This is a genomic window from Streptomyces sp. V3I7 (assembly GCF_030817495.1).
Lineage (GTDB): Bacteria > Actinomycetota > Actinomycetes > Streptomycetales > Streptomycetaceae > Streptomyces.
Map to the genome: position 1 here is coordinate 4,875,235 of NZ_JAUSZK010000001.1, position 461,373 is coordinate 5,336,607.

At 71.0% G+C, this 461,373-nt stretch carries 361 protein-coding genes, 1 tRNA gene, 3 rRNA genes, 17 pseudogenes and 1 riboswitch (2 of these 383 cut by a window edge); of the genes and pseudogenes, 230 read left to right on the forward strand and 152 right to left on the reverse strand.

Features of this window, described 5'->3' with window-relative positions; translation table 11 throughout:
- From rlmN to QFZ74_RS22935, 5 genes are all read left to right on the forward strand, one after another.
- On the forward strand, nucleotides 1–947 hold the 3' portion of the coding sequence (rlmN, locus tag QFZ74_RS22915; RefSeq protein WP_307622682.1) for a 23S rRNA (adenine(2503)-C(2))-methyltransferase RlmN. It extends 160 nt beyond the left edge of the window; only the last 947 of its 1,107 coding nucleotides appear in the window; its start codon lies off the left edge, out of view; the stop codon is at nucleotides 945–947.
- A gap of 86 nt (nucleotides 948–1,033) precedes the next feature.
- Nucleotides 1,034–1,141, forward strand: a riboswitch (TPP riboswitch).
- Between the two features lie 82 nt (nucleotides 1,142–1,223).
- Nucleotides 1,224–2,315: a thiamine ABC transporter substrate binding subunit gene (locus tag QFZ74_RS22920; protein WP_307622683.1), complete on the forward strand. Its 1,092-nt coding sequence runs from the start codon at nucleotides 1,224–1,226 to the stop codon at nucleotides 2,313–2,315.
- A 38-nt stretch (nucleotides 2,316–2,353) separates the two neighbouring features.
- Nucleotides 2,354–3,955 carry an iron ABC transporter permease gene (locus tag QFZ74_RS22925; RefSeq protein WP_307622684.1) on the forward strand — a complete coding sequence of 534 codons (1,602 nt, stop codon included), beginning with the start codon at nucleotides 2,354–2,356 and terminating at the stop codon, nucleotides 3,953–3,955.
- A 22-nt stretch (nucleotides 3,956–3,977) separates the two neighbouring features.
- A complete protein-coding gene (locus tag QFZ74_RS22930) occupies nucleotides 3,978–4,997 on the forward strand; it encodes an ABC transporter ATP-binding protein (RefSeq protein ID WP_307622685.1) in 1,020 nt (339 codons plus the stop codon).
- 317 nt (nucleotides 4,998–5,314) lie between these two features.
- On the forward strand, nucleotides 5,315–6,112 hold the full coding sequence (locus QFZ74_RS22935; protein ID WP_307622686.1) for a maleylpyruvate isomerase N-terminal domain-containing protein: 798 nt from the start codon (nucleotides 5,315–5,317) through the stop codon (nucleotides 6,110–6,112).
- Nucleotides 6,113–6,182: 70 nt separating this feature from the next.
- On the opposite strand, the gene QFZ74_RS22940 is transcribed toward QFZ74_RS22935, so the two are convergent.
- The 7 genes from QFZ74_RS22940 to QFZ74_RS22970 all read right to left on the reverse strand — a co-directional run bounded on the left by QFZ74_RS22940 (nucleotide 6,183) and on the right by QFZ74_RS22970 (nucleotide 12,973).
- Entirely contained in the window at nucleotides 6,183–6,845 is a 663-nt protein-coding gene (locus tag QFZ74_RS22940; RefSeq protein ID WP_307622687.1) for an LAETG motif-containing sortase-dependent surface protein, read from the reverse strand.
- 165 nt (nucleotides 6,846–7,010) lie between these two features.
- Complete coding sequence (locus QFZ74_RS22945; protein WP_307622688.1) at nucleotides 7,011–8,135, reverse strand: LOG family protein; 1,125 nt, start codon at nucleotides 8,133–8,135, stop codon at nucleotides 7,011–7,013.
- A gap of 65 nt (nucleotides 8,136–8,200) precedes the next feature.
- Nucleotides 8,201–8,608: a VOC family protein gene (locus QFZ74_RS22950; protein WP_307622689.1), complete on the reverse strand. Its 408-nt coding sequence runs from the start codon at nucleotides 8,606–8,608 to the stop codon at nucleotides 8,201–8,203.
- Between the two features lie 144 nt (nucleotides 8,609–8,752).
- Nucleotides 8,753–10,153, reverse strand: a complete 1,401-nt coding sequence (locus QFZ74_RS22955) for a hypothetical protein (RefSeq protein WP_307622690.1) — start codon at nucleotides 10,151–10,153, stop codon at nucleotides 8,753–8,755.
- On the reverse strand, nucleotides 10,135–10,881 hold the full coding sequence (locus tag QFZ74_RS22960) for an ABC transporter ATP-binding protein (RefSeq protein ID WP_307622691.1): 747 nt from the start codon (nucleotides 10,879–10,881) through the stop codon (nucleotides 10,135–10,137). The genes QFZ74_RS22955 and QFZ74_RS22960 overlap by 19 nt, the downstream gene beginning before the upstream one ends.
- Nucleotides 10,882–11,087: 206 nt before the next feature.
- Nucleotides 11,088–12,452 (reverse strand): aspartate aminotransferase family protein, encoded by a 1,365-nt coding sequence (locus QFZ74_RS22965; RefSeq protein ID WP_307622692.1) that lies wholly within the window; start codon nucleotides 12,450–12,452, stop codon nucleotides 11,088–11,090.
- Between the two features lie 2 nt (nucleotides 12,453–12,454).
- Nucleotides 12,455–12,973, reverse strand: a complete 519-nt coding sequence (locus QFZ74_RS22970) for an Lrp/AsnC family transcriptional regulator (protein ID WP_307622693.1) — start codon at nucleotides 12,971–12,973, stop codon at nucleotides 12,455–12,457.
- Between the two features lie 181 nt (nucleotides 12,974–13,154).
- On the opposite strand from QFZ74_RS22970, the gene QFZ74_RS22975 reads away from it, so the two are divergent.
- The 4 genes from QFZ74_RS22975 to QFZ74_RS22990 all read left to right on the forward strand — a co-directional run bounded on the left by QFZ74_RS22975 (nucleotide 13,155) and on the right by QFZ74_RS22990 (nucleotide 17,310).
- A complete protein-coding gene (locus tag QFZ74_RS22975; RefSeq protein WP_307622694.1) occupies nucleotides 13,155–14,594 on the forward strand; it encodes a gamma-aminobutyraldehyde dehydrogenase in 1,440 nt (479 codons plus the stop codon).
- Between the two features lie 196 nt (nucleotides 14,595–14,790).
- Entirely contained in the window at nucleotides 14,791–15,747 is a 957-nt protein-coding gene (locus tag QFZ74_RS22980) for a hypothetical protein (RefSeq protein WP_307622695.1), read from the forward strand.
- A gap of 29 nt (nucleotides 15,748–15,776) precedes the next feature.
- Entirely contained in the window at nucleotides 15,777–16,442 is a 666-nt protein-coding gene (locus QFZ74_RS22985) for a hypothetical protein (protein ID WP_307622696.1), read from the forward strand.
- Nucleotides 16,426–17,310, forward strand: coding sequence for an inositol monophosphatase (locus tag QFZ74_RS22990; RefSeq protein WP_307622697.1), 885 nt, complete (start codon nucleotides 16,426–16,428; stop codon nucleotides 17,308–17,310). The genes QFZ74_RS22985 and QFZ74_RS22990 overlap by 17 nt, the downstream gene beginning before the upstream one ends.
- Before the next feature lie 16 nt (nucleotides 17,311–17,326).
- Here the strand turns inward: QFZ74_RS22990 and QFZ74_RS22995 are convergent, their stop codons facing one another.
- Nucleotides 17,327–17,611 carry a hypothetical protein gene (locus QFZ74_RS22995; RefSeq protein ID WP_307622698.1) on the reverse strand — a complete coding sequence of 95 codons (285 nt, stop codon included), beginning with the start codon at nucleotides 17,609–17,611 and terminating at the stop codon, nucleotides 17,327–17,329.
- A gap of 498 nt (nucleotides 17,612–18,109) precedes the next feature.
- A complete protein-coding gene (locus tag QFZ74_RS23000) occupies nucleotides 18,110–19,396 on the reverse strand; it encodes an SLC13 family permease (RefSeq protein WP_307622699.1) in 1,287 nt (428 codons plus the stop codon).
- A 175-nt stretch (nucleotides 19,397–19,571) separates the two neighbouring features.
- Between QFZ74_RS23000 and QFZ74_RS23005 the strand changes: the two are divergent.
- The 3 genes and pseudogenes from QFZ74_RS23005 (at nucleotide 19,572) to QFZ74_RS23015 (ending at nucleotide 27,308) form a co-directional block, all read left to right on the forward strand.
- A pseudogene (locus tag QFZ74_RS23005) lies at nucleotides 19,572–20,776 on the forward strand (RNA-guided endonuclease InsQ/TnpB family protein).
- Between the two features lie 48 nt (nucleotides 20,777–20,824).
- Nucleotides 20,825–26,707 carry a TIR domain-containing protein gene (locus tag QFZ74_RS23010; protein ID WP_307622700.1) on the forward strand — a complete coding sequence of 1,961 codons (5,883 nt, stop codon included), beginning with the start codon at nucleotides 20,825–20,827 and terminating at the stop codon, nucleotides 26,705–26,707.
- An 85-nt stretch (nucleotides 26,708–26,792) separates the two neighbouring features.
- Nucleotides 26,793–27,308: a hypothetical protein gene (locus QFZ74_RS23015; RefSeq protein ID WP_307622701.1), complete on the forward strand. Its 516-nt coding sequence runs from the start codon at nucleotides 26,793–26,795 to the stop codon at nucleotides 27,306–27,308.
- A 68-nt stretch (nucleotides 27,309–27,376) separates the two neighbouring features.
- Here QFZ74_RS23015 and QFZ74_RS23020 read toward each other — a convergent pair whose 3' ends face one another.
- From QFZ74_RS23020 to QFZ74_RS23040, 5 genes are all read right to left on the reverse strand, one after another.
- Entirely contained in the window at nucleotides 27,377–27,976 is a 600-nt protein-coding gene (locus QFZ74_RS23020; protein WP_307622702.1) for a GAF domain-containing protein, read from the reverse strand.
- Nucleotides 27,977–27,994: 18 nt separating this feature from the next.
- Entirely contained in the window at nucleotides 27,995–28,588 is a 594-nt protein-coding gene (locus QFZ74_RS23025; RefSeq protein ID WP_307622703.1) for an ATP/GTP-binding protein, read from the reverse strand.
- On the reverse strand, nucleotides 28,566–28,955 hold the full coding sequence (locus tag QFZ74_RS23030) for a DUF742 domain-containing protein (protein WP_307622704.1): 390 nt from the start codon (nucleotides 28,953–28,955) through the stop codon (nucleotides 28,566–28,568). The genes QFZ74_RS23025 and QFZ74_RS23030 overlap by 23 nt, the downstream gene beginning before the upstream one ends.
- A gap of 3 nt (nucleotides 28,956–28,958) precedes the next feature.
- A complete protein-coding gene (locus QFZ74_RS23035) occupies nucleotides 28,959–29,354 on the reverse strand; it encodes a roadblock/LC7 domain-containing protein (protein WP_307624254.1) in 396 nt (131 codons plus the stop codon).
- 107 nt (nucleotides 29,355–29,461) lie between these two features.
- Entirely contained in the window at nucleotides 29,462–31,165 is a 1,704-nt protein-coding gene (locus QFZ74_RS23040; RefSeq protein WP_307622705.1) for an ATP-binding protein, read from the reverse strand.
- Nucleotides 31,166–31,529: 364 nt separating this feature from the next.
- Between QFZ74_RS23040 and QFZ74_RS23045 the strand changes: the two genes are divergently transcribed.
- Entirely contained in the window at nucleotides 31,530–31,718 is a 189-nt protein-coding gene (locus tag QFZ74_RS23045; RefSeq protein ID WP_307622706.1) for a hypothetical protein, read from the forward strand.
- Here the strand turns inward: QFZ74_RS23045 and QFZ74_RS23050 are convergent, their stop codons facing one another.
- The 3 genes from QFZ74_RS23050 to QFZ74_RS23060 all read right to left on the reverse strand — a co-directional run bounded on the left by QFZ74_RS23050 (nucleotide 31,719) and on the right by QFZ74_RS23060 (nucleotide 34,213).
- Complete coding sequence (locus QFZ74_RS23050; protein ID WP_307622707.1) at nucleotides 31,719–32,351, reverse strand: DedA family protein; 633 nt, start codon at nucleotides 32,349–32,351, stop codon at nucleotides 31,719–31,721.
- Nucleotides 32,352–32,357: 6 nt separating this feature from the next.
- On the reverse strand, nucleotides 32,358–33,065 hold the full coding sequence (locus QFZ74_RS23055; protein ID WP_307622708.1) for a glycerophosphodiester phosphodiesterase: 708 nt from the start codon (nucleotides 33,063–33,065) through the stop codon (nucleotides 32,358–32,360).
- A gap of 71 nt (nucleotides 33,066–33,136) precedes the next feature.
- On the reverse strand, nucleotides 33,137–34,213 hold the full coding sequence (locus QFZ74_RS23060) for an adenosine deaminase (protein ID WP_307622709.1): 1,077 nt from the start codon (nucleotides 34,211–34,213) through the stop codon (nucleotides 33,137–33,139).
- A gap of 834 nt (nucleotides 34,214–35,047) precedes the next feature.
- Here QFZ74_RS23060 and QFZ74_RS23065 point away from each other — a divergent pair.
- Nucleotides 35,048–35,707 (forward strand): hypothetical protein, encoded by a 660-nt coding sequence (locus QFZ74_RS23065; RefSeq protein ID WP_307622710.1) that lies wholly within the window; start codon nucleotides 35,048–35,050, stop codon nucleotides 35,705–35,707.
- Nucleotides 35,708–35,735: 28 nt separating this feature from the next.
- On the opposite strand, the gene QFZ74_RS23070 is transcribed toward QFZ74_RS23065, so the two are convergent.
- Nucleotides 35,736–36,323, reverse strand: coding sequence for an NADAR family protein (locus tag QFZ74_RS23070; protein WP_307622711.1), 588 nt, complete (start codon nucleotides 36,321–36,323; stop codon nucleotides 35,736–35,738).
- A 193-nt stretch (nucleotides 36,324–36,516) separates the two neighbouring features.
- Between QFZ74_RS23070 and QFZ74_RS23075 the strand changes: the two are divergent.
- From QFZ74_RS23075 to QFZ74_RS23100, 6 genes and pseudogenes are all read left to right on the forward strand, one after another.
- Nucleotides 36,517–36,704: pseudogene (locus tag QFZ74_RS23075) on the forward strand (gamma-aminobutyraldehyde dehydrogenase); the annotation flags it as partial.
- A gap of 60 nt (nucleotides 36,705–36,764) precedes the next feature.
- Nucleotides 36,765–38,012: a spermidine/putrescine ABC transporter substrate-binding protein gene (locus tag QFZ74_RS23080; RefSeq protein WP_307622712.1), complete on the forward strand. Its 1,248-nt coding sequence runs from the start codon at nucleotides 36,765–36,767 to the stop codon at nucleotides 38,010–38,012.
- Nucleotides 38,009–39,163 (forward strand): ABC transporter ATP-binding protein, encoded by a 1,155-nt coding sequence (locus tag QFZ74_RS23085; protein ID WP_307622713.1) that lies wholly within the window; start codon nucleotides 38,009–38,011, stop codon nucleotides 39,161–39,163. The genes QFZ74_RS23080 and QFZ74_RS23085 overlap by 4 nt, the downstream gene beginning before the upstream one ends.
- Before the next feature lie 2 nt (nucleotides 39,164–39,165).
- Nucleotides 39,166–40,092 carry an ABC transporter permease gene (locus tag QFZ74_RS23090; protein ID WP_307622714.1) on the forward strand — a complete coding sequence of 309 codons (927 nt, stop codon included), beginning with the start codon at nucleotides 39,166–39,168 and terminating at the stop codon, nucleotides 40,090–40,092.
- Nucleotides 40,093–40,896, forward strand: a complete 804-nt coding sequence (locus tag QFZ74_RS23095; RefSeq protein WP_307622715.1) for an ABC transporter permease — start codon at nucleotides 40,093–40,095, stop codon at nucleotides 40,894–40,896.
- A 108-nt stretch (nucleotides 40,897–41,004) separates the two neighbouring features.
- Nucleotides 41,005–41,457 carry a hypothetical protein gene (locus QFZ74_RS23100; RefSeq protein ID WP_307622716.1) on the forward strand — a complete coding sequence of 151 codons (453 nt, stop codon included), beginning with the start codon at nucleotides 41,005–41,007 and terminating at the stop codon, nucleotides 41,455–41,457.
- Between the two features lie 632 nt (nucleotides 41,458–42,089).
- Here the strand turns inward: QFZ74_RS23100 and QFZ74_RS23105 are convergent.
- Nucleotides 42,090–42,680, reverse strand: a complete 591-nt coding sequence (locus tag QFZ74_RS23105; RefSeq protein WP_307622717.1) for a phosphatase PAP2 family protein — start codon at nucleotides 42,678–42,680, stop codon at nucleotides 42,090–42,092.
- 447 nt (nucleotides 42,681–43,127) lie between these two features.
- The gene (gene gabT / locus QFZ74_RS23110; RefSeq protein WP_307622718.1) at nucleotides 43,128–44,462 is read right to left on the reverse strand and encodes a 4-aminobutyrate--2-oxoglutarate transaminase; all 1,335 of its coding nucleotides are present in this window, start codon (nucleotides 44,460–44,462) and stop codon (nucleotides 43,128–43,130) included.
- A 322-nt stretch (nucleotides 44,463–44,784) separates the two neighbouring features.
- Here gabT and QFZ74_RS23115 point away from each other — a divergent pair, with 322 nt between their 5' ends.
- From QFZ74_RS23115 to QFZ74_RS23130, 4 genes are all read left to right on the forward strand, one after another.
- Nucleotides 44,785–47,289, forward strand: coding sequence for an ATP/GTP-binding protein (locus QFZ74_RS23115; RefSeq protein ID WP_307622719.1), 2,505 nt, complete (start codon nucleotides 44,785–44,787; stop codon nucleotides 47,287–47,289).
- Nucleotides 47,290–47,449: 160 nt separating this feature from the next.
- A complete protein-coding gene (locus QFZ74_RS23120) occupies nucleotides 47,450–49,162 on the forward strand; it encodes a PucR family transcriptional regulator (RefSeq protein WP_307622720.1) in 1,713 nt (570 codons plus the stop codon).
- 209 nt (nucleotides 49,163–49,371) lie between these two features.
- The gene (locus tag QFZ74_RS23125; RefSeq protein WP_307622721.1) at nucleotides 49,372–50,817 is read left to right on the forward strand and encodes an aldehyde dehydrogenase family protein; all 1,446 of its coding nucleotides are present in this window, start codon (nucleotides 49,372–49,374) and stop codon (nucleotides 50,815–50,817) included.
- A 203-nt stretch (nucleotides 50,818–51,020) separates the two neighbouring features.
- Entirely contained in the window at nucleotides 51,021–52,952 is a 1,932-nt protein-coding gene (locus QFZ74_RS23130; protein ID WP_307622722.1) for an acyl-CoA dehydrogenase family protein, read from the forward strand.
- 24 nt (nucleotides 52,953–52,976) lie between these two features.
- On the opposite strand, the gene QFZ74_RS23135 is transcribed toward QFZ74_RS23130, so the two are convergent.
- Complete coding sequence (locus QFZ74_RS23135; RefSeq protein WP_307622723.1) at nucleotides 52,977–53,435, reverse strand: lamin tail domain-containing protein; 459 nt, start codon at nucleotides 53,433–53,435, stop codon at nucleotides 52,977–52,979.
- Nucleotides 53,436–53,619: 184 nt separating this feature from the next.
- On the opposite strand from QFZ74_RS23135, the gene dxr reads away from it, so the two are divergent.
- From dxr to QFZ74_RS23165, 6 genes are all read left to right on the forward strand, one after another.
- Nucleotides 53,620–54,918 (forward strand): 1-deoxy-D-xylulose-5-phosphate reductoisomerase, encoded by a 1,299-nt coding sequence (dxr, locus tag QFZ74_RS23140; RefSeq protein WP_307622724.1) that lies wholly within the window; start codon nucleotides 53,620–53,622, stop codon nucleotides 54,916–54,918.
- Nucleotides 54,915–56,219: an RIP metalloprotease gene (locus QFZ74_RS23145; RefSeq protein ID WP_307622725.1), complete on the forward strand. Its 1,305-nt coding sequence runs from the start codon at nucleotides 54,915–54,917 to the stop codon at nucleotides 56,217–56,219. Before dxr ends, QFZ74_RS23145 begins: the two co-directional genes overlap by 4 nt.
- 167 nt (nucleotides 56,220–56,386) lie before the next feature.
- A complete protein-coding gene (ispG, locus tag QFZ74_RS23150; protein ID WP_307622726.1) occupies nucleotides 56,387–57,544 on the forward strand; it encodes a flavodoxin-dependent (E)-4-hydroxy-3-methylbut-2-enyl-diphosphate synthase in 1,158 nt (385 codons plus the stop codon).
- 504 nt (nucleotides 57,545–58,048) lie between these two features.
- The gene (locus tag QFZ74_RS23155) at nucleotides 58,049–58,897 is read left to right on the forward strand and encodes a GNAT family N-acetyltransferase (RefSeq protein ID WP_307622727.1); all 849 of its coding nucleotides are present in this window, start codon (nucleotides 58,049–58,051) and stop codon (nucleotides 58,895–58,897) included.
- 128 nt (nucleotides 58,898–59,025) lie between these two features.
- Complete coding sequence (locus tag QFZ74_RS23160; protein ID WP_307622728.1) at nucleotides 59,026–59,556, forward strand: GNAT family N-acetyltransferase; 531 nt, start codon at nucleotides 59,026–59,028, stop codon at nucleotides 59,554–59,556.
- Nucleotides 59,557–59,668: 112 nt separating this feature from the next.
- Complete coding sequence (locus tag QFZ74_RS23165; protein WP_307622729.1) at nucleotides 59,669–61,372, forward strand: proline--tRNA ligase; 1,704 nt, start codon at nucleotides 59,669–59,671, stop codon at nucleotides 61,370–61,372.
- 68 nt (nucleotides 61,373–61,440) lie between these two features.
- Here QFZ74_RS23165 and QFZ74_RS23170 read toward each other — a convergent pair whose 3' ends face one another.
- The 3 genes from QFZ74_RS23170 to QFZ74_RS23180 are packed head-to-tail and all read right to left on the reverse strand — an operon-like array spanning nucleotide 61,441 to nucleotide 63,411.
- Nucleotides 61,441–62,349 carry an aminoglycoside phosphotransferase family protein gene (locus QFZ74_RS23170; RefSeq protein WP_307622730.1) on the reverse strand — a complete coding sequence of 303 codons (909 nt, stop codon included), beginning with the start codon at nucleotides 62,347–62,349 and terminating at the stop codon, nucleotides 61,441–61,443.
- 25 nt (nucleotides 62,350–62,374) lie between these two features.
- Entirely contained in the window at nucleotides 62,375–62,884 is a 510-nt protein-coding gene (locus QFZ74_RS23175) for a ferritin-like domain-containing protein (RefSeq protein WP_307622731.1), read from the reverse strand.
- Nucleotides 62,881–63,411, reverse strand: a complete 531-nt coding sequence (locus tag QFZ74_RS23180; RefSeq protein ID WP_307622732.1) for a hypothetical protein — start codon at nucleotides 63,409–63,411, stop codon at nucleotides 62,881–62,883. The genes QFZ74_RS23175 and QFZ74_RS23180 overlap by 4 nt, the downstream gene beginning before the upstream one ends.
- A gap of 194 nt (nucleotides 63,412–63,605) precedes the next feature.
- Here QFZ74_RS23180 and rimP point away from each other — a divergent pair, with 194 nt between their 5' ends.
- The 10 genes from rimP (at nucleotide 63,606) to QFZ74_RS23230 (ending at nucleotide 75,985) form a co-directional block, all read left to right on the forward strand.
- Nucleotides 63,606–64,121, forward strand: coding sequence for a ribosome maturation factor RimP (gene rimP, locus QFZ74_RS23185; RefSeq protein ID WP_307622733.1), 516 nt, complete (start codon nucleotides 63,606–63,608; stop codon nucleotides 64,119–64,121).
- 2 nt (nucleotides 64,122–64,123) lie between these two features.
- A complete protein-coding gene (nusA, locus tag QFZ74_RS23190; protein ID WP_307622734.1) occupies nucleotides 64,124–65,122 on the forward strand; it encodes a transcription termination factor NusA in 999 nt (332 codons plus the stop codon).
- 90 nt (nucleotides 65,123–65,212) lie between these two features.
- Nucleotides 65,213–65,509 (forward strand): YlxR family protein, encoded by a 297-nt coding sequence (locus tag QFZ74_RS23195; protein WP_307622735.1) that lies wholly within the window; start codon nucleotides 65,213–65,215, stop codon nucleotides 65,507–65,509.
- Nucleotides 65,510–65,655: 146 nt separating this feature from the next.
- Complete coding sequence (infB, locus tag QFZ74_RS23200) at nucleotides 65,656–68,748, forward strand: translation initiation factor IF-2 (RefSeq protein ID WP_307622736.1); 3,093 nt, start codon at nucleotides 65,656–65,658, stop codon at nucleotides 68,746–68,748.
- A gap of 201 nt (nucleotides 68,749–68,949) precedes the next feature.
- Nucleotides 68,950–69,243: a DUF503 domain-containing protein gene (locus QFZ74_RS23205; RefSeq protein ID WP_307622737.1), complete on the forward strand. Its 294-nt coding sequence runs from the start codon at nucleotides 68,950–68,952 to the stop codon at nucleotides 69,241–69,243.
- 64 nt (nucleotides 69,244–69,307) lie between these two features.
- The gene (gene rbfA, locus QFZ74_RS23210; protein WP_307622738.1) at nucleotides 69,308–69,760 is read left to right on the forward strand and encodes a 30S ribosome-binding factor RbfA; all 453 of its coding nucleotides are present in this window, start codon (nucleotides 69,308–69,310) and stop codon (nucleotides 69,758–69,760) included.
- Complete coding sequence (gene truB / locus QFZ74_RS23215; protein WP_307622739.1) at nucleotides 69,757–70,659, forward strand: tRNA pseudouridine(55) synthase TruB; 903 nt, start codon at nucleotides 69,757–69,759, stop codon at nucleotides 70,657–70,659. The genes rbfA and truB overlap by 4 nt, the downstream gene beginning before the upstream one ends.
- A gap of 264 nt (nucleotides 70,660–70,923) precedes the next feature.
- Nucleotides 70,924–74,529: a trypsin-like peptidase domain-containing protein gene (locus QFZ74_RS23220; RefSeq protein WP_307622740.1), complete on the forward strand. Its 3,606-nt coding sequence runs from the start codon at nucleotides 70,924–70,926 to the stop codon at nucleotides 74,527–74,529.
- Nucleotides 74,530–74,668: 139 nt separating this feature from the next.
- Entirely contained in the window at nucleotides 74,669–75,619 is a 951-nt protein-coding gene (locus QFZ74_RS23225) for a bifunctional riboflavin kinase/FAD synthetase (RefSeq protein WP_307622741.1), read from the forward strand.
- A gap of 135 nt (nucleotides 75,620–75,754) precedes the next feature.
- Nucleotides 75,755–75,985 carry a DUF397 domain-containing protein gene (locus QFZ74_RS23230; protein WP_307624255.1) on the forward strand — a complete coding sequence of 77 codons (231 nt, stop codon included), beginning with the start codon at nucleotides 75,755–75,757 and terminating at the stop codon, nucleotides 75,983–75,985.
- A 94-nt stretch (nucleotides 75,986–76,079) separates the two neighbouring features.
- Here QFZ74_RS23230 and QFZ74_RS23235 read toward each other — a convergent pair whose 3' ends face one another.
- The 3 genes from QFZ74_RS23235 to eccE all read right to left on the reverse strand — a co-directional run bounded on the left by QFZ74_RS23235 (nucleotide 76,080) and on the right by eccE (nucleotide 80,990).
- The gene (locus tag QFZ74_RS23235) at nucleotides 76,080–78,641 is read right to left on the reverse strand and encodes an SCO5717 family growth-regulating ATPase (RefSeq protein ID WP_307622742.1); all 2,562 of its coding nucleotides are present in this window, start codon (nucleotides 78,639–78,641) and stop codon (nucleotides 76,080–76,082) included.
- 190 nt (nucleotides 78,642–78,831) lie between these two features.
- Nucleotides 78,832–79,677: a hypothetical protein gene (locus tag QFZ74_RS23240; protein WP_307622743.1), complete on the reverse strand. Its 846-nt coding sequence runs from the start codon at nucleotides 79,675–79,677 to the stop codon at nucleotides 78,832–78,834.
- On the reverse strand, nucleotides 79,677–80,990 hold the full coding sequence (gene eccE, locus QFZ74_RS23245; RefSeq protein ID WP_307622744.1) for a type VII secretion protein EccE: 1,314 nt from the start codon (nucleotides 80,988–80,990) through the stop codon (nucleotides 79,677–79,679). Before eccE ends, QFZ74_RS23240 begins: the two co-directional genes overlap by 1 nt.
- Nucleotides 80,991–81,557: 567 nt before the next feature.
- On the opposite strand from eccE, the gene eccB reads away from it, so the two are divergent.
- The 12 genes from eccB to QFZ74_RS23305 all read left to right on the forward strand — a co-directional run bounded on the left by eccB (nucleotide 81,558) and on the right by QFZ74_RS23305 (nucleotide 93,236).
- On the forward strand, nucleotides 81,558–83,132 hold the full coding sequence (gene eccB, locus QFZ74_RS23250; RefSeq protein ID WP_307622745.1) for a type VII secretion protein EccB: 1,575 nt from the start codon (nucleotides 81,558–81,560) through the stop codon (nucleotides 83,130–83,132).
- A gap of 206 nt (nucleotides 83,133–83,338) precedes the next feature.
- Nucleotides 83,339–83,650 (forward strand): WXG100 family type VII secretion target, encoded by a 312-nt coding sequence (locus QFZ74_RS23255; RefSeq protein WP_307622746.1) that lies wholly within the window; start codon nucleotides 83,339–83,341, stop codon nucleotides 83,648–83,650.
- A gap of 81 nt (nucleotides 83,651–83,731) precedes the next feature.
- The gene (locus tag QFZ74_RS23260; RefSeq protein WP_307622747.1) at nucleotides 83,732–84,016 is read left to right on the forward strand and encodes a WXG100 family type VII secretion target; all 285 of its coding nucleotides are present in this window, start codon (nucleotides 83,732–83,734) and stop codon (nucleotides 84,014–84,016) included.
- 303 nt (nucleotides 84,017–84,319) lie between these two features.
- Nucleotides 84,320–85,528: a type VII secretion-associated serine protease mycosin gene (gene mycP, locus QFZ74_RS23265; protein ID WP_307622748.1), complete on the forward strand. Its 1,209-nt coding sequence runs from the start codon at nucleotides 84,320–84,322 to the stop codon at nucleotides 85,526–85,528.
- Nucleotides 85,529–85,607: 79 nt separating this feature from the next.
- Entirely contained in the window at nucleotides 85,608–85,955 is a 348-nt protein-coding gene (locus QFZ74_RS23270; RefSeq protein WP_307622749.1) for a hypothetical protein, read from the forward strand.
- Nucleotides 85,956–85,995: 40 nt separating this feature from the next.
- The gene (locus QFZ74_RS23275; protein WP_307622750.1) at nucleotides 85,996–87,525 is read left to right on the forward strand and encodes a WXG100 family type VII secretion target; all 1,530 of its coding nucleotides are present in this window, start codon (nucleotides 85,996–85,998) and stop codon (nucleotides 87,523–87,525) included.
- Between the two features lie 90 nt (nucleotides 87,526–87,615).
- The gene (locus tag QFZ74_RS23280; RefSeq protein ID WP_307622751.1) at nucleotides 87,616–88,905 is read left to right on the forward strand and encodes a S8 family serine peptidase; all 1,290 of its coding nucleotides are present in this window, start codon (nucleotides 87,616–87,618) and stop codon (nucleotides 88,903–88,905) included.
- Nucleotides 88,906–89,269: 364 nt separating this feature from the next.
- A complete protein-coding gene (locus QFZ74_RS23285; protein ID WP_307622752.1) occupies nucleotides 89,270–89,584 on the forward strand; it encodes a hypothetical protein in 315 nt (104 codons plus the stop codon).
- Nucleotides 89,584–90,864 carry a hypothetical protein gene (locus QFZ74_RS23290; RefSeq protein WP_307622753.1) on the forward strand — a complete coding sequence of 427 codons (1,281 nt, stop codon included), beginning with the start codon at nucleotides 89,584–89,586 and terminating at the stop codon, nucleotides 90,862–90,864. The genes QFZ74_RS23285 and QFZ74_RS23290 overlap by 1 nt, the downstream gene beginning before the upstream one ends.
- 34 nt (nucleotides 90,865–90,898) lie before the next feature.
- Nucleotides 90,899–91,594 (forward strand): hypothetical protein, encoded by a 696-nt coding sequence (locus tag QFZ74_RS23295; RefSeq protein ID WP_307622754.1) that lies wholly within the window; start codon nucleotides 90,899–90,901, stop codon nucleotides 91,592–91,594.
- A 40-nt stretch (nucleotides 91,595–91,634) separates the two neighbouring features.
- The gene (locus QFZ74_RS23300) at nucleotides 91,635–92,279 is read left to right on the forward strand and encodes a hypothetical protein (protein WP_307622755.1); all 645 of its coding nucleotides are present in this window, start codon (nucleotides 91,635–91,637) and stop codon (nucleotides 92,277–92,279) included.
- Nucleotides 92,280–92,615: 336 nt separating this feature from the next.
- A complete protein-coding gene (locus QFZ74_RS23305; RefSeq protein WP_307622756.1) occupies nucleotides 92,616–93,236 on the forward strand; it encodes a hypothetical protein in 621 nt (206 codons plus the stop codon).
- A 34-nt stretch (nucleotides 93,237–93,270) separates the two neighbouring features.
- Here QFZ74_RS23305 and QFZ74_RS23310 read toward each other — a convergent pair whose 3' ends face one another.
- Complete coding sequence (locus QFZ74_RS23310) at nucleotides 93,271–93,969, reverse strand: hypothetical protein (protein ID WP_307622757.1); 699 nt, start codon at nucleotides 93,967–93,969, stop codon at nucleotides 93,271–93,273.
- Nucleotides 93,970–94,102: 133 nt separating this feature from the next.
- Between QFZ74_RS23310 and QFZ74_RS23315 the strand changes: the two genes are divergently transcribed.
- Nucleotides 94,103–94,534, forward strand: coding sequence for a hypothetical protein (locus QFZ74_RS23315; RefSeq protein WP_307622758.1), 432 nt, complete (start codon nucleotides 94,103–94,105; stop codon nucleotides 94,532–94,534).
- A 132-nt stretch (nucleotides 94,535–94,666) separates the two neighbouring features.
- On the opposite strand, the gene QFZ74_RS23320 is transcribed toward QFZ74_RS23315, so the two are convergent.
- From QFZ74_RS23320 to QFZ74_RS23335, 4 genes are all read right to left on the reverse strand, one after another.
- On the reverse strand, nucleotides 94,667–95,470 hold the full coding sequence (locus QFZ74_RS23320) for a hypothetical protein (RefSeq protein WP_307622759.1): 804 nt from the start codon (nucleotides 95,468–95,470) through the stop codon (nucleotides 94,667–94,669).
- Between the two features lie 122 nt (nucleotides 95,471–95,592).
- Nucleotides 95,593–95,928 (reverse strand): hypothetical protein, encoded by a 336-nt coding sequence (locus tag QFZ74_RS23325; RefSeq protein ID WP_307622760.1) that lies wholly within the window; start codon nucleotides 95,926–95,928, stop codon nucleotides 95,593–95,595.
- 93 nt (nucleotides 95,929–96,021) lie between these two features.
- Nucleotides 96,022–97,446: an SUKH-4 family immunity protein gene (locus QFZ74_RS23330; RefSeq protein WP_307622761.1), complete on the reverse strand. Its 1,425-nt coding sequence runs from the start codon at nucleotides 97,444–97,446 to the stop codon at nucleotides 96,022–96,024.
- A 78-nt stretch (nucleotides 97,447–97,524) separates the two neighbouring features.
- A complete protein-coding gene (locus tag QFZ74_RS23335) occupies nucleotides 97,525–99,621 on the reverse strand; it encodes an ATP-binding protein (protein WP_307622762.1) in 2,097 nt (698 codons plus the stop codon).
- A gap of 289 nt (nucleotides 99,622–99,910) precedes the next feature.
- On the opposite strand from QFZ74_RS23335, the gene QFZ74_RS23340 reads away from it, so the two are divergent.
- A complete protein-coding gene (locus tag QFZ74_RS23340) occupies nucleotides 99,911–100,417 on the forward strand; it encodes a hypothetical protein (protein ID WP_307622763.1) in 507 nt (168 codons plus the stop codon).
- A 75-nt stretch (nucleotides 100,418–100,492) separates the two neighbouring features.
- On the opposite strand, the gene QFZ74_RS23345 is transcribed toward QFZ74_RS23340, so the two are convergent.
- The 10 genes from QFZ74_RS23345 to eccCa form a co-directional block, all read right to left on the reverse strand.
- Nucleotides 100,493–101,146, reverse strand: coding sequence for an SUKH-4 family immunity protein (locus QFZ74_RS23345; RefSeq protein WP_307622764.1), 654 nt, complete (start codon nucleotides 101,144–101,146; stop codon nucleotides 100,493–100,495).
- A 1-nt stretch (nucleotide 101,147) separates the two neighbouring features.
- A complete protein-coding gene (locus QFZ74_RS23350) occupies nucleotides 101,148–101,561 on the reverse strand; it encodes a hypothetical protein (protein ID WP_307622765.1) in 414 nt (137 codons plus the stop codon).
- A gap of 286 nt (nucleotides 101,562–101,847) precedes the next feature.
- Entirely contained in the window at nucleotides 101,848–102,276 is a 429-nt protein-coding gene (locus QFZ74_RS23355; RefSeq protein ID WP_307622766.1) for a hypothetical protein, read from the reverse strand.
- Nucleotides 102,277–102,366: 90 nt separating this feature from the next.
- Nucleotides 102,367–104,595 (reverse strand): SUKH-4 family immunity protein, encoded by a 2,229-nt coding sequence (locus QFZ74_RS23360; RefSeq protein ID WP_307622767.1) that lies wholly within the window; start codon nucleotides 104,593–104,595, stop codon nucleotides 102,367–102,369.
- A 50-nt stretch (nucleotides 104,596–104,645) separates the two neighbouring features.
- A complete protein-coding gene (locus QFZ74_RS23365) occupies nucleotides 104,646–104,783 on the reverse strand; it encodes a hypothetical protein (protein ID WP_307622768.1) in 138 nt (45 codons plus the stop codon).
- Between the two features lie 47 nt (nucleotides 104,784–104,830).
- Nucleotides 104,831–106,804, reverse strand: a complete 1,974-nt coding sequence (locus QFZ74_RS23370) for an SUKH-4 family immunity protein (RefSeq protein WP_307622769.1) — start codon at nucleotides 106,802–106,804, stop codon at nucleotides 104,831–104,833.
- A 263-nt stretch (nucleotides 106,805–107,067) separates the two neighbouring features.
- Nucleotides 107,068–109,203 (reverse strand): SUKH-4 family immunity protein, encoded by a 2,136-nt coding sequence (locus tag QFZ74_RS23375; RefSeq protein ID WP_307622770.1) that lies wholly within the window; start codon nucleotides 109,201–109,203, stop codon nucleotides 107,068–107,070.
- Between the two features lie 14 nt (nucleotides 109,204–109,217).
- Nucleotides 109,218–114,059, reverse strand: a complete 4,842-nt coding sequence (locus QFZ74_RS23380) for a toxin glutamine deamidase domain-containing protein (protein WP_307624256.1) — start codon at nucleotides 114,057–114,059, stop codon at nucleotides 109,218–109,220.
- 213 nt (nucleotides 114,060–114,272) lie between these two features.
- Nucleotides 114,273–114,668, reverse strand: coding sequence for a hypothetical protein (locus QFZ74_RS23385; protein WP_307622771.1), 396 nt, complete (start codon nucleotides 114,666–114,668; stop codon nucleotides 114,273–114,275).
- A gap of 163 nt (nucleotides 114,669–114,831) precedes the next feature.
- Nucleotides 114,832–118,776, reverse strand: coding sequence for a type VII secretion protein EccCa (gene eccCa, locus QFZ74_RS23390; protein WP_307622772.1), 3,945 nt, complete (start codon nucleotides 118,774–118,776; stop codon nucleotides 114,832–114,834).
- 269 nt (nucleotides 118,777–119,045) lie between these two features.
- Between eccCa and eccD the strand changes: the two genes are divergently transcribed.
- From eccD to QFZ74_RS23420, 6 genes are all read left to right on the forward strand, one after another.
- Nucleotides 119,046–120,503: a type VII secretion integral membrane protein EccD gene (gene eccD, locus QFZ74_RS23395; RefSeq protein WP_307624257.1), complete on the forward strand. Its 1,458-nt coding sequence runs from the start codon at nucleotides 119,046–119,048 to the stop codon at nucleotides 120,501–120,503.
- Nucleotides 120,504–120,704: 201 nt separating this feature from the next.
- On the forward strand, nucleotides 120,705–120,995 hold the full coding sequence (gene rpsO, locus QFZ74_RS23400; protein ID WP_307622773.1) for a 30S ribosomal protein S15: 291 nt from the start codon (nucleotides 120,705–120,707) through the stop codon (nucleotides 120,993–120,995).
- Between the two features lie 401 nt (nucleotides 120,996–121,396).
- Nucleotides 121,397–123,634 carry a polyribonucleotide nucleotidyltransferase gene (locus QFZ74_RS23405; RefSeq protein ID WP_307622774.1) on the forward strand — a complete coding sequence of 746 codons (2,238 nt, stop codon included), beginning with the start codon at nucleotides 121,397–121,399 and terminating at the stop codon, nucleotides 123,632–123,634.
- Nucleotides 123,631–125,010 (forward strand): pitrilysin family protein, encoded by a 1,380-nt coding sequence (locus QFZ74_RS23410; protein WP_307622775.1) that lies wholly within the window; start codon nucleotides 123,631–123,633, stop codon nucleotides 125,008–125,010. The genes QFZ74_RS23405 and QFZ74_RS23410 overlap by 4 nt, the downstream gene beginning before the upstream one ends.
- Before the next feature lie 28 nt (nucleotides 125,011–125,038).
- Nucleotides 125,039–125,791 carry a 4-hydroxy-tetrahydrodipicolinate reductase gene (gene dapB / locus QFZ74_RS23415; RefSeq protein ID WP_307622776.1) on the forward strand — a complete coding sequence of 251 codons (753 nt, stop codon included), beginning with the start codon at nucleotides 125,039–125,041 and terminating at the stop codon, nucleotides 125,789–125,791.
- Nucleotides 125,792–125,809: 18 nt separating this feature from the next.
- Nucleotides 125,810–126,253 (forward strand): hypothetical protein, encoded by a 444-nt coding sequence (locus tag QFZ74_RS23420; RefSeq protein ID WP_307622777.1) that lies wholly within the window; start codon nucleotides 125,810–125,812, stop codon nucleotides 126,251–126,253.
- A gap of 79 nt (nucleotides 126,254–126,332) precedes the next feature.
- Here QFZ74_RS23420 and QFZ74_RS23425 read toward each other — a convergent pair whose 3' ends face one another.
- Complete coding sequence (locus QFZ74_RS23425; RefSeq protein ID WP_307622778.1) at nucleotides 126,333–126,887, reverse strand: PH domain-containing protein; 555 nt, start codon at nucleotides 126,885–126,887, stop codon at nucleotides 126,333–126,335.
- A 90-nt stretch (nucleotides 126,888–126,977) separates the two neighbouring features.
- Nucleotides 126,978–127,214 carry a hypothetical protein gene (locus QFZ74_RS23430; RefSeq protein ID WP_307622779.1) on the reverse strand — a complete coding sequence of 79 codons (237 nt, stop codon included), beginning with the start codon at nucleotides 127,212–127,214 and terminating at the stop codon, nucleotides 126,978–126,980.
- A 250-nt stretch (nucleotides 127,215–127,464) separates the two neighbouring features.
- On the opposite strand from QFZ74_RS23430, the gene thyX reads away from it, so the two are divergent.
- From thyX to QFZ74_RS23470, 8 genes are all read left to right on the forward strand, one after another.
- On the forward strand, nucleotides 127,465–128,205 hold the full coding sequence (gene thyX / locus QFZ74_RS23435) for an FAD-dependent thymidylate synthase (protein ID WP_307622780.1): 741 nt from the start codon (nucleotides 127,465–127,467) through the stop codon (nucleotides 128,203–128,205).
- Between the two features lie 207 nt (nucleotides 128,206–128,412).
- Complete coding sequence (gene dapA, locus QFZ74_RS23440) at nucleotides 128,413–129,312, forward strand: 4-hydroxy-tetrahydrodipicolinate synthase (protein WP_307622781.1); 900 nt, start codon at nucleotides 128,413–128,415, stop codon at nucleotides 129,310–129,312.
- Nucleotides 129,313–129,441: 129 nt separating this feature from the next.
- A complete protein-coding gene (locus QFZ74_RS23445; protein ID WP_307622782.1) occupies nucleotides 129,442–131,127 on the forward strand; it encodes a ribonuclease J in 1,686 nt (561 codons plus the stop codon).
- A gap of 636 nt (nucleotides 131,128–131,763) precedes the next feature.
- Nucleotides 131,764–133,288, forward strand: a 16S ribosomal RNA gene (locus QFZ74_RS23450).
- 308 nt (nucleotides 133,289–133,596) lie between these two features.
- A 23S ribosomal RNA gene (locus QFZ74_RS23455) occupies nucleotides 133,597–136,717 on the forward strand.
- A gap of 87 nt (nucleotides 136,718–136,804) precedes the next feature.
- Nucleotides 136,805–136,921, forward strand: a 5S ribosomal RNA gene (gene rrf, locus QFZ74_RS23460).
- Together the 16S, 23S and 5S rRNA genes form the textbook arrangement of a ribosomal RNA operon.
- Nucleotides 136,922–137,034: 113 nt before the next feature.
- Nucleotides 137,035–137,697 carry a DegT/DnrJ/EryC1/StrS family aminotransferase gene (locus tag QFZ74_RS23465; RefSeq protein WP_307624258.1) on the forward strand — a complete coding sequence of 221 codons (663 nt, stop codon included), beginning with the start codon at nucleotides 137,035–137,037 and terminating at the stop codon, nucleotides 137,695–137,697.
- Nucleotides 137,698–137,782: 85 nt separating this feature from the next.
- Nucleotides 137,783–137,855 (forward strand) — tRNA-Thr (locus QFZ74_RS23470).
- 89 nt (nucleotides 137,856–137,944) lie between these two features.
- On the opposite strand, the gene QFZ74_RS23475 is transcribed toward QFZ74_RS23470, so the two are convergent.
- Nucleotides 137,945–140,701 (reverse strand): SpoIIE family protein phosphatase, encoded by a 2,757-nt coding sequence (locus QFZ74_RS23475; RefSeq protein ID WP_307622783.1) that lies wholly within the window; start codon nucleotides 140,699–140,701, stop codon nucleotides 137,945–137,947.
- 449 nt (nucleotides 140,702–141,150) lie between these two features.
- Here QFZ74_RS23475 and QFZ74_RS23480 point away from each other — a divergent pair, with 449 nt between their 5' ends.
- From QFZ74_RS23480 to QFZ74_RS23520, 9 genes are all read left to right on the forward strand, one after another.
- Nucleotides 141,151–146,607 (forward strand): HAMP domain-containing protein, encoded by a 5,457-nt coding sequence (locus QFZ74_RS23480; RefSeq protein ID WP_307622784.1) that lies wholly within the window; start codon nucleotides 141,151–141,153, stop codon nucleotides 146,605–146,607.
- Between the two features lie 274 nt (nucleotides 146,608–146,881).
- A complete protein-coding gene (locus tag QFZ74_RS23485) occupies nucleotides 146,882–147,565 on the forward strand; it encodes a two-component system response regulator (protein ID WP_307622785.1) in 684 nt (227 codons plus the stop codon).
- A 162-nt stretch (nucleotides 147,566–147,727) separates the two neighbouring features.
- Entirely contained in the window at nucleotides 147,728–150,451 is a 2,724-nt protein-coding gene (locus tag QFZ74_RS23490) for a DNA translocase FtsK (protein ID WP_307622786.1), read from the forward strand.
- A 278-nt stretch (nucleotides 150,452–150,729) separates the two neighbouring features.
- Nucleotides 150,730–151,569 (forward strand): helix-turn-helix domain-containing protein, encoded by an 840-nt coding sequence (locus tag QFZ74_RS23495; protein ID WP_307622787.1) that lies wholly within the window; start codon nucleotides 150,730–150,732, stop codon nucleotides 151,567–151,569.
- Between the two features lie 109 nt (nucleotides 151,570–151,678).
- Complete coding sequence (gene rimO / locus QFZ74_RS23500; RefSeq protein ID WP_307622788.1) at nucleotides 151,679–153,163, forward strand: 30S ribosomal protein S12 methylthiotransferase RimO; 1,485 nt, start codon at nucleotides 151,679–151,681, stop codon at nucleotides 153,161–153,163.
- Nucleotides 153,160–153,909, forward strand: a complete 750-nt coding sequence (pgsA, locus tag QFZ74_RS23505; RefSeq protein WP_307622789.1) for a CDP-diacylglycerol--glycerol-3-phosphate 3-phosphatidyltransferase — start codon at nucleotides 153,160–153,162, stop codon at nucleotides 153,907–153,909. The genes rimO and pgsA overlap by 4 nt, the downstream gene beginning before the upstream one ends.
- Entirely contained in the window at nucleotides 153,906–154,451 is a 546-nt protein-coding gene (locus QFZ74_RS23510) for a CinA family protein (RefSeq protein WP_307622790.1), read from the forward strand. The genes pgsA and QFZ74_RS23510 overlap by 4 nt, the downstream gene beginning before the upstream one ends.
- Nucleotides 154,452–154,560: 109 nt before the next feature.
- The gene (locus tag QFZ74_RS23515; RefSeq protein WP_307622791.1) at nucleotides 154,561–154,935 is read left to right on the forward strand and encodes a helix-turn-helix domain-containing protein; all 375 of its coding nucleotides are present in this window, start codon (nucleotides 154,561–154,563) and stop codon (nucleotides 154,933–154,935) included.
- A gap of 322 nt (nucleotides 154,936–155,257) precedes the next feature.
- A complete protein-coding gene (locus QFZ74_RS23520; protein ID WP_307622792.1) occupies nucleotides 155,258–155,527 on the forward strand; it encodes a hypothetical protein in 270 nt (89 codons plus the stop codon).
- A 48-nt stretch (nucleotides 155,528–155,575) separates the two neighbouring features.
- Here QFZ74_RS23520 and QFZ74_RS23525 read toward each other — a convergent pair whose 3' ends face one another.
- Together QFZ74_RS23525 and QFZ74_RS23530 are read right to left on the reverse strand one after the other, a co-directional pair.
- Nucleotides 155,576–156,418: a DNA-formamidopyrimidine glycosylase family protein gene (locus tag QFZ74_RS23525; protein ID WP_307622793.1), complete on the reverse strand. Its 843-nt coding sequence runs from the start codon at nucleotides 156,416–156,418 to the stop codon at nucleotides 155,576–155,578.
- Nucleotides 156,419–156,796: 378 nt separating this feature from the next.
- Entirely contained in the window at nucleotides 156,797–161,689 is a 4,893-nt protein-coding gene (locus tag QFZ74_RS23530) for an ATP-dependent helicase (RefSeq protein ID WP_307622794.1), read from the reverse strand.
- Nucleotides 161,690–161,816: 127 nt separating this feature from the next.
- Between QFZ74_RS23530 and QFZ74_RS23535 the strand changes: the two are divergent.
- Both QFZ74_RS23535 and QFZ74_RS23540 read left to right on the forward strand, forming a co-directional pair.
- A pseudogene (locus tag QFZ74_RS23535) lies at nucleotides 161,817–161,966 on the forward strand (AraC family ligand binding domain-containing protein); the annotation flags it as partial.
- An 85-nt stretch (nucleotides 161,967–162,051) separates the two neighbouring features.
- Nucleotides 162,052–162,310: pseudogene (locus QFZ74_RS23540) on the forward strand (AzlD domain-containing protein).
- An 8-nt stretch (nucleotides 162,311–162,318) separates the two neighbouring features.
- On the opposite strand, the gene QFZ74_RS23545 reads toward QFZ74_RS23540, so the two are convergent.
- Complete coding sequence (locus tag QFZ74_RS23545) at nucleotides 162,319–163,263, reverse strand: hypothetical protein (RefSeq protein WP_307622795.1); 945 nt, start codon at nucleotides 163,261–163,263, stop codon at nucleotides 162,319–162,321.
- Between the two features lie 81 nt (nucleotides 163,264–163,344).
- Between QFZ74_RS23545 and QFZ74_RS23550 the strand changes: the two genes are divergently transcribed.
- Nucleotides 163,345–163,539: a DUF3046 domain-containing protein gene (locus QFZ74_RS23550; RefSeq protein WP_307622796.1), complete on the forward strand. Its 195-nt coding sequence runs from the start codon at nucleotides 163,345–163,347 to the stop codon at nucleotides 163,537–163,539.
- Nucleotides 163,540–163,631: 92 nt separating this feature from the next.
- Nucleotides 163,632–164,924, forward strand: coding sequence for an AI-2E family transporter (locus tag QFZ74_RS23555; protein ID WP_307622797.1), 1,293 nt, complete (start codon nucleotides 163,632–163,634; stop codon nucleotides 164,922–164,924).
- Between the two features lie 3 nt (nucleotides 164,925–164,927).
- On the opposite strand, the gene QFZ74_RS23560 is transcribed toward QFZ74_RS23555, so the two are convergent.
- The gene (locus QFZ74_RS23560) at nucleotides 164,928–165,374 is read right to left on the reverse strand and encodes a GNAT family N-acetyltransferase (protein ID WP_307622798.1); all 447 of its coding nucleotides are present in this window, start codon (nucleotides 165,372–165,374) and stop codon (nucleotides 164,928–164,930) included.
- A gap of 60 nt (nucleotides 165,375–165,434) precedes the next feature.
- Complete coding sequence (locus QFZ74_RS23565; RefSeq protein WP_307622799.1) at nucleotides 165,435–166,184, reverse strand: hypothetical protein; 750 nt, start codon at nucleotides 166,182–166,184, stop codon at nucleotides 165,435–165,437.
- Nucleotides 166,185–166,462: 278 nt separating this feature from the next.
- Between QFZ74_RS23565 and recA the strand changes: the two genes are divergently transcribed.
- Entirely contained in the window at nucleotides 166,463–167,590 is a 1,128-nt protein-coding gene (gene recA, locus QFZ74_RS23570) for a recombinase RecA (protein ID WP_307622800.1), read from the forward strand.
- A 3-nt stretch (nucleotides 167,591–167,593) separates the two neighbouring features.
- Entirely contained in the window at nucleotides 167,594–168,340 is a 747-nt protein-coding gene (gene recX, locus QFZ74_RS23575) for a recombination regulator RecX (protein WP_307622801.1), read from the forward strand.
- A gap of 24 nt (nucleotides 168,341–168,364) precedes the next feature.
- Here recX and QFZ74_RS23580 read toward each other — a convergent pair whose 3' ends face one another.
- The 8 genes from QFZ74_RS23580 to QFZ74_RS23610 form a co-directional block, all read right to left on the reverse strand.
- Nucleotides 168,365–168,727, reverse strand: coding sequence for a rhodanese-like domain-containing protein (locus QFZ74_RS23580; protein WP_307624259.1), 363 nt, complete (start codon nucleotides 168,725–168,727; stop codon nucleotides 168,365–168,367).
- An 89-nt stretch (nucleotides 168,728–168,816) separates the two neighbouring features.
- Nucleotides 168,817–169,380 (reverse strand): cysteine dioxygenase, encoded by a 564-nt coding sequence (locus tag QFZ74_RS23585; protein WP_373462493.1) that lies wholly within the window; start codon nucleotides 169,378–169,380, stop codon nucleotides 168,817–168,819.
- 164 nt (nucleotides 169,381–169,544) lie between these two features.
- Nucleotides 169,545–169,745, reverse strand: coding sequence for a putative leader peptide (locus QFZ74_RS30470; protein ID WP_373462430.1), 201 nt, complete (start codon nucleotides 169,743–169,745; stop codon nucleotides 169,545–169,547).
- Entirely contained in the window at nucleotides 169,742–171,373 is a 1,632-nt protein-coding gene (locus tag QFZ74_RS23590; protein ID WP_307622802.1) for an FAD-dependent monooxygenase, read from the reverse strand. Before QFZ74_RS23590 ends, QFZ74_RS30470 begins: the two co-directional genes overlap by 4 nt.
- Before the next feature lie 303 nt (nucleotides 171,374–171,676).
- Nucleotides 171,677–172,621: an amino acid ABC transporter permease gene (locus tag QFZ74_RS23595; RefSeq protein WP_307622803.1), complete on the reverse strand. Its 945-nt coding sequence runs from the start codon at nucleotides 172,619–172,621 to the stop codon at nucleotides 171,677–171,679.
- On the reverse strand, nucleotides 172,618–173,265 hold the full coding sequence (locus QFZ74_RS23600) for an amino acid ABC transporter permease (protein WP_307622804.1): 648 nt from the start codon (nucleotides 173,263–173,265) through the stop codon (nucleotides 172,618–172,620). The genes QFZ74_RS23595 and QFZ74_RS23600 overlap by 4 nt, the downstream gene beginning before the upstream one ends.
- Before the next feature lie 157 nt (nucleotides 173,266–173,422).
- Entirely contained in the window at nucleotides 173,423–174,340 is a 918-nt protein-coding gene (locus QFZ74_RS23605; protein ID WP_307622805.1) for a glutamate ABC transporter substrate-binding protein, read from the reverse strand.
- A gap of 88 nt (nucleotides 174,341–174,428) precedes the next feature.
- Nucleotides 174,429–175,205, reverse strand: a complete 777-nt coding sequence (locus QFZ74_RS23610) for an amino acid ABC transporter ATP-binding protein (RefSeq protein ID WP_307622806.1) — start codon at nucleotides 175,203–175,205, stop codon at nucleotides 174,429–174,431.
- A 291-nt stretch (nucleotides 175,206–175,496) separates the two neighbouring features.
- On the opposite strand from QFZ74_RS23610, the gene QFZ74_RS23615 reads away from it, so the two are divergent.
- From QFZ74_RS23615 to QFZ74_RS23625, 3 genes are all read left to right on the forward strand, one after another.
- Nucleotides 175,497–176,183, forward strand: a complete 687-nt coding sequence (locus QFZ74_RS23615) for a response regulator transcription factor (protein WP_307622807.1) — start codon at nucleotides 175,497–175,499, stop codon at nucleotides 176,181–176,183.
- Between the two features lie 9 nt (nucleotides 176,184–176,192).
- A complete protein-coding gene (locus tag QFZ74_RS23620) occupies nucleotides 176,193–177,620 on the forward strand; it encodes a HAMP domain-containing sensor histidine kinase (protein WP_307622808.1) in 1,428 nt (475 codons plus the stop codon).
- Nucleotides 177,621–177,719: 99 nt separating this feature from the next.
- Nucleotides 177,720–178,712 (forward strand): GNAT family N-acetyltransferase, encoded by a 993-nt coding sequence (locus QFZ74_RS23625; protein WP_307622809.1) that lies wholly within the window; start codon nucleotides 177,720–177,722, stop codon nucleotides 178,710–178,712.
- A 71-nt stretch (nucleotides 178,713–178,783) separates the two neighbouring features.
- Here the strand turns inward: QFZ74_RS23625 and QFZ74_RS23630 are convergent, their stop codons facing one another.
- Nucleotides 178,784–179,782, reverse strand: coding sequence for a TAXI family TRAP transporter solute-binding subunit (locus tag QFZ74_RS23630; protein ID WP_307622810.1), 999 nt, complete (start codon nucleotides 179,780–179,782; stop codon nucleotides 178,784–178,786).
- 130 nt (nucleotides 179,783–179,912) lie between these two features.
- On the opposite strand from QFZ74_RS23630, the gene QFZ74_RS23635 reads away from it, so the two are divergent.
- The gene (locus QFZ74_RS23635) at nucleotides 179,913–180,317 is read left to right on the forward strand and encodes a MazG nucleotide pyrophosphohydrolase domain-containing protein (protein WP_307622811.1); all 405 of its coding nucleotides are present in this window, start codon (nucleotides 179,913–179,915) and stop codon (nucleotides 180,315–180,317) included.
- Here QFZ74_RS23635 and QFZ74_RS23640 read toward each other — a convergent pair.
- Nucleotides 180,241–181,512 (reverse strand): glycosyltransferase 87 family protein, encoded by a 1,272-nt coding sequence (locus tag QFZ74_RS23640; RefSeq protein WP_307622812.1) that lies wholly within the window; start codon nucleotides 181,510–181,512, stop codon nucleotides 180,241–180,243. The two genes, QFZ74_RS23635 and QFZ74_RS23640, sit on opposite strands and share 77 nt — an antisense overlap.
- A gap of 179 nt (nucleotides 181,513–181,691) precedes the next feature.
- On the opposite strand from QFZ74_RS23640, the gene QFZ74_RS23645 reads away from it, so the two are divergent.
- Complete coding sequence (locus QFZ74_RS23645) at nucleotides 181,692–181,970, forward strand: hypothetical protein (protein ID WP_307622813.1); 279 nt, start codon at nucleotides 181,692–181,694, stop codon at nucleotides 181,968–181,970.
- Nucleotides 181,971–182,013: 43 nt separating this feature from the next.
- Here QFZ74_RS23645 and QFZ74_RS23650 read toward each other — a convergent pair.
- Nucleotides 182,014–182,343, reverse strand: a pseudogene (locus QFZ74_RS23650) (alpha/beta fold hydrolase); the annotation flags it as partial.
- Nucleotides 182,306–182,491 carry a hypothetical protein gene (locus tag QFZ74_RS23655; protein ID WP_307622816.1) on the reverse strand — a complete coding sequence of 62 codons (186 nt, stop codon included), beginning with the start codon at nucleotides 182,489–182,491 and terminating at the stop codon, nucleotides 182,306–182,308. The pseudogene QFZ74_RS23650 and the gene QFZ74_RS23655, both read right to left, overlap by 38 nt.
- A 242-nt stretch (nucleotides 182,492–182,733) precedes the next feature.
- Between QFZ74_RS23655 and miaB the strand changes: the two genes are divergently transcribed.
- Nucleotides 182,734–184,263, forward strand: coding sequence for a tRNA (N6-isopentenyl adenosine(37)-C2)-methylthiotransferase MiaB (gene miaB, locus QFZ74_RS23660; RefSeq protein ID WP_307622817.1), 1,530 nt, complete (start codon nucleotides 182,734–182,736; stop codon nucleotides 184,261–184,263).
- A gap of 278 nt (nucleotides 184,264–184,541) precedes the next feature.
- Nucleotides 184,542–185,255: a class III extradiol dioxygenase subunit B-like domain-containing protein gene (locus tag QFZ74_RS23665; RefSeq protein ID WP_307622818.1), complete on the forward strand. Its 714-nt coding sequence runs from the start codon at nucleotides 184,542–184,544 to the stop codon at nucleotides 185,253–185,255.
- 111 nt (nucleotides 185,256–185,366) lie between these two features.
- Here QFZ74_RS23665 and QFZ74_RS23670 read toward each other — a convergent pair whose 3' ends face one another.
- Nucleotides 185,367–185,645: an antitoxin gene (locus QFZ74_RS23670; protein WP_307622819.1), complete on the reverse strand. Its 279-nt coding sequence runs from the start codon at nucleotides 185,643–185,645 to the stop codon at nucleotides 185,367–185,369.
- A 194-nt stretch (nucleotides 185,646–185,839) separates the two neighbouring features.
- Here QFZ74_RS23670 and miaA point away from each other — a divergent pair, with 194 nt between their 5' ends.
- The 10 genes from miaA (at nucleotide 185,840) to QFZ74_RS23720 (ending at nucleotide 201,270) form a co-directional block, all read left to right on the forward strand.
- Nucleotides 185,840–186,778 carry a tRNA (adenosine(37)-N6)-dimethylallyltransferase MiaA gene (gene miaA, locus QFZ74_RS23675; protein WP_307622820.1) on the forward strand — a complete coding sequence of 313 codons (939 nt, stop codon included), beginning with the start codon at nucleotides 185,840–185,842 and terminating at the stop codon, nucleotides 186,776–186,778.
- 108 nt (nucleotides 186,779–186,886) lie between these two features.
- Nucleotides 186,887–187,390 carry a hypothetical protein gene (locus QFZ74_RS23680; protein WP_307624261.1) on the forward strand — a complete coding sequence of 168 codons (504 nt, stop codon included), beginning with the start codon at nucleotides 186,887–186,889 and terminating at the stop codon, nucleotides 187,388–187,390.
- Between the two features lie 290 nt (nucleotides 187,391–187,680).
- A complete protein-coding gene (gene dapF, locus QFZ74_RS23685) occupies nucleotides 187,681–188,550 on the forward strand; it encodes a diaminopimelate epimerase (RefSeq protein WP_307622821.1) in 870 nt (289 codons plus the stop codon).
- Nucleotides 188,551–188,835: 285 nt separating this feature from the next.
- Nucleotides 188,836–191,064, forward strand: a complete 2,229-nt coding sequence (locus tag QFZ74_RS23690; protein ID WP_307622822.1) for a bifunctional (p)ppGpp synthetase/guanosine-3',5'-bis(diphosphate) 3'-pyrophosphohydrolase — start codon at nucleotides 188,836–188,838, stop codon at nucleotides 191,062–191,064.
- Between the two features lie 83 nt (nucleotides 191,065–191,147).
- Nucleotides 191,148–192,716, forward strand: a complete 1,569-nt coding sequence (locus QFZ74_RS23695; RefSeq protein ID WP_307622823.1) for a M1 family metallopeptidase — start codon at nucleotides 191,148–191,150, stop codon at nucleotides 192,714–192,716.
- A gap of 183 nt (nucleotides 192,717–192,899) precedes the next feature.
- Complete coding sequence (gene hflX / locus QFZ74_RS23700; RefSeq protein ID WP_307622824.1) at nucleotides 192,900–194,390, forward strand: GTPase HflX; 1,491 nt, start codon at nucleotides 192,900–192,902, stop codon at nucleotides 194,388–194,390.
- Between the two features lie 365 nt (nucleotides 194,391–194,755).
- Nucleotides 194,756–196,222 (forward strand): aminotransferase class III-fold pyridoxal phosphate-dependent enzyme, encoded by a 1,467-nt coding sequence (locus QFZ74_RS23705; protein WP_373462494.1) that lies wholly within the window; start codon nucleotides 194,756–194,758, stop codon nucleotides 196,220–196,222.
- Between the two features lie 115 nt (nucleotides 196,223–196,337).
- Nucleotides 196,338–198,260, forward strand: coding sequence for an IucA/IucC family siderophore biosynthesis protein (locus tag QFZ74_RS23710; RefSeq protein WP_307622826.1), 1,923 nt, complete (start codon nucleotides 196,338–196,340; stop codon nucleotides 198,258–198,260).
- Between the two features lie 38 nt (nucleotides 198,261–198,298).
- Nucleotides 198,299–199,099, forward strand: coding sequence for a GNAT family N-acetyltransferase (locus QFZ74_RS23715; protein ID WP_307622827.1), 801 nt, complete (start codon nucleotides 198,299–198,301; stop codon nucleotides 199,097–199,099).
- A 194-nt stretch (nucleotides 199,100–199,293) separates the two neighbouring features.
- A complete protein-coding gene (locus QFZ74_RS23720) occupies nucleotides 199,294–201,270 on the forward strand; it encodes an ATP-dependent DNA helicase (RefSeq protein WP_307622828.1) in 1,977 nt (658 codons plus the stop codon).
- Between the two features lie 153 nt (nucleotides 201,271–201,423).
- Here the strand turns inward: QFZ74_RS23720 and lexA are convergent, their stop codons facing one another.
- Complete coding sequence (lexA, locus tag QFZ74_RS23725) at nucleotides 201,424–202,203, reverse strand: transcriptional repressor LexA (RefSeq protein WP_307622829.1); 780 nt, start codon at nucleotides 202,201–202,203, stop codon at nucleotides 201,424–201,426.
- Between the two features lie 573 nt (nucleotides 202,204–202,776).
- Here lexA and nrdR point away from each other — a divergent pair.
- Both nrdR and QFZ74_RS23735 read left to right on the forward strand, forming a co-directional pair.
- Nucleotides 202,777–203,328 carry a transcriptional regulator NrdR gene (gene nrdR, locus QFZ74_RS23730; protein WP_307622830.1) on the forward strand — a complete coding sequence of 184 codons (552 nt, stop codon included), beginning with the start codon at nucleotides 202,777–202,779 and terminating at the stop codon, nucleotides 203,326–203,328.
- 161 nt (nucleotides 203,329–203,489) lie between these two features.
- The gene (locus QFZ74_RS23735; RefSeq protein ID WP_307622831.1) at nucleotides 203,490–206,384 is read left to right on the forward strand and encodes a vitamin B12-dependent ribonucleotide reductase; all 2,895 of its coding nucleotides are present in this window, start codon (nucleotides 203,490–203,492) and stop codon (nucleotides 206,382–206,384) included.
- A 782-nt stretch (nucleotides 206,385–207,166) separates the two neighbouring features.
- On the opposite strand, the gene QFZ74_RS23740 is transcribed toward QFZ74_RS23735, so the two are convergent.
- On the reverse strand, nucleotides 207,167–207,700 hold the full coding sequence (locus QFZ74_RS23740; RefSeq protein ID WP_307622832.1) for a TerD family protein: 534 nt from the start codon (nucleotides 207,698–207,700) through the stop codon (nucleotides 207,167–207,169).
- 149 nt (nucleotides 207,701–207,849) lie between these two features.
- Here QFZ74_RS23740 and QFZ74_RS23745 point away from each other — a divergent pair, with 149 nt between their 5' ends.
- The 4 genes from QFZ74_RS23745 to QFZ74_RS23760 all read left to right on the forward strand — a co-directional run bounded on the left by QFZ74_RS23745 (nucleotide 207,850) and on the right by QFZ74_RS23760 (nucleotide 210,800).
- Entirely contained in the window at nucleotides 207,850–208,455 is a 606-nt protein-coding gene (locus QFZ74_RS23745) for a YdbC family protein (RefSeq protein WP_307622833.1), read from the forward strand.
- A 63-nt stretch (nucleotides 208,456–208,518) separates the two neighbouring features.
- A complete protein-coding gene (locus QFZ74_RS23750; RefSeq protein WP_307622834.1) occupies nucleotides 208,519–209,166 on the forward strand; it encodes a histidine phosphatase family protein in 648 nt (215 codons plus the stop codon).
- Nucleotides 209,167–209,391: 225 nt separating this feature from the next.
- A complete protein-coding gene (locus QFZ74_RS23755) occupies nucleotides 209,392–210,093 on the forward strand; it encodes a ribonuclease HII (protein WP_307622835.1) in 702 nt (233 codons plus the stop codon).
- Nucleotides 210,094–210,161: 68 nt separating this feature from the next.
- Nucleotides 210,162–210,800 (forward strand): hypothetical protein, encoded by a 639-nt coding sequence (locus QFZ74_RS23760; protein WP_307622836.1) that lies wholly within the window; start codon nucleotides 210,162–210,164, stop codon nucleotides 210,798–210,800.
- 274 nt (nucleotides 210,801–211,074) lie between these two features.
- Here the strand turns inward: QFZ74_RS23760 and QFZ74_RS23765 are convergent, their stop codons facing one another.
- A complete protein-coding gene (locus QFZ74_RS23765) occupies nucleotides 211,075–211,695 on the reverse strand; it encodes a hypothetical protein (protein WP_307622837.1) in 621 nt (206 codons plus the stop codon).
- 234 nt (nucleotides 211,696–211,929) lie between these two features.
- A complete protein-coding gene (locus tag QFZ74_RS23770) occupies nucleotides 211,930–214,095 on the reverse strand; it encodes a RecQ family ATP-dependent DNA helicase (protein ID WP_307622838.1) in 2,166 nt (721 codons plus the stop codon).
- A 140-nt stretch (nucleotides 214,096–214,235) separates the two neighbouring features.
- Here QFZ74_RS23770 and QFZ74_RS23775 point away from each other — a divergent pair, with 140 nt between their 5' ends.
- From QFZ74_RS23775 to QFZ74_RS23800, 6 genes are all read left to right on the forward strand, one after another.
- Nucleotides 214,236–215,849, forward strand: a complete 1,614-nt coding sequence (locus tag QFZ74_RS23775) for a DUF4192 domain-containing protein (protein ID WP_307622839.1) — start codon at nucleotides 214,236–214,238, stop codon at nucleotides 215,847–215,849.
- A gap of 157 nt (nucleotides 215,850–216,006) precedes the next feature.
- Nucleotides 216,007–216,765 (forward strand): NUDIX hydrolase, encoded by a 759-nt coding sequence (locus tag QFZ74_RS23780; RefSeq protein ID WP_307622840.1) that lies wholly within the window; start codon nucleotides 216,007–216,009, stop codon nucleotides 216,763–216,765.
- Between the two features lie 151 nt (nucleotides 216,766–216,916).
- Nucleotides 216,917–219,031, forward strand: a complete 2,115-nt coding sequence (locus tag QFZ74_RS23785) for an ATP-binding cassette domain-containing protein (RefSeq protein ID WP_307622841.1) — start codon at nucleotides 216,917–216,919, stop codon at nucleotides 219,029–219,031.
- A 162-nt stretch (nucleotides 219,032–219,193) separates the two neighbouring features.
- Nucleotides 219,194–220,081: a FadR/GntR family transcriptional regulator gene (locus tag QFZ74_RS23790; protein WP_307622842.1), complete on the forward strand. Its 888-nt coding sequence runs from the start codon at nucleotides 219,194–219,196 to the stop codon at nucleotides 220,079–220,081.
- A gap of 451 nt (nucleotides 220,082–220,532) precedes the next feature.
- Entirely contained in the window at nucleotides 220,533–222,065 is a 1,533-nt protein-coding gene (locus QFZ74_RS23795; protein WP_307622843.1) for an RNA polymerase sigma factor, read from the forward strand.
- 130 nt (nucleotides 222,066–222,195) lie between these two features.
- Nucleotides 222,196–223,062: a trypsin-like serine protease gene (locus tag QFZ74_RS23800; protein WP_307622844.1), complete on the forward strand. Its 867-nt coding sequence runs from the start codon at nucleotides 222,196–222,198 to the stop codon at nucleotides 223,060–223,062.
- A 102-nt stretch (nucleotides 223,063–223,164) separates the two neighbouring features.
- On the opposite strand, the gene QFZ74_RS23805 is transcribed toward QFZ74_RS23800, so the two are convergent.
- The gene (locus QFZ74_RS23805) at nucleotides 223,165–223,395 is read right to left on the reverse strand and encodes a hypothetical protein (protein ID WP_307622845.1); all 231 of its coding nucleotides are present in this window, start codon (nucleotides 223,393–223,395) and stop codon (nucleotides 223,165–223,167) included.
- Between the two features lie 434 nt (nucleotides 223,396–223,829).
- Between QFZ74_RS23805 and QFZ74_RS23810 the strand changes: the two genes are divergently transcribed.
- The 3 genes from QFZ74_RS23810 to QFZ74_RS23820 all read left to right on the forward strand — a co-directional run bounded on the left by QFZ74_RS23810 (nucleotide 223,830) and on the right by QFZ74_RS23820 (nucleotide 228,275).
- The gene (locus QFZ74_RS23810) at nucleotides 223,830–225,953 is read left to right on the forward strand and encodes a type IIA DNA topoisomerase subunit B (RefSeq protein WP_307622846.1); all 2,124 of its coding nucleotides are present in this window, start codon (nucleotides 223,830–223,832) and stop codon (nucleotides 225,951–225,953) included.
- A gap of 187 nt (nucleotides 225,954–226,140) precedes the next feature.
- Complete coding sequence (locus tag QFZ74_RS23815) at nucleotides 226,141–226,686, forward strand: DUF485 domain-containing protein (protein WP_307622847.1); 546 nt, start codon at nucleotides 226,141–226,143, stop codon at nucleotides 226,684–226,686.
- The gene (locus tag QFZ74_RS23820) at nucleotides 226,683–228,275 is read left to right on the forward strand and encodes a cation acetate symporter (RefSeq protein WP_307622848.1); all 1,593 of its coding nucleotides are present in this window, start codon (nucleotides 226,683–226,685) and stop codon (nucleotides 228,273–228,275) included. The genes QFZ74_RS23815 and QFZ74_RS23820 overlap by 4 nt, the downstream gene beginning before the upstream one ends.
- Before the next feature lie 30 nt (nucleotides 228,276–228,305).
- On the opposite strand, the gene QFZ74_RS23825 is transcribed toward QFZ74_RS23820, so the two are convergent.
- Nucleotides 228,306–228,998 (reverse strand): response regulator, encoded by a 693-nt coding sequence (locus QFZ74_RS23825; protein ID WP_307622849.1) that lies wholly within the window; start codon nucleotides 228,996–228,998, stop codon nucleotides 228,306–228,308.
- A gap of 155 nt (nucleotides 228,999–229,153) precedes the next feature.
- Between QFZ74_RS23825 and QFZ74_RS23830 the strand changes: the two genes are divergently transcribed.
- Genes QFZ74_RS23830 through QFZ74_RS23840 form a run of 3 tightly spaced genes read left to right on the forward strand, consistent with a single transcriptional unit; the run spans nucleotide 229,154 to nucleotide 231,936 of the window.
- Nucleotides 229,154–229,969, forward strand: a complete 816-nt coding sequence (locus QFZ74_RS23830; protein ID WP_307622850.1) for an ABC transporter ATP-binding protein — start codon at nucleotides 229,154–229,156, stop codon at nucleotides 229,967–229,969.
- Nucleotides 229,959–230,822, forward strand: a complete 864-nt coding sequence (locus tag QFZ74_RS23835; protein WP_307622851.1) for an ABC transporter permease — start codon at nucleotides 229,959–229,961, stop codon at nucleotides 230,820–230,822. The genes QFZ74_RS23830 and QFZ74_RS23835 overlap by 11 nt, the downstream gene beginning before the upstream one ends.
- A gap of 58 nt (nucleotides 230,823–230,880) precedes the next feature.
- Nucleotides 230,881–231,936 (forward strand): ABC transporter substrate-binding protein, encoded by a 1,056-nt coding sequence (locus tag QFZ74_RS23840; protein WP_307622852.1) that lies wholly within the window; start codon nucleotides 230,881–230,883, stop codon nucleotides 231,934–231,936.
- A gap of 27 nt (nucleotides 231,937–231,963) precedes the next feature.
- On the opposite strand, the gene QFZ74_RS23845 is transcribed toward QFZ74_RS23840, so the two are convergent.
- The 4 genes from QFZ74_RS23845 to QFZ74_RS23860 form a co-directional block, all read right to left on the reverse strand.
- Entirely contained in the window at nucleotides 231,964–232,644 is a 681-nt protein-coding gene (locus QFZ74_RS23845) for a response regulator (RefSeq protein WP_307622853.1), read from the reverse strand.
- Complete coding sequence (locus tag QFZ74_RS23850) at nucleotides 232,641–234,323, reverse strand: sensor histidine kinase (protein WP_307622854.1); 1,683 nt, start codon at nucleotides 234,321–234,323, stop codon at nucleotides 232,641–232,643. The genes QFZ74_RS23845 and QFZ74_RS23850 overlap by 4 nt, the downstream gene beginning before the upstream one ends.
- Before the next feature lie 140 nt (nucleotides 234,324–234,463).
- Nucleotides 234,464–235,408, reverse strand: a complete 945-nt coding sequence (locus QFZ74_RS23855) for a sucrase ferredoxin (protein ID WP_307622855.1) — start codon at nucleotides 235,406–235,408, stop codon at nucleotides 234,464–234,466.
- Between the two features lie 80 nt (nucleotides 235,409–235,488).
- Nucleotides 235,489–236,745, reverse strand: a complete 1,257-nt coding sequence (locus QFZ74_RS23860) for a citrate synthase (protein WP_307622857.1) — start codon at nucleotides 236,743–236,745, stop codon at nucleotides 235,489–235,491.
- A gap of 101 nt (nucleotides 236,746–236,846) precedes the next feature.
- On the opposite strand from QFZ74_RS23860, the gene QFZ74_RS23865 reads away from it, so the two are divergent.
- Together QFZ74_RS23865 and QFZ74_RS23870 are read left to right on the forward strand one after the other, a co-directional pair.
- Nucleotides 236,847–238,013 (forward strand): citrate synthase/methylcitrate synthase, encoded by a 1,167-nt coding sequence (locus tag QFZ74_RS23865; protein ID WP_307622858.1) that lies wholly within the window; start codon nucleotides 236,847–236,849, stop codon nucleotides 238,011–238,013.
- 365 nt (nucleotides 238,014–238,378) lie between these two features.
- Nucleotides 238,379–239,440, forward strand: coding sequence for a GTP-binding protein (locus tag QFZ74_RS23870; protein ID WP_307622859.1), 1,062 nt, complete (start codon nucleotides 238,379–238,381; stop codon nucleotides 239,438–239,440).
- On the opposite strand, the gene QFZ74_RS23875 is transcribed toward QFZ74_RS23870, so the two are convergent.
- Nucleotides 239,437–241,896, reverse strand: a complete 2,460-nt coding sequence (locus QFZ74_RS23875) for a DNA topoisomerase (ATP-hydrolyzing) subunit A (RefSeq protein WP_307622860.1) — start codon at nucleotides 241,894–241,896, stop codon at nucleotides 239,437–239,439. The two genes, QFZ74_RS23870 and QFZ74_RS23875, sit on opposite strands and share 4 nt — an antisense overlap.
- Before the next feature lie 284 nt (nucleotides 241,897–242,180).
- Here QFZ74_RS23875 and QFZ74_RS23880 point away from each other — a divergent pair, with 284 nt between their 5' ends.
- The 4 genes from QFZ74_RS23880 to QFZ74_RS23895 all read left to right on the forward strand — a co-directional run bounded on the left by QFZ74_RS23880 (nucleotide 242,181) and on the right by QFZ74_RS23895 (nucleotide 247,103).
- Entirely contained in the window at nucleotides 242,181–243,584 is a 1,404-nt protein-coding gene (locus QFZ74_RS23880) for a pitrilysin family protein (RefSeq protein WP_307622861.1), read from the forward strand.
- Complete coding sequence (locus tag QFZ74_RS23885) at nucleotides 243,581–244,969, forward strand: pitrilysin family protein (RefSeq protein WP_307622862.1); 1,389 nt, start codon at nucleotides 243,581–243,583, stop codon at nucleotides 244,967–244,969. Before QFZ74_RS23880 ends, QFZ74_RS23885 begins: the two co-directional genes overlap by 4 nt.
- Before the next feature lie 447 nt (nucleotides 244,970–245,416).
- On the forward strand, nucleotides 245,417–246,169 hold the full coding sequence (locus QFZ74_RS23890; protein WP_307622863.1) for a M23 family metallopeptidase: 753 nt from the start codon (nucleotides 245,417–245,419) through the stop codon (nucleotides 246,167–246,169).
- 238 nt (nucleotides 246,170–246,407) lie between these two features.
- Complete coding sequence (locus tag QFZ74_RS23895; RefSeq protein ID WP_307622864.1) at nucleotides 246,408–247,103, forward strand: GntR family transcriptional regulator; 696 nt, start codon at nucleotides 246,408–246,410, stop codon at nucleotides 247,101–247,103.
- A gap of 182 nt (nucleotides 247,104–247,285) precedes the next feature.
- Here QFZ74_RS23895 and QFZ74_RS23900 read toward each other — a convergent pair whose 3' ends face one another.
- On the reverse strand, nucleotides 247,286–247,567 hold the full coding sequence (locus tag QFZ74_RS23900) for an HPr family phosphocarrier protein (RefSeq protein WP_307622865.1): 282 nt from the start codon (nucleotides 247,565–247,567) through the stop codon (nucleotides 247,286–247,288).
- Nucleotides 247,568–247,755: 188 nt separating this feature from the next.
- Between QFZ74_RS23900 and QFZ74_RS23905 the strand changes: the two genes are divergently transcribed.
- The 4 genes from QFZ74_RS23905 to QFZ74_RS23920 all read left to right on the forward strand — a co-directional run bounded on the left by QFZ74_RS23905 (nucleotide 247,756) and on the right by QFZ74_RS23920 (nucleotide 253,133).
- Nucleotides 247,756–250,563, forward strand: a complete 2,808-nt coding sequence (locus QFZ74_RS23905; protein ID WP_307624262.1) for a bifunctional GNAT family N-acetyltransferase/acetate--CoA ligase family protein — start codon at nucleotides 247,756–247,758, stop codon at nucleotides 250,561–250,563.
- A 91-nt stretch (nucleotides 250,564–250,654) separates the two neighbouring features.
- Nucleotides 250,655–251,242, forward strand: a complete 588-nt coding sequence (locus tag QFZ74_RS23910) for a DUF5998 family protein (RefSeq protein ID WP_307622866.1) — start codon at nucleotides 250,655–250,657, stop codon at nucleotides 251,240–251,242.
- Nucleotides 251,242–252,432, forward strand: coding sequence for an alkaline phosphatase family protein (locus tag QFZ74_RS23915; protein WP_307622867.1), 1,191 nt, complete (start codon nucleotides 251,242–251,244; stop codon nucleotides 252,430–252,432). Before QFZ74_RS23910 ends, QFZ74_RS23915 begins: the two co-directional genes overlap by 1 nt.
- 59 nt (nucleotides 252,433–252,491) lie before the next feature.
- Nucleotides 252,492–253,133 (forward strand): thymidine kinase, encoded by a 642-nt coding sequence (locus QFZ74_RS23920; protein ID WP_307622868.1) that lies wholly within the window; start codon nucleotides 252,492–252,494, stop codon nucleotides 253,131–253,133.
- 82 nt (nucleotides 253,134–253,215) lie between these two features.
- Here the strand turns inward: QFZ74_RS23920 and QFZ74_RS23925 are convergent, their stop codons facing one another.
- On the reverse strand, nucleotides 253,216–254,019 hold the full coding sequence (locus QFZ74_RS23925) for a VOC family protein (protein ID WP_307622869.1): 804 nt from the start codon (nucleotides 254,017–254,019) through the stop codon (nucleotides 253,216–253,218).
- A 321-nt stretch (nucleotides 254,020–254,340) separates the two neighbouring features.
- Between QFZ74_RS23925 and QFZ74_RS23930 the strand changes: the two genes are divergently transcribed.
- Nucleotides 254,341–255,195, forward strand: coding sequence for a sulfurtransferase (locus QFZ74_RS23930; protein WP_307622870.1), 855 nt, complete (start codon nucleotides 254,341–254,343; stop codon nucleotides 255,193–255,195).
- 92 nt (nucleotides 255,196–255,287) lie between these two features.
- On the opposite strand, the gene sepH is transcribed toward QFZ74_RS23930, so the two are convergent.
- Entirely contained in the window at nucleotides 255,288–256,319 is a 1,032-nt protein-coding gene (sepH, locus tag QFZ74_RS23935; protein ID WP_307622871.1) for a septation protein SepH, read from the reverse strand.
- A gap of 471 nt (nucleotides 256,320–256,790) precedes the next feature.
- Between sepH and QFZ74_RS23940 the strand changes: the two genes are divergently transcribed.
- Nucleotides 256,791–257,558 carry a hypothetical protein gene (locus QFZ74_RS23940; RefSeq protein ID WP_307622872.1) on the forward strand — a complete coding sequence of 256 codons (768 nt, stop codon included), beginning with the start codon at nucleotides 256,791–256,793 and terminating at the stop codon, nucleotides 257,556–257,558.
- Here QFZ74_RS23940 and QFZ74_RS23945 read toward each other — a convergent pair.
- Nucleotides 257,482–258,801 (reverse strand): D-arabinono-1,4-lactone oxidase, encoded by a 1,320-nt coding sequence (locus QFZ74_RS23945; RefSeq protein WP_307622873.1) that lies wholly within the window; start codon nucleotides 258,799–258,801, stop codon nucleotides 257,482–257,484. The genes QFZ74_RS23940 and QFZ74_RS23945 overlap by 77 nt on opposite strands.
- Nucleotides 258,761–260,002: an MFS transporter gene (locus tag QFZ74_RS23950; RefSeq protein ID WP_307622874.1), complete on the reverse strand. Its 1,242-nt coding sequence runs from the start codon at nucleotides 260,000–260,002 to the stop codon at nucleotides 258,761–258,763. Before QFZ74_RS23950 ends, QFZ74_RS23945 begins: the two co-directional genes overlap by 41 nt.
- A gap of 186 nt (nucleotides 260,003–260,188) precedes the next feature.
- On the opposite strand from QFZ74_RS23950, the gene QFZ74_RS23955 reads away from it, so the two are divergent.
- Together QFZ74_RS23955 and QFZ74_RS23960 are read left to right on the forward strand one after the other, a co-directional pair.
- The gene (locus tag QFZ74_RS23955; RefSeq protein WP_307622875.1) at nucleotides 260,189–261,316 is read left to right on the forward strand and encodes a ferrochelatase; all 1,128 of its coding nucleotides are present in this window, start codon (nucleotides 260,189–260,191) and stop codon (nucleotides 261,314–261,316) included.
- 8 nt (nucleotides 261,317–261,324) lie between these two features.
- Nucleotides 261,325–262,143, forward strand: coding sequence for an inositol monophosphatase family protein (locus tag QFZ74_RS23960; RefSeq protein WP_307622876.1), 819 nt, complete (start codon nucleotides 261,325–261,327; stop codon nucleotides 262,141–262,143).
- 81 nt (nucleotides 262,144–262,224) lie between these two features.
- Here QFZ74_RS23960 and QFZ74_RS23965 read toward each other — a convergent pair whose 3' ends face one another.
- The gene (locus QFZ74_RS23965; protein WP_307622877.1) at nucleotides 262,225–262,398 is read right to left on the reverse strand and encodes a hypothetical protein; all 174 of its coding nucleotides are present in this window, start codon (nucleotides 262,396–262,398) and stop codon (nucleotides 262,225–262,227) included.
- Nucleotides 262,399–262,814: 416 nt separating this feature from the next.
- Between QFZ74_RS23965 and QFZ74_RS23970 the strand changes: the two genes are divergently transcribed.
- From QFZ74_RS23970 to QFZ74_RS23985, 4 genes are all read left to right on the forward strand, one after another.
- On the forward strand, nucleotides 262,815–263,468 hold the full coding sequence (locus QFZ74_RS23970; RefSeq protein ID WP_307622878.1) for a response regulator transcription factor: 654 nt from the start codon (nucleotides 262,815–262,817) through the stop codon (nucleotides 263,466–263,468).
- Between the two features lie 6 nt (nucleotides 263,469–263,474).
- Entirely contained in the window at nucleotides 263,475–264,722 is a 1,248-nt protein-coding gene (locus QFZ74_RS23975; protein ID WP_307622879.1) for a HAMP domain-containing sensor histidine kinase, read from the forward strand.
- A 397-nt stretch (nucleotides 264,723–265,119) separates the two neighbouring features.
- Nucleotides 265,120–265,416: a DUF4193 domain-containing protein gene (locus QFZ74_RS23980; RefSeq protein WP_005481602.1), complete on the forward strand. Its 297-nt coding sequence runs from the start codon at nucleotides 265,120–265,122 to the stop codon at nucleotides 265,414–265,416.
- 13 nt (nucleotides 265,417–265,429) lie between these two features.
- Nucleotides 265,430–266,428 (forward strand): hypothetical protein, encoded by a 999-nt coding sequence (locus QFZ74_RS23985; RefSeq protein WP_307622880.1) that lies wholly within the window; start codon nucleotides 265,430–265,432, stop codon nucleotides 266,426–266,428.
- 20 nt (nucleotides 266,429–266,448) lie between these two features.
- Here QFZ74_RS23985 and QFZ74_RS23990 read toward each other — a convergent pair whose 3' ends face one another.
- Nucleotides 266,449–266,913, reverse strand: coding sequence for a DUF3093 domain-containing protein (locus tag QFZ74_RS23990; protein ID WP_307622881.1), 465 nt, complete (start codon nucleotides 266,911–266,913; stop codon nucleotides 266,449–266,451).
- Nucleotides 266,914–266,974: 61 nt separating this feature from the next.
- On the opposite strand from QFZ74_RS23990, the gene QFZ74_RS23995 reads away from it, so the two are divergent.
- From QFZ74_RS23995 to QFZ74_RS24030, 8 genes and pseudogenes are all read left to right on the forward strand, one after another.
- The gene (locus tag QFZ74_RS23995) at nucleotides 266,975–267,556 is read left to right on the forward strand and encodes a PaaI family thioesterase (protein WP_307622882.1); all 582 of its coding nucleotides are present in this window, start codon (nucleotides 266,975–266,977) and stop codon (nucleotides 267,554–267,556) included.
- Nucleotides 267,557–267,597: 41 nt separating this feature from the next.
- On the forward strand, nucleotides 267,598–268,149 hold the full coding sequence (gene dut, locus QFZ74_RS24000) for a dUTP diphosphatase (RefSeq protein ID WP_307624263.1): 552 nt from the start codon (nucleotides 267,598–267,600) through the stop codon (nucleotides 268,147–268,149).
- A 1-nt stretch (nucleotide 268,150) separates the two neighbouring features.
- The gene (locus tag QFZ74_RS24005) at nucleotides 268,151–268,903 is read left to right on the forward strand and encodes a DUF3710 domain-containing protein (protein WP_307622883.1); all 753 of its coding nucleotides are present in this window, start codon (nucleotides 268,151–268,153) and stop codon (nucleotides 268,901–268,903) included.
- Nucleotides 268,904–269,065: 162 nt separating this feature from the next.
- Nucleotides 269,066–269,789: pseudogene (locus QFZ74_RS24010) on the forward strand (ABC transporter ATP-binding protein).
- Between the two features lie 133 nt (nucleotides 269,790–269,922).
- The gene (locus tag QFZ74_RS24015; RefSeq protein WP_307622884.1) at nucleotides 269,923–272,469 is read left to right on the forward strand and encodes a sensor histidine kinase KdpD; all 2,547 of its coding nucleotides are present in this window, start codon (nucleotides 269,923–269,925) and stop codon (nucleotides 272,467–272,469) included.
- A complete protein-coding gene (locus QFZ74_RS24020) occupies nucleotides 272,466–273,152 on the forward strand; it encodes a response regulator (RefSeq protein WP_307622885.1) in 687 nt (228 codons plus the stop codon). Before QFZ74_RS24015 ends, QFZ74_RS24020 begins: the two co-directional genes overlap by 4 nt.
- A gap of 130 nt (nucleotides 273,153–273,282) precedes the next feature.
- Complete coding sequence (locus tag QFZ74_RS24025; RefSeq protein WP_307622886.1) at nucleotides 273,283–273,681, forward strand: OB-fold nucleic acid binding domain-containing protein; 399 nt, start codon at nucleotides 273,283–273,285, stop codon at nucleotides 273,679–273,681.
- 3 nt (nucleotides 273,682–273,684) lie between these two features.
- On the forward strand, nucleotides 273,685–274,425 hold the full coding sequence (locus QFZ74_RS24030; protein WP_307622887.1) for a DUF3159 domain-containing protein: 741 nt from the start codon (nucleotides 273,685–273,687) through the stop codon (nucleotides 274,423–274,425).
- Nucleotides 274,426–274,738: 313 nt separating this feature from the next.
- Here the strand turns inward: QFZ74_RS24030 and QFZ74_RS24035 are convergent, their stop codons facing one another.
- The 3 genes from QFZ74_RS24035 to QFZ74_RS24045 all read right to left on the reverse strand — a co-directional run bounded on the left by QFZ74_RS24035 (nucleotide 274,739) and on the right by QFZ74_RS24045 (nucleotide 277,449).
- On the reverse strand, nucleotides 274,739–275,410 hold the full coding sequence (locus QFZ74_RS24035) for a TrkA family potassium uptake protein (protein ID WP_307622888.1): 672 nt from the start codon (nucleotides 275,408–275,410) through the stop codon (nucleotides 274,739–274,741).
- A complete protein-coding gene (locus QFZ74_RS24040) occupies nucleotides 275,410–276,081 on the reverse strand; it encodes a TrkA family potassium uptake protein (protein ID WP_307622889.1) in 672 nt (223 codons plus the stop codon). Before QFZ74_RS24040 ends, QFZ74_RS24035 begins: the two co-directional genes overlap by 1 nt.
- Before the next feature lie 297 nt (nucleotides 276,082–276,378).
- Nucleotides 276,379–277,449: a S1 family peptidase gene (locus QFZ74_RS24045; RefSeq protein ID WP_307622890.1), complete on the reverse strand. Its 1,071-nt coding sequence runs from the start codon at nucleotides 277,447–277,449 to the stop codon at nucleotides 276,379–276,381.
- Between the two features lie 515 nt (nucleotides 277,450–277,964).
- On the opposite strand from QFZ74_RS24045, the gene QFZ74_RS24050 reads away from it, so the two are divergent.
- Nucleotides 277,965–280,013 carry an APC family permease gene (locus tag QFZ74_RS24050; RefSeq protein WP_307622891.1) on the forward strand — a complete coding sequence of 683 codons (2,049 nt, stop codon included), beginning with the start codon at nucleotides 277,965–277,967 and terminating at the stop codon, nucleotides 280,011–280,013.
- Between the two features lie 161 nt (nucleotides 280,014–280,174).
- Nucleotides 280,175–281,503, forward strand: a complete 1,329-nt coding sequence (locus QFZ74_RS24055) for a class I SAM-dependent RNA methyltransferase (protein WP_307622892.1) — start codon at nucleotides 280,175–280,177, stop codon at nucleotides 281,501–281,503.
- A 244-nt stretch (nucleotides 281,504–281,747) separates the two neighbouring features.
- Here the strand turns inward: QFZ74_RS24055 and QFZ74_RS30475 are convergent.
- The 6 genes and pseudogenes from QFZ74_RS30475 to QFZ74_RS24080 all read right to left on the reverse strand — a co-directional run.
- Nucleotides 281,748–281,846, reverse strand: a pseudogene (locus tag QFZ74_RS30475) (hypothetical protein); the annotation flags it as partial.
- A pseudogene (locus QFZ74_RS24060) lies at nucleotides 281,835–281,941 on the reverse strand (3-hydroxyacyl-CoA dehydrogenase family protein); the annotation flags it as partial. The pseudogenes QFZ74_RS24060 and QFZ74_RS30475, both read right to left, overlap by 12 nt.
- 142 nt (nucleotides 281,942–282,083) lie before the next feature.
- The gene (locus tag QFZ74_RS24065; RefSeq protein WP_307622893.1) at nucleotides 282,084–283,283 is read right to left on the reverse strand and encodes an MFS transporter; all 1,200 of its coding nucleotides are present in this window, start codon (nucleotides 283,281–283,283) and stop codon (nucleotides 282,084–282,086) included.
- 169 nt (nucleotides 283,284–283,452) lie between these two features.
- Entirely contained in the window at nucleotides 283,453–284,331 is an 879-nt protein-coding gene (locus tag QFZ74_RS24070; RefSeq protein ID WP_307622894.1) for a phosphatase PAP2 family protein, read from the reverse strand.
- Nucleotides 284,328–285,203, reverse strand: a complete 876-nt coding sequence (locus QFZ74_RS24075) for a VTC domain-containing protein (RefSeq protein WP_307622895.1) — start codon at nucleotides 285,201–285,203, stop codon at nucleotides 284,328–284,330. The genes QFZ74_RS24070 and QFZ74_RS24075 overlap by 4 nt, the downstream gene beginning before the upstream one ends.
- On the reverse strand, nucleotides 285,200–285,889 hold the full coding sequence (locus tag QFZ74_RS24080) for a DUF4956 domain-containing protein (protein WP_307622896.1): 690 nt from the start codon (nucleotides 285,887–285,889) through the stop codon (nucleotides 285,200–285,202). The genes QFZ74_RS24075 and QFZ74_RS24080 overlap by 4 nt, the downstream gene beginning before the upstream one ends.
- Nucleotides 285,890–286,083: 194 nt before the next feature.
- Here QFZ74_RS24080 and QFZ74_RS24085 point away from each other — a divergent pair, with 194 nt between their 5' ends.
- The 4 genes from QFZ74_RS24085 (at nucleotide 286,084) to QFZ74_RS24100 (ending at nucleotide 289,945) form a co-directional block, all read left to right on the forward strand.
- Nucleotides 286,084–286,755 carry a response regulator transcription factor gene (locus QFZ74_RS24085; protein WP_307622897.1) on the forward strand — a complete coding sequence of 224 codons (672 nt, stop codon included), beginning with the start codon at nucleotides 286,084–286,086 and terminating at the stop codon, nucleotides 286,753–286,755.
- On the forward strand, nucleotides 286,752–288,152 hold the full coding sequence (locus tag QFZ74_RS24090) for a HAMP domain-containing sensor histidine kinase (RefSeq protein WP_307622898.1): 1,401 nt from the start codon (nucleotides 286,752–286,754) through the stop codon (nucleotides 288,150–288,152). Before QFZ74_RS24085 ends, QFZ74_RS24090 begins: the two co-directional genes overlap by 4 nt.
- A 233-nt stretch (nucleotides 288,153–288,385) precedes the next feature.
- Nucleotides 288,386–288,754: a hypothetical protein gene (locus QFZ74_RS24095; protein ID WP_307622899.1), complete on the forward strand. Its 369-nt coding sequence runs from the start codon at nucleotides 288,386–288,388 to the stop codon at nucleotides 288,752–288,754.
- Between the two features lie 222 nt (nucleotides 288,755–288,976).
- Complete coding sequence (locus QFZ74_RS24100) at nucleotides 288,977–289,945, forward strand: helix-turn-helix domain-containing protein (protein ID WP_307622900.1); 969 nt, start codon at nucleotides 288,977–288,979, stop codon at nucleotides 289,943–289,945.
- A 284-nt stretch (nucleotides 289,946–290,229) separates the two neighbouring features.
- On the opposite strand, the pseudogene tnpA (QFZ74_RS24105) reads toward QFZ74_RS24100, so the two are convergent.
- Nucleotides 290,230–290,645: pseudogene (gene tnpA, locus QFZ74_RS24105) on the reverse strand (IS200/IS605 family transposase).
- Nucleotides 290,646–290,672: 27 nt separating this feature from the next.
- On the opposite strand from tnpA (QFZ74_RS24105), the gene QFZ74_RS24110 reads away from it, so the two are divergent.
- Nucleotides 290,673–291,917 (forward strand): RNA-guided endonuclease TnpB family protein, encoded by a 1,245-nt coding sequence (locus QFZ74_RS24110; RefSeq protein WP_307622901.1) that lies wholly within the window; start codon nucleotides 290,673–290,675, stop codon nucleotides 291,915–291,917.
- Between the two features lie 215 nt (nucleotides 291,918–292,132).
- Here QFZ74_RS24110 and QFZ74_RS24115 read toward each other — a convergent pair whose 3' ends face one another.
- Nucleotides 292,133–293,332 carry a threonine/serine exporter family protein gene (locus QFZ74_RS24115; protein WP_307622902.1) on the reverse strand — a complete coding sequence of 400 codons (1,200 nt, stop codon included), beginning with the start codon at nucleotides 293,330–293,332 and terminating at the stop codon, nucleotides 292,133–292,135.
- Nucleotides 293,333–293,718: 386 nt separating this feature from the next.
- A complete protein-coding gene (locus QFZ74_RS24120) occupies nucleotides 293,719–294,471 on the reverse strand; it encodes a spermidine synthase (RefSeq protein WP_307622903.1) in 753 nt (250 codons plus the stop codon).
- Between the two features lie 167 nt (nucleotides 294,472–294,638).
- On the opposite strand from QFZ74_RS24120, the pseudogene QFZ74_RS24125 reads away from it, so the two are divergent.
- Nucleotides 294,639–294,728: pseudogene (locus tag QFZ74_RS24125) on the forward strand (VapC toxin family PIN domain ribonuclease); the annotation flags it as partial.
- Nucleotides 294,729–294,908: 180 nt separating this feature from the next.
- Here the strand turns inward: QFZ74_RS24125 and QFZ74_RS24130 are convergent.
- On the reverse strand, nucleotides 294,909–297,290 hold the full coding sequence (locus QFZ74_RS24130) for a helix-turn-helix domain-containing protein (RefSeq protein WP_307622904.1): 2,382 nt from the start codon (nucleotides 297,288–297,290) through the stop codon (nucleotides 294,909–294,911).
- 382 nt (nucleotides 297,291–297,672) lie between these two features.
- Between QFZ74_RS24130 and QFZ74_RS24135 the strand changes: the two genes are divergently transcribed.
- The 3 genes from QFZ74_RS24135 to QFZ74_RS24145 all read left to right on the forward strand — a co-directional run bounded on the left by QFZ74_RS24135 (nucleotide 297,673) and on the right by QFZ74_RS24145 (nucleotide 300,722).
- Nucleotides 297,673–298,365 carry a DUF4232 domain-containing protein gene (locus QFZ74_RS24135; protein WP_307622905.1) on the forward strand — a complete coding sequence of 231 codons (693 nt, stop codon included), beginning with the start codon at nucleotides 297,673–297,675 and terminating at the stop codon, nucleotides 298,363–298,365.
- 464 nt (nucleotides 298,366–298,829) lie between these two features.
- Complete coding sequence (locus QFZ74_RS24140) at nucleotides 298,830–299,624, forward strand: hypothetical protein (RefSeq protein ID WP_307622906.1); 795 nt, start codon at nucleotides 298,830–298,832, stop codon at nucleotides 299,622–299,624.
- A gap of 210 nt (nucleotides 299,625–299,834) precedes the next feature.
- Nucleotides 299,835–300,722, forward strand: a complete 888-nt coding sequence (locus QFZ74_RS24145; protein ID WP_307622907.1) for a hypothetical protein — start codon at nucleotides 299,835–299,837, stop codon at nucleotides 300,720–300,722.
- Here the strand turns inward: QFZ74_RS24145 and QFZ74_RS24150 are convergent.
- The 4 genes from QFZ74_RS24150 to QFZ74_RS24165 all read right to left on the reverse strand — a co-directional run bounded on the left by QFZ74_RS24150 (nucleotide 300,703) and on the right by QFZ74_RS24165 (nucleotide 304,267).
- Entirely contained in the window at nucleotides 300,703–302,073 is a 1,371-nt protein-coding gene (locus tag QFZ74_RS24150) for a HAMP domain-containing sensor histidine kinase (RefSeq protein WP_307622908.1), read from the reverse strand. The genes QFZ74_RS24145 and QFZ74_RS24150 overlap by 20 nt on opposite strands.
- The gene (locus tag QFZ74_RS24155) at nucleotides 302,070–302,732 is read right to left on the reverse strand and encodes a response regulator transcription factor (protein WP_307622909.1); all 663 of its coding nucleotides are present in this window, start codon (nucleotides 302,730–302,732) and stop codon (nucleotides 302,070–302,072) included. Before QFZ74_RS24155 ends, QFZ74_RS24150 begins: the two co-directional genes overlap by 4 nt.
- 125 nt (nucleotides 302,733–302,857) lie before the next feature.
- Nucleotides 302,858–303,808, reverse strand: coding sequence for a M56 family metallopeptidase (locus tag QFZ74_RS24160; RefSeq protein WP_307622910.1), 951 nt, complete (start codon nucleotides 303,806–303,808; stop codon nucleotides 302,858–302,860).
- Between the two features lie 69 nt (nucleotides 303,809–303,877).
- Nucleotides 303,878–304,267, reverse strand: coding sequence for a BlaI/MecI/CopY family transcriptional regulator (locus tag QFZ74_RS24165; RefSeq protein WP_307622911.1), 390 nt, complete (start codon nucleotides 304,265–304,267; stop codon nucleotides 303,878–303,880).
- Nucleotides 304,268–304,427: 160 nt separating this feature from the next.
- On the opposite strand from QFZ74_RS24165, the gene QFZ74_RS24170 reads away from it, so the two are divergent.
- Together QFZ74_RS24170 and QFZ74_RS24175 are read left to right on the forward strand one after the other, a co-directional pair.
- Entirely contained in the window at nucleotides 304,428–305,078 is a 651-nt protein-coding gene (locus tag QFZ74_RS24170; protein ID WP_307622912.1) for a DedA family protein, read from the forward strand.
- Nucleotides 305,075–306,331, forward strand: coding sequence for a glycosyltransferase family 4 protein (locus tag QFZ74_RS24175; RefSeq protein WP_307622913.1), 1,257 nt, complete (start codon nucleotides 305,075–305,077; stop codon nucleotides 306,329–306,331). Before QFZ74_RS24170 ends, QFZ74_RS24175 begins: the two co-directional genes overlap by 4 nt.
- Here QFZ74_RS24175 and QFZ74_RS24180 read toward each other — a convergent pair.
- A complete protein-coding gene (locus QFZ74_RS24180; protein ID WP_307622914.1) occupies nucleotides 306,323–306,940 on the reverse strand; it encodes a TetR/AcrR family transcriptional regulator in 618 nt (205 codons plus the stop codon). The two genes, QFZ74_RS24175 and QFZ74_RS24180, sit on opposite strands and share 9 nt — an antisense overlap.
- 163 nt (nucleotides 306,941–307,103) lie before the next feature.
- On the opposite strand from QFZ74_RS24180, the gene QFZ74_RS24185 reads away from it, so the two are divergent.
- Together QFZ74_RS24185 and QFZ74_RS24190 are read left to right on the forward strand one after the other, a co-directional pair.
- On the forward strand, nucleotides 307,104–308,243 hold the full coding sequence (locus QFZ74_RS24185) for an oxygenase MpaB family protein (protein WP_307622915.1): 1,140 nt from the start codon (nucleotides 307,104–307,106) through the stop codon (nucleotides 308,241–308,243).
- A 134-nt stretch (nucleotides 308,244–308,377) separates the two neighbouring features.
- Nucleotides 308,378–309,106: an FAD binding domain-containing protein gene (locus QFZ74_RS24190; protein WP_307622916.1), complete on the forward strand. Its 729-nt coding sequence runs from the start codon at nucleotides 308,378–308,380 to the stop codon at nucleotides 309,104–309,106.
- A 19-nt stretch (nucleotides 309,107–309,125) separates the two neighbouring features.
- On the opposite strand, the gene QFZ74_RS24195 is transcribed toward QFZ74_RS24190, so the two are convergent.
- Nucleotides 309,126–310,439: a hypothetical protein gene (locus QFZ74_RS24195; RefSeq protein ID WP_373462495.1), complete on the reverse strand. Its 1,314-nt coding sequence runs from the start codon at nucleotides 310,437–310,439 to the stop codon at nucleotides 309,126–309,128.
- Between the two features lie 173 nt (nucleotides 310,440–310,612).
- Between QFZ74_RS24195 and QFZ74_RS24200 the strand changes: the two genes are divergently transcribed.
- Nucleotides 310,613–311,845: a molybdopterin-dependent oxidoreductase gene (locus QFZ74_RS24200; protein WP_307622917.1), complete on the forward strand. Its 1,233-nt coding sequence runs from the start codon at nucleotides 310,613–310,615 to the stop codon at nucleotides 311,843–311,845.
- 316 nt (nucleotides 311,846–312,161) lie between these two features.
- Here QFZ74_RS24200 and QFZ74_RS24205 read toward each other — a convergent pair whose 3' ends face one another.
- The 3 genes from QFZ74_RS24205 to QFZ74_RS24215 are packed head-to-tail and all read right to left on the reverse strand — an operon-like array spanning nucleotide 312,162 to nucleotide 314,319.
- Complete coding sequence (locus tag QFZ74_RS24205) at nucleotides 312,162–312,992, reverse strand: bifunctional 2-polyprenyl-6-hydroxyphenol methylase/3-demethylubiquinol 3-O-methyltransferase UbiG (RefSeq protein ID WP_307622918.1); 831 nt, start codon at nucleotides 312,990–312,992, stop codon at nucleotides 312,162–312,164.
- Complete coding sequence (locus tag QFZ74_RS24210) at nucleotides 312,989–313,606, reverse strand: DUF2064 domain-containing protein (RefSeq protein WP_307622919.1); 618 nt, start codon at nucleotides 313,604–313,606, stop codon at nucleotides 312,989–312,991. Before QFZ74_RS24210 ends, QFZ74_RS24205 begins: the two co-directional genes overlap by 4 nt.
- Nucleotides 313,603–314,319: a glycosyltransferase family 2 protein gene (locus QFZ74_RS24215; protein ID WP_373462431.1), complete on the reverse strand. Its 717-nt coding sequence runs from the start codon at nucleotides 314,317–314,319 to the stop codon at nucleotides 313,603–313,605. The genes QFZ74_RS24210 and QFZ74_RS24215 overlap by 4 nt, the downstream gene beginning before the upstream one ends.
- A 116-nt stretch (nucleotides 314,320–314,435) precedes the next feature.
- Between QFZ74_RS24215 and QFZ74_RS24220 the strand changes: the two genes are divergently transcribed.
- Nucleotides 314,436–315,179 (forward strand): response regulator transcription factor, encoded by a 744-nt coding sequence (locus QFZ74_RS24220; RefSeq protein WP_307622921.1) that lies wholly within the window; start codon nucleotides 314,436–314,438, stop codon nucleotides 315,177–315,179.
- A gap of 2 nt (nucleotides 315,180–315,181) precedes the next feature.
- Complete coding sequence (locus tag QFZ74_RS24225) at nucleotides 315,182–316,294, forward strand: sensor histidine kinase KdpD (RefSeq protein WP_307622922.1); 1,113 nt, start codon at nucleotides 315,182–315,184, stop codon at nucleotides 316,292–316,294.
- Between the two features lie 118 nt (nucleotides 316,295–316,412).
- On the opposite strand, the gene QFZ74_RS24230 is transcribed toward QFZ74_RS24225, so the two are convergent.
- From QFZ74_RS24230 to QFZ74_RS24250, 5 genes and pseudogenes are all read right to left on the reverse strand, one after another.
- Nucleotides 316,413–317,414, reverse strand: a complete 1,002-nt coding sequence (locus QFZ74_RS24230; protein WP_307622923.1) for an NAD(P)-dependent oxidoreductase — start codon at nucleotides 317,412–317,414, stop codon at nucleotides 316,413–316,415.
- Nucleotides 317,415–317,496: 82 nt separating this feature from the next.
- Nucleotides 317,497–317,610, reverse strand: a pseudogene (locus tag QFZ74_RS24235) (DUF1330 domain-containing protein); the annotation flags it as partial.
- Nucleotides 317,611–317,758: 148 nt separating this feature from the next.
- Complete coding sequence (gene meaB, locus QFZ74_RS24240) at nucleotides 317,759–318,757, reverse strand: methylmalonyl Co-A mutase-associated GTPase MeaB (protein ID WP_307622924.1); 999 nt, start codon at nucleotides 318,755–318,757, stop codon at nucleotides 317,759–317,761.
- 8 nt (nucleotides 318,758–318,765) lie between these two features.
- Complete coding sequence (scpA, locus tag QFZ74_RS24245) at nucleotides 318,766–320,940, reverse strand: methylmalonyl-CoA mutase (protein ID WP_307622925.1); 2,175 nt, start codon at nucleotides 320,938–320,940, stop codon at nucleotides 318,766–318,768.
- Nucleotides 320,940–322,748 carry a methylmalonyl-CoA mutase family protein gene (locus tag QFZ74_RS24250; protein WP_307622926.1) on the reverse strand — a complete coding sequence of 603 codons (1,809 nt, stop codon included), beginning with the start codon at nucleotides 322,746–322,748 and terminating at the stop codon, nucleotides 320,940–320,942. Before QFZ74_RS24250 ends, scpA begins: the two co-directional genes overlap by 1 nt.
- A 325-nt stretch (nucleotides 322,749–323,073) precedes the next feature.
- Between QFZ74_RS24250 and QFZ74_RS24255 the strand changes: the two genes are divergently transcribed.
- From QFZ74_RS24255 to QFZ74_RS24285, 7 genes and pseudogenes are all read left to right on the forward strand, one after another.
- Nucleotides 323,074–323,463: a cell division protein SepF gene (locus tag QFZ74_RS24255; RefSeq protein WP_307622927.1), complete on the forward strand. Its 390-nt coding sequence runs from the start codon at nucleotides 323,074–323,076 to the stop codon at nucleotides 323,461–323,463.
- 78 nt (nucleotides 323,464–323,541) lie between these two features.
- Nucleotides 323,542–324,795 (forward strand): ATP-binding protein, encoded by a 1,254-nt coding sequence (locus tag QFZ74_RS24260; protein WP_307622928.1) that lies wholly within the window; start codon nucleotides 323,542–323,544, stop codon nucleotides 324,793–324,795.
- Nucleotides 324,792–325,130 carry a nucleotide pyrophosphohydrolase gene (locus QFZ74_RS24265; protein WP_307622929.1) on the forward strand — a complete coding sequence of 113 codons (339 nt, stop codon included), beginning with the start codon at nucleotides 324,792–324,794 and terminating at the stop codon, nucleotides 325,128–325,130. Before QFZ74_RS24260 ends, QFZ74_RS24265 begins: the two co-directional genes overlap by 4 nt.
- 192 nt (nucleotides 325,131–325,322) lie before the next feature.
- A complete protein-coding gene (locus tag QFZ74_RS24270; RefSeq protein ID WP_307622930.1) occupies nucleotides 325,323–325,793 on the forward strand; it encodes a DUF6099 family protein in 471 nt (156 codons plus the stop codon).
- A gap of 609 nt (nucleotides 325,794–326,402) precedes the next feature.
- Nucleotides 326,403–327,416 (forward strand): hypothetical protein, encoded by a 1,014-nt coding sequence (locus QFZ74_RS24275; protein WP_307622931.1) that lies wholly within the window; start codon nucleotides 326,403–326,405, stop codon nucleotides 327,414–327,416.
- 335 nt (nucleotides 327,417–327,751) lie between these two features.
- Nucleotides 327,752–328,675 carry an LLM class F420-dependent oxidoreductase gene (locus QFZ74_RS24280; protein ID WP_307622932.1) on the forward strand — a complete coding sequence of 308 codons (924 nt, stop codon included), beginning with the start codon at nucleotides 327,752–327,754 and terminating at the stop codon, nucleotides 328,673–328,675.
- Between the two features lie 191 nt (nucleotides 328,676–328,866).
- Nucleotides 328,867–329,568 (forward strand): annotated as a pseudogene (locus QFZ74_RS24285) (3' terminal RNA ribose 2'-O-methyltransferase Hen1); the annotation flags it as partial.
- A 161-nt stretch (nucleotides 329,569–329,729) separates the two neighbouring features.
- Here QFZ74_RS24285 and tnpA (QFZ74_RS30480) read toward each other — a convergent pair.
- Nucleotides 329,730–330,022 (reverse strand): annotated as a pseudogene (tnpA, locus tag QFZ74_RS30480) (IS200/IS605 family transposase); the annotation flags it as partial.
- Between the two features lie 25 nt (nucleotides 330,023–330,047).
- On the opposite strand from tnpA (QFZ74_RS30480), the pseudogene QFZ74_RS24295 reads away from it, so the two are divergent.
- The 5 genes and pseudogenes from QFZ74_RS24295 (at nucleotide 330,048) to QFZ74_RS24315 (ending at nucleotide 336,109) form a co-directional block, all read left to right on the forward strand.
- Nucleotides 330,048–331,348, forward strand: a pseudogene (locus QFZ74_RS24295) (RNA-guided endonuclease InsQ/TnpB family protein).
- Nucleotides 331,349–331,408: 60 nt separating this feature from the next.
- Nucleotides 331,409–331,960 (forward strand): annotated as a pseudogene (locus QFZ74_RS24300) (polynucleotide kinase-phosphatase); the annotation flags it as partial.
- 138 nt (nucleotides 331,961–332,098) lie between these two features.
- Nucleotides 332,099–333,334, forward strand: a complete 1,236-nt coding sequence (locus tag QFZ74_RS24305) for an arginine deiminase (RefSeq protein ID WP_307622934.1) — start codon at nucleotides 332,099–332,101, stop codon at nucleotides 333,332–333,334.
- Between the two features lie 112 nt (nucleotides 333,335–333,446).
- Nucleotides 333,447–334,460, forward strand: coding sequence for an ornithine carbamoyltransferase (argF, locus tag QFZ74_RS24310; RefSeq protein ID WP_307622935.1), 1,014 nt, complete (start codon nucleotides 333,447–333,449; stop codon nucleotides 334,458–334,460).
- Nucleotides 334,461–334,642: 182 nt separating this feature from the next.
- Nucleotides 334,643–336,109, forward strand: coding sequence for an amino acid permease (locus QFZ74_RS24315; RefSeq protein ID WP_307622936.1), 1,467 nt, complete (start codon nucleotides 334,643–334,645; stop codon nucleotides 336,107–336,109).
- On the opposite strand, the gene QFZ74_RS24320 is transcribed toward QFZ74_RS24315, so the two are convergent.
- Nucleotides 336,069–336,521 carry an ATP-binding protein gene (locus QFZ74_RS24320; protein ID WP_307622937.1) on the reverse strand — a complete coding sequence of 151 codons (453 nt, stop codon included), beginning with the start codon at nucleotides 336,519–336,521 and terminating at the stop codon, nucleotides 336,069–336,071. The two genes, QFZ74_RS24315 and QFZ74_RS24320, sit on opposite strands and share 41 nt — an antisense overlap.
- A 182-nt stretch (nucleotides 336,522–336,703) precedes the next feature.
- On the opposite strand from QFZ74_RS24320, the gene QFZ74_RS24325 reads away from it, so the two are divergent.
- Both QFZ74_RS24325 and QFZ74_RS24330 read left to right on the forward strand, forming a co-directional pair.
- Entirely contained in the window at nucleotides 336,704–337,531 is an 828-nt protein-coding gene (locus QFZ74_RS24325) for an enoyl-CoA hydratase family protein (RefSeq protein ID WP_307622938.1), read from the forward strand.
- Nucleotides 337,532–337,583: 52 nt separating this feature from the next.
- On the forward strand, nucleotides 337,584–339,920 hold the full coding sequence (locus tag QFZ74_RS24330) for a bifunctional salicylyl-CoA 5-hydroxylase/oxidoreductase (protein ID WP_307622939.1): 2,337 nt from the start codon (nucleotides 337,584–337,586) through the stop codon (nucleotides 339,918–339,920).
- A 21-nt stretch (nucleotides 339,921–339,941) separates the two neighbouring features.
- Here the strand turns inward: QFZ74_RS24330 and QFZ74_RS24335 are convergent, their stop codons facing one another.
- Both QFZ74_RS24335 and QFZ74_RS24340 read right to left on the reverse strand, forming a co-directional pair.
- Complete coding sequence (locus QFZ74_RS24335) at nucleotides 339,942–340,754, reverse strand: PaaX family transcriptional regulator C-terminal domain-containing protein (protein ID WP_307622940.1); 813 nt, start codon at nucleotides 340,752–340,754, stop codon at nucleotides 339,942–339,944.
- Nucleotides 340,755–340,769: 15 nt separating this feature from the next.
- Nucleotides 340,770–342,380, reverse strand: coding sequence for an AMP-binding protein (locus tag QFZ74_RS24340; protein WP_307622941.1), 1,611 nt, complete (start codon nucleotides 342,378–342,380; stop codon nucleotides 340,770–340,772).
- A 193-nt stretch (nucleotides 342,381–342,573) separates the two neighbouring features.
- Here QFZ74_RS24340 and QFZ74_RS24345 point away from each other — a divergent pair, with 193 nt between their 5' ends.
- The 3 genes from QFZ74_RS24345 (at nucleotide 342,574) to QFZ74_RS24355 (ending at nucleotide 344,694) form a co-directional block, all read left to right on the forward strand.
- On the forward strand, nucleotides 342,574–343,713 hold the full coding sequence (locus tag QFZ74_RS24345; RefSeq protein WP_307622943.1) for an acyl-CoA dehydrogenase family protein: 1,140 nt from the start codon (nucleotides 342,574–342,576) through the stop codon (nucleotides 343,711–343,713).
- Nucleotides 343,710–344,108: a RidA family protein gene (locus QFZ74_RS24350; RefSeq protein ID WP_307622944.1), complete on the forward strand. Its 399-nt coding sequence runs from the start codon at nucleotides 343,710–343,712 to the stop codon at nucleotides 344,106–344,108. The genes QFZ74_RS24345 and QFZ74_RS24350 overlap by 4 nt, the downstream gene beginning before the upstream one ends.
- Before the next feature lie 154 nt (nucleotides 344,109–344,262).
- Nucleotides 344,263–344,694 (forward strand): DUF6299 family protein, encoded by a 432-nt coding sequence (locus QFZ74_RS24355; protein WP_307622945.1) that lies wholly within the window; start codon nucleotides 344,263–344,265, stop codon nucleotides 344,692–344,694.
- Between the two features lie 110 nt (nucleotides 344,695–344,804).
- Here QFZ74_RS24355 and QFZ74_RS24360 read toward each other — a convergent pair whose 3' ends face one another.
- The gene (locus QFZ74_RS24360) at nucleotides 344,805–345,203 is read right to left on the reverse strand and encodes a hypothetical protein (RefSeq protein WP_307622946.1); all 399 of its coding nucleotides are present in this window, start codon (nucleotides 345,201–345,203) and stop codon (nucleotides 344,805–344,807) included.
- Between the two features lie 246 nt (nucleotides 345,204–345,449).
- Here QFZ74_RS24360 and QFZ74_RS24365 point away from each other — a divergent pair, with 246 nt between their 5' ends.
- Nucleotides 345,450–347,336, forward strand: a complete 1,887-nt coding sequence (locus QFZ74_RS24365; protein ID WP_307622947.1) for a galactose oxidase early set domain-containing protein — start codon at nucleotides 345,450–345,452, stop codon at nucleotides 347,334–347,336.
- A 115-nt stretch (nucleotides 347,337–347,451) separates the two neighbouring features.
- A complete protein-coding gene (locus QFZ74_RS24370) occupies nucleotides 347,452–349,836 on the forward strand; it encodes a Dyp-type peroxidase (RefSeq protein ID WP_307622948.1) in 2,385 nt (794 codons plus the stop codon).
- A 92-nt stretch (nucleotides 349,837–349,928) separates the two neighbouring features.
- Here the strand turns inward: QFZ74_RS24370 and QFZ74_RS24375 are convergent, their stop codons facing one another.
- Nucleotides 349,929–351,458: a UDP-N-acetylglucosamine 1-carboxyvinyltransferase gene (locus tag QFZ74_RS24375; RefSeq protein ID WP_307622949.1), complete on the reverse strand. Its 1,530-nt coding sequence runs from the start codon at nucleotides 351,456–351,458 to the stop codon at nucleotides 349,929–349,931.
- A 400-nt stretch (nucleotides 351,459–351,858) separates the two neighbouring features.
- Here QFZ74_RS24375 and acnA point away from each other — a divergent pair, with 400 nt between their 5' ends.
- On the forward strand, nucleotides 351,859–354,579 hold the full coding sequence (gene acnA / locus QFZ74_RS24380; RefSeq protein ID WP_307622950.1) for an aconitate hydratase AcnA: 2,721 nt from the start codon (nucleotides 351,859–351,861) through the stop codon (nucleotides 354,577–354,579).
- 92 nt (nucleotides 354,580–354,671) lie between these two features.
- Here the strand turns inward: acnA and QFZ74_RS24385 are convergent, their stop codons facing one another.
- On the reverse strand, nucleotides 354,672–355,274 hold the full coding sequence (locus tag QFZ74_RS24385) for a Uma2 family endonuclease (RefSeq protein WP_307622951.1): 603 nt from the start codon (nucleotides 355,272–355,274) through the stop codon (nucleotides 354,672–354,674).
- Between the two features lie 153 nt (nucleotides 355,275–355,427).
- Entirely contained in the window at nucleotides 355,428–359,234 is a 3,807-nt protein-coding gene (locus QFZ74_RS24390; protein ID WP_307622952.1) for a GH92 family glycosyl hydrolase, read from the reverse strand.
- Between the two features lie 370 nt (nucleotides 359,235–359,604).
- Between QFZ74_RS24390 and ngcE the strand changes: the two genes are divergently transcribed.
- From ngcE to QFZ74_RS24440, 10 genes are all read left to right on the forward strand, one after another.
- Nucleotides 359,605–361,056, forward strand: coding sequence for an N-acetylglucosamine/diacetylchitobiose ABC transporter substrate-binding protein (ngcE, locus tag QFZ74_RS24395; protein WP_307622953.1), 1,452 nt, complete (start codon nucleotides 359,605–359,607; stop codon nucleotides 361,054–361,056).
- A 59-nt stretch (nucleotides 361,057–361,115) separates the two neighbouring features.
- Entirely contained in the window at nucleotides 361,116–362,042 is a 927-nt protein-coding gene (locus QFZ74_RS24400) for a carbohydrate ABC transporter permease (RefSeq protein WP_307622954.1), read from the forward strand.
- Between the two features lie 4 nt (nucleotides 362,043–362,046).
- On the forward strand, nucleotides 362,047–362,979 hold the full coding sequence (locus QFZ74_RS24405; RefSeq protein ID WP_307622955.1) for a carbohydrate ABC transporter permease: 933 nt from the start codon (nucleotides 362,047–362,049) through the stop codon (nucleotides 362,977–362,979).
- A 273-nt stretch (nucleotides 362,980–363,252) separates the two neighbouring features.
- The gene (locus QFZ74_RS24410; RefSeq protein ID WP_307622956.1) at nucleotides 363,253–364,452 is read left to right on the forward strand and encodes an ROK family transcriptional regulator; all 1,200 of its coding nucleotides are present in this window, start codon (nucleotides 363,253–363,255) and stop codon (nucleotides 364,450–364,452) included.
- A gap of 133 nt (nucleotides 364,453–364,585) precedes the next feature.
- Nucleotides 364,586–365,686, forward strand: a complete 1,101-nt coding sequence (locus QFZ74_RS24415; RefSeq protein WP_307624265.1) for a sugar ABC transporter substrate-binding protein — start codon at nucleotides 364,586–364,588, stop codon at nucleotides 365,684–365,686.
- 206 nt (nucleotides 365,687–365,892) lie between these two features.
- Nucleotides 365,893–366,684 (forward strand): ATP-binding cassette domain-containing protein, encoded by a 792-nt coding sequence (locus QFZ74_RS24420; protein ID WP_307622957.1) that lies wholly within the window; start codon nucleotides 365,893–365,895, stop codon nucleotides 366,682–366,684.
- A complete protein-coding gene (locus tag QFZ74_RS24425; RefSeq protein ID WP_307622958.1) occupies nucleotides 366,681–367,976 on the forward strand; it encodes a sugar ABC transporter permease in 1,296 nt (431 codons plus the stop codon). Before QFZ74_RS24420 ends, QFZ74_RS24425 begins: the two co-directional genes overlap by 4 nt.
- Nucleotides 367,977–368,188: 212 nt before the next feature.
- Nucleotides 368,189–370,120, forward strand: coding sequence for a 1-deoxy-D-xylulose-5-phosphate synthase (gene dxs, locus QFZ74_RS24430; protein WP_307622959.1), 1,932 nt, complete (start codon nucleotides 368,189–368,191; stop codon nucleotides 370,118–370,120).
- Between the two features lie 158 nt (nucleotides 370,121–370,278).
- Nucleotides 370,279–371,808, forward strand: a complete 1,530-nt coding sequence (locus tag QFZ74_RS24435; protein WP_307622960.1) for an amino acid permease — start codon at nucleotides 370,279–370,281, stop codon at nucleotides 371,806–371,808.
- An 87-nt stretch (nucleotides 371,809–371,895) separates the two neighbouring features.
- Nucleotides 371,896–373,347 carry a glycosyltransferase family 39 protein gene (locus QFZ74_RS24440; protein WP_307622961.1) on the forward strand — a complete coding sequence of 484 codons (1,452 nt, stop codon included), beginning with the start codon at nucleotides 371,896–371,898 and terminating at the stop codon, nucleotides 373,345–373,347.
- Between the two features lie 10 nt (nucleotides 373,348–373,357).
- Here the strand turns inward: QFZ74_RS24440 and QFZ74_RS24445 are convergent, their stop codons facing one another.
- Nucleotides 373,358–373,729 (reverse strand): NTP pyrophosphohydrolase, encoded by a 372-nt coding sequence (locus tag QFZ74_RS24445; protein ID WP_307622962.1) that lies wholly within the window; start codon nucleotides 373,727–373,729, stop codon nucleotides 373,358–373,360.
- Between the two features lie 199 nt (nucleotides 373,730–373,928).
- Here QFZ74_RS24445 and QFZ74_RS24450 point away from each other — a divergent pair, with 199 nt between their 5' ends.
- Nucleotides 373,929–375,047 (forward strand): hypothetical protein, encoded by a 1,119-nt coding sequence (locus QFZ74_RS24450; protein ID WP_307622963.1) that lies wholly within the window; start codon nucleotides 373,929–373,931, stop codon nucleotides 375,045–375,047.
- Nucleotides 375,048–375,110: 63 nt separating this feature from the next.
- Here the strand turns inward: QFZ74_RS24450 and QFZ74_RS24455 are convergent, their stop codons facing one another.
- Complete coding sequence (locus QFZ74_RS24455; protein WP_307622964.1) at nucleotides 375,111–376,232, reverse strand: LCP family protein; 1,122 nt, start codon at nucleotides 376,230–376,232, stop codon at nucleotides 375,111–375,113.
- A 445-nt stretch (nucleotides 376,233–376,677) separates the two neighbouring features.
- Between QFZ74_RS24455 and QFZ74_RS24460 the strand changes: the two genes are divergently transcribed.
- The 5 genes from QFZ74_RS24460 (at nucleotide 376,678) to QFZ74_RS24480 (ending at nucleotide 385,128) form a co-directional block, all read left to right on the forward strand.
- Nucleotides 376,678–377,871 (forward strand): CDP-alcohol phosphatidyltransferase family protein, encoded by a 1,194-nt coding sequence (locus QFZ74_RS24460; protein ID WP_307622965.1) that lies wholly within the window; start codon nucleotides 376,678–376,680, stop codon nucleotides 377,869–377,871.
- Nucleotides 377,868–382,337, forward strand: a complete 4,470-nt coding sequence (locus tag QFZ74_RS24465; RefSeq protein WP_307622966.1) for a glycosyltransferase — start codon at nucleotides 377,868–377,870, stop codon at nucleotides 382,335–382,337. The genes QFZ74_RS24460 and QFZ74_RS24465 overlap by 4 nt, the downstream gene beginning before the upstream one ends.
- A 4-nt stretch (nucleotides 382,338–382,341) precedes the next feature.
- A complete protein-coding gene (locus tag QFZ74_RS24470) occupies nucleotides 382,342–383,136 on the forward strand; it encodes a rhamnogalacturonan acetylesterase (RefSeq protein ID WP_307622967.1) in 795 nt (264 codons plus the stop codon).
- Nucleotides 383,133–383,861, forward strand: coding sequence for a hypothetical protein (locus QFZ74_RS24475; protein ID WP_307622968.1), 729 nt, complete (start codon nucleotides 383,133–383,135; stop codon nucleotides 383,859–383,861). Before QFZ74_RS24470 ends, QFZ74_RS24475 begins: the two co-directional genes overlap by 4 nt.
- Nucleotides 383,862–383,979: 118 nt before the next feature.
- A complete protein-coding gene (locus QFZ74_RS24480) occupies nucleotides 383,980–385,128 on the forward strand; it encodes a phosphodiester glycosidase family protein (protein WP_307622969.1) in 1,149 nt (382 codons plus the stop codon).
- Nucleotides 385,129–385,152: 24 nt separating this feature from the next.
- On the opposite strand, the gene QFZ74_RS24485 is transcribed toward QFZ74_RS24480, so the two are convergent.
- The 4 genes from QFZ74_RS24485 to QFZ74_RS24500 all read right to left on the reverse strand — a co-directional run bounded on the left by QFZ74_RS24485 (nucleotide 385,153) and on the right by QFZ74_RS24500 (nucleotide 391,809).
- Nucleotides 385,153–386,745 (reverse strand): hypothetical protein, encoded by a 1,593-nt coding sequence (locus tag QFZ74_RS24485; RefSeq protein ID WP_307622970.1) that lies wholly within the window; start codon nucleotides 386,743–386,745, stop codon nucleotides 385,153–385,155.
- Between the two features lie 276 nt (nucleotides 386,746–387,021).
- The gene (locus QFZ74_RS24490) at nucleotides 387,022–389,151 is read right to left on the reverse strand and encodes a 3-hydroxyacyl-CoA dehydrogenase NAD-binding domain-containing protein (protein WP_307622971.1); all 2,130 of its coding nucleotides are present in this window, start codon (nucleotides 389,149–389,151) and stop codon (nucleotides 387,022–387,024) included.
- Nucleotides 389,148–390,365 (reverse strand): acetyl-CoA C-acyltransferase, encoded by a 1,218-nt coding sequence (locus QFZ74_RS24495; protein ID WP_307622972.1) that lies wholly within the window; start codon nucleotides 390,363–390,365, stop codon nucleotides 389,148–389,150. Before QFZ74_RS24495 ends, QFZ74_RS24490 begins: the two co-directional genes overlap by 4 nt.
- 160 nt (nucleotides 390,366–390,525) lie before the next feature.
- Nucleotides 390,526–391,809 carry a ribonuclease D gene (locus tag QFZ74_RS24500; protein WP_307622973.1) on the reverse strand — a complete coding sequence of 428 codons (1,284 nt, stop codon included), beginning with the start codon at nucleotides 391,807–391,809 and terminating at the stop codon, nucleotides 390,526–390,528.
- Nucleotides 391,810–391,984: 175 nt separating this feature from the next.
- On the opposite strand from QFZ74_RS24500, the gene QFZ74_RS24505 reads away from it, so the two are divergent.
- On the forward strand, nucleotides 391,985–392,299 hold the full coding sequence (locus tag QFZ74_RS24505) for a helix-turn-helix transcriptional regulator (RefSeq protein ID WP_307622974.1): 315 nt from the start codon (nucleotides 391,985–391,987) through the stop codon (nucleotides 392,297–392,299).
- Nucleotides 392,296–392,706, forward strand: a complete 411-nt coding sequence (locus tag QFZ74_RS24510) for an SRPBCC domain-containing protein (RefSeq protein ID WP_307622975.1) — start codon at nucleotides 392,296–392,298, stop codon at nucleotides 392,704–392,706. Before QFZ74_RS24505 ends, QFZ74_RS24510 begins: the two co-directional genes overlap by 4 nt.
- Before the next feature lie 122 nt (nucleotides 392,707–392,828).
- On the opposite strand, the gene QFZ74_RS24515 is transcribed toward QFZ74_RS24510, so the two are convergent.
- Nucleotides 392,829–393,491, reverse strand: a complete 663-nt coding sequence (locus QFZ74_RS24515) for a response regulator transcription factor (RefSeq protein WP_307622976.1) — start codon at nucleotides 393,489–393,491, stop codon at nucleotides 392,829–392,831.
- Between the two features lie 252 nt (nucleotides 393,492–393,743).
- The gene (locus tag QFZ74_RS24520) at nucleotides 393,744–394,418 is read right to left on the reverse strand and encodes a DUF3000 domain-containing protein (RefSeq protein WP_307622977.1); all 675 of its coding nucleotides are present in this window, start codon (nucleotides 394,416–394,418) and stop codon (nucleotides 393,744–393,746) included.
- A gap of 95 nt (nucleotides 394,419–394,513) precedes the next feature.
- Between QFZ74_RS24520 and hemE the strand changes: the two genes are divergently transcribed.
- On the forward strand, nucleotides 394,514–395,581 hold the full coding sequence (gene hemE, locus QFZ74_RS24525) for a uroporphyrinogen decarboxylase (RefSeq protein ID WP_307622978.1): 1,068 nt from the start codon (nucleotides 394,514–394,516) through the stop codon (nucleotides 395,579–395,581).
- A gap of 1 nt (nucleotide 395,582) precedes the next feature.
- On the opposite strand, the gene QFZ74_RS24530 is transcribed toward hemE, so the two are convergent.
- Nucleotides 395,583–396,407, reverse strand: coding sequence for a rhomboid family intramembrane serine protease (locus tag QFZ74_RS24530; RefSeq protein ID WP_307622979.1), 825 nt, complete (start codon nucleotides 396,405–396,407; stop codon nucleotides 395,583–395,585).
- A gap of 92 nt (nucleotides 396,408–396,499) precedes the next feature.
- Between QFZ74_RS24530 and QFZ74_RS24535 the strand changes: the two genes are divergently transcribed.
- Nucleotides 396,500–396,784, forward strand: a complete 285-nt coding sequence (locus tag QFZ74_RS24535) for a hypothetical protein (protein ID WP_307622980.1) — start codon at nucleotides 396,500–396,502, stop codon at nucleotides 396,782–396,784.
- A 23-nt stretch (nucleotides 396,785–396,807) separates the two neighbouring features.
- Here QFZ74_RS24535 and QFZ74_RS24540 read toward each other — a convergent pair whose 3' ends face one another.
- Nucleotides 396,808–398,199: an FAD-dependent oxidoreductase gene (locus QFZ74_RS24540; protein WP_307622982.1), complete on the reverse strand. Its 1,392-nt coding sequence runs from the start codon at nucleotides 398,197–398,199 to the stop codon at nucleotides 396,808–396,810.
- Between the two features lie 53 nt (nucleotides 398,200–398,252).
- Entirely contained in the window at nucleotides 398,253–399,215 is a 963-nt protein-coding gene (locus QFZ74_RS24545; protein WP_307622983.1) for a DUF4349 domain-containing protein, read from the reverse strand.
- Between the two features lie 172 nt (nucleotides 399,216–399,387).
- Between QFZ74_RS24545 and hemG the strand changes: the two genes are divergently transcribed.
- Complete coding sequence (gene hemG, locus QFZ74_RS24550) at nucleotides 399,388–400,857, forward strand: protoporphyrinogen oxidase (protein ID WP_307622984.1); 1,470 nt, start codon at nucleotides 399,388–399,390, stop codon at nucleotides 400,855–400,857.
- A gap of 5 nt (nucleotides 400,858–400,862) precedes the next feature.
- On the forward strand, nucleotides 400,863–401,603 hold the full coding sequence (gene hemQ, locus QFZ74_RS24555; protein ID WP_307622985.1) for a hydrogen peroxide-dependent heme synthase: 741 nt from the start codon (nucleotides 400,863–400,865) through the stop codon (nucleotides 401,601–401,603).
- 45 nt (nucleotides 401,604–401,648) lie between these two features.
- Here the strand turns inward: hemQ and QFZ74_RS24560 are convergent, their stop codons facing one another.
- The 12 genes from QFZ74_RS24560 to zapE form a co-directional block, all read right to left on the reverse strand.
- On the reverse strand, nucleotides 401,649–403,307 hold the full coding sequence (locus QFZ74_RS24560; protein WP_307622986.1) for an alpha/beta hydrolase: 1,659 nt from the start codon (nucleotides 403,305–403,307) through the stop codon (nucleotides 401,649–401,651).
- A 143-nt stretch (nucleotides 403,308–403,450) separates the two neighbouring features.
- Entirely contained in the window at nucleotides 403,451–404,278 is an 828-nt protein-coding gene (locus tag QFZ74_RS24565; RefSeq protein ID WP_307622987.1) for a TIGR04222 domain-containing membrane protein, read from the reverse strand.
- 98 nt (nucleotides 404,279–404,376) lie between these two features.
- Nucleotides 404,377–405,735: a DUF692 domain-containing protein gene (locus tag QFZ74_RS24570; RefSeq protein WP_307622988.1), complete on the reverse strand. Its 1,359-nt coding sequence runs from the start codon at nucleotides 405,733–405,735 to the stop codon at nucleotides 404,377–404,379.
- 140 nt (nucleotides 405,736–405,875) lie between these two features.
- Nucleotides 405,876–407,237 carry a serine/threonine-protein kinase gene (locus tag QFZ74_RS24575; RefSeq protein WP_307624266.1) on the reverse strand — a complete coding sequence of 454 codons (1,362 nt, stop codon included), beginning with the start codon at nucleotides 407,235–407,237 and terminating at the stop codon, nucleotides 405,876–405,878.
- A gap of 218 nt (nucleotides 407,238–407,455) precedes the next feature.
- On the reverse strand, nucleotides 407,456–407,869 hold the full coding sequence (locus QFZ74_RS24580) for a VOC family protein (RefSeq protein ID WP_307622989.1): 414 nt from the start codon (nucleotides 407,867–407,869) through the stop codon (nucleotides 407,456–407,458).
- Between the two features lie 146 nt (nucleotides 407,870–408,015).
- Nucleotides 408,016–408,771 (reverse strand): peptidyl-tRNA hydrolase, encoded by a 756-nt coding sequence (locus QFZ74_RS24585; protein WP_307622990.1) that lies wholly within the window; start codon nucleotides 408,769–408,771, stop codon nucleotides 408,016–408,018.
- Nucleotides 408,772–408,821: 50 nt separating this feature from the next.
- Nucleotides 408,822–409,688, reverse strand: a complete 867-nt coding sequence (locus QFZ74_RS24590) for a polysaccharide deacetylase family protein (protein ID WP_307622991.1) — start codon at nucleotides 409,686–409,688, stop codon at nucleotides 408,822–408,824.
- Nucleotides 409,689–409,751: 63 nt separating this feature from the next.
- A complete protein-coding gene (locus QFZ74_RS24595; protein WP_307622992.1) occupies nucleotides 409,752–410,615 on the reverse strand; it encodes a slipin family protein in 864 nt (287 codons plus the stop codon).
- Nucleotides 410,616–410,728: 113 nt separating this feature from the next.
- Nucleotides 410,729–412,213 carry a SulP family inorganic anion transporter gene (locus QFZ74_RS24600; protein ID WP_307622993.1) on the reverse strand — a complete coding sequence of 495 codons (1,485 nt, stop codon included), beginning with the start codon at nucleotides 412,211–412,213 and terminating at the stop codon, nucleotides 410,729–410,731.
- An 8-nt stretch (nucleotides 412,214–412,221) separates the two neighbouring features.
- Nucleotides 412,222–412,800 (reverse strand): carbonic anhydrase, encoded by a 579-nt coding sequence (locus QFZ74_RS24605; protein WP_307622994.1) that lies wholly within the window; start codon nucleotides 412,798–412,800, stop codon nucleotides 412,222–412,224.
- Between the two features lie 71 nt (nucleotides 412,801–412,871).
- Nucleotides 412,872–413,297, reverse strand: coding sequence for a hypothetical protein (locus QFZ74_RS24610; protein ID WP_307622995.1), 426 nt, complete (start codon nucleotides 413,295–413,297; stop codon nucleotides 412,872–412,874).
- Nucleotides 413,298–413,503: 206 nt separating this feature from the next.
- The gene (gene zapE / locus QFZ74_RS24615; protein WP_307622996.1) at nucleotides 413,504–414,610 is read right to left on the reverse strand and encodes a cell division protein ZapE; all 1,107 of its coding nucleotides are present in this window, start codon (nucleotides 414,608–414,610) and stop codon (nucleotides 413,504–413,506) included.
- A 37-nt stretch (nucleotides 414,611–414,647) separates the two neighbouring features.
- Here zapE and QFZ74_RS24620 point away from each other — a divergent pair, with 37 nt between their 5' ends.
- From QFZ74_RS24620 to msrB, 4 genes are all read left to right on the forward strand, one after another.
- Complete coding sequence (locus QFZ74_RS24620) at nucleotides 414,648–415,508, forward strand: pyrimidine reductase family protein (RefSeq protein WP_307622997.1); 861 nt, start codon at nucleotides 414,648–414,650, stop codon at nucleotides 415,506–415,508.
- Nucleotides 415,509–415,683: 175 nt separating this feature from the next.
- On the forward strand, nucleotides 415,684–416,157 hold the full coding sequence (locus QFZ74_RS24625; protein WP_307622998.1) for an indole-3-glycerol phosphate synthase: 474 nt from the start codon (nucleotides 415,684–415,686) through the stop codon (nucleotides 416,155–416,157).
- Nucleotides 416,158–416,499: 342 nt separating this feature from the next.
- Nucleotides 416,500–417,903 (forward strand): UDP-N-acetylmuramate--L-alanine ligase, encoded by a 1,404-nt coding sequence (murC, locus tag QFZ74_RS24630; RefSeq protein WP_307622999.1) that lies wholly within the window; start codon nucleotides 416,500–416,502, stop codon nucleotides 417,901–417,903.
- Nucleotides 417,904–417,917: 14 nt separating this feature from the next.
- Nucleotides 417,918–418,325, forward strand: a complete 408-nt coding sequence (gene msrB, locus QFZ74_RS24635; protein ID WP_307623000.1) for a peptide-methionine (R)-S-oxide reductase MsrB — start codon at nucleotides 417,918–417,920, stop codon at nucleotides 418,323–418,325.
- Nucleotides 418,326–418,340: 15 nt separating this feature from the next.
- Here msrB and QFZ74_RS24640 read toward each other — a convergent pair whose 3' ends face one another.
- The 5 genes from QFZ74_RS24640 to QFZ74_RS24660 form a co-directional block, all read right to left on the reverse strand.
- Complete coding sequence (locus tag QFZ74_RS24640) at nucleotides 418,341–419,642, reverse strand: M14 family zinc carboxypeptidase (RefSeq protein ID WP_307623001.1); 1,302 nt, start codon at nucleotides 419,640–419,642, stop codon at nucleotides 418,341–418,343.
- Between the two features lie 216 nt (nucleotides 419,643–419,858).
- Nucleotides 419,859–421,325 (reverse strand): carboxylesterase/lipase family protein, encoded by a 1,467-nt coding sequence (locus tag QFZ74_RS24645; protein ID WP_307623002.1) that lies wholly within the window; start codon nucleotides 421,323–421,325, stop codon nucleotides 419,859–419,861.
- Nucleotides 421,322–422,377: an alpha/beta fold hydrolase gene (locus QFZ74_RS24650; protein ID WP_307623003.1), complete on the reverse strand. Its 1,056-nt coding sequence runs from the start codon at nucleotides 422,375–422,377 to the stop codon at nucleotides 421,322–421,324. The genes QFZ74_RS24645 and QFZ74_RS24650 overlap by 4 nt, the downstream gene beginning before the upstream one ends.
- Nucleotides 422,378–422,398: 21 nt before the next feature.
- A complete protein-coding gene (locus tag QFZ74_RS24655; RefSeq protein ID WP_307623004.1) occupies nucleotides 422,399–423,727 on the reverse strand; it encodes a triacylglycerol lipase in 1,329 nt (442 codons plus the stop codon).
- A gap of 222 nt (nucleotides 423,728–423,949) precedes the next feature.
- Nucleotides 423,950–425,332 (reverse strand): amino acid permease, encoded by a 1,383-nt coding sequence (locus tag QFZ74_RS24660; protein WP_307623005.1) that lies wholly within the window; start codon nucleotides 425,330–425,332, stop codon nucleotides 423,950–423,952.
- Nucleotides 425,333–426,404: 1,072 nt separating this feature from the next.
- Between QFZ74_RS24660 and QFZ74_RS24665 the strand changes: the two genes are divergently transcribed.
- The 5 genes from QFZ74_RS24665 to QFZ74_RS24685 all read left to right on the forward strand — a co-directional run bounded on the left by QFZ74_RS24665 (nucleotide 426,405) and on the right by QFZ74_RS24685 (nucleotide 432,599).
- On the forward strand, nucleotides 426,405–428,717 hold the full coding sequence (locus tag QFZ74_RS24665) for a lamin tail domain-containing protein (RefSeq protein WP_307623006.1): 2,313 nt from the start codon (nucleotides 426,405–426,407) through the stop codon (nucleotides 428,715–428,717).
- A 293-nt stretch (nucleotides 428,718–429,010) separates the two neighbouring features.
- A complete protein-coding gene (locus tag QFZ74_RS24670; protein ID WP_307623007.1) occupies nucleotides 429,011–430,171 on the forward strand; it encodes an ABC transporter ATP-binding protein in 1,161 nt (386 codons plus the stop codon).
- Nucleotides 430,168–430,863 (forward strand): ABC transporter permease, encoded by a 696-nt coding sequence (locus QFZ74_RS24675; RefSeq protein ID WP_307623008.1) that lies wholly within the window; start codon nucleotides 430,168–430,170, stop codon nucleotides 430,861–430,863. The genes QFZ74_RS24670 and QFZ74_RS24675 overlap by 4 nt, the downstream gene beginning before the upstream one ends.
- Entirely contained in the window at nucleotides 430,860–431,528 is a 669-nt protein-coding gene (locus QFZ74_RS24680) for an ABC transporter permease (RefSeq protein ID WP_307623009.1), read from the forward strand. The genes QFZ74_RS24675 and QFZ74_RS24680 overlap by 4 nt, the downstream gene beginning before the upstream one ends.
- Nucleotides 431,529–431,639: 111 nt before the next feature.
- Nucleotides 431,640–432,599, forward strand: coding sequence for an ABC transporter substrate-binding protein (locus tag QFZ74_RS24685; RefSeq protein ID WP_307623010.1), 960 nt, complete (start codon nucleotides 431,640–431,642; stop codon nucleotides 432,597–432,599).
- 94 nt (nucleotides 432,600–432,693) lie between these two features.
- Here the strand turns inward: QFZ74_RS24685 and QFZ74_RS24690 are convergent, their stop codons facing one another.
- A complete protein-coding gene (locus QFZ74_RS24690) occupies nucleotides 432,694–433,101 on the reverse strand; it encodes a DUF6114 domain-containing protein (protein WP_307623011.1) in 408 nt (135 codons plus the stop codon).
- Nucleotide 433,102: 1 nt separating this feature from the next.
- Nucleotides 433,103–433,741: a DUF6230 family protein gene (locus QFZ74_RS24695; protein WP_307623013.1), complete on the reverse strand. Its 639-nt coding sequence runs from the start codon at nucleotides 433,739–433,741 to the stop codon at nucleotides 433,103–433,105.
- A gap of 425 nt (nucleotides 433,742–434,166) precedes the next feature.
- Here QFZ74_RS24695 and QFZ74_RS24700 point away from each other — a divergent pair, with 425 nt between their 5' ends.
- Entirely contained in the window at nucleotides 434,167–434,817 is a 651-nt protein-coding gene (locus tag QFZ74_RS24700) for a Tat pathway signal sequence domain protein (RefSeq protein WP_307623014.1), read from the forward strand.
- Between the two features lie 18 nt (nucleotides 434,818–434,835).
- Here the strand turns inward: QFZ74_RS24700 and QFZ74_RS24705 are convergent, their stop codons facing one another.
- Nucleotides 434,836–435,777, reverse strand: coding sequence for a lytic polysaccharide monooxygenase (locus QFZ74_RS24705; RefSeq protein ID WP_307623015.1), 942 nt, complete (start codon nucleotides 435,775–435,777; stop codon nucleotides 434,836–434,838).
- A gap of 468 nt (nucleotides 435,778–436,245) precedes the next feature.
- Between QFZ74_RS24705 and QFZ74_RS24710 the strand changes: the two genes are divergently transcribed.
- Together QFZ74_RS24710 and QFZ74_RS24715 are read left to right on the forward strand one after the other, a co-directional pair.
- Nucleotides 436,246–436,893, forward strand: a complete 648-nt coding sequence (locus QFZ74_RS24710) for a ScbR family autoregulator-binding transcription factor (protein ID WP_307623016.1) — start codon at nucleotides 436,246–436,248, stop codon at nucleotides 436,891–436,893.
- Nucleotides 436,894–436,915: 22 nt separating this feature from the next.
- A complete protein-coding gene (locus QFZ74_RS24715) occupies nucleotides 436,916–438,103 on the forward strand; it encodes a damage-control phosphatase ARMT1 family protein (RefSeq protein WP_307623017.1) in 1,188 nt (395 codons plus the stop codon).
- Nucleotides 438,104–438,107: 4 nt separating this feature from the next.
- Here QFZ74_RS24715 and QFZ74_RS24720 read toward each other — a convergent pair.
- Nucleotides 438,108–439,251 (reverse strand): annotated as a pseudogene (locus tag QFZ74_RS24720) (cytochrome P450).
- A 138-nt stretch (nucleotides 439,252–439,389) separates the two neighbouring features.
- On the opposite strand from QFZ74_RS24720, the gene cyc2 reads away from it, so the two are divergent.
- The 4 genes from cyc2 to QFZ74_RS24740 all read left to right on the forward strand — a co-directional run bounded on the left by cyc2 (nucleotide 439,390) and on the right by QFZ74_RS24740 (nucleotide 444,495).
- Entirely contained in the window at nucleotides 439,390–441,555 is a 2,166-nt protein-coding gene (gene cyc2, locus QFZ74_RS24725; RefSeq protein ID WP_307623018.1) for a germacradienol/geosmin synthase Cyc2, read from the forward strand.
- Nucleotides 441,556–441,662: 107 nt separating this feature from the next.
- Complete coding sequence (locus tag QFZ74_RS24730; protein WP_307623019.1) at nucleotides 441,663–442,226, forward strand: PDZ domain-containing protein; 564 nt, start codon at nucleotides 441,663–441,665, stop codon at nucleotides 442,224–442,226.
- 135 nt (nucleotides 442,227–442,361) lie between these two features.
- Nucleotides 442,362–443,489, forward strand: a complete 1,128-nt coding sequence (locus QFZ74_RS24735) for an aminopeptidase P family protein (protein ID WP_307623020.1) — start codon at nucleotides 442,362–442,364, stop codon at nucleotides 443,487–443,489.
- A gap of 64 nt (nucleotides 443,490–443,553) precedes the next feature.
- The gene (locus QFZ74_RS24740; protein WP_307623021.1) at nucleotides 443,554–444,495 is read left to right on the forward strand and encodes a phosphotransferase; all 942 of its coding nucleotides are present in this window, start codon (nucleotides 443,554–443,556) and stop codon (nucleotides 444,493–444,495) included.
- 314 nt (nucleotides 444,496–444,809) lie between these two features.
- On the opposite strand, the gene treZ is transcribed toward QFZ74_RS24740, so the two are convergent.
- The gene (gene treZ, locus QFZ74_RS24745; RefSeq protein ID WP_307623022.1) at nucleotides 444,810–446,555 is read right to left on the reverse strand and encodes a malto-oligosyltrehalose trehalohydrolase; all 1,746 of its coding nucleotides are present in this window, start codon (nucleotides 446,553–446,555) and stop codon (nucleotides 444,810–444,812) included.
- 184 nt (nucleotides 446,556–446,739) lie between these two features.
- Between treZ and QFZ74_RS24750 the strand changes: the two genes are divergently transcribed.
- From QFZ74_RS24750 to QFZ74_RS24760, 3 genes are all read left to right on the forward strand, one after another.
- Nucleotides 446,740–447,294: a DUF1707 and FHA domain-containing protein gene (locus QFZ74_RS24750; RefSeq protein WP_307623023.1), complete on the forward strand. Its 555-nt coding sequence runs from the start codon at nucleotides 446,740–446,742 to the stop codon at nucleotides 447,292–447,294.
- A 194-nt stretch (nucleotides 447,295–447,488) separates the two neighbouring features.
- The gene (locus QFZ74_RS24755; RefSeq protein ID WP_307623024.1) at nucleotides 447,489–448,808 is read left to right on the forward strand and encodes a M14 family zinc carboxypeptidase; all 1,320 of its coding nucleotides are present in this window, start codon (nucleotides 447,489–447,491) and stop codon (nucleotides 448,806–448,808) included.
- Nucleotides 448,805–449,230 (forward strand): SSI family serine proteinase inhibitor, encoded by a 426-nt coding sequence (locus QFZ74_RS24760; protein ID WP_307623025.1) that lies wholly within the window; start codon nucleotides 448,805–448,807, stop codon nucleotides 449,228–449,230. Before QFZ74_RS24755 ends, QFZ74_RS24760 begins: the two co-directional genes overlap by 4 nt.
- A 94-nt stretch (nucleotides 449,231–449,324) precedes the next feature.
- On the opposite strand, the gene treY is transcribed toward QFZ74_RS24760, so the two are convergent.
- The gene (treY, locus tag QFZ74_RS24765) at nucleotides 449,325–451,694 is read right to left on the reverse strand and encodes a malto-oligosyltrehalose synthase (RefSeq protein WP_307623026.1); all 2,370 of its coding nucleotides are present in this window, start codon (nucleotides 451,692–451,694) and stop codon (nucleotides 449,325–449,327) included.
- A 97-nt stretch (nucleotides 451,695–451,791) separates the two neighbouring features.
- Entirely contained in the window at nucleotides 451,792–453,918 is a 2,127-nt protein-coding gene (gene glgX, locus QFZ74_RS24770) for a glycogen debranching protein GlgX (RefSeq protein ID WP_307623027.1), read from the reverse strand.
- 297 nt (nucleotides 453,919–454,215) lie between these two features.
- Between glgX and QFZ74_RS24775 the strand changes: the two genes are divergently transcribed.
- Together QFZ74_RS24775 and QFZ74_RS24780 are read left to right on the forward strand one after the other, a co-directional pair.
- The gene (locus QFZ74_RS24775; protein WP_307623029.1) at nucleotides 454,216–455,454 is read left to right on the forward strand and encodes an SAV2148 family HEPN domain-containing protein; all 1,239 of its coding nucleotides are present in this window, start codon (nucleotides 454,216–454,218) and stop codon (nucleotides 455,452–455,454) included.
- 100 nt (nucleotides 455,455–455,554) lie between these two features.
- Entirely contained in the window at nucleotides 455,555–456,274 is a 720-nt protein-coding gene (locus tag QFZ74_RS24780) for a 3'-5' exonuclease (protein ID WP_307623030.1), read from the forward strand.
- Between the two features lie 25 nt (nucleotides 456,275–456,299).
- On the opposite strand, the gene QFZ74_RS24785 is transcribed toward QFZ74_RS24780, so the two are convergent.
- Nucleotides 456,300–457,163: a phosphotransferase enzyme family protein gene (locus tag QFZ74_RS24785; protein WP_307623031.1), complete on the reverse strand. Its 864-nt coding sequence runs from the start codon at nucleotides 457,161–457,163 to the stop codon at nucleotides 456,300–456,302.
- 161 nt (nucleotides 457,164–457,324) lie between these two features.
- Between QFZ74_RS24785 and QFZ74_RS24790 the strand changes: the two genes are divergently transcribed.
- The 5 genes and pseudogenes from QFZ74_RS24790 to QFZ74_RS24810 all read left to right on the forward strand — a co-directional run.
- Nucleotides 457,325–458,260, forward strand: coding sequence for a carbohydrate ABC transporter permease (locus QFZ74_RS24790; protein ID WP_307623032.1), 936 nt, complete (start codon nucleotides 457,325–457,327; stop codon nucleotides 458,258–458,260).
- Entirely contained in the window at nucleotides 458,257–459,102 is an 846-nt protein-coding gene (locus QFZ74_RS24795) for a carbohydrate ABC transporter permease (RefSeq protein WP_307623033.1), read from the forward strand. Before QFZ74_RS24790 ends, QFZ74_RS24795 begins: the two co-directional genes overlap by 4 nt.
- Nucleotides 459,102–460,379 carry an ABC transporter substrate-binding protein gene (locus QFZ74_RS24800; RefSeq protein ID WP_307623034.1) on the forward strand — a complete coding sequence of 426 codons (1,278 nt, stop codon included), beginning with the start codon at nucleotides 459,102–459,104 and terminating at the stop codon, nucleotides 460,377–460,379. The genes QFZ74_RS24795 and QFZ74_RS24800 overlap by 1 nt, the downstream gene beginning before the upstream one ends.
- A 195-nt stretch (nucleotides 460,380–460,574) precedes the next feature.
- Entirely contained in the window at nucleotides 460,575–461,120 is a 546-nt protein-coding gene (locus tag QFZ74_RS24805; protein ID WP_307623035.1) for a DUF1697 domain-containing protein, read from the forward strand.
- 12 nt (nucleotides 461,121–461,132) lie between these two features.
- A pseudogene (locus tag QFZ74_RS24810) lies at nucleotides 461,133–461,373 on the forward strand (2-dehydropantoate 2-reductase N-terminal domain-containing protein); its annotated part runs 17 nt beyond the window's last position; the annotation flags it as partial.

Sequence of the window (461,373 nt, forward strand, 5' to 3'; positions counted from 1 at the left end):
GGTACGCGCACGACCCGGCCGAGTGGACCGACATCCCGGCCGGCTCGCGCGGCAAGCTGCAGCAGGCGCTGCTGCCCGAGCTGATGACGACCGTCCGGCACCTGGAGACCGACCAGGGCGCCACGCGCAAGACACTGTGGCGGCTGTTCGACGGGACGCTCGTCGAGTCCGTGCTCATGCGCTACCCGGACCGGGTGACCATGTGCATCAGCTCCCAGGCCGGCTGCGGCATGAACTGCCCGTTCTGCGCGACCGGACAGGCCGGGCTGGACCGGAATCTGTCCACCGCCGAGATCGTTCACCAGATCGTGGACGGCATGCGCGCCCTCAGGGACGGCGACGTTCCCGGCGGGCCCGCGCGGCTGTCCAACATCGTCTTCATGGGCATGGGCGAGCCGCTCGCCAACTACAAGCGCGTCGTGGGTGCCATCCGCGCACTCACCGACCCGGCGCCGGACGGCCTCGGTCTGTCGCAGCGCGGCATCACCGTGTCGACCGTCGGCCTCGTCCCGGCGATCCACCGCTTCGCCGACGAGGACTTCAAGTGCCGCCTCGCCATCTCGCTGCACGCCCCCGACGACGAGCTGCGCGACACTCTCGTCCCCGTGAACACACGGTGGAAGGTGCGCGAGGTGCTCGACGCCGGGTTCGAGTACGCCGAGAAGTCCGGGCGCCGGCTGTCCATCGAGTACGCGCTCATCCGGGACATCAACGACCAGGCGTGGCGCGGCGACCGGCTCGGCCGGCTGCTCAAGGGCAGGCCCGTGCACGTCAACCTCATCCCGCTCAACCCGACGCCCGGCTCCAAGTGGACCGCCTCGCGGCCCGAAGACGAGAAGGCGTTCGTCGAGGCCATCGCGGCCCACGGCGTGCCCGTCACCGTCCGCGACACCCGCGGTCAGGAGATCGACGGGGCCTGCGGACAGCTCGCGGCGACCGAGCGGTAGTTCCGGGGGCGCCCGCGGTGGTGGCCCCGCGAGCGGCTGGCGGTAGGCTGAGGGCGGCGCAATGCCGTACAACTTCATACATCGTCATATTCCGACAGGGGAGCGCCACAGCGCTGAGAGTGCGGCACACAGGCCGCAGACCCTCTGAACCTCGCCCAGGTCATTCTGGGTAGGAAGTTCGGTCATCACTCAAGCTGTCGCGCCCTGTCCCGGCCCCCACGCGGGGCCGGGACAGGGCGCCGCGTCTCTTCCTGGCCAACCCCAGGAGGACAACCAGTGCACACCAAAACCCTCGTGGCCGCCGCGGTCGGCCTCGGCCTCGTCACGCTGTCCGCGTGCGGACCGACGGCGGGCAAGGACGACAAGACCGACCAGGGCGCCGCGGGCTCCAAGACGGTCACCCTCGTCAGCCACGACTCGTGGGCCGTCTCCAAGGACGTCCTCAAGGACTTCGAGAAGCAGTCCGGCTACAAGGTCACCGTCCTCAAGGACGGCGACGCCGGGCAGGCCGTCAACAAGGCGATCCTGACCAAGGACCACCCGCAGGGCGACGTCCTCTTCGGCGTCGACAACACCCTGCTGTCCCGCGCCCTCGACAACGGGCTGTTCCAGCCGTACCAGGCCAAGGGCTCCCAGCTGATCCAGCCTCAGTACCGGGCCGACGAGGACAAGCACCGGGTCACGCCCATCGACACCGGCGACATCTGCGTCAACTACGACAAGGCGTACTTCAGCAAGCACAAGCTGACCCCGCCGAAGTCCTTCGCCGACCTGGCCAAGCCCGCGTACAAGAACCTCCTCGTCACCGAGAACGCCGCCACCTCCTCGCCGGGCCTCGGCTTCCTGCTCGGCAGCGCCGCGAGCTACGGCGACCAGGGCTGGGAGGGCTACTGGAAGAAGCTCAAGGCCAACGGCGTCAAGGTCGTCGACAGCTGGGAGCAGGCCTACGACCAGGAGTTCTCCGGCTCCGCCGGCGGCAGGAAGGCGCACGGCGACCGGCCGCTCGTCGTCTCCTACGCCTCCTCCCCGCCCGCCGAGGTCATCTACGCCGACCCCAAGCCCAAGACCGCCCCCACCGGCGTGGCGAGCGGCACCTGCTTCCGGCAGACCGAGTACGCCGGACTGCTGAGCAACGCCCGCAACACCAAGGGCGGCAAGGCGCTGCTGGACTTCCTGCTGAGCCGCGAGTTCCAGAACGACATGCCGCTCAACATGTTCGTCTACCCCGTGGTCAAGGGGGCCCAGGTCCCCGCGGAGTTCCAGAAGTACGGCCCGCAGGCCAAGACTCCGCAGACCATGGCGCCCGACCGGATCGCCGCCAACCGCGACCAGTGGGTCAAGTCGTGGACGTCGCTCGTACTCAAGTAGCGGCCACGAGGCGGGGGAACGCGGCACGGCTCGGACTCATGGCCGGGCCGGTCGCGTTCTTCGCCGTCTTCTTCGCCTGGCCCGTCACCGCGATCGTCGCGCGCGGGCTCAAGGCCGACGGTGTCTGGCAGTTCGGGCGGATCGCGGACGTCGTGGCGCAGCCCGGCATCCGGCACGTGCTGTGGTTCACCACCTGGCAGGCGCTGGCCTCCACCGCGCTCACCCTGCTTCTCGCGCTGCCCGGCGCGTACGTGTTCGCGCGGCTCGGCTTCCCGGGCAAACAGCTCCTGCGCGCGGTGGTCACGGTGCCGTTCGTGCTGCCGACGGTCGTCGTGGGCACGGCGTTCCTGGCGCTCGTCGGCCGCGGCGGACTGCTCGACGCGCTGTGGGGCGTACGGCTGGACACGACGGTGTGGGCGATCCTGCTCGCGCACGTCTTCTTCAACTACGCCGTCGTCGTACGGACGGTGGGCGGCCTGTGGTCCCAGCTCGACCCGCGGCAGGAGGAGGCCGCGCGGATGCTGGGCGCCTCCCCGTTGCGGGCCTGGCGCACGGTGACCCTTCCAGCACTCGCCCCGGCCGTGGCCGCCGCCGCGCTGATGGTCTTCCTGTTCACCTTCACCTCCTTCGGCGTGGTCCAGATCCTCGGCGGCCCCGGGTTCTCGACCCTCGAAGTGGAGATCTACCGGCAGACGTCCGAGCTCTTCGACCTCTCCACGGCCGCCGTCCTCACGATCGTCCAGTTCGCGGCGGTCGGCGCCATCCTCGCCGTGCACGCCTGGACGGTGCGCCGCCGGGAGACCGCGCTGCGGCTGGTCGACGCCGCGGTCACGGCGCGCCGGCCGCGCGGAGCCGGGCAGTGGACGCTGCTGGCCGGCGTCCTCGCCACCGTCGCCCTCCTCCTGGTGCTGCCGCTCACCGTGCTGGTGGCGCGCTCCCTCGACGCCCCGGACGTGGGCTACTACCGGGCGCTGACCCGCACGGACGGCGGCACGTTCCTGGTGGCGCCGATCTGGGCGATCGGGAACTCCCTCGAGTACGCCGCCGCCGCGACCGCCATCGCCGTCGTGATCGGCGCCCTCGCCGCGGCCGCGCTGGCCCGGCGGGACGCCGGCCGGATCGTACGGGGCTTCGACGCGCTGCTGATGCTGCCGCTCGGCGTCTCCGCCGTGACCGTCGGCTTCGGCTTCCTCATCGCGCTCGACCGGCCGCCGCTGGACCTGCGCCAGTCCTGGATCCTCGTCCCGCTCGCCCAGGCGCTGGTCGGCGTGCCCTTCGTCGTACGGTCCATGCTGCCCGTGCTGCGGGCGGTCGACGGACGACTGCGCGAGGCGGCGGCCGTGCTCGGGGCCTCGCCCTGGCGAGTGTGGCGCGAGGTGGATCTGCCGCTGGTGCGGCGGGCGCTGCTGATCGCCGCCGGGTTCGCGTTCGCCGTCTCGCTGGGGGAGTTCGGGGCGACCGTGTTCATCGCCCGGCCCGACCAGCCGACGCTGCCGGTCGCCGTGGCGCGGCTGCTGGGGCGGCCCGGTGACCTCAACTACGGCCAGGCGATGGCCCTTTCGACGGTGCTGATGGTGGTGTGCGCGGTGGCGCTGCTGGTGCTGGAGCGGCTGCGCACCGACCGGACCGGGGAGTTCTGATGCTCTGGACAGGAGAGTTCCGATGCTGCTGAGCCTTCAGAGCGCGACGGTCCGCCTCGGCGGCCGGGCCGTGCTCGACGCCGTCGGCCTCGACGTCGCCGAGCACGAGATCGTGTGCGTGCTCGGCCCCAGCGGCAGCGGCAAGTCCACGCTGCTGCGGGCCGTGGCCGGGCTCCAGCCGCTGGACTCCGGTCGGGTGACGCTCGACGGACGCGACCAGGCCGGGGTGCCTGCGCACCGGCGCGAGGTCGGGCTGATGTTCCAGGACAACCAGCTGTTCCCGCAGCGGGACGTGGCCGCCAACGTGGCCTTCGGCCTGCGGATGCAGGGCATGCCCAAGGCCCGACGGCGGGCCGAGGCGCAGGAGTTGCTGGAACTGGTGGGCCTGCCGGGAGCCGGAAGCCGTGCCGTCGCCGGGCTCTCCGGAGGCGAGCAGCAGCGCGTGGCGCTCGCCCGCGCCCTGGCCCCCCGGCCCCGGCTGCTGATGCTGGACGAGCCGCTCGGCCAGCTCGACCGCTCGCTGCGGGAACGGCTCGTCGTCGAACTCCGCGAGCTGTTCGGCCGGTTGGGTACCACCGTGCTGGCCGTGACGCACGACCAGGGCGAGGCCTTCGCGCTCGCCGACCGGGTCGTGGTGATGCGGGACGGCCGAATCGCCCAGTCCGGTACACCACTTGAGGTGTGGCAGCGCCCCGCCGACGCATTCGTCGCCCGCTTCCTCGGCTTCGAGAACGTCGTCGAGGCGACCGTCGAGGCGGACGTCGCCCTCACCCCCTGGGGCAAGCTCCCGGTGCCCGCCGACGCCCCGCAGGGCCCGCGCACGCTGCTCGTCCGGCCCGCCGGCGTCCGGCTGCTGCCGCCCGGCGAGGGCCTGCGCTGCACCGTCACCGCCCGCACCTTCAAGGGCACCCACGTCGCCCTCCACCTCCAACCGCAGGACGCCCCCCGCCTGGAAGCGGCCTGCGCCCTGCGCGAGGCCCCGGAGGCGGGGGAGACGGTCGGCGTGGAGTTCGACGCCGCCGACGTCGTCGTCCTGGGCTGAGCAGTGCTGTGGCCGTGACCGGGGGGTTTTGCCGGAGCTGGTGCCTCCGCGGTGATCGCCTGGCGCGGCTGGCGCCGGACAGTGTGCCCCAGGGGCCGCGCACCGGGCCGTGGCGTGTGTCCGTGTTCCGGTTGGCGCCGCCCGGCGGAGGGCTCCCCAGCACGGGCACCGGAAAGGGCGGGGGTGCGCTCGGCGTCGAGTTCGGCGCCGGCGGCGCCGGCGGCGCCGACGTCCCGGGCTGAGCGGCGTCGGGCTCGTGACCGGCGCTTTGCCCGAGGTCTGTGTGGGTGATTGATCATCCGGCCTAGGGTGACGGCATGACGTTGTTGACGCATGACCGTTACTGTGACGAGATCGCCCACCAGGTGGCCGGGTTGAGGGCCGTGGTGACCTCCGGGGCGGACCTCGGGGCCACCGTGCCGACCTGCCCCGACTGGACGCTGGAGCAGCTCGTGCGACACGCGGGCGGGGCCCTGCGCTGGTCGCAGGCCCTCGTCGCCTCGCGCGCCGAGAAGAACATTCCTCCCGAGGAGATCCCGTTCGCCCGCGGCCCCGAGGAGCAGGGCGACGCCGCGGCCCTGGACGCCTGGCTCGCCGAGACGGGTGAGCTGGTCGTCCGTACGCTGCGCGAGGCCGGTCCGGGCGCCGAGGTGTGGAGCTGGTTCGAGGACCACAGCTCCGGCTTCTGGGCCCGCCGGATGACCCACGAGATCGCCGTGCACCGCGCCGACGCCGCCCTCGCCGCCGGGCTGCCCTACGAGGTGACGCCCGAGGTGGCCGCCGACGCGATCGACGAGTGGCTGGTGATCGGCCCCTGGATCCAGCGGCGCCGGGCGGCCCGCGAGGGCAAGCCGCTGCCGCAGGGCCCGGGCGGCAGCCTGCACCTGCACGCCACCGACACCACCCCCGAGCTGAACGCCGAGTGGATCGTCGAGTGGGGCGAGCAGGGCGTTCAGTGGCGGCGCGGCCACGAGAAGGCGACCGTCGCCCTGCGCGGCCCGCTCACCGCCGTGATGCTCGGCTTCTACCGCCGGATCCCGCTGGACAACGAGGAGTTGGAGGTCCTCGGCGACCGCGCGGTGCTGGAGGGCTGGCTGGAGCGCATGGCGTTCTGACGCCGTGAACGACCGTGGCCCGCCCCCACGACACGGGGACGGGCCACGACGGTGTGCGAGAGGTGAGGCGTCAGCTGTCGTTCTTCGCCCCACGGCGGCGCATGCCGAAGAACACGGCACCGCCACCGACGACGACCAGGGCGGCCGCGATGCCGGCTATCAGACCGGTGTTGGAGTTCGCGCCGGTCTCGGCGAGGTTGGAGCCACCGGCCGCCGGGGACGGGGCGTTGCCCGCCTCAGCCGGAGCCGGGGCGCTGCTGCTCTCCGACGCAGAGGGGGCCGGGCTCGCGGACTCGGCCGGAGCCGGCTCCGAGGGCTTCTCAGAGGGGGCCGGGGACTCCTCGGTCGTGCAGGCCGTCGCCGGGGTGGTCAGGACCGGCGAGATGTCGTCGTCGACGTTGAACCGGTCCGTCTTGACGTGGATGCGGTAGGCCGTGCCGGCCTTCCAGTCCACGTCGAAGGTCACGGGGGTGCCTTCCTCGGACCCCTTGACCTCCTGCTGACCGGCCTGCTTCTCGCCGGAGTCGGTCTTCTCGAACACGGTGACCGTGGCAGGCGTCCCGGAGCCGTCCTTGTCCGTGACGACGATGGAGCTCTTGCCGCCTTCGCACGTGGCCTCGGCGGAGAACTCGGTGATTCTGCACGCGAGAGCCGAACCGGCGACACCTATGACGAGCGCGGCGGAAGCAGCGGAAACACCCAGAATGCGCACCGAACGTGCGCTGCGAGTCATGGACACGTTTGTCCTTTACAGATACAGAACTGCGGGGGGTTGTAGGGGACTTGGGGCGGCCGCATGGTGCCGCCTCAGTGTCCCCGCGAGACCCACAGGTCTATAAGTGCCCCGTAAGAGGTGTCAACGCGCAAGCGGACAAGGTCCGTTGGCTTTGCCTGCTTATTAACCGCCGAGACGTTTCAGCGCCTCCGGAGCCTCATCGATCCGGTCAACGAGACTGATTCTGGCCTCCATTGAGCGTTCCTGGGCCAGCGACCGCAGCAGCGGCCAAGCGGGCAACCGCTCCGTCCAGTGCACCCGGTCCACCAGCACCATCGGCGTCGGCTCGCCCCGCGACTCGTAGTAGTTCGGCGTCGCGTTGTCGAAGATCTCCTGTACGGTGCCGGCGGCGCCCGGCAGGAACACCACGCCCGCGTTGGAGCGGGCCAGCAGGCCGTCCTCGCGCGTGGCGTTGGCGAAGTACTTGGCGATGTGTGTGGCGAAGGCGTTGGGCGGCTCGTGGCCGTAGAACCAGGTGGGGATGCCGACCGACGTCCCACCGCCGGGCCAGCGCTCGCGCACCTCGAAGGCGGCGCGCGCCCAGTCGCTGACGGAGGGCCGGAACGACGGTGCCTCGGCGAGGAGGCGCAGGGCGTCGTCCAGCATCCCGTCCCCGAACGGCGCGGCGTAGGCGCCGAGGTTCGCCGCCTCCATGGCGCCGGGTCCGCCGCCCGTGGCCACGGTGAACCCGGCGCGGGCCAGCTCACGGCCCAGCCGGGCGGCACCGGCGTACTCCTCGGTCCCACGGGCCATGGCGTGGCCGCCCATGACGCCCACCACCCGTGCTCCGTCCAGGAGTTCGTCCAGCGCGTCGCAGACGGAGTCGTCGTGGATCGCCCGGAGCATCGAGGAGTAGACGTCGCCATCGGCCTTCGTCCGCTGGAACCAGGCGTACGCCTGAGCGTCAGGCGTCGCCTCGTACCCCTTCTCCAGCGAGGCGAACAGCTCGTCGGGGGAGTAGACGAAGCCCCGGTAGGGGTCGAAGGGCAGCCCCGGCAGCGGTGGGAAGACCAGGGCTCCGGCGGCGCGTACGTGGGCGGCCGCCTCCGGGGCCATCGGACAGCCGAGGAAGACGGCCTCCCAGGCGTCGATGGAGAGCAACGCACTTGTACGGCCGGTCAGATCGACGGCCTGGACGCGGAATCCGGCGAGGGAGCCGTGTTCGGTGACGACCGCGTCGAACTCGGCGAGCGTTTCGATCTCACGGTCACGGACGGCCTGTTCGGGCTGGGCGGGTATCGGATGCACCCGCCCATGCTGGCACAGCCGTTGGGCGCGAGGACCGTGCTCGGTGCTCGGTGCCCAGCGCCGGTTCAGCCTTTCACCGCCGCCGGGTCCATCCACATGACCTCCCAGGTGTGGCCGTCGAGGTCGTCGAAGGCGCGGCCGTACATGAAGCCGTGGTCCTGGGGCTCGCCACTCGCGGTGCCGCCGGCGGCGATCGCGCTGTCGACCAGCTCGTCGACCTTCTCGCGGCTCTCGGCGCTCAGACACAGCAGGACCTCGCTGGTCCGGGTGGCGTCCGCGATCTCCTTCTTCGTGAAGTCGGCGTACCGCTTCCTGCCGAGCAGCATCGCGACGATCGTGTCGCTGATGACGACGCAGGCGCAGTCGTCGGTCGTGAACTGCGGGTTGATCGTGTAGCCGAGCCGCGTGAAGAACTTCTTCGAGGCCTCGACGTCCTCGACGGGCAGGTTCACGAAGATCATCTGCTGGTACATGCGGTCTCTCCCTGGGGTTCCGTGCTGTTCGCGGGGATAGACCGGCGGCCGCCGGGAAACTCATCGGCGGCCGCGGATCTTCTTCGTACGTTCGTGCGGGTCGAGTCGGGTCGGGTTGAGCAGGGGCAGTCGGGACGGCTCGGGTCAGCGGGCCAGCGGGAGCGCCGCCAGGGCGGCGATCACCAGGGTGAGCGGGGCGAACATCGCGAACAGGGCGCCCCCGCGCAGGGCGGCGGCGCTGCGCAGCGTCCTGGCCGGGGCGCCCAGGCGGAGCAGCGCGGCGACGGTGTCGGCACGGGACTGCCGGGTCTCCACGGCCGCCATGAGCAGCGTCGCCACCGCGCACCCGCTGACCAGGACGGCACCGAGGACGGTCAGCGGGCCGAAGGACGGCGCGGTGTCGTCGTACAGCGCGGTCATGGCGTACACCCCCGAGGCGACCGCGCAGACGACGCCGAGCGGCCGGCCGATGCGGTTGGCCTCGGCCATCAGACCGCGGCCCGCGAGGAGCCGCAGGGCGCCCGGGCGCACCGCCTGGAGCAGCCGGCCGCACAGGTAGGTGAGGCCCGGGGCGGCCAGGACGAGACCGACGGCGGTGACCGCCCAGCCGACGAGCACGCCGAGCGGGCCTGCCGCCAGGCCGCCGGGCAGCGTGGAGACGGGACCGCTGACGGACCGGCTCGCGTACGCCTCCACGGCCAGGCCCGCGGCCAGGACGGCGATGCCCCAGGGCAGCCCGGCCGGGGTCTCGCGCGCCGGGGCGGGCGGGTCCTCGCTCGGGCGGCGGAGCGCCTCGGCGAGCTCGGTGGCCTGGGCCGGGACGGCGGGGGCCTCGGTGCGCTCCGGAGCCGGCTCGGCGGAGGTGCCTTCCGCGCTCGCGGCGCCGTCCGCACCGTGACCGGCCGGGACGGGGGTCCGTACCCGCAGGCGGGCGCCGAAGCGGCCGTACGCCCCGAACGTCTCGCGTGAGCCCGAGCGGCCGTACGCGCCGAAGCGGCCGTAGCCGCGGGGCTGACCGGCCTGCGCGGGACGGACGTCGCGCGGGCGCAGCGTCAGGGCCACCACGCCCGACGCGATGACCGGGACCAGGCCCAGCAGGGTCAGGGCGGCCGGGAGCGGGAGGGGTTCGCCGGCGGCCAGGAACTCGGCGGCCGCGCCGTCGAAGGGCAGCCCCGTCAGATCGCCCCGCAGATGCAGGAAGAACAGCAGCGCCACCATCGAACCCAGCGTGCAGGACAGGGCCGTGGTGACCACCGAGACCGCCATCAGGCGGGCCGGGCCCAGGCCGACCGCCGACAGTCCGGGGCGCGGGCGCGTGGCCGGGTCGGTGCGGGCCACCGACACCGCGAACTGGACGGTGGCCGCCAGCGGCACCGCGCACCAGGCGAGGCGGAGCACCGAGGCGGTGGGCGCCTCGGGGTGGACCAGCGCGTAGCCGAGGGCGGCCAGGAGCAGGAAGCCCGTACCGGCCGCGGCCGTCGCCACCAGCAGACGGCGCAGGTGGACCGCGGGGTGGGCGGCGCGGGTCAGGCGGAGAGCGAGCACGCCGCCCGCCCTTCCGAGCCGGACCCGGGGGCCGGAGGCAGGTGCACGGTGTTGACGCGGCGCCCGTCCAGCAGCGCCACCGTGCGGTCGGCGAGGCCGGCGGTCTCGGCGTCGTGCGTGGCCAGGACCACCGTGATGCCGTGCGAGCGGGCCGCCGTGGTGAGCGTGCGCAGCACATGGCCGCGGTCGGCCCGGTGCAGCGGAGCCGTCGGCTCGTCGGCGAACAGGACCGTCGGCGCCGGGGCCAGCGCCCGGGCGATCGAGACGCGCTGGCGCCCGGCCCGGCACAGTTCGTGCGGGCGCTTGCGGGCGGTCTCGCCGACGTCGAGGCGCTCCAGCCACTCCAGAGCGGCGGTCTTGGCCCGGCGGCGGCTGGTGCCGCGCAGCATCAGGGGCAGCGCGGTGTTCTCCCAGACGTTCAGCTCGGGGACCAGCGAGGGCGCCGGATCGATCCAGCCGAAGCGGTCACGGCGCAGGCGTTCCCGGGTGACCGGGCCCATGGTGTGCACCGGCGTGCTGTTGAACCAGACCTCGCCGTGCCGCACCGGCACCAGGCCGGCCAGGCAGCTCAGCAGGGTGGTCTTGCCGCTGCCGCGCGGGCCGCTGACCGCGAGGATCTCGCCCTCCCGCACGCCGAGCGAGACCCCGGCGAGCGCGGGCGAGCCGTCCTCGTACCTGAAGTGCAGGGAGCGTGCCCAGAGCACGTCGTTGTCCGGCGGGGCCTCCATGCGCGTACACCTCGGTTCTGATCCGTATTTCCCGTTGATTCGTCCCCCGTCCGGGGGAACGAAGGCTGGGCCGATCGGTCACTGGCACGCTAGGAGGGAGCCGCCGGGGGGCCGGACAGCACACGGCCCCGGGCCGTCGTTCTCACTCGAACGGACGCCACCGGGGCCGGTGTTGATCACAGGATCACAGGATCACGGATCGCGGATCACAGCTTCGTCCACGCCTCCGTCAGCGTCGCGCGCAGGATCTGCTCGATCTCGTCGAACGTGTCCTGGTTGGAGATCAGCGGCGGGGCGAGCTGGACGACCGGGTCGCCGCGGTCGTCGGCACGGCAGTACAGGCCGTTCTCGAACAGGGCCTTGGACACGAAGCCGTACAGGACGCGCTCGGTCTCCTCCGCGTCGAAGGTCTCCTTGGTGGCCTTGTCCTTGACGAGCTCGATGCCGTAGAAGAAGCCGTTGCCGCGGACGTCGCCGACGATCGGCAGGTCGTGCAGCTTCCGCAGCGTCGACAGGAACGCGGCCTCGTTGTCGAGGACGTGCTGGCCCAGGCCCTCACGCTCGAACAGGTCCAGGTTGGCGAGGCCCACCGCGGCCGAGACCGGGTGGCCGCCGAAGGTGTAGCCGTGCAGGAAGACGTTGTCGTCCTTGTAGAACGGCTCGGCGACGCGGTCGGAGACGACGCAGGCGCCGATCGGGGAGTAGCCCGAGGTCATGCCCTTCGCGCAGGTGATCATGTCCGGGACGTAGCCGAACTTGTCGCAGGCGAACATCGTGCCCAGGCGGCCGAAGGCGCAGATGACCTCGTCCGAGACGAGCAGTACGTCGTACTGGTCGCAGATCTCGCGCAGGCGCTGGAAGTAGCCGGGCGGGGGCGGGAAACAGCCGCCGGCGTTCTGCACCGGCTCCACGAAGACCGCCGCGACCGTGTCCGGGCCCTCGAAGAGGATCTGCTGCTCGATCTGGTCGGCGGCCCAGCGGCCGAAGGCCTCGGGGTCGTCACCGTGGATCGGGGCGCGGTAGATGTTGGTGTTCGCGGCCTTGTGCGCGCCCGGCACCAGCGGCTCGAAGGGCGCCTTCAGGGCCGGCAGGCCGGTGATGGCGAGCGCGCCCTGCGGGGTGCCGTGGTAGGCGAGCGCACGGGATATGACCTTGTGCTTGGCGGGCTTGCCCTTGAGCTTGAAGTACTGCTTGGCGAGCTTCCACGCGGTCTCGACGGCCTCGCCGCCGCCGGTGGTGAAGAAGACCTTGTTCAGATCGCCCGGCGCGTAGTCCGCCAGCCGCTCGGCCAGCTCGATCGCCTTCGGGTGGGCGTAGGACCACACCGGGAAGAAGGCCAGCTCCTGCGCCTGCTTGAAGGCGGTCTCGGCGAGTTCCGTGCGGCCGTGGCCGGCCTGGACCACGAACAGACCGGCGAGGCCGTCGAGGTAGCGCTTGCCCTTGTCGTCGTAGATGTGGGTGCCCTCGCCCCGGACGATGGTCGGGACGGGGGACTTCTCGTACGAGGACATGCGGGTGAAGTGCATCCACAGGTGGTCGTACGCGGTACGGCTGAGGTCCTTCTGGGTCACGGTTATCGGGTTCCCCACATGTAGGTCTGCTTCTTGAGCTTGAGGTAGACGAAGCTTTCGGTGGAACGCACGCCGGGCAGTGCCCGGATGCGCTTGTTGATGACGTCCAGGAGCTGGTCGTCGTCCTCGCAGACGATCTCGGCGAGGACGTCGAACGAGCCCGCGGTCATCACCACGTACTCGACCTCGGACATGTCGCTCAGCGCGTCGGCCACGGCCTCCACGTCGCCCTCGACATGGACGCCGACCATCGCCTGCCGGCGGAAGCCCACGGTGAGCGGGTCCGTGACGGCGACGATCTGCATCACGCCCTGGTCGAGCAGCTTCTGCACACGCTGGCGCACGGCCGCCTCGGAGAGGCCGACCGCCTTGCCGATCGCGGCGTAGGGACGCCGGCCGTCCTCCTGGAGCTGCTCGATGATGGCGAGGGAGACGGCATCCAGGTGCGGGGTGCCGTTCCGGGACTCGCGGGAGGAGTCCTTCTGGTCTGCGCTTCGACTGGCCACGGCCTCACTGTGCACGACGTCTCGACAGTTCCGCAAGGCCGTATCGATGAAATCCGTTGTCCACGGCAGTCAGTACTGCGGATTTCGCAGTTCCGGAGCGATGGGGGGTGTTGAAAACGTGGGATGCGGGACTAGGGTGGGTGTCTCAGCGAACGGACCGTGCGATCCGCACACTTGAACCGACAGGAGGCCGGCAGTGAGCACCGAGCTGCGTCGTCTGCGCAACTACATCGACGGTGAGTTCCGGGACGCCGCCGATGGACGGACCACCGAGGTGGTCAACCCGGCGACGGGCGAGGCGTACGCGACCGCACCGCTGTCCGGTCAGGCGGACGTGGACGCCGCGATGGCGGCCGCCGCCGCGGCCTTCCCCGCCTGGCGCGACACCACGCCCGCCGAACGCCAGAAGGCCCTGCTGAAGATCGCCGACGCGTTCGAGGAGCGCGCCGAGGAGCTGATCGCCGCCGAGGTGGAGAACACCGGCAAGCCGATCGGACTCACGCGGGACGAGGAGATCCCGCCGATGGTCGACCAGATCCGCTTCTTCGCCGGCGCCGCGCGCATGCTCGAGGGCCGCTCGGCCGGCGAGTACATGGAGGGCCTGACCTCCATCATCCGCCGCGAGCCGATCGGCGTCTGCGCACAGGTCGCGCCGTGGAACTACCCGATGATGATGGCCGTCTGGAAGTTCGCCCCGGCCCTCGCCGCCGGCAACACGGTCGTGCTGAAGCCCTCGGACACCACCCCCGCCTCCACCGTCCTGATCGCCGACATCATCGGCTCGGTCCTGCCCAAGGGCGTCTTCAACGTCATCACCGGCGACCGCGACACCGGCCGCCTCATGGTCGAGCACCCGACGCCGGCCATGGCCTCCATCACCGGCTCGGTCCGCGCGGGCATGTCGGTCGCCGAGTCGGCGTCCAAGGACCTCAAGCGCGTCCACCTGGAGCTCGGCGGCAAGGCCCCCGTCGTCGTCTTCGAGGACACCGACATCCCCAAGGCCGTCGAGGACATCTCCGTCGCCGGCTTCTTCAACGCCGGCCAGGACTGCACGGCCGCCACCCGCGTCCTCGTCCAGGAGTCCATCCACGACGAGTTCGTCGCCGCGCTCGCCAAGGCCGCCGCCGAGACCAAGACCGGCCGGCCCGACGACGAGGACGTGCTCTACGGCCCGCTGAACAACCCCAACCAGCTCAAGCAGGTCTCCGGCTTCATCGAGCGCCTGCCCGCCCACGCCAAGGTCGAGACCGGCGGCCACCAGGTCGGCGACAAGGGCTACTTCTACGCCCCCACCGTCGTCTCGGGCCTCAAGCAGGACGACGAGATCATCCAGAAGGAAGTCTTCGGACCCGTCATCACCGTCCAGTCCTTCACCGACGAGGACCAGGCGGTCGAGTGGGCCAACGGCGTCGAGTACGCCCTCGCCTCCTCGGTGTGGACCAAGGACCACGGCCGCGCCATGCGGATGTCCAAGAAGCTCGACTTCGGCTGCGTGTGGATCAACACCCACATCCCGCTCGTCGCCGAGATGCCCCACGGCGGCTTCAAGAAGTCCGGCTACGGCAAGGACCTCTCCGCGTACGGCTTCGACGACTACACGCGCATCAAGCACGTGATGACGTCGCTCGACAGCTGACGTAGACACACCTGCGGCACCTGACGCAGCCGCACCTTCCCGCGGCCGGCGTACCCCTGACACGGCCCCGGACGGACCACGATCCGTCCGGGGCCGCGTGTCCTTCCTGAACCGCCTTGGTGAAGAGCGGATTTGTGCGTAGCTGCCGGGCCGCCCTTCCTCCTACGATGGAGGCCACCGTCGGGGGAGGGTGGACGTGACGCGCACTACACCGCAGGGCAACGGGCGCCGCCTGGAGGACTCGATCGCCTGGGCGGTCCGCAACGCGGACGGGGTCGTCGCCATCGGCGTCGCCCTCACGGTCGGGATCATGGACGTCCTCGACCAGAACATGGACTCCAACATCGTCTCCGGAGCCACCCTGCTCGTCCTCGCCGCCCTCGTCTTCGGGTCGCTGACGGAGCGCCGGCGCCGGGTGGCCGACATACAGACCGCCGCCGAGGGCACCAGCCGCGCCATCGAGGACCTGGCCATGGTGCGCACACTGTCCGGCGCGGAGGTCGGCCTCGCGCACGAACGCGCCCGGCGCAGCACCACCCGATGGGTCTTCCGCGGCGGCACCGGCACCTACCTGCGCGCCGTCACTCTGCCCCAGTGCGTGCTGGAGGCCCAACGGCAGCGCCGCTCCCTCAGCATGAAGATCGACATCGTCAACCCCGCCGACGAACAGGTCTGCGCCGCCTACGCCCGCTTCCGCCGCACCTTCGGACACGGCCTCGACCTCGCGGAATGGACCACCGAACGCACCCGCAAGGAGTCGTACGCCACCGTGGTCGCCGCCGCCTGGCACCGGCAGCGCCTCGACACCCTGGAGATCGACGTCCACCTCTCCTCGGTCGCACCCGCCCTGCGCTTCGACCTCTCCGACAGCTGCCTGATCATCACCCAGGACGACCCACGCCGCGTCAGCCTCGCCGTCGAACGCGACCGCCCCCTGTACGACTACTACGTCACCGAGCTGCACCAGAGCCGTGAACAGGCGGTCAAGCTCGACCTCAGGGAGGCCACCGAACTGGCCGACGAACCAACCGTCGACGAGGTCAGACGACTGCTCGACCGGCTCGGTCTGCCCCTGCCGGCGAGCTTCACCGACCGTGACGTCAGCGACATCATCGACAAGGCGCTCCACGCGGAGGATCCCTACCGCAGGTGAGCGCCGTGTTCCGGCCAAGGGGGGACGTGATGGACTACCCGGCCCTGGAACGGGCCGCCCGGCGGGAAGCCGCCGCCGACCTGCTGCGCCACGCCACATCGGAACTCGACCGGATCGTCTCGGGCCACCGCCCCCTGCGCGCGGTCCGCCACCCGCTGGGCTTCGTCTGCCTGCCCATCCTGCGCCAGGGCGACGACGGGGCCTGCGTGCACGTCTTCGGCACCAGAACAGCGGGGGAGGGGCCGGACGAGACCGCTGCCGCCCAAGTCCACTGCCACAGCTGGGACTTGCTCAGCACCGTCCTGTACGGCGAACTGGGCAACCTGCGCATGGACGTCGACGACACCTCCGGCGCGCCCACGCACCGCGTCTTCGAGGTGTTCAGCCACCCCACGGGTCTCGACGAACTCCGGCCCACACAAAGGCTGGTGCGCTGCCGCCCCGGCGCCGAGCAGACCAGCGCGCGCGGCCAGACGTACGCCCTCGCCGCGGGTGAGTTCCACACCACGGTGGTGCGGGACGGCCGTCCCACCGCCACTCTGGTACTGGGCCGCAGCCTGCCCGGCCGGGTGGACCTCTCCCTGGGTCCCCTGACGGCCCCCGGACACCGCATGCTCCGCCGTGCCTGCGACGCGACCGAGACCGCCCGGATCGCTCGGGCCGCCCTCAGGAGGATCCATGAGCACGAACCCTGACCCCGCGCCCCCAGCCGGCCCGGCCGGCCGCTTCGCCCGCGAACACCGCACGGCGGTCGCCGCCGCCGAGGAGGCCGGCTCACTCCTGCGGTCCCGCTTCCCGGACGGCTTCGCCGCCCGCCCCAAGGGCGAACTCGGTGACGTCGTCACCGACTTGGACCTCCTCGCCGAGCAGCTCGTGGTCGGCCGGATCCACGAACGCTTCCCGCACGACCGCATCCTCGCCGAGGAGTCCGGCGAACTCGCCGGCGACGGCGGCGGCCGCACCTGGCTCGTCGACCCCCTCGACGGCAGCAACAACGTGGTGATCGGCCTGCCCGTCTACGTCGTCGGGATCGCCCTGTGCGTGGACGACACCCCCGTCGTCGGCGTCGTCCACGACCCGGTCACCGGCCGCACCTGGTCGGCGCGCAGGGGAGCGGGCGCCCACGGCCCGGAAGGCCGCCTGGCCGCCCCCGACCGTGCCCTCGCCCCGTCCGGCCCGCTGCTCGCCTGGACCCAGGGCCACTCCGTCCCCCGCGACGACTCCACGGCCTGCGTCCTCAAACACGCCCTGGAGCTGCGCTGCCGCCGCCTGCTCCAGCTCTGGGCACCCCTGGTCGCCTGGGCCATGCTCGCCCGCGGCGACATCGACGGCTTCGTCGGCTACCGCGCGGAGGCCATCGACCTCCCGGCCGGCGCCCTGCTCGCCCGCGAGGCCGGCATCGCCCTGCGGCACCTGGACGGCACGGAGTTCGGCGGCGGCTACCACGGCCCCGACACGCGCCGCTCCTTCGTCGCCGGACGCCCCGAGGTGCTGCCCCAGCTGCTCGACCTGGTCGACGGCTGCGTACAGAACCACCGCCCGGGCCTCGTCCCGCCGCGCTGACGCGGCCCACGCGGCCCTACTCGCTGAGACTGCCGTCCGGATTCCAGTCCGAGGGGATCTCCTCGGACAGGCCCAGTTCGCGGGCGCGCGCCATGATGTGCCGGCGGATCGTGTCGTGCGGATCGCGGCGGCCCCGCCCGACCGCGTGGATCGCCCGGCGCAGATCCTCCCGGCCGTGCAGCTCCGCCGAGCGGATCGGATAACTGCCGTCGGGCAGCGCCCAGCCCTGCGCAGCGCAGTAGCGGCGGGCCGCGGTATCCAGGTCACCGGCGTCCGGGGTGTCGAAGTTGCCCTTGTCCATGGGCGGAATTCCAGCACGGCGTGCGTGCCGCGCCGGGGAGACGGCGCCGCAGTGGTGGGGAAGTTCCCCTGGGGTTTCTCGTTTGGATGAGGGACGGATCAGGGTCGGGCGAGGGACGGATCAGGGTCGGGCGAGGCCCGGATCAGGGTCGGGCGAGGCCCGGATCAGGGTCGGGCGAGGCCCGGATCAGGGTCGGGCGAGGCCCGGATCAGGGTCGGGCGAGGCCCGGACGAGGGCCGTACCAGGGCCGGACGAGGGCCGGACGAGGGCCGGACGAGGGCCGTACCAGGGCCAAAACCAGGCCGGATCAGGGCCGTACCCGGCCTGGTCGAGGCCCGGATCAAGGTCGGGCCAGGCCGGTCCAGGGCCGGATCAAGGTCGGGCCAGGCCGGTCCAGGGCCGGATCAGGGCGGGGCAACGGCCGGTCCAGGGCCGTACCGGGGCCGGGCTCGCGGGCCCTGAGCCGGGGGCGTCCGGCCCGAGCCGAACCAAAAGCCCCTAGTGGGTCAGCGCCAGCGCGGCCACCGACGCCGTCACCGCGCACACCGCCAGGACCGCGCCGGTCCCCATCAGCCGGGTGAGCGGCACCCGTACGCCGTGCGCGTGGCACCGCTCGAACCAGATCAGCGTGGCCAGGGAGGCCCACGGGGTGATCACCGGGCCCACGTTGGTGCCGATCAGCAGCGCGAGGAGCTGGTCGTGGTTGCCGACCGGGACGGCCGCCTCCCCGGCGAGATAGACGGGCAGGTTGTTCAGCACGTTCGACAGACCGCCGCCGACCGCCGCCGCGCGGAGCTGGCCCAGCAGACCACCGTCATGACCGACCGCCGACGCCAGCAGGCCGTGCAGACCGAGCGCGTTCACCGTCTCGACCACGAGGAACATCCCCGGCACCATCACCAGCAGCCGCCACGGCACGAGCGACAGCCGCAGCGCGGCCCGCTCACGGAACGCGAACGCCGTCACCGCGATCGCCGCCGCCGTCGCCGACGCCACCCACAGCGGTACGTCGGCCACCAGGATCGCGAGCAGGAACCCGGCGCACGCGAGCGCACAGGCACGGAACAGCACCGGGTCGCCGGGCCGGTGCGCAGCGGGCGGCACATAGCGGTCCGCGGTGTCGGGCCGTACGTCCCGGGAATGAGCGGCGCCCGGCCCCGAGGCCGTCGTGCGCACCAGGTCGGGCACGGCCGCACCCGCGGCGTCCCCCTCGCCGCGCTTCCCACGCCGCCAGAAGAACACCCACAGACACCCCATCGTCACCACGAGAGCGGCGAGTTGGGGCGCCCACATCCGGCCGGCCATGCCCACCGGCGACAGTGCCACCCGGTTCGCCGCCAGCAGGTTCGTCAGATTGGAGACCGGCAGCAGCAGGCTCGCCGTGTTCGCCAGCCACACCGTCGTCATCGCCAGCGGCACCGGCGCGATGCCCACCCGCGCGGCCAGCGCCAGCATGACCGGGGTCAGCAGCACCGCCGTGGTGTCCAGGTTGAGCGCGACGGTGGTGACCGACGCGAAGGCCACGCAGAGCAGGAACAGCATCGCGTAACTGCCCCGACCCGCCCGCGCCACCCGCGCCGCCACCACGTCGAACACCTCGGCCCTGCTGGTCAGTTCGGCCAGCACGATGACCGTCCCGAGGAACGCCAGCAGCGGCGCGATGCGGGTCATCGCACCGGACGCCGCACCGGTCGGCAGCAGCCCCGTGGCCACGCACGCCACCCCGACGGCCAACAGGCCGATCGCCACCCGGTCGAGCACATGCAGACGCAGTAAGGCACGCACAGAGGGAAGGGTCGCACATCTGTGCCCCAGTGGGGACTCCTCGCTCCTGATCGGAAATCCCGTAGAACGCCGAGGCCTTGGAGGCCGGTCTGCTGCCAGCACGGGCTGTCACTCTTTCGTGTAGGCCTTCTGAGGGACGGAGAGAGGAAGCGGATCTCGGCGCCATTGTGGCGTCATTACGACGTCAACCGAAGCCGACGAGGCCGCCGGCCATGCCCGGTACACCTACCGGCTCCGCGTGTCGTCCACCGCCCGCACCGCGCTGCTCGCCGAATCGGACCGGTGCCGGTGGGTCTGGAACGAGTGCGTGGCCCGGTCCAAGAAGGCTCACGCCGCAGGCGAGAAATGCGGCCCGGCAACGCTGAGCAAGATGCTGACCGAGGCCCGAGCCGTCACGCCATGGCTGGCCGAGGGGCCCTCCGTCCCCAGCAACAAGTCATCCGCGACTTCGGCAAGTCCCGCGCCAAAGCCCTGAAAGACATCAAGAACCGGATGCCGACGCAACAGAGAGCCGGGCTGCCGAAACACAAGAAGAAGCACGAGGCAGATCCGACCCTCAACTACACGCGAAACAGCTTCCGGCTGAAGGACGGGCGCCTGCATCTCGCGGGAGGCATCGTCCTGACCGTGGTGTGGTCCCGAGCCCTGCCCGCTGAACCGTCATCAGTGCGCGTGTACCGGGACAGCGTCGGCCATTGGTACGCCTCCTTCGTCGTGCCCGCCCAGGTTCAGCCGCTCCCAGCCACCGGCAAGGTGATCGGGATCGACTGGGGAGTGCGGGAGACCGCCACGACCACCAGCGACAGGCACGACCTCCCGCACGCCGAGCACGGCCGCAGAGCTCAGACCAAACTGACCCGCTACGACCGGATGATGGCCCGGCGAAAACCGGCCAAGGGCGGGCGGGCTTCGAGGGGTTACCGGAACGCGCGGAAACTACGGGCGAAGACGTGCCAGAAGATCGCCAGGCAACGGCAGGACACCGCCCGGAAGTGGGCGAAGAAGGTCGTCCGGGACCATGACGCGATCGCCGTGGAGGACTTTCGGCCGAGGTTCCTCGCGAAGACATCGATGGCCCGCAAGTCCGCGGACGCCGCGATCGGCGCGACCAAGAAGGCCCTGCTGGAGATGGGCCGCAAGCACCGGCGGGACATGCGTCTGGTGAACCCCGCGCACACCACCATGGACTGCGGACGCTGCGGTGCGAGAGCCAAGCACGCACTTCCGCTGTCGGAACGTACGTACACGTGCACCACGTGCGGACTCGTGTCCCCGAGGGACAAGAACTCCGCGCGCGTGATGCTCGTCCGGGCTGGTCTGGCCCCGGCTGGTGCTGAGGGCGTAAGACGTCGCGGAGCGCTGCTCCAGGATGCTGCCTGAGCCAGGAATCCCCTCCCCTTTTGGGAAGGGAGCAGTCAACATGAATCCATGTTGGATCGTCAGATCACCCCGGGGGACACCAACACGGGGCCGTTGGACTTCTTCATCAGTTACTCGCCCGCGGACGAGCGGTGGGCGTCGTGGATCGCCTGGACCCTGGAGGAGGCCGGGTACCGGACGGTGTTGCAGGCCTGGGACTTCGTGCCCGGGACGAACTTCGTCGACTTCATGGACCGCGGGGTGAGCGAGTCCGCCGCGGTCATCGCCGTGCTGTCGCGGAACTACGAGCGGTCCCGGTACGGGCGGATGGAGTGGCAGGCCGCGCTGCGGGCCGACCCCGACGCTCCGGAGCGGCGGCTGCTCACCGTCCGGGTCGAGGACATTCCCGTGGAGGGGCTGCTCGCCACCATCACGTACGTCGATCTCGTCCCGGTCGCCGAGCCGTCGGCGGCGCGTGAGCTGCTGCTCACCCGGGTGCGGCAGGCGGTCGACGGGCGGGCGCGGCCCAGTCTGCGGCCCGACTACCCGGGCGGGCAGAACGGGCAGCCGCTGGTGCCGGCGCCGGCGCCGGCACCAGCGTCGCCCGTGGCTCCCGGGCGGCCGCTGGGGCGTTCCGGGTGGGCCGGGCGGCGGCGGCCCGCGTCGCCGCCGTCGTATCCGCGGGTGGCCGGGGACGTGCGGGCGCGCGAGGCGGTGAACGTGCTGCATCTGGCGGGGCCCGCCTTCGGGCGCGGTCAGGACCCCGCCGAGTTGCAGGCCGCGATCTGGGGCGACCTGGTCGAGCTGGCCGATGCCGGGGCGCCGTCGCCCGATCTGCTGCTGGTGACCGGGGACTTGACGGCTTCCGGCAGTCGGCGGGAGTTCGAGCAGGCCCTGTCCTTTCTTACCGGGTTACGGGCACTGCTGGGGCTGGAGCCGCATCGGGTGGCGCTCGTACCGGGTGGTCAGGACGTCAACCAGGCTGCCTGTCAGGCCTACTTCAGCACCTGTGAGGCGGACGAGATGCCCCCGCGGCCGCCGTACTGGCCCAAGTGGCGGCATTACGCGCGGCTGTTCCAGGAGCTGTACCAAGGGCTTGACGTCGTCTTCGACAGTGATCAGCCGTGGACGCTGTTTCCCGTGCCCGAGCTGCACACCGTGGTCGCGGGGCTCAACTCCTCGATGGCGTACAGCCATCGGCGCGATGACCAGTACGGGATGGTCGGGCCGGAGCAGGCCGCGTGGTTCGCGCAGGCGCTCAGGCCGCACGAGAGCGAGGGGTGGCTGCGGATCGGAGTCATGCGGCATGCGCCCGGCGCGGCCGACGTCCGGCACTCCGGTGCGCGGCGTGTGGCGGTCGTCCAGGACGGCAGTGGGCCGTTGCGTGACACGGACGTGCTGACGCGGCTGACCGCGCCGCGGCTGCATCTGCTGGTGCACGGGCCGGCCGAGGCGGGCGGGCCGTCCGTGCTGTCCACGGCGACCGGTGAGGTGCAGGTGCTCGGGGCCGTCGGACCGGGCCGGCATCAGTTGCTGCGGATCGGCCGTGAGGGGCTGACGGCCTGGCAGGGGCCGGGGGAGGAGGAGCGGCGGCCGGTCGCGTGGCGGAGCGCGCAGCGGGCGTTCGGTCCGGACGGTCCGGCGGGGGACGACGCGGTGGACGCCGTGCACCTCGGGGGCCCGGGCGGCGGGGCGGCGTCGGACGCGGAGCCGCGCGTCCTGCAGAGCCCGGCCGAGGTCCTGCTCGCGCGGGTCGCGGAGGTCTGCCGGACCCGGCACGAGGGTGCGCAGATCCGCCAGGTGGAGGGGTCCGTGCCCCAACTGCTGGTCACCTGGAGTCAGTCGGGGTTCGTGCGGCAGCAGCGGGTGGCCGTGCACACCGGCACTCCGAGCGGGCAGGACGTCGACCGGTTCGTGGCGCTGGTGCACGCGGCGGACTCCGAGGCGGAGGCGGAGCTCGTGCACGACGGCCCGCCGCCCGCCCGCGAGCTGCGCGAGGCGGCCCGCCGCCGGGGCGTACGCGTGCGCAGCTTCACGGAGTTCCAGGGGCTGCTGGATCTGCGGGCGTACGTCGCGGCGCAGAGCGAGCGGCTGCGCACCGATCCGCGGTATCCCCCGGGCATGTATCTGCCGCAGCGTTACCGGGAGGTGGAGCGGCTCGACTCCGAGGAGCGGGACGGGCTGGTCGACGACATGCTCCGGTTGCTCGACTCCGATCAGGGCCGCTTCCTGCTGCTGCTCGGGGACTTCGGGCACGGCAAGACGTTCGCGCTGCGCGAGCTGGCCCGGCGTATCCCGGCCGAACTGCCGCATCTGGTGCCGCTGTTCATCGAACTGAACACGCTGGACCGGGCCTACTCCTTCGAGGGGCTCGTCGCCGCGCACCTGGCGGCCCACGGCGTGGACAACATCGATCTGCGGGCGTTCCGGTACATGCTCCAGCAGGGGCGGATCGTGCTGCTCTTCGACGGGTTCGACGAGCTGGTGACGCAGGTGACGTACGACCGGGCGGCGGAGCGTCTGCAGATGCTGCTGGACTCCGCGGTGGACAGCGCGAAGATCGTGGTCAGCAGCCGTACACAGCACTTCCGTTCGCAGGGCCAGGTGCTGACCGCTCTCGGTGAGCGGGTGGGGATGCTGCCGCACCGCCGGGTGCTGGCGGTGCAGGAGTTCACGCCCCGGCAGATCCGCGCCTACCTGGTCAACCGATACGACGGGGACGAGCACGCGGCCGAACGCCGGGTGCGGCTCCTGGACGCGATCCCCGATCTGCTCGCGCTGTGCCGCAATCCCCGGTTGCTCGGTTTCGTCGCCGATCTCGACGACGACCAGCTGCGCGCGGTGGCCGGGGCGGGCCGTGCGCTCAGTCCCGCCGGGCTCTACCAGGAGGTGCTCACCTCCTGGCTGCGCTACGAGGAGCAGCGCGTCGGCGGTGGGCCGGGCCGGGCGCCCGGGCTCGATCTGGAGCAGATGTGGAACGCGGTGACCGCGCTCGCGCTGCGGCTGTGGGAGAGCGGTCAGGACTCGCTGCGGCTGGACGAACTGACCGATGTCGCCGAGACGTTGACGGGGCTCGCCGACAGTCGGCTGTCGGTGCCGCAGACCGCGCACGCCATCGGCTCGGGCAGTCTGCTGGTGCGCAGCGAGGAGGGGGTGTTCCGGTTCATCCACGGGTCGGTGGTGGAGTGGCTGGTCGCCCGTGAGTGCGCGCGCAGGCTCGGTGACGGGGACGCGACGCTCCTGATGCGGCGCGGGCTCAGCCAGCTCGCGGTGGAGTTCCTGTGCGATCTCGCCGATCACCGGATCTGCCAGGCGTGGGCCGAGGGGCAGTTGAGCGGCGCTCCGGCGGGGGAGCCGGAGGCGACGGTGCTCGGGCAGGAGGTGGCCAGGGCCAACGCGGTGAAGATCCTGACCCGGCTGCGGGTGCCCGCGCACACGGATCTGCGCGGCGCCGCCCTGGCCGGTGAGGATCTCTCGCACCGGGACTTCGCGGGCGTCGATCTCACCCGTGCGGATCTGACCGACGCCCGGCTGGTGGGGGCGAATCTCTCCGGTGCGGTGCTGAGGCAGGCGCGGCTGACCGGCGCGCGGCTGGACGGGGCGGATCTGAGCGGGGCCGATCTGCGGGGCGCCGATCTGCGGCGGGCGCGGTTGATCCGTGCCGATCTGACCGGGGCCCAGGTGGAGGGCAGCCGGTGGCGGCAGGCGGCGCTGATCGCGGCGACGAGCGGGGAGCTGGCCGGGACGCCGGAGCTGGCCGCCGCGGCCGTGGCGCCCGGCATGGCCGTGGAGTCCGGTTTCCGGCCCTCGGCGGTCGGGGTGCCGTACGGCTTCGACATGCGCACCAGCCGGCTGCCCGAGCCGATCTCCTACAGCCCGGACGGCGAGCTGCTCGCCGTGGGCAGCGAGGACGGTGGCGTCCTGGTCTGCGACGCCGCCACGGGTACGCCGCTGCGCACCCTGAAGGGGCACACCGGCCGGGTGTACGCGGTGAAGTTCCGCGAGCGGGTGCTGGCCACGGGCAGTTCCGACGGCACGGTACGGCTGTGGGACCCGGTCTCGGGCGGCTGTCTGCACCGGCTGGAGATCCATCGGCGCGGGGTGTGGCCGCTCGCTCTCGACGCGGACGGTTCGCTGCTGGCCACCGGCGACGCGGATGGGGTGGTCACGGTCTGGGACACCGCCTCGGGTACGCCGCTGCACCGGCTGGCCGGGCATGCCGCGCCCGTCTACACGATCGCCTTCGGGCCGGGCAACGCGCTGCTGGCGACCGGGGACGCCTCCACGTCCGTACGGCTGTGGGACCTCGCCACCGGGCGGCAGACCGGCGAACTGCCGGGCCATCAGGGGGCGGTGTACCGGGCGCGGTTCAGCCCGGGCGGCACGCTGCTGGCCACCGGCGACCGGGGCGAGGAGCGGAGCAACGGGACGGTGCGGGTGTGGGACGTCGCCGACCGGAGCGTGCGGCACGAGTTCCCGGGGCACTCCGGCCGGGTCTACACGCTGGACTTCCATCCCGGTGGCCGGTTCCTGGTGAGCGGGGACACCGAGGGGGAGGTGCGGCTGTGGGACCTGGCCGACGGGACCGGCGGGCTGCTCGGCGGGTGCCGCGGGGCTGTCTACCAGGTGTTGTTCGATCCGGACGGGACGCTGCTCGCGGCCGGGGACAGTGCCGGGGTGGTCCGGCTGTGGCGGGTGGACCAGCAGGCCGAGACCCCCGCGGTGCCGATGAACCGGCAGCCCGCGGAGCACCGCGGCTCGGTGTGGGTGTGCAAGTTCCGCCCGCACGGCGACGCGCTCTCCCCGGGCTCCGGCGCGCTGCTGGTGACGGGCGGCAACGACGGGGTCGTACGGCTGTGGGATCCGGCGACCGGGCAGGGCAGGCGGATCCTGCGGGGTCACGGGCGGCGGATCGGCACCCTGTCGTTCAGTGCAGACGGTTCGATGCTGGCGGCGGGCAGCAACGACGGCTGCGTGCGCGTGTGGCATGCGGAGAGCGGGCGCCGGCTGCGCGAGCTGACCGGGCAGAGCTCGCGGCTGATCTCGGCGATGTTCGGTCCCAGCGGTTCGCTGCTGGCCACCGCGAGCAGCGACGGCGACGTCTATCTGTGGAACGCCGCCACCGGCGAGTACCAGCGCGAGCTGGACGTCGAGACCGACCATGTCTGGGCGGAGGCGTTCAGTACCGACGGCTCCCTGCTGGCCATCGCCAACGACGACGACACGGTGGGGCTGTGGTACCGGGCGACCGGCGCGGCCCACGTCACCATCGGCGAGCACTTCGGGCGGGTCCGCGCGATCGCGTTCCGCTCCGACGACGCCGTGCTCGCGACGGGGTGCGACGACCGGAAGGTGCGGATCTGGGACCTGGCCGAGCGCCGTATCACCGCCGTGCTCGACGGGCACACCGACCGGGTGTACGCGGTGGCGTTCGCGCCGGACGGTTCGTGGCTGGCCAGCGCTTCCTGGGACGGGCAGGCGGTGATCTGGCGGGACGGCGCGGTCGTGCACCGGCTGACCGGGCACACCGGGAAGCTGTGGACGGCGGCGGTGCATCCGCTGCGCCCGCTGCTCGCGACGGCCGGCGACGACCGGACCGTCCGCCTGTGGGACCCGCGCACCGGCCGGGAGACCGCCGTCCTGAGCGGGCACACCGGCCGTGTCCTGGCGGTCGCGTTCAGCCCCGACGGCTCCCTGCTGGCGAGCGGTGGCGAGGACGGCACGGTGCGGCTGTGGAACGTCCCGGCCGACGCCCCGCCGGCCCTGCGCGCCACTCTGGTCGGCATGCCCGACGGTTGGGCCGCCCTGTCGCCGTCCGGCGGCTACAAGTACGAGGGCGACGTCACCGGCGAGTTCTGGCACGCGGTGGGCATGTGCCGTTTCGAGCCAGGGGAGTTGGACGGCCACGTGCCGGGCGTGCGGCAGGTCCCGCTGGACGAGCGGCTGGGGTGATGCGGCGCAACGGGCGCTGTGACACGGGCGAGTTGAGGGCGGGGGTGCTTTTGAACGCGTTCAACTATGGGCGTACGCTCCTGCCGTGAGTGACAGAGCCGCCCTGCTGAAGGGCATCCGCGTCTGGCTGGTCTTCTTCGTCGTGTGTCTGGTGCTCAGCGGCGCCACCGCCTTCCCCCTGGTGCACGAACTGCGCTGGGGGAAGGCGGTGTTGCGGTCCCTCGCGGTGCCGGAGCACCTGCCCGCGCTGATGGAGTGGATCACGCGGGTGCGGCAGGGACTGGACACCGCCGACGCCGAGTACCCCTTCGTGCTGTACGGCACGGACTGGCTGGCGTTCGCCCACCTCGTCATCGCGGTCGCCTTCTACGGCCCGTACCGCGATCCGGTCCGCAACGTCTGGGTCGTCGAGTTCGCGATGATCGCCTGCGCGGGCATCGTCCCGCTCGCCCTGATCTGCGGGCCGATCCGCGCGATCCCCTTCTGGTGGACGGTCATCGACATGTCCTTCGGGGTGTTCGGCGTCGTCCCGCTGTACGTCGTACGACGGAAGATCAGGCGGCTGGAGGCGCTGACCGCGAGGCCCGCCCCGGCCGCCTGACCGTCGCGCATGGTCGTACGTCGTCGTACGTCGTCGTGCGTGGTCGTGCGTCGCCCTGCGTCGTCCGCTCAGCGGTTCTCGATGCGCTCCACCAGCTCGGCGGCCATCGACTTGATGGTCTCCAGGCCCTCGTGCCCCCAGGGGTGCGGGTCCTGGTCCACCGAGCAGATCGTGCCCAGCACCACGCCCGTACTGTCGATGAGCGGGGCGCCCAGGTAGGAGAGGATCCCGATGGCGTCGACGACGTGGTTGCCCGCGAAGCGCGGGAAGTCCCGGACGTCGTCCAGCACCAGGGCCTTGCGCCGCCGCACCACGTGCGGGCAGAAGCCGATGTCGAGGTCACGGGGCATCACGCGGCCCGGCACCGGGTCCTCCAGCAGCGGGGTCTCCAGCTCCACCGTCACGTCCGAGGCCGCGCTGTAGAGGCCCGCGAAGTACTGGCGGTCCTCGTCGAGGAAGAAGTTGACGCCCGCGTAGCAGCCGCCGGTGCGCTGCGCCAGCTCGCGCGCGAACTCGTCGTACTCCGGCAACGGCCGGGCCTCGATGCCCAGTTCCCGCAGCCGGCGCGTCCGGGCGGTCACCTCGGGGTCCTGCGGGGGCAGGAGAAGATGCCGCACACCGATCCCCGTCTCCCCTCCGAAGGAGGGTTTGGACACGCTGGTTGACATGGGAACTCCTTGAAGTGATCAGAGTGCTCGGACGCTGGAAGTGATCAGGTGCTCGACGAGCGCCAGCAGGACCCGGGTGCCCGAGCTCGACACCCGGGCGTCGCACAGCACCACCGGCACCTCGGCCTTGAGGTCCAGCGCGGCGCGCACCTCGTCCGGCTCGTACTGGTGCGCCCCGTCGAACTCGTTGACCGCCACGAGGAAGGGGATGCCACGGGCCTCGAAGAAGTCGACCGCCGCGAACGAGTGATCCAGCCGGCGCGTGTCGGCGAGGACGACCGCGCCCAGCGCGCCCGCGGACAGCTCGTCCCACAGGAACCAGAACCGCTCCTGTCCGGGCGCGCCGAACAGATAGAGCGTGTGCTTCGGGTCCAGTGTGATCCGGCCGAAGTCCATGGCGACCGTGGTGGTCTTCTTCTTCTCGACGCCGTCCAGCCGGTCCGTGGCGGCACTGACCTCGGTCAGCACCTCCTCCGTGCTGAGCGGCTGGATCTCGCTGACCGCTCCCACGAAGGTGGTCTTGCCGACCCCGAAGCCACCGGCGACCAGAATCTTGATCCCTGTGGGCAGGGAGACGGTGCCGGGTGCCTCAGAGCCGCTTGAGGAGTCCATCCCTCAACGCCTCCAAAAGATCCAGGTCAGGGGCCGTAGACCCCTGCATTGCCAGGTTGTAGGGCCGGGCGACGACCGCGCCGCGCTCGACCAGATCGGAAAGCAACACCTTGATCACGGTGGCGGGCATCCGGGTGAGGCCCGCGATCTCAGCCACCGTGACCGGCGCCCGGCACAGGTCCAGCACCTGGGTGTGGTCCAGTCCGAGGTTGCTCCGCAGCGTGGTGCCGGTGGCCACGACCATGGTCATCAGGTTGAAGTGGTGCGCGGGTTCGGTGCGTCCTTCGCTGACGGTGTAGGGCCGGACCAGCCGCCCGACGGCGTCGTCGAGCAGGGGCCGGTCCGGGTCCACGGTGGCGTCCGGCATGGGCTACTGCTCCGCCGACTGCCGTGGCGCCACCCCCAGGTGGCGGCGGACGCCCTTGACCATCATGGTCATCTCGTAGCCGAGGACCGCCGCGTCCGCCTCCGCCCCCGCGAGCACCGCCAGCAGGGCGCCCTGCCCGGCCGCGGAGACGAAGAGCAGCGAGGTGCTCAGCTCGGTCACGATCTGCTTGACGTCACCGCCGTCGTCGAACCGCTTGCCGGCGCTGCGGGCCAGCGAGTAGAGCCCGCTGGACAGGGCCGCCAGATGGTCGGCGTCGTCCGTCTCCAGCCCGTCCGCGGCCATCACGAGACCGTCGGAGGACAGCAGCAGGGCGCTGCGCGTGTGGGGGACGCGCTGCAGGAGGCCGTTCAACAGCCAGGAAAGGTCTTCGCTCACCACGATCGCGTATTTCTCCTCTGTCACGGGGGACTGCCGGGGGGCGGGTCCGGGCGGGTGGGGCCGCCGGGGGCGGGGTGCCGGGTTCCGGGGTTCCCGGCGGTCGGGGGTTATTCGGTACGTACGGTCTCTTCGGTGCGCACAGCTTCTGCCTCCGTACGTACGTCTTCTTCGGTGCGTACGGCCGCGGGTTCCTCGGCTTGGCGGACGCCGGTGCGGAAGGCCGCCATCAGGCCCGCGTCGTGCTCGGGGTCCGCCGCGGCGCCCCTGGCGGGGGCCTCGCGCCGCTCGCCGTCGCGCAGTTCGGGGGCGAGGTGTTCCTGGCGGCGGCGCTTGGGCAGCGACGGGCGGTCGGCGTCGGACTCGCCCCGCGCCGGCTTCTTCGCCGCCGGGCCCTCGGTACGCCGGGGCAGCGAGGACGGCGCGGACGGCGCGGGCGGCTGCGGGCGCGGGGCCGGGGCCTGGGTGGGGGCCGCGGGCGCCTGCTCCTGCCCCTGGGGCGCCGCCGTCGCGCCCTGGCGGCCGAGGAGTTCGTGCGGCAGGACGACAACCGCCTGGGTGCCGCCGTACACGTTGTTCTGGAGCTGTACGACGATGCCGTGGCGCCGGGCGAGCGCCGAGACCACGTACAGGCCGATCCGGCCGTCCTGGAGCAGTTCGCCGAGGGCGACCTGGTCGGGCGAGACGAGCAGGGCGTTCATCTGGGTGCGCTCGGCGGAGGTCATGCCGAGGCCGCGGTCCTCGACCTCGATCGCGAGGCCGGAGCCGACGTGCTCGGCGCGCAGCAGCACCTGGGTCTGCGGCGGCGAGAACACCGTGGCGTTCTCGACCAGTTCGGCAAGCAGGTGGACCACGTCGACGACCGCGTGCCCGCTCACCGTGCCCTCCACCGGGGGCACCATCTTGACGCGCGCGTACTGCTCGATCTCGGCGGCCGCGGAGCGCATCACGTCGGCCATGCTGACCGGCTGGGTCCACAGGCGGTGCGAGACGGCGCCGCCGAGCACGGCGAGGTTCTCGGCGTAGCGCCGGATGCGGGTGGCCAGATGGTCGACGCGGAACAGGCCCTTGAGCAGGTCCGGGTTCTCGACCTCGTTCTCCAGGTCGTCCAGCAGCCCGATCTCGCGGTGCACCAGGGATTCCAGCCGGCGGGCCAGGTTGGCGAAGACCTCGAAGTGGCGGCCCTCCTGGGCCTGTACGGCCAGCTCGTGGACGGCCGACTCCCGCTCGGCCGCCTCGAGGGCGGCCGCCTCGGCGGCCTGCTGGGCGTAGGCGATCTCCTGGTGGAGCCGCTCCAGCGCGGCCTGCGCCTCGTCGGTCCGCCGCGAGAGGTCCGCCAGTTGGGCCTGCTTGGCCTCGCTCGCCCGGTCCGCCTCGTCGGCCTGCCGTGCCGCGTCCTCCTGGGCGCGCCGGCGGTCCGGCAGGTCCTTCTTGCTGCGGTCGAACTGCCAGCGCACCTGCGCGAGTTCGGCCTGGAGTCGGGCGGCGGAGCCGACGACCTCGAGATGGCGGCGGCCGAGGGCGCGCGCCTTCAGGGCGGACAGGAGCCCCGCACACCCGAGGATCCCGCAGACGACCAGCACCGTGCCGATCACCAGCACCCAGGCCGCGTTGGTGCCGATGCGCTCCACGCCCACGCCGCACAGCACGGCGCAGGACGCGGCCCCGGCGAGGGCGACCAGCGCGGCGGGCAGCACGGAGAGAAGGACCAGGTGGCGCTCAACTGCCTTGCCACGACCGGCCTGATGGGTGTCCGGCACACGCCAGCTCTGGGAGCCGACCGCCGTCGCCTCCTGCCGGGCATGTGCGGGCAACGTCGAAGGCTCCTGCATCACAGTCCCTGGTTGCGTATCGGCCGACAGGCCAAAAGTGTGCGACGCACGTTACAGGCAACGGCGGTTCGCGTCACGACGGGTCATGTCGTGGGGAATGGTTTACCAGATCCCCCGCAACGGGGCCGAGCCCGGTGCCCCGATGCACGGGTGGTCCACCGTCTCCCCACGGATGGTCCACGAGTGGTCCACGGGTTCCCCGCCCGACGGCCGTGAAGGTCCGCTTCGCCCCGCCCTGTCTCCCGCGTCCCGCCTCCGTCTCCCGGCTCCGGCGCGGCCGCTGTCCGGCGTCGCCCCGGCGCCCGTGAAGGTGGAGCATGGAGGTGAGCGACGAAGGAGGCCCGTCATGAAATCCGGAGCCTCGGATTCCGACACGTGGTACGCGCGGACGCCCTCGCAGGCCGAGGGCGAGCGCGACGAGGTGGGCGAGCGCGCGCTGCCGGAGCAGCACCCGGACGTCCTGCGCAGCCAGCCGTCCCAGGCCGAGGGCGAGCGCGACGACACCCCGATCGGCGACCTCGGCGGCCGCGGGTGATCACTCCTGGTTCCGGCGCCGACGCCGCGCCCGCAGCAGGCGCCGGGCCACGAGGGCGGCGATCAGGACGCCGAGCGCGATGAGGACGTAGCGCTGGTAGCGGGAGATCTCCTCGTAGATCACGCCGATGTGGGTGCCGGCGAAATAGGCCACGCTCGCCCACAGGCCGACCCACAGCGCCGCGCCGAGCGCGTTGAACGCGAGGAAGCGGAGCCAGGGCATGCCGCTCGTGCCGGCGATGATGCCGTTGGCCTGCCGCAGCCCCTCGACGAAGCGGGCGATGGTCACGATCTTGCCGCCGTGCCGCTGGAAGAACTTCTCGGCCCGCTCGAACCGCTCCGGGGTCAGGAAGATGTAGCGGCCCCACCGGTGCACGAAGGCCCGCCCGCCGGTGCGGCCGATCAGATAGCCGACGTTGTCGCCGACCACGGCGGCGAAGAAGGCGATGACCCCCACCAGGACGATGTTCAGCTCGCCCGCGCCGGCGTAGACCCCCGCGGCGATCAGGATCGTCTCGCCCGGTGCGGGCACCCCGAAATCCTCGACGAAGACGACGGCGCCGACGGCCCAGTAGCCGTAGTGCTCCAGCAGGGGCGCCAGATGGGCCAGCGGTCCTGGCAGGGGAGGGGCCATGGCCGGCTACGCCTCTTCCGCCGGCGGGCGGTGCGTCCCGCGCAGCGTGCGCAGGGTGTCGACGCGGTTCGTGGTGATCGAGTCGACGCCCAGGTCGAGGAGGCGGCGCATGGAGCGGCGGGTGTCGGGAGTCCAGACCGACAGCAGACAGCCGTCGCGGTGGACGCGGGCGGCGAGGGCCCGGTTCACCAGCCCGAAGCGGTAGTTGAGCCAGCGCGGGCGCACCGCGTCCAGCACGGCACGCCGCGGCGGCGCCAGCGAGGCCCAGGTGAGCGCCAGCTCGGCGGACGGGTCGACGGCACGGACGCTGAGCAGCGTGGAGGCGCCGGCGCAGTAGTAGACGCGGTCCTGCGCCCCGCACGCCCGGACGACGTCCATGGTCTTCTGCACGGCCCGGTCGTCGGGCCGCCCCGGCAGGTCCACCATCACGCGGGCGCCGTCCATGGCGGCCAGCGCCTCCTCCAGCGTCGGCACCCCGCCCGCCGTGAGTTCGCGCAGCTGGTCGGCCGACAGCGACCGCAGCGGCCGGTCCTGCTCCCACAACCGCTTCAGCGTCTCGTCGTGGAGCAGTACGGGCACGTGGTCGCGGGTGAGGCGGACGTCGATCTCGACCGCGTCCGCGCCCAGTTGGAGCGCGGAACGCAGCGAGTCGATCGTGTTCTCACGGAAGCGGTACGGGTCGCCGCGGTGGGCTACTGCGGTCACGGTCTGCATGCGCCCCATTGTGGACTCGGTGCCCGCCCGCATCACACAGGTCACCGCGGGAGTCTGTGACCTGCGGGGCCTCAGGGCGCGAGCCGGCCCGCGGTGTAGGCGTCGATCTCCGCGGCGATCCGGGCCTTGCCCGCCGGGTCCAGGAAGGATGCCTCGACCGCGTTCTTGGCCAGGTCGGCGACGCCCCGCTCGTCGAGGTCGAGCAGGCGGGCCGCCACGGCGTACTCGCTGTTGAGGTCGGTGCCGAACATCGGCGGGTCGTCCGAGTTGATGGTGACCAGGACCCCGGCGCGCACGAACTCCTTGATCGGGTGCTCATCGAGCGTGCGGACCGCGCGGGTGGCGATGTTGGACGTCGGGCAGACCTCCAGCGCGACGCGGTGCTCGGCGAGGTGCGCGAGCAGCGCCGGGTCCTGGGCGGCGCTGGTGCCGTGCCCGACGCGCTCGGCGCGCAGGTCGTTCAGCGCGTCCCAGATCGTCTGGGGCCCCGTCGTCTCACCGGCGTGCGGGACCGAGCGCAGCCCGGCGGCGAGGGCGCGGTCGAAGTACGGCTTGAACTGCGGCCGGGGTACGCCGATCTCGGGGCCGCCCAGCCCGAAGGAGACCAGACCCTCGGGGCGCAGCCGGTCGTCGGTCGCGAGCCGTGCCGTCTCCTCGGCGGCCTCAAGGCCCGCCTCGCCGGGGATGTCGAAGCACCAGCGCAGCACGGTCCCGAACTCCGCCTCGGCCGCCTTGCGGGCGTCCTCGATCGCGTCCATGAAGGCACGCTCGTCGATGCCGCGCCGGGTCGAGGACCAGGGGGTGACGGTCAGCTCGGCGTACCGGACCTGCTGACGGGCCATGTCCCGGGCGACCTCGTACGTCAGCAGCCGGACGTCCTCGGGCGTGCGGATGAGGTCGACGACGGAGAGGTAGACCTCGATGAAGTGGGCGAAGTCCGTGAACGTGAAGTAGTCGGCCAGCGCCTCGGGGTCGGTGGGGACCTTGGAGTCGGGGTGCCGGGCGGCGAGCTCGGAGACGATGCGGGGGGAGGCGGAGCCGACGTGGTGGACGTGCAGTTCGGCCTTGGGCAGCCCCGCGATGAACGCGTGCAGATCACGGCTGGGCGCGGCCAGGTCGGCGGCCGGTGCGGTGTGCTGGTCGGTCAAGGTTCCTCCCCGGAACACGCCCTCGGCCTGGTGCCCGGGGCTGATGATCGGCTGATCGGTGACTCGGGGGTCATCGTAGGCCGGGTCGTCCCTGCCCCGGCCCCGGCGGAGCGCTCCGGCCCGGGCGGAGACGGCCGGGACCAGGGATCTACGATGACGTGCCTGTCGAATGAGGGGGGATGGGGAATGACGGAACAGCAGCAGCAAGGTGGCGACGGGGGAGCCGAGTTCGACCCGTGGGCGCCGCCGGAGGACAACCCGCCGGCGCAGGAGAGCGGCCCGGCGGTGGACGTGAGCAAACCGACGCCGGGGCAGAGCGGACCCTCGCTGGAGAAGGCCGCGTGGCCGCTCGCGGCCGGCCAACCGGCGGACGCCGAGCCGCAGCCCCCGGCACAGGACCCGCCGCCGTCGCCGGCACGCGACGGCGACACCCTGACGCCCGCGCCCGGCTCTTCCGCGTCGGGCTCCGCGGGCCCCGGCTTCGCTGGGCCGGGCTCCGCCGCACCGAGCTCCGTGGCGCCGGGCTCTGCCGCGCCCGCCGTGTGCGGGGCGGATGCTGGCCCCGGCTCTTCCGCGCCGGGCTCCGCGGGCCCCGGCTTCGCTGGGCCGGGCTTGGCCGAACCGGGCTTGGCTGCGCCGGGCGCCGTGGCGCCGGGCTCTGCCGCGCCCGCCGTGTGCGGGGCGGATGCTGGCCCCGGCTCTTCCGCGCCGGGCTCCGCCGTCCCTGGCTCCGTCGCGCAGGGCTTCGCCGTCCCCGGCTCCGCCGCACCGGGCTCCGCGGGCCCCGGCTCTGCCGCGTCGGGCTCCGCGGGCCCCGGCTTCGCTGGGCCGGGCTTGGCCGAACCGGGCTTGGCTGCGTCGGGCGCCGTAGCGCCGGGCTTCGCCGGCCCCGGCTCCGCCGCGTCGGGCTTCTCCGTACCGGGCTCCGCCCCGGGCTTCGCCGTCCCCGGCTCCGCCGCACCGGGCTCCATGGCGTCGGGCGCCGCCGCGCCCGGCGCGCCCGCGCCCCAAGGCTGGACCGGGCCCGCCGTGCCGCCCGTGCCGATGGCCCCGGCCGGGCACGGACACGGCGCCGCGGGGGCGATACCGCCTGGCGGCTATGGCGTCCCCGGCTACCCGCCGGGCTACGGCTGGCCCGGGATGCCGATGCCGCCGCAGAACGGCATGGGCACCACGGCGATGATCCTCGGCATCCTGTCCTGCGTGCTGTTCTGCATGTACGGCATCTTCTCCATCGGGCTCGGCATCGCCGCCGTGGTCCTCGGGGTCAAGGGCAAGAAGCTCGTCGACCGCGGCGAGGCCACCAACCGCAGCCAGGCCCAGGCGGGATTCATCACGGGCATCGTCGGGATCGTCCTCGGCGTCCTGATCCTCGCCTTTTTCGCCGTCATCCTGGTGATGGGCCTCATGGCCAGGAACCACGAAACGGAGTACGGCTCGACATCCGACTCCGCCTCCACCGCGTCGGCACCCCTCCAGGTCCAGGCCGGCTGATCGGACCGGCGGCGGGGGTGCGCCCCGCTCACCCCCGCCGCAACCGCTCCCGGGCCGCCATCAACGCGAAGCCCAGCAGATTCGGCCCCCGCCACCGCGCCGGGTCGTGCGCCGCCTCGTCGTCCGCCGCCAGGCCGATGCCCCACACGCGGTCGAGGGGACTGGCCTCCACCAGGACGCGGTCGCCGGTGGTCAGCAGGAACTCCCGCAGCGCGGCGTCCGCACCGAACTTGTGGACGCTGCCCTCGGTCACGATGCCGAAGCGCTCCCGCTCCCAGGTCGCCTCGTCGAAGCCGCGCACCAGCCGTCCGGCCTTCTTGGCCTGGGCGGGATGAGCGGCGGCCAGTATCCGGCGCTCCGCCTCCGCGTCGCCGAACAGCCGCGCCTTGCCGGCCATCATCCAGTGCTCCGCCGTCGCGTACTCCACCCCGTCCACCGTGAACGGCGACGGCCACCACTGGCTGAGGCAACTCGCCCCGATCCGGCCGTCCGGTAGCGGGCGGTGCCCCCAGAAGTGCAGGTACTTGACGCGCGCCCCCGCGTGGATCTCCGCGACGAGCGACTCCACCGAACCGATCTTCCCCATGCCGGACAGTCTGACAGGCGTCACTGACATCCCCTCAACTCCTTTCAGTCCAGGGCATATCGACTCCCTCGCTCGGCCCTCGACAGATTCCGTCGCGTAACCAAAAGGCAACAACGGAATCACTTGTTGGAGTCCCATGGCTCTGCCAGGATCGGCACTCGATTCGAGCGGCAGCTACGCCACCCACCCCCGGGACAGGGGCCGGCGGAGGAGGGTCACATGGACGACCTGGAGCCGGGACGTCTACCGGGCGAACCGCACGACCCGCGAGCTCCGGGCGGGCCGCGTCTGGATCAACGACCACATCCCGATCGTTCATTCGATGAATACGCGCAGGTCAAGCACGTAATGTTCGACAACACCGCGGTGGCCCGCAAGGACTGGCACCGCACGATCTCCGGGGACCGATAGTCACGAGCGGCCCGGCCCGACCCCGGCCGGCCACCTCCCTTCCGAAAGGGCATCACGCGCATGGAGCAGTACGAGCCCCACCGCCTGACCCCGCCGCAGGCGGCCGCCTTGCGGCGCAGTCTGCGCGGCGGGCGGGCCTCCCTGACCCGGCGTTCGCTGCTGCGCGCCACCGCGGGCGGTGCGTTCGCGGCCGGCGGGCTCGGGGCTCTGAGCGCCTGCGGCATCCCCCCGGCGGGCCAGGCCCAGGGCGGCACGTCGACGGAGGACCACTCGGCGCGGGAGAAGACCGTCCACTTCTCCAACTGGACCGAGTACATCGACATCGACGACAGCGGCAAGCACCACCCGACGCTCGACGCCTTCCGCAAGCGCACCGGCATATCGGTCACGTACACCGAGGACATCAACGACAACAACGAGTTCTTCGGCAAGATCAAGCCGCAGCTCGCCGCGGGCCAGGACACCGGCCGCGACCTCATCGTCCTCACCGACTGGCTGGCCGCCCGGCTGATCCGCCTGGGCTGGGCCCAGAAGCTGGACGTCTCGCACCTGCCGAACGCGTACACCAACCTCTCCGCCCCGTTCCGCGACCCCGACTGGGACCCGGGCCGCGCCTACTCCTACCCGTGGACGGGCATCCCGACCGTCATCGCCTACAACAAGAAGGCCCTCGACGGCGTCGAGGTGAAGTCGGTCTCCGACCTCCTCGACAACCCCAGGCTCAAGGGCCGCGTCGGCCTGCTGTCCGAGATGCGCGACAGCGTCGGCATGACGCTGCTCGACATGGGCGAGGACCTCGGCACGTTCACCGACGACGACTTCGACGCGGCCATCGCCCGCCTCCAGAAGGCCGTCGACAAGGGCCAGATCCGCCGCTTCACCGGCAACGACTACACCGCCGACCTGACCAAGGGCGACTTCGCGGCCTGCCTCGCCTGGGCCGGTGACGTCGTCCAGCTCAAGGCGGACAGCCCCGACATCGACTTCGTCATCCCCGACAGCGGCTACATGACGTCGACCGACAACCTGCTGATCCCCAACAGGGCGCGCCACAAGACGAACGCCGAGCGGCTCATCGACTTCTACTACGAGCCCCAGCGGGCCGCCGAACTCGCCGCCTACATCAACTACGTCACCCCGGTCGACGGGGTGAAGCCGTACCTGGCGAAGATCGACGAGGGCGCGGCGAACGATCCGCTGATCGTCCCCGACAAGGCCATGCAGGCGCGGTCCCATGCCTTCCGCTCCCTGAGCCAGAAGGAAGAGACGGTCTACGAAGAGAAGTTCGCGAAGCTCACAGGGGCGTGACGACGATGACGACGACAGACAGCAGCGGCGACATCCGCCTCGCCGGGATCGGCAAGACCTACGGCTCCTTCACGGCCGTGCATCCGCTGGACCTGACCGTGCCGCAGGGCTCCTTCTTCGCCCTGCTCGGCCCCTCGGGCTGCGGCAAGACCACCACCCTGCGCGTGATCGCCGGGCTGGAGGAGCCGAGCAGCGGCACCGTGCACCTCGGTGACCAGGACGTGACCGGGCTGCCGCCCCACAAGCGGCCGGTGAACACCGTCTTCCAGTCCTACGCCCTCTTCCCGCACCTGGACATCTTCGAGAACGTCGCCTTCGGCCTGCGCCGACGCGGCGTCAAGTCGGTGAAGAAGCAGGTCGAGGACATGCTCGACCTCGTCCAACTCGGCGAGCAGGCGCGCAAGAAGCCCCACCAGCTCTCCGGCGGCCAGCAGCAGCGCGTCGCCGTGGCCCGCGCCCTGATCAACCACCCGCAGGTGCTTCTCCTCGACGAACCCCTCGGCGCCCTCGACCTCAAACTGCGCCGCCAGATGCAACTGGAGCTCAAGCGCATCCAGACCGAGGTCGGCATCACCTTCATCCACGTCACGCACGACCAGGAGGAGGCCATGACCATGGCCGACACGGTCGCCGTGATGAACGCGGGCCGCGTCGAGCAACTCGGCACGCCCGCCGACCTGTACGAGAATCCGCGGACCACCTTCGTCGCGAACTTCCTCGGCACCTCCAATCTGATCGAGGCCGAGGTCGACGCCAGGAGCGGCACCGACGTCGTCGTCCGCGCGGGCGGCGGCAAGCTGATCCTGCCCGAGACGCGCTGCTCCACCGCGACGCGGACCGAAGGCCGGGTGCTGGTCGGGGTGCGCCCCGAGAAGATCTCGCTCACGCACGCCGACGACGCGGGCGCGATACCCGAGGGCCGCAACCGGCTCACCGGCAAGATCGCCGACGCCGGCTTCATCGGGGTGTCCACGCAGTACGTCGTCGAGACCGCCGTCTGCCCCGAGTTCGCGGTCTACGTCCAGAACGTCGACCGGGACACGCGGCTCGTGCCCGGCGCCGACGTCGTCCTGCACTGGAGCCCGGCCCACACCTTCGGCCTGGATGCGGCACAGGACATCGACGCGGGCGTCGAGGAAGAGGCCGCCTAGCCATGTCGACTCTCACCGAGGCGCCCGCGCCTCTCGCCGCGGCACCGGCCACGAAGCCTCCGCGTCTGCGCGGCCGCTGGACGCCGTACTGGCTGCTGCTGCCCGGCATCCTGTGGCTGCTGCTCTTCTTCGCGCTGCCGATGGTCTACCAGGCCTCCACCTCCGTGCAGACCGGCTCCCTGGAGACCGGCTACAAGGTCACCTGGCACGTCGCGACGTACTGGGACGCGCTGAACGAGTACTGGCCCCAGTTCCTGCGCTCGGTCCTCTACGCGGGCGCCGCGACCGGGCTGTGCCTCGTGCTCGGCTACCCGCTGGCGTACCTCATCGCCTTCCGCGCGGGCCGCTGGCGGAACCTGGTCATGGTCCTGGTGATCGCGCCGTTCTTCACCAGCTTCCTGATCCGCACCCTCGCCTGGAAGACGATCCTCGCGGACGACGGGCCGGTCGTCGGCGCGCTGAACGCGCTGCACGTCCTGGACCTCACCAACTGGCTCGGCTGGACCGAGGGCCACCGGGTCCTCGCCACACCGCTCGCGGTGGTGTGCGGACTGACGTACAACTTCCTGCCGTTCATGATCCTGCCGCTCTACACCTCGTTGGAGCGGATCGACGGGCGGCTGCACGAGGCGGCCGGCGACCTGTACGCCACGCCCTGGACCACCTTCCGCAAGGTCACCTTCCCGCTGTCGATGCCCGGCGTGGTCTCCGGCACGCTGCTGACCTTCATCCCGGCGACCGGCGACTACGTCAACGCCGAACTCCTCGGCTCCACCGACACCCGCATGATCGGCAACGTCATCCAGACGCAGTTCCTGCGGATCCTCGACTACCCGACGGCCGCGGCGCTGTCCTTCATCCTCATGGCCGCGATCCTGCTCATGGTCACCCTGTACATCCGCCGGTCCGGGACGGAGGACCTGGTCTAGATGCCGTTCGTCTCCTGGCTCAAGCGGCGCCTCGTCGTCATCGCGGGACTGCTGACGCTCGCCTATCTGCTGCTGCCCAACGTCGTCGTCACGGTGTTCTCCTTCAACGACCCCAAGGGGCGCTTCAACTACGCCTGGCAGCGGTTCTCCACGAACGGCTGGCAGGACCCGTGCGGCGTCGCCGACCTGTGCGGCTCGCTCGCGCTCAGCCTCCAGATCGCCGTGTGGGCGACGCTCGGCGCGACCGTCCTCGGCACGATGATCGCCTTCGCGCTGGTCCGCTACCGCTTCCGCGCGCGCGGGGCCGTGAACTCGCTGATCTTCCTGCCCATGGCCATGCCCGAGGTCGTCATGGCCGCCTCGCTGCTCACCCTGTTCCTCAACATGGGCGCGCAGCTGGGCTTCTGGACGATCCTGATCGCCCACGTCATGTTCTGCCTCAGCTTCGTCGTCACCGCGGTCAAGGCGCGCGTGATGTCGATGGACCCGAGGCTGGAGGAGGCGGCGCGGGACCTGTACGCCGGGCCCGTGCAGACCTTCCTGCGGGTCACGCTGCCGATCGCGGCGCCCGGGATCGCCGCGGGCGCGCTGTTGTCCTTCGCGCTCTCCTTCGACGACTTCATCATCACCAACTTCAACGCGGGCTCGACCGTCACCTTCCCCATGTTCGTGTGGGGTTCGGCGCAGCGCGGTACGCCGGTCCAGATCAACGTCATCGGTACGGCGATGTTCCTGGTCGCCGTCCTGTGCGTGCTGGTCGCCGTGCTCGTCGGCAACCGCCGTAACCGGCGGCGGCCCACCTGATGTGACCCAGGTCACTTCAGGCAGGTGCCGGAACCTGCGTAATGCGGCGACGAGACCTCCCTCTCACTCGTGAACGCGACGCGTCCACGACGTAAGGGAGGTCTCCTCATGGCTGGAGCGAAGACGGCGGTCGACTGGCTCGCATCCGTGGCACCGGACCCCGACGGCTGCCGCTGGGAATGGGAGCGCAACCCCCTCGGGGTCGCGCTGCTGCCCGCCGGCAAGGCCTGGGATGTCCTCATCCTGCCGGGAGAGCTGGGCTATCCGACCCTCGATGTGCTCACCCGTGTCCTCGATCAACCCGGGCCCGTCCTGGTCGACTTCGGGGACAACCGGGTGGGCTTCTTCGTCCCCCCGGGCACCGCGGCCCGCTGGCTCGGCACCGGCATCCGCACGGCCGGCCCCGGCACCTGGATCGTCGTGCCGTACCCCGGCCGCGCCACCCAGGGAGTCCGCTGGCTGGTCCCCCCCGACGGCTCCGGCACCCTCACGGACCCCGCCCTCCTGGAACTCGCCATGCACGAGGCGGCGGCAGGCCTGGCTGCCGAGGGCGACGCGTAGCGCTCCGCCCGAAAGGCCCACCGAACCCCTCTGCAGAAACGATTCGAAAACCCCGAACACCCTCTCGCCCGCCTGACGGGGGAGGGCGGGGACAGTGTTTGGTCGGGCCGGGCTCGGGCTCTGGGGCTTGGTGTGGTCGAGCGGCGGGGCCCGGCCGGTCAAGGGGTGAGCGTCGGTCAGGGGTTGGGCGGGCGTGAGTTCGGGGGCTTGGCACGGCCGAGCGGCAGGGCTCGCGGCCCGTGGCCGGCTCGGGTGGCGGGGTTGTTCGTCCGGCGGGTGGGGCGGCGAGCCTTTGGCGCGAGGTCCCGGAGAGGCTCGCGCTCATGATGCCGGGCGCCGCTTCGCGGCCGAGCCGCGCGGCCAGGATCGGTCGGCGGTGGCGCGCGTCCGCCCGGGGGTTGCGAAGGGCTCCTGGCGCAGGTGCGGTCGATCAGCAGGGTCGGGCTGCTCCGGAACACCGTGCGCGGGCAGGCGCGGTCGATCAGCAACGGCGGGCTGGTCATGCCCAGGCGTCAGGCCCGCTACGGCGTCAAGGGGGGCGGGGCCGGGCGCTCACGCAGTCGGCGCCGGGCCGGCGAGCAGGGCGCCGGGCAGCGGTGCGAGCGCGGCGGCGGGCGCGGGCAACAGGAACGTCAGTCGACAGCTTCGGCGGGGCTCGGGTCCCGGCGCATCGCCCGGTCGACGAGCAGCGTCAGGCCCGTCAGGAGCATCGTGCACAGGCACCACGACGCCACCACGTCCAGGGGCCAGTGGTAGCCGCTGCGGATCAGGCCGATTCCCACGGCCGCGTTGAGCACGGCGCAGGCGGTGGTCAGTTCGCGGCGGGCGTGGGGGGTGGGGAGCCAGGGGAGGAGGAGCAGGGTCGCGGCGCCGTAGACGATGAGGGCGGTCGCGGTGTGGCCCGAGGGGAAGTAGCCGGGGCCCGGCGGGGCGGTCGGGGGGCCGTAGCGGGCGACCGCCGACTTCAGCGGGACGATCAGCGCCGGGACCGGGGCCATCAGCGCCGCCGCCGCGGCCGGGGGCAGCCACCAGCGGGGCGTACCGGACCGGCGGCCGCGCAGGGCGACGTACGCCAGTGCGACGGCGAGGACCGGGACCGCGACCTGGACGTTGCCCAGGTCGGCGAGGAACCGGCTGAAGGGGTCCGGGTGCAGGGCCGCCCGGCCCAGGCGCTCGTCCAGCCGCAGCAGTGGACCGGCGGCGACGACCTGCCAGGTGATCACGGTGAGGAGAAGGGCCGGAAGGCCCAGAAGGAGGAAGGAGGTCGGCCGCCCCGGAACAGGGGGGGACGTTCCGGGGCGGCCGTCCGGATCGGAACGCCGCGCGCCCCGGGGGGTTTGGGGCGGGCGACCGTCCGATCGGTGAGGAGATCCGGGGCCAGAGGCCCCGATTGTGTGCGCGAGGGCACGACCAGGTCGAAGCTGGGGAGGCCCCGGCCTGATGTCGCCCACCGGAACCGGCGGGCGAGGTGTATCTCTCATCTGGGTAAAAGCTACGGCAGGGGGTGGCCTTTCGACAGACGCAATCGCCTCCCGCCATCCACCTCGCACACGTTCTTCACACGCTCGACGCCGCCGCCCCGGCCCTCGCACCGCGCTGGGTGAAAGGGCTGGGGCGTGTGGGGCTGAGGAGGCGTGAAATCCGAGCCTGAGCTCCGGCTTCGCGCCGGCTCAGACGGACGCGAGCGACTGCTCGATGATGTCGAGGCCCTCGTTCAGCAGGTTCTCGCCGATGACCAGCGGGGGCAGGAAGCGCAGCACGTTGCCGTAGGTGCCGCAGGTCAGGACCAGTAGGCCCTCCTGGTGGCAGGCCTTGGCCAGCGCGGCGGTCGCCTCCGGGTTCGGCTCCTTGGTCGTACGGTCCTTGACCAGCTCGATGGCGACCATCGCGCCGCGACCGCGCACGTCGCCGATGATGTCGAACTTCTCGGCCATGGCGCCCAGGCGGGCCTTCATGATCGCCTCGATGTTCTTCGCCTTGGCGTTGAGGTCGAGCTCCTTCATGGTCTCGATGGCGCCGAGCGCACCGGCGCAGGCGACCGGGTTGCCGCCGTAGGTGCCGCCCAGGCCGCCCGAGTGCGCGGCGTCCATGATCTCGGCGCGGCCGGTCACCGCGGCCAGCGGCAGACCGCCCGCGATGCCCTTGGCGGTGGTGATCAGGTCCGGGACGATGCCCTCGTCCTCGCACGCGAACCACTGGCCGGTGCGGCAGAAGCCGGACTGGATCTCGTCGGCGACGAAGACGATGCCGTTGTCGGCGGCGTACTGGCGGATCGCGGGCAGGAAGCCCTTGGCCGGCTCGATGAAGCCGCCCTCGCCGAGCACCGGCTCGATGATGATCGCGGCGATGTTGTCGGCGCCGACCTGCTTGCTCATCTGGTCGATGGCCTGGGCGGCGGCCTCGGGGCCCGCGTTCTCGGGGCCGGTCGGCCAGCGGTAGCCGTAGGCCACCGGCACGCGGTAGACCTCCGGGGCGAACGGGCCGAAGCCGTGCTTGTACGGCATGTTCTTCGCCGTCAGCGCCATCGTCAGGTTCGTCCGGCCGTGGTAGCCGTGGTCGAAGACGACGACAGCCTGGCGCTTGGTGTACGCACGCGCGATCTTGACCGCGTTCTCGACGGCCTCGGCGCCCGAGTTGAACAGCGCCGACTTCTTGGCGTGGTCGCCCGGGGTCAGCTCGGACAGCGCCTCGGCGACCGCCACGTAGCCCTCGTACGGGGTGACCATGAAGCACGTGTGGGTGAAGTCGGCGAGCTGCGCGGAGGCGCGGCGCACGACGGCCTCGGCGGAGGCGCCGACGGACGTCACGGCGATGCCGGAGCCGAAGTCGATGAGCCGGTTGCCGTCGACGTCCTCGATGATGCCGCCGCCCGCGCGCGCGGTGAAGACGGGCAGCACGGAGCCCACGCCCTGCGCGACCGCGGCGGTGCGACGGGCCTGCAGTTCCTGCGACTTCGGGCCGGGGATGGCGGTGACGACGCGGCGCTCCTGCGGAAGTGCGGTCATGGGGGCTCCCTGGTGATCTTGCGTTCGGGACGGTTCCGGACTGCTCCGGGCGGTTCCGGACAGTTCTGGGCGATGCCTTTTCGGACGCTTGCCTCTTTCTTCGCAGGCTAGGGCCGCCGATGAGCAGTGGGCATGCTCCATGTGGGCGTTGTCCGGGGGGTGCGGTTGTCCGCCGTGGACATAGCCAGGTCGAGCGCGTCCCGGGCGATCCGGACGGCACCGGCCGGTTTCCCCGGCCGCGTGAGCGGTGAACTCCCCTTGGGCGGGCGTTAGATTGGCTCGCTGAATGGAGCACGGAGCGGCTGGTCAGGGGGCAACGGCGATGGACAGCGACGGGACGCGGGACGCACGGGGCACACACGCGAATCCTGTGCCGCGCCCGGCGCGGCCGGCGGACGTACCGGCGGTGCCACCGCGGCCGGCCAGGGCACCGGATCCGCAGCCGGTGACCGCACACCCCACGAAACCTCCCCATTCCCCGCACCGGCACCCGCAGCCGCACCCGCCCTCGCCCGTCGCGGACTGGCTCGACGAGCCGCGCCCGGACGCCGGGCCCGGTATCTGGCGCTACGGCTACCAGGAGCCGAAGGCGGCGCGCACGGCGGAGCGGCTCACGTCGACGACCGTCGTCGGCATGCTGATCCCGCTCGTCCTGGCGTTCCTGGTGTGGTCCTTCTGGCACCGTGGGGTCATCCCGTACCAGTACGTGCTGCTGCGGCTCTTCACGCCCGACGGCTGGTGGTGGGGCGGCACGCTCGCGGCGCCCAAGCGGCTGGAGCAGGCCGTGCCCTACCCGGGCGTGGAGGCCCTCCAGGTCTACAACGGACTCTTCTTCGCCCTCCTGGTCTACGCGGTGACCCGGCTGGGCGGCTGGGCCGCGATCGCCCGCCACGTCGTGGGCCGCAGGCCGCAGCCCGCCCGCGCCCTGCTCGCCGCCCTGGGCGCCCTCGTCGCGCTCAGCCTCGTCTTCCCCTCCGCCTTCCCCGGCGCCGGCTGGGACGCCGTACCGGTCGTCGCGCCCCTGTTCTCGCTCGTCGCGCTGATCACCGGCGGCTACGACGCGTTCGCGTCCCAGTTGTTCACCGACGGGCTGTACACGCTCGTCACCCTGCTCGTCGTGTGGCCGTTCGCCCGCCTCGGCGGCTGGCGGGACCTCGCCGGCCAGTGGCTCGCCGCGCGCCGGGCGGCCGCGGACCCGGCCGCGCCGGCCGTCGACCGGCGGCCCTCGCTGTGGCCCGAGGTGCGCGAGGCCGGCCAGTACCAGGCGGCGGACCTCCTCGCCGGCGAGGTGCGGGCGGGCCGGATGAACGACGTGGACTGCGCGCGGATCGCCCACCGGTGGGTGGCCGCCCGCGCGCGGGCGCGCATCGCGCCCTTCGCCGACACCGTGCTGCGCGAGGGCGGCGCCGCCTGGACCCATCCGTCCGGGGACCGGGACCTGCCCGGCCGGGCCGCGCGGCACGACCTGCTCGCCGGGCAGGTGCGCATCGGGCGGTGGGTGACGCGCGAGCACACCCCCCTCGCCTACGGCGGCGCCGGGGCGGCCCTCGGGCCGGAGACCCTCGGCACCTCGCTGCTCGTCGTGGGACCGTCGGGCTCCGGCAAGACCCGCCATGTGGTCCGCCCGGCCGTCGAGTCCCTCGGCCTCCAGGCGCTCGCCGGGCGCGCCGCCGTCGTCGCGGTCTGCGCCGCCGGCACCCCGCTCGGCCCGGACTCCGCGTACGACGTGGTCGTCCGCCTCGGCGACCGGGCCTCCGTGCATGACCTCGACCCGTACGCCGACTCCGACGATCCCGACGAGGCCGCCGCCTTCCTGGCCGAGGGCCTGGCCGGCGACCTGGAGACGGTGAGCGGGCAGCGGGCGGCCACCGCGCTCGCCCAGCTCCTCGGCCCCTACCGGGCGGCGTACGGCCGCTTCCCGGCGCTGCCCGTGCTGCGGGAACTGCTGGAGGGGGAGCCGTCGGCGCTGGCGGCCCTGCGCGGGGCGCTCGCGGGGGAGCAGTACGCCGAGATGCGCCGCGAACTCGACGCGCGCGAGCGGCAGTCGGGGGCGCCGGGCGATCCCGGCCCCGCGCTCGCGGCGCGTCTCGCGCTGCTGGACCGGCCGGCGTTCGCCGAGTTCTTCGGCGCGGACGGATCCGGCGCCCGCCCCTTCTCGCTGCGCGCCATCGCCCACCATCCGCTGCGGGTCCGTATCGACCTGCCCGAGCGCGGCCACGAGGAGGCGTCCCGGGTGCTGACACGGCTGCTGCTCGCCCAGTTCTGCGCCGTGACGCGGGACGGCGAGGGCGGCGAGGGCGGCGAGCGTGGCGAGCGCGGCCACTTCGCCTGTCTGGTCCTCGACGACGCGACCGAGGCGGTGACGGGCGAGTCGGTGCGCCGGATCCAGCGGCTGCGGTCGTGGAACGCGGGCGTGGTGCTCGCCCTACGCTCGCTCGGCGACGTACCCGAAGCGCTGCACGGCCCCTTGTACGGTGCGGTCGGCTGCCACATGGCTCTCTCCGGCGTGACGACGTGGGACGGCAGCCGGTTCGCCAGCGCCTGGGGCACGCAGTGGGTGCAGACGCAGGACGTCGCCCGGCACACCGTCTTCGCGGACCAGCCCATGACCCGGGCGATCCACGCCCTGCGCAAGCTGGTGACGGGGAAGGCGGTCACCACGGAGGCCGTGACCGTGCGTCAGGTCGAGCGGGAGCGCTGGTCCGCGTCCGAGCTGGCACACGAGGTGCCGCCGGGGCACGCGGTGCTGTCGTTGACGACGGTGCGGGGCGAGCACGCTCCGCCGCTGCTGGTGGATCTGCGCGGGGAGGCGGCCGGGCGGTCGTGAAGCCATGAGGCCTTGAGCTGCCGGTTCGCGAGAGGCCGGGGCCTGTCTGCACAAGGTTCACAGGGGCACCGTACGGTGAGGCAGAATCGGCATAGGCTGTTCATACGCGACGGCCAAGTGTGCACAATGATCACCCGATCTCCCCAGACCTGAAGGCCTCATGCCCCCGACGCTCGCCTCGCTCGTCCACCACTCCGCGCTCAAGCTGACCGTGCGCGCGGGCGAGGACCGCCTCGACGTGCCGGTCCGCTGGGTGCACGCCAGCGAGCTCGCCGACCCCGTCCCGTACATGGAGGGCGGGGAACTGCTGCTGATCACCGCGCTGAAGCTGGACGCGGAGGATCCGGAGGCGATGCTGCGGTACGTGCGGCGGCTGGTCGGCGCCGGTGTCGTCGGGCTCGGCTTCGCCGTCGGCGTCCACTACGAGGACATCCCCAAGGCGCTTGTCGACGCGGCCGGGCAGGAGGGGCTGCCGCTGCTGGAGGTGCCGCGCCGCACCCCGTTCCTCGCCATCAGCAAGGCCGTGTCCGCCGCGCTCGCCGCCGACCAGTACCGGGCGGTGACCGCCGGGTTCGCCGCCCAGCGGGAGCTCACCCGGCAGGCGCTGACCGCCGGTCCGGAGGGGCTGCTCGGCGCGCTCGCGACCCAGGTCGACGGATGGGCGGCGCTGTACGACGCCTCGGGCACCGTCGTCGCCACCGCGCCCGAGTGGGCGGGGCGGCGGGCGGCACGGCTCATCACCGACGTCGACCGGCTGCGGCAGCGGCCCGCGCCGGCCTCGTCCGTCGTCGCCGGACCGGAGAACGAGGACCGGGTCGAACTGCACACCCTCGGCACGGGCCGGCGGCCACGGGCGGCGCTCGCCGTCGGCACGGCCGCCGCCCTCGGCACCGCCGAGCGGTACGCCGTCCATTCCGCCATCGCCCTGCTCACGCTCACCACGGAGCGCTCGCGCTCGCTGTACGCGGCCGAACAGCGGGTCGGCGCGGCGGTGCTGCGCATGCTGCTCGCCGGGGAGCCGGACCACGCCCGGGCCGTCGCGGGGGACCTGTACGGGGGGCTGCTCGACGCGCCGTTCCGGATCATCGTCGCCGAGTCCGTGTCGGCGTCGGCCGCGCGGGCCCACGCCGACGCACGCGCGCGCGTGCCGCTGGCCCACACCTCGACCCCAGCGTCCGGCTCCGCCCGTACGACGTCGCCCGCGTCGCCCGGGGCGACGGCACTCGCCGCCACCGCCGACGGCGGGGACCGGCTGGACGGGCTCGCCGAGACCGTGGAGTCGGCGGCGGCGCGGTCCGGGGAGGCCGTGCTGGTCGTCCCCGAGGGGGAGCGGCTGGTGGTCCTGGCAGCGGACGGCGGCGCGGCGGTGGCCGCCTGCGCGGAGTACGCGGCGGCGCTGGAGGCAGGGCGGGCCGCGCCCGTGCCCGAGCAGTCGGCCGGGGACGACGACGAACTGGTCGTCGGCCTGTCGGCCCCCTCCGGCCCGATCGCCGCGGCCGCCGCCTACAAGCACGCCGAGCAGGCGCTGTCGGTGGCGCGGCGACGGGGACGGGTGCTCGTCGAGCACGACCAGCTGGCGGCGGGCTCGGTGCTGCCGCTGCTGGCGGACGACGCGGTGAAGGCCTTCGCGGACGGTCTGCTGCGCCCGCTGTACGAACACGACGCCACCGGCCGCGGCGACCTGGTCGCCTCCCTGCGCGCATGGCTCTCCCGGCACGGCCAGTGGGACGCGGCGGCCGCCGACCTGGGCGTCCACCGCCACACGCTCCGCTACCGGATGCGCCGCGTCGAGGAGATCCTGGGCCGCAGCCTGGACGACCCGGACACCCGCATGGACCTCTGGCTGGCCCTGAAGACGATGTCAGCCGACTGACGGCACCAGGGGGCTTCGCCCCTTGGCCCTCGGGCCGGGGGGCGAGAACATCACCGCCTCCGCCACCAACCCCTCACCCCACCCCGCCAATCCGGCCAACCCCCGCTCCCCACCACTACGCCTCGGACAAACGACCATCGGCCGTGGCCGCCCTACGGTGGAGCCGAAAGCCACGTACATCCCCAACGCGGAAGGGCCGGGACTCGCATATGACTTCCACCCACGCCTTCTGGCTCGCCGGCCGCCAGGCCACCGGCGAGGACAGCCTCGACGTCACCAACCCCTGGGACGGGCGTCTCGTCGGCCAGGTCAGCGTGCCGACGGACGCTCAGGTCGAGGAGGCCGTGGCCGCCGCGTACGCCGTACTGGACGACTTCGCCGCCACCCCGGCCCACGTGCGCGCCGCCGCCCTCGACCACGTCGGCAAGCGGCTGACCGAGCGGAGCGAGGAGCTCGCGCAGCTGATCTCCGCCGAGAACGGCAAGCCGATCAAGTGGGCCCGCGGCGAGGTAGGCCGGGCGGTCTCCGTGTTCCGGTTCGCCGCCGAGGAGGCCCGCCGCTTCAACGGCGGTGAGGCCCAGCGCCTCGACACCGACGCCGGCGGCCAGGGCCGTCTCGCCGTCACCCGGCGCTTCCCCAAGGGCGTCGTCCTCGGCATCGCGCCGTTCAACTTCCCGCTGAACCTGTGCGCCCACAAGATCGCCCCGGCCATCGCCGCCGGCGTGCCGATCATCCTCAAGCCGGCCCCGGCCACCCCGCTGTCCGGCCTGATCCTCGGTGAGTTCCTCGCCGAGACCGAGCTGCCCGCCGGTTCCTGGAGCATCCTCCCGGTGTCCAACGACCGCATGCCCGCCCTGGTCCAGGACGAGCGCCTGCCGGTCATCTCCTTCACCGGTTCCGAGCAGGTCGGCTACGCGATCATGGACTCCGTGCCGCGCAAGCACTGCACCCTGGAGCTGGGCGGCAACGGCGCCGCGGTCGTCCTCGGCGACTACGCCTCCGACGCCGACCTCGACTGGGCCGCGACCCGCATCGCGACCTTCTCGAACTACCAGGGCGGCCAGTCCTGCATCTCCGTGCAGCGCGTCATCGCGGACACCTCCGTCTACGACCGCCTGCTGCCGCGCATCGTCGCCGCCGTCGAGGCCCAGGTCACCGGCGACCCCGCCGACGACGCCACCGAGGTCGGCCCGCTGGTCAGCGAGGCCGCCGCGCAGCGCGTCGAGGAGTGGGTCGACGAGGCCGTCGCCGCCGGCGCCCAGCTCCTCGCCGGCGGCAAGCGCGACGGCGCCTCGTACGCGCCGACCGTCCTGACCGACGTACCGGCCGGCACGAAGCTCGCCACGGAGGAGGTCTTCGGACCCGTCCTGACCGTGCGGCGCGTGGACGGCGAGGCCGAGGCCTTCGCGGCCGTCAACGACTCCAAGTACGGCCTCCAGGCGGGCGTCTTCACCCACGACCTGCAGACCGCCTTCCGCGCCCACCGGGCCCTGGAGGTCGGCGGCGTGGTCATCGGCGACGTCCCCTCCTACCGCGCCGACCAGATGCCGTACGGCGGCGCCAAGCAGTCCGGCGTCGGCCGCGAGGGCGTGAAGTTCGCGATGGACGACTACACCTACGAGCGGGTGCTGATCCTCACCGGGCTCGCCCTGTAACCCACCCGAACGGTCGAACGGCCCGGCACCGCGAAACAGCGGTGCCGGGCCGTGCCCGTACGGGAGAACGTACGGGAAAAGCATCGCCCCAACGAGCGCGCGAGGGCTGGTGGGAACGCCCCGCTTCGGGTACCAACGATCCAGTAGCACTTGTCGGTAACGCATGGTCCCCGACACCCCTACTCGCGGCGAGGTGAGCCTCAATGTCCGCCCCCACCACCAAACGCACCGTCACCGAGCGGGAGGCCCGCGAGGTGGCGGAGGCCGCCCGGGAACAGGACTGGCGCAAGCCCAGTTTCGCCAAGGAACTGTTCCTCGGCCGTTTCCGGCTCGACCTCATCCACCCCCACCCCCTCCCGGCCGACGAGGAAGCCCAGCGCGGCGAGGAGTTTCTCGCCAAGCTCCGCGACTTCTGCGAGACGAAGATCGACTCGGCCCGGATCGAGCGCGAGGCACAGATCCCCGACGAGGTCGTCGACGGGCTCAAGGAACTCGGCGCCCTCGGCATGAAGATCGACACCAAGTACGGCGGCCTCGGCCTGACGCAGGTGTACTACAACAAGGCCCTCGCCCTGGCCGGCTCCGCGAGCCCGGCGATCGGCGCCCTGCTCTCGGCCCACCAGTCGATCGGCGTGCCGCAGCCGCTGAAGCTCTTCGGCACCCAGGAGCAGAAGGAGACCTTCCTCCCGCGCTGCGCCCGTACCGACATCTCGGCGTTCCTGCTGACCGAGCCGGACGTCGGCTCCGACCCGGCCCGCCTCGCCACGTCGGCCGTGCCCGATGGGGACGATTACATCCTCGACGGCGTGAAGCTGTGGACCACCAACGGCGTGGTCGCCGACCTGCTCGTCGTGATGGCGCGGGTGCCGAAGTCGGAAGGCCACCCGGGCGGCATCACGGCCTTCGTGGTCGAGGCCGGCTCCGAGGGCGTCACGGTGGAGAACCGCAACGCGTTCATGGGCCTGCGCGGCCTGGAGAACGGCGTCACCCGCTTCCATCAGGTGCGCGTCCCGGCCGCCAACCGGATCGGCCCCGAGGGTGCCGGTCTGAAGATCGCGCTGACCACCCTCAACACCGGCCGGCTCTCGCTGCCCGCGATGTGCGCGGGCGCGGGCAAGTGGTGCCTGAAGATCGCCCGCGAGTGGTCGGCGGCCCGCGAGCAGTGGGGCAAGCCCGTCGCGTTCCACGAGGCGGTCGGCTCGAAGATCAGCTTCATCGCGGCCACGACCTTCGCGCTGGAGGCCGTCCTGGACCTGTCCAGTCAGATGGCCGACGAGAACCGCAACGACATCCGCATCGAGGCCGCCCTCGCCAAGCTGTACGGCTCCGAGATGGCCTGGCTGATGGCCGATGAGCTGGTCCAGATCCGCGGCGGCCGAGGCTTCGAGACGGCCGCGTCGCTGGCGGCCCGGGGCGAACGCGCCGTACCCGCCGAGCAGATACTGCGCGACCTGCGCATCAACCGGATCTTCGAGGGCTCCACCGAGATCATGCACCTGCTGATCGCGCGCGAGGCCGTCGACGCCCACCTGGCGGTCGCCGGTGACCTCATCGACCCCGAGAAGCCCCTCGCGGACAAGGCGCGGGCGGGCGCCGACGCGGGCCGCTTCTACGCCAAGTGGCTGCCCAAGCTGGTGGCAGGCCCGGGACAACTCCCGACCTCGTACGGGGAGTTCAAGCGCGAGGTGGACCTCTCCCCGCATCTGCGCTACGTCGAGCGGCACGCCCGCAAGCTGGCCCGCGCCACCTTCTACGGCATCTCCCGCTGGCAGGGCCGGATGGAGACCAAGCAGGGCTTCCTCGGCCGGATGGTCGACATCGGCGCGGAGCTGTTCGCGATGAGCGCGGCCTGCGTCCGCGCGGAGCTGCTGCGCAGCCAGGGCGACCACGGCCGCGAGGCCTACCAGCTCGCCGACGCCTTCTGTCGCCAGGCCCGCATCCGCGTGGACGAGCTGTTCCGGCGACTGTGGGACAACACCGACGACCTGGACCGCACGGTGGTCAAGGGCGTGCTCGGCGGCGTGTACGAGTGGCTGGAGCAGGGGATCGTCGATCCATCGGGCGAAGGCCCGTGGATCGCGGACGCGACCCCCGGACCTTCCCAGAAGGAGAACGTGCACCGGCCGATCAGGTAGCTGAGGACCGGCGGGGCAGCGGCCTCAGCAGTACTTGTAGCCGCTGCCCCGCGACGACCACGAGCACGAGTCGAGCTTCGTGCCGCTCGCCTTGTAGAGCTTCGCGGTGTCGCCGGTGTTGTTCCAGACGTACCAGGAGCGGCCCCAGTACTTGTCGCTCGCGGTGTTGGTGCCCTCGCCGGTGTGCACCTTCTTGGTGTTGCCGGCGCCGATCTTCACGTCCCCGAAGGTGTACGTGTAACCGGTGGCGTCCTTGATCTTCCAGCCCTTGAGCGAGACCGTCGACGAGGTCGAGTTCTTGATCTTGACCCACTCGCCGTTGAGGCTGGTGTTGGAGCCGCCGTCCGAGCCGGGGCTGTCGTAGTACACCTCGTAGATGTGGACGCTGCCGGCGGCCTCGGCCGGAGTGCTGAGCAGCGTGCCCGTGAACAGGGCGGCGCCCGCGAGAGCGGGCAGGGCGGCGCGTATCCGCGTCATGCGCATGGAGATATCCCCCCGGATGTCGTCCGATGGCCGGTCGATCGTCCGGCCAGACCTGAAGTGTTATCACATGATCTCCACTTCATCTTCACCTGAGGGGTATCCGCCCATGGCCGACGAGCTCTGACAGGGACCCGCCCGAGGGTGTGCTGTCGGCGCGGTCGCCGCGTGCGGCCACAATGGGGGGATGAGCGACAGTCCCGCACCCCTCGCCGATCCGCACCTCGTCTACGACCCCCTCGCGGGAGACGGCCCCAAGGACGTGGTGATCCTCGGCTCCACCGGGTCCATCGGCACCCAGGCCATCGACCTCGTGCTGCGCCACCCCGACCGCTTCCGGGTGACCGCCCTGTCCGCCAACGGCGGCCGGGTCGCCCTCCTCGCCGAGCAGGCCTACCGGCTGCGGGTGCGGACCGTCGCGGTCGCCCGCGAGGACGTCGTGCCGGCGCTGCGCGAGGCGCTCGCCGCCCAGTACGGCGCGGGTGAGCCGCTGCCGGAGATCCTCGCCGGACCCGAGGCGGCCGCGCAGGTCGCCGCCTCCGAGTGCCACACCGTCCTCAACGGCATCACCGGCTCCATCGGCCTCGCCCCGACCCTCGCCGCCCTGGAAGCGGGCCGCACCCTCGCGCTCGCCAACAAGGAGTCGCTCATCGTCGGCGGCCCGCTGGTCAAGGCGCTCGCCAAGCCGGGGCAGATCATCCCGGTCGACTCCGAGCACGCGGCGCTCTTCCAGGCGCTGGCCGCCGGCACCCGCGCCGATGTGCGCAAGCTCGTCGTCACCGCCTCCGGCGGCCCCTTCCGCGGCCGTACGAAGGCGGAACTGGCGAACGTCACCGTCGAGGACGCCCTCGCGCACCCCACCTGGGCCATGGGCCCGGTGATCACGATCAACTCCGCGACCCTCGTCAACAAGGGCCTGGAGGTCATCGAGGCGCACCTTCTCTACGACATCCCCTTCGACCGCATCGAGGTCGTCGTCCACCCGCAGTCGTACGTCCACTCGATGGTCGAGTTCACGGACGGATCGACGCTCGCGCAGGCGACGCCGCCCGACATGCGCGGGCCCATCGCCATCGGTCTCGGCTGGCCCGAACGCGTCCCGGACGCGGCGCCCGCCTTCGACTGGAGCAGGGCCTCGACCTGGGAGTTCTTCCCGCTCGACACCGAGGCGTTCCCGTCCGTCGACCTCGCCCGGCACGTCGGCGAACTCGCCGGTACGGCTCCGGCGGTGTTCAATGCGGCCAATGAGGAGTGCGTCGAGGCGTTCCGGGCGGGTGCGCTGCCCTTCAACGGGATCATGGAGACCGTGACCCGGGTGGTCGAGGAGCACGGCACTCCCCCACTCGCGGCTTCGCTCGAGCGGGGGGACTCCCATCGTTCGGGAACTTCCCTGACCGTCTCGGACGTCCTCGAAGCAGAGACCTGGGCCCGCGCCCGGGCTCGCGAACTGACCGACCGGACGGCGACCGCGGAGGCGCGTGCATGACAGCAGTGATGATGATCCTCGGCATAGTCGTCTTCGTGATCGGCCTGCTGGTCTCGATCGCCTGGCACGAGCTGGGGCATCTGTCCACCGCCAAGCTCTTCGGCATCCGCGTGCCGCAGTACATGGTCGGCTTCGGCCCGACCATCTGGTCGCGGCACAAGGGCGAGACGGAGTACGGGATCAAGGCGATCCCGGCCGGCGGCTACATCCGCATGATCGGCATGTTCCCGCCCGGCGAGGACGGCCGGATCACCGCGCGCTCCACCTCGCCCTGGCGGAGCATGATCGAGGACGCCCGATCGGCAGCCTACGAGGAGCTGAAGCCGGGAGACGAGACCCGCCTCTTCTACACGCGCAAGCCGTGGAAGCGGGTCATCGTGATGTTCGCGGGCCCGTTCATGAACCTGGTCCTGGCGGTGGCGCTGTTCCTGACCGTGCTGATGGGCTTCGGCATCCAGCAGCAGACCACCACGGTCAGCTCGGTCTCCCCGTGCGTCATCGCGCAGACCGAGAAGCGCGACACGTGCAAGAAGTCCGACGCGGCCTCCCCGGCCCAGGCCGCCGGCCTCAAGCCGGGCGACAAGATCGTGGCCTTCGCCGGGGTGCGCACGAAGGACTGGAACAGGCTCTCCGACCTCATCCGCGTCAGCGCGGGCAAGGACGTGCCGATCGTCGTCGACCGCAAGGGCCACGAAGTGGACCTGCATGCGAAGATCGCCACCAACATGGTCCCGAAGAAGGACTCCAGCGGGGCCTACGTCCAGGGTGAGTACGTCAAGGCCGGCTTCCTCGGCTTCGGCGCGGCCACCGGCGTCGTCAAGCAGGACTTCGGCGACTCCGTGACCTGGATGGGAGACCGCGTCGGCGACGCCGTCCACTCCATCGCCTCCCTGCCCGCCAAGGTCCCCGGACTGTGGAACGCGGCCTTCGACGGCGCCCCGCGCGCCCCCGACTCGCCCATGGGCGTGGTCGGCGCGGCCCGCGTCGGCGGTGAGATCTTCACCCTCGACATCCCGCCGACCCAGCAGCTCGCGATGGCGCTGATGCTGGTGGCGGGCTTCAACCTGTCCCTGTTCCTCTTCAACATGCTCCCGCTGCTGCCGCTCGACGGCGGGCACATCGCGGGCGCGCTGTGGGAGGCGCTGCGCCGGCACCTGGCGCGGGTGCTGCGCCGTCCGGACCCCGGTCCCTTCGACGTCGCGAAGCTGATGCCGGTGGCCTACGTGGTGGCGGGGATCTTCATCTGCTTCACCGTCCTGGTGCTCATCGCGGATGTCGTGAACCCCGTGAGAATCACCTGACCCATGGGCGTTTGTGACGGCCTCGGGCGCTCAGTCCGGGGCCGTCCTCCATTGAGTAGGTTTACGAGTGGGATGTGCTCAGGCCTTGGCCAGTGTCGTAATCTCAAGGCCTGGAGCCCGCTGTTCCGGGACCGGCTTCTGATCCACGACTTGGGGTTGCACACCAGATGACTGCGATTTCTCTCGGCATGCCGTCCGTTCCGACCAAGATCGCCGAACGCCGCAAGAGCCGGCAGATCCAGGTCGGATCCGTGGCCGTCGGCGGAGACGCGCCTGTGTCGGTGCAGTCGATGACGACGACGCGGACGTCGGACATCGGTGCGACGCTCCAGCAGATCGCGGAACTGACGGCGTCGGGCTGCCAGATCGTGCGGGTGGCCTGCCCCACGCAGGACGACGCGGACGCGCTGGCGACGATCGCACGGAAGTCGCAGATCCCGGTGATCGCGGACATCCACTTCCAGCCGAAGTACGTGTTCGCGGCGATCGAGGCGGGCTGTGCCGCGGTGCGGGTGAACCCGGGGAACATCAAGCAGTTCGACGACAAGGTCAGGGAGATCGCGCGGGCGGCGAAGGACCACGGCACGCCGATCCGCATCGGTGTGAACGCCGGTTCCCTGGACCGGCGTCTGCTGCAGAAGTACGGCAAGGCCACACCCGAGGCCCTGGTCGAGTCGGCTCTCTGGGAGGCGTCGCTGTTCGAGGAGCACGACTTCCGGGACATCAAGATCTCGGTGAAGCACAACGACCCGGTCGTGATGATCGAGGCCTACCGCCAGCTGGCGGCCCGGTGCGAGTACCCGCTGCACCTGGGTGTGACGGAGGCGGGCCCGGCGTTCCAGGGCACCATCAAGTCGGCGGTGGCGTTCGGCGCGCTGCTGTCCGAGGGCATCGGCGACACGATCCGCGTCTCGCTGTCGGCGCCGCCGGCGGAGGAGGTCAAGGTCGGCATCCAGATCCTGGAGTCGCTGAACCTGCGCCAGCGGGGTCTGGAGATCGTTTCGTGCCCGTCGTGCGGCCGCGCGCAGGTGGATGTGTACAAGCTGGCCGAGGAGGTCACGGCGGGCCTGACCGGCATGGAGGTCCCCCTTCGCGTCGCGGTCATGGGCTGTGTCGTGAACGGCCCGGGCGAGGCCCGCGAGGCCGACCTCGGCGTCGCTTCCGGTAATGGCAAGGGCCAGATCTTCGTGAAGGGCGAGGTCATCAAGACCGTCCCCGAGTCGAAGATCGTGGAGACCCTGATCGAGGAGGCCATGAAGCTGGCCGCCCAGATGGAAGCCGACGGCGTAACCTCCGGCGAACCCTCGGTAGCGGTAGCAGGCTGACCCACCCCAGCCCAGCAACCCCGCGCCCCGCCGCCAGGGGCGCGGGGAACTGCGCGCCCAGCCACAGGGCACCCGCACCCGCCAACGAACGGGCACTCCCGGGTTGGACGGCGCACCCCCAAGGTGCCGCAGCGATTCGACAGGACTCGCCCCCCGCCGCCAGGGGCGCGGGGAACTGCGCGCCCAGCCACAGAGCACCCGCACCCGCCAATGAACCCGCACCCCCGGCCTCGATGGCGAACGGCCCAAGCGGCGCAGCCACCCGTACCCGCCAATGAACCCGCACCCCCGGCCCGGAGGGCGAACGGCCCAAGCGGCGCAGCCACCCGTACCCGCCAATGAACCCGCACCCCCGGCCCGGAGGGCGAACGGCCCAAGCGGCGCAGCCACCCGCAGCCCCCCGCACCCGCCGCCGAACCAGCCCCCCAACCACAAGACGCACCCCCAAAGCAGCGCAGCTATAGTGCGGAGACCAGGAGAACGCCCCAGCGTGAGGCCCCGCACGTGTTGACCCAGACCACCTCCCGGGTGCTCGAACCGAGTGACCTGGACGCCGCCCTCGCGGTGCTCGATCGCGAGCCCGTCGCGAACGCCTTCGTCGCGGCCCGCGTACAGGTGGCCGGCCTCGACCCGTGGCGGCTCGGCGGCGAGATGTGGGGCTGGTACGAGGACGGCATGCTCACGTCCCTCTGCTACGCGGGCGCCAACCTGGTCCCGATCTGCGCCACCCCGAGAGCCGTACGCGCCTTCGCGGACCGCGCGCGCCGGGCCGGCCGCCGCTGCTCCTCGATCGTCGGCCCCGCCGAAACCACCGCCGAGCTGTGGAGCCTGCTCGAACCCCGCTGGGGCCCCGCCCGCGAGATCCGCGCCCACCAGCCGCTCATGGTCACCGACCGGATGCCCGCCGACATCGCTCCCGACCCCTACGTCCGCCGCATCCGCAAGGACGAGATAGACACGATCACGCCGGCGTGCGTGGCGATGTTCACCGAGGAGGTGGGCGTCTCCCCGCTGGCCGCCGACGGAGGCCTGCTCTACCAGGCCCGGGTCGCCGAACTCGTCGGCTCCGGCCGCTCCTTCGCCCGCCTCGACGAGGACGGCAAGGTCGTCTTCAAGGCGGAGATCGGCGCCGCCACCCCCCGCGCCTGCCAGATCCAGGGCGTGTGGATCGCCCCCGAGCACCGGGGCAAGGGCCTCGCCGCCCCCGGCATGGCCGCCGTCCTGCGCTACGCCCTGGCCGACGTGGCCCCGATCGCCAGCCTCTACGTCAACGACTTCAACACGGCGGCGAGGAAGACGTACCGCCGCGTGGGCTTCGAAGAGGTCGGCGCCTTCATGAGCGTGCTGTTCTGAATCTCGCCTGAATCGCTGAATCCCGCCGACGGACGCGAGGCAGCCAGGAGACGCCCGCGGCGCTCACCGTGGAGCCGGAATCCCGCCGGGAACCCGGGCGCCCCCGGTCCCCGGTAGGCTCAGCCGCCATGGACCTCGTGATCGGCCCTCTGGACCTCTCGTCCCACGTCGACGAGGCCCTGGCCGTCCAAGCCGTCGCCTTCGGACTCGGCCCCGAAGAGGTGGCCGTACGCCGTCACATCGTCCTGCGCCACATGACCTGCCTTGGAGCCCGGGCGCTGGGCGCCACGGTCGGGGGACGGCTCGTCGGGTTCGTGTACGGCATGCCCAACGACCGCGGCCACTGGTGGTCCACCGTGGTCGAGCCCTATCTGCGCGCCGAGGGCAACGAGGGCTGGCTCGACCACTCCTTCGTGATCACCGAACTGCACGTCCACCCGCTCCACCAGAACCGGGGCATCGGCCGCCACCTCATCACCGCCATCACCGACAGCGCCGCCGAACCCCGCTCGATCCTCTCCGCGATCGACACCGACAGCGCCGCACGCGGGCTCTACCACTCCCTCGGCTACCGGGATCTGGCCCGCCAGGTCCTCTTCCCGAGCGCCCCGAAGCCGTACGCCATCATGGGCGCCCCGCTGCCGCTGCGCCGCAGGTGACGCGGGGCGGGGGCACGCCGCGGACAGGTGCGGCGGAAACGGATTTCCGGCGACGGCGGCGACCCGGCTAACCTCCTAGCCATCACCCTTACCCGGCAGGAGTACGAGAACCATGGCGAACGCACCGGTCCAGCGCATGTCCCAGTTGATGGCGAAGACGCTGCGCGACGACCCGGCGGACGCCGAGGTCCTCAGCCACAAGCTGCTCGTCCGCGCCGGCTACGTCCGCCGTACCGCCGCCGGCATCTGGAGCTGGCTGCCGCTGGGCAAGCGGGTGCTCTCCAACGTGGAGCGGATCGTCCGCGAGGAGATGGACGCCATCGGCGCCCAGGAGGTCTCGCTGCCCGCCCTGCTGCCGCGTGAGCCCTACGACGCGACGGGCCGCTGGGACGAGTACGGCCAGGAGCTCTTCCGGCTCAAGGACCGCAAGGGCGGCGACTACCTCCTCGGCCCGACCCACGAGGAGATCTTCACCCTGGTGGTGAAGGACCAGGCGTCCTCCTACAAGGACCTGCCGGTGACGCTCTACCAGATCCAGTCGAAGTTCCGCGACGAGGCCCGCCCCCGGGCCGGCATCCTGCGCGGCCGCGAGTTCCTGATGAAGGACTCCTACTCCTTCGACCTGGACGACGAGGGCCTCGCCCGCTCCTACGCCCTGCACCGCCAGGCCTACCAGCGCATCTTCGAGCGCCTGGGCCTCGACTACCGCATCTGCGCCGCCACCGCGGGCGCGATGGGCGGCTCCAAGTCCGAGGAGTTCCTCGCCCCGGCCGGCGCCGGCGAGGACACCTTCGCGGACTGCCCGAACTGCGACTTCGCGGCCAACACCGAGGCGATCACGTACGAGTTGGTGACGGTCGACGGCTCGGCCGTACCCGCGCTCGAGGAGATCCCCACTCCCGACACCCCGACCATCGAGACCCTCGCCGCCTCCCTCGGCGTCCCGGCCTCCGCCACGCTGAAGAACCTGCTGGTCAAGGTCGACGGCGAGATCGTCGCAGTGGGCGTGCCCGGTGACCGCGAGGTCGACATGGACAAGGTGGAGGCGCACTTCGCCCCGGCCGTCGTCGAGATGGTCACCGAGGCGGACTTCGTGGCCCGTCCCGATCTGGTCCGCGGCTACGTCGGCCCGCAGGGCCTGGACAAGGTCACGTACATCGCCGACCCGCGCGTCGCGCCGGGCACCGCGTGGATCACGGGCGCCAACAAGGAGCACACGCACGCGAAGAACGTGGTGGCGGGCCGTGACTTCGAGGTCTCCGAGTACGTCGACGTCGTGGTCGTCCAGGAGGGCGACCCGTGCCCCAACTGCGGCGCCGGCCTCAAGCTGGACCGCGCCATCGAGATCGGCCACATCTTCCAGCTGGGCCGCAAGTACGCCGACGCTCTCAAGCTCGACGTGCTGGGCCAGAACGGCAAGCCGGTCCGCGTGACCATGGGCTCCTACGGCGTCGGCGTCTCCCGCGCCGTGGCCGCCCTCGCCGAGCAGACCGCCGACGAGCACGGCCTGTGCTGGCCCAAGGAGGTCGCCCCCGCCGACGTCCACGTCGTGGCCGCGGGCAAGGCCCTCCAGACCGAGCTCGCCCTCGACGTCTCCGGCAAGCTGGCCGCCGCCGGTGTCCGCGTCCTGGTCGACGACCGCGCGGGCGTCTCCCCGGGCGTCAAGTTCACCGACGCCGAACTCATCGGCGTCCCCCAGATCCTGGTGGCGGGCCGCCGCTCCGCCGAAGGCGTCCTGGAGCTCAAGGACCGCAAGACCGGCAACCGCGAGGAACTGACGGTCGACGAGGCCATCGGCCGCCTGACGGCGCAGTAGGACCCATGCGAAGGGCCGGACAGCCACCCTGGCTGTCCGGCCCTTCGCGCGTGCGGCGGAGCCGTCGGCTACAGCCAGGTGGCGAACTCCAGCAGCAGTTCGGAGTCCTGGGGGCGGCCCACCCGGCGGGCCCGCACGCCGGATTCCACGGCCCGGAAGAGGGTCCAGCCCCGCAGGCGTTCCTGATCGACGTCCAGGGACTCCGCGAGGCGCTTCACGCGGCGGCGGGTGATGGCCGCGCCCGAGGGGGCGGCGATGAGGTCCTCCACACGGTCGCGCACCAGGCGGGCCAGGTCGAAGGCGCACTCGCCCACCACCGGATCCGGGCCGACCGCCAGCCACGGCAGACGGTCCGCGGCGAGGATCTTGCTCTGGCGGAACGTGCCGTGCAGCAGACGGTGCTCGGGCGGGGCCGCCAGCAGCTCCTCGCGGACCGCGAGGGCCGCGTCGACCAGCGGGGCCGCCTCCGCGTCGGTTTTCGCGCTCGCGCGCATCGCCTTCGCCTGCCGCCCCGTCCGCTCGGCCACGGTCTCGAAGCGGTGCACCGTTTCGGCGGGCGGCTCCACCCACAGCCGGCGCAGCGTCCCCGCCGCCTCCAGCAGCGCCTTCGCCTCGGGCAGCGTCCGTACCGACACCTCCGGATGCAGCCGCTCCAGCAGCAGCACACCGTCGTCCGACGGGGGAGGCTCCAGCAGCTGTACGGCGCCCCGGCCGCCCCAGTGCGCGAGCGCGGCCCGCTCGCTGGCGGGGCGCGCCCAGGACGGGGCCAGCTTCAGCACCGCCGGGGTCCCGTCGGGCCGCCGCACCAGCACCACCAGGCTGCTGCGGCCGCCCGGCACCTGCACCCGTTCCACGGTCAACTCGCGTAGCGCCACGGCCTGCTGCGCCGTCCCGGGCAGCCTCGTCAGCCAGTCGTCGCCCTCCGGTGCCGTCTCACCGAGCGCCCGTACCAGGCGCCGCGGCGGTTCGAAAGCCATGCGCGAGTTGTTCCCTTCCTCGGGGTTACGCCGTCGGTGTCGCCGAGGCCGAGGCAGCGGCCGGAGCGATGTCCGAGGGCGTAGCCGTACCGGCATTGCCGCCCGCCCGTTCGGCGAGCCCAGGGAAGGCTACGCTCTCCCCGCGCCAGCGCACCGCCCGCACCGCTGCCTCGCGCAGCGCCCCGGCCGCCGAGGCGCGCCGCGCGCCCGAGGCCGACCGCACCAGGTCCGCGTACACCCCGGCCACCCGGTCCTCCATCTCGGCGGCGAGCCGCACCGCCGCGGCCGGGTCCGCCACGGGGAACGGCAGCGCGTAACCGGCGCTCGACGCCACCGGCTCACCGCCCAGGTCGCGCACCTCGCGCACCAGCGCGTCCCGGCGCGCCCGGTGCGCGTCGTACGCCGACTGCGCCTCCGTACGCCGGTCCGTGCCGATGCGCCCGCCGACGACGCCGTACCCGTACACCGCCGCGTGCTCGGCGGCCAAGGCCGCCTGGACCGCCTTCAGTTCGGCGTCCCTCGTCTCGTCGCTCACTTGCCACCCTCCGTCAGCAGATACGCGTGCGCCGCCCCGGCGGCCGCCACCGACGCCAGCAGACGGGCCAGTTCGCCCGGCACGTCCAGCAGGTCCGCGGTCCGCCGGTCGGCCAGTGTCCGCTCGGCGGCGGCGAGCCCGGCGAGCGCGTCCTTCTTGCCGGCCGGCACGGCGGGGGAGGGCGAGGACGACGCCGAGGCGGACGCCGAGGGGGAGGGGGAGGCCGAGGCTTTCCCGCCGTCGTCCCCGAAGGCCTCCGCGTGGCTCACCACCTCGGCCCGCAGCGGAGTCAGCCGCTCCGTCAGATCCGGATGCGCGGCGATCACCGCGTCGTACCGCTCCACGAGCCCCCGGCTGTCCCGGGCCGCACGCGCGCGTGCCCGGGCGAGCGCCGAAGGGCCGCGCCCGGCGCCGCCGGTGGCGGGATCGGTGGAGCAGCCCGCGAGCAGGGCGACCGAGGCCGCCCAGACGAACAGGGTCCTTCTGCGCAGGCCCGAAGGGGTGCGCGACGGCAGGGGGAACGGCACGGCAGACGTCCTCGGGAACTCGTACCAACGAAGAAGGGCCCAGGCCCGTGATCACCGTACCCGCGCACTCCACCCGGACCACTCACCGGCACCGCCCGGGCGCAGGTGGACGGCAACACCCCCCGCGACCGGATACCCTTTGACCAGACAGCGACCCATCCCACAACAGCACACGCGGCCGAGGAGTCACCCGGATGAGCACCACCCAGAGCGAGAGGCTGCGAGAACTTCTGGAGCCGCTCGTCACCTCACAGGGCCTGGACCTCGAAGAGATCACCGTGGACTCCGTCGGACGCAAGCGTGTGCTGCGCGTCGTCGTCGACTCCGACACGGGTGCGGACCTGGACCAGATCGCCGATGTGAGCCGCGCGCTCTCGGCGAAGCTCGACGAGACCGACGCGATGGGCGACGACGCGTACGACCTCGAGGTCGGAACGCCGGGAGCGGAGCGTTCCCTCACCGAGCACCGCCACTTCGTGCGTGCCACCGACCGCATGGTGAGGTTCCAGCTCACCGACGACGGCGAACTGACCGCCCGCATCACCGCCGTGGACGAGGACGGACTCGACCTCGAGGTGCCCGGCGTCAAGGGCCGCAGGCCCACCACCCGCAGGCTCGCCTTCCCGGACATCGCCAAAGCGCGCGTCCAGGTCGAGTTCAGCCGCAAGGACGACAAGAACAGCAAGAACGAGATGGAAGAGGAGGCGTAGCCGTGGACATCGACATGAGTGCCCTGCGGGGCTTGGTACGGGAGAAGGAGATCTCCTTCGACCTGCTGGTCGAGGCGATCGAGTCGGCCCTCCTCATCGCCTACCACCGCACCGAGGGAAGCCGCCGTCACGCGCGCGTGGAGCTCAACCGGGAGACCGGGCATGTGACCGTGTGGGCGAAGGAGGACCCCGAGGACCTCGAGGAGGGCCAGGCGCCCCGCGAGTTCGACGACACCCCGTCCGGCTTCGGCCGCATCGCCGCGACCACCGCCAAGCAGGTGATTCTCCAGCGGCTGCGCGACGCCGAGGACGACGCGACGCTCGGCGAGTACGCCGGCCGTGAGGGCGACATCGTCACCGGTGTGGTCCAGCAGGGCCGCGACCCGAAGAACGTGCTCGTCGACATCGGCAAGCTCGAGGCCATCCTGCCGGTGCAGGAGCAGGTGCCCGGCGAGACGTACCCGCACGGCATGCGCCTGCGCTCGTACGTCGTGCGGGTGGCCAAGGGCGTCCGCGGTCCGTCGGTCACCCTCTCGCGCACGCACCCCAACCTGGTGAAGAAGCTGTTCGCCCTCGAGGTGCCGGAGATCGCCGACGGCTCCGTCGAGATCGCCGCCATCGCCCGCGAGGCCGGCCACCGCACGAAGATCGCCGTGCGCTCCACCCGTTCGGGCCTGAACGCCAAGGGTGCCTGCATCGGCCCCATGGGCGGCCGTGTCCGTAACGTGATGGGCGAGCTCAACGGCGAGAAGATCGACATCGTCGACTGGTCGGACGACCCGGCCGAGATGGTGGCGAACGCGCTGTCCCCGGCCCGGGTCTCCAAGGTCGAGGTCGTCGACCTGGCCTCCCGGTCCGCCCGGGTGACCGTCCCCGACTACCAGCTGTCGCTGGCGATCGGCAAGGAGGGGCAGAACGCCCGCCTCGCCGCCCGGCTCACCGGCTGGCGGATCGACATCCGCCCGGACACCGAGCAGGACGAGCAGCGGTCCGGGGAATAGATCCAAGCCGCAGGCCGCTTGGATCACGACAACAACCGTTCGATTCCTGCCCCAAAGGGGTGAGGTCGGTACGGGGAGGTAGACTAAGCAGTGTCTGGCCGGACGCACGCCCGAGCATGCCCGGAACGTACCTGTATCGGATGCCGGGAGCGAGCGGCCAAGAGCGATCTGCTGCGCATCGTGGCGATCGAGGACGCATGCGTCCCCGATCCTCGCGGTACGCTGCCCGGCCGGGGTGCATACGTGCATCCCGCCTTGGTCTGTTTCGACCAGGCCGTGCGTCGTAGAGCGTTCACGAGGGCGTTGCGTGCCCCGGGAGCGCTCGACACAAAGGCGTTGCGCCGATACGTCGAGCAGACGACAGTTGCCGAGAAGGCAGCACCGTAAGAAGCGTCGCGCGGAACCCCGTGCGGCCCTGGTACCTCGCGAGTCGGAAGTAGGTCGAGATTGCGATGAGCACTCGATGAGTACGCGATGAGTACGCCCATGAAGTAGCGACGGTCCGGCCGCAACCCGGACCTAAAAGGAGCGATGTGGCTAAGGTCCGGGTATACGAACTCGCCAAGGAGTTCGGTGTGGAGAGCAAGGTCGTCATGGCCAAGCTCCAGGAACTCGGTGAATTCGTCCGTTCGGCGTCTTCGACCATCGAAGCGCCTGTTGTCCGCAAACTGACGGACGCCCTCCAGCAGGGCAACGGAGGCGGCAAGTCCGCCCCCGCCCGCAAGGCTGCCCCGGCGAAGCCGGCAGCCCCCTCTCCGGCGCAGGCTGCCCGTCCGGCCGCCCCGCGCCCGCCGGCCCCCAAGCCGGCCGCCGCCGAGAAGCCCGCGGCTCCGGCCGCCCCGGCAGCTCCCGGCCCCCGTCCCACTCCGGGCCCGAAGCCCGCGCCGCGGCCCGCCCCGGCGTCCCCGGCTCCGAGCGCGCCCGAGTTCACGGCACCCCCGTCGGCTCCCGCCGCCCCGGCGGCCTCCGGCCCGCGTCCGGGCTCTCGTCCGGGTGGCCAGGCGCCGCGTCCCGGCGCCCCGCGTCCGGGTGGTCCCGCGCAGGGCGGCCAGGGTCGTGGTGAGCGTGGAGACCGTTCCGGCGCTGCGCGTCCGGGTGGCCAGGCGCCGCGTCCCGGTGCCCGTCCGACCGGTCCCCGTCCGGGCAACAACCCGTTCACCTCTGGTGGCTCCACCGGCATGGCGCGCCCGCAGGCGCCCCGTCCCGGCGGCGCCCCGCGTCCCGGTGGCCCCGGTGCTCCCGGCGGCGCTCCGCGTCCGCAGGGCCAGGGCCAGGGCGGTCCCCGTCCCCAGGGCGCGGCGGGCGGTCCCCGTCCGCAGGCTCCGGGCGGCGCGCGTCCGACTCCGGGTGGCATGCCCCGTCCGCAGGGTGCGGGCGGCGCTCCGCGTCCCGGCGGCGGTCCCCGTCCGAACCCCGGCATGATGCCGCAGCGTCCGGCTGCCGGCCCCCGTCCCGGTGGCGGTGGCCCCGGCGGTCGCGGCCCTGGTGGCGGCGGTCGTCCCGGTGGTGGCGGCGGCGGTCGTCCGGGTGGCGGCGGCTTCGCCGGTCGTCCCGGTGGTGGCGGCGGCTTCGCCGGCCGTCCGGCGGGTCCCGGTGGCGGTGGCGGCGGCTTCGCCGGCCGTCCGGGTGGTCCCGGTGGTGGCGGCGGTGGCCGTCCCGGCTTCGGCGGTCGTCCCGGCGGTCCCGGTGGCCGTGGTGGCACGCAGGGCGCCTTCGGTCGTCCCGGTGGTCCCGCGCGTCGTGGTCGCAAGTCGAAGCGGCAGAGGCGCCAGGAGTACGAGGCCATGCAGGCCCCGTCGGTCGGCGGCGTGATGCTGCCTCGCGGCAACGGCGAGACCATTCGCCTGTCGCGCGGTGCCTCCCTCACCGACTTCGCGGAGAAGATCAACGCCAACCCGGCGTCGCTCGTCGCGGTCATGATGAACCTCGGCGAGATGGTCACGGCCACGCAGTCCGTCTCCGACGAGACGCTGCAGCTCCTCGCCGACGAGATGAACTACACCGTTCAGGTCGTCAGCCCCGAGGAGGAGGACCGCGAGCTGCTCGAGTCCTTCGACATCGAGTTCGGCGAGGACGAGGGCACCGAGGAGGACCTGGTCGTCCGCCCGCCGGTGGTCACCGTCATGGGTCACGTCGACCACGGCAAGACCCGACTGCTCGACGCCATCCGCAAGACGAACGTCATCGCGGGCGAGGCCGGCGGCATCACCCAGCACATCGGTGCCTACCAGGTCTCGACCGAGGTCAACGGCGACGAGCGCAAGATCACGTTCATCGACACCCCGGGTCACGAGGCGTTCACCGCCATGCGTGCCCGTGGTGCGAAGTCGACCGACATCGCGATCCTGGTCGTCGCGGCCAACGACGGCGTCATGCCGCAGACGGTCGAGGCGCTCAACCACGCGAAGGCGGCCGACGTGCCGATCGTCGTCGCGGTCAACAAGATCGACGTCGAGGGCGCGGACCCGACCAAGGTGCGCGGTCAGCTGACCGAGTACGGCCTGGTGGCCGAGGAGTACGGCGGCGACACGATGTTCGTCGACATCTCCGCCAAGCAGGGTCTGCACATCGACAGCCTCCTGGAGGCCGTCGTCCTCACCGCCGACGCCTCGCTCGACCTGCGGGCCAACCCGCACCAGGACGCACAGGGCATCTCGATCGAGTCCCGCCTCGACCGCGGCCGCGGTGCCGTCTCGACGGTCCTCGTCCAGCGAGGCACGCTGCGGGTCGGCGACACGATGGTCGTGGGCGACGCCTACGGTCGCGTGCGCGCCATGCTCGACGACAACGGCAACAACGTCGCCGAGGCCGGTCCGTCGACGCCGGTCCAGGTCCTGGGTCTGACCAACGTCCCGGGTGCCGGTGACAACTTCCTCGTGGTCGAGGAGGACCGTACGGCCCGCCAGATCGCGGAGAAGCGCGCCGCCCGTGAGCGCAACGCGGCCTTCGCGAAGCGCACGCGCCGCGTGTCGCTGGAGGACCTGGACAAGGTGCTCAAGGCCGGCGAGGTCCAGCAGCTGAACCTGATCATCAAGGGTGACGCTTCCGGTTCGGTCGAGGCCCTCGAGTCCTCGCTGCTCCAGCTGGACGTCGGCGAAGAGGTCGACATCCGCGTCCTGCACCGTGGTGTCGGTGCGGTCACGGAGTCCGACATCGACCTGGCCATGGGCTCCGACGCCATCGTCATCGGCTTCAACGTCCGTGCGGCCGGCCGCGCGGCGCAGATGGCCGAGCGCGAGGGCGTGGACGTCCGGTACTACTCGGTCATCTACCAGGCGATCGAGGAGATCGAGGCGGCCCTCAAGGGCATGCTCAAGCCGGAGTACGAAGAGGTCGAGCTCGGTACGGCGGAGATCCGCGAGGTCTTCAAGTCGTCCAAGCTGGGCAACATCGCCGGTGTCCTCATCCGCTCGGGCGAGGTCAAGCGCAACACCAAGGCGCGCCTCATCCGCGACGGCAAGGTGGTCGCGGAGAACCTCAACATCGAGGGCCTGCGTCGCTTCAAGGACGACGTCACCGAGATCCGCGAAGGCTACGAGGGTGGTATCAACCTCGGAAACTTCAACGACATCAAGGTCGACGACGTCATCGCGACGTACGAGATGCGCGAGAAGCCGCGGGTGTAACAACCCCTGGTGGTTGCTGGCCGGCGGGACCGAGGTCCCGCCGGCCAGCGCCGCGTTTGCCGGAGTGTCGCACCCCGGCCCCCTGCGGGGCGCGAGAAACCCCGTCGAGCCGGTCGCCCGATCGTTGTACGGTTCTGATGTGCCCGCCGTTCGTCGATGGCGGGCCCATCGATCCCGTACCGGCGGGTGAACCGGTTACACATGTACGTGGGGACTCTGTCCTTCGACCTCCTCCTCGGCGACGTCCACTCGCTGAAGGAGAAGCGCTCCGTCGTCCGCCCGATCGTCGCCGAGCTTCAGCGGAAGTACACGGTGAGCGTGGCCGAGGTGGACCACATGGACCTCCATCGGCGGGCCCGGATCGGCCTCGCGGCGGTCTCCGGCGACGCGGCGCACCTGACCGACGTACTGGACCGGTGCGAACGGCTGGTCGCCGCCCGTCCGGAGGTGGAGCTGCTGTCCGTGCGACGGCGCTTCCACGGCGACGACGACTAGAGCCGGCCCACAGCCGACCAGAGCAGCACAGAACGCAGAAGAAGAAAGAACGGGAGACGGACCAGTGGCCGACAACGCGCGGGCGAAAAGGCTGGCGGACCTCATCCGAGAGGTGGTGGCCCAGAAGCTGCAGCGCGGGATCAAGGACCCGCGGCTCGGCACGCACGTCACCATCACGGACACCCGGGTGACGGGTGACCTCAGGGAGGCGACCGTCTTCTACACGGTGTACGGGGACGAGGAGGAGCGGCAGGCCGTGGCCGCCGGACTGGAGAGCGCCAAGGGCATCCTGCGCTCCGAGGTCGGACGGGCCGCGGGCGTGAAGTTCACGCCGACCCTGACCTTCGTCGCGGACGCCCTCCCGGAGACCGCCCGGAACATCGACGACCTCCTCGACAAGGCACGCCTCTCCGACGCGCAGGTGCGCGAGGCGTCCGCGGGTGCGGCGTACGCGGGTGAGGCGGACCCTTACCGCAAGCCCGGTGAGGACGAGACGGACGGCGACGCCGCGGAATGAGTAAGACCACCCCGCCCGACGGCCTTGTCATCGTCGACAAGCCGTCGGGCTTCACTTCGCACGACGTGGTCGCCAAGATGCGCGGCATCGCCAGGACGCGTCGCGTCGGCCACGCGGGCACCCTCGACCCCATGGCGACGGGCGTGCTCGTCCTCGGTGTCGAGCGGGCCACCAAGCTGCTGGGGCACCTCGCCCTCACCGAGAAGGAGTACCTGGGGACGATCCGCCTCGGGCAGACGACGGTGACCGACGACGCCGAGGGCGAGATCACGGGGTCGGCCGACGCCTCCAAGGTCACCCGAGACGCCATCGACGCCGGCATCGCCAAGCTCAGCGGCGCCATCATGCAGGTGCCGTCCAAGGTCAGCGCCATCAAGATCGACGGCGTGCGCTCGTACAAGCGCGCCCGCGAGGGCGAGGACTTCGAGATCCCGGCCCGCCCGGTCACCGTCTCGTCCTTCACCGTGTACGACGTCCGGGACGCCGTCGCCGAGGACGGCACCCCCGTGCTCGACCTCGTCGTCTCGGTGGTCTGCTCCTCCGGCACCTACATCCGGGCCCTCGCCCGCGACCTGGGCGCCGACCTCGGCGTGGGCGGACACCTCACCGCGCTGCGCCGGACGCGCGTCGGACCGTACAAGCTGGACTCCGCCCGCACCCTCGACCAGCTCCAGGAGGAGCTGACCGTGATGCCGATCGCCGAGGCCGCCGAGGCCGCGTTCCCGCGCTGGGACGTGGACGCCAAGCGGGCCCGGCTGCTCACGAACGGTGTGCGGCTGGAGATGCCCGAGGAGTACGCGGGCGTCGGCGCCGTCGCCGTCTTCGATCCCGACGGGCGCTTCCTGGCGCTGGTCGAGAGCCAGAAGGGCAAGGCGAAGAGCCTGGCCGTGTTCGTCTGAGCACGGTCACCACGGGGGCTCTTCTGCCCGTGGAGCGGCGGCCACGGGTGCCTTTCGCCGCCGCTCCACGGTCCCCCCTCGGTTCCCCCACCCCTAGGGTTATCCAGCGGCTCCTGCCTATTCACCCGACTGGGCAGGCGCTCGGAGTGAACCGGGGGAGTGCAAGGGGGCGCGTTCGCCACACGCGCTGTTCCGCTGATCACCGCCCGCCTACCGTCGAGGCAGGGCACAGGTGTACGGCGGGGAGGTCGGGGAGGTGCAGCCATGGCACCACAGGGGCCGCGGGGCAGCGGTCGGGGCGGGAGCGGCACGGACCACGTGACCGGCGCGCACGAGGACCACGTGACGCGTGCGCACCGGGACCCGGATCGCTCCCTCGTACGGATCCACGACCCCGCCGGCCGACCGCGCGGCGCCGGCTTCCCGGCCGACCATCAGGGCACCGTCCTCACCAGCCACGAGGCCGTCGACGGCCTGTCCCGGCTCGTCCTGAGCGCCGGTGACCGTACCCGCGTCGTCACCGCCGACGCCGTCACTCCGCTGCCCGCGCTCAACCTCGCCCTCGTACGCGTCGAGGGCCTCGGCGCGCAGCCGCTCCCGATCGCCGCGCGCGACCGGATCGACACCGGCGCCTATGTACGCATCCCCGCCGGGGGCTGGCGCGAGGCCAGGGTGCTGGGCACGGCCGAGGTGACGTACGCGGCCACGGACCGCTCCCATCTCCTGGGCGGCGTACTGGAGTTGGCGATCGGCACCGCCGGGCGGGACGCGCTGCGACCGGGCGGCGGCGCCGCCGGGGGGCCGGTGCTCGACGCGGACACCGGCGCCGTCGTCGCCGTCCTCGGCACCGCGCTGCACTCGGATCAGCGCGACCGCGGCTTCGCCGTGCCCCTGGCCCCCCATGGCTGCGGTCCGCTCGCCGACCTGCTCGTCCGCAACGCGGCGACCGTCCCCGCGTACGGCACGGACCTCAACCTGGCGGGCGTCCTGGAGCTGACGGCCACCTCGGTGGCGCAGGACGGGCCACCCGGAGCACTCGGCGGGCCGTGCGTCGTGGCGCCGGTCGAACGGGCCGATGTGGCACGGGAGTTGGCGTCCTACGTGGCGAGCGACGCCACCGTCCTCGGCCTCGTCGGCGCCCCCGGCAGCGGTCGTACGACGGAACTCGCGGCCCTCGCCGCCCGCCGCGGCGCGGTACCGGCGCCGACCCTGTGGCTGCGCGGCGCCGACCTCGACGACACCGACGGCTCGCTGGCCGACGCGGCGCGCCGGAGTCTGGACCGGGCGGCCCGGATCGTCGCGGCGTCGCGCTCGCTCGACCCGTCCGACCTGGGCGTTCTCTCCCCGGACCGCCTCGCCCGCGTCGCCGCGCGAACCGGCCGCCCGCTGCTGCTCCTGCTCGACGGGCCCGAGGAGATGCCGCCCGTCCTCGCGCACCGGCTGCCCGAGTGGACCGAGGGCACGGCGGAGTGGCTGCGCGCGAGCGGGGCGCGGCTCGTGGTCGGCTGCCGGGAGGAGTACTGGGAGGGCGCCGGGGCCGAGTTCCCGCCCGAGCTGCTGTACGGGCGTGACCGTCTTCGCGGCCCACTGCCGGCGTGCGTGCGCCTGGCCGACCTCACCGCGGAGGAGGCCCGGCTCGCCCGCTCCCGCTACGGCATCCCGGCCGAAGCTCTCACGGACCGCGACGCCGGTCACCCCCTCACCCTGCGCCTCCTCGCCGAGATCCGCGCCGCGCTACCCGACGCCCCGGCCGCCGCCGCCCCGCTCGACCGGCACGCCGTCTTCGCGGCCCACCTCGACCTGATGTGTCTGCGCATCGCGGTCCGGCTCGCCGCGGAGAACGGCCTGCGCGGCAGCGCCGTACGCCGTCTCGCGGCCCGGGTCTGCGGCCAGGTGCACGAGGCCGCGCGGCGCAGCCTCGGGCCCGGGCAGGGCGAGCTGGACCGGGAGTCCTTCGAGGCGGTGTTCCCCTGGGGGCCCGCGCCGGCGCGGCTCGGCGGCGGCTCCGGCTGGGCGTCGGCCGTCCTCACCGAGGGCCTGCTGGTGCCCGCCGGTGAGGGCTACCGGTTCGCGCACGAGGAGTTCGCCGACTGGATCCAGGGCATGCACCTCGACCTGGACGAGGCGCTGCACGCCCTGGTCCACCGCCGCCACATCCCGCACACCTGCCGCCCCCTGCCCGTCCCGCACCACCGCGTCGGCCCCGTCCTCCAGGCCCTGCTCCTCCTGGCCCGCCACCAGGGCCCCGCCGCCCTCGCCCGGCGCCTGGCGGAGCTGACCCACGCCCTCGACGCGAACCCCTCCTGGTGGGCCGCCCACCTGCTGGCCCGCACCCTCCTGCACGTCCCCGACGCGACGCCGTACGCGGACGTGCTGCACCTCCTCGCCGACCGCGTGGTCGCCTGGCGGCAGCAACAGCGCCCCGTTCCAACGGAGTTCGCCCCCTCCTTCTGGACCGGCCTGCCGCTCCCGCCGATCGCCCGCTTCGACCTCCTGCGCCGCCTGGTCCTGGCGGACGAGGCACCGACGCCGAACGGCGGGGCCCCGGAGCGGGCCGACGAGGGCGCGAGCCCCGGCCCCCGCTACCTCGACGCGGCGGCTCGGCTCCTCGCCGCCGAGCCCGCCGCCGTACAGCCATACCTGATCCGCTGGTTCGACGACGAGCGGCCGCTGCCCGCGACGCCGCACGCCACCGTGGCCACGGCGGCGCAGGCGCTGCTGCACACGCACCGGCACGGCGCCCTCGACGACCTCACCGAGGCGCTCGTGAGCCACGCGCATCCGCGGGGCGACGAGCTGCTCACCGTCCTCGCCGAGGACGAGCCGTCCGCAGTGTGCCGGGCCGTGGACCGCTGGGCGCACGACGAGCGTCCGGCCCGCTGGGCCGCGGCGGTGACGTACGGACTGCGCGCCGCGCCCCACGCGGACACGCAGGCCGACCGCGAGCTGCTGCGCTACTCGGCCCTCGCCCTGCTCGCCCAGCCCGCCGACAGCGGGGTGCACGGCGGTGCGCTCGCCCTCCTCGTCCGGGACCCGCGCAGCCGCTCCCGGCACCTCCCGCCGGCCCTGCACCACTTCGCGTCCGGCGACCCGCAGATCCCGCCGGACAACCTGGTCCCGGCCCTGGCCACGCATCCCGGCCCGGTCCTCGACGCCTTCCGGGCCCGGCTGCGCGCCGGTCGGGACGCGGGGGAGGCCCTGCGCGCCTTGGCCGACGTCACCACGCCGCCGCTGGACCGCCGGGTCGCCGCGCTCGTACGCGAGACGGCGGAGCTGCGACCGGAGACCGCGCATGCCGTGGCGGCGTACGTCGACCTCCGCCTCGACCACGGCCCGACGGCCCGTGCCGTGCTCCTGCCCCTGGTCACCGGCCTCCTCGACAGCTGTGCCGGCCCGGTGCGGGCAGCCCTCGCGACCATCCTCGCCGCCCCTGGTACCTCCGCCTCCCGCCCCCTGCGCGACGAGCTCCTGGAGCACCTCCTGACCCACGAGCGCGACCCCGCCGTCCTGGATGCCCTGCTGCACGCCGCGGCGGCCCGGAGCGGGGGAGCGGAGGGGGAGGGGAGCGGCGGCTGCGTCCACGATCTCGGACACGACGATCTCGTACGCGACGATCTCGGACACGACGATCTCGTGCGCGACGCTCCGGTTCGCGAGCTGATCCACCGCACCGGCCTGCTGCTCGTCCGCACCCCGGACGGCGCGACCCGCTTCGACCGGCGCCTGGTCGACCTCGGCCGGCACGTGCCCGGCTTCGCCGCGCGGCTTGCCCGCTGGCTCGCCGACACTCCGGAGGACTGGGCCGCGGTGGTGGGCCCGAGCACCCGTCGCATGATCGAGAACCTCGCTGGCATGCGCGTACCCGCGTGAGCCACCGAGAACTGTCGCGTGCAGTGCGCCCGGTCACAGCACCGATGCCGATGAGGGCCGACGGCAGACGGCATGGCACCCTTAGAGCTGCGTAAGAGGTCAACGGCAAATACGGACACGGGTTCGAGGAGCGGTCACAGTGCAGCGCTGGCGTGGCTTGGAGGACATCCCCGAGGACTGGGGACGCAGCGTCGTCACCATCGGCTCCTACGACGGTGTGCACCGAGGCCACCAGCTGATCATCAAGCACGCGGTGGACCGCGCCCGCGAGCTGGACGCTCCCTGCGTGGTGGTCACCTTCGACCCGCACCCCAGCGAGGTCGTCCGCCCCGGCAGCCACCCGCCCCTGCTCGCCCCGCACCACCGCCGCGCAGAGCTGATGGCGGAGCTGGGCGTCGACGCGGTGCTGATCCTCCCGTTCACGGCCGAGTTCTCCAAGCTGTCCCCGGCCGACTTCGTCGTCAAGGTCCTGGTCGACAAGCTGCACGCCAGGACGGTCGTCGAGGGCCCCAACTTCCGCTTCGGCCACCGCGCCGCGGGCAACGTCGACTACCTCGCCGAGCAGGGCAAGACCTACGACTTCGACGTCGACGCCGTCGACCTGTACCTGAGCGGCGACGCCGGCGGCGGCCTGCCCTTCTCCTCCACCCTCACCCGGCGCCTGGTCGCCGAGGGCGACGTCGAGGGCGCCCGCGAGATCCTGGGCCGCCCGCACCGCGTCGAAGGCGTGGTCGTCCGCGGCGCCCAGCGCGGCCGCGACCTCGGCTTCCCCACGGCCAACGTCGAGACCCTCCCGCACACCGCGATCCCGGCCGACGGCGTCTACGCCGGCTACCTGCACGTCGCGGGCGAGGCGATGCCGGCCGCGATCTCCGTCGGCACCAATCCCCAGTTCGACGGCACCGAACGCACGGTGGAGGCCTACGCCATCGACCGCGTCGGCCTCGACCTCTACGGCCTCCACGTCGCCGTCGACTTCCTGGCGTACGTGCGGGGGCAGGCGAAGTTCGACTCGCTGGAGGCGCTGCTGGAGGCGATGGCGGAGGACGTGAAGAAGTGCCGGGAGATCGTCTCGGCGGACGGTGCGTAGGGGCGGAGTCTCGCGCCGTTGGACGAACGGTGTCGGCGACCGCTGAGCCTTGTCCGATTTGCTCGTAACCTCCCCTGCCCGCCGCCCCGTTGTGCCATGCTGATCACCCCGAAGGACAGCGAACGGAGAGAGCCGGTGGCGACCGAGCAGGAGAAGGAAGCGCTGTACGCCATGGACATCAGTGGCGTCGAGTGGGTCGGTTCCCCCGACGGGCCGCAGGACGAGCGGGTGGAGATCGCCTACCTGGCGGGCGGCGCCGTCGCGATGCGCAACTCCGCCGACCCCGACACCGTGCTGCGCTACACCGCCGCCGAGTGGCGGGCGTTCGTCCTCGGGGCCCGCGACGGCGAGTTCGACCTTCAGTAGGCGCGGCCGCGCGTTCGCGGCCAGGGCGTACGACGACGCCGAAGGGCCGGCACCGTGATGGTGCCGGCCCTTCGGCGTCGCTCGCTCGTCTCCGCTACTGCTGCGTCCAGCCCGGGGGCATGGCACCCGGCTGCGCCTGGTTCTGCTGCGGGCTCTGCGGCGCCGCCTGCTGCTGCTCCCAGCCCTGGCCCTGCGCCGGGCCCTGACCGGGGTAACTCTGCGGCTGCTGCTGCCAGTTCTGCCCCTGCTGCGGGGCGCCGGGCTGGCCGTAGGGCTGCTGCTGGGGCGGGTAGCCCGGCTGCGGACCGTGCTGGAGATGCGGGTTGCCGAAGCCCTGCTGCGTACGCGCGATGTCCTCGGCGACGAGGGACGCGATCTCGAAGTAGGCCTCCCGCGTCTTGGGACGCACCATGTCGAGGTCCACCTCGGCGCCCGCGGCGAGGTGTTCGTCGAAGGGCACGACGACGACACCGCGGCAGCGGGTCTCGAAGTGCGCGACGATGTCCTCCACCTTGATCATCTTGCCCGTCTCGCGGACACCCGAGATCACGGTGAGCGACCGCTGCACGAGATCGGCGAACCCGTTCGCCGTCAGCCAGTCGAGCGTCGTCGACGCGCTGCTCGCACCGTCCACCGAGGGGGTGGAGATGATGATCAGCTGGTCGGCGAGCTCCAGCACTCCGCGCATCGCGCTGTAGAGCAGACCGGTACCCGAGTCCGTGAGGATGATGGGGTACTGACGGCCCAGCACCTCGAGCGCGCTGCGGTAGTCCTGGTCGTTGAACGTGGTGGAGACCGCCGGGTCCACGTCGTTGGCGATGATCTCCAGCCCGGACGGCGCCTGCGAGGTGAAGCGGCGGATGTCCATGTAGCTGTTCAGCTGCGGGATCGCCTGCACGAGGTCGCGGATGGTCGCGCCCGTCTCGCGCCGCACCCGTCGGCCGAGGGTGCCGGCGTCCGGGTTGGCGTCGATCGCCAGGATCTTGTCCTGCCGCTCGGTCGCGAGCGTCGCGCCCAGCGCCATGGTCGTCGTGGTCTTGCCGACGCCGCCCTTGAGGCTGATCACCGCGATCCGGTAGCAGGACATCACCGGCGTACGGATCAGTCCCAACTTCCGCTGCCGCTCGGCCTCTTCCTTCTTCGCGCCGAACTTGAAGCGGGACGGGCCCGTGTTGTTCTTGCGGGCCTTGGGCTGGTTGCGCAGCAGCCGGTCCGACGAGAGCTCCACGGCGGCGTTGTAACCGAGCGGGGTACCGGGCGTGGCCTGCTGCTGGGGCGACGCACCCGGACCGGCCTGCGGGCCCGCCGGCGCGGTCCAGCCCTGGTTGCCGTACGGGGCCTGCTGCTGAGGGGCGGTGGGCTGCGGATACGGCGCCTGGGCCTGCGGCTGCGGCTGGGCCGGAGCGGCCGGTGCCGGGGCCTGCGGCGCGGCCGGGGGCTGCGCCTGGGGGGCGGGCTGCTGGGCCGGGGGCTGCGGGTAGCCGTACCCGGGCTGCTGGGGCGGGTAGCCGTAGCCCGGCTGCGGCGGAACCGGCGGCTGGGGGTAGCCGTACCCGGCGGCCTGCGGCTGGGGCTGCGCGCCCGGGGCGGGGTAGCCCGGTGGCGGCTGGACGGGCGGCGGGCCGAACGCGCCCTGCGGCGGCGCCTGGTGCGGGAGTTGCCCGGGCTGCGGCTGGGCCGGGGGCTGCGGGTAGCCGTACCCGGCGGCCTGCGCTGCCGCGGCGGCAGCGGCAGCGGCCGCCTGCGGGTCGGGCTGACCCGGCTGGGGCGGCATCGCCTGGCCGGGGTGCGCGGGCGTGTACCCGGGCGGCAGCGGAGGAATCCGCTGCTCGGCCTGGGGTGCGGGAGGCGCCGGCGTGCCCGGCACCGGAGGCTGCTGACCCTGCGCGGGCGGCATGGCGGCGGCCGCGGGAGCGTCGGGGGCGGCCGGGGCCGTTTCCGCCGTCGCGGCCTCGGGCTCGGCCTGCGCGGGGGCCTCGGCGGCGACCGGCTCGGGAGCCGTCTCCTCCGCCTGCGCACCGGAGTCGTCCGCCGTGGCCTCGCCGGCCGGGGCCTCCTCCGGCTCCTCGTCGTCGGCGTCGCCGAACAGCCTCGCGGCCTCGGCGTCGGCGGCGGCATGGTTGAGCTCGGGCGCCGGCTGCTCGGGCACACTCGGCGCCGCCGTCGCCGTCGCGGCCGCCGAGGTCTCCGGGGCGGCTTCGTCGACCGGGCGCAGCACGGGGAACCCGGGCGCCGGGGCGGGCGCGGCCGGCGTCTGCTGCCGCGGCTGTCCCTGAGCGGTGGACGTCGTCTCCTGGCCCTGCTGGGGATAGCCGTATCCACCGGGCGCGGGCGTGGGCGTGCCGCCGGGCGTCCAGGCGGCGGCCGGAGCGGCCTGCTGCGGGAATCCGTAGCCACCCGGCGCCGGCGGGTTCTGGCCGGGGGCGCCCTGGGCGTACGGTGGGCCCGGCTGCTGCGGCGCCGGGGCGGGAGGTGCGGGGGCGGCGGGCGGCCCGGCGTCACTCTCACCCGTGGCCGACGAGCCGCTCTTCGTGCTTTGTGCGTACCAGGCGGGCGGTGTGTAGACGATCTCGAACTCGCCGGTGAGATCCACGTCGTGTTCGTCCCCGTCCGAGGACGGGCTGCCGCCGTTGTACTCGGACCGATCGCTGTTCACTGCTTGCCTCCTGGTCAGCCACTGCTGCTGAGTTGGTCGTCGTCGCGGCCGGGCGGACCGAGTGGCGAGTCCCACGCGGCTGCGATCGTCGCCGCATCACCAAGAAGACTAATCACTCGTATCGCGGTACGGAAAAGCGCCCATGGAGCGCGGCGCCATCGGCACCGCGCTCCGGGAAAAGGACGGTGCGTCAGTCCATACGACGAGCCGCGCCGAGCAGACCCGTCTCCGCATCAGTGGGGTCGGTCATGACGAACTTGCGGTGCTTGCGAGTGCACCACAGAGCGACCCCGTCGTGAAGGGTCGGCAGCGGCTGAAGACTCTCGTCGGGGAGCCCCAGGGTGTCGCGCACGATGTCGGTCTCCTGGGGCGAGATGCGCTGGATGCCGACCAGATCCGCCTGCGCGAGCCAGCGGGGCGCGTGCTCGCCGACGAACGGGAGCACCGTCATCACGGACTGCCACGGCAGGGACGTCACCCGGCCGCGCGGCGGACGGATACCGCAGTCGCGGATCAGCACCACCGGACTCGACACGGACGGGCCCTGCGCGGGCACCCGGCCCACCGGGTAGACGGTGACGCACTGCTGACCGCCACCAGCCGCCTGGGCCAACTGCTGCCAGGCCTGCGGACGGCCGGTCTCCACGCCCACGCGCGCGCCCGTCGCGGCGGCGCGCAGCGCCAGCACCTGGGCGAGCCAGAGACCGCCCACGAGCACGACGTCGAAGGAGGTGGGCCGGGCCAGGCCGAGCACGGCCGGCTGCCCCTCGGGGTCGGTACCGATGATCACGCCGTCGTCGCCGATCGGCACGCTGACCGCCGCCAGCTCGTCGACGGTGACGACATGACGGTTGCGGCGCGGCCCGCGCAGCCCGAACCCCGGGCTGAAGATGCGCCGTTGCTGCTGCTGCGGCGCCTGGGGCTGCTGGATGATCGGGATCATGCCGGTGTCGGTGGGCGATGCCACATGCGCCGGCGTGCGTCCGGAGCCCCGGCCCTGCTGGCCCGGGTCGGTGACCATGGCGGGGTGGGACATCAGTGCGTACCTCCGAGCGGCAGAGTGGCGAGTGCGCCGGGAACCTGTTCCCGGTCAAGGCGTACCAGACCGACCTTCGCGGCACTCGCGGCCCGCTCCAACTCGCGTCCCACCTGGGCGAGTTCACTGTCGCCCCGGGCGGTGACACGGATGTGCCCGCTGAGGGAGACACCTCGGTTCCCGGCCCGGCCCAGGGTCAGGCTGAACGTGGTGGCGAGAACCGGGAGCGAGGTGAAACGCGTGATCAGCGCGGGCAGTTCCACACCGGCGCCCAACTGCGGCCAGCGGGAGAGCCAGTACGTGGTGTGCCACCGGTCGTCGACCCGCCAGCTCTTGACCGACTCGACCGTACGACGCTGGGGCTGGCGCCCGTCCTGCGCGTGCTGGGCGTTGGCGCGCGGGTTCAGGCAGCTGGACGTCGCCAGCGCCTGCACCAGCTCGGTCTCGTCCAGGATCGTCGCCTTGAACCCGGCGCCGTCGAGCCGGCTCGCCAGCTGGTCCGCGACACGCAGCAGCGCGCGCTGGGCACCGGGCATGCCGTTGCCGCGCGCTTCGACCGCCTCCGGGCACAGCTCCGGGTCGAGCCGGAGCGCGACCCAGGTGAGCCGCAGCGCGGGAGAACCGGCGTGCGCCTGGAGCGGGCCGTACGACCGCGCGGCGACCGACTGCTGGGGCAGGTGCGGCGCGGGCGCCGGCTGGGTGTGCTGGACGACCTGGGCGGACGTGAGCCGGATCCCGTCGACCTCCAGGGCGTCGTGGACCAGTTGGAGCGGCAGCTGCCGCTCGGCGGACGCGGGACGCAGTGGCTGGTCGCCCGGCTGCACGAAGAGCACGGCGGTGAGGAAGGTCCCGTCGCCGATCATGCCGATCGAGCGGTTGTCACGGGACACGAACGAGAACGTCCGCAGCGCCGGGTCGCACTCGACGGTGGGAACCAGCATCGGGTCCGTACCGGGCGGGACGGGCGCCTTGGCCTCGCGGCGACGGCTCCGGAACGCGCGCGTGGTCTCGTACCACTCGGGCAGCGGCCGCCGTCCGCGGCGCAGCACCGCGAGGAGCAGCAGCAGCGCCGCCACGGCTCCGGCGGGGGCCAGCAGCCACGAGACGTGCGTGGCCCAGGCGGTGAGCATGACGGCCGCGGCCAGCTCGATCAGGATGAGCTGCTGGAGGCGTACGGGTCCCATGCCGCCGGGGCTGGGCAGCGTGCGCGGGGAGGCGGTGACGGGAGCGGGCGCCGAGGCGCGTCTGCGGCTCGGCCCGTCCTGTTGCTGCTGTGCGCGGCGTCCGCGCCGAGTGCTCGTAGCGCTGGTCATCCCCCGGGACATCCCTTTCGCGAAGTGGTGGCCGTTCACCGGGTGGAGATCCTCTGTTGGAGATCCCGGCGACGGGCCAGGGGCGCCGATGGCCCAATCTCTGTGCGAGTGGCTCACGGTACCCGCTGCGGAACGCGGGGCGACACAGGGGAACCCAAACCCCAGGTCGCCAGCCTTTCACGGACCGGCCCGCGATGGGGCAGCGCGGTCGTGAAGCTCTGTGAAGATGCGGGGCGGCCACGGACCTGATGGACCGGCGCCTCGCGGTGCAGGGCATAGTAGGTGCCCTGCTCGGCCGAAGCGCCCGGCGAGCACACGGAAGCAGCCCGGCCGAACCGCGGAAGCGGACCGCCGAGGATGCGGAAGTGGCCCTCGGGGACGCCGAAGCGCCCCCTCGGGCACGATCGAGCACACACGGCACGATCAAGCACGCACGATCAAGTACGCACGGGCAAGTACGCACGATCAAGCACGCACGGGCAAGTACGCACGGGATGATCGAGCACACACGGGACGATCGAGCTTCACCACACGATCGAGCATCACAAAACGGGAGACCTGGGGACCATGGCAAAGCGTCGGGACGAGCTCGCCGCCTACACGTTCGCTCGCAAGCGCACCGTCGCGGCCTTCCTTGCGCCGTCGCCGGGCGGCTCCGAGGAAGGCGCACCGCGTCCCCTCCACACGGTGATGCCCAGCCTGGCGATGGGCGTCGTGCTGGTGGTGGGCTTCATCGCCTGGGGCGTCATCAAGCCTACGGCGCCGGAGGGTTGGGACACTCCGGGTGAATACATCATCGTGGACAGCGACTCCACGACGCGTTACGTCGTCCTGAAGGACAACAAGGTGCCGACGCTGCACCCCGTCCTGAACTACGCCTCCGCCAAGCTCCTCCTGGACAAGGGCAAGGGCAGCGTCATCGAGGTGCCCGGCAAGGAGATCGACAAGAGCGGCATCCCGCACGGCGCGACGCTCGGTATCCCGTACGCCCCCGACCGGCTGCCCGCCGCGTCCGACGCGGAGAAGCCCAAGACCTGGGCCGTGTGCGAGCGTCCGGCCCCCGGATCGCACGACGCCGTCGACCGGGCCGTGTTCGTCCTCGACGCCGCCGACGCCAAGTCGCTCGAGAAGACGGGGAAGGTCGACGCGAGTCAGGCCCTGTACGTCACGGACCCCAAGACCTCCCGCGAGTACCTGGTCGACAGCAAGGGCCGCGGCTTCCTCATCGGCGGCACCTCGGGCCTCGACAGCACCACCATGGAGCAGTTGCGCGCCGCCGTCTTCGGCACCTCGGCCCAGCCGCAGCCGGTGAGCCAGGAGTGGCTGCACACCCTCAACCCGGGCGGCATCATCACCTTCCCGGTGATTCCGGCGGCGGGGTCGCCGACCACGGTGTCGGGCCTCCCGCAGGAGGCGAGCACGGTGGGCCGCATCCTCAAGGCCCAGGACGCGCAGGGCACTCAGTACTACGTCGTCCTCAAGGACCGGGTCGCCGCCATCACGCCCTTCGTGGCCAACCTGCTCAAGTACTCGCCCTCGGCCAAGGCGGCCTACGGCACCGACCAGATCACCGACATCAAGGCCACCACCCCGGACATCATCGCCGCCAACGGAGGCCAGGCCGCCGGCTTCTACGCGGACAAGGGCTGGCCCCAGGCCGTCCCGCACCAGGCCAACTTCGCGGGGACGGGCGCCGAGCAGCCGCACTCCACCTCGTGCAGCGTCTACAACGGCACCTTCGGCGCCGACGGCAAGCCGAGGCTCGGTGCCTGGGCGGGGGCGACGTACCCCAAGAAGACCATCGCCGACTCGCTGAGCGCCTACGTCTCCTCCGGCTCCGGGCTCCTCTTCCAGGAGGTCACCGGCCAGGCGCAGGGCGGTGGCGCGACCTACCTGCTGACCGACACGGGGCTGCGCTACTCGCTGCCGTCGAACAACGACAGCTCGGCGAAGGAGGGCGGCACCACGCCCACCGCCCCGGGTTCCTCGGCGGAGGGGGCGAGCGAGACGGACAAGGCGCGCACGCGGCTGGGCTACGAGAAGGTCGCCAACCCCGCGGTGGTGCCCCAGTCCTGGGCCGCCTTCGTCCCCAAGGGGCCGACTCTGGACACCGGTGGCGCGATCCAGCCGCAGGCTCAGTGACGGCCCAACGCCCGTGCAAATGGCTGGACTTGAGTGCCGGATCACAGAATCATCGCTCTAGTGTGTGAGCCGTGTAACTGATTTGCCGCGTCTGTGGATGAGAGACGGGCGGACGATAGAGTGTTTGCAGCATCCATGGGTGCGAAGCCTTGCCGGGTACCCGCGCGGGTTTCCCGGATCAACATCGACATGGGGGAAGGTTCATCATGGCCGGCCAGTTCCGGGTAACAGAGGACGAACTGACCAAGCTCTCCGGCGACCTGAGCAACGTGAACGGTCAGCTGCAGGGTGAGATCCGCCGTCTGAACGGCGTGATCGACCAGATCGCGGGCGGCTGGCAGGGTCAGGCGGCCCAGTCGTACCGCCAGCTGCAGGAGCGCTGGAACTCGGACGCGAAGAGGATGAGCGACATCCTCAACGACATCAAGGAAGCCGTGGACTCCACGCGGAGCAACTACTCCGCCTCGGAAGAGCAGCAGAACTCGGAGATCAGCAAGATCATGTCCGACTTCGGCTGAGCAGGCCGACTCGGATCCAGCTGTTTTCCGGTTCACCGCTTTCCACTGTTTCCCCTCGACTCTTCCTGAAAGGGAACGACGATGTCGATCCTCGTCAATTACGCCACCATCACCAACGCGTCCACCGACGTGAAGACCACCGCCGGACGCATCAAGCAGCAGCTCGACGACGTCGAGGCCGCGGTCAAGCGCGTCGCCAGCACCTGGGAAGGTGAGGCGCAGGAGGGCTACCAGCGCAAGCAGCGCGAGTGGGACCAGACCGCTGCCGACCTGCACGCCACCCTGCTGAAGATCTCCACCGCGCTGCAGAGCGCCGCCGAGAACTACCAGGCCACGGAGAAGAGCAACGCCTCGACCTGGGGCTGATCTCGCCGGCGACCCGGGAGGCTTGAGATGAAGAGGTTCGGCCCAGTCGACGCCAAGGCGTCGGCTGGGCCGACCTCATCTCCGGGTGCGCACACGGTAATTCCGGAAGACCTTCACAAGTGCCGACGCGCGTTCACGCTCGCGTGTACGTGCTCGCGTACAACGGCACACGGAGCCACACACACCGACATGACCGAGCTTCGTACGAAGCAGGCGAGCCCTGGGGGCCTGAACATGGGGGGCCTGACAGCCCGTTCGCGTAGCCGCGACAGTGGAACCCGCGCACTTCAGCGGGTCTTTGGTGTGCTCGCGGCGACGGGGCTCTGCCTCGCGACCGCCGCACCGGCGGCCCTGGCCGCCGAGACCGTCCGCGGCCACTCCGATCACCATGACCGTCCCGACTTCGGTCTGGCGGCGAGTTCGGAGTGCGTCTTCGGCGGAGGCGTCATCAAGTCCACGCCGTGGTCGCTGCAGCGGCTCCTCCTGGACCAGCTGCACGCGCAGGCGACGGGCGCCGGCGTCACCGTCGCGGTGATCGACACCGGCGTTGACGACCACAACGCCCAGCTCCGGGGCGCCCTGGCCGGCGGCAAGGACTACGTCGGCTCCTCGGACGGCGACCAGGACCTCGAGGGCCACGGCACCCGCGTCGCCGGAATCATCGCCGCCCGCCCGGTCAAGGGCACCGGCTTCCAGGGCCTGGCACCGGACGCCAAGATCCTCTCCTACCGCTACACGGGCGGCGAGGAGAAGCAGGGCAACTCGAGGACGATGTCCGCGGCGATCCGCTCCGCGGTCGCGGCCGGCGCGAAGATCATCAACATCTCGTCGGACACCACGGGCCGTCAGGACAACCTGGAACTGAGCAACGCCGTGGCGGCCGCAGTGCAGAAGGGCGTCCTGATCGTGGCGGCCGCCGGCAACGACGGAGCCAACGGCAAGTCGGCGAACACGTACCCGGCGTCGTACCCCGGCGTCCTGGCGGTGGCAGCCTCCGACCGCAACGACGAACGCGCCTTCTTCTCACAGTCGGGCAACTTCGTCGACATAGCGGCACCGGGCGTCGGCATGGTCTCCACGGTCCCGAAAGGCGGCCAGTGCACCGCCGACGGCACGAGCTTCGCGGCCCCGTACGTCACGGGCGTCGCAGCCCTCCTGAAGGAGAAGCACCCCAACTGGACCGCGGCCCAACTGGCCACCCGCATGGAAGAAACGGCCCAACGCCCGGGCCGCGGCCCCAACCGCTACATCGGCTGGGGCGTCGTCGACCCGGTCGCCGCCCTCACGGGCAACGCCACCCCCGGCACCTCCCCGAAACCCGACCCGCCGGTGAGCGCCGGCTCGGCAGGCGTCGTACCCATGGCGGTGACCATGGGGGAGAGCGAGGCGGATCGGGAGCGCCGGGTGGCTGTGTATGTGCTGGGCGTGGGGCTCGTCCTCGCGCTGGTGATTACGGGGAGCGGGTTTGTGCTCCGGGACTGGCGGATCAAGCGGGCTGGGCGGCTGGGCTAGGGGAGCTGTCGGGCCGGCAGGTGACCTGGGCGCCGTGGTGGCGCCGGCAACTTGAAAACAGGGGAGAGGACAACGGGGTATGAGTAACGGTATGCGGGTTGATCTGAGCGCGCTGGATGAGGTGATCCGGAAGCTCAACGGCCTTCTGTCGGACATGGACAAGGCCAACACGAAGGCGAAGTACGAGACGGATATCCCGAGCACCGCCTTCGGCAGCATGAAGTTCCTGGAGTCCAACGAGCTCCACAGCGCTCACCAGGAGCAGAAGGCCAGGATCGAGAAAATCATCAAGGGGCTGCACGAGCTGATCGACAACTTCGGCACGAGTACCTCGAAGGTCAGGGACAAGTACAGCAACCAGGAGCAGGCGACCAAGCAGGGTGTCAGTGCTGCTCCGGATGGCGCCGCCAGGGGTGCGGCGAACTAAGCCGTTCAGGGACAGTCACTGACAGAGGGGACCTTCGAAAATGGCCTACGGTGCCGGGTACTACGACAATCCTGAGTACATCAAGGCTCAGCAGCGAGCACGAGAGCAGCGAATCCAGGACAAGCACGACGAGAAGCTCGAATCGCTGCCTAATGGCGGCAAGGGCGGTGTGGACCGCAGCAAGCTCGACACGCCGTTCATGAAGTTGAGTATCCCTGAGCTGCGATCCATGATCCTGGACGCGGACCCGGGTCGGATCTACGACGTCAGTCAGCACTGGAAGTCCGTCCACAACATCCTCTCCGGCGGTGACGGTGACGGTAAGACCGGTGGGGTGGATCAGGTTTCCGCGAGCGACAGCGTCGCGGGCATGATGCAGAGCGCCGTTGAGAACGTTCTCGAGCACTGGGAGGGCGACGCGGCCGATGCGTTCCGCAAGAAGGCCAACGAGATCATGCAGAACATCCGGAACGGATCTGCGTGGGCGAACCATTACGCGGAATCCATGCACGCTGTGCAGAACGACCTGCGGAACTCCATGGAGAAGATGCGGGACGTCGAGGTGCCGTCCGGCTGGTCCAGCGCGTGGGACAAACTCACGGACGACGGGCGCAGCGACGAGCAGCTGCTTGAGGACATCAACAAGGGTGTGAGCACGGACGCCGCCCGCCAGGCCAACGCCGACTCCTTGTCGAAGGGCAAGGAAGAGCAGTTGAAGGGGGTGGCGATCATGGAGGACTTGGCGGCCAACTACAAGGCGTACGCGAAGCCAACGCCGCCGGTTAATGATCGTGATCCGATCTCTCCCCCCAACCCTAGTACGCCGATGCCTCCCCCCATCGCCATGCCTCCCGCTGGCAGTTCACGCCCACGTACTGGAAGTACCCCGCCCAAGCCGTGGAGCGCTGGCCCGACCGCCACCGTCAAGCCAGCCCCTACAGTGCCGCGTGACCCCGGCATCACGGGAGGTTCGCAGCTTCCGACGGCGAAGACAACGGTAGACAGCATCTCCCCCGGTCTCACGGGGACCGGACCCGGCATGAGCACTGGAGGCGTCACCGGCGGGGGTGGTGGCATCGGTGCCGGCGCGGCTCAGGGCCCGGGCCTCGTGGCTCCTGGCGGAGTATCCGGACTCGGCAGCGGAGCGGCCGCACGGGGTGGTTTCGCAGCCGCGAATGGTCGTGGTGGCGTGGCTGGCGGAGGCGCGGCGGCTGGTCGCGGCGCTGGAGGCCGAGCTGGCATGGGTGGTATGGGCGGTGGAGTCGGTGCCGCTGGCCGAGGCAGTGCTGGTACCACGGGTCGTGGGGCCCTCGCCCGATCCCGGGGCGGTGTTATCGGTACGGCCAAGGGTGTCTCAGGCAAGGGCACGGGTGGCGGTGCCGGCCTGCATGGGAGTCGCGGCGGGACTCAGCGCGGTGCTGGCGGCATGGCTGGCGGTGCGGGCGGTCGCGATGGGCGACGTTCCGAGGGCGAGAACAGGGGGGACCGTCCCGACTACCTTGTTGAGGATGAAGAGACCTGGATCTCGGAAGAGGACCGCAACCGAAACGTACCGCGGACCATCGAGTAAGCAGGCTAGTGGGCTGGACGGCGACTCGCCGCCGCCCGCCTATGCACGAAGGCTGAAGTCCCCAGCCACAGTTGAGTGAGGAGCAAGAAATTGGGTTACAAGCGAGCCTGGTCCACGACCGGCGTCGTGGCACTGACAGGAGCCTTGCTCCTCACTTCAGCCCCAATTGCCTCAGCGGATTACATCCGGGATGCGCAGTGGCCCCTAACGGTGTACGACGCCGAGAAGGTCTGGAAGACCTCCGAAGGGGAGGGCGTCACCGTGGCTGTGATCGATACTGGTGTGGATGCCACGCATCCCGACCTGACAGGCCAAGTACTGCCAGGAAAGGACTTCAATGGTGGGGATCCTCACGAGGACAGCAATGGACATGGGACTGGTATGGCGAGTCTCATTGCTGGTCACGGACATGGGGTAAATAACTCTGCAGGCGTGATTGGGCTTGCGCCGAAGGCCAAGATCCTTCCAGTGCGCGCTGAGGTCGACGGACAAATGTCGCGCAACTGGTCGGAGGGCGTCCGCTACGCGGTAGACCAAGGCGCAAAGGTAATCAACCTTTCGTTCAATGACGACGGTTCAGTCCCGGGCACGGCACGCGCGGAGGCGATTGCATATGCCCAAAAGCATGATGTCGTAGTTGTGGCCGGTACAGGTAACGATGCGGGAACGGTCAGTTACCCGGCCGCACTGCCAGGCGTGGTCGCCGTGACCGCACTAGATAAGAACTTGGACTTCTGGAATGACTCAAACACTGGTAAGGGCGTGACCCTTGCGGCGCCTGGAGCGGAAGTCCCAGTAGCAGATCCTACGACTTCCAACGGCTATGCGAACGCCACTGGCACATCCAATGCCACTGCCTACGTCTCCGCTATCGCCGCGTTGATCCGTTCCAAGTATCCCGATCTCACCGCAGGCCAAGTCATCAACCGCCTACTCAAGTCAGCCTCTTTCCTACAACACAAGGGAAAGAAGGCTCCGGACAGTGAGTTGGGCTACGGTATCGCCCGCCCGGGTACAGCGCTGACGATGGACATCCCCGCAGGCCCCAAGCAAGGCCCCCTTGCCCAGCCAGTGCCGTCCAAGTCCGCGCACTCCGCTGCCGGTTCTGAAAGCAATGACAGCAAGGCTGAGGCGAAGTCTTCCTCTGGGAGCATCTTCCTCATCGGCGGCATCGCAGCCGTCGTGGTCGTCATTGCCATTCTCTTCGCGGTGATCCGCAGCCGTCGTAACGGTGGCTCTGGCTCAGGCGGCGGCTTCCCTCCCCAGGGACCGGGCTATCCGTCCTACCCGCCGGCGGGGCACCAGCCGAACTCAGCTGCCGGCCAGGGCCATCCGACGCCTCCGGGGCAGGGGCAGCAGCGCAACCCCTACATGCAGTAGCCGCCGAATCAAGGACAGCAGGAGCAACTTCCCATCAGGGCGGGCGAAGGGCACCTCACTCATGTGTCCGCCCGCTCAGCATCCGCTCCCCGCCGCGGCTCCCAGCCAGTTGGGTACGTACGTAAGCCATTTCTCAGGGGCAGCTACAGCAGATTCCAAGCGTTTACAGCCAGAACCCGTCGGACCCGGTCCGGTAAAAACAAATGCCCTCAGTTCGAGGGGGTGAGCATGAAGTTTCCGACTTCTCTTGACTGGATCTCTTGGTCAGCTCCCTCGACTCGTGCCTGATCATCAAGATGGCACGGGCATCAATCCGCTGACACTGACTCGGCCAACGCACCATTCTTTACTCAAGGAGCCATTCATGGGGGAGTACTTCAGGACGGACACGGCTCAACTGGAGCAGTTCATTAAGACTCTCGAGGGCTGTATTCGAGATCTGAACGACGCGAGGACTGCTCTGGTTCACGTCCGTTCTGACCAGATCGGTACCAAGCGCCTGGACGAGGCATGTGACAGTTTCCAGGAACGCTGGAAGTATGGATCTGAGCAGACCAAGAAGATGGTAGATGCCATTAGTGAGGGCGTGAAGTCGAACAAGAAGGGTTACGAAGAGGTCGAGGAATCCCTGAAGACGGCCTTTAAGCAGTGTTCGACCGGTCGAGGGGATGCAAAGTAATGGCGACGAATCCGTATCCCAATCTCGGCTGGAACCCTGTACCGGGAATTCCCGGCGAAGTCAACGCGCTGCGGCAGAAGGTCTCTTCGGCTGCCGTCTCGCTGCGTAACTGCCATGCCCAGCTTTCACGACTGAGCGGTGAGAGCAGCTACTGGGAGGGGGACGCGGCGAAGGCCTTCCGTAAAGCGATCAACGGCGATCTTGAGACGTACATCAAGAACGCTGCCCGCTCTTTGGAGAAGGCTGCGGCGCAACTGGGGAACTGGGACGGGTACCTGACGTCCAACCGTGACCTGGCGCAGAAGTACGACAACGCGGCAGCCGAGAAGAAGTCCGCGGTCGCATCGGCCAAGGAACGTCATGCCCAGGCGGAGCACCACCCAGACCTCAAGCTCGCCGGCCAGCAGTTCTCCAGTCAGGAAGAGGCCGATGTAGCGACAGAGCGGCTGCGGGCGGCTGAACGCAGCCTCAACGAAGCCACTGTTGCGCTGAACCTGGCGAACAACGAATACAACGACGTCATACGCAAGGCTGAGGTGCTGGAGACCGCACACGCGGACGATGCCGAGACGGTGGCCGAGTCGCTCGATGACGCAACGGACAAGTTGGCGCCTCAGGAGCCAGGCTGGCTGAGCAAGGCAGTCGATGCCATTTGGGACGGGCTCAAGGCAACTGGCAAGTTCCTGCTGGACCACGCGGGGACCATTGGTGCCATCGCCGGTCTGCTGGCGCTCTTCCCTACGCCGCTGACTCCGTTGTTCGCCGGTATTGCGGTGGTGGCTAGTGCGGCGTCCATGTCCAAGAACTTGGCCGATGCGAAGTTCAGAAGTGACTTGCTCGGTGGCGGAAGCGGCATGGACACGTTCTCTGCGTGGGCATCAGTCGCCGGTGACACGGTCGGTATGATCCCGGGTGGGAAGGCCCTTGGGCTGGCAGCTAAGGAAGTAACCGAGGGTGTGAGCATGGCTGGCAGGATGGGCGTAGCACTGTCAAACACCGCAAAAACTGGTGCCTTTATCAGGGAGGTTATTCCTGCCTTCTCGAAGACCGCCGCGGGCGAGGCCACCGATGCTTGGCGTTTGGCAGGGGAAAGCGCTGGCGAGTCGGGCAAGTTGATGGCGGCCATCAGTGCCAGTGGCGTAAATGTCGCGGCGAATATGGTGTCGTCCGCAGAGACTTTTGGATTGGTTTCTGATAGCGGTACCGAACACAACACCTCGGAGAGCACGAAGGCGGCTGTCACGCTGCACGACATGGCCGGTCTTGTGGGGTTGCTGTAGTGAAATCAACTGCTCCTGAAGGGCGGATCGTGCAGTGACCGATGTCTTCACTGAAACAGGGAGCTGGTTGAAGCCCGTAGTTTGGTACGGACTCCCGCATGGTTACCTGCAACTGGATCTCAACCCGCCCTTCGAAAACGTCGTGGAACTGATCCAGCAGGTACTCAGCCTGCCGGAGGAGTCGCGCGACTCCGCGGAACGCGTGGTGCGGTTCTATGCTGGCGTGGTGTGCCTGCTGAATGCGCAGAACGTGCTGGGGTGCGCAATGGGACTGCACCCGGATGAGTCTGACGGGTTTACCTCTTCCGTCCTTACGATTTCAGCCGTTCCGGTGGCCGATGCCAACGCCAAGCTCGTAGTCGCGAGCCTTGCGGGATGCGTCACCGACCGGTCGGACGAAGGTATGCGGCCTCTGGAGCTGCCGTGTGGGACGGGGTTCCTTGCGGAGAAGAGGCGACGCATGCCGACGCAGGGTGGGACGCCTGAGGGAAGTGACATGCCCCCGGTGTGGCAGGGGACGGTCGCAGTTGCGGACCCGAGGGGCCGGGACATCTTCCTGCTGCAGTTGGTGACGTCCGCGGTGGATCTTGCTGATTCCTATCGTGATGTGCTTGTCGGCATCGCGCACACTATGTCGTTCACTGATCCCACACTTACCGATGCTGCAGGCAACGGCAGCGCGACGCCTGGATCTACAGCTATTGATGCGATTTGGAATGACTTCGGTTAGCTGAAAGTCCTGTCGAATCTGGGACATAGAAGGAGAGGATATGTCGGCGACGTCTCCGCATACGAACACACCCGAGGCCATGAATGTTGATCAGGTGATGAAGCGAAATTTCATCGCCCTGCTCAAGCTTCTTGCTGTGAGGATATTTATCAGCGCAGTGCTCATTGCTGTACCGGTGGTGCTGTTTAAGGCTGGTGCCCCGAACACTGTTTTCTTGGTGTTGCCCATCGTCCCTGCAGTGTTTTTGCTGGTCCTTACCGTGTACCGTCTTTGGGGTGGCGTCCGCCTGGTGCAATGCCGCAAGGTGCTGGATCACTATCCTCTTCAATTCCAAGCGCGGGTGATGAAGAAGAGCTCGTTGTGGACCGAGTACGGCAACGTTTATGAGCTCAAGATTCCCACCCGGGGCGAGCATGGAGCTCCCATGATGAAGGCGATCAATGCGGCCGGACGCCGCCGTTGGCCAGAGGGGACGGAGGACGGGGTTTGGGTTGCGGGGGACCTCGTTTTCGGAGGGGTGATGGTCGTGCCCGGCAGCAGTGCAATGTTCTTTCTGAATCCTGCAGATTGGGACAAGCTGGCCTCCAAGCGTGAGCAGGCTGGCGAGGAGCGGATTGCTCGGGCGGAGCAGGCAGGTATCAATAGGCGAAATTGGCGGAAGCCAATTCTGCTGTGGGGTGGGTAGTTAGCAGTGAATCAGCCTCTTTCGTCCTGAATCTTACAGCGGGCCAAGACATCAACCGCCTGATCAAGTCGGCTAACTTCGCGCACCATAAAGAGTTGAAGGAGCCGGACGGCGAATACGGTTACGGGATCGTCCGGCCCTGCACGGCGCTGACGGAAGACATCCCTGCTGGCACTAAGGGGAACGGATGTCGGCCGCGGGGCTTGCGCTTGCCGTTGCCACGCTGCCGTTGGCCTTCGCGCTGGCGTCCCTTGAGGGCTCCTGAGCTTTGCCTACTCCGGTTGCCGGGGTACGTACGTCATCCATGTCGTCCATGTCGAGAAGGAGACCCGGGCTGTGACAGAGCTTCCCGACCTCGCGCTCGGTGAGACTGCGGCTGCCCCGTCGCCGGCTCGTGGGCTGGGCGGGCGGTTGTTCGGGGGCGTGCTGCTGCTCCTCGCCTTGGGGATCTGTGGCGGCGGGGTCAGCATGATGCTCTCCGCTGCCGGGGTGCAGAGCGTGCAGGGCACTCTCACCGTTGAGCGGTGCTGGATGCAGGACCGTACGGGCCAACCCCTCGACGACTCGCGCTGCTCAGGGACGTTCCGGCCGGACGGGGGCGGGGAGGCGGTGGAGAACGCCGAGTACCGGGGCGGCCAGGCCACCGAGATCGCGGTCGGTGAGAAGCTTCGGGTTCATCAATCGGGTTCCACGTACGAGCTCTCCGGCGGCAAGGGGATCGCCCGGGGTGTGCTGATGGTGTTCGGCGGGGTGGCCTTCTCCGCGCTCGCGGTGCCGTTCCTCGCTACGGGGATTCAGCCGCTGGGGCTCGCCGGTACGAGGGAGCGAGCGCGGGCACTGATGCTGGCCAGTTCCGAGATCAAGGGGACGACGGCCGGGCGCGTGCGCAAGGTGCTGTTCCTGGTCGGGCTCGGAGGGATGCTCGTCTCCTACTTCGTCTCCGCGACCCTGAGTTGAGTCGCGGATCACCGGCCCGGCCGCCCGTAAACGATCAGAAGAAGTAGCTGACCAGGAACAGCGCCACGGCTCCCACCAGTCCTACGCCGATCAGTCCCACCACAGCCGGTCGCGTCGCTCCCGCACCCGACAGCTTCCAGGCCGCGTCGAAGGTGATGCGGCTGCGGCCGAAGGGGGCGTAGCCGGTGGCGAGGCAGAAGACGCCGAGAGCGGTGAGGACCCAGCCGCCGAAGAAGCAGGAGAACCATCGCAGGGCGCGGTCCAAGCCGGTGGCGACGTAGTCGCCGTCCGTGCCGTTCGTGCCCGTCGGCGCGTCCGTCTGCTGCACCGGCAGTTGCGTGCCCTGCGCGAGGCGCGCCCGGAGCTGTACGGCGGCGTTGGTGTCCTTGCTCTTGCCGTCCTCCGAGACGAAGGTGCCGTGGCAGCGGATGGGCCGGCGGTTCTTTCGGCTGCTGCGGGAGGCGTTGTTGAGGTAACTCACCTCGCACCGCTCGACGGTCAGGGTGCCGTGTGTGCCCGCCCAGCCCGCCGCGTACGCCCCTTGGTACGCGCCGAGGCCGCTCACTATGAGGCCGGCGAGGAGGAACACCAGGCCGCCCGCTCGGCCGAGGCGTCCGAAGGTTCTGGAGACGAGGCCGAGCAGGAAGCGGTCGATCGCGGAGCGTTGTGCGGTGCCTTGCGTACGAGCCATGACGATGGTGTCCCTCTCCTGTTCGGTCAGTTGCGTCAGCATGGCACCCCTGTCGCCCCAACGGGCAGGGAGGGGAGGACAATCGCGCACTCCGTGCTCCGCACTTCGCAGTCAGGTGTTGTCGGCGTCGGGGATACTGCGAGGACGAGAGGCGAGGAGACGCGAGGAGCGCGACATGACCAGGCAAGCCGACAACTCACCGGATCCGCAGGGCTCTTCGCAGGACCGTGGTGTTCTGGACGAGGCGCTCGAGCCGGAGCAGATACGGTCCCTGAACTCCGCCCTGCGAAAGGTGACGCATACCGACGGCGCTGGCAAGGAGCTCCAGGACGTGGCGAAGCGGCTGCTCTCCGGACGCCTCGCCCTGCGCGACGCACTGGACGACCCCGCGGCGGCACACACCCTGGGTGCGGGGATGGCGTCCCTGCGAGGCCAGTGGGACGCGCTCCCCGAGGAGGAGCGGGAGAAGATCCGTCACGAGGAGGCGGCGACGCCGAGCGGTGGGGCCTCGTCGGCGTCGTCCTCGCCGGCGCGTTCGGTAGGGGAGGCCTCGCAGGCGGGGAGGAAGAGCACCGGGCGGCACAGCGGCGGGTTCTCGCTCTACTGACCTGACCCGGCACCAACTCACCCAACCCCAAATGACCCGAGCCCAACCGACCCGACCCCAACCGACCCGACCCCAACCGACCCGACCCCAACCGACCTGAGCTCGTCAGGTCGGCCAGGCCAGTCAGGCCGTTCAGGCCTGGTGGTTCCGGTTCCCGATGGCGTAGGCGATGCTCCACGCGGCGACCGCGGCGACCACCAGGCCGATCAGCGAGACCACCGTGCTGCCGGCCGAGGAGCCCCACCAGGCCTTGGCCGGGAGCAGGGGGTCGCTCTCCAGCATGAACTGGATGGCGCTGGGCGTACGTCCGTCAGCGATGATGAGCGGGATGGCGTTGGTGTAGCCGAAGAATGCACCCACCGGCGCGATGATGGCCGCCCCCACCCGGGCCCCGCCGCTGCTGCGGCCCACCTGACCTGCCAGCGCGCCGACGACCGCTCCGTTGATGAACGCGTGGGCGATGTAGAGGACGTACGCCGAGGTGCTCGACAGGTCCTTGTACACCGCCAGGATGAGGCCGGTGTAGAGCAGCGAGACGATGACCGAGGCCAGGAGTCCGAGGAGTACGGCGCCCACCGGCTGCCCGTCGCCACTGGCCGGCTGGCCCATGGGGGAGACCTGGTACGCCGGCGCGGGGTGCGGCGGATACATCGGCGGCTGGGCTGGGGCCGGCATGGGCCCGGGCCCGGGGAACGCCAGGGGCTGAGGAGGCGCGGGTGGCATCGCACCGGCCTGCACGGGCGGCTGGGCATGGACGGGCGGGGGCGTACCGGGATATGACGGGGGCTGGGCCGGAGCGGTCGGTACCCCCGTCGGTATCGGCTGCTGCTGGGGTACGGGCGGCTGGCCGAAGCCCGGTTGCTGCTGGGGCGGCGCAGGCTGGAGGTAGGGGTTGTACGGGTTGTGCGGTGGCGGCTGGAACTGCGGCTGGCTCATTGGCTTCCCGTGGGGTGAGGCGGCGGCGATGGGGACGGGGAAGGGGGCAGGGTGGGTGCCGGTCCGGCGGAGAGTTCGACGCGGCCGAGGCGGCTCGCCGACTGCCCCTCACTGCTCTTCGGCTACGAGCCGGGGTGGCGCCCCTGCTGCTGTCGGCGGTACAGCGCGATGGCCGCCTCGGAGGGGAAGTTGGGGACGGTGACCGTCTCCCCGGTGGCCTTCGACACCACGATCTTGCTGCCACCCGGCGAAGAGGGGGCGAGCGGAGCCCCGTTGGGGCCGGTGGCCCTGGTGACAGGCGGGGGTTCCGGGTACACCAGGTAGCCGATGTCGAACTCCTCGACGCGCAGTTGGGCCGGGCTGCCGTCGGGCAGCTTCGGCTGGGCGTAGCGGCTGCGGACGATGTCGGCGGCCTCTTCGGGAGTGGTGGGCGGCGCGGCTGGGCTGTCCGACGTCATGCGTGGCTCTCCTTCTTCCTTCTCGCGGGTCTTCTCACCGGTCTTCTCACGGGTCTTCGCGCGTCTGCTCTTGATCTTCTCGTGGCAGGGGTGTCAGAAGAGCCCGTCCCACATCTGGTCGACGATCAGCGACCACCAAGTCGCCGGTGTCCCCAGGGCAGAGGGGTCGATGGCGGCCAACTGCTCCTGCAACGAAGCGACTTCCGCGCCCGCCGCGACCGGATCCATGCCCCGCATCCGGTTCCGCGCGGCGGCGAGGACGGCGAGGGAGCGGGCGAAGGCGGCGGCCGAGATATTGACGTAACGGGCTGACGCGTTCACCGGGTCGATGGCCCACAGCGCGCCGAGGCCGTCCGGCTGCCCCGAACCCGGCTGGCACTGCACCGCGATGACCGCGACCCCGTCGAAGCCGATCCGCACCAGGTACGACAGGGCGTTGATCTTCTCCTCGCCGGCCGGGCTGCGGCGTTCGCGCAGGTTGGTGGCGACGTCCGTGAACAGGCCGCCTGCGGGCGGGTTGTCGGGCCGGTCGGCGGTGAAGAGGAGCGGGAGGTCGGCGGGGAGACCGGCCCAGGTCAGCGTGGACCTGGTGGCCTCGGGCAGCGGGGTGTCGGCGACGTCGTCGGCGTCGTAGCGTCGTACGCCGTCCTGGCCGAAGGTCTCCGTGAGGTGGCGGCCGAGGGCCACGTCACGCATCGGTTCCGCGGGCGTGACCGGCGTGGGCAGCGGGACGCGGTGCGGGCGGGGCGGCGGCGTCTGGCCGGCCATCCGGTGCAGTGCGTCGACCTGCTCGATGAGCGCGGCGACGCCTTCGGCGCGGTCCTCGGGACGGGCGCCGTAGTTCTGCGAGCAGGACAGGCTGGCGTTGCGGAACCGGTTGAGGAGCTCGGCGGTGTAGCCGCCGGGGAGCAGGCTCGGGCGCAGGTCGGTGTGGACGGCGATGACATCGGCGTCGGGCACGTTCATGCGCTGCAGCTCGCCCCACGCCTGGTACTCGGCCGGCGGCAGACCGGGGCCGGAATTGCGGAAGAGGGTGGTCTCCTCGCCGCTGGCCGGGTCGGTGTAGGTGAAGACGGCGGTGTTGCCGGGGCCGGTGACCGGACGACCGCCTTCCGGCGAGCCGCCGCTGGCTCCGGCGCGCTCGCCCCCGCCCTGGCCTTTACCCTCGCCCTCGCCGCGGCCCGCGCCCGCGCCCGCGCCCGCGCCCTCGCCGTGGCCCGCGCCCTGCGCCGCGGGACCGTGCTTCTGCTGATACATCCGTACGACCTCCTCGACCGGCACCGACGGCCAGACGGTCAGCTCGCCGCTGCGGCGGTCGACGACCCCGCAGGCGTCGCCGATCGAGGCGGGCGGGCGCCGCTCCCCGGTCTCCGGGTCACGCTCGGGCTCAGCGGGGGCGGCCCACACGACCCACCCGAGGTCGAACTCCTGCATCCTGACCTCGCGGCGCGGAGCCGCCGAGCCTTCCGGGTTGAGCCAACGGTCGGCGACGGCGAACGCCTGCTCCTGGCTGATCACGAGGAGGCTCCTTCGGTGGTCGAGAGATCGGATCTGCGGGATGTGTGGGGGAGAGAGGAGGACCAGTGCCGTCCGCGGCTACGAGGCTATCGCCGGGTCCGCCTCGGCCGCCCGGGGCTCCGGGAGGATGCGGAGGGCCTTCGCCCCGCGGTCGGTGGCGACCAGGAGGATGCCGTCGGGGGAGAGGTCGGCGCCGGTGAACGGGGTGTCGGAGATCAGCGCGGCCACGATCTCCTGGCTCGCGCGGTCCCAGACACGTATGTAGTCAGCGCCCCGGCTCATTCCCAGCGGGGCAGCGATCCGTTCCTCCTCCGACGGGCGGAGGATCTGCGCGGGGTCGGGCGCGGGGTCGTCCAGGGCGTCCGGCTGGACCAGACCGTGGACGAGGACCGCGGAGTGCCGTACCTCTTCGGCCGGGGCCGCCTCCTCCTCGCCAGTGGGTTCCGCCGGAGCGGCGCCCTCCGCGGGTACGACGAGGACTGCGACCGGCGCGGCCGGCCCTTCGGGGCGCGGAAGAGTGCCGACGGTCACGGCGCTGACGCCGGGAACGGGCAGGCTCCACAGCGTCTGCCAGGGAAGATCGAGGCCGAGCCCGTGCACGGCGCCGGCGAAGTCGGGCAGTCCGTCCTCGACGAACGCGGTCTCCAGCAGTGCGGCACGCAGCAGGGCGGGCGCCTGGGTACGGGTCAGCAGGGGTGCCGTACGCAGGTACGTGCGGGCGGGCGCGCCGAGCTGCTCCAGCGGTACGGCCTCGACGGCGGCGCGCAGCGGCACCGGATCGGCGTACACGAACAGGCTCGGGTCCGTGAGGAGTTGGGGAAGCAGACCCGCTTCCAGCGTGTGGCCGGCGATGTGATCCCGTACGTACGGGTCCGCCTTGCTCCAGTCCTGCGCCGGTACCGCCTCCAGCAGCGCCATGGCCATCCGCGTCTGGGCGGCGCGTACGTCGGGCAGCCCGGCGCGGATCTCGTCGGCGACGGCCGGGTGCAGCAGCCGGAGCAAGGTACGCCCGCCCTCGCCCTCCTCCGCGGCCTCGCCCTTCTCCGCGGCCTGGTCCTCGTCCCCGGCCTGCTGCTCCTCCACCTGGATGAAGGGCGCGGCCAGCAGCATCCCGTCCGCGATGGCGGGCCCCATGTCCTGCTCGGCGACGGCGCTCGCGAGGCGCAGCCACAGGTGTACGGGGAGGCCGTCCCCCTCGGCGAGAGCGAGCGGAGCCAGCATCTGGCGCAGCGTCTGCGGGTCGGCGCCGAGTCGCGCGGCGTGCAGGTCGAGGGCCTCGCCGACGCAGCTCGGCAACCGGCTCTCGTCGGCCGGGTCGAAGCCCTCGGGCGCCATCAGGATTCCGTTGACGGCGAGTTGGACGACCAGCGGACTGGTGCCTGCCCGGCGTCCGATGGCGGCGCCGAGGGCGAGGCGCGCCGCGGGGTCGACGGTGAACGGCAGCGCGGGCGCACCGAACTCCGGGTTCAGTGCCGCCTGGGCGTGCAGTACGAGGCCCACGGGGTCGGCCCACTCCGGTGCGTCGAGGTCGATGACCTGCACGGTGCCGGGCGGCAGACTCCCGGCGAGCTCGGCGGCGAGCGGACGCGGCACCTCGGCGAGGAGTCGCACCCTCTCGATGGCGGCGAGCGGGATGAGCAACTCCCTGACGAGCCGGGCCGGTTCGCCTGCGGTGCGCACGGGTCCGGCGAGGTCGACGTCGGGCACGACGACGGTCACCGGCCGCTCCAGCGCGGCCAGTTCGGCGTACAGGCCCTCGACACTGGTGGCGTTCAGGTCGAAGTGGTCGGCGAGCAGCCACAGCACCTGCGCGGCGGTCAGCCCGGCGGGGGCGGGTACGGCGGGCGCCGGCAACTCCGGCGGCACCGTCGACGGATCCATCTCGTCCAGCGGCAGTTGCTTGCGGAACTCCGGCTCGCACAGCATCAGAAACCCGGTGAGCAGCCGCGAACGCCCGCTGCCGGAACCGCCGGTGACGAGGGCCACACGGGGAATGCCGGACGAGTCGGGACCGCTGGGAGCGGCGGATGCGCTGGCATCGGCTGAAGCGGCGGGTTCGGCTGAAGCGGTGGGATCCTGGCTCCCCGCCCCACGCCAGGCGGCGAGCGCACGCAGCACGGCGGTGCGGCCGCCTATGTGAGGGTGCGGTGCGTAGTCCTCGGTCGAGCCGGTCATGGGTCGGTCCCCGTCCTCCGCCGTCGCGGGCTTAGCCGTCGCGGACTCATTCGCGTACGACAACGATCCTAGGCTGAGATCGCAGGTGGGCGAGGTGCGGTTCGGACGAGGGGGCTGTCGGCAGCGGTACTGACTCAACTGCGCTGGCGCAGCTGCCGTGTTGAATGGGCACACGTGTTGCGGCTGCAACCAGGCCGGTGCGAAGGGTGACGACCGCTATGGACAGCCTGTACCTGTCAACTTCGCGTTGATCTTGAAGCATGCAGTCGACCACGGGGGATTCCCAGGCATGTCCGCAACTCCGCCGCCGTACCAGAACCAGCCGCAGCAGCCGTACGGGCAGCCGCAGCAACCGCAGGCGCCGTACGGGCAGCAGCAGCCGTACGGAGCGCCGCAGCAGCCCCAGCCGCCGCGCAGGCCGCAGCAGCCCGGTGGCCCGCTCCGCGTACTGAAGTCCGTCCTGATCGTCGCGGTGGTCTTCGGCGCGCTGGTCTACTACGTGTGGGACTACAACACCAGCCCCACGGGCGGCAAGGCCAAGGCCCAGGCTTCGGCCTCCGCGCAGGCCAAGGAGGACGCGAAGCACGAACCGGAAGTCGGCGACTGCGTCAAGGTGAAGGACCCCCAGGGCGATCCGATGCCCACGATCGTCGACTGCGACTCGCCCGAGGCCGAGTACAAGACGGGTGACAAGCAGTACGGCGACGACCTGGACTGCCCGTCGAAGTACGACTACGGCATCCAGTACCACGACCTTCATCAGCTCGACTACACGCTGTGCTTCACGAAGGTCTGAGCGCGGGGGACACGGGGGCGGGATAGGCGCTGGTCTGCCGAGCGACAGCGCCGCTATGCGCGGCCGAACAGCCCCTCACTCGGTGCCCCAAGTGTCCAAGTCGCCGTCGGGTACGTGCTCCCAGTGGTCGGCGTCCTCGACCACCGGATCGATCTCCTCCGCCCACTGCCACAGGCTGCTGCGGGCGTCCTTCTGTTCGTCGGTGGTATTGAAGTCGCTGATCAGGAACTCGTGGTAGAGGCGGAGGAGGATGCAGAACTGCCGCAGGCTCGTCGCGAGGGTCACAGAGGAGTAGCCGGTGCTGTAGTCCTGGACGACGGCGCCGGTGTCTCCGTCGAGGAGGACGTTCCCGTTGGTCCATTCTCCGATGCGGTAGAAGGGGCCTTCGCTGTCGGGCAGCGGGGCGTCCGTGGGCCACGGGACTTCAGCCAGCCCGGTCTGGTGCAGTTCTGCCGTGTGGACGAAGGGGAGTTGGTCCGGCAGTGCGGGCAGTCCGACTGATGTGAGGAAGTGCCGGGTGTCCGGGGCGCGGAGGCCGGGTGGCAATCCCTCCTGGGGCAGGCGACGGCAAGTGCCCTGCCCGAACGTGGACTCCAGCCAGGGCCGCGTGGGTGCGTCCTCAGCCAGAGCTTCCGCAGGACAGTTCCAGACGGCTGCCTGAGTCACGGGGCCGACGAAGGGAGCTGGCAGCGCCGACAGATGCGGTTGCTGTCGGGGTACTACGTTCACTTCAACAGCGAACGGGCCGGACGGGCGGGGCGAGTTCAGGAAACTCCCAGGAGTCGCTCGCTGCCAGCAGGCCGGCGAGGTCTTGCCCTCCGGGGGCCGCTTTCGGCGATGCGTACGGCCGTGCGGGTGCCTGCTTACTGAAGGGGCCGAACGTTCCGAACGGGCGGCAGTTGCTCCAGACCGTCCGCCACGGGAGTGTGACGCCTGACTCGGCGACGATCGAGCGGGCGAGCTGTTCATCGCCGCGACCGACCGCGCAGTGGTGCAGCCACGCCACCCACTCATCATGCGGAGTGGACGTCACGCCCAGTTGCTCCAGATAGTGAATGTCCATGGCAACGCCGCGTTGCGGGATGCCCTGGGGCCACGCGGCGGCAAGCCCCCGCAGGAGACCCCTCGCATCGAGGTTCGCCAAGACGGGGCCGTCTTGCAGCAGGTCTCCGAGGAGGCCCGCATGGGCGGCGTGGATGCTTGCCGCCTGTGCCGCGTACGCCCCCAATGGGCCGGCCTCGGTGCCGGTCCATGCTCCCGCCGTCTTGAGCGGTCGCAGGAGTGAGTGGAGGAAGGACCTCTGATCGACGGGGCGAAGGTGCCGAATGCGATGACGATCGGACTCCGCCTGAAACCCGATCGCCCTTTCCCCGCCGGGCTCTTCGGAGACGGCGAGGAAGCCCCCGAGGGCTTCCGTGAGTTCCTCCAGCTCACCGTGTGATACGCGGATGCCGAGGCAGCGGCACAGCTCCGCCTCTGTCAGCAGACCGTTCCACCACGAACCGCACATCAGGGCGGGAGAACTGCTGGAGGGTACGGGTTACCCGTTGAGTGATCCTCTTCGCTTCGTTCGAGGTGACGTACTGGTCCGCCCACTGGACGTTCGCGAGGAGGGCGACCCCACCGCTGTTGATCCGCTGGGCGCCCGCAGCGAGGCTTTCCGGACGACCGGTTACGCCACACGCCGTCAGCAAGCGGTGTGCGACCTCGTCAGCAGTCAAGCCACAGCACTCCACGTAGACGGCGTCAGGCATTCGTACCGACAGTTCCAGCAGCAGCGCCGTCTTGTCTGCCCCGGCCTCACCGCGGACGGCAAGAGTGTCGTGCAGCCGGTGCGGCTCTGCCAGCCACGCATCCACTCGCCCAACTGCTTGCTCAGGTGTCAACCTTGTTTGCCTACCGACGGATTGAGGATGGGGAGGCCGGGAGTCCTCCGTCGTCGTACTGCGTTACTCGTTGTAGAGCGGATACTGCCAGGCCCCGGCGGTCGATCCTTCGCTGTCGATGTCCCAGATGGCGTCGTCGATGTGCTGGCGCAGCAGGTGGGCTTCGTCGCTGTTGTCAATACGCCGGAGGATGCGAAGCCCGGTGATCCACTGGGTGAGCATTCGCAGGAAACGGTCGAGAGCCACTGCGAGGAGAACGCCTGCCAGGCCGCTTTCATCCGGGTCGGAGGGAATGCGCAGTACGTGGCCGGAGGCGCCGTCGATGACGATCTTCCCTCCCATCCAGAGACCGAGGAAGAAGAACGGTCCGGCCTCTTCCGGCTGCTCCCCATCGGTGGGCCAGGTCTGCTCGTTCAGAAAATCTGCATCATTCGGCCAGAAGCCGATTCCTGTACCGCTGGCCGCAGGTACGCCGATGTCGATGAGTACCCGGCGAGCGGTTTCTTCGCTGAGACCAGATGGGATGTGGCTGGCCGGAGTACGTACAACAGAGGCGTCAGGGAAGAGCTTGCCGAAGTCGGAGGCAGTCGTTTCGGCTGCGTGCTTCGGCCAGGCAGGTCCAGCAGCCGTGCGATTTCCCAGAAGTGGGCCGCTTGTCAGCGGTGTTATCTCGGGAGACGATTCCGGATCGGTCGACTCCACGGCGAACAGGCCGCCAACTCCGGCTACTACGGCGATGCTGCCTGTGTCGAGGGCGAGGGGCAGGAACTCGTAGGCCTCGCCGGGGCCAGGGGTGTCGCGCTCGTGAGCGCGGAGATCCTCCAGGCTGGTGGGTCCGGGTTCCTCTGGCGAGAGCTGACCGCCCGCATGGTCGGTGTCCCAGGTCAGAACGCCCCTTTGTTCAGGGGGGAACTCCTCGCCAGGCCACGGGCCCGCCAGGAGTTCGGAGGTGGCGAGGTCCCAGATTCGGACGGTGTCGTCGCTAGCGCTGCTCGCCACGGCCGGCCGCCCCTGCCACCGGACGGCGAACAGTTCGTAGACGGGACCAGGCGTGAGGTAGCTGGGGTGGTATCCGCCGGGCGGGCACCAACGTGTCCACAGCGTCCGCCAAGGCAGCCGTACACCGGAGTTGGCGATACCCACGCACAGCTCGGTGTCCCCCCTTGCCGTGGCCATCAGATGAAGCCAGGCCGCCCACTCACCTTGGGCGCCCTGGGAACCCTGGGAGTGCGCCAGGGCACCGTTCATCTGGAGAAAGACCGCGTCTGCTGCCGGATTGCAGCCGGGGAGGGACCCGTCATAGGCGCAGTGCGCAGCATCCATGAGCGCGCGCTGAGGCAGATTGGCGAGCGCCTCTCCGTCACTCAAAAGCTCGTCGAATTCCCCTGCTTGTACGGCGTGCATCGCCAGCCCCTGTGCGGCGTACTCGCCGACAGCCCCGGAGCGGGCCCAGCCATCGGGGTGCCGCAGTTGGGGGGCCAGTTGGCGGAGCCAGCGTGCCATGTGACGGTTGACCTGGATGGTCACCTCGTCCGGTGTATCGCGGCGCAGCGCTTCGGGCACGGCCTCGTCGTTGAAGACGACCTGATCGGCCACGATGGTGAGCAGGTCCGGGAATCGTGCGGCAAGTCGGCGTAGGGAATCCTCGTTCGAGTCCGGGACATCGGCAGCGCGGGCCAACTGGGTCCATACGGGAAGAGGCACCTGCCTGGGTTCCGACAGGGCCAGTGCCCGGATGTGCGGTGATGCCATGGCCGACGTGATGTGTGCCTTGAGCCGTACGTGCGGATCGTCGTTCGCTGACTCGTCCAGCCCCAGCGTGACAACCCCGCGCCGGGGCTGTCCGTGCTCCTGTCCGTGCTCCTGTCCGTCCGGACCGGCGTCGACGACCACTCCGGCCTGCAGGAGTGCGAGCCGTCCCGCGGCGTAGTCCTGGAGGATGGCCGGGTGGGCCGACCTCCGGGTGGTGCCCGCCCGCCAGACGTTCGTCAGGAGGACGAGCTTGCCTTTGGCCAGCCGCTTGGCGGCACGGTGCCAGCCGTGGTGCGTCAGCTCGGATTCCGGCACGCCGAGGAGGGCGAGCGTACGTCGGAAGACATCGTCCGCGCCCGCACCGGCCGCATCCACGAGAACGCCGTCTGGCAAGCGCGCATGTACTTCCTGAAGTATGGCGGCGCTGCCGGACTCGCTGACGACTCGGAGCTCAGTCCCGTTGGGACGTCCCTCGTGCCACCAGCCCACCAGACGTTCGGCGAATTGAGACGCTGAGAGGGGGGCGGTTTCGTAGAGCAACTCGAACTCTCAGCTCCTAGGTGGGCAGCGTCGGCGTCCATCTGCCTGCATCAGGTCTCGAGGCTGGTCCGAGCGTCCTCGTAGTCGGCGTCGGAGGGATGGTACGTCCTGCGGAATTCGTCGAACAGCCGGACCATGGCGAAGAAGCGCAGCGAGGTAGGTTCCGTGCAGCGAGGTAGTTTCGTCACCCATAGATGACGAACTCGTCGTCGCGTCATCGAACAGCGCCCATGAGTCACAGGTAGGCGAGGTTGTCCGGGTCCAGGACGTGCCCCCAGTTCTGGGTCGCCGCGGCCGCCGGATCAAGGGCGGCGATCCATTCCGTGAGCTCGGTGAGCAGGTCCTCGCTGTCCAGTCCGCCTGAGGTGGTGTAGGCGAGCATGTACTCCCATTGCAGGCACACCATGGCGACGAACGAGGCGAGGGAGGAGCCGGCCAGGGGCTCGCCGGGATCTTCGTCGTCGATGGCTCCTGGCCGCGTCTGGCGCAGTACGCGACCGGTGGCGCCATCGAGCAGAAGCACGCCGCCGATCCAGGTGCCCAGGTCGTAGAACGGACCGTCACCGACGGGGGTTTCGAAGTTCCTGGCGCCTTCCCAGGTGCGTTCGACCAGCCCGGTGCCGAGCAGGTTGTGGGTGTTGAGACTGTAGAAGCCGGATACGGCGGGGGAGCCGACTTCGGTGAGGAAGCGTCGAGTCGGTTCGTGCGTCAGGCCGGAGGGCAACTGCTCTTCGGTCAGGACGGGGGACGTCTCCGCGCTGAAGATGTCACGTACGCGGGCCCGGGTGGGGCGACAGGCTGCGGCATTGAAGGGACGCGGAGAGATCTTCCCGCGAGGGCCGACGGCCGGCAGCGCGCGCAGAGGCGGGCCGATCTCGGTGACATCGGAGCTTACGTCGACGGCGTACAAGCCACGGTCCCCACCCACTACGACGCGGTTCCCCACGCAGGCAGCGTCTTGAACCTTGGGTGCCGGCACCGTGCGCAAGACACCTGGGTCCGCGCGGAGTTGGAGCCGGAGCAGGTTCCGGGACGGTTCGGCCTGCCAGACGGGCTGCGGTGTCGGGCTGTCGGGCGATGTGCGCGCGTCGGCGACATGCTGACGGTCCGGCCCGGCGAGGGGCAGCCCGGTGTTGATGTCCCACCTCAGCTCTGCCCCGTTCGCGCTGAGGCTGGTCACTGTGGAGTCCGTGTCTGCCCGCAGTTCCTCGATGACGTCGACATGGGGGCCGCAGGTGTGCAGACGCCCGGGAGCTCGCCAGTTGGACCAGACCGTGCGCCAGGGCAGGGGCCCTGCGGAAGCCGTCAGTGCGCGTGCACGCTCGGGATCACCCTGGCTCAGCGCCAGTAGGTGAAGGATGGACAGCCATTCGGAGTGTGAGGACGGTGCTACGCCGAGCTTGTCGAGGTAGTGCAGGTCGGCCGCGAAGGTACCCGCGGGGACGCCGTTCGGAAAGGCGACGGGCAACGCTTCCACCAGGGCGGGGTGCAGGCACTTCGCGAGCGTGTTCGGGGTGGAGAGGAGCTCTTCGTAGCGGCCCGCCATGGCGGCATGTGCGGGGAGCGCGCGGGCCAGATAATCCGTGAGCGCGTCTGCGTCACTGCAGGCGAACAGCTGGTCCACTACTGCGTTCTGGAAAGCACGGAAGTCCTCGGCGGGAATGTCGCTGCGCAGCCGGTGGGCGTCGGACGCGTAGGCCAGCCCAACGGGTAGCTCGCCGTCGCCGGAGACCGAGATCCATTCCAGCTCGACGGCCATCGTTTGAAGGTCCGAGATGCCCAATTCGGCCCCCAGGACAGAGCAGAGCGCACTCCACTCCGCAAAACTCACCCTGCGTGGCTCGGCCAGGGCCAATGCCTGCAGGGCTGTGCGATGGACGGGGGAAAGGGAGCGGACGTCCAGCCTGGTGACGTCCGGCCGATCCGGGAGTGTGAGCGGGGACCGCATCCACGGGCTGAGCGGATGGACACCGCTGTCGACCTCCAGAACGACTCTGACGCCCGTCCTGACATACGGGCTCCCGATGCCCCGCGCGAGGAGGTCGGCGAGATGTCGTGGTTCGCAGGTGCTCCAGGTTCGACCGGCCCATTGGGTATTGGTCACGAGGACGACATGGCTCAGATTCCGGTCCCGGATCTCGTCGATGAGGAGATCGGCATCTCTGTAGTCCCCGTACGAAATGTCCAGCTCCTGCATGATCTTGCCCATGACCTCCTCGGTGGAGAGGCCAGCGGCATCGACAAGAGATGACTCCCGTCCCCTCTCAGCGATTCTCCGGAGGACTTCGGTCTTCCCGGAGGCCGAGGGGCCGTCCAGGAGCAGGAAAGCGCTTTTTGAGGAAGGGTCGTTCACCCATGCATCAACTTCATCAGCGACATTGTTCGAGCTGGCATGGCCGGGTGTTACGCCCTGCCTTCTTTTTGTGATGCAAGGACGGAGACGTACGGAGTCATGCGCTCCCTCTCTGGAATTCATACGCGATCAGTAAAGTTGTAGTCCTCGAATACGCGTTGCCAGCACTGGGTTGCGTAGGCGTTGGGGTCGATGCGAGCTAGCCAGGATCGCAGGTCGGCTTCAGCGTTTTCGATGGTCCAGTCGGAGGCGAACCACCAGTAGTAGAGCCGAACCATGGTGATGAATTTTCGGAGCGAACTCCCGGCCAACGGATTGCTGATTCCAGAGGTCCCGTCCTGCAGGACCTTGCCGCTGGTTGCGTCGAGAAGTAGTTGCGCTCCCTGCCAGGTTCCCAAAAGGAGCACGGATCCCTGGCCTACCGGAGAATCGGGAACGGTTCTGAGTCCTGTGGTGGCCAGGTTGACTGTTTCAAGCTCAAGAAAACCGCTTACATGAGGAAGGCCTACTTCGGCCAGGAATTTGCCTGCATCGGTATTGGAGAGGCTCGAGGGCAGAGCATCCTCGGCGACCCGCTTGAGGGCGCTTGCACCCCAGACATCCTCAAACCAGTTGGCGGAGGCTCGCCGTGCCTCCGTGGGGAAGTCGGCGGTTCCAAGTCTGGTGGTCGTACGCACTGTTGTCTTCAGGACGCCTGACTGTGTCTCCGATTCCGAGGAGTGAATGGTTATGGCGAAGACTCCGTCGGTGGAGGACATGACTGCATGGTTACCTACGCGAACGGCATCTCTTACGTACCGGGGCATGCGGGGCAGATCGACGTGACCGTCGGCTGCGCCCGCGGGTCTCCACCCGTGGAGACCTTGGTCCGCCGCAACAGATTCTGGGGCTACGGGCGCGTCATCAGGATCGGCAGCGAGTTCTCCATTGCTGAGGTGCCAGGCGTTCCTGTTGCCTCGACCGTATGTGGCAATGGCCAGGGAGCCCGAATCGGCTCGCGCGACTTGTAGTTCGCGTACGGTTGGCCGCTTGATCACGTGTTCTGTGGTGGCGACACCGGGAGCGGTGCCATGCGCCCACAGGGTGTGCCATGGCAGGGCGGAGGTGTCGGCAGCGGCGAGGAGCCGGTCAGCCAAAGCCTTGCCTGATGGCCCTCGGCTGAGGAGGGAGTGATGCAGGAGAGCCAGCCACTCACCATGCGTGGAGGGCCACACGCCACGTTCGGACAGGTAGTAGAGGTGGGCGGCGAGGCTTGCCGGGGGGACAGCGTGGTCATGGTAGGCAGCCTCGAATGCCTCGAACAGACTGTGGTGACCGACCATGGCCATGGTGGATGCGTCTTCGAGTAGAGACTCGAATTCTCCGCTCGCGGCTGCATGGCCGGCCGCTGCATGCTGTACGTACCACTTGATCGCCGATGTCCGCTCCGCAGACCGCAGTGCGGAGAGCGCCTGGCTGTGGAAGCGCTTTACCTCGTCGGGGGTTATCGTGTCACGCCACACTCGGGCGGTGCACTCGCGGCGGAAAGCCGCGTTCGGCCAGGGGAATTCACGGCTCGCCTGCGTCAGTATGTCCGGAGAGTGGGATGAGATCAGCCGCTCCAACTGTGGCACGGAGATATCTTGTCCGAGTACGGAGCACAGTGTTGACCATACGGGCAGCGGGACGGTGCGGGATTCGGACAGTGCGAGGGCACGGAAAGCCGCTTTCTCGGCCGAGGTTGCGTCCCCAGTCGACACCTGGTCAACGTCGTGGCCGCGAAGCGTCAGCTCGCGGCCACGCAGAGATGCCATCGGGCCCGCGGTGTGCTCCACCTCGACCAGGAGCCGCATCCGTACGCTGCGTCGGTGATTCCTGATCAGGGTCTGTACTACCTCATGTATGACACGTTCCGGCTCGCGTGTGGTGCGGATGCTGCCTGCCCATTGCGTATTCGCCAGGATTACCACCGGTCCGGTGGTAATCCTAGTCACGGCTTGTGCAAAGTTGCAGTCGTAGGAATTGGGTGCGGCTACACCAAAGGAATCAGCCAGCCTGCGAGCAACCTCCTCGCAGGACATGCCAGCGCAATCCAAGAAGATCGAATCAGGATGCCGCCCGGCGATCTCCTGGAGCAGTGCGGTCTTGCCCGCCCCTTCGTTGCCGCCGAACCACAACCAGGCGCTGCTGTCACGTGGCTTGTCGATCCACCACAGTGCGCGGTTCATTGCGAGATCAGGCGGGATTTCGGTCGGTCCTGGGACGGGTGCGCTCATACTTCAGGTCATTTCTAGGGATTCGACGTGGGGGTCGGGAAAGCGTATGCCTTGAGGATGTCAGACACCCTGTTCAAGTGGTGCTGGGCGTCGGCCTCCATCGCCTGACGCGCGGTGTTTACTCCTTTTCGTTGCTGAGGGTCACTGAAGGGGGTTACTGGCTCGCCCTTTCGGTATCCAGTCCCATAACTTACCGGCATGTGCGTAGGCATGTAATGCAGGATGTACCCTGAGCAGTCCGCGTGGCCCGGGGACTCGGACGGGTGTCCACACGGTTCCCGCTCTGTGTACATGTGCACAACGTCAAGGGGCTGCTTGCCCTCGGCTGCTCGATCCTCGTTCAGGCGTTCTATCCAGCCGCCTATGTGCGGTTCTGAGTGTGCGGGACGCGGTCCGGCGTAGTTGAACGAGGCGTCGGCCACATAGTGTGTTTCCGTAGGTGGGCCTGGGTCGATCACCTCGACCACGGCATAGTTCCGACCGGAGAAGTCGGGCTTCATGTCGCTGGTTGCTGTCACCACTTGCTCGGCTACGGTTTTACCGTATGCCTCATCGAGGTGGTGCCGCGCTCGCTGGGTCGGTGTACTGCTATTGCTGACCGAACCGTCAACTTTCGAAAGGTCCGATTCGGAACGTTTTCCGGCAGCCCGTGACGATTGATGTTTATCAACCCCCTCGTAGTTCTTCTGCCGGAGGATGTCGCGTTTACGATGGGCCTCTCGTTCCGCGTCTTCCCGCCATTTGTAGGCCGAGTTGTCACCGTCGCGCAGATGTGGGCTGACACCCACTCCCTGATTGGTATGGAAGTCGATGCTGAGGCGTGCCAGAACAGCGACGGTAGCCAATTGCTGACCGCGTGTCAGGTCATCAAATCCGGGGAGGGCTTTCAAGTCGTCTCGGCGCCATGTGGTGCCGTTTTTGCTGCCCTCAAGCAGTTCACGCAACTGATGATTTCTGTTGTTAGCCAGGTTCTCCAGGTAGCGGTATACGGGCTCTTGGTCGATCTGGTGGATGTTGCGCTCTCGAAGATCCCGTTGCGCTTGGTCGCCCAGCATGCCGTAGTGCTGGTGATTCTTTGGTTGGCTCTCCTCGTGAGGTGAGGAGCTTTCGGGAGTGGCAGGGGCCTGCTTCCCGTCGTCGGTCTCGTCCCCGCCTTCGGTCCAGGGGTCGCTTGAACCCTCGTAGGGCTGCGTACCCGCTGGGTTCGCCGGCGCACGTCGGTCCCAGCTTGGAGTCTCGGAACGCGGATTCGTAGTGCGGGCATCCGCAGTGCGGGGGCTGGCAGCACGGGCAGAGAGCTGCCCGTGCTCCGAGGGGGAGCCGGGTTGTAGGGGCGGGATCTTCGCTGCCCCATTCGGTTGCTCCGTCTTCTTGTTGGGGATGTGGCCCTGCCCATCGGGGCCTGTTGCTTCGTCGGGGCGCGACTGCGGGTCCGGCATACTCGCTGTTTTGGCCGGGGTCGGGCGGCGCTTTCCCGAGGAGGTCTCAGGGGAAGATGAATGCTGCCGATCAACGTCGCTATCGCCCGGAAGCAGCCGATCGCTTTCCGGGGTTTTCTGGGAGGGCTCCTGGCCATCAGGCATGCTGTGGGGGTCAGGCGGGTTGACGCCCTTGCTCTGCGGCCCGGCGATCTCGTTCTCAGACTCACCGTTCGCCGTGTTCGGGTCGACGGTCGACGGCTCGGCGAGATCGTTGTCGCCCTGCTTCGGAATGTCACCGGAGACATCGTTCTGTGAGGTCTGGTTGTTCTCCGGCTGAGCCTCGTGAGTCTGGCCCTCGAAGTTCGCGAAGTCGGCGTGGTCGACCGGGATGGGGTTGCGGTTGGCGTCGAGTGGGATGTGCCAGACGTGTTCCGCGTTGGCTATGTGGAGCGGCTCGTGGCTGACCTCGCCACTCTGGGTGTCGATCCAGACGATCTTGCCGTCGTGGTTGACGGCGTTGAAGGCGTGGCCGCTTCCGCCCGGCCAGTCGACCTGGACGATCGCCGCGGAGCCGGGGCCGGCCTCCAGGAGGGCCGATTCGATGTTGTGGACCGTGTCGGGGTTGTCGCCGCCCGGGCCCGCGTAGGTGTGCGCGGCACCTGTCCAGCGGATCTGGTTGTCGTTGGCGTCGCGCTCCGGGGACCAGGGGTTGTACTGGCCGTGTTCGTTGAGGTCGAGCGTGCGAGGCGCCGAGACCTGTGGATTGCCGTACCAGGTCTCCAGGAAGGAACGGGAGCAGTCGGCGCAGTTGTTGCTGCGTCCGGGGACGGTGTTGCCGCCGTCGTTCTGGAGCTGCGCCCAGTGGCCGAACGGGTCGGGGAAGCGCTGGGGAGTGCCGTCGGGGTTGTGCGGCACCGCGTCTGCCAGTGCCTGCTGGTCGGTGGGGTCCGGCTCGGTCAGACCCTCCGGGTAGTGGTTCAGATCCGCACGGATGTCGTCCAGGCTGTCCTGATGCGGCTTCTGCTGGTGGGGCACACCCGGGCCGCCCTGCGGCGAGCCGGGCGCGTGCGGAGCGGCGGGCGCCGCGTGGGAGGGCGGCGGGGCGGAGGCCGCGGCCGGGGCGACGGTGACGATGGGGACCGGCGTCACCTGGGGATGCTGCTGGCGGTCGTTCGGGGTGTTCGTCCCGTCGCTGGGGTTCGGCGACGCCGCCGGTTGCCGTGGGACGTGCGGGGTGTTGGGGGCGCCGCTCGCGGGAGGGGTGCCGGGAGTGGCACCGGCGTTCGGGCGCGGCTGGTTCTGGCCCCGTGGCGTGCTGGACGTACCGGGTGTGGCCGTGGGACCGGGCTGCGTCGTCGAGTTCGGGGTGCTGTTGCTGGGCGTCGACGGCCGGTCCGGTCCGTTGCCGGACGAGGTGGGCGGCGTGGTCCCCGGAGTGTTGGTGGACGACGGCGTCGAGGCCCTGGCAGAGGGCGCGGCAGTGGCCGGGTTCTGGTTCCGGCTCGGGGACGGGCTTCCGCTTGAGTTCGAGTTCGTGTTCGGCGTCGAGCCCGTGTCCTGACTGCGGGGAGGCGTACGGGGATTGGTCGCGTCCACGGGATTTCGGGGCGGAGTACGGTCGTCCGGCGTCGAGTTGGAGGTGTCACGGGGGCGGGTGCCGTCACCAGGTGTCGTCCCCGGGGTGTGCCGGGGCAGGCTGCTGCCGTCGCCCGGTGTGGTCCCGGGGCGCTGGTTCGGTATGCGGCCGTCCGGGGTCTGGGACAGAGGGTTCCGTGGCGTCCCCAGGTTCGTGGGATTTGGCGTGGACGCGGGACCGGTACCGGTGGGCGGAGAGTTCCTGTTCGGGGTCGAGTTGGGGTTCGGGCCGGCCGGACCGCCTGATCCGGAGTGCGTGTTGCCCGCGCTGCTCGCCCCGCTGTGCTGCGTGCCGGGGATTCCTCCCGGGGTGGACGACGCCACCGGCGGGGTCGGTATGCCCAGGCCGCCGTCCGTACGGCCCCCGGAGTGCGTGGGTGACGGGTCTCCCGGCGTCGGCGTCGGGGTCGGTGCGTGCGCCGCGCTGGACTGGGTCGGGACGCTGGCGGCCAGGCCGTCGATCGACGTGCTGATCCCGCCACCGCTCGTCGGTGTCGACGTACCGCCCGAGGAGGCTCCCGTGTGCGGGGCGGCGTGCGGCGTCGGTGACGACAGGCCGGAGACGGAGGGGCCGCCGCCGTGGTGCGACGGGCCGGAGGGACCGTTCGTGTCCGCAGCCCCGGCCGTTGATCCACCGGGCGACGGGTCGTCGAAGTCCGACAGTGTCGGTCCCGAGAGCAGCGGGGTCGACCGCGGCGCATCCGCTGCAGCGGGCGAATGGTTCTGCCCAGAACCGGAGTCCGAACCCGAGTCCGAACCGGAATCGGATCCGGAGTCCGAGTCGGGGCCAACTCCCAGGTCCGGCGCGCTGATACCGCCCTCACCGCCGTCGGCCGATATCCCGCGGCCGATGTTCACGCCCGGGCCCGAGTCGTCCCCACCGGCCCGTGTGTGCGTCGACGACGAGGAGTCCGAACCAGAATCGGATCCCGAACCAGAACCAGAACCAGAACCAGAATTGGAACTGGAGTCGGACGACGAGCCGGAACCCCCGTCGCTCCCGCCATCCCGATCGCCCCCGTCGCCGCCCTCGCTCCCCGACGACTCATGACCGTCGATCCGGCTGTCGATCGCGTGGTGCGCGCGGTGGCCCGCCTTCTCGCCCAGGCCGTCGCGGACGCCCTCGGCCAGTGTCTGCGGGGTCTGCTTGATGGCCTCCCAGCCGCCCTTGGCGCCGGCCCCGACCGTCTGGCCGAGGTCGTAGCCCTGCTGGGCGCCGAAGCCGACGCTCACCGTCTGCTTCACCAGGTCGGTGATGATGGCCTCGATCGCGGAGATCGCCGGCTCCTTCATCGCCTCGACGATCGCCTCCATGAGGGCTTCCTTGAGCTCATCGAGGAGGCGGCGGACGATCAGGCGGGTGGCCTGGGTGGCGCCGAGCGCGCCGACTTCGGACAGGCCGAAGGTGAAGGGGGCGGCGGCCTGGGCGGCTGCGATCTCGAAGGCCAGGGCGATGAGCTGGGCGATCACCGCCCACTTGGCGAAGACGACCAGGTAGGCGCAGGCCTCCAGCACGGTCGCGATGGTGTACGCGGCCTGTGCGGCGTTGGCGAGGTAGCCGTCGGAGCCGCCTCCGCCGTCGAACTTGGCGTACGCCTTGGTGAACGCGTCGATCGACTCACCGGCGTTGTTCGACACGACGGTCCGAGCGCTCGCGTTCGCCGCGGCGTGCAGTTCGGTCACGTCGTCGCCGAACTGCCGCCACACTCCCGCGGCTTCTCTGAGCTTGTCCTCGTCTGCTGTCGGCCAGCGGTAGCCGAGCATCTCGAGGACCCACTCGAGCTCGTCCGGCAGCATCATCGACACAGCAAGCACCCCCGTCGCAACGACACGCGGCCGTACAACTGCCCCCGCGGCCAAGCGGGATCACACAGAAGTACAGTCGTCCGCAAAGTTTACGGACTCGACCGCCAGCCGTTTGAGAGGGCTTCTGTCACAAATCTGCCTCAGGACACGCCAATTGACATCCGGGACCGGTCCAGCGGCCGTCGGGTAGCGCAACGACCCTTCGGATCAGGGTTCCTGGCGTCGACGTAGGTGATGCATCCCGTCCGGGACATGCACCTGTCCGTCGTACTCCGAGGTGATGCTGCGCCAGGCCTCGTCCTCGTGGCCCTCGTTCTTCTCGTGCCGCACGCCCATCTCGGTGAACGCCAGCCCCATGCCCGCGATGCGCTCGGCCAGGCTGCCCATCGACTGGAACATGCCGTCGCGCAGGCCCTCGTAGACGACGCCGAACTTCTCACCGATGTCGTCGTCGCCCCACGGGGGGGTCTTGCTTCCTTCCAGGTGGCCGAGGCTCTCCTGGAGCCGCTTGGCGGCCTTGCTGAAGTCCTGGCCCACCTTGAACATGTTGGAGCCCTCGGTCTTGAGGACCGAAGGGTCGGCACGCAACCCGTCGTTGCCCACAACTGCCCCCCATGACGCGGCTTTCCGGTCGCAACGCAACCTTGATGGCACTGTCACCCTAGCCGTCGGCCCACCCCCGAGACACCCCTGTCGCACGCACGCAGCACAGAGGGGCGGCACCCGACCGAGTGGGTGCCGCCCCTTGCGAGAAACCAGCCGTGCCTCAGAACCGCGCCGGAAGCCACCCGGTCTGGATCAGCTGGCCGCCACGGCGCCGCGTGTGGAAGTAACCACGGCCGGCCGGGAGTTGCGACGGCTGGATGTTGCCCAGCAGGGCACCCTCCGAGCGGTCGCCCGAGAGCACGATGCCCTGGGCGCCCAGCTCGCGCATCCGCTGCATCACCGGCTCGTACAGCGACCGGCTGGCACCGCCCGAGGAACGGGCGATGATGACGCGCAGACCGATGTCGCGGGCGAACGGCAGGTACTCCAGGAGCGGAGCGAGCGGGTTCATGCCGGTCGCGACCAGGTCGTAGTCGTCGACGATGACGAACGCGTCCGGGCTGCTGTACCAGCTGCGGTTGCGCAGCTGCTCCGGCGTGACGTCCGGGCCGGGCATGCGACGGGCCATCGAACCGGCCAGGCCCTCCAGCGTCTCCGCCAGAGCGGGCGCCGAGGCGCAGTAGCGTGACAGGTGCGACTCCGGCACGCCCTCCAGGTGAGCGCGTCGGTAGTCACCCATCACGATCTTCGCCTGGTCCGGTGTGTAGCGCTCGGTGATCTGCTTGATGAGCAGACGCAGGACCGCCGACTTACCGGACTCGCTCTCACCGAACACGATGAAGTGCGGGTCCGTCTCGAAGTCGACGAAGACGGGCGCCAGCGACGACTCGTCGATACCGATGGCGAGACCGCGCTCGGGGTGCTCGAAGCCCTTGGGCAGCCGGTCCACCGGGAGCATCGTCGGCAGCAGCCGGACCGCCGGGGCGGGCTGGCCCTGCCAGTTGTCGTTGATGCCCCGGATGAGGATCGTCGTCGCCTCCGCGAGGTCCTCGGTCTCCGAGGAGCCGTCGACGCGGGGGAGTGCCGTCATGAAGTGCAGCTTGTCCTGGGTCAGACCGCGGCCCGGGACGGTGGCCGGCACGTTCTGCGCGACCTTGCGGTCGATCTCCGACTCGGTCGGGTCACCGAGGCGCAGCTCGATGCGGTTCTGGAGCATGTCCTTGAGCGCGGGCCGCACTTCGGTGTAGCGGCTGGCCGTCAGGATCACGTGCACACCGAAGCCGAGACCGCGGGTGGCGATGTCGGTGACGGCGGCTTCGAGCAGCTCGTAGTCCGTCTTGAAGGTCGCCCAGCCGTCGATGACGAGGAAGACGTCACCCCAGGGCTGGTCGGGCAGCTGCCCGGACGCCCGGCGCTGGCGGTACGTGGTGATCGAGTCGACGTTGTGCGCGCGGAAGTACTCCTCGCGCGCGTTCAGGATGCCCTCGACCTCGCTGACCGTACGGCGGACCCGCTCGGCGTCGAGGCGGTTCGCCACGCCACCGACATGGGCCAGCTCCTCCATCGCGATCAGAGAGCCACCACCGAAGTCCAGGCAGTAGAACTGCACTTCGGACGGCGTGTGGGTCAGCGCGAACGACGAGATGAGCGTACGCAGCAGCGTCGACTTGCCGGACTGCGGACCACCGACGAACAGGCCGTGGCCCGCGCCGCCGGAGAAGTCGCGGTACAGCACGTCACGCCGCTGCTCGAACGGCTTGTCCACCAGACCGACCGGCACGTTGAGCCGGCCGAGCGCCGTGTACTCGGGCGCGGTGAGGCCGCGTTCCTGGGAGACGGCGAGCTGGGGCAGGAGCTGCTCCAGCGACGGCGCCTCCTCCAGCGGGGGCAGCCACACCTGGTGGGCGGGCGGCCCCTGGTTGACCATCCGGCTGACGAGGACGTCCAGGACGGTGTCGGCGAGCGCGTCGTCGATCCTGTCGTCGGCCTCCGGCTCCTCGATCACCGGCTGCGGGGGCAGGGCCACGTGCTCCGCCGAGAACAGCGCGGGCCGCAACTGCGTGGAGCGGTGCACGCGGGACGGGCCCTCACCGTGGTACGGACCCGACACGTACGCGGCCTTGAAGCGGACCATGGTGTCGGTGTCGTACCGCAGATAACCGGAACCGGGGATCGACGGCAGGTGGTACGCGTCCGGGACACCGATCGCCGTACGGGACTCGGCCGCGGAGAAGGTCCGCAGACCGATCCGGTACGACAGATAGGTGTCCAGGCCGCGCAGCTTGCCCTCTTCCAGGCGCTGCGAGGCAAGCAGCAGATGAATGCCCAGCGACCGGCCGATACGGCCGATCTGGATGAACATGTCGATGAAGTCCGGCTTGGCGGTGAGGAGTTCGGAGAACTCGTCGAGCACGATCACCAGCGACGCCATCGGCTCGAGCGCGGCGCCCGCCGCCCGGGCCTTCTCGTAGTCGTGCAGGTTGGCGTAGTTGCCGGCCGAGCGCAGCAGCTCCTGACGGCGCTGCGTCTCACCCATGATCGAGTCACGCATGCGGTCGACGAGGGTGAGGTCGTCCGCGAGGTTGGTGATCACGGCCGCGGTGTGCGGCATGTCCGCCATACCGGCGAAGGTCGCACCGCCCTTGAAGTCCGCGAGGATGAAGTTCAGCGTCTCCGAGGAGTGCGTCACCGCGAGACCGAGCACCAGCGTACGCAGCACCTCCGACTTGCCGGAACCGGTGGCGCCGACGCACAGGCCGTGCGGGCCCATGCCCTCCTGCGAGGCCTCCTTGAGGTCGAGCATGACCGGCTCGCCGTTCTCGCCGACACCGATCGGCACCCGCAGCCGCTCGTGCAGCGTGCGCGGACGCCAGGCGCGGGAGACGTCGACGGAACCGGCGTCCCCGATGCCCATGAGGTCGGTGAAGTCCAGGTTGGACAGCAGGGGTTCGCCCTCTTCCGCCGAGCCGACCCGGAACGGGGCGAGCTGGCGGGCCAGGGAGTCGGCCTGGGCCACGTTCAGCAGGTCCGGCTTGCCGGTGTACGCCGACTCGTGGCCGACGAACAACTGCATCCGATCGGGCTTCGAGTAGACGGTGAGGCCGCCGCGCAGCTCCTCCTCCAGCTCACCCGGGGCGATCTCCAGGAAGGTGACGCCCTGGAGACCCTCGGCGCTGGCCAGTTCGGAGTCCGGCGGCACCGTGCCGCCGTCGAGCACCACGATCAGATGCGGCTGGTCGTAGACCGGGTTGGCGTCCCGGTTCCAGCGGGGGCGGTCGTCCAGCTGGTCGGCGAGCGCCTCCTCCAGCTCACCCAGGTCGTCGAAGAGGAGCCGGGTCGAGCCCGCCCCGTCCTTGGCCTTCGGGTGCTGGCTGTGCGGCAGCCACTTGATCCAGTCCCAGTCGGGGGCCGCGGAGGGATGCGCCACCACGGCGATCATGAGGTCTTCCGGCGAGTGCAGGGTCGCCAACTGGGCCAGCGCCGACCGGGCGTTGCCGTACACCGTCTCGGTCTCGCCGCACATCGTCACGTGGTAGAAGGCGCGCAGCGAGACGGAGACGGGCAGGTCGGACAGGCTGCCGTGCGCGTCGAGGAAGGCCTTCATGGCCGCCGCGGTCAGCGGCTCGAGCTCCTCCTTGGGCGCCGTCTCCGGAGCCACGAGCGGGGTGTTCAGCTGCTGGGTGCCCCGCCCTATGCGGACCGAGGCGAAGTCCCCGTCGGTGGGGCGCCGTTCCCACAGCCGCTTGCCGTCGGCCGCGACCGCCCAGAGCTGGTCGGGCTCCGGGTGCTGGAACAGCTGGCTGTGCCGCTGCAGTTCAGCGGTCTTGTGGACGTCCTTGCGGACCTGCTCCAGATAACGGAAGTAGTCGCGCCGGTCCTGTGCCATGCCCGCGCCGCCGCCCTGACGGGACTTGGCGAACTGGGCGATGGCCATGGCCAGGGTCGAGGCCAGCATCAGCCCGCCGACGACCCGCATATAAGAGGGGAGACCCGGCATGAAGAAGAAGCCGACCGACCCCACCATGCCCATCATGGGCAGGAGGGTCATCAGCATGCTCTCCTCGCCCTCGCGTGGCAGCTCGGGCGGCGCCTCCAGTCTGACCTCGCCGTCCGGGACGACCGGAGGCGCTGTTCGCGGCGGCCGTTTGATGATGACGACGCTCACCGATGCACTCATCCTTCGCGATTGATACGTCTTGGCATCGACGCCCCCGTGTACCGCGACGTGTTCCCGTTCGCGTAGGCGTCGTCCGCGTAGGCGTAGATCCTACTGACGTGCAAGGGGGCGGCGGGAGTCAGGAGGATGGAGATGCCGAGAGGGTCCTGGACAAATGAGGGAGGGCTACCGGCGGCATAGGGGACAACGGATATGGTGGCGCGAGGCGTCGTACCAGACGGCGTGGAGAAGCCTTGTCTAGCAGGGGGAACAACCAGGTGAGCACGGGGACTTCGACAGGTTTCTGTCGAATCACCATCGCAGCGCCGGACAGCCGGGTCGATGTCGCGCTGCCGGAGGACCTGCCGATCCAGGATCTCTTTCCCGAGATCGTGCGACTCTCGGGCCTGACCCAGGCGGACGCCGGTCCGGCCGGCTACCACCTCGTACGCCGCGAGGGCCAGGTGCTGGACGCGAGCCGTTCGCTGGTCGAGCACCGCGTCAGGGACGGCGAGGTGTTGCTTCTGCGCACCTTTGCCGACTCGCTGCCGCCGGCCGTGCACGACGACGTGGTGGACGCCATCGCCGCCGCGGTCAAGCAGGACATCCGCAGCTGGAACGACAACCTGATGCGCGCCGCCGGACTCGTCGCCGGGGCGCTGCTGCTCGTCATGCTCGGCTTCGTCTTCTGGTTCGCGGACCCGGTACGCCATGACATGCACGGCCTCCAGGGCATCCTCGCCGGCGTCGTCGCCGTGGGCCTCACGGCGCTCTCGGGCGTACGGTCCCGGGTCTACGACGACCGTGCCGCCGCCGTGGCCCTCGGCATCTCGGCGCTGCCGCACGCGATGATCGCGGGCTCCGGCGTCATCCCCCAGGACGCGGGCGAGGGCCCCGGCAGGATCCAGTTCCTCGTCGGCTGCGTCGCCGTCCTCCTGGTCTCCGTCGTACTGATCATGCTCCTGCCGCAGGGAGACGCCCCGTTCGTCGGCTCCGCGCTCGCCGCGGCGATGGGCACGCTCGCCGTGTTCTGCGGGATCCTCACCGGGGCGGAGCCGCGCGAGGTCGCCGCCGGCACCTCGGTCGTCGCGCTCGCCGTCGTCGGCTTCCTGCCCGGCTGGTCGGCCCGTTTCGCCAAGCTGCCGATCGGCTTCCGCAGCCCGGAGGACCTGGCCAGGGCCCGCCGCGAAGGCGTGGACGGCGACCTCGAGGCCGTCGACATCCAGCGCATCGTCGCCCAGACCAGCCGCGGCCACGAGCTGCTGCTCGGCCTGGTCGGGGGCTGCGCCGCCGTCGTCATCGGCGCGAGCGGTGGCGTACTCGGCTTCAGCGACAGCGGCTGGGCCCAGATGCTCGCCCTGTGCACCGGCCTCGCCGCCATGCTGCGCGCACGTCTCTTCCGCTACACCGCCCAGGTCACCTGCCTGTTCGTGGCCGGTGTCGGCACGCTCGCCCTGCTGGTGCTCGGCCTCGCGATCTCGCCCCCGGCCGAGATCGTCAAGGAGCTGCTCATGGGCAACTCCGGACCGGTCGACCTGCGGACCCTGTGGCTCGGTGCCTCGGTGGCGGCGGGCGTCCTGCTCCTGATCGCGATCGCCCTGATCGTTCCGCAGAAGGGACTCTCCCCCTTCTGGGGCCGCATGCTGGACCTCGCGGACTCGCTGGTGCTGCTCTCGCTGATCCCGGTCTGCCTGGCCGTCCTCGACATCTACGGCAGGGTCCGCGGCGGGGTCTGACGCTCGGCCGCCCCTCACCAGCCCCGACGGGAAGGCCCCCGCTTCGGGGCTGGTACCCTGGCTCCCGGCCGTTCGTGTACGCGCCCCCGGCATCCCTGGGGGTCGCGCTCAGCGGATCCCCGCCTCCCGAGTAACGGAAGCTCCCCTGAGAAGTGGACCAGGGGCACTCGGTGGCCATCACAGAGACTACGAGGAGTACGCGTGTCGCTCGACGCCGCTACGAAGAAGCAGATCATCGCCGAGTTCGGTCAGAAGGAGGGCGACACCGGCTCCCCCGAGGTCCAGGTCGCCATGCTCTCGCGCCGCATCTCGGACCTGACCGAGCACCTCAAGACGCACAAGCACGACCACCACTCCCGTCGTGGTCTGCTGATCCTGGTCGGTCAGCGTCGCCGCCTTCTGCAGTACCTGGCCAAGAAGGACATCCAGCGCTTCCGTACGCTGGTCGACCGCCTCGGCATCCGCCGTGGTGCGGCCGGCGGCGCCAAGTAAGTCGCCGTGAAGGGAGCGGTTCCCAGAGACTGGGGACCGCTCCCTTTGCCGTTCACGGGCGTTCCCGCCCGTGCGGGCCGACCCGCCGACGCGGGAAAGTCCGCCCGTGCCGACGGAAACATGCGGACTGTCACCGACGCTTTGTAGTGTGGTAGCAGAACGCAACGCAGTACGTACGACACAGCGTGAGCCATTCCGGCCCTGACCGGGCATGACGGCACCACGCACACCGAACAAGGAGAAGCGCGCCTCGCCGCCGCCGGTCCTCGGTAGTGGCCCCCGGGGGGAGTGCAACCCGGGTGCTTCGATCGAAGACCGGCCCGCACCGCACGGAGCGCCTCTCCGCAACCGTCCCCCTGCCACACGGGCAGCCAAGGGACGAAGACGAGGAGATAACGCTAGTGGAGAACGAGACCCACTACGCCGAGGCCGTCATCGACAACGGCTCCTTCGGCACCCGCACCGTCCGCTTCGAGACGGGCCGCCTGGCCAAGCAGGCCGGCGGTTCCGCCGTCGCGTACCTGGACGACGACACCATGGTGATGTCGGCGACCAGCGCCTCCAAGACCCCCAAGGACCAGCTCGACTTCTTCCCCCTCACGGTGGACGTCGAGGAGCGGATGTACTCGGCCGGCAAGATCCCCGGCAGCTTCTTCCGCCGCGAGGGCCGCCCCTCCGAGGACGCGGTCCTCACCTGCCGTCTGATCGACCGCCCGCTGCGCCCGTCCTTCAAGAAGGGCCTGCGCAACGAGATCCAGGTCGTCGCCACGGTCATGGCCCTCAACCCCGACCACCTGTACGACGTCGTGGCGATCAACGCCGCGTCCGCGTCGACGCAGCTGGCCGGCCTGCCCTTCTCCGGCCCGATCGGCGGCGTCCGCGTCGCGCTGATCAACGGCCAGTGGGTCGCGTTCCCGACGCACTCCGAGCTCGAGGACGCCGTCTTCGACATGGTGGTCGCCGGCCGCGTCCTGGAGGACGGCGACGTCGCGATCATGATGGTCGAGGCCGAGGCCACCGACCAGACGATCAAGCTGGTCGAGGGCGGCGCCGAGGCGCCGACCGAGGAGGTCGTCGCCGCCGGTCTCGACGCCGCGAAGCCCTTCATCAAGGTCCTGTGCAAGGCCCAGGCCGACCTCGCCAAGAAGGCCGCGAAGCCGACCGGCGAGTTCCCGATCTTCCTGGACTTCCAGGACGACGTCTTCGAGGCGCTGACCGCCGCGGTCAAGCCCGAGCTCGCCCAGGCGCTCACCATCGCCGGCAAGCAGGAGCGCGAGGCCGAGCTGGACCGCGTCAAGGCGCTCGCCGCCGAGAAGCTCCTGCCGCAGTTCGAGGGCCGCGAGAAGGAGATCTCCGCCGCGTACCGCGCGCTGACCAAGCAGCTGGTCCGCGAGCGCGTCATCAAGGAGAAGAAGCGCATCGACGGCCGCGGTGTCACCGACATCCGCACCCTGGCCGCCGAGGTCGAGGCCATCCCGCGCGTGCACGGCTCGGCCCTGTTCGAGCGTGGCGAGACCCAGATCCTGGGCATCACCACCCTGAACATGCTCCGCATGGAGCAGCAGCTGGACACCCTCTCCCCGGTGACCCGCAAGCGCTACATGCACAACTACAACTTCCCGCCGTACTCCGTCGGTGAGACCGGCCGCGTCGGCTCCCCGAAGCGCCGCGAGATCGGCCACGGCGCGCTCGCCGAGCGCGCGATCGTGCCGGTGCTGCCGACGCGCGAGGAGTTCCCGTACGCGATCCGTCAGGTGTCCGAGGCCCTCGGCTCCAACGGTTCGACGTCCATGGGCTCGGTCTGCGCCAGCACCATGTCGCTGCTGAACGCCGGTGTGCCGCTGAAGGCCCCCGTCGCCGGTATCGCCATGGGTCTGATCTCCGAGGAGGTCGACGGCAAGACGCACTACGTCGCGCTCACCGACATCCTCGGTGCCGAGGACGCCTTCGGTGACATGGACTTCAAGGTCGCCGGCACGAAGGACTTCGTGACCGCCCTCCAGCTCGACACCAAGCTGGACGGCATCCCGGCCTCCGTCCTGGCCGCGGCCCTCAAGCAGGCCCGCGACGCCCGTCTGCACATCCTCGACGTGATGACCGAGGCGATCGACCGGCCGGACGCCATGTCCCCGAACGCGCCGCGAATCATCACCGTGAAGATCCCGGTCGACAAGATCGGTGAGGTCATCGGCCCCAAGGGCAAGATGATCAACCAGATCCAGGAGGACACGGGCGCCGAGATCACGATCGAGGACGACGGCACGATCTACATCGGTGCCGCCGACGGTCCGGCCGCCGAGGCCGCCCGCGCCACGATCAACGGCATCGCCAACCCGACGATGCCCGAGGTCGGCGAGCGCTACCTCGGTACGGTCGTGAAGACGACCACCTTCGGTGCGTTCGTCTCCCTGCTGCCCGGCAAGGACGGTCTGCTGCACATCTCGCAGATCCGCAAGCTCGCCGGCGGCAAGCGCGTGGAGAACGTCGAGGACGTCCTCGGTGTGGGCCAGAAGGTCCAGGTCGAGATCGCCGAGATCGACTCCCGCGGCAAGCTCTCCCTCATCCCCGTGATCGAGGGCGAAGGCGACGAGGCCGGGTCCGACAGCGGCTCCGCGGAGAAGGACGACACCGACAAGTGACGTCGAGTAGCTCCACGGCGACGGCCCGCACCTCTTCGGAGGCGCGGGCCGTCGCCCGTACCCAAACCCTGATCAAGGGCACCGGCGGCATCGGCACGGTCCGCAAGACGACCCTCCCGGGCGGCCTGCGCATCGTCACCGAGACCCTCCCCTCGGTCCGCTCGGCCACCTTCGGCATCTGGGCGCACGTCGGCTCCCGCGACGAGACGCCGTCCCTGAACGGCGCCACGCACTACCTGGAGCACCTGCTCTTCAAGGGCACGCCGACGCGCAGCGCTCTGGACATCTCCGCCGCACTGGACGCGGTCGGCGGCGAGATGAACGCGTTCACGGCGAAGGAGTACACGTGCTACTACGCGCGCGTGCTCGACACCGACCTGCCGCTCGCCATCGACGTCGTCTGCGACATGCTGACCGGCTCGCTGATCCTGGAGGAGGACGTCGACGTCGAACGCGGCGCGATCCTCGAGGAGATCGCGATGACCGAGGACGACCCGGGTGACTGTGTGCACGACCTGTTCGCGCACACGATGTTCGGCGACAACGCCCTCGGCCGCCCGGTCCTCGGCACCGTCGACACGGTCAACGCCCTCAACGCCGACCGCATCCGCCGCTTCTACAAGAAGCACTACGACCCGACCCATCTCGTGGTCGCGGCCGCGGGCAACGTCGACCACAACAAGGTCGTACGCCAGGTCCGTGCCGCCTTCGAGAAGGCGGGCGCCCTCAAGGACCCGGACGCCGTGCCCATCGCCCCGCGCGACGGCCGCCGCACCATCCGTACTGCGGGCCGCGTCGAGCTGCTCGGCCGCAAGACCGAGCAGGCGCACGTCGTCCTCGGTATGCCCGGCCTGGCCCGCACCGACGAGCGGCGCTGGGCGCTCGGCGTGCTCAACACCGCCCTCGGCGGCGGCATGTCCTCGCGCCTCTTCCAGGAGGTCCGCGAGAAGCGCGGCCTGTGCTACAGCGTGTACTCGTACACCTCCGGATTCGCCGACTGCGGTCTGTTCGGCGTGTACGCGGGCTGCCGCCCGAGCCAGGTGCACGACGTGCTGAAGATCTGCCGCGACGAGCTCGACCAGGTCGCCGAGCAGGGACTCACGGACGACGAGATCGACCGTGCCATCGGCCAGCTCAGGGGCTCCACCGTCCTCGGCCTGGAGGACACGGGCGCGCTGATGAACCGCATCGGCAAGAGCGAGCTGTGCTGGGGCGAGCAGATGTCCGTCGACGACATGCTGACCCGGATCTCGGCGGTGACCCCGGACGAGGTCCGGGCGGTCGCCCGCGACATCCTGGGGCAGCGCCCGTCCCTGTCGGTCATCGGTCCGCTGAAGGACAAGCAGGCCTCGCGCCTGCACGACGCCGTCGCCTAACCCTCGTCTTCGGTAAGGAAGCTAGAACATGAGCAAGCTGCGCGTGGCGGTCCTCGGGGCTCAGGGCCGGATCGGTTCCGAGGCGGTCCGGGCCATCGAGGCCGCCGAGGACATGGAACTGGTCGCCGCCCTCGGCCGCGGCGACAAGCTGGAGACGCTGGCGGAGAACGGCGCCCAGGTCGCGGTCGAACTCACCACGCCCGCCTCGGTGATGGGCAACCTCGACTTCTGCGTACGCCACGGCATCGACGCGGTGGTCGGGACGACCGGCTGGACCGACGAGCGCCTCGCGCAGCTGCGCGGCTGGCTGGAGCAGTCCCCGGAGACCGGCGTGCTCATCGCGCCCAACTTCTCCATCGGGGCCGTCCTCACCATGAAGTTCGCGCAGCTGGCCGCGCCGTACTTCGAGTCGGTCGAGGTCGTCGAGCTGCACCACCCGAACAAGGTCGACGCTCCGTCCGGCACCGCCACGCGCACGGCGCAGCTCATCGCCGAGGCCCGCCGCGCCGCCGGCACCGCGCCGGCGCCGGACGCCACGGTGACGGCCCTGGACGGTGCGCGGGGCGCGGACGTCGACGGGGTCCCCGTCCACGCCGTCCGCCTGCGCGGTCTGCTCGCGCACCAGGAGGTCCTGCTCGGCGCCGAGGGCGAGACCCTCACGATCCGGCACGACTCCCTGCACCACAGCAGCTTCATGCCGGGCATCCTGCTCGGCGTGCGCCGTGTGGTGGACACCCCGGGCCTGACCTTCGGCCTGGAAAACTTCCTGGACCTGAACTGAGCCGGGGCGACTGAATCCATGCGCGCGAAGATCTCCTATGCCGTCACGGCCGCCGTCCTGGTCTTCTACTTCGTCCTGGTCGGCAGCCGCGGCGTCATGCTCATCGAGTCCGGCACGCTCATCACGGTCCCGTTCGGCATCGCGGTGCTGATCCTGCCGGTCATCGGGGTGTGGTTCCTGTGGAAGAACACCCAGTTCGTCCGCAGGGCCAATCGGCTCGCGGCCGAGCTGGACGCCGAGGGCGGCCTGCCCGTCGACGAGCTGAGGCGCACGCCCGGCGGCCGGATCGACCGCGACTCGGCCGACGAGGTGTTCGTTCGGCGCAAGGCCGAGACGGAGGAGTCGCCCGAGGACTGGCGCAGCTGGTTCCGCCTCGCCGTGGCCTACCACGACGCCCGCGACACCCCGCGCGCCCGCAAGGCGATGCAGCGGGCGATCACGCTGCGGGAGGCCGCTCGCTGACAGGCGCGCAATGAAGCGGGGCCCGGTTCCGTCCACCTGGACGGAACCGGGCCCCGCTCGTGGGTCCGGAGGCTCGTGCTCAGACCCCGCGGTGTTCCGCCGCCCAGGCCTCGATCGTGTCGGCCGCCCGGTCGAAGGCCGAGACGCGCGCCATGAAGTCCAGGCCGTGCGTGGTCAGCAGCGGCGCGGTGTCCTCGGGCGAACGGTCCCTGCGTACGAGCGTCAGCGCCTGGCCCTGCACCGTGCGCGGCAGCTCCAGCCAGCGCACCGGCTGCTGCACCGTGCGCACCGCGACGACGTCCTGCCAGGGGACGGTACGGGTGGCCAGGAAGCCCACGTGGCGCAGCCCGCGCGCGCTCACCCACACGCCCATGCGCAGCAGCCGCAGCGCGGCGACGATGATCGCCAGGGCGCCGGCGAAGATCAGGCCGGCGGAGGCCGCCGAACCGGTGAGGGCGATGAGGACGCCGCCGAACAGCACGAACGAGGCGAGCAGCAGGCACAGGGCGGCCAGTCCCACGCGCCATGGTCCGGGACGGTACGGGCGCCGCCAGCGGGTGCTGTCGTCGTGGGGCAGGGCGATGTCGTCCGCTGCCTCGAAGGTGCGGTCGGCCGTCAGGAAGGGCAGGGGCACGGCTGGTCCTCACTCAATCCATGCGTGGGCTGTGCCCGGTGAGGCTATCCGCCCGCCTGCCCGCTCACCACCCATGGGGGGCCGGAAGGGTCAGCGCCCCTGGGAGGCCTGCGGCGCTTGCGTCTGCGTCGAGGTGTCGGTGGACAGCGCGGGCATCCCGAGGACGAGGGAGCCGACGAGTCCGGCGACGACGGTGAGCCCCAGCAGCCACCGGCCGGTTATCTGACCGGCGGAGGCCCGCTCGCGGGGCGGGGGAGCGACGTTGCTGCGGAAGGGGGCGACTTCGGCGTAGGAGGCGTAGGGCATGGGATCGCGCCGACGGAGCATCGGAGGCGCGCCTCCTTTCGGGACATTTCAGGGAACGCATGAACGACTCTCGTAAGGAGAGACGCACAAGTGTCGCAGAAGGTGCCCACTTGCCCCGAATTCGCGCAAGATCACCGGACTCGGCCCAACATTCACAAGATCGCTGAAGTACGCCGGAGATGTCGCATACCGGGAACGAACGTCCCGATGTCAGTGTCGGGCCGTAGAGTGGGCGCCGCCCGAGAGATGTGATGGAAGGACCCTCCGAGCCGTGACCGACACCCCCGCCGACGACCTCAAGCCCAGTTTCCGCAGCGATGTCACCGTCGAGCTGGTCAAGCACACCGCGTCGGACGCCGACGTGCTGTTCGCCGCCCGCGTCTCGACCATCGGCGAGCAGTCCCTGGAGGAGCTGAACAAGGACCCGGAGCGCTCCAAGGGCCTGATCAACTACTTGATGAGGGACCGGCACGGCAGCCCCTTCGAGCACAACTCGATGACGTTCTTCATCAGCGCCCCGATCTTCGTCTTCCGCGAGTTCATGCGGCACCGCGTGGGCTGGTCCTACAACGAGGAAAGCGGCCGTTACCGGGAGCTGGAGCCCGTCTTCTACGTCCCCGACGAGTCCCGCAAGCTCGTCCAGGAGGGCCGTCCCGGCAAGTACGTCTTCGTCGAGGGCACCCAGGCGCAGCAGGAGCTGGTCGGCCGCGCGATGGAGGACTCGTACATCCAGGCCTACGAGGCCTACCAGGAGATGCTGGCCGCCGGCGTCGCCCGCGAGGTCGCCCGCGCGGTCCTCCCCGTCGGCCTGTTCTCCTCGATGTACGCCACCTGCAACGCGCGCTCCCTGATGCACTTCCTCGGTCTGCGCACGCAGCACGAGATGGCCAAGGTGCCGTCGTTCCCGCAGCGGGAGATCGAGATGGTCGGCGAGAAGATGGAGGCCGCCTGGGCCGCCCTCATGCCGCTCACGTACGCCGCCTTCAACGCCAACGGCCGCGTCGCGCCGTAGGGCGACGGCACGCGTGTACGGATCGGGCTGGCGAAGTGTCCGTATTGCGGCATTTGGAGAAGTTCATCTAGCCTGATCAAACGGACCCGGCACTGCTTGAACCCCCGAGCAGGCAGTGCCGGGCTCCATGTTTATCGCGCTTCGTCACGTTTTTTCCCCGCACCCCGAAGGCGGCCGCCGCAGTGAGCAGCGAGTAGCGTGTTCCCCATGGCTCCGACCTCCACTCCGCAGACCCCCTTCGGGCGGGTCCTCACCGCCATGGTCACGCCCTTCACGGCGGACGGCGCACTCGACCTCGACGGCGCGCAGCGGCTCGCCGCCCACCTGGTGGACGCAGGCAACGACGGCCTGATCGTCAACGGCACCACCGGCGAGTCCCCCACCACCAGCAATGCGGAGAAATCGGAGCTCGTACGCGCCGTCGTCGAAGCGGTCGGCGACCGTGCCCACGTCGTCGCCGGCGTCGGAACCAACGACACCCGCCACAGCATCGAGCTGGCCCGCGCCGCCGAGCAGGCGGGCGCCCACGGCCTCCTCGTGGTCACGCCGTACTACAACAAGCCCCCGCAGGAGGGCCTGTACCGGCACTTCACCGCCGTCGCCGACGCGACCGAGCTGCCGGTCATGCTGTACGACATCCCCGGCCGCAGCGGCGTCCCGATCAACACGGAGACGCTGGTCCGCCTCGCGGAGCACCCGAGGATCGTCGCCAACAAGGACGCCAAGGGGGACCTCGGCCGCGCCAGCTGGGCCATCGCCCGGTCCGGCCTCGCCTGGTACTCCGGGGACGACATGCTCAACCTGCCGCTGCTCTCCGTGGGCGCGGTCGGCTTCGTGTCGGTCGTCGGCCATGTGGCCACCCCCGACCTCAGAGCGCTCGTCGAGGCCTTCACCTCCGGCGACGTCCAGAAGGCGACCGAGATCCACCAGAAGCTGCTGCCGGTCTACACGGGCATGTTCCGCACCCAGGGCGTCATGACCACGAAGGCCGCGCTCGCCCTCCAGGGCCTGCCCGCGGGACCGCTGCGCGCCCCCATGGTCGAGTGCACGCCGGAGGAGATCGCTCAGCTCAAGATCGATCTTGCCGCCGGCGGGGTACAGCTCTGACAACAGACTTCACAACTGAATAGCAGGCCAACCGGTGCCTGCACTTCCACACGACAACTGCTTTTGCATGAACGTCATGCGCGCCACGTGGCCACACCGGTACGTGGCGCGTGTGGTCAGGAGAGTCTTTTGAGTCATCCGCACCCTGAACTCGCCCCGCCGCCGCCGCTTCCCGAGGGCGGCCTGCGGATCACCCCGCTCGGTGGCCTCGGCGAAATCGGCCGGAACATGACCGTTTTCGAGTACGACGGCCGCCTGCTGATCGTCGACTGCGGTGTGCTCTTCCCCGAGGCGGAGCAGCCCGGTGTCGACCTGATCCTGCCGGACTTCACGTCCGTCCGGGACCGCCTCGACGACATCGACGGCATCGTGCTCACGCACGGCCACGAGGACCACATCGGCGGTGTCCCCTACCTGCTGCGCGAGCGGCCGGACATCCCGCTGATCGGCTCCAAGCTGACCCTCGCCCTGATCGAGGCCAAGCTCCAGGAGCACCGGATCCGCCCGCGCACTACCGAGGTGGAGGCGGGCGACCGCGAGCAGATCGGCCCGTTCAACTGCGAATTCGTCGCGGTCAACCACTCCATCCCGGACGCCCTCGCGGTCGCCATCCGCACCCCGGCCGGCATGGTGGTCCACACCGGCGACTTCAAGATGGACCAGCTCCCGCTGGACGGCCGCCTCACGGACCTGCACGCCTTCGCGCGGCTGAGCGAGGAGGGCATCGACCTCCTGCTCTCGGACTCCACGAACGCCGAGGTCCCGGGCTTCGTCCCGCCCGAGCGTGACATCACGAACGCGCTGGACAACGTCTTCGCGAACTCCCCCAAGCGCATCATCGTCGCGAGCTTCGCCAGCCACGTCCACCGCATCCAGCAGATCCTCGACACGGCCCAGAAGTACGGCCGCAAGGTCGCGTTCGTCGGCCGCTCGATGGTCCGCAACATGGGCATCGCGCGCGACCTCGGCTACCTGAAGGTCCCGCCGGGCCTGGTCGTCGACGTCAAGCAGCTGGACGACCTCCCCGACGACAAGGTCGTGCTGGTCTGCACGGGCTCCCAGGGCGAGCCGATGGCGGCCCTGTCGCGGATGGCCAACCGGGACCACCAGATCCGGATCACCGAGGGTGACACCGTGATCCTCGCGTCGTCCCTGATCCCCGGCAACGAGACCGACGTCTACCGCGTCATCAACGGCCTGACCCGCTGGGGCGCCAACGTCATCCACAAGGGCAACGCCAAGGTGCACGTCTCGGGCCACGCCTCCGCGGGCGAGCTGCTGTACTTCTACAACATCTGCAAGCCCAAGAACCTGATGCCGGTCCACGGCGAGTGGCGGCACCTGCGCGCCAACGCCGAGCTGGGCGCCATGACCGGTGTCCCGCACGACCGCGTCGTGATCGCCGAGGACGGCGTCACCGTCGACCTCGTCGAGGGCAAGGCCAAGATCTCCGGCAAGGTCCCGGCGGGCTACGTGTACGTCGACGGCCTCTCGGTCGGCGCCGTCGACGAGCCCGTCCTCAAGGACCGCAAGATCCTCGGCGACGAGGGCATCATCTCGGTCTTCGTGGTGATGGACTCGACCACCGGCAAGATCACCAGCGGCCCGGACATCCACGCCCGGGGCTCCGGTATCGACGACGCCGCGTTCTCCGAGGTCATCCCGAAGGTCAAGGAGGTCCTGGAACGCTCGGCCCAGGACGGCGTGGTCGAGCCCCACCAGATGCAGCAGCTCATCCGCCGCACGCTGGGCAAGTGGGTCTCCGACACCTATCGTCGCCGCCCGATGATCCTCCCGGTCGTCGTCGACGTCTGATCGTCGGCGCGCTGACCAGCAGCGGGGCCCCTCGGCACTGTGCCGAGGGGCCCCGCTGTATCACGGGCGCATGCCCCGCCGAAAAAATCTTGACAGCGGGGGTTGACTCCCCCTGGTCGGATCCGTAGAGTTCTTGGTCTGCCCCGGAGCCGGAACGGTTCTGTGGTAGGCACCTCTGCCGCGGATGCGGCACCCAACCACGAGCACGATCTCCCGAACGAGATGTTTTCGGCATGTCATATGCCCGAATCCATTTCGCCTCGGAGTGCGGCAGCCCGATTAGGAGCTGCCGGGAAGATCCGCTAATGTTTGGGACGTCGGAACGGCTGCAGGGCCGGGAAGACAAACCCCGCTGACTGGGGGTCAGGCACCGAAAAGGATCTGATAGAGTCGGAAACGCAAGACCGAAGGGAAGCGCCCGGAGGAAAGCCCGAGAGGGTGAGTACAAAGGAAGCGACCGTTCCTTGAGAACTCAACAGCGTGCCAAAAGTCAACGCCAGATATGTTGATACCCCGTCTCCAGCAACAGCTGGGGCGAGGTTCCTTTGAAATAACACAGCGAGGACGCTGTGTGCGAGGGGACTATTCCTCCTCTCGCACCGCTCTCGTGGTGTTCATCCCGATTACGGGAAAACATTCACGGAGAGTTTGATCCTGGCTCAGGACGAACGCTGGCGGCGTGCTTAACACATGCAAGTCGAACGATGAAGCCCTTCGGGGTGGATTAGTGGCGAACGGGTGAGTAACACGTGGGCAATCTGCCCTTCACTCTGGGACAAGCCCTGGAAACGGGGTCTAATACCGGATAACACTGCGGATCGCATGATCTGCGGTTAAAAGCTCCGGCGGTGAAGGATGAGCCCGCGGCCTATCAGCTTGTTGGTGAGGTAATGGCTCACCAAGGCGACGACGGGTAGCCGGCCTGAGAGGGCGACCGGCCACACTGGGACTGAGACACGGCCCAGACTCCTACGGGAGGCAGCAGTGGGGAATATTGCACAATGGGCGAAAGCCTGATGCAGCGACGCCGCGTGAGGGATGACGGCCTTCGGGTTGTAAACCTCTTTCAGCAGGGAAGAAGCGAAAGTGACGGTACCTGCAGAAGAAGCGCCGGCTAACTACGTGCCAGCAGCCGCGGTAATACGTAGGGCGCAAGCGTTGTCCGGAATTATTGGGCGTAAAGAGCTCGTAGGCGGCTTGTCACGTCGATTGTGAAAGCTCGGGGCTTAACTCCGAGTCTGCAGTCGATACGGGCTAGCTAGAGTGTGGTAGGGGAGATCGGAATTCCTGGTGTAGCGGTGAAATGCGCAGATATCAGGAGGAACACCGGTGGCGAAGGCGGATCTCTGGGCCATTACTGACGCTGAGGAGCGAAAGCGTGGGGAGCGAACAGGATTAGATACCCTGGTAGTCCACGCCGTAAACGGTGGGAACTAGGTGTTGGCGACATTCCACGTCGTCGGTGCCGCAGCTAACGCATTAAGTTCCCCGCCTGGGGAGTACGGCCGCAAGGCTAAAACTCAAAGGAATTGACGGGGGCCCGCACAAGCGGCGGAGCATGTGGCTTAATTCGACGCAACGCGAAGAACCTTACCAAGGCTTGACATACACCGGAAAGCACTAGAGATAGTGCCCCCCTTGTGGTCGGTGTACAGGTGGTGCATGGCTGTCGTCAGCTCGTGTCGTGAGATGTTGGGTTAAGTCCCGCAACGAGCGCAACCCTTGTCCCGTGTTGCCAGCAGGCCCTTGTGGTGCTGGGGACTCACGGGAGACCGCCGGGGTCAACTCGGAGGAAGGTGGGGACGACGTCAAGTCATCATGCCCCTTATGTCTTGGGCTGCACACGTGCTACAATGGCCGGTACAATGAGCTGCGATACCGTGAGGTGGAGCGAATCTCAAAAAGCCGGTCTCAGTTCGGATTGGGGTCTGCAACTCGACCCCATGAAGTCGGAGTCGCTAGTAATCGCAGATCAGCATTGCTGCGGTGAATACGTTCCCGGGCCTTGTACACACCGCCCGTCACGTCACGAAAGTCGGTAACACCCGAAGCCGGTGGCCCAACCCCTTGTGGGAGGGAGCTGTCGAAGGTGGGACTGGCGATTGGGACGAAGTCGTAACAAGGTAGCCGTACCGGAAGGTGCGGCTGGATCACCTCCTTTCTAAGGAGCACTTCTTACCGGGCTTGCCCGGTCAGAGGCCAGATCATCAGCGAACGTCTGATGCTGGTTGCTCATGGGTGGAACGTTGACTATTCGGCCGGGACCCTGGGTCGGAGGCTGCCAGTACTGCTCGCAAGAGTGTGGAACGCATGATCTTCGGACGGGGGCTTGGCCGGGCACGCTGTTGGGTGTCTGAGGGAATGATCTTCTCCTCAGTCGCCGGCCCCAGTGCACTCACCGGTTTGTCTGGTGGGGTGATGGGTGGCTGGTCGTTGTTTGAGAACTGCACAGTGGACGCGAGCATCTGTGGCCAAGTTTTTAAGGGCGCACGGTGGATGCCTTGGTACCAGGAACCGATGAAGGACGTGGGAGGCCACGATAGTCCCCGGGGAGCCGTCAACCAGGCTTTGATCCGGGGGTTTCCGAATGGGGAAACCCGGCAGTCGTCATGGGCTGTCACCCGCTGCTGAACACATAGGCAGTGTGGAGGGAACGCGGGGAAGTGAAACATCTCAGTACCCGCAGGAAGAGAAAACAACCGTGATTCCGGGAGTAGTGGCGAGCGAAACCGGATGAGGCCAAACCTACGACGTGTGAGACCCGGCAGGGGTTGCGTCGTGGGGGTTGTGGGATCTCTCTTCTGTCGTCTGCCGGCGACAGGACGAGTCAGAAACCGTTGATGTAGACGAAGGACATGCGAAAGGTCCGGCGTAGAGGGTAAGACCCCCGTAGTCGAAACGTCAGCGGCTCGTTTGAGAGACACCCAAGTAGCACGGGGCCCGAGAAATCCCGTGTGAATCTGGCGGGACCACCCGCTAAGCCTAAATATTCCCTGGTGACCGATAGCGGATAGTACCGTGAGGGAATGGTGAAAAGTACCGCGGGAGCGGAGTGAAATAGTACCTGAAACCGTGTGCCTACAAGCCGTGGGAGCGTCGGAGCAAGGCTTGCCTTGTTCTCGTGACTGCGTGCCTTTTGAAGAATGAGCCTGCGAGTTTGCGGTGTGTTGCGAGGTTAACCCGTGTGGGGAAGCCGTAGCGAAAGCGAGTCCGAACAGGGCGATGCAGTAGCACGCTCAAGACCCGAAGCGGAGTGATCTAGCCATGGGCAGGTTGAAGCGGAGGTAAGACTTCGTGGAGGACCGAACCCACCAGGGTTGAAAACCTGGGGGATGACCTGTGGTTAGGGGTGAAAGGCCAATCAAACTCCGTGATAGCTGGTTCTCCCCGAAATGCATTTAGGTGCAGCGTCGTGTGTTTCTTGCCGGAGGTAGAGCACTGGATAGGCGATGGGCCCTACCGGGTTACTGACCTTAGCCAAACTCCGAATGCCGGTAAGTGAGAGCACGGCAGTGAGACTGTGGGGGATAAGCTCCATGGTCGAGAGGGAAACAGCCCAGAGCATCGACTAAGGCCCCTAAGCGTACGCTAAGTGGGAAAGGATGTGGAGTCGCACAGACAACCAGGAGGTTGGCTTAGAAGCAGCCACCCTTGAAAGAGTGCGTAATAGCTCACTGGTCTAGTGATTCCGCGCCGACAATGTAGCGGGGCTCAAGCGTACCGCCGAAGTCGTGTCATTCATACAATAAGCCCCAACGGGTGTATGGATGGGTAGGGGAGCGTCGTGTGCCGGGTGAAGCAGCCGCGGAAGCGAGTTGTGGACGGTTCACGAGTGAGAATGCAGGCATGAGTAGCGATACACACGTGAGAAACGTGTGCGCCGATTGACTAAGGGTTCCTGGGTCAAGCTGATCTGCCCAGGGTAAGTCGGGACCTAAGGCGAGGCCGACAGGCGTAGTCGATGGATAACCGGTTGATATTCCGGTACCCGCTGTGAAGCGTCAAACATCGAGCATCGTGATGCTAAGGCCGTGAAGCCGTTCCGGACCCTTCGGGGAAAGGAAAGTGGTGGAGCCGCCGGCCCAAGCGGTTAGTAGGTGAGTGATGGGGTGACGCAGGAAGGTAGTCCATCCCGGGCGATGGTAGTCCCGGGGTAAGGGTGTAGGACGGTGTGTAGGCAAATCCGCACACCATGAGTCTGAGACCTGATGCCGAGCCGATTGTGGCGAAGTGGATGATCCTATGCTGTCGAGAAAAGCCTCTAGCGAGTTTCATGGCGGCCCGTACCCTAAACCGACTCAGGTGGTCAGGTAGAGAATACCGAGGCGTTCGGGTGAACTATGGTTAAGGAACTCGGCAAAATGCCCCCGTAACTTCGGGAGAAGGGGGGCCATCACTGGTGAGAGCACTTGCTGCTCGAGCTGGGGGTGGCCGCAGAGACCAGCGAGAAGCGACTGTTTACTAAAAACACAGGTCCGTGCGAAGCCGTAAGGCGATGTATACGGACTGACGCCTGCCCGGTGCTGGAACGTTAAGGGGACCGGTTAGTCACATTTCGGTGTGGCGAAGCTGAGAACTTAAGCGCCAGTAAACGGCGGTGGTAACTATAACCATCCTAAGGTAGCGAAATTCCTTGTCGGGTAAGTTCCGACCTGCACGAATGGCGTAACGACTTCTCGACTGTCTCAACCATAGGCCCGGTGAAATTGCACTACGAGTAAAGATGCTCGTTTCGCGCAGCAGGACGGAAAGACCCCGGGACCTTTACTACAGTTTGATATTGGTGTTCGGTTCGGCTTGTGTAGGATAGCTGGGAGACTTTGAGCACGGCACGCCAGTGTCGTGGGAGTCGTCGTTGAAATACCAGTCTGGTCGTGCTGGATGTCTAACCTGGGTCCGTGATCCGGATCAGGGACAGTGTCTGATGGGTAGTTTAACTGGGGCGGTTGCCTCCTAAAGAGTAACGGAGGCGCCCAAAGGTTCCCTCAGCCTGGTTGGTAATCAGGTGTTGAGTGTAAGTGCACAAGGGAGCTTGACTGTGAGACCGACGGGTCGAGCAGGGACGAAAGTCGGGACTAGTGATCCGGCGGTGGCTTGTGGAAGCGCCGTCGCTCAACGGATAAAAGGTACCCCGGGGATAACAGGCTGATCTTCCCCAAGAGTCCATATCGACGGGATGGTTTGGCACCTCGATGTCGGCTCGTCGCATCCTGGGGCTGGAGTCGGTCCCAAGGGTTGGGCTGTTCGCCCATTAAAGCGGTACGCGAGCTGGGTTTAGAACGTCGTGAGACAGTTCGGTCCCTATCCGCTGTGCGCGTAGGAATATTGAGAAGGGCTGTCCCTAGTACGAGAGGACCGGGACGGACGAACCTCTGGTGTGCCAGTTGTCCTGCCAAGGGCATGGCTGGTTGGCTACGTTCGGGAGGGATAACCGCTGAAAGCATCTAAGCGGGAAGCCTGCTTCGAGATGAGTATTCCCACCTCCTTGAGAGGGTAAGGCTCCCAGTAGACGACTGGGTTGATAGGCCAGATATGGAAGCCCGGTAACGGGTGGAGTTGACTGGTACTAATAGGCCGAGGGCTTGTCCTCAGTTGCTCGCGTCCACTGTGTTGGTTCTGAAACCACGAACAGCCCCACGTTTCACAGAGCGTGGTCTGGTTGTCAGTTTCATAGTGTTTCGGTGGTCATAGCGTGAGGGAAACGCCCGGTTACATTCCGAACCCGGAAGCTAAGCCTCACAGCGCCGATGGTACTGCAGGGGGGACCCTGTGGGAGAGTAGGACGCCGCCGAACAAATTTTGAAGGGTTGGTCCCTGGACTTCGGTTCAGGGACCAACCCTTTTTTGTTTTCCGTCACTTGGAGTTCACGTGACGCAACGAGCATGCACGGCATGGGTACTGCTGCAATGCTCAGCGCCGCCGGCATCGGATCCGGTGACCAGGTCGTCGTGCCGGCCTTCGGGAACGTGGAGGTCGCCCAGGCGGTGGCGCGGACCGGGGCGCTCCCGGTCTTCGCCGACATAGACCCGGCGACGTACTGTCTCAACCCGTCCGCGGTCGAGGCGGCCGTAACTTCCCGTACCGCGGCCGTCGTTGTCGTCCATCGCTTCGGACGGCGGGCGGACGTCGAGCAGTTGCTCGGGGTCGGACAGCGGCGCGGGCTGCTCGTGCTCGAACACGGGGAGTCCGAGGCGCCGTACGACGAGATCGCACAGCGGCGTGAGCGTGCCGCCTATCTCGACGCCAAGTTGAGGGGCGTACGCACGCCTGACAGCGGTGACGGGCACACCTTCCAGCAGTACGTCGTCCGTGTGCCGGGGAACGGCCGGCCGGACCGGGACGCCTTCGCGCGTTCCGTACGGGCCAAGGGAGTTGAGTGCCGGGTGCCGGTAAGGACACCGGTGCACCGGCTGCCGGAGTTCCGGCGCTTCGTGTCCCTGCCGGAGACCGAGCGGGCCGCCGACGAGACGCTCGCGCTGCCCGTGGACGCCCCCCTGACGAAGCGGGAGATGCAGCGCATGGTGTCGGCCTGCAACGCCCTCGGGGGACTGCTTCAGCCCGCCTTCTGATCGGCGCCGAACGGATTTGGGAAGTCGCGCCTGTTCAGGGTACGATCTTCTTGTTGCCGCGAGGGAAACCTCGGAAAAGCAACTGGCCCCCATAGCTCAGTCGGCAGAGCGTCTCCATGGTAAGGAGAAGGTCAACGGTTCGATTCCGTTTGGGGGCTCCGCTAAAAGGCCTCACCCGATTCGGGTGAGGCCTTTTGCGTACCCGGGGGCGGGAGGGGGCGAGGGTCGCCCCCCCACCCCTGACCCTTTAATCCTTGTGCAACCCAGGCACCCGCATCGCGAGGATCGCCATGTCGTCGGACGGGGCGTCCGAGGCGAAGCGTTCCACCGCTCGCATGATGCGGGCCGCGACCGCGCCGGCCGTCAGGCCCGTGCAGGTCGTCAGAACGTCGGCGAGGCCGTCGTCGCCCAGCATGCGGGCGCCCTCGCGGCGTTCGGTGACGCCGTCGGTGACGCAGAGCAGGACGTCGCCTGGGTCGAGGGTGACCGTCTGCTCGTACAGCTCCAGGTCCTCGATGACGCCGAGGAGCGGCTGGGGTTCGGCCGCGGGCTCCACCGTGCCGTCCTGGCGCAGGCGCAGCGGGAGGGGATGGCCGGCGCAGACCACCTTCAGCTCGGCGCTGCCGTCCTCCTGCGGGCGCATCTCGCCGTACAGCAGCGTCAGGAAGCGGCTGCGGGCGCCCTCGTCGAGGATGGCCGAGTTGAGTCGCTCCAGGACGGCGGGGCCGCTGAGACCCTCGCGGGCCAGCAGGCGCAGCGCGTGCCGCGCGAGGCCGGTCACCGCCGCCGCGTTCGGGCCCGTACCGCACACGTCGCCGATGGCGAAGCCGTAGGCGCCGTCGCTGATCGGGAAGAGGTCGTAGAAGTCACCGCCGACCTCGTTGCCCTCGCCGGCCGCGCGGTAGATGACCTCGACCTCGACGCCCTCGATCTGCGGCAGGCCCGGCGGCAGGAGGCTGCGCTGGAGGGACTGGCTGATGGCCGTGCGCTCCGAGTACAGGCGGGCGTTGTCCAGGGCCAGGGCGGCCCGGCGGGACAAGTCCTCGGCCAATTCCAGGATTTCCTGGCGGAAGTGCTCGTCGGTCGGCTTGCCGAGGGTGAGCATGCCGATGACGCGGTTGCGGGCCACCAGCGGCAGGACGACCGTCTCGCCGCCGACCGCGGAGGCCGTGGCGAGGGTCGGGCCGATGCCCGAGGCGATCTGGTGGGCGGGGCCGCCGGTGAGGCCCAGGCTGCGCATGGAGGTGCGCAGCGCCGCCTGGTGGGCCACGTCGGCGGGGACCGTCCACACGCGGGCGCCCGGCGTGGGTACCGGGTCCGGCGGCGGGATCTTCGACAGCAACGACTTGATGCCGTCGATGAGTTCCTCGTCCTCGTGCAGGACGTACGACAGATACGGTTCCGAGGCCTGGTCGGCGATCGTGTAGACCGCGCACCAGGTGGCGAGGCTGGGGATCGTCATCTGGGCCATCAGGGCCAGGGTCTGGTCGCGGTCGAGGGTGCCGGCGAGGAGGTCGGAGGCCTCGACCAGGAAGCTGAGCGAGCCGCGACGCAGGCGTTCGAGTTCGCCCAGGCGGGCCGATTCGACGGCGAGGGCGATGCGGTCGGCGGCGAACTGGAGGCGCAGGGCCTCCTCGTTGGAGTACCGGCCGGGCGACTCGGCGGCGACGCCCAGAGAGCCCGTGAGGCGTCCTTCTACCTTCAGGGGGACCGTGACCACCGAGCGCATGCCCGTGCCGCTCAGCAGCGGTACGGCGCCCGGGACGGCCGTCAGGTCGTCGTGCACGGCCGGCATGCGCGCCGAGCCGTAGCGGCCGGGGCCGGCCTCGACGGGGACGCGGGCGAAGCGCTGGCGGGCCGAGGGCAGGCCGGTGGAGGCGCGGACCTCCAGCTCGGTCTCGTCGTCGGTCGCCAGCAGCAGGAAGGCGGCGTCGGCGTCGAGCATGTCGCGGGCGCGCTCGACCGTGCGCTGCAGCAGGCCGTCGAGGTCGTCGGGGGCCGGGGAGCCGATGAAGACCTCGAACGGGTCGCTGCTCTGGCCGTCCACGGACGGCGGCGAGTCGGAGGCCGGCAGGCGCAACGGCGTCTGCAGGACGGCTCGTTCGTGGTCCCGGACCAGGAGGCAGACCGTGGAGGGCTCGCCGCCCGTATCGCGGACGCGGAGGTGGGAGGCGTACACCGGGGTCACCCGGCCGTCGGCGCCACGGATGCCGTAACTGCCCTCCCAGCGGGACAGCTGGAGCGCCTCCGCGATGCCGGTGCTGGTGCCGGGCGTGTGCGGCCAGGCCGCGAGTTCGGTCAGGGGGCGGCCGGTGGCCTGGTCGGCGGGGTAGCCGAAGAGTTCCTCGGCGTCCTCGTTCCAGGCCGAGATGGCACCCTTACGGTCGATCTGCACGACCGCGACGCGGACCCGGCCGTCGGCCATCGGCAGCAACTCGGCGGGCAGCGACGGGCCTGCGGTGCGGGTGCCGACCGGACGCTCGGGCAGGTCGAGTTGGAACCAGACGGTCTTTTGGGTGGGCGAGTACTCCACGCCCCAGCGGTCGGCGAGCGCCGCGCAGAGCTGGAGGCCGCGGCCACCCTCGCGGTCGGGGCTGCCCATGTTGACGACGGAGCCCTGGAGCGGCACCTCGCGCTCCGGATAGCGGTCGGCGACCTCGATGCGTACGCCGTCGTCGGTGTGCAGGCACAGCACGTCGGCGTGGGTGCCCGCGTGCACCACCGCGTTGGTCACCAGCTCACTCGTGAGGACGACCGCGTCGTCGACCACGTCGGCGGCACCCCAGCCCTGAAGCGTGTCGCGGACGAAGGAGCGGGCGGTCGCCACCGACCGCCCGACGGGCTCGAAGCTGGCGGCCGCGCGCGCGGTGATCACTGAACTCCTCGACCGGTCGTCGACGTGCGGGGCTCCGGGACCGGCCTGGTCGCACCGCTGCTGCGGCATCTGCGAGCCCGTGGGCCGTGGCTCCGGGGGTGGTCCCCCGGGGATCAGTCCGGTGGTCATGGTCTGCGGCCGCCCCTCCGATGCCCGCTCGTGCTGGTGCCACCGTCCAGGCCGGACGGACCGGTGCGGCTGGACAGCCGCATGCAAGGTTACTTACCTTCGCGGTCCGAGCGGATGCCGGTCCGCAGTGTTTACGCCCCCGGCGTGTGCGGACGATGTGTGAAGCTGCCGAACTGTTATGGCCTGGTTCGGCAGGGGTGAAACACTGGGCAGGCTTCTGGTGAAGGTCTGGGCAGGCTGAGTGTGTTCCGTGTACAGCGGGCAGCAGCCCCTGGTGTGGCCGGATCACATTCGGCGCGCGGAGGCAGCAGTATCCGGTACGTACGCCGGAGTCAGCAGTAACCGGTACGTACGCCGGAGTCAGCAGTAACCGGTATGCCGGCGAGACAGGCACGCCGAGCGAAGAACCCGAACACAGCATGACGGTCGACCCCTGCGGGAGGGACACAGTGGAGTCTGGCGCAGCGACGCGTGGCACGAAGACGCGCGCGAAAGGCGGACAGTCCCCGCGCAAGCAACGCCAAGGGACCACCGAGGTGGATACGGCTGCCCTGAACCGACTGCTTTCGGCGCTCGTGTCGATGCGCGACGGGAACTTCCGTAAACGGCTCACGGTCTCCGGCGACGGCGTGATGTCGGAGATCGCCGCGGTCTTCAACGAGGTGGCGGACCGCAATCTGCACCTGACGGGCGAGCTGTCCCGGGTGCGGCGCATGGTCGGACGTGAGGGGAAGCTCACGGAACGGCTGGAGACGGGCGCCTGCGAGGGCTCCTGGGCGACCGCCATCGAGGCCTCCAACGCGCTCGTCGACGATCTCGTACGTCCCGTCTCCGAGGTCGGCCGGGTACTGACCGCGGTGGCCGAGGGCGACCTGTCGCCGCGCATGGAGCTGCGCACGCACGCGCCGGACGGGACCGGGCATCCGCTGCGCGGCGAGTTCCTGCGGGTCGGGCGGACCGTCAACAACCTGGTCGACCAGCTGTCGACGTTCACCGACGAGGTCACGCGCGTGGCCAGCGAGGTGGGCACCGAGGGCAAGCTGGGCGGCCAGGCACGCGTGCGCGGTATGTCCGGTTCGTGGAAGGACCTCACGGAGTCCGTCAACACGATGGCGAACCGGCTCACCGCGCAGGTGCGGGACATCGCGCTGGTGACCACCGCGGTGGCCCGGGGTGATCTGTCCCGCAAGGTCACCGTGCATGTGGCCGGCGAGATGCTGGAGCTGAAGAACACCGTCAACACGATGGTGGAGCAGCTGTCCTCGTTCTCCTCCGAGGTGACGCGCGTCGCACGGGAGGTGGGCACCGAGGGCATTCTGGGCGGCCAGGCGCAGGTGCCCGGGGTCGCCGGCGTGTGGAAGGAGCTCACCGACTCCGTCAACACGATGGCGGGCAACCTGACCGCGCAGGTGCGCGGTATCTCACAGGTGACCACGGCCGTCGCCAACGGTGACCTCTCGCAGAAGGTGACCGTCCCCGCGCGCGGGGAGGTCGCCCAGCTCGCCGAGACGATCAACCAGATGACGGAGACCCTGCGGATCTTCGCCGACGAGGTCACTCGCGTGGCCAACGAGGTCGGCGCCGAGGGCCGGCTGGGCGGTCAGGCCAACGTGCCGGGCGCCGCGGGCACGTGGAAAGACCTGACGGATTCGGTGAACACGGTTTTCCGGAATCTGACCACACAGGTGCGCGACATCGCCGCCGTGACGACGGCCGTGGCCAACGGTGACCTCTCGCAGAAGGTCACCGTCGACGTGGCCGGCGAGATGCTGGAGCTGAAGAACACCGTCAACGGGATGGTTGATCAACTGTCCGCGTTCGGTGCCGAGGTCACGAGGGTGGCCCGGGAGGTCGGGGTCGAGGGTGAACTGGGCGGCCAGGCGCAGGTGCCGGGCGCCGCCGGTACCTGGAAGGACCTGACCGACTCCGTCAACACCGCGTTCCGCAACCTCACCGGACAGGTGCGCAACATCGCCCAGGTGACGACGGCGGTGGCCAACGGTGACCTCTCGCAGAAGGTCACGGTCGACGTCTCCGGCGAGATGCTCAAGCTGAAGAAGACCGTGAACACGATGGTGGACCAACTGTCGTCGTTCGCGGACCAGGTGACGCGCATGGCGCGTGAGGTGGGCACCGAGGGCCGCCTCGGCGGACAGGCGCGCGTGGACGGCGTCTCGGGTACGTGGAAGGAACTCACGGACTCCGTCAACACGATGGCCGGCAACCTCACGGCCCAGGTGCGCGGTATCGCCCAGGTGACCACCGCGGTGGCCCGGGGTGACCTGTCGCAGAAGATCGAGGTCGACGCGCGCGGCGAGATCCTCGAGCTGAAGAACACCATCAACACGATGGTCGACCAGCTCTCCGCCTTCGCCGATCAGGTGACCAAGGTGGCCCGGGAGGTGGGCACGGAGGGCCGCCTCGGCGGTCAGGCGCAGGTGCCCGGCGTCGCCGGAGTGTGGCGGGACCTGACCGACTCCGTGAACGGCATGGCCGGCAACCTCACGGCCCAGGTGCGCAACATCGCGCAGGTCGCCACCGCGGTGGCCCGCGGTGACCTCTCCCAGAAGATCACCGTGGACGCGCGCGGCGAGATCCAGGAGCTGAAGAACACCCTGAACACGATGGTGGACCAGCTGTCGTCGTTCGCCCAGGAGGTCACCCGCGTCGCGCGCGAGGTGGGCACCGAGGGCATCCTCGGCGGCCAGGCCGAGGTCCAGGGAGTCGCGGGCACCTGGAAGGACCTCACCCAGTCCGTGAACTTCATGGCGAACAACCTGACCATCCAGGTGCGCAACATCGCCGAGGTCACGACCGCGGTCGCCAAGGGCGACCTGTCCAAGAAGATCACTGTTGACGCGAAGGGCGAGATCCTCGAACTCGTCACGACGGTCAACACCATGGTTGATCAACTGTCGTCCTTCGCCGAGCAGGTGACCCGCGTGGCCCGTGAGGTGGGCACCGAGGGCATTCTGGGCGGCCAGGCGCACGTGCCGGGGGTCACGGGCATCTGGAAGGACCTCAGCAACAACGTGAACCTGATGGCCAACAACCTGACCATGCAGGTGCGCAACATCTCCCAGGTCTCGGCGGCGGTCGCCAACGGTGACCTGACGCGGCAGGTGACCATCGAGGCGAGCGGTGAGGTGGCCCAGCTCGCCGACACCATCAACACCATGGTGAAGACGCTGAGTTCGTTTGCCGACCAGGTCACCAAGGTGGCCCGTGAGGTGGGCACGGACGGCATCCTCGGCGGTCAGGCGCACGTACCGGGTGTGGCCGGTACGTGGAAGGACCTCACCGAGTCCGTGAACCAGATGGCGTCCAACCTGACCGGCCAGGTGCGCAACATCGCCATGGTCACCACGGCCATCGCCAAGGGTGACTTGACCAAGAAGATCGACATTGACGCCCGCGGCGAGATCCTTGAGCTGAAGACGACGATCAACACGATGGTTGATCAGCTGTCCAGCTTCGCCGAGGAAGTCACCCGCGTGGCCCGCGAGGTGGGCACCGAGGGGCAGCTCGGCGGTCAGGCACGCGTGCGTGACGTGGATGGCACCTGGCGCGACCTCACCGAGTCCGTGAACGAGATGGCCGGGAACCTCACCCGGCAGGTGCGTGCCATCGCGCGCGTGGCGACCGCGGTGACCCGCGGCGACCTGAACCTGAAGATCGACGTCGACGCGTCCGGCGAGATCCAGGAACTCCAGGACTACATCAACAAGATGATCGCCAACCTGCGCGACACCACCATCGCCAACAAGGAGCAGGACTGGCTCAAGGGCAACCTCGCCCGTATCTCCGCGCTGATGCAGGGCCGGCGCGACCTGGAGGACGTGGCCTCGCTCATCATGAGCGAGCTGACGCCGGTGGTCTCCGCGCAGCACGGCGCGTTCTTCCTGGCGATGCCGCTCGTCGACGGCAAGGACATGAACCCCGAGAACGAGGACGCGTACGAGCTGCGCATGCTCGGCTCGTACGGCTACTCGATGGGCTCCATGCCGACGTCGTTCCAGCCCGGTGAGGCGCTGATCGGCACGGCAGCCAAGGAGCGGCGCACGATCCTCGTGGAGAACGCGCCCAGCGGCTACCTGAAGATCTCCTCCGGACTCGGCGAGGCGCCGCCCGCGCAAGTCATCGTCCTGCCGGTGCTGTTCGAGAACACGGTGCTCGGCGTGATCGAGCTGGCGTCCTTCACGCCGTTCACGCAGATCCAGAGGGACTTCCTCAACCAGATCGCCGAGATGATCGCGACCAGCGTCAACACCATCTCCGTCAACACCAAGACGGAGGTGCTGCTGAAGCAGTCGCAGGAGCTGACCGAGCAACTGCGCGAGCGCTCGGCCGAGTTGGAGAACCGGCAGAAGGCCCTCCAGGCGTCCAACGCCGAACTGGAGGAGAAGGCCGAGCTGCTGGCCCAGCAGAACCGTGACATCGAGGTCAAGAACACCGAGATCGAGGAGGCGCGGCAGGTCCTGGAGGAGCGCGCCGAGCAGCTCGCGGTCTCGATGCGCTACAAGAGCGAGTTCCTCGCCAACATGTCGCACGAACTGCGTACGCCGCTCAACTCGCTGCTGATCCTGGCCAAGCTGCTCGCCGACAACGCGGACGCCAACCTCACCCCCAAGCAGGTCGAGTTCGCCGAGACCATCCACGGCGCCGGCTCCGACCTGCTCCAGCTGATCAACGACATCCTCGACCTGTCCAAGGTCGAGGCGGGCAAGATGGACGTCTCCCCGACGCGTATCGCGCTCGTCCAGCTCGTCGACTACGTGGAGGCCACCTTCCGCCCGCTGACCGCGGAGAAGGGTCTGGACCTGTCCGTACGGGTGTCCCCGGAGCTGCCCGCCACGCTGCACACCGACGAGCAGCGTCTGCTCCAGGTGCTGCGCAACCTGCTGTCCAACGCGGTGAAGTTCACCGACTCCGGGTCGGTGGAGCTGGTGATCCGGCCCGCCGGCGCGAACGTGCCGATGGGCATCCGCGAGCAGCTCCTGGAGTCCGGCTCGGTGACCGACCCGGACGCGGAGCTCATCGCCTTCTCGGTGACCGACACCGGGATCGGCATCGCGAACAGCAAGATGCGCGTCATCTTCGAGGCGTTCAAGCAGGCGGACGGCACGACCAGCCGCAAGTACGGCGGTACGGGCCTCGGGCTGTCCATCTCGCGGGAGATCGCGCAGCTGCTCGGCGGCGAGATCCACGCGCAGAGCGAGCCGGGCCGCGGCTCGACGTTCACGCTGTACCTGCCGCTGTACCCGGGCGAACTGCCGCCGCAGGGCTACCAGCAGGCCCTGCCCCCGCTGGGGGTCCGCGAGCTGGTCGTCTCCGACAGCCACGCCTCCGAGCTGTCCGACGTGGAGGTCGAGACGCCGGCCGAGGTGAAGTCGTACCGGGACGCGCAGAACGGGCCCGCCGCCCTCTTCCGGCGGCGCCGGCGCAGCAGTGTCCCCCCGGTGGGCGAGTCGTGGCCCGTCCTCGCCGAGCAGGAGACCACCGCGCCGCAGTCGCAGCGGGCCGTGCGGTTCGGCGGCGAGAAGGTGCTCATCGTGGACGACGACATCCGCAACGTCTTCGCGCTCACGAGCGTCCTGGAGCAGCACGGGCTGTCCGTGCTGTACGCCGAGAACGGCCGTGAGGGCATCGAGGTGCTGGAGCAGCACGACGACGCGGCGGTCGTCCTGATGGACATCATGATGCCCGAGATGGACGGATACGCGACGACCACGGCGATCCGCAGGATGCCGCAGTTCGCCGGGCTGCCGATCATCGCGCTGACCGCGAAGGCGATGAAGGGCGACCGGGAGAAGGCGATCGAGTCGGGGGCGTCCGACTACGTCACGAAGCCGGTCGATCCCGATCACCTGCTGGCGGTGATGCGGCAGTGGATGAGTGGGGAGTGAGTGGCATGACCAGGGGCAAGGTGAACGCCGGGGGAACACGGGGCGTTCACGAGGAGTCGCCGGTTCACCGGTGCCGGAGCCGTGTAGAAGTGCGGGATCCGGGGAACGTTCTGGACCCCTGCCTCGTTTCCCGTCCGTGCGCGGTGACATCCCGGTGACAGGGTGTGGCGGCAGGCAGGGTGCGGCTACGATGACCGGCACAAGGGCGGACGGCGAAAGGGAGTCGTCCCCTGGGGCGGCGCCCGGTGTACCGCCGGGGCGAGGAGGGCGGGCCATGGTGCAGAAGGCCAAGATCCTCCTGGTCGATGACCGGCCGGAGAATCTGCTGGCGCTGGAGGCCATCCTCTCGGCGCTCGATCAGACGCTGGTGCGGGCATCGTCCGGGGAGGAAGCGCTCAAAGCACTGCTCACGGACGACTTCGCGGTCATTCTGCTGGATGTCCAGATGCCGGGCATGGACGGATTCGAGACCGCGGCGCACATCAAGCGGCGGGAGCGGACCCGGGACATCCCGATCATCTTCCTCACCGCGATCAACCACGGTCCGCACCACACGTTCCGGGGTTACGCGGCGGGCGCGGTCGACTACATCTCCAAGCCGTTCGACCCGTGGGTGCTGCGCGCGAAGGTCTCGGTCTTCGTCGAGCTGTACATGAAGAACTGCCAGCTGCGGGAGCAGGCGGCGCTGCTGCGGCTCCAGTTGGAGGGCGGCGACAAGGGCGCCGAGGGCCCCGGCAAGGAGTCGGCGGGCCTGCTGGCCGAACTCTCCGCGCGGCTCGCGGCCGTCGAGGAGCAGGCCGAGGCGCTGTCCAAGCAACTGGACGACGACGCCGCCGACGCGGCGGCGGTCGCCACGGCGGCCCATCTCGAACGCAAACTCACCGGGTTGCGCCGGGCGCTCGACGCCCTGGAGCCGGGTACGGGCAGCGGAGCGCCCTCCCTGCCGACGCAGAACTGACGCCGGCCACGACCGCAGTTGCCCCTGAACGCTCGTCAGTTCGGCGCCTCCGCAAGGGCAACACGATCGGGTGAACCTCAACGGCCCCCTGTTCGAGCGAAGACGAGAACTCGGGGGAGGGCACACGTGTCCGCAGGCGTCTCCCCCGGTAATCTCACACCTATGGCCTCACGTCCCTCCGCAGCCAAGAAGCCGCCCGCCAAGAAGGCGGCCGCTCCCGCGAAGGCTCCGGCGAAGAAGGCCGCCGCGAAGAAGACGGCCGCGAAGAGCGCGAAGAAGGCGCCCGCCAGGAAGACCGCGGCGAAGAGGCCGGCGCCCAAGCCGGCGCCGAGCCCCACCGGGGGCGTCTACCGGCTCGCGCGCGCCCTCTGGCTCGGCCTCGCGCACGCCGTCGGTGCCGTCTTCCGCGGCATAGGGCAGGGCGCCAAGAACCTCGACCCGGCCCACCGCAAGGACGGCCTCGCGCTGCTGCTGCTCGGCATCGGCCTGATCATCGCGGCGGGCACCTGGGCCGACCTGCGCGGCCCCGTCGGCTCCCTGGTCGAGATCCTGGTCACCGGCGCCTTCGGCCGCCTCGACCTGCTGGTGCCGATACTGCTCGCGGTGATCGCCGTGCGCTTCATCCGGCACCCCGAGCGGCCCGAGGCCAACGGCCGCATCGTGATCGGCCTGTCCGCGCTCGTCATCGGCGTGCTCGGCCAGGTCCACATCGCCTGCGGCTCGCCCGCCCGCGACGACGGCATGCAGGCGATAAGGGACGCCGGCGGCCTCATCGGCTGGGGCGTGGCGACCCCGCTGACGTACGCCCTCACCAACGTGCTCGCCGTACCGCTGCTCGTGCTCCTCACGGTCTTCGGCCTGCTCGTCGTGACCGCCACCCCGGTCAACGCCATCCCGCGCCGGCTGCGCGAGCTCGGCATGCGGCTCGGCGTCGCGCACGACCCCGAGCGCGACGACTTCACCGAGGACGACTCCCGGTACGAACAGCAGTGGCGCGAGGCGCTGCCCACGAGCCGTCGCGGGCGGCAGGACGACGGGCAGCCGTACGACCCCGAGAGCGCCGAGCAGTTGGCCCTCGCCAAGCGGCGCGGCCGCCCCCGGCGCTCCGCCGTGGCGCAGCCCGACATGGAACGGCAGCTGGACGCCGTGGACGTCGCCGCGGCCGCCGCAGCCGCGCTCGACGGCGCCGTCCTGCACGGCATGCCCCCCTCGCCGCTCGTCGCCGACCTCACCCAGGGGGTGAGCGTGGGCGACCGCGAGGAGACGACGCCGACCCCGGCGCCCACGCCCGTCCCGGCCGCGCGCCCCCAGCAGGAGAAGCTCAAGGGTGCCGTCCCCGACCTCACCAAGGCCCCGCCCGCGGCCCCGCGCGACCTGCCCGCGCGCGCGGAGCAGCTCCAGCTGTCCGGTGATATCACCTACTCGCTGCCCTCGCTCGACCTGCTCACGCGCGGGGGCCCCGGCAAGGCGCGCAGCGCCGCCAACGACGCCGTCGTCGCCTCGCTGACCACCGTCTTCACCGAGTTCAAGGTCGACGCCCGCGTCACCGGCTTCACGCGCGGTCCGACGGTCACGCGCTACGAGGTCGAGCTCGGTCCCGCCGTCAAGGTCGAGCGGATCACCGCGCTCACCAAGAACATCGCGTACGCCGTCGCCAGCCCCGACGTGCGGATCATCAGCCCGATCCCCGGCAAGTCGGCGGTCGGCATCGAGATCCCCAACACCGACCGGGAGATGGTCAACCTCGGCGACGTGCTGCGGCTCGCGGAGTCCGCGGAGGACGACGACCCGATGCTGGTCGCCTTCGGCAAGGACGTCGAGGGCGGCTACGTCATGCACTCGCTGGCGAAGATGCCGCACATACTCGTCGCGGGCGCCACCGGCTCCGGCAAGTCGTCCTGCATCAACTGTCTGATCACGTCGGTCATGATGCGCGCCACCCCCGAGGACGTACGCATGGTCCTCGTCGACCCCAAGCGCGTCGAGCTGACGGCCTACGAGGGCATCCCGCACCTGATCACGCCGATCATCACCAACCCCAAGCGGGCCGCCGAGGCGCTCCAGTGGGTCGTCCGCGAGATGGACCTGCGCTACGACGACCTCGCGGCGTACGGATACCGGCACATCGACGACTTCAACCAGGCCGTGCGCAGCGGCAAGGTGAAGGCCCCCGAGGGCAGCGAGCGCGAACTCCAGCCCTACCCGTACCTGCTGGTCATCGTCGACGAGCTCGCCGACCTGATGATGGTCGCGCCGCGCGACGTCGAGGACGCGATCGTGCGCATCACGCAGCTCGCGCGCGCGGCCGGCATCCACCTGGTGCTGGCCACACAGCGCCCCTCGGTGGACGTCGTCACCGGTCTGATCAAGGCGAACGTGCCCTCGCGGCTCGCGTTCGCCACCTCCTCGCTCGCCGACTCGCGCGTCATCCTGGACCAGCCGGGCGCCGAGAAGCTGATCGGCAAGGGCGACGGGCTGTTCCTGCCGATGGGCGCCAACAAGCCGACCCGTATGCAGGGCGCGTTCGTGACCGAGGAAGAGGTCGCGGCCGTCGTACAGCACTGCAAGGACCAGATGGCGCCCGTCTTCCGGGACGACGTCACCGTGGGCAGCAAGCAGAAGAAGGAGATCGACGAGGACATCGGCGACGACCTCGACCTGCTGTGCCAGGCGGCCGAACTCGTCGTCTCCACGCAGTTCGGCTCGACCTCGATGCTCCAGCGCAAGCTGCGCGTCGGCTTCGCCAAGGCCGGACGGCTCATGGACCTCATGGAGTCCCGGGGCATCGTCGGCCCGAGCGAGGGGTCCAAGGCGCGTGACGTTCTCGTGAAACCCGACGACCTGGACGGCGTGCTCTCGGCGATCCGCGGGCAGTCCGAAGGATAGGGACGCGGGCCGTCCGGGCCACCCGCCTGGGCCGGACGGCGGCATCGTCGTGATCCACTCGTGAGAAGATCGGCGGGCAACCGTTTCCCTTCGCCGTACGTCAAGTTGACGGAGTGGATTGGTGCGCCTCCCACGGGGAAAGCGTATTTGTCCAGTCACCGGGATGACCGGCCATTCCGATGGCGTACAAAGTCCTACCGCCCGGTTGCCCCACCCTTTCGCACCCCCCCTAGACTGAACCTCCAGCACAGGTGGCTACACGCTCGAAAGGCGCCCCCGTGTCCATCGGCAACTCCCCTGAAGACGAGCGTCCCTTGCAAGACGTTTCCGAGGAAGCCCACACCTCTGTCGGCCGCGCCCTGAGGCAGGCGCGCATCGCGGCCGGGCTGACCGTCGACGACGTCAGCAGCGCCACCCGTGTCCGTATGGCCATCGTGCACGCCATCGAGGCGGACGACTTCGCTCCGTGCGGCGGCGACGTGTACGCCCGCGGACACATCCGCACCCTGGCCAAGGCCGTCGACCTCGATCCCGCCCCGCTGCTGGAGCAGTACGCGGCCGAGCACGGCGGCGGCCCCGCGCCGACCCCGGCCGCTCCTCTGTTCGAGGCGGAACGCATCCGTCCCGAGCGGCGCGGCCCCAACTGGACCGCGGCCATGGTGGCCGCGATCGTCGTCGTGATCGGCTTCGTCGGCTTCACGGCCGTCAAGGGCGGCGACGACGGCGGCGGCAAGGCGCAGGTCGCCGAGGGCGCCACGCCCAGCACCAGCAAGCCCGCCTCGCCGACGCCGCGCGACACCAAGCCGGCCGACGAGAAGCCCGAACCCTCCGACAGCGCCATCGCGGCCGCGCCCCAGGACAAGGTGACGGTCCAGGTCACCGCCCCGGGCGGGCAGAGCTGGATCTCCGCCAAGGACCACAACGGCCGCATGCTCTTCGACGGCCTCCTGAAGAAGGGCGACTCCAAGACCTTCCAGGACAGCTCGAAGATCAACCTCATCCTCGGCGACGCCGGGTCGATCCAGCTCTACGTCAACGGCAAGAAGATCGAGAACGACTTCCAGCCGGGGGCCGTGGAGCGGCTCACGTACACGAAGGGCGACCCCGAGGTCGGCTGAGCACCGCAGGGGCGCGTGAACACGGGGTTGGCCGGGCTCGGCCAACCCCGTTGACATGGGCCAACCCCGTCGACAGGGGCGGTCGGCGAGACAAAGTACTCTTGAGCCCATGCCTGAACGCCGTACCGTCGCACTAGTCACTCTCGGCTGCGCCCGTAACGAGGTGGACTCGGAGGAGCTCGCAGGCCGTTTGGAGGCGGACGGCTGGCAGCTCGTCGAGGACGCCGGGGACGCCGATGTCGCCGTGGTCAACACCTGTGGCTTCGTGGACGCCGCCAAGAAGGACTCCGTCGACGCCCTCCTGGAGGCCAACGACCTCAAGGGGCATGGCAGAACCCAGGCCGTCGTGGCGGTGGGCTGCATGGCCGAGCGGTACGGCAAGGAGCTCGCCGAGGCCCTCCCCGAGGCCGACGGCGTGCTCGGTTTCGACGACTACTCGGACATCTCTGACCGCCTGCAGACCATCCTGAGCGGCGGCATCCACGCCGCGCACACCCCGCGCGACCGCCGCAAGCTGCTACCGCTCAGCCCGGCCGCGCGCCAGGAGTCGGCGACCGAGGTGGCCCTGCCCGGGCACGGCGCCCCCACGGACCTCCCCGAGGGCCTCGCCCCGCAGTCCGGCCCCCGCGCGCCCCTGCGCCGCCGTCTGGACGGCTCCCCGGTGGCCTCCGTGAAGCTCGCCTCCGGCTGCGACCGGCGCTGCTCCTTCTGTGCCATCCCGTCCTTCCGCGGCTCCTTCATCTCCCGCCGCCCGAGCGACGTCCTGAACGAGACGCGCTGGCTGGCCGAGCAGGGTGTGAAGGAGGTCATGCTCGTCTCCGAGAACAACACCTCCTACGGCAAGGACCTGGGCGACATCCGTCTGCTCGAGTCGCTGCTGCCCGAGCTGGCCGAGGTCGACGGCATCGAGCGGGTGCGCGTCAGCTACCTCCAGCCGGCCGAGATGCGCCCGGGGCTGATCGACGTCCTGACGTCCATCCCGAAGATCGCTCCGTACTTCGACCTGTCCTTCCAGCACTCCGCCCCCGGCGTGCTGCGCAAGATGCGCCGCTTCGGCGACACCGACCGCTTCCTGGAGCTGCTCGACACCATCCGCACCAAGGCCCCCCAGGCCGGTGCGCGCTCCAACTTCATCGTCGGCTTCCCTGGCGAGACCGAGGCCGACCTGGCCGAGCTGGAGCGCTTCCTGACCCACGCCCGGCTGGACGCCATCGGCGTCTTCGGCTACTCCGACGAGGAGGGCACGGAGGCGGCGACGTACGACGACAAGCTCGACGAGGACGTCGTCGCCGAGCGGCTGGCGCACATCTCCCGGCTGTCCGAGGAGCTCGTCTCGCAGCGTGCCGAGGAGCGCGTCGGTGAGACAGTGCACGTCCTGGTCGAGTCGCTCGGCTACGACGACGACGCCGAGGAGGGCGTGTTCGGCCGCGGTGCGCACCAGGCGCCCGAGACCGACGGCCAAGTGGTGCTCCTGGGCGGCGAAGGCCTGAGCGTCGGTCGTATGGTCGAGGCGAAGGTGGTCGGTACCGAGGGTGTCGACCTGGTGGCCGAGCCGCTGGGCTCGTCGGCGCATGGTGAGGAGGCGGCCAGATGACCGGAGTCCCGGCATCCGCCGGAGGCGGCTCCTCCTCCGGCGCGCAGGGCACCCCGGGCTCCGCCACCTCGCCCGGCGCGGGCGACGGGACCGTCCTCGGACCTCAGGGTGAGGCCAGGACCCCGCGTGGGGGAAAGCTGGCGGCCGCGGCCGTCAACCAGGCCAGCGTCTGGAATGTCGCCAATCTGCTGACGATGCTCCGGCTGGTGCTCGTCCCCGGGTTCGTGGCGCTGATGCTGGCCGACGGCGGCTACGACCCGGCCTGGCGCTCGTTCGCCTGGGCGGCCTTCGCCGTCGCCATGATCACCGACCTGTTCGACGGCCACCTGGCGCGCACGTACAACCTCGTCACCGACTTCGGAAAGATCGCCGACCCCATCGCCGACAAGGCGATCATGGGGGCGGCGCTGATCTGTCTCTCCTACCTCGGTGACCTGCCGTGGTGGGTGACGGCCGTCATTCTCGGCCGGGAGATCGGCATCACGCTGATCCGTTTCCTGGTCATCCGCTACGGCGTCATTCCCGCGAGCCGCGGCGGAAAGCTCAAGACGCTCACCCAGGGCGTGGCCGTGGGGATGTACGTCCTGGCGCTGACGGGGTGGCTGGCGACGCTGAGGTGGTGGGTGATGGCGGCGGCCGTCGTGCTCACCGTCATGACCGGCCTCGACTATGTGAGACAAGCCATTGTGCTGCGTCGGCGGGGAATGGCCGAGCGGCAAGCGGCGCTGGAGGAGACGGAAGCGTGAATTCCGCGGCCACTGAAGTGGTGCGACTACTCACGGTGAGGGGCGAGACGCTTGCCGTCGCCGAGTCGCTCACCGGGGGACTGGTCGCGGCGGAGGTCACGGCGGTTCCGGGAGCCTCCAAGGTCTTCCGTGGATCGGTCACCGCCTACGCCACGGAACTCAAGCACCGGCTGCTGGGGGTTGACGCCACCCTGCTGGCGCAACGCGGCGCGGTGGACCCGCAGGTCGCGGCACAGATGGCGGCCGGAGCGCGGCAGGCGCTCGGCGCCGACTGGGGCCTTGCGACGACCGGTGTGGCGGGCCCCGATCCGCAGGACGGCCAGCCGGTCGGCACGGTCTTCGTCGCCGTCGCCGGTCCCAGTGGGCCGAATTCCGGTTCCGCCGGTGGCGGAAAAGTCGAGGCTCTGCGGTTGAACGGCTCCCGCCCGGAAATTCGTATGGAGAGTGTACGGAGCGTACTCGCACTGCTGCTGACGGAGCTCGCAGGCGAACAGAGCGGAAATGAGCGGGCACAGGATACGGAACAGAACGGGGGGTTTTGATGTTTGCAGCCCTGAGTGAACACGACATCGCTCCCCGCACGGCCGCAGCGCGAGGCGGTACGGTGGGGCGTGAAGGATGCGGCTACACGGTCCGAGGAGGGAGCCACCGATGATTCTGCTTCGTCGCCTGCTGGGTGACGTGCTGCGTCGGCAGCGCCAACGCCAGGGCCGTACTCTGCGCGAAGTCTCCTCGTCCGCCCGAGTCTCACTCGGCTATCTCTCCGAGGTGGAGCGGGGGCAGAAGGAGGCTTCCTCCGAGCTGCTCGCCGCCATCTGCGACGCGCTGGACGTACGGATGTCCGAGCTCATGCGGGAAGTGAGCGACGAACTCGCCCTCGCCGAGCTGGCCCAGTCCGCCGCGGCCACCGAGTCCGTGCCGGCACCGGTTCGTCCGATGCTGGGTTCTGTCTCGGTGACCGGTGTGCCACCGGAACGGGTGACCATCAAGGCGCCTGCCAAGGCGGTGGACGTCGTCGCCGCGTGACGTCCACGGGCATGGCTCGCTGACGCACCACTGACGCACTACGTGAAGCCCCGGCCGGGGTTCTCCAGGAGATCTGGGGAGTCATGGCCGGGGCTTTCGTGCGTTGTCGTGCGTTGTGTGGTCGTGCGTGGTCCTGCGTTGTCGTGCGGTTGTTCCGCCATGCCTCCATTTGCCGGTACCGGGTGGGGCGGTCAGGGTGGAGGCAATCACCGGGCCGCACTGACGGAGGACGCGAACTATGACCAGGTGCGTCCGTGTGCCCGTGGTGCGCCCTCGCATCGGCAGCGGATGGCGTTCTAGCGTCCGGCTGGAGGTGGCGGCCATGGGACGAATAGCGAGCTGGGGGGCCGCCCTGGGGCTGGGAGCGGTGTGGTGGTGGGCGGTGCTGCGGATCCTCCTCGGGGTGGATGCGGGACTTCTCGAAGGGACGATCGCGGCCGGGGGCTGGGGGCTGAGCCTTCTGCCGGTGCACGTCGTGCCGAAGACGCGGGCCGTGGGATCCGTCGAGGCGGGACGGTGGGTGGCGGCATGGCGGGCGGGAAGGGTGTCGTCCCGGGGCGGGCGTTCGGGCGCGGGGCCGGGGGCGGCGTGAGTGGTGGGTGTTTCTGGTAGGGGTCTGCGTGTTCCTGGCAGTGCGTCGTCAGTGGGGCGTACGGGGGTGGATGCGGCGTGCCTCGAGGGAGCCCGGTGCCGGGGCGGGGCCTCGCTGGCAGGTCGGGCACCAGTAAGTGGGGCGCTCGCGGGAGCCGTCGCCCTGGTCGGCCACCCGGATCGGGGTGCGGCAGCGCAGGCACGGCTGGCCCTCGCGGCCGTAGACGAAGAGGTTCTGGCCGCGGTCGTTGGTCGTGATGCGGACCGGGCGGTCGCGGTTGACCACCAGAAGCTTCTGGGCCAGGTCGGGCAGCTTCGCGGCCCGGTCGGCGGGCAGTGCGCCCATCGGGAGCCAGGGCGTGGCGCCCAGGAGGAAGCAGAGCTCGCACTTGTAGACGTTGCCGACGCCGGCGAGATTGCGCTGGTCGAGCAGGGCCTCACCGAGGGAGCGGGCCGGGTCGGCGAGGAGGTTGGCGAGAGCCTGCTCCGGGTCCCAGCCCGGGCCCAGCAGGTCGGGGCCGAGGTGGCCCACGACGCGGGACTCCTCTTCGGTGCGGAGGAGTTCGAGGACCGGGAGGCGGTAGCCGACGGCCGTCCGGTCTTCGGTGCCGAGGATCACGCGGATCTGGTGGGCGGGGCCGCCGCCCCAGCGCCGCTCGGGGGCGTACACCTTCCAGGAGCCGTCCATCCGCAGGTGCGAATGCAGGGTCAGGCCGCCCTCGATGCGGGTGAGCAGGTGCTTGCCGCGCGGGACCACGTCCAGCACCGCGCGTCCGGTGAGGTCGGCCGTGGCGAAGCGGGGCACCCGCAGGTCGCTGCGGGTCAGCACCTTGGACGCCAGCGCGTCGCGCAGCCGCCGCGCGGTCAGCCAGACCGTGTCACCCTCGGGCATGGGTCAAGGGTGACACGCTCTGCTGAGCAGGTCGGTCGGTGTGAGGTGGCCCCGTGGGAGTGGTGCAGCAGGCCGTTGCCGCGAGGCGAGGCGGCCCTGTCGCGGGGCGCGATACCGCGGGCTCCTTGCAGGAGGGTGCCTTGAGGGCGACGCGGGTCTGCTGGACGGGGCCGTCGATGTGAGGTGGCCCTTCGCATGGTGCAGCAGGCCCGTTGCCGCGAGGCGGCCCTGTCATGACCGGATGCGCGGGCCGCGTGGGGTCGCGATGAAGCCCGCTTCTTCCAGCAGGGTGCCGACCCGGGGGGCACGGTGCGGTGTGGGTCGGTCGGTGTGAGGGGCCCGTGGGCGGGAGCGGGGCCCGTTGCGCGCGGCGCTCTGTCATGACCGGATGCGTAGGCCGCGTGGGGTCGCGATGAAGCCGGCTCCTTCCAGGAGGGTGCCTATGGGGGAGGTCAGGGCCGAGGCGCCGTTGATGCGTTCGACGGTGATCGTGCCGACGGAGCCCGCGCGCGCGGCCGCGGCCAGGGCCTCCGCGGCCGCCCGGAGACGGGGGTCGTCGGTGGCCGCGATGTCCGGGGCGGAGGGCCAGGCCAGCAGCGTCTTGCCGCCCCGTTCCATGTAGAGCACCAGCTCGCCGGCCACCAGGACGACGAGCGAACCCGCCTTGCGCCCCGGCTTGTGCCCGGCCCCGGTCGGCGGCTCGGGCCACGGGAGCGCGGAACCGTAGGCGTTCGCGGGGTCGGCGGCGGCCAGGACGACCGCACGGGAGTCGGCGGCGGACGTACGGGTACGACGGTCGCCGAATCCGGAACGGGCGCCGGAGCCGTACGAGGCGCCTCCGCCGCGGGGACCGCCGTAACCGGGGGCCGTGAAGTCCTTGGGGGAGACGTACTCGTCCGGCGCCGTGCCGTTGTCGGACGGCGGCCAGTCGATCTCGCTGTCGAAGTCGGGGAGGCCGAAGCCGGAGGCGGAGGAGGCGGGGCCGTCGGCTCCGGTGCCCTGGGCGGGTAGCGCCTCGCCTCGGTCGCGGGCGTTGGACACCGCCCGGAGCCGGTCCACCGCTCCGTCCATCGCGAACTGGGCCGCGCCGAGCCCCTCCACGACATAGCCCCGACGGGCCTGGCCGCTCTCCTCGAAGGCGGACAGGATCCGGTACACCGACGAGAAGCCGCCCTCGACTCCCTCGGCGCCGACCGCCCCGCGCGTGACCACGCCGTGCCGGTCGAGCAGCGTGCGGGCCAGGGCGTGCGCGCGCACCGTGGCGTCCGGTTCGTGCGCGGGGAGCAGGGACCAGCGGCCCGCAACGGACGGCGGGCCGTTGCGGGAGGCGGTGGGGCGGGCTCCGCCCGTCAGCGAGCCGTAACGACCGCGCGGGACCGAGCGCCTGGCACGGTGGGCGGTGGAGCCCGCCGTACGGCCGGAGCCCAGCAGGGAGCGCATCGGGGCGAACGTGTCGTTGGTGAGCCGTCCCGACCAGGCCAGGTCCCAGAGGGCGTCGGCCAGTTTGGCGTCGGTGGCGGCGGGGTGGGTGGCACGGACCTGGTCGGCGATCTGCCGGAAGAACAGGCCGTAGCCCCCCGACAGCGCGCTCAGGATGCTCTGGTGGAGCTCCGTCAGCTCCAGGGGATGGGGCGGCGGCAGGAGCAGCGGGGCCGCGTCCGCCATGTAGAGCGAGACCCAGCCGTCCTTGCCGGGCAGCGCACCCGCACCGGACCACACCACCTCTCCGGCCGCGGTGAGTTCGTCGAGCATCGCCGGGGTGTAGTCCGCGACGCGCGACGGCAGGATCAGCTTCTCCAGGGCCGACGCGGGCACGGAGGCGCCCTGCAACTGCTCGATGGCGCGCACCAGTCCGTCGGTGCCCTTCAGGCCGTGGCCCTTGCCGATGTGCTGCCACTGGGGCAGGAACTGGGCCAGCGCCTCGGGGGCGACCGGCTCCAGCTCATGGCGCAGCGCGGCAAGGGAACGGCGGCGCAGACGGCGCAGCACCGCCGCGTCGCACCACTCCTGGCCGATGCCGGCCGGGTGGAACTCCCCTTGCACGACACGGCCGTTCGCGGCGAGCCGCTGCAGCGCGCCGTCCGTCACCGCGACGCCCAGCCCGAAGCGGGCCGCCGCCGTGACCGACGTGAACGGGCCGTGGGTGCGCGCGTAGCGGGCGAGGAGGTCGCCGAGGGGGTCCTTGACCGGCTCCGTGAAGGCCTCGGGGACACCGACCGGAAGCGCCGTGCCCAGGGCGTCGCGCAGCCGGCCCGCGTCCTCGATCGCCGCCCAGTGGTCGGTCCCGGCGATGCGGACCTTGATGGCGCGGCGGGCGGCGGCCAGTTCCTCGGCCCACTGCGGCTCGGCGCCCCGCTCGGCCAGCTCGGCGTCCGTGAGCGGGCCGAGCAGCCGCAGCAGGTCGGCGACGCCCTCGGGGTCCTTGACCCGGCGGTCCTCGGTGAGCCACTGGAACTCGCGCTCCAGCTCGGTCAGCACGTCCGCGTCGAGCAGTTCGCGCAGCTCCGCCTGGCCCAACAGCTCGGCCAACAGCCGCGAGTCCAGCGAGAGCGCCGCAGCGCGCCGCTCGGCGAGCGGGGAGTCGCCCTCGTACAGGAACTGGGCGACGTAGCCGAAGAGGAGGGAGCGGGCGAAGGGGGACGGCTCGGGGGTGGTGACCTCGACCAGGCGGACCTTGCGGGACTCGATGTCGCCCATCAGCTCGACGAGGCCGGGGACGTCGAAGACGTCCTGGAGACACTCGCGTACCGCCTCCAGGATGATCGGGAAGGAGCCGAACTCGTTCGCGACCTGGAGCAGTTGGGAGGCGCGCTGGCGCTGCTGCCACAGCGGCGTGCGCTTGCCGGGGGTGCGGCGAGGCAGCAGCAGCGCGCGGGCCGCGCACTCGCGGAAGCGGGAGGCGAACAGGGCCGAGCCGCCGACCTGGTCGGTGACGATCTGGTCGACGTCGCCCTTGTCGAAGGCGATGTCCGCCGCGCCGACGGGCGCCTGCTCGGGGTCGGTGCCCCGGTGGAAGGCGTCGTCCTTCGTGGGCTCTTGGTCCAGCAGGTCCAGGCTCATCAGGTCGGCGTCCGGCAGGCGCAGCACGATGCCGTCGTCGGCGTGCATGACCTGCGCGTCCATGCCGTAGCGCTCGGAGAGCCGGGTGCTGAGCGCGAGCGCCCACGGCGCGTGGACCTGGGCGCCGAAGGGGGAGTGCACGACGACGCGCCAGTCGCCGAGCTCGTCGCGGAAGCGCTCGACGACGATGGTGCGGTCGTCCGGGACGTGACCGCAGGCCTCGCGCTGCTCGTCCAGGTACGACAGCACGTTGTCCGCCGCCCAGGCGTCGAGGCCTGCGGTGATCAGACGCAGCCGGGCGTCCTCCTTGGACAGCGAGCCGATCTCGCGCAGGAACGAGCCCACCGCGCGGCCGAGTTCGAGGGGGCGGCCCAGCTGGTCGCCCTTCCAGAACGGCAGCCGGCCCGCCACGCCCGGCGCCGGGGAGACCAGCACGCGGTCGCGCGTGATGTCCTCGATCCGCCAGGAACTCGTGCCCAGCGTGAACACGTCGCCCACGCGGGACTCGTAGACCATCTCCTCGTCCAGCTCGCCGACCCGTCCGCCGCCCTTCTTGGGGTCGGAGCCCGCGAGGAAGACGCCGAAGAGGCCGCGGTCGGGGATCGTGCCACCGGAGGTGACGGCGAGGCGCTGCGCGCCGGGGCGGCCCGTGACCGTCCCGGCGACCCGGTCCCACACCACGCGCGGACGCAGCTCGGCGAACGCGTCGGACGGATAGCGGCCGGCGAGCATGTCGAGGACCGCCGTGAACGCCGACTCCGGCAGGGAGGCGAAGGGCGCGGCGCGACGGACCATGGCCAGCAGGTCGTCGACCTGCCAGGTGTCCATCGAGGTCATGGCCACCAGCTGCTGGGCGAGTACGTCCAGCGGGTTCGACGGAACCTTCAGGGACTCGATGGCGCCCGAGCGCATCCGCTCGGTGACCACGGCGGCCTGCACGAGGTCGCCGCGGTACTTCGGGAAGACCACGCCACGGGAGACCGCGCCCACCTGGTGCCCGGCGCGGCCGACGCGCTGGAGGCCGGAGGCCACCGAGGGCGGCGACTCGACCTGGACGACCAGGTCCACCGCGCCCATGTCGATGCCCAGCTCCAGGCTGGAGGTGGCCACCACGGCGGGCAGCCGGCCAGCCTTCAGCTCCTCCTCGACGATGGCGCGCTGTTCCTTGGAGACCGAGCCGTGGTGCGCGCGGGCGATGACCTGCGGTGCGCCCTGGGCCGCGCCCGAACCGCCCATCAGCTGGGCGGGGGAGTGGTCCTCCTCCAGGGGTTCGCCGGTCGCCCGCTCGTAGGCGATCTCGTTGAGCCGGTTGCACAGCCGCTCCGCGAGGCGGCGGGAGTTGACGAACACGATCGTCGACCGGTGGGCTTGCACCAGGTCGGTGATCCGCTCCTCGACGTGCGGCCAGATCGACGGCCGCTCCGCCCCCTCGCCGCCGTCGGCCGCCGGGGCGGTGCCCACCTCGCCCATGTCCTCGACCGGGACGACGACGGAGAGGTCGAACTCCTTGCCGGACTCCGGCTGGACGATCTCCACCTTGCGGCGGGGCGAGAGGTAGCGGGCCACCTCGTCCACCGGGCGGACGGTCGCCGACAGCCCGATGCGGCGGGCCGGCTTGGGCAGCAGCTCGTCGAGCCGCTCCAGGGTGAGCGCCAGATGCGCGCCGCGCTTGGTGCCCGCGACCGCGTGCACCTCGTCCAGGATCACCGTGTCGATGCCGGTCAGCGCGTCGCGCGTGGCCGACGTCAGCATCAGGAACAGGGACTCCGGGGTGGTGATCAGGATGTCCGGCGGGCGCGTGGCCAGCGCGCGGCGCTCGGCGGGCGGGGTGTCGCCGGAGCGGATGCCGACCTTGATCTCCGGCTCGGGCAGGCCCAGGCGCACGGCTTCCTGGCGGATGCCGGTGAGCGGGCTGCGCAGGTTGCGCTCGACGTCGACCGCCAGAGCCTTGAGCGGCGAGACGTACAGAACGCGGCAGCGCTTCTTCGGGTCGGCGGGGGGAGGTGTCGAGGCCAGCTGGTCCAGGGCGGCGAGGAACGCGGCCAGCGTCTTGCCGGAGCCGGTCGGCGCGACCGTCAGCACGTCCGAGCCCTCCCGGATGGCCTTCCACGCGCCCGCCTGGGCTTCGGTGGGCGCGGAGAACGCCCCCGTGAACCAGTTGCGGGTCGCGGGGGAGAAGCCTTCCAGGGCCGGGTGTGCAGAGCTGACCATGCGTCCATCGTGCACCCGAGCACTGACAATCCGCCTGACCTGGGGAAATGCGGGCAGCAGGCCGGACGGGCGGGCCGGGGCGGTGGCGAGGCGGAGAGCGGCGGGATCTGTGGCGGAGAATGGCGACATGGCGGGTTCGTCCGAGCGGGCGCGGCACTGGCGGTACGCGGAACCGCCGGGCGTCGACCTGCTGCGGGCCCGCTACATCCGCAAGACCTTCGTCCGGCACACCCACGAGCACTTCGTGATCGCGGCCATCGCCGACGGCGTCGAGATCTTGTGGCCGCACTCGCGGCGCCGCTGGTGCTCTTCGCCGAGGGCCGCCGCATCGGGCGGCGCCATGACGCACCGGAGGAAGCACGGTGAACACCTGGATCGCGATCGGCGCGACCGCCCTCGGCTGCTACGCCGTCAAGCTCGCCGGACTGCTCGTGCCGGCGGGCGTCCTGGAGCGGCCGCTCGTCAGGCGGCTCGCCGCCCTGCTGCCCGTCGCGCTGCTCGCCGCCCTCACCGCCCAGCAGACGTTCGCGGACGCAGACCCCGGTGCTCAACGCGCGGGCCGCGGGCCTCGCGGCGGCCGCCGTGGTCGTGACGGCGGGAGTGCGGGCCATCGGCGGCTGAGGCCCGGCTCACCCGACGAAGCGGCCGTACGCCCTGAGGGTCCGCAGGGCGTTGATCGTCACCATGGGGCGGGCCTCCAGGGCCGTGCCGGGCGCCCACTGCCGCCACCGCACCGGCCACCCGCCGTCCTCCCGCTGCTCCGCGGCGAGGGAGTCCAGGGAGCGGCTCATCTCGTCGTCGGTGAACCACCCGCGCGCGAGGGAGCGCGGACTCTTGGCGAAGTCGTACGGGAAGTGATGCTCACCCGGGGCGTAGCCGGGTGCGACGGGCTGGTCGTCGAGCCGCTCCGGATCCAGTGCGGCGAGCCCCTGCTCACGCACCAGGCGGCCGAGGCGGTCGGCCGCCGCCTCCGCGCGCGGGCGGTCGGGCACCGAGTCCAGGAAGGTCACGGCGGCCTGGATCTCGTAGGGGTGCGACTTCTCCAGGGCCTCCACGGCCTGCCAGCAGAAGTCGGTGGCGCGGAACAGCCACGCGTGCCACACCTCGTTGCGGTGCAGCCGGCCCACCACCGGACCGGTGGCGAGGAGCGCGCTCGGCGGGTCCTCCACGATCGGGATGAACGGGGCAGCCGGATAGCCGCGCTGGCTGGGATGGATCGCCGGCAGCGCGCCGTCCGCGGTGGACACCGACGTCAGATAGCGGCACACCCGCTCCACGCGCTGCCCGGCGCACCGCCCGATGGCGTCCAGGACGCCCAGCGCGTGCGCGGTGTGCAGCGGCTGGCTGACCGGACCGCGCAGATCGGGCTCCAGCGCGTGGCCGTACCCGCCGTCCTCGTTGCGGTAGGCCTCCAGCGCCGCCTCCACAGGGTCGGCGCCGCCGTTCAGGAAGTGGTGGGAGAACAGTCGCTGCTCCAGCACGCGTGCGGTGAGCCACACGAAGTGCTCGGCGCGGAAGAGAGGGGAGCGCGCAGGGGGCGCGGAGGGGCGCGGTGAAGCTCCGGATTCGGCCATGCGTCAGACCGTAGGCCGGAACGCGCGCGTGGCAAGCGGTCCCGGGGTGGGCCCCACCCGCAGGGGCGGGATACTGGTTTCATGCGGTTGACGGTCTTCTGGCAGCGGATGGCGGAACACTTCGGTCCGGGGTACGCCGACACCTTCGCGCGCGATCACGTGATGGCGGAGCTCGGCAGTCGGACGGTGCACCAGGCACTGGACGCCGGCTGGGACGCCAAGGACGTATGGAGCGTGGTCTGCACGGTCATGGACGTGCCGCGAGAGAAGCGCTGACCCGCTCCCGTAACAAAGCTCACAGGATGTCGCGGGCCGACAAAGCTCACAGGAGACCGAGGGCTGTCGGTGGCATGGGTGAGACTGGCTCCGTGGCACCCACTGACGACACCGGCCAGACGGCCCCTCAGCACGCACCTCCGATCGGTACGCCGGCGCCCGGCCGACCGCCGACCGAGGCTGCCGCCGGGGCCACCGGTGCCCGCATGCCGCGCTGGCTGCCGCGCGCCATGGTGCTCGCGCTCGCCCTCGTCGCCGTCTTCCAGCTGGGCAGCTGGGCCTTCCATCAGCTGATCGGCCTGCTGCTCAACATCCTCATCGCGTTCTTCCTGGCGCTCGCCATAGAGCCCGCGGTGAGCTGGATGGCGGCGCGCGGCCTGCGCCGGGGGTTCGCCACCCTCCTGGTGTTCCTCGGTCTGCTGATCGTCGCGGCCGGGTTCGTCACCCTGCTCGGTTCGATGCTCGCGGGCCAGATCATCACGATGGTCGAGGGCTTCCCCGGCTATCTCGACTCGGTCATCAGCTGGGTCAACCACACCTTCCACACCGAGCTGAGACGCGTCGACGTGCAGGAGGGGGTCCTCCGCTCCGACTGGCTGCGCAAGTACGTGCAGAACAGCGCCGCCGGTGTGCTCGACGTGTCCGCCCAGGTGCTCGGCGGGCTGTTCCAGCTGCTGACGATCGCCCTGTTCTCGTTCTACTTCGCCGCCGACGGGCCCCGGCTGCGCCGCGCCCTGTGCTCCGTCCTGCCGCCCGCCCGCCAGGCCGAGGTGCTGCGCGCGTGGGAGATCGCCGTGGACAAGACGGGCGGCTACATATACTCGCGCGGCCTCATGGCGCTCATCTCCGGGATCGCGCACTACATCCTGTTCCAGGCCCTGGGCGTGCCCTACGCGCCCGTGCTCGGTGTCTGGGTGGGCCTGGTCTCGCAGTTCATCCCCACCATCGGCACGTATCTCGCGGGTGCCCTGCCGATGCTGATCGCCTTCACGGTCGCCCCGTGGTACGCGCTCTGGGTGCTGGTCTTCGTCGTGGTCTACCAGCAGTTCGAGAACTACATGCTCCAGCCCAAGCTGACCTCGAAGACCGTCGACATCCACCCCGCCGTCGCCTTCGGCTCGGTCATCGCGGGCACGGCCCTGCTCGGCGCCGTCGGCGCGCTGATCGCCATCCCCGCGGTCGCCACCCTGCAGGCGTTCCTGGGCGCGTACGTGAAGCGGTACGCCGTCACGGACGACCCCCGTGTCCACGGGCACCGGCGCCGCGGCCCAGCCGTCGACGGCTCGCTCACGCGCGCGTGGCGGCGCTGGGTACGGCAGCCGGAGGCGGAGGCATCGGGTGCCGGGGAGGCCGGAGTCGGGACCACGGCGGACGGTTCGTCGTAAGTACTACGTCGGCAGGCCGCGCGTGAACACCACGCGGTGCTGCCCCGGTCCGTTGTAGTCCGGCACGGTCGACACGTCGAACCCCATGCTGCGGTGGAACGCCGCCGAACCCTCGTTGCCCACCGCGGTGATCGCCTTCAGCCGGACCGCGCCCTGCGCCCGGGCGGCCTCGGTGAACGCCTCGTACAGCCGGCGTCCCAGACCGGTGCCGCGGGCGTCGTCGCGGGTGGCGACCAGGTGGACGTACCCGGTGCGGTCGGGCGTGACGAAACCGATCAGATACCCGAGGACACCGTCGTCGGCCCGGGCTGCGAAGCACGTCGAGCCGAACTCGTGCACCAGGGGCAGCAGGTGGAGCGCGCGGAGGTCGCGATCGCCCCAGTAGCGCTGGTGATCGGCGAGAGCCTGCACGATGTCCGCGACCTCGGCGTGCGTTATGCGTAGGGGCATGATGGTGATCATGACAGAGGGCGGACCGGTGCGAGATGGCATGCGGGTACTCGTCGCGCCTCAGTAGGTGACGATCGCCCAGACTGCGGCACCGGCGACCGCGGCGGCGTAGCAGCCGATGGCCGTCGTCATCGTCCGCCGGCGAGTTCGCTCGCTCCATGAGGTGCGGGAGAGCAGCCACGCCAGAGCGGGCAGGACCAGGACGGCGTGCAGGCTCACTCCGTGCAGCGGCTTGATCGGGGCCGTGGAGGAGTAGGCCGCCTCCTGGTGGCCGGTCCGGGTGAGCACCACCCCGCGCGCGATCATCGCGGCACCCGACGCCAGCGCCACGAGCAGGATCGCGAATCCGGACCGTACCGCCGCGGACATGCCGACGGGGCCCGTCGGCTGGTGCCGGAAGGCCGCGACCGCGAAGACGGTGAGCAGGGCCACGAGGACGCCGCCGCCCACCGCGAGCGTCATCGACACCGCCGTGTCGAAGGGCGTCTCCATGTCGAGGTGCGAGGGCACCCCGCGCCATGCCTGAAGGGTGATCCCGCCGACCTCCACCACACAGTCGGCGGCGAACACGACGAGCAGGACCGTGCGCAGCCGCGGCGCCAGCCGCAGGTACGACGTGACCCAGGCGACCGCGATCAGCGTCACCCCGAAGGAGAGCCCGAAGGTGACGGGCTTGCGCCAGGAGACGGGGCCGTCCCAGGGGCCGCCGTCGACCGCGAACACCACCAGGTGCGCGAGGCCGGAGAGGACGAGGAGCAGGCCCGTCGCGTGGCAGAGGCGTTCGGCGGGGCGCAGGCGCAGGGTGGTCATAGGGCTCAAGGCTTCCGGGGTCGCCTGGGGAAGTCGTCGCCCGGTCGAAGACACCCGCCGTACGACGCCGGGAGTACGCGGGGAGTGCTTGACACCAAAATCGAACATCTATTCTTATGGAGGCTCAGGCGAAGCTCTCGACGGGTATTTCGACATGGTTTGAGCGGATTGGTGCGCGGGTTGTCCACAGGCCCGGCCGGCGTCGGGGCGCATTGTCAGTGGCAGGCGTTAGCGTCTTTGACGTGAAGCGATCGACTCAAGCAAACCGGGTGGAACCCATGGCAGGAACCGACCGCGAGAAGGCGCTCGACGCCGCGCTCGCACAGATTGAACGGCAGTTCGGCAAGGGCGCGGTCATGCGCATGGGCGAGCGGCCGAATGAGCCCATCGAGGTCATCTCGACCGGGTCGACAGCGCTCGACGTCGCCCTCGGCGTCGGTGGCCTGCCCCGCGGCCGTGTTGTGGAGGTCTACGGACCGGAGTCCTCCGGTAAGACGACCCTGACCCTGCACGCCGTGGCCAACGCGCAGAAGGCCGGCGGCCAGGTCGCGTTCGTGGACGCGGAGCACGCGCTCGACCCCGAGTACGCGAAGAAGCTCGGCGTCGACATCGACAACCTGATCCTGTCCCAGCCGGACAACGGCGAGCAGGCGCTGGAGATCGTGGACATGCTGGTCCGCTCCGGTGCGCTCGACCTGATCGTCATCGACTCCGTGGCCGCGCTCGTCCCGCGCGCGGAGATCGAGGGCGAGATGGGCGACAGCCACGTCGGCCTTCAGGCCCGTCTGATGAGCCAGGCCCTGCGAAAGATCACCAGCGCGCTCAACCAGTCCAAGACCACCGCGATCTTCATCAACCAGCTCCGCGAGAAGATCGGCGTCATGTTCGGCTCCCCGGAGACCACGACCGGTGGCCGGGCGCTGAAGTTCTACGCCTCGGTGCGTATCGACATCCGTCGTATCGAGACCCTGAAGGACGGCACCGAGGCGGTCGGCAACCGCACCCGCTGCAAGGTCGTCAAGAACAAGGTCGCCCCGCCCTTCAAGCAGGCCGAGTTCGACATCCTCTACGGCCAGGGCATCAGCCGCGAGGGCGGCCTGATCGACATGGGCGTGGAGCACGGCTTCGTCCGCAAGGCCGGCGCCTGGTACACGTACGAGGGTGACCAGCTCGGCCAGGGCAAGGAGAACGCGCGCAACTTCCTCAAGGACAACCCCGACCTCGCGAACGAGATCGAGAAGAAGATCAAGGAGAAGCTGGGCGTCGGTGTGCGGCCGGAGAAGGCCACCGCCGAGCCGGCCGCCGACGCGGCGGTCACCACGGCGGACGCGGCCGCGAAGACGGCGCCCGCTCCGGCAGCCGCCAAGGCCGGCAAGTCCAAGGCCGCCGGCGCAGCCAAGAGCTGACCCGTGACACGGCGAACCGACTGGGCCGAGTACGCGTACCTCGACGCCCTGCCGGAGTGGCAGGGAAGAGGCGGCGCCGACCCTGACCGGACGGACGACGGCACGAGCGACGGCACGGGGGATCTGCCGTACGAGGATCAGCCGTACGGGGGTGGCTCGCGGGGGCGTCGTCGGCGTGGAGCCGGTGCGGCGTCCGATGTAGGCGGAGGTTCCTTCAGCTCGTCGAGGGCCGAGAAGGAGGAACCCCCCGGGGACCCGGCTGAGCGGGCACGCGCGATCTGCCTGCGCCTGCTCACCGGGACCCCGCGCACGCGCAAGCAGCTCGCGGACGTGCTGCGGGGGCGCGAGATCCCGGACGACGTGGCCGAGGAGGTGCTGTCGCGGTTCGAGGAGGTCGGCCTGATCAACGACAGCGCGTTCGCCGACGCCTGGGTGGAGTCGCGGCACCACGGCCGGGGCCTGGCCCGGCGTGCGCTCGCCCGAGAACTGCGGACCAAGGGCGTCGACTCGTCCCTGATCGACGAGGCCGTCGCCCAGCTCGACTCCGAGCAGGAGGAGGCGACGGCCCGCGAACTCGTCGCCCGCAAGCTGCGTTCCACTCGCGGCCTCGACCGCGACAAGCGGATACGGCGCCTCGCGGGCATGCTCGCCCGCAAGGGGTACCCCGAGGGTATGGCCCTGCGGGTCGTCCGACAGGCGCTGGAGGCGGAGGGCGAGGACACGGAGTTCCTCGACGGCGAGGAGTACTGAAGGGGCTTCCCGCGGGCTCAGGCCTCAGGCCTCGACCGGGAACCCCGCCGCCCGCCACGCCTGGAACCCGCCGATCAGATCGGTGGCCCGGCGCAGGCCCAGCCGGTGCAGGGAGGCGACCGCGAGGCTGGACGCGTAGCCCTCGTTGCAGATGACCACTATGCGCAGATCGTGGCCGGTGGCTTCGGGGGCGCGGTGGGTGCCCTGGGGATCCAGCCGCCACTCCAGCTCGTTGCGCTCTATGACGAGCGCGCCCGGAATCATGCCGTCCCGTTCGCGCAGGGCGGCGTACCGGATGTCGACCAGAAGCGCGCCCCCGGTGCGGGCCGCGTCGTACGCCTCGCGTGGTCTGATGCGGCGGTAGCCGTCGCGCACCCGCTTCAGCAACTCATCGACTCCGAGCGGAAGTTCGCTGCCGCCGGCCGAGTCGCCCTCGAAGGGGCCGCCGTCGGCCGCCCCGCCCGGGAGCGCCCCGCTCACTGCCAGTCCTGCGGGCGCTCGACCTGTTCCAGGCGCAGGACCTGGCCCGTGCGGCTGTAGCGGCGGATCTGCGGCAGGGGCGGATAGTAGGCGTGCACGGAGATCGCGTGCTGGTCGGTCGACTCGTTGAGCACCTCGTGGACGTGGTGCCGTCCGAAGGCCCGGCCCTGTCCGACCGCGAGCCGCCGCTCGCGGTCCACGCCGTCGGTGAGTTCCAGGGTCTTCCAGCCGTCGGTGGGCAGCCGGGCGGCGAGCGAGTTCTCCAGGAGCTCGCCGGACGCGGTGAGGAAGGCGCCGACCGATTCGGCGTGGTCGTGCCAGCCGGTGCCGGAACCGGGCGGCCAGCCGATCAGCCATGCCTCGCTGCCACCGGGGCCTGCGAGCCGCACCCAGGTGCGTCCCATCGGATCCAGCGGGAGCGAGGCGATCAGCCCGGCGTCGGCGGCGACGCGCCGCACGAAGTCGAGCAGGTCCGCCTGAGTGGGCGGGGAAATGGGCGCCGGTGTGACGGGGGCGCCGACCGGCGCGACCGAGGAGCCGGCGGCCGGGTCGCCGGGCAGGGCGCGAGCCGGGGTGGCTGACGGACCGTCAGACGGAAGGGTAGGCAGAGAGGGGGAGGCAGACACGTACACCGTCCTGAAGTGCGTTCGCGGAGGGGCCGCGCGAGGGCGCCGGCGCACGGACGGCGCCCGGGCATCGCGCGGCAAGCCTGAAAGAGGCGAGTTCAGGAGGACGGGCGACACACGCAGCCCGCATAGCGGACGAGGTCCATATGGACCCTCCGCCACAAGTGCACGCAGGTGTCGGTCACGAAGCGGAGTACACCATGCCGGTGTGGGCCGGTCAACTCACCGTCACCATATGGACGGAGGGGCGGGAGTGCCGCGTTCGGCGGCGGGTCCAGCGGGGCGGGGCCCCCGCTCACCGCGCGCGCGACCCGGCCCCCGCCTCGGCCTGAGCCCCCGCCTCGACACCGGAGTCCGTCTCCGCCGCCCCGCCCAGCGTCGCCTCCGCCGCCGCGTAGAGATCGGCCGGGCGCACGCCGCTCAGCGCGGTGACCAGATGGCCGTCGGGGCGTACGAGCAGCACGGTGTGCGCGGGCGCACCCGGGTAGCTCTCGGTGACGAGCAGTTCGGCCGGGCACGGCAGAGCGGTCACCGCGGCCGCCAGCCGGGGCATGACCCCGGCGGTCATCCAGTGCTTGCGGTCCCACACCCCGGTGCCCGGGGCGACGAGGACGACCAGCAGCGCCCCGCGACCGAGCCGGCTGCGCAGCCGTACGAACGTGCCGTCCTCCGCGGTGACCCGTACGTCGGCGACCTGCGCGCCGGGCGGGGTGCCGACCGGGATCTCGGCCTCCAGCGGCACGGGTGCGAGCGGTGAGCCGGTGTAGGCCCCCGGCGTCCCGAGCGCTCCGCGCCCCAGGTGACCTTCCGTGAGGAGAGCGTCGTGGTTCCGGGCGGCGCCGGGGACGTACGCACGCAGCCCGCCTCCGCCGCGTACCACCGGCAGGGACTGGTCGGCGGCGCGCAGCCGGGCGGCGACCACCGCGCGCCGCTCCGCCTGGTAGCTGTCGAGCAGCGCCTCGTGCGGGCCGTGGTGCCAGGCCGAGGCCAGCTTCCAGGCGAGGTTGTCGGCGTCCCGCAGCCCCTCGTCGAGACCCTGCGTTCCCAGCGCGCCCAGCAGATGGGCGGCGTCCCCGGCGAGGAAGACCCGCCCGACGCGCCACCGGCGGGCGAGCCGGTGGTGCACGGTGTGGACGCCGGTGTCGAGGAGTTCGTACGGCGGGGTGGAACCGCCTGTCCAGCCCGCGAGGGTCTCGCGGACACGGGCCACCAGGTGTTCGGGCGTGACGAGGTCCTTGCCCGGCGGCAGCAGCCAGTCCAGGCGCCACGCACCGTCCGGGAGGGGGCGGGCGGTCACCTCCCCGGCCGAGGGCCCGGACGTCCGCCACGGCGGCGTCCGATGGAGCAACGCGTGACCGGGCCACGGAAGTTCCGCGCGCAGCGCGGCGACCGCGTGCCGCTCCACCGCCGTACGGCCGGGGAAGCGGATGTCCTGGAGTTTGCGCACCGTCGAGCGGGGGCCGTCGCAGCCGACCAGGTAACTGCCGCGCCACCACGTGCCGTTGGGGCCGCGCGTACGCGCGTTGACACCCGAGCGCTCCTGTTCGATCGCGTCCAGGCGGCTGTCGGGGGCGATGTCGATCAGCGGGTCGGCCGCGGCGGCGGTGCGCAGCGCGGCCGTCAGCGCGTGCTGTGCCAGGTGCAGCGGGGCGGGTTCGGCGGCGTCGAAGGTGATCTCGCGCATCACCTGCCTGCGCCGCATCGACCGCCATCCGGCCCAGCGCACACCCGCATCGCCGAGCGCCGCTCCGGTCAGCCGCTCCAGCAGCGCGGCGGTGTCCTCCCGCAGCACGACCGTGCGCGCGGCCCGCGGTTCCTCCTTGCCGGACCCCTCGTCGAGAACGACGGACGGTACCTCCTGGCGCGCCAGCGCCAGGGCGAGCGTGAGCCCGACGGGCCCCGCTCCGACGATGATCACCGGATCCACGGCGTGCGGCCCCCTGCCCGCAGCGGTGCGGTGAAGGTCGGAGGTGAACAGGAAGTCGGAGCGGGGCGCACGATCACAGAACGTATGCAACCCAGAGCGCGTGCTTGCGTCAAGTGACAGCCTTCGCCGCACGGCTGAGTGGCGGTCAGGTTTCTGACCGTGCCCCTTCATCTCACCGTGCCCGCCCCTTCAGAGGGGCGCCACAATGACGCGGTGCCCTGCCCTTCCCCAGGGGGACGGACAGGACACCGTGTCACCGTGTTCGGTTGTCCGGGCGGGCGCCGGGCGCCGGGCGCCGCGGCGCTACTTCCCCATGCGGTCCTTGTCGTCGTCGGCCGGGCCCACGGGTCCGCCGGCCACCTCGAGAACCAGCGGCTGTTCGGCCGGGTCGACCGCCGCCGCCACGGCGAGGCCGGTCTTCGTGCGGCGTCCGCGCCGTTCGATCCAGGTCGCGAGCGAGGAGAGCGCGAGGCACATCGCGATGTAGATCACGCCGGCGACGATGGTCACCGCGGTGAACGGGTTCTCCCCGTTGACGATGATGTTGTTGGCCATCGTCCGGGTGGCGTACAGAAGCTCCGTGTACGTGATGATGTAGCCGAGCGAGGTGTCCTTCAGGGTCACCACCAGCTGGCTGATCATCGTCGGCAGCATGGCGCGGATCGCCTGCGGCAGCAGCAGCGTGGTCATCACCTGGTACTTGCGCAGGCCCAGCGCGTACGCGGCCTCGGCCTGGCCCCGGGGCACGGCGTTGATGCCCGCGCGGAACACCTCGGCCTGGACGCTGCCGTTGTAGATGGTCAGGCCGATGACCAGACCCCAGAACGCGGCGTTGTCCCCGACCACGCCGAGGTCGTTCTTGTAGCTGAGGAACAGCACCCACAGCGCGTAGATGGTGATGAGCAGCGGGACGGCGCGGAACAGCTCGATGAAGCCGGTCGCGAACCAGCGGACCGGCCGGTGCTCGGACAGCCGTGCCACGGCCAGCAGCAGCCCGAGCACCAGGGACAGCACGCCGGCGACGGCGAACACCTTCAGCGTGGTCAGCACGCCGTCACGGATGTTGCTCCGCACACCGGCGTTGTTGAAGATGTTCCAGACGTTCGGGTCCAGCTGGCCCTTGACGTCGAGCCGGTACACGACGAAGCCGAGCAGGGCGAGGAGCGCCAGCGAGCCGAGCACCGTGTAGAGGCGGTTGCGGACGCGGGCCTTGGGGCCGGGCGCGTCGTAGAGAACGCTCGCAGTCATCGGGCGACCCCCAGGCGGCGCTCCAGCAGCCGGAAGAGGCCGCTGATCGAGAAGGTGATGACGAGGTAGCCCAGAGCCACCCACAGGAAGATCCAGGTGATGGCGAATCCCTGGTCGCTGAGCAGCTTCTGGACGCCGAACAGCTCGGCGACGCTGAACGCGCCCGCGATCGCGGAGTTCTTGGTGAGCGCGATGAAGATCGAGCTCAGCGGCGCGATCACCGTGCGCGTCGCCTGCGGCAGAACGATCATGCGCAGCGTCTGCGAGAAGGTCATGCCGAGGGAGCGGGCGGCCTCCGCCTGACCGAGGGGCACCGTGCTGATGCCCGAGCGCACCGCCTCGCAGACGAAGGCCGAGGTGTAGAGGCTCAGGGCCAGCAGCGCCTTCGTCCACGGGCTCATGCCGGGCACGAAGATGACCGGGACGACGAACCACGCGATGAGGAAGAGCAGTGTCAGGGGCGTGTTCCGGAAGAGGGTGACCCACGCGGTGCCGAACATCCGCAGCGGAGGCACGGGGGAGACACGGAAACCGGCGATGATGACGCCCAGCACCATCGCGAGGAGTCCGCTGGCCAGGGTCAGCAGTACGGTGCCTATGAACCCCTCGCGGAATTCCGCGAGATGGTCGAGCAATACGTTCACGGGGAGGTCCTCGTGGCGGTGTACGGGCAGGGAAGGCCGCGTCCGGGGTACCGGACGCCGTCGACGACACGGGCCGACGGCCGTCGCGGGCCCGGAGACCGGGCCGGCGACGGCAGGTTCAGTCGACGCCGTGGAGGCGACGTCTCAGCAGCGTGTGTCAGTAGCGGCTGATGGCCGGCGGCTCCGTGTACGGGGAGCCGGACAGGCCGAGCGTCGCCTCGTACGCCTTCTTGTAGTCGCCGTTCTTCTCGTGCTTCTCCAGCGCGTCGTTGACGGCGTCACGCAGAGCCTTGTCGCCCTTGTTCATGCCCACGCCGTACGGCTCCTCGGTGAACGGCTTGCCGACCACCTTGAGCTTGGTGGGGCGCTGCGCGGCGTAGCCCTTGAGGATCGCGTCGTCGGTGGTGACCGCGTCGACCTCGTTGTTGAGCAGCTGCTGCACGCACTCCGAGTACTTCGACAGCTCGACGGTCTTCGCGCCGTACTTGGGCTTCTTGATCTCCTGAAGCGGGGTCGAGCCCTTGATGGAGCAGACCGTCTTGCCCTTGAGCGATTCGGGACCGGTGATGCCCTTCTCGTCCTTGCGGACGAGCAGGTCCGCGCCGGCCATGAAGTACGGCCCCGCGAAGCCGACCTGCTTCTTGCGCTCGTCGTTGATCGTGTACGTGCCGACGTACAGGTCCACCTCGCCCTTGGAGATGGTGGTCTCACGGACGTTGGAGTCGACGGTCTTGAACTCGATCTGGCTCGGCTTGAAGCCGAGGTCCGCGGCGACCATCTTGGCGATCTCGATGTCGAAGCCGGACCGCTTGCCGGTCGTGTCCTCGAAGCCCAGGTACGGCTGGTCGTTCTTGGCGCCGATGACGAGCTTGCCGGCCTTCTGCGCCCGCTTCAGCGTCGGGGAGTCGACCTTCACGCCGCCGGCGACGGCGTACGTCGGCAGCTTCGGCGCGTTCGCGCCGCCACTCGCGCCGGTCGGCTGGTCGCCGGCGTTGCCGGACTCGCCACCACAGGCCGTCAGGGTCAGGGCGAGGGCGGCGAGGGCTGCCGCGGAGGCGGACTTGCGGAACTTCATCGTGGACATCCTTCGAGTCGGCGGGTTCGGCGCTGCGCGGAACCGGTTCCACGCAGGTACTGCTGCCGGTGACGGCGCAGGGGCGTTGTCAGTGGTGCAGGATCTTCGACAGGAAGTCCTTGGCACGGTCGCTGCGCGGGTTGCTGAAGAACTGCTCGGGCTCGGCCTGTTCGACGATGCGGCCGTCCGCCATGAAGACCACGCGGTTCGCGGCGGAGCGCGCGAAGCCCATCTCGTGGGTGACGACGATCATCGTCATGCCGTCGCGGGCGAGCTGCTGCATGACCTCGAGGACCTCGTTGATCATCTCGGGGTCGAGGGCCGAGGTCGGCTCGTCGAAGAGCATGACCTTCGGGTCCATCGCCAGGGCCCGCGCGATCGCGACCCGCTGCTGCTGACCGCCGGACAACTGCGCCGGGTACTTGTCCGCCTGGGCGCCCACGCCGACCCGGTCGAGCAGGGCGCGGGCCTTCTCCTCCGCCTGCTTCTTGTCGGCCTTGCGGACCTTGACCTGTCCCAGCACGACGTTCTCGAGGACGGTCTTGTGCGCGAAGAGGTTGAAGGACTGGAAGACCATCCCGACGTCCGACCGCAGCCGGGCCAGCTCCTTGCCCTCCTGGGGCAGCGGCTTTCCGTCGATGGTGATGTCGCCCGAGTCGATGGTCTCCAGGCGGTTGATGGTGCGGCACAGGGTGGACTTGCCGGACCCGGAGGGTCCGATGACCACCACGACCTCGCCGCGGGCGATCGTCAGCTCGACGTCCTGGAGCACGTGCAAGGCACCGAAGTGCTTGTTGACACTCTTCAGGACGACCAGATCGCCGTTCGCGGCCGTGTCTTCCTCGGCCACGGATACTTCGGTCATCGCTCGGGCTCCGTCCTCCTTGGTTTCGGAGGACAGTAATGACGCGGCGCGACCAGCGTCATTACATCTGAGGGGAATCTGAGCATCACGATCCGGTAGCGATCGGGCACCTGCCGTAGTGGAGCCGGGCGTGACGCGTATCGGCCGGATAACGGAAGCGGCGGTCGGCCCGAAGTCCCTTGACGCCGTCGTCGTCCATCAGCGTCACTGCCATGTGCGCCCGCGCGCGGGTGCGCCTTCCATACGTCTACAAGCCGACGCCGTACGCATGCTGAACAGGAGGGGGCCGGAATGAGACTGCTGCTCGTCGAGGACGACAACCACGTCGCCGCGGCCCTGTCCGCGATCCTGGCGCGGCACGGTTTCGACGTCACCCACGCGCGCAGCGGCGAGGAGGCCCTCCAGGCGGTCGTCACGGAAGGCGACGGCTTCGGGGTGGTGCTGCTCGACCTCGGCCTGCCCGACCAGGACGGCTACGAGGTGTGCGGCAAGATCCGCAAGCGCACGGCGACGCCGGTGATCATGGTGACCGCGCGCGCCGACGTCCGCTCCCGCATCCACGGCCTCAACCTCGGCGCCGACGACTACGTCGTGAAGCCGTATGACACCGGCGAGCTGCTCGCCCGTATCCACGCCGTCAGCCGACGCACCACGCACGAGGACCCGGTGACCGGCGTGGAGCCCGGCCTGCGGCTCGGCGCCCTGCACATCGAACTGCCCACCCGGCAGGTCAGCGTGGACGGTTCGGTGATCCAGCTCACCCGCAAGGAGTTCGACCTGCTCGCGCTGCTCGCCCAGCGTCCCGGGGTGGTCTTCCGGCGCGAGCAGATCATCAGCGAAGTGTGGCGCACGAGCTGGGAGGGAACGGGGCGCACTCTCGAGGTGCACGTCGCCTCCCTGCGCGCCAAGCTGCGCATGCCCGCCCTGATCGAGACCGTGCGCGGTGTCGGCTACCGGCTCGTCGCCCCCGGCGCGTAGCGGGCCCGCGTGCACACACGTCTCCTCCCGCTGCTCATCGTCCTGATGGCGGCCGTCCTGCTCGCGCTCGGCGTACCGCTCGCCGCCAGCGTGGCCGCGGCCCAGCAGCAGAAGGCGGTCGTCGACCGCATCGACGACACGGCACGCTTCGCCGCGCTCGCCCAGTTCGTCACCGACCGCCCGCTCAGCGGGGCCCGCCGCGCCGACGAGGGCGGGCGCAAGGAGACCCTGCGCCGCGAGCTCGCCAGCTACTACGGCGTCTACGGCATTCGCGCCGGCGTCTTCTACCGCAACGACGCGGCGCTGGCCAACGCACCCGCCGACTGGCTCCTGCCGGCGTCGGGGGAGGTGCGGGACGCGTTCCAGGAGGCGCTGCTCAGCCGGCGCAGCCACGACCCGGCGCAGGTGTGGCCGTGGCAGCGCAGCCGGCTCGTCGTCGCGTCACCGGTGATCCGCGACGGCGACGTGGTGGCCGTCGTGGTCACCGACTCGCCCACCGGGCCGATGCGTTCGCGGACGCTGCGGGGCTGGGTGCTCATCGGCGCGGGCGAGTTCGCGGCGATGCTGCTGGCCGTCGGCGCGGCCCTGCGGCTGACCAGCTGGGTGCTCAGGCCCGTACGGGTCCTCGACGCCACCACCCACGCCATCGCGAGCGGGCGCCTGAAGTCCCGGGTCGCGGCGGCCGGCGGCCCGCCGGAACTCCGCAGGCTGGCCCAGGCGTTCAACGAGATGGCGGACAACGTCGAGGACGTGCTGGAGCAGCAGCGCGCCTTCGTCGCCGACGCCTCGCACCAGCTGCGCAACCCGCTCTCGGCGCTGCTGCTGCGCATCGAGCTGCTCGCCCTCGAACTGCCCGAGGGCAACGAGGAGATCGCCTCGGTCCGCACCGAGGGCAAGCGCCTGGCCCAGGTTCTGGACGACCTGCTCGACCTGGCGCTGGCCGAGCACGCCGAGGCGGACCTGAGGGTCACCGACATCGGCCAATTGGCCGCCGAGCGCGTCGCGGCCTGGAGCGCCGCCGCCGAGGCCAAGGGGGTCCGGCTGACCGGCGACTGCCCGGCCACCACGGCGTGGGCCGACCCGATCACGCTGTCCAGCGCCCTGGACGCGGTGATCGACAACGCGCTGAAGTTCACGCCCGAGGGCGGCACCGTCGCGGTGACCGTCTCCTCCCGCGGCGACAGCTCGACCGTTCAGGTCACCGACACCGGCTCGGGCCTCACCGACGAGGAGCTCGGCCGCGTCGGCGACCGCTTCTGGCGCAGCGGCCACCACCAGAACATCAAGGGCTCGGGCCTGGGCCTGTCCATCACCCGCGCCCTCCTCGCGGCGTCCGGCGGCTCGATCACGTTCGGCCCTCACGAGCCGCGGGGCCTGACGGTGACGCTGGCGGTGCCCAGGGCCGCGTCGACGGCCCCTTCCGCCCCGAGAGCCTGACGCTCGCTCGCGGGACGCGTGCACCCCGTACCATCCGACTGATCGTCAAAAAGCGACTGTCCCAGAGCAGTTCGCCGTGTCGACATAGGGGGTGAGGGCGTGTCCGCCTCTACCACGGAGCAGATCGAGATCGTGCGAGCGGCCCCGAAGCATGTCCCGCAGATCGTCGCGCTCGCGCAGTCCAGGAGCCTGAAGCACATCGATCCGGCGGTCGCGGGCCAGGACGGGTTCCTGGTGTCGGGTTACACCGCGGAGGGGTACCAGGCGCGGCTGGTGAGCGCCGAGCACTTCTACGTGGCCGTGAAGGGCTCCGACGTTCTGGGGTTCCTGCTGGCGTACAGCGATGACCAGATCGAGCCCGACGAGTGGCTGAACCACCGGATCAAGACCACGCTCGGCAGCTTCCTGGTGATCAAGCAGGTGTGCGTGGCGGTCGATGTGGCACGGCAGGGTGTCGCGTCGCGGCTGTACCACCACGTGCTGGAGCAGTGGACGTCGAATCCCGTGATCGCGGCGGTGGTGAACGAGCCGCCGAACGAGGCGTCGGCACGGTTCCACCGAAAGCTGGGGTTCGAGGAGCTGACGCGACTGAGACCGCCGGACGGCCGGTCACGGGTGGTGTGGGTGTGGCGGAAGCCGCGCGAGTCGATGCTTCAGGCGCAGTACGGCATCGCCGTGGACCTGTACAAGCACGAGGACCTCATCAACTGGAACAAGCTCAACAACTTCCTCTACATCACGGCGGGTCTCGCGGCGACGCTCGCGTTCACGCTCGGCAAGGAAGGTGCGAAGTCGGAGGTGGTCGCCCAGGGCGTCGCGGTGATCATCACGGTGATCGGATTCGCGTCGGCGGCGGCGTTCGCGGTCATGCTGCGGTTCGGCAGACGGTACCTCCAGGCCCGTAAAGGCGCGGTCGTCGAGCTGGAGGAACACATGGCCTGGCACGGCGGGCAGCGGATCGTGGGGCGACAGGTGTCCGAGCCGGGTTCGGCGTGGCTGCACTCGTCTCCGACGGGGGCCGTGATGGTGCTGCTGCCGGCCTTCGTCGCCCTGGGCTGGCTGGCGATGCTGGCCGTGCTGCTCGTCAACTAGGCCTTGTCCGGGACAGAGCCCAGCGCCTCCGACCCGTTCAGGCCGGAGGCGCTGTCCGTCGGGCAGGCCCCTCAGGGCTTCACCGACTGGTAATAGCGTCGAGCTCCCTCGTGCAGCGTCAGTGGGTCCGTGTAGATGGCCGTGCGCAGGTCGACCAGTTGGGCCGAGTGGACGTCGGCGCCGATGCGGTCGCGGCTCTTGATGACCGTACGGGTCACCCACTCCGTGAGGCGGGGATCGACGTCCTTGCGGGTCATCAGGAGGTTGGACACCGCGATGGTCGCCACGGTGGAGCCCTGCTGGACGGAGGGGTAGGCCGATTCCGGCATGTCGGTGGCGCGGTAGTAGTGGGCGGCCTCGCCCTGGCCGTGCAGCTTGGCCACGAGGCTCTCCTCGATCGGCACGAACCGGACCTCGGACGTCCGGGCCAGCTCCACCAGCCCGTTCGTGGGCAGGCCGCCCGACCAGAAGAACGCGTCGATCCGGCCGTTCCGGAGCCGGTCGGGGCCGGTGTCGATGCCCTCGGACACTGGCGTGATGTCCTTGGCGGGGTCGATGCCCGCGGCCCTGAGCACCCGGTTGGCGATCAGCCGGACACCCGAGTTGGGCAGCCCCGTCGCCACCCGCTTGTGCTTCAGGTCGGAGACCGACCGGATGTCCGAGTCGCGCGGCACGACGAGCTGCACGTAGTCGTCGTACAGCCGCGCCACGCCCCGCAGCCGCCCGGCCCCGCGTCTGTCGCCGAGTTCGTACGTCTCCACCGCGTCGGCCGCCGCGATGGTGAAGTCGGCCTGCCCGTTCGCCACGCGCCGCACGTTCTGCTGCGAGCCCGCGCTGTCCAGGAGCTTCACCTTCAGGTCCGGCATGTCCTTGTGGAACTCGGCGCGCAGCCGCTCGCCGTACTCCTGATAGACGCCGCGAGGCGTGCCCGTGCTGAAGGTGATCGTCCCGCGCGGGGGCTCGTCCCCCAGGGGCAGCAGCCACCACAGCAGCAGCCCGAAGGCGACGAAGCCGGCGGCGGCACCTTGCAGGGCGCGGCGCCTGCCGATACGGGGCAGCAGCATGGACATGGCGCGATCCTGCCAGTCCGCGCGCGGTGCTGAACAGGGCGGGGATCACAGACGAGGCGCTGCTGAACGCACGGGCGAGGCACTGGGACGGAGGGACGGGACTGTCCGACCCGGCCGTTACAGTCGGCTCATGACGTCCTCGCCCGCTGACCTCGTCCGTGAGTTCCACCGCGCCTTCGGCCTCGGCATCCGCAGCACCCCCGCCGAGGTGTCCGCCGAGCTGGCCGCGCACCGCGGGGAGTTGCTCGCCGAGGAGGCCGCGGAGGTCGCCGAGGTCTCGGTGACCGGCCCGCTCGACCGGCTCGCGCACGAGCTGGCCGACGTCGTGTACGTGGCGTACGGCACCGCGCTGGTCCACGGGATCGACCTCGACGCGGTGATCGCCGAGATACACCGCTCCAACATGAGCAAGCTCGGCCCCGACGGTCAGGTCGCCCGGCGGGCCGACGGCAAGGTGCTCAAGGGCGACCATTACGAGGCGCCGGACGTCTCGGCGGTTCTGCGCCGTCAGGGATGGGCGCCCGACGGCGCCTGACGCGGGTGCTCCACGGTGCGCGCTCCCGCCGTGGCGACCGCGCGCACCAGAGGGCCAGTACCAGCGTCAGCACGGTCAGCGTCCATACGTCCTTGAACGCCCTGCGCGTGGGCACGTCCAGGAGGGGAAAGGTGAACGACGGCACCTGCGGGACGAGCGCGACCCAGAACCACGGCGAGCGCGTCACCGAGTCCGCCTCCAGCGCGCCGGCCAGCAGCAGCGGTACGACGACGAGCAGGTAGTGGTCGTAGGCGGGCCGGGACACCAGGAACGACGCCAGCATGAGCAGCGCGGCCGTGTCGGCCAGACGCGCCGCACCCTCCCCGGGGCGCCGCCAGCGCAGCCAGGCGCACGTCACGACAGCGGCCGCGCAGGCCACGGCGATCACCTCCGCCGCCACCGCGGGCACCCCGAGGCGCGGCAGCACCGCCCCCAGCGAGGAGTCGTACGGCCGCATCAGCGCGTCCCCGCCCTTGAGGAGGAAGGGCAGCGTGCGCGTGAAGAACGCGCTGGGGTTCGGCATCAGCAGCGCCGCCCCCAGGGACAGCACCGCGGGCAGCCCCAGCATCCAGGCCAGCGCCCGCCACTGCCGGGCCAGCACCAGCAGGAGGGCGACCGGCAGCAGCAGGGGCTTGACCGCCACGGAGATCCCCAGGACCACCCCGGCCAGGCCCCAGCGCCCGCGATCCGCCAGCAGCAGCGCCAGCGGCAGGGCGAGCGCGCCCACGACGGTCCAGTTCCCGAGGTTCACCAGGTGGCCGAACGGCGCCCACAGCAGCACCAGTCCCAGCAGCCCCAGCACCGAGAACCGGCTGAGGGGCGGCACCCGGAACAGACGTACGGCGCACCACCAGCCGGCGCCCAGCAGCGCCACGCACACCAGCGGTACGACGACGCGCACCACCGGCGACGGCAGCAGCGCCTGTGCACCGGCGAACAGGACGGCGCTCGGCATGTACAGAAAGCGCCGGTCCGCGTAGGGGGAGCCGCCGTGCAGCCAGGTCTGCCCGGCGTGCAGGACGAACCCGTTGTCCATGCCGCCCTGGGTGAACCTGACCGCCACGCGCGCGGCGCGCGCCAGCAGGACGACGACGAGGCCCGCGATCGCGACCGGACCGGCCGGGCGGAGCAGCCACTCCCGCAGACCCCGGGGTGCGGGAGCGGGAGCCGTCCGCAGGGCGTCACGAAGCTGCATCACACGTACCTGTCCGGGAGGGTTCGGGAGGGGCTGCGGTGCGCTGAACGGAAACGGCGTCGCGGGCGGGGGCTACCTCATTGTGGGGCAGATGTGTTCATATCGGGCACAAGGTCCTTCTGTGTCGCGATCATGCGGTCGCGGCAACGGATCGTCCACGCGGCGCCTACGGTGGAGACATGAGCGAGATCGTCGTCTACGAACTCGACAAGCCAGTGGCAACGCGCTCCTCGGCGGGGCAGCCAAGTGGGGCGGAACGGCGTGTCCGCAGGGTGCACGCCGCACCCGCGGCCCCGGGGTCGCACACCACCGCGGGACCGCGGACCCTCTGCGGCAAGGACACCTTCGCCATGGAGACGGCCCGCTTGAATCCCTCCGGGCACCCTGGAGAGCCCTGGTATCCCACGGAGTACGCATCCCTGGTCTGCTCGGACTGCGATGCCGTGATCGAAACCTGACCGGCGTACCGGCGTACCGGCGTACCGGCTGCCGGGGCTGCCGTCACCGTCCGCGTTTCGCGCCCTTCAGGAGCACCTCGGCGACCAGTTCCGGATCGTCGTTCACCGGGACGTGGCCGCAACCGGGGAGCCATATCAACTCTGCTTCGGGCACAGCGCGTTGGGTGCGGGCGGCCTGGCGTGGGAGCAGCAGCCGGTCGCGGTCGCCCCAGGCGATGGTCACCGGCGGCTCGGTGACCTGGTCCGTGAAGCGCGTGGTGAGGCAGCCGGTGCGGGCGCGCGCGAAGTCGGTGCAGGCGCGCAGGGACAGCGTCTCGGCCACCGTCGCCGCGGGGTCACGGCGGCCGGGGCGGGGCGTAGATGGTGCTGACGAGGACCGAGCGGCCGACGGCGGACCGTGCCAGGAAGCAGACGAGGCCCTCGGGCAGCAGGCGCGCGGCGGTGCGCATGGCGCCGAGGACCGCGAACAGACAGGTCTGTTCCCAGCCGGGGCTGAACCCGGCGGGCGGGAGCGCCGTCACCGAACGCACCGCCTTCTCGTGTCCGAGCCGAGGGCCAGCAGACCGCCGAGCGAGCTTCCCGCGACATGGGGACGCCCGAGATGACCCCCAGCATGTTCGTCCGCCAGGAGGCCGAGCAGGCTGACCGGTTCGTCTGCCAGGAGGGATGAGGCGGAGGCCCTCAGCGGCGACTTCCGGCGACCGGGGAGCGCCCCTCGGGGAGCGCGGGCCGCGGTCCTCCGGCCAGCCCCTACCCTTGATGCATGACCAGCAGCAGCGACCGGAGCCCGGCAGTGGACGTCCCAGCACCGAAGACCTACGAAGTCCGTACCTACGGGTGCCAGATGAACGTCCACGACTCCGAGCGATTGTCCGGACTGCTCGAAGACGCCGGTTACGTGCGCGCGCCCGAGGGCTCGGACGGCGACGCCGACGTCGTCGTCTTCAACACCTGCGCCGTGCGGGAGAACGCCGACAACCGGCTGTACGGCAACCTCGGCCGGCTCGCGCCACGCAAGGCGAGCCGTCCCGGGATGCAGATCGCGGTCGGCGGCTGCCTCGCGCAGAAGGACCGCGACACCATCGTGAAGAAGGCGCCGTGGGTCGACGTCGTCTTCGGCACGCACAACATCGGCAAGCTGCCCGTGCTGCTGGAGCGCGCCCGCGTCCAGGAGGAGGCGCAGGTCGAGATCGCCGAGTCGCTGGAGGCGTTCCCCTCCACGCTGCCGACCCGGCGCGAGAGCGCGTACGCGGCCTGGGTGTCGATCTCCGTCGGCTGCAACAACACCTGCACCTTCTGCATCGTCCCGGCGCTGCGCGGCAAGGAGAAGGACCGCAGGACCGGCGACATCCTGGCCGAGATCGAGGCCCTGGTCGGCGAGGGCGTCTCCGAGATCACGCTGCTCGGCCAGAACGTCAACGCCTACGGCTCCGACATCGGCGACCGCGAGGCGTTCAGCAAGCTGCTGCGCGCCTGCGGCACCATCGAGGGCCTGGAGCGCGTCCGCTTCACTTCGCCGCACCCGCGCGACTTCACCGACGACGTCATCGCCGCCATGGCCGAGACGCCGAACGTGATGCCCCAGCTGCACATGCCGCTGCAGTCCGGTTCGGACACCGTCCTGAAGGCGATGCGCCGCTCCTACCGCCAGGAGCGCTACCTCGGCATCATCGGGAAGGTCCGCGCCGCCATCCCGCACGCCGCGATCACCACCGACATCATCGTGGGCTTCCCCGGCGAGACCGAGGAGGACTTCGAGCAGACGATGCACGTCGTGCGCGAGGCCCGCTTCACCCAGGCCTTCACCTTCCAGTACTCCAAGCGCCCCGGCACCCCGGCCGCGACCATGGAGAACCAGATCCCCAAGGAGGTCGTCCAGGCGCGTTACGAGCGTCTCGTCGCCCTTCAGGAGGAGATCTCCTGGGAGGAGAACAAGAAGCAGGTCGGCCGCACTCTGGAGCTGATGGTCGCCGAGGGCGAGGGCCGCAAGGACGGCGCCACGCACCGCCTCTCCGGCCGCGCCCCCGACAACCGCCTGGTGCACTTCACCAAGCCGGAGCAGGAGGTGCGTCCCGGCGACGTGGTCACCGTCGAGATCACCTACGCCGCCCCGCACCACCTCCTCGCCGAGGGCGAGGTCCTCGGCGTGCGCCACACGCGCGCGGGCGACGCGTGGGAGAAGCGCAACGCCGCCGAGGCCGCCAAGCCGGCCGGCGTAATGCTCGGGCTGCCGAAGGTCGGCGCCCCGGCGCCGCTCCCGGTCGCCGCGGGCAGCGGCTGCGGCTGCGACTGAGGCCCGCCGCACGGACATCGAATGAGCAGCTGACGTACGGCGAGCCGTACACGGTCCGGCCCCGTCGCCGTGCGGCGAGCCGTACACGGTCCGGCCCCGCTGCCGTGCGGTGAGCCGTACACGGTCCGGCCCCGCTGCCGTGCCGCGAGCCGTACGCCCTCCGGCCCCGTCGCCGTGCCCACCGGCAGCGGGGCCGGTCGCCGTCGTGCTGCGGCGGGCGGTGAGGCCAGGCGGGCTGGAGTGCCGTTCCACCGCCGTACGGGGTTACGCTGCCGATCATGCTTGTCGCCGCCGCAGTCTGCCCCTGCCCGCCGCTCCTCGTCCCCGACGTGGCCGCGGGCGCCGCTCCCGAGCTGGAGGCCGCGCGTGCCGCGTGCACGGACGCGCTCGGGGTGCTCGCCGCCGCCCGCCCCGACCGGCTGGTGGTCGTCGGGCCCGCCGAGCAGAGCGGCCGCGGAGCGTTCCTCCAGGGCACTGTGGGTTCCTTCCGCGGCTTCGGCGTGGACCTCGACGTACGCCTCGGTCAGGACCGGGACGAGCCCACCGGGCGTGAGCTGCCGCCCTCGCTGGCCGTTGCCGCGTGGCTGCTGGAGCGCACGGGCTGGGCGGACGCCCCGATCGAGGGGCTCGGCGTGGGGGAGCCGCTCGCCGCCGAGCGGTGCCTGGACGTCGGAAGGGACATCGGCGCCCAGGCCGAGCGGGTGGCCCTGCTGGTGATGGGCGACGGCAGCGCGTGCCGCACGGTCAAGGCGCCCGGCTATCTCGACGAGCGGGCGGAGCCCTTCGACGCGGAGGTCGCACGGGCCCTGGGGGCGGCGGACGTGGCGGCACTCGCGGCGCTGGACGCCGAGCTGGCGTACGAGCTGAAGGCCTCGGGCCGCGCGCCCTGGCAGGTCCTCGCGGGCGCGGCCGAGGGTGCCGGGCTGAGCGGTGCGCTCCTGTACGAGGACGCGCCCTATGGAGTCGGCTACCTGGTCGCCGCCTGGTCCTAGGGTTCCTCGCCACCAAGCAGAGCCCCCGGAACCGCCAGGTAGAGCCGCGGGACAGCGGAGGACGGCCGGAAGCCGGTGTGCTTCGCGGCCGTCCGTCGATCGGCGTGCCGTTCAGGAAGCGGGCGGCGGGGGTGTCCTGTCTCCGCCCTGGCCGGTCGTCTCGGGACCGCCCTTGTGCGCGCTCTTGTGCGCGAGCCGGTCCATCGCGTGCTTGGCCTTGCCGCTCCCCGTGTCGATCCTGTCGTGGTACTTGCCCTTGGTCTTCTCGTCGACGGCATGCGCGGCTTTGTCGATGCCGTGCGCGATCTTGTCACCCTGCTGGTGCGCGATGTCCGACATCCTGTCCTTGGCCGGACCGAGTTTGGCCTTCAAGTTGTCCAGAACGCTCATGGTCCACCTTCCCTCGCGGGGCTGGATGCGGGCGCCCGCGCCGGTGCCGCTCTCCTCGAGAAGTCATACAAAACACCCACATCACTCCATACGGTACTCGCGCTCCCCGGGGCCCCGCGCCGGCGTGCACGGCGTCACACGGATCGTCACGCCAGTCGTTCCAGGCGCGGCGTGGGGTTTGCGAGACTGGTGCGGTGAGCAGCGCATCCTCCGTCCCTCGCGTCATCGCCGTCGTCGGCCCCACCGCGGCCGGAAAGTCCGATCTGGGCGTCTTTCTGGCCCAGCGGCTCGGCGGCGAGGTCATCAACACCGACTCCATGCAGCTCTACCGCGGGATGGACATCGGCACCGCCAAGCTGACGCCCGAGGAACGCGGCGGCGTCCCGCACCATCTGCTGGACATCTGGGACGTCACCGTCACGGCCTCCGTCGCCGAATACCAGAAGCTGGCCCGCGCCCGCATCGACGACCTGCTCGCCCAGGGGCGCTGGCCGATCCTGGTCGGCGGCTCGGGCCTGTACGTCCGCGGAGCGGTCGACAACCTGGAGTTCCCCGGCACCGACCCCGAGGTCAGGGCCCGGCTGGAGGAGGAGCTCGCGCTGCGCGGCCCCGGCGCGCTGCACGCACGCCTCGCCGCCGCCGATCCCGAGGCCGGACGCGCCATCCTGCCCAGCAACGGGCGCCGCATCGTCCGAGCCCTCGAGGTCATCGAGATCACCGGCCAGCCCTTCACCGCCAACCTCCCGGGCCACGACTCGGTCTACGACACCGTCCAGATCGGCGTCGACGTGGCCCGCCCCGAGCTCGACGAGCGCATCGCGCTGCGCGTCGACCGGATGTGGGACGCCGGGCTCGTGGACGAGGTGCGCGCGCTGGAGACCCAGGGGCTGCGCGAGGGGCGTACGGCGTCGCGCGCACTCGGGTACCAGCAGGTGCTCGCGGCGCTCGCCGGAGAGTGCACCGAGGACGAGGCGCGCGCCGAGACGGTGCGCGCCACCAAGCGCTTCGCGCGCCGCCAGGATTCATGGTTCAGGCGGGACCCGCGGGTGCACTGGCTGAGCGGGGCCGCGGCGGACCGTGCGGAACTTCCGAACCTCGCGCTGGCGTTGATCGAAGGAGCGGTTACAGCCTGATCACGTGATGGCATCGGGATGCGCCGCCGGTCATCGGGGCCTCCGGCGCCGTGCCATCATCGACCTTCGATCGACCGAATGAAGTCCTAGTTGGGAGGGCGCGTGGCGATGGAGGCCGGCCCTCGCGACACCGCACGAGACACCGAGTCCGTCATCGCAGACGGTGGCCCACCGGAGCACGGCGAGGACGGTCTGAGCGCCGACGGACCCGACGAGACGCCGGACGGCGTCATCGACGACGGTCCGCAGCCCGAGGAGATGTTCACCGCCGGCCCGGAGGTCGAGGTCGAACTGCGTCCGCAGCGTCGGCTGCGCATCTGGCAGCTCGCCCCCATCGTCGCCCTGGCCGCGCTCGGCTCGCTGATGTTCGCCTTCCCGCTGGCCTTCGACTTCGGCGACAGCGGCGCCGTCGTCGCCATGCTGGGCCTGCTGATCTGCGCCTGCGCCGCGGGCTGGGGCATGATGGCCGCCCGCCGCGTCGGCTACACCTGGCCCGGCCTGCCCTCGCGGGACTGCGGACGCCGCCCCGACTGGCGGGTCGTCCTCGGCTACGTCCTGGCCGTCGCCGTGGTGGCGACCCTCGCCGTCTGGCGCGTCGCCCGCCTGCGCTAGGGCCTGTCGTTTGGATCATCCCGGCGTCGCGGGGCCTGGCACGCACATCTGCCGCGTTGTCGTCGGTTGCCAACTCCCCCACGCTCGGCTCCGCTCGCGCGGGGGGACCCCCATCGCGTCGACGCCCTCCTCCGCCTTGCAGCTGCACGCACCAGACCCCGCTCGGGTCGGTCGAGAAGCACCGCACCTCACAGCCAGCCTGATCCAAACGACAGACCCTAGCCCCCCTCCCGCCTGTGCACGCGCAGGCCTCCACCAGGGATGTCGCACCGAGCCCGTACGATCGAGGAATGAGCACGCGGATCGCCTTCCTCAAGGGTCACGGCACCGAGAACGACTTCGTGATCCTCCCGGACCCCGACAACGCCCTGGACCTGACCCCGGCCGCCGTCGCCGCCCTGTGCGACCGCCGAGCCGGCATCGGCGCCGACGGGGTGCTGCACGTCGTGCGCTCCGCCGCCCACCCAGAGGCCCGTGACCTGGCCGGCGCCGCGGAGTGGTTCATGGACTACCGCAACGGCGACGGCTCGATCGCCGAGATGTGCGGCAACGGCGTGCGCGTGTTCGCGCGCTACCTCCAGCACGCCGGACACGTCACCGAGGGAGACCTCGCGGTCGCCACGCGCGCGGGCGTGAGGACCGTGCACATCGCCAAGGACGGCGACATCACGACCGGCATGGGCAGCGCCCGCCTCCCCGAGGGCGACGTGACGGTGCGGGTCGGCGAGCACAGCTGGCCCGCGCGGAACGTGAACATGGGCAACCCGCACGCGGTCGCCTTCGTCGACGACCTCGGGCACGCGGGCACCCTGTACGACGCCCCGTCCTTCAGCCCCGCCGAGGCCTACCCGGACGGCGTCAACGTCGAGTTCGTCGTCGACCGCGCCCCCCGGCACGTGGCGATGCGCGTGCACGAGCGCGGCGCCGGCGAGACTCGCTCCTGCGGCACAGGCGCGTGCGCCGTCGCCGTGGCCGCCGCGCGGCGCGACGGCGCCGACCCGGCCGTCACGGGGACCCCGGTGACGTACACCGTGGACGTACCCGGCGGCCGCCTCGTCATCACCGAGCGGGCCGACGGCGAGATCGAGATGACCGGCCCCGCCGTGATCGTCGCCGAGGGCGAGTTCGACGCCGACTGGCTGGAAAACGCGGCCCGCTGAGCCTGGCGAACACCGGCTCCGTCCGGCTCGGGCACACGGAACAGCGGTCCCGTGTGCCCGAGCCGGACGGAAACCACGGCCCGCCGCCCGCCACGTGGCGCAAAACCGTAAACCTCCCCGCTGGTCGCTCGAATGGGTGATCCGCTTCACGCTCGGCGGGAGGCGGTCAGCCGGGCGTGATGGGCTCGATAGCATCAAGCACCGGCACGGACGGGGGGAACGTCGCCTTCCCTGAGTCGCGTACACCCAAGGCCCCGTCCGCCGGTCCACGAGCCGGAGGTGCCCATGAGTGCGGAGGCCACGAACCCTGCGACCCCTGGTCCTGCCACGACAGTGCCCCGCAGAAAGGCCCGCCCCCGGATCGACCTGCGCCGCCTCGGCAGGGCCGCCCTCCTCGGCTCCACTGCCCGTGACAGGCTGCCCGACGCGATCGGCCATGTCGTCGAGGCCCACCGCGCCCACCACCCCGAGGCCGACCTCGAACCGCTGCGTCGGGCCTACGTCCTCGCCGAGTCCTCGCACCGCGGCCAGATGCGCAAGAGCGGCGAGCCGTACATCACCCACCCCCTCGCGGTGACCCTGATCCTCGCCGAACTCGGCGCGGAGACCACGACCTTGACGGCCTCCCTGCTCCACGACACGGTCGAGGACACCGACGTGACGCTCGACCAGGTGCGGGAGCAGTTCGGCGAGGAGGTCCGCTACCTCGTCGACGGCGTGACGAAGCTGGAGAAGGTCGACTACGGGGCGGCCGCCGAGCCCGAGACCTTCCGCAAGATGCTCGTCGCCACCGGCAACGACGTCCGCGTGATGTCGATCAAACTCGCCGACCGGCTGCACAACATGCGCACCCTCGGCGTGATGCGCCCCGAGAAACAGGCCCGCATCGCCAAGGTCACCCGCGACGTCCTGATCCCGCTCGCCGAACGCCTCGGCGTCCAGGCCCTCAAGACCGAACTGGAGGACCTCGTCTTCGCGATCCTCCACCCCGAGGAGTACGCGCACACCCGCGAGCTGATCATCGACAACGCGAGCCGCGACGACGACCCGCTCGCCGAGATCGCCGACGAGACGCGCACCGTCCTGCGCGACGCCGGCATCCCGGGCGAAGTCCTCATCCGGCCCCGCCACTTCGTCTCCGTGCACCGCGTGGCGCGCAAGCGCGGACAGCTGCGCGGCGCCGACTTCGGCCGCCTGTTGGTCCTCGTGAACGAGGACGCGGACTGCTACGGCGTCCTCGGCGAACTGCACACCTGCATGACGCCCGTCGTCTCGGAGTTCAAGGACTTCATCGCCGTACCGAAGTTCAACCTCTACCAGTCGCTGCACACCGCCGTCGCGCGCGCGGACGGCCAGATCGCCGAAGTCCTCATCCGCACCCACCAGATGCACCGGGTCGCCGAGGCCGGGGTCGTCGCGCTCGGCAATCCCTACGCTCCTCCTACGGAGGAGCAGTACGCGAGCGACGGCGAGCAGTCCGCGAGAGATGGCGAGCGCGCCGACCCCACCCGACCCGGCTGGCTCTCCCGCCTCCTCGACTGGCAGCGGGCCGCGCCCGACCCCGACACCTTCTGGTCCACCCTGCGCGAGGACCTCGCCCAGGACCGCGAGATCACCGTCTTCCGCCCCGACGGCGGCACATTGGGCCTGCCCGAGGGCGCCACCTGCGTGGACGCCGCCTACGCGCAGTACGGCGAGGACGCGCACGCGTGCATGGGCGCGCGCGTCAACGGACGGCTGGCCACCTTGAGCACGGTCCTGCGGGACGGCGACACCGTGCAGCTCCTCATGGGACAGGACCCGGCCTCCGAACCGTCCCGGGAGTGGCTGGAGCACGCCCACACCCCGGCCGCACGGATCGCCATCCAGCGCTGGCTGGCCGCCCATCCGGCGACCACCGACGCTCATCTGGCGACCACCGGCGCGGAGCCGGCCGGCGCCGAGCGCGACCGGACGCGCGGCGCGAGCAGGCCCGACGGCCCGCGCACCGCCCGCCGGACCTCCTCCGAGCAGGCCGACCCCGAGGACTCCGCGCCCGGGACCCCCCTCGCCCGTCCCGGAGCCGCGAGCGTCGTCGTGGACCTGGCCGGCGCGACCGTACGCCTCGCCGGATGCTGTACGCCCGTACCACCCGACCAGGTCGCCGGCTTCGCCGTACGCGGGGGAGTGGTGACCGTGCACCGCGCGGAGTGCGCCGCGGTCGCGCGCATGCGTACCGGAGGGCGTGCGGAGGTCGGCGTGCGCTGGGGGCAGACCGCCGCGTGCCGGGTCACACTCACCGCCGAATCGTTCGGCCGCCCGCACCTGCTCGCCGACCTCACCGAGGCGATGGCCCTGGAAGGCGCCGAGATCATCTCCGCGACCGTCGCACCGCCCACCGAACAGCGCGTCCGCCACACCTACACGCTCCAACTCCCCGACGCCGCCCAGCTCCCGGCCCTGATGCGGGCGATGCGCGACGTACCGGGCGTGTACGACGTGGCGCGGGCCCAGCACCAGGCTCCGGCGTCCTGAGGGACGCATCCGGCACAACCCGATCGGGTGGGATGGGCGCGCGTCGGCGCCACGGGACGTGCGCGCGCTGGTAGCCGTGGTCCATGCTGCTCACCTCCCGCGTCCGGCCGCTCCGGCCGAGCACCCGCTCCTCCCGACGCCGTGCGGCCGCTCTCCTCGCCTCCGCCGTCACCGTCTGCCTCGTCGCCGCGAGTGCCCCCGCCGCCCCGCTGGGCGTCGGCGACCGGATCTTCCCGTATCTGGGCAACCCCGGGTACGACGTCGCGTCGTACGACCTCTCCCTCACCTACCCGGGCACCAACGACAAGCCGCTCAAGGCCATCACCACCATCGACGCCTGGACGACGGCTTCCCTGGGCCGCTTCAACCTCGACTTCGCGCACGGCAAGGTCGATTCCATCGAGGTGGACGGCCGGCCGGCTTCGTTCACCAGCGCGGGCGACGACCTGGTCGTCACCCCCCGGATGCGGCTGCCCCAGGGCAGCTGGATGCGGATCGTCGTCCGGCACACCAGCGACCCGCGGCCCGTCAAGGACCGCGACGGCGGCTGGGTGCAGACCTCGGACGGCCTCGCCATGGCCAACCAGGCCGACGCCGCGCACCTGGTGTTCCCGTGCAACGACCACCCCTCCGACAAGGCGATGTTCACCTTCCGGATCACCGCCCCCAACAAGGACACGGCCGTCGCCAACGGCCTGCCGGCCGGGGTCGAGAAGGTCGGCGGCTCGACCACCTGGACGTACCGCACCCAGCACCCCATGGCCACCGAACTCGCCCAGGTGTCCATCGGCCGCTCCACCGTGCTGCACCGCGACGGACCGCACGGCCTGCCCGTGCGCGACGTCGTGCCCGCGCACGACAAGAAGGCCCTCGAACCCTGGCTGGCGAAGACCCCCGACCAGATCTCCTGGATGGAGAGCAAGGTCGGCGCCTACCCCTTCGAGACGTACGGCCTGCTCATGGCCCAGGCCACCACCGGCTTCGAGCTCGAGACGCAGACCCTTTCCCTCTTCGAGAAGGAGCTGTTCACCGAGCCCGCCTACCCCAAGTGGTACGTCGAGTCGATCATGGTGCACGAGCTGTCCCACCAGTGGTTCGGCGACAGCGTCAGCCCCGCCAGCTGGTCCGACGTCTGGCTGAACGAGGGGCACGCCACCTGGTACGAGTCCCTCTACGCCGAGGAGAAGGCGAAGAAGCCCATGGTCGACCGGATGAAGGCGGCCTACACCGCCTCCGACGGCTGGCGCGCCTCCGGCGGACCGCCCGCCGCCCCCAAGCCGCCCAAGCCGGGCCAGAAGATCAGCATCTTCCGGCCGAACATCTACGACGGCGCCGCACTCGCCCTGTACGCCCTGCGCCAGGAGATCGGCCGCGAGTTCTTCGAACGGCTGGAGCGCCTCTGGGTCCGGGCACACCGGGACGGCACCGCGACCACCGCCGACTTCGTCCGCCTCGCCTCGGCTGTCGCCGGCCGCGACCTGAGCGGATTCCTGAAGGCGTGGCTGTACGACGCGAAGACCCCGCCCATGCCTGGGCACCCGGACTGGAAGTCCACCCCGCCGCCGTCGAAGAAGGCCCGCGGATGGCCCGGGAAGCCGGGCGTGGGTGAGGCGGACCGCCGGACACCGCGAGTGAGGCGAGCCGCCGGATAACACGGTGACGGGACGTGCCGGACCGTGCGACCATTTTCAGGTCGGTGAAAGCCGACGGCTCAGGCCGGCTTCCGGGGCGGCGGCCCCACGGGACCCGGGAATCTCCCGGGCTACTCGGACGTTGTCCGTAATGGCGGCGATTCCCGGTCGCCGTCACCGGAACCCCATCGACGTAAGGATCCAATGACCTCCTCTTCTTCCTCTTCCCAGGACACCAAGCGCAACGCGCACTCCTACCCCGAGGGTCTTCGGGCCGATGCCCTGATGGAAGAGGACGTCGCCTGGAGCCACGAGATCGACGGAGAGCGGGACGGCGACCAGTTCGACCGCTCCGAGCGCGCGGCCCTGCGCCGCGTGGCCGGCCTCTCCACCGAACTCGAGGACGTCACCGAGGTCGAGTACCGCCAGCTCCGCCTGGAGCGGGTCGTGCTCGTCGGTGTGTGGACCACGGGGACCGCGCAGGACGCCGATAACTCCCTCGCGGAGCTCGCCGCCCTCGCCGAGACCGCGGGCGCGGTCGTGCTCGACGGTGTGATCCAGCGCCGCGACAAGCCCGACGCGGCCACCTACATCGGCTCCGGCAAGGCCCTGGAGCTGCGCGACGTCGTCATCGAGACGGGCGCCGACACCGTCATCTGCGACGGTGAGCTCAGCCCGGGTCAGCTGATCCAGCTCGAGGACGTCGTCAAGGTCAAGGTCATCGACCGTACGGCCCTGATCCTGGACATCTTCGCCCAGCACGCCAAGTCCCGTGAGGGCAAGGCGCAGGTCGCGCTCGCGCAGATGCAGTACATGCTGCCGAGGCTCCGCGGCTGGGGCCAGTCGCTGTCCCGGCAGATGGGTGGTGGCCGCGGTGGCCTCGCCACGCGTGGTCCCGGTGAGACCAAGATCGAGACGGACCGGCGCCGGATCCGCGAGAAGATGGCGAAGATGCGCCGGGAGATCGCGGACATGAAGACCGGCCGCGAGGTCAAGCGCCAGGAGCGCCGCCGCAACAAGGTGCCCTCCGTGGCCATCGCGGGCTACACCAACGCCGGCAAGTCCTCCCTGCTCAACCGCCTCACGGGCGCGGGTGTGCTGGTCGAGAACGCCCTGTTCGCGACCCTCGACCCGACCGTCCGCCGCGCGGAGACGCCGAGCGGCCGGCTGTACACGCTGGCCGACACCGTCGGCTTCGTACGGCACCTGCCGCACCACCTGGTCGAGGCGTTCCGCTCCACCATGGAGGAGGTCGGCGACTCCGACCTGATCCTGCACGTGGTGGACGGCTCGCACCCGGCGCCGGAGGAGCAGCTGGCCGCCGTGCGCGAGGTGATCCGGGATGTCGGCGCCACCGCCGTGCCCGAGATCGTCATCATCAACAAGGCCGACGCGGCCGACCCGCTGGTGCTCCAGCGGCTGCTGCGGATCGAGAAGCGCTCCATCGCCGTCTCGGCCCGCACCGGCCAGGGCATCGACGAGCTGCTCGAACTCATCGACAACGACCTTCCCCGGCCGTCCGTCGAGGTCGAGGCGCTCGTGCCGTACACCCACGGCAAGCTGGTCGCCCGTGCCCACACCGAGGGCGAGGTGATCTCCGAGGAGCACACCGCGGAGGGCACGCTGCTCAAGGTGCGGGTGCACGCGGAGCTCGCGGCGGAACTGGCGCCGTACTCGCCCGCTTCGGCGCGCTGACCCCAGCCAGGCCAGGGGTAGTAGTCCCGAAGGCCCGTTCCGCTCGGAGATGAGCGGGGCGGGCCTTCGGCATGCGTGCGGGCAGGGGGGGCAGCGGCGTGCCGATGACGGCAGCAGTGCGCTGATGACGGCAGCAGTGTGCTGATGACGGCAGCAGTGTGCTGATGACGGCAGTGTGCCGGGGACAGCGGCGGCGTGTGGACGGCAACAGGATCTTGCGGCAACCCGTAACCCGGTGGCCCGCCCGGTGTTGTAGCGGTGAGGGGGTCGGCTGCCTGCGCACGGCCCCTTGTTGCGGAAGTCCCGCATCAACTCGCCTGTGAACAGCGGGAGGACAACAACGGTGGCCGTGACCGACTCCATGGCTGGCGGGCCGTCGGGGAGAACCCGCGCCCCCCAACGAGGGCATCCTGAGACGTCAGTCCGGACGCGAGTCCGCGGCGCGCACCTACACGCGGGCCCTGCCCATCGTGCCGGTCCGGGCCCGAGGACTGACCATCGAGGGCGCCGACGGCCGCCGCTACCTCGACTGCCTCTCCGGCGCCGGAACGCTCGCCCTCGGCCACAACCACCCCGTCGTCCTCGACGCCATCCGTACGGTCCTCGACTCGGGTGCCCCCCTCTCCGCCCTCGACCTGGCGACCCCCGTCAGGGACGCCTTCGTCACCGAGCTGTTCCGCACCCTCCCGCCCGGCCTCGCCGACCGCGCCCGCGTCCAGTTCTGCGGACCGGCCGACACGGACGCCGTCGAGGCCGCGCTCACCCTGGTCCGGGGCGCGACCGGGCGCAGCGGGATCCTGTCCTTCACCGGTGCCGACAAGGACCTGGCGGTCGGAGGGGCGGGGGCGCCTGCTGACGGTTGCGAGGCAGGGGGAGCCGATCCTGCCCACGCTCACCCCCGCTACGTACGGTGCCCCTTCGCCGTCGACAGTCCCGACGACGTCGAACTGTCCCTCCGCTGGGCCGAGTCGGTTCTCGGCGACCCCCGGTCCGGGCGCCCCCATCACGCCGGGGTGATCCTCGAACCGGTCCAGGGCGACGGCGAGGTGAGCCTCGCCTCGGACGACTGGCTGCGCCGCATGCGGAAGCTCACGGAGGAACGGTCCGTCCCGTTGATCGCCGACGAGAGCCACACCGGCGTCGGACGAACCGGCGCCTTCTGGGCGGTGGAGCACAGCGGCATCACCCCCGACGTGATGATCCTGTCCAAGGCCATCGGCGGCAGCCTCCCCCTGGCCGTCCTCGTCTACCGCGACGACCTCGACGGCTGGGAACCCGGTGCCCCTGCCGACACCTTCCGCGGCAACCAGCTCGCCATGGCCGCCGGCACGGCCACCCTCGCCCACGTCCGCGAGAACGGCCTCACCGAACGCGCGGCCGCCCTCGGCACCCGCATGCTGGCTCAGCTGCTGGAGCTCAAGCGGGAGTTCGCATGCGTGGGTGACGTGAGGGGACGCGGGCTGATGATCGGCGTCGAGCTGGTGGACCCGGAGGGCGAGGTGGCGCGGGCGGCTGGGAAGGTGGTTCACGGCCGTCGCGGAGTGACAGCAGCAGGTGAGCGGGGCGCCGAACCCGTCGGGCATACGACCCGGCCGGGCCGCACCCGCCTACGAGGCCCCTCCGCACCCGAACTCGCCGCCGCTGTCCAGCGCGAGTGCCTGAGGCGCGGTCTCATCGTGGAGTTGAGCGGCCGCCACTCGACGGTCGTACGGCTCCTTCCCCCGCTCACCATCAGCGACGAACAGTCCGCTGCGGTCCTCGACCGGCTGGCGGACGCCGTGGCCGCGGTCGCCCGCGGACACGGGAGCACAGCTCGCAGTGGCCTGCGGTGAGGCGAGGGCCAGGCCGGTCGGCCGGAACAGGACATCTGCCCGCAGCCCCATGCCGGCGTCGCGAAGACCTCAACACCCCATGCCCCGAAGGTCCCGAACCCTCCGAGGAACAGTTGTGAACCCCACCACCACACCCGACGGCCGCCCCCACGCTGCCGCCACGGCCGAGTCGGTACCCGAGCAGCAGCCCCGGAACCCGGAAGCGCAGGAAGCGCAGGAAGCGCACGGCAACACCGCCACTGACCCCCTCCAGCACCCCGACCCCTCAACGGCCGCCCAGGCCGCAGCTGTCGAGAACCTGCTCCGCTGCTGGGTAGGGGAGACCGGCCTCACCGCGCCCGAGGCGGACGCCCTCCGCATCCCGCTCCCCGCCACCAGCACGACCCTGATCGTGCCGGTCCGCTACTGGTCCCCAACGGGCTGGCACCGCTTCGGACTACCCCGCCTGGACCATGCAGCCGACGACGCCCCGCCGCTCGACGCCGTCACCCTCGCGGCTCTGCTCACCAGGGAAACGCCCCGCGAGAGCGCCGCAGACGGTGTCCCCGTGCCGCCAGGCGACGGTGGCGACCTCGTCGCCAGGGTCGCGGACTCCCTCCGCCGCACCACCTCCTTCCTCAACGATCGACGCGAACGTCCCGCCGACGGCCCCGACCTCTTCCTCACCGCCGAACAGGCACTCCTGCTCGGCCACCCCCTGCACCCCACTCCGAAGAGTCGCGAAGGCGTTTCCGAGGCCGAAGCCCGCCTGTACTCACCTGAGTTGCGCGGCTCCTTCCCTCTGCACTGGATGGCTGTCGCCCCCTCCGTGCTCGCGACCGACTCCGCCTGGACCGACCGCGGCCGCCCCGTCCCGGCGGAGCACCTCACGGCTCAGCTCGCCGGAACCGGGCTGCCGTTGCCCGACGGCTTCGCCGCCCTGCCCCTGCACCCCTGGCAGGCCCGCGAGGTCCGGCACCGCGACGAGACCGCGGCTCTCCTCGACGCCGGGCTGCTCCAGGACCTCGGACCCTCAGGCACTCCGTGGCATCCCACCTCCTCCGTACGAACCGTTCATCAGTCCGGCGCGCCCGCGATGCTCAAGCTCTCGCTGGCCTTGCGAATCACCAACTCCCGCCGGGAGAACCTCCGCAAAGAGCTTCACCGCGGCGTCGAAGTGCACCGCCTTCTGCGCAGTGGCCTGTCCAAGGAGTGGCAGACAGCGCACCCCACCTTCGACATCGTCCGCGACCCCGCGTGGCTCGCCGTCGACGGACCGAACGGCCTGCCGCTACCGGGTCTGGACGTCGTGATCCGGCACAACCCCTTCCTCCCGTCCGACGACGTCTCCTGCGTCGCCGGCCTCGTCTCGCCTCGGCCCCTTGCCCCGGCGTCAGCCGGCGACCCCGCGCCGCCCGTCTCCATGGGGACACCGCCCTTCCGGTCCCGCCTGGCCCACGTCGTCACGCAACTCGCCGAGCGAACCGGCCGATCCCGTGCAGCCGTCGCCACCGAGTGGTTCCTGCGCTACCTGGAACACGTCGTACGCCCGGTGCTCTGGCTCGACGGCGAGGCGGGAATCGCCCTCGAAGCGCACCAGCAGAACACGCTGGTCCTGCTGGACCGTGACGGCTGGCCCGTGGGCGGCCGCTACCGCGACAACCAGGGCTACTACTTCCGCGAGTCCCGGCGCGCCGAACTGGATGCCCGGCTGCCCGGTATCGGCGAGCGCAGCGACACCTTCGTCTCCGACGAGGTCACCGACGAACGCTTCGCGTACTACCTCGCCATCAACAACGTGCTCGGTCTCATCGGCGCGTTCGGCTCCCAGTACCTCGCCGACGAACACCTGTTGCTCGCCGCGTTCCGCGGTTTTCTTACCCGTGTCGCCTCCGGGCCTGCTCCGCTGCGCACCTCCCTCCCCGCTCGCCTGCTCGACTCACCCGTGCTGCGCTGCAAGGCCAACCTGCTGACCCGGCTGCACGGCCTCGATGAACTCGTCGGCCCGGTCGACACCCAGTCCGTCTACGTCACCATCGCCAACCCCCTTCGCTCCTGAACCACATCGCCCCATGACCCTCTCGAGAGGAGCGCGCTGTGCCGACCGACGCGAGTGCCGACGCGGGACCCGTCCCCGTTCATCTGGGCTGCTCGGGCCCTGACCGGGACGGGGCGGACACCCTGGATCTGCGTCTGCCCGACGAGCTCCTCGCCCACTTCGCGGCGGCCCCCGATGCCGGGAGAGACATCGGCGACGTGCCGGATCGGTCCGTCATGGCCGAGGTCGGGTTCGCCCCGGCCGACGGCCGCCCGGTCGCGGGCGCGGACGACCTGCTCGACCGTGTCGGATCCTGGGGCCTGACCGTCACTCCCGTGGGTCCCTTTCAACTGGTCCCCGTCCAGCCCGACCGTGATCTCCCGCTGATCACACGCTGGATGAACGACCCCGCCGTGTCCGCGTTCTGGAACCTGGCCGGCCCCCGGTCCCAGATCGAGGGTCACCTGCGCGCTCAACTCACCGGCGACGGCCGCAGCGTCCCGTGCATCGGGATCCTGAGCGGCACCCCCATGAGCTACTGGGAGATCTACCGGTCCGACCTGGACGAACTGGCCCGGCACTACCCGGCCCGCCCGCACGACACCGGGATCCACCTCCTGCTCGGCGAAGTAGCCGACCGGGGGCGCGGCCTCGGTACCGCCCTGATCAGAACCGTGGCCGACCTGGTGCTGGACCGGCGACCCACATGCCAACGCGTCGTCGCGGAGCCCGACCTTCGCAACACCCCTTCCGTCGCCGCTTTCCTTGGTGCAGGGTTCTGGTTCGGTGCCGAGGTCGACCTTCCCGCCAAGCGGGCCGCCCTCATGATCCGCGACCGGTCCCTGCGTGATCTGATGTAGCGCCGAGTGACGACGCCGTTACAAGTGGAACGCTGCTGGAATCGCCCTGGTTCCCACTCGTCCCGATCGAATCGCTCTCGATCGGATTACTCCCGACCCGAGGATTCCCGCCCGGTGATCACACCCTTCGTCCCGCCCCACGAGCCGGCTGTGGTCGCCCGTCTGTCAGTGCCGGGCCGTAGGGTGGTCGGGCTATGACGAAGCCCTCTCTCCCCGAACTCCTGCACGCCGCCGTCACAGCCGTCGGCGGTACGGAGCGCCCCGGCCAGGTGACGATGGCCGAATCGGTCGCCGAGGCGATCGACGACGGATCCAACCTGCTGATCCAGGCCGGCACCGGCACCGGAAAGTCACTCGGCTATCTCGTGCCCGCGCTCGCGCACGGGGAGCGAGTCGTCGTGGCGACGGCCACCCTCGCGCTCCAGCGCCAGCTCGTCGAGCGGGACCTGCCGCGCACGGTCGAGGCGCTGCACCCGCAGCTACGCCGCCGTCCGGAGTTCGCGATGCTCAAGGGAAGATCGAACTACCTGTGCCTGCACCGCCTGCACGAGGGCATGCCGCAGGACGAGGACGAGGGACTCTTCGACCAGTTCGAGGCGGCCGCGCCGACCAGCAAGCTCGGCCAGGACCTGCTGCGCATGCGCGACTGGGCCGACGAGACCGAGACCGGCGACCGCGACGACCTCACCCCCGGTGTCTCCGACCGCGCCTGGGCGCAGGTGTCCGTGTCCTCCCGGGAGTGCCTGGGCGCCACGAAGTGCGCGTACGGCGCCGAGTGCTTCGCCGAGATGGCCCGCGAGCGCGCCAAGCTCGCCGACGTCGTCGTCACCAACCACGCCCTGCTCGCGATCGACGCCATCGAGGGCGCCCCGGTGCTTCCGCAGCACGAGGTCCTGATCGTGGACGAGGCGCACGAGCTGGTCTCGCGCGTCACCGGTGTCGCCACCGGCGAGCTCACGTCCGGCCAGGTCAACCGCGCGGTGCGGCGTGCCGCGAAGCTGGTCAACGAGAAGGCCGCCGACCAGCTCCAGACCGCTGCCGAGGGCTTCGAGAAGCTGATGGAGCTGGCCCTGCCGGGCCGCCTGGAGGAGGTCCCGGAGGATCTCGGCTACGCCCTGATGGCCCTGCGGGACGCCGCCCGTAACGTCATCTCCGGGATCGGCGCGACCCGCGACAAGTCGATCCAGGACGAGGACGCGGTCCGCAAGCAGGCGCTGGCCTCCGTGGAGACGGTGCACGACGTGGCCGAGCGCATCTTGAACGGCTCCGAGTGGGACGTCGTCTGGTACGAGCGGCACGACCGGTTCGGTGCCACGCTGCGCGTCGCCCCGATGTCGGTCTCCGGACTCCTCAGGGAGAAGCTGTTCGCGGACCGGTCCGTGGTCCTCACCTCGGCCACGCTCAAGCTGGGCGGCGACTTCAACGGGGTCGGCGCCTCCTTGGGCCTGGCCGCCGAAGGTGTGGAGGGCGACGATCTCCCCAAGTGGAAGGGCGTCGACGTCGGTTCGCCGTTCGACTACCCCCGGCAGGGCATCCTCTACGTCGCCAAGCACCTCTCGCGCCCCGCCCGGGACGGCGACCGCGCCGACATGCTCGACGAGCTGACCGAGCTCATCCAGGCGGCCGGCGGACGCACGCTCGGCCTGTTCTCCTCGATGCGCGCGGCTCAGCTCGCCGCCGAGGAGCTGCGCGTCCGGATCCCCGAGTTCCCGATCCTGCTCCAGGGCGAGGAGACCCTCGGCGAGCTGATCAAGAACTTCGCGGCGGACCCGAAGACCTGCCTCTTCGGCACCCTGTCGCTGTGGCAGGGCGTCGACGTCCCCGGTCCCAGCTGCCAGCTGGTCGTCATAGACAAGATCCCGTTTCCGCGCCCCGACGACCCGCTGATGAGCGCCCGCCAGAAGGCGGTCGAGGAGGCCGGCGGCAACGGCTTCATGGCGGTCGCTGCCACGCACGCGGCCCTGCTGATGGCGCAGGGCGCCGGCCGTCTCGTACGGGCGTCGGGGGACCGCGGCGTGGTCGCCGTCCTGGACCAGCGGCTCGCCACCGCGCGCTACGGCGGCTTCCTGAAGACGTCACTGCCCGACTTCTGGTACACGACGGACCGCAACCAGGTCCGCAGGTCGCTCGCGGCGATCGACGCGGCGGCGAGGGAAGCGGAGGCGAAGTGATTGTGGTCGGGCCGCCCCAGTGCGGTGGGGCGGCCCGACCACGAACGGGGCCCGTCCAATGAACGGGCCCCACACAGCACAGGACCCCGGAACCGGCGCAGAGGTTCCGGGGCCCGGTCAGGGGGCGAACTCGCGGCCCGCCCGCCGCAGGCGTCACACGCGCCGCAGCACCGCGACGACCTTGCCCAGAATGGTCGCGTCGTCACCGGGGATCGGCTCGTAGGCCGCGTTGTGCGGGAGGAGCCAGACATGGCCGTCCTCGCGCTTGAAGCGCTTGACCGTGGCCTCGCCGTCGAGCATGGCGGCCACGATGTCGCCGTTCTCGGCGACCGGCTGGCGGCGGACCGTGACCCAGTCGCCGTCGCAGATCGCGGCCTCGATCATGGAGTCGCCGACGACCTTCAGGACGAACAGCTCGCCGTCACCGACCAGCTGCCGAGGGAGGGGGAAGACGTCCTCGACCGACTCCTCGGCGAGGATCGGCCCACCGGCGGCGATGCGGCCGACCAGAGGGACGTACGACGCGGCGGGCTTGCCGGCGGTGTCCGTGGGCTGCACCGTCACCGCCTGGTCGGAGCCGCGCACCTCGTACGCGCGCGGGCGGTGCGGGTCACGACGCAGGAAGCCCTTGCGCTCCAGTGCCATCAGCTGGTGTGCCACCGACGAGGTGCTCGAGAGCCCGACCGCCTGACCGATCTCCCGCATGGACGGCGGGTAGCCCCGGCGCTGCACGGAGTCCCGGATGACCTCGATCACCCGGCGCTGCCGGTCGGTGAGTCCTGAGCTGTCCGCGCGAATGCCCGGAGGTCGGCCCGGCAGGGAGCGCTTGGGCCCTTCAGGATCCGTGGCGTCGTTCATCGCATGCACCGGCTCGAGTCGGCCCTGGGAGCGCTCCTGGGCGGTGATGGTGGCACTGTCTGCGGTGGTGGTCACGTCGGCCCCTCTCGATGGTCTCCCTGCTGCACAACGGTAGTTGCTTTCGAAAGGTTGCGCCAAACACACGTTCGAGTGAAAATTCGCGATTCGCCTGACGTGATCGGGTCTTCGGGTGTATGGCTACCGCGCTGCCTGGCGGGCGAAATGTCTCATCGCTGTACTCTTCGCCGCCGGGTACGGTCCCGCCGTTCGGCCACCTAGTGTGCCATCCGGACTTCCGGAGGCCGGGAGCCGGTCCCCTTCTGCGCCGGAGTCCTACATGGCCTTCGTGCGGCGCTCACGGTATCCCCGAAAGCCCCGCAACGGCTCGGCGTACGGTGCGCGTGTCCCCGCCGGTGCCCCGCGCGGGAGGCGCGGCCCCTGTGATGTCGCGACACGCACGCGCGACACGCGCGTGGTGTCAATGCGTGAGCCGATCCCCACATCTAGTGGTTGGATTGCGACAGCAGCCCACAAGTTGTGGTGGGTGAGGTCTGAGGTGTCTCTGGGATCGCCTATGCTTGGGGCTGCTCCGAGGGTCCCACGAGGCCTCTTGGGGCTGTTGGTCTGCTGTGAGGAGGGTTGGAGATCATGCACTGCCCCTTCTGCAGGCACCCCGACAGCCGCGTGGTCGACAGTCGTACGACCGACGACGGCACGTCGATCCGCAGGCGCCGCCAGTGTCCCGACTGCTCCCGTCGTTTCACGACCGTGGAGACGTGCTCGCTCATGGTGGTGAAGCGGTCCGGAGTCACCGAGCCGTTCAGCCGTGCCAAGGTCATCAACGGTGTACGCAAGGCTTGCCAGGGGCGACCTGTCACCGAGGACGCGCTCGCCCAGCTCGGCCAGCGGGTCGAGGAGGCGGTGCGCGCCACCGGAAGCGCCGAGCTGACCACCCATGACGTGGGTCTGGCCATACTCGGTCCGCTTCAGGAGCTCGACCTCGTCGCGTATCTGCGATTCGCCTCCGTATACCGGGCGTTCGACTCGCTCGAGGACTTCGAGTCCGCGATCGCGGAACTGAGGGAAGCGACGAGAGGCCTCGCCGTGGACGGCGAGGGCGCGGCAGCGGGGAGCCAGGAAGACGACCGCGGGTGCGGGGGGTCCACTCAGGTACCCGTGCCCGCTCACGCCGCCGACTGACCGGCGGACCGGGGCCGGGCGGAGTCCGGGAACCGGTCGGCAGGCGGCGACCGAAGACCTGTTGCGGGTGGCACCGAGGGTGCCCGCAACACATGACAGAACACCGTGCCACGGGAACACCAGGGCACTTCAGGGCGTTTTAGCCCGTACAGGGAGGCGGCATGACAGAGACGGCGAGCGGTCCGGCACGAGGTTCCCGCGCCAAGGGAGGCAAGGCCACCAAGGGGCTGCGTATCGAGCGCATCCACACCACCCCCGGCGTACACCCGTACGACGAGGTGGCCTGGGAGCACCGTGACGTCGTCATGACCAACTGGCGCGACGGCTCGGTCAACTTCGAGCAGCGTGGCGTCGAGTTCCCCGACTTCTGGTCGGTGAACGCGGTCAACATCGTCACCAGCAAGTACTTCCGCGGTGCCGTCGGCACGCCGCAGCGCGAGGTCAGCCTCAAGCAGCTGATCGACCGCATCGTGAAGACGTACCGGCAGGCCGGCGAGGACTACAAGTACTTCGCCTCGCCCGCGGACGCCGAGATCTTCGAGCACGAGCTGGCCTACGCCCTCCTGCACCAGATCTTCAGCTTCAACAGCCCCGTCTGGTTCAACGTCGGCACCCCGCAGCCCCAGCAGGTCTCCGCCTGCTTCATCCTGTCCGTCGACGACTCCATGGAGTCGATCCTCGACTGGTACAAGGAAGAGGGCATGATCTTCAAGGGCGGCTCCGGCGCCGGCTTGAACCTCTCCCGCATCCGCTCCTCCAAGGAGCTGCTGTCCTCGGGCGGTAACGCCTCCGGCCCGGTCTCCTTCATGCGCGGCGCCGACGCCTCCGCCGGCACCATCAAGTCCGGTGGCGCCACCCGCCGCGCCGCCAAGATGGTCATCCTCGACGTCGACCACCCCGACATCGAGGACTTCATCGAGACCAAGGTGAAGGAAGAGGAGAAGATCCGCGCCCTGCGCGACGCGGGCTTCGACATGGACCTGGGCGGCGACGACATCACGTCCGTCCAGTACCAGAACGCCAACAACTCGGTCCGCGTGAACGACGAGTTCATGAAGGCGGTCGAGGAGGGCGGCAAGTTCGGCCTCCGCGCGCGGATGACCGGCGAGGTCATCGAAGAGGTCGACGCCAAGACCCTCTTCCGCAAGATGGCCGAGGCCGCCTGGGCCTGCGCCGACCCGGGCATCCAGTACGACGACACCATCAACCACTGGCACACGTGCCCGGAGTCCGGCCGCATCAACGGCTCGAACCCGTGCAGCGAGTACATGCACCTGGACAACACGTCCTGCAACCTCGCCTCGCTGAACCTGATGAAGTTCCTCAAGGACGACGGCAAGGGCAACCAGTCCTTCGACGTCGAGCGCTTCGCCAAGGTCGTCGAGCTCGTCATCACCGCGATGGACATCTCGATCTGCTTCGCGGACTTCCCGACGCAGAAGATCGGCGAGAACACGCGCGCGTACCGCCAGCTCGGCATCGGCTACGCCAACCTCGGCGCCCTGCTGATGGCGACCGGCCACGCGTACGACTCCGACGGCGGCCGCGCCCTGGCCGGCGCCATCACCTCGCTGATGACCGGTACGTCGTACAAGCGCTCCGCCGAACTCGCCGCGGTCGTCGGCGCGTACGACGGCTACGCCCGCAACGCCGGGCCGCACCTGCGCGTCATGCAGCAGCACGCCGACGCCAACACCGTGGCCGTCCGCATGGACGACCTGGACACCCCGATCTGGGCCGCCGCCACGGAGGCCTGGCAGGACGTGGTCCGCCTCGGCGAGAAGAACGGTTTCCGTAATTCCCAGGCGTCGGTCATCGCCCCGACCGGCACCATCGGTCTCGCGATGTCCTGCGACACCACCGGCCTCGAGCCCGACCTCGCCCTGGTCAAGTTCAAGAAGCTGGTCGGCGGCGGTTCGATGCAGATCGTCAACGGCACCGTCCCGCAGGCCCTGCGCCGCCTGGGTTACCAGGAGGAGCAGATCGAGGCGATCGTCGCCCACATCGCCGAGCACGGCAATGTGATCGACGCCCCCGGCCTCAAGACCGAGCACTACGAGGTGTTCGACTGCGCCATGGGCGAGCGCTCCATCTCCGCGATGGGCCACGTCCGCATGATGGCCGCGATTCAGCCGTGGATCTCCGGCGCGCTCTCCAAGACGGTCAACCTGCCGGAGACGGCGACTGTCGAGGACGTCGAAGAGGTCTACTTCGAGGCCTGGAAGATGGGCGTCAAGGCGCTCGCGATCTATCGGGACAACTGCAAGGTCGGCCAGCCCCTCTCCGCCAAGACCAAGGAGAAGGAGAAGACCGAGATCACGGAGAAGGCCGAGGCCACCATCCGTGAGACGGTCGAGAAGGTCGTCGAGTACCGCCCGGTCCGCAAGCGCCTCCCGAAGGGACGTCCCGGCATCACCACGTCCTTCACCGTCGGCGGCGCCGAGGGCTACATGACGGCCAACTCCTACCCGGACGACGGCCTCGGCGAGGTCTTCCTGAAGATGTCCAAGCAGGGCTCGACCCTCGCGGGCATGATGGACGCCTTCTCCATCGCCGTCTCCGTCGGCCTCCAGTACGGCGTCCCACTGGAGACGTACGTCTCGAAGTTCACCAACATGCGCTTCGAGCCGGCCGGCATGACGGACGACCCGGACGTGCGGATGGCGCAGTCGATCGTCGACTACATCTTCCGCCGCCTGGCGCTGGACTTCCTGCCCTTCGAGACGCGCTCGGCGCTCGGCATCCACTCCGCCGAGGAGCGTCAGCGTCACCTCGAGACCGGCTCCTACGAGCCGAACGAGGACGAGGTCGACGTCGAGGGCCTGGCCCAGTCGGCGCCGCGCCAGACCGAGCTGAAGGCCATCGCCGCGCCGAAGGCCGAGCCCGAGGCGGCCCAGCCCGCCCCGAAGCAGGCCCACACCAGCGCCGAGCTGGTGGAGATGCAGCTGGGCATCCAGGCCGATGCCCCGCTGTGCTTCTCCTGCGGCACGAAGATGCAGCGCGCCGGCTCCTGCTACATCTGCGAGGGCTGCGGCTCGACCAGCGGCTGCAGCTGACACCGGCTGAGGTGACAGCGCTCACCTGAACCACGAGGCGGGGAAGGCCCGATGAGGCTTTCCCCGCCTCGCGTCATGTCCGGGCTCGGTCCACGTCGGCGCTCCCATGCCGGAGCCGACTGCTCAAGAGCCGGGCTTGTCGTGGATCTGCGGTCCGTCGATCCCGGAGTGCGGGACGACGGGGCGTACGGCGCTGTCGTGCGGCGGACACAGGGGCTGGACGGGAGCGAGCGGCAGTGGCTCGGGGACGGATGGTCGCTCACTTCCGCGATTTCGGCGTGCAGCCACGGACGTTCGCGCCGTTGGTGCTGGCTCGGCTCGTCGAGGCGGGGGAGTGGCGGCCGGGGTGGTGGCGGGGCTTTGCCGACTGGTGTCCCGCCGAGGCGGAATCCGCGCGGCCACGACCCGTCGCTCGGCTGGTTGCACGCGGCCGTGCACGGGGCCGATCTGCTGGCCGCTCTGGCGCGGCGCCCCGGCCAGGGCCCGTAGCTGCTCGCCAGTTGGCCGGAGCCCGGCTGCTGGCTCTCACCGGGCACCTCTTCGACGCGCAGGAGGACGACCGCATCGCCTACGCGCTCGCGCGGATCCTCAGTCACCCCGACTGACCGAGGACGAGTCGGTGCAGTGGCTGGTTCCGGTCGCCGAGGCCTTCGGGACGGGCGAGCCGGGACCGGACGCGTCACACGGACGAGCCGCCGCCACGGCCGTTGACGCATCGTCGAGCCGTCCTGGACGCACTCGCCGGGACCCTCGCCACCGTCGCGCCCTGCACGGGCTGACCGTCAGGGCTGGTGGGCGCGGCCCATGACCCGGGTGAACGTCGCAGGGTCGCCCTCGTAACCATGCACTCCGGGGTGGAAGTTCCAGCTGCCGGACTCGTCGCGCACGAACTCCGCGACCCTCGCCGCCGTCGCCGCGAGGACAGAGCCGAAGTCGTCCTCGGCCAGGACCTCGTAGCCCTCCCGAATGCGCACGGACGGATTCAGCACGTGGATGAACGTCCGCTCCGCGGGCCGCTGCTGGATGACCACACCGACCACCACGCGCGCGTACTCGCCGGCCAGCCGCTCGAGTTCGAGCGTCATGACCTCGTCCCAGCCGAAGCCCTTGCCGTCGGTGCTGTCCCGGTTGAGGAAGATGGTGCCGTCGGGAGAGCGGCTGTCGAAGTGCACCACGTACGCCGGCGTCCCGAACGGATCGCCGGCCGTGTACGTCGCGGCGACGACGTCCAGGTCCGTGGGCGTCTGTCCTGCCGGGCTCGGGTCCCATTTCAGTGCGACCTCGACCTTGCGAATCCCCTTGCTGAAGCCGCTCACCACGCGTCCCCTTCCCCCTCACGGGCTCTTGCCCCAACTAGTGTGCGGTCAAGGCTCGTTCTCCATCGTGCCACGCGCGCGGGACATACGCGCGGGTGATCTCCGCCGTAGCCCGACCGATGCGTTGCCCTGGGCCTTACGATGGCGCGGTGCTGGTCAAGTGGATTCGCTGCACCGTGGTGGACCGCCGTGGATTCGAGCGGGGGCAGCGGAAATGGGCGGGGCTTCTGGGGGAGCCGGGGTTTCGGGGACAGGGCGGAGGCTGGAGCCGGCAGCGACCCGGCGTGGCGCACCTCTTCGCCTTCTGGGAGAGCCGTGCCTTCTACGACTCCTTCATGGCACGCTCGCACGACCGGCTGGCGGCGTCCCAGTCCGGCACGTTCAAGGACGGCCAGGCCAAGCTGTTCGAGTACCGGTTCGACGTGAAGACAGGCTTCGAGCCCCGCTTCACCGACACCGACCTGCTCCGCGTCGCTCACTGCCGTGTCCACGAAGAGCGGGTCGACAACTTCGTCCTCATGCAGGAGAAGGTCTGGAACCCCGCGATGGCCGGATCGCCCGGCATGATCCGCGGGATGTTCGCGGACGCACCGCAGCACGAGTTCCTGGTCCTGTCGATGTGGCGGTCCGCCGCCGAGCACGGCAAGTACCGCACCGAGCGGGTGGAGCGCCTCGCCCTGCGCGCCCAGACCGAGGCGGACGTCGCCGCGCTCACGGGCGACATCGTGGAGCTGGAACCGAGCTGGACCGTGTGACCTGTGTCGTACGGAACCCCCTACGACCGCTCGCTTCGGCGGCCGTCGATTTAGGGTTTCGGCATGGCACGACCTCGGCGCATCGTCCTTGTCCGACACGGAGAGTCGACCGGCAACATCGACGACTCCGTGTACGAACGCGAACCCGACCACGCTCTCGCCCTCACCGAACGGGGCTGGCGGCAGGCGGCCGAGACGGGGAAGGTGCTCCGGGAGACCTTCGGGCGTGAGCGCGTGAGCGTGTACGTCTCCCCGTACCGGCGGACGCACGAGACCCTTCGCGCCTTCCAGCTCGACCCCGAGCTGACCAGGGTGCGCGAGGAGCCCCGGCTGCGCGAGCAGGACTGGGGGAACTGGCAGGACCGCGACGACGTCAAGCTCCAGAAGGCCTACCGGGACGCCTACGGGCACTTTTTCTTCCGCTTCCCGCAGGGCGAGTCCGGGGCGGACGTGTACGACCGCGTCGGCGGGTTCCTGGAGAGCCTCTTCCGCAGCTTCGAGGACCCCGACCACCCGCCGAACGTCCTACTGGTGACCCACGGCCTGGCCATGCGGCTGTTCTGCATGCGCTGGTTCCACTGGTCGGTCGCGGAATTCGAGGCTCTCGCGAACCCCGGGAACGCCGAGACGCGCATGCTCGTGCTCGGGGACGACGGCAAGTACACCCTGGACCGGCCGTTCGAGCAGTGGCGGGACCCGGAGCCGTACTGAAGATCGCCGTACTGAACGCCGGGCCGCTGTGTCCGGCAAGGACGGGCGGGAGGAGACGCTCACCACATCCGCGAACCCTCCGTGCCCGCCGGGAACTCAGCGTGACCGCAGGGCGTTGTTCGGGCAGTGGATGTGCGGCGCATGGGGCGGTGCGAGCGTACAAACCGGCCTGGTCGGGGGCCGGGGTGTCGCTCGGCGATCTCGGCGGCGTAGGCTAAGGGCGCCATGCCGTACGAACCACCGACTCACACCGTTGAGCGCTCCCTGCGCGCCACGACCGGAGCGAAGGTCATCGCCGGTGTCGACGAGGTGGGGCGCGGCGCCTGGGCCGGGCCTGTCACCGTCTGTGCGGCGGTCACCGGCCTTCGTCGGCCGCCCGAGGGTCTCACCGACTCCAAGCTGCTCACCATCAGGCGACGCACGGAGTTGGCCAAGGTCCTTCAGACGTGGGTGACCGCCTATGCGCTGGGGAGCGCCTCCCCGGAGGAGATCGACGACCTGGGGATGACCGCGGCCCTGCGGCTCGCGGCGGTACGCGCCCTGGAGGCCCTGCCGGTCCGGCCCGACGCGGTGATCCTCGACGGGAAGCACGACTACCTGGGCGCGCCCTGGCAGGTTCGCACGGTGATCAAGGGCGACCGTTCCTGTGTGGCAGTGGCGGCGGCCTCGGTCATCGCCAAGGTTCAGCGCGACAAAATGATGGCCGAACTGGGCGTCGACCATGCAGACTTCGGGTTTGCGGACAACGCCGGTTATCCGTCGCCCGTGCACAAGGTCGCGCTGGAGAAGCGGGGCCCCACCCCGTACCACCGGTTGTCGTGGGCGTATCTTGATGCGCTGCCCCAGTGGCGGCACCTCAAGAAGGTCCGCACCGGGGCAAACGGAAGCGTTCCGGAGATCGAGGGCCAGCTCGGCTTCGACTTCTGACGATTCCGCTCGCACTGGTGTGCCACCCGGTCACGCGAGCCGTACCAACGTTTGATAGATATCAAGTCATGCCTCTCATTCCCGAGGAGCCTCAGATTCACGAGAGTGCCCAGGGTCCCCGTGTCGCTCCGGCCAGCAGCCGTACCGCGCCGACCCCCCGCCCCGTACCCGGCCCCCGTCCCGTGACTCCGTCACGCTCCGGTCGTCCGGGCCCCCGGCCCGCGCCGTCGGCGCAACGCACGCCGCGCGACGTGGCCGCCAAGCCGGCCCCGTCGGCTCAGGCCGCTCCAGCTCAGGCCGCTCCAGCCGCTGCCGCGGCCCCGCAGATCCAGCTGATCCCGGCCTCGGCCGAGGGTGCGCTCGACGCCGCCGAGGAGGCAGTGGACCTGCTTCTGGACGCGGGCCGTGCTCCGGGTGAGGTGCTGGTGATCACCACCGGCGACCCGCACCCGTGGGCCACGCACGAGCTGTCCTTCGGCGAGGCGTCCTACTGGGCCCAGCACGACGCGGGCGACGACGTCTTCTACACGGACGCCGCGCTCACCTCCCGTGCCGCGTCCCGTCCCGTGGTCGTCGTCGCCGTCAACAGCGACTCGGAATCCGGAGTTGCCACGGCTCTGCCTCTGGCCCACACCCTGGCCGGCGCCCTGCTGATCGTCTGCGGCGACCCGCAGCAGATCAACTCGGTGCTGGGCGCGGGCGTCTGAGCCACACCCTTCACGTCCGGGGCACCGGGGATCACGCGGATGTGCCGCTGCGGCGGCGTGTGCGCGGGTCCCGTCGGCGTGCCCGGACCAGTGGTGGTCGCCCGGCGGTCGCCGTCCCTCGCCGAGGGACGGCCGCTCGACGTACGACTGACTACGTCCTCGCTCCGGCTGTCGTACGCCGTGCCCCGCGCGCGGCGACGATCCGGCTCCCGCACGGGACTTGCTCCCGGGCCAGGAGCCGGACGTGCGACCGGCGCTCGTCGGCGTCGCGCGCTCAGCGGGCCGCCGCCCGGCGCAGGACCTCCGAGGCGGCACCGCCCGTGCGGGGCGGCGGCGGAGGGGCGTCCGAGGTGGCGAAGGGTTCCGGTGCGGAGTCGGCGTTCGGTCTGCGCCCGCCGCGGTCCTCGCCGAACACCTGCCAGCCGTCGCGGGTCAGCGTGATGTACGCCCCGCAGCGCAGGCCGTGCAGCGTGCAGGCGTCACGCAGCCCCCACATCCACGCGCCGTCCTCCTCCGTCCAACGCGCGTCTCCGTCGCGGCAGTAGAGCAGCACGGCGGTGCGCACGGGAGTGCGGCGCCGCAGGTCGTGCGGGATGACCCGGCGCAGTTGCGCCAGCAGCACGTTGCGGAACATCCAGCCGTCGGCCGACGAGGCGCGGTGCGTGAACGACGCGCTGGCCAGGAGTCGTTCCTCGGGATCGAGGACGCCCACGACAGCGGTGGCGGACTTGGGGGCGTGCCGGGCGTGCAACCCGCTGACGACCTCACGCGGACTGCGCAGCAGCGGGATCCCGGCGGCGGCCCACTCCGCGGGCTCGAGCAGACGGCTGGCGGAAACGGCGGACGCGGACGTGGACAACGATGCCGCCGAGGACGGAGCGAATCCGAAGGTCACGTTCCTCCCTTCGGCTACGCGCCCATACTGAGGGCAGGTCGGATTCGGGGGAGCGCGCACCGCAGCAGCAGCCCAACCGGATCACGGGCGAGCCGTGCGGGGAGCGGACTTCAATTCTTCCTGTCGAACTGGGATGCGGCAATGTGCAATTGAAGGAACCGAAGGTTATCGCCGGGTGCGGGGCTTATATCCCTACCCCGAGAGCCGCCCGCTGACCCATGGGGCGCCGCGCGATCAGCCCTGAACAGCCAGCACCAACGGCAGTACGCCCTGGGCTCCCGACTTTCTGAGAAGGCGCGCGGCGGCCGCCAACGTCCAGCCGGTCTCGGTGTAGTCGTCCACGAGCAGGACCGGCCCCTGCGCCTCGGCGAGTGCCGAGCCGAGGGCGGGCGGCACGGTCAGCGCGCCGTCGAGGGCCTTCAGGCGCTGCGCGCTGTTGCTGCGCGAGACGTGCGGCGCGTCGCCGGTGTACTCCACCGATCCCAGCAGGGGCAGCCGGCCGACCTTGGCGATGTGCTCGCCCAGGGACTGGATCAACTCGGGCCTGGTGCGCGAGGCGACGGTCACGACGCCCACCGGGCGGGGTTGCGCGTCGGCCGCTCCCGGCGCCCAACCGCCGGGGCCGGTGGCCCAGTCGGCGAGCACGCCCACCACTGCCTTCGCCACGTCGTCGGGAACCGGCCCGTCCGAAGTCTGAGGCGCGAGCAGGGGCCGTAGCCGGTTGCCCCAGCCGATGTCCGACAGCCGTCCCAACGCGCGCCCCGAACCGGCCTGTTCGCCGGCCGGGATGCGTCCCTTGAGGTCGATGCCGATGGCTGGCAGTCCCGTCGGCCACAGGCGCCGGGGCTCCACCTCGACGCCCGCGCGGCCCAGATCGACGCGCGCGGCGTCGAGCGCGGCGACGGAGGTGTCCGCAGAGAAGCGCGCCCCCGCGCAGTTGTCGCATCGGCCGCAGGGCTTCGCGCCCTCGTCGTCCAACTGGCGCTGCAGGAACTCCATCCGGCACTCGGTCGTGGCGGCGTACTCACGCATGGCCTGCTGCTCGGTCCTGCGCTGCCGCGCGACCCAGGCGTACCGGTCGGCCTCGTACGCCCACGGCTGTCCCGTCGCGATCCAGCCGCCCTTGACGCGCTTGACCGCGCCGTCCACGTCGAGGACCTTCAGCATCGTCTCCAGGCGGGAGCGACGCAGTTCCACGAGCGGCTCCAGGGCCGGCAGCGACAGGGGGCGGTCCGCCTGCCCGAGGACGTCCAGAGTGCGGCGCACCAACTCCTCGGCCGGGAAGGCCAGCGACGCGAAGTACTCCCAGATCGCCTCGTCCTCCTTGCCCGGCAGCAACAGCACTTCCGCGTGCTCCACACCGCGGCCCGCACGGCCGACCTGCTGGTAGTACGCGATGGGGGAGGACGGCGAACCGAGGTGCACCACGAACCCGAGATCGGGCTTGTCGAACCCCATGCCGAGCGCGGAGGTGGCCACCAGAGCCTTGACCCGGTTGGCGAGGAGGTCGTCCTCGGCCTGCTGCCGCTCGGCGTTGTCCGTCTTGCCGGTGTACGACGCGACCGTGTGCCCGCGCTGCCGCAGGAAGGCGGTGACCTCCTCGGCGGCCGCCACCGTGAGGGTGTAGATGATGCCGGAGCCAGGAAGATCGTCAAGATGGTCGGCGAGCCAGGCCATGCGGTGCGCGGCGTCCGGCAACTGCACCACGCCCAGGCTGAGGCTCTCCCGGTCCAGCGGACCGCGCAGGACCAGCGCGTCGGAACCACCCCCGGTGCCCAGCTGCTCCGCGACGTCCGCGGTCACGCGCGCGTTGGCCGTGGCGGTGGTGGCCAGCACGGGCACGCCGGGCGGAAGGTCGGCGAGCATGGTGCGCAGCCGCCGGTAGTCGGGGCGGAAGTCGTGGCCCCAGTCGGAGATGCAGTGGGCCTCGTCCACGACGAGCAGCCCGGTCGCGGCGGCCAGTTCGGGTAGGACCTGGTCCCGGAAGTCGGGGTTGTTGAGGCGCTCCGGACTGACGAGCAGGACGTCGACCTCGCCCGCCGCGATCTCCGCCTGGATGGTCTCCCACTCCTCGGTGTTGGCGGAGTTGATGGTCCGGGCGTGGATGCCGGCGCGGGCCGCGGCCTCCACCTGGTTGCGCATGAGCGCGAGAAGCGGGGAGACGATCACGGTGGGGCCGCTGCCCCGCGAGCGCAGCAGCGACGTGGCCACGAAGTACACCGCGGACTTGCCCCAGCCCGTGCGCTGGACGACCAGGGCCCGGCGCCGCTCGGCGACCAGCGCCTCGATCGCCCGCCACTGGTCCTCGCGCAGCCGGGCCGCGCCGGAGGCGTCCCCGACGAGACGGGCGAGGACGGCATCGGCTTGCGTTCGAAGGTCCGCGTTGCTCGTGTGCTCCATGCGTCCCATCCAACAGGACGGCACTGACAATCGGGCGGTCCGCGCCGTCGGGAGCGGTGACGCCCGACGCTTGCCGTGTACCTGCCCGGACTTATCCACAGGCCCAAGCGGAATCTCGTGATCCGCGAGATGGTCTCGGCATGACGAACCACAGCGAAACGACCGGACCCTCCGAAAACGGCGACATCGCCGGCCGGGGCGACGTCACGGGACAAGAGGCCCCCGACGCGCGGATCGCGCACGAGAACCAGGTGACCCTGCGGACCCCCGCCGAACTGGCCGACGCCCTCCCGTACCTGCTCGGCTACCGCCCCGAGGACAGCATCGTGCTGGTCGCCCTCCACGACCGGGACGGCCGGGGCCGCTTCGGTGGCCGGGCCCGGCTCGGCATCCCCGCCGGCAAGGACGACTGGCAGTCCGCCGCCCGGCAACTGGCCGAGGGCCTGGTGGTCGGCAGCGAGCGCAGAGGAGTCCGGCCCGAGCAGATGGTCGCCTACGTCTGCCAGGAACCGGAGCGGGGCGAGTCGGGACGTGACGTGATGGAACGCCTGCGGCCGCTCGCCCAGCTGCTGCGCACCGAGTGCGGCCGCCTCGACGTGCCCGTCATCGAGGCCCTGTGCATCTCGGACGGACGCTACTGGTCGTACTGTTGCCCGAACGAGGGGTGCTGCCCGGACAACGGATCCCCGATGGGCCTGCCCGGCACCTCCGTCCTCGCGGCTGCGGCGACCTATGCGGGGATCCAAGTGCGCGGCAGCCTGCGCGAGTTGCGGGCGAGGCTGCTGCCCTGGGAGACCGCCGCCGCAGTGGAGCAGGAGATCGCTCTCGACTCCGTCGGCATGACCCTGGTGCCCCGCATCCTCGACGACGCGGCGCGCGGCGATGCGGCGGAGGAGACCCTCGACCTCGCCGAGTGCCTCATCGGCCGGCTCGCCGCAGCGCCCCCGGTGTCCGGCACCCTCCCGGCCGACCTCCGCGACGACGAACTGCTCACCTCGGAGGAGGCGGCGAAGCTCATCCTCGGCCTTCAGGACCGCACGACCCGGGACCGGGCGGCCGCCTGGATGGAAGGCGACGAGGCCGAACCCGCCCTGCGCCTGTGGCGCGCGCTGGCCCGCCGCTGCGTCGGACCGTACGGCGAGCACGCCGCCGCGCCGCTCACCCTCGCGGGCTGGGTCGCCTGGTCGACCGGCGACGACCTGGAGGCCAGGGAGGCCCTGGCCATGGCCCTGGGCGCGGACCACGACTACCTGTTCGCCCGCCTGCTGCACCAGGCGTGCAACGAAGGCCTGGACCCGGAGTCGATCCGCCGCGTCCTGCGCGCGGAACGCGCGGGGCGGGCGGAGTACGCGCAGGCGCGAGCGAAAGAAGCGAAGGGAGTGAAGGACGCGAAGGGAGTGAAGGACGCGAAGAAGCCTGTGCGGGAGGGCCGGCCGGACCCGGACCGGGCGGACGAGAATGCCTCTGCGTCCCGCGAGGGGGCGTCGCAGGCGCAGCCCCGGCCGCGTCGACGGCGCCGCGGCCGTTCCGGGGACGGCACCGACGGTCAGCCCCGCGCGGCCCGGCCGGAAGGCCGGCGTACGCGCCCCGACACGACGCGGCGCAAGCCTCCGGGCGACGGTCGTACGCGCCCCGGTGTGTCGAGGGCAAGCGGCGCACGCGCGCGGGCGGCGGGGAAGGCCGACACAGGACGTGGAGCGACTCCCTGGGGAGCCGGGCGATTCGGGGGTGACGACATGGTCGGGGAAGCGTGAGCTGCGTCCGGCGGCGGCCTGGGCGGCCATGACGCCGCACGTCAGACGGGCGATCCCGCGCCGTTCCCCTCGGCGACGACGGTCTCTGGTCATCGAGGGGCGGGAGCGTCTTCTTCGTGCGGGTGTTTATCGTCAGGAAGACGACTATGATCGCGGCATGCCCTACGACCCGTCAGCCTTTCCACCCTTCGCCGTCACCGTGGACCTGGTCGTGCTGACCGTGCGACGTGATGCCCTGTGCGCGCTGGCGGTACGCAGGGGCGAGCCGCCGTTCCAGGGCCGCTGGGCCCTGCCCGGCGGGTTTGTACGGGCTGACGAGGACCTGTCGCAGGCGGCGGCGCGTGAGCTGGACGAGGAGACGGGGCTGTGCGCCCACGACCCCTCCGCTCCGGCCCAGCACAACGGCGCTCATCTCGAACAGCTCGCGACTTACGGCGACCCGAAGCGCGACCCGCGCATGCGCGTGGTCAGCGTGGCGTATCTCGTCCTCGCCCCGGACCTGCCCGCGCCGCGGGCGGGCGGCGACGCCAGCAACGCGCGGTGGGTCCCGGTCGAGGAACTGCTCCAGCAGGGCGGCTACGGACGTGAGGGCGAGCCCATCGCCCCGCTCGCCTTCGATCACTCCCAGATCCTCGGGGACGGGGTGGAGCGGGCCCGCTCGAAGATCGAGTACTCGTCTCTCGCCACGGCGTTCTGCCCGCCGGAGTTCACCGTCGGAGAGCTGCGCCGGGTGTACGAGGCGGTGTGGGGCGTGGCCCTTGATCCGCGCAATTTCCATCGCAAGGTGACCGGGACCCCCGGTTTCCTCGTCCCGACCGGCGGTACGACCACGCGCCAGGGTGGCCGTCCTGCTCAGCTCTTCCGCGCCGGCGGTGCCGCCCTGCTCAACCCCCCGATGCTGCGTCCCGAGGTGTGACGCGCGGCGGGGGCAGCGGGGGACGGGCGGGCTCCTCGTCCCGGTCGGATGCCGGACGTCGGACAAGGGTCCGGGCGAAGCGGGTGCTCTTGCGGAATCGCAGATCGGGTGATACCGGGAAAACCGGGCGCAGCGCGCTATCTTGCTGCAGGTGATCCAGGCCTTCGGACTGACCAGCAACCCCCGCAAGGCGCACCCGCCCGTCGTCGACGATGTCTCCTTCGAGGCGCGCGCGGGCCGTGTCACCGTCCTCCTGGGAGCGCCGGGCGCGGGCAAGACGACAACACTCAAGCTGATGCTCGAACTCCAGCAGGGGCGCGGTATCAGCTATTTCAGGGGGCGACCCCTGCACCGGATCGCCCACCCGTCGCGCGAAGTCGGCGTGCTGTTGGGCGACGTACCGGGTCATCCGGCCCGCTCGGTCCGGGGGCACCTGCGCATGCTGTGCGCGGCGGCGGGCGTGCCGGCGCGGCGTGCCGACGAGGTCCTCGAAGTGGTCGGCCTCGAGGGGCTGAGCGAGGAGCGCCTGGGCACGCTGTCGCGTGGCATGGACCGCCGCTTGGGACTGGCGTGTGCCCTGTTGGCGGACCCGCACACGCTTGTGCTGGACGAGCCCGCGTACGGGCTGTCCGCCCGGGAAGGCCGCTGGCTGCACGGCGTACTCAAGGCGCACGCGAGTCAGGGCGGCACGGTCCTGCTCACCACGGCCGACCCCAAGGAGGCCGCCCGCACGGCCGATCACGTCGTCACCCTGGAGTCCGGCAGGCTGGTCGCCGACCAGGAGGGTGCGGAGTTCGCCCGCACCCGGCTGCGTCCCCGCGTGGCCGTCCGCAGCCCGCACGTCGCCCGCCTCGCGGCCGTCCTCTCCAGGGAGGCCCGCACAGGCCGGCACTCCCTCGAGGTGGTGCGAGAGGGCGGCAACCGCCTCTCGGTGTACGGCAGTACGACCGCCGACGTCGGCGAGGTGGCGTTCCGGAACGGCATCCTCGTCCATCAACTCGCGGACGAAATCGGTGACATGGGTCCCGGTGCGGAGGTTTTGCCCGCGCAGGCGCAGAGGTCGGGCGACGAGCCTGTCGCATCGGCGGCATCGGAGGGCGAGCACCATCGCCGTGATCTGTCGGCCCGTCAGTCGCACGCCCTCGGTGATCAGTCCTCGACGGATCAGGAGCGGACTTCGGACGAACAGGCCGCCCCCAGCCGCCAGCCGACCTCGGTGGATCTGCTGGTGCCGGGGCAGTCGCAAGGTCCCGAGGGCCCTGTCCCCGAGGACGCGCCCCCGCCCGATGCTCCCGACAGCACCTCCGCATCGGACGCCGACGATGAACCGGACGCCGCCGCACCCTCACGCGAGTCGCCGGAGCTCCGCGACGTACACCTCGTGCCCCTTCGGGACACGACCTCTCCCCAGCCGCAGACAGGCCGCGCCCGCCCGGCCGGACCCCTCGACTCGCCGTCCGCGGCCGCCCTCCCGCCTCCCATCTCGGTCCGTTCCGCCCCCAGCCCTCTGCGTCCGCTCCGCTACGAGCTCCGCCGCGCCTCCGGGATCGGCACGGGTTATCTGGTCTGCGGCGCCGTGCTCGTGGTGTCCGCCGTCGTCGCCGTGGTGCTCGCCCGCCTCGGGCACACTCCGCAGGCGCGCCTGTTCGCGGCCTGGCCGCAGGAACTTCCGCTGCCGCCCGCAGCGCTCGGGGCGGGGCTGCTCGGCGCGCTGGCCTTCGGCGACGAATTCCGCCACCCCGCCCTGGCGGCGGACCGCGGCACCGTGCCGCGCCGGTTGGGGCTGCTCACCGCGAAGCTGCTCGTGTCCGGCGCCACCGCCCTGCTGCTGGCTGCCCTCACCACCGGATGCGACGCCGGGCTGCTCTATGTCCTCTACGGACGGGACGTCGCCCGAGTTCCCGCCGACTGGCTCGCGCTGAGCGTGAGTTGGACCGGACTCGTGATCGGGTGCGCCTGGGCCGGGGTGCTGGCGTCCGGCGTCTTCCGGTCGATCACCGGCGGACTCGCCGCGGTACTCGCCGTACCCGTCGTGGTTCTTCCCCTTGTGCAGAAGGCGCTTCAGGGGGCGACCGTGCGAACTGCCGTGGGAATCCCGGTGCGGATGCGCGAGATCTTCCTGCTGCAGTGGCCCTTCGGAGGAGAGCGCTACCTGGTCGCGGTGGCCCGCGGCCTCGCCCAACCCGTCGGCGGCGCACTGGGGTTGTCGCTGACCGCCCTGCTGTGCGCGTACGCGCTCACGACCCTGCGAAGCAGGGTCCGATGACGGCGGTCGGTGCGCTTTCGGACCCTCCGTGCGCACAACTCCCCGGGGAAAGCCCATTTCTTTCCGATAAGGCGTCAATTGCGACGGGGTGAGCGATCACCCTTTCGTGTGCTTTTCACCAAAGACCTCAAGGGAGTTGGAAACAACGCCGACAAAAGATCCGTGAGTACCCTTGCGCACACCATGATGACCGCCGCCCGTTCCGCAGACACCGGCCTCGCCGGTCCGGGCGAACTCGACCGCTACCCCTACGCGGAGTCCCCCGCCACCGACCGGCCCGGAGCGTCCCCCTGGGACGGCGCGGACCCCGAGCTGGGCCGTGTGGGCCGGCGCGCCGCGGGCAACCGCGGCCGCGGGCTGCACGGCCAGCTCGTCCAACAGCTGGGTCAGATGATCGTCTCGGGCGACCTGGGCGCGGACCGCCCGCTGGTGCCCGAGGAGATCGGCCAGCGTTTCGAGGTCTCCCGCACCGTCGTCCGCGAGTCCCTTCGCGTCCTCGAGGCCAAGGGCCTGGTCAGCGCGCGCCCGAACGTCGGCACGCGCGTGCGTCCCGTCAGTGACTGGAACCTCCTCGATCCCGACATCATCGAGTGGCGGGCGTTCGGGCCGCAGCGCGACGACCAGCGCCGGGAACTGAACGAGCTGCGCTGGACGATCGAGCCGCTCGCCGCCCGCCTCGCCGCCGGGCACGGCCGTGAGGACGTCCAGCAGCGCCTGTCCGACATGGTCGAGATCATGAGCCACGCGATGGGGCAGGGCGACGTGCTCACGTTCTCCCGGGCCGACGCCGAGTTCCACTCGCTGCTCATCCAGATCGCGGGCAACCGCATGCTGGAGCACCTCTCCGGCATCGTCTCGGCCGCCCTCCAGGTCTCCGGCGGCCCGGTCATCAGCTGTGACCGGCCGAACGACGCCTCGCTCGCCCAGCACGCGCGGATCGTCGACGCCCTCGGCACCGCCGACGGCGCGGCGGCCGAGGCGGCCATGCGTCAGCTGCTGACGGTCCACCCTGAGGTGGAGCGTGTGGTGCCCGCGCCGCGCGAGCACTGATCTCGCGCCGCGGCCGGTGCGGTCGGAGCGCGCGCCGCGTCCTCGTGGCAGCGCCGGGCCCAGGAGCCGTCCGCCGTCGGACCCCGCCGGATCCCGTCCGGATCCCGCAGGGTCCGCTGGAGGCCGGCGCGGCCCGGCGGTGTGACGCCGCGGAACGGTCGGCGTAGCGGCCCTGATTCAGGTCGTCGATCACCCACCTTGCCCATATCTGACCGTTTTTACGTCCTTACGGGGTGTGACCCGGGCCACGAAGATTGGGCGTAACGCTCGTGGGGTCAGTGCGATGACCTAAGAGGTGACTGCCGCGGAGGGAATACGGACGCCTGTCAAGGCGCTGTGAATCTTCCCCGGCCCCCGCCCGCGCCGTCGGCCCATCCCCAGGCCGGTGGTCGGCTCCTGTCCGTCACGGACGGGGCCGGAAGCCGTTTTCCAACGTTCCGAGAGGTTGTTCGTGTCGGCCAGCACATCCCGTACGCTCCCGCCGGAGATTGCCGAATCCGTCTCTGTCATGGCGCTCATTGAGCGGGGAAAGGCTGAGGGGCAGATCGCCGGCGACGATGTGCGTCGGGCCTTCGAAGCTGACCAGATCCCGGCCACTCAGTGGAAGAACGTACTGCGCAGCCTCAACCAGATCCTCGAGGAAGAGGGTGTGACGCTGATGGTCAGTGCCGCGGAGCCCAAGCGCACCCGAAAGAGCGTCGCAGCGAAGAGTCCGGCCAAGCGCACCGCCACCAAGACGGTCGCGGCGAAGGCGGTGACCACCAGGAAGGCCACCGCCACGACGGCCGCCCCGGCCGACCCCGCTGCTGACCCTGCCGAGGAGACCACGTCCGCCAAGAAGGCGGCCGCGAAGAAGACGACGGCCAAGAAGACGGCCGCGAAGAAGACCACCGCCAAGAAGACGGCGGCCAAGAAGACCGCCAAGAAGGACGACGTCGAGCTCGTCGAGGACGAGGCGCTGGAGGAGACCAAGCGCGGCGGTGACGAGCCCGAGGGCACTGCTGAGAGCGCCGGTTTCGTGCTGTCCGACGAGGACGAGGACGACGCGCCCGCGCAGCAGGTCGCCGCGGCCGGCGCCACCGCCGACCCGGTCAAGGACTACCTCAAGCAGATCGGCAAGGTTCCCCTGCTCAACGCCGAGCAGGAGGTCGAGCTCGCCAAGCGCATCGAGGCCGGTCTGTTCGCCGAGGACAAGCTGGCCAACGCCGACAAGCTCGCCCCCAAGCTCAAGCGCGAGCTGGAGATCATCGCCGAGGACGGCCGCCGCGCCAAGAACCACCTTCTGGAGGCCAACCTCCGTCTGGTGGTCTCCCTGGCCAAGCGCTATACCGGCCGCGGCATGCTGTTCCTGGACCTGATCCAGGAGGGCAACCTCGGTCTGATCCGCGCGGTCGAGAAGTTCGACTACACCAAGGGCTACAAGTTCTCCACGTACGCCACCTGGTGGATCCGTCAGGCGATCACCCGCGCCATGGCCGACCAGGCCCGCACCATCCGTATCCCGGTGCACATGGTCGAGGTCATCAACAAGCTCGCGCGCGTGCAGCGCCAGATGCTCCAGGACCTGGGCCGCGAGCCCACCCCGGAGGAGCTGGCCAAGGAACTCGACATGACCCCGGAGAAGGTCATCGAGGTCCAGAAGTACGGCCGCGAGCCCATCTCGCTGCACACCCCGCTGGGCGAGGACGGCGACAGCGAGTTCGGTGACCTCATCGAGGACTCCGAGGCCGTCGTCCCCGCCGACGCCGTCAGCTTCACGCTCCTGCAGGAGCAGCTGCACTCGGTCCTGGACACCCTGTCCGAGCGCGAGGCCGGCGTCGTCTCCATGCGCTTCGGTCTGACCGACGGCCAGCCGAAGACCCTGGACGAGATCGGCAAGGTCTACGGCGTGACGCGTGAGCGCATCCGCCAGATCGAGTCGAAGACCATGTCGAAGCTGCGTCACCCGTCGCGTTCGCAGGTGCTGCGCGACTACCTCGACTAGGTCGACCGAGACACCGTCGTAGGACGTCGAAGGCCCGGATCCCCCTGTGGGAGCCGGGCCTTCGTGCTGCGGGGTGCGGCGCTCTGGATGACTCTGGGTGTCCCATTGGCACCCAGAGTGAGGAGCGTGCATGCGTCCTTCGTTTGTGCGGAAACTGATCCGGCCGCTGGTCCTCGCGGCCGCCGTAACCGTCATACCGCTGGTGAGCGCGGCCCCCGTGGCCGCCGATGGTGTCGTCGTCGGCGGTTTCCCCGTCGACGTCTCCCAGGGCCCCTGGACGGTCGCGCTGTCCAGCCGTGACCGGTTCGGGGGTACGCGCGCGGGACAGTTCTGCGGAGGCGTGGCCGTCGGCCGGACCACTGTCGTGACCGCCGCCCACTGCATGGCCGAGGAGGTCCTGGGGGGCCCACCGAACCAGCTGCGCGACCTCAAGGTCATCACGGGGCGTACGGACCTGCTGTCGTCCGAGGGGAAGGAGATCCCGGTACGCGAGGTGCGGGTCAACCCCGACTACGACGCGGAACACAACATCGGGGACTTCGCCGTGCTCACCCTCGCCGACCCCGTGCCCAAGAGCGCGGTCATCGACATGGCGGCCAAGGGCGACCCGGCCTACGCGCCGGGAACGAGCGCCGAGGTCTTCGGATGGGGTGATGTGACGGGCACCGGCGACTACACGCGGCATCTGCGGGCCGCACGCATGCACGTGCTGCCCGATTCCCAGTGCGAGGACGCCTACTCCGGTGGTGCCGACGGGGTCTACCGGGCCGAGTCCATGGTGTGTGCCGGAGAGGTCCAGGGCGGCCCTGACGCCTGTCAGGGCGACAGCGGCGGCCCGCTGGTCGCCCCCGAGGGGCGGCTCATCGGTCTGGTGTCCTGGGGGAGCGGCTGCGGGCGACCCGGGAGCCCCGGTGTCTACACGAGGGTGTCCCAGATCGTGTCCGAGCTGGACCTCGGTGATGCCGACGGCTCACCGCCGCCGCGCAAGGGTGCCTGAGGCGTCCCGAGCCTGGAGGCGAGGACGGGCGGCCACCTCCCTGCCGGGGGTGGCCGCCCGTTCGCCGGCTCAGGCCGGCTCAGGCTCGTCGGGGACGCGAGGTCAGCGTTCTTCTTCGGAGGCGGTTGCGGGAGCGGACGTCAGCCGCTCCGTCTCGTCCTGTATCTCAGCGGCGATCTTCTTGAGTTCCGGCTCGAACTTGCGGCCGTGGTGGCCGCAGAAGAGCAGTTCTCCGCCGCTCAGCAGGACGACGCGCAGGTATGCCTGGGCGCCGCAGCGGTCGCACCGATCTGCGGCCGTCAGCGGGCTCGCGGGGGTCAGAACAGTAGTCACGTCGCCTCTTCTCTAGCTCGACGAGCTGTCGTACCAGGGTCAACATCCAACCAGCCCGAAAACGTTCCCGCTCGTGGCTTTTCCTCGAAAAAATCTTTTCGGGGCTGCTGTCTGCTGCCGGTTGGCGGCGAATGTGCCGTAGTGCGTGTGTCGTACGGGTTCGCGCTGTGTATCGGTTTCGTCCTCCCGGCTGGGTTGCCGGTTGTTCATGAGGACGTGCCCGGAGCCTAAATGGTTCATGCCTCGAAGGGAACGTGATGTGTGCTTCACCCCTTCGAGGGATCGAACACCCATGCGACCGTGGACTAGTCTGAAGCCCAGACGAGGGTGGCGTGACAACGGCTCTACCAGGCCTCGGTACCCTCATGGCGGCAACCGAAGCCGCGCCCTTTCCCCAGAAGGGCCCAACTGAAATTCAGCGAGGAGCGAACCGCGTGACCGCCGAAACGTCCGTGCCGTCCACTGCGCTGCTGGCAGGAGCAGACCGGGACGGCTCCAACTACACCGCGCGGCACCTGCTCGTCCTCGAGGGCCTCGAGGCCGTGCGCAAGCGCCCCGGTATGTACATCGGCTCGACCGACAGCCGCGGCCTGATGCACTGCCTGTGGGAGATCATCGACAACTCCGTGGACGAGGCCCTCGGCGGCTACTGCGACCACATCGAGGTGATCCTCCACGACGACGGATCCGTGGAGGTCCGCGACAACGGCCGCGGCATCCCCGTCGACGTCGAGCCCAAGACAGGTCTGTCCGGCGTCGAGGTCGTCATGACCAAGCTGCACGCCGGCGGCAAGTTCGGCGGCGGCTCGTACGCCGCCTCCGGCGGTCTGCACGGCGTCGGCGCCTCCGTGGTGAACGCCCTGTCCGCCCGCCTCGACGTCGAGGTGGACCGCGGCGGCCACACCCACGGCATCAGCTTCCGCCGCGGCACGCCCGGCTCCTTCGCGGCGATCGGGCCGGACGCCAAGTTCGAGCCCAAGGGCGGTCTGAACAAGGCCAAGAAGATCCCCAAGACCCGTACCGGCACGCGCGTGCGGTACTGGGCCGACCGCCAGATCTTCCTCAAGGACGCCAAGCTCTCCCTGGAGACGCTGCACCAGCGCGCCCGCCAGACCGCGTTCCTGGTCCCGGGCCTGACCATCGTCGTCCGTGACGAGTACGGCCTCGGTGAGGGCGGCAGCAAGGGCGAGGAGTCCTTCCGCTTCGACGGCGGCATCAGCGAGTTCTGCGAGTACCTGGCGCCCGACAGGCCCATCTGTGACGTCCAGCGGTTCTCGGGCCAGGGCACCTTCAAGGAGACCGTGCCGGTCCTGGACGAGCACGGCCAGATGACGCCCACCGAGGTCACCCGCGAGCTCGGCGTCGACGTCGCGCTGCGCTGGGGCACCGGCTACGACACGACCCTGAAGTCGTTCGTCAACATCATCGCCACGCCCAAGGGCGGTACCCACGTGGCGGGCTTCGAGCAGGCCCTCACCAAGACGATGAACGAGGTGCTGCGCGCCAAGAAGCTGCTGCGCGTCGCCGAGGACGACATCACCAAGGACGACGCCCTGGAGGGCCTCACCGCGGTCGTCACCGTGCGTCTCGCCGAGCCGCAGTTCGAGGGCCAGACCAAGGAGGTCCTGGGGACGTCCGCGGCCCGGCGCATCGTGAACAACGTGATCACCAAGGAGCTCAAGGCGTTCCTGACCTCCACGAAGCGCGACCAGGCGGCCCAGGCCCGGGTCGTCATGGAGAAGGCGGTCGCCGCCGCCCGTACGCGCATCGCGGCGCGCCAGCACAAGGACGCGCAGCGCCGGAAGACGGCCCTGGAGTCCTCCTCGCTCCCCGCCAAGCTCGCCGACTGCCGCAGCGACGACGTCGAGCGCAGCGAACTCTTCATCGTCGAGGGCGACTCCGCGCTCGGTACGGCCAAGCTCGCCCGCAACTCCGAGTTCCAGGCGCTGCTGCCGATCCGTGGCAAGATCCTCAACGTCCAGAAGTCGTCCGTGACGGACATGCTGAAGAACGCCGAGTGCGGCGCGATCATCCAGGTCATAGGAGCCGGCTCGGGCCGCACCTTCGACCTCGACACGGCCCGCTATGGCAAGATCATCATGATGACGGACGCCGACGTCGACGGCTCCCACATCCGCTGTCTGCTGCTGACGCTGTTCCAGCGCTACATGCGGCCCATGGTCGAGGCCGGCCGGGTGTTCGCCGCGGTGCCGCCGCTGCACCGCATCGAGCTCATCCAGCCCAAGAAGGGCCAGGACAAGTACGTCTACACCTACTCGGACCGCGAACTGCGCGACAAGCTCATGGAGTTCAAGAGCAAGGGCATCCGCTACAAGGACTCCATCCAGCGCTACAAGGGTCTGGGCGAGATGGACGCCGACCAGCTCGCCGAGACCACGATGGACCCGCGTCACCGCACCCTGCGCCGGATCAACCTCTCCGACCTGGACGCCGCCGAGGAGGTCTTCAACCTCCTGATGGGCAACGACGTGGCCCCGCGCAAGGAGTTCATCTCCAGCTCGGCGGCGACGCTCGACCGCTCGCGGATCGACGCGTAACCGCCCGTCGGCAGGCGTATCGGCAAGGGTGCTCGGGCTCCGGAGAGCGGAGCCCAAGCACCCTTGTGCGTGAGGGAGTTGGGCAACAGGGGAGAGACTCCTGCGGTTCTCAGGGCTCAGTCACCTAATGGGGTGAAATGCCCCGGGAAAAGGGTCGGGGATCTTCCCGTTCTGTCCATCCTTGGGCATGCAGTCAAGTAATGGCCGTTCACGCGGAGGCGGGAGCGGCCCCGAGAGTATGCCCGAGAACCATGGCCATGGCCCGGCTTCCCGCGAGGTGGAGTACGAGGACCCCTGGTACGACGCACTCGCCTCCGGATGGGGCGAGCTCGGCGAAGCGGGCCCGTCGGCAGCCGTCGTACCGGCCGCGCGCGAGAACCGGGAGGCGGCGGCCCTCCGCGCGCGTGACGTGTATCTCGAGGTGCAACGCAGCGCGGCCTTCAGGGAAGTGCGCAGCAGATACCGCAGGTTCGTGGTGCCCGCCGTCGCCGCCTTCCTCGCCTGGTACCTGGCCTACGTCGTCACCGCGACGACCGCGCCCCGCTTCATGGCCCAGCCCGTCTCCGGCGCGGTGAACGTCGGAATGCTCGCCGGACTCGGACAGTTCCTGACCACCTTCCTGCTGACCTGGGCCTACTCCTGGCACGCGCGCGTGCGCCGGGACCGTGCCGCGCTCGAACTGCGCTGGGACACCCAGGAACTGACGCGCGGTCTCCGTGGCGGTGAGTTGTGACCGATCGTCATCAGACGCTGGCGTTGGTCCTGTTCAGCGCGTTCGTGGCCGTCACCCTGGCCATCACCACCTGGGTGAGCCGCAAACGGCACGGCTCCGCCGAGGAGTTCTACGCGGGCGGGCGGCTCTTCTCGCCCATGGAGAACGGTTTTGCCATCGCCGGCGACTACATGTCCGCCGCCTCCTTCCTCGGCATCGCCGGCCTCATCGCGCTCTTCGGCTACGACGGCCTGCTCTACACCGTCGGTTTCTTCGTCGCGTGGCTCGTGGTGCTCTTCCTGGTCGCCGAACTGGTCCGCAACTGCGGGCGCTTCACACTCGCCGACGTCGTCGCCGCGCGCATGAGCGAACGGCCCGTGCGCATCGCGGCGGGAACTTCCTCGGTCACCGTGTCCGTTCTGTATCTGGTGGCGCAGATGGTGGGCGCGGGCAGCCTGGTCGCGCTGCTGCTGGGGCGTACGGGAGCGGGAGCGCAGGCCTGGACCGTGATCGGGGTCGGCGCGCTCATGGTGATCTATGTGTCGTTGGGAGGGATGCGGGCCACGACGTGGATTCAGATCGTGAAGGCCGTCCTGCTGCTCAGCGGGACGATCGCCCTGACCGTGCTCGTCCTCGTGCGGTTCCACGGTGATCTCGACCAGTTGCTGCTCTCCGCGGCCGAACGCAGCGGCCACGGAACGGCGTTCCTGGTGCCGGGTCTGAAGTACGGCGGGAGCTGGACGGCCCGTTTCGACTTCATCAGCCTGGGCCTCGCCCTGGTCCTGGGCACGGCCGGACTGCCGCACATCCTGTCCCGCTTCTACACGGTGCCGACCGCGCGGGCCGCCCGGCGTTCGGTGGTGTGGTCGATCGGACTGATCGGAGCCTTCTACCTGATGACGATCGTCCTCGGGTTCGGGGCCGCCGCGATCGTCGGTCCGCAGGCCGTCCGCGAGTCGAACGTGTCCGGGAACACGGCGGTCCCGCTGCTCGCCCTCGACCTGGGCGGCGGCGCCGGCTCCACCGGGGGCACGGTGCTGTTCGCGATCGTCGCGGCCGTCGCCTTCGCCACGATCCTCGCCGTGGTCGCCGGGATCACGCTCGCCTCCTCGGCGTCCGTGGCCCACGACCTGTACGCGTCGCTCCGGCAGCGGCGCGGCCGGCCGCGCAGTGAGGTCGCCGTGGCACGGGTGGCCGCGGTCGGCATCGGCGTGGTCGCGATCGCGCTCGGCCTGCTCGCCCGCGACCTCAACGTCGCCTTCCTGGTGGGCCTCGCCTTCGCCGTGGCCGCCTCCGCGAACCTGCCGGTGCTGCTCTACTCGCTGTTCTGGCGCGGCTTCACCACGCGCGGCGCGGTGTGGGCCGTGTACGGGGGCCTGGTCCCGGCGCTGGTCCTGGTCGTGCTGTCCCCGGTGGTGTCGGGCGACCCGGCGTCCCTGTTCCCGGGCGTCGACTTCCAGTACTTCCCGCTCCAGAACCCGGGCCTCGTCTCCATCCCTCTGGGCTTCCTCGCGGGCTGGCTCGGCACGGTCACCTCGGACGAGACCCCGGACGAGGCCAGACACGCCGAGACCGAGGTGCGCTCGCTGACTGGCGCGGGCGCCGTATAGGCCCTGGCGTCGGCTCACGGCCGAGCACCGTTACGGGGCGACCCAGGCGTAACGGTGCTCCGGCCGGCCCGTGTCGCCGTACTTCAGCGACAGCCGCAACCGGCCCGCCTGTTCCAGATGGCGCAGATAGCGCTGGGCCGTTGAGCGGCTCAGGCCGGTCTCGGCGGCGACCTCGTGGGCCGACAGCGGATGGCCCGCGCGGTGCAGGACACCGCAGATGAGATCCGTCGTGGGCTCCGAATGACCGCTCGGCAGCCCGGGCGAGCCCGACGCCGGGGCGGTGCGCAGCGCGCCGAAGATCCGGTCGACCTGCTCCTGTCCTGTCAGCCCCCGCCCGCCGACCCGGTCCACCGTGCGGCGCAGCGCGGCGTACGAATCCAGCCGGGCCCGCAGCGCGGTGAAGGTGAACGGCTTCACCAGATAGTGCAGGGCGCCCAGGCGCATCGCCCGCTGCACGGTCGTCACGTCGCTCGCCGCTGTGATCATGATGACGTCGGTGCCGTGGCCCTGTTCCCGCATGTGGTGGACCAGTTCGAGCCCGGTCCGGTCCGGCAGGTAGTGATCGAGCAGCACCAGGTCGATGGGGTTGCGCTCCACGGCGGCCAGCGCCTGCGCGGCACTGTGCGCGCGGGCGGCGACCCGGAAGCCGGGAACTTTCCCCACGTACATGGCGTTGATCTCGGCGACGCGGAAGTCGTCGTCCACGACCAGGACGTCAATCATCAGGCCTCTCCCTCAAGGCCGGCGAGCATGCGGCCCGTGTTCGGCTCCGCAGTTGTAGCGCGAGCAAAACGAGCACAACAGGCTCTTGCGAGCAAAAGAACGGCCAGTGCTCACAAGGCTGCTGCTGTGGCCGGAACCACACCTACCGTCCCGGCATGAGCGCAGACACCGGCCCCGCCATCGAGCTACGGGGCGCGAGCAAGACCTTCAGAACCCCGTCGGGGGGCCTGCACCCGGCAGTCAGGGGACTGGACCTGACCGTCGGGCGCGGTGAGTTCGTGGCCGTGGTCGGACCGACCGGCTGCGGCAAGTCCACCACGCTGACCCTGGTCAGCGGCCTGGAGGAGCCCACCGAGGGCGACGTGCTGGTCGCCGGGGAACCGGTGTCCGGCGTCGGCGACAAGGTCGGCTTCGTCTTCCAGCAGGACGCCACCTTCCCCTGGCGGACGGTCCTGTCCAACGTCATGGCCGGCCCGCGCTTCCGCGGCGTACCTAAGGCGGAGGCCAAGGAGAAGTCCCGCGATTGGCTGGCCCGCGTGGGGCTCACCGCCTTCGAGGACCGCTACCCCCACCAGCTCTCCGGCGGCCAGCGCAAGCGCGTCGCCCTCGCCGCTACCTTCGTCAACGACCCCGAGATCCTGCTCATGGACGAGCCGTTCTCGGCCCTCGACGTGCAGACCAGGGCGCTGATGTCGGACCAGCTCCTGGAACTGTGGGAGGGCACGGGCGCCTCGGTCGTCTTCGTCACCCACGACCTGGAGGAGTCCATCGCGCTCGCCGACAAGGTCGTCGTCATGACCGCCGGGCCCGCGACCGTGAAGCAGGTCTTCGACATCGACCTGCCCCGGCCGCGCAAGGTCGAGTCGGTGCGCCTGGAGCCGCGGTTCATCGAGATCTACCGCGAGATCTGGGAGTCCCTCGGCGAAGAGGTCCGCATCACCCGCGAGAGGGGTGCCGCCGATGTCGCCTGAGGTCCTCAAGCCGCAGGTCGCCGCCACGGCGAAGGTCCAGGACCGTGCGCAGTCGCGGGCCCGGGCCGCCCGCAGACGCCGGGCCGTCGTCGCCGTCGTACGGGTACTGCTCCTCGTGGCCGTGCTCGGTCTGTGGGAGGCGCTGTCCCGCGCCGCGATCATCGATCCGTTCAACTTCTCGATGCCGTCGAGGATCTGGGACCAGATCTACACCTGGGTGACCCACGGCACCGCGCTCGGATCCCTCGGCGAGCAGATCTGGTACACGCTGTACGAGGCGCTGCTCGGCTGGGTCATCGGTGTGGCCGCCGGTGTCGTGCTCGGCATCGCGCTCGGGCGCATCGCCCTGCTCGCCGAGGTGCTGGGCCCGTACATCAAGGTGCTCAACTCGATCCCCCGGATCGTCCTCGCCCCGATCTTCCTGATCTGGTTCGGCCTCGGCCCGTCCTCCAAGATCGCCTCGGCCGTGGTCCTCGTCTTCTTCCCGGTGTTCTTCAACGCCTTCCAGGGCGCCCGCGAGGTCGACCGCAATCTCGTCGCCAACGCCCGGATCCTCGGCGCGAGCGACCGCCGGGTGACGCTCCAGGTGGTCATCCCCTCGGCAACGTCCTGGATCTTCACCAGCCTGCACGTCAGCTTCGGCTTCGCCCTGATCGGCGCCATCGTCGGCGAGTACATCGGCGCGACCAAGGGCATCGGCCTGCTCGTCGCGCAGTCGCAGAACACCTTCAACGCCGCCGGTGTGTACGCCGCGATGGTCATCCTCGCCGCCGTCGCCCTCGTCGCGGAGGGGCTGCTGACCTTCGCCGAGCGCCGCATCTTCCGCTGGAAGCCGACGACTTCGGACAGCTGAGCCCCCGTACGGCGTCTCCCTCATCCCCGCACCGCCCACTCACAAGGACGTGAACCGCATGCGCAAGACCGCCAGATACGCGTCGACGGCCGCCGCCGGCCTGCTCGCCCTCTCCTCGCTCACCGCCTGCGCCAACGACGCGGCCGGCCCGACGGCCGACAGTGGCCACGGCGGCGGCAAGGGCGAGAACGTCAAGATCATGGTGGGCGGCCTGGACAAGGTCATCTACCTGCCGGCGATGCTCACCCAGCGCCTCGGCTACTTCAAGGCCGAAGGGCTGAACGTCTCCCTGCTGAGCGAGCCCGCCGGGGTCCAGGCCGAGACCGCGCTCGTCTCCGGCCAGGTGCAGGGCGCTGTCGGCTTCTACGACCACACCCTCGACCTCCAGGTGAAGGGCAAGTCCGTCGAGTCCGTCGTGCAGTTCTCGCACGCGCCCGGCGAGGTCGAGATGGTCTCGGCCAAAGCGGCGGGCGACGTCACCTCGCCCAAGGACTTCAAGGGCAGGAAGCTCGGCGTCACCGGCCTCGGATCCTCGACCGACTTCCTGACCAAGTACCTCGCGGTCAAGAACGGCGTGCAGGTCAGCGAGTTCACGCCCGTGGCGGTCGGAGCCGGCCCGACGTTCATCGCGGCCCTGCAGAAGGGTGCGATCGACGGCGGTATGACGACCGACCCGACCGTGGCCACGATCCTGGACAAGAAGGCGGGCAAGATCCTCCTCGACATGCGGACGCCCGAGGGCTCGCAGAAGGCGCTGGGCGGTCCGTACCCGTCGTCCAGTCTGTACATGCAGACGGACTGGGTGAACGGCCACAAGGACACCGTCCAGAAGTTGGTCAATGCATTCGTCAAGACGCTCAAGTGGATGTCCACCCACAGCGCGTCCGAGATCGCGGCCAAGATGCCCGCCGACTACTCCCAAGGCGACAAGGCGCTCTACGCGGAGGCGGTCAAGAGCACGCTGCCGATGTTCACCGACGACGGGGTGATGCCGAAGAACGGCCCCGAGACCGTTGAGAAAGTTCTCAAGGCGTTCAACCCCAACATCAAGAACGCCAAGGTGGACCTGGACAAGACGTACACGACCGAGTTCGTCGAGAAGGCCGCCGACTAGTCGGCTCGGAAGCTCGATCGGGCGCGCTCAGGCGCGGGTCGCCCACACGTAACGGTGTTCCGGGCGGCCCGCGTCGCCGTACCGGAGCGTCAGCCGGGCCCGGCCCGTGCGCTCCAGGTGCTTCAGATAGCGCTGCGCGGTCTGCCGGCTCACACCGGTCCGCTCGGCGATCTCCTGGGCCGACAGCGGGCCCTCCGCGTGCAGCAGCGTCTGCCGTACCAGCTCGGCGGTGGTGGGGGAGTGCCCCTTGGGCAGCTCGGGCTCCGACGGCGCGGACAGCGCGCCGAAGATGCGGTCCACCTCGGCCTGTTCGGCCTCCCCGCCGCCGTCCAGGGTGCGGCGCAGCCCCGCGTACGCCTCCAGCTTGACCCGCAGGCCCGCGAACGCGAACGGCTTCACCAGGTACTGGAGGGCGCCGTGCCGCATCGCCGCCTGTACGGTCGCCACGTCCCGCGCCGCGGTCACCATGATGACGTCGGTCTGATGGCCGCGCCGGCGCATCTCGCGCACGACCCTGAGCCCCGTCTCGTCAGGCAGGTAGTGGTCCATGAGGACCAGGTCGAGCCGCGGCAGCGCCTCCACCTGGCGCAGGGCCGCCGCCGCGTTGTGCGCCTCGCCGGCCACCCGGAAGCCCGGCACCTTCTCGACGTAGGCGGCGTTCACGCGCGCGACCCGGGGATCGTCGTCCACCACCAGGACCTCGATCATCGCGCCTCCTCCTCGGTGAGGGCGGCCACGCGCGCGGCGAACGCCGGGGCGGTGTCCGGTTCGGGTCCGGCGTCGGTCAGGGCCTCCGGAAGGACGACCGTGAACTCCGCGCCCCCGCCGTGCGCCTCGTCCACCTCCGCGCTGCCGCCCTGACGCTCGGCGAGCCGCCGTACCAGGGAGAGACCCAGACCGCGCTTGCCGTGCGCGGGCGGCTCCTTGGTCGACCATCCCTCGGTGAAGACCAACTCCCGCCGCTCCGCCGGGATTCCGGGGCCCGTGTCGCGCACCACCAGGACGGCCGTACGCCCCTCGGTGCGCAACTCGACCTCCACGCGCGCGTGGAGCCTGCCCGCGACGGCGTCGAGCGCGTTGTCCACCAGGTTGCCGACGACGGTGACCAGGCCCCTGGGGTCGATCAGCCGGTCCGGGAGCCGGGTGCGGTCCGAGACCCACAGGGCGACGCCGCGCTCGGCCGCCACGGTCGCCTTGCCGACCAGCAGGGCGGCGAGCAGCGGGTCCTGGATCTTCTCGGTGATCTGCTCCGCGGTGACCCGGTGGTCGCCGACCACCTCGCCGACGAACTCCACGGCGTCGTCGTACATCTCCAGTTCGAGCAGGCCCAGCAGCGTGTGCATGCGGTTGGCGTGCTCGTGGTCCTGGGCGCGCAGGGCGTCGATGAGGCCGCGGGTGGAGTCGAGTTCGCGGCCCAGTTGTTCCAGCTCGGTGCGGTCGCGCAGGGTGGCCACGGCGCCGCCGTCGTCCGTGGGCATCCGGTTGGCGACCAGGACCCGCTGGCCGCGGACGGTGAGCAGATCGGTGCCGGTCACCCGGCCGGCCAGCACGTCGGTCGTCCGGCCCGCGCCCAGCGCCGCGTCCGGAGACTGCCCGACGGCCTCGTCGCCGATGCTCAGCAGGCGCCGGGCCTCGTCGTTGAGCAGGCGGATGCGGCCGCCGCGGTCGAGGGCGACGACCCCCTCGCGGATGCCGTGCAGCATCGCCTCCCGCTCCGCGAGCAGCGCCGAGATGTCCGAGAAGGCCAGGTCCCGGGTCTGCCGGTGGACCCGCCGGGAGATCACCCAGGCCGCCAGCGCACCGACCGCGAGGGCGCCGCCCGCGTACGCGAACAGCCCGGGGATCGCGCTGAGCAGCCGGGCGCGCACGCTGTCGTACGCGATGCCCACCGAGACCGCCCCGACGATCCGGTGCCGTGCGTCGTACAACGGCACCTTCCCGCGCGCGGAGCGGCCCAGAGTGCCCTCGTCGATCTCCATGACCTGCCGGCCCGCCAGCGCCTGGCGGGGGCTGGTCGAGACGTGACCGCCGATCTCCCCGGGCGTGGTGTGCGACCAGCGGAGGCCCCGCCAGTCCATCACCACGATGTACTCGGCGTGCGTGGCCCGCCGGATCCGCTCGGCCTCCCGCTGCACCGGGCCGCCGGGAGTCGGCGGCGTGTTCAGGACGCCCTCGGCGATCTCGGGATCCTGCGCCGTGGTCTGGGCGATCGCCAGCGCGCGGCGCATCGCCTCCTCGTCCAGCTGCTTGCTCAGCGGGGCCAGGAACAGCCCGGTGGCCAGCACCGCGACCCCCGCGGCGATCGCCACCTGCATGAGCAGCACCTGCGAGAACACCCGCCGTGGCAGACCGAGGCGCAGACGTCGCGCGGGGGGAGTGGGGCTCATGACCACGACGGTACGCGCGCGGGTGGCACCTGCCGTAGGGGGTGTGGCATGGATCTCGCGATCAATTCCCGCGGGCCGGTGCGCCGTTGCGTCAGGACTTCAAGGAGACGACGACACCGCCTCCGCAGCTCCCGGGAAGTTCAGCCCGCCAGGGCCGCCGTCGTCAGCTCGCGCACGCTCACCACGTTCATTCGCGCCGGCGTACCCAGCACAGAGGCGCCGCAGCTCTCCGGGCGGGGTGGCAGGGCGGCGCTCTGGGCGACGGTCACCCGCCACGCCCGTCCGTCGGCGTGCGCCACGGTCACCTCCCAGTGGTGCGGCGCGGCCCCGTCCGTCCGTACGACGCTCAGCACGCCCGCCGTGTACTCGCCCGTCGCCTCGCGCACGGCCAGCTCGGCCGCCTGACCGGGTTTCTCCCAGGCCGAGCTCCCGCGACATCCCTCGATGACCACACGGCCCTCCTGGGCGGCGTGCAGGGCCTCCGTGACGGCGTGCGCCTCGGCGCGGCCGTACGCGTAGCCGTACGGCAGCACGAGCACTGTCGGGGCGAAGCGGTGACCACCCAGATGAGTGACCTCCCAGACGCCCTCCACGCCGGACGCCGCGAGCTCGGCCGCGAGCGGGCGGCCCAGCAGGGCACAGCAGCGGTCGCGCTTGCCATTGGTGCACACGAACGCGAGCGGCGAATCCGCGTGCGGCTCGCCGCCCAGCGCGACATCGAAGGACCGGTGGTCGCCCGCGCCGAGGGCGGCGAAGTCGAGGTCGAGCAGCTCCCGAGGGGCGCGGGTGGTGGCGCTGCGCAGCCACACCTTTCCGGGAACTGTGTGGGCGGCATACACCTGCCGCACCGGAGGCGTGCCGGGGTCGGCGTGCCGTCCGGGACGCCGGATCAGCGCGATCCGTACGCCCGTGTCCTTGGCGGCGGCCTCCAGGGCGCGGCCCAGCGTGCGGTCCAAGTGGCTCGCCGTGAGGGCCTTGGCCCCCCAGGGACCGGGCTGCTCCAGCAGCAGCCACGTCGTCGCCGTGGCCGCCGTACCGGCCATGGACTCGTCGAGGCTCTGGGAGATGGTCGCGCACCTACTCACAGAGGTGAGCCTAACCTGACTTGCCCTGCCGTGACGTCCCGCGCCCCCGTGTCCCGCTCCGGGAGGCCCTGACTCCCGTCCTAACCGGGGAGGGGCTGAGGCGGCCGCGGCCCCACGTAGTGGCCGCTCGGGCGCATCCGCAGCGGGCGCTCGCCGTACTCCTCCAGGGCGTGCGCGATCCAGCCGGCGGTGCGCGCGACCGCGAAGATCGTCTCGCCGGCCGTCGCCGGCATGCCGGAGGCGACGGTGAGGACGGCGAGGGCCAGATCGACGTTGGCGTGCAGCGGGGCGTGGCGGGCCGTGGTGGCGACGATGTCGTGGGCCGCGAGAAGGGCGGGTTCCGCCGCGGGGATCTGTTCCAGGAGAGCGAACAGGGCACGCGCGCGCGGGTCTTCACCCTGGTAGAGCCGGTGACCGAGTCCGGGGATACGGCGGCCCGCGCGGAGTTCGTCCGCGATCACCGGGACCGCGGTGCCCTGCTCGAGAACGTCGAGCAGCAGCCGGTGCGCCAGACCGCTGGCCGCGCCGTGCAACGGGCCCTCCAGGACGCCGAGTCCGGCCGAGACGGAGGCGTAGGCGTGCGCCCGGGCGGAGGCGGCGACCCGTACGGCGAGGGTCGAGGCGGCCAGGTCGTGGTCGACGAGCAGGGCGAGCGCGGTGTCGAGGGCGCGCAGCGACGTCTCGTCGGGCTCGCGCGCGGTCAGCCGGCCCCACAGACGGTGGGCCAGTGGGCCGTCGTCCCGGTGGCCGTACGGCTCGGGCGGGAGGGCGGCCACGAGCGTGGGGATGAGGACGCGCGCCGTCCCGAGCACGGCCTCCTCGGACAGGTCGAAGCGCAGGGGGTCCTCGGCCGCCGCGGCGATCGCGGCGACCCGCAACCGGTCGGTGGGAGAGGTGTGTTCGGGCAGCGCGTCGACGGCACGGCGGGCCACGGCGACGGTGGACTCGGGCGCGGTGAAGGTGACGCCGGGGCTCATCCGCCCGGTCCACAGCCACTCGGCGACCTCTTCGTAGGAGTGGTGTGCGGCGAGCTGGGTCGCGTCGACGCCCCGGAAGTAGTACCGGTCCTGGTCGATCAGCGTGATGCGGGTACGGACGGACAGCTCGCCGCCGGAACCCGGACTCCCCGCGCTGTCCCGCCTGTTGCGCCGGGCCAGGGCCTCCACCTCGGCGGCGTCGAAGGTGCTGCCGCGCCCGCCGGGTGCGCGCCGGCTGCCGAGCTGACCGCGGCTCACGTACGCGTAAACCGTCTCCGGCTTCACGCCCAGCAGTTCGGCGGTCTCCCTGGTGCTCAGCCTTCGCTCGGGGTGGTGGGGAGCGGGTTGTTGATCGCGCATGGGGGTCACCGTAGCCGCCCCCCCCGTCAAGTTGATCGAATCAATATTGACAGTTATCCAGTCAAGCATGGACAGTCGGATCAAGTCCAGGGAGGAAGAACATGTCCATCAACAGGGCCGGAGCCACCCTTGTCGACGTGCCACGCGGACTCGCGGGCGTCGTCGTCACCGACACCGAGATCGGTGACGTGCGAGGGTCCGAGGGCTTCTACCACTACCGCCAGTACTCGGCCGTCGAACTCGCGCAGACGCGCAGCTTCGAGGAGGTCTGGCAGCTGCTCGTCCACGGCGAACTGCCGGACGCGGAGCGGGGTGCGGCGTTCGCCGCGGAGACCGCGTCGCTGCGGCGGCTGCCCGACGAGGTCCGGGCGGCCCTCCCCGCGATCGCCGCGGCGAGCCGGGTGTCGGGGCCGCTGGCCGGGATGCGGACCGCGCTGTCGCTCCTGGGCGCGGCACGAGGGTTCCGGCCGGTGTACGACATCGGCGCCGACCGGCGCCGCGCGGACACCGTCGCCGCCTGCGCCGCCGTACCCACGCTGCTGACGGCGCTGTACCGGCTGGGGCAGGGGCTGGAGCCGGTGGAGCCGCGTGAGGATCTCTCGTACGCGGCCAACTACTTGTACATGTTGACGGGTGTGGAGCCGGACCCGTTGCGGGTCAGGGCGATCGAGCACTACCTGATCTCAACCATTGATCACGGATTCAATGCGTCAACGTTCACCGCGCGGGTCATCGCGTCGACGGGGGCGGATGTGGCGGCGTGCCTGGTGGGAGCCGTGGGCGCGCTGTCCGGGCCGCTGCACGGCGGTGCGCCCAGCCGGGCGCTGGACACCCTGGACGCGATAGGCACGCCGGACCGGATCGACGGCTGGATCCGCGAGCGGGTCCTCGCCGGCGACCGCATCATGGGCTTCGGCCACGCGATCTACCGTACGGAGGACCCTCGTTCACGGATGCTCCGCGACCTCGCTCGTACCTTCGGCGGCCCGCGCGTCGACTTCGCCATCGAGGTCGAACGCCACGTCGAGGCGATCCTCGCCGAACTGAAACCCGGCCGCGAACTGCACACGAACGTCGAGTTCTACGCGGGCGTGGTCATGGAACTGTGCGGCCTGCCCCGCGAGATGTTCACCCCCACGTTCGCCGCGGGCCGCGTGGTGGGCTGGAGCGCGAACATCCTGGAACAGGCGGAGGACTCGAAGATCATCCGCCCGGTGGCGCGGTACGTGGGCCCGGAGCCGGCGGTGAGGGTGCCGGCCATGAGGTGAGACGTGCGTGAGGTCCGGCGCCGGCCAGGTCGTCGGCCGGGCGGTGCGTCGCTGCGCCTCGGTGAAGAACCGGTCGAAGAGCGGAAGACGTGCGCTTTTGGTGAGTCCGGGGACAGGTCGCTCCTGTGGGCGCGTTTTCCAGACGTTGAAGGCAGAGGAGCCGTAGCGGACCGCCATCGCGCTTCTACGCCAACTGCGCTTGAGACGCCATGCGTTGGGTGCCCGGTGCGAGGCCTTCAGCGGCGTCGCCTCAGCCGACGCCGATGTCGGGTTTCCTCCCCCTCGTATCCTGGACCGGCATTCATTCCTCGTACGTACGCCGGGACGCGAGCCGGTGTGCGCGTCTGTGTGAAAGAGGTCGCACGTTGGGGCACCAGCCGCAGCAGATCCCGGTCGTCGTGCTCGCCGGATTCCTGGGCTCCGGGAAGACCACGCTCCTCAACCACCTCCTCCACCGCAGCGGAGGCAGCCGGATCGGGGCCATCGTCAACGACTTCGGGACCGTCGAGATCGACGCCATGGCCGTGGCCGGAGCGCTCGGGGACTCCACGGTCTCGCTGGGCAATGGGTGTCTGTGCTGTGCAGTTGCCGCCAGTGAACTCGACGTCTATCTCGAGCGGCTCGCCGCGCCCTCCGCCGGGATCGACGTCATCGTCATCGAGGCCAGCGGGATCGCCGAACCCCAGGAGCTCGTCCGGATGGTGCTCGCCAGTGAGCATCCCGCGATCGTCTACGGCGGGCTCGTCGAGGTCGTCGACGCCGCCGAGTTCGACGACACCCGCGCGCGGCACCCCGAGATCGACCGGCATCTCGCTCTCGCCGACCTCGTCGTCGTCAACAAGCTCGACCGGGCCGACGACGGGGAGCGGGTGCTGGGCCTGGTCCGATCGCTCACCGACCGCGCCGCCGTCATCCCCGCGACCTACGGCCGTATCGACCCCGAGTTCCTCTTCGACTGCCGGCCGAACGAGGAGCGCATCGGCCAGCTCTCCTTCGACGACCTGCACCAGCACGGCGAGGACGGGCACACCGGGCACCAGCACCTGCACACCGGCTACGACAGCCTCTCGTTCGTCTCCGACGTCCCCGTCGACCCTCGCCGGCTCATGGCCTTCCTCGACAGCCGGCCCGAAGGGCTCTACCGGATCAAGGGGTACGTCGATTTCGGCCCCAACGACCGCCGGAACCGGTACGCCGTGCACGCCGTCGGACGGTTCCTGCGGTTCGTGCCCGAGCCCTGGACCGGCGGGGACGCACGGCTCACCCAGCTCGTCCTCATCGGCTCCGGCATCGACGTGCCCGCCCTTGGCAAGGAGCTGGAGGCGTGCAAGAGCGACGCCCCGCACACCGCCGACGAGCACGGAATGTGGGGCGTCCTGCGCTACGTACGAGAACCGGAGAACGACGCCTCCGGCGAGCCGGTCTAGAACACCGGCCCCGCCACCACCGACACCGTCTTCGCCAGCGACGTACCCGAGCCGTCGCGGCGCGGATCGATCTCCGGGAGGTCGACCGGGGTGCCGTTCTTCTGCGCGGCCCGGGCCGGTACGGGGCCCGCCCACGCCAGGGCCAGGCAGTCCTCGCCCTTCAGGAAGCGCTGGCAGCGGACGCCGCCCGTGGCACGGCCCTTGCGCGGGTACTGGTCGAACGGGGTCAGCTTGGCCGTCGTATGCACCGAGTCGTCGAGCGTGCCGCGTGAGCCCGCCACCGTGAAGACCACCGCGTCCGCGGCCGGGTCGACGGCCGTGAAGGAGATGACCTTCGCGCCGTCGGTGAGCTTGATACCCGTCATGCCGCCGGCCGCACGGCCCTGCGGACGCACCTGACCCGCCTGGTAGCGCAGCAGCTGCGCGTCGTCGGTGATGAAGACCAGGTCCTCCTCGCCGGTGCGCAGCTCCATCGCGCCGACGATCCGGTCGCCCTCCTTGAGGGTGATGACCTCCAACTCCTCCTTGTTGGACGGGTAGTCGGGCACCACACGCTTGACGACGCCCTGTTCCGTGCCGAGCGCGAGGCCCGGGGAGGACTCGTCGAGCGTCGTCAGGCAGATCACCGTCTCGTCGTCCGACAGGGAGACGAACTCCGCGATCGGCGCGCCTCCGGCGAGGTTCGGCACCGCCGCCGTGTCCGGCAGCCGCGGCAGGTCGATGACGTTCAGCCGCAGCAGACGGCCGGTCGACGTCACCACGCCCACCTCGCCGAGCTGGGTCGCCGGGACCGCCGAGACGATCACGTCGTGCTTCGTGCGTGCGGCGTCCTCGTCCACGGGGTACGGCTCGGCGGTCGGGGTGCGGGCGAGCAGGCCCGTCGAGGACAGCAGGACGCGGCACGGGTCGTCCGCGACCTGGAGCGAGATCGTCGTGACCGGGGCGCCGGAGGACTCCAGCAGGATCGTACGGCGCTCGGTGCTGAACTTCTTGGCCACAGCGGCCAGTTCGGAGGAGACCAGCTTGCGCAGCTCGGCGTCCGACTCCAGGATCCGGGTCAGCTCGTCGATCTCCGTGTTCAGCCGGTCCTTCTCCGCCTCCAGCTCGATGCGGTCGTACTTGGTCAGCCGGCGCAGGGGCGTGTCGAGGATGTACTGCGTCTGGGTCTCCGACAGGCCGAAGCGCTCGATCAGGCGCTCCTTGGCCTGGGCGGAGTTCTCGCTGGAGCGGATCAGCCGGATGACCTCGTCGATGTCGACGAGCGCCGTGATCAGGCCTTCCACCAGGTGGAGGCGGTCGCGGCGCTTGGTGCGGCGGAACTCCGAGCGGCGGCGCACGACGTTGAAGCGGTGGTCGAGGTAGACCTCCAGCAGCTCCTTCAGGCCCAGCGTGAGCGGCTGGCCGTCGACCAGCGCCACGTTGTTGATGCCGAAGGACTCCTCCATGGGCGTCAGCTTGTACAGCTGCTCCAGGACGGCCTCCGGCACGAAGCCGTTCTTGATCTCGATGACCAGGCGCAGGCCGTGGGCGCGGTCGGTGAGGTCCTTGACGTCGGCGATGCCCTGGAGCTTCTTCGAGCCGACCAGGTCCTTGATCTTGGCGATCACCTTCTCCGGGCCGACCGTGAAGGGCAGCTCGGTGACGATGAGGCCCTTGCGGCGCGCCGTCACGTTCTCCACCGCCACCGTGGCGCGGATCTTGAACGTGCCACGGCCCGTCTCGTACGCGTCGCGGATGCCGGTCAGGCCGACGATCCTGCCGCCGGTGGGCAGGTCGGGGCCCGGGACGTGCTTCATCAGCGCGTCCAGATCCGCGTTCGGGTGGCGGATCAGATGGCGGGCGGCCGCGATGACCTCGCCGAGGTTGTGCGGCGGCATGTTCGTGGCCATGCCGACCGCGATGCCGGAGGCGCCGTTCACCAGCAGGTTCGGGAAGGCGGCGGGCAGGGCCACCGGCTCCTGCTCCTGGCCGTCGTAATTGGGCGCGAAGTCGACCGTGTCCTCGTCGATCGAGTCGGTCATCAGGCTCGTGGCCGGGGCCATCCGGCACTCGGTGTACCGCATGGCGGCCGGCGGGTCGTCGTTGCCCAGCGAACCGAAGTTGCCGTGCCCGTCGATCAGCGGGACGCGCATCGAGAAACCCTGGGCCATGCGCACCAGGGCGTCGTAGATCGAGGCGTCGCCGTGCGGGTGGAGCTTGCCCATGACGTCGCCGACGACGCGGGCGCACTTCACGTAGCCGCGCTCGGGGCGCAGGCCCATCTCGTTCATCTGGTAGACGATGCGGCGGTGCACCGGCTTGAGTCCGTCGCGGGCGTCGGGCAGCGCGCGGGAGTAGATGACCGAATACGCGTACTCGAGGTACGAGCCCTGCATCTCGTCCACGACGTCGATGTCGAGGATCTTCTCCTCGTACGACTCGTCGGACGGCGGGGTCTTCGTGCTGCGGCGGGCCATCGCTGCCAGGCTCCTTGCTGAAGCGTGAACGGGATCTTACGCGGACCATTGTGGACCGCGGCACTGACAACCCGGGCCGGAGCCCGGTGCTCAGGGGCCGCCCCGACGTCGGAAGGCGCCGCGGGTGGCCGCGCCGCGGCACGACTCACGCAGGCTACGCGATCCGCTGTGGGCGTACGTCCCCCGGGAACTTCGCCGGGGGTCCGCACGCTTGCATACAGTGGCAGGACCGGCAGGAAATCCGCGGTTTTTTCCAGGACCGCACCGCGATCGAAGGGACGTACATGCCCATGGGTCACACGGCCACAGCCGAGTCAGGCTCCGGGGGCCTGACCGCGACCGAGCACCGCCTGGCCAACGGCCTGCGCGTGGTGCTCTCCGAGGACCATCTGACCCCGGTCGCGGCGGTCTGCCTCTGGTACGACGTCGGTTCCCGGCACGAAGTCAAGGGGCGCACCGGTCTGGCTCACCTCTTCGAGCACCTGATGTTCCAGGGCTCCGGGCAGGTGAAGGGCAACGGCCACTTCGAGCTGGTGCAGGGCGCCGGCGGCTCGCTCAACGGCACCACCAGCTTCGAGCGCACCAACTACTTCGAGACGATGCCCGCCCACCAGCTGGAGCTCGCCCTCTGGCTGGAGGCCGACCGCATGGGCTCCCTCCTCGCCGCCCTGGACGACGAGTCCATGGAGAACCAGCGGGACGTCGTCAAGAACGAGCGCCGCCAGCGCTACGACAACGTGCCCTACGGCACCGCGTTCGAGAAGCTGACCGCCCTCTCCTACCCGGAGGGCCACCCGTACCACCACACGCCGATCGGCTCCATGGCGGACCTGGACGCGGCGACGCTGGAGGACGCGCGCCAGTTCTTCCGCACGTACTACGCGCCCAACAACGCGGTCCTGTCGGTGGTCGGCGACATCGACCCCGAGCAGACGCTCGCCTGGATCGAGAGGTACTTCGGCTCGATCCCCTCGCACGACGGCAAGCCCGAGCCCCGCGACGGCTCCCTGCCGGAGATCCACGGCGAGCAGCTGCGCGAGGTCGTCGTCGAGGAGGTCCCGGCCCGCGCGCTGATGGCCGCCTACCGGCTCCCGCACGACGGCACGCGCGCGTGCGACGCGGCCGACGTGGCGCTCACCATCCTCGGCGGCGGCGAGTCCTCCCGCCTGTACAACCGGCTCGTACGCCGCGACCGTACGGCTGTCGCGGCCGGGTTCGGGCTGCTGCGGCTGGCCGGGGCGCCGTCGCTGGGCTGGCTGGACGTGAAGACCTCCGGCGACGTCGAGGTGCCGGTCATCGAGACCGCCATCGACGAGGAGCTCGCCCGCTTCGCGGCGGAAGGCCCCACGCCCGAGGAAATGGAGCGCGCCCAGGCCCAGTTGGAGCGCGAGTGGCTGGACCGGCTCGGCACGGTCGCGGGCCGCGCCGACGAACTGTGCCGCTACGCCGTCCTGTTCGGCGACCCGCAGCTCGCCCTGACCGCCGTCCAGCGCGTCCTGGAGGTGACCCCGGAGGAGGTCCAGGAGGTCGCCAAGGCCCGGCTGCGCCCGGACAACCGCGCGGTGCTCGTCTACGAGCCGCTGTCGGCGGAGTCCGCGGAGCACACCGAGGAGGCGGGGCGCGGCGAGGACCCGGAGCAGGAAGCCACCGTAGAGGCCGGCAACAACCACGAGGAGGCGGCCAAGTGACCGAGCTCGCCGCGATGGAGTTCCACCCCCAGCCCCAGGCGGGCGAGGCGAAGCCGTGGGCCTTCCCGGCCCCCGAGCGCGGCACGCTGGACAACGGCCTGACCGTCCTGCGCTGCCACCGCCCCGGCCAGCAGGTCGTCGCCGTCGAGGTGCTGCTGGACGCGCCCCTGGACGCCGAGCCGGCAGGCTTCGACGGCGTCGCCACGATCATGGCGCGTGCCTTCTCCGAAGGCACGGACAAGCACTCCGCCGAGGAGTTCGCCGCCGAGCTGGAGCGCTGCGGCGCCACCCTCGACGCGCACGCCGACCACCCCGGCGTCCGCGTCAGCCTGGAGGTCCCGGCCTCCCGTCTCGGCAAGGCGCTCGGCCTGCTCGCCGACGCCCTGAAGGCGCCCGCGTTCGACGGCGACGAGGTCGAGCGGCTGGTCCGCAACCGCCTCGACGAGATCCCGCACGAGCTGGCCAACCCCTCCCGCCGCGCCGCCAAGGAGCTGTCCCGGCAGCTGTTCCCGGCCACCGCGCGCATGTCGCGCCCGCGCCAGGGCACCGAGGACACGGTCGCCAAGATCGACGCCGCGGCCGTACGCGCCTTCTACGACCGGCACGTCCGGCCCGCCACCGGGACCGCCGTGGTCGTCGGCGACCTCACCGGCATCGACCTGGACGCGCTGCTCGGCGAGACCCTGGGCTCCTGGACCGGCTCCTCGGCCCAGCCGCGGCCCGTGCCGCCGGTGAGCGCCGACGACACCGGCCGCGTCGTCATCGTGGACCGGCCCGGCGCCGTCCAGACGCAGCTGCTCATCGGCCGTGTCGGCGCCGACCGGCACGACCGCGTGTGGCCGGCCCAGGTGCTCGGCACGTACTGCCTCGGCGGCACCCTCACCTCCCGCCTGGACCGCGTCCTGCGCGAGGAGAAGGGCTACACCTACGGAGTGCGCGCGTTCGGGCAGGTCCTGCGGTCCGCCCCGGACGGTACGGGCGCCTCGATGCTCGCCATCAGCGGTTCCGTCGACACCCCGAACACCGGCCCGGCGCTCCAGGACCTGTGGACGGTGCTGCGCAAGCTGGCCGAGGAGGGCCTCACGGACGCCGAGCGCGACGTCGCCGTGCAGAACCTCGTCGGGGTGGCGCCGCTGCGGTACGAGACCGCGGCGGCCGTGGCCGGCACGCTGGCCGACCAGGTCGAGCAGCACCTGCCCGACGACTTCCAGGCCACGCTCTACCGGCAGCTCACCGCCACCGGCACCGTCGAGGCCACCGCCGCCGCGGTGAACGCCTTCCCGGTGGACCGCCTGGTGACCGTCCTCGTCGGTGACGCGGCCCAGATCAAGGAGCCGGTCGAGGCCCTCGGCATCGGCGAGGTCACGGTCGTGTCGGCCGAGTAGCGAACGCCTCCGCGCGCGTGGGGACCTGGTGACGGAATCCATCACCAGGTCCCCTTTGTGCGGCGGCCCTTATATGGGTATCTCGCCCCTCGCCCGCTGAATTGTCCGAATTGGGGCGGGGGTTGCCCGTCTGCCCTGTGGCATGCGCTACAAAAGTCCTGTTCCGTTTGGGTTTTGAAAGTGGCCCCCCTTAGCGTCGTCCGGGCTGTTCGTCAGGCAGTGCGCCGCGCCCGCGGCACCGGACAGTCATCGCCGAGTCCCCTACGGCGCGAGCCAGGGGAGCCGGGGACCCACCGCGGTCCCCCGGGGTGAATCGGACGCCCGCGCCCAGCGAGGGGGTCCGTAGGAGACCTTCCTGCTCCGAACCCTCCCCCAGGGCCTGAACGGCCTGGGGGGACCCCACCGCTGACCCGGTAGGCGAGAAGGAAGGAAAGGACCAGCCACTTCATGGCGTTCACCCGCGCCACCGGGAAGCACCGCCGTCCGGGCCGGATGCACCGCACCACCGCCCGCGCGGCGGGCGTCGCGGCCCTCGCGACCACCGGCGTCGTCGGCACGCTCGCCGCCCCGGCGCTCGCCGCGGAGTCCTCCGCCGAGCAGACCGGTCTCATCCCCGTGATCGCCCTCGGCGACTCGGTCGCCGAGCAGATAGGCGCCCAGGCCGCGGCCCAGGAGCACGCGGCCGAGGAGAAGGCGGCCGAGAAGGCCGCGCGTGAGGCGGCGAAGAGGGCCGCGAAGAAGCGCGCGGCCGCCGTGCGCGCCGCGCGCGAGGCCGAGCGCAAGCGCCTGCTCACCATGTTCGTCGCGCCGATCACGGACTCGTACGTCTCCACCGGCTACAAGACCGGCGGCTCCCTGTGGTCCTCCGGCTCCCACACCGGCATCGACTTCCACGCCGCCAGCGGCACCCCCGTCCACGCGGTCGGCTCCGGCACGGTCGTGTCGGCCGGCTGGGGAGGGGCGTACGGCAACCAGGTCGTGATCCGGATGGCCGACGGCATGTACACGATGTACGGCCACCTGTCGTCGATCGGCGTCTCGGTCGGCGAGCACGTGACCCGGGGCCACCAGATCGGCCTCTCCGGCGCGACCGGCAACGTCACCGGCCCGCACCTGCACTTCGAGGCGCGGACGAGCCCCGACTACGGCTCCGACGTCGACCCCGTCGGCTACCTCCGCGAGCACGGCCTGAACGTCTGACGCACGCCGGCGGACCATCCCGCCCTGCGAACGCCCCGGCTCCCGAGCCGGGGCGTTCGCTTTTCCCGGGCGCCTCGTTGTCGCCCGGGCGTCTCATTGTCCAAAAACCGGCCATGAATTCAGGACCGCCGTCCGGCGTCCCCGCTCATTGTCATAGAGTCGGTGAAACGCCAGTGGAAAACACTGAACACGCGTCAACCGTTCGGCGTTTCACGGGGAATTCAGGCGGAGGTCGGTCATGCGTATTCCGGCGCACTCGGTGTGCGCGGCGATCCGGGACGACATCGTCGGCGGCGTCCACGCGCGCGGGAGCCGGCTCACCGAGGAACTCCTCGCGCGCCGCTACGGCGTCTCCCGCGTCCCCGTCCGCGAGGCCCTGCGCACGCTGGAGGCGGAGGGCTTCGTGGTGACCCGGCGGCACGCGGGCGCGTGCGTCGCCGAACCGAGCGAGCAGGAGGCCGCCGACCTGCTGGAGATGCGCCTGCTCCTGGAGCCGCTGTGCGCCTCCCGGGCCGCCCGGCGGCGCACCGACGCGCACCTCAAGGTGCTGCGCGGCCTGGTCAGGCTCGGTCAGGAGCGGGCGGCACAGGGCCACAGCGGCGATCTGCGCGCCCTGGACGGCTGGTTCCACGAGACGCTCGCCCGGGCGTGCGCCAGCCCCGCCCTGACCTCGGTGCTCACCCAGGTACGGCACAAGATCGCGTGGATGTACGCGGTGGACGTGCCCGCCGGCCCCGTGGAGTCCTGGGCGGAGTACGGCGCCGTCGTCGACGCCGTGGCGCGCGGTGACGGTGAACGCGCGCGGGCGCTCACCGCCCGGCACGCCGAGCGCGCGACGGCCGCGTACCGGCTCCGGTTCACCTCCGGCGGCGAGCGCGCGGAGCGCGTGAGGACAACGCAACGTGCCGTAAACACACCGAGCCTGCGGCATTAACACGGGCGCCGTATACAAAGAGCGGGTATTCGGTGGGTGCGCCAATTCCGGTGCCCTTGGGCGCGTACGCCGTGAATTCCGTCGGGCGGGCGGGAAATGCCGAAGGTCGGGACGCGCGGGAAATGCCGAAGCCGCGCCATCCCATTCCGGGTGACGCGGCTCCGGTGCCGCCGTCGTACCGCTCAGACGGTCTCGGGAAGTTCCTCCAGCCCCTCGGCGACCAGCTTCGCCAGCCGGTCCAGAGCGGCCTCCGCGTCCTCGGCGTCGGAGGTCAGGACGACCTCCTCGCCGCCCAGCGCGCCCAGACTCAGGACGGCCAGCATGGAGGCCGCGTTGACCGGCGTGCCGCCGGGCTTGGCGATCGTCACCGGCACGCCGGAGGCCGTGGCGGCTCGGACGAAGATGGAGGCGGGGCGGGCATGGAGGCCCTCGGCCCAGCCGATGTTGACGCGGCGCTCAGCCATGTGTCTGCCCTTCGGTGTCAGGGTCGTCGTCCAGACCAGCTCTCGGACCAGCTTTACAGATCGGGCCGCGTGCCCGAAGCGGTCCCTCCTCCCGTCCTCCCGTGTCGCCGCGGCACACCGCGGTCCAACTCCCGTTCCCCGCACACGACCTCCCGCCGATGTCGGCGCTGCGCCGTACGCTGGAGCCCATGCAGACCCCGGCCGACCGGCAGGACCGGCACGAGTACCCCGCCCACTGGGAGGCGGACGTGGTGCTGCGCGACGGGGGCACCGCGCGCGTGCGGCCCATCACCGCCGACGACGCCGAACGCCTCGTCAGCTTCTACGAGCAGGTCTCGGACGAGTCGAAGTACTACCGCTTCTTCGCGCCCTACCCGCGCCTGTCCGCCAAGGACGTCCACCGCTTCACCCATCACGACTTCGTGGACCGGGTGGGCCTCGCGGCCACGATCGGCGGCGAGTTCATCGCCACCGTGCGCTACGACCGCATCGACGCCGCCGGCCGGGCCGCCTCCGCCCCGGCCGACGAGGCCGAGGTCGCCTTCCTGGTGCAGGACGCGCACCACGGGCGCGGCGTCGCCTCCGCCCTCCTCGAACACATCGCCGCCGTCGCGCGCGAGCGCGGCATCCGCCGGTTCGCCGCGGAGGTGCTGCCGGCCAACACCAAGATGATCAAGGTGTTCACGGACGCCGGGTACACCCAGAAGCGCAGCTTCGAGGACGGCGTCGTACGCCTGGAGCTGGACCTCGAACCCACCGACCGCTCGCTCGCCGTGCAGCGCGCGCGGGAGCAGCGCGCCGAGGCCCGGTCGGTACGGCGGCTGCTGGTTCCCGGCTCCGTCGCGGTCGTCGGCGTGGGCCGCACGCCCGGCGGGGTGGGCCGCAGCGTCCTCACCAACCTCCGCGACGCCGGCTTCACCGGCGCGCTGTACGCGGTCAACCAGGCCTTCCCGGCGGAGCTGAAGGACATCGACGGGGTGCCCGCGCACCGTACGGTGCGGGACATCGAGGGGCCCGTGGACGTCGCGGTCGTCGCCGTCCCGGCCGAACAGGTGCCCCAGGTGATCGCCGACTGCGGCGAACACGGGGTGCAAGGGCTCGTGGTCCTCTCCGCTGGGTACGCGGAAGGCGGTCCCGAGGGGCGCGAGCGCCAGCGCGAACTCGTCCGGCACGCGCGCGCGTACGGCATGCGGATCATCGGGCCGAACGCCTTCGGGATCATCAACACCTCCCGCGAGGTGCGGCTCAACGCCTCGCTGGCACCCGAGATGCCGCGCCCCGGCCGGATCGGGCTCTTCGCCCAGTCCGGTGCCATCGCCATCGCCCTGCTGTCGCGGCTGCACCGGCGCGGGGGAGGGGTCACCGGGGTCACGGGCGTGTCGACCTTCGTGTCGTCCGGCAACCGGGCGGACGTCTCCGGCAACGACCTCATCCAGTACTGGGACGACGACCCCGACACCGACGTCGTCCTCATGTACCTGGAGTCCATCGGCAACCCGCGCAAGTTCACCCGCCTCGCCCGGCGCACCGCCGCCACGAAACCGCTGGTCGTCGTGCTGGGCTCCGGCTCCGCACCGACCGGGCACGCCGTACGGTCCTCCCGGCTGCCGCAGGCCACCGTGTCCGCGCTGCTGCGCCAGGCCGGCGTGATCCGGGTGGACACGGTCACCGAGCTGGTCGACGCGGGTCTGCTCCTCGCCCGGCAGCCGCTGCCGCGCGGGCCGAGGGTGGCGATCCTCGGCAACTCCGAGTCGCTGGGGCAGCTGACCTACGACGCCTGCCGCTCCGAGGGCCTGCGCCCCTCGCCCCCGCTGGACCTGACCACGCAGGCGAGCGCCGCCGACTTCCACCGGGCACTGGCGCGGGCGCTGGCGGACGACGCCTGCGACGCCGTGATCGTCACCGCGATCCCGGTGGTCGGGGAGGCATCGCCCGACGACGCGGAGCTGGCCGAGGCGCTGCGGTCGGCCACGGCGGCGGCGCCCGCCAAGCCGGTCCTCGTCGTGCACGTGGAGCTGGGCGGCCTCGCGGAGGCGCTGTCGGCCGCGACGAGCACCGCACCCCAGGCTCCGACGATCCTCCCGGCCGACCCCCTGCCCACCAAGACCCCCGCCTCTGGCATCCCGGAGCACCGCCACATCCCCGCCTACCCCGCCGCCGAGCGGGCCGTCCGCGCTCTCGCCGAGGCCGTGAAGTACGCCCAGTGGCGGCGGGAGGCCGCCGATCCGGGGAAGGTGCCCGAGTACGACGACATCGACGAGAAGGGCGCCGCCGCGCTGATCGACGGGCTCCTCGCGCGCGGGCAGGGCCTCACGCTCGGCGCCGAGGCGGCTCACGAGCTGCTCGGCATGTACGGCATCCAGGTCCGTCGCGCGCTGCCCGCCCCGACCCCCGACGCCGCCGCCGAGGCCGCCCGCAGGCTCGGCTACCCCGTCGTCCTCAAGGCCACCGCCCCGCACCTGCGTCACCGCGCCGACCTGGGCGGCGTACGCCTGGACCTGTCGAACGAGGAGCAACTGCGCCGGGCGTACGCCGAGTTGACCGAGCTGTTCGGCAAGCCGCAGGAGCTGCGGCCGGTGGTACAGGCGATGGCGCCCAGGGGCGTGGACACGGTCGTACGGGCCGTCATCGATCCGGCGGCCGGAGCCGTGCTGTCCTTCGGGCTGGCCGGGGCCGCCTCGCAACTGCTCGGCGACATGGCGCACCGGCTCGTCCCGGTCACCGACCGCGAGGCGACCTCGCTGGTGCGCTCGATCCGGACGGCACCGCTCCTGTTCGGCTGGCGCGGCTCGACACCGGTCGACACCCCCGCGCTGGAGGAGCTGCTGCTACGGGTGTCCCGTCTGGTCGACGACCATCCCGAAGTGGTCGCGGTCACCCTGGAACCGGTCGTCGTCGCCGAACACGGCCTGAGCGTCCTCGGCGCGACCGTCCGCCTCGCACCACCGCCGGCCCGCGACGACCAACAGGGGCCGCGCAGGTTGCCGGCGTACTAGCCGACGTACCAGCTGCCGGTCGTTCGCGCCGGAGGCGCCCGGTGCCCGCGACTGGCCCGGAGCGCCCTGGCCCACCGATAGGATGGGGGTCATGGCCAAGACCAGTACGACGACCCAGGGGCTGCGTGCCGCGATCGAGCGCAGCGGCTATTACCCGGCTCTCGTGGCCGAGGCGGTGGAGGCCGCCGTCGGCGGCGAGTCCATCCAGTCGTACCTGGTCCATCAGGAGACGACGTTCGACCAGAACGAGGTGCGGCGGCACGTGACCGTGCTGGTCCTCACCGGCACCCGGTTCATCGTGAGCCACACCGACGAGCAGGGCGCCGACGCCACGTCCCCGACGCCGTACGCGACGACGTCCACGGAGTCGGTGAAGATCGGCCGGATCTCGTCCGTCGTGGTCAGCCGCGTCGTCGCCAACCCGGAGCACTACGCGCCGGGCACGCTGCCCCGCGAGGTCGTGCTGACGATCGGCTGGGGCGCCGTCTCGCGCATCGACCTGGAGCCCGCCGCCTGCGGCGACCCCAACTGTGACGCCGACCACGGCTACACCGGCAACTCGACGGCGGACGACCTGAGCCTGCGCGTCAGCGAGGCGGGCGACGGCCCGGAGACGGTGCGTCAGGCGCTCGCCTTCGCGCAGGCCATCTCCGAGGCGACCGCGGACCCCACCCGCTGATGGTCCAGCCCGCCGCCTGGGACGAACCCGAACCCCTGGGCCTCGACACCGCGCCCGTGCCCGAGTACGGCACCGGCTCGCTCGCCGACCTGCTGCCGACCCTGGCCGCCGGCATGGCCGTACCCGGCATGACCGCCGCGATCCCGGAACTGACCCCGGCCGACCGCAACTGCGTCTTCCTGATCGACGGCCTCGGCTGGGAGCAACTGCGCGCGCACCCGGAGGACGCCCCCTTCCTGACCTCGCTGCTCGCGAGCTCGCGCGGTGGTACCGGCCGCCCGCTCACCGCCGGCTACCCGGCGACCACCGCCACCTCGCTCGCCTCCGTCGGCACCGGCCTGCCGCCCGGCGCGCACGGCCTGCCCGGCTACACGGTCCGCAACCCCGCCACCGGCGCGCTGATGAACCAGCTCCGCTGGCAGCCGTGGACCGACCCGCACACCTGGCAGCCGTACCCCACCGTCTTCGAGCTGGCCGAGCAGGCGGGCGTGCACGCCGCGCAGGTCTCCTCGCCCACCTTCGCGAGCACCCCGCTGACCAAGGTCGCGCTCAGCGGCGGAACGTTCCTCGGACGGCTGACCGGCGAGGACCGCATGGACGTCGCGGCCCGGCAACTGGCCGCCGCCGACCGCGCGTTGGTCTACACGTACTACGCCGAGCTGGACGGCGCGGGCCACCGCTACGGCGTTGCCTCCGACACCTGGCGCGGCCAGCTCATGTACGTCGACCGGCTCGTCCAGCGCCTGGCCGAACAGCTCCCGCCGCGCAGCGCGCTCTACGTCACCGCCGACCACGGCATGATCGACGTGCCCTTCGACGAGGAGCACCGCATCGACTTCGACACCGACTGGGAGCTGCGCGCAGGCGTCGCCCTGCTCGGCGGCGAGGGCCGCGCACGCCACGTCTACGCCGTGCCGGGCGCCGAGAACGATGTCCTGACCTGCTGGCGCGAGGTGCTCGGCGAGCAGTTCTGGGTGGCGTCGCGGGACGAGGCCATCGCGGCGGGGTGGTTCGGCCCGAAGGTCGACGAGCGGGTGTACGCCCGCATCGGCGACGTGGTCGCGGCCGCCCACGACGACGTCCTGATCACGGCCTCCGAACGGGAGCCGAAGGAGTCACTGATGGTCGGCAACCACGGCTCGATGACGCCGGCCGAGCAACTCGTACCGCTGCTCGAAGTACGCTCCTGACCCCCCTCGACGACCCACCCCAGAGACCCACGACCTCGCCGAAAGGTGCTCACCCTCCCATGCCCGAGCTGGTGTTCTTCTCCGGAACGATGGACTGCGGGAAGTCGACGCTGGCTCTCCAGATCGAGCACAACCGCTCGGCGCGCGGCCTGGCCGGCCTCATCTTCACCCGCGACGACCGCGCCGGCGAGGGCAAGCTGTCCTCCCGCCTCGGCCTGGTCACCGACGCGGTCGAGGTCGAGGACGCCCAGGACCTGTACGCGTACATCGTCGAGCACCTCTCGCAGGGCGGCCGCGCGGACTACGTGATCGCGGACGAGGCGCAGTTCCTGGCGCCGGAGCAGATAGACCAACTCGCGCGCGTCGTCGACGACCTCGAGATAGACGTCTACGCCTTCGGCATCACCACCGACTTCCGCTCCAAGCTGTTCCCCGGCTCGCAGCGGCTGGTGGAGCTGGCCGACCGGGTCGAGGTGCTCCAGGTCGAGGCCCTGTGCTGGTGCGGCGCCCGCGCCACGCACAACGCCCGCACGGTCGGCGGCGAGATGGTCGTCGAGGGCGCCCAGGTCGTCGTCGGCGACGTCAACCGCATGGGCGGCGAGGTCGGCTACGAGGTGCTGTGCCGCCGCCACCACCGCCGCCGCATGACGGCGGCGACGTCACGCGCGGCGGCACTGTCGCCGGACGTGCTGCCGGTCTAGGACGTCCCGGGCGGGACTCCGCCCGGGAATCCGACTCAGCGTCCCTTCGGGAATCCCGCTCAGCGCCCCTCTGGAATTCCGCTCAGCGCCCCCTCTGGATCACCGAGAACCGCGCCCCCTCCGGATCCTCCACCGTCGCCACCCGCCCCCGCTCGCTGTCGCGGGCCGGTGTCAGCACCCGGCCGCCCAGGCCCAGGACCCGGCGCAGCGCTTCGTCCGTGTCGGCGACCTCGAAGTACGTCATCCAGTGCGGCCCCCGCTCCCGCGGCAGGCCGCGGCCCAGGCCGTGGATGCCGATGACCGGGCTGCCCGCAAGGTGCAGGGTCACGTAGTCGAGCTCGGCCGAGACCGCCGGCTCCTGCTCGTAGGCGAACAGGGTGGCGTAGAACTTGGCGACGGTCACCGTCTCGAAGGTGAGCAGCTCGTTCCAGGCGGGGGTGCCGGGCACACCGGTGACGGTCGCGCCGACGTGCTGTGCCGCCTGCCAGATGCCGAACACGGCGCCCGAGGGGTCGGAGGCGAGCGCGAGACGGCCCGACTCGGCCGCGTCGAGGGGGCCGACGCCGACCGTGCCGCCGCACAGCCGGACCGTGTCGGCGGTGCGGTCCACGTCGTCCGAGGCGAGGTAGGGCGTCCAGGCGACCGGGAGATCGCGGTCCGGGGGCAGCTGGCCGATCCCGGCCACCTCCTGCCCGTCCAGCAGCGCCCGGACACAGGGCCCGAGTTGCCGGGGCCCGGGCTCCAACTCCCAGCCGAACAGGGCCCCGTAGAACTCCTCGGTCGCGGCAAGCGAATGCACCATCAGACTCACCCAGCAGGGTGTGCCGGGCGTGCGCCCGGCGCGCCCGGCTCTGTTCGGGCCGTCCGACCCCCGTGCCTCGGTCATCGTCACTCTCTCCCCGGCCGCCCGGCGGTGGCCGTGTCACTTCCGCTCTGCGGACCGGTGTGCAGCCGCCGCGTGCACGCTCCGTGCCGATGCTCGCACCCTCCGACAGGGCGCACGTTCCGGCCGCGCCACTGCTCGGCGGTACCGCCGCAAGAGTGTCCCCATCGTTGACTTGGGCCCGTTCCCGGGCGAATGCCTCGGGAGGTCGTCGCGGGCAGCACAGCATGTGCCCGATCCCGTACGCCGCGTGATCGAGCGTGGCCGAGCGGCAGAGTATCCGTACCTGGACGATGCGGCCACCCCTGGCGTATGGATGGGGCCATGAACGACGCCATCATCACCGCGACGCGACTCGCCACCGACCTCGCGGGAGACCGTCCGCCCGTGCTGCTCGACGTCCGCTGGCAGCTGAGCCTGCCCACGCCGGGCAGCAGCGCGGACTTCGACGGACGGGCCGAGTACGCGGACGGGCACCTGCCCGGCGCCGTCTTCGTCGACCTGGACAAGGAGCTGGCCTCGGCCCTGGGCGCGCGCGGCCGTCATCCGCTGCCCGACCTGGCCGAGTTCGGCACCGCCATGCGCCGCGCGGGCGTGTCGGCGGACCGGCCGGTCGTCGTGTACGACGGCGGCCTGGGCTGGGCCGCGGCCCGCGCCTGGTGGCTGCTGCGCTGGACGGGCCACCCGGACGTCCGGGTCTTGGACGGTGGACTGGCCGCCTGGGACGGGCCGTTGTCGACGGAGGTGACCGTGCCGGCCGAGGGTGACTTCGAGCCCGCGCCGGGCGGGGCGGGGCTGCTCGACGCGGACGGGGCCGCCGCGCTGGCCCGTACCGGAGTGCTGTTCGACGCCCGCGCGGGGGAGCGGTACCGGGGCGAGGTCGAGCCGATCGACCGGGTCGGCGGGCACATCCCGGGCGCGGTGTCCGCGCCGACGAACGAGAGCGTCGGGCCGGACGGGCGCTTCCTGCCCGCGGCGGAGCTGAGGGACCGGTTCACGCGGCTCGGCGCGAACGACGCGGAGCAGGTCGGCGTGTACTGCGGATCGGGTGTCTCGGCCGCCCATGAGGTCCTTGCGCTCGCGATCGCGGGCATCCCGGCGGCGCTGTACGCGGGTTCGTGGTCGGAGTGGTCGGCGGACCCGTCCCGGCCGGTCGCCGTCGGGCCCGATCCTCAGTAGCCCGGTCTTCGGCAGCCCGATCCTCAGTAGGGGTTACGCCTCATCAGCCGGACGTGGGGGCTCGCTCCCGAGCCCCCACTCCGTACGGCTGCCTACTCCTGCTTCTTGCGGCGCGTCCCGAAGACGATCTCGTCCCAGCTGGGCACGGCCGCCCGGCGTCCGGGACGGACCCCGTCGGCCTCCGCCTGACGGTCGGTGGCGCCGATGAGCCGGTCGCGGTGGCTGGCGACCGAGCGCGGCATGAGCACGTCGGCGTAGGCGGAACCGGCCGAGGCCGCCGGAGCGGGAGGCTCCTCCTCCGTGGCTTCGGACTCGGGCTCCTCGGGGGAGTCCACCGGACGTTCCGGAACCACCAGGTCACCCCGGAAGCTCGGCACCGCCTCCAGCAGGCTGGTCAGCGAGTCGCGCTCGCCGGTCGTCTCCTCGTCCGGTTCGGACGCCTGCGCCGGCAGGTTCGGCCGCTCCCGGTCCAGGGTTCGGTCCGTCGTGCGTTCGCGCGGCAGGCGGGCGATGCGGGGGACGAACGGGAAGCTCGGCTCCGGTGCGGCGAGATCGTCGGACTCGCCGATCAGCGAGCGCGCCTCGTCGTCGACGGCCTGGACGAGCCGCCGGGGCGGGTCGTACGTCCAGCTCGCCGAGTGCGGTTCGCCCGCGACCCGGTAGACGAGCAGCACCTCCCAGGTGCCGTCGTCGCGGCGCCAGGAATCCCACTGCACGGTGTCCTTCTCGGCGCCGCGCAGCAGCAGCCGCTCCTGGACGGTCTCGCCCAGCGGGGGACCGGAGTTCTCGCCGGGTCTGCGGACCGGGGTCTTGCGGGCCCGCTCCGCCATGAAGGCGCGCTCGGCGAGCACCGGGCCCTCGAACCGGCGTACGCGGTCGACGGAGATGCCGGCGAGCTGGGCGACCTCTTCCGCGGTGGCACCCGCGCGTATACGGGCCTGGATGTCGCGGGGGCGGAGATGGCTCTCCACCTCGATCTCGATCTGACCGAGGCGGGGGCGGTCGCCGCGTACGGCGGCGCGCAGCCGTTCGTCGATGGGGAGGGTGTACTCCGTGGAGTCGGCAGCCTTCAGCACCAGCCGTGTGCCGTCATTCGAGACGGCCACGACACGCAGTTCGGGCATGGGGACCTCCCGGGTGGTGCCTGCCGACGTCACGTGCGTCGCTGCTTCCGCTAGTCGAGTGTGGCCTGCCCGGGTGCAGCCTGCCACAACCTTGCCGAGTTGCCCGGCGTGTCGGGCACGGGCCCTGGGTCGCCGTTATGGCACGGTTACCTATTCGCAACGCTAAGTGACCAACTCCGTCACCCTGTGCAACAAGCCCCCTCCCGGCGGTCCAGCAAGGGCGCGGGCGCCCTGGCGGGAGGCCGAGCCCAGGGCTCGAAACAGTACTCCATTTGGGCCACGTGCGTGGATTGGCGCGCCGCCCAACTTCTGGCAAGGGGTGCGACTTGGCCGCGTGGTACCCCGTTTGCGCGATGACGAACGTGGCGTACTTCACGTAATCGTCAGAAACGGAACTAAGGGTTTCGTTCGTACGTCCCTTTCTCGTGCAGTGGACCCATCAAGGACGGGAAAGGCAGGCAAGGTACGGGAATGAGCGCAAGGCCCGATGCCAAGAGGAAGCGGCGGATCGATCTGAGCGTCGCTCAGGTCGCGAGCACCGCGCTGGGCGCGGTCGGGGCGGCCAAGCTCGCCTCCAGCTTCGGCGTCTACGGCACGATTCTCGGTGCCGGCGTCGTCAGCGTCCTTGCCACCTGCGGAGGTTCCGTCCTGCAGGCCGTCTTCCGGCGCACCGGTGAGCAGATCCGCGAGGCGGCCGTCTCCACCCGGTCGACGAGGCAGAAGCCGGAGCAGGGTTCCCGGGCCGTCGACGAGTTCACGGGCGGCACCGTCTACCGCGCGCGGGTCCGCAGCTGGCGCCGCCCGGTGCTGGCCGCCGCCGTCGTCTTCGGGGTCACCATGGCCGGAATCACCGTCTACGAGCTGGCGTCCGGCGACAGCTTCAGCGGCGGCACGGGCACCACGGTCAGCAACGCCGTCACCGGTCACTCCCAGCGGGCGACCAAGTCCCCCGACAGCGAGCCGGGTTGGTCGCCCACGCCGACCACGTCGTCGTCGGGCGGCGGCACCTCCTCGGGCGGTGCCGCGTCCGGCGAGACCCCTCAGGGCACCACTCCTTCGAGCGGCGCACCGACGGACCGTTCGACGACGTCCGGTCCGGCGACGCCCGAGCCGCGTACGTCGAAGGCAAGCGGAACCCCGGCCCCCGCGCCCAGCGGATCGGTCACGGCCCCAGCACCCTCCGCAGATAGCGGTTCCCGAACCGCCTCTCCGGATCCAGTCGTTCCCTCACTGCCGTGAACTCGCCGAAGCGCGGATAGACCTCGGCGAGGTACTCCGCGTCCCGCGTGTGGACCTTTCCCCAGTGCGGGCGGCCCTCGTGCGCGGTGAGGATGCGCTCGGCGGCGGTGAAGTAGGCGTGGTACGGCGTGCCCGTGAACATGTGGAGGGCGACGTACGCGCTGTCCCGGCCCGAGGCGGTGGACAGGGTGATGTCGTCGGCCGGGGCGGTGCGCACCTCCACCGGGAAGCTGACGCGCAGGCGCGAGCGCTCGACCATCGCCCGGAGGGCGCGCAGCGTCTCCGTGAGCGCCTCGCGCGGGACGGCGTACTCCATCTCCATGAAGCGCACCCGGCGCGGCGAGGTGAACACCTTGTACGGGATGTCCGTGTAACTCCGCGCGGACAGGGCCCGGCTGGAGATCCGGGCGATGACCGGGATGGTCGCGGGCGCCGCCCGGCCCGCCCACTGGGCCACCTGGAACACGCCGTTGGAGAGGAACTCGTCCTCGAACCAGCCGCTGAGCCGCCCGACCGGCTGCTCCGGGCCGGCGCTGCGGTTGTTGCGCTTGGTGTTGGTGCTGCCGGTGTGCGGGAACCAGTAGAACTCGAAGTGCTCGTTCTCGGCCCAGAGTTGATCGAACTCGGCCAGTACCCGGTCGAGGGGCATCGGCTCCTCGCGCGCGGTGAGCAGGAAGAGCGGCTCCACGGCGAAGGTGATCGCGGTGACGATGCCGAGCGCGCCCAGGCCGACGCGGGCGGCGGCGAAGACCTCGGGGTTCTCCCGCGCCGAGCAGGTGAGCACCGAACCGTCCGCCGTGACCAGTTCCAGGCCCCTGATCTGGGCGGCGAGGGAGGCGGAGTCGCGGCCGGTGCCGTGGGTGCCGGTGGAGACGGCTCCGGAGACCGTCTGCTCCATGATGTCGCCCATGTTGGTGAGCGACAGACCCTCCCGGGCCAGGGCCGTGTTGAGCCTCTTGAGCGGGGTGCCCGCCTCCACCGTGACGGTCATGGAGTCCCGGTCAATGGAGCGGATCCCGGTCAACAGTTGAGGGCGGATCAACACGCCGTCGGTGGCGGCGATCGAGGTGAAGGAGTGCCCGGTGCCGACCGCCTTCACCGTCAGGCCGTCCTCGGCGGCCCGGCGCACGGCCGCCGCCAGTTCGTCCACCGAGGCGGGCGTCACCTCGCGCGCGGGGCGCGCGGCGACGTTCCCCGCCCAGTTACGCCACAGGCCGTTCCGCCCGTTCGCCGTGCTGCTCAACGGTGCCTCCCCCACCCGTGACCGCCGGCCTGCTGAGCCGGCGGTACCCGAGGAGACCGAGCGTGACCGCGACGGCCCCGGACGCGACCGGAACCCCGTACCCGGCGTGCGCTCCGGCCGCGTCGATCACCCAGCCGGCCGCGGAGGAGCCGAGCGCGACACCGACCGCGAGGCCGGTGCTCACCCAGGTCATCCCCTCGGTGAGCTTCGCGCGAGGTACGTGCTCTTCGATGAGGGACATCGTCGTGATCATCGTGGGTGCGATGAACAGGCCCGCAGCGAACAGCGCCACGGCCAGAAACACCAGGTCTCCGACCAGTAGGAGGGGGATCATACTCGCGGCCATCGCACACACGCCCAGCAGCCACCGGCGCGCGGGCGGCCCGGAGAAGCGCAGCAGCCCGAAGAACACCCCGGACACGCACGAACCCGCTGCGTACAGCGCCAGGACCACGCTCGCTGCGCCCTTGTGGCCGCGTTCGTCGGCGAAGGCGACGGTGACCACGTCGACCGCGCCGAAGTTCGCCCCCGTCGCCACGAACGTGCCCACGAGCACCCGGAGTCCGGTCGAGCGCAGCGCGGAACCGGCGCCGTGACGGTCGCGCGGATGGGGCTCGGGCTCGGTGGCGCGCTGCGAGGTCAGCCAGAAGACGCCGGCCGCCAGGAAGCACGCGGCCAGCAGCGGCCCCGCCTCCGGGAACCAGGCCGTGGAGAGCCCGATGGAGATGATCGGCCCGAAGATGAAGCAGATCTCGTCCATCACGGACTCGAACGAGTACGCGGTGTGCAGCTGCGGGGTGCCCCGGTACAGGGCGGCCCAGCGGGCCCGGACCATCGCGCCGAGGCTCGGCACCGTACCGATGGCGGCGGCGCAGACGAACAGCACCCAGTCCGGCCACCGGAAGTGCGCGCAGAGCAGCAGCGCGCCGCCCGCGGTGAGCGCCACCAGGGTCGCCGGTCGCAGCACCCGGCGCTGGCCGTACTGGTCCACCAGCCGGGAGATCTGCGGCCCGATCGCCGCCGCGGACAGCGCGATGGTGGCCGACAGCGCGCCCGCGAGCCCGTACCGCCCGGTGAGCTGGGAGATCATCGTGACCACACCGATGCCCATCATCGCCAGCGGCATCCGGCCGAGCAGGCCCGCTGCGGAGAAGGCCTTGGTGCCGGGAGCGGCGAACAGGGCGCGATAGGAGCTGGGCACGGGGGTCTCCGGCGACTCGGTAAGGCGTGAAGGCGGCGATACAGCTTACGAGTGCGGCAACCCTCCCGCACACGGGATATTCCGGCCGGAGAACCGGGCGACCGGGGCCGCGCTCGCGCCCCGGCCGGAGCAGTGCCGCGGAGGCGTGGTTTCCGGGCTGTCAGTGCCGGATGGCAGGATCGAGGCATGCCAGAAGCGCTCGACCCCAGTCCCTACGACGCCCTGCTCCTGCTCTCGTTCGGCGGCCCCGAAGGCCCGGACGACGTCGTCCCGTTCCTGGAGAACGTGACGCGCGGGCGCGGCATCCCCCGGGAACGCCTCAAGGAGGTCGGGCAGCACTACTTCCGGTTCGGCGGGGTCAGCCCGATCAACGAACAGAACCGCGCCCTGCTGGACGCCCTCCGCAAGGACTTCGCCGGCCACGGCCTGGACCTGCCGGTCTACTGGGGCAACCGCAACTGGGCGCCGTACCTCACCGACACCCTGCGTGAGATGGCCGCCGACGGCCGCCGCCGCGTCCTGGTGCTGGCCACCAGCGCCTACGCCTCCTACTCGGGCTGCCGTCAGTACCGCGAGAATCTCGCCGACGCGCTGGCCACGCTGGAGGCCGAGGGCATGGAGCTCCCGCGGGTCGACAAGCTGCGGCACTACTTCAACCACCCCGGCTTCCTCGAGCCCATGATCGACGGCGTGCTCCAGTCCCTCGCCGGCCTTCCCGAGGACGTCCGCGACGGCGCCCACATCGCGTTCACCACCCACTCCATCCCGACCGCCGCCGCCGACACCTCCGGCCCGGTCGAGGACCACGGCGACGGTGGCGCGTACGTCGCACAGCACCTGGACGTTGCCCGGCTGATCGCCGACGCCGTCCGCGAGCGCACCGGCGTCGACCATCCCTGGCGGCTCGTCTACCAGTCCCGCTCCGGCGCCCCGCACATCCCGTGGCTGGAACCGGACATCTGCGACCACCTGGAAGAGCTGCACGGCTCCGGCGTCCCGGCGGTCGTCATGGCGCCCATCGGCTTCGTCTCCGACCACATGGAGGTCCTGTACGACCTCGACACGGAGGCCACCGCCAAGGCCGCGGAACTGGGCCTGCCGGTGCGCCGTTCGGCCACCGTGGGCGCCGACCCGAGGTTCGCCGCCGCGATCCGCGAGCTCGTCCTGGAGCGCGCCGCCGCCGAGAGCGGGCACGACGTCACGCCCTGCGCCCTGGGCGCGCTCGGCGCGAGCCCCGACCGCTGCCCGGTCGGCTGCTGTCCTGCCCGTACCCCTCGCCCCGCAGCCGCGGGCGCCGACAGTCCCTACGCGTGAGGAGCCCCGTGACCCGCCCCCTTCGAGACCCCCTGCACTCGGATCTGCTCGCGCTGGCCCAGGAAGCCGCCCTCCGCGCGGGCGAACTCCTGCGGGACGGGCGCCCGGCCGACCTCGCGGTCGCCGCGACCAAGTCCAGCCCGATCGACGTCGTCACCGAGATGGACATAGCGGCCGAGAAGCTGATCACCGACCTGATCTCCGGCCACCGCCCCGACGACGGCTTCCTCGGCGAGGAGGGCGCCTCCAGCGAGGGCACGAGCGGGATCCGCTGGGTGATCGACCCGCTCGACGGGACGGTCAACTACCTGTACGGGCTGCCCACCTGGGCCGTGTCCATCGCGGCCGAGCAGGACGGGGAGACGGTCGTCGGAGTGGTCGCCGCCCCGATGCGCGGTGAGACGTACCAGGCGGTGCGCGGCGCCGGCGCCTGGGCCACGGGCGCCTGGGAGGGCGAACGCGCGCTCGCGTGCCGTCCGGCCCCGCCACTGGAGCAGGCCCTGGTCTCCACCGGCTTCAGCTACGTCGCCGACGCTCGCGCCCAGCAGGCCGCGATCGCCGCGCGCCTGATCCCGCTGGTCCGTGACATCCGGCGCAGCGGCTCGGCCGCGATCGACCTGTGCGACGTGGCGGCGGGCCACCTCGACGGCTACTACGAGCGCGGCCTCAACCCGTGGGACTATGCGGCGGGGGACCTCGTCGCCCGGGAAGCGGGCGCGCTGACCGGTGGACGTCCCGGAGAGCGCCTCTCCCGCGATCTGGCCATCGCCGCACCTCCCGGCGTCTTCGAGCCGCTCCAGGGGCTCCTGGAGGACTTCGGCGTCTGACCGGCCGACGACCGACATCGGAGAACGACTGTGGGGCCCCGGCGAAGTCCGCCGGGGCCCCACAGTCGTCCTGCGCGCACGTCAGGCGCTGGGCGCACCGATCTCCACGCCGTGTTCGGCGGCGAGGCGGCGCAGGTCGTCGAGTTCGCCCTGCTCCACATCGACGAGGAAGTCGTCGCCCTCGTCGCGGGCACGCGACAGGTCGGACTCGGTCGCCTTTATGCGCTGCAGAAGTCCTGCGGTGAATGCGTCCATGCTGCGCCCCCTCGTCCTGGGTCGTGGGTCGGTGGCACGGGGGTGTGCCGTCGGAAAGAGGCGATCACGTCTGCTGCTGGTGCCCGGCGCAGCCCTGCCGGGCGGCGACGGTGCCGGACACCCACGCCCGCTCTGCGGGAAGCGGATCATGACGTACCGCGTGGTGCAGCGATACATGCAGAGCGTGATCCCGGGGTGTACAAGCCGTCCTCCCCCCGCTCCCGCGATGAGAAACCTCAACCGGAGGTGAAAATCCCGCCTCGTGACGTCGGCGCCCGGTGTCCGCGGGCCCCCCGCTCCCGGCTTACAGCCGACTTACGGCGGAAAGGGGCAGGATGGAGGCGCACCCCACGAAGACCCCTGCTCGCGGGCGCTCACCGTGCGCCATGCGGGTGGACACAGGAAGGACAAGCGACGTGCGCGTACTCGTCGTCGAGGACGAGCAACTGCTCGCCGATGCCGTGGCCACCGGACTGCGCCGGGAGGCCATGGCCGTCGACGTCGTGTACGACGGTGCGGCCGCCCTGGAGCGCATCGGCGTCAACGACTACGACGTGATCGTCCTCGACCGCGACCTGCCGCTCGTGCACGGCGACGACGTCTGCCGCCGGATCGTCGAGCTCGGCATCCCCACGCGCGTGCTGATGCTCACCGCTTCCGGTGACGTCAGCGACCGGGTCGAGGGACTGGAGATCGGTGCCGACGACTACCTCCCCAAGCCGTTCGCGTTCAGCGAGCTCATCGCACGCGTGCGCGCGCTCGGCCGGCGCACCAGCATGCCGCTGCCGCCCGTCCTGGAGCGCGCCGGCATCAAGCTCGACCCCAACCGCCGCGAGGTCTTCCGCGACGGCCGGGAGGTCCAGCTCGCGCCGAAGGAGTTCGCCGTGCTGGAGGTGCTGATGCGCAGCGAGGGCGCCGTCGTCTCCGCCGAGCAGCTGCTGGAGAAGGCGTGGGACGAGAACACCGACCCGTTCACCAACGTCGTGCGCGTGACGGTCATGACCCTGCGCCGCAAGCTGGGCGAGCCGCCCGTCATCGTCACCGTCCCCGGCTCCGGCTACCGGATCTGACGTCTCGTGGCCACGACACCCGCGCCGCCCCAGCTGCCCCCGAAGCCGACCTGGGACCCCCGAAGGGCCCAGGCCCCGTTCCCCTGGCTGCGTCCGACGATCCGTATACGGCTCACGCTGCTGTACGGCGGCATGTTCCTGATCGCCGGCATCCTGCTGCTGTCGATCATCTACCTGCTGGCCGCGCAGGCGCTGAACACGGGCAACGAACCGCTGTTCAAGATCGTCAGCGGTACCGACATCAGGGTCTCCAGCGAGAACTGCCGCGCGATCAACACGACGAGCCTGCCGCTGTCCGACTTCAACGCCGCGATCAGCCAGTGCATCGACCAGCAGCGCCAGCACGCCCTGGACAACCTGCTCAGCCGCTCGCTGCTGGCCCTGCTGGGTCTCGCGATCATCGCCTTCGCGTTCGGCTACGCCATGGCCGGCCGCGTGCTGACCCCGCTCGGCCGGATCACGCGCACCGCGCGCGCGGTGGCGGGTTCGGACCTGTCTCGCCGTATCGAGCTGGACGGCCCGGACGACGAGCTGAAGGAACTGGCCGACACCCTCGACGACATGCTGGACCGGCTGCAGCGCGCCTTCACCGCACAGGAACGCTTCGTCGGGAACGCCTCGCACGAGCTGCGCACCCCGCTCGCGATCAACCGCACGCTGCTCGAAGTGCATCTGTCCGATCCGAACGCGCCCGTGGAGCTCCAGCAGCTGGGCAAGACGCTGCTGGCGACCAACGAGCGCAGCGAGCAGCTCGTGGAGGGCCTGCTGCTGCTCGCCCGCAGCGACAACGAGATCGTCGAGCGCAAGCCCGTCGACCTTGCCGAGGTGGCCACCCAGGCCATCGACCAGGTGCACGCCGAGGCCCAGGCCAAGGGCGTCACGATCAAGGGCGAGCGCAAGCCCGTCATCGTCCCCGGCAACGGCGTCCTGCTGGAGCGGATCGCCCTCAACCTGGTCCAGAACGCGGTGCGCTACAACATCCCCGAGGACGGCTGGGTCGAGGTCTCCACCGAGGTCCAGAACGGGCACGCGGTGCTGACCGTGGCGAACACCGGGCCGGTCGTGCCCGCGTACGAGATCGACAACCTCTTCGAGCCGTTCAGACGGCTCCGTACGGAGCGCACGGGCAGCGACAAGGGTGTCGGCCTCGGCCTGTCCATCGCGCGCTCCGTGGCACGCGCACACGGCGGCCACATCTCGGCACACCCGCGCGAGGGAGGAGGGCTGATGATGCGTGTCACCCTGCCCTTCTGAGGGCACTCGCCCAACACGCGCGAAGCATGTTCGCTTTGCGCAGAATTATCGGGCATCACGAGGGTGTCAAATCGTGTGTGATCGATCACATGGACGGATTTCCGGCCATCTACTCTCCGTGATCATGAAGCCCGTGGAAAGCCCGGAAAATCCGGGTTTTCAGGGGTCTTGATCACGGGAAGTACACGGTGGGGCGCCTTTGAGGTGCGATATTCGGACCGTGTACGGTCCCCATCGCCATCCAAGCCGATCACTCTTGAGGAGTCCGGTTGGGTGTCGATTGAGTAACAGACCTTGATGTGAGGCAAAATCTCCGCCTCGGGTCGGGCACAAGTCCGGCCTCTCACGCGTTACGTGCGCTGGAGACACCCGCAGACACCCAGAGGGGGAGAGCGACATGGCAACCGATTACGACACTCCACGCAAGACCGATGACGACGTCGACTCGGACAGTCTTGAAGAACTGAAGGCCCGACGCAACGACAAGTCGACCTCCGCGGTCGATGTCGACGAGTTCGAGGCCGCAGAGGGCCTCGAACTCCCCGGCGCCGACCTGTCGAACGAGGAACTGGCCGTCCGTGTGCTGCCGAAGCAGCAGGACGAGTTCACGTGCATGAGCTGCTTCCTCGTCCACCACCGCAGCCAGCTGGCCCGCGAGAAGAACGGTCAGCCGATCTGCCGCGACTGCGACTGAGGGTGGGTCGGCCGTGTCTGGCTCGACCCCTCCTCGGAAGCGCCGCTTCCCTTTGAGGAAAGCGGACCAAGGGCCGTCCGACGGCCCGCAGCACGGCGCGCGTGACGACGAGCGGGGCTCATCCGGTACGGGGGCCTCGCTCGAGTCGGCCGCCCGGGGTGACCACCCGGACCCGGCCGAGCAGACGGGGCCCACCGCCCCGACGGGGGTGCCCCCGGCCGGCCCGGAGCCGAGCGGCCGGGGGAGAGCCGGAGCCGTCCGTGACAAGGCCCGGCTCGTGGCCCGCAGGGGCCGCGGCCACGCCAAGGCCGCCCTCGGGCACCTCGCGGACCGGATCATCGACATCGCGCCGCGGATCCCTGTACGGGATCTCGCCACCCTGCGGCGGCAGTTCCCGGGCCTCGGGCCCGAAGAGATCGCGGACAAGCTCAGCGCGGGCGCCGCGAACGCGACCTCGACCGTCGGGGCCGGTGTCGGCGCGGCGGCGATGCTGCCCGTACCGCCCGCGATGGCGGCCGAACTGGCCGCGGAGATCACCGGGGTCGCGGCGATCGAGCTGAAGCTGATCGCCGAGCTCTACGAGGTCTACGGCGTACGACCGCCGGGCGGCCTCAAGGAGCGCAGCACCGCGTATCTGTCCTCCTGGTCGGGGGAGCGCGGGATCGACGTGCTGAAACCGTCGACGATCAACACCGCCCTCGGCGGTCAGATGAAGCGCGAGCTGCGGCAGCAGATCATGAAGCGGTCGATGCGCAACATGCCCAACCTGATGCCGTTCATGATCGGCGCGGCGGTCGGGGCGGCGATGAACCGCCGCGACACCAAGAAGCTGGCCGGGCGGATCCGGTCCGATCTGCGCAAGATCCAGGTCCCGTGGGACGCGCTTGCCGGACTCCCGCCCCTGGAGCCCCCGGCGGAGCCCCTGCGTCCGGGCGACATCTTCCCCGCGGCCCATGAGGACCACGCGGGCTCCGAGGGGCGTCACGAGGAGCGTGACAACCCCGAGCTCTGACGCCGTCCGTGCGCCGTCGCCTACGCGGCCGGCCCGCGCGCGGCCTCGATCGCGGCGGCCAGCTTCTCCGGCTCGCGGCTCGACAGGTACAGGTACGGGGTCGGGTCCCGCGGGTCGGTGACCTCGACGCGCAGCGCCCTCGGGACGTACGCGCGCAGAAGCAGGAAGGCGCGGGTGTCGGCCTTGTGCGTGCGCCAGGCGCGCGCCTCCTCCGGGTCCAGGACCTCCGCGTCGCCCAGGGCCGACACCGGGATCTTCGCCTCGCCCGCGATCAGGTGCCCGCCGACGACGCGGATGCGGATCGAGCCGTACGCGCTGGCGACGACCGCCGCGGCCGCCGTGCCGCCCACCAGGCCGCCCAGCATCGGCAGGGTGCCGAAGGGGAGCAGGATCAGGGCGAACGAGACACCGACCAGGAAGCTGATCAGCCACCAGGAGCGGGGGGCGGTGAGGCGTTCTTCGTAGGGGGCGGCGGAGAGCTGCATGGAGTCAAGCTTGGCACGGTGTCGGGGCACACCCGACGCGCGGGTAAGGTCTGCGCCTGTGATGGGTGGATCGACGACTCTCAAGCCTCCGCTCGGCGCTGTGCCGCCGGTGCGGCATCCCGACGCTCCCGCGCCCGGCGAGCTCCTCGGCGCGCACTACGGCCAGTGCTTCGGCTGCGGGCACGAGCAGCCGCACGGGCTGCACCTTCAGGCGCGGGCCGGGGAGGGCGTCACCCTCACCGCCGAGTTCACCGTCCAGGCCGCCCACCAGGGCGCCCCCGGCCTCGCCCACGGCGGCGTGCTCGCCACCGCGCTCGACGAGACGCTCGGCTCGCTGAACTGGCTGCTGCGCACCGTCGCCGTGACCGGACGGCTGGAGACCGACTTCGTGCGGCCCGTGCCGGTGGGGACGACGCTGTACCTGGAGGCCGAGGTGACCGCCGTGGCCGGCCGGAAGATCTACTCCACCGCGACCGGGCGGATCGGCGGCCCCGAGGGGCCCGTCGCCGTCCGCGCCGACGCGCTCTTCATCGAGGTCAAGGTCGACCACTTCACCGAGCACGGCCGCAAGGAGGAGATCCAGGCGGCCATGAGCGACCCCGACCTCAAGCGCCGCACCCGCGCCTTCGAGGTGAACCCGTGAGCCCCGCCGACCCCACCGCCCCCTCCGACCCCGTGAGCCCCGTGACCCCCGATCCCGTGAACGTGCTGATCCGCCGCATCGACCCCGACGTACCGCTTCCGGCATACGCGCACCCCGGTGACGCCGGAGCCGATCTGCGGACGACCGAGAGCCGCGAACTCGCGCCCGGCGATCGGGCCGTGCTGCCCACGGGAGTGTCGATCGCCCTCCCCGAGGGGTACGCGGCCTTCGTGCACCCTCGATCCGGTCTCGCCGCCCGCTGCGGTGTCGCCCTGGTGAATGCCCCGGGGACGGTTGATGCCGGGTACCGTGGGGAGATCAAGGTGATCGTGGTGAACCTCGACCCGCGCGAGTCCGTGCGGTTCGAGCGCTTCGACCGGATTGCCCAACTGGTCGTCCAGCAGGTCGAGAAGGTCCGCTTCCAGGAGGTCGCGGAGCTTCCCGACTCGGTGCGGGCCGAAGGGGGCTTCGGGTCCACCGGGGGTCATGCCGCGGTGGGCGACGAGAGCGGCACAAACGGTCAGGCCGCCGACAGCGGTCGGACGGGTGGGAATCGATACGCTTCGGTCGTATCCGACCGGGAAGGACAGTGACGTGTTCGGACGTCGCAACAAGAAGGGTGCCGCCGAGGGTGCGGCCGGCGAGGCCGAGCAGGTCGTCGACAGCGTCGACACCGAGGCGGACGTAGAGCGTGTGCGGCTCGAGCCCGAGCCGCGGCCGGACGGGCCCTGGGACTCCTCCGAGGTGCGCGAGCCCGGCGAGGGCCGCGTGGACCTCGGCGGCCTGTTCATCCCGGGCGTCGACGGCATGGAACTGCGGGTTGAGGTCGCGGGCGACGCGATCGTCGCGGCGACCGTCGTGCTCCGCGACAGCGCCGTCCAGCTGCAGGCCTTCGCCGCGCCCAAGCGCGAGGGCATCTGGGGCGAGGTGCGCGAGGAGATCGCGAGCGGCATCACCCAGCAGGGCGGCATCATCGACGAGGTCGAGGGCCCGCTGGGCTGGGAGCTGCGGGCCCAGGTGCCGGTGCAGCTGCCGGACGGCACGAGCGGCTTCCAGGTGGTGCGGTTCGTCGGCGTCGACGGCCCCCGCTGGTTCCTGCGCGGTGTGATCTCCGGCCAGGGCGCGGTGCAGCCGCAGGCCGCCGGGCTGCTGGAGCAGATCTTCCGCGACACGGTCGTGGTCCGCGGCGAGGGCCCGATGGCCCCCCGCGACCCGATCGTCCTGAAGCTGCCGAACGACGCCCAGATGGTTCCCGAGGGCGTCCAGCAGGAGGAGCAGTCCGGCTCCCGCTTCTCCGGCGGCATGGGACAGCTCCAGCGCGGCCCCGAGATCACCGAGGTCCGCTGACCTCAGGCGACAGCGCGTACGTCAAGGGCCGTACCCCCGGCGGGGGGACGGCCCTTCGCGCTGTTCCCCCGCAACCGGCCTGGGCCGCCCCACATCCGTGGACGGCGGGACGCCGGGCGGTGATACTGACGCCCGGCCGACGGAGCCGACGGGGGAGGCGACATGAGCCGGGTGATCACCGAGACCATGGTGCGCGTCGAGGACGTGCACAGGTCCTACGGGCAGGGAGCCGGCGCCGTGCACGCGCTGCGGGGAGTCTCGTTTGAGATCCCGCGGGGCGAACTCGTCGCCCTCAAGGGGCGTTCGGGGTCCGGCAAGACGCCCCTGCTGAACATCGTCGAGGCCTCGACCTGCCCGACCGGGGGCGGATCGCCGTCGACGGACAGGACCTGACGGAGCTGGGCGAGAACGGACTGCCGGCCCTGCGCCGGGACCGGATCGGCTTCGTCTTCCAGTCCTTCGGGCTCATCCCGATCCTCACCGCCGCCGAGAACGTGGGCGTGCCGCTGCGGCTGCGCCGGGCCGATGCGCGCGAGCGCGAGGAGCGCGTCGAGCTGCTGCTCTCCCTGGTGGGACTCGCCGACCACGCGGCCCAGCGGCCCGGTGAGCTGTCCGGCGGCCAGCAGCTGGGGGTGCCCCCAGGCCCTCAAGGCACTGGGGGAGCGTCGCCATCGCCCGTGCCCTCACCAACAACCCCGCCCCGCTGATCGCCGACGAGCCGACCGGCCAGCTCGACGCCGAGACCGGTCTCGCCGGCATGGAGCTGCCGCGTGCCGTCGTCCGCGGCGAGCAGGTCACCGCGGTGGTCGCCACGCACGACGCGACCCTGCTCGAACCCGCCGACCGTGTGCTGGAGCTGAGCGACGGTCGGATCGTCGAGACCTGACGAGCGCCGCCCGGACCGACCCGTCAGGGTTGCGTCAAGGACGCCCTCTCGCCCACCCCATGTCCGATGCGCCGGAATCGCTGGCCGTAAGGTCGACGCTGCGTAGCGGCAGTCACGAGAAGACGATGGGGCCATGGCACGCGGAAAACTTCGGATCTACCTCGGCGCGGCGCCGGGCGTGGGCAAGACCTACGCGATGCTCGCCGAGGCGCACCGTCGCGTGGAGCGGGGCACCGACTGCGTGGTGGCGTTCGTCGAGCACCACGACCGGCCGCGCACCGAGGTGATGCTGCACGGTCTGGAGCAGCTCCCGCGCCGGGAACTGGAGCACCGCGACGCCGCCGTCACGGAGATGGACGTCGACGCCGTCCTGGCCCGCGGGCCCGAGGTGGCCCTGGTGGACGAGCTGGCCCACACCAACGTCCCCGGCTCCCGCAACGCCAAGCGCTGGCAGGACGTGGAGGAGCTGCTGGCCGCCGGGACCGACGTGGTCTCGACCGTCAACATCCAGCACCTGGAGTCCCTCGGCGACGTGGTCGAGTCGATCACCGGCGTACGGCAGCAGGAGACCGTGCCGGACGAGGTGGTGCGCCGGGCCGACCAGATCGAGCTGGTCGACATGTCCCCGCAGTCGCTGCGGCGGCGCATGGCGCACGGCAACATCTACCGGCCGGACAAGGTCGACGCCGCGTTGTCCAACTACTTCCGGCCCGGCAACCTCACCGCCCTGCGGGAGCTCGCGCTGCTGTGGGTGGCCGACCGGGTCGACGAGTACCTCCAGCAGTACCGCAGCGACCACCGGGTCTCGGCGGTCTGGGGCTCGCGCGAGCGGATCGTGGTCGGGCTGACCGGCGGCCCCGAGGGGCGAACGCTGATCCGCCGGGCCGCGCGGCTGGCCGAGAAGGGCGCCGGCGGCGAGGTGCTCGCCGTCTACATAGCCCGCAGCGACGGTCTCACCTCGGCCTCGCCCAAGGAACTGGCCGTCCAGCGCACCCTCGTCGAGGACCTGGGCGGCACATTCCACCACGTCGTCGGCGACGACATACCGGCCGCCCTGCTGGACTTCGCGCGCGGCGCCAACGCCACCCAGATCGTCCTCGGCTCCTCCCGCCGCAAGGCCTGGCAGTACGTCTTCGGGCCCGGCGTCGGCGCGACGGTCGCCCGGGACTCCGGCCCCGACATCGACGTGCACATCGTCACCCACGGCCAGGTCGCCAAGGGGCGCGGACTGCCCGTGGCCCGGGGCGCGCGGCTCGGCCGGGCCCGGATCGTCTCGGGCTGGCTGGTCGGGCTGCTGGGCCCGGTCGTCCTGGCGCTGCTGCTGAACACCGTCGACCTCGGCCTCGCCAACGACATGCTGCTGTTCCTGACCGTCACGGTCGCGGCGGCCCTGCTCGGCGGCCTCTTCCCGGCGCTGGCCTCGGCGGCCTGCGGCTCGCTGCTGCTGAACTTCTACTACACGCCGCCGATGCACCGGCTGACCATCGCCGACCCGAAGAACATCGTCGCCCTCGTGATCTTCATCGGGGTCGCGGTGTCGGTCGCCTCGGTGGTGGACCTCGCCGCCCGGCGCACCCACCAGGCGGCCCGGCTGCGCGCCGAGTCCGAGATCCTCTCCTTCCTCGCCGGCAACGTGCTGCGCGGCGAGACGAGCCTGGAGGAACTCCTCGAACGCGTCCGGGAGACCTTCGGCATGGAGTCGGCGGCCCTGCTGGAGCGGACCAGCGACGTCGAGCCGTGGACCTGCGCGGGCCGCGCCGGCACCGGACCCGAGCTCAGGCGCCCCGAGGACGCCGACGTGGACGTCCCCGCCGGCGACCACATGGCCCTCGCCCTGACCGGACGCGTACTGCCCGCCGAGGACCGCCGGGTGCTGGCCGCGTTCGCCGCGCAGGCCGCCGTCGTCCTGGACCGCCGCCGCCTCCAGGAGGAGGCCGACCGGGCCAGCGCGCTGGCCGAGGGCAACCGCATCCGCACCGCGCTGCTGGCCGCCGTCAGCCACGACCTGCGCACCCCGCTGGCCGGGATCAAGGCGGCGGTCTCCTCGCTCCGTTCGGACGACGTGGCCTGGTCCGGGGAGGACCAGGCGGAGCTCCTTCAGGGCATCGAGGAGGGCGCCGACCGCCTCGACCACCTGGTCGGCAACCTGCTCGACATGTCCCGCCTGCACACCGGCACGGTCACCCCGGTCGTCCGCGAGATCGACCTCGACGAGGTGGTCCCGATGGCGCTGGTCGGCGTACCCGAGGACAGCGTGGAGCTGGACGTCCGCGAGACCCTGCCCATGGTGGCCGTCGACCCCGGGCTGCTGGAGCGGTCGGTGGCCAACCTGGTGGAGAACGCCGTCAAGTACAGCCCGCCCGGCCGGCCCGTCCTGGTGTCCGCCAGCGCCCTGTGCGACCGGGTCGAGGTGCGGGTCGTGGACCGCGGTCCAGGCGTCCCCGACGAGGCCAAGGACCGCATCTTCGAGCCCTTCCAGCGCCACGGCGACGCGCCGCGCGGCGCCGGTGTGGGCCTCGGCCTCGCGGTCGCCCGCGGCTTCGCCGAGGCCATGGGCGGCACCCTCGACGCCGAGAACACCCCCGGCGGCGGACTCACCATGGTCCTCAGCCTCCGCGCCGTACCCTCCTCCACCGCCGCGGGAGCCGGGACCGTACAACCGGAAAGGCAGGTCTCATGACCCGGGTGCTGGTGGTCGACGACGAGCCGCAGATCGTGCGCGCCCTCGTGATCAACCTCAAGGCGCGGGAGTACGACGTCGACGCGGCTGCCGACGGCAGGACCGCCCTCTCCCTCGCCGCCTCCCGCCACCCCGACGTCGTCGTCCTCGACCTGGGACTGCCCGACATGGACGGCGTCGAGGTGATCAGGGGGCTGCGCGGCTGGACCCGGGTGCCGATCCTGGTGCTGTCGGCCCGGCACTCCTCCGACGAGAAGGTCCAGGCGCTCGACGCGGGCGCCGACGACTACGTCACCAAGCCCTTCGGCATGGACGAACTCCTCGCCCGGCTGCGGGCGGCGGTCCGCCGCGCCGAGCCCGTCGGCACCGGCGACGGCGACGTGACGACCGTGGAGACCGAGGGCTTCACCGTCGACCTGGCTGCCAAGAAGGTCAACCGCGGCGGCAGGGACGTACGGCTGACCCCGACCGAGTGGCACCTGCTGGAGGCACTGGTCCGCAACCCCGGCCGGCTGGTCGGACAGAAGCAGCTGCTGCAGGAGGTGTGGGGGCCGTCGTACGGGACCGAGACCAACTACCTGCGTGTGTACATGGCCCAGTTGCGCCGCAAGCTGGAGGCCGACCCCTCGCACCCGAGGCACTTCATCACGGAGCCGGGGATGGGGTACCGGTTCGAGCTGTGAGCCGCTCCGGCGCGGGGCGGGGCCCGGGCGTCGTGTTCCGGTTCCCCGACCTGGGTACCGGGCCGGTTCCCCGACCTGAGTACCGGGCCGCCGGTACGCCCTTGACGGTGCACCCCGGTACGCTGCCTGTATGAGTGCTGTCCCTCGTCCCGAAAAGCCGGTGGGCCGGTTCCGGCGCATGCTCGACCGGCTCTCCTCCTCCCAGGAGGACCTGGAGTCGGAGGAGCTGCGGGAGGACGCCGAGACCGCCGGTTGCACTCGGATCGGTGACTGTCACGACCGCCAGATCGTGACCGTAACTGGTACCTTGCGCACGGTCACCCTGCGTCCGCGCGCCGGAGTCCCGGCCCTGGAGGCCGAGTTGTTCGACGGCTCCGCAGCGCTGGAGGTGGTGTGGCTCGGCAGGCGCTCCATCGTCGGCATAGAACCGGGGCGCAAGCTGATCGCATCGGGCCGGATCTCGATGAGCCGGGGCCGCCGGGTGCTGTTCAACCCCAAGTACGAACTGAGACCCCTCGGACGGGAGTAGCCGGTGACGTCAGTCGACAAGCCGACCCAAGACACCCCTCACCAGGAGTCCCGGGCGGTGACCGAGGCCGCGCTGTTCGAGGCGTTCGGCGGCGTGCGCGGCATGGTTGAGACGGTCCTGCCCGGCCTCCTCTTCGTCACGATCTACACGATCACCAAGGACCTGCACTGGTCGGCGATCGCCGCGCTCGGCGTCTCGCTGCTGCTGCTCGTGACCCGGCTGGTGATGAAGGACACCGTCAAGCACGCCTTCAGCGGCGTCTTCGGCGTCGCCTTCGGCGTGATCTTCGCGATGTTCACGGGCAACGCCAAGGACTTCTACCTCCCCGGCATGCTCTACACGCTGGGCCTGGCGCTGGCGTACATCATCACGACCCTGGCCGGTGTCCCCCTGATCGGCCTGATCCTCGGCCCGGTCTTCAAGGAGAACCTCTCCTGGCGCACCCGCAACCCGGGCCGCAAGAAGGCGTACGCCAAGGCCAGCTGGGCCTGGGGCCTGATCCTGCTCGCCAAGTGCGCCGTCCTCTTCCCGCTGTACTGGTGGGCGGACACCACGCAGCTCGGCTGGGTCCTCGTCACGCTGAAGATCCCGCCCTTCCTGCTGGCCGTCTGGCTGACCTGGGTCTTCCTGGCGAAGGCGCCCGCGCCGATCGACGTGTTCGCGGAGATGGAAGAGGCCGAGAAGGCGGAGAAGGCCGAGAAGGCGGAGGGGGCCACCGCGGAGGCGGGACGGCACCGGCGCTAGGGCCTGTCCGGCGGATCAGGTCGCAGGAAAGCTGCGGCGCCTGATCAGTGCAAGCGAGTGGGGTTCGGCGCGTCCGGCTGCCAGACGGAGGAGGGCGTCGACGCGACGGGGGCCCCGCGCGAGCGGAGCCGAGCGGCGTGGGGGACTCGGCAACCGACGACAACGCCGCAGAGAGGCGTGCCAGACCCCGCGTCTGCGGTGATGCGCCGGACAGGCGCTAGGCGTAGCAGCCGTCGGAGCCGGTGTGAGGTGACACGGAGGAGGGGCGCCCCGGAAGCCCGGGGCGCCCCTCCTCCGTGTCACCGTGCGGCGGTCAGACGTCCTGTCGACGTACCGACAGCAGGTCCTCCAGCTGCTCCTCGCGGGCCGGGGCGGCCACGAACAGGAGCTCGTCGCCCGCCTCCAGGGAGTCCTCCTTGGAGGGGGTCAGCACGCGCGTGCCGCGGATGATGGTGACCAGCGAGGTGTCCTCGGGCCACTCCACGTCGCCGACCTGGGTGCCGGCCAGCGCCGACTCCTCGGGCAGGGTCAGCTCGACGAGGTTGGCGTCGCCGTGGCTGAAGCGGAGCAGGCGGACCAGGTCGCCGACGCTCACCGCCTCCTCGACCAGGGCGGACATCAGGCGCGGGGTGGAGACGGCGACGTCCACGCCCCAGGCCTCGTTGAACAGCCACTCGTTCTTGGGGTTGTTGACGCGGGCGACGACGCGCGGGACGCCGTACTCCGTCTTGGCGAGCAGCGAGACGACCAGGTTGACCTTGTCGTCGCCGGTCGCGGCGATGACGACGTTGCAGCGCTGGAGCGCCGCCTCGTCCAGGGAGGTGATCTCGCAGGCGTCGGCCAGCAGCCACTCCGCCTGGGGCACCCGCTCCACCGAGATGGCGGTCGGGGCCTTGTCGATCAGCAGGACCTCGTGGCCGTTCTCCAGCAGCTCGGCCGCGATCGAGCGGCCGACGGCACCGGCACCGGCAATGGCGACCCTCATCAGTGACCGCCCTCCTCTTCTGGGCCGCCGGCGAACGCCGCCTCGACCTTCTCGACCTCGTCCGTGCGCATCATCACGTGCACCAGGTCGCCCTCCTGGAGCACCGTCTGGGAGGTGGGCACGATCGCCTCGCCCAGACGGGTCAGGAACGCCACGCGGACGCCGGTCTCGTCCTGCAACTTGCTGATCTTGTGGCCGACCCACTTCGGCGAGGCGTGCACCTCGGCGAGCTGAACGCCCCCGGTGGGGTCGCGCCACAGCGGCTCCGCGCCCGAGGGCAGCAGCCGGCGCAGCATCTGGTCGGCCGTCCAGCGGACGGTCGCCACGGTGGGGATGCCCAGGCGCTGGTAGACCTCGGCGCGGCGGGGGTCGTAGATGCGGGCGGCGACGTTCTCCACGCCGAACATCTCGCGGGCGACGCGCGCGGAGATGATGTTCGAGTTGTCACCGCTGGAGACGGCGGCGAAGGCGCCGGCCTCCTCGATGCCCGCCTCACGCAGGGTGTCCTGGTCGAAGCCGATGCCGGTGACCCGGCGGCCGCCGAATCCCGGGCCCAGCCGGCGGAAGGCGGTGGGGTCGCGGTCGATCACGGCGACCGTGTGCCCCTGCTGCTCCAGGGTCTGGGCGAGAGCGGAACCCACTCTGCCGCACCCCATGATGACGATATGCATGGCTTTACACCGCGCTTCCGACAGGCCGTCCGGCCCGCGTAAATGTCGTGCTCATGTCTCTCTCTCGGCTCGCCAGGCAACACCTGCGGCCTGCGTGCCGGCCGCCCGGCACCATCATGCCCGCGGAATCGCTGTTGCGATCACCGCCTGGGCCAGGCTGTCACCTTCGATTGCCTGCGACCAAAATATCCGCAGAGCCGTGTCGTGCGGCGAGGGGGTCCCGCACGGGGTGAGCCCCGCCGGCGGACCGGAGGGGCTCACGTCGTGCTCGATGGTGCGCGGGGAGGCCGGCCGGCCTCAGTACACGTTGACGCCGTACGCGCTCAGCGCCTCGGTGACCGGCTGGAAGAAGGTCGTACCGCCCGAGGAGCAGTTGCCGCTGCCGCCGGAGGTCAGGCCGATCGCCGCGGAGCCGGCGAACAGCGAGCCGCCCGAGTCGCCCGGCTCGGCGCAGACGTTGGTCTGGATGAGGCCGTAGACGATCTCGCCGTTGCCGTAGTTGACCGTGGCGTTGAGGGCCTGGACGGTGCCGCCGTGGACGCCGGTGGTCGAGCCGCTGCGCGTGACGGACTCACCGACGTAGGCGTTGGCGGCGGTGGTGATGTCCTGGCTCGTGCCGTTGTAGAGGTTGACGCTCCCGGGGTGCGAGACGCCGGTGTTGTCGTAGCGGACGATGCCGTAGTCGTTGGTGGGGAACTGCGAGTCGAGGGTCGGGCCGACGTACGTGGTGAGGCCGGAGTTGGTGTACCAGCCCGGGAAGCCGTCCGTGCAGTGGCCCGCCGTCAGGAAGTAGTAGTTGGCGCCGTCGGTGACGTTGAAGCCGACGGAGCAGCGCCAGCCGGCGTCGGCGTAGATCGCGGTGCCGCCGTTGAGCAGCTTCCGGAAGGTGCCGCTCACGCGCTTGACGGTGACCGCGTCGCCGTAGGAGGCGGTGGCGGACTTCAGCTTGGCGAGTTCGGCGCGCGAGACGCTGCTGTCGGCGCTCACGACCAGGGTGTCGCTGCGCGGGTCCGTGGCCCACGCGGTGCCGGGTATGTCCGCGGCCTTGGCGGCGTCGCCCGCCTTGGCGAGCTGTGCGGAGCTGTGGGTGACGAGCCGCGGTGTCGCGCCGGCCTCGCGAACGGCCTGCGCGGCCTGCCGGGTGGTGACGTTGACGACCGAGGTCTTGGTCTTGCTGTCGTAGTACGAACCCGCGGTCCGGGTGGCACCGAGCGACTTGGCCACCGCGGCTGCGGCTGCGGGGGAGGCCTTGGCCGGGGTGGTGGCGGCCTGAGCGGTGGGCATGGTCAGTACGGTCGCCGCGAGCAGTCCGGAGGCCGTGGCGATCAGCCCGGCGCGCCGTGCACTGCTGAAGGTTCTGATACGCACTTGCTGGCTCCTGTGGGGATGAGGCAGACGCCAAGGTGGAGGGCGCGCGAGTGCATCTACTCGTCGTGCCCCTGACAAGCACGGAAGGGAGTATTCCGATGCCCCTGCGTAGTCGGCAAGTAGTAAGCGGAAGACTTTACGCGCGTAACACACTTTGGTGTGGACCTGCACAGCCGTACACGGCCCGGCGGTCAACGTCGCGTGATACTGCGCACGCTGCACAGGGTCAGGATCGCGAGGCCGACGAGGGTGACCGCGGCGCCGATCAGCTCTGCGGGCGCGGGCATGGGACCTCCGGAGGGCCGGGCGCGGATGCGGTACGAGCGCGGTGACGTGCGGGGTTGCCGCGGGTCTGCCATCAAGACACGAAGACCACACCGTCCACGGAATCCGCACTTCCAATCGCTCCCGAGTTCACTCGTGAGGCAGATCCGGGCCCTCTCGACCCGACGGCGCGAGGCCGGGGGAGGGGGAGGGTGGGCGTCAGCCAGTTCGAAGGCTTACGATCCTCTGTCGTGTCCAAACTGACCGACGTGCCCAAACGGATCCTGATCGGGCGCGCTCTGCGCAGCGACCGGCTGGGTGAAACGCTCCTGCCGAAGCGCATCGCACTCCCCGTCTTCGCATCCGACCCGCTGTCCTCCGTCGCCTACGCGCCCGGTGAGGTCCTGCTGGTCCTGTCCATCGCGGGCGTGTCGGCGTACCACTTCAGCCCCTGGATCGCGGTCGCGGTCGTGGTGCTGATGTTCACCGTGGTCGCCTCCTACCGGCAGAACGTCCACGCGTATCCCAGCGGCGGCGGCGACTACGAGGTCGCGACCACCAACCTCGGCCCCAAGGCCGGTCTGACGGTGGCCAGCGCCCTGCTCGTGGACTACGTCCTCACCGTCGCCGTCTCCATCTCCTCCGGCATCGAGAACCTGGGCTCCGCGGTCCCGTTCATCATCGAGCACAAGGTGCTGTGCGCCGTCGCCGTGATCGTGCTGCTCACGCTGATGAACCTGCGCGGTGTCAAGGAGTCCGGCTCGCTGTTCGCGATCCCGACGTACGTCTTCGTCGCGGGCGTCTTCATCATGATCGTGTGGGGCGCGATCCGGGGTCTGGTCCTCGGCGAGACCATGCACGCGCCGACCGCCGGCTTCCACATCAGGGCCGAACACCAGGGCCTCGCGGGCTTCGCCCTGGTCTTCCTCCTCCTGCGCGCCTTCTCCTCCGGCTGTGCCGCGCTCACCGGCGTCGAGGCGATCTCCAACGGCGTGCCCGCCTTCCGCAAGCCCAAGTCGAAGAACGCCGCGACCACGCTGGCCGCGATGGGCCTGCTCGCCGTCACGATGTTCTGCGGCATCATCGGCCTCGCGATGGCCACCAACGTCCGGATGGCCGAGAATCCGGCCGCCGACCTCATCCGGGGCGGCTCCCCGGTCGGCTCCGGCTACGTCCAGAACCCGGTGATCTCCCAGGTCGCCGAGGCCGTCTTCGGCAAGGGCAGCTTCCTGTTCGTCGTCCTCGCGGCGGCGACGGCGCTGGTCCTGTTCCTGGCGGCGAACACGGCGTACAACGGCTTCCCGCTGCTCGGCTCGATCCTCGCCCAGGACCGCTACCTCCCGCGCCAGCTGCACACCCGCGGTGACCGCCTCGCGTTCTCCAACGGCATCGTGCTGCTCGCGGGTACCGCGGCCCTCCTGGTGATCATCTACGGCGCGGACTCGACCCGGCTGATCCAGCTGTACATCGTCGGCGTCTTCGTGTCCTTCACGCTCAGCCAGACCGGCATGGTCCGCCATTGGAACCGCCACCTGGCCACCGAGACGGACCCCGCCAAGCGCAGACACATGATCCGCTCCCGCGCGATCAACGCCTTCGGCGCCTTCTTCACCGGCCTGGTGCTGGTCGTCGTGCTGTTCACCAAGTTCACGCACGGCGCCTGGGTCGCGCTGCTCGGCATGTGCATCTTCTACGTGACGATGACCGCGATCCGCCGGCACTACGACCGCGTCGCCGAGGAGATCGCCGCCCCCGAGGGCCCGAGCGACGACAGCGTCCGGCCGTCCCGGGTGCACTCCCTGGTCCTGATCTCCAAGATCCACCGCCCCACCCTGCGCGCCCTGGCCTACGCCAAGCTCATGCGCTCGGACACCCTGGAGGCGCTCACCGTCAACGTCGACCCGGCGGAGACGAAGGCGCTGCGCGAGGAGTGGGAGCGGCGCGGCATCGACGTACCGCTGAAGGTCCTCGACTCCCCGTACCGCGAGATCACCCGGCCGATCGTCGAGTACGTCAAGAACCTCCGCAAGGAGTCCCCGCGCGACGCGGTCTCCGTGATCATCCCCGAGTACGTGGTCGGCCGCTGGTACGAGCACCTGCTGCACAACCAGAGCGCCCTGCGCCTGAAGGGCCGCCTGCTGTTCTTGCCCGGCGTCATGGTCACCTCCGTGCCCTACCAGCTGGTCTCCTCCGAAGCGGCCCGCGACCGCGCCCGCAAGCGGCAGGAATGGAACGCACCGGGCGCCGTCCGGCGGGGACCGGCGGAGGCGCGCCCGAAGGAGCCTGCGGGCAAGGAGTGAGCAGGACTGAGTAGGGCGGAGCGGGACTGAGCCGTGGCCCGCACGGTGCCGGGGGGACCGAGCCGTGCAGGGGAGGCCGTAGACTGGTGGGCTGTTGTTGTCAGGCCCACCGGCTACGGCCTTCGCCCTTTCCGGCCTTCCCGATCTGGAGTCACCCCACCATGCAGGCAGAACCGACGAAGTCTCTGGTGGGCGAGGAGTACGAGGTCGAGATCGGCCCCGTCGCCCACGGCGGCCACTGCATCGCCCGTACGTCCGAGGGCCAGGTGCTGTTCGTCCGGCACGCGCTGCCCGGCGAGCGGGTCGTGGCCCGGGTGACGGAGGGCGAGGAGGGCGCGCGGTTCCTGCGCGCCGACGCGGTCGAGGTCCTGGAGGCCTCCAAGGACCGCGTCCCGGCCCCCTGCCCCTTCGCCGGCCCCGGCCGCTGCGGCGGCTGCGACTGGCAGCACGCCAAGCCGGGCGCGCAGCGCCGCCTGAAGGCGGACGTGATCGCGGAGCAGCTCCAGCGCCTGGCCGGCCTCACCCCCGAGGAGGCGGGCTGGGACGGCACGGTCATGCCGGCCGAGGGCGACAAGCTGCCCGCGGGCGAGGTGCCGCAGTGGCGTACCCGCGTCCAGTACGCCGTCGACGCCGAGGGCCACGCCGGTCTGCGCCGCCACCGCTCGCACGAGGTGGAGCGGATCGACCACTGCATGATCGCCGCCGAGGGCGTCAGCGAGCTGGGTGTGGAGTCCCGTGACTGGTCCGGCATGGAGTCGGTCGAGGCGATCGCGGCGACGGGTTCCCAGGACCGCCAGGTCATCCTCACCCCCCGCCCCGGCGCCCGCCTGCCCATCGTCGAGCTCGACAAGCCGGTGTCGGTGATGCGGGTCGGCGAGAAGGACGGCGGCGTCCACCGCGTCCACGGCCGCCCCTTCGTCCGCGAGCGCGCCGACGGCCGTACGTACCGCGTCGGCAGCGGCGGCTTCTGGCAGGTCCACCCGAGGGCGGCCGACACCCTGGTGACCGCGGTCATGCAGGGCCTGCTCCCACGCAAGGGCGAGATGGCTCTGGACCTGTACTGCGGCGTGGGCCTGTTCGCGGGCGCGCTGGCCGACCGCCTCGGCGAACAGGGCGCGGTCCTCGGCATCGAGTCCAGCAAGCGCGCGGTCGAGGACGCCCGCCACAACCTCGCCGACTTCCCCCGCGTCCGCATCGAGCAGGGCAAGGTGGAGACGGTCCTCCCGCGCACCGGCATCACCGAGGTCGACCTCGTCGTCCTCGACCCCCCGCGCGCGGGCGCCGGCAAGAAGACGGTGGAGCACCTGACGTCGCTGGGCGCGCGACGCATCGCGTACGTGGCGTGCGATCCCGCTGCGCTGGCTCGGGACCTGGGGTACTTCCGGGACCACGGGTATCGGGTGCGGACGCTTCGGGCTTTTGATCTGTTTCCGATGACCCACCACGTGGAGTGTGTCGCCATCCTCGAACCGGCCGCAAAGGGCTCCTGACCTGCGGTTTTGCGCGTGCGCATTATGTGCGGTGTGTGCGTTACGGGCGATATCCTGACGCTGAAATGACGCTCATTTGACGCTCGTTCTGGTGGAGTGTCAGGCGACTGTACGGGCAGGTCAGAGGCCGGTCCTGCGTGGTTGACGGCGGTGTACTGTTGAAGAAGGTGGCCGCGCGAGATGGGCGAGGTCCGTCGTGGTCAGTTGTCCCGGTAGGGACCACGAGGCCCGTGACGGCTGCGCTGGCCCGGACGATGTCGCCGAATTCCGCGCAGCACATGTGCGTGTGGATCTGCGTGTCCGGGCGCACTCCGCTCGTGCTGAGCCGGAATGCTTTGGTGGCCAGACCGATCAGGTCCGCGAGCCTCAGCGTCCCATCGGGTGGGCGCAGCCCAGCTCCATTCCGGTGTCGATGTCCTGAGCGGCGACGAAGCCAGACCCCAGCCGGTGGGCGGGGGTAGGGCTGGCAAACTGCGGCGCCTGCTCTCCCGCGGTTGGTTCGGGGGAAAGTAGGCGCCGTCTGTGCAGTTGGAGCGAGCTGAACTCGCTCAGCGAGCGTTGCCGGGGGCGGGATTGCTGGTTATATCTGCGGCGCATCCGTGGGTGCCTGTGTCGTGCTGTGGCGGGTGATGAGAACGGCCATCGGGCCCATCGCCAAGAGCAGGGCGAGGGCCGCGTAGCCGTAGGTGAGGGTGGCGGTGGTGGCAACGAGGGCGACCAGCAGGGGGCCGCCCGCGTCGCCGAGTTCGCGCCCGAGTTCGGCGGATCCCATGGTCTGGCCGAGCCGCTCCTTGGGGGTGGAGGCGGCGAGTGCGGCGAAGCCGAGCGGGGTGATCAGGCCGGTGCCGGCGCCGATCAGGACCGCGGCGGACAGTAGTCCGGTCAGGCCGGGCAGCATGGCGCAGGCCAGGCCGGCGGCCGTGACGGCGAGGCCGGTGGCCAGTCCGGAGCGGGTGGTGATGCGGCCGTCGTCCAGGGCCCGTCCGGCTTTGGGCTGTACGAGGGCCGCACACAGGGCGAGTACGGAGACGGCGGCTCCGGTGGCGACCGTGCCCAGGCCCGCCACCGCGCCGGAGACCGGCAGGAAGCCGACACCGACCGACAGGGCGGCGGTGGCGCCGGCGAGGGCGGCGGTGGGCTGCCAGAAGGCGGGGGCGGCCAGGCGTCGCGCGAGGTCGAGCACGGTCTGCCGGGTCCTGGGCAGCGGCGCGACGTGCGGCACCGCGAGCGTGGCCCAGGCGGCAACGGCCGCCGCGAGCACGGCCATCACGGCGAACAGCAGCCGCAGCCCCCCGGCCCACACGAGCACGCCGCCGAGCAGCGGGCCGAGGGTGTAGCCGATGGACTTGTAAAAGCCGTAACTGCCGAACGCGCGGCCGTGCTTGGCGGCCGGGTTGAGCCGGGCGACCAGGGCGGAGGCGGAGGGGGAGAAGGCGGAGGCGGCGGCCCCCTGGCCCAGGCGGGCGGCCCACAGCCAGCCCGGGCTGTCGGCGATCGCGTACAGGGCGGAGGCGAAGGCGAAGGCGAGGAGTCCGCCGAGCAGGACCGGGCGGGCGCCGATCCGGTCGGCGAGGGTGCCGAAGACGGGCTTGAGCAGCACCTCCGCGCCGTCGTACAGGGCAAGGAGCCCGCCCAGGACCAGTAGTGAGGTCACCGCGTCGTGGGAGAGGGCGCCGAGGCTGGCCGCGATGCCGTGCGCGCCGAAGGCGGTGGTGAATCCGGCCGCGTACAGCGGCCACATGCGCCGGGAGGGCGCGGCCTGTATCGGCGTGGCCGTCATCGGCCCCCCCCTCCGGGGTCTGGTGCAGCGCGGCAGTTGGGCCAGGGCGAAGGTGACCGCGACCGCGGCCAGGGGCAGGGGCAGGGGCAGGGGGCTGTCGGCCGCGGCTCCCGCCCGGGTGGGGCGGGGCCGCGGCCGGACCGGCACGGCGGAAGCCACTGCCCCGCGGCTACTTGCCCGCGCCGGGCGTCGAGGTGGCGTGGGCGAAGTAGTCGCCGACGAGGTCGCCGACCAGGGTGCCGGCGGTGATGTCACTGGGCACGTGCCCGGCCATGTAGAGACGGGAGTAGACGATCTGGGCGGCCATGGCCCGGTAGTCCTCGGCGCGGTGCGGGGCCCAGCCGCTGAGGAGGGTGACGGCGGCGGCGGACTTGGCGGCGTGCCGCGAGGGGTAGGAGTAGGGGCCCTTCTGCCCGGCGGTGACGTGCTTGTCGGGGCGGAGCGACGGGTCGAGGACGTAGGGGGCGGGCTGCTTGTAGCGTTCGGCCAGCTTCTCGGTGATCGCCTTGGCCAGCTTCAGCGCGGTCTTCAGTGTGGTCTTCTCTGCCGCTCCCTGCTCCTTGGGGAGCAGTTCGCGCTGGTCGTGCGCGTAGAGCTTCCAGATGTCGCCCTTGCCGTGGACTTCGAGCCAGGTCGCGGCCTTCTTCCCGGCGGCCGTACGGGTCTTGGCGAGCTGCTGCACCTGGTGCAGTTCGGCGGTCCGGGCGGCCTTGCCGGGCGGCGCGGGGACCTGCTCGACGACCCAGGCGGTGAAGGCTTTGTCGTCCCGCGTGGAGCCGTGCGCGGCCTTCCAATTGGCGAACAGGGCATCCGCGGTGTGCTTCTGTGCCGTCTGCTGCTTGGCGAGGGCGGCCACGTCGGCGTCCGCGAAGAGCAGGGGCGGGAGGTCGTTCTTGATCCGGTCGGTCGCGCCGGGCTTCTTCTTCGCCGCGGTGGCGGCGGCGGCCGGGGCGGTAGCGGTGGTGTGGAGCAGGCCGAAGACGGCGGCGAGGGCTGCAAGGGCGGCGATCACGGCGTACTGCCACTTCACCTGGCGGAGGCGGTTCATGCGGGGGTGTTCCTTTCGGTGCGGGCGTCCGGCGCCTCGGTGCGCAGGCCCGTGCGGAAGCGGGTGCGGGCGAGGTGGCGGACGTTGTTGTCGGGCAGCCCCTCGACGAGCAGCGAGAGTCCGACGATGTACTTGCTGATGGACACCGGCCGGGCCCCCAGGCCGAGCAGGTGCCGGTCGGCGGGCGCGGGCCGGGCCGTGCCCTTGGTCTCAACCAGGACGTAGCCGGGATCCAGCGCGGCCGTCCGGTCGCCCCGGTGGCAGGCGAGCCGGCCGTCCACGGTGAGGCGGGTGCCGGCTTGGAGGTCGGCGAGGGCGGCCCGGTGGTAGCAGACCTCGCCGGTCGGGGCGAGATCGGCGGCGGTGACGTCTATCCCGCTGCCGTGGAGCACGTCCTCGACGAAGGCGGCAGCCTCGGTGCCCCTCTCCAGGCGAGCGTAGGCGTCCGCGTCGACGGTGTGGGCGTGCTTGACGGTGGCTCCGCGGCCGTCCTTGGTCTTGACCTCCATCCGGCACAGCCGGTCCTCGGCATACAGCCGGGTGCGCACCTTCCACCGGCGGCGGCGTCCCTGGTTGTGCGCGCGCCAGGCGGTCAGATGAGGGGTGTCGAAGTAGGTGCTGCGGTACTCGGTGGTGCGGCGCCCGCGGATGTCGAGGACATGGTGGGTGCCGGCCAGCTCCTTCACCAGCTGGGCCGCCGACGAGGCCGGTATCAGATACTTGCGGTCCACCCGGTGCTGGAGTGCGGCCGCGGCATCGACCTCAGCGAGCGAGGCCGCCCGCAGCTCGTCCAGGCGCAGCAAGTCTGCGAACCGGACAGGGGTGTCGGCGGCTGCCACCGATTGCCCGGGCACGGCTGACGTGATGGTCACAGCGACTTCCCTCCGCCCGCCCCGTCGGCGAGGACCGGTGCGGGGTCCTCCGTGTCGGGCTGCCCGGGGATGAAGACCCGCGTGCTGTCCTGCATGGCGTACCGGACGGATACGCGGGTGGTCTCCCGTACGTAGTCGATCTCGTCGGTCTCGACGGCGAGGGGTTCGGCGCCGAGCCGCGCCGTCAGGTCGGTGTGCAGGTCGGTGGCGTCGCGGTAGACGCGGTCGAGAGTGATCTTCATGGTGCGGGTCGGCTGGTGGGAGGCGGGATCATCGACCAGCAGCACCGCGACGAGCAGGAGCACGTCGATGCCTATGATCATCCAGGTCTCACGCTGCGGCAGTCCGTTGCTCAACGCCGTCACCAGCGCGATGAAGGCATAGGCGACGTCCCTGACCGTGAAGGCGGCGCTACGCAGCCGGACCAGGGAGAGGATGCCGAACAGCCCGAATCCGACGCCGGCCGGGAACTTCCCGGCGCTGATCGCGGTCATCGCGGCGAACAGTCCGAGATTGAGCGCGGTCAGCGCGAGCGGCATCTCCGGCACGCTGCGCCGACGCCGATACAGCCAGCCGACCAGGACCAGCAGCGCCAGCACGTCGAGGCCGGCACGCGCCGTCAGGTCTCCCACGGTCAGGGCGGAGGCGAGCGATTTGGCGGCGAGCAAGGATATCGGGGGGTGCATGGTGGTGGTCTCCGTTCCGGGCAGAGGCCGCCGCCCGTGGCGGTCAGGGGCCGGCTTCTGTCGTGAGGTGACGCACGCTAGGGATGTCGCATTAACAGACCATGAAGCCTTGGCGGTGTCCGGCGGTGTCCGGCGGTGTCCGGCGGCGCCAAGGCCCGGGCGGCGGCTCACGTCCGGCGGGTTAGGCTTCCGGCGTGCACTTCCTGGTCGTCGAGGACGAGGTCCGGCTGGCCGGCCTGATCGTCCAGTACCTGCGTGAATCCGGGCACACCGCCGAGGCGCGGCACGACGGGCCCAGCGGGCTCGACGCGGCCCGCGATCCGCGGGTCGACGCCGTCGTCATGGACGTGATGCTGCCCGGCATGACCGGCGTGGAGGTGTGCCGCACCCTGCGCCGGGAGGCCAACGACGTCCCGCTGGTGCTGCTGACCGCCCGCAGCGCGATCAAGGAACGTGTCGCAGGGCTGGACGCCGGCGCCGACGACTACCTGGTCAAACCCTTCGCCCTGGAGGAGCTGAGCGCCCGGCTGCGCGCCATCTCCCGCCGCAGGCCCACCCCCGGCAGCCGTCTTGAGGTCGGTGACCTGGTTCTCGATCCCCACGAGCAGCGCGCCTGGCGGGCCGGCGTCGAACTGGACCTGTCCCGGCGCGAGTTCGCCGTCCTGGAGATGCTCATGGAGAACGCCGGCTGGGTGGTCAGCCGGACCCGGCTGCTGGAAGAGGCATGGGACGGCGAGGCCGACCTGCACAGCAACTCCGTCGACGTCCACATCTCCAAGCTCCGCGCAAAGATCGACAAACCCTTCGGCAGGAACAGCATCACCACCCTGCGCGGCACCGGCTACCGCTTGGAGATCCGGACATGACACCGCAGAAGCGTGCGGCCACAGCCCTCCGCAGCCCGCGCGGCCTGCGGAGGTGGCACCGCCTGCCCATCGTGCTGCGCCTGGTCCTCGCCGTTGCCGCCGCCATGTCCCTCGTTCTGGGCGGGGCCACCGGCCTGGTGTACTGGCGGGTGCAGCATGCCCTGGACGAGCAGCTCGACGCGGACCTGGCCACATACTTTCACCAGCTGCGAAACGACGTGCTCGCCGGCCGGAAGCTGGGCGGCCCGGACGGCAGCGCCTACCAAATCCTGGACACACACGGGCGGATCATCGAGGCCAGCGGCCTCGTAAGCACCAAACAGCTGCTCACCGCCCCAGACATCACGTCTGTCACCGGCGGCGCCACCGTCCATCGCGACATAGGAGGGCTGGCCTCACTCGACCCGCACACGCTGCGGCTGAAGGCCCAGCGAGTCCGACTGCCGGACCGCCGGACCGTGATCGCCGTCGCGGCACTGCGCCGCGGCCACCGCGACGAGGCCCTGCGGGAACTGCTCGCCCAGCTCGGCATCGCCGCCGGCCTCACCCTGCTCGCCGCCTCCTACGTCGGCTACCGCACCGCCCGCGCCGCACTGGATCCGGTGGAACGCTACCGCCGCCGCGCCGCGAATCTGGCCGACAGCACCTCCGGCGTGCGGCTGCCCGTGCCCGATGACCGCGACGACGAACTCACCCGCCTCGGACACACCCTGAACGAAATGCTCGCCCGCCTCGAAACCTCCGCCGACCGCGAGCGGCGCTTCCTCGCGGACGCCAGCCACGAACTGCGCACCCCCCTCTCCCTGCTGCGCGCCGAACTGGACGTCGCCCTGCACCAGCCACGCCCGGCCGCCGAACTCACCGCAACCCTCCGCTCGGTGGACACCGAGGTCCAGCGGCTCATCGACCTGACCAACGCGCTGCTGGACCTGGAAGAACTCGGGGGCACCGAACACCTCACCCGCTCCCCCGTGGACCTGCCCGAGCTGATCGCCTCCGCCGTCAACCCCCACCGCGCGGCCGCCGCACGTGAGAGCCGCACCCTCCACATCGACGCCGCACCCGGCGCTGTCAACGTGGATGCCGGGTGGATCCGCCCGGCCATCAGCAACCTCGTCGACAACGCCCTGCGTCACAGCCGCGGGGACGTGCGCGTCAGCGCGACCACGCACGAGGGGAACCTGCGTCTGACCGTCACCGACGAGGGGCCCGGTTTCCCCGCTGACTTCCTGCCCAAAGCATTCGACCGCTTCGCACGCGCCGAGGCCAGCCGCACCAGCCCCGGCTCGGGCCTCGGCCTCGCCTTCGTCGCGGCGGTCGCTGCCTCCCACAGCGGCACCGCGCACGCCGAGAACACCGGACACGGCGCCGCGGTCACCCTCGACATTCCCTGCTGACCGGGGCCCTCCTCCGCGGGCCGGCCGGTGGGCTGAGCGCGGGTTTGGTCCAGTGTCCGGCGGATGTGCGCGGCTGCGGCCGCGCTGTGCGAGGGCATCGCGGATTCGAAGAGCCGTTCCATGTCGTGGGCGGCCCAGGCCAGACTCGCGCAGCTGAGCACGAGGAGCGCGGCGTGGGCCACCACCAGGTGGCGGCGGTAGGGCGTGGGCGGGCCTAGGAGCGCCCGCACGCGTTGGGGCACCGGGGCCAGGGGTTCTTCACCCGCGAACAGGGCCTGGCCCCGACCAAGATCTGGCACCAGCTCGTCGTTTACCCCCTGCTGGGCTACTGGCTCTGGACAGCAGCGATCGGCGGCCTGGCCGCACCGGGCTCCGACACCGCCGACATCGCTGCCCGGGTCCTGATCATCGTCTGCATCGGCGCCTGGGCCGCCAGCAACGGTTACGACCGCCGACGCCCCAAACTCGGCCATCCGCCCTACGACTGGCGACGACTCCGCCCCTTCGAACAGCCATGGCCCGACAGCTCCACCACCCTGCGCGCCTACCGGGATGCCCGGAGCTCCACTACCGCACAGCCCGTCCGCAGGCCACCTCGATGACCAGGCCGCACCCGACAACATCGCTGCGTCGAGGGAGTTCGACCAGCACTGCCACAAGCGAACTGTGAACGGTCGCGTAATTACGCGACCCGGCAGTCTTTGACCGGGCGCCCGCCACAGGTCGTGAATGGCCGAGCTAGCGCTGTGACCGCATAGGTTCGCCGGGGTGGCGGTCGGAGGGGTTGGATGGGCGGTGCGTCCGTTCCGATCGCTGGAGGTGTGGTGGCCGAGCCTGTGCGGGTGCGCAGACTGACCGATCAGGAAGGGCAGAAGCTGCAGCAGATCGTGCGCGGGGGCAGTGCCAGTTGGGTGCGTTATCGGCGGGCGATGATGCTGCTGGCGTCCGCGGGCGGGAACCGGGTTCCGGTGATCGCCCAGCTGGTCCAGGCTGACGAGGACACGGTGCGGGAGGTGATCCACCGGTTCAACGAGATCGGTCTGGCCTGCCTGGACCCTCGATGGGCGGGAGGCCGTCCCCGCCTGCTCAAGCCTGACGAGGACTTCGTCATCCAGACGGCCACCACCCGCCCCACCAAGCTCGGCCAGCCCTTCACCCGCTGGTCGATCCGCAAACTCGCCGCCTACCTGCGCCGCGTGCACGGACGCATCATCCACATAGGCCGGGAAGCCTTACGGTGCCTGCTCCTGCGCCGCGGCATCACCTTCCAACGCACCAAGACCTGGAAGGAGTCCCCTGACCCCGACCGCGACGTCAAGCTCGACCGCATCGAGCACGTGCTGGAACGCTTCCCGGACCGGGTCTTCGCCTTCGACGAGTTCGGACCGCTGGGGATCCGGCCAACCGCAGGCTCCTGCTGGGCAAAGCGGGACAAGCCCAACCGGCTGCCGGCGACCTTCCACCGCACCCACGGCGTCACCTACTTCCACGGCTGCTACTCCGTCGGTGACGACCGGCTGTGGGGCACCAACCGCCGCCGCAAGGGCATCGAGGCCCACTTCGGCCCACTGCGGCAGTTCACCCTGGCCAACTCAGAAGGAGTTCTCGACGGCAACGGCCTCGGCATCAAGCGCCCCAAATCGTTCCAGCAACGCTTCGGTGAGCGCGTCGGCGGCCTGCTCGGCCAGGTCCACGGTCTCGTCCTCGTCCAGACCATCGCCGGGCCCCTCGTATGCAGCGGCCTCAGCAGCGGCCTCCTCATAAGCGCGGTTGGAGGCGACGAACGGGTCTGATGCACGATCGGGTGACAACCGGTCACCCAAACCTGCACCAGACCCAGACCACAGCCCAGGCCAATGAACTACGCGATCAGATCGAGCACTTGACCGCCACCCTGGCCGAGACCGAAGCGCGACTCTCGGACCTGGCCGCCACCCGGAAGGGCATCACCGAACGCGTCCCGCCTGGAACCGCGCCGGATCCGACTGAGTCACCCAACGCTTACCGGGACTCTTGCAGAAGGCCCCGGCGTTCACGCCGGGGATGGATGCATCTCAGCACTGCTCTGACTCGCAGATCAGAGCGGGCGTTTTTGCTGCTCGATGTACTGGCGGACGATTGCCAACGGTGCTCCTCCGCATGATGCGGTGAAGTACGAGGGCGACCACAGGTGTCCGTGCGTGATGGCGTGGTTGATCCGGCCGGGGAACTCCTGCCGTATCCGGCGGGCGGAGACGCCTTTGAGGCTGTTGACCAGCTTGGAGACGGCGACCTTGGGCGGGTAGTGGACCAGGAGGTGTACGTGGTCGCGTTCGCCGTTGAACTCCTTCAGCTCCGCCTCGAAGTCCTCGCAGACCTTGCGCATGATCTCTTCGCAGCGTGTCAGCATCTCGTCGTTGAACACCCCGCGCCGGTACTTGTCACGAAGACCAAATGCACATGCATCGCCGAAACGACGTGTCTGCCCCGCCTGTAGTCGTTCTGCCCCTCCATGAGACCAATCGTATTAGGATCTTGGCTGTGCAGCTCCGCTACAACTACCGGGCCTATCCGGACGGCACCCAGCGCCGTGCGCTGGCGCAGGCGTTCGGGTGCGCCCGCGTGGTGTGGAACGACTGCCTGCGTGACCGGAAACAAGCGCACGCGGCGGGGCTGCCGTACGTGAAGTCGGCGGATCTTTCGCGACTGCGCATCACCCAGGCCAAGCGCACGGAGGAACGGGCCTGGCTCGCGGATGTGTCGGCGGTCGTCCTGCAGCAGTCTCTGCGGGACCTGGACACCGCCTACAAGAACTTCTTCGACTCGGTCAAGGGTAAGCGGCAGGGCCGCAAGGTCGGCCCTCCCCGCTACAAGTCGAAGAAGGACACCCGGCAGTCGCTCCGCCTCAACACCAACGCCTTCTCCCTGAAGGACGACGGCACGGTGTACGTGGCCAAGGTCGGCAGCCTCAAGGTCAAGTGGTCCCGCCGGCTCCCGGCCGCACCCACGTCTCTGACCGTCACCAAGGACAGCTCCGGCCGGTACTTCCTCAGCTTCGTCGTGGACACCGAGCCGGACACCCTCCCCGAGTCGGAGACCGACGCCGGTATCGACCTCGGTCTGTCCGCCTTCGCCGTCCTGTCCGACGGGACGAAGATCGACAGCCCGCGCTTCCTGCGCCGGGCGGAGAAGAAACTCAAACGCCTTCAGCGGGAGCTGTCCCGCAAGGCCAAGGGATCGAAGAACCGGGCCAAGGCCCGCATCAAGGTCGCACGCCAGCACGCCAGGGTGGCCAGCCGGCGCCGGGACTGGCACCACAAGGCATCCACACAGATCATTCGCGACAACCAAGCGGTGTACGTGGAGGACCTCGCGGTGTCCGGCCTGGCCCGTACCCGGCTCGCCAAGTCCGTGCACGACGCGGGATGGTCCGCGTTCGTCGGCATGCTGGAGTACAAGGCGGCTCTGCACGGCCGCGTCTTCGCCAAGGTGGGCCGTGCTTTCCCGTCCTCTCAGGTCTGCTCGGCCTGCGGACACCGGGACGGCCCCAAGCCCCTGCACGTCCGCGAGTGGACGTGCGGCGAGTGCCACACCGTGCACGACCGCGACCACAACGCAGCCCGCAACGTCCTCTTCGAGGGACGCCGTATCGTCGCCGCCGGACGGGCGGAGACGCTAAACGCCTGTGGAGCGCCGGTAAGACGGGCACCCGTGCCCGCCCAGCGCGGTGAAGCAGGAAGCCCCCGGAAGGGTCAGACGACCCAGGCCGGAATCCCTGGACTTTAGGCCAGGGAGCACGTCAACAGGCCATCGTGAATGCCTTCACCCAGCACCCCGACCCAGTGTTCCGCGTCCGTGAGCTGCACGAACTCCTCGGTATGGCCGCCGACGAACCATCCATCAACGTCACCCGCAGCTGGCTCGGGTGCCTCACTCGACAAGGCTTCCTCGCTCAACCCGGACGAGGCCGCTATCAGAAACGGACTTAACGTCCTCTCAGATCAGTGCGGGGACAGTTGGTGGCGTGTGGGCCGAGGCGTGTGGCTGATGACTGAGCCGATCAGAGTTCCCACTGATACGGCGATGACCGCTGATACTGCGGTGATCAGGGAATGGGTGGCGTTGCCAGTGGTGAGCTGGGCGGTGCTGAGCAAGCCGAAGGAGCCGGGCACCACGATCCAGAAGGCCGGGAGGTAGGCCACCTGCCAGGAGGGGCCGCCTGGCAGCCAGTGGACGACGGTGGCGGCGGTGGAGGCGGCGATCGCTGCGGTCAGGCCACCTGCGGCGGGGCCCCACGCTGTCTGGACGGGAAGTTGCACGGCGGCGGTCACAGCGACCACGGCGGCGATGTGCGGTGTGGCCCGCAGAGGTGTGTTCACGTTGATCACGATGCCGAGGACGGCCAGGGCCAGCCCCGTCCAGGGCGCCCACCAGCCGGCGTGGGCGACCAGCTGATTGCTCAGGTCGTGGGATGGGGCGTGGATGATCGCGGCGGCGACGGTGATGCCGGTGAGGAAGAGCACGAGCTGGACGGTTCCGGACATCAGGCGGGAGGTTCCGGCAGTGATGGCTCCCGCGGCGATCTCGGACAGTCCGGTCACCAGCAGACTGCCGGGCAGCAGCACGGCCAGGATCGCCACGATGGTGCGCAGGGACCCGTCCAGGAGCGATGCCTGGGCGGCCGCAAGCACCAGAAGCGACACGGTGAAGCCGGCCGAGACGGGCAGCAGCGGACGAAGCGGCGGCCAGTGCCGCGTGAGCGCCAGCAGGCCGGCCACGATCAGAGAGCCGAGCAGGGCGGCGATGATGTTGGGCAGGGCGGGTTGCAGCAGCAGGCACAGGCCGGCGCCGATGGGCACGACCCCCAGGTCGGAAACCCAGGCGGGCCAGCGGGCAGGCGTGCGCCGGATGGCGGTGAGCGCACCCATCGCGTCGTGCACGTCCAGGGCTCCGGTACGCAGTCGGTTTTCCAGGTCGAGCACGTCGGCCGTCTGCTCGAACCGCAGGGCGGGCCCGACGCTGCGGTAGGCGGTGGCCTGGTCGGGTCCGAGCGCGACGAACAGGCCGGTGGGCACAGCGGCTACGCACACATCCGGGGCCCCCAGGGCGGCACCGAGGTCACGCAGCGACTGTTCCACCTCGTGGACTGCCATCCCGCCACCGAGCAGATCGGCGCCCAGCTCCAGCAGCAGCCGGCGCACTGGAACCCTCTCCTGGGGCCCATGCCACTCTGGTGTCGAGGGCGATGGGTCGCCGCTGCCGCGGCGGTCGCGGGGACTGCGGGACATCGTCATGCTTCCTTCACGCGGGGATCGGAGTCTTCGAGGACAGCGACCGGTCCGTGGGTGGACGGGGGCTGTGGCCACAGCAGGCGCGGCACTGTGGTCTCGGCGTCTGCCCAGGCGGCCGGCCGGCGTGTGTCCTGAGAGGACTCGCGCGCGGCGAGGGTCTGGACGAAGCCATGCCCTGGTGGCACCGGTGGGCTCCGACCTGTTTCGCGATATCCAGCAGGTCGAGCTCTCCGGACCGGATCGACTGGTCGGGGTCCCGTCGGACGGCTGCGCCGCCTGGCGTCATCGGTATTCGGTCACGGGGCACTTCGTGGTGTGGGTCGGGGGGTATGGGCGAGGTAGACGGTGTTGGTCGCCTCGCGTTCCTGCAGTGGGTTGTCGAAGGTGACGACCTCGGCGCGCGCCTCGGCGAAGGCCTGGGTGAGCACCGCGAGGAACTCCTCGTCGGGCCGGTCGTTGGACCAGAGCGCGAACACCCCGCCCGGGTGAAGGCGTTCGCTGAGGCGTAGCAGGCCGTCGAGCCGGTAGAAGCCGGCGTTGTCAGGGTGCAGCAGGTGGCGCGGCGAGTGGTCGATGTCGACGATGATCGCGTGGAACCGGCGCTCGGGGGTGAGTGGGTCAAGGCCCGCCGCGGATTGGACCATTGAGAAGAAATCACCGTGCACCAGCCGGCACCGCGGATCCGCCGCCAGCCCGCCGGGGATCAGCCCGCGCTCGTGCCAGTCGATCACTGCGTCGAGCATGTCGATGACGACGAGCGAGCCCACGTCCGGGTTCTTCAGCACCGCCTCGGCGGTGTAGCCGAGACCCAGGCCGCCCACGGCCACGTCGAGCGGTGCGGGCACGGCGAGTTCGGGGGTGGTCAGTTCCGCCAGGGCCAGGTCGGCCAACTTCTCCTCGGCGACCGTGAACAGGCTGGACATCAGGAACTCGTCGTTGAGCTTGATCTCGTAGACCGGTTCGGCGACACCGGGGTACCTGCGCCGCCGGAGGGCGAGCTCGCCCAACGGCGTTTCCCGCCAGTCGAGTTCTTCGAAGCGTGCGCTCACCGGAGCACTCCCCGTCTTTTGGTCCGAGACATGCGATTGCAGGATCCGCAGGCGGCTTCGTCTTCTCGTCGGCTCGCTGTCCTCGTCCGAGACTCCACCGGGCACTTCACGGCTGCTCTATCGACGGATGGGCGGCCGCCCGGCGCCTGCCGGCGCAGTGTATACGTCTCACCCTCGACCGCCGCGACTTCCGCGCAGTGCGTCCGCTCGGTCGGCACAAGGCGTTCCGGGTGCTGCCCGACGATCTTCCGCTCTGATGTCGTGGGGTCCGTTCGTGGCGTTGTTCCTGTCGGTCGTGACGCTCGTCTGACGCTCAAAGGTCACGCGGGACGCCAGCAGACCAGGAATGCTCTCGGTGACCTGCGGTTTCTGCAGGAACGACGCCCTCTTCGCCGGCAGCATCAGAGTGTTCGGTCTGTTGACGGCCGGGCCTCAGGTCAGGTGGCGGCTTCGTCGAGCGCGGCGAGGGCGGTGGTGGCCTCGGCCTGTCGTGGGCTTTTCAGGGCGGCGAGGGCGTCGCGGGCGGCGAGCAGGGTCTGCCGGGCATCCGGGTGGCCCGTGGCGCTGAGTACCTGGCCCAGGTCGAGTTGGGCCGGTCCGGCCCAGGCCGGCATCTGCGCGGCCTCGAAGGCGGCGAGGGCCTGACGGAGCGGCGGTTCGGCCTCTTCCCAGCGTTCCAGCGTTGCCAGGTCGTTGCCGATCTGCTGTCGGGCGACCGCGTGGTACAACGCGATCAGCTCGTCCGTCCGGCCCGGGATGCCCGCGCGGCAGATCCGTTCGTTGCGGCGGTGGATGTCCAGGGCTTCCGCCGCCCGGCCGGCCTGGCGGAGCAGGTTGCCGAGGGAGTTGAGGATCGTCAGCTCGGCCAGCCGGGCCTGCGGGGAGTCCTGGGAGGCCAGGCAGCGGGCCGCCTCGCGCAGCCGCGCGTGAGCCTCCTGCGCCCGGCCCAGCCGGTGGACCGCGCCCGCGCCGTAGCCGAGTGCCCAGCCTTCCTGAAGCCCGTCCCCGCAGTCGCGGGCTGCCATGAGCGCGGCGTCGGCGGACGTCAGGGCGGCGTGGGGATCGGCGACGCAGAGGTTGTAGGCCCAGGCGAGGTAGTTGAGGTGGACCGCCTCCTCACGCCTGCTGCCCAGCGAGCGGGCGGAGGCGGCGGAGAGCTGGAACACCTCCACCCACTGCTCCCAGTGCTGGTTGAGGTCGGAGAACCAGTGCATCGCTTCCGCCGTGTCCAGGACCTGCCGGTGGTGGCCGGTGCCGTGGGCCCGGCGCAGCGCGGCGAGCCACTGGGCTCGCTCGGCCTCCAGCCAGGCCCGCGCCTCCTCCCGTCCGATGGGCGCTCCGTCTGGGGCCGGGTCGCCGTCCGGGTTCGGGTCGCCGTGCGGGTTCGGGGCGCGGTGCGGGTCCGGGCCGTCGTGCGGGTCCGGGTCGCCTACGTCGTGCGGAGCGGTCCGGTCGTGCTCGACGTCGAAGTGCAGCGCGGCGGCGGTGGCCCGGCGCAGCATCCATCGCGCGGCCCGGTCGAGGGCGGCATCGCGGACCTCGGGGCCGTCCTCGGCCGCGACCTGCTCGGCCGCGTAGAGCCTGAGCAGGTCGTGGAAGCGGTAACGCTCGGTGGCGGCATCGCTCTGGAGCAGCCCGGCGTCGGTCAGTTCCTCGGCGCAGGCGACCGCCTCGTCGTAGGGCAGGCCGGCCAGGAGTGCGCCGGTCTCGGGACTGAAGTCCGCTCCTGCGGCCAGCGAGGCCCGGCGCAGGAACGTCCGGGACCGCGGGGGGAGTTGCCGGTACGAGAGGGCGAAAGCGGCACGCACCCGCAGGCTTCCGGCCTGGAGGCCGTCCAGTCGCCGGCCCTCGGCGGCGAGGCGGGCGACGAGCTTGCCCAGGCGTTCGTGCGGGCGGCTGAGGAGCCGCTGGCCGGCGATCCGGACGGCCAGCGGCAGGTGTCCGCACAGGTCGGCCAGGTCGCGTGCGGCCTGCGTCTCTGCCTGAACCCGTTCCGGGCCGATGATGCGGGTCAGGAGTTCGACCGCCTCCTCCCGCCGCAGCAGCGCCAGATCGCTGCGGTGGACGGATTCCAGACCCGAAAGGGCGTGGCGGCTGGTGACGATGGTCAGTGACGGGCCGGTGCCGGGCAGCAGGGGGCTGACCTGGGACTCATCGACGACGTTGTCCAGCAGCAGGAGTACACGCCGGTCGCCGACCACGGACCGCCACAGGCCCGCACGGTCGTCGGTGCCGGTCGGTATCGCGGCGTCGGCGACCCCCATCGCGCCCAGCAGCCGGGCGAGTGCGTCCCGGGGAGTGGTCGGCTCGGGATCCATGCCGTGCAGGTCCAGCGCGAACTGCCCGTCCGGGAAGTGCGGGGCGAGGCGGTGCGCGGCGTGCACCGCGAACGCGGTCTTGCCCAGACCGGGCTGCCCGGCGACCACGGTGACCACCGGCCGGCTCGGATCGGCGCCCTGCGCCAGGTTCAGCAGTTGGGCGAGGACCGGGACGCGGGCGGTGAAGTCCTGGATGTCGCGCGGGAGGGCCAAGGTGACGGGGGCGGCCGGGCCGGCGGCCGTACGGGGGCGCGGACGGCCCAGGGCGGCGGACTTCTCCAGGTCCGCCGCCTCGTCGTCGTCCAGTCCCAGTGCCTCGGCCAGAACCTGAACCGTACGGCGCTGTGGCCCTCGGGTGCGCGCGCGTTCCATGTCGGCCAGGGCCCGGACGCTCACTCCGGCCGCGTGCGAGAGAGCCTCCTGGCTCAGTCCGGCACGTGCCCGCAGATGGCGCAGCCGCTGCCCGAAGTCCCCCGTGAGAGGCGTGGTGCCCCCGTGCACCGTCGATGTCCCCCGATCGTCCGGCTCGTCCGGATGCAAGCCCCCCGGCAGAAGTATGGCGGACGACATTTCTTCCGGGAGAACCGCCTGGGACGCGGAGGCCGGAGGTGATCAACTCAAGGCAGGCGGGGGACGCTCTCAGGCATACGAAGTCCAGGCAACGAAGCCTCACCGGACGGATCCGCCCGGGGGCGGACCGCGTGCCGGCAAGGGAGCGGCACAGACCACCCGCCGCCGCGCACGGCGATTGCCGCGAGTTCGGGTACGCCCTGTCGTCCGACTACCGGTCGGGCAGGGCAACGAGAACCGCGGAACACCAGTAGAACGACTTCGGCCGACGGCACCTAGCCGCGGCCCCCGACCACTCACGGGGGAACTCTCCATGAACACGCTTCGTCATCGCTCCGCCCTGCTCGCTGTCGCGGGCACGGCCCTCGCCCTGTCCCTCACCGCCTGCCAGAGCGACGCGGACTCCAAGTCGGCGCCCGCGGCGGCCACTTCGGCGGCTGTGAAGGCGTCGGACGGTAAGGGCACCGGCACGTCCGACCCGACAGGTTCCACCGACTCGGCGGGCTCGAAGGTATCGAAGGGCTCCACCGGCACCGGCGGCTCCGCGGGGTCCACCGGCTCGACCGGCGAGCAGGTGAACGCATCCGTCCCGGTCTGCGCCGCGCGGGACGTCACCGTCACCGCCGCCACGCAGGGCGGTCCGCCCTACACCCACCTCGTCCTCACGGCGAAGAACACCTCCCGCCACTCCTGCCGGCTGACGGGTTTTCCGCACGTCCAGTTCCTGGAGAGCCACAAGCAGGACGTTCCTGCCGTCGCCAAGAGCAAGCCCGCCACGCCGGTCGTGCTCACGGCGGGAGCCCCGGCGTACGCCCTGGTCAAGCTGTCGGACGGCGGGGTCGACGAGGACAATGAGCCCGTGTCGGCGTTCATGGTCATGCTCGAGGGCGACTCAGCCGTCATCACGGTCACCGCACCCGGCAGCGGCGGCATCGCCGTCGACCCGGCGAAGGCCCTCACCGGCTACTGGACCCCCGAACTCCGCAACGGCGCGGACGACTTCTGAGACCCGCTGCGGGGCATGACGGGCCCGAGAGGCCCTCAGGTATCAACGGTCACATCGGCGTCGGCGCCACGGTCCACGCTTACGTCGGTGTGACCGCGGCTGCCGCGGCTGCCGGCCGCGCGGGACGGGGGCGCATCCGGACCTCGCGACGATGGTCCACGCGCAGGACCGCGCCGCCGGGGGGCCCGTTGTCATGCCGGTGAATTCTTCGATCGGCCGGAGTCTCGGAATTCGCCTTGATTCGCCGGTGCCCGAGGCCCGAGCGGGTCCCGCGACCTATTCCGCAGCGTCATGCCAAGTCGTCCGTGTATCACTGGATCAGCGCGCGTGACCAGGCGTTTCGCCGAAGTGTTCAGGTAGCTTTCAGGCTGCGGGCGCGCAGCTGAAACTCATTCCCCGGAAATCTCAAAGCGGCGGCAAAAGTGTCCGGAATGTTGTGAGTTCAGGGTGTCATCATGCGGTTCATGATCACAGAGCACCTCCTCGACAATCGGCCGACCGCTGCTCCTTTCCGGACCTTGGTGAACAAGGTCCCGGAGGTGTCCGTCTACTTCTGGGTGATCAAAGTGCTCACCACAGGCATGGGCGAGACCGCGTCGGACTGGCTGGCTCATCTGTTCGGGCCGGTGCCGGCGGTCGGGCTCGGTGCTCTCGCGTTGGTGACTTCGCTGGTCCTGCAGTTCGCTGTCCGGCGCTACATCGCCTGGGTGTACTGGACGGCCGTCGTCATGGTCAGTGTGTTCGGCACCATGGCCGCCGACGTCCTGCACGTCGGCCTCGGAGTGTCGTACACGCTGTCCACGCCGCTCTTCCTGGCCGCGCTGATCGCCGTGTTCGTCCTCTGGTACGCCAGTGAGCGGACCCTCGCGATCGACAGCGTCCGCACCCGCCGCCGAGAGGCCTTCTACTGGGCGGCCGTGCTCGCCACCTTCGCCCTGGGTACCGCGGTCGGTGACCTGACCGCGTCCATCGGCTTGGGATACCTCGGCTCGGTGGTCCTCTTCGCCGTCGCGATCTGCCTGCCCGCGGTCGCCCACCGCTTCGCCGGTCTGAAGGCCGTGACCGCTTTCTGGGCCGCCTACGTGATCACCCGCCCCCTCGGGGCCTCCCTCGCCGACTGGATGGCGGCGGGCCGTGCCCGGGGCGGGCTCGGGCTGGGGCTCGCCCCGGTCACTCTCGGCTGGACGGTCGCCATCGTCTGCTTCGTCGGTTACCTGGCCGTGTCCCGCCGGGACGCGTCGAGCGGCAGGACGGTCTGACGGGCGACGCCGAGTGTCCGGCAACGCCGCTGCAGGTCTCGTCACGGTGGCCGAGCCGATCACGTTCAGGATGTGTTCAGGTTTCGCTTGTCACGCTTTATCCGGTTCATTGCGGTCCGTGAGGGATTCATCGGATCGGACCGGGTCGCCCGCTCCCGCTCCTCGCCGGGGCGGGTGATCCGTCGTACGACCGGACGGGAGCAGCAAGCCGTGAAGCAGCCGAACGTCCCCACCGACCGAGAGGGTCTGGCGGGTGCCTGCAAGCCGGTGATGAGGAAACTGCCCGAAGTGACCCTTGCCTTCTGGGTCATGAAGATCGCCGCCACGACCCTGGGGGAGACGGCCGGCGATCTCTTCTCGCAGACGCTCGAGCTTGGTTACTTTCTCACCACCGTCGCGCTGTTCCTGGTCTTCGTGGTGACCCTGGTGATCCAGCTGAGGTCTGCTCGCTATCACCCGTTCTTCTACTGGACCGTGATCCTGTCGACCAGCATGGCCGGCACCACGATGTCCGACTTCATGAACCGGGACTCGAGTGCGCAGTACCTTTCCGGCGGGGCGAGTTCGCTGGGGTGGGGGCCGCAGGGGTTCGGGCTGGGGTATCCCGAGGGAGCCGCGATCCTCGTATCGATCCTGCTCGTCATCTTCCTGGTGTGGAAGCTGAGCGGGATGACGTTCCAGATCCGCGACATCGTCACGTTCCGTGGTGAAGTCCTGTTCTGGTCGGCCATTTTGGTGTCCAACACGCTCGGCACCTCGATGGGCGACTTCATGTCGGACAGCTCCGGTCTCGGCTACGCGGGCGCCGCACTCGTGGTGAGCGGTGCGCTGGCCGTGCTGCTCGTGCTGATGAAGGTGCCGGCCGTGCCGAACGTGCTGCTGTTCTGGATCGCCTTCGTGCTCACCCGGCCGCTCGGCGCGACCGCGGGCGACTTCCTCACCAAGCCGGTCGCCAAGGGCGGGCTCGATCTCGGCACGATGGGGTCGTCGGCCGCACTGCTCGCCGTACTGGCCGGGTTGATGGTCCACGCACAGGTACGGGAGCGGAAGGCTCCCGCCGGTGCGGAGGCCGAGCCGGTCATCCCGCAGGCAGGCTGACGGTGAAGCGGGCGCCTGGCGTGTGCGCGGGGTCGTGCGTCACCTCGCCGTCGACGGCGCGCGCCAGGCGCCGCGCGAGCGGGAGCCCGAGGCCCGCACCGTCGTGTCCGTCGGCGGAATCGGCGCGACGGCCCGGTTGGAAGAGGTCGGGCAGGAACGCCGGCGGTACGCCGGGGCCGTCGTCCGTGATGTGGATGGTCACCGCGCCGGGGGCAGAACGGACGCTCACTGTCACGCAACTCCTCGCGTAACGAACGGCATTGGCCAGCAGCGGGCTGACGATCCGTTCCAGGAGGGGGCTCCCCACACCCACCGATGCCGCGGTGGCGTCCGTCTCGAGTGCCGTCTTCGGTCCACCAGGTCGGTCCACGTCTCGGAGGAGGCGTTCGAGGACGCGGGCGACCTCCGTCGACGTACGGACCGCCGCCGGATTGCGCGTGTTCTCGCGGGCCTCGTTCAGCAGCGTGTCGCAGATCGTCCGCATGGACCGAGCGGCTTCGGCGATCACCTCGTGGGTGGCGCGCGTCTCGGCGTCCGTCCGTGGGCGGGCCCGCCACCAGTCCAGTTCCATGACGATGCGGGTCAGCGGGGTGCGCAGTTCGTGGGACAGCTCCCCGGTCAGTTGCCGCTCATGGCGCAGTGCGCCGCGTATGCGGTCCAGAAGGGAGTCCAACGAGGCTCCCAGACGGGCGAGTTCGGCCGGGTGGTCCGCCGTGCCGAAGCGCTCGGCGGACGCCACGGCGCCGGGTTGGGCGGCCTGGTCGGTCATGGTCTGCACCGGGCGCAGGGCGCGTCCTATGGACAGGCGCGTGAGCGCGTACATGCAGACGAGCATCGAGGCGTCCAGGATCAGGGATCCCAGCAGCAGGGTGCGGGCCGAGCCGCGGTAGGGGGCGAGGTCCAGCGCCGTCACCACGGTGACCGCTTGATCGGCCACCAGGTGTTGAGAGCACAGGCGGACGGGGCGGCCTTGTGTGCCGGCCGTCTCGCACAGCTGGCGCCGGTCGCCGGTGAGTTGGCCGGCCGCCTGGGTGAGCGTGCCTCCGGACGTCGCGGACGGGGGCTTCTCGATCAGGCTTCGGCCGTCGTAGACCCACACGTTGGCGTCGAGAACCTCGTCGTCGGGTGTGTCGAGGACGTGCACCCGTGGCCCTCGTGTGTCGACGGTGGAGGCCACCGCGGCCGCCCGGTCGCGTAGTTCGTCGTCCGCCTGGTGGCGCAGATGCCGGTCCATCATGACGTTGAAGACGACGGTCAGCACGGTCATCAGCAGCGCGGCGGTGGTCAACGCGGCCAGGGAGAGTCTGCCGCGCAGGGTGCGGGGCGCGAGTCGGCGAAGGCGGGCGGTCACGAGAGCCGGTGTCCGATCCCGCGCGCCGTGCCGATGGTCAGGTCGCTGCCCGCCTCGCGCAGCTTGCGGCGCAGCCGGCTCAGGTACTGGTCGAGGGTGTTGTCGCTGACCTGCGCGCCTTCGGGCCAGCCGGCCCTGGCCAGGGCGCGACGTCGTACGAACTCCCCGTCGGCACCGGCGAGATGGGCCAGCAGGCGGAACTCCGTCGGGGACAGCGCCAGACGGGTCCCGTGGACGGTCGCGGTGTGGCCGACCGCGTCCAGGGTGAGATCGCCGACCGCGGGCCCGTGGCGCACAGCGGTCCGGCGGACGCACACGCGCAGACGGGCGGCGAGTTCGGCGAGGTGGAACGGTTTGGTCAGGTAGTCGTCGCCGCCGGCCGAGAACCCGGAGAGGCGGTCGGTGAGTTGGTGTCGTGCGGTGAGGAAGATGACCGGGGCGTGGAAGCCGTTCGCGCGCATGGCCTGGCACACGTCGCGCCCGTCCGCGTCCGGCAGCCCGATGTCCAGGACGGCCGCGGCGACGTCGGCGGTCGCCAGCCGCAGGGCACCCGCGCCGTCCCGCGCGAGCAGCGGGTCGAAGTCCTCCTCGTGCAGGCCGCGGCGCAGCACGTCCCGCAGTGCGTGATCGTCCTCGACGACCAGGATCTTCGGCTGCATGGTCCTCCGCCGATGCTTGGGCCGCGCGGCACGGAGTGGGTGACTGCGACGGCGTAGATCGTCTACAGAACTGTAGACCATCGCCGCGTGGATCCCTGCGCCTGACGCCCCGCGCCGGGGCTGCCCTACGACGCGCCCACGGTGCGCAGCAGCAGATCCAGGTCGTGGGCGGCATCGGCCGTGGCCAGTGTCGCGATGGTGAGGATGGTGGCCGTCGCGGCGGCGAGGGCACGGTGGCGCGGCAGGGGCGGCGCGAGGAGCGCGGCGACGCGGCGTGGCACCGGGCCCGCCGAGGCGAGCGGGTCGCGGGGGCCTCGGCGGCCGAGGATGCCCAGGGCGGCTCCGGCCGCGCGGGCGAGGGTCTGCGCGCGGCGGGAGGCGAGCGCGGCCTTGCCGACGGTGCGGGCGACGCGCGTGCGGTCGCCGGTGGCAGCGGCTGCGCTCTCGTCGGCCCAGCGTTCGATCGTGTAGGTGACGGCGGTGGCGAGCGGGCGCAGCAGCGGGTTGGCGGCGGCGCCGAGCTGGGCGAACGCGACGAAGGCGTAGTGGTGGGCCGTGAGGTGGGCGCGCTCGTGGGCGAGCAGGATGCCGTGCTCGGTCTCGTCGAGGGTGTGCAGCATGCCGGTCGACACGACGATCCGGCCCGGCAGTCCGGGCAGGGCGAAGGCCTCCGGCGACTCGTCGTCGACGACGACCAGGCCGTCGCGCGCGGGCAGGCAGGCGGCCTCGAGCGCGGCCGCGGCGAGGCTGCGGGCGCGGCGCCAGAGCATGCGGGCGGCCATGAGCACGGCGCCGCCGAGCAGCAGGCCGGCGAGGAGGGCGATGGAGAACTCGGTCGGATCGTCGTGCTGGGCCGTGTGCGCCGACCAGTGGCCGAGGGCGGCGAGTTGCGGGATGCGGATGAGGCCGGTGACGGCCAGCAGTCCCAGGGAGACGGTGCTCGCCGTGCCCAGGACCAGTGACGAGGCGGTGAGCAGCGAAGTGGCCAGGCGCGGCTCGCACCGCTCGGACAGCGGGCGGGCGCCGAGCGGCGCGAGGAGGCAGAGCAGCAGCGGGAGGTAGACGGCGATGCGCATCCGGGCGGTCTCTTCTTACTGGCCTTGGCGGCCTTGCTGGTCCTACTGGCCTTGATGGCCTTAGTGGCCCTACTCGTGAGAGCCGTGCTCGGGGCCGAGGAGCTGGCGCAGCAGATCGGCGTCGGTGTCGGACAGCGCGTCGGCGAACCGGGCGAGCACCGCCTCGCGGTCGGGCCGCTCCTCCAGGACCGAGCGCATGCGGCGGGCGGCGAACCCGGCGTCGTCCGTCACCGGCGCGTACGCGTACGCGCGCCCGCGCGGGGTGCGGGTGAGCAGCTCCTTGGCGTTCATCCGCGTGAGGATCGTCACCACGGTGCTGTACGTCAGCCCGTCGCCGAGGCGCTCGGTGACCTCGCCCGGGGTCAGGGCGCCGCCGGACTGGTGCAGCACAGCGAGGATTTCCGCCTCGCGTGCGCCATTGGGCCGCTTGGGGCTCCGGTCGTACGGGGTGCCGCCCATGAGTTTTGTTGTTCTCCCGGCCATCTTCTACATTCGTGTAGAACTTCTACGGCGGTGTAAATGCTGCCGTCCCTCGAGTTTGCCATGCGCGCCCGTGCCCGAGACAGCCCCCGGACGCCCGCGACGGCACGTGGCAAGCACGTGGCAGAAAGGACCGTGGGTGCTCCAGGCCCTCAACCCGCTGGACGCCACCTCGCTGCTGACGACGCTCGGCACCGCGGGTGTGTTCCTGGTGCTGTTCGCCGAGACCGGGCTGATGGTCGGCTTCTTCCTGCCCGGTGACTCGCTGCTGTTCACGGCCGGTCTGCTGTGCGCGACCACGCGGAACGGCGTGCACTTCTCACTGCCCGCCGTGCTGGCCGCCGCCGCGGCCGGAGCGCTGCTCGGTGCCCAGGCCGGCTATCTGCTCGGCCGCCGCGCCGGCCGAGCCCTCCTGGCCCGCACCCGCGGCCGCCGCCTGGCGGACGGCGTGGCGCGGGCCGAGGAACTGCTGAGCCGGTACGGCCACGGCAAGGCGATCGTGCTCGCCCGGTTCGTTCCCGTGGTGCGCACCGTGCTCAACCCGCTCGCCGGCATCGTGGGCGTCCCCACCCGCACCTTCGCGCTGTGGCAGGCCGTCGGCGGGCTGGCGTGGACGGCGGGCCTGGTCCTGGGCGGCTACGCCCTCGGGTCGAGCATCCCGAACGTCGACCGCTATCTGCTGCCCCTGATCGCGGTGGTCGTCGCGGTCTCGCTGCTGCCACTGGCCCTGCTCCGGTCCCGCCGCCGTACCCGCACCACCGCGCGGCCGACCCCGGGGAGCGCCAAGTGAAGATCACCTTCCTGATCCACCACGTGTACGGGATCGGCGGCACGATCCGCACCACGCTCAACCTCGCCACCGCGCTCGCCGACCGGCACGACGTGACCATCGTCTCGATGCTGCGCCGGCGCACCCAGCCGCGGTTCACCATCGATCCGCGCGTGCGGGTCGTCCCCCTGGTCGACCTGCGTGAGGGCAGTGCCGACACGGCCGACCCGCTGCTGCACCAGCCGGCCGAGGTCTTCCCCGCCGCCGAGAAGCGCTACCAGCAGTACAGCCGCCTCACCGATCAGCGCGCCGAGGAGTACCTGCGGGCCTGCGACGCCGACGTGATCATCGGTACGCGCCCGGGCATCAACGTGTATCTCGCCCGGTTCGCCCCGCCCGGCGCCCTGCGCATCGGCCAGGAACACCTCACCCACGACACCCACGCGAAGAAGCTGCGCGCCCAACTCGCCCGGTCCTACCGCGACCTGGACGCCCTGGTGACCACCACGGAGGCGGACGCCGCCGTCTACCGGGCGAAGATGAGCCTGCCCGGCGTCAGGGTCCTGGCCATTCCCAACGGCGTGCCCGACCCCGGCCTGCCCCCGTCCGACACCGGTACCGGCGCCAAGGTGATCGCCGCCGCCGGACGACTCGTCCGCGGCAAGCGCTTCGACCTGCTCGTCGACGCGTTCTCCGACGTCGCCGCCAAGCACCCCGACTGGACGCTGCGGATCTACGGTGCGGGCACCGAGAAGGACCGGCTGCAACAGCGCATCGACGAACTCCACTTGAGCGGCCGGGCCGAACTGATGGGCGCGGTCTCCCCGATCGAGGCCGAGTTCGCCAAGGCGTCGATCGTCGCCTCCGCCTCCGACGCCGAGTCCTTCGGTATGACCTTGGTCGAGGCGATGCGCTGCGGCGTCCCGGTGGTCTCCACCGACTGCCCGCTCGGCCCCGCCGAGATCATCCACAACGGCGTCGACGGCCGCCTGGTCCCCAAGGGCGACCGGCAGGCACTGGCCGGCGCCCTGCTCGACCTGGTCGCCGACGAGCCCGCCCGCCGCCGCATGGGCCAGGCCGCCCGTGAGTCCTCCCACCGCTACGACCCCGCCCGCATCGTCGACGCCTACGAGGCCCTGTTCACCGACCTGACCGCCACACGCCGCGCCCGCGCATGGGCCCGCCGCAGAGCCAAGTGGCGCGAACGGGCGGAGCGTTGGCAGCGGCGGCTGCGTGCCTGGCCCCGGCCGGCCGGCGCCCCCGCCTCACGCTGACGACGCCCCTTGCCCGACGTACCCCGTCACGAGCCGCGTCAGTTCGTCGATGACCGTGTCGCGGCTGATCGGTGAGGGGTCCAGGACGTAGCCGACCGTCACCGCCTCGATGGTGCGGACCAGGATCCAGGCGATCGGGGCCGTCGGGCGGGTGGTGGGGGTGTCCTGGAAGAGGAGGGCGGTGGCGACGAGGTCCTCGACGCGGCGTACGAAGTCGGCGCGTTGGCGGTTGATGGTGCGCGGGAGCTGCTCGTACACCACGCGCAGCAGCGGGGCCTCGACCTCCAGCGCGTCCAGCAGGGAGGCGATCGTCCGGCGGACCGGGTCGGCGGCGGTGAGGTTGGCCATGAACGCGTCGGTGATGCGACGGTGCACCTGTTCGACGTAGCGGTCGAGCACCTGCGCCAGGATTGCCTCCTTGTCCGGGAAGTACTGGTAGAGCGAACCCGGGCTGATTCCGGCCCTCTTGGCGATGCGGCTGGTGCTCGTGCGCTCGTAGCCGCGTTCCAGGAGGATCTCGCGGCCGGCCGTGAGGATGCGATCGACCATGGCGCGGGAGCGGTCCTGCTGGGGAGTACGTCTTGCCGGATGCTGTGCGCCGGTGGTCATCTTCCGCTCCTGTGACGCGAATTGAACGCGACTAATTAGTCGTGTCAGCATCCAATCCGTGATGACATCCCGCGCACAAGACGTAGGAACCGCGTCACCGTATCCGCGCCGCTTCCGCCGGGCGCCGGAGCGCAGCCGTCGCTTCGGCAAGGTGCTGCGGCGGGTGGCCGGCGTCCGAGAGGTCGACGAGGAGCTGCTCGATCTGATCGGGCGGCGTATGTACGAGCGCGACGAGCCCGGGGCGGATCTCGTGCGCGCCATGCGCCGAGGCGGCGCCCCCGGCACCGAGCGGGTCACCATGGCCCAGTTCAACAAGGCGCTGGAGGAGGGCGTCCAGGCGGTGCCCGACGCCCCGCCCGCGCTCGTACGGTTCTTCGCCATGGTCGACGACGTCCCCCCGTGGGTCGACTTCGAGCTGATCGAGCGGGGCGCCGCCGTGTTCCGCCGGTTCGGGCGCACCGCGAACGACGTCCTGTTGCAACTGTCGTTGATCGGCGGCTATCGGTTCGGCGGACCCGCCGAGCTGCTCGTCGCCACGGGCGGACTGTCGGGGGCGACCGCCATGCGGCGGCTCGGGGAGACGGAGACCTGGGCCCACGCCCTCGCGCAGCCCGGAGCGATGCGGCGGGACGGAGCGGGGTTCCGACTCACCGTTCACGTACGGGTGATGCACGCGCTCGTCAACGACCGGTTCGAGAACAACGGGCGTTGGGACGCCGGCGAGTGGGGCCTGCCCGTCAACCAGTCCGACCAGGCGGGCACGCTGGGCCTGTTCAACAGCACGCTCCTGCTCGGGGCCCGCGTCCTCGGCTGGTACGTGAGCGCCGAGGACTCCCGCGCGGTGATGCACCTGTGGAAGTACGTCGGCTGGCTCCTCGGGGTCAACGAGGACTGGCTCTTCGACACCGAACGCGAGCAGAACGCGTTCAACTACCACATCCTGCTGGCCCAGGACGGACAGACGGCCGCGGGAGGCGACCTGTCCAGGGCGATCGTCGACGGCGAACGGCGCCTGCGTCGCGGCAGGTTGAGCTCGGTGCGTTCGGCCTACGCACGGGCGCGCCTGCTCAGCATGCTGAGGTACTTCCTGGGCCGGGAGAGCCTCGAAGACCTCCGACTTCCCGTGACCCTCCCCTGGGCGGTGCCGCCCGTCGTCGCGAAGAACCTCGTCGCGTCCCTGCTGCTCGCCCGCTCCGAACCCGGACGCCGCCGACTCGAACGCGCCTCCGCGAAGTTCAGGCAGAGGCGCGGCGCGATGCTGTTCGACGGCGACCGCCACCAGGTCGGTGCCTTGCCGCTCTAGGGGGTGTCTCGTCGATCAGGCCGGCATCGAGGCCCTCGCCTCACGTATGCGCGCGTGAGCCCTGTACGCGCCCCTCTCCGCGCGACAAGAATCCGCCCCACCGCCCAACTTCCGGGATAGTAAGGTCGGTTGCCGTGCACCTGCGCCTGCCCGTGTCCGTGTCCGAAGCGCTGGAGTGTCTGGCCGACGGCGCCACGCCGATCGGAGGGGCCACGCTCGTGTGGGCCGTCTGGCAACGGGACGGGTTTCCGGATTGCGCCATGTCCTTGCGGGAGTTGCCGGAGGCCAACGTCGTCGGGCGCGAGGCGCTCGGGGCCGCGGTGGTGCTGAACCAGGTCGACGACCGGGTGCCGGACGTGCTGCGGCTGGCCGCCGGCGCGGTGGGCACCGGGGCCGTGCGCCGGACGGCGACCGTCGGCGGCAACCTCGTGGGCAGCACGCTGCGTTGTCTGCTGCCCGCGGCCCTCGTCCTGGACGCGCGGGCGACGGTGCTGGAGACGGACGGTGTCCGCGAGGCCGACCTCGCCGAGGTGGTGGCGAAGCGGCCCGTCCTGCTGAGCCTCCAGTGGCGCGAGCCCCTCGCCAGCACGTACCGCAAGATGCCGGGCGACGCGGGCGGACCGCCCCCGCTCGCCGTGGCCCTCGCGTCGCACGCCGACGGCGGCGGGGGCACCCGCCTGCGCGTCGCCGTCCGGGACGGCTACGACGTGCTCAGCGGCAGCGCCGCCTCCGCCACCGACGACCACGCGGACGCCCTTCGCGAGCTGCGCGGAACGGTCTTCGACGACCTGCCGACCGACGCATGGGAGGTGGTGGGCCGACAGGCCGAGTCCCTGCGCGCCGACGGCCCCGCCGCCCGCTGAGAAGACCGGTTGAGCACTCTCACCACCCCGTCAGCACCAGGTGGTTGATCAGCAACGCGAGCACCGCCTGGGCGGTGAGCCAGGCGCGGGGGCGGGGAAGGAACGCGCAGGACGCCGGCAGCCATACGGCGAACGGCAGCCAGATGCGTTCCGTCTCCGCCTTGCTCATGCCCGACAGGTCGGCGACCAGAAGGGCGAGCAGAGCGGCGGCGACGAGCACGGCGAGCCGGGTGTCGGCGGCCGAGCGGGTGGGACGCAGGAGGGCGGCACCCGCTCGGCGCAGGCCCGCGGCGGTCGCCAGGCCCGTGATGAGCACCGTGCAGGCGAGGTTGGCCCACACCCAGTAGCCGTAAGGGCGAACGCCGCCCGCACCCTGGTAGTAGCGCGTGACGAGCAGCCGGTACGCCTCCCACCAGTCGAACCCGGCGAGCGTGAACGCCGCCGGGACGACGGCCAGTCCGGCGAGCAGCAGCGCGAACAGCGCGACCGGGCGCTCCCGGACCCGGCGGCGGCCCAGGACCAGCACCGCCGCGGCGATGAACGCGACGAGCGTGAGGCCGTACGACAGATAGCAGGTCAGGCCGAACAGCAGCCCCGAAGGCGCCGCCCACCAGACGGACCGCCCGGTGACCGCGAGGGAGAGCAGGGCCACCGCCCACGCGGCTACCGCCGCGAAGTACGCGTCGGCCGACGTGCCCATCCACACGGCGGCCGGGGCCAGCACCAGGAAGGGCGCCGCCCGCCGGGCCAAGGTCTCGTCGGCCAGTGCGCGCACCGCGATCAGCACCGCCGCGCACGCCGTCGCGCCCACGGTGATGCACCACACCCCGGCCCAGCCGCCGCCCCGCAGACCGACCCGGTCGAGCAGGACGAAGGTGAGCGGGGCCGCCGGCGGGTGCCCGGCGGTGTGGGCGGGCCACGGGGCGGCCGAGCCGAGCACGATGTGGTGGGTGAAGTCCCGCAGCGTCGCCGGGATGTCGTGGAAGCGGTCGACGACCCGGAGGTACTCGTGCTTGGTGGTCAGTCGCCCCGCGACGCCCCGCTGCCAGCCGTCGATCAGCGCGAGGGACCAGATCCACGCCATGGCCGCGCCCCAGGCCGCCGCGAGCAGCGCACGCCAGGGCAGCCGGACCGCGAGCGACGGGCCGTACGCCACGACGGCCGCCGCCACCAGGATCGCGGCCGGGGTGCCGGGGCCGACATGGGCCTCGCAGGTGCCGAGCACCGGCGGACAACCGACGACCAGCGTGCGGAACGTGTACAGGTTGCGGCCGATCAGCACGGCCGCGATCACCAGCAGGGCGGCGGCCGCGGCGGCGTACAGGTCGGGCAGATCGCGGTGGAGGGGACGGGCGTTGCGGTCACGGGGGAGGGACGCGGTCGAACGGATCACACCCGCACGCTAGGCCGCACGGGCGGCGCTGGACCGCCCGACGAGCCGGATGTCAGCGTTTCGTCATGGGGCGGACGCCGGTTTCCGGGGCTCCGGCGGCCTACGGTCGGGGCATGCGCGACCCACGGCTTCCCACCTCACCCGGCTTCTGGCGCAGCCCCCTGCGCGGCCCCTGGTTCACCTCGGTGCTCGGCCTCGTCCTGCTCGCCGGGCTGACCGTGCTGTTCGTGACGGGCCTCATCTCGTACGCCGCCTACAACCCGAACCTGGCCCCGGTGAACGACAAGACGCCGGACAAGGGTCTCCTCGGCTTCTACCTCTTCGCGTGGCCGACCGACCCGCACTGGCTGTACCGGCTGACACAGGGCGTCCACGTCACGCTCGGGATCGTCCTCGTCCCGGTGCTGCTGGCCAAGCTGTGGTCGGTGGTGCCGAGGCTGTTCACGCTGCCGCCCGCTCGCTCGCTCGCCCACGCGCTGGAGCGGGTCTCGCTGCTGCTCCTGGTCGGCGGCGCACTGTTCGAGTTCGTGACCGGCGTGCTCAACATCCAGCTGGACTACGTCTTCCCGGGCTCCTTCTACACCCTGCACTTCTACGGCGCCTGGGTGTTCTTCGCCGCGTTCGTCGTCCACGCCGCGCTGAAGGTGCCGTTGGCCGTGCGCACCGTACGCGGGGCACGCGAGGAGAGCGACCTGGTCGCACCGAGGCCCGCACCGCCCACCGTCTCGCGGCGCGGGGCGCTGTGGACGGTCGGCGGCGCCTCGCTGCTGCTGTTCGCCACCAGCGCCGGGCGCGGCTTCGACCAGCCGCTGCGCGCGACCGCCCTGCTCACCCCGCACGGCGGCCCCGAACCGGGCAGCGGACCGAACGGCTTCCAGATCAACAAGACGGCCGCGTACGCCGGGATCCGTGCGGCCGACACCAGCGAGGAGGCCTGGCGGCTCGTGATCGAGGGCCGCACGGGGCCCGTCCGCCTGAGCCGCGCCCAGCTGCTCCAACTCACCCTTCACAGCTCGGCGTTGCCCATCGCCTGCGTAGAAGGATGGTCCACGTCGGACCAGTGGTGGCGTGGGGTGCGGCTGCGCGACCTCGCGGCGCTCGTCGGATACGAGCGCGAGAACCCGCCCGACGTGTTCGTGGAGTCACTCCAGCGCCACGGCGGCTTCCGCCGCGCCGCCCTGCGCGCCAACCAAGTCGCCGATCCGCGCTCCCTGTTGGCCCTGTACGTCAACGGGGAGGAACTCTCCCTCGACCACGGCCACCCGGCACGGGTCATCGTCCCCGCCGCACCCGGCGTGCTGAACACCAAGTGGGTGGCCCGGATGACGTTCGGAGACCTGGGATGACAAGGCGCCCGCGGATCCCGCTCGGCAGCCCCGTCCAACTGCTGCTGCTCGCCTGCGCGTTCGCGCTCGCCGCGTACGCGGCCGTGCGGCTGCTCGCCGACGACTGGTTCGACGTGGCGCTCTGGTTCGTCGGTGCCGCCGTCCTGCACGACCTGGTGTTCCTGCCGCTGTACACGGGAGCCGACCGGGCGGTCACCCGCGGCCTCGGTACGCTGGGTCACCGCGCGTGGACTTCGTACATCCGCGTCCCCGCCGCCCTGTCCGGTCTGCTCCTGCTCATGTGGTTCCCGCTCATCAGCGGGCAGATGGACCGGAGTTACCGGTTGGGTGCCGGCCTGTCGGCGGCGCCGTTCCTCACCCACTGGCTGCTGATCACCGCCGTGCTCTTCGGCGGCTCGGCACTGCTGCTGGCGCGGCGGCTGCGGCGGCTGCGCAGGGCGACGAAGCGACGGCCGCCGGCCGACCAGTGAGCGACGGCCCGCCAGCCTGCCCTGCGCGCGTGCCGCAGCAGCGCCGGGGTGCCCAGCCGGGCCCAGGAGAACGGCCGCCCGGTGTCGTGGACGCCGGTGACGTCGACGACCTGCACCTGGACGTGCTCGTCCACGTCCGCCGGTGCGGTCTCGGCGATCAGCAGACCGCCTGGGGCGAGGAGCGCGGCGGCCCGGTCCAGCAGGGCGCGCGGGTCGCCGCCGATGCCGATGTTGCCGTCCATGAGCAGGACGGTGTCCCATCGGCCCTCGCCGGGCAGCGGGTCGAACACGGAGCGCCGGAGCGCCGGTTCGTCCCGGAACGGTCCGGGGTGCGGGGTCCGTACGGTGGCGGCGCGTCGTACCGTGTGGGCGACCGCCGCCTCGCTCACGTCGATACCGAGGACGGTCCGGCCACGCGCGGCGAGCTCCGCCACCAGTCGCCCCGGCCCGCACCCCACGTCGAGTACGGCACCCTCGCAGCGGTCCAGCACCTCCCCGTCCACCGCGTCGGCCGTGGCGCACCAGCGCTCCACCTCCAGTGGCAGCAGCCAGCCGTCGGCACGGCGCAGGAACAGCGGGCCGTGGCCGGCGTGCAGGGCGGCGGCGTACGGACCGGAACCGGTCCAGGCGGGGGCGGCACGCTCCGTGAGGCCGGGTGCACCCCGCGCGGCGCTCATCGGCCGGTCACCGTGGTGAACCGGGCCAGTCGCGCGGCGAACCGGGTCTGCGGGGCCAGGCCGGCGACGGCCCGCGCGTCGGCGGCCGTGTCGACGTCCCGCAGCCGGGGCAGCTCGCGCACCCGCAGTCCCGCCGCGACCAGCCGTTCCCGTTGGAGCGCGCCCGTCACCGGCAGGGACATCGGCACGCCGCGCAGCAGACCGGGGTCGGGCCGGGCCATGCCCACCGCCCAGAAACCGCCGTCCTCCGCCGGGCCGACGCACGCGTCGCAGTCGGCGAAGTCCACCGTGAGCAGCTCCGGCGTCACCTGAGGAGTGTCCATGCCGATCAGCAGGGCGGGGCCCGTGCACCCGGCGAAGGCGTCCGCCAGCCGCGCGTCCAGTCCGCCCGCGCACTGCGGCACGACGTCGAAGCCGGGCGGCAGCCAGGGGCCCGGAGAGCCGTCGAGGACGAGCACACGCCGGTCGGCCGGGGTGCGCGCCACCGTGTGCAGGGTGTCGGCGAGGGACGCCTCGGCCAGCGCCGCCGCCTCCTCGGGCGTGAACGGCGGTGTCAGCCGGGTCTTGACCCGGCCCGGGCGGGGCTCCTTGGCGATGACGAGAAGGGTGGTCATCGGGGGGCTCCTTGCCGTACGGGGGCCTCGGCCAGGACGCGGCTCATGTCCCGTACCGCCTGCCAGGTGCCGCGCCAGGTGCCGGTGACCTTGGAGGCGCCGGTGCGGGGCAGATACGGCACGTCATGCTCGGTGACGTGCCAGTTCGCGTCGGCCGCGCGCACGACCATCTGCAACGGGTACCCGCTGCGCCGGTCGGTGAGACCGAGGGAGAGCAGGGCCTCGCGGCGGGCGGCGCGCAGCGGGCCGAGGTCGTGCAGCCGCAGGCCGGTGCGGCGGCGCAGCATCCGGGCGAGCACCAGATTGCCGGCCCGGGCGTGTGCGGGCCAGGTGCCCCGGCGCTGCGGACGCCGCCGGCCGAGCACCAGGTCGGCCGCGCCGGCCCGGACCTCCCGCACGAAGGGCACGAGGAGGGCCGGGTCGAGGGAGGCGTCGCAGTCGCAGAAGCAGACGACGTCGGCGCCGGCGGCGGTCAGTCCCGCGTGGCAGGCGGCACCGAACCCCCGACGCGGCTCGTGGACGACGGTCGCGCCGAGCGAGCGGGCGACGTCCGCGGAGCCGTCGGTGGAGCCGTTGTCCACGACGATCGCCCGCCACCCGGCCGGAACGCGGGACAGGACCCAGGGGAGGGCCTCGGCCTCGTTCAGGCAGGGCAGCACGACGTCGACGTCCGGTGGCGGGGGCGGTGAAGGTGGCTTGGTCACGGCTTTCACCCTACGAACGGGAACCGGGCATTTCGGGTGCCGGCTCCTTACGAAACGCGGACGTCGGACGCCGAGCCGCGGTACGGGGGCGTGTTCGCAGCGGGCGTGATGCGAGGCTGGGGGGCATGCAGCAGCAGCCGTACGAACGCCCCGGGATCCCCGCAGCCCGGCAGGGCGCGCGGGTCCTGGTCGTGGACGACGATCCGACGGTCGCGGAGGTCGTCGCCGGGTACCTGGACCGCGCCGGCCACGTGGTCGACCGGGCCGACGACGGCCCCACCGCCCTCACCCGTGCCGCCGCGCACCGGCCCGACCTCGTGGTCCTCGACCTGATGCTGCCCGGCATGGACGGCCTGGAGGTCTGCCGGCGGCTGCGCGGGCGCGGGCCCGTGCCGGTCATCATGCTCACCGCCCGCGGTGACGAGGACGACCGCATCCTGGGCCTGGAGGTCGGCGCCGACGACTACGTCACCAAGCCGTTCAGCCCGCGGGAGCTGGTGCTGCGGGTGGAGTCAGTCCTGCGCCGCGCCCGGCCGGCGGCCGTCTCCCGTCCCCTGGGCGCGGCGGGGCTCACCCTCGACCCGGCCGCCCGGAACGCCGCCAAGAACGGCACCGAACTCGCCCTCACCCTGCGCGAGTTCGACCTCCTCGCCTTCTTCCTGCGGCACCCGGGACGGGCGTACAGCCGTGAGGAGCTGATGCGCGAGGTGTGGGGCTGGGACTTCGGCGACCTGTCGACGGTCACGGTGCATGTACGGCGCCTGCGCGGCAAGGTCGAGGACGACCCGGCCCGGCCCCGCCTGATCCAGACGGTGTGGGGCGTCGGCTACCGCTTCGACCCCACGGCCACGGGTGGGGAGGAGGACTGACCGTGCGCGACATCCTGCTGATCGCCCTCTACGCCTTCCTCGGCGCCGCCGTCACCGGGCTCGCCGGCGCGGGCGCGCTGCGGCTGCTGCGCCGCCGCTCGCTCACCGCGTCCCTCGCCGTGGTGGCCGCCGTCGGGGTGTTCGCGATGCTCGCGGGCACGCTCGCCGTGGCGTGGGCGATGTTCTTGTCGCCGCACGATCTGTCCGTCGTCACGACCGTCGTCGCGATGGCGGCCGCCGTCTCCCTGGCCACCGCGCTGCTGCTGGGCCGCTGGGTGGTCGCCCGTAGCCGTGAACTGGCCGACGCGGCCCGCTCGTTCGGCGACGGCGGCGCCTTCACGGCCCCGGCCGGTCCGGCCACCGCCGAACTGGACGCGCTCGGCCGGGAACTGGCGGCGACCAGCGCCCGGCTCGCCGAATCCCGGGAGCGGGAGCGCGCGTTGGAGACCTCCCGGCGCGAGCTGGTCGCCTGGATCTCCCACGACCTGCGCACCCCGCTCGCCGGTCTGCGCGCCATGTCGGAGGCGCTGGAGGACGGCGTCGCCGCCGACCCCGACCGCTATCTGAAGCAGATCCGCACCGAGGTCGAGCGCCTCAACGACATGGTCGGCGACCTCTTCGAACTCTCCCGCATCCACGCCGGCACGCTTCCCCTGGCCCCTTCCCGGATGTCGCTGTACGACCTGGTCGGCGACGCCCTCGCGGGCGCGGACCCGCTCGCCCGCGCGCACGGTGTCCGGCTGGTGGGCGACCACGTGGCACCGGTCCCGGTGGAGGTCGACGGCAAGGAGATGAGCCGGGTCCTGGGCAACCTGCTGGTCAACGCGATCCGCCGGACCCCTGCCGACGGCACGGTCGCCATCGCCGCCGAACGCTCGCCCGAGGGCGTGGTGCTGTCGGTCTCCGATGGCTGCGGCGGCATCCCCGAGGAGGACCTGCCGCGCGTCTTCGACACCGGCTGGCGCGGCACGCACGCCCGTACCCCACCGGCGGGCGCGGGCCTCGGCCTCGCCATCGTCCGGGGCATCGTGGAGGCCCATCAGGGCCGTGCCACCGTACGCAACATCCCCGGCGGCTGCCGCTTCGAGGTGACGCTGCCCGCCGCCGCAAGGTGAGCGCCGAGCTCACTCCTGGCGCGGCCCCTCCGACCCGAAGGCGCGCTCGCCCTCCGGCTTTCGGCTCCGCGCGCCACCGCCGGGCCGGGGCCGGTCGGCGGTGAGAGGGCGGCCCGGTTCACTCACCGCCCGGCTCCTCCGTCCCGAACTCCCGCATCCCGTCCGCGAACGCCACCCTCGGCGTCCAGCCCAGCTCCGCCCGCAGTCGGGACGAGTCCGCGGTGATGTGGCGGACGTCCCCCAGCCGGTACTCGCCCGTGACGACCGGTTCCGGACCGCCGCACGCGGCGGCCAGCGCGCGGGCCAGCTCGCCGACGGTGTGCGGCTCGCCGCTGCCGGTGTTGTACGGCGTCAGCGCCCCCTGCGGCGTCCGCGCCTCCAGCGCGGTCACATTGGCGGTGGCCACGTCCCGGACGTGCACGAAGTCGCGGCGCTGGCCGCCGTCCTCGAAGACGCGCGGGGCCTCGCCACGGGCGAGCGCGGAGCGGAAGAAGGAGGCGACACCGGCGTACGGGGTGTCGCGGGGCATCCGCGGCCCGTACACGTTGTGGTAGCGCAGCGACACCGCTGAACCGCCCGTCGCGCGGGCCCAGGCGGCGGCCAGGTGCTCCTGCGCCAGCTTGGTCGCGGCGTACACGTTCCGGGGGTCGGCCGGGGCGTCCTCGCCGACCAGGCCGGGGGCCAACTCGGCGTCGCAGGACGGACATCGCGGCTCGAAGCGGCCCGCGTCCAGGTCGGCCACGGCACGCGGGCCGGGTCGCACCACGCCGTGCCGCGGGCAGGTGTAGCGTCCCTCGCCGTACACCACCATCGACCCGGCCAGCACGAGGTGCCGTACGCCCGCCTCCGCCATCGCGGCCAGCAGGACGGCCGTGCCCAGGTCGTTGCGCGAGACGTACTCCGCCGCGTCGGCGACCCCGTTGCCGAGCCCCACCATCGCCGCCTGGTGGCACACCGCGTCGACACCGGCCAGCGCACGGCCCACCGCTTCGGCGTCGCGTACGTCGGCGGCCGGGTCCTCCCGTACGTCGTACACGACCGGCTCGTGCCCACGCGCCCGCAACGCGTCGACGACATGGGACCCGATGAACCCGGTACCGCCGGTGACCAGCACTCTCATACGGCCACGCTAGGCGCGGGACGGCCGGTCAGCGCGCGCACTGACCGGCACGTCACCGCTCCGTAAGGGTTCCGTCCGTGGACTACTCGGCGGGCTCGGCAGGCAACGCGCGCCGCATCGCCTCGGCGGTGGCCGTCGGGTCGTAGCCCTCGGGGACGCCTTCCACGAGGACGATGTCACCCTCGAGGCGGCGGGCATGGCGTCCTTCCGGTCGGTCGATCGTGCGGTCGGGCTCCGTACACCGACGATCGTGCCGTGCGGAGGCTCCCGGGGCGATCACTTTCCGGTGATACGCCTCAGCCCCAGCCTCAGCCCCAGCCCCAGCCCCAGCCCCAGCCCCGTTCCTAGCCCTGGGCCTCCGCCCGGCCCCCGAACGCCCCCAGGATCCCCTCCGCCGCCAACGTCGCCGTCAACGACCCTTCCCTGACCCGCTGTTCGAGGGCGGGAGCCGCCTCCCGTACGGCCGGGTCGGCGTGCAGGCGGTCGAGGAGTTCGTCGCGGACCATGGACCACACCCACTCCACCTGCTGGTCACGCCGCTTGGCGGCCAGCCGCCCGGTGGAGTCCAGCAGCGTACGGTGCTGCTCCAGCCGTTCCCAGACGACGTCGAGCCCCATCGACTCGCGCGCGCTGCAACTCAGCACCGGCGGCGTCCAGAACGCGTCCTTGCCGTGCATCAGCCGCAGCGCGCCCGCCAGTTCACGAGCGGCGGCCTTCGCGTCGCGCTCGTGCGGGCCGTCCGCCTTGTTCACGGCGATGACGTCGGCCAGTTCCAGGACGCCCTTCTTGATGCCCTGGAGCTGGTCGCCCGTGCGGGCCAGGGTCAGGAGCAGGAAGGTGTCGACCATTCCGGCGACCGTGGTCTCCGACTGGCCGACGCCGACGGTCTCCACCAGGATCACGTCGTAACCGGCCGCCTCCATGACCACCATCGACTCACGGGTGGCCTTCGCGACCCCGCCCAGCGTGCCCGCGCTGGGGGAGGGGCGGACGAAGGCGTTCGGGTCCACCGCCAGGCGCTCCATCCGGGTCTTGTCGCCCAGGATCGAGCCGCCGGTGCGCGTCGAGGACGGGTCGACGGCGAGGACTGCCACCCGGTGCCCCAGCGAGGTCAGCAGCGTGCCGAACGCGTCGATGAACGTCGACTTGCCGACCCCCGGCACCCCGCTGATGCCGATCCGCCGCGCCCGGCCGCTGTGCGGCAGCAGCTCGGTGAGCAACTCCTGTGCCACCACCCGGTGTTGCGGGCGGGTGGACTCGACGAGCGTGATGGCGCGGGCCACCAGGGCCCGCTTCCCGTCGAGCACACCCTTCACATAGGTGTCGAGATCGATCGGTGCCATCGCGCCGTCTACAGGTCGTGGCCGAGGTCGGCCGACAGCCGCCGCACCAGGTCGTACGCCGCGTCCGGGATCACCGTCCCGGGCGGGAACACGGCCGCGGCGCCCATCTCCAGCAGGGTCGGCACGTCCTGCGGCGGGATCACCCCGCCGACGACGATCATGATGTCCTCCCGGCCCTCCTCGGCGAGCTTCTCGCGCAGCGCCGGTACGAGGGTGAGGTGACCGGCGGCCAGCGAGGACACGCCGACCACGTGGACGTCCGCCTCGACCGCCTGGCGGGCGACCTCCTCCGGCGTCTGGAACAGCGGGCCGACGTCGACGTCGAAGCCGAGGTCGGCGAAGGCGGTGGCGATCACCTTCTGACCGCGGTCGTGGCCGTCCTGCCCCATCTTGGCGACCAGGATGCGCGGGCGGCGGCCCTCGGCCTCCTCGAAGGCGTCCACCAGGGCACGGGTGCGGTCCACGTTCGGCGACTCACCTGTTTCGTTGCGGTACACGCCGGAGATCGTACGGATCTGGCTCGCGTGCCGGCCGTACACCTTCTCCAGGGCGTCGGAGATCTCGCCGACGGTGGCCTTGGCGCGGGCCGCGTGCACCGCCAGCTCCAGCAGGTTGCCGTCGCCGTCGGCCGCCCGCGTGAGCGCGTCCAGCGCGTCCCGGCACGCGGTCTCGTCCCGCTCCTCGCGCAGCCGCCGCAGCTTCTCGATCTGCTGGGCGCGTACGGATGAGTTGTCGACCTTGAGGACCTCGATCTGTTCGTCGGAGTCCACCCGGTACTTGTTGACGCCGATCACCGGCTGGCGCCCGGAGTCGATCCGGGCCTGCGTGCGGGCCGCGGCCTCCTCCACGCGCAGCTTCGGAATGCCGGCGTCGATGGCCTGCGCCATGCCGCCCGCCTGCTCGACCTCCTGGATGTGCTGCCACGCCTTGCGGGCGAGGTCGTACGTCAGCTTCTCGACGTACGCGCTGCCGCCCCACGGGTCGATGGTCCGGGTCGTGCCGGACTCCTGCTGGATGAGCAACTGGGTGTTGCGGGCGATGCGCGCCGAGAAGTCGGTGGGCAACGCCAGTGCCTCGTCGAGGGCGTTGGTGTGCAGCGACTGGGTGTGACCCTGGGTCGCCGCCATCGCCTCCACGCATGTACGCGTGACGTTGTTGAACACGTCCTGCGCGGTCAGCGACCAGCCCGAGGTCTGCGAATGGGTGCGCAGCGAGAGCGACTTGGCGTTATTCGGGTCGAACTGACCGACCAGCTTGGCCCACAGCAGACGGGCCGCGCGCAACTTCGCGATCTCCATGAAGAAGTTCATGCCGATCGCCCAGAAGAAGGACAGCCGGGGCGCGAACGCGTCGACGTCCAGGCCCGCTTCCCGCCCGGCGCGGATGTACTCGACCCCGTCGGCGAGGGTGTACGCCAGCTCCAGGTCGGCCGTCGCACCCGCCTCTTGGATGTGGTAGCCCGAGATGGAGATGGAGTTGTAGCGGGGCATCCGCTGCGAGGTGTACGCGAAGATGTCGGAGATGATCCGCATCGACGGCTTCGGCGGATAGATGTAGGTGTTGCGGACCATGAACTCCTTGAGGATGTCGTTCTGGATGGTCCCGGCCAACTTCTCGGGCGGTACGCCCTGTTCCTCCGCCGCCACGATGTACAGCGCCAGCACCGGCAGCACGGCGCCGTTCATCGTCATCGACACGGACATCTTGTCCAGCGGGATGCCGTCGAACAACTGCCGCATGTCGAGAATCGAGTCGATGGCCACGCCCGCCATGCCGACGTCGCCCGTCACGCGCGGGTGGTCGCTGTCGTAACCCCGGTGCGTGGGCAGGTCGAAGGCGACCGACAGGCCCTTCTGGCCGGCCGCGAGGTTGCGCCGGTAGAACGCGTTGGACTCCTCGGCCGTGGAGAAGCCCGCGTACTGGCGGATCGTCCAGGGCTGGTTGACGTACATCGTCGGGTACGGGCCGCGCAGATACGGCGCGACGCCCGGGTACGTCCCCAGGAAGTCCAGGCCCTCCACGTCACCCGGCGTGTACAGCGACTTGACGCCGATGCCCTCCGGGGTCACCCACAGTGGCTCCTCGCTGCCCGTCGCCCGCTTGACGGCCGTACGCCATTCCTCGGGCGTGCCGTCGGCGACGGGGGCCCCGAGGTCGATGCCGGAGAAGTCGGGGATTCGCATCAGGACACTCCCATGCGGTCGAGAGTCGCGGACAGCGCGGCCACGGCGTCGCAGCCCGCGAAAACGTAACTGTCGACGCCCGCGTGCTCGGCGGGCCGGCCCGCGAGGAACACATGCCGGGCGCCCGACGCCTTGAGGGCCTCGGCGACCTGCCCGGCCTGCTCCTCGTACAGCGCGTCGCTGGAGCAGAGCACGGCCTCACTCGCGCCGCTGTCCTCGAAGTCGCCCTCGGTGACCGGCTCGATCCCGCCCGCCTGGAAGAGGTTGGCGGCGAAGGTCGCGCGCGCGGTGTACGCGGCGGCCGGGCCGATGGTGGCGAGGAAGACGCGGGGGCGCGCGCCGGTCGCGGCCAGATGGGCGTCGGAGCGGGCGCGCAGGGCCTCGAACGCCTCGTCGCGGCGCACCCGCGGCAGGCCGCCGGACGGCTGCCCGGGGGCTGGGCGGCGCTCCACGGGCTTCTCGGACAGCAGCGGGAACTCGCTGACGCCGGTGATGGGTTCACGCCGTTTCGCGATCCGCTTGGAGCGCTCCGCCCAGGTCGTCGCCAGGTCCGTGCGGAGGCGGCCGGAACGCAGCACTGCCGCCTGGCCGCCGTCGCGCTCGATGGTCCTGAAGAACTCCCAGGCGGCCTGGGCGAGTTCGTCGGTCAGCCGCTCGACGTACCAGGAGCCGCCCGCCGGGTCGGTCACCCGGGCCAGATGCGACTCCTCGACCAGGATCGTCGAGGTGTTGCGGGCGATACGGCGCGCGAACGCGTCCGGCAGGCCCAGCGCGTGGTCGAACGGGAGCACCGTGACGGAGTCGGCGCCGCCGACGCCGGCGGCCAGCGTGGCCACCGTCGCGCGCAGCATGTTCACCCACGGGTCACGGCGGGTCATCATCACCGGTGACGTCACCGCGTGCTGCACCTGGGCGCCCGCGCCCGGCGCCCCGCACACCTCGGCGACCCGCGCCCACAGGCGCCTGGCGGCACGCAGCTTGGCGATGGTCAGGAACTGGTCGGCGGTGGCCGCGTAGCGGAACTCCAGCTGCGCGAGGGCCTGTTCGATGCCGAGCCCGGCCCCGGTCAGCTCGCGCAGGTAGGCGACGCCGGTGGCGAGGGAGGCGCCGAGCTCCTGCGCGGGCGAGCCGCCCGCCTCGTGGTACGCCAGCGCGTCCACCGTCAGCGCGCGCAGCCCCGGGTACTGATCGGCGCAGCGCGAGGCGAGGGCGGCGACCGGCGCGAAGTCCTGCGGCGTGCCGGTGCGGGCCTCGTACCCGAGCGGGTCGGCGCCCAGGTTGCCGCGCACAGCCTTGGGGTCGACGCCCCCCTCCTCGTACAGCCGCAGCAGAGTCTCGGCGGCGGCCTCCACCTCGGTGCCCGCGTCCAGCACGACCGGCGCCAGGTCGAGATAGACGCCGTCGAGCGCGCGGCCGAGGCCGGAGACCGGGATGCCGCCCTCGCCGACGACCAGCCACAGCGAGGTGACGCCGTTCTCCAGGTCGGCGAGGACCGCGCCGTCGTCGAGCGCGGTGTGCCGCTGCCGTACGTCCCAGCCGCCCGCGGTGTTGCCCTCCGGGCGACCGCCGCGGACGAACGGGGCGAAGCCGGGCAGACCGGCGTCGGGCGCGGTGTCGCGCGCGGTGTAGAGGGGGCGGGTGCGCAGCCCGTCCTCCAGCGTCGTGGACAGGGCGTCCTCAGCTGCCGTGCCGGAGGCTTCCTTGCCGGACTTGCGCAGCACACCCTCGACCAGGCGTTGCCACTGCTCGTGTGTCGCGTCAGGGAACTCGGCGGCCAGTGAGAGCCCGTCGTCAGGCAGGACCGTCATGCTCGGATGCTAGGGCAGCAGGCTCGCGCGGCAGCAGGGCCGGAGCTTGTGACGTTGCCCTCCTTCTGGCTGTGACCTGCACCTCCCGGGGTGCGTCCGCCCGTTTTGGACGCGGGGGACGGGGTGTCGGGTGAGGTGGAGGCGGGGTGTGACCCGTGTGGGACCTGTCGTGGTGTGAAGTGAAGCCTGTGACAAGTGGCTGATTTCGCACATGTGACGCGTGATGCGGCGGTGGTACGTCGTGTCGCTGTTGGGCTGAACGGGTGACTTGGCGTAAGAATTGACCGGTGCAGGAATTGAGAGCGAGTCAGGTCGGGGTGAGCCGGTGAACCGTTACGACGCCACCGATGAGCAGTGGGAAGGGCTCGCCCAGGTCGTGCCGTTGCGGGGACGGGACGCGTGGCCGTCCGCGGTGGACCACCGCTCGCTCCCGGACGCCGACACCGAGACCCGGCGCCGCTTCGTGGTCCTGCGGGTGAACGTCTTCGCCGACGCCCGTGAGGTCGCCGAGACGCTGATGGCCGGCGTCCCGGTCCTGCTCGACCTGTCCGGCGCGGAGGGCGATGTCGCCAAGCGCGTCCTCGACTTCAGCACCGGCGTCGTCTTCGGTCTGTACAGCGGGATGCACCGCGTCGACCGGAACGTGTTCCTGCTCACCCCGCCCGGCACCGAGGTCAGCGGGCTCATGGAGGGGGCCGGGATGTCCGGCGCGTGACGCCGCCGGTCCCCCGATCGTAGGAAGGTCCTGGAGGCGGAACGGTTCGCCGTGCCGACCGGGCCCTAATGTCCGCATATGGCCGTGCCTCCCGCGTCCTCCGTCCCCGTCCCGCGCTCCGGCGGGGCCGCCGTCCCCGGTCCCCGGCCCGACGGCTCCGCCGGACCCGAGGCGTCGCCTCCCCCGCCCGGCCCTGGAGCGTCCTTGCGGTCGTACGCGCCGGACCGGCCGTGCGTCACCGAGCTGCGGCTGTCTGCGTTCGCCGGGCACCGGCGGGCCGGGTTCCCGCTCGGGCCGCTCACGCTCTTCGCCGGGCCGAGCGGCTGCGGCAAGTCCAGCGCGCTGCGGGCGTACGAGGCCCTCGCCCGGCTCGGCGGCGGCGCCCCGCTCGCGGAGGTGTTCCGCGACCCGGGCGCCTGCGTCCCCGAACGGGCCCGGCCCGACGCCCAGCACCGCCGCGGCTTCCGCATCGGCTGTACGACGGACGGTCCCGAGGGACCCGTGCACCTCGACGTCGCCGTCCAGGCCGAGCCCGAACTGCGGATCGTCGGCGAGCGGTTGACGGCGGGCGGGCTCGTCCTGCTCCAGACCGCGCTGCGCGACCCGAGCCGCCGCACCGTGCAGGCCGCCTGGCACACCGCGGGCTCCTCCCCCGTGACGCGCGCCCCGCTGCCAGACGACCGGCTCGGCACGGCGCTGCTGCCGCTGCGGGTCGCCGGCAAGACCGACGGACAGCGCCAGGTGCTCGCCGCCGCCGAGCAGACGGTGGTCGCCCTGCGCTCCGTGTTCGCCTGCGATCCGCACCCCGACCGGATGCGCGACGTCGTCCCGATGGGCTCCGGACGGCTGCTGCCCGGCTGCGACAACCTCGCCGACGTGCTGTGGCGCACCCGCTCGGAGTGCTGCCGCCGGCACGCTCAGCTCGTCACGGCCGTGCGCGCGGGATGCGCCGGCCCCGTCGCCGACCTGCTCGCCGAGCCGCTGGGCGACGGCGCCGTGCGGGCGCTCCTCGACCGCGGCGACGGCGTCCGCACCGAGCTGCGGCTGCTGGGCGACGGGGAGTTGAGGTACCTCGCGCTGGCCCTCGTGGTGCTCACCGGGCCGGGCGTCCTGGACGTCGACACGCCCCGCGAGGTGCCCGACGCGATGCGGGCGCTCACCGTCCTCGCCGACGGCTTCGGCCGGGCGCTGGACGCACGGCAGCGCGACGAACTGCTGCGGCTCACCGCACGGATCTGTGCGCTCGGCCACCTCCGGTTCGTGGGGACGGTGAGCGACGCGTCCTGGGCCGCGGGGACGGAGGGCGTCACGGTGGTACACCTGAACCCGTGACGGAACATCCTGACGTGGTCGAACTGCAGCGCCGACTGGCCGAGTTCGCCGCCGCGCGCGACTGGCAGCCCTTCCACACCCCCAAGAACCTGGCGGCCGCCCTGAGTGTGGAGGCCTCCGAACTGGTCGAGATCTTCCAGTGGCTGACGCCCGAGCAGTCCGCCCGCGTGATGGACGACCCCGACACCGCGCACCGTGTCCGGGACGAGGTCGCCGACGTGCTCGCCTATCTGCTCCAGTTCTGCGAGGTGCTCGGCATCGACCCGCTGGCCGCGCTGGACGCCAAGATCGACCGCAACGAGCGAAGGTTCCCGGCGCCGGGATCGGGGACGTGATCCGACCCCGACTCCCGGAATACGAAGCTCCGTTATCACTCTCCGAAGCCAAAAGGCCGCCCGAGTCCGAATTGTTGTCCACAGATTTCCGGCTTCCTCTGGCTTTTCGTCCCACGAACCCTCACTCTGGGTAGTGACCAACGGAGTTCGGCTGGACGTGCGAGAAGTGCGTCGGACAGACGGGGGCAGCGCATGGACGCGGTGCGGCTCATCGTGGCGAACAGGCGTGCCCTGGCGGGAAGCGGCGGGGCGCCGGAGATCCTGACGGAGGTGTGGCAGGCGCAGGCCCTGGCCCAGGCGATCGGCAGCCGCCTCGCGGTCCTCGGTCCGCCCGAATTACGGGGCGAGGCACTCGGGTTGACCGAGTTGGCCGGCCGGGGCGGCGGCGCCCTGGACATATCCGTTCTCGACCCCGCCGAGCTGCGGGCCGCGCAACTGACCGAGCTGGACGACATCCGGCAGACCCTGCTGTGCCTCGGCGGCCTCCTCGGCGAGGTCGGCATCGCCCTCGTCGGCATGACCAGCGCCGCGGACGACGAGGCGACGTACTGGCAGTGCATGGAGGCCATCGACGCGGCGGACGAGTCGAGAGACCGGGTCCTGGAAATGCTGCGCAAGCTGGCGGCCAGGGAGGAGGCCCTGCCGGAGCGGGAGGCGGGATAGGGCGGCGCGCCCTGAGCGGACAACTCGCGCGCGGCCGTGGACGGTTCGTATGGCCTGGCGCGGGGCACTCGATGGTCGAATGTCGCCGGTGGCTGACGCGGGTCGGAATTTCGGCCCTCGTTGCATGGGCGGCGAATTCATGGCGATGGTGCGGCCATAAAATACAGGAACGTGTGTTTGAAAAAGGAACAGGCGTTCCGATTGGCAGTCCTGAGCAGCAGGGTCATGATGGATTACATCCACCGGATGTTCAGTGGACTCACCCCGCCCAAAAATCTCGGGGATGACCCATGCCGCAGATCATGATGATCGCGGTACGCCCTACCGTCCGAGGGATTTCTATGACTTCGAAACACACGTCCTTCAAAAGGCGGCTGGCTCTGCTGGCCTCGGCTGCCGCGCTTGCTGGGGGTGGCGTCATGCTGCCCGGAAGCGCGGTCGCGGCCCCGAACCCGCCGCCGAACCCACAGCTGAACCAGGCTCGCGGCCAGGGCCAGGGACAAGGCCAACGATTCAAGCAGGGACAGCAACGGAAGAAGGTACGGGGCCAAGGCGCAGGAGCCGGCGCGGGAGCTGGTGCGGGCGCCGGAGCTAGAGGTGCGGGGGCTGGTGCGGGCGCCGGAGCGGGCGCTGGTGCCGGCGGTGGAGCCGGGGCCGGGGCAGGCGCGGGTGCCGGGGCCGGTGCGGGTGCTGGTGGCGGTGCCGGTGGAGGCGCTGGTGCGGGGGCTGGTGCGGGTGCTGGTGCGGGTGCTGGTGGCGGCGGTGGAGCCGGTGCCGGGGCTGGTGCGGGTGCCGGGGCCGGTGCGGGTGCTGGTGGCGGTGCCGGTGGAGGCGCTGGTGCGGGGGCTGGTGCGGGTGCTGGTGCTGGTGCCGGGGCCGGCGGCGGTGCCGGTGCCGGGGCTGGTGCGGGTGCCGGGGCCGGTGCGGGTGCTGGTGGCGGTGCCGGTGGAGGCGCTGGTGCTGGGGCTGGTGCGGGTGCTGGTGCGGGTGCTGGTGGCGGCGGTGGAGCCGGTGCCGGGGCAGGCGCGGGTGCCGGGGCAGGTGCCGGGGCCGGCGGCGGTGCCGGAGCGGGCGCTGGTGCGGGTGCCGGGGCCGGTGCTGGTGCTGGTGGCGGTGCCGGTGGAGGCGCTGGTGCTGGAGCAGGCGCTGGGGCCGGTGCTGGTGCTGGTGCTGGTGGCGGTGCCGGTGGAGGCGCTGGTGCTGGAGCCGGAGCAGGCGCTGGGGCCGGTGCTGGTGCTGGTGCTGGTGGCGGTGCCGGTGGAGGCGCTGGTGCTGGAGCCGGAGCAGGCGCTGGTGCGGGTGCCGGCGGTGGAGCCGGTGCCGGTGCGGGCGCTGGGGCAGGAGCCGGGGCTGGTGCGGGGGCCGGTGGCGGCGCCGGGGCAGGTGCCGGAGCTGGTGGCGGCGCTGGGGCCGGAGCTGGTGCCGGTGGCGGCGCTGGGGCCGGAGCTGGTGCCGGGGCTGGTGCCGGTGCGGGCGCTGGTGCCGGTGGCGGCACCGGGGCAGGTGCCGGAGCTGGTGCGGGTGCCGGAGCGGGTGCTGGTGCCGGCGGTGGAGCCGGGGCTGGTGCTGGTGCCGGGGCTGGTGCGGGAGCCGGTGGCTAGTCTTCCCGCCCGGACCATGTGACGCAGTCCTCGAGCGCGGCTGCAGCTCGTCGAGCGAGCAGAACAGACCGCGTTCGAGGCTGCATCATCGTGCGAACTCGGTGAAGCCCCCGCTCGAAATGAACCTCGCCCAACGTGTGAGCTACAACCTCGACCCCCGATGCGCGGGAGACGCAGACGTACGCAGACCGTCATCGGGGCGTCGGGGGCGGGGAGTTGAGATGGATCGCGGCGACCGCCGGACCGGCATCGGTCCGGCGGTTCCCGCGATCCGGGCGCGGCGGCGACCGCCGCGGACCGGCGGCGTCGCGCGGTGCCGATGCGGGTGATGGGGCCTTCGGCATGCAGGATGGATGCATGGACCTGCGTATCTTCACCGAGCCCCAGCAAGGGGCGACCTATGACACCCTGCTCACCGTCGCGAAGGCAACCGAGGACCTCGGCTTCGACGCGTTCTTTCGCTCTGACCACTACCTGAGCATGGGCAACTCGGACGGTCTGCCCGGCCCCACCGACGCCTGGATCACCCTCGCCGGACTCGCCCGCGAGACCAAGCGCATCCGGCTCGGAACCCTCATGACCGCCGGCACCTTCCGACTGCCCGGCGTGCTCGCCATCCAGGTCGCCCAGGTCGACCAGATGTCCGGCGGCCGCGTCGAACTGGGTCTGGGAGCGGGCTGGTTCGAGGAGGAGCACAAGGCGTACGGCATCCCCTTCCCGAAGGAGAAGTTCGGCCGCCTGGAGGAGCAACTGGCCGTCGTCACCGGCCTGTGGGAGACCAAGGTCGGCGACACCTTCGACTTCCACGGCACCTATTACGACCTCACCGGCTCGCCCGCGCTGCCCAAGCCCGCCCAGTCCAGGATTCCGGTGCTGATCGGCGGCCACGGCGCGACCCGCACCCCGCGGCTGGCGGCGCGGTACGCCGACGAGTTCAACATCCCGTTCGCCTCGATCGAGGACACCGCACGGCAGTTCGGCCGGGTACGCGACGCCGCCGAGGCCATCGGCCGCCCGGGCGGCGACCTGACGTACTCCAACGCCCTCGTCGTCTGCGTCGGCAGGGACGACCAGGAGGTCGCCCGCCGTGCCGCCGCCATCGGCCGCGAGGTCGACGAGCTGAAGGCCAACGGCCTGGCCGGCTCCCCGGCCGAGGTCGTCGAGAAGATCGGCAAGTACGCCGAGGCCGGTTCCGAGCGCGTCTACCTCCAGATCCTCGACCTCGACGACCTGGACCACCTGGAGCTGATCTCCACGAAGGTGCAGTCGCAGCTCGCGTAAGAACCGGTGTGCCGGAGGTGCGCGGGGTGCTGGCGCCGTACGCGCCGTACGCGCCGTACGCGGTTCCCGCGGCGAGCCGGTCGCGGGGGTCGCGGACCGCTGACGGCAGCGACGCCGAGGTGGACCTGGGCGCCGGTGAGGACAGGTAAAACAGTGGTCATCAGGGTGATCGAACCCTCAGACTCGGACACGTGTTCCTGACCATCTCCACGCGCGGCACCACCGCCTCCCCGGCCACCGACCTCGGGTTCCTGCTGCACAAGCATCCCGACAAGGCGCAGACGTTCTCGACCTCGTACGGCACGGCGCATGTCTTCTACCCCGAGGCGGACGACGCGCGCTGCACGGCCGCGCTGCTGCTGGAGGTCGATCCGGTGGCGCTGGTCCGCCGGGGCAAGGGCAACGGCCGCGGCGGAGCGCCCGACGCGGCGCTCGCCCAGTACGTCAACGACCGCCCGTACGCCGCCTCTTCGCTGCTGGCCGTCACCCTGAGCGGTGTGTTCTCCAGCGCCATGCGCGGCGTCTGCACCGCCCGCCCCGAGCGGGCCGCCGCACCGCTGCCGCTGCGCATCGAGGTCCCCGCGCTGCCGACGCGCGGCGGCCCGGACCTCGTACGGCGTCTCTTCGAGCCGCTCGGCTGGACGGTGTCCGCCGAACCCGTGGCGCTGGACGCCGAGTTCCCCGAGTGGGGCGACTCGCGGTACGTGCGCCTCGCGCTGGAGTCGGAGGCGCTGACGCTCGCGGAGGCGCTGCGCCACCTGTACGTCCTGCTGCCGGTCCTGGACGACGCCAAGCACTACTGGGTCGCGCCCGACGAGGTCGACAAGCTGCTGCGGGCGGGGGAGGGCTGGCTGGCCGGGCACCCCGAGCAGAAGCTCATCACCAGCCGCTACCGGAATTCATTTCGCAGTGCATCGGCCTTCAGGCCGGTGGTGAAGCGAATCTGATGGTGGCGACGCGGAGCGTCGCGGACCCGGCGGAGCCGGACACTGCAGTTCTTTGCCTGCGGCGCGGAGCGTCGGGAAAGCTGGTCTCGGCGGAGCCAGCGCGCCAGGTCGGTGAACTCCTGGCGCAGTCGGCGGGAGGAAACGCCCTTGAGGGAGTTGACCAGCTTGGTCACGGTGACCTCGGGCGGGAAGTTCACCAGCAGGTGGACGTGGTTGTCCTCACCGTTGAACTACACCAGGTCGCACGCGAAGTCCGTACACACCGACCGCGTGATCTGCTCCATCCGCCTCAAGCGGGCATCGGTGAACACCTTGTGCCGGAACTTGGTAACGAAGACCCAGTGCACATGCATCACCAAGCACAGTGACGGCCAGTTCTGATCTCCTGTATCTCACCCATGACCCACGTACGTAGGGTGACAGTCATGCAGCTCAGGTACCGGTTCCGCCTGTACCCGGACACCGGCCAGCAGGCCGCGTTGGCGAAGGCGTTCGGGTGCGCCCGTGTCGTGTTCAACGACGCGGTCCGCGCACGTGAAGACGCCCGCCAGGCCGGACAGCCGTTCCCGACGGCCGGTCAGCTGTCCCGGAAGCTGATCACCGAGGCCAAGCGGACAGCGGAACGGTCCTGGCTGGGCGAGGTGTCCGCTGTCATCCTCCAGCAGTCCCTGCGGGACGCCGAAACCGCGTACCGCAACTTCTTTGCCTCCCTCAAGGGCACCCGCAAGGGACCGAAGGCGGGAGCACCACGGTTCAAGTCCCGTAAGGATGCCCGGCAGTCGATCCGGTTCACCTTCCCCAAGCTCTCAACTTCGTTCGAGCAGGGGAGACCCCATTCGCCCGCTGGAACATCACCGGCAGCGGCCGGCTGAACCTGCCGAAGATCGGCGCGGTGAAGGTGAAGTGGTCCCGCACACTGCCCGCCACCCCCACCTCCGTCACCGTCATCAAGGACGCGGCCGGACGGTACTTCGCCTCCTTCGTCATCGACACCGATCCCGCCGCCGACCGGTCACGGATGCCCGACACCGACCGCACCCTCGGCATCGATCTCGGCCTGACCCTCCCCCAAGCTCTCAACTTCGTTCGAGCAGGGGGGACCCCCATCGCGGTTCTGTCCGACGGCACGAAGATCGACTCCCCGCGCTTCCTGCGGCGCGCGGAGAAGAAGCTGAAGAAGGCCCACCAGGAGCTGTCCCGCAAGCAGAAGGGATCCAAGAACCGCGCCAAGGCCCGCCTCAAGGTCGCCCGCGCCCACGCCAAAGTCACCGACGCGCGCCGCGAGTTCCACCACCAGCTCTCCACAAAGCTGATCTCCGAGAACCAAGGGATCGCCGTGGAGGACCTGTCGGTGGCGGGACTGGCCCGAACGAAGCTGGCCAAGTCCGTGCACGACGCCGGATGGTCATCGTTCATCAGCATGCTGGAGTACAAAGCAGAACGGTACGGCCGCGCCCTGGTCAAGATCGGCCGGTTCGAACCGACCTCCCAGACCTGCTCCACCTGCGGCGCCAAAGACGGACCCAAACCCCTGAACGTCCGGGAATGGACCTGTACCGCCTGCGGCACCGTCCACGACCGGGACACCAATGCCGCGATCAACGTAAAGACGGCCGCCGGACTGGCGGTATCGGCCTGCGGAGCGCCGGTAAGACCAGGAGCGATCCCGGCACAGCGCGAAGAAACAGGAAGCCACGGATTCCCGACCGAACCCCGTGCCGCGTAGCGGCACAGCAACGATCGAGAAGGCCAGAATCCTCGGGCTTCAGCCCGAGGAGCAAGTCAATGCTGGAGCACGGACGGCCTCCACGGCGTCCAGCTGGCCCCGTTCCAGATCCTGGCCGTCCAGGGCCGCAGCCTCGCCGGCCTGCCGCACGACGAGCAGCTCGCCCTGCTCGACCGGCTCGTCGAGCACGACGGCACCGGACTGCTCCGCACCACACGACGGCTCTACGTCGACACCAGTGACCCGGAGTCCGTGCGCGCCGGCGTCGACTGGTGGCTGGAGATGACCGGGCGCGGCGGCGAGGGCATGGTCGTCAAGCCGGTCGGCGCGGTCGTCCGCGACGCCGGAGGACGGCTGGTCCAGCCCGGCATCAAGTGCCGGGGGCGGGAGTACCTGCGGATCATCTACGGCCCCGAGTACACCCGCCCGGACAACCTCGCCCGGCTCCGTAAGCGGTCCCTCGGACACAAGCGCTCGCTGGCGATCCGGGGGTACGCCCTGGGTCTTGAGGCCCTGGACCGGCTGGCCGGCGGCGAGCCGCTGTGGCGGGTGCACGAGGCGGTGTTCGCGGTGCTGGCGCTGGAGTCGGAGCCGGTGGACCCGCGGCTGTGAGCTGACGGGCGCTCCCGCTCGGTCACTCGGTCACTCGGTCAAAGGGAAAACGCAAAGGAAGAACTCAAAGGAAAACCGGAGGCACGGAAACAGTCGAACAGGAGGGTGAACCCGGCCGGAGTTGGTCAGGATGGAGGCATGGGATTCCACGTCGACTCCGAGGCCGGGCGGCTGCGCCGCGTCATCCTGCACCGGCCGGATCTCGAGCTCAAGCGGCTCACCCCCAGCAACAAGAACGCCCTGCTGTTCGACGACGTGCTGTGGGTGCGCCGGGCCCGCGCCGAGCACGACGGCTTCGCCGACGTGCTGCGGGACCGCGGAGTCGACGTCCACCTCTTCGGCGACCTGCTCACCGAGACCCTTGAGGTCCCGGCGGCCAGGAACCTGGTCCTGGACCGGGTCTTCGACGAGAAGGAATACGGTCCCCTCGCCACCGACCACCTGCGGGCCTCCTTCGAGAACATGCCCTCGGGTGACCTGGCCGAGGCCCTGGTCGGCGGCATGACCAAGCGGGAGTTCCTGGAGGGGCACGCGGAGCCGACCTCCGTCCGCTTCCATGTCATGGAACTGGACGACTTCCTGCTCGGACCGCTGCCCAACCACCTCTTCACCCGGGACACCTCGGCCTGGATCTACGACGGTGTCTCGATCAACGCCATGCGCTGGCCGGCCCGGCAGCGCGAGACCGTGCACTTCGAGGCGATCTACCGGCACCACCCCCTCTTCCGCGACGACTACCGCGACGGATCCTTCCGTCTCTGGTCGGAGGGGCAGTCCGACTACCCCTCCACCATCGAGGGCGGCGACGTCCTGGTGATCGGCAACGGGGCGGTGCTCATCGGGATGAGCGAGCGCACCACCCCGCAGGCCGTGGAGATGCTCGCGCACAAGCTGTTCGCGGCGGGCTCCGCACGCACGATCGTGGCCCTGGACATGCCCAAGCGACGCGCCTTCATGCACCTCGACACGGTGATGACGATGGTCGACGGCGACACCTTCACCCAGTACGCGGGCCTCGGCATGCTCCGCTCGTACACCATCGAGCCCGGCGCCGGGGACAAGGAACTGAAGGTCACCGACCATCCGCCGGAGCACATGCACCGCGCCATCGCCGCCGCCCTGGGCCTCAGTGAGATCCGCGTGCTGACCGCCACCCAGGACGTGCACGCCGCCGAGCGCGAGCAGTGGGACGACGGCTGCAACGTCCTCGCCGTCGAGCCCGGCGTCGTCGTCGCCTACGAGCGGAACTCCACCACCAACACACACCTGCGCAAGCAGGGCATCGAGGTGATCGAGATCCCGGGCAGCGAGCTGGGGCGGGGCAGGGGCGGCCCGCGCTGCATGAGCTGCCCGGTGGAGCGCGAAGCCGTGTAGAAGCCGTATACAGGTATGAGACATCTCATACGGCAGCCCTGGGCTCGTATAGAAATGTAGGACGCCGTATAGACTTCCAGTGATAAGTGTTCTCGTACCTCTGGAGCGCCCCATGGCGACAGTCCCGACCGCCCTCGCAGGCCGCCACTTCCTCAAGGAGCTGGACTTCACCGGCGAGGAGTTCCGCGGTCTGCTCGCGCTGGCCGCCGAGCTCAAGGCTGCCAAGAAGGCCGGGACCGAGACGCCCCACCTCACCGGCAAGAACGTCGCGCTCGTCTTCGAGAAGACCTCGACCCGTACGCGCTGCGCCTTCGAGGTCGCCGCCGCCGACCAGGGCGCGCACACGACGTACCTGGACCCGGCCGGCTCGCAGATCGGGCACAAGGAGTCCGTGAAGGACACCGCCCGGGTGCTCGGCCGGATGTACGACGCCATCGAGTACCGCGGCCACGGCCAGGGCGTCGTGGAGGAGCTGGCCGCCTACGCCGGGGTGCCCGTCTACAACGGGCTCACCGACGAGTGGCACCCGACCCAGATGCTCGCCGACGTGCTCACCATGACCGAGCACAGCGATAAGCCGCTGACCGAGATCGCCTACGCCTACCTCGGCGACGCCCGCTACAACATGGGCAACTCCTACCTCGTCACCGGCGCCCTGCTCGGCATGGATGTCCGGATCGTCGCGCCCCGGCTGCTGTGGCCCGACGACACGATCGTCGAGGTGGCCCAGCAGCTCGCCGGCCAGTCGGGCGCGCGGATCACGCTCACCGAGGACGTGAAGGAAGGTGTGCGCGGGGCCGACTTCGTCGCCACCGACGTCTGGGTGTCGATGGGCGAGCCCAAGGAGGTCTGGGACGAGCGCATCGCGCTGCTCGGGCCGTACGCCGTCACCATGGACGTGCTGCGCGCCACCGGCAATGACGACGTGAAGTTCCTGCACTGCCTGCCGGCCTTCCACGACCTCGGCACCGACGTCAGCCGCGAGATCTTCGAGCGGCACGGGAAGACCGAGCTGGAGGTCACCGACGAGGTCTTCGAGTCCGAGCACTCGGTCGTCTTCGACGAGGCGGAGAACCGGATGCACACGATCAAGGCGGTCCTCGTGGCCACCCTCGCGGGCCGGTGAGGCGCACCATGTGACACCGCCCTGTGACATGGCCCCCGAGATCCGGCCGCTGTGACGCAGATCCTTGCGTGACCCGCCTCACCTGCACCTATCCTGACGCCCGGCCTGGCACCACCCCCGCCACGGCCGTTGCCGCGTTCCTACAGGTCGCCTCCGCACCACCAGAAACGAGCACCACCCGCATGCCCGCTCCCCGCATCAAGTCTCCCCACCTCCTCGTGGCCGAGTCCGGCGCCGACCGCGAGGGCCATGGCCTCAAGCGCACGATGGGGCTCTTCCAGCTCGTCTGCTTCGGCGTCGGCGCGATCGTCGGTACCGGCATCTTCGTCGGCCTCTCCGACTCGGTCGCCCAGGCCGGCCCGGCCGTCGTCGTCTCCTTCATCCTGGCGGCGATCACCTGCGTCTTCACCGCCTTCTCCTTCGCGGAGCTGGGCGGCGCGATCCCGGTCTCCGGCTCCTCGTACTCCTTCGCCTACGCCGGCCTCGGCGAGACCAGTGCCTTCCTGGTCGGCTGGTGCCTGCTGCTGGAGTACGGCGTCTCGATCTCGGCCGTCGCCGTCGGCTGGAGCCAGTACGTCAACGAGCTGCTGCACAGCCTCGTCGGCTGGCAGCTGCCCGCCGCGCTCTCGGCCGGACCGGGCGACGGCGGGATCATCAACCTGCCCGCCGTGATCGTCATCGCCATGGCCGCCGTACTGCTGGTGCGCGGGGTGCGCGAGAGCGCGACGGCCACCGCCGCGATGGCCGTCGTCAAGATCGTCATCCTGGTCGCCTTCTGCGCCATCGGCTTCGCCGCGTTCAAGGACGGCAACCTCACCCCGTTCTCCCCGGCCGGCCTCGGCGGCATCGGCGCGGGCACCACGGCCGCGTTCTTCTCGTACATCGGTTTCGACGCGATCACCACCGCCGGTGAGGAGGCGAAGAACCCCCGCCGCCACATCCCGATCGCGATCCTCGTCTGCATGGGCATCGTCACGCTGCTGTACTGCGCGGTCGCCCTCGCCGCGATCGGCGCCATCGGCGGCAAGCAGGTCGGCGGCCGCCCCGCCGCCCTGTCCTACGTCGTCAACGAGGTCACCGGCTCGGCCATCGGCGGCGGTGTCATCGCCTTCGGCGCGGTCGTCGCCATCGCCTCGGTCGTCCTGGCCGTGATGTACGGCCAGACCCGCATCCTGATGTCGATGTCCCGGGACGGCCTCATCCCGCGCGTCTTCGAGAAGGTCTCGCCCCGCACCTCCACGCCGGTCGCGGGCACGCTGATCGTCGCGATCGTCTTCGCGATCCCGGCCGCCTTCTCCTCGCTGGACTCGATCGTCGACCTGAGCACCATCGGCACGCTCGCCATCATGGCCGTCGTCAACATCGTCGTGATCGCCCTGCGCCGCCGCGAGCCCGGCCTCTCCCGCAGCTTCCGGGTGCCGCTCTACCCGGTGTTCCCGCTGCTCGGCGTCGTGTTCTGCCTGTACCTGATGTACGAGACGGGCTGGCAGGCCTGGGTCCAGTTCGCGGTGTTCCTCGCCGCCGGACTCCTCGTGTACCTCGCCTACGGGCGCCGGCACTCCACGCTCGCGCTCGCCGCGCGCGAGGAGAAGCAGCAGCAGGACGAGGTCACGGCCGACGCCGCTGACGGGGTACGACAGGCAGTCTGAACCAGACCGCCTTGCCCGCCTCGGTGGGCCGGTGGCCGCAGGACGAGCTGAGGGCGCGGATGAGCAGGAGTCCGCGCCCATGCTCTTGCCACGGGTCCGGCGCCTCGAGCGTCGGACGGGTCAGATGGGCCGGCGGAGCGGGGTCGGGGTCGTGCACCTCGACCTGGCAGCCGGTCGGCCGCACCTCCACCACCAGCTCGATCGGGCCGTCGCCGGCGGTGTGCTCCACCGCGTTGGCCACCAGTTCCGCCGTGAGCAGCTCCGCGGTGGCGCTGTCGGCCGCCTGCTCCAGCTCCGCCAGGGCCGCCCGCACCAGGGCACGCGCCACGGGCACGGCCGCGGTCGAGTGCGGCAGCGCGATACGCCAGGAGGCGGAGGCTGAGGGGCGTTCGTGCACGACGGGTCCGATCATGGAGCAGGCTGTCCTGCTTTCAACCTTATGAATGGTACGGCGCCCGGTCGCCGAGGGATGGAACGGGCCTCGCACAGTACCGCTCCCATCTGTCGCGCCCTCGTGACGACGGTCACAAATGAGTGATAGCTTCGTCGGGTAGAGCTACGTGAGGCACCGCCCGCCCGAGGAGGCCGCACCTCATGAGTCCCTTCACCGGCTCCGCCGCCCGCACCTCCGACTGGGAGCATCTGCGGGTCAAGGTCAGCGACGGCGTCGCCACCGTCACGCTCGCCCGCCCCGACAAGCTCAACGCCCTCACCTTCGGCGCCTACGCCGACCTGCGCGACCTGCTCGTCGAGCTGTCCCGGGAGCGGTCCGTACGCTCCCTGGTACTGGCCGGCGAGGGCCGAGGCTTCTGCTCCGGCGGCGACGTCGACGAGATCATCGGCGCCACTCTCGCCATGGACACCGCCCAGCTCCTCGACTTCAACCGGATGACCGGGCAGGTCGTCCGGGCCGTACGGGAGTGCCCGTTCCCGGTGATCGCGGCCCTGCACGGGGTGGCGGCGGGCGCGGGCGCCGTGCTGGCGCTGGCCGCGGACTTCCGGGTGGCCGATCCGACGGCCCGGTTCGCCTTCCTCTTCACCCGCGTCGGCCTCTCCGGCGGCGACATGGGCGCGGCCTATCTGCTGCCCCGCGTCGTCGGCCTCGGCCACGCCACCCGCCTCCTCATGCTCGGCGACCCGGTGCGGGCGCCCGAGGCGGAGCGCATCGGCCTGATCAGCCAGCTGACCGAGGAGGGCGGCGCCGACGAGGCCGCCCAGACCCTGGCCCGCCGCCTGGCGGAGGGCCCGGCCCTCGCCCTCGCCCAGACCAAGGCCCTCCTCACGGCCGAGCTGGATATGCCCCTGGCGGCGTCCATCGAACTGGACGCCTCGACCCAGGCGTTGCTGATGACCGGCGAGGACTACGCGGAGTTCCACGCGTCGTTCACGGAAAAGCGCCCTCCGAAGTGGAGGGGGCGGTAGGTCGATGGCAACCTCAGGTGCACCCACCTCAGGGGCGCGGGACTCTGCCGATATGCGGCTCCGCCGCGGGGCGCGGCCGGCCACAACGCACCCGCAGCCGCCGAACGACAACAACCACCCCCTACGAGTCGCGGTCATCGGGGGAGGCCCCGGCGGCCTGTACGCGGCGGCGCTGCTGAAGCGCCTGGCCCCCGACCGGCAGGTCACCGTCTGGGAGCGCAACGCCCCAGACGACACCTTCGGCTTCGGCGTCGTCCTCTCCGACGAGACCCTCGGCGGCATCGAGCACGCCGACCCCGTGGTCTACGAAGCCCTGCAAAACGACTTCGTCCGCTGGGACGACATCGACATCGTGCACCGCGGCGTACGGCACACCTCCGGCGGCCACGGCTTCGCCGCACTCGGCAGAAAACGCCTCCTGGAGATCCTGCACAATCGCTGTCGCGACCTGGGCGTTGAACTGCTCTTCCGTACCGAGGTCCCGGACCCGGCAGCACTCACCGCCGAATACGACCTCGTCGTCGCCGCCGACGGGGTGCACAGCACCACCCGCGAGACCTACGCCCACGCCTTCCGTCCCCAGGTCACCGCCCACCGCTGCCGCTACATCTGGCTCGCCGCCGACTTCGCCTTCGACGCCTTCCGCTTCGAGATCGCCGAGACCGAGCACGGCGTGATGCAACTGCACGGCTACCCGTTCTCGGCCGACGCCTCGACGGTCATCATCGAGATGCGCGAAGAGGTGTGGGAGGCAGCCGGGTTCGCGGAGCTCGACGAGCACGAGTCAATCGAGCGCTGCGCGAAAATCTTCGCGGACGCGCTGCGCGGCCGCCCGCTGCGCTCCAACAACTCCGCCTGGACGACCTTCCGTACGGTCGTCAACGAGCACTGGTCGCACGGCAACGTCGTCCTGCTCGGCGACGCCGCCCACACCGCCCACTTCTCCATCGGCTCCGGCACCAAGCTCGCCGTCGAGGACGCCCTCGCCCTGGCCGCCTGCCTGGAGGAACAGCCCACGCTCGCCGAGGCGTTGACCGCGTACGAGGCCGAGCGCAGGCCCGTCGTCGCCTCCACCCAGCGCGCGGCCCGCGCCAGCCTGGAGTGGTTCGAGAACCTCGGGCGCTACCTCGGCCAGCCCTCCCGGCAGTTCGCCTTCAACCTGCTCACCCGCAGCCGCCGCGTCACCCACGACAACCTCCGGCTGCGCGACGCCCACTTCACCGGCGCCGTGGAGCGCGAGTTCGGCTGCCCGCCCGGGACGCCGCCGATGTTCACGCCGTTCCGGCTGCGCGGCCTCAGCCTGCGCAACAGGGTCGTCGTCTCACCGATGGACATGTACTCGGCGACGGACGGCGTCCCCGGCGACTTCCACCTCGTCCACCTCGGCGCCCGCGCCCTCGGCGGCGCCGGGCTGGTGATGACCGAGATGGTGTGCGTGAGCGAGCAGGGGCGGATCACCCCCGGCTGCGCCGGGCTCTACACCGGACGGCAGTCCGAGGCCTGGCGGCGGATCACCGACTTCGTGCACGCGCAGGCACCGGGCACCGCGATCGGCGTGCAACTCGGCCACAGCGGGCGCAAGGGCTCGACCAAGCTGATGTGGGAGGGCATCGACGAACCGCTGCCCGACGGCAACTGGCCGCTCGTCGCCGCCTCCCCGCTGCCGTACAAGCCGGGCAGTCAGACGCCGCGCGAGCTGTCCCGGGCCGGACTCACCGACCTCCGCGAGCAGTTCACCGCCGCCGCCTGGCGTGCCGCCCGCGCGGGCTTCGACCTCCTCGAACTCCACTGCGCGCACGGCTACTTGCTCTCCGGCTTCCTCTCCCCGCTGACCAACCTGCGCACCGACGCCTACGGCGGCTCACTGCAGAAGCGGCTCCGCTTCCCGCTCGAAGTCTTCGACGCCGTACGGGCGGTGTGGCCCGAGGAGCGGCCCATGACCGTCCGCATCTCGGCGACCGACTGGGCCGAGGGCGGCACCTCGGCCGACGAGGCCGTGGAGATCGCCCGCGCCTTCGCCGCGCACGGCGCCGACGCCGTCGACGTCTCCACCGGGCAGGTGGTGGCCGACGAGCGGCCGGAGTACGGGCGGTCGTACCAGACGCCGTTCGCCGACCGCATCCGGCACGAGACCGGCATCCCGGTGATCGCCGTCGGCGCGATCTCCTCCTGGGACGACGTCAACTCCCTGATCCTGGCCGGGCGTACGGACCTGTGCGCCCTCGCCCGCCCGCACCTCTACGACCCGCACTGGACGCTGCACGCCGCCGCCGAGCAGGGCTACGACGGTCCGGGCGTCACCTGGCCCGCCCCCTACCGGGCGGGCAGCAGGCCCCCGCAGACCGGTCGTACGGACGCCCCCAAGCCCCGTTTGTCACTGGGGGCTTGAGGTCGACCCGGCTTTGCGGGGTCACACCCCCGCGAAGCCGGCCCCCGCGTCGCGCAGGCGCTCGTGCAGCGCCTGGAACACGGCCGCCGAGCGGGCGCCGGGCCAGTCGGCGGGCAGCAGGCTCGCCGGAAGACCGGGATCCACGTAGGGGAGATGGCGCCAGGAGTCCAGGGCGAGGAGGTAGTCGCGGTACGCCTCCTCGGGCGGCGTGTCCGTACGCCGCTGCCAGCGCTCCAGCACCGGCGCCCGCACCTGGAGGAACGCCTCGTGCGCCTTGGCGATGGCGGCCAGGTCCCACCAGCGGGCGACCGCCTCCGCGGTGGGCGTGAAGCCGAGGTGCTCGCCGCGGAAGAGGTCCACGTACGGGGCGAGACCGAGCCGCTGAAGCGTGTGCCGGGTCTCCTCGTACAGCCGGGCCGGGGCGATCCACACCCCCGGCGTCGCGGTGCCGAAGCCCAGCGCCGCCAGCCGCGAGCGCAGCACGTGCCGCTTCTGCCGCTGCGACTCGGGCACCGAGAACACGGCGAGCACCCAGCCCTCGTCGGCCGGGGCAGCGGCGGCGTAGATGCGGCGGTCGCCGTCCTCCAGCAACTGCCTTGCCTCGGCGGAGAGTTCGTAGCCGGCGGTGCCCTGCGTGGTACGGGCCGGGAGCATCAGTCCGCGGCGCTTGAGACGGGACACCGACGAGCGCACGGACGGCGCGTCCACGCCGACGGCGGCCAGGAGCCGGATCAGCTCGGCGACGGGCACCGGGCCGGGCACGAAGCGGCCGTACGCGCCGTAGAGCGTGACGATGAGGGAACGGGGAGTGTGCTGCTCGGACACGTTGATCATTTTAGGGCGTCGGTATCACTGCTGGTCACCATCACCGCTGGTCGTCGCCGGTGTGCGCAGGCGGAACCGCTGGAGCTTGCCGGTCGCCGTGCGCGGCAGCGCGTCCAGGACGACGATCTCGCGCGGGCACTTGTACGGCGCCAGCTCGGACCTGACGAAGGCGCGCAACGCCCCGGTGTCCGGCCGCACGCCGTCCCGCAGGACGACGTACGCGATCACCACATGACCGCGGGCCTCGTCGGGCCGCCCGATCACCGCCGCCTCGACCACGTCTGGATGACGCAGGAGGGCGTCCTCCACCTCGGGGCCCGCGATGTTGTACCCGGCCGAGATGATCATGTCGTCGGCGCGGGCGACGTGGCGGAAGTAGCCGTCGGGCTCGCGCACGTAGGTGTCGCCGGTGATGTTCCACCCGTCCCGCACGTACTCCCGCTGCCGCGGGTCGCCCAGATAGCGGCAGCCGACCGGCCCGCGCACGGCCAGCAGCCCCGGCTCGCCGTCCGGCACGGGATTGCCGAGCGCGTCCTGCACGCGCGCCTGCCAGCCGGGCACGGCGACGCCCGTCGTCCCGGGCCTGATGTGCTCGTCGGCGGCGGAGATGAAGATGTGCAGCAGCTCGGTGGCGCCGATGCCGTTGATGATGCCGAGCCCGGTGCGCGCGTGCCAGGCGCGCCAGGTGGCCTCGGGCAGGTTCTCGCCGGCGGACACACAGCGCCTGAGGGAGGAGGCGTCGTGGCCGTCGAGCCCGTCGAGCATCGCGCGGTACGCCGTCGGCGCGGTGAACAGCACCGACACCCGGTGTTCGGCGATCGCGGGCAACAGGTGTCGCGGGCTTGCCTGTTCGAGCAGCAGGGAGCTGGCGCCGACCCGCATCGGGAACACGACGAGCCCGCCGAGGCCGAAGGTGAAGCCGAGCGGCGGACTCCCCGTGAAGACGTCGTCGGCGTGCGGTCTGAGTACGTGCTTCGAGAAGGTGTCCGCGATGGCGAGCACGTCCCGGTGGAAGTGCATGCACCCCTTCGGCCGTCCGGTCGTGCCGGAGGTGAACGCGATCAGCGCCACGTCGTCGGCCGCGGTGTCCACGGCGGTGTACGGGTCCTCGGGCGCCGGACGGCTGAGCAGGTCGTCGTCGGCCTCGCCGCCGTACGTCGTGATGCGCAGCCCCGGGACCTGCGCCTTGACGAGGTCGTCGACGGCCCGGACGTCGCACAGCGCGTGCTCCACCCGGGCGATCTCGCACACGGTGGCCAGCTCGTGCGGCCGCTGCTGGGCCAGCACGGTGACGGCGACCGCGCCCGCCTTCAGCACCGCCAGCCAGCAGGCCGCGAGCCAGGGCGTCGTCGGGCCGCGCAGCAGGACCCGGTTGCCGGGGACAACGCCGAGTTCGCCGGTGAGGACGTGCGCGATGCGGTCGACGCGGACGCGCAGCTCGCCGTACGTCCACGACGGGGCGCCGGGGGAGTGGAACACCGGCCGGTCGGGGGCGGCGTGGTCCAGGAGTTCCGCCGCGCAGTTGAGCCGGTCGGGGTAGCCGAGCTCCGGCAGCGTGAAGCTGAGTTCGGGCCACTGGTCCGGGGGCGGGAGGTGGTCGCGCGCGAAGGTGTCGACGTGGGCCGAGACGTTCATGGCGGTTCGCCCCCTGCCTGATGGGCTCGTGCCTGCTGGCTCGTGGTGGGCTGGGCTGGGCTGGGCTCGCGGTTCGCATCGGGAGCGTATCGTGTTGGTGACGACAGTCAACAGGGCGCGATATCGTCCCTACGGGATCGTCGGGACGGGAACGTCGAGCGTGGACGACCCGTCGTGGAGGGAGGAACGGCACGTGCCCGCATTCTCACTCGAACCGGAACAGACCGCCTGGTGCGCCGAGCTACGCACCCTCGCCGCCGAACGGCTGCGCCCGCTCGCCGAGAAGGGCGAGCCCGGCCACGTCAACCGGGCCCTCGTCGTCGAACTCGGCCAACTCGGGCTGCTGTCCCGGCTGTTCACCTCCGGGGCCCTCGACCTCTGTCTGATGCGGGAGTCCCTGGCCCACGCCTGCACGGAGGCCGAGACCGCCCTCGCCCTCCAGGGCCTGGGCGCCCATCCGGTCCATGCCCACGGAACCCCGGCCCAACGCGCCCACTGGATCCCCCGCGTGTCCGACGGCACGGCGGTGGCCGCCTTCGCGCTGAGCGAGCCGGGGGCGGGCTCGGACGCGGCGGCGCTGGAGCTGCGGGCGGAGCCGGACGGGTCCCGGGGCTGGCGGCTCACCGGGGAGAAGTGCTGGATCTCCAACGCCCCCGAGGCCGACTTCTACACGGTGTTCGCCCGCACCACCCCCGGCGCCGGCGCCCGCGGGGTGACCGCCTTCCTCGTCCCCGCCGACCGCCCCGGCCTCACCGGAACCGCCCTGGAGATGCTCTCCCCGCACCCCATCGGCAGCCTGCGCTTCGACGCCGTCCCCGTGGCCGACGACGACGTGCTCGGCGAGGTGGACCGGGGGTTCCGCGTCGCGATGGGCACGCTCAACCTCTTCCGTCCGAGCGTCGGCGCCTTCGCGGTCGGCATGGCCCAGGCGGCCCTGGACGCCACGCTCGCGCACACGGGTGAACGGGACGCGTTCGGAGGCAAGTTACGGGACCTCCAGGCCGTCGCCCACCAGGTCGCCGAGATGGCCCTGCGTACGGACGCGGCCCGCCTGATGGTGTACGCGGCGGCGTCGGCGTACGACCGGGGCGCCCCGGACGTCCCCAAGCGCGCCGCGATGGCGAAGCTGCTCGCCACCGAGACCGCCCAGTACGTCGTCGACGCGGCCGTCCAGCTGCACGGCGCCCGCGCCCTGCGCCGCGGCCACCTCCTCGAACACCTCTACCGCGAGGTGCGCGCCCCGCGCGTGTACGAGGGCGCCAGCGAGGTCCAACGCGGCATCATCGCCAAGGAGTTGTACGCCACCCCGCACCCCACCCCGGAGGTTCCGTGACGACCGAGCGACTGAACCCGCCGGACCTCTCCCCGCCCCGCGGCTTCTCCCACGCCGTCGTCGCCACCGGCACCCGGCTGGTCTTCCTGGCGGGCCAGACCGCCCTTGACACCGACGGCAAGATCGAGGGCGACGGCCTGCCCGAGCAGTTCGAGAAGGCGCTCACCAACCTCCTCACCGCCCTGCACGCCTCCGGCGCCGCCCCCGCCGACCTCGCCCGCGTCACCGTCTACGCCACCGATGTCGCCGACTACCGGGCCCACGCCGCCGAACTCGGCCGTATCTGGCGGCGGCTGGCGGGCCAGGACTATCCGGCGATGGCGGTCGTGGAGGTCGTACGCCTGTGGGACGAGCAGGCGCTGGTGGAGATCGACGGCTTCGCTGTGCTGCCGTAGCGCCGTGTACGGCGACGGTGGTCGGCGGCGCGTGCGGGATTCCAGGGGTGCGCGTGATGTGCCGCCAATGGGGTGACGGTCGGTGACCGGATCAAGGGCGGCCGGTAAGTACCTGGTGAAGCCCCGATCCACCCCACGCTCGGGAGGTACCCCCATGCCCGCACGCCCCGCTCTCGGCGCGGCCGTCGGCGCCGCCGCGCTGCTGTTCGCCGCCTGTGCCGTCGCCCCCGCGACCGCCGCCCCGAACGAGACGGTGGCCGTCGACCCCACCGGCCGCATCACGCCGGGCGGCACCGTCATCCTGTCCGGCACCTACCGCTGCACCGGCAGCACGGGACCGGTGTTCGTCAGCTCCTCGGTCAGCCAGGGCTCGTCGTCGGTCCGCCACGGCATCGGCGGCACGGCGGCGGTGTGCGACGGCGCCGAGCACCGCTGGGAGAACTCCGGCCAGGTCCCGACGGACCAGCTCGCGCCCGGCACGGCCCATGTCGACCTCACGCTCATGGAACTGCGCCCGCAGGGCGGTCTGCCGCTGCCGGCCTTCCACGCCACCGGCGGGCAGGACGTGACGCTCGTCGCCTCCTGAGCGCACCCGTCCCAAGTACGTCTCCCAAGTACGTCTCCCAAGTACGCCGAAGGGGGCGGGAGTCGGGGTCGTTCACCCCACTCCCGCCCCCTCGGCATGTCCGCGAGCGCTCAGGCGCCGTGCATCATCGTGTCGTCCGTGCAGGCGAGGTGGACCGTCAGGTCGGCCGGGCCCGAGCGGTGGTGGCGGTAGCGCCACACCTGGGCCTTGCGCACGGTGACGATCCAGCCGGTGGCATGGTCGTTCGGGCGGCTCTCGAGCACGTCGGCCGGCTCCGTCGAAAGGCGCGTGCCGCTCGCGGCGGTGAGCGTGAAGCCGCCGCTGTAGATGTGCTGCATGGACGGGCAGAACACCTCGTGCGGCCGGCCGTCGGCACCCCCGCGGATCAACTTCGAGAGGTGGCGCGGCGGTTGGGGCGGGTCCGCCAGGGCCGCGGCCGGCGCGACGGCGCAGCCGAGCAGGGCCGTCGCGGCCACGGTCGCGGTGAGGACGGTACGTGCGGTGGGCATGAAGACGCTCCACTCCTCAAAGGGGGCAGGGGGACTGGTCGCGACCATTGCAGCCGTCGCGGTGATCGTGCCTCCGGCGAACACGCAGCGTTACACCCCATCGGGGCAAAACAGTCCGCCTTTCGAGCAAACGGTCCATATTGGCTACGCTCCGTGATTAACTGACGCCGTTCCGTCACTCTCCGTGGTTGTTCCGCTCCGGCACGCGCCGGCCGGGGCACCCGCGTGTCTCCATGAGGAGTCCCCATGTCCCGCAGAGGGAGGTGGACGTTCGCGGCGGGCTGTGCCGCGATCGTCCTGTCCGTCACCGCCCCGGCCGTCGGAGCAGCCCCTTCGCACCAGGTTCCCCTGCCGTCCACCGCCCGCCCCGCCGATGTGTTCCCGCACGGGGTGCGCATCACCGAGGAACAGATCGACAAGGAGGTCCGCCCCGAGGAGGCCAAGGCTCTCGGCGAGGACCGCGCCGAACAGCTGGCCCGCGACCGCATCGGCCTGCGCGCCGTCGACCGGGGCTACCCGCAGCCGATGCGCACCCGGAGCCTCAAGCGGCTCGCCGACTCGCAGCAGGAACAGAACGCCTCGTTCTCGCCCGCGGTCTCGGGCAAGTTCAGCGAGTACTTCTCCAGTCCCGACTACGGCGACCACGTCGCCCTGCTGCCCACCGGCAAGATCCTGCTGTTCTCCTTCGAGGCCGTCGAGGACAGCCCCAACAAGGAGACGGCGCCCACCGAGGTCATCGGCCGCGACAACGCCGGACGCGCCTACCTCTGGGACCCGTCCGTGGGATACGGCCCCGAGGCCTTCGAGGCCGTACCGCCACCCGTCGTCGACATGGACGACGGGCTCGACGAACCGCGCCCCGCACCGGTCTTCTGCGCCGGACACGCCTATCTGCCCAACGGCATGGTCGGTATCTTCGGCGGCAACCTCGGAGGCAACCACGGCACCGGCGCCCACCTCGCCCTCGTCTTCGACCCCTGGACCGAGACCTGGCACCGGCAGCAGGACATGGCCGAGGGCCGCTGGTACCCGTCCGTCGTCACCGGCGCCGACGGGCGGCAGTTCATCACCTCCGGTCACGGCGACGTCGGTTGGGGCAAGCTCTCCAAGACCATCGAGCGCTTCCCGGCCAAGGGCACCTCCGTCTCGTACGACCCGGGCAGCACCCCGAACGGCCAGGCGCTGGACCAGTGGCCCGTCAACGCCGAGTACATGGCGGACTACCCGCACTTGTTCTCCCTGAAGGACGGCAGGATCTACGGCTTCGGCCGCAACGCCGACGAGCAGTTCGTCTTCGACCCCAAGACCGAGACCAGCCAGCCGCTGCGCAACCGCCCCGGCGGCGGCATGCGCAACTACGGCTCCGCGGTCGCCCTGCCCAACGGCACCAGCGGCCCCGACTCCGCGCTGATCCTCGGCGGCGACCGCAACGACCCCAAGACGTACAAGTTCAGCGACGGCCGCTGGAGCGAGGACAGCCCCCGCCACTTCGGACGCACCCAGGACGACACGCTGATCTTCCCCGACGGCCGCCTGTTCACCGTCAACGGCGGCTACGACATCCGCGACTACGGCAACGGCCTGTACAACCCCAACGCCGACGAGAAGTACCGCCAGACCGAACTGCGCGGCCTCGACGGCGCCTGGCGGCTCGGCCCGGTCCAGCGGCTGCCGCGCGGCTACCACTCCAACGCGGTGCTGCTGCCGGACGGCCGCATCATGGTGACCGGCGACGAGCTCCAGCAGATCGCCAACAACCCCGACATCAACTCCGGGATGAACGGCACCATCGAGATCTACGAGCCGCCGTACCTGCACCAGGGCGCCCGCCCCACCCTGACCAGCGTCCCGCGCGGCGCGCAGGCCTACGACTCCGACCTGCGGGTCAGCACCGGCACCCCAGAACGGGTCGCCAAGGCCGTCCTGATGGCGCCCATCACCTCCACGCACTCGGTGGACACCAGCCAGCGGCGTCTGGAGCTGCCCATCACCAGCCGGGCCGGCAACAAGCTCGTCCTGCGCACCCCGCAGTCCGCCAAGGACTCGCCTCCCGGCTTCTACATGCTGTTCCTGCTCGACGACAAGGGCGTGCCCAGCATCGCCCAGTGGGTGCAGCTGCGGCCCGGCGCCTGACGCGCCGACGCCCCGACCCGACCGTCCCCTGCCGCCGGATGCCCGGGCGACGCTCCCCACGGCGCCGCCCGGGCCCGCCCGGTCCCCTCCCGCCCCGACACCCCAAGGGAGTTCCATGGCTGCTCAAGCGCAGCTGCGCGACAGTACAGAGATCCAGGGCGACATCCTCGCCGGGTTCAAGAAGGACTACATGTCCTTGCTCTTCCTCCAGTTCGGCGACATGGCGGCCGCCCGAGCGTGGCTGGCGGAGCTCGTCCCCCGGATCGCCACAACTCAGCAAGTCGCCGCTTTCAACGCGAAGTTCAGCGAGGCCCGCCGCAACTCCGCCGGTGACGACCCCAAGAACCTCAACGCCACCTGGCTCGGCCTGAGCCTCACCCACTCCGGACTCCAGTTCCTCACCGCCAAGGACCAGGTGTTCTCCGAGGTGCGACCGGGCTCCACGGTCGAGGCGTTCGTCCAGGGCTCGGCGCCCCGCGCCCCCGCCCTCGGCGACACCGGACGCAACGACCCCAAGCACTGGAGCTTCGGCGCCGGCCACAACCCGGTCGTGCACGCCGTGCTCACCATCGCGGCCGACCTCGACGGCGACCGCACCACCGAGCTGAACCGGCAGCTGGAGGCCGCCTCCCGGGCCGGAGCGGTGATCGTCCACCAGCAGCACGGCGCGACACTGCCCGGCAAGCGCCGCGGCAAGGAGCACTTCGGCTTCAAGGACGGCGTCAGCGAACCGGCCGTGGCGGGCTTCGACGACAAGGAACTGGTGAACGGCGCCCGGCCCATCCCCGCCGAGCAGTTCGTCCTCGGCGCCACCGGCGACGGCCTGCCCGAGGGCGTCCCCGGCTGGATGAAGGACGGCTCCTTCCACGTCGTACGACGCCTCGCCCAGGACGTCCCCGGCTGGTGGGCGCAGGTCGACACCGAGCTGCGCAAGCTGCGGGACGCCAAGGTGGTGGGCGAGCGGCAGAGGACCGAATGGCTCGCCGCCCGGCTGGTGGGCCGCTGGCGCTGTGGCGCCTCGGTCGCCAAGCACCCCGACATGCCGCCCGCGGCGGGCACCGAGCCGGACAACGACATCAGCTTCCGGGACGACCGTGACGGCGTGATCACCCCGCTCTTCTCCCACCTGCGCAAGACCAACCCGCGCGACGGACTGGTGGACAAGGGGGAACTCGTCGACGAGAAGTTCATGGACGTACGGCGCATCATCCGCCGCGGCATCCCCTACGGCGCCCCCTTCGACCCGACCAACGACGACGCCGGCGGCCCCGACGAGGCCCGCGGCCTGCTCTTCATCTGCTACCAGGCCGACCTGGTGCGGCAGTTCGAGTTCATCCAGGCCGACTGGGTCAACGACCCCGACTTCCCGCACGACCGTGAGAACGAACCCGGCCCCGACCCCATGATCAGCGGCCAGCTCCCCGGGGTCGCCGAGGGCGAGGTCAGCTTCGAGAGCCGCGTCAACGGCGACCTGAAGACGACACCCCTCCACTTCAAGCCCTTCGTCACCACCGAGGGCTCCCTCTACTCCTTCACCCCCTCCCTCAGCACCCTGCGCCGCCTCACCGAGGGCCGCCTGGAGGGGCCGGTCCCGAACGGGAACACGGGCTCGTCTGGCGGAACAGGCACGTACGGCGGGACGGGCACGTCTGGCGGAACAGGCACGTACGGCGGGACGGGCACGTACGGCAGCACAGGCACGTACGGCGACGAGTCCCGCTCCCAGGAGCCGCCCGTACGGCCGGGCCCGGTCGACGAGGTGCTCGCGTGGCCGGACACGGAGGGCCGGTACTGGACCTTCACCGGCCCCACCATCCGCGCCATCGGCACCGGCGCCACCGAACTCGCCGCGCTCACGACGGACAGCGACGACCGCACGGGCGTCGTCATCGACACGGTCGGCAACCTCAGCACCTGGCCCGCGCTGGATGGCGTCGAGCGGGTCGACGCCATCGTGCCCGTGCCCGACGAGCAGTCCGTGAACGGCGAGAGCAGCTACTGGCTCTTCCACACGAGGGGCGGCGCCCAGGTCTACCGCCGTATCAACATCGACCACAACGACCGCCACTCCACCCTCCGCGTCGGCCCGGACCGCCCGCTGAGCAACTGGAACTCGCTCCAGGGCGTCACCCGCGTCGACGCGGTCCTGCCGGTGCCGGACATGCTCCGCGTCGAGGGCGGCAAGTCGTACTACTGGCTCTTCCACACCACCCCCCAGGGCCAGCGCTACCGCCTCGTGTCCATCGCCGACGGCCCGATGCACACCGACACCCTGGAACGCGGCGACCGCGACCTCACCAAGTGGCCCTCCCTGCAAGGCGTCACCAAGGTCGATGCCTGCCATGTGATCCCCGGCCGCTTCCGCGCCGGCGGCCAGACCTGGGTGTGGGTCTTCCACGACGACAAGTACCGCGTCATCTCCATCGCGGACGGGGCGGGCCACCTGGACACGCTGCTCCGGGGGGACCGGGTGAACACGGCTTGGTTCCGGCGGGGTTGACCGGCGGGGGCCAATGAGCTGGAGATGCGCGACACCCCTCCCCAGTAGCGAAAACGCAGCCAGGGAGGGGCGTCGCGTGTCGCGAGAGGCCGTCAGATGTCCCTGAAGATCTCGATCTGCGCCCCGATCGAGTTCAGGCGCTCCGCGAGGTCCTCGTAACCCCGGTTGATGACGTACACGTTGCGCAGCACGGACGTGCCCTCCGCCGCCATCATCGCCAGGAGGACGACCACCGCCGGGCGGAGGGCGGGCGGGCACATCATCTCGGACGCGCGCCAGCGGGTCGGGCCTTCGACCAACACTCGGTGCGGGTCGAGGAGTTGCAGGCGGCCGCCCAGGCGGTTGAGGTCCGTGAGGTAGATCGCGCGGTTGTCGTAGACCCAGTCGTGGATCAGGGTCTGGCCCTGTGCGACCGCCGCGATGGCCGCGAAGAACGGGACGTTGTCGATGTTCAGGCCCGGGAAGGGCATGGGGTGGATCTTGTCGATCGGCGCTTCGAGCTTGGAGGGGCGGACGGTGAGGTCCACGAGGCGGGTACGGCCGTTGTCGGCGAAGTACTCGGCGCTGCGGTCGTGTTCGAGGCCCATCTCCTCCAGGACCGCGAGCTCGATCTCCAGGAACTCGATGGGCACGCGCCGCACCGTCAGCTCCGACTCCGTCACCACGGCCGCGGCCAGCAGGCTCATCGCCTCGACCGGGTCCTCGGAGGGGGAGTAGTCGACGTCGACGTCGATGTCCGGGACGCCGTGCACGGTGAGCGTGGTGGTGCCGATGCCCTCGACGCGGACGCCCAGCGCCTCCAGGAAGAAACAGAGGTCCTGGACCATGTAGTTGGAGGACGCGTTGCGGATGACCGTGACGCCGTCGTGGCGGGCGGCCGCCAGCAGCGCGTTCTCGGTCACCGTGTCCCCGCGCTCGGTCAGCACGATCGGACGGCTCGGGCGCACCGCGCGGTCGACCACGGCGTGGTACTGGCCCTCGGTCGCGGCGACCTCCAGACCGAACCGGCGCAGCGCGATCATGTGCGGCTCGATGGTGCGCGTACCGAGGTCGCAGCCACCGGCGTACGGCAGCTTGAAGCGGTCCATGCGGTGCAGCAGCGGGCCGAGGAACATGATGATGGAGCGCGTCCGTACGGCCGCCTCCGCGTCGATCGCCTCCAGGTCCAGCTCGGCCGGCGGCACGATCTCCAGGTCGACGCCGTCGTTGATCCAGCGGGTGCGCACGCCGATCGAGCCGAGGACCTCCAGCAGGCGGTACACCTCCTCGATACGGGCTACCCGGCGCAGGACCGTACGGCCCTTGTTGAGCAGCGAGGCGCACAGCAGGGCGACGCACGCGTTCTTGCTCGTCTTGACGTCGATGGCGCCGGACAGCCGGCGGCCGCCGACCACCCGGAGATGCATCGGGCCCGCGTAGCCCAGTGAGACGATCTCACTGTCCAGGGCTTCACCGATTCGAGCGATCATCTCAAGGCTGATGTTTTGATTGCCGCGCTCGATGCGATTGACGGCGCTCTGGCTGGTGCCGAGCGCCTCCGCGAGTTGGGCCTGAGTCCAGCCTCGGTGCTGCCGGGCGTCGCGGATGAGCTTGCCGATACGTACGAGGTAGTCGTCTGACATGAGGGTGAGGCTATCTCAGATATGAGATGGCGCCCGTTGGGGGGTCCGTTTGGGTGAGGGTGTGTCAACTCATCCTGGGAAATCGTTCCATGTGCGGTTAATTCCGACAATCCGTCACGGGTGGTCGAGGATCTCGTCCGCAGTGATCCTTCGAGTCGGCCCACCTCCCCGTCGCGCGGGCGATGTGGCAGGCGGCACATCCGCGCGATCACCGGATCCGGGCATGACCATCCGGGGGCCCATGTACTACTGTTATCTCGACATCGAGATATCTGCCGAGGCGCACCGCGGCCGTCGGGTCGGCAAGGGTCGCCTAAGTAAGCTTTACCTTAGTGGGTAGGCCCAGAAGGCATGGCGGCAGGATTGCGGTGGTACGCGCACATCAATGAAGGAGACTGTCGTGTCGGCGAACAGCTTCGACGCCCGCAGCACGCTGCAGGTGGGCGACGAGTCGTACGAGATCTTCCGGCTGGACAAGGTGGAGGGCTCGGCCCGCCTGCCGTACAGCCTCAAGGTCCTGCTGGAGAACCTGCTCCGCACGGAGGACGGCGCGAACATCACCGCCGACCACATCCGCGCCCTCGGTGGCTGGGACTCCCAGGCCCAGCCGAGCCAGGAGATCCAGTTCACGCCGGCCCGCGTGATCATGCAGGACTTCACCGGCGTTCCCTGTGTCGTGGACCTCGCCACCATGCGTGAGGCCGTGAAGGAGCTCGGCGGCGACCCGGCGAAGATCAACCCGCTGGCCCCGGCCGAGCTGGTCATCGACCACTCGGTGATCGCCGACAAGTTCGGCACGAACGACGCCTTCAAGCAGAACGTCGAGCTGGAGTACGGCCGCAACAAGGAGCGCTACCAGTTCCTGCGCTGGGGCCAGACCGCGTTCGACGAGTTCAAGGTCGTCCCGCCGGGCACCGGCATCGTCCACCAGGTGAACATCGAGCACCTGGCCCGTACGGTCATGGTCCGAGGCGGCCAGGCCTACCCCGACACCCTCGTCGGCACCGACTCGCACACCACCATGGTCAACGGCCTCGGCGTCCTCGGCTGGGGCGTCGGCGGCATCGAGGCCGAGGCCGCGATGCTCGGCCAGCCGGTCTCCATGCTCATCCCGCGCGTCGTCGGCTTCAAGCTGACCGGTGAGCTGAAGCCCGGCACCACCGCCACCGACCTCGTGCTGACCATCACCGAGATGCTGCGCAAGCACGGCGTGGTCGGCAAGTTCGTCGAGTTCTACGGCGAGGGCGTGGCCGCCACCTCCCTGGCCAACCGCGCCACCATCGGCAACATGTCGCCGGAGTTCGGCTCCACCGCCGCGATCTTCCCGATCGACGACGAGACCCTGAAGTACCTGCGCCTGACCGGCCGCAGCGAGCAGCAGGTCGCGCTCGTCGAGGCGTACGCCAAGGAGCAGGGCCTCTGGCTGGACCCGACCGCCGAGCCCGACTTCTCCGAGAAGCTCGAGCTGGACCTGTCGACGGTCGTCCCGTCCATCGCCGGCCCGAAGCGCCCGCAGGACCGCATCGTCCTCGCGAACGCCGCCGAGCAGTTCAAGAAGGACGTCCTCAACTACGTCACGACCACCTCCGACGAGGCGGGCGAGGAGTCCTTCCCGGCCTCCGACTCCCCGGCCGTCCACCCCAACGGCGGTCCGTCCAACCCGGTCACGGTCACCGCCCCCGACGGCACGACCTACACCCTCGACCACGGTGCGGTGACGGTCGCGGCCATCACCTCCTGCACCAACACCTCGAACCCGTACGTCATGGTCGCCGCGGCGCTCGTCGCCAAGAAGGCCGTGGAGAAGGGCCTGACCCGCAAGCCGTGGGTCAAGACCACCCTCGCCCCGGGCTCCAAGGTCGTCACCGACTACTTCGACAAGGCGGGCCTGACCCCGTACCTCGACAAGGTCGGCTTCAACCTCGTCGGCTACGGCTGCACCACCTGCATCGGCAACTCCGGCCCGCTGCCGGAGGAGGTCTCCAAGGCGGTCAACGACCACGACCTCGCGGTCACCTCGGTCCTCTCCGGCAACCGGAACTTCGAGGGCCGGATCAACCCCGACGTCAAGATGAACTACCTGGCCTCCCCGCCGCTGGTCGTCGCGTACGCGCTCGCGGGCTCCATGAAGGTGGACATCACCAAGGACGCCCTCGGCATCGACCAGGACGGCAAGCCGGTCTACCTGGCCGACATCTGGCCGACCGAGGCCGAGGTCAACGACGTCGTGGCGAACGCCATCGGCGAGGACATGTTCAACAAGTCCTACCAGGACGTCTTCGCGGGCGACGCCCAGTGGCAGGCGCTGCCGATCCCGACCGGCAACACCTTCGAGTGGGACAGCGAGTCCACCTACGTCCGCAAGCCCCCGTACTTCGAGGGCATGACGATGGAGACCACCCCGGTCTCGGACATCGCCGGCGCGCGCGTCCTGGCCAAGCTGGGCGACTCGGTCACCACCGACCACATCTCCCCGGCCGGCGCCATCAAGGCCGACACCCCGGCGGGCAAGTACCTCACCGAGCACGGCGTCGAGCGCCGCGACTTCAACTCCTACGGTTCCCGCCGAGGCAACCACGAGGTCATGATCCGCGGCACGTTCGCCAACATCCGCCTGCGCAACCAGATCGCGCCGGGCACCGAGGGCGGCTACACCCGCGACTTCACCCAGGCCGACGCGCCGGTGTCGTTCATCTACGACGCCTCGCGCAACTACATCGAGCAGGGCATCCCGCTGGTCGTCCTGGCGGGCAAGGAGTACGGCTCCGGCTCGTCCCGCGACTGGGCCGCCAAGGGCACCGCGCTCCTCGGCGTCAAGGCCGTCATCGCCGAGTCCTACGAGCGCATCCACCGCTCGAACCTCATCGGCATGGGCGTGCTCCCGCTCCAGTTCCCGGAGGGCGCCTCGGCCGAGGCCCTCGGCCTGACCGGCGAGGAGACCTTCTCCTTCACCGGCGTCGAGGAGCTGAACAACGGCACCACGCCGCGCACGGTCAAGGTCACCACCGACACGGGCGTCGAGTTCGACGCGGTCGTCCGCATCGACACCCCCGGCGAGGCCGACTACTACCGCAACGGCGGCATCATGCAGTACGTGCTGCGGAGCCTGATCCGTAAGTGATCCGCTCCTGGGCCTGAGCGCCCGAAAACCGGCCGCCGCCCGTTCTCGGGCGGCGGCCGGTGTCGTCGGACGGCGGCTGGATCAGAAGCCGGTCAGAAGCCGACGAGGGCGTCGAGGTCGATCTCGACCGGGAACGGCAGCTCCGTGATGAGTTTGCCGTGGTGCACCGGATGCATGGGTGCCGGGATGTACGTGCGCGTGTCCGCGTTGAGCCAGTACTCGTGCACGGCGAGCTTCCGGTCCCTGTCGAGCTCCACGCGCCAGTAGCACGGGACCTTCGTCGCCGCGTAGAGCGCGGGCTTGCGTACCCGATCGTCCTGGCGGGAGCCGGGGGAGACGACCTCGACGGCGAGGGCGAGCTTTTCCGGCGGGACGCATTCGAGCTCGAAGAAATTCAGCTGCCGCGGATCGAAGAGGATCACATCGGGCTTGGGGGTGTTGCGCTCGTCGATCCTCACGCACTGCTCGGCCACGACCTCGTACGGCTCGGTTCGTGCGCCCTCCAGGGCGGCCAGCAACCTGTCCCGTACGCGGTTGTGCCAGAACATGGCCTGCCCACGCGCCACGATCACTCCGTCCACGAGTTCCCAGTCGAAGGGCAGCTCCAAGTGCTTGACCTGGTCGAAGGTCCAGCCGTCGGCCGGCGGGAACATCCAGGTGTCCTCGGTGGCCTGCTGATGCTGGGGTGTGGTCATCACTGCTCCCATGGGCGCAAGTGTGGACGCCGGTGCGCGTCGTGGTCCTGCGTACGACGGTACCGTCACCCGAACCGGCGGAGCTACGGCGCGCCGTTGACAGACAGGGGGGCGGGCACCCACCGGACCCGCCCCCTCACCGTGCGTGCGCCGTCAGGCGAGCAACTCCACCTCCGCCAAAGTCGCCTGGCCGCCAAGCACCAAGCGGTACTTCGCGTACGACCCCGGCGTCGCGATAGCGAACGGCCGTGTCTGCCGGCCCCAGGGGAACGATTCGCCTGAGCGTTGGTCCAACGTGTGCCAGGTCGTTCCGTCCGAGGAGCCCTGGAGGGTCCAGGACTTCGGGGCCAGGGTGTGGTCGGCCGGGGAGGTGAGGGTGTACTGGACGGGCTTCACCGCGCCACCGACCGGCAGGTTCACCGACGTCACCGTCGCCGTCGTCGCCGACGTGTCGTCGAACAGGGCGCCTTCACCCTTCACCATGTCCACCCGGGGTGCCGGGACCTTGTCGTCCTGGGTGATGGACGGCGGGCCCGCGGTCGCCCCGCTGCCCCAGGTCGAGGCGCGTGGGCCCATGCGGAAGTCCAGGGTCGCACCCTTCGCCAGTAGCGAGTGGGGGAGTGAAGTCGACGTCCACGGCGTGCCATTGACCGTCAGGCTCTGGACGTAGACGTTCTTCGCGCTGTTCGCCGGCGCGTTGATCACCAGGTCACGGCCGTTCTCCAGGTGGACGGTCGCCTTCTTGAACAGCGGGGAGCCGACCGCGTACTCGCCGCTGCCCATGACCAGCGGGTAGATGCCGAGGGCGGAGAAGAGGTACCAGGCCGACTGCTCGCCGTTGTCCTCGTCGCCGTGGTAGCCCTGGCCGATCTCGCTGCCCGTGTAGAGGCGGGAGAGTGCCTGGCGGACCTTCTCCTGTGCCTTCCAGGGCTTGCCGGCCGCGTCGTACATGTAGATCACATGGTGCGCGACCTGGTTGGAGTGGCCGTACATACCCATCCGGACGTCCCTGGCCTCCGTCATCTCGTGGATGACGCCGCCGTAGGAGCCTACGAAGTCGGGGGACGCCGTCTCCGGCGTGGCGAAGTACGTGTCGAGCTTGTTCGCCAACGCGCCCCGGCCGCCGTACAGGTTGGCGAGGCCCCGGCTGTCCTGCGGGGCCGTGAAGGCGTACCCCCAGCCGTTGGTCTCCGTGTAGTCGTAGCCCCACACGCGCGGGTCATAAGTCGCCGAGTCCACACGCCAGTTGCCCTGTGCGTCGCGGCCCTGGAAGAAGCCGGCCCTGGAGTCGAACAGATTCACATAGTCCCGGGCGCGGTTGAGGAAGTACTGGGACTCCTCCTTGTAGTGCTTCTCGTTCGTCTTCTTGTAGAGGGCCTCGGCCATCTTCGCGATGCCGTAGTCGTTGACGTAGCCCTCCATCGCCCACGACAGGCCCTCGTGGGTGTCGGTGCTGGTGTAGCCGAGGAAGGGGGAGGTTGTCATGCCCTTGCGGCCCACGCCGGAGGACGGCGGGACGACCGTGGCGTTCTTCAGGGCCGCCGCGTACGCCGACTTGGCGTCGAAGCCGACCCCCTTGACGTACGCGTCGGCGAACGCGACGTCCGAGGAGGTGCCGGTCATCAGGTCGGCGTAGCCGGGGGAGGACCAACGCGACGTCCAGCCGCCGTCCTTGTACTGCTGCACGAACCCGTCGACCATCGTGCCCGCCTGGGAGGGGGTCAGGAGGGAGTACGCCGGCCAGGTCGTCCGATACGTGTCCCAGAAGCCGTTGTTGACGTACACCTTGCCGTACACGATCTTCGCGCCCGTCCGGGTCGGAGTGTCCGGGCCCGGCATCGGCGAGAACGGGGAGGCGTACTTGTAGGTCGAACCGACCTTCTCGAAGCCCGAGTTGGGGTACAGGTACAGCCGGTACAGGCTGGAGTACAGCGTGGTCAGCTGGTCCGGCGTCGCACCCTCGACCTCGACCTTGCCGAGGATCTTGTCCCAGGCGGCCTGGGCACGCGACCTGACCGTGTCGAAGGACGTGCCGTCCGGGATCTCCTGGCGCAGGTTGTCCTTGGCCTGGTCGACGCTGATGAGTGAGGTGGCCAGGCGGAGCGTGACGGTGCGGCTCGTGCCCGCGTCGAAGCGCAGATAGCCCTTCACCCCGCTCGAACTGCCCTCCTTCACCGGCCTGTCGAAGACGCCGTACACGAACAGCCGGGTCGCGCCCGTCGACAGGCCCGACTTGACGTCCGAGTAGCCGGTGACGACGCCGTGTTCTTTGTCGAGGGTGAGTCCCGCCTGCTCGGTGACGTTGTCGAAGAGCACGCTGGCGTCCGCGCCCGGGTAGGTGAAGCGCAGGGCGGCCGCGTGATCGGTCGGCGTCATCTCGGCCTTGAGGCCGTTCTCGAACCGCACCCCGTAGTAGTACGGCCGCGCCGTCTCGTGCTCGTGCCGGAAGGCGAGCGCCCGTGCCGCGCGCGCGGTGTCCGGGGTGCCGGTGGCGGCGGACGGCATCAGCTGGAAGGTCTGCCGGTCGCCCATCCAGGGGCTGGGCTCGTGGCTCGCGCTGAACGCCTGGATCGTCGGCAGGTTGGCGTCGTTGTTCGCGCGGGCGTACTCGTACAGCCAGCTGAGCGAGGACGCGTTGGTCACCGGCGTCCAGAAGTTGAAGCCGTGCGGCATCGCGGTCGCCGGGAAGTTGTTGCCGCGCGAGAAGCTGCCGCTGGAGTTGGTGCCGCGGGTGGTCGTCGCGTAGTCCGACAGATGGGCCCTCGGCTTCTCGGGGGCGACGGTGCGGATCGCCACGTCGTCGAGCCAGCCGCGGAACTTCGCCGGGCCCTTCGGGGAGTCGTACGCCACGAGGATCCGGTCGACCGTCTTGCCGGCGGCGACCGATCCGATCCGGGAGACCACGTTGTTCCACTGGTTGACGTACAGCACCTTGGCCGCGCCCTGCGCCCGCGGGTTCAGCCGGAAGCCGTGCTGGTCGCTCGCCCCCAGGCCGCTCAGATAGGTGCCGTCGGTGAAGGCCAGGTCCACGGAGACGTTCGTGGCGTCGTAGTCGCGGTCGCCGTCCGCCATCGAAGGGAAGACGCGGTACGACAGCTGGGTGTCGGCGCCGACGGCCACGTCCACGTCGAAGACCTTGTTGTACGAGTACGCCCGCCCGGTCGCCGTGTGCCGGCCGGCGTACTTCAGGGCCCGTTTGCCGGTGAACCCGGCGCCCGCCTTGGCGGTCGGTGAGCCGCTCGGGCCGCGGTCGACGAGCGAGAGCATGTCCTCGGGGACCGGGCCGTCGCCGCCGCCGGTCGAGAACTGCACGTCGGCCAGTTGCAGGATGCCCGAGGCGCCGTTGTTCGCCGTGATGTCCAGCCGGAAGTGCTGGTACTCGGCGGCCGGTTCGGCCAGGTCGTACGTCTTCGTCTGGAACCGCTCGGAGAAGGACTCGCCGGAGCGGGTGTCGAGGGTCTTCCAGTCGTTGCCGTCGGTGGAGCCCTGAAGGGTCCAGTCCTTCGGGTCGCGCTCGGCGAAGTCGTTGGCGGAGGTGAGGGCGTACGTCACCAGCTTGACCGGCTTGTCCAGGTCGAACTCGGCCCAGCCGGTCGGCTGGAACGTCAGCCACTTGCTGCCGGGCTCGCCGTCGACGAGGTTCTCCTTCACCTCGCCCGCACCGGCGTTCTCCCCGCTCGCCCGGACGTCGGTGACATGGTCGTTCACATTGCCCGGGATGCCGGTGCTGTAGCCGCCGTCGACGCCCGAGGAGCGCGGGCTGCCGTCCGGCTGTGTGTCGACGCTGTTCAGCCAGTCCGGGGCCGGGTCGCCCGACTCGAACGAGGAGGCGAACTCCCCGCCGGCGGCGGCCGCCTCGGCGGGCCGGGCGACGGCCGCCCCCTGCGCGCCCACCGCCATGACGAAGGCGGCCGCCAGGGCGACCGCCGTTCCGTATCTGTGCCGAGCTCTCCGCTGCATGGACGGATACCCTCCCTGACCCTTCGGAACCCCTTCCGGGCCCTTCCGGACAACGTTGTCAGCTTCGGTGCGCAGCCACTAGTAGGTCGTCAAGTGGCCGGGGATGTCAAGGGCGTTGGCTGTGGCATTCAGGGGTCAGTGGAGGGGGATTCTCCGCTTCGTGGGCCGTGGGCGGCCGTGGGGAGTGCGAGGTCTCAACTCGGATAAGACGCACGGCCAACCTTGCGTTCGATCTTGCTCCGTCGCCGGGAAATGGACTATACCTGTCGGCGTTTCCTGCATGACCGTGCACGACCCAGCGCTACCCGACCGCGGTGCCGGGGAGGATCCGGTTCACCGCCTGAGTCCTGGAGAAGGCGAGGACTTGAGCATGGGATCCACTTCCGCAGCGAACCACGGTGCCGGCGGCACAGGCCGCCGTGACCTCATCAAGCGGTCCGCCGCACTCGGTCTGCTCACCGTCCCGGCGGCGGGCGTCCTGTCCGCGTGCGCCAGCGGCGGCGGCGACACCGAGGGCAAGGCCAAGGGGGGCAAGAAGACCGCGAAGAACCCGCTCGGCGTCAACAGCACGGCCCCCATGGAATTCGTGCTGTTCGACGGCGGCTTCGGAAAGGAGTACGCCCAGGACGCCGTGAAGGTCTACGAGAAGGACTTCCCCAAGGCCAAGGTGAAGTTCAGCGCCACCCAGAAGATCCAGTCCACCCTCCAGCCCCGCTTCAACCAGGGCACCCCGCCGGACCTCATCGACAACTCCGGCGCCGAGCAGATGGACATGGGCGTCCTGGTCGGCAAGAAGCAGCTCGCCGACCTCACCGCGCTGCTGGACGCGCCGTCGTACGACGACCCGGGCAAGAAGGTCCGTGACACGCTGCGCCCCGGCATCGTGGAGATGGGCCAGTTCGACGGCAACCCGGTCTGGATCCTCTACTACGCCTACACCGTCTACGGCGTCTGGTACTCGCAGAAGGCCCTCGACTCGCTCGACGAGCAGTACCCCGAGACCTGGGACCAGATGCTCAAGGTCTGCGAGAAGGCCAAGAAGAAGGGCATGGCGGGCTGGACGTACGCGGGCAAGTACCCGTACTACGTCCCCTTCTCGCTGTACCCGATGATCGGCAAGGTCGGCGGCCGCGAGGTGCTCGACGCCATCGACAACCTGGAGCCGGGCGCCTGGAAGCACCCGGCGGTCAAGGCCTGCTTCGAGGCCTACTACGAGCTCTACAAGAAGGGGTACGTCCTCAAGGGCACCCCCGGTCTGGACCACATCCAGTCGCAGACCGCCTGGGCCAAGGGCAAGGCGCTGTTCATCCCGAACGGCTCCTGGGTGGAGAACGAGTCGGCGAACGTCATCCCGAAGGACTTCGGCCTCGCCGTCTCCGCGCCCACCGGTATCGACAGCTCCGACAAGATGCCCTTCGGCACCATCTGGGCGTCCGGCGGCGAGCCCTTCGTCGTCCCGGCCAAGGCGAGGAACGGCGCGGGCGGTATGGAGCAGCTGCGCATCATGCTCAGCGAGGCGTCCTCGAAGAACTTCACGGCCAAGGTGAAGTCGCTGACCGCGTACAACGGCGGCACCACCGGCATCGAGCTCACCCCGGGCCTGAAGTCCGGTGTGGCCGCGCTGGAGAAGGCCGGCCAGAACGTGGTCAACCCGCGCCTCCAGGACTGGTACGTGCAGCTCCAGAAGGAGAAGATCGGCGTCGCCGGCATCGGCGAGATGATGGCCGGCCGCCTCACCCCGGCCGAGGCCATCAAGAAGATCCAGGGCTTCGCCGACGAGGCCGCCAAGGACTCCTCCATCAAGCACTACAAGCACCAGTAGACACAGTTGAGGATCCGTCACCAGCGGCGGCAGCCGTCCGCAGATCGGGGTCGGTAGCAATGCAGCACGGCAAGTACCGGTTCATCGTGGGGTTCCTGGCGGCCCCCCTCGGGCTGTACGCGCTCTTCGTCGTATGGCCGTTCATCCAGTCCATCTACTACTCGTTCACGGACTGGACGGGGCTCAGCCCGGACTTCAAGATGGTCGGCCTCGACAACTACCGGAGGATGCTCGACGACGAGATCTTCTGGAAGTCGTTGCAGCACAGTCTGCTCTTCGCGCTGCTGCTGCCGCTGGTGACGATCAGTCTGGCGCTGTTCCTCGCCTTCATGATCAACGTGGGCGGGCGGAGAAGGAGGGGCGGCCCGGTGATCTCGGGCGTCCGGGGCTCCTCCTTCTACAAGATCGTCTACTTCTTCCCCCAGGTGTTGTCGATCGCGATCGTCGCCCTGCTGTTCCAGTTCGCGTACAACCCGGACAGCGGCGCCATCAACTCGGTGCTGCGCGGGATCGGTCTCGACAGCGTCCAGCCGCTGTGGCTGGGGGACCCGGGGATCGCGCTGTGGGCCGTGATGGCGGTGATCGTCTGGTCGACGGTCGGCTTCTTCGTCGTCCTGTTCTCGGCGGGCATGGCCTCCATCCCCGCGGACCTCTACGAGGCGGCGCTCCTCGACGGCGCGAGCCGCGTCACCACGTTCTTCCGCATCACCCTGCCGCTGCTGTGGGACACCGTGCAGTCCGGCTGGGTCTACATGGGCATCCTCGCCCTGGGCGCCGAGTCGTTTGCGGTCGTGCACATCATGACCGTCGGCCCGGGCGGCCCCGACTACTCGACCACCGTGATGGTCCTGTACGTGTACCAGAAGGCGTTCCGGGACGGTCAGGCCGCCTACGCCACCACCATCGGCGTCGCCCTGCTCTTCGTCACGCTCGCCTTCGCCGCGATCGTGATGCGCCTGGGCCGTCGCGAGCGGCTGGAGTTCTGATCACATGAAGACGACCGACACCTCCGCCATACCGGCCCCCTCCGGGTCCGGCTCCGGCGCGCCCGTCGAGAAGACCGAAGCGGTCCCCGGCCGCCCGCCCGGGCCGAAGAAAGAGGGCCACGTCCTCAACGTCTTCTCGCAGGGGATCCTCGTCGTCTGGGCGTTCATGGTGGCCCTGCCGCTGCTGTGGGCGGTGATGACGTCCTTCAAGGACGACAGCTCGATCTTCGGCTCGCCCTGGTCGCTGCCGGACCGGCTGCACTTCGACAACTGGGCGCGGGCCTGGACCCAGGCCAACATGAGCGACTACTTCCTCAACACCATTCTGGTGGTGGGCGGTTCACTCATCGGCACCCTGGTCCTCGGTTCGATGGCGGCCTACGTCCTCGCCCGCTTCGACTTCCCGGGCAACCGCTTCATCTACTACCTGTTCATCGGCGGCATGAGCTTCCCGATCATGCTGGCGCTGGTCCCGCTGTTCTACGTCGTGAACAACATGGGCCTGCTGAACACGATCCACGGCCTGATCCTCGTCTACATCGCGTACTCGCTGCCGTTCACCGTGTTCTTCCTGACGGCGTTCTTCCGGACGCTGCCCACCTCGGTGGCGGAGGCCGCCTTCGTCGACGGCGCCTCGCACACCCGCACCTTCTTCCAGATCATGCTGCCGATGGCCCGCCCCGGCCTGATCAGCGTGGGCATCTTCAACTTCCTCGGCCAGTGGAACCAGTACATGCTGCCGACGGTCCTCAACACCGACCCCGACAAGCGCGTCCTCACCCAGGGCCTGGTCCAACTGGCCGTGAGCCAGGGATACAAGGGCGACTGGTCCGGACTGTTCGCGGGCCTGGTGATGGCGATGCTGCCGGTGCTGGGGGCGTACATCGTCTTCCAGCGGCAGGTGGTGCAGGGGCTCACCGCGGGGGCGCTCAAGTAGCGGGGTCCGTTTGCGCACGCGAATATCCCGTTGTTCCCTCTTGCCGGTCCCGGGACCGGTACACGCCGCCCCTCTCGGGGGCGGCGTCGCCGTGCCGCGAGCGTGTTCGGGACGGCACGGAGAGGAGTCGGCGATTTCTGTCAAGGACTTGACTGCGGTAACCCGGTCAGCGGAGTTTGGAGTTCACAACTTGTAAGTGGCCCGGTTCCGCGGATGTGACCTGGGCCATGGGCGGCAGCGTCGCCGCCCGCGATGGCAGGAATGGATGGGTCGATGGAGACTCCGGGGTCGCAGTCGTCGCTGCACCGAGCCAACCTGGAACGTGTCGTACGGGCCGTACGGCTGGCCGGGTCGCTCACGCAGGCGGAGATCGCGCGGGCGACCGGCCTGTCCGCCGCGACGGTGTCCAACATCGTCCGGGAGCTGAGGGAAGGCGGGACCGTCGAGGTCACGCCCACCTCGGCGGGCGGACGGCGGGCCCGCAGCGTCTCCCTGAGCGGCGACGCCGGGATCGTCATCGGCGTCGACTTCGGACACACGCACCTGCGCGTCGCGATCGGGAACCTGGCCCACCAGGTGCTCGCCGAGGAGGCCGAACCGCTCGACGTGGACGCCTCCGCCGCACAGGGCTTCGACCGGGCGGAGGAGCTGGTCAGCCGGCTGATCGAGGTGACCGGCGTCGACCGCTCCAAGATCGCCGGCGTCGGCCTCGGCGTCCCCGGCCCCATCGACGTGGAGTCCGGCACCCTCGGCTCCACCGCCATCCTGCCGGGCTGGACCGGCACCAGGCCGGCCGAGGAGATGCGCCACCGGCTCGGCGTGCCCGTGCACGTGGACAACGACGCCAACCTGGGCGCCCTCGGCGAGCTGGTGTGGGGCAGCGGCCGGGGCGTGCGCGACCTGGCGTACATCAAGGTCGCCAGCGGCGTGGGCGCCGGTCTGGTGATCAACGGGAAGATCTACCGCGGGCCCGGCGGCACCGCCGGCGAGATCGGGCACATCACGCTCGACGAGTCCGGCCCGGTCTGCCGCTGCGGCAACCGCGGCTGCCTGGAGACCTTCACCGCCGCGGGCTACGTCCTGCCGCTGCTCCGGCCCAGCCACGGCCCCGGTCTCACCATGGAGGGCGTCGTCCGGCTGGCGCGGGACGGGGACCCCGGCTGCCGCCGCGTGATCGCCGACGTGGGACGCCACATCGGCAGCGGTGTGGCCAATCTTTGCAATCTGCTGAACCCGAGCCGCGTCGTCCTCGGCGGCGACCTCGCCGAGGCCGGAGAGGTCGTTCTCGCCCCCATCCGCGAGTCCGTCGGCCGCTACGCCATTCCCAGCGCCGCGCGCCAACTGACCGTGCTCCCCGGGGCACTCGGCGGCCGCGCCGAGGTGCTCGGGGCGCTCGCCCTCGCCCTCAGCGAGATGGGTGATTCGACGCTTTTGGACGGAACGCTGCCGCTGACGACTCCTGCCTTCACTTAGAGAACGGATGGCACCGTTGCCATCTCGTTAAGGATTTACTTCTTGACGTCGCACGTACGGCCGTATTGACTTCTCGCCACCTCGGCCGCAACGACGCGGCCTCGTCAGGGAGGTTTCTGTAGTGAACACGCGTATGCGTCGTGCTGCCTTCGCCGTCGCCGCCGGTGCGATGGCCGTCTCGCTGGCCGCCTGTGGAAGCGCCAAGGAGGCCAAGGGCGGCGACAGCACCGCCGCGGCCGCCAAGAAGGGCGACAACATCAAGGTCGGCCTCCTGCTCCCGGAGAACAAGACCGCTCGCTACGAGAAGTTCGACCGCCCGCTGATCGAGAAGAAGATCAAGGAGCTGACGAACGGCAAGGCGACGTTCCAGTACAACAACGCCCGCCAGGACGCCAACCTCCAGGCGCAGCAGGTCGACACGATGATCAGCAACAAGGTCGACGTGCTCATCGTGGACGCGGTGGACGCCAAGGCCATCAAGAACTCGGTCCAGAAGGCCAAGGACGCCGGCATCAAGGTCGTCGCCTACGACCGCCTCGCCGAGGGCCCGATCAGCGCCTACACCTCGTTCGACAACACGCAGGTCGGCAAGACCCAGGGCGAGGCCCTGCTGAAGGCGCTGGGCGACAAGGCCAAGAAGTCCACCAAGATCGTCATGATCAACGGCTCGGTCACCGACCCCAACGCCAAGCAGTTCAAGGACGGCGCACTCTCCGTCCTCAAGGGCAAGGTCGACATCGCCAAGTCCTTCGACACCAAGGAGTGGTCGCCGGACAACGCCAACTCCGAGATGGAGGCGGCGATCTCCTCGGTCGGCAAGGGCAAGATCGCGGGCGTCTACTCGGCCAACGACGGCATGGCCGGCGGCATCATCACCGCCCTGAAGGCCGCGGGCATCAAGGTCCCGGTCACCGGCCAGGACGCCGAACTCGCCGGCGTGCAGCGCATCGTCGCCGGTGAGCAGTTCATGAGCGTCTACAAGCCGTACGCTCCCGAGGCCGAGGCCGCCGCCGAGATGGCCGTCGCGCTCGCCAAGGGCGACAGCCTCGACTCCGTCGCCAAGGACAAGGTCTCCAGCGGCAGCGCCACCGACGTCCCCTCGGTCCTCGTCCCGGTCACCTCGCTGACGCAGGACAACATCAACGACACCGTCATCAAGGACGGCGTCTACACCGCCGCGGACATCTGCACGGCCAAGTACAAGAAGGCCTGCGCCAAGCTCGGCATCAAGTAAGCCGCGTCCGCAGTACCCACGCAGCGTCAACTCCCTTCTGCGGCACGGGGATCCGGCTCGCGGCTCCCCCTGCCCGGACGCACGCTGCCCAAGGCTCCTCCGGCGCCCCGCGCATCGGACAGCCCCGCAAGCTCGTCGCGGGGCGCCGGACGGAACACCCCCCAGTTCTCTGTTCAACCCTCCCGCCGGGTCAGGCGGCGAAGGAGATGGTTCACGTGTCCGCTACGCCCGTGCTGGCGTTGCGCGGGGTCTCCAAGCGATTCGGTGCCGTTCAGGCGCTCACCGACGTAGAGCTTGAGGTCCACGCCGGAGAGGTGGTCGCCCTGGTGGGCGACAACGGTGCCGGAAAGTCCACGCTGGTCAAGACGATCGCCGGCGTGCACCCCATCGATGAGGGCCTCATCGAATGGGAGGGCAAGTCCGTATCGATCGGCAAGCCGCACGACGCCCAGGACCTGGGCATCGCCACGGTCTACCAGGACCTCGCGCTGTGCGACAACATCGACGTCGTCGGCAATCTCTTCCTCGGCCGCGAGCTGAAGCGGCGCGGCGTCCTGGACGAGGTCGAGATGGAGCGCCGAGCGCGCGAGCTGCTCACCACGCTCTCGATCCGCATCCCCAGCGTCCGCATCCCGATCGCCTCGCTCTCCGGCGGTCAGCGCCAGACCGTGGCCATCGCCCGCTCGATGCTCGGCGAGCCCAAGCTGGTGATCCTCGACGAGCCCACCGCCGCCCTCGGCGTCGAGCAGACCGCCCAGGTCCTCGACCTGGTGGAGCGCCTGCGCGAGCGCGGCCACGCCGTCATCCTCATCAGCCACAACATGGCGGACGTCAAGGCCGTGGCGGACAAGGTCGCGGTGCTGCGCCTGGGCCGCAACAACGGTGTGTTCGAGGTCAAGACGACCTCGCAGGAGGAGATCATCTCCGCCATCACCGGCGCCACCGACAACGCGGTCACCCGCCGCGCGGCGCGTACGAACGGGGAGGACTCCAAGTGACCGTCGAGAAGACCTCCGCAGCCCCGCAGGACGCGCACGCCGTCGAGAACCCCGAGGCGGCCGCCGCCGCGGTGACCGCGGTCGACCCGCGCCTCCTGGTCCGCGAGCAGGGCCTCGCGGGCTACCTCGGTGAGTTCCGGCGCAAGATGAAGGCCGGCGAACTGGGTTCCATCCCGGTCGTCATCGGCCTGATCGCCATCTGCGTGATCTTCCAGAGCCTGAACTCCAACTTCCTGTCCGCGCAGAACCTGAGCGACATCACCGTCACGATGGTCGGCACGGGCATGATCTCCGTCGGCATCGTCTTCGTGCTGCTGCTCGGCGAGATCGACCTGTCGGTCGGCTCGGTCAGCGGCGCGGCCAGCGCCATCGCGGCCGTCATCGCGGTCAACGAGGGACTGCCCGAGTGGCTGGCGATCCTGGTCGCCATCGTCGCGGGCCTCGCCGTCGGCGCGCTGCACGGCTTCTTCTTCGCGGTGCTCGGCGCCCCCGCCTTCGCCGTGACCCTGGCCGGCCTGCTGTTCTGGCTCGGCTTCATGCTCAAGATCCTGGGCGAGAACGGCACGATCAACCTCGACAGCGACGGTCTGATCGGCAAGCTGACGACGTACTTCTTCGCGGACGTGGCCGCCGCGTACGGGCTGGCCGCCGTCGTGGTCGCGGTGTTCTTCCTCACCTCGTTCCTCGGCAACCGGCGCCGTGAGGCCGTGGGCGTCCCGTCCCGGCCGCTCAGCGACACGATCATGCGCACCGTGCTGCTCGCCGTGGTCTGCTTCGCCGCCGCCTACATGTACAACCAGTACAAGGGCCTGCCGCTGGCCACCGTGATCTTCCTGGTCTTCCTGGTCGGCACCGATTTCCTGCTGCGCCGCACCGCCTACGGCCGCAAGATCTTCGCGCTCGGCGGCAGCGTCGAGGCCTCCCGGCGTGCCGGTATCAACGTCACGGCAGTACGGATCTCCGTCTTCGCCCTCTCCGGCGGCTTCGCCGCGATCGGCGGCCTCTTCCTGGCCTCCAAGATCGCGTCGGCCAACCAGAGCGCGGGCACCGGCGACCTCCTCATGAACGCGATCGCCGCCGCGGTCATCGGCGGTACGTCGCTGTTCGGCGGCCGCGGCCGCACGTGGAACGCGCTGCTGGGCGTCCTGGTCATCGTCTCGATCCAGTACGGCCTCCAGCTGGAGTCCATCGCCGAGCCGGTGAAGTACATGATCACCGCCGCGGTCCTGCTGACGACCGTGGTGATCGACTCGATCACCCGCAAGACGCAGAAGACCGCGGGCCGCGCGTAAGCAATCGCGCGACCAGCCGTGCCCGGCACCCATGGCGGTGCCGGGCACCGGTGCGTCATAGGTGGCGTCGATCACGTCATCGGAAAGTCCATCCGGGATGCGCCCGTTCGGGCGACCTGAGACCCCCTGCCCGAGCGCCGCGGGCAACATCGGAACATTAGACTCGACGGGCCCGGCAACAGCTCGATCAGTTCTACCGCAAGGAGGCACGGGTGCCGCTGCTGACCCGCATCAGGGGACCGCGCGATCTGGACCGGCTCAGCCCGGAGGAGCTGGACCAGTTGGCAGAGGAGATCCGCACCTTCCTCGTCGACGCCGTCTCCAAGACCGGCGGCCACCTCGGCCCCAACCTGGGCGTGGTCGAGCTCACGATCGCCCTGCACCGCGTCTTCGAGTCGCCGAAGGACAAGATCCTCTGGGACACGGGTCACCAGTCCTACGTGCACAAGCTCCTCACCGGACGGCAGGACTTCTCCCGGCTGAAGATGAAGGGCGGCCTGTCCGGCTACCCCTCGCAGGCCGAGTCGGAGCACGACGTCATCGAGAACTCGCACGCCTCGACGGTCCTCGGCTGGGCCGACGGCCTCGCCAAGGCCAACGAGCTGCAGGACCGCGACGCCCACGTCGTCGCCGTCATCGGTGACGGCGCCCTCACCGGCGGCATGGCCTGGGAGGCGCTGAACAACATCGCCGACGCCAAGGACCGCCCGCTGGTCATCGTCGTCAACGACAACGAGCGCTCCTACGCGCCGACCATCGGCGGTCTCGCCAACCACCTGGCGACCCTGCGCACCACCGACGGCTACGAGCGCTTCCTCGCCCGCACCAAGGAGGTGCTCCTCGAGCGCACCCCGGTCGTCGGCAAGCCGCTCTACGAGACGCTGCACGGCGCGAAGAAGGGCTTCAAGGACTTCATCGCCCCGCAGGGCATGTTCGAGGACCTCGGCCTGAAGTACGTCGGCCCGATCGACGGCCACGACCTGGAGGCCCTTCAGTCCGCGCTGACCCGCGCCAAGCGGTTCGGCGGCCCGGTGATCGTGCACTGCCTCACCGAGAAGGGCCGCGGCTACCAGCCCGCCCTCCAGGACGAGGCCGACCGCTTCCACGCCGTCGGCAAGATCCACCCCGACACGGGCCTGCCGATCGCCTCCTCCGGCGCCGACTGGACCTCCGTCTTCGGCGACGAGATGGTCGAGCTCGGCAAGGAGCGCGAGGACATCGTCGCCATCACGGCCGCGATGCTCCAGCCCGTCGGTCTCGACAAGTTCGCCAAGACCTTCCCGGACCGCGTCTACGACGTCGGCATCGCCGAGCAGCACGGTGCCGTCTCCGCCGCCGGCCTCGCCACGGGCGGGGTCCATCCCGTCTTCGCCGTGTACGCCACCTTCCTCAACCGCGCCTTCGACCAGGTGCTGATGGACGTGGCCCTGCACAAGTGCGGCGTGACGTTCGTCCTGGACCGGGCCGGCATCACCGGCACCGACGGCGCCTCCCACAACGGCATGTGGGACATGTCGATCCTCCAGGTCGTGCCGGGCCTCAGGCTCGCCGCACCGCGCGACGCCGACCAGGTGCGCGCCCAGCTGCGCGAGGCCGTGTCGGTCGACGACGCGCCGACCGTGGTGCGCTTCTCCAAGGGCGCCGTCGGCCCCGCCGTACCGGCCGTGGGCCGCGTCGGCGGCATGGACGTGCTGCGCGAGCCCGGCACCGGCACCCCCGACGTGCTGCTGGTCTCCGTCGGCGCACTCGCGCCGATGTGCCTGGAGATCGCGAGCCTCCTCGACAAGCAGGGCATCTCCACCACCGTCGTCGACCCGCGCTGGGTCAAGCCCGTCGACGAGGCCATGGCCCCGCTCGCCGAGCGGCACCGCGTGGTCGTCACCGTTGAGGACAACTCCCGCGTCGGCGGCGTCGGCTCGGCCGTCTCCCAGGCGCTGCGCGACGCGGGCGTGGACGTACCCCTGCGCGACTTCGGCATCCCGCCGCGCTTCCTGGACCACGCCTCCCGCGCCGAGGTCATGGCCGAGATCGGGCTGACCGCGCCCGACATCGCCCGCCAGGTCACCGGCCTCGTCGCCAAGCTGGACGGGAAGTTCGACCGTACGGCCGCCCAGGTCGACTCGGTCGAGCCCGCGCGCGACTGACGCTGCTGCCGTCCCGGGCCACACGCCCGGACGGGCCGGTTTCGCCACCGCAACGGGTGGCGGGACCGGCCCGTTCGCGTGACCGCGCCGGTGTCGGGGCATACGTACGACGCCCCCTCTCGATCATGTCGAGGACGCCAAGCGTGGGAGGTAACCCCGTGAGCAGTACCCTCTTCCGGACGAAGAAGGTCGAGCAGTCCATCCTCGACACCGAGGAACCCGAGCACGCGCTCAAGAAGTCCCTGTCCGCGCTGGACCTGACCGTCTTCGGCGTCGGCGTCATCATTGGCACCGGCATCTTCGTCCTCACCGGCAAGGCCGCCAAGGAGAACGCCGGACCCGCGGTCGCCCTGTCCTTCGTCGTGGCCGGTGTCGTCTGCGCCCTCGCAGCCCTCTGCTACGCCGAGTTCGCCTCCACCGTCCCGGTCGCGGGCTCCGCGTACACCTTCTCGTACGCCTCCCTCGGGGAACTGCCCGCCTGGACCATCGGCTGGGACCTGGTCCTGGAGTTCGCGCTCGGCACGGCGGTGGTCGCCGTCGGCTGGTCGGGGTACATCCGCTCGCTGCTCGACAACTGGGGCTGGCATCTGCCCGACTATCTCGGCGGCCGCGACGGGGCCCACGGCTTCGGGTTCGACATCCTCGCCGCCGCGCTGGTCCTGGTGCTCACCTGCATCCTCGTCATCGGCATGAAGCTCTCCGCCCGGGTCACCGAGGTCGTCGTCGCCATCAAGGTGACGGTCGTCCTGATCGTGATCGTGGCCGGCGCCTTCATCGTCAACGCCGACAACTACAAGCCGTTCGTCCCCGAGGCGCGGCCGGTGGAGGCGGGCGGCAACCTCAACGCCCCGCTGATCCAGCTGATGGTGGGCTGGGCCCCGTCCAACTTCGGCGTGCTGGGCATCTTCACCGCCGCCTCCGTCGTCTTCTTCGCCTTCATCGGCTTCGACGTCGTGGCCACGGCCGCCGAGGAGACCAAGAACCCGCAGCGGGACATGCCGCGCGGCATCCTCGGCTCCCTGCTCATCTGCACCACGCTGTACGTCGCGGTGTCGATCGTCGTCACCGGCATGGAGCGCTACGACCGGCTCTCCGTGGCCGCCCCGCTCGCCGACGCCTTCAAGGCCACCGGGCACCCCTGGTTCGCGGGTGTCATCAGCTTCGGCGCCGCCATCGGCCTCACCACGGTCTGCATGATCCTGCTGCTCGGCCAGACCCGCGTGTTCTTCGCGATGAGCCGCGACGGCCTGCTGCCGCGCTTCTTCTCCCGCGTCCACCCCCGGTTCCGGACCCCGCACCGGCCTACCATCCTGCTCGGCGTGCTCATCGCGGTCATCGCGGGATTCACCAGTCTGAGCGAACTCGCCGAGCTGGTGAACATCGGCACGCTGTTCGCCTTCATCGTCGTCGCCCTCGGCGTCATCATCCTGCGCCACACCCGCCCCGACCTGCACCGCGCCTTCCGCACCCCCTGGGTGCCGGTCCTGCCGATCGTCTCCGTCCTCGCCACGCTGTGGCTGATGCTGAACCTGCCCGCCGAGACCTGGATCCGGTTCGCCATCTGGATGGCGATCGGCTTCGTCGTCTACTTCGCGTACGGCCGCTCGCACAGCCGCCTCGGCCGCCACCAGGAGACCACGGTCGGCGAGGTGATGGGCAACCAGAAGCCCGGAGGGGGCGGCAAGTAGCCCCGCGGCCCCGGCAGTCGAACCCACGTCAACGGCCCCGTATGTCCCGCTTCGTTCGGGGCCGCGGGGCCGGATAGCGTGCCCCTCATGCTCGCCGCGCCGCTCGCCCCGCCCCGGTCCGCAGCCGCCGCGAGAACGGCGTACTGGAGGCGGCTGCTGCCGTTGCTGGCCGCGCTGGCCTGCGTGACCCGCGCCCCGTCGTTCGCGCGCCCGCTGTGGAACCCGGACGAGGGCTATCTCGCCGTACAGGCCCGCATGCTCGCGCACGGCGGACGGCTCTACGAGACGGTCGTGGACCGCAAACCGCCGCTCGTACCCTGGCTGTACGAGGGGGCGTTCGCGCTGTTCGGCTCCGATTCGCTGGCGCCGGTCCGGGTCCTCGCGATCCTCGCGCACCTGCTCACCGCGGTGCTCCTCGCCTCCCTCGCCCGGCGCCGCTGGGGCGACACCGCGGGCCGCACGGCCGGGGCGCTGTACCTGCTGATCTCCGTCGGACTCAACCCCGAGGACGCGCAGGCCGCCACCTTCGAGGTGTTCATACTGCCCGGCACGGCCGCCGCGATGTGGTGCGCCGACCGCCGCCGCTGGGGCGCCGCCGGGACGGCCGTCGCGTGCGCGATGCTCGCCAAGCAGACCGGCGGGGCGGTGCTGATGCCCGTGGTCTGGCTGCTGCACCGCCACGGTGCGCCGCGGGGCGCCGTCCTGCGCCTGGCCGCCGCAGTGGGGGCGCCGCTGCTCGCCGCGGCCCTGCTCACCCATCCGGCGGGCTTCGTCTTCTGGACGCTCACCGGCTCGGGGACGTACGCCTCCTCCCTCGCCGGCTCCGAACTCCACGTCCTCGCCCGCGGCCTGACGAACGCGGCGATCCTCACCGTCGCCTGCGCGGGCCTCGTCCCGCCCGTCGTACGCGCCCTGCGCCTGGCCCGTACCGGAGCGGCCGACCTGTGGCTGTGGGCGGCCTCCTCGGCCGCCGCCGTCCTGCTCGGCCTGCACTTCTTCGGGCACTACTTCCTGCAACTCACCCCGCCGCTGGCCCTGTTGGCGACGGCGGCGCTCCAGGTCCTGCCCCGGGAACGGCTCACCACCGCCGTCCTCACCACGGCCTGCTGCTGCGTCCTGTTCCTGACCTGGGGCCTGCTGGCCCCCCGCCCCGAACTCACCCACGCCCAGCGCGTCGCGGCCGCGGTCGCCTCCCGTACGTCCCCCGCCGACCGCGTCCTCGTCTGGGGCATGCACCCGGAGACCTACTGGCTCGCCGCCCGTATACCGGCCACCCGCTACCTCACCGCCGGCCTCCTCACCAACTACAGCGGCGGCCGCGACGGCCCGCAGGTCGGCGAGCGGTACGCAGTCCGGGGCACCTGGCCCGTCTTCCGCGAGGAGCTCACCACGCACGCCCCGCCCCTGGTCGTCGACGACTCCCGGGGCAAGCCGTACGCCGCCACCCGCCTGCCCACCCTGCGCCGCCTGCTGGCGCAGCGGTACGCGGCGGTGGGGGAGGTGGACGGGGCGGTGGTGTACGCGCGACGGGACCTGTAGTCGGCCTGGCTCAGCCGAGCACCGTGCGCGGGCCCGTCACCTCGGCGCCCAGGTCCTGCACCCGGCGGCGCAGCTCGCGGTCGGCCGTGACGACCAGGCGGGGGCGGTCGGCGGCCTCCTCGACGAGCCGCACGATGTAGTCGTCGCCGCTCTTCGGGGCGGCCTTCACCTCGACGCCGGGCACGGACTCCACGCCGCGGGCCGCGCCCTCGACCACGAGCACCAGGTCCACAGGAGTGGGCCGTCCGGGCAGCCCGTCGGCGGCGAGCCGGTCGCGCAGCCGCTCGGCGGCCCCCTTGCGGTCCCGCCACCACCCGTCGGGTACCGAACCGACCACGTTCGCGGCGTCGACGATCACGAGCACGGGGGCTTCCTCGTTCATGTCCCCAGCCTCGCACGGCACCCGCACACACGACAGCGCTGCGTCGCCGTCGGTTCCGTCCGGCCTGCGGCCTGTCCATGCAGTCACCATGCCTTGTTCACCCGGTGCTCACTTATGATGAGCCCGCTCGGCCGCCCGTACGCAGGTTCGGGAGTGGGGGGTCACCCGCGCCGGGAGCAGGGAAGGGAAAGGTCACCTCATGCGGACCAGATCCGGGCGCGGCGCCGCGCGGGGGAGAGTGGTCGGTGCTGCCGACCACGCGGTTGTGCCGTACGCCGCCCAGCGGACGCTGGGCGGCCGCTGGCTCATTCTGGGCCGGGACGGCCGGCTGACCGCGTACGCGCGCACCGACGGCGGGCTACTGCGCTGGACGGAACTCCGGCGGGGCGGCCCCGAGTGGTCGGGACCCGACTTCTTCCCGGTGGCGGACCTCACCGATGTGACGGTGGTCCAGGGTGCCGACTCCTACGTCCACTTCCTGGGTCGGCGCGAAGTACGTGGGGCCGAGAGCCCGGCTGCCGTCGACATCGTGCATGCCGTCCAGTACCAGACGGGCCGTCCGGTCACCGAGTGGCGGTCGCTGGGCAACCCGCACCGGGACCGGGCCGAGGCGTCGCGCCTGGGCGTTCCGATAGCCGCGGTCAGCGGCTCGGGCCGGGTCTACGTCTTCGTGCGGGGCGCCGACGGCGGCGTGATCGTGCGGCGAGAGGGCCCCACCGGGAAGTGGGAGCCGTGGCATGTCCTCAAGGGCAGCCGGGCGCGGGACGGACTCGTGGCGGTCGCGCACCCTTCCGGCCGGGTCGAACTCCTGGCGGGCGGCGAGACCATTGCCATGCGGTGGCGGCAGGACGAGACTGACGGCGCCTTCCGGCAGGACCCCAACATCCCGGTGCGTGTGGCGCCGGGAACGGTGTCGGCGCTGGCGACCGGCCCGGAGCGGACGACGTACTACTGGGCCGCCCCGGACGGCGGCGGCTTCGTCGCGCACCGGCCCGGGGAGTGGGCTCACCCGCTCGGCGGCGCTCCGGCCGGGGAGCCGCTCTCTGCTGTGCGCGCGACTCTGGACGCTTACGACTGCACTGTGCTGGCCCACCGGGACCTCGAAGGCCAGGTCGTCCTGGCCGCCTACGGCACCGAGAACGAGCAGGGGGGCCTGTGGTGGGCGCCGACCGGCGAACGCCTGCTGGGTTCACCGGCGCTGGCGCTGGACGGCTTCGGCCGGGTCGTGCTCGCCGTCCTCGACCCCGACGGCACCCTCCGCATCGCCCGCCAGGCCGACGCCCCGGGGCTGGAGCTGGCCCCTTCCCTCCGTGTCTGACGCCGGTACGGTGCGCGGGGCCGTAGCGCGACGGCGTACGGCCCCTTAGCGTGCCGTCCTCGCTCAGGGAGTGGGGCTTCCGCCCCGGGCCGGCGACTTCTTGGCCGACTCGGGGATGGTCTCGTCCTTGCGCAGGGCCTGCCACAGCTGGCTTGCCTGGGGCTCGGCGGGCACCACTCGGTTGGGGTCCTGGACGTCGTACCGCACCGGAAGCATGATCGTCTCCATGGTCGACGGGTCGACGCCGTTCATGCTGCGGCCGAACTCGGCGAGCTTGGTGAGCGAGGCGAGGTCGGAGTCGGTCGTCAGCGACGAGGTCAGCTGCTTGGCGATGGAGTACGACTTGCCGGGGCTGCCCATCAGGTCCTGCTGCTTGATCTCGGAGAGCAGGGCGGTCAGGAACTTCTGCTGCAGCCCGATGCGTCCGAGGTCGCTGCCGTCCCCGATGCCGTGCCGGGTGCGCACGAACTCGAGGGCCTGGGTGCCGTCGAGCTCGTGGGTGCCGGCACTCAACTCGAGCCCGCTGGACTTGTCGCGGATGTCCTGGTTCACGGTGACGGTGACCCCCCCGATCGTGTCCACGAGTCCCTTGAAGCCCGCGAAGTCGATCTCCATGAAGTGGTCCATTCGCACCCCGGACATCTGCTCGACGGTCTTGACGACACAGGCCGGACCGGCGAGCGAGTAGACCGAGTTGAACATGACTCGGTCCGCCGCGGGAAGCTTGGTGCCGTCCGACTTGGTGCACTTGGGGCGGGTGACCAGGGTGTCGCGCGGGATGCTCACGGCGACGGCTGCCTGGCGTCCTTCGGGGACGTGGATCACGAGGGCGGTGTCGGAGCGTGCGCCCGCGACCTTGCCCGTGTGAAGACCGGCGTTGGCGCCCGCGCGCGAGTCGGAGCCGAGGACGAGGAGGTTCTGCCCGGACGTGGGCAGTTTCTCCGGGCGGTTGTCGCCGATGGCCTGGTCGAGATCAACGCCCTTGATGTTGGAGTCGAGGCCGTTGTACAGCCAGTACCCCGTTCCGCCGGCGGCCGCGACGAGCACGGCCAGGGCTATGAGAATCTTCCGGCCGGTGCGGCGGCGCCGGGGGCGGACGGTGCCCTGGTCCGGCCCGTGATCGCCGCCGGTCCTGTAGGGCGGGTCGTCGGAGTCGCTGTGCTGGGGCGTCGAGACGTGGCTCATCCTGCTTCGAGTTCCTCGTTGGTCGTGCCCCGCGGGGCGGTGGAAGCGGCGTGGGACGCGGAGGGGAGGAGCGGCCGGTGCGCTGCCCGACCGATCCCGCGCTGCAGGCCGAAGACCGACTGATCCTGAACGAAAAGTGATGGGTCTGTAAACATCCGGTCCGTGACAGGTTCATCAGTGACGGCACTTGATGGCCTTGCGCACGGTCGCACGAGGGCCTGTTTCGAAGGTGAGCCGCCAGGTCCGCAAAAGGTTGTACGGAATTCCTGTGATCAACCTCGCTGCCAGCACATCTGACTGAATCTCGACGCATAGGTGAAGCATGGTTAAAGTTTCACCATCTCGTGTGACGGTTTTGTGAACGCAAAAGTCCGTCCGTGAGACTCCGGGGGCGTCGGTCGTACCGCGGGGAACTTCGTCTCATTCGGTGCGTATCTGAGGAGTTATGGCCAAGCTGTCGCTGCGGGCTGTCCAGAGACTGACCTGCAAGAAGCGCGATGCCTGGTGGACCGTTTTCCTGGTCGACCCGCTGGCGACAAGGCTTCTGATCGTGGTCGCCCGCTTCAAGTTCATCACGCCCAACGGGGTCACCTGGGGTGCCCTGTTCGTCGGCCTGGCCTCGGCGGGACTCTTCCTGAAGGGTGACCGGGAGTCTCTGCTCATCGGCGCGCTGCTGTACCACCTGAGCTTCGTCCTCGACTGCATCGACGGAAAGCTGGCCCGGCTCAAGGGCAACGGATCGGTCTTCGGCGGCTGGCTCGACTACGTCTTCGACCGCATCCGCGTGCTGTTCTGCGCCCTCGCCCTGATGGGCGGCCAGTTCCTGCGCACGGGCGACGCGCGCTATCTGCTGGCCGCCCTCGCCGTCGTCTTCCTCGACATGCTGCGCTACGTCGACGCCCTGCAGATCTACAAGATGCGCATGGCGATGCGAACCAAGATCGAGCGCATCACCGCGGAACGTGCGGAGGCCGAGCGGGCTGAACGGGAGGCGGCCGCCGCAGACCAGGGCACGCCGGTCCTGTTCATGGAGGACCTGCTCCGCGAGAACCCCGCTTCCTCCGTCGAGACCCTGCGCGCGGAGGCCGGCACGGCCCAGGTGATCGACCTGCACGAGCAGTTCCGCGGCCAGTTTCCCTGGTGGACGAGGGTCAGGCGGGCGATGCTGCGCACCAGGATCCGCCCACACCTGATCAGCGGTATCGAGTTCCAGATGTTCGTGTTCATCGTCGGCCCGCTGCTCGGCGAGATCCTGTGGACCACCGCGGTCTCCAGCGCCCTGCTCCTGACCTTCGAGCTGATCATCATGTACAAGTTCTGGCTCTCCACCCGGGACTTCACCCGCGTCATGGGTGACATGAGTACGTCCCCGGTCGTCGTCGGCGCCATCGCTCCGGAGCTGCTCCGCGGCCGCCATCGCCGCGCTGCCGCCGAGGCTGCGTCCCCCGACGAGCGCCACCGCGAGGCCGATCCGGCCGACGAGCCCTACTGGGACCCAGATCCGGCCGACGACCCTGGCTTCCGCCCGTTCCCGGAGCCGCAGTACCACAACGACCCCCCCACCGAGCAGTTCCCGGCCACGCAGATGCCCGCGCACTCCATGGAGACGCCCTGGCACAACGGGGGACACGCACGATGAACGAGCCGCAGTATCAGTACGACGCCTCCGCGTACACGGTCACCGTCGTGGTGGCCGCCTACAACGCGAGCGCCACCCTCGACCGGGCACTGCGCTCCGCGCTGAACCAGACCCACCGCAACCTCGACGTGGTGGTGCTGGACGACGCCTCCACCGACGGCACCCTGGCGGTCGCCCACCGATACGCCGAGAAGGACTCCCGGGTCCGCGTCGTGGCCCGCTCCCGCAACAGCGGCGGCGTGGGGTCCCCCCGCAACCACGGCATCGAGACCGCCACCGGCCAGTACCTGATGTTCCTCGACGCCGATGACGAACTGCCGCACCGGGCCTGTGAGGTGCTGCTGGCCTCGGCCCTGGACACCGGGGCCGACATCACCGCCGGCCGCGCGCTGCGGGTCAACCTCGCCAAGGACGAGACCACGGTCTGGCAGCCGCAGCTGTACGGTACCGACCGCCTGATCACCGGCGGTCTGACCGCCATGCCCGAACTGGTCGAGGACCCGATCGCCGCCGCCAAGCTGTACCGCGTCGACTTCCTAAACCAGCACGGCATCCGCTTCCCCCAGGGCGTGCACTTCGAGGACACCTACTTCTCCACGGTCGCCTACTACTTCGCCCACGCCGTCAGCCTGATCACCGCGCCCGTCTACCGGTGGATATGGGAGCGTGAGACGGACACGCCGTCCATCACCAACCGGCGCGGCGAACTGCGCAGCATCCGCGACCGGGTCCTGGTGCACCACTGGGCTGACGAATTCCTCGCCCAGCAGGGCGCGCACGACCTCATCGCCCGCAAGGCCGCCAAGTTCCTCTCGCACGACCTCGGGCTGTACACGCGCGAACTGCGCGCGGGCGACCACGTCTACCGCGAGGGCTTCGTCCGCGCCACCGCCCCGTACCTGTCCGGACTCCCCGACGACAGCTACGACCTGTGCGGGCCACTGGAGCGGGTGCGTGCCTTCGGCCTCATGCACAGCAGGATCGACGTGGTGCTGTCCGCCGCCGACTACGCTCAGCGGCGCAGCGTGCTCAGTTCCGACCTGGTGGAGCGTGACGGCCGGGTCTACTGGTCAGGCTCGCTGCTCGGGCGGCCGGACGCCGAGCGCTTCCTCGACGTCACCGACCTCGACCTGACCGGCACCAAGCTGTCCGACGCGCGGCTGTTCAACCAGGCGATCCGGGCAGAGATCAGCGACGGCCGCCTCCACGTCACCGGGTTCATCCGCAACCAGTTCGGCCGGGTCGGGCGCAAGGACAAGCTCGAACTCACCGCCGTGATGCGCTGTCGCGGCCCGCAGGCCGATCACAGCTTCCCGGTCACCGGCGTCGAGGTCGACGAGAACTACATCCGCTACCACACCTCCGTCGACCTGGACCAGACCCTGGGCCGGCCCGGCCGGCCGCTGACGTGGAACCTCTTCGTCCAGGTCCGGCACGCCGGGCAGCGGGCGACCACCACCGTCTGCGTGCGGGGCGTGGACATCGAGCAGGCACGCTTCACCGGCGGCGAGGCGACGTACGAGATGTACGAGACCGTCAGCGGCAACCTGGCGCTGCGTCCGGAGACCAGACAGCAGGAGGTCAGGAGCGACCGGGGCGACCAGCCGTGGACGTGGTGGACCGACATGATGCCGTCGGAGCCGTTCGCCCCGTCCGAGCGGCACCGCGCGGCCGTGGTCGTGCACTGCCACAACGACGAGTACAACCTGCCCGAGTTCCTTGGCTCCCTCGACCGGCAGCGCGATTTCGCACGCATGCAGGTGGTCCTCGTCGACGACGGCTCGACCGACGCCACCGCGGGCCAACTGGCGGACTTCGCGGCCCGCTACGCCAACGTCACGGTCGTCACCCAGGTCGCCATGGGCATGCGCGCCGCGTTCGACCACGGCCTGCGTCATGTGACCGCGCCCTACGTCATGTTCGCGCGCGCCAGCGACATCGTCGGCGACGGCTGCCTCGCCCATCTCGTGGCCGCTGCCCACAAGGCCAGGGCGGACGTCGTCGTCGGCCGACCCGACAACTTCCCCGGGCCGAGCCGGAGCGGGGACCAGCCGTGGCTGCGGTACTTCGGGAAGGCGGCCCCCGAGGTGGAGCGGCTGCACGACGCGCCGTACCTCGTGTTCGCCACCGGCCTGGGCGCGAAGCTGCTGCGCACCAACCTGGTCCGTGATCAGCGCCTGAGCTGCGGGGGTGGTCCCGGTTTCGAGGACGCCTGGCTGACAGTGCCGGCCCTGCTGCACGCGGGCAGGGTGACCACCGCGCCGAGGGCCACCTGCTACGAGCGCGACGCCGAACAGAACGACTCACTCTTCGACCTGCCGTGGAACGACCCGGTCAAGGCGCAGGAGCTGCTCCGGCTCTGCCGACACCTCCTGAAGCGGGCTGCGGCGCTGGACGCCCGTAGCCTGCGCCTCGCGCAGCGCTTCGTCGTGCGCACCTTCCAGCCCTACCTGCGCAACCTGCACCGCATCATGAGCAGGGCCGAGCTGGCCCTCATCTTCCCCACGCTGCATCAGGTGTACGCCGACCTGCCGGACGAGCTGATACTGCAGTACGTCACGGCCGGCCCCGCGCGGCTGCAGCACCACGCCGTACGCACCGGCGATCTGGACCTGTTCTGCGAGCCGCACACACGGCCCGAGTACCGGCCCTATCTCCACCTTGACGACCAGGGCCTGTACCGCAGGCTCGCCACGGACCCGGTGGAGACGTCGCTGCTGCGCGTGGACCGGCACCGCATCGTCCTGGAAACCTGCCACATCGACCCCGAACAGATCGTCTTCGAGGGCCTGCTGGTTCTGTCCGGCGTCGACATCAGCCAGCTGTTCGCCAACCGCATCGAACTCGTCCTCTCCGACGGGCACACGGAACGGGCGGTCCGTGTCGACCAGGTGTACCGGCGCGACCGCTGGCGCACCCGCAAGGAGCAGGACTGGTACGGCGGCTGGCGGGCGGTCGCCCGGCCCGAGGATCTCAGACCGCTCGACAACCGGGACCTGACGCTCACCCTGCGTATCCACGACGGCGACCGGCACGTGGACAGCCCGGTCGACGCCCGCCAGATGCTGCACCGCTTCAAGGGCGTGCACCGCGCGGGCAGGGCCACCATCATCCTCGGCATCGACGACGACCAGAAGATCACGCTGCGCCGTGTCACCGGAATCACCAAGCGAGCCGGACACAAGGCGAGGCGCTTCGTCAAGGAGTTCCGCGCCGCCATGCCCGGCCGGCCGGGCTGGCGCACGCGGCTGCTGTACTGGCTCTGCCACCCCTGGCTGCGCGGCAAGGACATCTGGATCATCGGCGAGCGCGAGGACACCGCGCAGGACAACTCGTACCACCTGTTCACCTGGATCCGGCGCAACAGGCCGCGGCGCAAGGTGTACTACGCCATCAACGGCGACGCCGCCGACCGCGCCAAGGTGGCCCCGCTGGGCCGGGTGATCAACCGGCTGTCCTGGCGGTACCGCGTGTACCTGCTGCACGCCAGCCGGCTCATCAACGCCTACGATCTGGAGGCCTACCTCGGCTTTCCCGGTCTTTCCAAGCGGGCCTTCCTCACCGGCTATGGCGATCTGCTCCGCTACAAGCGGGTTTTCCTGCAGCACGGCGTCGTCTACAACGACGTCGCGCCGTCCATCCACGCCCAGGTCACCAACGTCGACATGGTGCTCACGACCGGGCGCAGCGAGCGCGCCTACTTCGCCGAGCACTGCGGCTACGGCTATGACCGGGTCGCCGCCACCGGTCTGCCGCGCTTCGACGCGCTCAAGCCGGTACCGGGACGGCCCCGCGTTCTCGTCATGCCCACCTGGCGGCGCGACATCGTGGCCCCCTCCTACAACAAGGCGGCCAAGCCGGAGATCCCCTTCGCGGCCTCCGAGTACTACCGGTTCTTCTCGGCGCTCCTGCGCGACGAGCGGCTGCTCGACGCCTTGCAACGGTACGGCGTGGAACTTGAGTTCATGCCGCACTACGAGATCCGGCCCTACCTCAAGCACTTCCGCATCGACCACCCGTCCATCACCGTCTCCACCACCGGGCGCGATGTCCAGCTGGCGATGCGCGAGTGTTCGATGCTCGTCACCGACTACTCGTCGGTCTTCTTCGACGTCGCCTACATGGGCAAGCCGATCGTCTACACCAACTTCGACGACGAGAGCTTTTACAGCAAGCACTACAAGCGCGGCTACTTCGACCTGGCCAGGGACGGCTTCGGCCCCACCTGTGGAACCGTCGACCAGGCGGTCCACGAGATCGTCGCTTCCATCGAGCGCGGTTTCAAGGTCGAGCCTGCGTACCGGCTCCGCGCGGAGGAGTTCTTCGTGCTGCGCGACACCCACAACTGTGAGCGAGCCTTCGACGTGATCGACACGATGGATGCCGCCGTCGCGGGCGACTCCGGCCGGCCGTCCGCGCCGCTGGTCATGGGACGGCCGGACGAACCCGCGGCAGGAAGGAGGTGACGGCATGCGGCACATGAGGATTTTCCTGGCCGGCGACTCCAGTGTGACGAGCAGGCCGCAGAGCATGGCACCGATGGTGGGCTGGGGACAGGTACTCCAGATGTTCATCCGGTACGCCGAAGTGATCAACGCCGCCCGTGCGGGCTCCAGTTCGCGCAGCTTCAAGGAGCGCGGCCGACTCGACTGGATCCTGGAGAACATCGCCCCCGGCGACCTTCTGCTCGTGTCCTTCGGCCTCATCGACATGAAGCCTGGCGACGGCCGTTTCACTGAACCCTTCGGCGACTACCAGTGGTTCCTTCGCCAGTACGTGCACGGAGCCCGCGACCGGGGCGCGCACCCCGTGTTCGTCACCTCCCACGAACGCCGTGTCTTCGACGATCACGGCAACATGCGCCGCCCGCTCGGGCTCTACCCGACGGCCATGCGGGAACTGGCCATGAGCCTGAACGTTCCGTTCCTCGACCTCAACGCGTGGAGCGTGGACTGGTGGCGCCGCGCCGGAGCGCAGGGCACCAAGGAGCTCTTTCTCTACCTGGAGGCCGGCGAGCATCCCAACTACCCCGACGGCATAGCCGACAACACGCATCTGCGGGCCCACGGGGCCCTGGAATGCGCCCGGTTCGTGGCGCGCCGGCTACGCGCTCAGGCACTGCTCACCCCGGAGTACTTCCGGAACCTGGACGAACCGATACCGGAGAGCGCCGTCGAGTTCCTCGACGACCACGTCTTCGAGCAACTCACCAAGGAGCGTGTGGGCGGCCGGACGGCCGCGCAGGAGAGCGGGACGCTGCGATGAGCGACTGGTATCCGATCGTCCGTGCCTGGGTGACCCACCCCCAGGCGCCGCAGATCGGCGGCACGCTGGAGCTGTTCGCCGACGCCGACCCGGCCCTGCCGGTCGCCCCGGGCCAGGAGATCACGTTCACCCTCGTCGTCACGCCGACCGGGGGCGCCTTCCGGACGTACGGCTATCTCCTCGACGACTTTCTCGGCACCACAGCCGCCATGGTCCGCCATACGGGTATGAGCCACCTGACCAACGGCCGGTACGCCACCTACGCCAGCGACGCCGAGCCGCGCACCGTCACCTGCCGGGTCCGGGTCAACGCCGACGCCCAGGAGGGCGCGGTGCTCCTGCCCCGCGTCATCATCGGCCTGATGCCCGCCCAGGGCGACAAGCTGATTCCCTCGACAGCGGTCTCGGATGCGGGCTACCGGATACGGCGGCACTGGCTGCCCGGCCAGATCATCACCCTGCGCCCGGGCGGCCACGCGGTGCTGCCCGCCAGTCACAGCCCTGTCCCCGGCCTTCGCTTCATGGGCGTGGGACTGGCCCGGCACGGCATGCTCACCTGCATGCCCGACGGCAGCGTCACTTACCAGACGGACCCTGGACACCTGGGGTACGACCGGTTCGAGCTGGCCTTCGAGGACGAGCACGGCCATCGCGTGTGGTCCGAAGTGACCGTGCACATCGGCGACTTCGGGGCGTCGCCGGGCGCCCTCGCCACCTATGGCTAGAGCCCCGCGACGCCTGTGGGCCGCAGTCGCCGTCTGTCTGGCTCTGGCAGGCTGCGCCAACCCGGCGGCACCGTCCCCGGCGCCCGGGCACTCGTCCTCCGCCGTGCCGGTGCCGTCCGTGAGCGCGCTGCCCGAAGGCTTCCAGTACCAGGAGCTCACCCGGAAGCTCGGGCCGGGCAGCCCGGTACGGCTGACCGTGCTGAGTATCGCGCCCGACGCGCGGGTGCGGGTCACCGGAGTGCACGGGCCGGACATGACCCGCGCGCACACGGTCCGCTCCCTGGCCCGCGCCGCCGGTGCACTCGCCGCAGTCAACGGCACGTACTTCGACATCCACACCGGCCACGGACACTCCGGGTACGAAGGCGATCCGATCGGGCTGTACGCGGAGAACGGCAGGGTGCTGAGCGAGGCGCTCGCCGGCCGGCCGGCCCTGCTCCTCGGCCGCGACGACGGACGGCTGACCGCACGGATCGCCGATGTCTCCACCGCTGGCCGGCTGCGGGGCGTCGACGGCGCACGGCGCGAGCTCGACGGAGTCGACCGGGTCGCGGGTCGCGTCCTCGGCTGCGGCGGCGTCGGCGGCGACCGTCTCGCCACGACCGGCCGCCCCGAGGCCCAGCCGGCCGGCGGGCTGTGCACCGACCCCGACGAGGTGGTCTCCTACTCCGCCGACTGGGGCGCCGACACACCGCCCGGGCCGCCGGGCAGCACGGAGGCCCTCCTCGCGCCGGACGGCACCGTCCTGCGCACCCGCACTCCTGCGGGCGGACCGCTCCCCGCAGGCGGCAGCTCGCTCTACGGGATCTCCACCGGAGCAACCTGGTTGCTCGCCCATGCCGAGCCAGGTACGCGCCCGGCGGTGTCGCTGAGGATCACCCGCCCGGACGGGCAGGCCCTGCCCGGGCCCGTGCAGACAGCCGTGGGCGGCAGCGCCCGCTTGCTGCGCGACGGAAAGCCCGATCCGGACGCCGACCGGCTCGGCCACGGCCGCGCACCACGGACCATGGCGGCGACCACGGCCGACGGCACGCTGCTGCTGATCACGGTCGACGGCCGGGACCCCGGGCGGAGCGTCGGTGCCACCCCGGCCGAGGCGGCACGGCTGTTGCTGTCCCTCGGCGCCGTCGACGCCGTCAACCTCGACGGCGGTGGCTCCACGACGGTCGTCCTGCACGGACGGCTTCGCAACCGCCCTCGCGAAACCGAGGGCGAAGTGGTGACCGAGCGCCGTGTCGCCGACGCCCTCGCCGTGCTTCCCGAATGACGGCGACGGCGTCGGGCTTCCTGCTCAGGAAAGTGTGATGCTGCCGGCCGAGGCCGAGAAGAGAGAGCCGCCCGTGCTCATCGAGATGTACACCTCGTAATCCCCGGGAGTGGCATTCGGCAGAGCGATGCCCTTGTAGCCCGGGGTGGCGAAGTAGGCGAAGTCGTAGGTGCCGAAATCTCCCCGCCGCACGTGCGGGCGTACCACCGCGGCCTTTCCCGACATGCCGAGCCGGAACGAATAGACGGACTGCGCACCACGCAGCACGAGGTAGTAATGCGCGTGACCGTGGGAAGCGGCCTCGATCCCGTGCACGAAGAACACCCCCTCGACGTGCAGGGTCCGGTCCTTCAGCCAGCTCTTCTCCAGGGAGAAGGCGGCCTCCTGGGAGAATTGGCCGATGACGGGACGCCGGATCAGCCGCACGCGCTTCTCGTCGCCGACGAGTGCGATCTCGAGGCTGCCGAACGGCCGACGCACGTCGAAGGGGCGCCGGGCCGCGAGCTTCGCACGCCGGTCGATTCCCTCGGCGGGGCTTGCCACCCGTATGGAGAGTTCGTACACCCCGCCCGGAATCCCGGCCATCGGAACTCCGGTCTTCGCTTCCGGCTCGAATCCTCCGTCAGTGTAGTCACGGGCGAACCGGTCGAAGTAGAGGCTGTAGGTGTGCTTCGCCTCGGTCGTCGCCAGCGGGAACTCCCAATGGCGTGAGCCGCCTTCGATGATCAGGCTCTTCGTCGACTGGAATTCCCCGTGCGGCGACTCGCCGGGAATGAACGCGTGCCCGCTCAGCACCAGGTTGTTGCCGCGTATCTCCTGCTTGTTGAGTACGGCGGTCAGTGCGTCCTTGGCGCGTAGTTCGGACAGATAGCGCTGCCGCTCCGTCGGGTCGACCTGGACGTCCCCGTTCTCCACGAAGCCGAGGCGTGGTTCGGCCCCGTCGGACAGCGCGGACAGGACACCCAGCACCAGGGGGAGGTTGTAGCCCGAGACCTCGCCGTGCTGCCGCACCAGATGCGAACGCGTGCGGACCACATTGAAGTTGGCGCAGGCCCAGAAGAGCTGGAGGTGCGGGCTGATCTCCGTCTCGTACTGCTCGTCGGCCTCCGACGTGAACAGGTAGATGTTGCGGTCCTGTCCGCCGTAGGCCTTGAGCAGGTCCGGAATGGCGTGGTCGAGGATGTCGACATGGGTCTGAGGCATGTCGTTGCCGAGCATGTAGCGGCCGGTCTCCGCGCGGTCCCGCACATAACTGCCCACGAGGAACTGCGGAACGACGGTGACGATGTTCCTGAATCCGTACTTCAGTCCGTAGTAGAGAGCCGCACTTCCGCCCTTCGACACCCCGAGCAGGCTCACCCGGTCGTGCGTGATGCCGAGTCGGGACATGGTCGATTCGATGAGGTTGTGGACGGACGCCTCGATGTCGAAGTTCATCCCCCGGCACATGTAGTAGCTGTAGTGTCCGTCGAATTCGTCACGGATCCAGAGGACGTTCGCGCGCAGGCCGTTCAGTGACTTTCCGGCGAAGTGGTATCCGCCCGGCGCCGCGAACCCGGAGAAGACAACGATGAGATGGCTTACGTCACCCTCCGCGGGCCGGAACCGGTATTCCACGGGAACCGCACCTGAGGTGTCGGTTCCGGTTATCACAGCACGCCGGTCGACCGCTGCGAGATTCGATACGAGTGGAGGGAGTTCCGCGTTCATGAATGAACCTGCCCCGCTTCTGTGTGATGTCCGCCCCCGGCTTCCTCAGGGAAGCTTCGAAAGTGTATCCGGAGGTTGTTGAAGAGGCGACAGCGAGATGTGTGACCGGAAATGAGAAAGGGCCCCCGCGCACCGCGGGGGCCCTTTCTCAGATGTCCGGCCGTATGTCCGGTCGTACGTCCCTTACGCCGGCACGCTCGCCACGCCCTGCTCCAGGAACCGCTTGCCGTTCACGCGCTCCGAGACGCCCTCGCGGTCCAGGTACGGCGTGATGCCGCCCAGGTGGAAGGGCCAGCCGGCGCCGGTGATCAGGCAGAGGTCGATGTCCTGGGCCTCGGCGACGACGCCCTCGTCGAGCATGATCCCGATCTCCTGGGCGACGGCGTCGAGGACGCGGTCACGGACCTGCTCCTCCGTCAGGATGCTGTCGCCCTGCTTCAGCAGCGCGGCGACCTCCGGGTCCAGCTCCGGCTTGCCGCTGTCGTAGACGTAGAAGCCGCGCTTGCCGGCCTCGACGACCGCCTTGAGGTTCGGGGAGACCGTGAAGCGGTCCGGGAAGGCCCGGTTGAGGGTCTCCGAGACGTGCAGGCCGATCGCGGGACCGACCAGCTCGAGGAGCACCAGCGGGGACATCGGCAGACCGAGCGGCTCGACGGCCTTCTCGGCGACCTCGACCGGGGTGCCCTCGTCGATGACGTTCTGGATCTCGCCCATGAAGCGGGTCAGGATGCGGTTCACGACGAACGCCGGGGCGTCCTTGACCAGAACCGCGGTCTTCTTCAGCTTCTTGGCGACGCCGAACGCGGTCGCGAGCGAGGCGTCGTCCGTCTGCTCGCCGCGCACGATCTCCAGGAGCGGGAGGATCGCGACCGGGTTGAAGAAGTGGAAGCCCACGACCCGCTCGGGGTGCTTGAGCTTCGACGCCATCTCCGACACCGAGAGCGAGGAGGTGTTGGTGGCGAGGATCGCGTGCGCCGGGGCGACCGCCTCGACCTCCGCGAACACCTTCTGCTTGACGCCCATCTCCTCGAAGACGGCCTCGATGATGAAGTCGGCGTCCGCGAAGCCCTCGGCCTTGTCCAGGACACCGGTGACCAGCGCCTTGAGGCGGTTGGCCTTGTCCTGGTTGATCCGGCCCTTGCCGAGCAGCTTGTCGATCTCGGCGTGGACGTAGCCCACACCCTTGTCGACGCGCTCCTGGTCGATGTCGGTCAGCACGACCGGCACCTCCAGGCGGCGCAGGAACAGCAGCGCGAGCTGGCTGGCCATCAGACCGGCGCCGACGACACCGACCTTGGTGACCGGGCGGGCCAGCGACTTGTCGGGTGCGCCGGCGGGACGCTTGCCGCGCTTCTGGACGAGGTTGAACGCGTAGATGCCCGCGCGCAGTTCACCGCCCATGATCAGGTCGGCGAGCGCCTTGTCCTCGGCGTCGAAGCCCTGCTGGAGGTCGCCGTTCTTCGCCGCGGCGATGATGTCCAGGGCGCGGTAGGCGGCCGGGGCCGCGCCGTGCACCTTGGAGTCCGCGATGAAGCGGCCCTTGGCGACGGCCTGGTCCCAGGCCTCGCCGCGGTCGATGACCGGGCGCTCGACCTCGACGTCGCCCTTGAGGACGTTCGCCGTCCAGATCAGCGACTGCTCCAGGAAGTCGGCACCCTCGAACAGGGCGTCGGCGATGCCGAGTTCGAAGACCTGCTTGCCCTTGAGCTGCTTGTTCTGGTTCAGGCTGTTCTCGACGATGACCGAGACGGCCTTGTCGGCGCCGATCAGGTTCGGCAGCAGCGTGCAGCCGCCCCAGCCGGGGACCAGGCCGAGGAAGACCTCGGGCAGCGAGAACGCCGGGAGCGCCTTGGAGACGGTCCGGTAGGTGCAGTGCAGGCCGACCTCGACGCCGCCGCCCATCGCCGCGCCGTTGTAGTACGCGAAGGTCGGGACCGCGAGGCCCGAAAGGCGCTTGAAGACCTCGTGACCGCCCTTGCCGATGGCGAGCGCGTGGTCGTACTCCTTGAGGATCTCCACGCCCTTGAGGTCGGCGCCGACCGCGAAGATGAACGGCTTGCCGGTGATGCCGGCGCCGACGATCTCACCGGCCGCGGCCTCCGCCTCGACCTGGTCGATCGCGGTGTTCAGGTTCGCGAGCGAACCCGGGCCGAAGGTGGTCGGCTTGGTGTGGTCGAAGCCGTTGTCGAGCGTGATGAGCGCGAAGCGCCCGGCGCCGAACGGCAGGTCGAGGTGGCGTACGTGCGCGGACGTCACGACCTCGTCGGGGAAGAGTTCCGAAGCCTGCTTCAGAAGCTCGGTCGTGGTGCTCACTTGTCCCCCTCGAAGTGCGGGTTCTCCCAGATGACCGTCGCGCCCATGCCGAAGCCGACGCACATGGTGGTCAGGCCGTAGCGGACGTGCGGCTGCTCCTCGAACTGGCGGGCCAGCTGCGTCATCAGACGGACGCCGGAGGAGGCGAGCGGGTGACCGTAGGCGATCGCGCCGCCGTACTGGTTGACGCGCGGGTCGTCGTCGGCGATGCCGTAGTGGTCCAGGAAGGCCAGGACCTGGATGGCGAAGGCCTCGTTGATCTCGAAGAGGTTGATGTCCTCGATCGACAGGCCGGCCTGGGTGAGCGCCTTCTCCGTCGCCGGGATCGGGCCGTAGCCCATGACCTCCGGCTCGACGCCCGCGAAGGCGTACGAGACCAGGCGCATCTTGACCGGCAGGCCGTTCTCGCGGGCGAAGTCCTCGCTCGCGATGATCGACGCGGTGGCACCGTCGTTGAGACCGGCGGCGTTACCGGCGGTGACCCGGCCGTGGACGCGGAACGGCGTCTTCAGACCCGCGAGGCTCTCCATGGTCGTACCCGGACGCATCGGCTCGTCGGCCGTGACCAGGCCCCAACCGGTCTCGCCGGCTTCGGGGTTGGTGCGGCGGACCGAGATCGGCACCAGGTCCTGCTGGATCTTGCCGTCGGCGTACGCCTTGGCGGCCTTCTCCTGCGAGCGCACGGCGTACTCGTCGGCCCGCTGCTTGGTGATGTGCGGGTAACGGTCGTGCAGGTTCTCGGCGGTCATGCCCATGAACAGGGCCGACTCGTCGACGAGCTTCTCGCTCACGAACCGCGGGTTGGGGTCGACGCCCTCGCCCATGGGGTGGCGGCCCATGTGCTCGACGCCACCGGCGATGACGGCGTCGTACGCGCCGAAGGCGATGGAGCCGGCCGTGGTGGTGACGGCGGTGAGGGCACCGGCGCACATGCGGTCGATGGAGTAACCGGGGACCGACTGCGGCAGACCGGCGAGGATGCCGGCGGTGCGGCCGAGGGTCAGACCCTGGTCACCGATCTGCGTGGTCGCGGCGATGGCGACCTCGTCGATCTTCTTGGGGTCGAGACCGGGGTTGCGGCGCAGCAGCTCCCGGATCGCCTTCACGACCAGGTCGTCGGCGCGGGTCTCGTGGTAGATGCCCTTCGGACCCGCCTTGCCGAACGGGGTGCGGACGCCGTCGACGAAAACGACGTCCCTGACGGTACGAGGCACGATGGCTCTCCTCCAGGGTGCGGGGTGGCACAGCTGCGACGCGCAAGCGCCAAGCACTGAGCGCGCGCTCAGGACTCATGCTACTTGTGGGTAACGTAGCTGCACACCCCTACCCGGGTGAGCGGTGAAGGTCACACCGAGCCCGGCCCGAAGGAGCCGCCTAGGCGCCCTTGCCGGACAGCGCCTTCACCAGCACCGGAGTCACCAACTCGACCTGCCAGGGCCGAGCCCCGTAACCGACCAGCGCCGCGGCCACGGCCCCCACGTCGGCGGACGGCGGCTCCCAGCAGACCCTCCGCACCGTGTCCGGCGCGATCAGGTTCTCCTGCGGCATGGTGATCCGCTCGGCCAGCGCCGAGACGGCGGAGCGGGCGGCGGAGAGGCGGGCGGCGGCGGCCGGGTCCTTGTCGGCCCAGGCGCGCGGCGGCGGGGGACCGGTGACGGGCTGGCCGGGCTGCGGCAGGCCGGACTCCGGCAGCGCCTTGGCGCGGTCCACCGCTGCCTGCCACTGTTCGAGCTGGCGCCGGTTCATCCGCCCGAACCCGTTCAGCGCCGTGAGCGCGTGCACGTTGGCCGGGAGTGTGAGGGCCGCCTCGACGATGGCGGCGTCCCCGAGCACCTTGCCCGGCGACACGTCCCGCCGCTGGGCGATCCGGTCGCGGGCCTGCCACAGCTCCCGCACCACGGCGAGCTGCCGGCGGCGGCGCACCTTGTGCATGCCGGACGTACGCCGCCAGGGGTCCTTGCGCGGTTCGGTCGGCGGCGCCGAGGCGATCGCGTCGAACTCCTGCAGGGCCCATTCCAGCTTGCCCTGCCGGTCCAGCTCCTTCTCCAGCGCGTCGCGCAGGTCGACGAGCAGTTCGACGTCGAGGGCGGCGTAGCGCAGCCACGGCTCGGGCAGCGGACGGGTCGACCAGTCGACGGCGGAGTGGCCCTTCTCCAGGACGAAGCCCAGGACGTTCTCGACCATCGCGCCGAGACCGACGCGCGGGAAACCGGCGAGCCGTCCCGCCAGCTCGGTGTCGAACAGCCGGCCCGGCCTCATGCCTATCTCGCGCAGGCACGGCAGGTCCTGGGTGGCGGCGTGCAGCACCCACTCCACGCCCGACAGCGCCTCGCCGAGGCCGGACAGGTCGGGGCAGGCGACGGGGTCGACCAGCGCGCTCCCCGCACCCTCGCGGCGCAGCTGCACCAGATAGGCGCGCTGGCCGTAGCGATAGCCGGAGGCGCGCTCGGCGTCCACGGCGACGGGGCCGGAGCCGGCGGTGAAGGCGGCGATCACCTCGGCGAGCGTGGCCTCGTCGGCGATCACCGGCGGAATGCCCTCGCGCGGTTCGAGCAGAGGAGTCGGCGCCGCTGTCGCAGGAGACCCGCCGTCGTCCGGAGGGGTACCTCCGGTAGTGCGCAGTGGCATGTCGGCTGCGGTCTCCTGGGCGTCGGTCACATGTCAAGGGTATCGGTACGTCAGCACCGTCGGCCCGGACGTTCCCGCGACAGGGGTTGTGACCGGCCAAAACCCGTCGCGCCTCTACTTCCGTGCCGCAGGCCGACCGCGTCGGAACATCGTGACGCGTCGGAAAAGGTTGACGCGTCGGAGATTTCCGACGCATGCTGTCCTCATGCCCACCGACGTGTTCGGCGTGCTGGCCAACCCGGTACGTCGCAGACTGCTCGAGAGCCTGCGGGAAGGGCCGCGCTCCACGGGGGAGCTGGCCGCGATGTTCGAGCTCGGCAGACCCGCGGTCTCCGAGCATCTGGCGGTGCTCCGTACCGCCGGACTCGTACGCGAGGAGCCGCGCGGCCGGCACCGCTTCTACCACCTGGAGCCGGCCCGGCTCGCCGAGGTGAGCGCGTGGCTGCACCCCTTCGAGCACTACTGGAAACAGCGCCTGGACGCGCTGTCCGATCTCCTGGACGAGGACGACGAGAGATGACCGAGAACAACACCATCACCAGTGAGAAGTTCTTGCCCCACCCGCCGGCCGCGGTGTGGCGGGCCCTGACCGACCCCACGCTCCACGCCCGCTGGTGGGCCGCCGGTGACGTCAAGCCCGTCGTCGGGCACCGCTTCGCCCTCGACATGGGCAACTTCGGCAGCCAGCCCTGCGAGGTCACCGCCGTGGAGGACGAGCGCCTGCTGTCCTACCGCTTCGCCGAGGGCTCGCTCGACACCACCATCACCTGGACGCTCACGCCGGAGGGCGAGGGCACCCGTCTCGTCCTGACCCACGCGGGCTTCGACCTCGACTCCCCGATGGGCCGGCAGGCGTACGAGGGCATGGGCCGGGGCTGGCCGCAGGTCCTGAACCGCCTCGGCGCCGTGCTGGACGAGGACGCCTGAGCGCAGGCGGCACGCCCCGAGCGCAGACCGGCACGCCCTGAGCGCCCGTCGGCGGAACGTTCCCTCGACGGGTACTCAGGGCGTGCTGGGTCAGGCCGTCGGGCGCGGCGGGGGAGCGGGGGTCAGTGGATGATCCCGGTACGCAGGGCCACGGCGACCATTCCGGCGCGGTCACCGGTGCCGAGCTTGCGGGCGATGCGGGCGAGGTGGCTCTTGACGGTCAGTGCGGACAGTCCCATCGAGACGCCGATGGCCTTGTTCGACTGGCCTTCGGCGACCAGACGCAGGACCTCGACCTCGCGGCCGGACAGCTCGCGGTAGCCACCCGGGTGGCTCGGGGTACCCGGGGGGCGGCGGTGCATACGGGCGGCCGCGGCACCGATGGGGGCGGCGCCGGGGCGGGTGGGGAGGCCGATGTTGGTGCGGGTGCCGGTGACGACGTAGCCCTTGACGCCGCCGGCCAGGGCGTTGCGCACGGCACCGATGTCGTCGGCCGCGGAGAGCGCCAGCCCGTTGGGCCAGCCCGCGGCGCGGGTCTCGGACAGGAGGGTCAGGCCGGAACCGTCCGGGAGGTGGACGTCGGCGACGCAGATGTCGCGGGGGTTGCCGATGCGGGGACGAGCCTCCGCGATGGACGAGGCCTCGATGACGTCGCGCACACCGAGCGCCCACAGATGGCGGGTGACGGTGGAGCGGACGCGGGGGTCGGCCACGACCACCATGGCGGTCGGCTTGTTCGGGCGGTAGGCGACCAGGCTTGCGGGCTGCTCGAGGAGAACGGACACCAGGCCTCCTGGGGTGCGGGTCGGGGGCCGGCTCTGGGGAAGAAGCCGGGACGAACCGTGCTTTCAAGGTCACAGTCGTCTTCGGCAGTAAACCCGTCCGCCTTTAGAGAATGATCACGATCTGGTGAGTAACAATCCGTGCAATTCGGACGCGCGATCGATCATCCGAAGATCGAGTCGGTTCGGGCGCTTTCACTTACCAGATCGAAAGTGGCCGTATCGACATAGAGATCGACACTCGTCCGGTACGCGTCAGCGGGACTGCGGTCCCCTGCGCTGCGGCAGCGTCACCACCGAGGCGTCGCCCGGGGCGGCCGGCGGCAGGCCCGCGACCTGGGCGAGCAGATCGCACCAGGCGGCCAGATGGGCCGCCGCGTCCGGAACGCCGCCGAGGCCCTCGCGGGGCGTCCAGGAGGCGCGGATCTCGATCTGCGAGGCGGGCGGGCGCACAGACAGCCCGCCGAAGTGGTGCGAACTCGCCCGCGTCACCGTGCCGCTCGGCTCGCCGTACGACAGCCCGCGCGCCTGGAGCGCCCCGGTCAGCCACGACCAGCACACCTCGGGCAGCAGCGGATCGGCCGCCATCTCCGCCTCCAGCTCCGCGCGCACCAGCGTCACCAGCCGGAAGGTGCCGTGCCAGGCGTCGTGCCCGTCGGGCTCGTGCAACAGGATCAGACGTCCGTCGGCGAGATCCTGGTCGCCGTCGACGACCGCGGCTTCCACGGCGTACGCGAAGGGGGCCAGCCGCTTGGGGGCGGGCGTCGGGTCCACCTCGATCTGCGGACGCAGCCGGGCGCTCCTGAGCGCCTCCACCGCAGCCCGGAACGCCGGGGGTGCCGAAGGGTCCGTATGCCGGTCCGCCTCCCCGCCCTTCGCTTCGTCCATTCCGCCAGCGCCGTCCGACAGTCGTCCCTGAGCCGCAGCCATGCGGGGAACATTAAGGGGAACGGCGGCCCGGCGCAGGGAGAGACACCCTTAAGGCACGGGCGGGTCGACTCGCGGGGCGTGCGAGACTTTCCGACGTGAGTGCCAACGGAAGCCCTTCGGGCCAGCAGCCGACAGCCACGTACGAGAGCGCCTTCCTCAAGGCGTGCAGGCGCGAGCCCGTGCCGCACGCGCCCGTGTGGTTCATGCGCCAGGCCGGCCGCTCCCTGCCCGAGTACCGCAAGGTGCGCGAGGGCGTCCCGATGCTCGAGTCCTGCATGCGCCCGGAGCTGGTCACCGAGATCACGCTCCAGCCCGTACGCCGGCACAACGTGGACGCGGCGATCTACTTCAGCGACATCGTCGTCCCGCTCAAGGCCATCGGCATCGACCTCGACATCAAGCCCGGCGTCGGCCCGGTCGTCGAGCGCCCGATCCGCACCCGCGCCGACCTCGCGCAGCTGCGCGACCTGACCCCCGAGGACGTCTCCTACGTCACCGAGGCCATCGGCATGCTCACCGCCGAGCTGGGCGCCACCCCGCTCATCGGCTTCGCCGGCGCCCCCTTCACCCTGGCCAGCTACCTCGTCGAGGGCGGTCCCTCGCGGACGTACGAGAACGCCAAGGCGATGATGTACGGCGACCCCGAGCTGTGGGCCGACCTGCTCGACCGCCTCGCCGACATCACGGCCGGCTTCCTCAAGGTGCAGATCGAGGCCGGCGCGAGCGCGGTGCAGCTGTTCGACTCCTGGGCCGGCGCGCTCGCCCCGGCCGACTACCGCGGCTCCGTCATGCGGGCCTCGGCGAAGGTCTTCGACGCCGTCGCCGGGTACGGCGTCCCGCGCATCCACTTCGGTGTCGGCACCGGTGAGCTGCTCGGTCTGATGGGCGAGGCCGGCGCGGACGTCGTCGGCGTCGACTGGCGCGTCCCGCTGGACGAGGCCGCCCGCCGCGTCGGCCCCGGCAAGGCGCTCCAGGGCAACCTCGACCCGACCGTGCTGTTCGCCGGCACCGAGGCCGTCGAGGCCAAGGCCCGCGAGGTGCTCGACGCGGCCGCCGGTCTGGAGGGCCATGTCTTCAACCTCGGCCACGGCGTCATGCCGAACACCGACCCGGACGCGCTGACCCGCCTGGTCGACTACGTCCACTCGCGCAGCGCGCGCTGACTCACCACACCTGACGGGGCCGGGCCTGCCTGCCGAACAGCAGGCGGCGCGGTTCCGGCGGGGGTGGCGTGCCCGGCTTGAGCGGCAGCGCCAGCAGCATGCCCGCCACGAAGCCGACCACATGGGCCGCGTAGGCCACCGTGCCGGTGCCGGAGACGCCGTGGCCGGACGAGTACACCGCCTGCAGCCCGAACCAGAAGCCCAGCACCAGCCAGGCGGGCAGCCGCAGCGGCAGGAAGACCAGGAACGGGACCAGCACCCACACCCTGGCCCTCGGGTACAGCACCAGATAGGCGCCCAGGACACCGGCGATCGCCCCGGACGCGCCGATCAGCGGATCGCTCGACGTGTCGTTGAGCAGCGCGAAGCCGTAACCGGCCGCGTAGCCGCAGACGACGTAGAAGAGGAAGTAGCGGATGTGGCCCATCCGGTCCTCGACGTTGTTGCCGAAGATCAGCAGGAACAGCATGTTGCCGAGCAGGTGCAGCCAGCCGCCGTGCAGGAACATCGCCGTGAAGACCGACAGGGGCGGGGACTTGTCGTAGCCCGGCGGCCCGACCACGCAGCCCGGTCCGTGCGGACCCACGCCCACCGCGCCCGTCGGGACCACCCGGGGCAGCTGATCGTGGATCAGCTCGCGCGGCACCGCCGCGTAGTGGTCCATGAAGGCCTGGAGATGGCACAGCTGGGCCAGATGGCTGTCCCCGGCCACCGCCCCGGACATGCCGGGCGTGACCAGGAACACGAGCACGTTCGCGGCGATCAGCGCGTACGTCACCCAGGGGGTGCGCCGCGCGGGGTTCACGTCATGGACCGGGATGACCACACAGGAGTACTGCCCCCGAAACGGTGCCCGAACCGGTGAACGCCGTCACGCGCGCGTGCGTATGTGTCCTCAACCGACGTGAGGACCATGCCATGAGCGACCGAGTCACCCCTCAGATGCAGGCCCTGCCCGACGGCGAGGCGGAGATCTCCCTGGTCGTGCGACTCCCCTGGGAGGACGTCGCGCGGCTCGGTCAGGAGGCGGGACGGCTCGCCTCGCAGATGCAGCGGCCGGTGACGCTGGACGAGGCCGTCAGCCACCGGCTGCGCTCCACTCGCCCGTCGGCCTCGCACGCCAGGCCGGCTGGGGAGCAGCCGTCGGCGATGACGTCCAGCACGTCGCTGGCCTCGCTGCCGCGGATCAGCGGGACCGCCTAGGCACACGGGCCGCCCCCCCGGCGTCACGGCGTCTCGTGCACCTTCGCCGCCGCCTTGCGGGCCGCGACCAGCACCGGGTCCCACACCGGTGAGAACGGCGGGGCGTAGCCCAGGTCCAGGGCGGTCATCTCCTCCACCGTCATCCGCGCGGTCAGCGCCACCGCGGCGACGTCGACGCGCTTGGCCGCGCCCTCCCGGCCGACGATCTGCACGCCCAGCAGCCGGCCCGTGCCGCGTTCGGCGAGCATCTTCACCGTCATCGGGCTGGAGCCGGGGTAGTACCCGGCGCGGCTCGTCGACTCGATCGTGGCCGTGACGAAGGACAGGCCGAGCCGCCGCGCGTCCTTCTCACGCAGCCCGGTGCGCGCGATCTCCAGGTCGCACACCTTGCTGACCGCCGTGCCGACCACGCCTGGGAACGTGGCGTGCCCGCCGCCGACGACCGTGCCGATGACCTGCCCGTGCTTGTTGGCGTGGGTGCCGAGCGGGACGTACCGCTCCTGGCCCGAGACCAGGTCGTGCACCTCGACGCAGTCGCCGCCGGCCCAGATGTTCTCGTGCCCGCGCACCCGCATCGTGCGGTCGGTGAGCAGCCCGCCGTGGTCGCCGAGGGGCAGCCCCGCCGCGCGCGCGAGTCCGGTCTCGGGGCGTACGCCGATGCCCAGAACGACCACGTCCGCCGGGTACTCGGCGTCGTCCGTGGCCACCGCGCGCACCCGGCCCTCCCTCCCGGTGAGCAGCTTCGTGACGTCCGCATCGTTGACCATCGTGATGCCCAGGCCCTCCATGGCGCGGTGCACCAGGCACCCCATGTCCGGGTCCAGCGTGGACATGGGCTCCGCGCCGCGGTTGACGACCGTCACCGCGTAGCCGCGCTTGACCAGCGCCTCCGCCATCTCGACGCCGATGTACCCGGCGCCGACGACGACCGCGCGCCGGCCCTCGGCGTGCTCCAGGCTGTCCAGCAGGGCCTGCCCGTCGTCGAGGGTCTGTACGCCGTTCACCCCGGGGGCGTCGACGCCCGGCATGTCCGGGCGGACCGGGCGGGCCCCGGTGGCGATCACCAGTCGGTCGTACGGCGTCCAGGACTCGGTACCGGAAACGGCGTCCCGCGCGCGGACGCGCCGCCGCTCCACGTCGATCTCGACGACCTCGGTACGCAGCCGTACGTCGATGTCCCGCGCGCGGTGCTGCTCGGGCGAGCGCGCGACGAGCAGGTCCCGCTCCGGGACGTCGCCGCTCACCCAGTACGGGATGCCGCACGCCGAGAAGGAGGTGAAGTGGCCGCGCTCGAACGCCACGATCTCCAGCTCGTCCGGCCCCCGCATCCGGCGCGCCTGCGACGCCGCGGACATGCCCGCGGCGTCGCCGCCGATCACGACCAGCCGTTCCGTTCCCGCCCGCCCACCGTTCATGCGAACACGCTACGGGCACGCGGTACTTCTGTCCGGTCGGCCCTGCCCTCCCGTCAGTCCTCGTCGTCGTCCGGCACCGGGCGCGCCATCGGCAGCGGGCCCGGCGCGGCGGGTGCCGGGGCGGTCGGTGCCGCGGCGGCCGGGCGTGCCAGGCGCGGGCGGACGAACCGCGCCCACAGGAAGGCGATCAGGCCCGCCAGCACGGCGAACGGCAGGACGGCGCCCAGGACGAGGGTGATCCAGCGCAGCATCGTGACGAAGACGTGCCAGCCGCCGGACACCGCGTCCAGGAAGCTCGGGGTGTCGTCCTTCGCGGCGCCCTTCACCGGCGTCTCGGTCAGGGTCAGGGTGATGGTGGCCACGCTCGTCCGGTCCTTCAGGGACGCCTGCTGGGCGAGCAGCGCCTCCAGGTTCGCCTCACGGGTGCTCAACTCCCCTTCCAGCGCGACCACATCGCTCAGCCGGGTCGCCTTGTCCATCAGCTCCCGCACCCGGGCCACGCTGGCCCGCTGCGACTTGATACGGCTCTCCACGTCCACGACCTGGTCGCTGACGTCCTTGGCCGACGCGGTCCGGCTGATCAGCTTGCCCGCGCCCTGGAGCCCGTTCAGCACCTCGTCGTAGGCGGCGGTGGGCACGCGCAGGACGACACGGGTGCGCTCGTGGCCGTCGCTGTCCCGGTTGGTGTTCTCGTCGCCGACGTAGCCGCCCGCGTTCTCGGCGGTGGTGCGGGCGTCGGCCAGGGCCGCGGAGGCGTCCTTGACCCGCACGGTCAGGGAGGCGGTGCGGATGATGCCGTTCGGGGTGAGCCGGGGCGACTCGACGGTCGGGCCGCCCCCCGACTTGCCGTCGGAGTCGCCGCCCGCGCCCGGTCGGCCGGCGCTCGCGGCGTCAGCGGTTTTGGCGCCCGAGGAGTCCGAGCCCGCGCTGCACCCGGCGAGCGCGAGGGAGGCGGCGATCAGGACGCCGGTCAGGGCCCGGACGGGTACGGGTCGTACGGAGTGTCGTGCGCGCATGGTGGCGGTCCCCCCAAGGGTGGTGACGACTGTCGCTAGCTTCGACGGACGAGCCCGTCCGGACGTTGGCCAGAAACGGTCCCGATGCGGTCACGGTCCGGACTCGCGGCGGACACCGGCCCGCGCCGGGCGCCCGAGCCGGACTGTCAGTGGCGTTTGAGAGAGTGGGGACATGAGCGCAACGGGTACGAGCACCAGGCACGTCGTCGTCATCGGAGCGGGCGTCGCCGGGCTGGCCGCCGCCCACCGGCTGCTCGGACGCGGCGCGCGGGTGACCGTACTGGAGGCGTCCGACCGGGTCGGCGGCAAGCTGTTGCCGGGCGAGATCGCGGGCGTCCGCGTCGACCTGGGCGCCGAGTCGATGCTGGCCCGCAGGCCCGAGGCGCTCGCCCTGGCCCGCGAGGTGGGACTGGCTGACCGCCTCCAGCCGCCCGCCAGCTCGACGGCCTCGATCTGGACCCGCGGCGCCCTGCGCCCGATGCCCAAGGGCCATGTGATGGGCGTCCCCGGGACCGCCGCCGCCCTCTCCGGCGTTCTGTCCGCCGAGGGCCTCGCCCGTATCGAGCGCGACGCAGGCCTGCCTCGTACGGAGGTCGGCGACGACGTGGCCGTGGGGGAGTACGTGGCGGCCCGCCTCGGCCGCGAGGTCGTCGACCGGCTCGTCGAGCCCCTGCTCGGCGGGGTCTACGCGGGCGACGCGTACCGCATCTCGATGCGCTCGGCGGTCCCCCAGCTCTACCAGGCCGCGCTGACCCACGACTCGCTCACGGAGGCCGTCCGCGGCATCCAGGCGAAGGCGGCCGCGAGCCGGCAGACCGGCCCCGTCTTCATGGGCATCGAGGGCGGCGTGGGCCAACTGCCGCTCGCCGTCGCGGAGTCGGTACGCGCGCGTGGCGGCGAGATACTCACCGGGACGCCCGTGACGGAGCTGCGGCGGACCGGGCCGGCGAACGCGCACCCCGCCTGGCGCGTGGTCGCCGGGGACCGGGTGCTGGACGCGGACGCCGTCGTCGTCGCGCTGCCCGCCCCGGCCGCCGCCCGGCTGCTGGGCGCGGAAGCCCCCGCCGCCGCTGCCGACCTCGCCGCCGTCGAGTACGCCTCGATGGCCCTGGTCACCCTCGCCTGCCGCCGAGCCGACCTCACCCTCCCCGAGGGCAGCAGCGGCTTCCTCGTCCCGCCCGTCGACGGACGCACGATCAAGGCATCGACGTTCGCCTCCCAGAAGTGGGGCTGGATCGCCGACGAGGACCCGGACGTGGTCGTGCTGCGCACCTCCGTCGGCCGGTACGGCGAGACGGAGATCCTCGGGCGGGACGACGCGGAGCTGGTGGACGTCTCCCGGCACGACCTGCGCGCGGCCACCGGCCTGGACGCCACGCCCCTGGAGACCCGCGTGACCCGCTGGACCGACGGCCTGCCCCAGTACCCGGTCGGCCACCACGCGCGCGTGGCCCGCATCCGCGAGCACGTCGCGAAGCTGCCCGGGCTCGCGGTCTGCGGCGCGCAGTACGACGGCGTCGGCATCCCGGCGTGCATCGCGAGCGCGTACGCCGCGGTGGACCAGCTCGACGGTGATCTGCGCCGTGTGGAGGAGCTCACCGCCCACCCGGTACAGAGCTTGCACGGCGGAGCGGGAGAATGAGTGACATGAGTGACGACGCCCCCACCACCGCGACGCCCCAGTCCGGCAGGATCCCGAACAAGGGCAAGCTGGCCAAGGACCTCAACGAGGTCATCCGCTACACCCTGTGGTCCGTCTTCAGGCTGAAGGACGTACTGCCCGAGGACCGCGCCGGTTACGCCGAGGAGGTCCAGGAGCTGTTCGACCAGCTCGCCGCCAAGGACGTGACCATCCGCGGCACCTACGACGTCTCCGGCCTGCGCGCCGACGCGGACCTCATGATCTGGTGGCACGCGGAGACCAGCGACCAGCTCCAGGAGGCGTACAACCTCTTCCGCCGCACGAAGCTGGGCCGCGCGCTGGAGCCGGTCTGGTCGAACATGGCGCTGCACCGCCCCGCCGAGTTCAACCGCGCGCACATCCCGGCGTTCCTCGCCGACGAGACGCCGCGCAACTACGTCAGCGTCTACCCCTTCGTGCGCTCCTACGACTGGTACCTGCTGCCCGACGAGGACCGCCGCCGTATGCTCGCCGACCACGGCAAGATGGCCCGCGGCTACCCCGACGTCCGCGCCAACACGGTCGCCTCGTTCTCGCTGGGCGACTACGAGTGGATGCTGGCCTTCGAGGCCGACGAGCTGTACCGCATCGTCGACCTCATGCGCCACCTGCGCGCGTCCGAGGCCCGTATGCACGTCCGCGAGGAGGTCCCGTTCTTCACGGGCCGCCGCAAGGACATGTCGGAACTGGTCGCCGGCCTCGCCTGAGCGGCGGCCGCATCGGCCGCACCGGCCGCTCTCGGGACGCGCTGATCAGCGGGGCTCGGCCTTGCCCTTCAGCGCGTCCCGCACGGCCTGCGTGCCGGCGGTGTCCCCGGCCGCCGCCGGCTGGTGCTCCGGCTTCGGCTCGGGATGCCCGGCGCAGGCCGCCCGCCGCGCCGGGAGCCGGCCCTCAAGCAGATACGCGTCCAAGTACGCGTTGACGCACTTGTTCGGGCCGCCCGCGACCCCGTGCGTGCCCGAGTCCCGCTCGGTCACCAGCACCGAGTCGGCCAGCCGCCGGTTCATCTCCAGCGCGCCGTCGTACGGCGTCGCCGCGTCGCGCTCGGCGGCCAGGATCAGCGTCGGCGCCAGCTCACCGGGCCCGGTGCGCACGTCGACGGGCTGCTGCCGGGGCGCGGGCCAGTAGGCGCACGGCAGGTTCATCCAGACGTTGTCCCAGGTCTCGAAGGGCGCCACGCGCGCGAGCCGCGTGTTGTCGCGGTCCCACACCTTCCAGTCCGTCGGCCAGGGAGCGTCGTTGCACTCGACCGCGCTGTACACCGCGCTGCCGTTCTCGGCCTCTGCGGCCGTCTCCGGACTGGGCGAGGCCAGCCGCACCAGCGGCTCCGGGTCGCCCTTCAGATACGCCGACAGCGCCTGAGCCCGGCTCGGCCAGAAGTCGTCGTAGTACCCGGCCGCCAGGAAAGCGCCCTGCAACTGCGCCGGACCGACCTTGCCGCCCGCGGCCTTCGTGGCCAGCTGACGGCGCGCCGTCTCGTAGGAGCGCCGCACGTCCGCGGCCGTGCGGCCGAGCCCGTACACGTCGTCGTGCCGGGCGATCCACTCGCGGAAGTCCGTCCAGCGGCTCTCGAACGCGGCCGACTGGTCGAGGTTGTTGCGGTACCAGATCTTCTCGGGGTCCGGGTTCACCGCCGAGTCCAGCACCATCCGCCGCACGTGCGAGGGGAACAGCGTCGCGTACACGGCCCCGAAGTAGGTGCCGTACGAGGCGCCCATGAAGGTCAGCCTCTCCTCCATCAGCGCCGCGCGCAGGACGTCCAGGTCACGGGCGTTGTTGAGCGAGTTGTAGTACCGCAGCGCGCTCCCGGTGCGTTCGGCGCAGCCGCGGGCGTACGCCTTCGCCTGCGCGATGCGCTCCTTCTTGTACGCCTCGGTGGGGTGGGTCGGCGACAGCGAGGGCGCCTTGTAGTACTTCTTGGGGTCCTCGCAGGACAGCGGCGCCGATGCGCCCACCCCGCGCGGGGCGTAGCCGACCAGGTCGTACGCGGCCGCGATCCGCTTCCACTCCGGCAGCCGGCCGGCCAGCGGGAAGTCCAGTCCGGCGGCGCCCGGGCCGCCCGGGTTGAAGACGAGGACACCCTGACGGGGCACCCTGCGCTTGCTGTTGTGCGGGTCCTTGTGGGTGGCCCGCATCCGGCTGACGGTCAGCGTGATCTGCTCGCCCTTCGGGCGGGCGTAGTCCAGCGGGACGCGCACCGTGCCGCACTCCAGGCCGTCCCCGCGCTGTTCGGCGGGGCACGCGCCGAAGTCGATGCCGGCCGCCCGCGCGCGAGCGGCCGCCACCGCCGTGCCGCGCGCCTCGGCCGCCTGCCGGGCGGCGGGCGCGGCGGGCGCGCCACCGGCCGGGGCGACGGTGAGGGTGGTCAGGAGCAAGGACCCGGCGGCCGAGTAGAGGGCGGCAGCTCTCATCGCGTATCCCTTCGCTGCACGTGGGCGACGGCACGAACAGCGGTCGCCTCGCACAAGGGATGGTTCGTCCGGCCGTTGACGAAGGCAAGCACCGCCCGTCGGTGTCGGCGCCAATGCCCCAAGTGCGCCCCCTGGGCGAGCCCTCACTCCCGCCAGGGCTGGTCGCGGTGCGTGAACGCGGCCCGCAGTTCGGGCTCGCCGATCGCGCGGATGCCGCGTACGGCGATGGAGGTGAGGTACGACCGGTCGTCGCCTCCCGCGGGGCCGCCGCCTCCCGCGGGGCCGCCGCCTCCCGCGGAGCCGCCGCTGTCCTCGCTCAGCGCGCCGAGCAGTTTCTGCCCGGCGGGGGAGGCCCAGCGCGAGTACGGGTGCGCCTCGACGCGGGCGATCGCGAGACAGCTCAGCGTCAGCACGAGCGGCAGCGCGAACCACAGGGCGATCAGATGGCGCGGCATCTCGCTCTGCGCGGGCATCAGCAGCGCCGTCAGGCCCAGCGCCAGCACGACGACGGAGGCGGCGCGCACCTGGCCCATCCCGGACGCGACGGTCGTACGGGCCTCGTCCGGTACCGCGAGGCCCGCGCGCACCAGTCGGTCGGCGAGCCCGCGCACGGCGCCCGCGGCCGCCGCGGCGGACCGCACCGGCTGTATGCGGCACTGTCCCCCGGGACCGATCGCGCCTATCACCGACCGCTCGATGTCGTCCCGGCCCAGCGGGTCGACGACGGTCGCCCAGCCGGTGTGCGCGAGCAGCAGCCGCCGCTGCCGCGCCATGGACACCAGCGTGAGGTCGGCGACCCGCGCGGGCCCGCCCGACAGGAACGCCGCCTCGTAGAGCGTCAGATCGCGCTCGCCGTGCACGACCGGTTCGTCGGCGGGAACGGCGGCCGCCCGGACGGCGGCCAGGCACAGCCGCGCACAGGCCGCACCGGCGACGGCCCAGGCCAGCAGCAGGAGAAGGACCCAGAACATGACGCGTTTGTATGCCGGCGGCCTGGTGAAAATCCATGCCTTTCCCGCCCGTCCCGACGGAGTGTTGCCGAGATGTGACGTTCCGTGTGCCGCTCGGCTCAGGAAGCGGGCCGGGAAAGGGAGTTGAGAGCGGGCCGGACGGCAGCGCCGCGCAGCCCGATCCGCGACCACACCCTCCGGGTCGCCCGCGCCGCGCGCACGAGCGGCCGCCGGGAGTACGGCACCGGCCCGGACCGCTCCCGCCACCAGTCCCGCAACTCCCGCAGCGCCACCGGGTCCTGCGGCGGATCCGTCCGCAGCAGGTGCCCGGCGAAGTCCAGCGCGTCGCGCCGGTAGCCGCCGGTCATGGGGTGGCGCCGGGCGTAGTCGAGGAACGCCCGCCGGTACGACTCGCCCAGGATCTCGGGCAGTTCGGGCGCGACGTCGGCCACCACGTCCGCCCGCTTCCCGGCCAGCGCACGCGCCTGTACGCCCATGCGCACCCGGTCGAAGCCCTCGGGGACGGGCGTACCGGCGACCAGCGCGGACAGCACCGCGGCCTGCGCGAGGCCGAGTTGTTCGCGGGCGGGTTCGGTGACCGGCGGACGAGAGGGCCCGGCGGCCGAACGCTCCGGCGCGGTGCCGGGCTTGGCACGCCCCACCGACACGGCCTCCCGGACGGCCCCCAACTCGCCTTCCAGCTCGGTGGGTTCGGGGAAGTTGTCGTCGCGCTCCAGCAGCACCCCGGGCGGCGCCACCCGTGAGGCGAGGTCGGTCAGGATGTCGAGGACCGGTCGGGGGACGGGGTGGGCGTGGCTGTCGTGCCAGACGCCGTCGCGCTCGAAGCCGCCCGCGACGTGGACGTACGCGAGGGCCTCCAGGGGCAGTTCGGCGAGCGCCCGGGCCGGGTCCTCGCCCCGGTTGACGTGGTTGGTGTGCAGGTTGGCCACGTCGATCAGCAGGCGTACGCCGGTCCGGTCGGCCAGTTCGTACAGGAACTGGCCCTCGGTCAGCTCCTCGCCGGGCCAGGAGATCAGCGCGGCGATGTTCTCCAGGGCGAGCGGCACGGGCAGGGCGTCCTGCGCGATGCGCACGTTCGCGCACAGCACGTCGAGGGCGTCCCGGGTGCGCGGCACCGGGAGCAGATGGCCCGCCTCCAGGTGAGGGGTGGCGGTCAGCGCCCCGCCCGCGCGGACGAACGCGATGTGCTCGGTGACGAGCGGCGACCCGAGCGCCGTCGCCCGCTCGGCGAGGGCGGCCAGCCGTCCCTCGTCGGGCCGGCCGGCGCCGCCGAGACCGAGGGAGACGCCGTGCGGGACGACGGTGACCCCGCGCCCGCGCAGCCGCAGCAGGGAGTCGGGGAAGCGGCCGGGGCACACGTTCTCCGCCACCACCTCGACCCAGTCGATGCCCGGCATCCGTTCCACGGCGTCCGCGATCTCCGGCCGCCAGCCGATGCCCGTCCCCAGTTCCGCCATCGCGCTTCCCCCTCCGGTACGTGACCGGGGTATGGCCCGGGTCTCCGGACCCGAACCGCGCTCACCCCGCCTTCAGAGCAACATTTGAGGTTCGTCGGCGAAGGCGAAGGCGAGGGCGACGGCTAGGGCGCCGATGTCGTTCAGTCCTTGCCGCCCTTGCGGTGGCCGCCGTGGCCGTCCTTGCCCTGGTGGTCGTCTCCGTTCTCATCCAGGCTGTCGGACGCGGTCCTCGGGCCCGCGGTCGGCGGGATGCTCGGCTGGGAGGCCTGGGCGGGGGCCGTGGTGCCGGGCTGGTCGAGCGGGGGCGTCTCCGCCGCGCCGCGGTCGGGGGAGAACCACGCCATGCCGACCAGCAGCGCCGCGACGAACAGTGCGGCTCCGGCGGCCGTCCCGATCACCCTCGGCCGGCGCCGGACCGAGTCCGTCACGCTCGGCCGCTGCTGCCGGCGCCGCGACCGGTGGGGGGAGGCGGAGCCCCCGGCCACGGACGGAAGCGCGTACACGGTCGCGGCCCCACGGCTCGCCCCGCCCCGGGTACCTCCGTTGCTCCGGGCACCCCCGCCGCCGCGCGTACCGCCACTGCTCCGGGAGCCCCCGCCGCTCCGGTGCCGCGCGGCAGGGGTCGGCGGGGCGGGCGTACGCGCCGTCGTCGGCAGGGTGGGCGGCACGGCGGCGGGAAGGGGCTCGGGCTCGCCTCGCCAGGCTCCCGCGGAGAACCACTCGGCCGCCTGACGGGCCGTCGGGCGTTCCTCGGGCTTCTTGGCGAGCAGGCTGAGCAGGTAGCTCTCGAACGCGGGCGACAGGGCGACACCGAGCTCGCGCGGCGGTACGGGGGCCTGGTCGAGGTGCTGGTGGAGCACCGCGACGGCGCTGTCGGCGTGGAACGGCGGGCGTCCGGTGAGGAGTTGGTAGAGCAGACAGCCCAGCGAGTAGACGTCCGAGGGCGGTCCGGCCGGCTTGCCCAGGGCGCGCTCGGGGGCGAGGTACAGGCTCGTCCCGACGATCTGCCCGGTCGCGGTGAGCGCGGCGTTCGGGTCGTCCACGAAGCGCGCGATGCCGAAGTCGCCGATCTTGACGTTGCCGTCGGCGTCGACGAGCAGGTTGCCGGGTTTGATGTCCCGGTGGACGATGCCCTGTTCGTGCGCGACGGCGAGACCGGCGGCCGCCTGCGCCGCCATGCGGGCCACCTGCTCGGCGGGCAGCGTGCCCGCTCCGGAGAGGACCTGGGCGAGGCTGTCGCCGTCGACCAGCTCCATCACGAGGAACAGGCGGCCCTCCTGCTCGCCGAAGTCGAGGACCCCGACCACGTGGGGGTGGCTGAGCCGGCCCGCGGTCTCGGCCTCCAGGCGGAACCGGGAGGCGGCGGTGGGGTCGCCGTCCTGCGAGAGGAGGAGTTTGACCGCGACGGCTCTGCCGAGCAGCTCGTCCTGCGCCCGCCAGACCTCTCCCATCGCGCCGCGCCCGATGGCCGTGTGCAGCCGATACCGGCCCGCTATCAGCACCTGTTGCTTCATCCTCATGCCGTGAGACGACTCGACCGCTGCCGGCCATGTCCCTGGTGAGGGAGCAGTGAAGGGGTGCCGCAGCAGCCCCAGCCTACTGGCACCCAGGGGTCGCCGATGACACAGGATCAGAACCGGCGGCCTTCCCGGCCGGCGCACGCACGCGCACCGGCCGACGGGCCGGCCACCGGCACAACGCCCTTCGGCCCAGGCGGACTTCAGCTTCCGCTCTGGACGATGTTGACCATCCAGGGAATGCCGAACCGGTCCGTGCACATGCCGAACACATCCCCCCACATCTGCTTGTCCAGGGGCACCGCCACCTGGCCGCCGGCCGACAGCTTCTCCCAGTAGCCGCGCAGCGCGGCCTCGTCGTCGCCGCTCAGGCTCACCGAGAAGTTGTCGCCCCGGGCGAACGTCATGCCGGGCGGGGTGTCGGCACCCATCAGGGTGAAACCCTGGGGCGTCTCCAGCATGGCGTGCATGACGCTGTCGGCGTGCGGAGCGTCCGCGTCACCGAGCTCGCCGAAGGTGTGCAGGGACAGGGTGCCATCGAAGACGTCCCGGTAGAACTCCATCGCCTGACGGGCGTCGCCGTCGAAGCTGAGGTAGGGGTTGAGACGCGAGGACATACGAGCCTCCCGAAGCGGGTGGACGGTAAGTTGCGGGCACAGTAACCCCGGCCACTGACAACGCCCCGGCGCGCTGGGCCGGGGCCCCCGCGGGTGAGCCGTTCGGACCTGCCCGGGATGATCGAACCGGCCGCGAGCGCGTCCGCTCAGCGCCAGTCGGCCGGCCGCCGTACCCGCTCCGGCAGGGCGGCGACCCGCCCGTGCCCCTCGACCGCGACCGTCAGTCCGGGCGCGATCTCGGTGAAGCCCGCGTCGCGCACCAGCGGCCGCTCGCTGCTGAACAGCTTGTCCCACGCGGCGGGTTCGGCGGTGCGGACGGCCAGCGGGAAACCCGCCGCACGCCAGGCGGACCGCTCCTCGTCGGAGAGTTCCCACCAGGCGAGGTGGGCGCCGTGACCGGCCTGTGCCATCGCCTTCCCGGCCGTCATGTCCAGCTCCGGGTTCAGCCACAGCACGGGCTGCCCGGGGTCGGCGGCGGCCGGCGGCTCCGGGTCCTCGAGCTGGGTGCCGGACACCTGGAGCTTGACGAGGTCCTTGGGCCAGTCGTCCAGCAGAACGGGCGGGAAGACCCGTACCTCCGCGGACGCCCCGGTGACCGTGATCCCGGGCAGCGCCTCGGCCCGCCGCCACTCGGCCCCGCGCGCCCGCCGCACGACCTTGCGGATCCGGGCGTCCTCCCAGGCGTCCACGGCCTCGGCCCACTCGCCGTCCCCCGTGGACCGCTCGTCGCCGAGCATGACGAGCACGGCCCGGGCGGCCGTCTCCAGCGCGTCGGTACGGGCGGGCGGGGCGCTCTTCTCGATCCGTACGACCATGGGCAGCACGTACTGCGGCGCCTCGTCGCGCGCGGTCGGCTCGGTACGGAAGGGGCTGTCGCCGGACGGCGTCGGATCATGGCTCACAGCAGCCCAGCCTAAAGGGCGGCAGGCCCCGGCCGTCCGGCGCGGGCCGGTCACCGGTGGGCGGCGCTCTCCCCGATGAGCTGGGACACCTTCACGAACCTGAAGCCGCGCTTACGCAGTTCGGGCACGATCTCGCGCACCACCCGTTCCGTCGTCGGGGCCGCGCTGCGCGTGCAGTGCATGACGACGACCGACCCCGGCTTCACCCCGCCCAGCACCTGCCGGGCGACGGCGTCGGCGTCCGTGGCGAACGCGTCCCCGCTCACCACGTCCCACTGCACCGCGGTGACCCCGAGGCCGCTCAGCGAGCGCAGCGCCTTCCTGTCGTAACAGCCGCCGGGGAAGCGGAAGTACGGCATCGGGTGCGCCACGCCCGCCTTGCGCAGGGCGGTGTACGCCCGCTCCACGTCCGTGCGCATCCCGCCCCCGGGGACGGTCGGCAGGCCGTAGCAGTCACCGGTGAAGGCGTAGTGGCTGTAGGAGTGGTTGGCGACCTCGAACAGCGGGTCGCTGCCGATGTCGCGGGCCTCGCCCGGGTACTCGTCGGCCCAGCGGCCGGTCATGAACACGGTCGCGGGGACCTTCAGCGAGCGCAGTGTGGTGATGAGCTCGGGGTTGTCGAAGTGCTCGCCGTCGGCGGCGCGCTTGCCCTCGTCGGCCGTCATGTCGGCGTCGAAGGTCAGGGCGACGGTCTTGCCCTGGGTGCGCGGGCCGTTGCTGAACACGGGGGTGAGTCCGCCCGGGGCCGGGGCGAGCGTGGGCGGGCGGGCGGGCCCGTGGGCGACCTTGTCCGGAGCGGGGTTGGCGGGGGCCGGGTGGCCGGCGTGCGAGGTCTCGTTGGTGCCACAGGCGGCGAGCGTGGCGAGGGCGGCACTCAGGGCGCAGGCCAGGGTGACGCGTCGTACAAGAGTGAACATTGTACGAAGGTATGACTGGGAATCCGGCGAATCGCCCGACCTGGCCCATGGCTGCCGCCGAGGTCACCCGCCCGGCCGTGGTGTCGGGGGCTGAAGGGGCGGTTGCAGGGCCTGTGCGTGGGGAGTGGTGGTCCCGTCGCTGATGGACGCGGGCGTCGACGGCGGCGGCTGCGGGCCCTTCTCCAGGAACCGCAGCAGCTCCACCGGGATCGGCAGCACGAGCGTGGAGTTCTTCTCCGCCGCCACCGCCATCACCGTCTGCAGCAGCCGCAGCTGGAGCGCGGAGGGGGTGTCGGCCATCTGCTGGGCCGCCTCCGCCAGCTTCTTGGACGCCTGGAACTCGGCGTCGGCGTTGATGATGCGCGCCCGGCGCTCCCGGTCGGCCTCGGCCTGGCGGGCCATGGAGCGCTTCATCGTGTCCGGCAGCGAGACGTCCTTGATCTCCACCCGGTCGATCTGCACGCCCCAGCCCACGGCCGGGCTGTCGATCATCAGCTCCAGGCCCTCGTTGAGCTTCTCGCGGTTGGAGAGCAGGTCGTCGAGCTCGCTCTTGCCGATGATCGAGCGCAAGGACGTCTGCGCCATCTGCGAGACGGCGAACCGGTAGTCCTCGACGTTGACGATCGCGGCCGACGCGTCCACGACCTTGAAGTACACGACCGCGTCGACCCGGACGGTGACGTTGTCGCGCGTGATGCCCTCCTGCGCCGGGATCGGCATCGTCACGATCTGGAGGTTGACCTTCCGCAGCCGGTCCACCGCGGGAATGATCAGGGCGAGTCCGGGCGCGCGTACATCGCCCCGCAGGCGGCCGAGGCGGAACACGACGCCGCGTTCGTACTGCTTGATGACGCGCACGCCCGCCGCCAGGTACAGCAGCCCGACGGCACCCGCGCCGATGATGGCACCTATCAGTTCCTGGAGCATCCCGACCCCCTCCGTGAGAGGTCTCGTGTGTCTGCTCCTGCAACGATATGCCCGGTGTCCGGTCCGGGGCCATGGTCGTGGCCACCCCCGGTCCGGGCACTGGTTCCGGCGCGCTACGCCGCCGTCAGCCGCACCGGTTCGGTGCCGGCGGCGCTGTGCCGCTCGGCCCAGCCCTCCAGCGCCCTGAGGCAGGCGTGGTCCAGGTGGTGCAGCCCGGTCAGGTCCAGCCGCACCGGCCGGTCCTGGGGCAGCGCCTCCAGCTCGTCGAGGATCTTCGGCAGCCGCAGGAAGGTCGCGTTGCCCGACAGGTACGCCTCGACGGGGCCCGCGCCCTTGTCGACGACCTCCAGCCGGATGTGCGAGGCCTCCCAGGCCGTCTTGACGATGGCCAGCGCCAGCCCGATGAGCACGCCCTCGAACATGCTGACCGCGACGATCGACACGGCCGTGACGACCAGGATCAGCACCTCGCCCTTGTGGTCGCGCCACAGCGAGGCGATCTCGCGCACCGGGACCAGCTTGGCGCCCGAGTACACCAGGATGCCCGCGAGCGCCGGGATCGGGATGTACGCGAGGACGCCGGGCAGCAGGGCCGCGAACAGCAGCAGCCAGACGCCGTGCAGCACCCGGGACGCCTTGGTCCGCGCGCCCGCCTGGACGTTCGCCGCGCTGCGCACGATCACCGCGGTCATCGGCAGCGCGCCGAGCAGACCGCACACCGTGTTGCCGGCGCCCTGGGCGAGCAGCTCCCTGTCGTACGAGGTGCGCGGACCGTCGTGCATCCGGTCCACGGCCGCCGCGCTGAACAGGGACTCGGCGGACGCGATCAGGGTGAAGGCGACGATCGTGCCGATCACCCCGGGCTGCGCCAGCTCGCCGAAGGCGCTCAGCGGGGGCGGCTGGAGCGAGCCCAGCAGCCCCCGCACCTCGACGGTGGCCACCGGCAGGTCGAGCACCAGGGCGGCCACCGTGGCGAGTCCGACCGCGGCGAGCGGTCCGGGCACCGCCCGCACCTTCGCCGGCATGCGCCGCCACAGCACGAGGACGGCGATCGTCCCCGCGCCGAGCGCGAGCGAGGCCAGCGCGCCGGTGTCCCCGAAGGCGTCCGCGAGCGCCCCGGGCAGCCCGACCAGCTTGCCGGGGCCCGATTCGGGCGCCTCGGCCGCCAGCACCGGGTACAGCTGTCCGGCGATCAGCACCAGACCGATACCGGCCAGCATGCCCTCCACCACGGAGACCGAGATGGCCCGGAAGTACCGCCCCAGCCGCAGGGCGCCCATCAGGACCTGGAGCAGACCGCAGACGAGCACGATCACGCCGAGCACGGGCAGCCCGAACTCGCCGACCGCCTCGAAGACCAGCACGGTCAGCCCCGCGGCCGGCCCGGACACCTGCAGGCTGCTGCCGCGCATCAGCCCGGCGACGAGGCCGCCCACGATGCCGGTGACCAGACCGAGTTCGGCCGGCACCCCCGAGGCGACGGCCACGCCCACGCACAGCGGGAGCGCGACCAGGAAGACGACGAGGGAGGCGAGGAAGTCCTGCTTGAGATGGGGGAACTTGGAGGCCCGGGGAGCCTCGGGCGTCGTCGTGGTCATGGGGCCGCTCACAGCGCCTCGAAGGAGTCGGTCAGGCAGCGGTGCGCGCGGACGGCGCCGGTGTGCACCTCGTAGTACCAGCCGTGCAGGGTGAGCCGCCCCTGCGCCAGCCTCTCGGCGACGCACGGGTACGAGCGCAGCCGCAGCAGCTGGGCCAGGACATGGCTCTGGACTCCTTCGGCGACGCACGGGTCGTCCGCCGCACCCGCGGGCCGCGGTTCCGCGCTGGTCAGCCAGTCGCGCACGGCGGGTACGGCGTCCAGGTCGTCGCCGCGCACCAGCGCGCCGACGGCGCCGCAGTGGGAGTGGCCGCAGACGACGATGTCGCTGACGCCGAGCACCGTGACGGCGTACTCGATGGTGGCCGCCTCGCCGCTGGGCCGCTGGTCGGGGTAGGGCGGGACGATGTTGCCCGCGGTGCGCAGCTCGAAGAGCTCGCCGGGGCGGGCGCCCGTGATCAGGGCCGGAACGACCCGGGAGTCGGAGCAGGTGATGAACAGGACCTGCGGGGACTGGCCTTCGGCGAGCTTGGCGAACTCCTCAGGGCGCTGTCCGAACGTACGGGCGTTGTCGATGAGGGGCTGCATGATGTTTTCCTCCTGGCGCGCCGCTGTGGCGCGTCGGGCCTGTATGACAGTCGAGCGGAGCGGCTCCTGTCTCAGCAGCGGAAGACCTGAAGCGCTGCCGGAGAAGCGGGTCTCGGGGCCTGCGCGGTGCGGTGGTGCCGGGCGCCGTGCGCGTCCGGAGGACGGGTGAGGGCCGCACCGCGCCCGGGTATCAGGGGGGCGTGCTCCCAGCCGGCGGTGGTGGTGCGGCGGCGCTCGCGGGCCTGCGGGGGACCGGAGGGGTCGCCGGAGTGGTCGGTGCCGCGGAACTCCTCGGCGCCCTCGCGCGACACCTCGGGCGCGTTCACAGGGGGCAGGATTCCGGGCTGAGCCTTGGCCTCCGCCTGGCGGAGCGTGTGCGCGGATGCGAAGGATCCGGCGGACGCGAAGAGTTGCGGGATGAGCAGGGCGAGCAGGGTGGTGGCGAGGAGCGGGACGAGGCGGGCGAGCACGGCCCGGGGCGTCGTACCTCGGAACATCCGTCCTCCCCCCTGACGGTCCACGTCTCTTGTCCGCCTCTTGTCCGCACCAATGATTGGTCAACGGATGGTCAAGAAACACCTTAACCCTGCAAAGTCGTTTGCAGGGTTAACGGGGTGTTTCGTGTCGAAGAGAGCGTGAAAAGTGCGGGTGACATGGCGCGAACCAGCTCTTGATCCACTGGATCCGAGCTGGTATCAGGCCGTCAGTGGTCCGCCACGAGGCCCTTGGCGTCCCGGGCCAGCGCCGTGAGCCGCGATATCGCGCGGAAGTACTTCTTGCGGTAGCCGCCCTTCAGCATCTCCTCGCTGAACAGCTGGTCGAAGGGCAGGCCCGAGGCCAGGACGGGGACCTCGCGGTCGTAGAGCCGGTCCGCGAGGACGACGAGCCGCAGCGCCGTCGACTGGTCGGGGACGGGGCGGACGCCGGTGAGGCAGACCGCCTTGAGGTCGTCGGTCAGCGCGCCGTACCGGCTGGGGTGCACCTTGGCCAGGTGGTCCAGCAGGTGCGGGAAGTCGTCGAGCGACGCGCCCTCGGTGGCGTACGCCGCGCTGGTCACCTGCTCGTCGGAGTACGGTGCCGGCGCCTCGGGCAGCCCGCGGTGGCGGTAGTCCTCGCCGTCGATGCGCAGGGCGCGGAAGTGCGCGGACAGGCCCTGGATCTCACGCAGGAAGTCGGTGGCCGCGAACCGGCCCTCGCCGAGCTTGCCGGGCAGGGTGTTGGACGTGGCGGCCAGCGCGACACCGGCGTCGACCAGCTTGCCGAGCAGGGTCGACACGAGGACGGTGTCGCCCGGGTCGTCCAGCTCGAACTCGTCGATGCACAGCAGCCGGTGACCGGAGAGGGTCTGGACGGTCTGCTGGAAGCCGAGGGCGCCGACGAGGTTGGTCAGCTCGACGAACGTGCCGAACGCCTTGAGGGCGGGCTCGGCCGGGGTGGCGTGCCACAGGGAGGCGAGGAGATGGGTCTTGCCGACGCCGTAGCCGCCGTCGAGGTAGACCCCGCGGGGCCCGGCCGGCGTCTTCGGCGCCTTGACCCGCCCGAAGCCGAAGAACCCGCGCTTCCCGGAGCCCGTGGCGTGCGCCCCGCCGAGACCGCCCGCGAAAGCCTGGAGGACGCCGACGGCCTCGGTCTGGCTGGGCTGGTTCGGGTCCGGGATGTACGTGGCGAAGCGGACGGAGTCGAAGCGCGGCGGTGGCACCATCTCGGCGACCAGCCGGTCCGCGGGGACGTGCGGCTCGCGTTCGCACAGGGACAGCGGGGTCACGTCGGTCGGTGAACTGAGCCCGGAGGCGGCGGTGGATGACGACACGGTTACCCATGCTAAGCGCCGTGTCACACTGCACGACATGCGACGCCTGTTCCCTGTGACCGAAGAAACAGCAGCCCAGGCCTCTGGTGAGGCGCCTCAGGCGGACGGGGCGGGGGGCCCCGGCGGGGCGACCGAGGAGGGCCGCGCGGCCACCGACGGCGGTACCGGCCGCGAATGGAGCCTGGCCGAGCTGGCCGCCGCGTACGCCTATCCCGAGGCCGCCGCCGAGGGGCGCGAGCCCTGGCTGCGCGCCAACATGGTCTCCACGCTCGACGGCGCCGCCCAGCACGACGGGCGCTCGCAGCCCATCTCCTGCCCGGCCGACATGCGGATCTTCGGCGTGCTGCGGGCGCTCGCCGATGTGGTGATCGTGGGTGCGGAAACGGTTCGTCAGGAGGGCTACCGGCCCGCCCGCGCGCGGGCCGAGTTCGCGGCGGTCCGGGAGGCGGCGGGACAGGGGCCTGCCCCGGCGATCGCGATCGTCACCGCGAGCCTGGATCTGGACTTCTCGCTGCCGCTGTTCACCTCGCCTCTGGTGCCCACGCTGATCCTGACCGGCGCCGCGGCGCCCGCGGACCGGATCGCCGCCGCCGAGGAGGCGGGCACGCGGGTGGTGATCGCGGGTGAGGGCGCCGGAGTGGACCCGGCCCGCGCTGTACGGGCTCTCGCCGCTCTCGGCCACACCCGGCTCCTCACCGAGGGCGGCCCCCGGCTGCTCGGCCAGGTCATCGCCGCCGGGGTGCTGGACGAGATGTGCGTGACCCTCGCGCCGATGCTCACGGCCGGTGACGCGCAGCGCATCGCCGGAGGGCCGGCGGTCGCCGTTCCCCGGCGCTTCGAACTCGTGTCCCTGCTGGAAGAGGCCGGTTTCCTGTTCGGTCGTTACCGTCGCTCCTGATTTCGGCACCGACGCTCCTGAAATCAGCGGAATCTGCCGTTCCGTTTAGCTTCCGGAGGGCACACTAAAACCGGCAGGACCCGTGCGATCACGGGGCAGGATGGTTTCCGCAGGGCCTGGTCCGGCCCACGGAGGAGGGAGGGCCTTAGGGCCCTCGAAGCAGAATGGGGCGCTGGTGTTCACAAGCGTATTGATGATCGAGAAGGCCCTGACGTCCGCCGACGTGGAGTTCGTCACCACCTTGCACGGAGACGAGCCGGTCTCCTTCCACGTGCTGCTCGAGCCCCGCGGCGACCAGGCCGATCGCCTGCTGCGGGCGATCGACGACATCGCCCTGGGCGAACTGGACGACGCCGCCCGCGAGGGTGAGCGGCCGGAGGGCGAGGCGGCGAAGGAGCCCGCCGCGCAGGCCCTGGACGTCTCCCTGAAGGCCCTGCGCCTGGCCGGATGCGAGGCCGACGGCCGGCTCGTCGAGGACCATCCGCTGGACGCCCTGAAGGCGCTGGTGGAGGAGACCGGCGCGGACGAGGTGATCGTCCTGACCGATCCCCACTACGTGGAGGAGTTCTTCCACCGGGACTGGGCGTCGAGAGCGCGGCACAAGGTGGGGGTGCCGGTGCTGAAGCTGTTCTCGCGCAGCAAGGCGTAGGCGCTGCCGCTGGGCTTGGCCGGGTGGGTGGGTTTTGGGTGGGGTGCGTTGTTTCGTGCGGGTTCGTGGGGGTGGGGGCTGGGCGGGGGATCGGGGGGTGGTTTCGGGTGCGGGTGTGTGGGGGCTGGGCGCGCAGTTCCCCGCGCCCCTTTTGGGGCGTGGCGCTTGGGTTGGCCGTGGGGTGGGGTTTCAGACCGGGGATGTGGTTCCCCGCGCCCCTTTGGGGGTGGCCGCTCGGGTTGGTCCGGGGGGTGGGGTGGGACGTAATAGGTGTTGGGTGGGGTGGGGTCATAAGGTGGGGCGCTGACGTTCGCTTCGCCGCATCACTCCAGGGAGACGCACATGGCACCCGGCCTTCCCACCGCCATGGACCGACCGCACTTCATCGGCATCGGCGGCGCCGGGATGTCGGGGATCGCGAAGATCCTCGCGCAGCGCGGGGCCAAGGTCGCGGGCAGTGACGCCAAGGAGTCGGCGACCGCCGAGGCGCTGCGCGCGCTGGGCGCGACCGTGCACATCGGCCACGCCGCCGAGCACCTCGCCGACGACGCCAGCTGTGTCGTGGTGTCGTCCGCGATCCGCGAGGACAACCCGGAGCTGGCCCGCGCCGCCGAGCTGGGCATCCCGGTCGTCCACCGCTCCGACGCCCTCGCCGCCCTGATGAACGGCCTGCGCCCGATCGCGGTCGCCGGTACGCACGGCAAGACGACCACCACGTCGATGCTCGCGGTGTCGCTGTCGTCGCTCGGCCTGTCCCCGTCGTACGCCATCGGCGGCGACCTGGACGCCCCCGGCTCCAACGCCCTGCACGGCGACGGCGAGATCTTCGTCGCCGAGGCGGACGAGTCGGACCGCAGCTTCCACAAGTACGCGCCCGAGGTCGCCATCGTCCTCAACGTGGAACTCGACCACCACGCGAACTACGCCTCGATGGACGAGATCTACGAGTCCTTCGAGATCTTCGCCGGCCGGATCGTCCCCGGCGGCACCCTGGTCATCTCCGCCGACCACGAGGGCGCCCGCGAGCTCACCCGCCGCCTGGCCGACTCCGGCGTGCGGACGGTGACGTACGGCGAGGCCAAGGACGCCGACGTACGCGTGCTGTCGGTGGTTCCGCAGGGGCTGAAGAGCGAGGTCACCGTCCTCCTGGACGGCGAGGAGCTCACCTTCACGGTCTCCGTCCCCGGCCGCCACTACGCGCTGAACGCCGTGTCGGCGCTGGCGGCGGGCGTCGCCCTGGGCATCCCGGCGAAGGAGCTGGCCCCGGCGCTGGCCGCGTACACGGGTGTGAAGCGGCGCCTCCAGCTCAAGGGCGAGGCGGCCGGCGTGCAGGTGATCGACTCCTACGCCCACCACCCCACCGAGATGACGGCCGACCTGGAGGCGATGCGCGGGGCCGCCGGTGACGCCCGCGGCCGTATCATCGTCGCCTTCCAGCCGCACCTGTTCTCCCGCACCCAGGAACTGGGCAAGGAGATGGGCCAGGTCCTGGCCCTCGCGGACGCCTCCGTCGTCCTCGACATCTACCCGGCCCGCGAGGACCCCATCCCGGGCGTGACCAGCGCGCTCATCATCGACGCGGCCCGTGGCGCCGGCGCGGACGTCACCGCCGTGCACGACAAGGGCGACGTCCCCGCCGCGATCGCGGGAATGGCGAAGCCGGGCGATCTCGTTCTCACCATGGGTGCGGGCGATGTGACCGACCTCGGCCCGCGCATCCTGGACCGCCTGTCGCAGCAGCACTGAAGGGGCTGAGACTCATGTCGTACGACGTCGTGAAGCCGGACGAGCAGTGGCGCGAGGAGCTGACCCCGGACGAGTACGCGGTCCTGCGCCAGGCCGGCACGGAACCCGCCTTCACCGGTGAGTACACGAACACCAAGACCGAGGGCGTCTACTCCTGCCGCGCCTGCGGCGCCGAACTGTTCACCTCCGACACCAAGTTCGACTCCCACTGCGGCTGGCCGAGTTTCTACGACCCGCGCGACTCGGACGCGGTGGAGCTGCTGGAGGACGTCTCGCACGGCATGGTGCGCACGGAGGTGCGCTGCGCCCGCTGCGGCTCGCACCTCGGCCACGTCTTCGAGGGCGAGGGCTACGGCACGCCGACCGACCAGCGCTACTGCATCAACTCGATCTCGCTGAAGCTGGAGCCGGCCGAGGACTGAGGATCCGCGCGTACGTCATGAGCCGGAGGGGCTGGCGTGCGGGTGCCGGGCCAGGAGGCGCCGGGTGATGGCGAGCATGGTCCGGGTCTGCAGTGCGGTCTGCCGACGGACGGGCACCCAGCGGGCGCCGAACAAGTCCTCCAGCTCGTGGCACCACTCCCGCACCAGCCCGTCCAGGGCGGTGGCGACCGGGGCGAATGGTTCGCCCAGGGCCTGTCGCATCATGGCTGCGGCGCGCAGTGGGATGCGCCCGGCGGCGATGCGCAGGGAGGCGGCGTTGCCCCTGGTGGTGGCCAGCCCGAAGCCGTCCGGGCTCTCCTCCCCGTGGGTTTTCCACGTGTCCACCACCCCTGGGCAGATGTCGAGCAGCTCCCGGGCGGCTGTGAAGAGCGCTCGATGCGACTCCTCTTGCGGTGGTTGCCTCTCGGCGGCGTCGAGAACCGCCTCGACCTGTGCGGCCCGCCCGAGCAGTATCTCGCTCGCCCACGCGATCTCCTGGTCCGGTCGTTCGACGGGCCGTGGATCGCTGACCTCGTCCACGGCCCAGAAGGGCGCTTCGAGGACGGCGGAGACGGTGCCGTGCCGCATGGCGTACATCCAGGTCGCCTGGGAGGTGAAGCCGGACGGGTCCCGTTCCTCGCCGGTGCTGTCGGCGGGCAGGATCAGCACGCCGGGGCTGTCCACGACCCACCCCATGCCGTCGAACGGCCGGTGTTCCAGGGGGATGTGGAGGTCGGCGGCCACGGTCCGGTACGTCTCGGCCAGTCCCTGGACGTCCTGCGTCAACTGCATGAAGGATCCACCGACTTCGACCCCGTGCAACGAGAACTGTGCGACGGGACGGAGTTCGTCGATGAGCCGGATGAGGGCCGCCGACTCGGGCATCGGGGACCGCGGGTCGCCCTCGACGGGCGGGAATTCGGGATGACTGGCGAACGCGGGGCGGTAGAAACCCCGGTAGTACGTCCCGACGGATGGCGGCGCCTCGCTCATCCATCTCTCGGCGATGGCTGTGCCGTCGGGGTCGAGACAGATCAGGAAGTGCCAGGCGCAGTCCAGTGCGTCGAGGACGTCCGGACGGTGCGCCAGTTCTTCGGCCAGGCGTAGCGCGGACGTCCCGCCGACCAGCTCGTTGGCGTGGGCTCCGGCGACGGTGAGTACCTGATGGGACCCCTGCCCGGCCGACAGCAGCCACAGGGGCCGGCCGGCGCGCGAGACCCCGACTTCACGCAGGCGCAGGAGGCCGGGGTGGGCGGCGACCATCGCCTGAGCGTCGCGCGTCAGCCCAGCCAGGGTGAGGTACGGGGTCCCGCGCATGCCGGCCTCCGGTCAGGATCCGGCGGAGTTGCTGTCGCCCGTGGTCTCCTTCTTGTCCAGCGGGCGGATCACGATCTTGGTGGCCATATCGACTCCGTTCTTCGCAAGCGACTGTGCGGGAAGGGATGTTGACCGTTCTGGCGCGATCACTGACCGCGTCTCGTCAAGACTCGATATGCCGGGGCGAGGTGTCAAGGGTGCGTTCCCGCGCAGCGTCTACCGGAGCCGGCGCAGCCCTTCCCAAACCCCCCGCTCCATCCCTCGGGGGTCACCCACCGGCCCGGAGTCGGGCTCCTCTCCGGACCCGAAGACCATCGTGGTGCGGCCGATCGGTTCGTAGGGTGGCCAGCCCGGGGCGCCCGTCTTCGCGAACGCGACCCACGCGGTGTGCATCGCGTCGGCCAGGGGCTGCGGAGGGCGGGGGCCCAGCAGTGGGGCGTACGACGGGTCGTCCAGGCGGTCGAAGACGAAGGGGAGTTCCAGGGCGTGGCAGGCGCCCAGGCTCTCCTTGAACTGGGGGGAGCGCCAGGCGAATTCGTAGAGGTGGGAGCCCGGGACGGACTCCGCCAGGCGGACGGCCGGGATGCGGTAGAACCAGTCCGTCGCCACCGCGGCCAGGAGGTCGCCCGGGGATGCGTTGGGGCGGGTGGCGCGGTAGACCGGGAGGGTCTGGTCCGGGTCGGCGCCGTAGGCCGAGGTGAGGGCGTCGAGGTGCGGCTCCGTCACCGTCTCCAGGCGGTCCGTCGGGACCAGGAACAGGCGGTACTCCTCGCGGTTCGTGCCGATCAGGAGGCCTACGTCGCCATGGGGGGTGGGGAGGGTCTCGGCCACCGGTTCGAACGGCATCATGTTGAGGACCGCTTCGCCCCACAGGGCCGGGTCCGGACGGGCGGCCACCTCGGCGCGCAACTCCGCCTGAGCAACGATGAGTTCGGTGAGGGGGACGGCCGCGAAGGCTTCCCGTGTCGGGTCTGTGCCCAGCTTCGCCGCCAGGTGCGACGTGATCAGGGACGCCGAGGCCGGGCGCAGGAAGTGGTGGCACGCGCCGCTCTGGAGGATGGCGCGGTGGAACAGGCCGGGGGCCAGGTTCAGCGACAGCAGGGCGCCGATGCTCATCGCCCCCGCCGACTCGCCGAAGACCGTCACCTGATCCGGATCGCCGCCGAACGAAGAGATGTTGGCGGCGATCCAGCGCAGGGCGGCCACCTGGTCGAGGAGACCGCGGTTGTCGGGGACACCGGGCAGGTGGAGGAAACCGTCCGCGCCCAGACGGTAGTTGAGGGTCACGCACACGACCCCGTCGCGGGCGAACGTGCTGCCGTCGTACGCCGAGGCCGAACCGGAGCCGTTGGTGAACGCGCCGCCGTGCAGCCACACCATGACCGGCAGGCCCGCACCGGGCTCCGGTGACGGCGTCCAGATGTTGAGGTTGAGGCAGTCCTCGCCCGGGTTGTCGTCCTCCGGGATCAGGGTGTCGAAGGGCGGGGCGTACGGGGCGTGGGGCACCGTCGGGCCGTACGACGTGGCGTCGCGGACGCCCGGCCAGGGCTCCGGCGGGCTCGGGGCCTGGAAGCGGCGGGGTCCGAAGGGCGGGGCGGCGTACGGGACGCCCAGGAAGGACGTCACGCCGTCCGGGGCAGTGCTGCCCCGGACGGCGCCCTGCTCGGTCGTGCACACCGTCATGCGGAGCCGACCTCCAGGACCTCCAGCAGCGCCGCCGTGAACTCCTCCGGGCGCTCCAGATGCACCGCGTGTCCGGCGTCGGGCACGGCCACCTCGCGTACCCAACCACCCTCCGCCGCATAGCGGTTCAGTACGTCGCGCGTCTGGGCCACCATCGGCTGCGCCGGGGTCCCGTCCCAGCCCGGCACCGCACCGATCGCGCCCAGGTGAGCCAGGTCGAACAGCGAGGTGTCCGACACGATGACGTCGTCCTCGCCGCGGATCCACAGCACTGGTGGCTTGGGGGCGATCAGGTGCAGGTCGTCCAGATGGAAGTGGAGGGGAGAAAGGGAGTTGAGGACTCCGCGCGTCCCGGGTGCGACGCCCGGCCACGTCTCGGACGTCGTGCTGTCGCCTGGGTAGTGGTCGTCGCCGGTGCGAGTGGTGAGCATCGAGTCGACGTACGCCTCCTCGTCCCCGGGTTCGGGCCGCCACGGCGGCTTGACGTAGCAACTCACCATGACGGAGCGGGGGGAGAGCGGGGAGTCCGCGCCACGATCGCCCTGGGCGAGGCGGGTGACGAACTCCGGGTTGGCCGTCGCGCCGCCCGAGCCGACGCCGTCCGCGGAGTTGAGGGTGCCCTCCACGCCGTGTGTACCGCCGAAGCCGTACGGGGAGACCGGGTTGACCAGGGTCGCGGAGCGCACGGCGGCCGGACGGTCGCGCAGGTACTGCAGGACCACGCCGCCGCCCATGGACCAGCCCACCAGATGCGCCCGCTCGATGCCGAGGGCCCTCAGCAGGGCGGCGAGGTCGTCGGCGTGGTCGCGCAGGCCGCGGGTCGCGTCGATCGGGAGCGGCTCCGTGCCGCCGAAGCCGCGCAGGTCCGGCGCGAGGGGGCGGTAGCGGTCGGGGAGCCGGCGCAGGGTGCGGTCCCAGAACGCGGCGGAGGAGACGTTGCCGTGGACGAACACGACCGGCTCGCCGTCGTCCCGTATCTCGCTGAGCTGCACGGTAAGACGGTCGGTGGGCACGCGGCGGGTGCGGGGGTCACGGAGGTCGCGGTGGGTCATCTGTGCGGTCCCTTGGGAGAGTTACGAGAGCCAGGCGGCGATCTGGGTGGCGGCCGAGCTGTTCCAGCCCAGCTCCAGGTGGTTGGCGCCGGCGACGGTGGCGGTGCCGCCGACCGTGGGGATGCCGGTGGTGTCGAGCGCGCTGGCGATGAAGACCACACCGTCGCTGGGGCCGCGGTTCTCGTTGAAGATCCCGAGCACGTCGGGCGACCCGCCGGCCAGCAGGTAGGTGGTGACGGAGGCCGGAACTCCCGCGTTGTGCAGTGGAGTTATCAGGGAGCCCGCGTCGATGGCGGCCTGGATGCCGGTGCCCGCGGTGTAGTAGCCCTGGCCGCCGTAGTACGTCGTGTACCAGTCCTGCGCGGAGCTGTCGACGCCGTACGTGCCGTCCCAGCGGGCCAGCATCTGCCGCTGGCCGGGGTAGTTGTCGTACCCGCCGGAGGGCGTCATCGAGAACTCGGGGTGCGCGGTGTAGAGGCCGTAGCAGGTCATGTGCGAGTGCGGGGACGGGGCGTTGACCGTCCCGCCGCACTCCGGCCAGATGGAGAAGTCGTGCGCCCAGCCGTGTGCGTAGGGGTAGTCGTAGCCGCCGTTCGGCCCGCCGACGGTGATCAGCCTGCGGACGTCACCGGCGTACGCCCGGCCCCAACTCGGCTTCAGCGACGAGACGTACGCCCGTGTCGACATCTCGCCCTTGCTCCAGCCGACGAGGTCGACCTTGGTGACACCGAGCTTCGCCTTGATGGCGGCGACGGCGTCGCCGACGATCTGCGCCTGCATCAGGTTGTCGCCCTGCTTGTGCGCGAAACCGACGGCGAAGACGCGGTGCCCGCGCCCGGACAGGTACTGCATCAGCCCGGTGGACGGGCAGGACGCGGCGCCGCAGCCGTAGCCGCCCGCCTCGCCCGGGTTGGCCCAGGCGCGGTCGGCGTTGTCGTTGGCGCCGTGGACCAGCAGTACCGGCGTGGTCTTGGCGCCGGTGTTCCAGCCGGGCGCCGAGTAGAGCAGGAAGCGGCCGGAGTACGGGCGGGCGACACCGCCGAAGTACGTCACGCGCTTGCCGTCCTGGTCACCGCGGCCGTCCGGCGGGAAGCCCTCGGTGCGGAAACCCGTGGTGGTGTCCAGGTAACGCTCCACGCGCTCCCAGCCGCCTGTGACCGTGCCGGCTCCGTAGCTCGCCTCCAGGGTCAGGTACGACGGCAGCGTCGCGGCGGACGCGGTGCCGCCCGCCGCCGGCACCCCCGCCACCAGCGCCAGCAGAACGGCGAGCAGCAGTCGCCAACGGCCCGCAGTGCTTCGGCGTCCGTACGAGCTTCGGCGTCCGTACGAGCTTCGACGTGCGTACGGCATGTCCTGGCCCCCCCTTGTCCGCACCCTGGTGTCACGCCCATCGCGCGGCCCACAGGCTAGGCAAGCGGCGCGCGGGAGGGCATGTGTGCGGGCCCCATAAGGGAGGGCGTTCGTATGGGGCGGAGCCCTTGGTGGCGTCCTGGCTGTTGGACACAAACGACGGCGGGGTCGGTCCGCACTCCGGACCGACCCCGCCGCCACGCCTTGCGCAGACCCGCCCGATCAGGCCGTCTGCCGCTTGCGGGCCCCCATCACGGCGAAGACGATGACGCCGGCGAAGAGGAACAGCACGCCCTGGTACACCGCCGCGTAGCCGGAGCCGGCGATGAGCCACATCGAGAAGCCGGCCGCGATCGCGGCGATCACGGAGTCCCGTACCAGCCGGGCCGGGACGACCTTGTCGCGGCGCCCCGAGACGAGGTGGAAGATCTGCGCGGCGGCGGCCAGCAGGTACGGCACGGTCGCGGTGAACGTGGTGATCAGGATCAGCGACTCGAAGACCTTGCCCGAGCCCGACATGTAGTTGTAGACGGTGAGCAGCGAGGCGAGGACGGTGGTGACGAGCACACCGAGGGTCGGCACACCGCGCTTGCGACGCGCGAACGCGGCGGGGAACAGACCGTCCTGAGCGGCGGCGTACGGCGTCTGGGCGCTCAGCAGCGTCCAGCCGTTCAGGCAGCCGACCATCGACACGAGCGCGGCGACCGCGACGGCCCAGCCGCCCCAGGTGCCGCCGAACATCGCGTTCACGGCGTCCGAGAAGGGCGCGGTGGACTTCACCAGGTGCGAGTGCGAGACCGTGCCGAAGACGGAGAGCGTGCCCAGCAGGTAGACGACCGCGGCGCCCGCGGTGCCGATGACCGTGGCGCGGCCCACGTTGCGCCGGGGGTCCTTGACCTCGCCCGCGCTGACGGCGGCGGACTCCACACCGAGGTAGGAGAAGAGCAGCAGTGCGGCGGAGGCGGACACCGCGCCGATCGTGCTGCCGCCGCCCGGGTGGAACGGTCCGAGCTTGTGCGGGTCGAAGAAGAACAGGCCGCCGATCGCGACGAGCAGCAGCGGCGCGAACTTCAGCACCGTCGAGACGAGCTGTACGGCGCCCACGTAGCGGGTGCCGGCGAAGTTGGAGATCGCGGGCAGCCACAGGATGACGAGCGCGGCCAGGCAGGCGGTCCAGTGGCTGTGGTTCACCGGGAACAGCACGTCGAGGTAGCCGACGGCGGCGACGGCGAGCGCCGCGTTCGACACCCAGGTGGTGATCCAGTACGACCATGCCGTGAGGAAGCCGGCGAAGTCGCCGAAGGCCTCACGGGCGTAGACGTACGGGCCGCCGGTGCGCGGGTTGCGCTCGGCGAGCCGGCCGAAGACCAGGGCGAGCGCTATCGCGCCGACCGTCAGCACCCCGAAGGCGACGAGGCTGAGCGTGCCGTACGGGGCGACGGAGGCGGGGAGCAGGAAGATGCCGCCGCCGATGATGTTGCCCATGACCAGGGCCGTGGCAACGGGCAGCCCGAAGCGGCGGGCGTGCTTGCTGGTGCTGCCGGCGGGGGCCTCGGGGGTCTCCTGAGGGGCCGGAGCCGACTCGACGGTCCCGGTGACGTGCATGGGGTGGTGCGCCTCTCCTCGAACGGATGTACCCGGGATCGCCGGGACGGCGCCCATGGTCGGGCATGCCCGGACCTCGCACCAAATCACACGGTTTTGTCCTGTGCGGCCGGGTCCCCGACCGTAAAAGGTGCGCCGGTGAGGGGTCTGGACCGGGAATCGTACGGAGGGGTGCCGAGGGGCGTTTGCGGTGGTCAGGGGCTTGTGAGGGGTGGGGTGGGGTGCGGCGGGGCGTCGGCGCGGGGCTGTCCCCCGCCGGGCCGTCGGGCGCCGGGCGCCCGGGCTCCCGGGCCCCTCCCCGGTCTGCCTGCCGGCCGCTGTGGCGGGGAGCAGGCACGGAAGTGGACCTGCCTCCGACGCCCGGACGTCGTCCCGGCCTTTCGCATCGCCATCCATCTACGCGTCGCGTGCCCCCGGCGGACTGCTCCGCTTCCGCGACCGCTCGGTTTCTTTCGGCCGCCTGACGCGGCCGGGCCGCCCCGATCCCCTCTACCTCGCCCGACTGCCCCAACCACCCCCGGCTTCCCAGCCGCTCGACAGCCTCAACCGCCTCAGCCAGCCTCGCCTGCCCGGAGCGCACCGCGCCCGCCCGCAGGCACCGCCCTGCCCGGAGGGCCCCGCGCCCAGCCCGGAGGGCACCGCCCCCGCCTGTCCAGCCCAAAGCACACCGCCTTCGCCCGGAGGGCACCCCGCCCGGCCCGGAGGGCGCCACCCTCGCCCGGAGCACACCGCCCCCGCCCGGAGGCCACCACGCCCAGCCCGGAGGGGCACCCACCCCCGCCCAGAGCGCACCACGCCCAGCCCACACCGCACCGCCCCCGCCCCGAGCGCACCGCACCGCCCCCGCCCCGAGCACACCGCACCGCCCCCGCCCCGAGCACACCGCCCCCGCCCGGAGGGCCCCGGCTTCCGCTTTTACCTTTGTTCACTGGAAGTTGACGGGGTGACGCGCGTAGTCCGGGCTTCCGGTGTGAAGACTTCTGGGGTCGGTTTCGGATGGCTACTGGAGGATGCAGTGCACGAACGAAGAAGAACCGCCCGTCGGGTCGCGGCGGTTGCGGGGTGTGCCGCCGTGGTGGGGGCGCTGCTGGCGCCCGCGCAGGGGGTCGCGTACGCCGCCTCGGCGGACGTCGTCGTCAGCCAGGTCTATGGCGGCGGGGGCAACTCGGGCGCCCCGTACACCAATGACTTCATCGAGCTGTACAACCGCGGCACGAGCACGGTGTCGATAGCGGGCTGGAGCGTGCAGTACGCCTCCGCGACCGGCGCCACCTGGTCGACGACGCCGCTGTCCGGGAGCATCGCGCCGGGCCACTACTACCTGGTCAAGGAGGCCGCCGGCACCGGGACCGGCGCCGCGCTCCCGACCCCCGACGCCACCGGCACGATCGCGATGAGCGCGACCGCCGGGAAGGTGGCCCTGGTCACCAACTCCACCGCGCTGACCTGTTCCACCGGCTGCGCCACCAAGACCGGGGTACGGGACTTCGTCGGCTACGGCAGCACCGCCAGCTCGTCCGAGGGCTCTCCCACGGGCAACCTGTCCAACACCACCGCCGCCCTGCGCACCGGCGGCGGCGCGACCGACACGGACAACAACGCCGCGGACTTCGCCGTCACCGCGCCCGGTCCGCGCAACTCCAGCTCCAGCGGCGGTGGTGGCGGGGGAGCCACCCGGATCCGGGACATCCAGGGGAAGGGTCATGTCTCCCCGCTGAACGGCTCGCCGGTCAGCGCGATCCCCGGCGTGGTCACCGCCAAGTCGGGCACCGGCTTCTGGATGCAGGACCCGCAGCCCGACGCCGACCCCGCCACCAGCGAGGCCGTCTTCGTCTACACCGGCAGCGCGCCCACGGTGACCGTCGCCGACTCGGTGACCGTCGGCGGCACCGTCAGCGAGTTCCGTCCCGGCGGCACGGGCGGCACCACCAACCTGACGACCACCGAGATCACCGCCCCCACGGTCACCGTCGTGTCGAGCGGCGCCGCGCTGCCCGCGCCCACCGTGGTCGGCTCCGGCGGCCGCGTCCCGCCGTCCGCCGTGATCGAGGACGACGCCACCGGCGACGTCGAGAACAGCGGCACCTTCGACCCGGCGAGCGACGGCATCGACTTCTGGGAGTCGATGGAGGGCATGCGCGTCGAGATCGACAACGCGGCGGTGGTCGGCCCGCGCACCTCCTTCGGCGAGATCCCGGTCGTCCCGCCGGGCAGCACCACCCGCACCACCCGCGGCGGCATCGTGCTCCAGTCCGCCGACGCCAACCCCGAGCGCGTCCTGCTCGACGATGTCCTCGCCGCCACCCCGACCGCCGACGTCGGCGACACCCTGACCGGCGCCACCACCGGCGTCCTCGACTACTCCTTCGGCAACTTCAAACTGCTCCCCACCAGCAGCCCCACGGTGACCGCCGGCGGCATCGCGCCGGAGAGCACGGCCGCGGCGACCACCGGCGAGATGGCCACGGCCACCTTCAACGTGGAGAACCTCGATCCCTCCGACCCGCAGACGAAGTTCGACGGCCTCGCCGGGCAGATCGTGGGCAACCTCAAGTCGCCCGACCTGGTCGCCCTGGAGGAGGTCCAGGACAACAACGGCGTCACGGACAACGGAACCGTCGCCTGCGACCAGACCATGGCCAAGCTGATCAGCGCCATCACCGCGGCGGGCGGCCCGAGTTACTCCTTCCGCCAGATCAACCCGACGAACGACGCCGACGGCGGTGAGCCGGGCGGCAACATCCGCCAGGTCTTCCTGTTCCGCACCGACCGCGGCCTGTCCTTCGTCGACCGCGCGGGCGGTACGGCCACCACGGCCGACGCGGTCGTGAACACGGGCGGCGTTCCGTCGCTGAAGTACTCGCCCGGCCGCATCGACCCGGCCAACTCGGCGTTCTCCGCGAGCCGCAAGCCGCTGGCGGGCGAGTTCACCTGGAACGGCCGGCCCGTCTTCGTCGTCGCCAACCACTTCAACTCCAAGGGAGGCGACGATCCGCTGTTCGGCCACGCCCAGCCGCCGGCCCACTCCTCGGAGACACAGCGGCACAATCAGGCCACCGCGGTGAAGAGCTTCGTCGACCAGATCCTGGCCGTCGACGCGAACGCATCGGTGATCGTGCTGGGTGACCTCAACGACTTCGAGTTCTCACAGACCGCCGACATCCTCACCGCGGGCAACTCCCTGGTGGACCTGCCCCGCACGCTGCCCGCCGCGGAGCGCTACACGTACGACTACGAGGGCAACTCCCAGGTGCTGGACCACATCCTGCTGTCGCCGGGCCTGGCCGCGAAGGCGTACGCCTACGACGTCGTCCACGTCAACTCCGAGTTCGCCAACCAGCTCAGCGACCACGACCCCCAGATCGTCCGCGTCCCGCTGCCCTGATCCCCGCTCCACACCTGCCATCAGGGGCGTCTTCGCCATGCGCGGGGGCGCCCCCGGCGCGTTCCGGGCTGTGAACGATGTGATCACAGCCGGGCGAGTCGTGAGAGAACATGGGGAGATCTCTTCACGGATCGGGCACGATGTGGCCACTCCCGGGTGCCGGTTCTTCACGAACCGGATCGCCGAACCCCCGCGGCATAGACTCTGGCCGCAAAGGCCTCCGCACCGACGACCGTGGCCGAAAACAGGCAGAACCAGAAGTCTTCTGCCACATCCGAAGGGCATTCGGCGTTTTGATACGGATAGATTCAGTCACCAAGCGGTATCCGGACGGCACGGTGGCGGTCGACCGGCTGTCGCTGGAGATACCGGACCGCTCCATCACCGTCCTCGTCGGTCCGTCCGGCTGCGGCAAGACGACCACCCTGCGGATGATCAACCGGATGGTCGAGCCCAGCGAGGGCACGATCCTCATCGACGGCGTCGACATCCACGCCCAGTCGGTCAACGCGCTGCGCCGGTCCATGGGCTACGTCATCCAGAACGCCGGACTCTTCCCGCACCGCACCATCGTGGACAACATCGCCACCGTGCCCCGGCTGCTCGGCTGGAAGAAGGAGCGGGCCCGCGAGCGCGCGGTGGAGCTGATGGAGAGGGTCGGGCTCGACTCCTCGCTCGCCCGGCGCTACCCGTACCAGTTGTCGGGCGGCCAGCAGCAGCGCGTCGGTGTCGCCCGGGCGCTCGCCGCCGACCCGCCGGTGCTGCTGATGGACGAGCCGTTCTCGGCCGTCGACCCCATCGTGCGCAAGGGCCTCCAGGACGAACTCCTGCGTATCCAGGAGGAGCTGGGCAAGACGATCGTCTTCGTCACCCATGACATCGACGAGGCCATCAAGCTCGGCACGATGGTCGCCGTGATGCGCACCGGCGGCAAGCTGGCGCAGTTCGCGCCGCCCGCCGAGCTGCTGAGCGAGCCCGCGGACGCCTTCGTCGAGGACTTCCTCGGCGCCGACCGCGGCATCCGCCGGCTCTCCTTCTTCCCGTCGGCCGGACTGGAGCTGCTGGCCGCCCCCGTCGTTTCCGTGGACGCCGACGGTGCGGCGATCGAGGCGGCCCGCGCGTCCGACGCCCCCTACCTCCTCGTCACCGACGCCGATGGCAAGCCCCTCGGCTGGAGCGAGCCGGCCGCCCTCACCGCGGGCGAGATCGACCCGGGCCAACTGCTCTCGCACGGGCGGCCGTTCGTGCCCGGCACCGACTCGCTGCGAGCCGCGCTCGACGGCGCCGTGCTGTCGCCGACCGGCTGGGCCGTCGGCGTGGACGACACCGGGCGCGTCGTGGGCGTCGTCGCCCAGCAGGTCATCGGCGAGGCGATCCGCACCGCGCACGCGAAGGGCCGTACGACGGACGAGGCCGCCCCCATCGCCGAGTCGACGGCGGAGGTCGGCGGATGAACGGCTTCTTCGACATACCCAGCGACCTGCAGAACAGCTATCCGGGCCTGATCGGGCTGCACCTGCGCGAGTCGCTGCTGCCGGTGCTGGTGGGGCTGCTCGCCGCCCTGCCCATCGCCCAACTCTGCGTGCGATTCCGGTGGTTGTACCCGCCGGTGCTCGGCGTGACGACCGTGCTGTACGCCATCCCGTCGCTGGCCCTCTTCGTCGTCCTCATCGACTACACCGGCCAGAGCGAGATCACCGTGATGATCCCGCTGGCCGTCTACAGTCTCGTGGTGCTCGTCCCGGCGATCGTCGACGGGGTGCGCTCGGTGCCGCAGGAGACCCTCGCGGCCGCCACCGCCATGGGCTTCGGTCCCGTACGCCGCTACGTCCAGGTGCAACTGCCGATCGCCGTGCCCGCCATCCTCGCCGGACTGCGCGTGGCCTGCGTGTCCAGCATCTCGCTGGCCAGCGTCGGCGCGCTCATCGGCAACCAGGGCGCGCTCGGCAATCTGCTCGCGGACGCGATGTTCTACCACCGGCCCGTGCTCGCGGTGAACTCCGTTGTCACCACGGCCGCCCTCGCCATCGTCGTCGACGCCGTGCTGGTCCTCGTCCGCGTCCTGCTCACCCCGTGGATGCCCCGCAGCACGCGCAGGACACCGAAGGCCGCCCCCGCGGCCGCCCTGGAGGACGCTGTCCGGTGAACGTACTCAGCTTCGTCAACGCCTTCTTCAGCGACGCCGCCCACTGGCACGGCTACGACGGCATTCCGCACCGGCTGCTGGAGCACGTCCAGTACACGCTGGCCGCGCTCGCCGTCGCCGCCGCCGTCGGGCTGCCCGTCGGCCTGATCACCGGGCACACCGGGCGCGGCGGCAACGCGCTGGCGTTCATCGCCACCGCTGCCCGCGCGCTGCCCAGCTTCGGTCTGCTGGTGCTGATGTTCGTGATCATCGGGCTCGGGCTGCTGCCCGTGATGATCCCGCTGGTCGTCCTCGCCGTCCCGCCGATCCTCGTCACCACCTACGAGGCGATGCGCTCCGTCGACCCGTCCCCGGTGGACGCCGCGCGGGGCATGGGCATGGCCGAGTCGCGGATCCTGTTCCAGGTCGAACTGCCCGTCGCGCTCCCGCTGATCCTCAGCGGACTGCGCTCGGCGGCCATCCAGATCGTCTCCACCGCCACCATCGCCGCGTACGTCAGCCTCGGCGGCCTCGGCCGCTACATCGTCGACGGGCTCTACCAGCGCAACTACGAGAAGGTCGTCGGCGGCGCCACCCTGGTCGCCGTCCTGGCCCTGGTCACGCTCACGCTGTTCTGGGCGGTGAACCGGATCGCGGTGTCGCCGGGCGTGCGCCGCTCGGCGTGAGAGCGCACGGCGGAACCTCCCGCACCTCCCTCTGAACTTCCCCCGTATACAAGGCAATCGCATGGCCGGCGCCTCTTGACGCAGAGAGAACCGGCTGGATTGGATCAGTACGTGACTTCCAACAACCGCACCAGCAGGACGATCCGGACACACCGAGGCGCGGCGGCCGTCGCGCTCGCCGCGGCAACGGCCCTGCTGGCGGGCTGTTCCTCGGGCTCCGGCAAGGCCGACGACCCGCTCACGGGCGACAAGCCCAAGGACGGCGCGGTCGTCGTCGGCTCCAACAACTTCGCCGAGAGCATCCTGCTCGCCGACCTCTACGGCGAGGCCCTCAAGGCCAAGGGGGTCAAGGTCGAGTACAAGCCGAACATCGGCAGCCGCGAGACGACCTACGGTCTGCTCAAGAACGGCACCATCGCGGTGCTGCCCGAGTACAACGGGGCGCTGCTGGCCTACCTCGACCCGAAGGCCACCCCGAAGACCACGGAGGCGACCACCTCGGCCATCAAGGCCAAGCTCGACTCCAAGCTGACGCTGCTGGAGCCCTCGCCCGCGCAGGACAAGGACACCATCACCGTCAACGCGGTCACCGCGAAGAAGTACCATCTCACCGCCGAGTCGTCGATCGGCGACCTCAAGAGTGTCGCGAAGGACCTGGCTGTCGGCGCCTCGCCGGAGTTCCAGAGCCGCCACCAGGGCCTGGTCGGCCTGAAGTCGGTGTACGGCCTGGAGTTCAAGTCCTTCAAGGCGCTCGACGCGGGCGGCCCGCTCACCCAGGCGGCGCTCACGAAGAACACCGTGCAGGCCGCGGACATCTTCTCCACGGACCCGATCATCGCCAAGGAGAAGTTCATCCCCCTCCAGGACCCGAAGAACCTGTTCGGCCTGGAGAACGTTCAGCCGCTCGTCCGCAAGGGCGGCGTCTCCCCGAAGGGCGTCGAGGCGCTGAACGCCCTTTCGGCGAAGCTCGACACCGCGACCCTGCTGAAGCTCAACACCCAGGTGCAGGCGGAGAAGAAGGACCCGCTGGCGGTCGCGAAGGCCTGGCTGAAGTCGGCCGGTCTGAGCTGACCCGGCCGCCCGCGCTCTGAGCTGACCCAGCCGCCCGCGCGAGGAACGACGCGGTGCTCCCGGACTGCCGGGGGTGCCGCGTCGCTCTTCTTCGTCAGGCGGGTTCCCCGGCCGTGCGCTTGCGGTCGCGGCGGCTCGTGCGGGGTTCCTGGTCCGGGAGCCAGCCGAAGGTGAGGCAGCTGCCGACGACGCCGAGCAGCAGGCCGACGACGAAGCCGCCGAGGTTCGAGGTGACCCAGGTGCCCAGGGAGCACAGGACGCCCGTGAGCGAGTAGAAGAGGCGCTGACCAGGGCTGAAGAGGATCAGCAGGCCGCACAGCACCATCAGGGTCGGCAGCAGGTAACCGGCCACGCCCTGCATGCCGACGTGCACGACGACCTTCATCGGCGCCTTCACGGTGAGCAGGACCTCCGCGCCGCCCAGGGTCAGCAGCAGCCCGCCCCAGAACGGACGGCCGGCCCGCCAGTGCCGGAAGGCGGGACGCAGGTCACGCCGCGGCATATCAGCAGCCCGTGCCGCTGAAGCGCAGCTTCAGGCCGGGCAGTTTGAACACGGCGGCGGTGGTCGCGTAGTTGGTCTGCCGCAGGTGGTCGATGTGCACATGGTCCGCCTGCTGGCTGAACACGCCCGGTTTGCCCTTCACCCCGGCCTTGGTGAGGGTGCTGGCGTCGTTACCGATCTCGATGTTGCGGAAGGCCGCGTCGCCCGACAGCTCGGTCGAGTCGGTGGTGAGGTCGGCCGCCTCCACCTTCCGGCTGCCGCCGCCGGCGGTGATGAGCAGGTTGGTGCCCCCGAGGTCGACGCTCTGGCACAGCTTGGTGAGCTTCGCTTCCTTGATCGCGGAGGTGATGACGAGCACCTGGCCGCCGGTGTCGCCCGAGTTCGGGCTGTCCTCGATCATGTTGTCGAGGTCCCCGAACTGCTCGAACCCGGTGCCGTCGAGCTCGGTCGCGGTGACCGTGAACGGCATGCCGGAGATGAAGAACTGCACCCCCAGCGCCCCCTGGGCGGTGAGGAGCGCGAGGCCCGCGACGACCGCCGCGGCCGGGACCGCCATCACCGCGGCGCGGCGCAGCCGGACCCGCCCGCGTCTGCCGCCGTCCACGGCGGCGCCGGTTCTTTCCGTCTCCTCGGATGCCATGTCTGCTCCCTGAACGAGGTCAATTCCGGCGGGCCTCACGTGGGTTGGGCCCGCCGGTGCGGATCGGGGTGTCGTGGCGCGTCGTCCTGGCGCGGACGGGAGGGATCGTCCAGGAAGTTACCGGGGGTTACTTTCATGGGTCAAGAGAGTTGTGAAAACAGGATGACGAGTATGTGGATCACCGTTGAATGTGCGCCAACTGCCTTGCGGCGCCTTGACGTTGAACGAGGCCCAGGTCTACAACTTCCTTGGTCTCCCGTGGATCCGTGGCGCCGGATCCGGCACGCGGCGTAGCCGCGCTCACGGCCACGATCACGATCACTCTCTCCGGGCCCGCTCGGCCCGTTCCCCCACCTCCGGCCGCTCACCGGCCGGCGGAGCACTGCACTGCGGTCCCATCCCACCCCACTCACGGAGGCACCCGCATGCGTACGCGCTCTCTCCTCGCCCTTGCCGGAACCACCGCCGCCCTCGCGCTCATGGCGGCCCTGCCCTCCGCGGCCGCCGCCGGCGCGCCCGTGCTCACCACCGGCGGCGTCGGCGGCACCGCCGTGGCGGCCGGCGACGTCCTCACCGCGACGCTGGCCAGCGGCACCAACGCCACGTTCTACTCCAGCGCGACCGGCACCAGCGGCGTCCGCTGCGCCACGTCGACGTTCACCGCCACCGTCACCGGCAACCCGACCGCGCCCGGCACGGCCACCGAGTCGGTCACCGCGCACACCTTCGGCAACTGCACCAGCAACGTCTCCGGCGTGACCGGCGTCGACAGCGTCACCGTCGACAACCTGCCCTACGCCGCGACGGTCGCCTCCGACGGCAAGCTCACCGTCCTGCCGCCGGCCGGCTCCGTCATCCAGACCACGGTCAAGCTGCGCACCCTGCTCGGCTCCGTCACCTGCGTCTACCAGGGAGCGAGCCTGTCCGGAACCGCCTCCAACGCCGACAACAGCATCGCCTTCGCCGCCCAGCACTTCACCAAGAGCTCCGGCCCCTCGCTCTGCTTCGCGGACGGCTTCTTCACGGCCAAGTACGCCCCGGTCACCGACGCGGGCGCCCCGGTCTTCGTCAACTGACCTATTCCAGAGGGAGGTTCAGCGCCCGCGCAGACGCAGCACGACGGCGGCGCCCCCGGTGAGCACCAGCACCGCGGCGGCGCCGCCCGCCACCACTGGCGCGGAGGGGCTCGACCCCGTGCCGGTGGCGGAGGCCACCGGGGTGCCGTCGGCGGCACGCGGCGCGGCGGACGCCGCCGGGCTCGCGTCACGGTGCGACGGGCTCGGCCCGGCCGACGGCGGAGCGGCCTTGGACGGCTCGGTCGTCCGTACCGGGCGAGCGCTCGCGGGCTTCGCGGGCGTCGCCTTCGTCCCCTCCCCGCCGCCCGACGCCGACGCCCCGACCGTCGGGAACGCCACGTCGGAGCACGAGTAGTAGGTGTCCGGCGTGCTGCTGTTCTGCCAGACCGTGTACAGCACATGGTGTCCGGTCCGGTCCGGGGGCAGCGTCGCCCCGAAGTGGTACGCCCCGTTCGTCAGCGCAGGGTCCCTGACCTCCGCGAAGGGCCGCGAGGGAAGGTCAGACCAGGTCAGCGGCTTGCGGGGGTCGTAGCCCGGCTTGGTCAGATACATCTTGAACGTGCCCGCGTGCGCGATCGTCGAGGCGTACGTCATCGACAGCCGCCCGCCCGGTGTCAGCCGCGTAGCCGGCCAGTCCGTACGCGTGAGATCGAGGCCCTTGTACGCGGGCAGGCCCCCGCTGCACAACTTGCCGTCCGGAATCGTCTGCCGGTCCCGGCCGGCCACGCCCGCCACCCGCAGGTTGTCCCACGCCGTGAACGGAGCGCCGTTCGCCGCGATCGCCGCCCGGCACGCCGCCGAACCGGTGCTGCCGCCCTCGGGGGAGCAGGCGTAGACCCGGCTGACCGGGGAGGTCGGCGTGCCGTGCGCCAGAGCCGGTCCGGCCGCCACGAGGGACAGCAGGGCGGAGGCGGTCACGGTGGCTCCCGTGACCCTGAGCGGTGCGGTCATCCGAGTCATCCGGGACGTCTCCTCGGGCGGTGCGGCGGAACGGTTGCCGCCGTGGAGTACGGGAATCGAGGACGGTTCGTTCATCCGGGATCTGGCGTCGTAGCGAGCGCCGAGAAGCGCCGCCCCTGACGGTGCGTCAGACTGGTGCCGATCGAGGGCCCGTTGAGAACAGTCCCGCGGACTCGTATCGTGGCGATCACCGGTGCGGCGGCCCGTCACCCGCCATGGCCTCCGGAAACGCGGAGAGAGCCGAGGGAGGGACGCGCTGTGATCTTGTCCGCGTGCGGAAGGCCAGGAGGGCCGCGACGGCCGGGAGGGTCGAGGACGACCGCGGCCGCCCGTACACCGGTATCCCCTGTCGACGGACCGCGTCCGCATGCCCTCGTCCCGCTGCCGCGCGGTGCGCCGCCGCGCGCGCAGAGCAGCGAACAAACCGTCCGTCCCGTTCTTTTCCAGCCGCCGAGGAGTGTCCAGTCGATGGCGAGGCAGTTACGCGCCGAGCAGACCCGAGCAACGATCATCACCGCCGCCGCCGACCTGTTCGACCGGCACGGCTATGAGTCGACGAGCCTCAGCGACATCGTCGAGCACGCCCGAGTCACCAAGGGGGCGCTGTACTTCCACTTCGCCGCCAAGGAGGACCTGGCGCACGCCATCATGGAACTCCAGGCTCGGGCGGCCCGGCAGGTGGCGAGCGAGGTGGAGAGCCGTGGCTGCTCCTCGCTCGAGTTCCTCATGCGCACCACGTTCGAGACGGCCCGGCTGGCCGTCGAGGGGCCGATCCTGCGCGCCGGGCTACGGCTGGCCACCGCGGACCTCGCCGTACGGCCGCCGCTCACGCACCCCTTCCTCGACGCGCTGGACCTCACCACCCGCAAACTCCGGGCCGCCCTCCGGGAGTCCGACCTGCACCCCGACATCGACGTGGACGCCGCCGCCCACGCGCTGGTCTGCTTCTTCGTCGGCACCCGTGTCGCCGGCCGCTCCCTCGAACCCGCCGCCCGGCTGCCCCGCAGGGTCGCCGAGATGTGGCACCTGACCATCCGCGGCCTGGTGCCGGTGCACCGCCGTGCCCGCTATCTGACGCTCGTCTCACAGCTGGAGCGGGAGACCAGAGCCCTCTGACCCGCGCGGTACGGTGACGGACATGCCCGACACCCCCGCCGCGCCGTCGTCGCCCGTCATCCTCGGCAACGAACCCGGATCGTTCCCCCACAGCGTGCTGGCCGAGCGGCACCCCGCGATCATCCGTCAGGTGCGGGACGCCTTCCCCTACGGTCCCGCGCAGCACCGCGCGCTCGACGCACTGCTGAGGAACTGCACCGAGGGCACGATCGAACCGCTCCCCGCCGATGCGCCCGACCGTCACCGGTGGCGCGCTTGGGGGATGGACGCGTACGCCGGGCGGTCCTGGTTCGACGTGCCGTGGCTGTGGTCCGAGAGCTACTTCTACCGCCAACTCCTCCAGGCCGTCGACTGGTTCGGGCCGGACCCCTGGCAGGGCATCGACCCCTTCCGGCCGTTCAAGCTGGCCGAGCTCGACGCCAAGGAGACGGACGAGGAACTGGCCGCCCTCGACGGGCTGGAGGACCGGCCGAGGGACGAGCGGGCGCGGGCCCTGCTGCACGGCTCGCTCTGGGGCAACCGCGCCGACCTGGGCTTCCGGCTCTCCGCGGCCGGTGCCGAGGCGACGGAGGCCGCCCCGGGACTGGTCGCCGACGACAGCGAGGTCCTGTGGTCGCTGCTCCCGCCCTCGGGCGCCGGCACGCTCTGCCTGGTCGCCGACAACGCGGGCCGCGAACTCATCCCCGACCTGCTGCTGATCGCCCACCTCCTCGCCGAGGGGCGGATCGAGCGGGCCGTCCTGCACGTCAAGCCGTACCCCTACTACGTCTCCGACGCCACGACAGCCGACGTGGTCGACGCCCTGCGCCGGCTCACCTCGGCGCCGGGCGCGGCCCAGGAGTACGGGCGGCGGCTGTGGGCGGCGATGGGCGACGGACGTCTCGACGTGCGGGCGCACCCGTTCTCCTGCTCCCCGCTGCCGTACGCCGACATGCCCGACGACCTGCGCGCCGACTTCGCGGCGGCCGCGCTCACCATCGTCAAGGGCGACCTCAACTACCGGCGTCTTGTGGGCGATCGGATGTGGCCGCCGACCACGTCCTTCCGGAAGGTGACCGCCTACTGGCCGGGCCCGGTCACCGCCCTGCGCACGCTCAAGTCCGATGTGATCACCGGCCTCGACGGGGACACCGAGGCGGCACTCGTCGCCGCGGAGGGCCGGCGCTGGCGCACCGGGGGCACGCACGCGCTGATCCAGGTGAAGCCCTGACTTCTCAAGTCAACTCCAGCCGGAGGGACTTGAGGCCGTTGATGAAGTTCGAGACAAGGCGTTCGGCGGGTGCGGCGAGGCGTGGCGCGGGCAGGATGCGCAGCGCCTCCTCGTGGAGCAGCCGCAGCTGGAGCCGGGCGAAGTGGGCGCCCAGGCAGACGTGCGGGCCGTCCCCGAAGGAGACGTGCGGATTGGGCGTCCGGGCGAGGTCCAGCCGGTCCGGCGCGGTGAAGGCCCGCTCGTCGCGGTTGGCCGAGGCGTGGAAGACGACCACCTTCTCGCCCGCGCGGATCCGCTGCCCGCACAGTTCGGTGTCCCGGGCGGCGGTGCGGCGGAAGCTCAGCACGGGCGGATGCCAGCGCAGCAACTCGTCCACGGCTGTGCCGAGTTGCACCTTTCCGCTGTGCAGCAGCGGGTACGCCTCCGGGTGCTGGGCGAGGGCGAGCAGTCCGCCCGGGGCCGCGCTGCGGACCGTGTCGTTGCCCGCGACGGTGAGCAGGATGCATGGCGGGGGAGCGCGGATCGACCGGCCGGCCCTGCTCGTCCAGCACCTGCGGACCGGCCTCGTCCGGGTCCTGGTAGCCGATCACCCGCCGCGTCCAGTGCAGGAGCAGCCGCCGGTCCGCCGCCGGAACGCCCAGCAGGTCGGCGAGGTTGAGCAGCGCGTACTCGTCGGTGACGGCGGCGACGACGTCGACGGTGCCGTCACCGTCGCGGGCCGTCTCCAGCGCGGCGGACAGCAGCGCGCGGGCACGCCCGCGCGCGAGCCGCGCGAACCGGTCCACCCGCCCCGGCGTGAAGGCCCGGCTCACGAGCCGTCTCAACCGTCCGTGCTCCGGCGGATCCTGATTGAGCATCATGCGCCGGATGAAGGGCAGGTCGGCCGGATCGGGGTCCCGGATCTGGGTGGCGCCGAGGCGCGAGGAGTACGTCGCCGCGTCCTTCAGCACCCGCACCACGTCCGCGTGCCGGGTCACCGCCCAGAAGCCGGGACCGGCCGGCCAGCCCAGCACCTCCGGCTCCTCCTGCCAGGCCACCGGACGCCGGTCTCGCAGCACCCGGTAGTCGTCGTACGGCACCCCGGCCGCGTACCGGCGCGGATCGAAGACGTCGGGAACCGCCTCACCGGGCAGCGCGTACGAGGGCATGCGACCACGGTGGCCCGTGGGCAGCGCAACGGCAAGAGGGGCGCGGCGGCCACGGGGGAACCAGTCGCGATTCACGCGATGGTGTGATCATGTGCCGTGCGGAGGATGGCAGTTGGGGGCCACGGGTAGGGCCCCGCCATGACGCAGCCCTTCGAACTCCCGCACTTCTACATGCCGTACCCCGCGCGGCTGAACTCGCACCTCGACGAGGCGCGCGCCCACTCGACCGCCTGGGCGCGCGAGATGGGCATGCTGGAGGGCTCGGGGATCTGGGACCAGGCCGATCTCGAGGCGCACGACTACGGACTGCTGTGCGCCTACACCCATCCCGACTGCGACGGGACCGCCCTCTCGCTGATCACCGACTGGTACGTGTGGGTCTTCTTCTTCGACGACCACTTCCTGGACATGTTCAAGCGCACCCAGGACCGCGCCGCCGGCAAGGCCCACCTCGACCGGCTGCCGCTGTTCATGCCGCTCGACCTCGCCACCCCGGTGCCCGAGCCGGAGAACCCGGTCGAGGCGGGCCTCGCCGACCTGTGGGCGCGCACGGTGCCGAAGATGTCCGTCGACTGGCGCAGGCGGTTCGCCGTGGCCACCGAGCACCTGCTGAACGAGTCGATGTGGGAGCTGTCCAACATCAACGAGGGGCGGATCGCCAACCCCGTCGAGTACATCGAGATGCGCCGCAAGGTCGGCGGCGCGCCCTGGTCGGCGGGACTGGTGGAGTACGCGACCGCCGAAGTGCCCGCCGCCGTCGCGCGGTCGAGGCCGCTGAGGGTGCTCATGGAGACCTTTTCCGACGCCGTGCACCTGCGCAACGACCTGTTCTCATACCAGCGGGAGGTGGAGGACGAGGGCGAGAACAGCAACGGCGTGCTCGTCCTGGAGACCTTCTTCGGCTGCACCACCCAGGAGGCCGCCGAGACGGTCAACGACATCCTCACCTCGCGACTGCACCAGTTCGAGCACACCGCGCTCACCGAAGTGCCCGCGCTCGCCCTGGAGAAGGGCCTCACCCCCGACCAGGTCGCGGCGGTGGCGGCGTACACCAAGGGGCTCCAGGACTGGCAGTCGGGCGGCCACGAATGGCACCTGCGCTCCAGCCGCTACATGAACCAGGGCGCCGTCCCGGACTCGCCGCTGGCCGGTCTCTCCGGGCGCCCCGGCACCTCCGCCGCGGACGTCGGCGCCCTCCTCGCCAAGGCCGCCGCGGAGCGTCTGCGCCGCTACTCGCACGTTCCGTTCCAGAAGGTCGGCCCGTCCCTGCTGCCCGACATCTACATGCCCTACCAACTGGAGCTGTCCCCGGAGCTGGACGGCGCCCGTGAGCGTCTCACCGGGTGGACGTGCCGGATGGGCCTGCTCCAGGAGGGCGTCTGGGACGAGGACAAGCTCGCAGCCTACGACCTTGCGCTGTGCGCGGCCGGCCTGGACCCGGACGCCACTGCCGAGGCCCTGGACCTCAGTTCGCAGTGGCTCGCCTGGGGTACGTACGCCGACGACTACTACCCGCTCGTGTTCGGCCACCGGCGCGACATGGCGGGCGCGAAGCTGGCCACGGCACGCCTGTCGGCCTGCATGCCCGTCGCCGGGGAACCGCCGCTGCCCGACCCGGCCATCGGCATGGAACGCGGACTTGTCGACCTGTGGGCCCGTACGACCGCCGCCATGACCCCCGACCAGCGCCGCACCCTGAAACGGGCAGTCGAGGTGATGACCGAGAGCTGGCTGTGGGAGCTGGCCAACCAGATGCAGAACCGCGTCCCGGACCCCGTCGACTACCTGGAGATGCGCCGCGCCACCTTCGGCTCCGACCTCACCCTGAGCCTGTGCCGCATGGGACACGGCCCCGCGATCCCGCCGGAGGTGTACGCCGCCGGGCCCGTGCGCTCGCTGGAGAACGCCGCCATCGACTACGCGTGCCTGCTCAACGACGTCTTCTCGTACCAGAAGGAGATCGAGTACGAGGGCGAGATCCACAACTCCGTCCTCGTCGTGCAGAACTTCTTCGGCATCGACTACCCGACCGCGCTCGGCGTCGTGCACGACCTCATGACCCAGCGGATGCGGCAGTTCGAGCACGTCGTCGCGAGCGAACTCCCGGTCGTGTACGACGACCTCGACCTGTCGTCCGAGGCGCGCCGGGCCATGGACGCCTACGTGGCCGACCTGCAGAACTGGATGGCCGGCATCCTCAACTGGCACCGCAACGTCAACCGCTACAAGGCCGAGTGGCTGGGCCGCCGGGCCCACGGCTTCCTCCCGGACCGCGCTCCCGCCCTCGCCCTGCCCGTCGGCTGATTCCGTGTCCCGGCGAGGGTCTTACCGCGTCGATGCCGGGACAGTCTCACTCTTTCGTGGATCGTCGCGCCCGCAGGCGATGGGTAGTCACCAGCGGGAGGCGATCCATGGAGCAGCAGACCGCGTTGCGGCCCCGGCCCATGCCGGGCCGGGGACCTCGTGACGGCGCGACCCCCGGCCTCGCGGCCACCCGGCACCCGCACGCCGCCCGGCGACGCGGCCGACGGCTCAGGGCCCTGGTGTTCGGCCTGTTCGCCGGGACGGTCCTGGTCCTGTCCGGGGTCGGCCTCGGGACGGTCGGCGCCACGGTGATCGGCGCGAGCAAGCTCGCCGCCGTCCAGCGCCGGCCCCCGCCCCCTCCGCAGCGCCCCGCCCCGGCCCCCTCCGCCGCCCCGGCCCCGGTCGCCACCGCCACCCTCGGCGTCGAGGCCGTGGACGGCGAGGGGACGGGAGCCCTGGTCATCGCCGTCCATATGCCCGGACCGGGCTACACGGCGGGTCTCGTACGCGGCGACGTACTCCTCTATTTCGGCCGCACCCGCATCGACTCCGCCGCCGGCCTCGCCCGCGCCGTGGACGGCGCCCGCGCCGGTGAGGAGGTCACCCTCACGCTGCGCCACCGCAGCGGCGGCTACCAGCAGTTGACGGTCGTCCCCGGCATCGTCACCTGACGACTCGGACACGGACACGGACGCGGACACGGTCCCGGGCTCGGTCTCGGCGTGCGCTCGCGCGGCTGACCGGCACCGGCGGGATGATGGAGCCCGCAACAGCCAGCGAGAGCCAGCCCGCACCCGGAGGACCCGATGACCGGCAGTACGCCCGCCCCCTTCACCGCCGACGACTACCGGGCCCGCATGGAACGGGCCACCGGCGCCGCCGCCGACGCCGGGCTGGCTGGACTGCTCGTCGCCCCGGGGCCGGACATGGTGTGGCTCACCGGCTACGCGCCGACCGCCGCCACCGAACGGCTCACCCTGCTCGTCCTCGCGCCGGGACAGAGCCCGGTGCTCGTCGTGCCCGCGCTGGAGGCGCCGGACGCGGAGAAGGCGGCCGGGGCGCCCGCGCTGACGTTCCGCGACTGGACCGACGGCAAGGACCCCTACGCCCTCACCGCCGGACTCCTCGGCGGCAGCGGGCGGCTCGGCATCAGCGACAACGCCTGGGCGATGCACCTGCTCGGCCTCCAGCAGGCGCTGCCCGCCACCTCCTACGCCTCCCTCACCGAGGCACTGCCGATGCTGCGCGCCGTGAAGGACGCGGCCGAGCTGGAGCTGATGGCCGCCGCGGGTGCGGCCGCGGATCAGGCGTTCGAGGAGATCCGGAAGGTTCCCTTCGCCGGCCGCCGCGAGTCCGACATCGGCCGCGACCTGGCCGACCTGCTGCTGCGCTTCGGGCACTCCCAGGTCGACTTCACCGTGGTGGGCTCCGGCCCCAACAGCGCGAACCCGCACCACGAGGTCGGCGACCGCGTCATCCGGCGCGGTGACATGGTCGTCCTCGACTTCGGCGGTCTGAAGGACGGTTACGGCTCCGACACCAGCCGCACCGTGCACGTCGGCGAGCCCACCGACGAGGAGCGCGAGGTCCACGACCTCGTGCGCGCCGCCCAGGAGGCGGGCTTCCGGGCGGTCCGGCCCGGAGCCGCCTGCCAGGACGTCGACCGCGCCGCCCGCGCGGTCATCGACGACGCGGGGTACGGCCGGTACTTCATCCACCGCACCGGCCACGGCATCGGCGTCACCACGCACGAGCCGCCGTACATGATCGAGGGCGAGGAGCAGCCCCTCGTGCCCGGCATGTGCTTCTCCGTGGAGCCCGGCGTCTACCTGCCCGGCCGCTTCGGGGTGCGCATCGAGGACATCGTCACGGTGACCGAGGACGGCGGCCGCCGCCTCAACAACACCACCCGTGACCTGGTCGTGGTGGACTGACCGGCCGCCGCCGACGGGGAGGGCGGCGTCCTCGCGAACTCCCCGGAACCGTTACCGTTCGGACATGACCCAGGCACCGACCCCCACCGCGGACACCGTCCGCCGACTGGTCCGTTCGCTGCTGAAGGACGGCGCGGACGAGGCCCTGGAGCCCGACGTGCGACCCGTCGCCGAGGGCGGGCACTTCACGTGGTGGGTGGGTGCCCGCCACGTGCTGCGGCTCGCCCCCGACCGGGAGGCCGCCGTGCGCCGGCGCCGCGAGCTGCGCGTACGCGACCTCGTCCGCCCGCACCTCCCGGTCGCCGTCCCGGCGAGCGTGGCGCACGGCGAGTGGACGCCGGGACTGACGTACACGCTCGACACCCGGGTCGCCGGGAGCACCGCCGACGAGCACGCCGTCTCGGCCGTCGGCGAGGCCGACCTGGCCGGCCTCCTCACCGGGCTGCGCCAGGTGCCCGTACGGCAGGCCGAGACCCTCGGCGTGCCGCGCGCCGCGCCGCGCTCGCTGGACGCGCTGCGCCGGATGGCCGTGCCCGCCGCCGAACGCCTCGGCGCCGCCGACGAGTTCGACCCGGCCCGGCTGCGCCAGCTCACCGCGGCCGGAGCGGCGCAGCTCGCCGCCCAGACCGGTGCCGCGGTCCTGGTGCACCACCACCTCAAGGGCGAGCACCTCGTGATCAGCGCCGACGGGAGGGTGCGCGGCGTCCTCGGCTGGACCGACGTGGCCGTCGGCGACCCCGCCGAGGACATCGCGGGACTCGTCCTCGCCGTCGGCTCGGGACCGGCGGTCCGCGCCGCCACCCTCGCCGGCTACGGCGCCCGCCCCTGCCTGCGCGGCCTCTGGCTCGCCCGCTGTGACACCGTCCTGCGCCTCCAGGACCGCCTCGACGGCCGAGGCACGGCACCCCTGCCGCTCCTCAGGACCCAACTGCGGCACGCCTGGGAGCCGATCCTGCTGGAGCGGGCGACGGAGTTCCGGGAGGAGGGGGCGGACCAGGAGCCGTGAGGCACGGCGGCGCGGGGCGGCGCCGTGGCGGTCATCGCCGGACTCGTCGTCGCCGTCGGCTGGGGGGCGGCGGTCCGGGCCGCCATCCTCGCCCGGCCACCCCGCTCCGGTCTGCGTGCCCGGCGCGCGACAGCGTGTCCTGCGCCTCCAGGGCAACCGCCTCGACGGCCGCGGCTCGGCACCCCTGCCGCTCCTCGGAAACCAGCTACGGTGCGGCGACCCCGCCTGGGCGGCCGGCGCGACAGCGTGTCCTGAGCTTGCGCGACGAGGGGGGCGGACCCGGGGCCGTGAGGCACGGCGGCCCCGGGCGCGCGTCAGCTCTGTGCCAGCACCGCGCACGACTCGCCGGGCACGTGCAGCAGCCCGTCCGGCCCGGGTGCCTCGACCTCGTCCCACGCCGCCAGCACCACGGCCCGGCGGGTGCCCACGGGGATCGCCGCCGGCTCCTTGCCGAGGTTGACGGCCACCAGGACGTCCCCGCGCCGGAAGGCGAGCCAGCGGCCCTCCTCGTCGTAGGCCACCTTGGTGTCGGCGAGGTCGGGATCGGTCAGGTCCGGCTGGTCGCGGCGCAGGGCGATCAGCCGGCGGTACCAGTCCAGCACGCGCGCGTGGGGCTCGCGCCGCGGCTCCGACCAGTCCAGGCAGGAGCGGTCGCGGGTCGCCGGGTCCTGCGGATCGGGTACGTCCTCCTCGGCCCAGCCGTGCGCCGCGAACTCACGCCGCCTGCCCTGCCGTACGGCCGCCGCCAGCTCCGGGTCGGTGTGGTCGGTGAAGAACTGCCACGGGGTGGCGGCCGCCCACTCCTCGCCCATGAACAGCATGGGCGTGAACGGTGCGGTCAGGGTGAGCGTGGCCGCGCCGGCCAGCAGACCGGGAGAGAGGGACGCCGACAGACGGTCGCCCTGGGCGCGGTTGCCGACCTGGTCGTGGGTCTGGCTGTAGCCGAGCAGCCGGTGCCCGGCCACCCTCGTGCGGTCCAGCGGGCGGCCGTGACCGCGGCCCCGGAAGGCCGAGTAGGTGCCGTCGTGGAAGAAGCCGCCGGTCAGGGTCTTGGCGAGGGCGGCGAACGGGGCGCGCGCGAAGTCGGCGTAGTAGCCCTGGGACTCACCCGTCAGCGCGGTGTGCACGGCGTGGTGGAAGTCGTCGTTCCACTGCGCGTTCAGGCCCAGGCCGTGCTGCGCGCGCGGGGTGATGAGCCGGGGGTCGTTGAGATCGGACTCGGCGATCAGGAACAGCGGCCGGCCCAGCTCCGCGGAGAGGTCGTCCACGGCCTTCGACAGCTCCTCCAGGAAGTGCCGCGCGCGCGTGTCGTGCAGCGCGTGCACCGCGTCCAGCCGCAGCCCGTCGAGCCGGTAGTCCCGCAGCCAGGCCAGCGCACTCTGAACGAAGTACGTACGCACCTCGTCGGAGCCGGGCGCGTCGAGGTTGACGGCGGCGCCCCACGGGGTGGTGTGCGTCTGCGTGAAGTACGGCCCGAACGCGGGCAGATGGTTCCCCGAGGGCCCCAGGTGGTTGTGGACGACGTCCAGGACCACGCCCAGCCCCAACTCGTGCGCCCGGTCGACGAACCGCTTCAGCGCCTCGGGCCCTCCGTACGGCTCGTGCACGGCCCACGGGGACACCCCGTCGTACCCCCAGCCGTGCCGCCCCGGGAAGGGCGTCAACGGCATCAACTCCACGTGGGTGACGCCGAGTTCCGCGAGATGCCCGAGCCGCTCCGCGGCCGCGTCCAGGGTGCCCTCCGGGGTGTACGTGCCCACGTGCAGCTCGTACAGCACCGCCCCGGGCAGCGGGCGCCCCTCCCACTCCGTACGCCACACGTGGCGCCCGTGGTCCACGACCGCGCTCAGCCCGTCGGGGCCGTCCGGCTGGCGGCGCGAGCGCGGGTCGGGCAGCACCGGACCGTCGTCCAGCGCGAACCCGTAACGCGAGCCGTCGGCCGCCGCCGCCTCCCCGGCCCACCAGCCGGCCCGCTCCTGATCGCGCTCCAACGCGCGCCTGGCGCCGTCGCAATGGAGCGTCACCCCGTCTGCCTGCGGTGCCCACACCTCGAAACGCACGGACGGTTCCCCTTCGTTCGCTCACCGTGATGTCGCGCGTCCATCGTGCCGTGCCCGAGATCGATCCGCTTTTGAATCTTGCCATTTCACGCGGGTGTCGCCGGAAGTACGCGCGCGCGGGCGCCGTTTCGGGGTGCGCGGCATTGTCTGGACACCCGCAGCGGGCTGACCGACAATCACGAACGTGACGACGTCCTCCGAGTTCCCCACCATCGCCCCGCGTCTGTCGGACGCGGAGCGCGACAAGGCGCTCCGGGCGCTGCGTGACGGCGTCGCCGCGGGCCGGCTGTCGCACGACACGTTCGTCCGCCGCATGGAGCTGGTGCTGGTGGCGCGCCGGACCGACGAACTCGCCGCGCTCACCGCCGACCTGCCCGGCGAACGCCCCCGCTTCTCACGGGTGTTCTTCGGCACGGTCGAGGCCGTCTCCGGCTTCCCGGGCCGGCTGCGCGCCGCCTGGCAGGCCGAACGGCTGCCCAAGCTGCTGCTCCCACACGCCGCGAGCACCGGCCCGCTGTGCATCGGCCGGGGCCCGGGCAGCGGCCTGCGGCTGAACCACGAGACGGTGTCCCGCGCCCACGCCGAACTCAGTCTCCAGGGCGGTACGTGGGTCCTCAGGGACCTCGGCTCGACCAACGGCACGACCGTGAACGGGCGCCGGGTCGTGGGCGTCGCCGTCGTCCGCGAGGGCGACCAGGTCGGCTTCGGACACGTCGCCTTCCGGCTCTCCGCCCACTGAGGCGCATACCGCTGAGGCACATCCCACTGAGGGCGCGGCCCGGCCCGGCGCGCCGGTGGCCGAAAACCTCGTATCCGCCGAGGTGTTGACGCGCTCGTGAAGTCGTGACTGACTGTGCCTACGTCATGTACGCCAGGTGAGCCGACGGCCCCCCAGTGTGGAGGTGTGCCCTGCCGCTCCTCCGCTACCCCTCCGTGGACGAGCTGGGCGCCCGCGCGGCCGCGCTCGTCACCCGCCGTCCTGGGGACGCCCGGTTGCGCCGCATCGGCACCTCGCGCGCGGGCGCGCCCCTGTGGCTGCTCTCCATCGGTCACGGCAGCCGGAACGTCCTCGTCGTCGCCGGACCGCACGCCAACGAGCCCGTCGGCGGTGCCACCGCCCTGAACCTGGCCGAGCGCGCCCTCGCCGACCCCCGGCTCACCGAGGGCGCCGACGCCACCTGGAACCTGCTGCTGTGCCTGGACCCCGACGGCTCCCGCCGCAACGAGGGCTGGCTGGGCGGCCCGTACACCCTGGGGCGCTACTTCCGGAACTTCTTCCGGCCCGGCTTCCTGGAGCAGCCCGAGTGGCTGCCCGACGGCGCGGCGGCGGCCGCCCTGCCGGAGACGCGCGCCCTGCTCGCGGTCCAGGACGAGCTGCGCCCCCTCCTGCAGTGCTCGCTGCACGGCGTCGACGTCGGCGGCGGCTTCGCCGAGCTCACCTGCGACCTGCCCGGCCTCGCCCCGCGCCTCGCCCGCATCGCGGCCCGGCTCGGCATCCCGCGCGAACTCGGCGCGTACGACGCCCTGTACTGGCCCGTCCTCGGCCCCGCCGTCTACCGGATCCCGCCACCGCACCGGGGCGACCTGGCCGCGGCCATCACCGAGGCCGCCGTCGAGTCGACCTGGTTCCACCCGCACCGGCACGGCACCGTCACCGCGGTCGTCGAGGCCCCCATGTGGGGCGTGGCCGCCGTGGAGGACGCCGCGCCGGCCACCGACCGGGAGCCGGTCCTGCGCACCGTCAGTCACGCCCTGCGCCGCGACACCCGCCTCCTCGACGGCATCCTCGGCCGCCTCCGCCCCCGGCTCGCGCCCACCCCGGACACGGCGGCCCTGCTCGCGGCGATCGACGACTACCTGCTGGTCTGCCCCGGCCTCGCCGACGCCTGGGACCCCGACCGAGCGGCGAGCCAGGCCCGGCCTCTCCCGCCGTTCACCAACGGCCATCTGGCCGCCCTGCGCATCGCCTGGCGCCGGCTGACCCTGCGCACGGCCGGGCTGCTGCACCGCCTGGCGCTGAGCGTGGGCCATGACGCGGCCGCGGAGCTGGACCGCCTCATCGACACCTGGTGCGCCGACTACGGCCCCGACGGCTGCCGGGCGCGCTGGATCCCGGTGGCGCGCCAGGCCGAGTACCAGACGCGTGTGGTGCTCGGCACGTTCGAACTGGCGCTCCGGTACGGGGGTGTTCGCTCCCGTTCGGGTGAGTCGGACTGGGGCCGGGAGACCGCCGTGCCGATGCACAGGGAATGACCCACACCACCACGGCGAAGGCCGTACGAGGCGCCCTGCTCGCGGCGGCCGCCCTCCTCGCCCTCGGCCCGGCGACGACCGCCCAGGCGGCCCCGCGGGACGCGGCCCAGGGCGACTGGCTCTACCTCACCGTCACCGGCGGTGACCTCGGCTCCGGCGACACCCACGGCACCCTGCTGCTGTGCGACCCGCCCCTCGGGCACGCCCACGCGGCCGAGGCCTGCGCCGAACTCGACGCGGCGAACGGCGACATCGACCGCATCCCGCCGCGCACCGACACCCTCTGCCCGATGATCTACGACCCGGTGACCGCCCAGGCGCGCGGGGTGTGGAAGGGGCAGCGGGTCGAGTACCTCAAGACGTTCTCCAACGCCTGCGAGCTGGGCGTGCGCACGCGGTCGGTGTTCGCGTTCGACATGTGAGGGACCGGCGGGGTGGAGCACCGCGCGTGTTCCACCCCGCCGCACCTCCCTGCCCCCCCCCGCCGCACATCCCCCTCGCCGCACATCCCCGCCCTCAGCCCTCGCCGACCCGCTCCAGCAGCGCCACCGGCATCGGCCGGAAAAGGTCCGCCACGCGCGCGTGGCCGGTGAACTCGCGCTCCGGGGCCAGCGGATCGACCCAGCGTCCGGGCGGCAGCGGCAGCCGGGTGTCGCCCCAGCCCCCGGACTCCGCGAGGCGCAGCGACAGCCGGGTGACCGCCGTGAGTACCTCGCCCGCGCGCGTGAACGCCAGGCAGTGGGACGCCGCCGGGCCCTCCGCGGCGAGCGGCTCGTACGTCGCCGAGGCGCCGAAGGCCTCCGGCCGGCGGGCCCGCAGGCGCAGGGCCGCCTCCGTGAGCTTCGCCTTCTCGCCGGCCTCCGCGGGCGGGAAGGCCGCCGGGCGCCGGTTGTCGGGGTCCACCAGCGCGCGGTACTCGTTCTCCGTGCCCTGGTAGAGGTCCGGCACGCCGGGCATCGTCAGGTGGGCCAGGGCGGTGCCCAGGACGTTGGCCCGGATGTGGGGCTCCAGCGCCACGCGCAGCGCGGCCACGTGCTCGCCGGGAGGGCCGCAGGGGCCGGCCGTCACGAAGTCCGCCACCGCCTGTTCGTACGGCGGTTCCTGCTCCGTCCAGCTCGTGTACAGGCCCGCCTCGCGCACGTGCTTCAGCAGCGCCTGTCGCACGCGCCCGGCGTCCGCCGGGCCCAGCCCGAACACCGTCTGCCAGGCGGCCCACGCCAGTTGCGGGTCCGGGACGCCGCCGCCGTCGCGGGTCAGCTCGGCGAGCAGGTCCGCCCAGCGCCGGGGGCACTCGGTCAGCACGGCCAGCGCCGCGCGGACGTCGGCGCTGCGCTTGGTGTCGTGGGTCGAGACCACGGTCCCGGTGAGCGGCCAGTCACGCTGCACGCGCGCGCAGTACGCGTGGAAGTCCTCCGGGGACACGGCAGGACGGCCGGGATCGCCGCCCACCTCGGTCGCCGCGAGCAGCGGGACGTAGCGGTAGAACGCCGTGTCCTCCACGGACTTGGCGCGCAGCGCGGAGGCGGTCTGCGCGAACCGCGCGCGGAACTCCGCGAGCTCCGGCCGGTGCTCCGCCGCCTCCACGTCGTCCGGGGCCAGCAGCAGGTCGCGTACGACGTCGACGGCCTCGGCCTCCTCGGGGACGAGGAAGGCGAGCCGGGCCTCCTCGGCGCCCCGCTCCGTGACCACCGAGGCCGCGTCCGCCGCCGTGTACGGCCGGTACACGCGCATCCGTACCAGCAGCTCCCGCAGGGCCGTGCGCAGCGCCCAGGGGGCGCGGTCGCGGTGGGCCGGGTCCGGTGAGGCGGCGCAGGCGCGGCTCGCCGCGCGCGTGAGCCGGTCCGTCTCGGTGGCCAGCTCGTGCGTGAGCACCTTGTACGCCGCCCGGCGCACCGTCGCCTCCCAGTCGCCGCCGCGGTCCGTCTGCGGGGCCGCGAAGTGCCGGTAGGCGTCGAGGAGTTCACCGGCCCCGGCCGGGTCGGTGAACAGGCCGTCGACGTGGTGGAGGGCGTCGTAGCCGGTGGTGCCCGCGACGGGCCACGCGGCGGGGAGGCGCTCCCCGTCGGCCAGGATCTTCTCGACGACGGTCCAGCGGCCGCCGGTCGCCTCGTGCAGTCGCCGCAGATAGCCGCCGGGATCGGCGAGACCGTCGGGATGATCGACGCGCAGCCCGTCCAGCACGCCCTCCTCCAGCAGCTGGAGGAGCTTGCCGTGGGTGGCGTCGAAGACCTCCGGGTCCTCCACGCGCACCCCGATGAGCTCGGAGATGCTGAAGAACCGCCGGTAGTTGAGCTCCGTACGGGCCAGCCGCCACCACACCGGCCGGTACCACTGGGCGTCCAGCAGCCGCGGCAGCGGCAGGTCCTCCGTGCCCTCCCCGAGCGGGAAGGCGTGATCGTGGTAGCGCAGCACGTCACCGTCGACCACGAGGTGCTCCAGCTCCCCGCCGACCGGCCCGCCGAGCACCGGCAGCAGCACCTGCCCGCCCTGCGCCTCCCAGTCGATGTCGAACCAGCGCGCGTACGGCGACTTCGGGCCCTCCCGCAGCACCTCCCACAGGGCGCCGTTGTGGCGCGGGGCCATGGCCATGTGGTTCGGCACGATGTCAGCCACGAGGCCGAGCCCGTGCTCCCGCGCGGTGCGCGCCAGCGCGCGCAGCCCCTCCTCGCCGCCCAGCTCGCCGCGCACGCGCGCGTGGTCCACGACGTCGTAGCCGTGCGCGGAACCGGGCACGGCCTCCAGGACGGGGGACAGGTGCAGGTGCGAGACGCCGAGCGACGCCAGGTAGGGCACGGCAGCCGCGGCCGCCGCGAACGGGAACGCGGGCTGCAGCTGCAGTCGGTACGTGGCCGTCGGCACCATCGGGTGGGGTCGCTCAGAAGTCATGGAACCTACGTACCCATCCCGCCACCTTTCGTGACAGCCCGACACGCGGCAGCCATGCACGCGGCAGCCCGGCACGCGGCCCGGACCCGGTGAGCCTCTACGCCGGCCGCTGGAGCACCGCCATGCTCCGCTCCGGCAGGGCGAGGCTCTCCCCGGCCCGCACCTTCGCGCCCGTGTCGGGCGGCACCGGCACCCCCTCCGTGCGGGCGGTGTCCACGACCACCTGCCACTCCCGCCCGAGGTCGACCGGCACGACGAAGTCCAGCGCCTTCGGCGAGGCGTTGAACATCAGCAGGAAGGAGTCGTCGGTGACGCGCTCCCCGCGCGGACCCGGCTCGGAGATCGCGTTGCCGTTGAGGAACACGGTCAGCGCCGACGCCTGCGCGCCGTCCCAGTCCCGGTGGGTCATCGCCCGCCCCTCGGGGGTGAACCAGGCGATGTCGGACAGGTCGTCGTGCGTGCCCTTCACCGGGCGCCCGTGGAAGAAACGCCGCCTGCGCAGCACCGGGTGGTCCTTGCGCAGCCACACCATCGCGCGCGTGAACTCCAGCAGCCCACCCGGGTCCTCGACGCGGGGCTCCGGCCACGCCACCCAGGACACCTCGTTGTCCTGGCAGTACGCGTTGTTGTTGCCCCCTTGGGTGCGCGCCAGCTCATCCCCGTGGCTGATCATCGGCACGCCCTGGGAGAGCATCAGCGTGGCGACGAAGTTGCGCATCTGGCGCGCCCGCAGCTCCAGGACGGCCGGATCGTCGGTCTCGCCCTCCGCCCCGCAGTTCCAGGACCGGTTGTGGCTCTCGCCGTCCCGGTTGTCCTCGCCGTTGGCGTCGTTGTGTTTGTCGTTGTACGAGACGAGGTCGTGCAGCGTGAACCCGTCGTGGCAGGTCACGAAGTTGATGGAGGCCAGGGGGCGGCGCCCGTCGTCCTGGTAGAGGTCGGAGGAGCCGGTCAGCCGGGACGCGAACTCCGCCAGCGTGCGCGGCTCGCCCCGCCACAGGTCACGCACGGTGTCGCGGTACTTGCCGTTCCACTCGGTCCACAGCGGCGGGAAGTTGCCCACCTGGTAGCCGCCCTCGCCCACGTCCCACGGCTCGGCGATCAGCTTCACCTGGGAGACGACCGGATCCTGCTGCACCAGGTCGAAGAACGACGACAGCCGGTCCACCTCGTGGAACTGCCGGGCCAGGGTCGCCGCGAGGTCGAAGCGGAACCCGTCGACATGCATCTCGAGGACCCAGTACCGCAGCGAGTCCATGATCAGCTGAAGCACGTGCGGGGACCGCATGAGCAGCGAGTTCCCGGTGCCGGTGGTGTCCGTGTAGTAGCGGGGGTCGTCCGCGAGGCGGTAGTACGACGGGTTGTCCAGGCCCCGGAAGGACAGCGTGGGGCCGAGGTGGTTGCCCTCGGCGGTGTGGTTGTAGACCACGTCGAGGATGACCTCGATCCCGGCCTCGTGCAGCGCCCGGACCGCCGACTTGAACTCCAGGACCTGCTGGCCGCGGTCGCCCCAGGAGGCGTACGCGTTGTGCGGGGCGAAGAAGCCGATGGTGTTGTAGCCCCAGTAGTTGCTCAGGCCGAGGTCGGCCAGCCGGTGGTCGTTGACGAACTGGTGTACCGGCATCAGCTCCAGCGCGGTGACGCCCAGTCCGGTCAGGTGCTCGATCACGGCCGGGTGCGCGAGCCCCGCGTAGGTGCCGCGCAGCTCCTCCGGGAGCCCCGGGTGGCGCATGGTCAGGCCCTTCACATGGGCCTCGTAGATCACCGTGTGGTGGTACTCGGTGCGCGGTGGGCGGTCGTCGCCCCAGTCGAAGTACGGGTTGATCACCACCGACGTCATCGTGTGCGGCGCCGAGTCGAGGTCGTTGCGCCGCTCGGGCTCGCCGAAGTGGTAGCCGTAGACCGCCTCGGTCCAGTCCACCGTGCCGCTGACCGCCTTCGCGTACGGGTCCAGCAGCAGCTTCGCCGAGTTGCAGCGCAGCCCGCGCGCGGGATCGTAGGGGCCGTGCACGCGGAAGCCGTACCGCTGCCCGGGCATGATGCCGGGCACGTACGCGTGCCGCACGAAGGCGTCGCTCTCCCGCAGTTCCACCGCGGTCTCGGAGCCGTCGTCGTGCAGCAGACACAGCTCCACTCGGTCCGCGGCCTCCGTGAAGACCGCGAAATTGGTGCCGGCGCCGTCGTAGGTGGCGCCGAGCGGATATGCCTCTCCAGGCCAGACCTGCATGACCACGACTCTTTCAGGTGTACCGCTCCGGCGGGGGTGCCTTGCCCACGAGTCTCCCCGAAAGTGCCGGACACACCCGTCTCTTCCCGCCCTGACGTACCCCTCGGCACCCCCTCGCGCTGTGCCCCCGTTATGAATCCGCTCACTCCCGCGGCACACGAGAGTGGGAACGGCCACAGGAACACGGGAAGTTGGGGGAGTGAGCCTGGCCATCGGGCTGCATCGCCGACCGCTCCCGGAGTACCCTTCCTTGATCGTTGGGAACGGGAGCTCGGGGGAGCGGAAGGCGGTGCACGGGTGGGCTCGGGAGGGCTGGAGCTGCCCCCTGGTGGCGAGGGTCGCGAGGGGAACTCCACAGACGTCCCGCCCGGCGCGGTGTCGCTGGCACGGCCGATGGACGCAGGGGCGATCGGTCCGGAACTGGACTGGGACGCCGACGCCTGGCGCGAGGTGCGCACCCGCGCCCAGCGGGCCGGCCGGGCCTACATCTGGCTGAACCTCGTCGAGCAGCGGCTGCGCGCCGTCGTGGCCGCCGTGCTGCGGCCCGTGTACGAGCCCGTGCACGGCGACGAGTGGGTGGTCGCCGCGGCCGGACCGGCCGGACAGGAGTGGGTGCACCGGGCCGTCGCCGTGCGCGAAGTCAGCCGCCGCAAGGGCTACTTGCTCGACCCGGCCGACGACAACGTGCTCAGCTTCCTCACGCTGCCGCAGCTGCGCGAGCTGCTGGTGCAGCACTGGCCCTGCTTCGAGCCCTACTTCGACGAGCGCCGGGAGCTCGAACTCGCCCTGGACGAGCTGGAGGTCACGCGCAACGTGGTCTCCCGCAACCGCGCCCTGTCCGAGGCCGTCCTCGCCCAGGCCGAACGCGCCTCGGCCCGGCTGCTGGACATGCTCGGCTCGGGCGGCGACGTGCCCTCCTCGCGCCGGCTGCCCGTCGACGCCGTCGAGGACCTCGTCGGCGACCGGTACGCGGACGTGGTCGCCGTGCACCCCGACCGGGTGCGCCTGATGCGGCAGTTCCCCGCCGAGGACCTGTTCGGCGGGGCCCGCCGCCTCGACGCCGCCGGCATCGGCCTCAACCTGCTCGTGCAGAACTTCTCCGGACGACGGCTGGTGCGGCTGGCCGAGGCGGGCTGCCGGGTGCGGCTGCTCTTCCTCAATCCGGCCTCCAGCGCGGTGAAGCGGCGCGAGCGCGAACTCGGCATCAAGCGGGGCGAGCTGAGCCGCTCCGTCGAGATGAACATCCTGCACATGCGCCGGGTGCGCTCCCGGCTGCGCGACCCGGGCGCCTTCGAGATCCAGGTGTACGACGAGACGCCGCGCTTCACGGCGTACCTCGTGGACGGCGACGGCTCGGACGGCATCGCCGTGGTGCAGTCGTACCTGCGCGGGGCGCGGGGGATGGAGTCGCCGGTGCTGGTGCTGCGCAACGGCAGCCGGGTGCTCAAGTCGGACGACGTGGTCGAGCCCGGCCTCTTCCCCACCTACCGCGAGGAGTTCGAGCAGGCCTGGGCGGATTCGCGGCCTGTGTCCTGAAGTGTTCCCGCGGCAGGCGGGGCACGGTGGTCGGATTGTCAGTGGCCCGTGCGAGGGTGGAGACCACTGGGGGAACGCACCACCACGAAGGGGGACACCCATGGGCTGGCACCGGGAGCTGCTGATCGGCTTCGACCTGGAGACGACCGGGACGGATCCGGGCAAGGCGCGCATCGTCACGGGCGCCGTGATCGAGGTCAGGGCCGGACAGGTCCTCGGGCAGCGGGACTGGCTGGCGGATCCGGGCGTGGAGATCCCGGCCGACGCGGTGGCCGTGCACGGCATCAGCAACGAGCGCGCCGCGGCCGAGGGCCGCCCCGCCGACCAGGTCGCCGACGCCATCGCGGACGTCCTGGTCACGTACTGGAAGGCGGGCGTCCCCGTCGTCGCCTACAACGCCGCCTTCGACCTCACCCTGCTCTCCGCCGAACTGCGGCGGTACGGGCTGCCGTCGCTGTCCGAGCGGCTCGGCACCGACCCCGCGCCGGTCCTCGACCCGTACACCATCGACCGCCGCGTCGACCGCTACCGCCGGGGCAAGCGCAACCTGGAGGCCGTCTGCGCCGAGTACGGCGTCGTCCTCGATGCCGCCCACGACGCCTCGGCCGACGCCCTCGCCGCGGCCCGTCTGGCCTGCGCGATAGCCGACCGCCACCCCAAGGTCGCGGCCCTCGGCCCGGCGGAGCTGCACCGCCGTCAGATCGAGTGGTACGCCGAGTGGGCGGCGGACTTCCAGAGCTTCCTGCGCCGCAAGGGCGACGCGGCCGCCGTGGTCGACGGCCGCTGGCCGCTGCGGGAGACGGCCGGGCAGCGGGTCTGACCAACTCCGCTGCGGCAGCCGGGGATCAGAACGGGTACCAGCGCACCGTCTCGTCGCCGTCCCGCAGCGAGGCCACCCGGCGCCGGAACTCCGCCAGCGCCTTGGGGTTGGACGGGGCGTGCTGGGCGACCCAGGCACAGCTCGCCGTCTCGCGGGCGCCCCGCAGCACCGAACAGCCCTCCCACGCACGCACGTCCCAGCCGTACGCCTGCGTGAAGGCGTCGTACGCCTCGGCGGGCAGGCCGTAGCGGTCGCGGGACAGGGCCATGACGACCAGGTCGTGCTCGCGCAGGTCGGCGGAGACGGTCTCCAGGTCGACCAGGACCGGGCCGTCCGGGCCGATGTGCACGTTGCGGGGCAGCGCGTCGCCGTGGATCGCACCCGGCGGCAGCTGGGGCGTCAGCGCCGCCGCGGCCGCCGCGAACCCGTCGCGCCGCTCGCGCAGGTACGCCGCGTCCGCGGGGTCGATCGCGTCGCCCGCGAGCCGCAGCCAGCGCTCGACACCGCCCAGCAGCTCGCGGGGCGGCAGCTCGAAGGAGGGGGAGGGAAGCACGTGCACGAGCCGCAGCAGCTCGGCCAGATCCCGCGGCTCAGCGGGCCGCACGGCGTCGGGCAGCCGGTGCCACACGGTCACCGGGTGCCCGTCCACCAGCAGAGCCTCGGGCGCGGCCGCCCGCACGGCCGGCACGTCCGCGTCGGCCAGCCAGCCGGCGACGGCCAGCTCCCGCCGCGCCCGGCCCAGCAGTTCGGCGTCGCGGCCCACCTTGACCACCAGGTCACCGGCGGCGAACACCGCGTTCTCGCCGAGGGCGAGGAGCCGCGCGTCCCGCGCCGGTCCGGGCAGCACCCCTGCCGCGGCCAGTACGTCCCGCGCCCGTCCCTCGTCCATCCGTCCGCCTCCGTGTCCCGTGTCGGTGGGCCTGATGCCTCGGCCAGTGTCGCATTCGCACAGGTCGGGACCCCTGTGCGGTCCCTTGACGAGCGGCCGGGCCTTGACGACCATGAGCACGCCAACCGGGCCGCCCGAGCCCGCGCGAAGGGGCTGATGCCGTGACGTCGGTGAGCGAAGTGAGGCGGCCCCGGCCGTACGCGCCGAGCGCGGACCGGCCCCGGCGCACGACCGGCCACGGCGCCTGGTTCCTGGTGCTGCCCGCCCTGATCCCGATCCTCGTGCTCAGCGTCGGCCCGCTGCTCTACGGCATCCTGCTGGCCTTCACCGACGCCCAGTCCGGCCGCACTGCGTCCACCCAGTGGATCGGCGCCCTCAACTTCACGGATCTGCTCCGGGACACCCTGTTCTGGGAGTCGTTCCGGATCGGGCTGCTCTGGGCGGTCGGAGTGACGGTGCCGCAGTTCCTGCTGGCGCTCGGCCTCGCCCTCCTGCTCGACCAGGACCTGCGGCTGCGCTGGCTGGCCCGGGCCCTCGCGATCATCCCCTGGGCCATGCCCGAGGTCGTGGTCGGCATCATGTGGCGGCTGGTCTACAACGCCGACGCGGGCGTCCTCAACGAGGCCCTGCGCGACCTGGGTCTCGGCGACGGCCGGGACTGGCTCAGCGGGCTCGCCACCGCCCTGCCCGCGGTGATCGTCGTCGGCGTCTGGGCCGGGATGCCGCAGACCACGGTCGCCCTGCTCGCCGGCCTCCAGAACACCCCGCGCGAACTGCACGAGGCGGCCGCGGTGGACGGCGCGGGACCCTGGCGCCGCTTCCGCACGGTCACCTGGCCCGCGCTCAGACCGGTCGCGCTCGCCATCACCGCCCTCAACCTCATCTGGAACTTCAACTCCTTCGCCCTGGTCTACGTCCTGACCCAGGGCGGCCCCGGCGGACACACCCGGCTGCCCATGCTGTTCGCCTACGAAGAGGCCTTCCGCTACGGGCAGTTCGGCTACGCGGCGGCGATGGGATGCGTGATGGTCGCGGTGATCTCGGTACTGCTCGCCGTCTTCCTCGTGGGCCGGCTGCGGGGAGGCGAGGACGCATGAGGACCCGCGGCACCGGAGCACGCCTCGGCCGGCTCGGCCAGTACACGGCCCTGCTCGCCTATCTCGTCTTCCTCGCCTTCCCCTTCCTGTGGCTGCTCTCCATCGCCTTCAAGTCACCGCGCGAGCTGGGCAGCCTGCACCCCACCTGGATCCCAGATGATCCGACGTGGGCCAACTTCCGGCAGGCCTTCGACGAGCAGCCGCTGCTGCACGCCGCGCTCAACTCCCTGCTCACGGCAGCCGGGGCCGCGGTCGTCGCCGTGCTCATCGCCGTCCCGATGGCGTACGTCGTCGCCCGCCGCCGCACGCTGCTCTCGCGGGCCGCCTCCGGCTGGGTCGTGGTCAGCCAGGCGTTCCCGTTCGTGCTGCTGATCATCCCGCTGTTCCTGGTGCTGAAGAACCTCCGGCTGATCGACTCCCTGTCCGGGCTGGTCCTGGTCTACGTCGTCTGGGCGCTGCCGTTCGCGCTGTGGATGCTCACCGGATACGTCCGGGCGGTCCCCGTGGAGCTGGAGGAGGCCGCGGCGGTCGACGGGGCCGGGCGGCTGCGCACGCTGGTGTCGGTGACGGCGCCGCTGCTGGCGCCCGGGATCGCGGCGACGGCGCTGTTCGCGTTCGTCACCGCGTGGAACGAGTTCTTCTTCGCGCTGGTGCTGCTGAAGACCCCGGACCAGCAGACGCTGCCCGTGGTCCTCACCCACTTCATCGGCGCGGAGGGCGTAGCGGACCTCGGCCCGCTGGCCGCGGCCGCCTGCCTCGCGACGCTGCCCTCGCTGGTGGTGTTCGCGTTCATCCAGCGACGGATCACGGGCGACATGGTCGCCGGGGCGGTGAAGAGCTGATGCGGACCACGAGACTGCTGGCCCTGGTGCTCCTGCTCCTGGCCACCGGATGCACCTCCGGCGCGGTGAAGGGCCACGGCCCGATCACCCTGCGCTTCCAGTCCCTGGCCTGGCAGGAGGAGTCCGTCGCCGCCAACAAGGAACTGGTCGAGGAGTGGAACGCCACGCACCCCGGCATCAAGGTGGAGTACGTCCAGGGCAGTTGGGACGGCGTCCACGACCAGCTGCTCACCTCCTTCGAGGGCGGTGAGGCCCCGGACGTCATCCACGACGCCTCCGACGACCTCGCTGACTTCGCCTACGGGGGCTACCTCGCCGACCTCACCCACCTGCTGCCCCGACGACTCAAGTCCGCGATACCCGAGCGCAGCTGGGAGACCGCCACCTTCGGCAAGGGTGTCTACGGCGTGCCGTTCCTCCAGGAGCCGCGGGTGCTCATCGCCAACACGGCATGGCTGCGCGAGTCCGGCGTACGGATACCGACGCCGCAACACCCGTGGAGCTGGGGAGAGTTCCGGAAGGTGACGAAACGGCTCAGCGGGCACGGCAAGTACGGTGTCGCCTGGCCACTGAAGGAGCCCGTCTCCGCGACGCTCAACCTGTCGCTGTCGGTGGGCGGGCGGCTCTTCCACCGGGGCGCGGACGGCAAGGTCGCCGTGCGCTTCGGGGCGGCCGACCAGGTGGTGCCGCGCACGGTCCACGACCAGGTCGCCGCCGACCGCAGCGCGCCCGGCTCGACGCTCGGCAGCGGCGGCTCGGACACCCTGCCCGGCTTCTTCGCGGGCAAGTACGCGATGGTCCCGCTGGGCTTCTCCTACCGCCAGCAGATCGTGCAGCAGGCGCCGAAGGGCTTCGACTGGCAGGTGCTGCCCGCGCCGGCCGGCGCCGGCGGGCTCACCCAGGGCGTCAGCCCGCAGACCCTGTCCGTCGCCGCGGACAGCCCGCACAAGAAGGAGGCCGCCGCGTTCGTCGACTTCCTGCTGCGGCCGCCCCACATGGTGCGGCTGGCCCTCGGCGACTGGATGCTGCCCACCGGTACCGAGGCCCTGAAGGACCCGGCCCTGCACACCGCGAAGAACGGCTGGGCCACCGGCACCGCCCTCGCGGCCCACCTGCGCTCCGCGCCCGCCCAGTCCGTACGCGGCTACCCGGAGTGGAAGGACAAGGTGGCCACCCCGGCCCTCCAGGAGTACTACAGCGGCGCGATCGGCGACGCCGAGCTGCGCCGCCGCCTTGAACGGGACGGCAACCTGGTCCTCGCCCGCTACCAGCGCTGAGGGAGTGGGGGGAGCCGGGGCCGGCTGGCAAGCACAACACGGCGATCGCGCCGCCTTGTTGAACAAGTCACAGCAGGGTGAAGAGGTTGCCGAGCGGCCGTTCGATCGGTCAGAGTTTCGCCAACCCGGCGTGCCGGGCCGCGGCCGCCGCGCCCGCCCCCACGGGGCACGGCGGCCGCACCCTAGGGTGTGCGGATGACGACGTATGCGGCGCTGCTGCGCGGAATCAACGTGGGCGGCAAGAAGAAGGTCCCGATGGCCGAGCTGCGGGGGCTCATGGAGGGCCTCGGCCATCACGGCGTACGCACCCATCTCCAGAGCGGTCAAGCCGTGTTCACCGCCGACCGCGGCGACGAGCAGTCCCTCGCCGCGGAGTTGACGGAGGCCATCGAGGCGCACTTCGGCTTCCCGGTCGACGTGCTCGTACGCGACCACGCCTACCTCAGGGCCGTCGCCGACGCCTGCCCCTTCCCGGCCGCCGAGCTGGCGCCCAAGCAGCTCCACGTCACGTACTTCTCCGCCCCCGTCGACGCGGAGCGCTTCGCCGCCATCGACCAGGCGGCCCATCTCCCCGAGGAGTTCCGCCTCGGCGACCACGCCCTCTACCTGTACGCCCCTGACGGCCTCGGCCGCTCCAAGCTCGCCGAGGCCCTGTCCCGGCCGCGGATCACCAAGGGGCTGATCGCCACCAGCCGCAACTGGAACACGGTCGTCAAACTGGTGGAGATGACGGCAGGTTGAGCCGCAGCGCGCAGACGCGGCGGGTGTGCGAGGCTCGGGCCCATGCGCTACATCATCATCGGGGCAGGGGCGGTCGGCGGCACCGTCGGAGGACGGCTCGCCCAGGCGGGGCGCGAGGTCGTCCTCCTCGGCCGCCTGCGCGGCGTACCGACGCCGCTGAACGCCCTGCTCCAGCGGCTCGCCAACCACTTCGCGCGCGAGCACCGCCCGGCCGGGTCGCTGCCGGCCGACGAGCTGATGCGGCTGGCCGACG

Coding starts and splice junctions, on each gene's coding strand:
- QFZ74_RS22995 (WP_307622698.1), bottom strand. CDS start 17,611: ATGGACAAGGGCAACTTCGACACCCCGGACGCCGGTGACCTGGATACC.
- QFZ74_RS23610 (WP_307622806.1), bottom strand. CDS start 175,205: ATGACCGAAGTATCCGTGGCCGAGGAAGACACGGCCGCGAACGGCGAT.
- QFZ74_RS23010 (WP_307622700.1), top strand. CDS start 20,825: ATGTTGGATCGTCAGATCACCCCGGGGGACACCAACACGGGGCCGTTG.
- QFZ74_RS23325 (WP_307622760.1), bottom strand. CDS start 95,928: ATGACGTCGGACAGCCCAGCCGCGCCGCCCACCACTCCCGAAGAGGCC.
- QFZ74_RS23680 (WP_307624261.1), top strand. CDS start 186,887: ATGGAGGCCGGCCCTCGCGACACCGCACGAGACACCGAGTCCGTCATC.
- QFZ74_RS23270 (WP_307622749.1), top strand. CDS start 85,608: ATGAGTAACGGTATGCGGGTTGATCTGAGCGCGCTGGATGAGGTGATC.
- QFZ74_RS24220 (WP_307622921.1), top strand. CDS start 314,436: ATGCAGCAGCAGCCGTACGAACGCCCCGGGATCCCCGCAGCCCGGCAG.
- QFZ74_RS23760 (WP_307622836.1), top strand. CDS start 210,162: ATGCCTCTCATTCCCGAGGAGCCTCAGATTCACGAGAGTGCCCAGGGT.
- QFZ74_RS24375 (WP_307622949.1), bottom strand. CDS start 351,458: ATGTCAGACGACTACCTCGTACGTATCGGCAAGCTCATCCGCGACGCC.
- dxr (WP_307622724.1), top strand. CDS start 53,620: ATGAGCGACAGTCCCGCACCCCTCGCCGATCCGCACCTCGTCTACGAC.
- QFZ74_RS23965 (WP_307622877.1), bottom strand. CDS start 262,398: ATGGACGCATTCACCGCAGGACTTCTGCAGCGCATAAAGGCGACCGAG.
- QFZ74_RS24535 (WP_307622980.1), top strand. CDS start 396,500: ATGAGCGACCGAGTCACCCCTCAGATGCAGGCCCTGCCCGACGGCGAG.
- QFZ74_RS23955 (WP_307622875.1), top strand. CDS start 260,189: ATGCCAGAAGCGCTCGACCCCAGTCCCTACGACGCCCTGCTCCTGCTC.
- QFZ74_RS23285 (WP_307622752.1), top strand. CDS start 89,270: ATGGGGGAGTACTTCAGGACGGACACGGCTCAACTGGAGCAGTTCATT.
- glgX (WP_307623027.1), bottom strand. CDS start 453,918: ATGCAGGTCTGGCCTGGAGAGGCATATCCGCTCGGCGCCACCTACGAC.
- QFZ74_RS24180 (WP_307622914.1), bottom strand. CDS start 306,940: ATGACCACCGGCGCACAGCATCCGGCAAGACGTACTCCCCAGCAGGAC.
- QFZ74_RS23825 (WP_307622849.1), bottom strand. CDS start 228,998: ATGATTGACGTCCTGGTCGTGGACGACGACTTCCGCGTCGCCGAGATC.
- QFZ74_RS23335 (WP_307622762.1), bottom strand. CDS start 99,621: ATGACCGGCTCGACCGAGGACTACGCACCGCACCCTCACATAGGCGGC.
- QFZ74_RS23560 (WP_307622798.1), bottom strand. CDS start 165,374: ATGCCCCTACGCATAACGCACGCCGAGGTCGCGGACATCGTGCAGGCT.
- dapA (WP_307622781.1), top strand. CDS start 128,413: ATGGCTCCGACCTCCACTCCGCAGACCCCCTTCGGGCGGGTCCTCACC.
- QFZ74_RS23420 (WP_307622777.1), top strand. CDS start 125,810: ATGCGCGCGAAGATCTCCTATGCCGTCACGGCCGCCGTCCTGGTCTTC.
- QFZ74_RS23070 (WP_307622711.1), bottom strand. CDS start 36,323: ATGTCAGTGACGCCTGTCAGACTGTCCGGCATGGGGAAGATCGGTTCG.
- QFZ74_RS24025 (WP_307622886.1), top strand. CDS start 273,283: ATGAGTGCTGTCCCTCGTCCCGAAAAGCCGGTGGGCCGGTTCCGGCGC.
- meaB (WP_307622924.1), bottom strand. CDS start 318,757: ATGGCACCGATCGATCTCGACACCTATGTGAAGGGTGTGCTCGACGGG.
- QFZ74_RS23160 (WP_307622728.1), top strand. CDS start 59,026: ATGGACCTCGTGATCGGCCCTCTGGACCTCTCGTCCCACGTCGACGAG.
- QFZ74_RS24650 (WP_307623003.1), bottom strand. CDS start 422,377: ATGACCCACCGCGACCTCCGTGACCCCCGCACCCGCCGCGTGCCCACC.
- QFZ74_RS23120 (WP_307622720.1), top strand. CDS start 47,450: ATGCCCCCGACGCTCGCCTCGCTCGTCCACCACTCCGCGCTCAAGCTG.
- QFZ74_RS24690 (WP_307623011.1), bottom strand. CDS start 433,101: ATGCCGCGGCGTGACCTGCGTCCCGCCTTCCGGCACTGGCGGGCCGGC.
- QFZ74_RS24475 (WP_307622968.1), top strand. CDS start 383,133: ATGAGCGACTGGTATCCGATCGTCCGTGCCTGGGTGACCCACCCCCAG.
- QFZ74_RS24155 (WP_307622909.1), bottom strand. CDS start 302,732: ATGCAGCCGAAGATCCTGGTCGTCGAGGACGATCACGCACTGCGGGAC.
- QFZ74_RS23045 (WP_307622706.1), top strand. CDS start 31,530: ATGAAATCCGGAGCCTCGGATTCCGACACGTGGTACGCGCGGACGCCC.
- QFZ74_RS24785 (WP_307623031.1), bottom strand. CDS start 457,163: ATGGACGAGGGACGGGCGCGGGACGTACTGGCCGCGGCAGGGGTGCTG.
- QFZ74_RS24510 (WP_307622975.1), top strand. CDS start 392,296: ATGACCGAGAACAACACCATCACCAGTGAGAAGTTCTTGCCCCACCCG.
- QFZ74_RS23880 (WP_307622861.1), top strand. CDS start 242,181: ATGCCCATGGGTCACACGGCCACAGCCGAGTCAGGCTCCGGGGGCCTG.
- QFZ74_RS24600 (WP_307622993.1), bottom strand. CDS start 412,213: ATGACCACGACGACGCCCGAGGCTCCCCGGGCCTCCAAGTTCCCCCAT.
- QFZ74_RS23290 (WP_307622753.1), top strand. CDS start 89,584: ATGGCGACGAATCCGTATCCCAATCTCGGCTGGAACCCTGTACCGGGA.
- QFZ74_RS23920 (WP_307622868.1), top strand. CDS start 252,492: ATGCCCGAGCTGGTGTTCTTCTCCGGAACGATGGACTGCGGGAAGTCG.
- QFZ74_RS24230 (WP_307622923.1), bottom strand. CDS start 317,414: ATGAGAGTGCTGGTCACCGGCGGTACCGGGTTCATCGGGTCCCATGTC.
- QFZ74_RS22930 (WP_307622685.1), top strand. CDS start 3,978: ATGCTGCTGAGCCTTCAGAGCGCGACGGTCCGCCTCGGCGGCCGGGCC.
- QFZ74_RS23275 (WP_307622750.1), top strand. CDS start 85,996: ATGGCCTACGGTGCCGGGTACTACGACAATCCTGAGTACATCAAGGCT.
- QFZ74_RS23260 (WP_307622747.1), top strand. CDS start 83,732: ATGTCGATCCTCGTCAATTACGCCACCATCACCAACGCGTCCACCGAC.
- QFZ74_RS24580 (WP_307622989.1), bottom strand. CDS start 407,869: ATGTCCTCGCGTCTCAACCCCTACCTCAGCTTCGACGGCGACGCCCGT.
- QFZ74_RS24420 (WP_307622957.1), top strand. CDS start 365,893: ATGGTTCACGTGTCCGCTACGCCCGTGCTGGCGTTGCGCGGGGTCTCC.
- argF (WP_307622935.1), top strand. CDS start 333,447: ATGGCGACAGTCCCGACCGCCCTCGCAGGCCGCCACTTCCTCAAGGAG.
- sepH (WP_307622871.1), bottom strand. CDS start 256,319: ATGCCCGAACTGCGTGTCGTGGCCGTCTCGAATGACGGCACACGGCTG.
- rimO (WP_307622788.1), top strand. CDS start 151,679: ATGCCTGAACGCCGTACCGTCGCACTAGTCACTCTCGGCTGCGCCCGT.
- QFZ74_RS23125 (WP_307622721.1), top strand. CDS start 49,372: ATGACTTCCACCCACGCCTTCTGGCTCGCCGGCCGCCAGGCCACCGGC.
- QFZ74_RS23030 (WP_307622704.1), bottom strand. CDS start 28,955: ATGCCGGACGCCACCGTGGACCCGGACCGGCCCCTGCTCGACGACGCC.
- QFZ74_RS23770 (WP_307622838.1), bottom strand. CDS start 214,095: ATGGAGCACACGAGCAACGCGGACCTTCGAACGCAAGCCGATGCCGTC.
- QFZ74_RS22940 (WP_307622687.1), bottom strand. CDS start 6,845: ATGACTCGCAGCGCACGTTCGGTGCGCATTCTGGGTGTTTCCGCTGCT.
- QFZ74_RS23095 (WP_307622715.1), top strand. CDS start 40,093: ATGCCGTTCGTCTCCTGGCTCAAGCGGCGCCTCGTCGTCATCGCGGGA.
- QFZ74_RS24570 (WP_307622988.1), bottom strand. CDS start 405,735: ATGGCGGAACTGGGGACGGGCATCGGCTGGCGGCCGGAGATCGCGGAC.
- QFZ74_RS23310 (WP_307622757.1), bottom strand. CDS start 93,969: ATGCTGACGCAACTGACCGAACAGGAGAGGGACACCATCGTCATGGCT.
- QFZ74_RS23165 (WP_307622729.1), top strand. CDS start 59,669: ATGGCGAACGCACCGGTCCAGCGCATGTCCCAGTTGATGGCGAAGACG.
- QFZ74_RS24695 (WP_307623013.1), bottom strand. CDS start 433,741: ATGGCATCCGAGGAGACGGAAAGAACCGGCGCCGCCGTGGACGGCGGC.
- QFZ74_RS23520 (WP_307622792.1), top strand. CDS start 155,258: ATGGGACGAATAGCGAGCTGGGGGGCCGCCCTGGGGCTGGGAGCGGTG.
- QFZ74_RS24015 (WP_307622884.1), top strand. CDS start 269,923: ATGGCACGCGGAAAACTTCGGATCTACCTCGGCGCGGCGCCGGGCGTG.
- rimP (WP_307622733.1), top strand. CDS start 63,606: ATGAGCACCACCCAGAGCGAGAGGCTGCGAGAACTTCTGGAGCCGCTC.
- QFZ74_RS24305 (WP_307622934.1), top strand. CDS start 332,099: ATGGGATTCCACGTCGACTCCGAGGCCGGGCGGCTGCGCCGCGTCATC.
- QFZ74_RS24740 (WP_307623021.1), top strand. CDS start 443,554: ATGACCCAGGCACCGACCCCCACCGCGGACACCGTCCGCCGACTGGTC.
- QFZ74_RS24135 (WP_307622905.1), top strand. CDS start 297,673: ATGAACACGCTTCGTCATCGCTCCGCCCTGCTCGCTGTCGCGGGCACG.
- QFZ74_RS24165 (WP_307622911.1), bottom strand. CDS start 304,267: ATGGGCGGCACCCCGTACGACCGGAGCCCCAAGCGGCCCAATGGCGCA.
- dapB (WP_307622776.1), top strand. CDS start 125,039: ATGAGCAAGCTGCGCGTGGCGGTCCTCGGGGCTCAGGGCCGGATCGGT.
- QFZ74_RS22925 (WP_307622684.1), top strand. CDS start 2,354: ATGGCCGGGCCGGTCGCGTTCTTCGCCGTCTTCTTCGCCTGGCCCGTC.
- QFZ74_RS23615 (WP_307622807.1), top strand. CDS start 175,497: ATGAGACTGCTGCTCGTCGAGGACGACAACCACGTCGCCGCGGCCCTG.
- QFZ74_RS24700 (WP_307623014.1), top strand. CDS start 434,167: ATGCGTACGCGCTCTCTCCTCGCCCTTGCCGGAACCACCGCCGCCCTC.
- QFZ74_RS23545 (WP_307622795.1), bottom strand. CDS start 163,263: ATGGCCGAATCCGGAGCTTCACCGCGCCCCTCCGCGCCCCCTGCGCGC.
- QFZ74_RS24795 (WP_307623033.1), top strand. CDS start 458,257: ATGAGGACCCGCGGCACCGGAGCACGCCTCGGCCGGCTCGGCCAGTAC.
- QFZ74_RS24605 (WP_307622994.1), bottom strand. CDS start 412,800: ATGCAGCCCCTCATCGACAACGCCCGTACGTTCGGACAGCGCCCTGAG.
- QFZ74_RS24545 (WP_307622983.1), bottom strand. CDS start 399,215: ATGCGCGCACGACACTCCGTACGACCCGTACCCGTCCGGGCCCTGACC.
- eccE (WP_307622744.1), bottom strand. CDS start 80,990: ATGACCAGCGCTACGAGCACTCGGCGCGGACGCCGCGCACAGCAGCAA.
- QFZ74_RS23835 (WP_307622851.1), top strand. CDS start 229,959: ATGTCGCCTGAGGTCCTCAAGCCGCAGGTCGCCGCCACGGCGAAGGTC.
- QFZ74_RS24655 (WP_307623004.1), bottom strand. CDS start 423,727: ATGCCGTACGCACGTCGAAGCTCGTACGGACGCCGAAGCTCGTACGGA.
- QFZ74_RS22985 (WP_307622696.1), top strand. CDS start 15,777: ATGGACTACCCGGCCCTGGAACGGGCCGCCCGGCGGGAAGCCGCCGCC.
- QFZ74_RS24520 (WP_307622977.1), bottom strand. CDS start 394,418: ATGGCTGCGGCTCAGGGACGACTGTCGGACGGCGCTGGCGGAATGGAC.
- QFZ74_RS23115 (WP_307622719.1), top strand. CDS start 44,785: ATGGACAGCGACGGGACGCGGGACGCACGGGGCACACACGCGAATCCT.
- QFZ74_RS23670 (WP_307622819.1), bottom strand. CDS start 185,645: ATGAGCGTTCTGGACAACTTGAAGGCCAAACTCGGTCCGGCCAAGGAC.
- QFZ74_RS23850 (WP_307622854.1), bottom strand. CDS start 234,323: ATGAGCCCCACTCCCCCCGCGCGACGTCTGCGCCTCGGTCTGCCACGG.
- QFZ74_RS23080 (WP_307622712.1), top strand. CDS start 36,765: ATGGAGCAGTACGAGCCCCACCGCCTGACCCCGCCGCAGGCGGCCGCC.
- QFZ74_RS23750 (WP_307622834.1), top strand. CDS start 208,519: ATGGCACGACCTCGGCGCATCGTCCTTGTCCGACACGGAGAGTCGACC.
- murC (WP_307622999.1), top strand. CDS start 416,500: ATGGCACCCGGCCTTCCCACCGCCATGGACCGACCGCACTTCATCGGC.
- QFZ74_RS24370 (WP_307622948.1), top strand. CDS start 347,452: ATGGCTGCTCAAGCGCAGCTGCGCGACAGTACAGAGATCCAGGGCGAC.
- QFZ74_RS24540 (WP_307622982.1), bottom strand. CDS start 398,199: ATGAACGGTGGGCGGGCGGGAACGGAACGGCTGGTCGTGATCGGCGGC.
- QFZ74_RS23635 (WP_307622811.1), top strand. CDS start 179,913: ATGACGTCCTCGCCCGCTGACCTCGTCCGTGAGTTCCACCGCGCCTTC.
- treY (WP_307623026.1), bottom strand. CDS start 451,694: ATGACTTCTGAGCGACCCCACCCGATGGTGCCGACGGCCACGTACCGA.
- hflX (WP_307622824.1), top strand. CDS start 192,900: ATGACCTCCTCTTCTTCCTCTTCCCAGGACACCAAGCGCAACGCGCAC.
- QFZ74_RS24140 (WP_307622906.1), top strand. CDS start 298,830: ATGATCACAGAGCACCTCCTCGACAATCGGCCGACCGCTGCTCCTTTC.
- QFZ74_RS23845 (WP_307622853.1), bottom strand. CDS start 232,644: ATGATCGAGGTCCTGGTGGTGGACGACGATCCCCGGGTCGCGCGCGTG.
- QFZ74_RS23595 (WP_307622803.1), bottom strand. CDS start 172,621: ATGACTGCGAGCGTTCTCTACGACGCGCCCGGCCCCAAGGCCCGCGTC.
- QFZ74_RS23020 (WP_307622702.1), bottom strand. CDS start 27,976: ATGTCAACCAGCGTGTCCAAACCCTCCTTCGGAGGGGAGACGGGGATC.
- QFZ74_RS23775 (WP_307622839.1), top strand. CDS start 214,236: ATGACGAACCACAGCGAAACGACCGGACCCTCCGAAAACGGCGACATC.
- QFZ74_RS24595 (WP_307622992.1), bottom strand. CDS start 410,615: ATGCTCCAGGAACTGATAGGTGCCATCATCGGCGCGGGTGCCGTCGGG.
- recA (WP_307622800.1), top strand. CDS start 166,463: ATGGCAGGAACCGACCGCGAGAAGGCGCTCGACGCCGCGCTCGCACAG.
- QFZ74_RS24365 (WP_307622947.1), top strand. CDS start 345,450: ATGTCCCGCAGAGGGAGGTGGACGTTCGCGGCGGGCTGTGCCGCGATC.
- QFZ74_RS23830 (WP_307622850.1), top strand. CDS start 229,154: ATGAGCGCAGACACCGGCCCCGCCATCGAGCTACGGGGCGCGAGCAAG.
- hemQ (WP_307622985.1), top strand. CDS start 400,863: ATGAGTGACGACGCCCCCACCACCGCGACGCCCCAGTCCGGCAGGATC.
- QFZ74_RS24410 (WP_307622956.1), top strand. CDS start 363,253: ATGGAGACTCCGGGGTCGCAGTCGTCGCTGCACCGAGCCAACCTGGAA.
- QFZ74_RS24400 (WP_307622954.1), top strand. CDS start 361,116: ATGCAGCACGGCAAGTACCGGTTCATCGTGGGGTTCCTGGCGGCCCCC.
- QFZ74_RS23605 (WP_307622805.1), bottom strand. CDS start 174,340: ATGAAGTTCCGCAAGTCCGCCTCCGCGGCAGCCCTCGCCGCCCTCGCC.
- QFZ74_RS24205 (WP_307622918.1), bottom strand. CDS start 312,992: ATGAGCGCCGCGCGGGGTGCACCCGGCCTCACGGAGCGTGCCGCCCCC.
- miaB (WP_307622817.1), top strand. CDS start 182,734: ATGACCAGCAGCAGCGACCGGAGCCCGGCAGTGGACGTCCCAGCACCG.
- QFZ74_RS23205 (WP_307622737.1), top strand. CDS start 68,950: ATGTACGTGGGGACTCTGTCCTTCGACCTCCTCCTCGGCGACGTCCAC.
- QFZ74_RS23900 (WP_307622865.1), bottom strand. CDS start 247,567: ATGGCTGAGCGCCGCGTCAACATCGGCTGGGCCGAGGGCCTCCATGCC.
- QFZ74_RS24390 (WP_307622952.1), bottom strand. CDS start 359,234: ATGCAGCGGAGAGCTCGGCACAGATACGGAACGGCGGTCGCCCTGGCG.
- QFZ74_RS23780 (WP_307622840.1), top strand. CDS start 216,007: ATGCCCTACGACCCGTCAGCCTTTCCACCCTTCGCCGTCACCGTGGAC.
- QFZ74_RS24450 (WP_307622963.1), top strand. CDS start 373,929: ATGCGGACCAGATCCGGGCGCGGCGCCGCGCGGGGGAGAGTGGTCGGT.
- QFZ74_RS23860 (WP_307622857.1), bottom strand. CDS start 236,745: ATGCGCGATCAACAACCCGCTCCCCACCACCCCGAGCGAAGGCTGAGC.
- QFZ74_RS23630 (WP_307622810.1), bottom strand. CDS start 179,782: ATGTCCATGCTGCTGCCCCGTATCGGCAGGCGCCGCGCCCTGCAAGGT.
- QFZ74_RS22990 (WP_307622697.1), top strand. CDS start 16,426: ATGAGCACGAACCCTGACCCCGCGCCCCCAGCCGGCCCGGCCGGCCGC.
- QFZ74_RS23135 (WP_307622723.1), bottom strand. CDS start 53,435: ATGCGCATGACGCGGATACGCGCCGCCCTGCCCGCTCTCGCGGGCGCC.
- QFZ74_RS23915 (WP_307622867.1), top strand. CDS start 251,242: ATGGTCCAGCCCGCCGCCTGGGACGAACCCGAACCCCTGGGCCTCGAC.
- QFZ74_RS24455 (WP_307622964.1), bottom strand. CDS start 376,232: ATGAGCCACGTCTCGACGCCCCAGCACAGCGACTCCGACGACCCGCCC.
- QFZ74_RS23910 (WP_307622866.1), top strand. CDS start 250,655: ATGGCCAAGACCAGTACGACGACCCAGGGGCTGCGTGCCGCGATCGAG.
- QFZ74_RS23895 (WP_307622864.1), top strand. CDS start 246,408: ATGCGTATTCCGGCGCACTCGGTGTGCGCGGCGATCCGGGACGACATC.
- truB (WP_307622739.1), top strand. CDS start 69,757: ATGAGTAAGACCACCCCGCCCGACGGCCTTGTCATCGTCGACAAGCCG.
- QFZ74_RS24460 (WP_307622965.1), top strand. CDS start 376,678: ATGGCCAAGCTGTCGCTGCGGGCTGTCCAGAGACTGACCTGCAAGAAG.
- QFZ74_RS23890 (WP_307622863.1), top strand. CDS start 245,417: ATGGCGTTCACCCGCGCCACCGGGAAGCACCGCCGTCCGGGCCGGATG.
- QFZ74_RS23055 (WP_307622708.1), bottom strand. CDS start 33,065: ATGCAGACCGTGACCGCAGTAGCCCACCGCGGCGACCCGTACCGCTTC.
- QFZ74_RS24465 (WP_307622966.1), top strand. CDS start 377,868: ATGAACGAGCCGCAGTATCAGTACGACGCCTCCGCGTACACGGTCACC.
- QFZ74_RS24470 (WP_307622967.1), top strand. CDS start 382,342: ATGCGGCACATGAGGATTTTCCTGGCCGGCGACTCCAGTGTGACGAGC.
- QFZ74_RS24315 (WP_307622936.1), top strand. CDS start 334,643: ATGCCCGCTCCCCGCATCAAGTCTCCCCACCTCCTCGTGGCCGAGTCC.
- QFZ74_RS23025 (WP_307622703.1), bottom strand. CDS start 28,588: ATGGACTCCTCAAGCGGCTCTGAGGCACCCGGCACCGTCTCCCTGCCC.
- QFZ74_RS23930 (WP_307622870.1), top strand. CDS start 254,341: ATGAACGACGCCATCATCACCGCGACGCGACTCGCCACCGACCTCGCG.
- QFZ74_RS24330 (WP_307622939.1), top strand. CDS start 337,584: ATGCGGCTCCGCCGCGGGGCGCGGCCGGCCACAACGCACCCGCAGCCG.
- QFZ74_RS24355 (WP_307622945.1), top strand. CDS start 344,263: ATGCCCGCACGCCCCGCTCTCGGCGCGGCCGTCGGCGCCGCCGCGCTG.
- QFZ74_RS23370 (WP_307622769.1), bottom strand. CDS start 106,804: ATGGGCAAGATCATGCAGGAGCTGGACATTTCGTACGGGGACTACAGA.
- QFZ74_RS23665 (WP_307622818.1), top strand. CDS start 184,542: ATGCTTGTCGCCGCCGCAGTCTGCCCCTGCCCGCCGCTCCTCGTCCCC.
- QFZ74_RS24385 (WP_307622951.1), bottom strand. CDS start 355,274: ATGACCACACCCCAGCATCAGCAGGCCACCGAGGACACCTGGATGTTC.
- QFZ74_RS23430 (WP_307622779.1), bottom strand. CDS start 127,214: ATGCTCCGTCGGCGCGATCCCATGCCCTACGCCTCCTACGCCGAAGTC.
- QFZ74_RS23640 (WP_307622812.1), bottom strand. CDS start 181,512: ATGCAGCTTCGTGACGCCCTGCGGACGGCTCCCGCTCCCGCACCCCGG.
- QFZ74_RS23170 (WP_307622730.1), bottom strand. CDS start 62,349: ATGGCTTTCGAACCGCCGCGGCGCCTGGTACGGGCGCTCGGTGAGACG.
- QFZ74_RS23240 (WP_307622743.1), bottom strand. CDS start 79,677: ATGTCCCACCCCGCCATGGTCACCGACCCGGGCCAGCAGGGCCGGGGC.
- QFZ74_RS23315 (WP_307622758.1), top strand. CDS start 94,103: ATGACCAGGCAAGCCGACAACTCACCGGATCCGCAGGGCTCTTCGCAG.
- QFZ74_RS24415 (WP_307624265.1), top strand. CDS start 364,586: ATGCGTCGTGCTGCCTTCGCCGTCGCCGCCGGTGCGATGGCCGTCTCG.
- QFZ74_RS23940 (WP_307622872.1), top strand. CDS start 256,791: ATGAGCGCAAGGCCCGATGCCAAGAGGAAGCGGCGGATCGATCTGAGC.
- QFZ74_RS23340 (WP_307622763.1), top strand. CDS start 99,911: ATGTCCGCAACTCCGCCGCCGTACCAGAACCAGCCGCAGCAGCCGTAC.
- QFZ74_RS24565 (WP_307622987.1), bottom strand. CDS start 404,278: ATGTTCTGGGTCCTTCTCCTGCTGCTGGCCTGGGCCGTCGCCGGTGCG.
- QFZ74_RS24055 (WP_307622892.1), top strand. CDS start 280,175: ATGCAGGCAGAACCGACGAAGTCTCTGGTGGGCGAGGAGTACGAGGTC.
- QFZ74_RS24280 (WP_307622932.1), top strand. CDS start 327,752: ATGGACCTGCGTATCTTCACCGAGCCCCAGCAAGGGGCGACCTATGAC.
- QFZ74_RS24715 (WP_307623017.1), top strand. CDS start 436,916: ATGCCCGACACCCCCGCCGCGCCGTCGTCGCCCGTCATCCTCGGCAAC.
- QFZ74_RS24760 (WP_307623025.1), top strand. CDS start 448,805: ATGACCCACACCACCACGGCGAAGGCCGTACGAGGCGCCCTGCTCGCG.
- gabT (WP_307622718.1), bottom strand. CDS start 44,462: ATGACCGCACTTCCGCAGGAGCGCCGCGTCGTCACCGCCATCCCCGGC.
- QFZ74_RS23375 (WP_307622770.1), bottom strand. CDS start 109,203: ATGAGCGCACCCGTCCCAGGACCGACCGAAATCCCGCCTGATCTCGCA.
- QFZ74_RS23995 (WP_307622882.1), top strand. CDS start 266,975: ATGGGTGGATCGACGACTCTCAAGCCTCCGCTCGGCGCTGTGCCGCCG.
- QFZ74_RS23530 (WP_307622794.1), bottom strand. CDS start 161,689: ATGGTCAGCTCTGCACACCCGGCCCTGGAAGGCTTCTCCCCCGCGACC.
- scpA (WP_307622925.1), bottom strand. CDS start 320,940: ATGCGAATCCCCGACTTCTCCGGCATCGACCTCGGGGCCCCCGTCGCC.
- QFZ74_RS24210 (WP_307622919.1), bottom strand. CDS start 313,606: ATGACCACCCTTCTCGTCATCGCCAAGGAGCCCCGCCCGGGCCGGGTC.
- QFZ74_RS23145 (WP_307622725.1), top strand. CDS start 54,915: ATGACAGCAGTGATGATGATCCTCGGCATAGTCGTCTTCGTGATCGGC.
- QFZ74_RS24705 (WP_307623015.1), bottom strand. CDS start 435,777: ATGACTCGGATGACCGCACCGCTCAGGGTCACGGGAGCCACCGTGACC.
- QFZ74_RS23695 (WP_307622823.1), top strand. CDS start 191,148: ATGCTGCTCACCTCCCGCGTCCGGCCGCTCCGGCCGAGCACCCGCTCC.
- QFZ74_RS23990 (WP_307622881.1), bottom strand. CDS start 266,913: ATGCAGCTCTCCGCCGCCCCCTACGAAGAACGCCTCACCGCCCCCCGC.
- QFZ74_RS24325 (WP_307622938.1), top strand. CDS start 336,704: ATGAGTCCCTTCACCGGCTCCGCCGCCCGCACCTCCGACTGGGAGCAT.
- msrB (WP_307623000.1), top strand. CDS start 417,918: ATGTCGTACGACGTCGTGAAGCCGGACGAGCAGTGGCGCGAGGAGCTG.
- QFZ74_RS24805 (WP_307623035.1), top strand. CDS start 460,575: ATGACGACGTATGCGGCGCTGCTGCGCGGAATCAACGTGGGCGGCAAG.
- QFZ74_RS23550 (WP_307622796.1), top strand. CDS start 163,345: ATGCGGTTGACGGTCTTCTGGCAGCGGATGGCGGAACACTTCGGTCCG.
- QFZ74_RS24020 (WP_307622885.1), top strand. CDS start 272,466: ATGACCCGGGTGCTGGTGGTCGACGACGAGCCGCAGATCGTGCGCGCC.
- QFZ74_RS23380 (WP_307624256.1), bottom strand. CDS start 114,059: ATGATGCTGCCGGACGAGCTCGAGTGGGTCCTCGAGATGCTCGGCTAC.
- QFZ74_RS24440 (WP_307622961.1), top strand. CDS start 371,896: ATGCTCGCCGCGCCGCTCGCCCCGCCCCGGTCCGCAGCCGCCGCGAGA.
- QFZ74_RS23130 (WP_307622722.1), top strand. CDS start 51,021: ATGTCCGCCCCCACCACCAAACGCACCGTCACCGAGCGGGAGGCCCGC.
- QFZ74_RS23905 (WP_307624262.1), top strand. CDS start 247,756: ATGCAGACCCCGGCCGACCGGCAGGACCGGCACGAGTACCCCGCCCAC.
- QFZ74_RS23090 (WP_307622714.1), top strand. CDS start 39,166: ATGTCGACTCTCACCGAGGCGCCCGCGCCTCTCGCCGCGGCACCGGCC.
- QFZ74_RS23490 (WP_307622786.1), top strand. CDS start 147,728: ATGGCCTCACGTCCCTCCGCAGCCAAGAAGCCGCCCGCCAAGAAGGCG.
- QFZ74_RS22960 (WP_307622691.1), bottom strand. CDS start 10,881: ATGGAGGCCCCGCCGGACAACGACGTGCTCTGGGCACGCTCCCTGCAC.
- QFZ74_RS24505 (WP_307622974.1), top strand. CDS start 391,985: ATGCCCACCGACGTGTTCGGCGTGCTGGCCAACCCGGTACGTCGCAGA.
- QFZ74_RS24590 (WP_307622991.1), bottom strand. CDS start 409,688: ATGTTCACTCTTGTACGACGCGTCACCCTGGCCTGCGCCCTGAGTGCC.
- QFZ74_RS24160 (WP_307622910.1), bottom strand. CDS start 303,808: ATGCGCATCGCCGTCTACCTCCCGCTGCTGCTCTGCCTCCTCGCGCCG.
- ispG (WP_307622726.1), top strand. CDS start 56,387: ATGACTGCGATTTCTCTCGGCATGCCGTCCGTTCCGACCAAGATCGCC.
- QFZ74_RS24780 (WP_307623030.1), top strand. CDS start 455,555: ATGGGCTGGCACCGGGAGCTGCTGATCGGCTTCGACCTGGAGACGACC.
- QFZ74_RS23735 (WP_307622831.1), top strand. CDS start 203,490: ATGACAGAGACGGCGAGCGGTCCGGCACGAGGTTCCCGCGCCAAGGGA.
- QFZ74_RS23100 (WP_307622716.1), top strand. CDS start 41,005: ATGGCTGGAGCGAAGACGGCGGTCGACTGGCTCGCATCCGTGGCACCG.
- QFZ74_RS23485 (WP_307622785.1), top strand. CDS start 146,882: ATGGTGCAGAAGGCCAAGATCCTCCTGGTCGATGACCGGCCGGAGAAT.
- QFZ74_RS23465 (WP_307624258.1), top strand. CDS start 137,035: ATGCTCAGCGCCGCCGGCATCGGATCCGGTGACCAGGTCGTCGTGCCG.
- QFZ74_RS23800 (WP_307622844.1), top strand. CDS start 222,196: ATGCGTCCTTCGTTTGTGCGGAAACTGATCCGGCCGCTGGTCCTCGCG.
- QFZ74_RS23755 (WP_307622835.1), top strand. CDS start 209,392: ATGCCGTACGAACCACCGACTCACACCGTTGAGCGCTCCCTGCGCGCC.
- QFZ74_RS24080 (WP_307622896.1), bottom strand. CDS start 285,889: ATGCACCCCCCGATATCCTTGCTCGCCGCCAAATCGCTCGCCTCCGCC.
- QFZ74_RS24335 (WP_307622940.1), bottom strand. CDS start 340,754: ATGATCAACGTGTCCGAGCAGCACACTCCCCGTTCCCTCATCGTCACG.
- QFZ74_RS24710 (WP_307623016.1), top strand. CDS start 436,246: ATGGCGAGGCAGTTACGCGCCGAGCAGACCCGAGCAACGATCATCACC.
- QFZ74_RS23925 (WP_307622869.1), bottom strand. CDS start 254,019: ATGACCGAGGCACGGGGGTCGGACGGCCCGAACAGAGCCGGGCGCGCC.
- ngcE (WP_307622953.1), top strand. CDS start 359,605: ATGGGATCCACTTCCGCAGCGAACCACGGTGCCGGCGGCACAGGCCGC.
- QFZ74_RS24560 (WP_307622986.1), bottom strand. CDS start 403,307: ATGAGAGCTGCCGCCCTCTACTCGGCCGCCGGGTCCTTGCTCCTGACC.
- QFZ74_RS24675 (WP_307623008.1), top strand. CDS start 430,168: ATGAACGGCTTCTTCGACATACCCAGCGACCTGCAGAACAGCTATCCG.
- QFZ74_RS24445 (WP_307622962.1), bottom strand. CDS start 373,729: ATGAACGAGGAAGCCCCCGTGCTCGTGATCGTCGACGCCGCGAACGTG.
- nrdR (WP_307622830.1), top strand. CDS start 202,777: ATGCACTGCCCCTTCTGCAGGCACCCCGACAGCCGCGTGGTCGACAGT.
- QFZ74_RS24270 (WP_307622930.1), top strand. CDS start 325,323: ATGGACGCGGTGCGGCTCATCGTGGCGAACAGGCGTGCCCTGGCGGGA.
- QFZ74_RS24065 (WP_307622893.1), bottom strand. CDS start 283,283: ATGACGGCCACGCCGATACAGGCCGCGCCCTCCCGGCGCATGTGGCCG.
- QFZ74_RS24610 (WP_307622995.1), bottom strand. CDS start 413,297: ATGTTCCGAGGTACGACGCCCCGGGCCGTGCTCGCCCGCCTCGTCCCG.
- QFZ74_RS22950 (WP_307622689.1), bottom strand. CDS start 8,608: ATGTACCAGCAGATGATCTTCGTGAACCTGCCCGTCGAGGACGTCGAG.
- QFZ74_RS24645 (WP_307623002.1), bottom strand. CDS start 421,325: ATGACGGTGTGCACGACCGAGCAGGGCGCCGTCCGGGGCAGCACTGCC.
- QFZ74_RS23475 (WP_307622783.1), bottom strand. CDS start 140,701: ATGACCACCGGACTGATCCCCGGGGGACCACCCCCGGAGCCACGGCCC.
- QFZ74_RS23255 (WP_307622746.1), top strand. CDS start 83,339: ATGGCCGGCCAGTTCCGGGTAACAGAGGACGAACTGACCAAGCTCTCC.
- QFZ74_RS23050 (WP_307622707.1), bottom strand. CDS start 32,351: ATGGCCCCTCCCCTGCCAGGACCGCTGGCCCATCTGGCGCCCCTGCTG.
- QFZ74_RS23220 (WP_307622740.1), top strand. CDS start 70,924: ATGGCACCACAGGGGCCGCGGGGCAGCGGTCGGGGCGGGAGCGGCACG.
- QFZ74_RS23875 (WP_307622860.1), bottom strand. CDS start 241,896: ATGGCCCGCCGCAGCACGAAGACCCCGCCGTCCGACGAGTCGTACGAG.
- QFZ74_RS23815 (WP_307622847.1), top strand. CDS start 226,141: ATGCAGTCAAGTAATGGCCGTTCACGCGGAGGCGGGAGCGGCCCCGAG.
- QFZ74_RS24200 (WP_307622917.1), top strand. CDS start 310,613: ATGCGCGACCCACGGCTTCCCACCTCACCCGGCTTCTGGCGCAGCCCC.
- QFZ74_RS24800 (WP_307623034.1), top strand. CDS start 459,102: ATGCGGACCACGAGACTGCTGGCCCTGGTGCTCCTGCTCCTGGCCACC.
- QFZ74_RS24040 (WP_307622889.1), bottom strand. CDS start 276,081: ATGCATATCGTCATCATGGGGTGCGGCAGAGTGGGTTCCGCTCTCGCC.
- QFZ74_RS24620 (WP_307622997.1), top strand. CDS start 414,648: ATGCGACGCCTGTTCCCTGTGACCGAAGAAACAGCAGCCCAGGCCTCT.
- QFZ74_RS24340 (WP_307622941.1), bottom strand. CDS start 342,380: ATGAACGTCTCGGCCCACGTCGACACCTTCGCGCGCGACCACCTCCCG.
- QFZ74_RS23645 (WP_307622813.1), top strand. CDS start 181,692: ATGAGCGAGATCGTCGTCTACGAACTCGACAAGCCAGTGGCAACGCGC.
- cyc2 (WP_307623018.1), top strand. CDS start 439,390: ATGACGCAGCCCTTCGAACTCCCGCACTTCTACATGCCGTACCCCGCG.
- QFZ74_RS24405 (WP_307622955.1), top strand. CDS start 362,047: ATGAAGACGACCGACACCTCCGCCATACCGGCCCCCTCCGGGTCCGGC.
- QFZ74_RS24320 (WP_307622937.1), bottom strand. CDS start 336,521: ATGATCGGACCCGTCGTGCACGAACGCCCCTCAGCCTCCGCCTCCTGG.
- QFZ74_RS24250 (WP_307622926.1), bottom strand. CDS start 322,748: ATGACGGTCCTGCCTGACGACGGGCTCTCACTGGCCGCCGAGTTCCCT.
- QFZ74_RS24360 (WP_307622946.1), bottom strand. CDS start 345,203: ATGCCCACCGCACGTACCGTCCTCACCGCGACCGTGGCCGCGACGGCC.
- QFZ74_RS24070 (WP_307622894.1), bottom strand. CDS start 284,331: ATGAACCGCCTCCGCCAGGTGAAGTGGCAGTACGCCGTGATCGCCGCC.
- QFZ74_RS24640 (WP_307623001.1), bottom strand. CDS start 419,642: ATGCGCGGGACCCCGTACCTCACCCTGGCTGGGCTGACGCGCGACGCT.
- QFZ74_RS24035 (WP_307622888.1), bottom strand. CDS start 275,410: ATGAGGGTCGCCATTGCCGGTGCCGGTGCCGTCGGCCGCTCGATCGCG.
- QFZ74_RS22935 (WP_307622686.1), top strand. CDS start 5,315: ATGACGTTGTTGACGCATGACCGTTACTGTGACGAGATCGCCCACCAG.
- QFZ74_RS23525 (WP_307622793.1), bottom strand. CDS start 156,418: ATGCCCGAGGGTGACACGGTCTGGCTGACCGCGCGGCGGCTGCGCGAC.
- QFZ74_RS23320 (WP_307622759.1), bottom strand. CDS start 95,470: ATGAGCCAGCCGCAGTTCCAGCCGCCACCGCACAACCCGTACAACCCC.
- eccB (WP_307622745.1), top strand. CDS start 81,558: ATGGCAAAGCGTCGGGACGAGCTCGCCGCCTACACGTTCGCTCGCAAG.
- QFZ74_RS23300 (WP_307622755.1), top strand. CDS start 91,635: ATGTCGGCGACGTCTCCGCATACGAACACACCCGAGGCCATGAATGTT.
- QFZ74_RS23865 (WP_307622858.1), top strand. CDS start 236,847: ATGTCCATCAACAGGGCCGGAGCCACCCTTGTCGACGTGCCACGCGGA.
- QFZ74_RS24735 (WP_307623020.1), top strand. CDS start 442,362: ATGACCGGCAGTACGCCCGCCCCCTTCACCGCCGACGACTACCGGGCC.
- QFZ74_RS24660 (WP_307623005.1), bottom strand. CDS start 425,332: ATGCACGTCACCGGGACCGTCGAGTCGGCTCCGGCCCCTCAGGAGACC.
- QFZ74_RS23515 (WP_307622791.1), top strand. CDS start 154,561: ATGATTCTGCTTCGTCGCCTGCTGGGTGACGTGCTGCGTCGGCAGCGC.
- QFZ74_RS23690 (WP_307622822.1), top strand. CDS start 188,836: ATGAGTGCGGAGGCCACGAACCCTGCGACCCCTGGTCCTGCCACGACA.
- QFZ74_RS23720 (WP_307622828.1), top strand. CDS start 199,294: ATGACGAAGCCCTCTCTCCCCGAACTCCTGCACGCCGCCGTCACAGCC.
- QFZ74_RS24730 (WP_307623019.1), top strand. CDS start 441,663: ATGGAGCAGCAGACCGCGTTGCGGCCCCGGCCCATGCCGGGCCGGGGA.
- QFZ74_RS24260 (WP_307622928.1), top strand. CDS start 323,542: ATGGCCGTGCCTCCCGCGTCCTCCGTCCCCGTCCCGCGCTCCGGCGGG.
- QFZ74_RS24090 (WP_307622898.1), top strand. CDS start 286,752: ATGACACCGCAGAAGCGTGCGGCCACAGCCCTCCGCAGCCCGCGCGGC.
- QFZ74_RS23565 (WP_307622799.1), bottom strand. CDS start 166,184: ATGACCACCCTGCGCCTGCGCCCCGCCGAACGCCTCTGCCACGCGACG.
- QFZ74_RS23840 (WP_307622852.1), top strand. CDS start 230,881: ATGCGCAAGACCGCCAGATACGCGTCGACGGCCGCCGCCGGCCTGCTC.
- hemG (WP_307622984.1), top strand. CDS start 399,388: ATGAGCGCAACGGGTACGAGCACCAGGCACGTCGTCGTCATCGGAGCG.
- dapF (WP_307622821.1), top strand. CDS start 187,681: ATGAGCACGCGGATCGCCTTCCTCAAGGGTCACGGCACCGAGAACGAC.
- QFZ74_RS23980 (WP_005481602.1), top strand. CDS start 265,120: ATGGCAACCGATTACGACACTCCACGCAAGACCGATGACGACGTCGAC.
- pgsA (WP_307622789.1), top strand. CDS start 153,160: ATGACCGGAGTCCCGGCATCCGCCGGAGGCGGCTCCTCCTCCGGCGCG.